The following is a 461373-nucleotide window of genomic DNA, read 5'->3' on the forward strand; positions in this document are numbered from 1 at the left end:
TCTTGTCGTAAATGGCAATGAAACGGCGCATCTTCTCCACCAGATGGTCGCGCCCCAGCAGCAGCTCGATGCCCGGCCCGGCGCTGCTCGCGCCAGTGGTCAGGAACCAGCTGCCTCGCTCGCGCAGCTCCAGGCGAGCGATGGAAAAGCCCAAGGGGCGCAGCATCTGGCTCAATACCTGATACTGCTGCATGACTTGTTGCTGGGCACGCTGCGGCCCGGCAAGCTGCGGCAGGTGCTCATAGTTGGCCAGCTCGCGCGGGGTGAATGCCTGGCCCTGGTTGTTGAGCAAGGCTTCGTCGCCCCAGCGCGCCACCGGCAGCTGTTCTTCCAGGCGGATCACCACCTCGTCAGGCCACACCCGGCGCACTTCGGCGTGGGCGATCCAGGGCATCTGTTCGAGCTCCGCACGCATCGCCGGCAGGTCGACACTGAAGAAGCTCGCGGCCACGTAAGGGGCGATGCGCTGCTGCACCGACTGCTGGCTGATGTAGGTGAGGTCGCCCTGCACATCGATCTTGGCGATGGGCCGGTCGGCATAAGGCATCAGGCGAATGGCCCCTTCGTAGGCACCGAAGCCTGCTGCCACCAGCAATACCGGCCACAGCAGACGCTTCAGGCCGCCGAGGCTGGGCCGCGGCAGGCGCGCCGATACGGGCTCGTCGGCCACCAGCCTGCTGGCACCACGCGGCACCGGCTTGCTACGGCCGGTTACGGGTTGCTGCTGACGTATCATTGCGCCTTGCATGATGATTAACCTCGCGTCGCCACGCTTTCGGCCAGGATTGCCAGCACCAGTTGCTGGAAGTCCAGGCCAGCCGCGCGGGCCGCCATGGGCACCAGGCTATGATCGGTCATGCCGGGTGCGGTGTTTACTTCGAGCAGCCAGAACCGGCCTTGCTCGTCCTGCATCACGTCCAGCCGCCCCCAGCCCTCGATGCCAACGGCATCACAGGCACGGGCGGTCAGGTCGATCAGTTCCTGTTCCTTGGCGCTATCCAGGCCGCACGGAATGCGGTACTGGGTATCGTTGGCGATGTACTTGGCGTCGTAGTCGTAGAACACGTGCGGTGTACCCAGGGCGATCGGCGGCAGCACCTGGCCGCGCAGCACCGCAATGGTGAACTCCGGGCCGTGGATCCACTGCTCTACCAGTACCTGGGAATCGTACTGGGCAGCGTCTTGCCAGGCGGCGATCAGTTCCTCGGCGCTGTTCACCTTGGCCATGCCGATGCTAGAGCCTTCATGGGCGGGTTTGACGATCAGCGGGAAGCCCAGTTCCGTACTGGCCTGCAAACAATCGCTTTCACTCGCCAGCACCGCGTGGCGCGGGGTAGGAATGCCCAGGCTCTGCCACACCTGCTTGGTACGCAGCTTGTCCATGGCCAGGGCCGAAGCGAGGATGCCGCTACCGGTATAAGGGATGCCCAGGCACTCCAGCAGCCCCTGCATGCTGCCATCCTCACCGCCACGGCCGTGGAGGATGATGAAGGCGCGGTCGATCTTCTCGTTCTGCAGGCGGTCGAGCAGGTCGTCACCGACGTCGATGGCAACGACGTCCACACCGGCGGAGGTCAGCGCATCGATCACGGCGGCGCCGGACTTGAGCGACACTTCGCGCTCGGCACTCTTGCCGCCGTACAGCACGGCAACGCGGCCAAACGCTTTCACGTCGAGGGTAGAGTGCAGCTTGTCGTAGGCGCTGGTCATTTCGACTTCTCCTGCTTGGCGCCAGCGAACAGCGGGCTTTTCATCAGTTGCGGGGCCAGGCCGCCAACGTCACCGGCACCCTGACAGAGCAGGATGTCGCCAGCGCGCAGCAACGGCTTGACCAGTGGCGCCAGCTCGGCGCCACGTTCGATGTAGATCGGGTCGAGCTTGCCGCGCTGGCGAATGCTGTGGCACAGCTGCCGGCTGTCGGCACCGGGGATGGGCTCTTCGCCAGCCGGGTACACCTCCATCAGCAGCAGCACGTTGGCATCGCCCAGCACCTGAACGAAATCGTCGTACAGGTCGCGGGTGCGGCTATAGCGGTGCGGCTGGTAGACGATCACCAGGCGGCGGCTTGGCCAGCCACCACGCACAGCCTTGATCACGGCGGCCACTTCGGTCGGGTGGTGGCCGTAGTCATCGACCAGCATCACGCTGCCGTCTTCGACCGGCAGCTCGCCGTAGACCTGGAAGCGACGCCCAACGCCCTGGAAGCCGGAAAGGCCCTGCACGATGGCTTCGTCAGTGATGCCTTCGTCAGTGGCAATGGCGATGGTGGCCAGGGCATTGAGCACGTTGTGGTTGCCCGGCATGTTCACCGACACGTCCAGCGGCTCGCAGTCGCGGCGCAGCACGGTGAAATGGGTCTGCATACCCTGCTGGCGCACATTGATGGCGCGGATGTCGGCCTCTTCGCTGAAACCGTAGGTCACGGTCGGGCGCTTCACCTGCGGCAGAATCTCGCGCACCACCGGGTCGTCCAGGCACATCACCGCCAGGCCATAGAACGGCAGGTTGTGCAGGAACTCGACGAAGGTTTTCTTCAGTTTGTTGAAGTCGCCTTCATAGGTCGCCATGTGGTCGGCGTCGATGTTGGTGACCACAGCCACCATCGGTTGCAGGTGCAGGAAGCTGGCATCGCTTTCATCGGCTTCGGCGATCAGGTAGCGGCTGGTGCCCAACTGGGCATTGGTGCCGGCCGCAGTCAGGCGACCACCGATGACGAAAGTCGGGTCCAGACCGCCAGCGGCGAATACCGAGGCCAGCAGGCTGGTGGTGGTGGTCTTGCCGTGTGTACCGGCGACTGCCACACCGTGGCGGTAGCGCATCAGCTCGGCGAGCATCTCGGCACGCGGTACCACCGGAATGCGCCGCTCGAGGGCGGTGGCCACTTCCGGGTTGGCCGGGTTGATGGCGCTGGAAACCACCAGCACATCGGCAGTGGCAGCGTTCTCGGCCCGATGGCCGACGAAGATCTCGGCACCGAATGACTCCAGGCGCTCGGTGACCGGGGAGGCTTTCAGGTCGGAACCGGACACTTCATAGCCCAGGTTCAGCAACACTTCGGCAATGCCGCACATGCCCACGCCGCCGATACCGACGAAGTGAATGCGACGGATACGACCCATTTTCGGCTGGGGCATGGCTTTCTGGCTCTCAACCATGGGCCACCTCCAGGCAGATATCGACCACGGTGCTGGTTGCTGCAGGTTTGGCCAGGCGCCGTGCGGTACCTGCCATGACATTGAGTTTCTCGGGTTGCATCAGCACCTCGTTCAGGCGTTCAGCGAGCTGCGCTGCGCCAGTTGTCGCTTGTGGCATCAGGAAGGCAGCACCTTCGCGAGCCAGATATTGGGCGTTGTGGGTCTGGTGATCGTCGATTGCGTGAGGCAACGGCACCAGCACCGAAGGCAGGCCTGCCGCCGCCAACTCGCTGACGGTCAGCGCACCCGCCCGACACACCACCATGTCGGCCCAGCCATAGGCTTGGGCCATGTCCTTGATGAAAGGCTCGACCTGAGCCTCGACGCCGGCCTCGTGATAACGCTCGGCGGTGATCTGCGCGTGCTGCTTGCCGGCCTGGTGAAACACCTCGGGCCGCACGGCAGCAGGCACTTCGGACAGGGCCTTAGGCAACAATTTGTTCAATGGTTCCGCCCCCAGGCTGCCGCCCAGCACCAACACCCGTGCCCGGCGTTCGGCCAAGGGCGCGCGCGGCGCATCCAGGAACAGCTCGGGGCGCACCGGGTTGCCGGTGGTGCGGCGCTTGTCGCTGGCCTCGAAGGTGTTCGGGAACGCCTCGCAAACCCGCGCAGACAGCGGCACCAGCAAGCGGTTGGCGGTACCGGCGCGGGCGTTCTGCTCATGGATCACCAGCGGCACGCCACATAGCCGCGCGGCCACGCCGCCGGGGCCGGTCACATAACCACCAAAGCCCAGCACGCACACTGGCTTGAGCTGGCGAATGATCCGCCTTGCCTGGAGAACGGCCTTGACCAGGGTCAAGGGTGCCTTGAGCAACGACAGCTTGCCTTTGCCGCGCAGGCCGCTGACCTGGATCAGGTGCAGCGGCAGGCCGGCCTGGGGCACCAGTTCATTCTCGATGCCGCGCGGGGTGCCCAGCCAGTGCACGCTGTACCCGCGCGCCTGGAACTCACGGGCGCAGGCCAGGGCCGGGAACACGTGCCCGCCGGTACCGCCGGCCATGATCAGTACGTTCTTGCCGTCAGCGGCCATGACTGGTCTCCTCGGCAAAATCGCTTTCGCTGAATTCGTGCTCCTCGCTGCCCAGGTGCGTACGGCTTTCCCACTCGATACGCAATAGCAAGCCCACGCAAGCACAACAGATGACCAGCGAGCTGCCCCCGTAGCTGAGGAACGGCAGGGTCAGGCCTTTGGTCGGCAGCAAGCCGACATTCACCCCGATGTTGATCAGGAACTGGCCGATCCACAGGAAGGCCAGGCCGAACGCCATGTACGCGGCGAAGAACTGCTTGGCCTTCTCCGCCCACAGGCCGATGTACAGGGCGCGGACGGTCACGAACACGAACAGGGCGATGGTCACCAGCGAGCCGACCACGCCCAGCTCTTCGGCCAGCACCGAGAACACGAAGTCGGTGTGCGCTTCAGGCAGGTAGAACTGCTTCTGCACGCTGTTGCCCAGGCCAACGCCCAGCCACTCGCCACGGCCGAACGCGATCAACGCCTGGGTCAACTGGTAACCGGAGCCGAACTGGTCGGACCATGGGTCGGTAAAGGTGATCAGGCGCGCCATGCGGTAAGGCTGCGCCTGCACCAGAACGAACACCGCCAACACTGCCAGCACCACCATCAGGCTGAAGCGGAACAGCCCGACACCGCCAAGGAACAACATGGCCGCGGCCGCGCCCATCATCACCACGGTGGCGCCGAAGTCCGGTTCCATCAGCAGCAGCGCAGCCATCGGCAGCAATACGATGAAGGGTTTGAAGAAGCCCATCCACGTCTCGCGGACCTCAGTCTGGCGACGCACCAGGTACCCGGCCAGGTAGACCACCACGAACACCTTGGCGATTTCCGAAGGCTGTACGTTGAAGAAGCTGAAGCCGATCCAGCGCATGGAGCCGTTCACTTCACGGCCGATCCCCGGCACCAGCACCAGCACCAGCAAGCCGAATGCGCCCAGCAGCATGAGGAAGCCCATGCGCTGCCAGGTGGCGATCGGGACCATCAGGGTCGCACCACAAGCCACCAGGCCGAGGACCACATACACCAGATGGCGGAACATGTGGTAGAGCGGATTGCCCGACTGCACCGCAGCAACTTCCGAGGAGGCCGAGGTGATCATCACCAGGCCCAGACCGAGCAAGGCCAGGCAGCCAGCCAGCATCGCGAAGTCAAGGTCGATGCCACGGCCGCTGATCAGCGGCGACGGATAGGGCTTGAGCACACCGAAGATCATGCCAGGGCCCCCGCTGCCTGGGCGAACAACCGCCCGCGTTCCTCGAAGTTCCTGAACATGTCAAGGCTGGCGCAGGCTGGCGACAACAGCACGGCATCGCCGGCCCGGGCCAGGCCGGCGCACTGTTGCACAGCGTCGTCGAGGGTTTTTACCCGCACCAGCGGCACGTCATCACCCAAAGCTTGGGCAAGACGCTCGGCATCACGGCCCAGCAACACCACGGCGCGACAAAAACGTTTGACCGGTTCACGCAGGGCACCGAACTCGGCGCCTTTGCCGTCGCCACCGGCGATCAACACCAGCTTGCCCTCGATATCGGCCCCCAGGCCTTCGATGGCGGCCAATGCAGCACCGACATTGGTGGCCTTGGAATCGTCGTACCAGTTCACGCCGTCACGCTCGCGCACCCACTGGCAACGGTGGGCCAGGCCCGCGAATTCGCGCAGCGCTTCGAGCATCGGCTCGAACGGCAAGCCGGCAGCATGGCCCAAGGCCAGCGCCGCCAGTGCATTGCTCTGGTTATGGGCACCGCGAATCTTCAGCTCGCGCACCGGCAGCAATGCCTGGAATTCGAACGCCAGGTATTTCTCGCCATCCACTTCGCGCAGGCCGAACGCCTTGAAGTCTGGTTGGTTGAGGCCGAAGGACCAGCAAGGGCGGCCTTCTACCGGCAGTGGCCGGCTCAGGGCGTCCTGGCGGTTGACGACCACCTGCCTGGCACCGCGGAAGATGCGATGCTTGGCCAGGTGATAGGCCGGCAGGCCGCTGTAGCGGTCCATGTGGTCTTCGCTGATGTTCAGCACGGTGGCCACTTCGGCATTGAGCTGGTCGGTGGTTTCCAGCTGGAAGCTCGACAGCTCCAGCACGTACAGCTCTACGTCATCGGCCAGCAGGTCCAGTGCCGGGGTCCCCAGGTTACCGCCCACGGCCACGCGCTTGCCGGCCTTGGCTGCCATTTCACCCACCAGCGTGGTCACGGTGCTCTTGGCGTTGGAACCGCTGATGGCGATGATCGGCGCCTTGGCATGGCGGGCGAACAGCTCGATGTCCCCCGACAGCTGCACGCCCCGCGCAGCGGCCTGCTGCAGGGCCGGGGTAGCCAGGGCCAGGCCAGGGCTCACGTACAGTTCGTTGGCGCGGCACAGGAAGTCAACGTCCAGTTCACCACAGCGCACTTCCACCTGCGGGTACTCACGGCGCAGGGCGTCCAGTTCCGGCGGTTGCTCGCGGGTGTCGGCGACTGCAAAGGCAATGCCCCGGCTCGCCAGGAAGCGAACCAGGGACATGCCGCTCTTGCCGAGGCCGACAACGATGCGGAATTGGTCGGAAGCGATCAAAGACACGCTCATCTACCTCAGTTTCAGGGTGGCAAGGCCGATCAGCACCAGGATCACGGTGATGATCCAGAAGCGGACGATCACGCGTGGCTCTGGCCAGCCCTTGAGTTCAAAGTGGTGGTGGATCGGTGCCATGCGGAACACCCGTTTGCCGGTCAGCTTGAACGAGGCGACTTGAATCACCACCGACAGGGTTTCCACGACAAAGATGCCGCCCATGATGAACAGCACGATTTCCTGGCGCACGATCACCGCGATGGTGCCCAGGGCAGCGCCCAGCGCCAGCGCGCCGACGTCACCCATGAAGACTTGTGCCGGGTAGGTGTTGAACCACAAAAAGCCCAGGCCGGCACCGATCAAGGCGCCACAGAACACGATCAGTTCGCCCGAGCCAGGCACGTAGGGAATCAGCAGGTACTCGGCGAATTTCACGTTACCCGACAGGTAGCAGAAGATGCCCAGCGCGCCGCCGACCATCACCGTGGGCATGATCGCCAGGCCGTCGAGGCCGTCGGTGAGGTTGACCGCGTTGCTGGAGCCGACGATGACGAAGTAGGTCAGCACCACGAAGCCGACGCCCAGCGGAATGGTGACGTCCTTGATGAAGGGCAGGATCAGCGTGGTTTCGACGCTGGTCGGTGCGGTCTTGTACAGGAACACCGCCGCCGCCAGGCCGAACACCGACTGCCAGAAGTACTTCCAGCGGCTTGGCAGGCCCCGCGAATTCTTTTCGATCACCTTGCGGTAGTCGTCGACCCAGCCGATGGCACCGAAGGCCAGGGTGACGATCAGCACCACCCAGACGTAGCGGTTGCTCAGGTCGGCCCACAGCAGAGTGCTGACAGCGATGGCCGACAGGATCAGTGCGCCGCCCATGGTCGGGGTGCCGGACTTGGACAGGTGCGATTGCGGGCCGTCATTACGTACGGCCTGGCCGATCTGGCGAATTTGCAGCGTACGGATCATCCACGGCCCCAGCCACAGCGCCAGGGACAACGCGGTCAGTACACCCAGAATCCCGCGCAGGGACAGGTACTGAAAGACCGCGAAGCCTTTGTGGAACTGTTGCAGATACTCGGCCAACAGCAGCAGCATTAATGTTTCTCCCCGCTGGCACCGCACAAAGCCGCCACGACGTTTTCCATCGCAGCGCTGCGCGAGCCCTTGATCAAAATAGTGGTGTCGCTGGCGTTTTCGGCACTAACCGCGTCGATCAGCTCAGCTTGAGTAGCGAAATGACGGCCATTGGCGCCGAACGCCTCGACCGCATGCTTCATGTTGGAACCCACTGCGTACAGGGCGTCGACCTTGCCGCGCGCGTAGTCACCCACCTGCCGGTGGCCTTCTTCCGCCCACTGCCCCAGTTCGCCGATATCCCCAAGCACCAGGACGGTGCGGCCGGAGAAGCCGGCGAGTATATCAATGGCCGCGCACATCGAGGTGGGATTTGCGTTGTAACTGTCGTCGATCACACGCACGCCACTGGGCGCGATCTGCGCCACGGTGCGGCCCTTGACCGGCTGCACCGCCGCAAGGCCAGCTGCAATGCCAGCCAGGCTCAGACCAACGGCATGGGCAGCGGCGGCAGCGGCCAGGGCGTTGCTGACATTGTGCTCACCGAGCACATTGAGCTGCACCTGGGCCACCTCGCCGGCGCCATGCAGCTGGAATGACGGGCAACCACGGGCGTCGCGCCCAATGGCGCTGGCATGGAAATCGGCACGGGCGTCGCTGCGGGCGAAGCTGATGACCTTGTGCGCCCCGGCACGGGCCTTCCAGGTCGCGAAGGCCTTGTCGTCCAGGTTGAGAATGGCGATACCGCCCTCGCCCAGGCCTTCAAGAATCTCGCCTTTGGCTTCGACGATTTTCTCCGGGCCGCCGAACTCGCCAACATGCGCGGTACCGGCGTTGTTGATGACGACCACCTGCGGCCGGGTCAGGCCGACGGTGTAGCGAATTTCGCCGATGCGCGAAGCGCCCAGCTCGATCACCGCAGCGCTGTGCTCCGCGGCGATTTCCAGCAGGGTCAGCGGCGCACCGAGGTCGTTGTTGAGGTTGCCACGGGTGGCGTGCACCAGGCCACGGGTACGCAGGATGCTGGCAAGCATTTCCTTGACTGTGGTCTTGCCGCTGGAACCGGTAATGGCCACCACCGGCTTGTCATAGGCAGCACGGTTCAGTGCCCCGAGCTGGCCCAGGGCCAGGCGGCAGTCAGCCACGCGCAATTGCGGCAGGTCGACATCGGCCACCTCGCGCTCGACCAGCGCCGCGACGGCACCCTTGGCTTTGACATCGGCCAGGTAGTCGTGGCCGTCGAAACGCGGGCCGGTCAAGGCGACGAACAGTTGCCCGGCACTGACACTGCGGCTGTCGATGCTGACGCCGGTGAACGCCGCATCGGCGCCGATCTGCTGACCGTTCAGCAGCGGGACCAGCTGGCTGAGTGACATGGGCTTAAGCATGTGGAGCCTCCCAGGCTGCAAGTGCCTTTTCGGCTTCGATCAAGTCGGAGAAATCATGGCGCTCGCCGTTGATCTCCTGGTAATCCTCGTGCCCCTTGCCAGCCAACACGATCACGTCGTCGGCAGCAGCGGTAGCAATCAGGTGCGCAATGGCCGCGCCGCGGCCAGCGATGAATTCCACCTCGGCAGGCTTGGCAAAACCGGGGCGAATGTCGTCGAAGATACGCAGCGGGTCTTCGCTACGCGGGTTGTCGTCGGTGACCAGGACGCGGTCCGCCAGGCGCTCGGCCACTTCGGCCATCAGTGGGCGCTTGCCGCGATCACGGTCGCCACCGCAGCCGAACAGGCACAGCAGCTGGCCGTGAGCATGCGGGCGCAGGGCTTCCAGAACCTTCTCCAGCGCGTCTGGCGTATGTGCGTAGTCGACCACCACCAATGGCTTGGCACCGCCACCCAGGCGCTGCATGCGGCCAACCGGCCCTTGCAGTTTGGGGATGACGCTGAGAATCTCGTCGAGGGCGAAGTCCATTGCCAGCAGGGTTGCCACCGCCGCCAGCATGTTGCTCAGGTTGAAACGGCCCAACAGCTGGCTGCGCAGAATGCGCTCACCCTGGGCAGTGACCAGTGTGGCGCGCACGCCATGGTCATCGAAAGCGGCCTTGGTGCAGAACAGATCCGCGTCCCGGTTTTCCAGGCTATAGCTGAGCAGCCGTGACTCGATAGGATCGGCCGGCGCCCTATCGGCGAAAGCTTGAGCCAGGCGCCGACCGAACTCGTCGTCCAGGTTCACCACCTGGCAGCGCAGGCTCGGCCAGGCGAACAGCTTGGCCTTGGCCGCTTCGTACGCCTGCATGCTGCCGTGATAGTCGAGGTGATCGCGGGACAGGTTGGTCATCACCGCAATGTCGAAAGCCAGTGCAGCCACGCGGCCTTGTTCCAGGGCATGGGAGGACACCTCCATGGCCACGGCTTTGGCGCCAGCCTTTTTCAGGCCATACAGCGTCGACTGCACGGCAATCGGGTCAGGGGTGGTCAGGCGGCCACTTTGCAGTTCACCGTAGAACCCGGTACCGAGGGTGCCGATCAGGCCGCAGCGCTTGCCGAGCAGCTCCAACGCCTGCGCCAGCAACTGGGTGACACTGGTCTTGCCGTTGGTACCGGTCACGCCGACCAGGTCCAGCTGCCGGCTGGGCTCGCCATAGAAGCGGCCGGCAATATCCGACAGCTGAGCGATCAGGCCTTTGACCGGGATCAGCGGCACATCGGTCAACGGCAGCACGTTGGCGCCCTGCTCTTCATAAGCCACGGCGGCAGCACCACGGGCCAAGGCATCGGCAATGTGCCCACGGCCATCGACCTTGGCCCCCGGCACTGCCAGGAACAAGTCACCCGGGCGCACGTTGCGGCTGTCCAGGGTCAGTTCGCGGATCATCGGATCGCGGCTGGCGTGTGCGAACAGTTTGCTCAATGGCATTGTCATCACCCACGCCCTCCCTTGGCAGCGGCAGCATTGACTTGGGGTTGCCCGGCAGGTGCAACAGCAGCTGGCGGCGGCAGGTTGTCTGGCGGCACATTCATCAGGCGCAGGGTGCCGGACATGACCTTGCTGAACACCGGTGCCGAAACCAGGCCACCGAAGTAGCCACCCTTGCCCGGTTCGTCGATCACCACGACGATGGCGTAACGCGGATCGCTCATCGGGCCGAAGCCCGCGAACAGCGAGCGGTAGGCATTTTCGGTGTACCCCTTGGAACCCACCGTGGCTTTACGTGCAGTACCGGACTTGCCGGCCACGTGGTAGAACGGCACCTGGGCGCGGAACACCCCACGCGGCGCCTCGATCACCTGCTGCAACATGCCCTGGATGGTTTCCGCGGTTTCCTTCGGAATGGCCTGCACGGCCTCGGGTGCCTTGTCCACCTTGAGGATCGACAGCGGGACCATCTTGCCGTCGTTGGCCAATGCCGCGTAGGCATGCACCAGCTGCAGGGCGGTCACCGACACGCCGTAGCCGTAAGACAGGGTGGCCGTCTCGGCCTTGCGCCACTCGCGGTGGTTCGGCAGGTTGCCGACACGCTCACCCGGGAAGCCAAGGCCGGTGTACTGGCCCAGGCCGACCTGGGACATGACGCGGTAGATGGCCTCGCCACCGATGTCGAAGGCGATCTTGCTCATGCCCACGTTACTGGAGTTGATCAGGATGCCGGTCAGGTCGAGGATCGGACCCTCGCTGCGCGACACGTCCTTGATGGTGTAGCGGCCGATCTGCAGGCTGCCGGGGTATACCTCGACCTTGTCGGTAGGTTTCCAGCGGCCGCTTTCCAGCGCTGCGCTCATGGAGATCGGCTTCACCGTCGAACCTGGCTCGAACACGTCGATGATCGCCCGGTTACGCATGGCCGCCGGGAACATGCTGCGGCGGTTGTTGGGGTTGTAGGTCGGCTGGTTGACCATGGCCAGGACCTCACCGGTCTTGACGTCCATGATCACCAGACTGCCGGCCTTGGCGTTCTGTTCGGCAATGGCGTTGCGCAGCTCGCGTGTAGCCAGGTACTGCAGACGCAGGTCAATCGACAACGCCAAGGTCTTCCCGGCCTTGGCGTTCTTGGTGACCTGAATATCCTTGATCAGCCGGCCGCGCCGGTCCTTGATGACCTGGCGCTTGCCAGGCACGCCGGCCAGCCACTCGTCATAGGCCAGCTCGACCCCTTCGCGCCCGTGGTCGTCCAGGTCGGTGAAGCCGACCATATGCGCAGTGACATCACCGGCCGGGTAGAACCGGCGGAATTCTTCCAGCCCGTACACGCCGGGCACTTTCAGGTCGAGCACATGCTGGCCCTGCTCCGGGGTCAGGCCGCGGACCAGGTAGATGAACTCTTTGTTGGCCTGCTGGGTCAGGCGCTCGCTCAGCTGCTGCGGGTTTTGCCCCAACGCTGCTGCCAATTGCGGCCAGCGCTCTTTGGAGGCCTGCATTTCCTTGGGGTTGGCCCACAGGGTCGTGACCGGGGTACTGACCGCCAATGGCTCACCGTTGCGGTCGGTAATCAGCCCACGGTGGGCCGGGATCGAGATATGGCGCAGGCTGCGCGCGTCGCCCTGGCCCTTGAGGAAGTCACGGTCGACCACCTGCAGGTCGATGATGCGCCAGCAGATGGCGCCGACCATGAGTGCCAGCAGGCCGATGACCACGCGGAAACGCCATGGGTACAGTGCGCCTTCGAGTTTCATCATGGCGCCACCATCCGCACTTCGTCAGCCGCGGGCACGCGCATCTTCAATTGCTCGGACGCAAGGTTTTCGATACGGCTGGCCGCGGTCCAGGTGCTCTGCTCGAGGATCAACCGGCCCCACTCGGCCTGGGCCTTGTCACGCTCGTTCAGCTCACCGTACAGGGTATTGAGCAACTGGCGGTTCCAGTGCGCGCTGTAGGACACCGCAATGGCCGAAACCAGCACGGCAACGAACAGCAGGAGCATCAGGAAGCTCCCGCCTGGCAAGGGCTTGGCGAACAGCCTGCTCACCGCAACTTCTCCGCCACACGCATCACGGCGCTGCGCGACCGCGGGTTGGCCTTGAGCTCGGCTTCGGAGGCGAACTGGGCCTTGCCGATGAGCTTGACCTTGGGCTCGAAGACCTTGTGCTGCACCGGCAGGTTGCGTGGCAGGTTGTCGGCCTCGCCCTTGACCAGCTTGCGCATGAACAGTTTGACGATGCGGTCTTCCAGCGAGTGGAAGCTGATGACCGCCAGCCGACCGCCAACTTCAAGTGCGTCGAGCGCGGCCTCGAGCCCCGCCTCCAGGTCACCCAGTTCATTGTTGACGTGAATGCGCAAGCCCTGGAAGGCGCGGGTAGCCGGGTTCTTGCCCTTTTCCCAGGCCGGGTTGGCCACCTTGAGCACCTCTGCCAGGTCGGCAGTGCGGGTGAACGGCTGCTTTTCGCGGCGCTCGACCACGGCACGCGCCATGCGCCCGGCAAAGCGCTCTTCGCCGTATTCCTTGAACACGCGGGCAATTTCTTCCACCGGTGCGGTGGCAATGAATTCGGCAGCGCTGACGCCCTGATCGGGGTTCATGCGCATGTCCAGCGGGCCATCATTGAGAAAGCTGAAGCCCCGCTCGGGGTCGTCCAGTTGCGGCGAGGACACGCCAAGGTCCAGCAACACGCCGCTGACCTTGCCATGCAGGCCGCGCTCGGCCACTTCTGCGCCCAGCTCGGCAAAGCTGCGCTGCACAATGACAAAGCGGCCGTCTTCGGCCGCCAGCGCTTGCCCTGTGGCAATCGCTTGTGGGTCTTTGTCGAAGCCCAGCAGCCGCCCTTGCGGCCCGAGCTTGCTGAGGATCAGGCGGCTGTGTCCGCCACGGCCAAACGTGCCGTCCAGATAGCAACCGTCGGCGCGCAAGGCCAATGCCTCGACAGCTTCGTCGAGCAGGACGGTAATGTGGTTGAAGCCGCTATCTATGGTCACAGGATCAGGTCACGCAATTCGTCGGGCATGGCGCCCGGTTGTTGAATAGCTGCAAGGTCGGCTGCCGAAACCGCGTTCCAGGCATCTTCATCCCACAGCTGGAATTTGTTCAGTTGCCCCACCAGCATCGCCTTCTTGTCGAGCTTGGCGTACTCACGCAAACGGGGCGGCACCAGGAAACGCCCACTGCCGTCTAGTTCCAGGTCTACCGCATTGCCAATCAGCAATCGCTGCAGGCGGCGGTTTTCCTCACGCAACGATGGCAAGGCACGCAACTTGGCTTCTATCTGTTCCCACTCATCGAGGGGATAAACACACAAACACGGGTCCACGGCGTCGATGGTCACGATCAGCTGACCGTTGCAACGCGAATCGAGCTCGTCACGGTACCGGCTCGGCATGGCGAGACGGCCCTTGGCATCGAGACTGACGGCGTTGGCTCCGCGGAACACGGCTGCGATTCCCCACAATGTTATCTTTTTTGTGCCAGAAAACCCACTTCATCCCACTTTCTGCCACTTGCGCACACTATAGGAATCCGCCGGAGGCACCGTCAAGGCACGTTCGGAAGGAAAAGCCTTACAGGACCGAGATTTAGCGCGTTAAAGGATTGTGAAAGGTATTTCACAATGAAAAAAACACGAGAAAAATCAAACCCGCACAAGCCACTGGGGCTTGAACTTAAAGTGATTTATTAAGAGTAAGATTTTTTCGGTATTACCAAAGGGGGGTCTGCTATCGAAAGATGCAGAAAAGAAAGGTGGAGAGTCGATCTGTAAGCCGGGTTTTGTCGAGGACAGTCATTCCTCTACGACGGCCATCACTGGACGCCTCTAGCAACCTACCCGGTTCCGACGCGGGCCACGCCTGATGGAACCCTATTTGGTCTTGCTCCGAGTGGGGTTTACCTAGCCACGAACTGTTGCCAGCCGTGCGGTGCGCTCTTACCGCACCTTTTCACCCTTACCGGCACCGAAGTGCTTAGGCGGTTATTTTCTGTGGCACTTTCCGTAGGCTCACGCCTCCCAGGCGTTACCTGGCACTCTGCCCTATGGAGCCCGGACTTTCCTCCCCCGAACTTTTGCGGAACAAAAGACGGCAGCGACTGTCCAATCGACTCTCCGCCGACAAGGTTAACGGCACACGCGCTCAAGAACAAGCGCCAGCAGCATTTATATCAATTTGCCACTACTGGGCCTTCTGTTTATCCAGGGCACGTTGATACAACAGGTTCTTGCGCACGCCGGTAATTTCCGAGGCAAGCGCCGCCGCCCGCTTCAGCGGCAACTCGGCCAGCAACAGGTCGAGCACACGCTGGGCCTCGCTACTGATGGCCTGCTCGCCCTCCGGTGCACTCCAGCCACCGACCAGTACCACGCACTCACCGCGCTGCTGGTTGCTATCACCAGCGACGAACGCCCGCAACTCGGCCAGTGGCAAGCCCTTGAGCGTCTCGAAGGTTTTCGTCAGTTCGCGCGCCAGCAACGCCGGGCGCTCCCCGCCAAACACCGTTTCCATGTCCTCGAGGCACTCGAGGATACGGTGCGGCGCTTCATAGAAAATCAGCGTGCGCGGCTCTTCGCGCACTTGCTCCAGGCGTGCCAGGCGCCCCGCCTGCCTGGCCGGCAGGAAACCTTCGAAAATGAAACGGTCCGAGGGCAGGCCTGCCGCCGACAATGCCGCGATCAAGGCGCAGGCGCCCGGCACAGGCACCACGCTGACCCCGGCAGCCCGCGCCTGGCGCACCAGGTGGTAGCCAGGGTCAGAAATCAACGGGGTACCGGCATCGGAAACCAGCGCCACATCTTCGCCGGCCAACAGCTTGCCGAGAAAGCGCCCGCCTTCGTCCCGCTCGTTATGCTCGTGGCAGGCCGCCAGTGGTGTATCGATGCCAAAATGTTGCAGCAGGCGGATTGAATGGCGGGTGTCTTCGGCTGCGATCAGCGCCACGTCTGCCAGCACCTTGAGCGCCCGGGCGCTCATGTCATCGAGGTTGCCGATGGGAGTTGCCACCACATACAGCGTTCCCACGGTGGGTTTAGAAGCCCCTGCCACATCAGTCACTGCGCACACCTGTCATTCGGATCAAAGGCGCCATTGTAGCCCGAGCGCCCGCAACAGGGCGCAAAGAACTTCATACGCGACCGGCGGCAAGCCACCTATAGTGAAGGATCGACACGGCAACATCGCGCCCCGGCCAGTGCTTGGGTACAATTGCCGGCCAACTTGATCGAGTAACAGGACCTTTACATGATCGCTTGCCTGCGGCTGCTCACAGCCCTCTGCCTCGCTGCCCTGCTGGCAGCCTGCGCCAGCTCGCCCTCATCCAGCCTGGGCGAACTGCCACGCACCCCGGATGCCAGCATCGAGCAACTGCTCGAGCAGGCTGCTTCCAGCAAGTCTGCGCAAGACGCCGCCCTGCTGCGCCTGAGCGCAGCCGACCTGGCCTACAAGCAGAAGGACTTCCCCCGCGCCGCACGCATTCTCGAGCAGGTCCCGCTGGACACGCTCAAGCCGGCCCAGCAAGTGTTCGCCAGCACCCTGGCGGCAGAACTGGCCATGAGCCGCAACCAACCCAAGGCTGCCCTGGCCGCCCTGGCCCACCCAAGCCTGCAGCACGTTCCCGAGCTGCCGAAGGAACAGCAGGCGCGCACCTACTACGTGCACGCCGCCGCGCTCGAGGCCGATGGCCAGGCCCTGGCCGCCGCGCAACAGCGCGTACTGCTGGCCCCACTGCTCAGCGACCAGGCCGCCAGCGCAAACAACGACGCCATCTGGGCCTTGGTCGCCTCGCTGCCGGCCGAACAGCTGCAGCAGCCGGCCACTGACCAGACCCTGGCCGGCTGGACCAGCCTGGCCCTGGCGGTGAAAAGTGCCGGCACCCTCGAGCAGCAACAGAGCGCCATCGAGAGCTGGGTCAAACAGCACCCGGACCACCCGGCGGCCAAACAGTTGCCAGTGCCACTGGTCAAGCTCAAGGAACTGGCCAGCCAACCGCTGACCAAAATCGCCCTGCTGCTGCCCCAGGAAGGGCCACTGGCCGGGGTTGCCCGGGCCCTGCGTGACGGCTTCATGGCCGCCCACTTCCAGGCCCAGCAGGCTGGCCAAGCCGCCCCTGCGGTGCAGGTGTTCGACAGCTCGCGCATCGGCTCGCTCGACGACTTCTACCGCCAGGCCCAGGCCGCAGGCGTGCAGCTGGTCATCGGCCCGCTGGAAAAACCGCTGGTCAAGCAATTGGCCAGCAAACCGCAACTGCCGATCACCACCCTGGCGCTCAACTATGCCGATGCTGGCCAGGTGGCCCCGCCGCAATTGTTCCAGTTCGGCCTGGCGGCCGAGGACGAAGCACGCGAAGTATCCCGTCGCGCCCGTGCCGATGGGATGGTCCGCGCCGTAGCCCTGGTGCCGAGCGGCGAATGGGGTGATCGCGTGCTGGCCGCCTTCCGCCAGGACTGGGAAGGCAATGGCGGCACCGTGCTCGCAGCCCAACGCATCGCGCAACCGGTTGCGCTGGCCCAGCAGATTGCCGACCTGTTCCAGTTGCGCCAGAGCGAAAGCCGCGCCAAGAGCCTGCAGAGCACGGTTGGCGGCAACATCGCCGCACAACCGTCGCGCCGCCAGGACATCGACTTCCTCTTCCTTGCCTCTACCCCTCAGCAAGCGCAGCAGATCAAGCCGACCCTGAATTTCCAGTACGCCGGTGACGTACCGGTATACGCCACTTCCAACCTGTACAGCGCCAGCGGTGACGTCAACCAGTACAACGACATGAACGGCATCCGCTTCTGCGAAACCCCGTGGCTGCTCGATACCAGCAATAGCCTGCGCCAACAGGTGGTTCAGCAGTGGCCGCAAGCCGCCGGAAGCCTGGGCCGCCTGTACGCCATGGGCGTCGATGCCTACAGCCTGGCACCGCGACTGGGCCAACTGAAGGCGCTGCCGGATAACCGCGTCCAGGGCCTTTCCGGCAGCTTGAGCATCAACGCCAACCAGCGTGTGGAGCGCCAACTGCCATGGGCTGAATTCGCTGGCGGCCAGGTCAAGCGCCTGCCTGATACCCCGCGCTGATGGCTGCAGCATCACCGACCGGCGCCGGCCACGCTGCAGAAACCCAAGCCCTTGAGTACCTTCAGGGGCAAGGCCTGCGGCTGCTGGCGCGCAACTGGCGATGCAAAGGCGGCGAGCTTGATCTGGTCATGCTCGACGCCGATACAGTAGTATTCGTCGAAGTCCGCTACCGGTTGCACGCGGCCTTCGGAGGCGCCCTCGCCAGTATCGATGGGCGCAAGCAGAAACGGCTGGTGCATGCGGCCAGCCTGTTCCTGCTCAAGGAGCCCCAATGGGGCAACCACCCCTGCCGCTTCGACGTTGTCGCCCTGCAGGGTAGCCACCATGCAGGCAAACCGCTTCAGTGGCTGAAAAACGCCTTCGAGTGCTGAACCCTCTACGTTTTTTTTGCTCTATGTATCGCGGGCTGGTCGTTGTTGCGCGTAACAAAGGCCACCGCCCCATTTAAGGTCACCAGATGGACATGCAATCCCGAATTCGCCGGCTGTTCCAGGCCAGCATCGAAACCAAGCAACAGGCGATGGACATCCTGGCACCGCACATCGAGCAGGCCAGCCTGGTCATGGTCAATGCGCTGCTCAATGAGGGCAAGATGCTCGCCTGTGGCAACGGCGGCTCGGCCGGCGACGCCCAGCACTTTTCCTCGGAACTGCTCAACCGCTTTGAGCGCGAACGCCCGAGTTTGCCGGCCATCGCCTTGACCACCGACAGTTCGACCCTGACGTCGATCGCCAATGACTACAGCTATAACGAAGTCTTTTCCAAGCAGATCCGCGCACTGGGCCAACCGGGCGATGTTCTGCTGGCGATCTCCACCAGCGGTAACTCGGCCAACGTGATCCAGGCGATCCAGGCCGCGCATGACCGCGAAATGATTGTCGTAGCAATGACGGGGCGCGACGGCGGCGGCATGGCCTCGCTGCTGCTGCCAGAGGACGTGGAAATCCGCGTACCTTCGACAGTGACGGCGCGCATCCAGGAAGTCCACCTGCTGGCGATCCACTGCCTGTGCGACCTGATCGACAGCCAACTGTTCGGGAGTGAAGAATGACCCCTATGCGCCTTGGCCTGCTGGCCCTGACTCTGTGCCTGAGCGTTACCGGCTGCAGCTCGGTACTTACCTCTGCCCGCAATTCGCCCATTGAAGACGACCGCGGCACGCGCACCATCGGCAGCAAGATCGACGACTCGCTGATCGAAACCAAAGCCGCGGTCAACATCTCCAAGGCCAACCCGGACCTGGACAAGGGCTCGCACATCGTCGTCAGCAGCTACAACGGTATCGTCCTGCTCGCTGGCCAAACCCCACGCGCCGACCTCAAGAGCCTTGCCGAGCAAACCGCCAGCCAGGTTCAACGGGTGAAAAAGGTGCACAACGAGCTGCAGGTCATGCAGCCGTCTTCGATTCTGGCGCGCAACAACGATGCCTGGCTGACCACCAAGATCAAGACCCAGATGCTGACCGACAGCGCCGTGCCCAGTTCGCGAATCAAGGTCATTACCGAGAACGGCATCGTCTACCTGCTCGGCCTGGTGACCCAGCAGGAGGCCAATTCCGCCACTGCCGTAGTGCAGGGCGTATCGGGTGTGCAAAAAATCGTCAAACTCTTCGAGTACATCGACTGAAGAACCCTGGGCCGGAAAGGCAACAATCCCGGCCTAAAAAAGGCGACCCTTCAAGGTTGATGCCTGTCAGTTAAGCGTTAATGGGGCTGCTTTGCAGCCCTTCGCGGGCACGCCCGCTCCTACACGCGATCCCCTGTGGGAGCGGGCGTGCCCGCGAAGGGTCGCAAAGCGGCCCCAAATTACTTAACTGCTGGCATTAACCCTACAAGGTCGCCTTTTTTATTACTTGACCACTTTCAGGCTTGGTCGACCAGTCGGGCGCGGCGGCTGGCCACCACCTTCTGGCGGGCCATCGTCATCCGGCTGCACATCATCGTCTTCCAGGTCATCGCCATCCGTCAGCGGCTGCTCCAGCTCGAAGACCATGCCTTGGCCATTTTCGCGGGCGTAGATGCCCAGGATGGCGCCAACCGGCACGAACAGCGAATGGGTCACGCCACTGAAACGGCCCTCGAAACTGACCGCGTCGTTATCCATGTGCAGGTTGCGCACAGCACTTGGCGAAATATTCAGGACAATCTGGCCATCATTGGCGAAACCATCTGGTACCTGCACCTTTGTGTATTCGGCATTGACCAGCATATGGGGCGTGCAATCGTTGTCGACGATCCACTCGTACAGTGCTCGAACCAGATAGGGGCGACTGGAGTTCATCAACGGCTCCTTAAAGCTTACGCATTTCACGTTCTACAGAGGACAGGCTCGCCTGGAATGGCTCGCGGGCGAACTGGCGCTCCATGTAATCCAGCAGCGGTTTCGCTTGCCGGGGCAACTCGATGCCCAACACTGGCAGGCGCCAGAGTATGGGCAGTAGACAACAATCGACCAGGCTTTGCTCATCGCTCATGAAACAGGCGAACTCATTGAACAATGGCGAAACACCGGTCAGGCTTTCGCGCAGGGCCTTGCGCGCTTCACTTCGGGCAGCCTCGCTGCTGCGCGAATCAAGCACGCTATCGGCAAGAGCACACCAGTCGCGCTGAATGCGGTGTATCAGCAACCGGCTGTTGCCGCGCGCAACCGGGTATACCGGCATCAGCGGCGGGTGCGGGTAACGCTCCTCGAGGTATTCCATCACCACGGTCGATTCATACAACGCCAGGTCACGGTCGACCAGGGTCGGCACACTGCCATACGGGTTGACCTCGGCCAGCCTGGGCGGCAGGCGCGCCGGATCGACATCGATGACCTGCACGCTGACACCCTTCTCGGCCAGCACCAGGCGTACCCGATGAGAATAATGGTCAGCGGGGTCGGAATAGCAGGCTAACCTGTTGGTTGCGCCCATGTAGCGGCTCCTCGCACGAGATGCTGTGCAACTTTAAATGAAAACGCGCCCGGGGCATCCTGGCATTTCTGCCAGGCGCCCCGGGCGCGTTCAACAACCAGAAATTACTGCGTGATCAGTGCACGTCCTTCCAGTATTCACGCTTGAGCAAATAGGCGAATACGAAGAAGAAAGCCAGGTACAGCAACACATAGGTACCGATGCGCTGGCTTTCCAGTTTGACCGGGTTGGCCGAATAGGCCAGGAAGGTCACCAGGTTCTTGACCTTCTCGTCGAACTGCTCGGCGGTCAGGGTACCGGATTTCGGCGTAACGGTCAGCTGGTCACAGGCTTCATGGGTAATCGGGCTACCGGTCAACGGGTCGAATTGCTTCTTCCCATCGGTCACCGTCTGCACCTGCTTGCAGCCAATCACCTGGTTGCCCTGCAGGCCGACCAGCACGTTGGGCATGCCGACGTTCGGGAACACCTTGTTGTTCACCCCATAAGGCCGCGAGGGGTCCTCGTAGAAACTGCGCAGGTAGGTGTACAGCCAATCGGTACCACGTACCCTGGCCACCAGGGTCAGATCGGGCGGCGCGGCACCGAACCAGGTCTTGGCGTCATCTGGCTTCATGCCGATCTGCATGTGATCACCGATCTTGGCCCCGGTAAATACCAGCTTTTCGAGCATCAGTTCGTGGGGGATGCCCAAGTCATCGGCCACACGCTCGTAGCGTTGGAACTTGGCACTGTGGCAGCCCATGCAATAGTTGGCGAACGTCCGCGCGCCGTCCTGCATGGCGGCCTTGTCGGTCAGGTCGATATCGACCTTGTCCAGTTCCAGCCCGTGTTCGGCAGCGAAGCAAAAGGCAGGCATCAGTGCCAGCAAAAATACTGCAATCAACTTTTTCATCAGCCAGTCACCCTTTCCGGAACCGGTTTGGTCTTCTCGAGCCTTGTGTAGAACGGCATCAACAGGAAGTAGGCGAAGTACAGCACCGTGCACACCTGCGACAACAGCGTGCGCCCAGGTGTCGGTGCCAGCACGCCCAGCACGCCGAGGATGACGAAGGCCACGCAGAACACCAGCAGGAAGAGCTTGCTGATCCAGCCTTTGTAACGCATGGAACGCACCGGGCTGCGATCGAGCCAGGGCAGTACGAACAGCACCGCAATCGCCGCCCCCATGGCGATCACACCCATCAACTTGTCAGGCACCGCACGCAAGATGGCGTAGAACGGTGTGAAGTACCACACAGGGGCAATATGCTCCGGCGTCTTGAAGGCGTTGGCCTGCTCGAAGTTCGGCTTTTCCAGGAAGTAACCGCCCATTTCCGGGAAGAAGAACACCACCGCACAGAACACGAAGAGGAACACCACCACGCCGACAATATCCTTGACGGTGTAGTACGGGTGGAACGGAATGCCATCGAGCGGAATGCCGTTTTCGTCCTTGTTCTTCTTGATGTCGATGCCATCGGGGTTGTTCGAACCCACTTCGTGCAGGGCAAGAATGTGCAGCACCACCAGGCCGAGGATGACGATAGGCAGGGCGACCACATGCAGGGCGAAGAAGCGGTTCAGGGTAATGCCGGAGATCAGGTAGTCACCACGAATCCATTGGGTGAGGTCGCCACCAATCACCGGGATGGCACCGAACAGCGAAATGATGACCTGGGCACCCCAGTAGGACATCTGGCCCCACGGCAGCAGGTAACCCATGAAGGCCTCGGCCATCAGCGCCAGGTAGATCAACATGCCGAACAGCCAGACCAGCTCGCGGGGCTTCTGGTAGGAGCCGTAGAGCAGGCCGCGGAACATGTGCAGGTAAACCACGATGAAGAACGCCGAAGCACCCGTGGAGTGCAGGTAGCGCAGAATCCAGCCGTATTCGACGTCACGCATGATGTACTCGACCGAGGCGAATGCCTCTTCTGCCGAGGGCGTGAAGCTCATGGTCAGCCACACACCGGTGACGATCTGGTTGACCAGCACCAGTAATGCCAGGGAGCCAAAGAAATACAGGAAGTTGAAGTTCTTGGGCGCGTAATACTTGCTCAGGTGATCTTCCCACATCTTGGTCGCGGGGAAGCGAGCATCAATCCAGTCCATGAACTTGCTCATCATGCTTTCTCCTGGTCGACGCCGATGACGATGATATCGTCCGACTCGTACGAGTGCGGCGGTACGGGCAGGTTGAGTGGCGCCGGCTGCGACTTGTAGACACGCCCAGCCAGGTCGTAGTGGGAGCCGTGGCACGGGCAGAAGTAGCCACCCACCCATTTAGGGCCAAGGTCGGCTGGCGCAACCTCCGGGCGGAAGGTGGGCGAGCAGCCCAGGTGGGTGCACAGGCCGACGAGAATGAGGATTTCCGGCTTGATGGAGCGGACTTCGGGGTCGACATAGGTCGGCTGCACCGAAGATTTGGAATCGGGATCAGACAATTCGCCGGTAATTTTCTTCAGGTTACCGAGGATCTCCTCGGTGCGCCTGACGATGAACACCGGCTGGCCTCGCCACTCGGCTACCATCTGCTGCCCGGCCTCGACCTTGGCGATATTGACCTTCACCGGTGCTCCCGCGGCTTTCGCCTTGGCACTGGGAAACCATGACCCCACGAACGGTACCGCAGCCCCCACTGCTCCCGCTGCCCCGACCACGGATGTCGCGGCTACGAGGAAGCGGCGCCGGCCTGCGTTGACGCCGTCATTGCTCATTCAGTCCTCTCCCATCAGCTTGCTTGGCCTGTTGAACCAGGCCTGTACTTAGGTTGTGTCTGTGGCACTAAAATTTGGTCGCCATGGTAAGAAACAAATCCACACACTGACAAGGGATTAGCCGGGCAAGGGCCCACTACCAGCGCTTTGCTTGATCTGCGTCTATGCGACGAGCGGCCACAGACATGCTGACAGGTTAGTTCAAGGCAAAAAAAAAGCCCGGTTCCAAGGAACCGGGCTCTTTTCGACTGCCGAAGCGGTATTAACGCTTGGAGTACTGAGGACGCTTACGCGCTTTACGCAGACCCACTTTCTTACGCTCGACTTCACGAGCGTCGCGGGTGACGTAGCCAGCACGACGCAGAGCGCCACGCAGGGTTTCGTCGTATTCCATCAGGGCGCGGGTGATACCGTGACGGATCGCACCGGCCTGACCGCTGACACCACCACCGGAAACGGTGACGTAGATGTCGAACTTCTCAACGGTTTCGGTCAGCTCGAGCGGCTGACGAACAACCATGCGAGCGGTTTCGCGACCGAAGAACACGTCCAGAGAACGGTTGTTGATGGAGATGTTACCAGTACCCGGACGCAGGAATACGCGAGCGGTTGCGGTCTTGCGACGGCCAGTGCCGTAATTTTGAGTCGCCGACATAATGAACTATCCCGTTAGATCTTCAGTTCTTGAGGCTGCTGAGCAGTGTGTGGGTGAGCAGCACCCGCGTACACTTTCAGCTTACGGTACATGTCGCGACCCAGCGGGTTCTTAGGCAGCATGCCTTTGACCGCGGTTTCGATAACACGCTCAGGGGCCTTGGCGATCAACTTCTCGAAGTTGATTTCCTTGATACCGCCCGGGAAACCGGAGTGGGAGTAGTACATCTTGTCGGAAGACTTGGCACCAGTCACACGAACCTGTTCAGCGTTGATAACGACGATGTAGTCGCCGGTGTCAACGTGAGGGGTGTATTCTGGTTTGTGTTTGCCACGCAGACGGGTAGCGATTTCGGTAGCCAGACGACCCAGGGTCTGGCCAGCGGCGTCGACTACGAACCACTCGCGCTTTACTGTTTCCGGTTTAGCAGTAAAAGTTTTCATTCTCTAAAGCCTCAGAGGCCGCCCAGCGAAAAATAGACGGCGAATCTTACTGGATAGTGCACAGCTTGCCAAGGGCAAGCGCGCAGCCGAACACTGACGCTTTTGGGGGCTCGGGTCGGGCACGCCAATATTCGACGGGGTTCTTCCTGCGTGATGGTGCATCACTTCCGCCACGCGGAGAGGGGCTGAATTATCCAGATTGCGCGAAAAATTTCAACCTGCTTTGATGAGCTTCCATTGCCAAGGAGTGTTTACCCGATGGAATACCGCCAGCTCGGCCGAACCGACCTCAACGTCAGCGCCCTGTGCCTGGGCACCATGACCTGGGGCGAGCAGAACGACCAGGAAGAGGCTTTCGGCCAAATTGCCCGGGCCAAGGCCGCGGGGATCAACTTCATCGACACGGCCGAAATGTACCCGGTGCCCCCACGTGCGGAAACCTACGCCGCTACCGAGCGCATCATCGGCAACTGGTTCAGGGCCAACGGTGACCGTGATGACTGGGTGCTGGCCAGCAAGGTTGCCGGCCCCGGCAACGGCATCAGCCACATCCGCGATGGCCAGCTCAAGCACAACCGCCAGCACATCGTCGCGGCGCTGGACGAGAGCCTCAAGCGCCTGCAGACCGATCGCATCGACCTGTACCAGCTGCACTGGCCGGAACGCAGCACCAATTTCTTCGGCAAACTGGGGTACCAGCACCTGCCGCACGATCACTTCACGCCGCTGGAAGAAACGCTGGAAGTGCTGGACGACCAGGTACGGGCCGGCAAGATCCGTCATGTTGGCCTGTCCAACGAAACGCCGTGGGGCACCATGAAATTCCTGCAACTGGCCGAAAGCCGGGGCTGGCCACGGGCGGTATCGATCCAGAACCCGTACAACCTGCTCAACCGCAGCTTCGAGGTGGGCCTGGCGGAAGTCGCCATTCGCGAGCAATGCGGTTTGCTGGCGTACTCGCCGCTGGCATTCGGCATGCTGTCGGGCAAGTACGAGAACGGCGCTCGGCCGGAAAACGCCCGCCTGACCCTGTTCAGCCGCTTTGCCCGCTACTCCAACCCGCAGACCGTGGCCGCCTGCAGCCGCTACGTGCAGCTGGCCCGCGAACACGGCCTGGACCCGGCGCAGATGGCCCTGGCATTCGTGACGGGCCAGCCGTTCGTGACCAGCAACATCATTGGCGCTACCAGCCTGCAGCAACTGGACAGCAACCTGGCCAGCGCCGAGCTGCACCTGAGCGACGAGCTGCTGGCGGCGATCGAAGCCATTCACCAGGCGCAGCCGAACCCGGCACCTTGAGCGTAATCCTGTACCGGCCTATTCGCGGGCAAGCCCGCTCCCACAGGGTTCAGCGCAGGCTCTGTGGGAGCGGGCTTGCCCGCGAAGAAGCCAGCGCGGTGCTGCGGGCTAGACACACTCGCCAAAAAATAAGACGATCCAGCCGGTGATTGACCACTCTACCCTATAAGAACAATGACAATGATGTTTACCCAACCCCCCGCGTCGCTGCGGCGCGTCAGCATCCTGGCCATTGACAAGGTGTTCGCTTCGACCTTGATGCAGGCCAAGGACTTCTTCCACCTCGCCAGCCTGCGCTACGGCAAGCAGCTGGGCCTGGGCTTGCAGCCCATGTTCGAGATCCGCCTGGTGAGCCCCGATGGCCTGCCCGTGGACAGCTTCAGCAATGTACAGCTACCGGTCGACGGCGGCCTGGATGACGCCGATGTCATCATCCTGCCAGCCTACTGGGACGACTTCGACAACCTGCTGCAACGCTACCCACAGGTGCTGCCGTGGCTGCGTAACCAGCACGCCCGCGGCGCGGTGCTGTGCGCGGAGGCCAGTGGCGTGTTCTGGCTAGCCGAAAGTGGCCTGCTCGACGGCAAGGAGGCGACCACCTACTGGCGCTTCTTCAGCAGCTTCGCCGAGCGCTTCCCGAAGATCCGCCTGAACCAGGACAAGCACCTGACCGACGCCGACAACATCTATTGCGCTGGCGGCGCCACTTCGGCCTGTGACCTGTACATCTATCTGATCGAGCGTTTCTGCGGGGCCAATGTGGCCCGTGCGGTGTCGCGCGACATCCTCTACGAAGTGCAGCGCAACTACACGCCGGGGCGCATGGGATTTGGCGGGCAGAAGCTGCATCAGGACCTGATCATCCTGCAGATCCAGCACTGGCTGGAAGAGCACTTCGCGGACAAGTTCCGCTTCGAGGATGTGGCCCGCAACCACGGCATGAGCATCCGCAACTTCATGCGCCGGTTCCAGGGGGCGACCGGCGACAAGCCGCTGCACTACCTGCAACGGCTGCGGATCGAAACGGCCAAGGGGTTGTTGTCGAGCACGCGCAAGAGCATCAAGACCATCAGTTACGAGGTCGGTTACGACGATGCCAGTTTCTTTGCGCGGCTGTTCCGCCAGCATACCGAGTTGTCGCCGAACCAGTACCGGCAGCAGTTCATGCAGGAAGCTTGAGGGCTTATTAGGGCCGCTTCTACAGCAGTGAATCGCTGAATCCTGTAGGAGCGGCCTTGCGTCGCGATGGGCCGCAAAGCGGCCCCAAAATGCTTAAGGCTTGTGCGCACGAGACAGGAACTCGTGCGACTGCATCTCCAGCAAGCGGCTCAGGGTACGCTGGAACTCGAAGCTCAGGCGCCCACCGGTGTACAGGTCTTTTAGCTCCACCTCGGCCGAGATGATCAGCTTGACATTGCGGTCGTAGAACTCGTCCACCATGTTGATGAAACGCCGCGCGATATCATCGGTGGTCACCCCCATCTGCTCGACATTGCTCAGCAGCACCGCGTGGAAGATCTTGCCCAGCTCGATGTAGTCGTTCTGGCTACGCGGCCCGTCGCACAATGCCCGGAAGTCGAACCAGGCAACGTCGTCGCACGTACGCAAGGCATTGATCGGGCGGTTCTCGATCATCAGCACGTCATTTTCGACCGCCTGGGTGCATTCCGGGGTCAGCGCCTTGAAGCTGGCACGCATGCTTTCGTGCGCTGCCTCATTGAGCGGGTAGTGGAACAGTTCGGCCTGCTCCAGATGACGCAGGCGGTAGTCCACGCCGCTGTCGACGTTCACCACGTCGGTGTACTGCTTGATCATGGCGATGGCCGGCAGGAAACGCGCGCGCTGCAGGCCATCCTTGTACAAGCCGTCGGGCACGATGTTGGAGGTGGCGACCAGCGACACACCGTTCTTGAACAGCTCTTCCATCAAGGTGCCGAGGATCATCGCATCGGTAATGTCCGAGACGAAGAACTCGTCGAAGCAGATCACCTTGGCCTCTTCGCTGAAGCGCTTGGCAATGATGGTCAGCGGGTTCTTCTCACCCTTGAGGGTCTTCATTTCCTCGTGCACACGCTTCATGAAGCGGTGGAAGTGGGTGCGCATCTTCTGCTTGAACGGCAGCGCCTCGAAGAAGGTATCGACCAGGTAGGTCTTGCCCCGCCCTACCCCACCCCAGAAGTACAGGCCCTTGACCGGGGTCTGCTCCTTCTTGCCGAACAGCTTGCCGAATACCCCCGGCTTGTTGTTCTGCGCCTGTACCAGGTCGTCGTACAGGCGCTGCAGGTGACGCACAGCAGTTTCCTGCGCCGCGTCATGGAAGAAGTCGGGACGTTTCAGATCTGCTTGATAGCGTTCTAAGGGAGTCATGATTCGTTAGCGAGGCAACAAAAAACGGGCCGTCACTGTAGCGACCGGCCCGCTTTATGGCAATTGGAGTTGCGGCGAATTGCCTCAGTCCTGTTGTGGGGCCAGGGCTTCGTGCAGGCTTCGAATGGCTGCATCCCGCCCTTCAGCGCTGGCGAACTGCGGCCCGTCGGCAACCTGTTCACCGTTGAGCCACAAGCCGAAACCCAGGCCCTGCACACGCACATCGGCCTCAGCACCCTGCTGCAGTTGCTTGCTCACCGCACCTGCACTCTTGCCGTCGGCAAAGCTGCGCGACAACAGCAGTTGCTCACCGTCGGCGGCCAGCAGGCGGAAGCGGAAGCTGCCGTCCTCATCACGGAAGCTGACGAAACGCGCGCTCTTGGCGGCCTTTTTCTTCACTTCGGTACTGGTTTGCACGCTGCTGCGGAACGAGCGCAGGCCAACCGCCTCGCGCAGTTGCTCCAGGAACGGGGTGGCAATCTTGCGGGCCTTGGCGGCCCCCGCCAGCAGGATATCCTCAAGGTCGGCCGGGCGCGCGATCAGCTGGTGGTAGTGCTCGCGTTTTTCCGCCAACTGGCCGTCCAGCAACTGGAACAGGCGCTGCTTGGCATCGCCCCAGCCCAGGCCCTGCAACAACTCGTCGCGGAATCCGGCGCACTGTTCTGGCGTAGCGAAGGCCTGGTAGAGGGTGAACAGGTGCGAAGTGTCCGGGTCCTTGGCTTCGCCAGGCGCACGCGAATCGGTCACGATGCGCGAGATGGCGTCTTTCATGTCCTTGGCGCTGGTGAACAACGGAATGGTGTTGTCGTAGCTCTTGGACATCTTGCGCCCGTCCAGGCCCGGCAGGGTCGCCACGCTTTCTTCGATCACCGCCTCTGGCAGGGCGAAGAAGTCCCTGCCTTGGCCGAACAGGTGGTTGAAACGCTGACCGATGTCCCGGGCCATTTCCACGTGCTGGATCTGGTCGCGGCCCACCGGCACCTTGTTGGCATTGAACATAAGGATGTCGGCCGCCATCAGCACCGGGTAGCTGAACAAGCCCATGGTCACGCCGGCATCCGGGTCTTCACCGGCTTCCACGTTCTTGTCCACCGAGGCTTTGTACGCATGTGCACGGTTGAGCAGGCCCTTGGCCGCAACGCAGGTCAGCAACCAGGTCAACTCGGGGATTTCGGGAATATCGGACTGGCGGTAGAAGGTCACCTTGTCGGCGTCCAGGCCACCGGCCAGCCAGGTGGCGGCGATTTCCAGGCGCGAGCGCTGGATGCGCAGCGGGTCGTCGCACTTGATCAGCGCGTGATAGTCGGCCAGGAAATAGAACGAGTCGACACCGGGCTGCTGGCTGGCACGGATCGCCGGGCGGATGGCGCCGGCGTAGTTGCCCAGGTGCGGAGTGCCGGTGGTGGTGATACCGGTAAGAATGCGCGTGGTCATGGGTGTTCGCTTATTCAGGCTTGGCTCAGTTCGAAAGGCGCGGCAGCAGCAGATCCTTGAGATCGGTCAGCTTGCCATGAAAGAAGTGTCCGCATTCTGCCACTTTCAGCAGCTCATGGGGGCGCGACAGGCTGTCGGACCAATCGTAAACCAGCTGCGGCGCGACCACTTCATCGGCCTCCGGCTGCACCACGGTGATCGGGCATTGCTGTGGCAGGGGGAATTCGTCGGTCAGGCGCATTACCGCTGGGGCAATCATGAACAAGTGCTGCAGGCTCACCCCGCCCGCCTCCAGGCGGCCAGCCAGGCTGGTGGCAACGAAGCCGCCGAACGAGAAGCCCATCAGCACCAGCGGCAATTGCCGGTGCTTATCGCGCAGCCAGGCCGCAGCAGCCTCGGCATCGGCCACTTCGCCTGCGCCCATGTCGTGGCTGCCAGCGCTCTGCCCAACGCCCCGGTAGTTGAACCGCAGGGTCACATAGCCGGCGTCACGGGCGGTGCGCTGCAGGGTCGAGACCACCTTGTTGAGCATGGTGCCGCCCTGAACCGGGTTGGGGTGGCAGATCAGCACCGCGCCGCGGGCATCGGCCACGTCCAGGTACAAGGCTTCCAACTGGCCACTGGGGCCATCGATGAACAAGGGGGTTTCGCGGACAAGCAAGGCACTACTCCGTGACCTCGGGGTGGGTCGTTTCGTCTAGGTGAGGAATTCTGTTCTGATTTGCGATCGCTCGCGGTATACAGCGCAGGTCTGAGCCGTTAACGTAAAGCAAAGCCGTTTATAGAGGAAGGACTCGTGGAACTCTCGCTCCTTGTTTGGTTGTTGCCGACCTTGGCCCTGGTCATTGGCGTGGTCGTCGGTTTCGTCGTGGCTCGCCTGCTGCCCAATGCCGCGCCCAGCAGCACGCAGCGCCAGCTGGATGAAATGCAGAAACGCTTCGACAACTACCAGAACGAAGTGGTTACCCACTTCAACAGCACTGCAGTACTGGTCAAGAAGCTGACCCAGAGCTACCAGGATGTCCAGGACCACCTGGCCGACGGTGCCAACACCCTGGCGCTGGACGAACTGACCCGCCAGCGCCTGCTGGCCGCCCTGCACTCCGAAGGTGCGCATGGCCCCCGTGATCGCCTGACCCCGCCGAAGGACACTGCCGAAGTGCCGCGCGATTATGCGCCAAAGGTGCCGAATTCCCCGGGCATGCTCGACGAGAGCTACGGGCTCAAGCGTTGATTCGCTGAACATGAAGAAGGCCTCGCGAGAGGCCTTTTTTGTGGGCAGCCCAGGTACGCCACAGCATTTGTAATCTGCGCAATATCTGTGGGAGCGGGCGTGCCCGCGAACACCGGCGTAGCCGGTGCCAGCCACCGCGCTGGATTCTTCGCGGGCACGCCCGCTCCCACAGGACCCTGCTAAATCAATAAGTTATGTACTGTTCTACGGAACGGCCAGCCCAAACAACCTAGCTGCAAGCCTGCAATGCCTGCTCGACATCCGCCAGCAGGTCTTCCACATCCTCCAACCCCACCGACAAGCGCACCAACCCCTCCGAGATCCCGTGATGCGCCCGCTCCTCTGGCGTATAGCTGGAATGGGTCATGCTCGCCGGGTGCTGCGCCAACGATTCGGCATCCCCCAGGCTAACCGCCCGGGCAAACAGCTGCAGTGCGTTCATGAACCTGCGCCCGGCCTCGATGCCACCCTTGAGCTCAAAAGCAATCATCCCGCCCGGCAAACGCATCTGCCGCTGCGCCAGCTCGTATTGGGCGAACGATGGCAAGCCCGGGTAGTGGATAAGCTCGACCTGAGGCTGCCGAGCCAGGAACTGCGCCACCTCCAGTGCGTTGGCGCAGTGGCGGTCCATGCGCAGTGCAAGGGTCTTGATCCCGCGCATCAATAAAGCCGCGTCATGCGGGGACAGCACCGCCCCGGTCATGTCTTTCAGCCCTTCCAGACGAATACGGTCGACCAGCGCCTTGCGCCCCACTACCAACCCCGCGGTGATATCACCATGGCCACTGAGATACTTGGTCGCCGAATGCACCACCAGGTCCGCCCCCAGCGCCAGTGGCCGCTGCAGGTAGGGCGTGCAATAGGTGTTGTCGACCACGATATGCAAGTCATGCCCACGGGCCACGTCGGCGACCGCCGCGATATCCACCAGCTGCATGTTGGGATTGGCTGGCGTTTCAAAGTAGATCATGCGTGTCTTGCGGGTGATGGACGCCCTTAAAGCCTTGGCGTCATTGAGGTCGACGTGACGGACCTTCACCCCGAACTGGCCAATGCCGTGATGCAGAAACGCAAAGGTGCACCCATACAAGGTATGCCCCACGATCAGTTCGTCGCCGGGGCGCAGCAGGGTCCAGATCGTCGAGGTAATCGCGCCCATCCCCGACGCCAGCGCCAAGCCTGCCTCACCACCCTCCAGCGAAGCCATGCGCTCCTCCAGCAGCGCCAACGTGGGGTTGGAGATGCGGCTGTAGAAATGCCCTGCCACGTCCCCGGCAAAGCACGCTGCGCCGTGTTCAACAGTGGGAAAGGCATAGGTGGCGGTCTGGTAAACCGGCGGCACCAGCGCGCCACTATGGGACAGCGGGTCGTAGCCGTGGTGGATGGCTCGCGTGGAAAAACCGGTGTTGTTATGGGAGTCGCGCATGGCAACAGCCTCTTGTGGTTTGCTATAAGCTTATGCCACCGAGCTGCCCGAATTTTTCCAAAGTAGCCCACATAGCGGCCTGCTTGGTGGAAAGAAAACAACAATCAAACAAGCAGGAGGGCAAAACATGCCTTCGAGCCTCGATCGCACCGACCGCGCCTTGCTGGCCGCCCTGCAGGACAACGCCCGCCTCACCGTTGCCGAACTCGCCGACCAGGTGGCACTGACCACCTCGCCCTGCTGGCGCCGCGTCAAACTGCTGGAGGACAACGGCTACATCACCGGTTACCAGGCCGTGCTCTCGCCCAAGTCACTGGGCTTCGGCGTCACTGCATTTGTCAGCATCATGATGGACTCGCACACCAAGGACATGGCCCTGGCGTTCGAGCAGCGGCTGATGGAAATTCCCGAAATCGTCGCCTGCCACAACATCTCTGGGCGCTACGACTTTCTGCTGGAGATTCTGGCGAGGGACCTGGAATCGTTCGGCGAATTCACCCGCGAGGTGCTGCAGCGGTTGCCGGGGGTGAAGGAGATCTATTCGAGCTTTTCCTACAAGGCCGTCAAGGAGCGCCGGGTAATTCCTGTATCGGAACACCACATCTGAACGGCAAGCACGCCCCCCTGGCGCATCACCAGGCGTGAGACAACCTGCACAAAAAAACCCCGCCGGAGCGGGGTTTTTGGTAGTGCAGGCCAGCGCTTAGATCGCACCACGCTGACGCAGTACGTCCAACACCTGTTTAACGCCTTCGTCCACGCTGGTGGCCTGGGTGTCGATCACCAGGTCGGCATCCAGCGGCACATCGAACGGGAAGCTTTCGCCCGGGATGTTGTCGCCACCGGCAGCGTACAGGCCCTGTGGGTCACGCTCGCGGCAAACCAGTGGGGACGCCTGGACGTAAACCGTTACCAGGCGATCCTTGCCGATCAGCGCCTTGGCCTGTTCGCGGCCTTCGGCATCCGGGGCAACGAACGCCGCCAGGGTCAGCATGCCGGCTTCGTTGAACTGGCGCGCCACATGGGCGGCACGGCGCCAGTTTTCGGTGCGGCCAGCGCGGTCCTGCGGCAGGCCCTTGTTCAGGTCATGGCGCAGGTTCTGCCCGTCGAGCACGTACACTGCACGGCCCATGTCGAACAGCTTGCGCTCAACGGCATAGGCCAGGGTGCTCTTGCCGGCGCCAGAAAGGCCACTGAACAGCACGGTGGCTGGCTGCTGACCGAAACGCAGGGCGCGCTCCTCGGTAGACACGTGGGCCTGCTTGCCATGCTGGCCGGTGCTGCCATGCGGCAAGACTGGCTGGGCGATGATCATGCCGGCGCCGACGGTGCCGTTGGTGAGGCGGTCGATGACGATGAACGCGCCGGTTGTGCGGTTGCTGTCGTAACCGTCCAGGGCAATGGCGCTGTCCAGGGATACCTTGACGCGGCCAATCTCGTTCAGCTGCAGGGCGCTGGCGGCGTCCTTCTCGAGGGTGTTCACATCAACCTTGTGGGTGATGCTGGCAATCGAGCCCGGCACGTAGCTGGTGGCGCGCTTGATGTCGTACTTTTTGCCCGGGAGCATCGGCTCTTCGGCCATCCACACCAGCATGGCGTCGAACTGGTCAGTGACCGGCGGCACGTTGTCGGCATGCACCAGCAGGTCGCCACGGGAGATGTCGATCTCATCTTCCATGGTCAGGGTCACGGCCTGGCCTGGGCCGGCGCTTTCCAGTTCACCTTCATAGGTGACGATGGACTTGACCCGGCTGCTCTTGCCCGACGGCAGTACGACAATTTCGTCGCCCTTGTGCACCACGCCGCTGGCGAGGGTGCCGGCAAAACCGCGGAAGTTCAGGTTCGGCCGGTTGACGTACTGCACCGGGAAACGCAGGTCGGTGAAGTTGCGGTCAGCCGACACTTCGACGGTTTCGAGGATTTCCATCAGGGTCGGGCCGGTGTACCACGGCGATTGTTCGCTGTGGTTGACCACGTTGTCACCCTTGAGCGCCGACATCGGCACGAAGTGCAGGCTGCTCGGGGTCAGGTTGATGGCTTCGGCAAACTTCAGGTAGTCCGCCTTGATGGCCTCGAAGACGCCTTCATCGAAGCCCTTCAGGTCCATCTTGTTGACCGCGACCACGATGTGCTTGATGCCCAGCAGCGACGCGATGTAGCTGTGGCGGCGGGTCTGGGTCTGCACGCCATAGCGGGCATCGACCAGGATGATCGCCAGGTCACAGGTTGATGCGCCGGTGGCCATGTTGCGGGTGTACTGTTCGTGGCCCGGGGTGTCGGCGATGATGAACTTGCGCTTGGCGGTGGAGAAATAGCGGTAGGCGACATCGATGGTGATGCCCTGCTCACGCTCGGCCTGCAGGCCGTCTACCAGCAGCGCCAGGTCGACCTCTTCGCCGGTGGTGCCAGACTTTTTCGAATCGCGGGTGATGGCCTCGAGGTGGTCCTCGTAGATCATCTTGGAGTCGTGCAACAGGCGCCCGATCAGGGTGCTCTTGCCGTCATCCACGTTGCCGCAGGTGAGGAAACGCAGCAGTTCTTTACGCTCGTGCTGAGCCAGATAAGCGAGGATGTCTTCGCTGATCAAATCGGATTGGTGCGACATGGAGTAACCCTGAAAATTAGAAGTAGCCCTGACGTTTCTTGTCTTCCATGGAACCGGCGCCATCGTGGTCGATGACCCGGCCCTGGCGCTCGGAAGTGCGCGTCAGGAGCATTTCCTGAATGATGTCGGTGAGCGTTTCGGCCTCCGACTCGACAGCGCCCGTGAGCGGGTAGCAGCCGAGGGTACGGAAACGCACCTTCTTCTTGACGATGCGGGCTTTCTCTTCCTCGGAGAGGTGTTCGAGGATGCGCTCGTCGTCGATCATGATCAGGGTGCCGTTCTTCTCGATGACTTCACGCTCGGCAGCGAAGTACAGCGGCACGATCGGGATGCCTTCGAGGTAGATGTACTGCCAGATGTCCAGTTCGGTCCAGTTCGACAGCGGGAAGACGCGGATCGACTCACCTTTGTTGACCTTGCCGTTGTACACGTTCCACAGCTCGGGGCGCTGGTTCTTCGGGTCCCAGCGGTGCTTGCTGTCACGGAACGAGTACACACGCTCCTTGGCCCGCGACTTCTCTTCGTCGCGGCGAGCACCACCAAAGGCGGCGTCGAAACCATGCTTGTCCAGCGCCTGTTTCAGGCCCTGGGTCTTCATGATGTCGGTGTGCTTGGAGCTGCCATGGGTGAACGGGTTGATGCCCTGCGCCACACCCTCGGGGTTGACGTGGGTGATCAGCTCCAGGCCCATTTCCTCGACCATCTTGTCGCGGAACCTGTACATCTCCTGGAATTTCCACTGGGTGTCGACGTGCATGACCGGGAACGGCAGCTTGCCCGGGAAAAAGGCCTTGCGCGCCAGGTGCAGCATCACGGCGGAATCCTTGCCGATCGAGTACAGCATCACCGGGTTGTCGAACTCGGCGGCCACCTCGCGGATGATGTGGATGCTTTCCGCCTCCAGCTGTTTCAAGTGCGTCAGTTTGTCGACCATGGCTACTCACGAAAAACGATCTTATGGACGGCCTGCGGGCCGTGTTCGAGCGGGTCACTGTATCACAGCGGCTGCTTCTATTTAGGCGGCCAGCTAGATCGAAAAAGTCTAACGATATGACTGGGTGTTAGGCTGATGCCTGTTCAATTAAGCGTTACTGGGGCTGCTTTGCAGCCCTTCGCGGGCACGCCCGCTCCCACACGTTTGCCGCTGAACTCGAGAAATGCGCGATCCCCTGTGGGAGCGGGCGTGCCCGCGAAGGGGCCAGTGAGGTCAGATCGGGTTCGGGCAATCGATGAACAGGTGTTCCACGGCAAACCGCCGCGCCAGGTAATCACCCAGCGCCTGCACCCCATACCGCTCGGTGGCATGGTGCCCGGCAGCGATGAAGCTGACGCCATTCTCCCGCGCACTGTGGTAGGTCTGCTCCGATGCCTCACCGGTCAGGTACAGGTCTACCCCGGCGGCAATCGCCGTGTCGATATAGCCCTGCCCGCCCCCGGTACACCAGCCGACCCGGCGGATCATTTCGTCGCCTTCGACCAGCAGCGGCTCACGCCCCAGCACCTCCTGCACGCGCCGGGCAAAATCGCGGGCGGTCACCGGCTCGGCCAGCGAACCGACCAGCCCGACCACCTTGGGGTTCTCCGGGTCAAGCGGCCCTTCGACGGTAATCTCCAGTTGCCGCGCCAGCTGCACGTTGTTGCCCACCTCAGGGTGTACATCCAGCGGCAAGTGGAATGCCAGCAGGCTGATGTCGTTGTTCAGCAAGGTTTTCAGGCGGCGTTGGCGGATGCCGGTGATGCAGGGGTTTTCGCCCTTCCAGAAGTAGCCGTGGTGCACCAGCACCAGGTCGGCTTCGGCCTCGACCGCGGCATCCAGCAACGCCTGGCTGGCGGTGACACCGCTGACGATACGGCTGACCTGCGGCCGGCCTTCGACCTGCAGGCCATTGGGGCAGTAGTCCTGGATCCTGGCGCTGCCCAGGTAACGCTCGGCTTCTTCAACCAGGGTGTTTAGCGCGACGGCCATGAAAATCTCCTCGAAAACTGCACACTCCCCAGGCACAACGCACAGGGAACGCCCGTATAATGCCGGCCATTATGGGCCGTCGCCGGCACTGGGGGAACCGGTGTATGATCGCGCGCGCTCATGCCCCACCGCGCGGCCACTGGCCCCCGCTCTTTTCAGGACTCGTTCATGTTCAAGGCTTTGCGTTACTTTGGCTGGCCCCTGCTTACCGGCGTATTGATCGCCGTGCTGATCATCCAGCGGTTTCCGGAATGGGTCGGCCTGCCCAGCCAGGACGTCAACCTGCAGCAGGCACCGCAGACCACGAAGATCATGCAGGGCCCGGTATCCTACGCCGACGCCGTGACCCTCGCGGCCCCGGCGGTGGTCAACCTGTACACCACCAAGGTGGTCAACAAGAGCGCCCACCCGCTGTTCGAAGACCCGCAGTTCCGCCGCTTCTTCGGCGACAACCTGCCCAAGCAGCGCCGCTGGGAATCGAGCCTGGGCTCGGCAGTGATCATGAGCCCCGAGGGCTATCTGCTGACCAACAACCACGTCACCAGTGGCGCCGACCAGATCGTGGTGGCCTTGAAGGATGGCCGCGAGACCCTGGCCCGGGTCATTGGCAGCGACCCGGAGACCGACCTGGCGGTATTGAAGATCGACCTGAAGAACCTGCCCGCCATCACCATTGGCCGCTCCGACACCATCCATATCGGTGACGTGACGCTGGCCATCGGCAACCCGTTCGGCGTTGGCCAGACCGTGACCATGGGCATCATCAGCGCCACCGGCCGCAACCAGTTGGGCCTGAACAACTACGAAGACTTCATCCAGACCGACGCCGCGATCAACCCGGGCAACTCCGGTGGTGCGCTGGTCGATGCCAACGGCAACCTGGTCGGCATCAACACGGCCATTTTCTCCAAGTCTGGTGGCTCGCAGGGCATTGGCTTCGCCATCCCGGTCAAGCTGGCACTGGAGGTGATGAAGTCGATTGTCGAGCACGGCCAGGTGATCCGCGGCTGGCTGGGTATCGAAGTGCAGCCACTGAGCCAGGAACTGGCCGAGTCGTTCGGCATGAAGGACCGCCCAGGCATCGTGGTTGCAGGCATCTTCCGCGAAGGGCCGGCGGCCAAGGCCGGGCTGCAGCTGGGGGACGTGATCTTGAGCATCAACGGCGAACCGGCAGGTGACGGGCGCAAGTCGATGAACCAGGTGGCGCGGATCAAACCGAACGAAAAGATCACCATCGAGGTGATGCGTAACGGGCAGCAGCTCAAACTGGTGGCCGAGGTGGGGCTGCGGCCGCCACCGGCACCCGCTGCCCCACAAGAAGAGAAGTAAACATCGGGGCCGCTTTGCGGCCCCGGCTGTATCAATGCAGGATCTGGCTGAGGAACAACTTGGTCCGGTCGCTACGCGGCCGGTCGAAGAAGTCATCCGGTGCCGCCTGCTCGACGATTTCACCTTTATCCATGAAGATCACCCGGTTGGCCACGGTGCGGGCAAAGCCCATCTCGTGGGTCACGCAGAGCATGGTCATGCCATCTTCGGCCAGACCCACCATGGTATCGAGCACTTCCTTGACCATCTCCGGGTCCAGGGCCGAAGTGGGTTCGTCGAACAGCATGATTTTCGGCTTCATGCACAACGCCCGGGCAATCGCCACGCGCTGCTGCTGGCCACCAGACAACTGCCCCGGGTACTTGTGCGCCTGCTCCGGGATACGTACCCGCTCCAGGTAATGCATGGCAATCTCTTCGGCCTTGCGGCGCGGCATCTTGCGCACCCACATCGGCGCCAAGGTGCAGTTCTCCAGAATGCTCAGGTGCGGGAACAGGTTGAAGTGCTGGAACACCATGCCCACTTCACGGCGGATCGCCTCGATCTGCTTGAGGTCGTTGGTCAGCTCCACGCCATCGACCACGATGCGCCCCTGCTGGTGTTCTTCCAGGCGGTTGAGGCAACGGATGGTGGTGGACTTGCCCGAGCCGGACGGCCCGCACAGCACGATACGCTCGCCCTGGCGAACATTGAGGTTGATGTCCTTGAGCACATGGAACTGACCGTACCACTTGTTCACACCCTGCATCTGGATGATCCCTTCGGGGCCGGCAGGCTGCTTGATCGCTTCACTCATTTCGAAACTCCTAACGCTTGTGGCCAGTGTCCAGCTTGCGCTCCAGGTGCATGGAGTAGCGGGACATACCGAAACAGAAAATCCAGAACACCAGAGCAGCGAAAACGTAGCCCTCGGTAGCCATACCCAGCCAGGCCGGGTCGGCGGCGGCTTGCTTGACACTGTTCAGCAGGTCGAACAGGCCGATGATGATCACCAGGCTGGTGTCCTTGAACAGGGCAATGAAGGTGTTGACGATGCCAGGGATCACCAGCTTGAGCGCCTGCGGCAGGATCACCAGGCCCATCGCCCGCCAGTACCCCAGGCCCATGGCTGCGGCCGCTTCGTACTGGCCCTTGGGGATGGCTTGCAGGCCACCGCGTACCACTTCGGCGACATAGGCCGACTGGAACAGGATCACGCCGATCATCGCCCGCAGCAGCTTGTCGAAGCTCATGCCCTCAGGCAGGAACAACGGCAGCATCACCGAAGACATGAACAGCACGGTGATCAGCGGCACGCCGCGCCAGAACTCGATGAAGGTCACGCACACCACCTTCACCGCCGGCATCCTCGAACGCCGCCCCAAGGCCAGCAGAATGCCCAGGGGCAAAGCGCCGACGATGCCCACGGTGGCGATCACCAAGGTCAGCATCAGCCCGCCCCACTGGCTGGTGGACACGTTGCTCAGGCCCAGCAGGCCACCGTGCAACAAGGTGTAGGCCAGCAGCGGGTAAAGCACCAGGAAGCCCAGGCCATAGAGGGCCTTGCGCGGGAAGCGCTTGATGAACAACGGCGCTGCGCCAAGCACTGCCAGCCATACCGTCAGGTCGACCCGCCAGCGCAGCTCGACGGGGTAGTAGCCGTACATGAACTGGCCGAAGCGCTGCTGCACGAACACCCAGCAGGCGCCGTCCTTGGTGCAGTCGGCGCGGGTGGTGCCAACCCAGTTGGCGTCGATCAGTGCCCACTGCAACAGCGGTGGCACGATCAGCCAGATCAGGTAGAGGGCAAACAGGGTCAACAGGGTGTTCAACCAGCTGGAGAACAGGTTGGTACGCATCCATGCGAGTACGCCGACGGTTTTCACCGGTGGCGGCATATCGGGTTTGAAAACATGGGCATTCACAGGCGTATCCTCACCGCTCGATCAGCGCAATGCGCTTGTTGTACCAGTTCATCAGCAGCGAAATGCTGATGCTGATGGCGAGATAGACACTCATGGTGATGGCGATCACCTCGATGGCCTGGCCGGTCTGGTTGAGCACGGTACCGGCGAACAGCGAGACCATCTCCGGGTAGCCGATGCCGGCCGCCAGCGACGAGTTCTTCGCCAGGTTCAGGTACTGGCTGGTCAGTGGCGGAATGATCACCCGCAAGGCCTGGGGGATGATCACCTTGCGCAAGGTTGGCCCTTCGCGCAGCCCCAGCGAGCGCGCCGCCTCGGTCTGGCCGTGGCTGACCGAACGGATGCCCGAGCGCACGATCTCGGCGATGAAGGCGGCGGTATAGATCGTCAGCGCCAGGGTCAGCGCCAGCAATTCGGGGATCAGCACCCAGCCACCGACGAAGTTGAAGCCCTTGAGCTGCGGTGCCTCCCACGTGACCGGGCAGCCGAACAGCAGCACGCTCAGGCCTGGAATGACCAGCAACAGCGCCAGCGCGGCCCAGAACTTGTGGAACGGTACACCGGTCTCGTCGAAGCGTTTGTTGGCCAGGCGCACCATCAGCCAGACCGCCCCCACCGCCACCGCCAACGCCGCGACAAATGGCCAGAAACCGTCCGCCATGGAGGCACCAGGCATGTTCAGGCCACGGTTGCTGATGAAGAACAGGTCGTTGAGGTTGATGCTGCCCCGCGGTCCCGGCAGGGTCAGGAATACGGCGAAGTACCAGAACAGGATCTGCAGCAGCGGCGGAATGTTGCGGAAGGTCTCCACGTACACCGTCGCCAGCTTGTTGATCATCCAGTTCGGCGACAAGCGTGCCACACCGATGATGAAACCCAGGATGGTCGCCAGGATGACGCCAATGAAGGTGACCAGCAGGGTGTTGAGCAGGCCGATGACGAACACCCGTGCATAGCTGTCCGATTCCACATAGGGGATCAGGTGCTGGGCGATGCCGAAGCCGGCACTGCGATCGAGGAAGTCGAAGCCCGAGGTGATACCCCGGTGTTGCAGGTTGGTTTGCGTATTGTGAAACAGGTACCAGCCCAGACCGACCACGAAAACGATGGTGAGAATCTGGAACAGCCACGCGCGCACACGTGGATCGCTCAGGGATAAACCCTTTTGTGCGCCAATATGATTTTGCATGAAGTGCCCCGGAAAATAGGGATTCGAACAACCTGCGGCGGCCGGATGCCGCCGCAGGGTGCAGCCATCAGCGCACAGGTGGCGCGTACTGGATGCCGCCGTTGTTCCACAGGGCGTTCATGCCACGGTCGATCTTCAGGTCGGTACCTTGGCCCAGGTTCTTCTCGAACACTTCGCCGTAGTTGCCGACTTGCTTGACGATCTGCACTACCCAGTCTTTGGGCAGCTTGAGGTCCTTGCCGTACTCGCCGTCCGCACCCAGCAAGCGGGCCACGTCAGGGTTCTTGGTAGCTTTGGCTTCAGCCTCGACGTTCTTCGAGGTGATGCCCGCCTCTTCGGCGTTGAGCATGGCGAACAGGGTCCACTTGACGATGCTGAACCAGTCTTCGTCGCCTTTGCGCACCACCGGGCCGAGTGGCTCCTTGGAGATGGTTTCCGGCAGCACCACATATTCGGTCGGTGCGGCCAGCTTGGAGCGCTGGGCAAACAGCTGCGACTTGTCGGACGTCAACACATCGCAACGACCGGACTCCAGCGACTTGGCGCTTTCGTCAGAGGTATCGAAGGTGATCGGGGTGTACTTCAGGCCATTGGCCCGGAAGAAGTCCGACACGTTCAGTTCGGTGGTAGTCCCTGCCTGGATGCAGATGGTCGCGCCATCGAGCTCCTTGGCACTGGAAACACCGAGCTTCTTGTTGACCAGGAAACCGACGCCGTCATAGTAGGTGACACCGGTGAACACCAGGCCCATGCCGGCATCGCGCGAGCTGGTCCAGGTGGTGTTGCGCGACAGCACGTCAACTTCACCCGATTGCAGGGCCGTGAAGCGTTCCTTGGCGTTGAGCTGGCTGAACTTGACCTTGTTGGCGTCGCCGAACACGGCAGCGGCCACGGCGCGGCAGACATCGGCGTCGATACCGATGATCTTGCCTTGTGCATCAGGTACCGAGAAGCCTGGAAGACCGTCGCTCACGCCACACTGGACGAAGCCCTTCTTCTTTACCGCATCAAGGGTGGCGCCGGCCTGGGCATTGCTCACGGCGCCCAGCGCGGCGGCAGCGGTCAGGACTGCCAGGGTGGTTTTCAACACTTTCATTCACAACCTCCAAATCGCTCTTGTTGTATCGAGCCGGAATTGCACCGCACCCTTTTGAGGCATGTCCGACCCGTATTGGCTAGTTATTGGGTCAATTGGCGCAATGGGCTGTTCTATGACAGCCTTCGCGTACAAAGGGTGTTACCGTCACGGCCCGCCCTTTGCATCGCACCTTGAACTGCAAAGCGCGTACCAAATGTTTTGGCTGGAGCGTTTAAGCGTTCGTCAAGTAGGGAAAGTTGTATCGTTGCGACATTCTTTTTCAGGCAATCCTGTACAGCGCTTTTTTTTAACGCACACAACACGATCACCCGCACTCTTTCGGAGCAGTCATGACCAACCCGCTGATTCTCGAACCACAGAAAACCGCTGATGCCTGTGTGATCTGGTTGCACGGCTTGGGAGCCGACCGTTACGACTTCCTACCCGTAGCCGAATTCATGCAGGAGCGTTTGACCAGCACTCGCTTCGTGATGCCCCAGGCACCCACCCGCCCGGTGACCATCAATGGCGGCTATGCCATGCCCAGCTGGTACGACATCAAGGCCATGACCCCGGCCCGCGCCATAGACGAGGCTCAGTTGGAGGAGTCGGCCGAGCAAGTGGTGGCGCTGATCAAGGCGGAGCAGGCCAAAGGCGTCAGCTTGTCGCGCATCTTCCTCGCCGGTTTCTCCCAGGGCGGCGCGGTGGTGTTGCACACTGCCTATATAAAGTGGCAAGAGGCGCTGGGTGGGGTCATCGCCCTGTCCACCTACGCCCCCACCTTCAATGACCAACACCAGCTCAGTGCCTGCCAGCAACGCACCCCGGCCCTGTGCCTGCATGGCGTGCACGACCCGGTGGTGATCCCGGCCATGGGCCGCACCGCCTTCGAGTACCTGAACACCTGGGGCGTAGCTGCCCGCTGGCACGAATATCCAATGGAACACGAGGTAGTGGTCGAAGAGTTGAGCGACATCCACGACTGGCTGGCAAAGCAACTGCAATGAGCCAAGGCCGCCTGTAGTTGTAAGGCTATTCCACTACGCCACGCCCGATTCTTGCATTACACTGCCCGGCGTACATTCCTTAATCAGTTGATGAGACGATCGTGCTCAAGGCACTCAAGAAAATATTCGGCAAGGGAGAGGCTGCACCACAGGCCGCCGCTCCTGCTGCCAGTGTGACGCCGCCTGCGCCGGCACCCGCCAGCGAGGCGCAACCGGCGGCCCCACGCGCCAACCCTACCCCCAAGGCAGAATCGCCTGTTGCCGCAACGCCAGTGGCCGACAAGCCGGCCAAGGACAAACCACGTCGCGAGCGCAAGCCCAAGCCCCAGGCCAGCCTGTGGAAACTGGAAGACTTCGTGGTCGAGCCGCAGGAGGGCAAGACCCGCTTCCACGACTTCAAGCTGTCCAGCGAGGTGATGCACGCGATCCACGACCTGGGCTTCCCCTACTGCACGCCGATCCAGGCGCAGGTGCTGGGTTACACCCTGCGTGGCCAGGATGCCATCGGCCGTGCCCAGACCGGCACCGGCAAAACCGCAGCGTTTCTGATCTCGATCATTTCCCAGCTGCAGCAGACCCCTGCACCCAAAGAGCGCTACATGGGTGAGCCGCGGGCGCTGATCATCGCGCCAACCCGCGAGCTGGTGGTACAGATCGCCAAGGATGCTGCGGCGCTGACCAAGTACACCGGCCTGAACGTCATGAGCTTCGTCGGCGGCATGGACTTCGACAAGCAGCTCAAGGCCCTGGAAGCGCGCCACTGCGACATCCTGGTGGCTACACCGGGCCGCCTGCTGGACTTCAACCAGCGGGGCGAGGTGCACCTGGACATGGTTGAAGTGATGGTGCTGGACGAAGCCGACCGCATGCTCGACATGGGCTTCATTCCGCAAGTGCGCCAGATCATTCGCCAGACGCCGCCCAAAAGCGAGCGCCAGACCCTGCTGTTCTCGGCCACGTTCACCGAGGACGTGATGAACCTGGCGAAGCAATGGACCACCAACCCGGCCATCGTCGAGATCGAACCGGAGAACGTGGCCAGCGAAACGGTCGAGCAGCATGTCTATGCGGTGGCCGGCAGCGACAAGTACAAGCTGCTGTACAACCTGGTGACCCAGAACCGCTGGGAACGGGTGATGGTGTTCGCCAACCGCAAGGACGAAGTGCGGCGCATCGAGGAAAAACTGGTGCGCGACGGCATCAACGCCGCCCAATTGTCGGGCGACGTGCCGCAACACAAGCGTATTCGTACCCTGGAGAACTTCCGCGAAGGGCGCATCACCGTTCTGGTCGCCACCGACGTGGCCGGGCGCGGGATCCACATCGACGGCATCAGCCACGTGATCAACTTCACCCTGCCAGAGGACCCGGACGACTACGTGCACCGCATTGGCCGTACCGGCCGTGCCGGCACCAATGGCGTATCGATCAGCTTTGCCGGGGAAGATGACTCGTATCAGCTGCCGGCGATCGAAGAGCTGCTGGGGCGCAAGATCAAATGCGAGATGCCGCCGGATGAGCTGCTGAAGCCGGTGCCGCGCAAGCATCACTGACCCGTGGCTGGGAATACATATCCCCCTGTAGGAGCGGCCTTGTGTCGCGATAGGGCCGCACAGCGGCCCTAGGATTTCAGCTTCAACGCATCAATTGCCGGGGCCGCTTTGCGGCCCTATCGCGACACAAGGCCGCTCCTACAAACGGCGGGCGCCCCCTTGACTACCAGCGCCCTGCGGCATCCAGGTCACTCTGCCTGCCTTCCACCCACCTCGGCCCTTCCTGGGTATTTTCCTTCTTCCAGAACGGTGCCCGGGTCTTCAGGTAGTCCATGATGAAGTTGCAGGCATCGAACGCTGCCTGCCGATGGGCACTGGCCACGCCGACGAACACGATTGGCTCACCCGGCTCCAACGCACCGACGCGGTGCAACACCTGCACTTTCAACAACGGCCAGCGCTGCTCGGCCTCGGCCACGATCTTGGCCAGGGCCTTTTCGGTCATGCCCGGATAGTGTTCAAGGAACATGCCTGCCACTTCGCGGCCATCATTGAAGTCCCGCACATAGCCGACAAAGCCGACCACAGCGCCTACCCCCACGTTGGCCGCATGCATGGCATTGGTCTCGACGCCCGGGTCGAACGCGTGTTCCTGCACTCGCACTGCCATGCTCAGCCCCCCGTCACCGGCGGGAAGAACGCCACTTCATCGCCCTCTTCCAACGGCTCATCCAGCTTGCACAGTTCTTCGTTGCGGGCGCACATCAGGTTCTGCTCGCCCAGCAGTTCATAGGCCCCACCCTTGCCCAGCAATGCCCGGCGCACATCGTCGACAACCTTGAACTCACCCTCCATCCGCTCGGCATCCACGCCCAGCAACTCACGGTAACGCGCGAAGTACATCACTTTGACTTTCATCACGCCTGCACCTTGTAGTGGCCGCTCTTGCCGCCCAGCTTTTCCAGCAGGCGGACCTGCTCGATGACCATGCCTTTATCCACAGCCTTGCACATGTCATAGATCGTCAGCGCAGCGACGCTAGCGGCGGTCAGTGCCTCCATTTCCACACCGGTTTGCCCGGCCAGCTTGCAGCGGGCGAGGATCCGCACCGCGTTCTCGCCCTCCGCGCTGAGTTCCACCTTGACGCTGGTGAGCATCAGCGGGTGGCACAGCGGTATCAGGTCGCTGGTCTTCTTCGCCGCCTGGATGCCGGCAATGCGCGCCACGGCGAACACATCGCCCTTGGGGTGTTCGCCGTCGACGATCATCTGCAGGGTCTGCGGCAACATGCGCACCCGCGCCTCGGCGGTGGCCTCGCGCTCGGTCACGGCCTTTTCAGTGACGTCGACCATGTTGGCCCGCCCCTGGGAATCAAGATGTGTCAGCACTGCTCTGCTCCTGTGAAGGGAGCCTGCAGTGTAAACCTGTGGGTCAGGTTTGAGCAGAGGTATGTGTCGGCAGGTCTGGCCGCTGTATGAACACACTCGTGGAGATGCCGGGCAGCGGGCTGCCCGGCGACAGGGTTTTACAGATGCGACTCGGCGTACTCGGCCAGTACCGAGCGTGGCACACCCTGCAGGGTGATGTGCACGCCATGGGGGAAGTCCTTGAAGCGCTCGGTCAGGTAGGTCAGGCCCGAGCTGGTCGCGGACAGGTAGGGGGTATCGATCTGCGCCAGGTTGCCCAGGCAGACCACCTTGGACCCGGAACCGGCACGGGTGATGATGGTTTTCATCTGATGCGGCGTCAGGTTCTGGCACTCGTCGATCAGGATCAGGCTCTGCTGGAAGCTGCGGCCGCGAATGTAGTTCAACGACTTGAACTGCAGCGGCACGCGCTCGAGGATGTATTCGACGCTGCCATGGGTGCTTTCATCATCCATGTGCAAGGCTTCGAGGTTGTCGGTAATGGCGCCCAGCCACGGCTCCATCTTCTCTGCTTCGGTACCCGGCAGGAAGCCGATCTCCTGGTCCAGCCCCTGCACGCTGCGGGTGGCGATGATGCGCCGGTAGCGTTTGCTGACCATGGTCTGCTCGATGGCAGCTGCCAGGGCCAGGATGGTCTTGCCGGAACCGGCAGCACCGGTCAGGTTGACCAGGTGAATGTCCGGGTCGAGCAAGGCGAACAGCGCCAGGCTCTGATGGATGTCCCGCGGCTTCAGGCCCCAGGCCTCCTGGTGCAGCAGTGGCTCCTGGTGCAGGTCGAGCAGCAGCAACTCGTCGTCGCGGATACCCTTCACCCAGCCGACGAAGCCCTGGTCGTCAATGATGAACTCGTTGACGTGAACGGCCGGCAGGGTGTCGATCATGTGCACACGATGCCAGGTCCGGCCGCGCTCCTGGCGGGTATCGACCTTGCTGACCCGGTCCCAGAACGAACCGCTGACCGAGTGGTAGCCCTTGGACAGCAAGGACACATCATCGACCAGTTGGTCGGTGCTGTAGTCCTCGGATGCGATGCCGCAAGCGCGCGCCTTCAAGCGCATGTTGATGTCTTTGGTGACCAGCACCACGTCCAGGTCGGGGCGCCGGCTGCGAACGTCCAGCAGGGTGTTGATGATGATGTTGTCGTTGAGGTGCTCCGGCAACAACTTGCCAGGCTCGTTGCGTGGGCTCATCAGGATCGAAAGAAAGCCTTTGGCCCCACTCTTGTTGCGCTGGATCGGCACGCCCTGCTCGACATCACTGGGCGAAGCGTCCCCGAGGGTCTGGTCGATCAGGCGGATGGCCTGCCGGCACTCTGCGGCGATGGTCTGTTTACCGGTCTTGAGCTTGTCGAGTTCCTCCAGCACCGTCATCGGGATGGCGACGTGATGCTCCTCGAAGTTGAGTAATGCGTTGGGGTCGTGAATCAGGACGTTGGTATCGAGCACATAGAGGATTGGCTTGCTGGAGGAAGGGGTGCGTCCTTGGTCATCCATACTCGGTCACCTTATGTCGAAGCCGCACGGCGTGGTCTGTTACGCCGCAGAGTGACTGCCGTGTCCCCGTATCCGCGTTGTTACGGGCGGGGAGCAACCTGGCCAGGAGGGTCTGGATGACGCCACCTGTGCTGCAGGGATCGGCTGTCTGGTTTCTTCATACCGCAAAAGCCATGACCGGAAAAAGCATTTTTACGTGTTTTTGAAGTTTATTTTTCCGATTGACGATAAGGCCTTGGCGGCAGGCCCAGACACGACTACGCTCAGAAGTGGTACCTCTATTCGCTGTACCCATAGGCCCGGCAATCTTCCCAGCCGATACCGCTCTGGGCGGTACTGCGCAGCAACCACTCCACCGCCGGTTGCGCCTTGGCCAGGCTGTCATGCAGCTGGATAACCCCCTTGCGCCACAACAGCATCAGGGTCAGCACGCGTTGCGCCGAGGCTTCGGCAGTCAGTGCAGTGTCATCCTGCGCGTCGATATCCCACAACGACACCCGCAACTGCTGGCTGGCCATGAACGCCTCGCCATCGGCCCGGCGTTGCCCGTAAGGGGGGCGGAACAGCGGCACGTACTGCTCCGGCAGGTCGGCCTGGACGCGGGCCTGGCTGCGCCGCAGCGAGTCCTGCCAATCGACCCACTGTGCATGCGAGCGGTACTCCCAGCCCTGAATACCCACGCACTGGCCGCGATAAAGCCTGGCCACGGTGTTCGGCATGCCGGCATCCCGGCGCTGCTGCAGGCGGTTGCCAAGCACGAAGAAGGTACCCGCCAGCTTTTGCCGGCGCAGGTAATCGGCCAGCAGGTCGGTACTGCCGCCGTCAGGCCCCGGGCCACCGACGAAGGTCAGCAGGAACATGCGATCGTTCAGGCGTTCACCATCGAGCTCCCGTGCAGATAGCCGCTCCACCTCGCTGCTGGTCTGGGGCAGCAGCGCAGCTTTGCGCAGCTGTTCGTCCAGGTAGCGGCTGTGGAACTGGTGGCTGGGCTCTACCCACCCGGCATAGAACGCGCCGACATCGGTGGCGAACGTCGCCGCCTGGGTACGCAGATCCGCCATGGACTCAACGGCATAGCAGAACGACGCATCCTGCTCGCAGCTGCGTTGCGCCTGTTGGTAGCCTGCCCATAACCGCTGCCACATGCGCGCCCGCAGTTGGCGAACCTTCTGCAGGTTGATCTGCCGCAAGCCCAGCCGCGCCGCCAGCGTCGCATCATCGAGCAGCTCGCTTTCATGCAGTACCCGGGCGAACGACAGAATCTCCGCCCGCGAAGCCACATCGAACAACGCCGGGCTGTTCAGTTGCTCGGGCCACAGGCTGCGATCAAAACTGACCGCGGCTGTGGGGGCGGCTTGCACGGCCAGGCTCAATAGCGCGGCCAGCGCGGCAAAGGCGATGCGCACGGTAAAAGGCTCCGTCACGGCAAAACGCGAACTATAGCGTTAGAACCGGCCATGGTCTGTGACTATTGTCACCATAGTTTGGACTTGCACCGCCCAGCCCGTAGAATCCCAGGCCAACGATGCCAGGAGCCGACCCGATGCTGACGGTGATTTCCCCCGCCAAGACCCTCGACTACGATACCCCGCCGGTAACCGAGCGCTTCACCCTGCCCCAGTACCTGGATGATTCCCAGGTGTTGATCCAGCAACTGCGAACCCTGTCGCCGGCGCAAATCAGCGAGCTGATGCACCTGTCCGACAAGCTCGCCGGCCTGAACGCCGCACGCTTCGGCAGCTGGTCTCCGGACTTCAGCCCAGCCAATGCCAAGCAGGCGCTGCTGGCGTTCAAAGGTGACGTGTACACAGGCCTTGCTGCCGAAACCCTGGGTGAGGACGACTTCAGCTACGCACAAGACCACCTGCGCATGCTCTCCGGCCTGTACGGCCTGCTGCGCCCCCTCGACCTGATGCAGCCCTACCGGCTGGAAATGGGCACCAAGCTGGCCAATGCCCGCGGCAAGGACCTGTACGCCTTCTGGGGTACACGCATCAGCGAATGGTTGAACCAGGCCCTGGCCGCTCAGGGCGATGACGTGCTGTTGAACCTGGCCAGCAATGAATACTTCAGCGCAGTGAAACGCAGCGCCCTCAAGGCGCGGGTGATCAATGTCGACTTCAAGGACTTGAAGAACGGCCAGTACAAGATCATCAGCTTCTACGCCAAGAAAGCCCGCGGCATGATGAGCCGCTTTGTCATCGAGCAGCGCATCAACGATCCAGAGCAGCTCAAGCAGTTCGATGTCCAGGGTTACTACTACTGTGCCGAACAGTCCAAGCCAGATCACCTGGTGTTTCTGCGCGATCACCCGGGCGAGTAGACCCGCCGATACCGCTTCGCGGCTTGAGCCGCTCCTGCAACCTCCACAGGGCACCCGCAGGAACGGCTTAAGCCGCGAGCACCGGCAAGGCCAGAGCTCGCCTCCACCGCCTCCAGGGCAGCTGTACATACCCGCTTTCCAAAATGATCGCTTCCACCTCTCGGGCAAAGCCACCCCCTGCCGTAACCGATACCCTCCTCGCCGGCTGGCCGTCTTCGCCGCGCCATACGGCGTAATGTGCACTCGCATGATCCACCCGCGGCAGCAAGTTGAAACGCTGAAAGATAAACCGATCAGCTGATTGCGCATGACCGCACGGTGATCAGCACTGGTTGCTGTCACGTATGTCATTTATCAGGGCTCGGCCGCTGCACCGGCGGTCAAGCAGGCCGAGCAGGTTCAGCAAGGTGAGACTTCATTATCGTCATTTTTATGACGCCAAAAAAACCTTACATCAGCGTGTAAACACCGGCGCCGGTGCGACCGTTCGTACCTTTTCTGACGAAATCTGAAAAAATTTTCCGATGCTGGCATTAAAACATCTCGCAACAGTTTCGCCCTTGATACATCGGGGGCAAACAGGCGCGTGCTATCAAATTGAAATTGTCAGCAGCTTAATAAATATTTAGAAATCTTTCATCAAGACAAAACCCGTTCAGGAACTTCTCATATCAACTACCGCTCATAGAGCCGTAACGAATTTCCTGCCCACGGGTTGTGAGAGATGACTTACAGATGACAATGGCAAGGTATCCACTACCTGCCACAACATACAGACAGGCCGCCCGGCTAACGCCCAAGTGCCTGTCCTTGCAGGAGACACGCGTCCCGTACAAATCGTCCTAGTGGTTGATTTCAAAGGATTTATCCCACTTGAAAAACAAGCACAGCAAAGCGCCGCGTAGCGCCTTGCATTAAAGACGGCTGCATGACAGGGCACGTTTTTATTACTTGGCTTTTAAATGCCTAATTTGAGTGCATAACTTTTCGTGCACTCCGGACTTATGTTGCCTGCGCTCGGTGAAGTGTGCATTCGCCATGAACCCGTGCGCCTGAAAACTGCTGTTAATCAACCCAGCCCGGCACTCCACGGAGGCGTCGGCGTGATAAACACATGAGGTGATAGCGATGCGTATCAGCATCTTTGGTTTGGGTTATGTGGGTGCAGTCTGTGCAGGCTGCCTGACGGCGCGTGGCCATGAAGTAATCGGTGTGGACGTGTCCAGCACCAAGATCGACCTGATCAACCAGGGCAAGTCGCCGATCGTCGAACCTGGCCTGGAAGCACTGTTGCAACAAGGCATCGCCAATGGTCGCCTGCGCGGCACCACCGACTTCGCCGAGGCCATTCGCGCCAGCGATGTATCGATGATCTGTGTGGGCACCCCCAGCAAGAAAAACGGTGACCTGGGCCTGGAATACATCGAGTCGGTGTGCCGGGAAATCGGCTATGTGCTGCGCGACACCACGCGCCGCCATACCATCGTGGTGCGCAGCACCGTGTTGCCAGGCACCGTCAAGAACGTGGTGATCCCGATCCTCGAAGATTGCTCGGGCAAAAAGGCCGGCGTTGACTTCGGCGTCGCGGTGAACCCGGAATTCCTGCGTGAAAGCACTGCAATCAAGGACTACGACCAGCCACCGATGACCGTCATCGGCGAACTGGACAGCGCCAGCGGCGACATCCTCCAGGCGCTGTACGAAGAACTCGACGCCCCGGTCATCCGCAAGCCGATCGAAGTGGCCGAGATGATCAAATACACCTGCAACGTGTGGCATGCCACCAAGGTCACCTTCGCGAACGAGATCGGCAACATCGCCAAGGCTGTCGGTGTGGATGGCCGTGAAGTGATGGACGTGGTCTGCCAGGACAAGGTGCTCAACCTGTCGCAGTACTACATGCGCCCCGGCTTTGCCTTCGGCGGCTCGTGCCTGCCGAAGGACGTGCGCGCCCTGACCTACCGTGCCGCCAGCCTGGACGTGCGTGCCCCGCTGCTCGACTCGCTGATGCGCAGTAACGAATCGCAGGTGCAAAACGCCTTCGAACTGATCGAAGCCCACGACAAACGCAAGGTCGCCCTGCTTGGCCTGAGCTTCAAAGCCGGCACCGACGACCTGCGCGAAAGCCCACTGGTGGAGCTGGCCGAACGCCTGATCGGCAAGGGCTACCAACTGGATATCTACGACGAGAACGTCGAATACGCCCGCGTTCATGGAGCCAACAAAGACTACATCGAATCGAAGATCCCGCACGTATCGTCGCTGCTCAACGGTGACTTCCACAAGGTCATCGACAACGCCGACATCATCGTTCTGGGCAACCGTGACGAGCAGTTCCGTGCCCTTGCCCAGCAAGTACCGGCCGGCAAACAAGTAATCGACCTGGTCGGCTTCATGAGTGAACCGACCAGCGCAGCCAGCCGCACCGAAGGCATCTGCTGGTAAGCCCTGGGCCAGGCGGCGCAAGGCTCCCCAATTGCGCTGCCGCCCTTTCCCGAATTTTCCACGGATGCTGAACATGCAAAGGCTCCAGACAGTGCTGTTGCAGTGCGCCGGTTGGCTGCTCTACATGAGCCTGCTCATGCTGATCGCCCTGGCCCTGCCAGCCGATATCTTCGACTCGCAATCGAAGCACTTCATCTTCCTGGTCGGCGCCGTCGGCATCTGGCGCTACTCGATGGGCGCCACCCATTTCATCCGCGGCATGATCTTCCTCTACGGTGTGTACCCCTACCTGCGCCGCAAGGTGCAGAAAATGGGCAGCGCCGCCGACCCGTCGCACGTGTACCTGATGGTCACCAGCTTCCGCATCGAAGCATTGACCACCGCTCAGGTGTACAGCTCGGTGATCCGCGAAGCGATCAACTGCGGTTTCCCCACCACCGTGGTCTGCTCGCTGGTGGAAATGTCCGATGAATTGCTGGTGAAGAGCCTGTGGGCCAAGTACAACCCGCCGGCCCACGTGAAGCTGGACATCGTCCGTATCGCCGGTACTGGCAAGCGCGATGGCCTGGCCTACGGCTTCCGTGCCATCTCCCGCATGCTGCCGGACGAAAACGCCGTGGTGGCGGTGATCGACGGTGACACCGTGCTGGCCGATGGCGTGGTGCGCAAGACCGTACCGTGGTTCAAGCTGTACCCCAATGTCGGCGGCCTGACCACCAACGAGTTCTGCGAAGTCCGTGGCGGCTACATCATGAGCGAATGGCACAAGCTGCGCTTCGCCCAGCGCCACATCAACATGTGCTCGATGGCCCTGTCCAAGCGCGTACTGACCATGACCGGGCGCATGTCGATGTTCCGCGCCAGCGTGGTCACCAACCCCGAGTTCATTGCCGACGTCGAAAGCGACTCGCTGATGCACTGGCGCCTGGGCCGCTTCAAGTTCCTGACCGGTGACGACAAGTCCAGCTGGTTCAGCCTGATGCGCCTGGGCTACGACACCTTCTACGTGCCGGACGCTGCCATCAACACGGTCGAGCACCCGCCGGAGAAAAGCTTCTTCAAGGCCAGCCGCAAGCTGATGTACCGCTGGTACGGCAACAACCTGCGGCAGAACTCCCGTGCGCTGGGCCTGGGCCTGCGGCGCCTGGGGCTGTTCACCAGCATCGTGCTGTTCGACCAGCGCGTATCGATGTGGACCAGCCTGCTGGGCCTGACCGTGGCGGTGATCGCCAGCCTCAAGTTCGGCCTGGCATACCTGCTGGTGTACCTGCTGTGGATCGGCATCACCCGCCTGATCCTCACCGTGATGCTGCTGTGCTCTGGCCACAACGTCGGCCCGGCGTACCCGCTGATCCTCTATTACAACCAGATCATCGGCGCGCTGATGAAGATCTACGTGTTCTTCCGCCTCGACAAACAGTCGTGGACGCGTCAGCCCACTGCCCTCAAGCGTGACCTCGCCAGCTTTCAACAATGGTTCAACACCTGGTCCTCGCGGACCATGACCTTCTCGGCGGCCAGCATCTTCGTTGCTGTGCTGTTCATGGTCGTGTGAGCCCAACCCGGATCGGATCTAACAGGAACAAACCCCATGAATACCGCCGTGAATGTCAACGTCGTGCATGAGTCCGAAGCCCAGCGCCAGCACGCCCGGGTACGCATCCCCGCCAAGCTGCGCTTCATCGACGCCCAGCGCCAGGCCCACGATGTGAAGGTCGACGACCTTTCCGCCGGAGGCTTGAGCTTCCACACCAAGCAGCAACTGGCGGTGGGCGATGCGTTGCGTGGGCGGTTGATGTTCACGGTCGACAACCTCGGCCTGTCGATGGACATCGAATTCCAGGTGCGCTCGTACCACCCCGACAGCGGGCGTACCGGTGCGCAATTCCAGAACCTGGAGCCACGCGACATCGCCACCCTGCGCCATATCATCACCTCGCACCTGTCGGGTGAGCTGATCACTGCCGGCGACGTGCTCAGCACCCTGCAACGCGACAACTTCACCAAGGCGCGCAAGCAGAAGGACGGCGGCAGTGGCCTGAGCCCCTTCGGCCGGCTCAAGGCCGTTACCGTCACCCTCGGTGTGTTCGTGGTCGGCATCGCCGCCTTCGGTTTCGTCGCCAAGTCGTTGTACGGCATTTACTTCATCAGCCATGCCGAAGCCGGTGTGGTCGCAGTACCCACCACCAATGTCACCATGCCGCGCGACGGCACCGTGAACAGCCTGGTGGAGAGCGGTGGGCAGGTGGCCAAGGGCGCGCCACTGGCCAGCTTCACCACCAGCATGCTGGACATGCTCAAGGGCAACCTCGACGACACGCAACTGGAACCGGCGAAGATCGAGGAACTATTCGGCAAGCAACTCTCCGGCACCCTCACCAGCCCCTGCGATTGCGTGGTCGCCCGCCAGTTGGTGGACGACGGCCAGTACGCGGCCAAGGGCCAGCCGATCTTCCAGCTGATTCCGCGTACCACCAACCCGATGGTCGAGGCGCGTTTCAGCTACCGCCAGTTCGATGAGGTCAAGCCAGGCACCCGGGTCAATTTCCAGGTCGCCGGCGAAGACGAAGTGCGTACCGGCCAGATCGTCAGTAGCGCCAGCCTCAACAGCGAAGACCTGGCCTCCGACATCCGTGTGCAGATCAAGCCCGATAGCGGCCTGCCTGCCGAGCTGGCCGGCCGCCCGGCGGCAGTCAACAGCGACCGTGGCCCGTCGCTGAACTGGCTGATCGACAAAGCCGCGGCCCGTGGGCTGTAAGAGGATCGGACGATGATCGCTGATACCAACACCTGCCCCCACAGGTTCCGTGTGAATCTGGGTCTGTGTGGCCTGGCCATGGCCATCACCTTGGCCGGCTGCGCCGGCCTGCCCGACCAGCGCCTGGCCAACGAAGCCCTGAAGCGCGGTGACACGGCATTGGCCGAACGCAACTACAAGGCCCTGGCCGACCTGGGCTACAGCGATGCGCAAGTGGGCCTGGCCGACATCAAGGTGGCCAGCCGCGACCCGGCGCAAATCAAGGAGGCCGAGGCCACCTACCGCGCTGCCGCTGCGTCCTCGTCGCGCGCCCAGGCCCGCCTTGGCCGCCTGCTGGTGGCCAAGCCCGACAGCACCCAGGCCGAGCGTGAAGAAGCCGAAACGCTGCTGAAACTCGCCGCCCGCCAGGGTGAAGGCAACACCCTGATCCCGCTGGCGATGCTGTACCTGAGCTACCCGCAAAGCTTCCCCAAGGTCAACGCGCAGCAGCAGATCGACCAGTGGCGCGCCACCGGCAACCCGGAAGCGGGCCTGGCCCAGGTGCTGCTGTATCGCACCCAGGGCAGCTACGACCAGCACCTGGACGACGTGGAGAAAATCTGCAAGGCCGCCCTGAGCGCCACCGACATGTGCTACGTCGAACTGGCCACCGTGTACCAGAAGCGCGGCCAGACCGACCAGCAGGCCGCCCTGCTCGGCCAGCTGCAGGCGGCCTACGCCCGTGGTGCCGTGCCAGCCAGCCGGGTCGACAGCGTGGCCCGGGTGCTGGCCGATCGCAGCCTTGGCCAGACCGATGAAAAAACTGCCAAGGACTTGCTCGAACAGGTGGCACCGGCCAACCCGGCGTCGTGGGTCAGCCTGGCGCAATTGCTGTACGAGTTCCCCGAACTGGGCGACACCGACCAGTTGCTGGCCTACATCGACAAGGGTCGCGAAGCCGAGCTGCCACGTGCCGAACTGCTGCTGGGCCGCCTGTACTACGAAGGCAAGACCGTACCGGCCGACGCCAAGAAAGCCGAACGCCACCTGCAGGCGGCCGCCGACGCTGGCGAAACCAGCGCCCATTACTACCTGGGCCAGCTGTACCGCCGTGGTTACCTGGGCAACGTCGAGCCGCAAAAGGCTGTCGACAACCTGCTGGCCGCCGCCCGCGGCGGGCAGATCAGCGCCGACTATGCCTTGGCCCAGTTGTTCAGCGAAGGCCATGGCATTCGCCCGCAACCGGGCAATGCCTGGGTGTTCGCCCAGCTGGCACAAGCCAACCCCACGCCGCAGGCGGCAGAAATGCTGCAACGGCTCGAGCCGCAGCTGACCCCGGACCAGCGCCACCAGGCCGAGCAACTGCTGGCTCAGGAAAAGCAGGCCCGCGGCAGCATGAGCCAAGGCGCCAACAGCACCCTGGCCACCGAAGCCCTGCAAGACGACGAACCAGAAGTAGACGGTGAGGACTCGCTATGACGCTCAATCCCTTCGTGAAAGCCGGCATCGGCCTGAGCTTCGCCCTGCTGTGGTCCTGCCCGACCCTGGCGGAAATGACCGCTGAGAAAAATTTCGGCCTGGACGTGAAAATCACCGGCCAATCGGAAGACGACCGTGACCTGGGTACCCGCCCCGGCGGCGACGTCAACGGCCTGGGCCTGGACCTGCGCCCATGGGTGTACGGCGAGCGCGGCAACTGGAGCGCCTACGCCATGGGCCAGGCGGTCGCAGCCACCGACACCATCGAAACCGACACCCTGCGCCAGAACGACGACGGCACCACCACCGACACCGGTGACGACAGCCGCAAGCCAGACAAAAGCTACCTGGCCATGCGCGAATTCTGGGTCGGCTACAGCGGCCTCACCGCCTACCCTGGCGAGCAACTGCGCCTGGGTCGCCAGCGCCTGCGCAGCGATGACGGCATGTGGCGCGACACCAACGTCGAGGCGCTGAACTGGACCTTCGACACCACCTTGCTCAAGGCCGACCTGGGCGTGGCCCAGCGCTTCAGCGAATACCGCACCGACCTCACCGAGCTGGCGCCCGAGGACAAGGACCGTACGCACGTCTACGGCAACATCGCCACGCAATGGACGCCCGGCCACTGGGTTGGCCTGCGCGCCCACCACACCCATGACAGCGGCAGCCTGAACCAACCCGGGGAAACCGTCGATGCACTGGACAAGACCCGCACCGGCGACCTCACCTGGCTGGGCCTCGAGGCCAACAGCGACGCCTACAACTGGCGCAATGACCACACCGTCAACTACTGGGGCAGCGTCACCTGGCTGACCGGCGACCGCGACAAGCTCACCACCCAACAGGTGGGTGACGACCAGGTGGCCACCGGCAAGCAGAGCGGCAACGTCAATGCCTGGGCCACCGACCTGGGTATCCGCCTGCGCCTCGACCCGCAATGGCAGGTGGGTGCGGCCTACGCCCGCGGCAGCGGCGGCGGCGGTGACGATGGTTCGAACAACTTCGAGCAGACCGGGCTGGAGAGCAACCGCTCCAACTTCACCGGCACCCGCTCGCGGGTACACCGCTTCGGTGAGGCCTTCCGCGGCGAGCTGGGCAACCTGCAGGCGGCCACGCTGTTCGCATCGTGGCAACTGCGCGACGACTATGACGCCAGCCTGATCTACCACAAGTTCTGGCGCGTCGATGGCAACCAGAACATCGGCTCCAGCGGCATCAACGCCGTGGTCGACGACAACGGTGTGAACCGCCAACTGGTCGACGGTGAAAAAGACCTTGGCCAGGAGATGGACGTGGTCGTGACCAAGTACTTCAAGCAAGGCCTGCTGCCCGCGTCCATGAGCCAGGCCATCGACGAGCCGTCTGCCCTGGTGCGCCTGCGCGCGGGTGTATTCAAGCCGGGCGACGCCTATGGCAAGGAAGCGGACTCGTACATGCACCGCGCCTTCGTCGACGTGATCTGGCGCTTCTGAGGCCGGGAGAAACCTGATGAACCTTCACCCGCACCTACGTCACAGCCTGTTGGCCAGCGCCTTGTTGCTGGCCTCGGGCCTGGCCGTCGCCGCAGAGCCCAAGGTCATTGCCAAGGAGCTGCAGCAGGCCAAGACCTACACCGTGGCCAGCGCGCCGATCGAGCCCCTGCACCTGGACCCGCCCAAGCTGCCCGACCTGAGCGGCTACACCGCCCAGGCCGTGCAGAAGAAGATCGACCGCAGCCACAAGGGCAAGGTCAGCCTGCGCCGCATGTTCCAGGAGGACACCCTCAAGGAATTTGTCGGCGGCGACAACAAGGCGGCCGAGTGGGTCCAGCGCCAGCACGGTATTCCGCAGGCGATCTTCATCGATGACGGCCATGTCGACCTTGTCGAGCTGAGCAAGCAGGTGCCGCGACAGTACCTGCGCGAAGTCGAGCCGGGCGTTTACCTGGCGCGCCTGCCGATCGTGGTCGGCCGCAAGGGCATCCTCGAGATCGATGGCAAGGTCAAGCAATTGCGCCTGTCCCAGGAGGGCGGCGCGTTCCTGGTCAACGACGGCAAGCTGTTCGTCACCGACACCCAGGTGACTGGCTGGCGGGAAAAAGACAACGGCCCGGCGACCTTCCGCTCGCCCAAGGAGTTCCGCCCGTTCCTGCTGTCGTGGGGCGGTACCGAGACCTATATCGTCAATACCAAGATGGCCAGTTTCGGCTATGCCAAGTCCAAGTCGTACGGCGTGAGCATTTCGCAGTACACCCCGAACATGGCCAAGCGCATGGGCCGCCCGGAACCCACCGGCTGGATCATCGGTTCGCAGTTCAGCGACATGTGGTACGGCTTCTACTGCTACGAAACCCAGGACTTCGTGGTCAAGGACAATACCTACAACGACAACATCGTCTATGGCATCGACCCCCACGACCGCTCGCACCGCCTGATCATCGCCGGCAACACGGTCTACGGCACCAAGAAGAAGCACGGCATCATCATTTCGCGTGAGGTCAACGACAGCTGGATCATCAACAACAAGAGCTACGACAACAAGCTCTCCGGCGTGGTGATCGACCGTAACAGCGTCAACAACCTGGTGGCCTACAACGAGATCTACCGCAACCACACCGACGGCATCACCCTGTACGAAAGCGGCGACAACCTGATCTGGGGCAACAAGCTGATCAACAACCGCCGCCACGGCATACGCGTACGTAACAGCGTGAACATCCGCCTGTACGAGAACGTGGCCATGGCCAACGGCCTGGTCGGGGTGTACGGCCACATCAAGGACTTGTCCGACACCGACCGCGACATCGCCCTCGATCCGTTCGACACCAAGGTGTCGCTGATCGTGGTGGGCGGCGAACTGGCGGCCAACGGCTCAGGCCCGCTGTCGATCGACTCGCCGCTGTCGGTCGAGCTGTACAAGGTATCCATGCTCGCACCGCGCAAGGCCAGCGGCATCAGCCTCAACGGCGTGCTGGGCGAGCGCCAGGACGAAATCCTCGACCTGCTGGTCCGCCAGCAGAAGGCTGTGCTGATCGACCCGGTCGAGCGCCAGACCGAAATGATCGATTAAGGAAGCCCAGACCATGACTCCACACCTGATGAAACTGCTGGGCCTGTCCGCTGCCCTTCTGGCAATCAGCCAGGGCGTGCGCGCCGATGAAGTCAAGGCCCCGACCTTCACGGCCGAGCCCTGCTGCCAGCTGTGCCCCGAAGCGCACGATGCCAGCCGCTACACCACCCGCTACCAGCAGAACTTCACCACCCTGGTGCAAGCCAAGGGCGACTGGCTGTTCCGCACACGCGAAGACTTGCGCACCGAATTCAGCACCACGCCGGCCGGCTACAAGCGCCTGCAACAAGTGCACGACGCGTTCAAGAAGCGTGGCGTGGAGCTGGTGATGGTGTACCAGCCCACCCGTGGCCTGGTGAACCGCAACATGCTCAACCCGGCCGAGAAAGCTGCGTTCAACTACCAGAAGGCACTGGGCAACTACCAGGCCATGCTCAAGCGCTTCGCCAGCATGGGCTACAACGTGCCCGACCTGTCGCCGCTGACCAACGAGCAACTGGCCGCCGCCGACCAGGGCAAGGACTTCTACTTCCGCGGTGACCAGCACTGGACGCCTTACGGTGCCCAGCGCGCCGCCAGGATCGTCGCCGACACCGTGCACAAGATGCCGGCTTTCGAGGGCATCCCGCGCAAGGAATTCGAAACCAAGAAATCTGGCCGCATGGGCAAGACGGGCACCCTGCACAACGTGGCCGGCCAACTGTGTGGCACCAGCTATGCCATCCAGTACATGGACCAGTTCGCCACCGAGCCGAAAGGCTCCAGCGGCGGCGGCGACGACCTGTTCGGCGACAGCGGCAACGCACAGATCACCTTGGTCGGCACCAGCCACAGCGGCAAGAACTACAACTTCTCCGGTTTCCTCGAGCAGTACATCGGCGCCGATGTGCTCAACGTCGCCTTCCCCGGCGGTGGCCTGGAAGGCTCGATGATCCAATACCTGGGCAGCGAGGAATTCCGCAAGAACCCGCCCAAGATCCTGATCTGGGAGTTCTCGCCGCTATACCGCCTGGACCAGGAAACCATCTGGCGGCAAATCCTTGGCCTGCTCGACGATGGCTGCAATGACCGCCCGGCGCTGATGAGCGCCAGCACCACGCTCAAGCCCGGCAACAACGAGCTGATGGTCAACGGCAAGGGCGGCGTGGTGAAACAGCTGATCAACCGCAACCTGCAGATGGATGTCAGGTTCGACGACCCATCGGTGAAGGTGCTGCAAGCCACCCTGTGGTACCTCAACGGCCGCCACGAAGACATCAAGCTGGAAAAACCGGAAACCTCCGACACCGACGGCCGCTTTGTCTTCCAGATGCGCGAGGACGAGGACTGGGCCGACCAGAGCCTGCTGGCGTTCGAGGTGCAAGGCCCGGAAAGCGGCACCCAGAAAGTCGAGGCCAAACTCTGCAAACGCAACAACTTCGCCGTGCCTGCGCAAACCGCGCAAGCCGGCCAGTGAGGCGACCATGACCGTATTCAAGCAAATCTTTCGCCCTGCCCTGCTCGCCATGGCGCTGTTCGGCAGCGCCGCGCACGCTGCGCTGGTGCCACCCCAAGGCTATTACGAGGGCATCGAGAAACCCAAAACGGGCGACGGCAATTTCCGCTGCGAGCCGGCACCAAAACCCTACACCGGTGCGCTGCAATTCCGCAGTAAGTACGAAGGCTCCGACAAGGCCCGTGCCACGCTCAATGTCGCCTCGGAAAAGGCCTTTCGCAAGTCGACCGAAGACATCACCACGCTGGAAAAGGGCGTGAGCAAGATGGTCGGCCAATACATGCGTGATGGCCGCCCGGCGCAACTCGACTGCACCTTGGCCTGGCTGGGGACCTGGGCGCGGGCCAATGCGCTGCTGTCCACCGACTACAACCACACCGGCAAGTCGATGCGCAAATGGGCCCTGGGCAGCATGAGCGGCTCGTGGCTGCGCCTGAAGTTCTCCACTGCCCAGCCGCTGGCCGCGCACCAGGCCGAGGCCGAGCTGATCGAGAAATGGCTGGACCGCCTGGCCGAGCAGACCGTGCAGGACTGGAGCAACCTGCCGCTGGAGAAGATCAACAACCACAGCTACTGGGCCGCCTGGTCGGTGATGGCCACCGCCGTGGCCACCGACCGCCGCGACCTGTTCGACTGGGCGGTGAAGGAATTCAAGGTGGGTGCCAACCAGGTCGACGAACAAGGTTTCCTGCCCAACGAGGTCAAGCGCAAGCAACGTGCCCTGGCCTATCACAACTACGCCCTGCCGCCGCTGGCGATGATTGCCAGCTTCGCCCAGGCCAACGGCGTGGACCTACGCAGCGAAAACAACTTTGCCCTGCAGCGCTTGGGCGAAGGTGTGCTCTACGGCGCCCGCGACCCCCGTCACTTCGCCGAACGTGCCGGTGAGAAGCAGGACATGAAAGACCTCAAGGTCGACAACAAGTACGCCTGGCTCGAGCCTTGGTGCGCGCTGTACCACTGCGTCGGCGACACGCTGGAGCGCAAGCACGGGATGCAGCCGTTCAACAGCTTCCGGCTGGGCGGCGACCTGACCCGGGTCTATGACCCGAGCGCAGCAAGCAAGAAGTGAACTGACTCCCATTGTGGGGTCGGTACCTGTGGGAGCGGGCATGCCCGCGAAGAAGCCAACGCGGTGCATGGCAAGGGCTTCGCCCTTGTTCGCGGGCATGCCCGCTCCCACAGGGATCTAAGTTGCCCTCCAGCTTTTTGCTGGGGGGTTTGGGGGGCGCTGTGCCCCGGATGCTGTGAACAATAAGGAGAACCGGGATGGTCTTCTCGTCCAACGTGTTCCTGTTCCTGTTCTTGCCGATATTCCTCGGCCTGTATTACTTGAGCGGGCAACGTTATCGCAACCTGCTGCTGCTGGTCGCCAGCTACATCTTCTATGCCTGGTGGCGGGTGGACTTCCTGGCTTTGTTCGCCGGGGTCACCCTGTGGAACTACTGGATCGGCCTGAAAGTGGGTGCCGCCGGCGTGCGCACCAAGCCGGCACAGCGCTGGCTGCTGCTGGGGGTCGGTGTCGACCTGGCCATTCTCGGCTACTTCAAGTACGCCAACTTCGGTGTCGACAGCCTGAATGCGATCATCACCTCGTTTGGCCTGGAGCCCTTCATCCTCACCCACGTGCTGCTGCCGATCGGTATCTCGTTCTACATCTTCGAGTCGATCAGCTACATCATCGACGTGTACCGCGGCGACACCCCGGCCACGCGCAACCTGATCGACTTCGCCGCGTTCGTGGCGATCTTCCCGCACCTGATCGCCGGCCCCGTGCTGCGTTTCAAGGACCTGGTCGACCAGTTCAACAACCGCACCCATACCCTGGACAAGTTCTCCGAAGGCTGCACCCGCTTCATGCAGGGTTTCATCAAGAAGGTGTTCATCGCCGACACCCTGGCAGTGGTCGCCGACCACTGCTTCGCCCTGCAGAACCCGACCACCGGGGATGCCTGGCTCGGCGCCCTGGCCTACACCGCGCAGTTGTACTTCGACTTCAGCGGCTACAGCGACATGGCCATCGGCCTGGGGCTGATGATGGGCTTCCGCTTCATGGAAAACTTCAAGCAGCCATACATCAGCCAGTCCATCACCGAGTTCTGGCGGCGCTGGCACATCAGCCTGTCGACCTGGCTGCGCGACTACCTGTACATCACCCTGGGCGGTAACCGCAAAGGCACCTTCAACACTTACCGCAACCTGTTCCTGACCATGCTGCTGGGCGGCCTGTGGCATGGCGCCAACTTCACCTACATCATCTGGGGCGCCTGGCACGGCATGTGGCTGGCGATCGAGCGGGCGCTGGGCATCGACACCAACCCGCAGCGTTTCAACCCGGTGAAATGGGCCTTCACCTTCCTGCTGGTGGTGGTCGGCTGGGTGATCTTCCGCGCCGAAAACCTGCACGTCGCCGCACGCATGTATGGCGCCATGTTCAGCTTCGGCGACTGGCAACTGTCGGAACTCAACCGTGCCCAGCTCACCGGCCTGCAGGTCGCCACCTTGGTAATCGCCTACCTCACCCTGGCGTTCTTCGGCCTGCGCGACTTCTACCGCAACGCCAAACCCACGCCCAAGGCCACCCCGGTGCAGGTCAACAGCGACGGTTCGCTGGGCCTGGACTGGACCCGGGTCATGACCCGCGCGCTGGTGTTGCTGCTGTTCGTGGCCTCGATCCTCAAGCTTTCGGCGCAGAGCTACTCGCCGTTCCTCTACTTCCAGTTCTGAGGTGGCTGACATGACCCGAACGTTACGCATTACCTATTCGCTGTCCTTCATCGGCCTGTTGGTGGGCATGGGCGTCTGGTCCACCGGTGGGCTGGAAAGTTTCCAGCGCACCGAACAGATGACCCTGCTCAACGGCAAACTGGCCAAGGCAGCCGAAACCCATTACGACGACCAGTTCCCGATCAAGCGCCTGGGCACCAACCTGTGGGCGGCGATGGACTTCAAGCTGTTCCACGAAGGCCGCCCCGGCGTGGTGCTGGGCCGCGACCAGTGGTTGTTCAGTGACGAAGAGTTCAAGCCCACCGCCGGTGCCGAACAACTGATGCAAGAGAACCTGGCGCTGATCCGCGGTGTACGCGACACCCTGCAGCAGCACGGCGTGCACCTGGTGCTGGCGATCGTCCCGGCCAAGGCGCGGGTGTACGCCGAATACATCGGCAAGCAACAACCGGCCAGCTTGCATGACGACCTGTATAACCAGTTTCACGCCCAGGCACGCCAGGCCAACGTGTTTGCGCCCGAGCTGATGGGCCCACTGGCACAGGCCAAGGCCCGCGGCCAGGTGTTCCTGCGTACCGACACCCACTGGACGCCGATGGGCGCCGAAGTGGCGGCGCAGGCGCTGGCTGACGCCGTGCGCCGGCAGAACCTGCTCGACGGCGCCCCGCAGGCCTTCATCACCGAAGCAGGCAGCACCGCCCCGTACAAAGGTGACCTGACCAACTTCCTGCCACTGGACCCTTTGTTCAGCAACCTGCTGCCCGCCCCGGACAGCCTGCAACAGCGTACCACCCGGGCCGCCGAGGCCGAGGGTGACGGCGCGGACGCGCTGTTCGCCGACAGCCGCATACCGGTGGCACTGGTTGGTACCAGCTACAGCGCCAACCCGCACTGGAACTTCCTTGGCGCCCTGCAGCAGGCGCTGCGCAGCGACGTGGCCAATTACGCCGAGGACGGCCACGGCCCGTTGGTGCCCATGCTCAAGTACCTGCAAAGCGATGCCTTCAAGAACGCCGCGCCACAAGTGGTGGTGTGGGAATTCCCAGAACGATATCTGCCAATGAAGAACGACCTCAGCAGCTTCGACCCGCACTGGGTCGCGCAGCTGAAGAACGCCCGTAAATCCGAAGAAAACCTGGCCTTGTCGTCCACCCGGACGAACCACTGACTGAAGAGAGGAACACGCACATGACTACCAAGACTTCCATTGCCAAAGCCCTCACCCTGGCGGCCGGCCTGTCCCTTGCCTCCATGCAGGCCTTCGCCGGCGCCGACGCCGCCCTGTATGGCCCCAGCGCGCCGAAAGGCTCCACGTTCGTGCGGCTGTACAACGCCACCAGTGCACCGGCTGCCGCCAGTGTGGGCAACACCCAGATCAAGCAGGTTGGCGCCCAGGCCAGCAGCGATTTCAGCTTCCTGCCTGGCGGTGACTACACCGCCAAGGTCGGCGGCAAGAGCGTGCCGGTCAAGCTGGCCTCGGACAAGTACTACACCCTGGTCAACAGCAGCAGCGGCAACCCGAAGCTGATCGAAGAGCCGCCGTTCAAGAACAAGCAGAAAGCCCTGGTGCGCGTGCAGAACCTGAGCGACCAGCAGCTGACCCTGAAAACCGCCGACGGCACGACCGAAGTGGTCAAGCAGGTGGCCGCCAACGGCCGTGGCGAGCGCGAGATCAACCCGGTCAAGGTGAACCTGGCGCTGTACCAAGGTGACAAGAAAGTGGGTGACGTGAAGCCAGTCGCCCTTGAGCGCGGCGAAGCCGCAGTGCTGTACGTAACGGGTTCCGGCAACGCCTTGTCGCCGGTGTGGGTAACTCGCCCCGTGGCTAGCAACTGATTCCCCTGCCTCTCAACGACTATTGGAGAAACATGATGATCCCGGTAATTCTTTCTGGTGGTAGCGGTTCGCGTCTGTGGCCTTTGTCGCGCAAGCAGTTCCCCAAGCAGTTCCTGGCCCTGACCGGTGAACATACGCTGTTCCAGCAAACCCTCTCGCGCCTGGCGTTCGAGGGCATGGACACGCCGATCGTGGTCTGCAACAAGGACCACAAGTTCATCGTGCAGGAGCAGCTGGCTGCCCTGAAGCTGGAAACCCAAGGCATCCTGATGGAGCCGTTTGGCCGCAATACGGCGCCCGCGGTGGCCATGGCCGCGATGAAACTGGTCAACGAAGGCCGTGACGAACTGATGCTGGTGCTGCCCGCCGACCATGTGATCGAGGACCAGAAGGCCCTGCAACGTGCCCTGGCCCTGGCCACCGTAGCGGCAGAGCGCGGCGAGATGGTGTTGTTCGGGGTACCGGCGACCAAGCCGGAAACCGGCTACGGCTACATCCGCTCCAGCCAGGATGCATTGCTGCCCGAGGGCGTGGCGCGGGTCGCGCAGTTCGTCGAGAAGCCCGACGAGAAGCGCGCCACCGAGTTTGTCCAGGCCGGTGGTTACTTCTGGAACAGCGGCATGTTCCTGTTCCGCGCCAGCCGCTTCCTTGAGGAGCTGAAAAAGCACGATGGCGATATCTACGACACCTGTGTACTGGCCTTGGAGCGTAGCCAGGAAGACGGCGATGTGCTGAGCATCGACCCCGCCACTTTCGCCTGCTGCCCGGACAACTCCCTCGACTACGCGGTGATGGAAAAAACCCAGCGCGCCTGTGTCGTGCCGATGTCGGCCGGCTGGAGTGACGTGGGCTGCTGGTCGTCGTTGTGGGAGGTGCATGAGAAGGACGACAATGGCAACGTCACCAAGGGCGATGTGGTGGTGCAGGACAGCCGCAACTGCATGATCCACGGTAACGGCAAGCTGGTGTCGGTGATCGGCCTTGAGAACATCGTGGTGGTCGAGACCAAGGACGCCATGATGATCGCCCACAAGGACAAGGTTCAGGGCGTGAAGCAGATGGTCAAGACACTGGACGAACAGGGCCGTAGCGAAACCCAGAATCACCTGGAAGTGTATCGCCCATGGGGTTCTTACGACTCGGTGGACATGGGCGGCCGCTTCCAGGTCAAGCACATCACCGTCAAGCCAGGCGCCAGCCTGTCGCTGCAGATGCACCACCACCGCGCCGAACACTGGATCGTGGTGTCCGGCACTGCCGAGGTGACCTGCGACGAAAACGTGTTCCTGCTGACCGAGAACCAGTCGACCTACATCCCGATTGCGTCGGTGCACCGCCTGCGCAACCCGGGCAAGATCCCGCTGGAGATCATTGAGGTGCAGTCCGGGAGTTACCTGGGTGAAGATGATATCGAGCGCTTCGAAGATGTGTATGGGCGCACCTCTACGCCGGTCGAGCGTGGGGTTTCGGTGAAGACCATCGCGCAGTAAGTGAAATCCCGGGGCCGCTTCGCGGCCCTATCGCCGGCAAGCCAGCTCCCACGAGGATCGCCTTAGGGCTGACAGGTGTTTGCCATAAGGTATGGCAGCGCCTGTTAGAGCGAGCGCCGCCCGCGCGGCGCAATCGCGAGCTGCGCTCGCTCCTACGTTTGTTTCGGGCCAATTATTCCTGTGGGATTCGCGCGCGAACGCCTTGGTGCATGCCTCAATATCGCGCCATACAAACAAGGCGGCCGCGCGCGCCTGTCACAGGCGTTACTGGCCCGAAACAAACGTAGGAGCGAGCGCAGCTCGCGATTGCGCCGCGCGGGCGGCGCTCGATCTCACAGCCGCTGCATATCTTGTGACAAACACCTATCAGCCCTGATGCGATCCCTGCAGGAGCTGGCTTGCCGGCGATAGGAGGGCGAAGCCCTCCCGCTTTTGAGCCCTCCCTCATTTAAGGCTACGATGGTCAGACCCGCACAACCAAGGTCTGCAAGGCTCATGATCATCGGTGCCGTCCTTATCCTCACCTGGCTGGTGCTGCTGTTGCGCTACCCGGCCAAGGCCCTGCCCATTTCCCTGGCCGCCGTGTGCGGCCTGGGCCTGGTGGCCCTGTTCGTTGCCTGGCAGGACACCCGCGAAGCCTCGCAACTGGCCCGCCTGGACCTGCGCCTGCGCTACGCCCCAGACCAGTGCCCCGCCGACCGAACCCTGCAGGTGCACATGAAGAACGGCAACCCGGTACCGCTCACCGAACTGCGTTGGCGCGTAGCCGCCTATGCACCGGGCGATACCGTGAACCTCGCCGAAAATACCTACAACGCGCCGCGCTACCGTGGCCCTGGCGAACTGCAGCCGGGGGCCGAGTGGGAAGACTGCCTGCCCTTGCCGCCCCTGCGTTCCGGTTACCGACCACAAACCCTGGAGTTTCGGGCTGAGCACCTGCAAGGTACATTTGCCAATTGATTCATTGCCAGTACTGGCCCTATCGCCGGCAAGCCAGCGCCCACAGGTACCCCACCCCTTTCAAGGACTGCGGAGTACTTGTGGGAGCTGGCTTGCCGGCGATAGGGCCAGCACCGGCGACACACCTCTCACCTTGATCAAAGGCCCCCACCATGCCCACCGTCCTGATCACCGGTTGTTCCAGCGGCATCGGCCGCGCCCTGGCCGACGCCTTCCGCGATGCTGGCCACCACGTCTGGGCCACCGCCCGCAAGCCTGAGGATGTCGAGCAACTGAGTGCCGCCGGCTACACCGCCCGGCAACTGGACGTGAACGACAGCGAGGCCCTTACCCGCTTGGCCGAGGAACTGGACAGCCTCGATATCCTGATCAACAACGCCGGCTACGGCGCCATGGGCCCATTGCTCGATGGCGGTGTGGACGCACTGCGCCAGCAATTCGAGACCAACGTCTTCGCGGTGATCGGCGTGACCCGCGCACTGTTCCCTCTGCTGCGCCGCTCCCGGGGCCTGGTGGTCAATATCGGCAGTGTTTCCGGCGTGCTGGTTACCCCATTCGCTGGCGCTTACTGCGCGTCGAAAGCGGCCGTGCATGCCCTGAGCGACGCCCTGCGCCTGGAGCTGGCCCCGTTCGGCGTGCGCGTGCTGGAAGTGCAGCCGGGGGCGATTGCCTCGCAGTTCGCCAGCAACGCCCAGCGCCAGGCCGAGCAGGTACTGGCGTCGGATTCGGCGTGGTGGCCGTTGCGTGAACAGGTGCAGGCGCGGGCGCGGGCTTCGCAGGACAAGCCGACTTCGGCGGCGGTGTTTGCCAAGGGCGTGCTGGCGGCAGTGAGCAGGTCACCGGTACCGGCTGTGGTGCGCTTGGGCAATGGCAGTACGGCGTTGCCGTTGATGGCTCGGTTGCTGCCGCGGCGTTTGCTGGATTGGGCGTTGCGCAAGCGCTTTGGCCTGCTGCGACCGCTTTGATTCTTTGCTTGCCTGTGCTGGCCTCTTCGCGGGCTTGCCCGCTCCCACAGGTATGGCACCCGCTTCGGAATCACACTACTCCTGTGGGAGCGGGCAAGCCCGCGAAGAGGCCGGTACAGGCAGTAGACAATCAGGCAATGGACCGCAGCACCCCGCCGTCCACCCGCAACGCCGCCCCGGTGGTAGCACTGGCCTGCAGCGATGCCAGGTACACCACCATGTTGGCCACCTCTTCCACTGTCGCCAGCCGCTTGATCAACGAACTGGGCCGGTGCTCGACCAGGAAGCTGGTTTCCAGCTCAGCAGTCGTGACCCCCTGCTCCTCGGCCAGCTTGGCGAAGAAGTCACCCACGCCTTCAGAGCGCGTCGGCCCAGGCAGCACGGCATTCACCGTTACCCCGGTGCCCGCCAGGGTCTCGGCCAGCCCTCGTGACACCGCCAACAGCGCGGTCTTGGTCATGCCGTAGTGAACCATCTCGGTCGGGATCTGCAGCGCCGACTCACTGGACAGGAACACCACCCGCCCCCATTTGCGCTCGGCCATGCCTCGGGCATAGTGGCGCGACAGGCGCACCGCGCTAAGCACGTTGACGTCGAAGAAGCGCTGCCAGTCTTCGTCTTCGATCTCGAAGAACGGCTTGGGCTCGAAGATGCCCAGGTTGTTGACCAGGATGTCGGTATGCGGCACCTGGTCGAACAGCTTTTGCGCACCTTCCTGGGTGCCGAGGTCGGCAGCGATGCCGATGATGCGCGCTTGTGGCAAGCGTTCGCGCACGGCGTTAAGCGCTTCGTCGACGCGGGATTGGGTGCGGCCGTTGAGGACCACTTCGGCGCCGGCTTCGGCCAGACCTATGGCGATGGCCAGGCCAATGCCGGCGGTGGAACCGCTGACGATCGCGCGTTTGCCGTTCAGGGAAATGTGCATCTTTGCCTCCTCATCTGTCTGGGAAATCGCCGGGGCTGCTTTGCAGCCCTTCGCGGGCAAGCCCGCTCCTACAGGTATTGCGCTGTACCTGAGACCTGCGCTGTACTTGTGGGAGTTGGCTTGCCGGCGATGGGCTGCAAAGCTTTCTTCACCGGTTGCTGATCAAACGCCTGCCAGCCACCCCCCAAGGCCTTGTACAGCGCCACCAGCGCCTGCGACACCGCCGCCGAGCTGTCGATCCACTGTTCCTCGCTGGCCAGCAAGGCACTCTGCACCGTCAGCACGTTGAGAAAATCCACCGCCCCTTCCACGTACTGGCGCTGGGCGGTTTCCAAGGCGATGCGGTTCTGCCGCACGGCCTCGGCCAGGTGATCACGGCGCAACTGACTGGCGTTGTACAGGCGTAGCACATCGTCAATCTCATGCCAGGCCCCCAGCACCACCTTGCGATAATTAATCGCCGCTTCCTGCTGCTGCGCCTCGCGCAACTCCAGGGTGCCCTTGAGTCGGCCGCCCTCGAAGATCGGCAATGAAAGCTGTGGCCCAAAGGCAAACCGGCGCGCGTCCCAGGCACCAAAATCGGACAACTGCATGGCCTGGAAGCCGACACTGCCAGACAGCCGGATGCTCGGGTAGAAGTCGGCCTTGGCCACGCCGATGCTGGCGGTGGCAGCGTGCAGGCGAGCCTCGGCCTGGCGGATGTCCGGCCGGCGCTCGGCCAGCTCGGACGGCAAGCCGATGGCGAACTTCTGCCGCGGCGCAGGCAGTTCGCCGCCCTGTAGCAACTGGGCCTGCAGGCTGCGCGGGGGGTCGGCGGCGAGCAGGCTGAGGGCGTTGATCAGGTCATCGCGCCGGGCTTCGAGGCTGGGCAGACGCGACTCGATGGACGCCACCTGGGCACTGGCCTGGGCTACGTCGAGGCGGGTAGCGACGCCTTCGGCCTGGCGGCTTTCCGAAAGCTTCAGGCTGTGCTGGGCGACCTTGAGGTTGTCGCGAGTGACATCGATGGTGTGCTGCACCGCACGCAACTGGATGTAGTTGCCGGCAGTTTCCGACAGTAATGCCAACAGCACACCGCGGCGGTCGTTCTCCGCCACTTCGACCGTGGCATCGGCCGCCTCGACCTGGCGCCGCACGCGGCCCCACAGGTCCAGTTCCCAACCCGCTACCAAGTCGCCCTGCCAGAGGTTGAAGGCTTGCTTGCCCGCCTTGCCAGACGGGTCGCTCAGGCCTTCGGCGCTGTTGCGGGCACGGCTGTAGCCGGCAGCAACATCCACCGCCGGCATTTCATCGGCGGCCACGGTGCTGCGCAAGGCCCGGCTTTGTACCAGCCGGGCACTGGCCATCTGCAAGTCGAGGTTGCGCTCGGCAACGCGCTGGATCAATGCGCTGAGCTGGGCATCGTGGAAACTTTCCCACCAGCGCAGCTCCAGCGGTTCGGCCTGCGGCTGGCTGGCCGCCGCCTCACCTTGCAGCGGCGCCCATTGTTGCGGTGCCTGGCTGTCGGGGCGCAGGAAGTCCGGGCCCATTGTGCAGCCAGCCATCAGTGCGGCCAACAGCAATGGGCTCACGCGTAATGCCGCTTTCATCGTGCGCTGACCTCTTTGCCGTTCAGCTTGTCGCCACGGGTATCGATGGTCGCTTCCACCGACATGCCCACGCGCAAGCGGGCCAGCAGCGGCTGGCCATCATCGAAAACGATCTTCACCGGAATGCGCTGCACTACCTTGGTGAAGTTGCCGGTGGCGTTGTCCGGCTTCACGGCGGCGAAGGTCACGCCGGTGGCCGGGGCGATACTTTCCACATGGCCTTGCAGCTTCTCGCCGGAGAAGGTGTCGACGCTGATGCTCACCGGCTGGCCCGGCTGCACGTGGGTCAGCTGGGTCTCCTGGAAGTTGCCGACCACATAGGCCTGTTGCAACGGCACCACCGACAGCAGGCGAGCGCCCGGGTTGACGTAGGCGCCGACCCGCAGCGCGCGCTCGCCGACCATGCCGTCCACCGGCGCGGTGATGCGTGTGTAGGACAGGTCAAGCTGGGCTTTTTCCAGGCCCGCTTCGGCGCGTTTGAGCTGGCCATCGGCACTGGCTACCTGGGCGGTAAGGATGTCCACTTGCTTGCGCGCCGCCACCAGCGCTGCTTGGGAATTGGCCAGCCGCGCGCGGGCCTGGTCGACCCTGCTGCGTGCCTGCTGGGCATTCTGCACGGTACCGGCGCCCTGCTCGGCCAGGCGGCTGTAGCGGTTGACCTCATGGTCGGCGAACGCCGCTTCGGCCTGGGCCGCTTTCACCGCAGCTTCGGCCTGGGCAATCAGCGCGGCCTGGCGTTCGAGGGTGGCACGGGCATCGGCACTTTGCGCCTTGGCCACCAGCAATTGCGCCTGCGCCGCATCCAGCGCGGCCTGGTAGTCACGGGCATCGATGGTCGCCAATAGCTGGCCAGCCGTGACCTGCTGGTTGTCCTCTACCAGCACCTCTTTGATAAAGCCGGCTACCTTGGGCGCGACCACCGTGTAGTCGGCGATCACATAGGCGTCATTGGTGCTCTGGCGGTGGTCGCTGCCGAACAGCCAGGGGCCGACGATGCCAGCCAGGACAGCCACGGCGAGCACCGAGCCGATAAACAGGGTTTTGCGGTTGTTGGTCATATCAGCGGTTCTCGAATTCATCCAGGGTTCAGGCCACCGCGCGCGGCGGGTAGACCCGAGTGGGCACGAAAGGAATCAGGCAGATCAGGGCCACGGCGATGCAGGCCATAACCAGGTAAAGGTCGGCCGAGGTCAGCACCAGCGCCTGATCGTGGATGCGCCTGGCCAGGCCAGCGGCGTTATCGTCGACCAGCGGAGCGTTGCCCAGGCTGTCCACCAGGTGGTTGGAATGGAAGTGCCACCGCAGGGTGCCAAGCGCATCCAGCAGGCCACCGGCGATCACCGCGGCCAGGCCCTTGACGGTGTTGAACCAGCTGGAGGCGAACGGGCCTTCCTGCGGAGTCATGCCGTTGGTGGACAGCATCAGCAACGGCAGCACCGCCATCGGCTGGCCGAACACCTGCAGCAGGTAGAACGGGTAGAAGTCGCCACGGATCCATTCGCTGGTCAGCAGGCTGCTGCCAACACAGGACACCGCCAGCATCGCCAGGCCGATGCCCAGCACCCAGCGGCAGTCCACCGCGCGGATGTTGCACAGCGCTGCGGTCAATGGCAGGGCGATCAACTGCAGCATCGCCACCAGCATCATCAGCGGGCTGGTCTGCGCCGGCCGGTAGCCCTGGATCTGCGCCAGGTAGGCCGACGGAATGCTGCCGACACCCGACAGCACGACCAGCACGCCGGCCAAGGTCACCAAGGCGAAACTCAGGTTGCGCCGCGACAGCATGCGCAACTGGAAGAACGGCAGCGGCTCGGACCATTCGTTGAACATGAACAGCACCAGCAACAGCAGCCCACCCCCGAGCAGCCAGCAGATCAGCGGCGAGTCGAACCAGCCCCAGCGGTCCCCCAGCGACAAGCCCAGGACGATACTGCTGATGGCCGGCAGGCCAAGCACCACGCCACGCCAGTCGAACTGCCTGAAACGCTCCAGGCGCAGCGGGTCCTGCGGCAGGCCCCAGCCCACACAACACATGGCCAGTGCCGACGGCAGAATGATCTGCCAGAACGCCCATTGCCAGCCCACGTATTCAGTCCACAACCCGGCCAGCGGGGTGCCGAGGTTGGGGCCGAACGTGGCGGTCAGGGCGTAACAGGCCAGGCCGTATACTTTGATGCCCGGCGGTAGGAAACGCAGGGCCACGCTCATCAGCATCGGTGGCAAGGCGCCGGCGGCAAAGCCCTGCAGCACGCGCAGCAGCATCAGGCTGTGCAGGTTGGGGGCGAACGGCTGCAGCAAGCCGAGCACGGCGAACAGGCCAATGGCGCTCAGGGTGAAGCGCCGCAGCGAGAAGGTGGTGGCCAGCCACGGCGCAAAGGCCATGGCCGAGACCGAAGCGGCGCTGTACACCGCCAGCAGCCAGGCACCTTCGTCGGCCCCGATGCCCATGGCGCCGCGGATATCGGCCAGGGAAATCTTGGTCACCGACTCGTTGAGGCCCGCACACAACACGGCCAGCAATACACCGAACAGCCCGACCACCACCTGCAGGCCGAACGCCGTCTGCGCAGGCGCAGCCGGCGCGGGGGCGCCGACGATGGCAGCAGACGGGGCGGACAGGGAACTCATGCAACGACATCTCCAGCAACAAATTTGCGACTGGAGCAAGTCTAAGAAGGTCGAATGCTGACGAAAACTGACTTCTCGGTAGGTTTATGTTGCGTCAGGCGCAATCCACTTTTTTGCAGATCTGGCCCTATCGCCGGCAAGCCAGCTCCCACAGGGATCGCCTTAGGGCTGACAGGTGTTTGCCACAAGGTATGGCAGCGCCTGTGAGATCGAGCGCCGCCCGCGCGGCGCAATCGCGAGCTGCGCTCGCTCCTACGTTTGTTTCGGGCCAATTATTCCTGTGGGATTCGCGCGCGAACGCCTTGGTGCATGCCTCAATATCGCGCCGTACAAACAAGGCGGCCGCGCGCGCCTGTCACAGGCGTTACTGGCCCGAAACAAACGTAGGAGCGAGCGCAGCTCGCGATTGCGCCGCGCGGGCGGCGCTCGATCTACGTTTGTTTCGGGCCAATTATTCCTGTGGGATTCGCGCGCGAACGCCTTGGTGCATGCCTCAATATCGCGCCGTACAAACAAGGCGGCCGCGCGCGCCTGTCACAGGCGTTACTGGCCCGAAACAAACGTAGGAGCGAGCGCAGCTCGCGATTGCGCCGCGCGGGCGGCGCTCGATCTCACAGGCGCTGAAGATGCTCCGGCTAGCCTTGCCAGAAACCATAGAATCTCCCACAGAGTGGAAGCTGGCTTGCCAGCGATGAGGCCCTTACAGGCAATCACGGATCAACACTGCAGCAAGCCTTCAAGGTCTGCCGCAACCACCGATGTGCCGGGTCGTTGTGAAACCGCGGGTGCCAGGCTTGCAGCACCGTCACCCGCTCCAGCGGTACCGGGATCTCGAACGATCGCAGTGGCAACCCGAGCTTGTGCACGCTGTTGAGGATATTCGCCGGCATCGGCAGGATCAGGTCCGAATCCGGTAGCGAGAACAGCGCCGAGTGAAAACTCGGGGTAATCAATGCCACCCGCCGTTGCACCTTGAAGTTGGCCAGCTCGACATCAATCGGCCCGTTGGCCCGGCCACGGCGGGATACGCTGATCTGTGGGTAACTGGCAAAGCTGGTCGGCGTGATCGGCTGCTCGAAGATCGGGTGGTCGCGCCGGGCCAAGCCTACATAGTAGGTCTGGAACAGGCTCTGCACCTTGATCTCCGGTCCCAGATCAACGGTCGAGCTGATGATCAGGTCGGTGCGCCCGTCGCGCAGCACGCTGTCGTCGTCGCCGCCGGGGCTTTCCGGCACGAAGCGCAGCACCGTACGCGGTGCCTGCTCGTGCATGCGGCGCAGCAGCTGGGCACCATACAGGGCGATGAACAGGTCATTGGTGCGAATGTTGAAGGCACGGTCGAGCTTGGGCAGGTCGACTTCATCGGCGCTGCGGAACACTTCGCCAGCCTGCTCCACCAGCGCCGCCACCTGCTCGCGCAAGGCCAGCGCCCGTGGCGTCGGCACCAGCCCACGGCCCGCGCGCACCAGGATCGGGTCGCCCAACGCATCGCGGATACGACTCAGGGTCCGGCTCATGGCCGCGGGGCTCAGGTTCATGCGCTGCGCCGCACCGACCACACTGCCTTCGTCGAGCAGGGCATCGAGGGCGACGAGCAGGTTCATGTCCGGGAGTTGCATGGCCGTGTTCCATTACAGCTGGGGAGTGGCGATGGTAGCAGGTTGGCGGATTGCACCAGACGCAATGCGCTCGTGCGTGGTGGGGCATTTATTCTGGACGGTGATTGGGTCATAACAGTTGCAGTGCCTGCACCGACCCTATCGCCGGTGCAGGCAAATGACTAGCCAGCCAGAAGCAAGGATCCTGCATGCCCAGCCCCGTTCTGATCGCCATCGACGCCTCCCCCGCCGCCACTGCCCTGCTCACCCTCGCCCGCAGTTACTGCCGCCCCGGCGAACACGAATTGCACGTGCTGCTGGCCATCGACTCTACCTTCGCCGTGCACGAGCAACCCGCGCCCTACACCACCGAAGAGCTGGAGCAATACCCCGCCGCCTGCAAGGAACAGCACCAGGCCGACGACGCGGTGGCCAAGGCGGTAGGCGAATTGCAACAGGCCGGCTTCGCCAGCCAGGGCTGCATGATCGCGGGGCAACCGGTCGAGGCGATCGTGGCCAAGGCGCAGGAACTGAACTGCGAACTGATCATCATGGGCCACCGCCACCTGTCACGGCTGGGGCGGTTGCTGGACCCATCGATCAGCGCGAAGGTGATCGACCGGGTGAAGGTGCCGGTATTGGTGGGGCCCGCCTGAACGCCAGGTTGTCGATGCTGGCAGGCGCACAGCGTAACCTGTGGGAGCGGGCGCGCCCGCGAACACCGGCGCAGCCGGTGCCAGCCACCGCGTTGGATTCTTGCCGGGCATGCCCGCCACCACAGGTCCAGCGCTGTATCTAAAGGCAGTGCAGTGACTGTGGGCCAGAATGGCGCCGCAGGTCACCCCTCGCTCGGCTTCACCACCACCGTACAAGTCGTCCCCGCCGCCAGCAAGAACCCTTCCGGCACTTCATCGATGTGAATGCGCACCGGCACCCGCTGCGCCAGGCGTACCCAGTTGAAAGTAGGGTTCACGTCGGCAATCAGCTCGCGGCTTTGCGGGTTGTCGCGGTCGTAGATACCGCGGGCGATGCTCTCCACATGGCCCTTGATGCGCTCGCCGCTCATCATCTGCAGCTCGGCCTGGTCACCTACCTTCACATGCGGCAGCTTGGTCTCCTCGAAGAAGCCATACACCCAGAACGAGTTTTCATCGACCACTGCCATCACCGCTTCACCGGTACGCGCGTAATCGCCCCGGTGGATATTCAGGTTGGTCACGTAGCCGTCCACCGTGGCTACGATATGGGTGCGCTTGAGGTTCAACTCGGCTGCTGCCAGTTCAGCCTGGGCCTGCTGGTAGTCGGCCAGCGCCGAGTTGGCGATGTTACTGGCATCGTCACGGTTTTCCTTGGAGATCACCAGGTTGTCCATGTCGGCACGGCGCTTGGCGTTGACCTTGCGCATCTCCCAGGTGGCCTTGCGCGACGCGACCAGCGCCTTGGCCTGGTCGACAGCGAGTTGATAGTGCTCGGGGTCGATCTGGATCAACAGGTCGCCCTTCTTCACCCGCTGGTTGTCCTTGACCGGCACGTCCACCACATAGCCAGGCACGTCGGCGGCCACGTTGATGATATCGGCACGCACGCGGCCGTCACGGGTCCACGGCGTGGTCATGTAGTGCACCCACAACTGGCGACCGATGGCCACGGCAGCGACCAGCACCAGCAGGGTGGCGATCAGGCTGAAGAACTTTTTCATCGAAGGTTTCTCACCAGTAGACAGTAAGCGCCATGGCGCCGAACAGGCAGACGAACAGGCTCAGGCGCAGCAACGCCGGGTGCCAGAAGAAGCGGTAGCCATCATGGCTGGCGATGAACCGGTCCAGGCCCCAGGCCAGGCCCAGCGCAAACAGGAACATCAAGGTCATGGTGGGCATGTACACACCATGGAAGGCGATTTCGCGGGGCATGCTTTCACGCAGCATCTGGCAGTCCTTTCGCCGGCACCAGCGGCGACTGTGGGTCGAGCAGGGAAGAACGGATGAAGTGCAGGTAGCTTTGCGCACGGCGCAGCACCGAGGTATCGAAGTGCCGGGCGAATGGCTCGTCAGTGGCCTGCACCCGGGCAATGGCATGGTCCACTGCTACCAGCGCGCGTTCGTGGTTGCTGGCACTGGGCTGCAGAAACAGCCGTGCCAGGGCCCGGCCCATCACGCGGATGGCCTGGCGCCACGGTTGCGACTCGGCATACGCCGGGTGCACCGGGGCGCGGGCCTGCTCCTTGCGCAGCTCGATAACCGCGTGGCCGACCTCCAGCACGGTGAACATCCAGCCCATCAGCTCGCTCTGAACCTTCGGTTTGCCCGCCGCCAGGCCGTAAGCCTGGTGCAGCAGGTCGCGGGTGCGGCTTTCGAACGCCGTGCCGATGCCACGCAGGCGGCCGCTGATGGCAAACAACACCTGCTCGCGCAGCTCCTGCTCCAGGCGGCTCCACAACCAGCGGCTGTTGGGTGGCAGGATGATCGCCCCGGCGGCGGCACACACGCACATGCCCAGAATCATGCCGATGTAGTCATTGATGAAGCTGTAGGGGTCGTACACGGTCAGGTTGTTGGGTACCGAGCCGATGGCGAAAAACACCAGCAGGCCGATGCCGTAGCCCGCGTAGGCCGGCCGTGACGAGAGAAACGCGCCGAGCACGAACACAGGCGCCAGCACCATGCACAGCAATGGGAACCCATCGATCCAGGGGAACACGAAGAAGGTCTCGAAGAAGCCGACCAAGGCCCCCAGCGCAGTGCCGCAGGCCATCTGGAACGACATGCGCTTGGGGTTGGGCGAGGCCGCCGACAAGCCCACGGTCACCGTGGCGATCAGGGTCATCATGGCGCCACTGGGCCAGTCGCTGAGCAGCCAGTAGCTGCCCAGCAGCAACAGCACCGCCGAGGCGCGCACACCCGCTGCCAACGACACCAGCCAGCTGGTCTGCGCCACATAGGGCTCGTCCCATTGCTCGCGCTCGTGCTTGTGTGCGGCCAGCGAGGCGTGGGTTTCGGCGTAGCTGAACATTTCGTCGATGAAGCGGTACAACAGCTCGAACACCGTGTGGAAGTCGAGCTGGTCAGCCGCGCTCGGCCCGGTTGCCAGGTAGTCGGCCCGCAGGCTACGCACCTGGGTTTGCAGGCCTTCCTTGTAGGCGCCCAGCTCCAGGGTCAGGCGCAAGGCATCGGCGTCGGTCAGCGCCCGGCCCACGTAGGGTTGCAACAGCTCCACCAAGGTGTTCAGGCCCGGCTCGATGGCGGTGACGATCTGCCGCGGGCCACGTGCACGCAGTCGCTCCAGCAGGCGGTGCAGGGCGTTGAAGCGTGTGGTGATGGCCATGAACTCGCTGTTCATCCGCACCAGCCGGCCACTGCGCCGGCGCATGTGCGGGTCTTCGAAGGCGGTGACGTTACGCAGGCTTTCCAGGCCCACCGCCTCGGCCACGAAGCGCACGTTGCTGCTTTCGAAACGGTCACGCTGGCTGTCACCGCGCAAGGCCTCGACCACCACCCCGGCGAACACACCAAAGCGCTGGTACAGGGCGTTACGCATGGCGGCGCTGGCCGACTGCGGCAGGATCGCGGCACTGACGAAAGTCGACACCAGGATGCCCAGGGCAATTTCCAGCACCCGCCACACCGCCGCCATGAACGCCTGGTCGGGGTGCTGCAGCACCGGCAGGCCGATCATGGCCGCGGTGTAGCCGGCCAGCACGAAGCCATAGGCGCGGAAGGTGCGGTAGCGCATGGCACCGGCCGAGCACAGCCCAACCCACAGCGCCAGGCTGGGCAGGAACAGCTCGGTGTTCTGCGGAAAAATGGCAATCAACGCCACCATCATCGCCGAGCCGGCCAGGGTGCCGAGCACCCGGTAGAAGCTCTTGGCGAACACATGGCCGCTTTGCGGCTGCATGACGATGAACACGGTGATCATCGCCGTGCGCGGTTGGGGCAGCTCCAGGCGCATGGCCAGCCACAGGGTAATGAACGCGGCTGCCAGTACCTTGAAGATGTAGACCCAGGTCACGCCATCGGTACGCGCCCAGGCGAAGAAGCCGCGACGCCATTCCAGGCTTTGCAGCCAGCGCACAGGCAAACTGGAAGTGCTCATTCAGCGTTGTCCGGCCGGGTATCGAAAATGGCCAGGGTCGCCGGGGTGTTCGGCGCAGCCTGGCGTTCTTCCTGGGGTACGTCCTGGCCAGCCTGCAGGCCACCGCCCAGCGCGGTGACCAGCTCGGCATGGGCGATCAGGCGTGCCGCCTGCACCTGCTGCTGCACTTGCTGCTGGCGGAACAGCAAGGTCTGCGCATTGAGCACGTTGAGGTAATCGGTAAGGCCACGCTGGAAGGCGACCATGGCGATGTCGTAGGTTTTCTGCGCGGCGGCCACCGATTCGGCAGCGAAGTGCGACTGCTGCTGCATCGACTCGCGGCGGATCAACTGGTCGGAAATGTTCTTCAGCGCACCGACCACGGTCTGGTTGTAGCGCGCCACGGCCACGTCATAGCCAGCCGAGGCGACGCCCAGCTGCGAGCGCAGGCGCCCGCCGTCGAAGATCGGCAGGCTGATGGCCGGGCCAACGTTGTAGTTGAACTTGCGCCCGGTCAGGAATTCCAGCGGCCCGCCGCCCGTGGCCATGAAGCCCAGGCTGCCGACCAGGTCGACGTTGGGGAAGAAGCCGGCGTGCGCGACGTCGATGCCGCGTGCCTGCGCAGCCACCTGCCAGCGGCTGGCGACCACATCCGGGCGCTGGCCGACCAGTGCCGCAGGCAGGTTGGACGGCAGCTTCAGTGGTGCGGCCAGGGCCAGGGCCGGGCGCTGCAACTGCGCGCCCTCCCCCGGGCCTTTGCCGGCCAGGGCGGCCAGCTGGTTGCGGGCCAGGGCGATTTCTTCGTCGAGGCTATCGAGCTGGCGATGGGTTTCCGGCAGCGGCGCTTCGGCCTGGCTGACTTCGAAATGGGTGCCGATACCGGCCGCCAGGCGGCGCTTGGCCAAGGCCAGGATCTGTTCTTGCTGTGCCAGCTCGGCCTTGACGATATCGCGCTGGGCAAAGTGCAGGCTCAGCTGGATATAGGCACGCACCACGTTGTTCTGCAGCTCCAGCTGCGCCTGGCGCGCTTCAGCCACGCTCATGTGCGCCTGGTCCACGGCCTGTTCACTGGCGTTGCGTTCACGGCCCCACAAGTCCAGCGCGTAGCTCAAGCCAATGGCCGCGTTGTTGTCCCAGGTGTTGGCACCCGACAACGCGCCAGGCCCATAGAACTGGTCTTCAGGCCAGTTGTGGCGCTTGAGCGTGGCCTGGCCGTTGGCCTGGAGCTTTTCAGCCGACTCGACCACACCGGCCATGGCCTTGGCTTCACGCACCCGCGCGGCGGCCATGGCCAGGCTCGGGCTGCCGGCCACTGCCAGGGCAACCCAGCGGTCCAGTTGCGGGTCGCCATAGGCGTGCCACCACTGCTGGTCGGGCCAGTGAGCATCGCTTGCGGCTTCGCGAATGGCCGCGTCGGTGGTCAGGGTATTGGCTTGCAGCGTCTTGCTTTGCGGGGCGATGCCCCAGGTTCCGATACAGCCGCTCAAGGTGAGGGCAAGGGCACAGGCACTGAACGCACTGAGCGTTCTGATGATGCGACGCGGCACAGCTGCGATTTCCCGAGGAAGAGGTGGAGGGGCCGAGCAATTCTAGGGGGCGGCAGCACTGGCGATAAGCGTAGATTCCTGCGAATCTTTGTTACCAAAACGGCGATAATCCGCCTTTGGTCGAAGGTAAGTTTTCATAACTTTTGCGTTGCTTCGTGACACAATTTTGTCCTCTACCTAGAGAGTGACCCATGGACACCCTGCAAAACATGCGTGCTTTCAGTTGCGTAGCGCAATTAGGCAGCTTCACGGCCGCTGCGGCGCAACTGGACACCACCACCGCGAACGTATCGCGGGCGGTCTCCAACCTGGAAGCCCATCTGCAAACAAGGCTGCTCAACCGTACCACCCGCCGCATTGCGCTGACCGAGGCCGGCAAGCGCTACCTGATGCGCTGCGAACAGATTCTGACCTACGTCGAGGAAGCCGAGGCCGAGGCCAGCGACGCCCATGCGCGCCCTGCCGGGCAATTGAAGGTGCATTCGATGACTGGGGTGGGCCAGCATTTCGTGGTGGATGCGATTGCCCGCTACCGTGAATCGCACCCCGACGTGACCTTCGACCTGACCATGGCCAACCGCGTGCCCGACCTGCTTGACGAGGGCTATGACGTGTCCATCGTGCTGGCCACTGAGCTGCCGGACTCGGGGTTCGTTTCGCAGCGCCTGGGCATCACCTACAGCATCGTCTGCGCGTCGCCCGCCTACATCGCCCGCCATGGCCTGCCGCACAAACCTGCCGACCTGCTCAAGCACGCCTGCCTGCGCATGGTCAGCCCGGTGATCCCGCTGGAAAAGTGGCTGTTCGATGGCCCGGAAGGCCAAGAGATGGTCAACATCACCAGCTCACCGTTCATGGTCAACACCGCCGACGCCATGAAGACCGCGATCCGCAGCGGCATGGGCGTAGGCGTGCTGCCGATTTATTCGGCCATCGATGGCCTGCGCGACGGCAGCCTGGTGCGGGTGCTGCCCGAGTACCGCCTGCAGGAACTGAACCTGTACGCCATCTACCCGTCGCGCCAGTATTTGGATGCCAAGATCAAGACCTGGGTCGAATACCTGCGCAACTCGCTGCCGGAAATTCTTGCCGCGCATGAGGCCGACCTGAAAACCCATCAGGTGCTGATCGCCGACTGAGGGCAGCTGCAAGTAGCAAGTAGCAAGAAAAAGCAGATCCGTTCACGTGCTGCTTTTTCTTGTAGCTTGTAGCTTGCAACTTGTAGCTTGTAGCTTTCCCCTTGGAAGCAGCCCGATGAAAAAGACCGTCCTGGCCTTCAGCCGAATCACCCCGGCCATGGCCGAGCGCCTGCAGCAAGATTTCAACCTGATACAGCCCAACCCCAAGTTGGGCGACATCGCCGCCCAGTTCAACGAAGCCCTGCCCGAAGCCCACGGCCTGATCGGGGTCGGGCGCAAGCTTGGCCGGGCGCAGCTGGAAGGTGCGGCCAAGCTCGAGGTGGTGTCCAGCGTGTCGGTCGGTTATGATAACTATGACCTGGACTACTTCAACGAACGCGGCATCGCCCTCACCAACACCCCGGACGTGCTCACCGAAAGCACCGCCGACCTGGGCTTTTCGCTGATCATGGGCTGCGCACGGCGTACCGCCGAACTCGCCGCCTGGACCAAGGCCGGCAACTGGCAGGCAACCGTGGGCCCGGCGCACTTCGGCAGTGATGTGCATGGCAAGACCTTGGGCATCGTCGGCCTGGGCAACATTGGCGCAGCCGTGGCCCGCCGTGGCCGCTTCGGCTTCAACATGCCGATCCTGTACAGCGGCAACAGCCGCAAGAGCGCGCTGGAACAGGAGCTGGGCGCGCAGTTCCGCAGCCTGGAGCAGTTGCTGGCCGAAGCCGACTTCGTGGTCATCGTGGTGCCCCTGTCGGACGCGACCCGCAAACTGATCGGCAGCCGCGAGCTGAAGCTGATGAAGCCAAGCGCGTTCCTGATCAACATTGCACGCGGGCCGGTGGTCGATGAAGCCGCACTGATCGAAGCGCTGCAGAACGGCACCCTGCGCGGCGCAGGCCTTGATGTCTACGAGAAAGAGCCACTGAGCGATTCGCCGCTGTTCAAGCTGCCCAATGCCCTGACCTTGCCGCACATAGGCTCGGCCACCGCCGAAACCCGCGAAGCCATGGCCAACCGGGCGCTGGACAACCTGCGTGCGGCGCTGCTGGGTGAGCGGCCGCGGGACCTGGTGAACCCGCAGGTGTGGAAGGGCTGATCCCCCGGTTGTCCCTGTACCGGCCCTATCGTCGGCAAGCCAGCGCCCACAGTTTCGGTAGCTGGTCGCTGATAGGGCCATGACTCATCTGGCCTCCACAACCCCCTCAGCTACCCGTGCCCTGGGCTTGCGAAACACCAGCACATTCCCGGCCATCACTGCGACAAGGGTTTGCCAGTGCCAGCCATTTCAGCAATCGGTTCCGCCAGGCCGTTGGCGCCACACCGGGCGAGTACCGCCTGGCCTTCAACCTGTGACATCGGGGCTGCTTTGCAGCCCATCGCAGGCAAGCCCCACAGGGATCGCCTTAGGGCTGACAGGTGTTTGCCACAAGGTATGGCAGCGCCTGTTAGAGCGAGCGCCGCCCGCGCGGCGCAATCGTGAGCTGCGCTCGCTCCTACGTTTGTTTCGGGCCAATTATTCCTGTGGGATTCGCGCGCGAACGCCTTGGTGCATGCCTCAATATCGCGCCGTACAAACAAGGCGGCCGCGCGCGCCTGTCACAGGCGTTACTGGCCCGAAACAAACGTAGGAGCGAGCGTGAACTGGCCTAATGATTTTGGACATCTTCATCGGGCGCTATGATGGCGCCCAATTGGAGGCAAAATCAGTGCGTAAATCTTACTCAAGAGAATACAAAGTCCAAGCTGCCGAAATGGTGCTGGACGGTGGCCAGTCAGTCCCCGAAGTCTGCGCGGCCCTTGGGCTTGGGCCTACGGCGTTGCGTCGTTGGGTTGAGCAGGTGCGTGAAGAGCGAGCCGGCAAGGTTCCAGCTGGAGCCAAAGCGATCACTCCCGAGCAGCAACGAATTGAAGAACTCGAAGCGCTGGTTCGGCAAAAAGATCGGGATATCGAAATCCTAAAAAAGGCCAGTGCTCTTCTGCTTCGGGACTCCAAAGATCGTTCTCGCTGATCAACGAGCTGAGTGAGCAATACCCTGTTATCGACTGCTGCCGCGTGCTTGGGGTCAAGCGCAGCAGCTTCTACGCGTGGCGCAAACGCCAAGGGCGTGAAAACCCGGCCAGGGATGCTCTGCGTCTGCTTGCGGTTAAGCACTTCAACGCGTCACGAAGTGCCTCTGGCTCGCGAACGCTGGTGCAGGAATTGCGGCGTGAGGGCCATGAAGTCGGGCGATTCAAGGTGCGCGCGTTGATGCGAGAAGCTGGCCTGAAATGCAAGCAGCGCAGGCCGCACCGGTATCGGTCATCGGGCGCGGAAGCACTGATCGCGGAGAATCAGCTGAAGCGTAATTTCAAAGTTTCGACAATCAATGAGGTTTGGTGTGGCGATGTGACTTACATTCAGGTTGGCAGGCGCTGGTTGTACCTGGCCGCCGTGATTGATCTTTATGCCCGCCGAGTAGTGGGTTGGGCGTTCTCGATGATTGCAGATGCCAATTTGGCTTGTAACGCCTTGCGCATGGCAGCTGAGTCGCGAGGTAGGCCAGCGGGTGTAATGTTTCATTCAGACCAGGGCTGTCAGTACGCCAGCCATAAATTCAGAGCCACGCTCGATGAGTACAACTTGAACCAGAGCATGAGCCATCGAGGCCAATGCTGGGATAACGCTGCCATGGAGCGGTTCTTCGGAGCGTTGAAGTCAGAGTGGATGCCCGCAGGGGGCTACGAGACCGAAGCGCAGGCACGAGTAGATATCCAGGCTTATCTGATGCGCTACAACCTCAAGCGTCTCCACAGCTACAACGGCTATGAAACGCCGGTAGCCATGGAGGAAAAGCTCAAGATAGCGGTATGAACCTTAACCGGTGTCCAAAATTACTTGACCAGTTCAGCGCAGCTCGCGATTGCGCCGCGCGGGCGGCGCTCGATCTCACAGGCGCTGAAGATGCTCCGGCTACCCTTGCCAGGAACCATAGAATCTCCCACAGGGATTGCATCAGGCCCGGGCTCCATGCAGTACCTGTAGGAGCTGGCTTGCCTGCGATGGGCCGCGAAGCGGCCCCTGCTCCCTAAAACTCAAAGGTACTGGACAGGCTCACCTGCCGCGCATCCCCAATCGCCACAAAGTACTGGTTCACCGCCGAGCTGTAGTACACCTTGTCGAACAGGTTCTTCACGTTCAGCTGCAACAACACCTTGTGCTCATCGAGCTTGGTCTCGTAGGTCGCAAATGCGTCAGCCACGGTGTAGGACGGCAAGTCGAAGGTGTTGGTCGCGTTGCCGCTGCGCTCACCCACATACCGTGCCCCGGCACCAAAGCGCAGGCGGTCGCCGCCGAACAGGCTGCCGTAGTCGTACACCGCCGACAGCGAGCCGCTGTGCTTGGCCACGTTCTGCAGGCGGTTGCCCTTGAGGTCGGGGTCCTTGGTGACCTTGGCATCGGTGAAGGCATAGCTGCCGATCAGGCTCCAACGCTCGCTGAGCTGGCCGGTCAGGTCCAGCTCGACCCCGCGTGAATTGACTTCACCCGCATTGCTGTAAAGCGTATCGCCGGTGCGCGTGTCGAAATTGGCCACCAGCACGTTGCGCTTGGTGATGTCGAACAGCGCCAAGGTACCGGTCAGGCTGCCTGGCATGTCGAGCTTGGCGCCCAGCTCCCACGACTTGCCCTCTTCCGGCGCCACCGACGAGTCCAGTACCACCCCCCCGGTGAGCGGCGCGATGCTGGAGTTGGGCTTGAACGATTCGCTGTAGCTGCCATAGAACGACAGTTGCTCATCGACCTTGTAGACGATACCGGCATGTGGCACCCAGGTCTGGCCGTTGGTATCGGTGTTGGCCGTGAACGGGCGACCACGGCCGGCGTACTGGTCGTACTGCTGGAAGCGTGCACCGGCCACCAGGATCCAGTGATCGTCCAGGTGCAGCGCGTCCTGCAGGAACAGCGCGTCGGTGCGCAGCTTGTCGGTCTGGTCACTGTCGCTGGCACGCACGGTGGTGCCTTCCACTTCCCGCCCGTACACCGGGTTCACGTAGCTGAAGCGGGACCGCGCGGCTTGCCGGATCAGGTCAGCGCGGTAGACCTTGCGGTCTTCATGGTCGGCGCCCAGCAGCAAGTCATGCTGCATGCCGGCCAATTGCACGGTGCCGGTCAGGCTCAGGGTTGCGAACTGGTCACGGCTCATGGCACCGTGGGTGCCATCGATACTGCGGGCCAGGGTGCCATTGGCTTGGTTCACCCCCGTGACGCGAACCTGGCTGGCGTCGTAGGTCTCACGGTTGAAGCTGTAGCCAACGTGCAGCTTCCAGTCATCGGCCAACTGGTGGTCGACCTCCAGACGGTACAGGTCCGAGCGCCCTTCCATGTCGTTGAAGGGCTCGTCCAGGCGCCGGGTGGCGGGAATGTCCAGCGGGTGGCCATTGCTGCCAAAGGCCGTGCCCCGATCGAACGGCGAGAGAAACTCGCGGTGCTCGTAGGCCAGCACGACCTGGGTGTCTTCGCCCAGCCAGGCCAGCGACGGCGCGACCAGCGATTCACGATGCACCCCGAAGTTGCGCCAGTAATCTTCGTCTTCGTGGTCGACGATCATGCGGTAGGCAAAGTTGCTGTCGCCCAGCGCGCCGGTGCTGTCGAAGCCCCCGCCGCTGCCGTTCTTGCCGCTGCCGTAGGTGGAACCCCGCAGGTTCAGGGCGTTGTACTGCTCGAGCTGGGGGCGCTTGCTGACCACGTTGATGACCCCGCCCGGGTCCTGGATACCGTACAGCAGCGAGGCCGGCCCCTTCAGCACTTCGACCCGTTCGGTGCTGGCATTGAGGCTGCGGCCCTGCACGATGGGCATGCCATCGCGCATGATCGAGCCGTCGCGGTTGTCGCCGAAGCCGCGCTTCATCACCGTGTCGGAGGTGCCGCCGAAGTTGTTGCCCTGGGTAATGCCGCTGACGTTGGCCAGGGCATCGTCAAGGTTGCGCGGCGCCTGGTCACGGATGACCTGCGCCGGGACCACGTTGATCGCCTGGGGAATGTCCTGGTTGGCGCCCTGGCCACGCATGATCGACGCCGTGGCTGGGGGTTGGTAGCTGTAGTCGTCCCGTAGCGAGGTCACCGTGGTGGCCTGCAGGTTGAGGGCACCGGTAGTATCCAGCGCGTCCAGGGTGAGAGTCCGCGCGTCCAGGCGCCGCCAGGTCAGCCCGCTGCTTGCCAGCAGCAGTTGCAGCGCCTGTTCGGCACTGTAGGTGCCGGTCAGCGCCGGCGCCTGCACCCCGGGCAAGGCTACGGTGTAGACCACGCTTTGGCCCGTGGTACGGCTGAAGGCGCTGAGGGCCTGGGCCAGCGGTTGCGCCGGCTGGGCGAAGGCGTAGGCCTGCTGTTGTTCGGCAGCGCTGGCCTGGGGAGCCACGGCAACGGTCGGGAGCATGGCAAGGCCGAACCAGAGGGGGACGCAACGCGGGGAGAACTTCATGGACGCGGACCTGTGAGAGGAATATGAGTACGAATGAATCGCACTTCCACTCATTACACGGATGCCACGGTCGGTTACCTCATGCGCTTTTGAAAATATTTTCCCGGTGCTGCCGGTTCGCGGGCAAATCCGCTTCCACGGCAGGCGCCAACGGCGGCCGGTACAGGGGCTAGCGGATCAGCGTCAAACGGCCCAGGACGGTCTGCCGTGAAAAGCCCATCACCTTGCCCAGCGAATCCAGTGCCAGCAGCGGCTCGGCCAAGGGGAAGCTGCCACTGACCTTACGCTGCCCGAGTTCCTCATTCAGCAAGACGATCCGCCCCGGGTAGTAGCGCCCCAGGTCCTCGACCACCTGCGCCAGCGGCACCTGGTAGTAATTCAGCCAGCCCTGGCGCCAGGCCAGGCGGTTGTCGCTGTCCACCGCCAGGGTTGCGCCGGCCCGGCCGGCGCCGTAGCTCACCTGCTGGTTGGCCGTCAGCTCCCTGGCCGCGGCCCCCGCGGCCGGGCTCACCGCCACCCGCCCGCTGCGCACCGTGACCTGCGTGCCGCCCCCCTGCTCACGCACCTCAAACTGGGTACCGAGTACCCGCACTTCACCGCCGTTGGCTTCGACCAGGAAGGGCTCGCCGGTATGCGTGACCTGGAAGAACGCCGCGCCATGCAGCAGGCGCACGCGACGCTCGCCATGGGCAAAATCGACCGCAATTGCACTGCCCGCATCCAGGGTCACCTGCGAGTTGTCCTGCAGGGTAACCTGGCGAATCTGCCCGGCACTGCTGTAGTCGGCCTGCAGGTCCTGCAGCCAGTAGCCTGGGTGCCAGCCCCCGGCGACCCCAATGGCCAGCACCAGGCAGGCCGCCAGCCCGATTGCCGCCAGGCGCGCGCGGCCGGCGCGCCTGGCAGCCGAGCGAGCCATGGCGGCCAGGTAGGGCTGCAGGCTGGCATGCTCTTCGGCAGCCAGCCGCGACGCCGCCACACCACTGTTGCGCCACAGCGCCTGGGCCTGTTCGTACGCGGCGCGGTGCCCGGGCTCGGCCAGCAGCCAGCGCTTGAACGAGGCCCCCTGGGCCACTGCAGGTTGCTCGCTGATGCGACTGAGCCAACGCAAAGCGGCCTGCGCCTGCGCCTCGGTGATCGGCGGTATAGGACTCATCGGCAGGCTCTCCCAGGCCGGCGCGGGGTGGACGCGGGCTCGGCAACACTCGCCTTGCACGCTTCCAGGGCGCGCATCATATGCTTTTCCACCGCGCTCTGGGACAGCTGCATGGCCTTGGCGATCTCGCCGTACTTGCAGCCGTGAATGCGGTTGAGCAGGAAGATCTGCCGGGTGCGCTCGGGCAAGGCGCGCAAGGCAGCCTCGATACGCTGCAGGTCATGGTCCACTTCCACGGCCTGCTCCGGCGCATGCGCCATGCTCGCCTCGTCCACCGCCAGCGCGGCTTCGGCAATGCGTTCGCGGCTGCCCTCACTGCGCAGGTGGTCGATGGCCAGGTTGCCGGCACAGCGCAGCAGGTAAGTATCCAGCGCCTCGACTTTCACCTCGGGGCGACGCCAGAAGCGCAGGAACAACTCCTGGACCAGGTCCGACGCCGTGGCGCGGCAGCCCACGCGCCGGCTGACCAGTGCCTCCATGCGTGCACGCTGGGCCTGGAACACCTGGACAAAACGCGCACGCCCGCCTGCGCTGTCGGCATCCGGCCCGAGGGTATCGCCCTGCTCGCTCATGCTGTCACACCGCAAAAAGGGCGAGCACCGGGCCCAGCAGCACACTGCCGGCAGCCAGGCCCAGCAACAGCCGCGGCTGGTACGGCAGGGCGAAGACCCACACGGTGACCGCCGCCATCATCACCGCCGCCCACTCCACCAGGCCATGGGCCCAGCCACGCAGGTGCACACTGAACGCCAGCGACAACACCAGCAACGACCAGCCCGCCACGCGCAACAGGCGCAGTTGGCCGGGGTGCGGCTTGCGCCCGAGCAGGCCGGTAAAATGTTTTTCCATGGCCAGGCACAAGGCAACGAAGCCTGCGTAGGCGAGCAATGCGTTCCCCAGCATCAGCGTGCCTGCGCCGCTTCGGCGCGCGGCTTGTTTGCCGGCCGCGGCGCGCGTTTGGCCAGCGGCGCGGGGCTGCGCAGCATCTTGCCGGCCAGCCAGGCCAGGAACAGCCCAGTACCCAGCGCGGTCAGGTCCAGGCCTGCCATGGCCCAGTCACCTGCCGCCAGCGAATGGTTCAGGCCACGGTCGGTGGTCAGCCCATTGAGCAGTGGCAGCAAGGCGAAGGCCAATGCGCCCAGCGCCAGCTGCTCGCCCCAGGCCCGGCGCCCACTGCGCAGTACGGCGTGGGCCAGGGACAGGCCCCAGACGATGAAGAAGACATTCACCTCCCAATCGGCACGGCCGGCGGCAGCGGCCGGGATCAGCCGGTTGGCCCAGAAGAAGCCCGCCACTGCCAGCAGCAGGCCGCTCATGCTGGCGATATTGAGCACCTCGACCAGGCGCAGCTCGCCGGGCATGTGCGCGCGCTGGGCATGTTTGAGCTGGCGCTTGCCCAGCCACATCACCAGGCCTGTGCCTATCACCGCAGTACCGGCAATGCCAAAGCAGAAATACAGCCAGCGCAGCCAGGGCCCGGCAAAGTTGCCCATGTGCAGGCCGGCAAAGCTGAAGGACGTCATCATGGCCCCGCTCTCCGGCTTGCCCTGGCTCAGCAGCGTGCCGCTGGCGCCATCGAACGTCCAGTTGGCGCTACGCCGGTAGGCCACATGGTCGGCCGCCGATTGGGTGAAGGTGACACGGGCATTGCGGTCGCCCGGGTTCTGCACCTGGATGTTGCCAATGCGTGCCTCGGGTTGCAGCGCCTGCACCTTGGCATACAGGCTGGGCAGCGCGACCAGCGGCGTAGCCACCTGGGCCGCCTTGGGTGCATCGTTGCGCCCGAACAGGTCATTGAAGTACTTGCCGGTGTCGTTGCCATAGCTGGCCATGATCCCCGCCGGCATCACCATGTACATGAACAGCACCAGGCTGCTGTAGCTGATCATCAGGTGGAACGGCAGCACCAGCACACCGATCGCGTTGTGCCCATCCAGCCACGAGCGCTGGCCCTTGCCGGGGCGGAAGGTGAAGAACTCCTTGAAGAGCTTCTTGTGGGTAATGATGCCGGTGACCAGCCCCAGCAGCATGATGAAGGCGCAGAAGGTCGACAGCCAGCGGCCATAGGGGTACGGCATCTGCAGCTGGAAGTGGAAGCGGTAGAAGAACTCGCCGCCGCGGCTGTCGCGTGCCTCTACCGGTTGCCCGGTCTGGGTATCGAGGGTCTTGCTGACAAAGCCGCGCGGCCCGCCGTTGGGGTCGCGATAGCCCACGCTCAAGCCCGCTTCGCGGGCGTTGGGCAAGCGGATGAACCAGGTGCCCGAATGCCCGGCATTGTCCTGCAGGTAACGCTGTGCCAGGGCCAGGCTATGGGCCGGGTCCAGTGCATGGCTGCGCACTTCGGGCTGCGACCACTGGCTGATCTCTTCCTTGAAATACGACAGCGTGCCGGTAAGGAAAATGGCGAACAACAGCCAGCCGAAGATCAGGCCGGTCCAGGTATGCAGCCAGGCCATGGCCTGGCGGAAGCCGTCTTTCATGAGGTTTTCACCCAGTAGGCAATGCCACTGATCACGCCCAGTACCAGGCTTGGCGCCAGCACGCCCAGCCACGCGCGCCAGGCACTGCGGCAGGCGAAGCACCAGATGAAGGCCAGCAGGTAGAAAACGAACGACAGCATCAGGCCGATCAGCGTGGCGTCTACCTTGGGCAACGGTGCCACCAGGGCGATGCAGACGCTGGCCGCAGACGCCAGCAAATAGCCGCCCAGCAGCGCAGCCAGGCTGCGTGAGGCCACGGCCAGGCGGTAGCTGAGCGGAAGGCCGGCGGTTTTGCGCGTCATGGCGAAGGTCCGGGCGTGTTCGGGGCTGCAATACTAATGATTTCAATTCTCATAAGCAAAGCTTCAACGACAAGCTGCCGGTGCGCGCAGATATGCAACAAGAAATTTATTTTCCGAAAGGGCTTGAATTCATCCGGCGGTTGCCTGACCTTAGAGTCAAGAGGCGCAGAATTTCCAACGGTCTCAAGGACCTGGCCGCGCCTCCATGCGAGCAAGCTGAATAAGGATTGAATCATGCAAATCCAGGTCAACAGCAGCAACCATTTCGAAGGCAACGCCCGGCTCGACCAGTGGGTCCGCAGTACACTGGAAAGCTCACTTGAACGTTACGAGGACGACCTCACCCGCATCGAGGTGCACCTGCGCGACGAAAATGGCGCCAAGCCCGGACCGCATGACAAACGCTGCCAGATGGAGGCTCGCCCCAAAGGCCACCAACCGATTTCCGTGACCCACACTGCCGCTTCGCTGGACCAGGCAGTGGATGGTGCCGCCACCAAGCTGAACCACGCGCTGGAGCACTTCTACGGCAAGCTGCGCAGCAAACGCGGCGCCCTGGAACTGAGTGACCCCGACGCCTGATCGCAACCACCGAAACGCCCGGCCGAGTGCCGGGCGTTTTCGTTCCTGCCCAGGTCAATTCAATTGACGACGCGCAAGCGTGATACGGGGAACAGGTTGTCCAGGGTTTCCAGCAAACGGGCCTGGTAGATCGGCTTGCGGAAGAAGTCCAGTACCTGCAATTGCAGCAATTCGCTGACGTCATCCAGGTCGGCCTGTGCCGACATGACGATCACCGGCAAATGCAGGCGGGCGGTATGCTCGCGCAAGCGCTTGATCAACCCGATGCCACTTTCGCCCGGCATGCGCACATCAGTGATCACCAGGGCTACGTCCGGGTGACAGGTCAGCTGGTGCAAGGCCGCCTTCACCGAGGTGGCGGTCAGGCAGGCGAAGCCTTCGTTTTCGAGCAGCTCCGCCAATTCCAGCAGAACGTCCTGCTCGTCATCCACCAGGAGGATCTGCTGACGCGCGCAAGCGTTCTGCATGCCGCTGGCTCCCTTTCAGGCCTCAAAGCGCATTTTTGATGGTCGTGAATGTTGTGTTCACGGCCGTGGAAATATCCCCGACGAAAGCCGCCAGCACCACTGCAACCATGGTTGCGATGACGGCGTATTCGATACCGGATGCACCGTCCTTGCGATGCAGGAAATTCATGCAGTGCAGAATGAACAGTTTCATGCTTCAGCTCCTTGCGGCATGGATGCCGGCGGCGGTGGTATCAAAATGACACCGATCTGCCATCAAAGAATTGCCAAGCCGGTGCGAACTGCAAATGTATTAAAGGGTTAATTAGAAAGTATTAGCCCGCCTAGGTTAACCACCCGCCACTCGCTAACTCTTTGTTTTCACGCGACCTGCTCGGCACCCTGAAAAAAACTCCCCGGGCTCATGGCAAATGGCGATGGCTGCGCTAACTTGCTATAGCGAAATAGTGACTTTTCGCCATCATCCAACGCGTGCAGGGAGGCCGAGATGAGCAGCCGCTTGACCCTATTCCTGGCCGCGTTTTTCTTGCTGGCGGCGCTGTTGGCAGGCTACTGGGGCGTGGTGCTCAGCCGCCCGCCGGTCGCCCCCATTGCCCCCGCGCCTACCGTTACACCGCCGAGCGTGGCCACAGCGCCAGCGCCCAGCGCGCCAGTGGAAGTGCCGCGCACGGCTGTGGTCGTGCTGCGCAAGTCCGTGCCAGCCAATACCCCACTCACTGAAGACGATGTGCTGGTTGAGCGCCTGCAGGTCGCCCCAGCCGGTGCTTATCAACAGGTCGCCCAGGTGATCGGCCGCAGCAGCGCCCGGCCCCTGGCGGCAGGCACCTGGCTGGAAGAAGCCAGCTTTCAGGCCGGCGGGCCGCTGGCACGGATGATCCGCGCGCACGAGCGGGCGGTGGCACTGGGCGTGGATGAAGTGGTCGGTGCCGCTGGCCAACTGCGCCCGGGTGACTACGTTGACGTGCTGCTGTTCCTGCGCGAAGAGCCCAACAACCCGCAAGCCTCGGCCCAGGTGGTACTGCCGGCCCTGCGTGTGCTGAGCGTCGGCGAGCAAACGGGGTTGGCCAACGATGGCCGCCCGGCGCAGAGCGCCGATGAGCAAAAGGCCCGCCGCGACCAGAGCGGCCTGGGCAACGGCGCAGGCACCCGCACGGTGGCAGTGGCCGTGCCCGAGGCCATGGCCAGCCGCTTGATGCTGGCCGCCCAGGCCGGCACCTTGCGCCTGGCGGTGCGCAGTGCCGATGAACAGCGCCTGGCGCGCTACTGGAGCGAGGCCGATGCGATACCGCAGGTGGTGGAGGCCGCCAACCGCGCGCTCTACCGCTTCAGCCAGCTGGCCCAGGCGCCGGTGGCCAGTGTGGCGAGCCCGGCGCCCAGCCACGCCGCGCCCGCCATGCACATCATCCGTGGTGCCACGGCTGAAGCAAGCGCCAACAACCCCTGAATCGGCAAGGATGCAGTGATGCGAAGTTCCTTCTTCAGACAAGCATGTTGGACCGGGCTGCTGGCCGCGCTGTTGCCCCAGGCGCAGGCGGCACCCAAAGGCTGCGAAGCGTTCGGCCAACTGCCTGCGATCATCGAGATCGACCAGGGCCTGCAGCAGGAACTGCGCTTGCCGGTGGCGATCGAGCGGGTTGCGGTCGGCGAGCCGAAGGTGGCCGATGTCCAGGCCAGCGGTGAGCGCGGTGTGGTGATTACCGCGGTGGGCCAGGGTAATACCAGCCTGATGATGTGGACAGCCTGCACGCCGTCACCGCACAAGGCGATGGTGTTCGTCCGCGGGCGGGCCAGCGCCGATATGGCCCAGGACAGCTTCCTGCCGTCGCAGGACACGCAACTGCCCAGCCAGGTGCAAGCCGATATCCGGTTTGTCGAAGTGCGCCGCAGCAAATACAAGGAGGCAGGGGCACGGCTGTTTTTCAAGGGGTCGAACAATAGCCTGATTGGCTCGCCAGGTACGGTGCCAAATACCGTAGTGCGCCCTGATTATGTGCCTGGCGCTCAGACAGGTGAGAACCCTATCGCATATGCGGATGTGCGCCCCGGTATTCCACTCGACAATAGCGTCTTCAACATCGTCTGGGGCGGTGGCAGCAGCCGCTTCCTGGCCATGATCAATGCCTTGGAGAACAGCGGTTTCGCCTACACCCTGGCGCGCCCGAGCCTGACCGTGCTCAGTGGCCAAACAGCCAGCTTCCTGGCCGGTGGCGAAATTCCGATCCCGGTGCCCAGTGCCGGCAGTGACAACGTCTCGATCGAGTACAAGGAGTTCGGCGTGCGCCTGGCACTGACCCCGACGGTCATCAGCCAAGGCCGGATCACCCTCAAGGTTGCCCCCGAAGTCAGCGAGCTGGACTACAGCAACGTGGTGACCATCGCCGGTACTCAGGTCCCGGGGCTGACTGTACGGCGCACCGACACCAGCATCGCCCTGGCCGATGGCGAAAGCTTCATCATCAGCGGCCTGGTCAGCAACAACACCCGTTCAGCGGTAGACCGGCTACCCGGCCTGGGCAGCCTGCCGATACTGGGGGCGTTCTTCCGCAATTCGACCATGCGCCGCGACGAAACCGAACTGCTGATGATTGTCACCCCGCACCTGGTGCAACCCTTGGCGGTCAATGCAAAGCTGCCGCCCTTGCCGGGCGAGCACCTGCGCAACTACGACCCCAGCTGGGGCCGCCTGTTCTTCCTGGAGAACGGCAACTTCGATGGCAAGGGCGGGCTGTCGCAATGAACGAGAGCCTGAACCCGACCTTCCTCGCCATCACCCGCACCGAAGAGGACCTGCACTGGCTGCAGGGCGCCTTGGCACCGCAAGGCCAGGTGATCGGCGCCAACGGTGGCAGCCTCGACGAGCTGCTGGCCCTGGTCAATGCCACCTTCAGCAACCTGATGTTCATCGGCCTGGACCGCGAGCAACTGATCAACCAGTGCGCCTTGATCGAGGGCGTGCTGGAGGCCAAGCCAATGCTGGCGATCGTCGCCCTCGGCGATGGCCTGGATAACCAGCTGGTGCTGCATGCCATGCGCGCTGGCGCCCGCGACTTCGTCGCCTATGGCTCGCGCGCCAGCGAAGTGGCCGGGCTGGTGCGGCGCCTGGGCAAACGCATGCCGGCGGTGGCCAGCAACCCCAGCCTGGGCGGGCTGACGGTGCTGTTCGGGGTGCAAAGCGGTGCCGACGGCGCATTGCTCACTACCCACCTTGCCCGTGTGGTACAGCAGAGCGGCCAGCAAACCCTGCTGCTGGATCTGGGCCTGCCGCGTGGCGACAGCCTGGCGCTGCTGGGCCTGGAGGCATCGTTCTACTTCGGTGACGCCCTGCGCCACCTGCGCCGCCTCGACACCACACTGATCGACAGCGCATTCACCCGCGACAACACAGGCCTGCGCCTGCTGACCTATGCCGAAACCGACGAGCCATTGCAACACACCAGCGCAGCCGAGTTGTACATGCTGCTCAGCGCCCTGCGCCAGCACTTCCAGCACATCATCGTCAACCTCGCCGGGCATGCCGACAGCGAGGCCCTGCGCACGTTGGTCAGCCACTGCGACAAACTGATCATCTACACCGACCAGAACATTCTCGAGTGCCGGCGCAACCTGGAGGTGCTCGACCTGTGGCGTGATCACGGCATCAAGCTGGAACACGCCAGCCTGTTGGTGGACCGCTACCTGAGCAACGTGGCCCCCGACGCCGACACCCTGGCCAAACGCTACGCGCTGCCTTTGCTCAGGGCCCTGCCCTATAGCCCTGAAGTGCGCCTGAACGTGAAAAACCAGGGCCTGAGCCTGTTCGAACTGGCCCCCCGTGAGCAGCTTACACAAGCCTTGCGCAGCCTGGGCGAACGCCTGGCCCGGCGCTCGGAAAACCTCGCACCGCCGGCCGTCACCTGGCTGCGCCGGCTTTGGGGCAGCAAATGAACAACGATCAACCGTTTGGTGGCCCGCAACCGGCCGCGGGCGACCACTACGCGCTCAAGCGCGCACTGCACCGCTTTGCCATCGATGCCATCGAGGACAGCGGCCGCAACCTGCTGGAGGGCGCACGGCCGGCGCTGACCCAGTTCGTGCTGGAGCAGGTTGGTGACTACGTTGCGCGCCTGCGCCTGGCGCTGTCGCGGTATGAAATGGAGCGGCTGGCCGAAGAGCTGGTGGACGAGTTGACCGGCTTCGGCCCGCTGGAAGTATTGCTGCGTGACCCCAGCGTCACCGAAATTCTGGTCAATGGCCCCCATCGGGTGTTCGTCGAGCGGGCCGGCCTGTTGCAGCAGACCGACCTGCGGTTCATCGACGCCCACCATGTAGAGCGGGTGATGCAACGCATCCTCGCCCCGCTCGGGCGACGCCTGGACGAGTCCTCGCCCATGGTCGACGCCCGCATGCCCGACGGCAGCCGGGTCAATGCGATCATTCCGCCCGTGGCGCTGGACGGCCCGTGCCTGTCGATCCGCAAATTCCGCCAGGACATGCTCAAGAGTGCCGACCTGCTGGCCACCCGCGCTATCGACCAGCCTATCTTCGACTTTTTCGAACGCGCCGTGGGCAAGCGCTGCAACATTCTGGTCAGCGGCGGCACCGGCACCGGCAAGACCACCCTGCTGAACATCCTCAGCCAGATGATCGCCCCTCGCGAGCGCCTGGTCACCATCGAAGACGTTGCCGAACTGCAACTGCACCACCCCCACGTGGTGCGCCTGGAAACCCGCCCGCCTAATGCCGAAGGGCACGGCGAGATCAAGGCCAGCGAGCTGATCCGCAACGCCCTGCGCATGCGCCCGGACCGCATTATCCTCGGCGAAATCCGCGGCAGCGAAGTGCTCGATGTGCTGACCGCGATGAACACGGGCCATGATGGCTCGATGAGTACCGTTCACGCCAACAGCGCAGCGGACGCACTCTTGCGCCTGGAGACACTGGTCGGCCTGAGTGGCCGGCAAGTTGCCGAAAAGACCTTGCGGCAAATGGTCTGTGCAGCGCTGGACGTGGTGATCCAGCTGACCCGCCTGCCCGATGGCCGACGCTGCGTCAGCGAAGTGCTGGAGGTGGTTGGCGTGCGCGATGAGGTGTATGTCACCAACACCTTGTTCCGCCTGGACCGCCGGGGCGGTGACAGCTTCCTGCGCGAGGCGCTCCACCCGGCCGGCAGCAAGCTCAAGGCAGAGGGCCTGCTGTGACCGGCCCGCTGCTGCTGGCGCTGTGCCCGCTGTTGCTGGGCCTGGCCCTGCTGCTGTTGCGCCGCGGCCTGTACAAGCGGCACGAAGAGCGCATCTTGCAACGCCTCGGGCGCGCGTTCAGCATTGTGCGCAATGGTACGGCACGGCGCAGCTGGCTCGACCCGCTGCTGCAACGTGCCGGCTTGACGACTGTCGAGCTGCACCCCCAGCGCTGGCTGCTGGCCTGGCTGGGGCTGGCGCTGTTGGCGCTGGTCGCGCTTGGCTGGGTCGCTGCGCTGATGCTGCTGACCGGTCTGCCGGCCATTGCCTACCTGCTCATCAGCTGGCAGAGCCGTCGGCACATGCGGCACGTGGTCGAGCAACTGCCCGGCCTGCTGGACTACAGCGTGCGCAGCCTCAAGGCCGGGCGCACGCTCAATGATGCGGTACTGGGCGCTATCGACAGCAGCCGCGAGCCACTGCGCACTACGCTGGCGAGGGTCCGGCGCAATGTGCAACTGGGCGTGCCGCTGGAGGACGCCATGACCGAACTGGCCGAGTTGCACCAGCAAGACGAATTACGGCTGTTCGCCCTGGGCTTGCGCATCAACCAGCGCCATGGCGGCAACGCCAGCGAACTGATGGAGAACCTCATCAAGCTGATCCGCGAGCGCGAGCAAGGGGCCCGCCAGCTCAAGGCCATGACCGGCGAAACGCGCATCACGGCCATCATTCTCGGGGCGTTGCCACTGGCGATGGTCGGTTACTTCCTGCTGGCCAACCCCCACTACCTGCTGGCCATGTGGCGTGACAGCAGCGGCCAACTGATGCTGTTGCTGGCCTTCGCCTTGCAGGTACTCGGCTGCCTGGTGTTGTGGCGCATGATGAGGAGCTTGTGAACATGGCCATGCTGATCTGCGCCCTGTGCCTGCTGATCGCCGCCGGCCTGTTTGCCCAGCAGGCCATTCGCCAATGGCGGGCCCGGGTGCTGGTGGCGCGAAGGCTACAGGGGCGCCTGGCCCGTGCCGAGCGCCTGGAGGGCTGGCTGCACTGGCTGGGCAGTAGCCCCTGGGGGCAGCGGCTGCAGAAGTTCGACGGTGAAAGCCAGGCGCTGCTCGAGCGTATAGGCTGGCGTCGCAGCCGCCAGCGCGCGCTGTTCGCCGCCGTGCAACTGGGCCTGCCACTGCTGGCGGTGGTACTGACGCTGCTATTGCAGCAAGGCTTCAAAGGCGCTGCCGCCGCCCATTGGGTGGTCTGGCCATTGTGTGCCTTGGGCGCCGCCTACCTGCTGCCCAAGCGCCTGCTGGCCCTGGCTGCCGCCCGGCGCCAACAGCGCATTGCCGCAGAGGTTGGCCTGATGATCCCCATGCTGCGAATTCTGTTCGAAACCGGGCTGGCGGTCGAGCAGGCACTGCGCCTGCTGAGCCAGGAAGGGCGAACACTGATTCCGAACATCAGTGAAGAACTGCGCCAGGTATTGCAGCGGGTGGATTCGGGGCTGGGGCTGGGCCCGGAGCTGGACAAGGCCGCACAGGTACTGGCGGTGGAGGAATTCACCGACACCTGCGTGATCCTGCGCCAGTTGCTGGCCCAGGGCAGCGGCGCAATGAAGTCGTTGCTGGCCCTCAAAGCCTTGCTCGATGACCGCCGCCTGACCCGCCTGCAAGAACGGGTGTCGATGATGTCGGCAAAAATGTCGGCGGTAATGATGGTATTCCTGTTCCCGGCCCTGCTGATCGTGCTTGCCGGGCCAGGCTTCTCTGCATTGGCGCGGGCGTTGAGCCCCTGAGGAAAGCGGGATGAAGACAGTCGTGTTGTGCGCATGCCTGGTGTTGCTGAGCGGCTGCGCCGGGCAACAGCCGCAAGACCTGCGCTCGTTGTTCACCGCCTCCGGTTGCAGCAAGCCGGACGCCGACCAGCAACTGGCCCTGAACCTGGCGGACGAAATGCTCAATGACGGCCGCCCGCATGCCAGCCTTGCGCACCTGCAGCAACTGCCGGACACCCTCGACCAGGTGCGCCTGCGCAAGGCCAAAGTGTCCCGGCTGCTTGGCCTTGGCGAGGCCGAACCCTTGTACCGCAGCCTGCTGGGCGGCTGCCTGGCTGCCGAAGGCGAGCATGGCCTGGGCCAACTGGCCGCGGCACGTGGCGACGACATCCAGGCCTTGCAGAACCTGCAGCGTGCAGTACGCCTGGCGCCTACCGATGAACGCGTACGCAATGACCTGGGCGTGGTCCTGATGAACCTGGGGCGTTACGAGCAGGCTCGCTTCGAGTTGCTGACGGCCATCGAGCTGAAAGACGACAACCCCCTGCCTGCGATCAACCTGGTGACCTTGGCGCTGCTCCAGGACAACTGGCAGCAGGCGACCGACCTGGTCGGCCGCTTGCAGCTTGAGCCCCGGCAGTTTGCCGCGGCCAAGGCGCGGGCCGGGCAGATCAAGGCCGGTGGCCGAGGCCCGGTCGCCTCGGCCCAGGCATCGCAGCCGATGGTCAATTGAAACTGGGAGGTGAACATGATCAGGTACATGATGGTGCTGGCCTGCTGCATGGGTAGCGCGGCGCTGCACGCCGAGCAATACCCGCGCCCGAGCCCTCAGGATGAAACGGCCACCGAGCGGCTGCTGCGTGTGCAGTCCAGCGGCGCACAGGCCTCGCGCCACCTGCAGGTACAAACGGCGCGGGAACGCGACCAGTCCATGCAGCGCTGGCTGGATACCTACAAGTACGAGATCCCCGACTTCTACCGCTGGACCAAGATGACCGAGCGCAACAATTAGCGGGGGCTTGCCGTGTCGTCAACGCTCAGCCCAGGCAGGCCAGTGAGACGGCAAAGCCTGCCAGCAGACAGGGCGCGAACGGCCTTTTTTGCCGCGGCTGTCGCGCACCTCGGCGAACCAGTTGCCAGGCCACCAGCACCACCCCCGCAGCAATGAAAGTGACCAGCACGTGAGCAACGCTGCTGGCCAGCGCCAACGCACCGAGCAGCTTGACGTCACCGGCCCCGAACTGCCCCAGCGCGTAGCCCGGCAGCGTGAGCAGCAGCACGATGAACAACGCCAGCGCCGCATCACTGCCCTGGGCACCGAGCCAACTGCGCCCTGTGGCCAGCAACCAGGCCAGCGCAAGGGTTGCGGCACCCAGCGTCAGTACATTGGCTATCTGCCGTTCGCGGGCATCCTGCCCGGCGCACAACGCTAGCCAGACCAGCAATGCAAAGCTGTGCATGGGCAATTGGCCATCCCTGTTCGTCGATCGGTTCTATGCTGTTGTTCAGGACACATGGTCAGGGTAGACGCAATCATGAAAGCAGGCCCGGCAAAACGGCAGCACGGTGCGGCAGCCATCGAGTTCGCCGCGGTGTTCATGATCTTCTTCGCCGTGTTCTACGGCCTTGTCAGCTATTCCCTGCCCATGCTCATGCTGCAATCGTTCAACCAGGCAAGCGCCGAGGCGGTGCGCCGGTGCGTGGCGCTGGACCCGGACAGCCCCAGCTACACCAACGATGTGCAGAACCTGGCCCGCCAGGTCATCAGCCAGCAGTTGCAGTGGCTGCCTGCTGCCTTCGACTTCCAGCCAGCCAGCGACGCACAGGTTACCTTGGGCACCGACAAGCTGCTGACGGTAGCCATCGATTATCCCAAGGCAAAACTCACCCATGTGCTGCCCATGCTGGTGCTGCCGTTGATTGGCGAGGTACCGCGCCTACCCGACCGGCTGCGTGCCGAAGCGAGCCTGCAACTGTGAACGGCCTGTTCGAACGCTGGCTCGGCGGCCAGGCCCCGCTGCCGGCAGAACAGCACCCTCCAGCCACCGGGTTGCAATTGTGGCTGGATGATCAAGGCCACGTGCTGCGCCTGGCCGGGCCGCTGCGCACGCTGCTGCCGGCAAGCCCGCACCACGCCGCGCGGGTGCATGACTACCTGCAACGGCATAGCTGGCTGGTACTCGAAGGCGCCCCGGCGGACTGGCAGGGGCAGCCGCTGGACCTGGACTTCGTGACCGTGCACGGCACTGCTCTGCATACGCGCGGCTGGCTCCTGCGCCAGGCTGACGGGTGGCTGCTGCAGGTGTTCGATATCGGCGACCTGCTGGGTGAGCGCGAAAACCACGCCCATGACCTGGCGCAGCACCACCTGGCCTTGGCGCTTGGCCGTGCCATGCGTGACTGCGACGAACAGCACCTGCTGCCGACCACAACCGCTCAACTGCAACACTTGGCCGAGCACTGGCAGGCGGGGGCCCTGCGCCTGCTGCTGCCAGGTGACAGCGGCTGGTACAGCTACGCCAGCAGCGATGCCGTTTGGCCCTGGGCAGACGACGAGCGCCTGCGTGCCTGGCTGCATACGTTGCCAGCCGCCGCTCGGCAGCTGGCGGCCGAGCACCCGCTGCTGCAGTCGTCGGCTGCCGGCCTGCCGCTGGTCGCCCTGCCCTACCAGCACGGCCATTGTGTTCAGGCCTGGTTACTGTGTGCCGGGGCACCAAGGCCACCCACACCCCAAGCGCAGGCTACCCTGGTGCCCGCGCTGGTCGAACCGCTGCTCAGCCGCCTGCGCCAGCAGCAGCTGCAGCAGCGCGCCTGCCACCTGGATGAACTGCAGCAGCAACTGGGCGCTGGCTGGTGGTCATGGCCCTTGCAGGGGCCACTGGCATTCGACCCAGCCCTGGCATCACGCCTGGGCCTGCCGCGGGATGCCACCTGCGAACAATGGTTCGGCCGTTTGCACCCGGCCGACCGCGAAGCTGCACGCATGGCGCTGGCGCAACTGCGCGACGGCATCGCCTTGAACCTGAACCTGCGCCTGTTGCCCGCCGACGACCTGGCGGGCCCACGCTGGCTGCAGTGGGTCGGCCAGCTGCGCGGGCGCCAGGTTCAGGGCTTCGTGCTCGATATCAGCGCCTTGAAAGCCCAGGAGCTACAGGCCGGGGCGGCCCGCGCCCGGCTGGAAAACCTGATCGCCAGCTCGCCAGCGGTGATCTACATCCAGCGCTACGCCGACGGGGCGCTGCACAGTGATTTTTTCAGCGCCAGCCTGACACCGCTACTGGGCTGGCCCAAAGACGGCGAATTGGCTCAGCAGCCCGGCCAGGCGGTGCACCCGGACGACCGCACGCTATGGCTGGAACGTACGCGCACGCTACTGCGCGACGGCCAGGTTCGCAGCCGCTACCGCTTGCGTGATGAGCGCGGCGGCTATCACTGGATACTGGACGAGGCCCGCCTGCTACGTGACGACCTGGGGCAACCGGTGGAGGTCGTGGGCCTGTGGCTGGATGTCAGCGAGGCCACCGAGGCTGCCGAACGCGTGCGCCAGAGCGAGGAGCGCTACCGGGCGCTGGTGGAAGACTCGCCCGCGCTGATCTGCCGCTACACGCCTGCGCTGCAATTGCTGTTCGGCAATCGGCCGCTGGCCGAGCTGCTGGAGTGCCCGCCACAGCAACTCGGCGCAATGAACCTGGGCCAGTGGATGAGCGACAGCCAACGCACGGCGTTCGTGCAGCGCCTCGCCACGCTGAGCCCGCAGCAGCCGTTGAGCAGTGCCGAGGTCTGCCTGCAATTACCGGGGCGCCGCAACGCCTGGTGGGTGTGGGCCGAGCGTGGCCTGTTCGATGAGCACGGGCAACTGGTGGAGATCCAGGCAGTTGCCCGCGACAACACGGCAGTGCGCCATAGCCAGCAGCAACTGCTGCAGGCAGCCAAGATGGCCACCTTGGGCGAACTGGCAACGGGGCTGGTGCATGAACTCAACCAGCCATTGACCACCATGCGCCTGGCGGTGGTCAACGGGCTGAAACGCCTGGAAAGCGGTGCCGCCGATGTTCCGTACCTCACAGGCAAGCTGCAGCGCATCGACAACCAGCTGGAGCGCGCCATTCGCCTGGTCGAGCATTTGCGCACCCATGGGCGGCGGTCCGAGGTGGAACAGCAGGTGTTCGCCGCCTGGGTGGCGGTGCTCGGTGCGCAGGGGCTGCTGGCCGAGGGTTTGTGCGGCAAAGGCGTGACGCTGGCCATCGAGGCGCCCGAGCGGTGCCCGCACGTGCTTGGCCATCAGGACCAGCTCGAGCAGGTGCTGATCAACCTGGTGGTCAATGCGCGGGACGCTTTGCTGGAACGGCGCGTTGCCCACCCACACATCCGCGTAGGCCAGCGCATCGAGCACGGGCAGTTGTGCCTGCTGGTGGAAGATAACGCCGGCGGTATCGACCCGCGCCTGCTCGAGCGCATTTTCGAGCCGTTCTTCACCACCAAGCCAGCAGGGGTCGGCACCGGGCTCGGTTTGTCGGTGAGCCACGGCATCGTCGATGCCATGGGCGGCAGGCTGGCGGTGCACAACCGCAACGAAGGCGCCTGCTTCGAAGTGTGGTTGCCGATCTACAAGGCCAACTGAGCGCGGTTGGCACAGGTGAGGTTGGCGCCGACCTCGGCGTTGACCAGGTCGATGCCAAGGGCCTTGAGCAGCACGTTGAGCAAGGGGTCGAGCAACGGGCTGAGCAGGTTCCTGATCAAGGGCTCGACGATACCTTTGACCGTGCCGAGCACGTTGCCAACCAGCACCAGCACATCGCCTAGGCCGCTGTTCACGGTGGGTTTGTAGGCTTCCAGCTGTATGCCCTGCAAGGTCTCGGCCAGGCTGCCGACGACCGTGCTGTTGGCGGTTTGCATGCTCTGGTAGGCAGGGCTGAGGCCGATGTTGGGCGGCACGCTGTCGGGCGCCTGGAACACCAGTGGGCGCTCGACGGCCCCGCTGCCCAAAACCTTGCTGTTGACGCGCACGCCCAGCCCGCCTCCAGTGAAGGGCATGCGGGCGTCACAGATGGCGGGCAGTATCAGCAACCGGGTACACCGCTTGGTACCGATGTCCACCAATGGCAATGCTTTGACCACCGTGGTGCCGCTCATGAAGAACGCATTGCTGGACTCGAAACGCCCCACCGCAACCTTGGCCGCCGAGCTTTGCGCTTGCGTGACAAGGCGCTTGGGTGAACAACTGAAGGTGCCTGGGGCCTGCGGGTCGAGGCGCGTGGTCGCTTCCGCCACCTCAAGGCCGATATCCAGCGACAGCTTGTCCGGGACCAGGATGATATCGGTGACAGTGCACGGCACGCCGACCAGGCACAGTACCGATTGCAAGGTACTGGCGAGGTTCAGGCTCAGCAGGTTGTTGAGCACATTGGTGATCGGCCCGACCAGGTCGAGTACCGCACTGAGCAAGCCGAACACCGAGTCGAGCAGCGGCAGGTCGAGCGAAATCATCGCCCGCACCTGCGCGGTATGTACCCGCAATTCATCGGTGCGCGGGTCACCCACCGCAGAAATCTGCTGCGGCTCGATCACTTTCAGGCGGACCCGGCCATTGACCAGCCCCAGCACGCTGACCGGCAAGTCCACCGTTGCCGCACTTTCACTGACCGCCAGCTGGATAACGCCCTGCACCAGTTGCAGCAACTGGATGCTGGCATCCAGCCCGGCCTGCGTGGTGCCGTTCTGGATGTCGAGCAAATCGCCCAGCTGCAGCAAGGTGCTGTTGCTGGCACCCAGTGCCAGCTTGCCCAGGTTGGTCACCACGTTGGCGGCCGCGCCGCTCTGCTGCAGTACTTTCACCGCCGCCTGCAGCAGTTGCGTAGCGGTAGCATCGGCGCTGAGCAGTTGCCGATAGTCACCGGCCTTGAGGTTGAGGTCGATGGCCAGTTGGTCCAGGTAGCGCAGCACGTTGAGCTGGGTGCTGGCAATGCCTTGCCAACCGGCCACATCAAGCTGCACGTTACCGCCCAAGGCACCAAGCAGGGCATTGAGCAACGCCGACTGTCGCGAATCGACGGTGGCCAGGGTGGTTCGGATACTCAGCATGGCCTGCGGTGGAACAGGCGACGATGCCACCGCATGGGCGTGCAAGGTGGTGGTCAGCGGCACCCCTGTGCCCTGTGCCAGGCTATACACCCCCGCCGCGACGCTGGTGGGGACCGTGTTGCTCACATCTACCCGGATCGCCTCGGTGCGGTTGTTGTCCGTGGTGAAGGTGCGCAGGCTGTTGGCGCCGGTCTGCAAGTAGCCGCAGCTGGCCGCCAGCGGGTTGCCGGGCGCATGGCCGTTGCGGGTGGCCGCCGCCCGGGCAACCACCGTGGCCTGCGGCCCGCTGCCGGTGCAAACGGCATACTGGCCGGCCGCCTCCAGCGCGGCCATGTCGGCAATGCGTTGCAGCTTGCGCTGCTCCAGGTACAACCGGCCGCTGTCGATCACCAGCAGCATGAACAACAGCGCCAGGCCCAGGGTAACCACTGCCATGAGGCCGATTGCGCCACGCTGGCGGGCAGCGAATGAGGGAAGCACGGGCACTCCTTTGCCGGCCATTGGCCATGCGTCGCGGCTGCGATGCAAGGAGTGTAGTTGCGCTAATGGCCAATTGCCCTACTTGAACGAACCGGGTGCGGGCCGGTCAATTTCTGCAGTCCACCTTTGCAGGCTTCAGGCATGAACAATCCATTCGAGCAGATCAGCGCCGCCTTCGCCCCCGAATACCGGGTAAACCTGAGCATTGCCAACCTTGACGGCAGCATCATGCTGACCCTTTCCGATGACGCTGGCGTGGTTGCCAAGCGCCTGATCACCCGCGCCCAGCGCAACGACCCGGTGCGCCTGCAGCGGGTGATCGACAGCATACGCCTGGGCCTGGCCATCGAGCTGGGCCAGAACCCCTTGCAGGTGCTGGCTGCGCTGACCCGCGACGCCCGTCACGAGCCACGTGCGTTCTTGGCCAATTGAGGGTTAGTTGCGCTGCTACCGGTGCTAGGCACTTGCGATAGCTTGTCTGCTGGCAAGGTCTCGGCAAGCTGGCAGGCCTTGCGACTCATGGCGTCATACCGAAGCAGCTGGTGAGCTTGCTCAGGGGGCGGTAGACCTCGCGGTGGAGGTCGTCGCGCTCCATGTCGCTGATCACCTGACCGTCCAGGTTGAACTGGTGCAGGTGGTTGCCCTTGCGGCCATCCGGCAACGTCAGGGTCGTCAGGTTGCTGAGCGGGTCGTACTCATAGCCCAGCGTCCCGTCGGGCGTGATTTCCTGCGTCAGCCGGCCCAGCAGGTCATAGGCGTACTTGAGCTTTTCTTCCGTGATACCAAACTTCTTGCTTGTCCCAGTTGGTTGCCGCTCGATGCTCAGCAACCGGTCGCCATCGTCATAAGCGAATGTCTGCGTTGCATCGCTGTTGATCTTGGCGATCAAGCGGCCAATGGCATCACGCTCGAACAGCGTATGCCGCTCTGGCCGCTCGGCATTTTCGCCGTAGCCAATCTCATCCAGTCGCGTGAGATGGCCACCGACGTTGTAGCTGAAACGCCGGGTCAGGTTATCTATCCGCACCTCTTCAATCAGCCGGTCCGACACGTCGTAGGCAAAGCTGTAGGTCGCGTTGTTCTCGTTGACCAGCGACGTCAGTCGCAAGGCCTTGTCATAGCCGTAGCGAACCATCTCTCCTTTCGGGTCCTGACGGTTACTGGGCAAACCACGGGAAGTGCGCAGCAGGCGGGTGGTCTGGCCTTTGCCATCGGTGTGGCTGAGCACCTGGCCAAGGCCGTTGTAAGTGAAGGTTTCCGTGGTGCCGTCCGGGTGGCTAATACGCAGCATTTCACCGTCTGGCTTGCGCTCAACATAAGCTCTTTGCCACTTCTTGCCCTAGAAACAATTCCTAGTAAACCTTGCAATCTAGAATTCTAAAAAAGCGTCATTTTCAAAATAGTATTTAAAAGCTTCAAAGTAATCCTCAACAGTGGCCGAGGGAAGCTGCTGGTCCGTATAATTAATTACATCCTGTATCATTGGAGTGTCTAGTGTCTCGATCCATCCTTCATTAGCCACCTGCGGCGGGAGATAATCAGTCGAATCTGGAGGAAAGTCACGACTATCTAATGAGAACGCACCCTTTGTATCCATGAATCGCCCCTGGTTTCCTAGACACTCTCCAAGCTCAGGAAATAGCGTTTCTCATATTCTATTGGAGACAGCTGCATAGCACTGCTGTGTCGGCGTTTAGGGTTATAGAACATTTCGATGTAATCGAAAATATCACTTCGGGCTTCTTCACGGGTTGTGTAGATCTTTCGTCGGATTCGCTCCCGCTTCAAAAGCTGGAAAAAGCTCTCGGCTACGGCATTGTCGTGGCAGTTTCCCCGCCGGCTCATGCTGCTGATTACATTGTTAGCCTTCAAGAAGCTTTGCCAATCTGAGCTACTGAACTGACTACCTTGATCTGAGTGAATCATCACTTGCTGCTGTGGCTTGCGTCGCCACACAGCCATCAACATTGCGTCGATAGCCAGGTCGCTGCACATCCTTGGCTTCATTGACCAACCAATTACTTGGCGTGAGAACAGATCCAGCACTACCGCCAGATAGAGCCATCCTTCATAGGTGCGGATGTAAGTGATATCTGTCACCCAGACCTTGTTCGGCTCACTGACCTTGAACTGCCGCGCGAGGTGGTTGGGCGAGGCCACTGTTGGTTTTCCACCGTAAAACCCTGGACGCCGCCGATAGCCCGTTTGCGAACGCAGCCCCTCCGCCTGCATCAAGCGCCCGACTCGATTTCGTCCGCATTCCTCTCCCAGCTCACGTAGGTCATCGTGAATTTTGCGGTAGCCGTATACACCTCCGCTTTCTAGCCAAGCGTGTTTGATCAAGCCAAGCAGACGTTGATCTTCTTTTGCTCGGGCAGATTGAGGCTCGGCCAGCCAGGCGTAGTAGCCGCTGGGGTGCACCTTGAGGGTTTGGCAAAGGCGCCGCACCGGGTAATCAGTCGAGTGCTTCTTGATGAAGGCGTACTTCAGCCGCACTCCTTGGCAAAGTACGCGGCGGCCTTTTTTAAGATGTCTCGCTCTTCCGTCACGCGCTTGAGTTCAGCGCGCAGCTTGCGCAGTTCGGCCTGCTGATCGTCGTCTTGCTGACGCTGCTCTTGGGGCTTGCTGTAGACCTTGATCCAGGCGTAAAGGCTATGCACGGACACGCCCAGGCGCTGGGCGACATCGGCGACGGGTTTGCCTTTCTCGGTCACTTGCTTGACCGCTTCGATCTTGAATTCTTCGGGGTAACGCTGACGACTCATGGCACCTCCTATTTGGGCCTCATTATGAGGCTTGGAGGTGTCTACGAAACCAGGGGCGATTCACCAGGGTCCAATTGCTATTTGGCAAATAGAACCAAGAGTCCGGCATTTTATCCAGATTTTCTAGAACTTCTCGTATGCTATAAACTCTCATAACCACCTCAGCACGATGTGTTTTGTAATGCCTTAAATCCACCCTTTTGATTAGGATGTAAACTCGCTTGCACCGGTCCCTTCGCTTGGTGTTGCGCTCTCGGAATAAGCTCAACATCTTTAGGGGACTGAGCATTATGGTGCCAAGAGTGGTTTGGTGGGCTTCTGTCACTGAAGCCTCCTCTGGGTCCGGGTTGAATATGCTCCACTACTTCAGCGGGTAAAGCAGCCTTAAGCTCAGGGTCTTGTAGCGTACGATTGTATAGCTCTTCATTAGCATATTTGAAATGTGCCCCCCTGTTCAAACTATGAATTTCTTGCGGCATCTCTATACTGGTCCATACGCTATATTGTGAACTAGATAGCGACGACCGCTACCGTCTACACCAGACCACCCCCACGGATCAATCCAATTGATGGGATTGAGCGTATAAAAATATAAATTTAGCCCGCCTGCTAATCTAATCGGGTCTTGAGTAGCAAAACGCCCAGCTTCCGGATCATAATATCTAAAGGTATTGTAGTGCAGTCCTGATTCATGATCAAAGTACTGGCCTTGGAAGCGTAGGTTCTGCTCAACCTTACTAACAGTTAGATGTTCTATCGCCCCCCAAGAGCGATAGGTCGCCTGCCAAACGACCGTGCCGTCGCAGTCGGTCAGCTCCAGCGGCGTGCCAATCTGGTCAGTATGGAAGTAATAGACCTTCTGCCCTTCCCCTTCAACCTGATCAACCCGCGCCAACGGCGCATAGCTACCCGGCTCGTACAGGTACAAGATGCTGTGCCCAGGCGTTTCCTCCCTCAGCATCCGCAAGCCTTGCCAGAGAAAGTGCTTCAGTTCGACTTCATCATTGATCTCAGCCCGCTTGGCCACCCGCCGCCCAAGGCTGTCGTAACGATATTCACCTCGGCTCTCCAGCTTGCCATTGACCACCGTCTCAGCCCTAACCAGCCGGTTCTAGCAGTCATAGGTAAAGTGCTGCAGCTTGCTGTGCCCCGAGCGCTTCTCGATCAGGTTGCCCCATGGGTCGTAGCGGTACTCCTGGTCCCGCCACTGTTTGATGCGGTTGTCCTTGACCTTGGCAAACTGCCGCGCATTGAAGTCCAACCGGTTGGCTGCCGGGTCGTAGCGGAATTCCTCGCTGCCCACCAGCGAGCCGGTATCACGGCTGCGCAACTGGCCATTGGCTTCATACTCGTACTTGATCTCGCCACGCAGCTTGTTCAGCGTACGCACCAGTTCACCCGCCGGGTCGTATTGGTAACGGCGGTGGATTGGGTTGTAGGCGTGCTCGACCAGCAACGACGTGTTGATGCCGGCGTTGTGAACCTGCGACAGCTTGTCGGCCGGCAAGGTCGAGGCTAACTGCCAGGCCTTGCGCCCCATGGCGTCATAACCGAAGCAACTGGTGAGCTTGCCCTGGGTGCGGTACACCTCGCGGTGCAGGTCATCGCGCTCCATGTCGCTGATGACCTGGCCGTCCAGGTTCAACTGGTGCAGGTGACCGCTGCCGTAGTACAGGTGATTAACCTTGCGGCCATCTGGCAGAGTCAGCGTGGTCAGGTTGCTGAGCGGGTCGTACTCATAGCCCAGCGTCCCGTCGGGCGTGATGTCCTGCGTCAGCCGGCCCAGCAGGTCATAGGCGTACTTGAGCTTTTCTTCCGTGATACCAAACTTCTTGCTTGTCCCAGTTGGTTGCCGCTCGATGCTCAGCAACCGGTCGCCATCGTCATAAGCGAATGTCTGCGTTGCATCGCTGTTGATCTTGGCGATCAAGCGGCCAATGGCATCACGCTCGAACAGCGTGTGCCGCTCTGGCCGTTCGGCATGCTCGCCATAGCCAATCTCATCCAGTCGCGTCAGATGGCCACCGACGTTGTAGCTGAAACGCCGGGTCAGGTTATCTACCCGCACCTCTTCAATCAGCCGGTCCGAAGCGTCCGCCGGTGGCGCTGATGTCGGTCAGCGTGCCATCGGGTGTGCGGGTGAAGTGCAGGAAGTGGCCGAGGACGTTCTCGATGCGTTGCAACGGTACTTTAGTGTTGGTGTTTGGCACTTCACCAAAGTAGAAGAACAGGTTGTCGAGGGATGTAGTGGCGGCCCTCGGTGCACACCAGGTACACCTGCTCGTGGGTTGTATCTACCCGGTCATTACCAACTCAAGATTAACGGCTCAGGCGCTTTAATCGATAAAGTACAATACAACTACTGGGCAAAGCTGACGTCTTCCGTCAGCCGCCTACATTTCCTCTATTAAAGAGCGCCTTCTTCAAACTAACAGACGTCTCGCCACCTCACCAAACCTTCCATCAAACCCTAAGCACCAAGCCTTATCGAATCTGTTAAAGCATTCCTAAATTTATTAGATGGTGAGAAAGCCAAACAGATTCCCCCATCCTCGACCTTGTAGCCCACATAGTAATTTCCTGCTTCGAGACTGATAAACTCACCTTGTACTGCATCCGAACCGTCAGGCTCTAGCCCCCCTCCAGAAGTGTCTTCTCCGGCGCCTATGAAAACTTGACCAGAAGGAACCTTCAAATAAACGCCACCACTTGGAGCAACCAAACTATCTACAACTTTTACTTGATACCGCCCATCCGCACCCAAATTCAAAAAAGCAATATTACCCTCGTTCATTTCAGAAATTTCATCACTTTGAATACTCCACCAATCAAATGTATCACTCGTTCGATGGCGTATTGCTTGCAAATCAAACACCGCCAGGGTCGCAGTATCTGTAACAACATCAAACTCGATAGCCATGCTTCACTCCCATATTATCTCGTTAATCATATCACCGGGCTTTAACCCAGCACGCCTACCAGCAACTTTCAGGGAGCTACCCACACTTTTATTGATTGTCTCACTAAGCATTTGCAATGCGTTGGCTAGCAGCCCCACCAACAATAAAATCAACGGGATGATCGGCATTGAACCTTGAAAGATCAGGTGCTTCCCCGAACATTCTTTCGTAACGCTCGGTGACTGCTTTTCGATACGACGCTTGAAGCGAAGAAATTCGGACATCATGCGTTCCAGGTGACCAAACCAGCTCACCTCGCTTAGCAGCCCGGTTGAGTGCATTTTTCTTTTTTATAAACTGCTTCTCTAAAAAAGTTTTTCCCGCACTAGAAAGCCCCGGGCTTGACAATGCTTTGGGCTTACTTACTGTCAAGGCAGCTGAGCACGTCCACTCTAGAGGGTCAACCCAGTTTTGCGGGTTAGGTCCGTACTGATAGAGATTCAATCCTCCAGCCAACCCTACTGGATCCTGGGTAATGAATCTCCCCGCTTCCGCATCATAGAATCGGAAAGTTGTAATACAGCCCGATTTCGCCATCAAAATACTGGCCTTGAAAGCGCAGGTGCTGATCGACCTCATTGATGGGCAGACTCTCTATTGCACCCCATGAGCGATACGACGCCTGCCAAACGATCCTGCCATCTCTATCCGTCAGTTCCAACGGTGTACCAATCTGGTCAGTATGGAAGTAATAAAGCTTCTGCGCTTCCCCTTCAGCCTGATCAACCCGCGCCAACGGCGCATAACTACCCGGCTCATACAGGTACAAGATGCTCTGCTTCGGCGTCTCCTCACGCAGCATCCTTAGCCCTGCCAAAGAAAGCGCTTCTGTTCGACCTCGCCGTTGATTTCAGCCCGCTTGGCCACCCGCCGCCCAAGGCTGTCGTAACGGTACTCGCCTCGGCTTGCCAGCTTGCCATTGACCAACGTCTCCGCCCGCACCAGCCGGTTCTCGCAGTCATAGGTAAAGTACTGCAGCTTGCTGTGCCCCGAGCGTTTCTCGATCAGATTGCCCCACGGGTCGTAGCGGTACTCCTGATCCCGCCACTGTTTGATGCGGTTGTCCTTGACCTTGGCAAACTGCCGCGCATTGAAGTCCAACCGGTTGGCTGCCGGGTCGTAGCGGAATTCCTCGCTGCCCACCAGCGAGCCGGTATCACGGCTGCGCAACTGGCCATTGGCTTCATATTCGTACTTGATCTCGCCACGCAGCTTGTCGAGGGTGCGCACCAGTTCACCGGCCGGGTCGTACTGGTAACGGCGGTGGATCGGTTGTAGGCATGCTCGACCAGCAATGAGGTGTTGATACCGATGTTGTGCACCTGCGACAGCTTGTCGGCCGGTAAGGTCGAGGCGTATTGCCAGGCCTTACGCCCCATGGCGTCGTAGCCGAAGCAACTGGTGAGCTTGCCCTGGGTGCGGTACACCCCATGGTGCAGATCATTCCGCTCCACGTGCTGATCACCTGACCGTTCAGGTACAACTGGTGCAGATGCCCGCTTCCGTAGTACAGCTGATTGACCTGAGCCCGATCCGGCAGGGTCAGTGCATTTTAGCCAAGGCCCTCTCGAGCCTGCTTACATCCTCAACCTTTCCACCTTTATCAACAAATGAATGCCAAGCTGGGATTGCTTTCTTAAATAGGTCCAAGCACTCACTGGTAACATCAGATTTTTTAATAACCAGATCCAGTCTCAGCCCCCCTTATCGTCAAATGGGTTTAATTTTATAAGTTTTTTCGCCCACAAAAATTTCATTATCGCAGTATATCGATCAACAACCTGCCTCTGATAAGCCTCGCTTTTATTACGACTCAAAAGCATCGGAATACTACATAGCGTGAAATCCAAGTCACTCATTTACAACGCCTCTTACCTTGCATGAATCACAGTTGAAATATCATCAATTTCAATTAATTTTTTTGCCCCTGGCTCACGTACAAATATCTCTCCAACCTCACGAATACGCATTTCTTTTTCCAACTGTGCAAATTTGAGTGCAGTGAGGCTCGTAACTTCCTTTGCAGTACCAGTCCCCTCGGCGTTTTTGATAACAAAGTCTACTCGTTGACCTCCCCGGGCTGATACGCAGCACTTAGCCGTCGGGCTTGCGCTCCAGCGTGGTGGTCTGGTTCAGCGCGTCCGTTACCGAGACCAGGTGCTGGCGCTCGTCATAGCGGTAGTACGTGCTCTTGCCCGAGCAGTCCTGGTAGCGCTCGACCTGGGCCAGGGTGTTCCACCACAGGTACTTGGACTTGTAGGTCGCATCGATGATGGTGTGCGGCAGGCCCTCATCGCTGTTCAGGCACTCGGTCATCTGGCCGAGGGCATCGAATTCGGCGAGCAGGTTGCCCTTGTCGTAGCGCGCTCGCCAGGTGCTGCCGTCCGGGTAGCTGACCTGGGTCACCAGCATGGTCAGGTGGTGAAACCGTTCCCACCGCTTCGTTGTCCATCACGCACTTTATATCGGTTAGACTATCCAGCGGGTTGTCGTACTGCAGATGCACGCGGAGCCCGCCGGTGGCGCCGATGTCAGTCAATGTTCCGTCGATGTTCGAGTGAAGTGCAGGAAGTGGTCGCCCTTGGTGCACAAAAGTATACCTGCTTGTAAGGGTTGTACATGCCGACATATGCCGTAAAAATACTGGATCCGCCAACACTATGGCAAAGCCAGCCCAATACTTAACTGTTAAAGATCACGCCACCAGACTCCCACAACAAAAACTTATGGAGAAAGTAAATTTCGAAAAACCTGAAGACAAAATGTCTAATCCTTAAACTGCACCCCGCGAATCGCGTTATTTTCAAAAATAGACTTGACGCGAGCGGTCACAACAATGATCGGGCTTTCTTCTTCAGCCCTAACGACATCACTAGAAAGTATTGCCTCATCGTCCAATACTATCTTACTGAAGCATCTAGGGCCATCTGGCATGTAACTAAGCAATGGCTCGCTAATGGACTCCTTCAAGTTAAAAGCTGGCGATTTATCAATCACATTTAACACTTTGTAGCCAGTATAGGCAACCTCACCTATCAGTAGATCCGCATCCACGAACTGAACACCAGAAATTCCTTCTGCCTTCATTAATTCGTAGAGCCTAGGCGAAATCAAATTCGGGCCGTCACTGTAAAAAAAATCATAGCTCAAGAGTTTTGAGAAGCTGACCCTTTTTGATGCCTCGAAGCAGACCTTTATATCCTTGCTTACAGCCACACCCTCTTTAAATACCCCAGATTCCTCACCCGACAACATCTTTATCTTCAGCCAGTAACTCTCGGGGTAATCTTCTGAAATAGAAAGTATAAAGTTTTTAGCCACAAGTTGCCCCTCTTACAGAGTTTTTATTCAGCATCGTTTTACCTGCGCGCAGCCCCTTTCTCTCATCAACCATGACTCCGTGAATAGCCTTTTGGTAATCCGCTTTAGACCAGCCGTTTTTTTTGCCGTATTCATGAATAATATCCAGCTTCCTCTCTACATTTGAAGTATATTGCGCATGAGACCCACGGTGCACCGTCCGCACAGGATGGTTCTTTTCATACTTTGGCAAATAAATAATATTGGATAATTTATGTATATTAACCTCCCCAACCTGCATTGCCGCATGATTAGACAATTGTTGCGGGATAATATGATGCTTCTGAAAACCATCTATCGCAGGCATCGTATTATAGGTAAGCCACCCAAAAGGATCCAACCAACTAACAGGATTCGGCGCATATTGATATAAATTTATTCCGCCTAACATGCCTATCGGATCATGCGATATGTATTTACCGACTCCCGGATCGTAGTAGCGGAACGTGTTATAGTGCAATTCCGTTTCGATATCCAAGTACTGGCCTTGAAAGCGCAGGTGCTGATCGACCTCATTGATGGGCAGACTCTCTATTGCACCCCATGAGCGATACGACGCCTGCCAAACGATCCTGCCATCTCTATCCGTCAGTTCCAACGGTGTACCAATCTGGTCAGTATGGAAGTAATAAAGCTTCTGCGCTTCCCCTTCAGCCTGATCAACCCGCGCCAACGGCGCATAGCTACCCGGTTCATACAGGTACAAGCTGTTCTGCCCAGGCGTCTCTTCCCGCAGCATCCTCAGCCCTTGCCAAAGAAAGCGCTTGTGCTCGACTTCACCATTGATCTCAGCCCGCTTGGCCACCCGCCGCCCAAGGCTGTCGTAACGGTACTCGCCTCGGCTTGCCAGCTTGCCATTGACCAACGTCTCCGCCCGCACCAGCCGGTTCTCGCAGTCATAGATAAAGTGCTGCAGCTTGCTGTGCCCCGAGCGTTTCTCGACCAGGTTGCCCCACGGGTCGTAGCGGTACTCCTGATCCCGCCACTGTTTGATGCGGTTGTCCTTGACCTTGGCAAACTGCCGCGCATTGAAGTCCAACCGGTTGGCTGCCGGGTCGTAGCGGAACTCCTCACTGCCGATCAGCGAGCCGGTATCGCGACTGCGCAACTGGCCATTGGCTTCATACTCGTACTTGATCTCGCCACGCAGCTTGTCCAGCGTACGTACCAGTTCACCGGCCGGGTCGTACTGGTAACGGCGGTGGATCGGGTTGTAGGCGTGCTCGACCAGCAAAGAGGTATTGATGCCGGTGTTGTGCACCTGCGAGAGCTTGTCGGCCGGCAAGGTCGAGGCAAACTGCCAGGCCTTGCGCCCCATGGCGTCATAACCGAAGCAACTGGTGAGCTTGCCCTGGGTGCGGTACACCTCGCGGTGCAGGTCATCGCGCTCCATGTCGCTGATGACCTGGCCGTCCACGTTCAACTGGTGCAGGTGACCGCTGCCGTAGTACAGGTGGTTGACCTTGCGGCCATCTGGCAGAGTCAGCGTGGTCAGGTTACTGAGCGGGTCGTACTCATAGCCCAGCGTCCCGTCGGGCGTGATTTCCTGCGTCAGCCGGCCCAGCAGGTCATAGGCGTACTTGAGCTTTTCTTCCGTGATACCAAACTTCTTGCTTGTCCCAGTTGGTTGCCGCTCGATGCTCAGCAACCGGTCGCCATCGTCATAAGCGAATGTCTGCGTTGCATCGCTGTTGATCTTGGCGATCAAGCGGCCAATGGCATCACGCTCGAACAGCGTATGGCGCTCGGGCCGTTCGGCATTCTCGCCATAGCCAATCTCATCCAGTCGCGTCAGATGGCCACCGACGTTGTAGCTGAAACGCCGGGTCAGGTTATCTACCCGCACCTCTTCAATCAGCCGGTCCGACACGTCGTAGGCAAAGCTGTAGGTCGCGTTGTTCTCGTTGACCAGCGACGTCAGTCGCAAGGCCTTGTCATAGCCGTAGCGAACCATCTCTCCTTTCGGGTCCTGACGGTTACTGGGCAAACCACGGGAAGTGCGCAGCAGGCGGGTGGTCTGGCCTTTGCCATCGGTGTGGCTGAGCACCTGGCCAAGGCCGTTGTAAGTGAAGGTTTCCGTGGTGCCGTCCGGGTGGCTGATACGCAGCACTTCGCCGTCGGGCTTGCGCTCCAGTGTGGTGGTCTGATTCAGCGCGTTCGTTACCGCGACCAGGTGCTGGCGCTCGTCATAGCGGTAGTACGTGCTCTTGCCCGAGCAGTCCTGGTAACGCTCGACCTGGGCCAGGGTGTTCCACCACAGGTACTTGGACTTGTAGGTCGCATCGATGATCGTGTGCGGCAGGCCGTCATCGCTGTTCAGGTACTCGGTCATCTGGCCGAGGGCATCGAATTCGGCGAGCAGGTTGCCCTTGTCGTCGTAGCGCGCTCGCCAGGTGCTGCCGTCCGGGTAGCTGACCTGGGTCACCAGTGTAGTCAGGTGGTGATATTCGTAGGTGGTCTTGCGGCCCAGCGGGTCGGCCTCTTCGAGCAAGCGGGAGAACTCGTCGTACTTGAATTGCAGGCGGTTACCGTCCGGCAAGGTCAGGCCAACCATATTACCGTTTTCGTCCAGCTCGATGGCGTAACGCTCGCCACCATAATCGCGACTGGCGACCACGCGGTGGTCGGCGTTGTACTGCACTTCCAGTTCCCGGCCAAGCACATCGGTGGCCCAGCTGGTGCGGGCGTCGAGGTCGTAGCGGAAATGGTAGTGCTCGCCATCGCTGGTCCAGTGCTCGACCACACGCGGTTTGCCGCCGAGGGTTTCCCAGCGGTAGTGGCAGCCCAGGCCCAAGGCGTTGCTGTGGGTCACCATCAGGCCTTCGACATAGCTGAAACTGCGCACGCTGTCGCCGTTGCGGTTGCGCACCGCGCTCAGCTGGCCATGCTCGTCGTAACGGTACTGGGTGAGCGTTTCGACCGCATGGTTGTCCACCACGCGCTTGATATCGGTCAGGCGGCCCAGCGGGTGGTCGTAGTGCAAGTGCACGCGGGTGCCGCCGGTGGCGCTGATGTCGGTCAGGGTACCGTCAGGCGTGCGGGTGAAGTGGAGGAAGTGGCCGAGGACGTTCTCGATACGCTGCAGCGGCACTTCGGTGTTGGTGTCTGGCACTTCACCGAAGTAGAAGAACAGGTTGTCGAGGGTCTGCAGGATGTAGTGGCCGCCCTCGGTGCACACCAGGTACACCTGCTCGTGCGGGTTGTAGATCCGCTCACCCGGTTGCAGGGTCACGAAGGGGATTTCGCGGCCCTGGTTGTCGGTGAGGTAGATGAAACTGCCGCTGCGACGCAGACTCTGTTCCCACGGTAGTATCCAGCCGCGGCCGAGCACGCTGTCGACGGTCAGGTCGCTGGCGTAGAAGCGCGACCACTCGATCGGCATCAGGCCCGGCAGGCTGAAGTCGATTTCATCGGGGATCAGCTTGCGGCCCGTCGTGAGGTCGACGGGGTTGCCGACCAGGCCACCGATGGCTCTGCGCGCCACGGGTTCGACCACGTAGCGGCTGGCCACCTCACCTGCGATGAAGCCTGCGGTGAACTTCAGGGCGCAAGGCATGATGGCTTTCATGCCGGCTTGGGTGCCGACCTTGATCAATTGGGCGATCATGCCGGCGGCACCGGCGACGGCCATCAACGTATCCACTGTGGTGCGTAGCCATTCAGGGACTTCGTCGTCCACCGGCAGGTAACGGTAAGTGCCGCCGCCGATGTAGACATTGTTCGAACCACCGGAAATGGTCGCGCCGCAAGTCAGCTTGTCGCCCTTGCGCGCGGCCGCCACGCCATTGATGAAGACGTTGGTCGAGCCCTCGGCGATCTGCACCTGGCCGGGGTGCTTGCTGCAAGCGCCCAGGCTCTTTTCGACGCGGGCGGCCTTGCGGCTGTTGATGAAGACGTTGGGCGAGGCAGTCAGTATCGTCCCTGAGGGGGATGAAAACAGGCCGCCAAACGCCTCGCCGGCAGCGGTCAGCAAGCTGCCGCCAACCCCCGCCGCGAGACCTGCCAGCAAAGCTACGCCGAACCCGCAGGTGAAGGTGGCAAAGGCCACGGTGGCCACGCTGGCCACCAGTGCGATACCCAGAGCGGCCCCCAGCAGGAAACCGCCCAATGCGCCGGTGTGTGAAATATCGTCGCCGAACCTGGCTGCTTCGAACATGAGGGATTACTCCTGTTCGCCAGGTACGGAACGGCTTGCGATAGCGTCAAGACGCGCCATGACCATCAGCATCTCCCTGTAAACGCTCGGCATGAATCAAGTCATGTGCCGGGTTACCCTCCTTGAGAGCTGCTGAGTTAATAGGCTTGTGCGCCATGGTGTCAACCGTGCGCAGGCCACGCCCTCCGTGGGTTACAGCCCAGGGAGGGCAATATCAAAAAGCCATAACCCAGGGATTTTCTGGGTTTGGACAACAGGGTGCCATACGTTGGCGTGATGCGCGTTCTTTGGATTTTCAGAGGCGTCTGTAAGAAAAAGCCGCAGCTTTCCGCGACCTGCGGTGTTGTGCTGCTCACCTATGCCGCTGAGGCCTACTTGCCCTCTTCCACTTGCTTGCCGTTGGCATCCAGCACCTTGGTCGAGGGGTAGCGGTACGAGGCGTAGCGCACCACCAGGATCGAGAACGCCAGCAGCAGAATGCCCCCGCACAGGTACAGCAGCCCTTCATCCGGCGCCTTGTGGTGCGAAACATCGCCGATCAGCAGGCGGGTGAGCGCGGTGATTGCCACGTACAAGAGGAAGCGGATGGGCATGTGGTTGGTCTTGAAGTAGATCCCGACCATGGCCCCCAGCTCCAGGTAGATAAACAGCAGCAGGATGTCATCGACGCTGATCCCGCCCTTGCCGAGCATGTCCAGGAAGGTGACCACCGCCGCATAGGCGGTGATGGCGCCGATGCCGAACAGGGCAAGGTAATGGAAGGCTTCGACGCACAGGTTGCCCAGCGAGTCGGCCGAGCCGTGCAGGCCCTTGCGCAGTTTTTCTGCCCATTTGATGTTCACGATGTTTCATTCCCCACTACGACTTTCAAGGATGATGCGCCACGGGTGTGACGTTTCTGCCATGCAGTTAAAGGGCCAAGCCCCTGCCATGGGAAGGCGGCCGATTGCCGCAAGGCACTTTGTGGCATGGCAAGCTGCAGAAAATGAAATGGCATTGCGCCAGCAGAAAATCAGATTTAAGCCCTTCCTTGTAGGGCATTTCCCAAAGATACTCCCTGCCATTGTGGTGTTCGGTGGTGCGCACTAGTCTCGGGCGGTCGTTGCCAATCAACGACCGGCTTTGACAGGCCGCCCTGAACTAACCACATGGCTTAGCCGTTATGGCAGCTGTCATGGGGCACCTCGTGTGCGCCGGCTTTTGGTTCTGTTCACCGGTCTGTCAACCCATGTACAGCTGCCGCCTTGATGTTTGACAGCAGAAGGTGGTGGCCCCAATTTTGAACAGGCCTACATCATGCTGAGAGTTATCCCCGATCCGCCCCGCTACATCCATTCCCTCGAATACACCCTGATTCCAAAGGCACATCAGGGGACTGACCAATGACCACAGAAGACACCCAGTTCACCGTCGGCAAGACCACTTTCTACCAGGGCGAAAACGGCACCCACCCGCTATTCCGCATCGAGCCCGGTATCCCGTGCAGGGATGCCCGCGAACAGTCTTCGGAGTTGATGGGGTATGTGCGCGAATTGACCATCACCGGGTTGATGGATGGGAAGCCGATGATGATATGGGCTGCGCATTACTTGAGTGCGATGGCCAAGGCGCTGATGGATGATGCCGAGCTGGGGATGAAGCAGTGAGGGTTTGGCTCTAGGTTGCAGGAGGGCTGGCAGGGGGTTGCCGCAGCATTTTCAGCGCCTGGGAGATCGAGCGCCGCCCGCGCGGCGCTCGATCTCACAGGCGATAAAGATGTTGTGCCGGACGCCCCCGCAAAACACCCCACTGCAATTTCTGCTTGCGAACCAACCCACACTGCCATTACTGTATATAGATACAGTAAATTGCAAACCAGTAAAAAGGCATAGAGGTGATGAATGGCCGTCGAAGTGGTGTACCGCAGCAGCCGCGACCCGGAGCGCTTGTTCATGGATAAGGCAGAAGCCGACCGTCACGACAAAATGCTCGAACTGGCAGAGCGCCTGGCTGAAGTGCTGCATAAGGCAGTGCCATCGCTGACCGAGCAGCAGGTTGAAGAAGCCGGTATCTACATGGCCAAGAATCGCGATGTGTTCGCCCGGGCGTTCAAGAGCCAGCCGGATGCGTTGGCCGAGTTGCTCGACGGGCAATCCGCCGAGTGATTACCTGCACCGGCCTCATCGCTGGCAAGCCAGCTCCCACAGGTACCGCAAATCTTGAGAATTGTGAGAAATCTGTGGGGATTTCCACAGGTACGCACAAGTCTTGAAGGTTGTGGGGTATCTGTGGGAGATTCTATGGTTCCTGGCAAGGGTAGCCGCTGCATCTTCAGTGCCTGTGAGATCGAGCGCCGCCCGCGCGGCGCATCGCGAGCTGCGCTCGCTCTAACAGGCGCTGCATACCTTGTGGCAAACACCTGTCAGCCCTGATGCGATCCCCGTGGGCTCGCTTGCCAGCGATGAGGCCGGTGCATGCAACACAAACCCCGTCAGCCATACAACAACCGCTCCGCCAACATCTGCGCCACCCGCGCCGGCGAGCGTTTCTCTGCTTGGGCATGGCCGAACACTTCGGTCAGCCGCGATGGTATGCGTGCCAGGTGCGAGGTGATGGTGCCCAGGTCTTCGCCACGGTGGGTGAGCGCCACGTAAATCAAGCCACCGGCATTGATCACATAATCGGGCGCATACAGTATCCCGCGGGTCTCCAGCTGGTCAGCCACCTGCAAGGTGGTCAGCTGGTTGTTCGCCGCCCCCGCCACTGCCGCGCAGCGCAGTTGCATCACGCTCTGCCCGTTCAGCACCGGCCCCACACCGCACGGGGCAAAGATGTCGCAGGGGGTGCTGATCAACGCATCGTGGGTCACCGGGTGGGCATCGAGCTGCTCAACAGCCAGCCGTACCCGCCCTGTGTCCAGGTCACTCACCAACAGTTCCGCCCCCGCCGCATGCAGTTGTTCGGCCAGGGCGTAGCCAACATTACCCAGCCCTTGCACCGCTACCCGCAGGCCTTCGAAGTTGTAGCTGCCCAAGCGGGCATAGGACGTGGCGCGGATGCCGGCGAATACCCCCATTGCCGCATGCGGTGAGGGATCACCCGAGGCCGTGGTACTGGTCACATGCGGCGTGCTCTGGGCGATGCAGTCCATGTCCAGGGTCGAGGTGCCTGTCCACGGCAATGATGAAACGCCCTTGCAAGGTATCGACGAAGCGGCCGAAGGCCTCGAACAAAGCTGCGCGGTTTTCCACATGCGGGTTGCGCAAGATCACCGCCTTGCCGCCCCCAACGGGCAAGCCCGCCAGTGCCGCTTTGTAGCTCATGCCCTGGGCCAGGCGAATCGCGTCGGCCATGGCGCTTTCGTCATCGGCGTACGGCAGGTAGCGGCAGCCACCCAGCGCCGGCCCCAACTGCTGGCTGTGGATCGCCACCACCGCTTTCAGGCCCGTGGGCGGGTCGGTGAACAAGTGCAGTGACTGGGTACGGGTGCTTTGCATCAGCGCGAACATCGACAGGCTCCCCAACAGGTGCTGCACCCAGTATAAGCCCGGCCTCATGTTTGCAGCCGCCGGCAGACCACTGGACGAAACCCCGCACGGCAGCTAATACTCAAGCGAGTGTGGAGAAGCCCCATGAACCCACGTCAAGCCTGCCTGGCCTGCCTGGAACGCGAGCCCGTCGCCCTGCTGGAAGCCGCATTGTGGGTTGCCGCCGAGCACGACCCTAACGTCGCGCCTGCCGCCAGCCTTGCCACCGTGCACGACCTGCAGCGCGAAATCAGTGCCCACCTGCCCATGCTACCGTTGAGTGAACTGGCACAGCCTCTGCTGCGTCAACTGAATGCACTGGGGTTTGTGCAAGACGAATACCTGCCGTTGCGGCCACATGCCGCCATGCTGGACAAGGTGCTGCAACGCCGCCGAGGCCAACCGCTGGCCCTGGCCATCCTCGCCCTCGAGCTGGCCAGGCGTTTGTGCATACCGCTGGAGGGCGTGGGTTTTCCCGGGCACTTCCTGTTGCGCGTGCCGGGTGCCGACCACCTGCTCGACCCCTGTGGCGGCAGGCGCCTGTACCCCAGCGACTGTCGCGAGCTGCTGGCACGCCAGTTTGGCCCCGACCTCCCGCTGACGGCAGAGCACCTGCGCACCGCCAGCGCGCAGCAGATGCTGCAGCGCCTGTCGCGCAACCTGCGCCAACTGCATATCAGCAATGACAACCACCTGGCGGCGTTGATCGACGCCGAACGGGTCATGCGATTAGGGCCGGTGCAGGTCGCGGACTACATGACCCGCGCCTCGCTTTACCAACACCTGGACTGCCCCCAAGCCGAACGCTACGACCTGGAGCATGCCCTGCTGCTGACGGAAGACCCGGTCCAGCGCCTGAAGCTGTGCGAGCGCATCGGCAAGCTTCCGGCGACGAACCGCTCACTTCACTGAGCCGGGGTGTCCGGCTGCCGGGCCGGGTGGGCCTGGGCGAATGCCGGGTGCGCGGCTGCCAGTGCGGCAACCCGTTGAATGCGCGGGCAACCGCCAAGGTCGACAGCGAAACGCTCAGCCGCGTACAACTGCGGAATCAGGTACACATCGGCCAGGCCCGGGGTATCGCCAAAACAGAAACCCTCATCGCCAATCAACTGTTCCACGGCCGCCAGCCCCTGGCTGATCCAGTGTGCGATCCAGTCGTTCACCTGGCCCTCGTCCTGACCGCCCTGGCGCAGCCGGTTCAGCACGCTGACATTGTGCAGCGGGTGAATGTCGCAACCGATGATCGCCGCCACACCGCGCACCTTGGCCCGCCGCTCGGCATTGGCCGGCAGCAGGGCGGGCTGTGGGTACACCTCTTCCAGGTACTCGATGATCGCCGGCGACTGCACCAGCACTTCACCGCCGTCATTGCGCAAGGCTGGCACGCGGCCCTGCGGGTTGACGGCCCTGTAGCCGGCGCCACGCTGTTCACCTTGCAGCAGGTTCACCGGCAAGGCCTGGTAGGCCAGGCCCTTGAGTGCCAGCGCGATGCGCACCCGGTACGACGAGGTGGAACGGTAATAGGTGTACAGCTCCATGCCCTGCCCCCTCAGTTGGCCGCGACGACCGTGCCACGGCATTCGCCGAAGCCGATGCTGGCCACGCCGTCACGCTGGCAGCGGGCGCGCAGGATGATCTCGTCACCGTCTTCGAGGAACTTGCGCACCTCGCCACTGGCCAGCTCCACCGGCAGTTTGCCGCCTTCGGTGATTTCCAGCAGGCTGCCGTACGAGCCAGGGGTGGCACCGGAGAGGGTGCCCGAGCCGAACAGGTCGCCCGGCTGCAACTGGCAGCCGTTGACGCTGTGGTGGGCAACCAGTTGGGCCACGGTCCAGTACATGCTGCGGGTGTTGCTCAAGGTCAGGCGGTGCGGGGCAAGGCCCTGCTCACGCATGCGCGCGGTCAGCAACAGCACTTCCAGCTCGATATCGAACGCGCCCGCAGCCTGGTCGCGCTCGTCCAGCAGGTACGGCAGTGGCTGCGGGTCGCCTTGCGGCCGGGCCGGCTGGGCGCAGCGGAACGGCGCCAGCGCCTCGGCGGTGACCACCCACGGCGAAATACTGGTAATGAAGCTTTTCGACAAGAACGGCCCCAGCGGCTGATATTCCCAGGCCTGGATGTCGCGCGCCGACCAGTCGTTGAGCAGGCACAGGCCGGCCACGTGTTCGGCAGCATCACCTACCGCAATCGCTTCACCCATGGCGTTGCCCTGGCCTACCCAGATACCCAGTTCCAGTTCGTAGTCCAGGCGCGCACAGGGGCCAAAGCTGGGCTCGGTGTGCCCGGCCGGCAAGGTCTGCCCCTTTGGCCGGCGCACCTCGGTACCCGAGGGGCGGATGGTCGAGGCACGGCCGTGATAACCGATCGGCACGTACTTGTAGTTGGGCAGCAACGGGTTGTCGGGGCGGAACAGCTTGCCGACGTTCTTGGCGTGCTCGATACCCACGTAGAAGTCGGTGTAGTCACCGATCTGCGCCGGTACGTGCAACTGGCAGTCGCCGGCGTGGAGCAGGGCCGGCTTCAGTGCCGCCTGGTGTTCGCTGTGTTCACCCAGCAATGCCTGCAAGCGTTCGCGCAGGGCCAACCGCGCGCTGCACCCCAATGCGAAGAATGCGTTCAGTGCCCCACCCTGGGTCGCCTCGACGGCAGCCTTGGCTGCGCCGTCGAACAGGCCGGCGGCCAGCACCGCCTCCAGGTCGAGGATTGCGTCGCCAATGGCCACGCCACAGCGCTTGGCTTCACCTGGCCGGCTGAAGATGCCCATTGGCAGGTTCTGCAGCGGGAAGTCGCTGTGCCCGTTGGCGTGCTCGACCCAGCTACGGGCAATGGCAGTGTGGTTCATGGGTTATCTCCGGTTCGGGTTGAAGGTGCTCGGCAAGGTGGCCCAGCAACTATCGTAGTCGGCCTGCAATTGCGGGCATTGCAGCGCTTGCACGCTCGGGCGCAGCACCTGGCTGGTCTCGAACATGAACGCCATGGTGTTGTCGACCTTGTGCGGGGCCAACTCGGCGGCAATGGCTTTTTCGCAGGTTTCGGCATCGGGCCCGTGGGCGCTCATCACCCCGTGCAACGACGCCCCACCCGGCAGAAAGCCCTCGGCCTTGGCATCGTAGGCACCCTGGATCAGGCCCATGAACTCGTTCATCAGGTTGCGGTGGAACCACGGTGGGCGGAAGGTGTTCTCGGCCACCATCCAGCGCGGCGGGAAGATCACGAAGTCCATGTTGGCCAGGCCATGCACGCTGGTCGGCGACGTCAGCACGGTGAAGATCGACGGGTCCGGGTGGTCGAAACTGACCGTACCCAACGTGTTGAAGCGGCGCAGGTCGTACTTGTACGGCACGTTGCTGCCATGCCAGGCAACCACGTCCAGCGGCGAATGCTGAAGTTCGCAGGCCCAGTGCTCACCCAGAAACTTCTGGACAAGCTGCTGCGGGCCGGTGGTTTCTTCGTAGTGCGCCACCGGGGTGAGGAAATCCCGCGGGTTGGCCAGGCCATTGCTGCCGATCGGGCCCAGGTCCGGGAGGCGCAAGGGGGCGCCGTGGTTTTCGGCGATGTAGCCGCGGGCCTGGCCGTCGAGCAACTCGACACGGAACTTCATGCCACGCGGGATCACCGCAATCTCCAGCGGCTCGACCTGCAGCACGCCCAGCTCGGTGGCAATGCGCAGGCGACCCTGTTCCGGCACCAGCAACAGTTCGCCATCGGCGTTGAAGAACACCCGTTCCATGGAGCGGTTGGCGCGGTAGATGTAGATGCTCACGCCGCTCGGTTTGTCTGCCGTGGCGTTGGCCACCATCGGCAGCCAGCCTTCGATGAAGTCGGTGGGTTCGGCGGGAATCGGCTGGGGGCCCCAGCGCAGGCGATTGGGGTTGATGCCCCCCAGCGGGCCCTGTAGCGGTTGGCGCGCCAGGCGCTCGAAACGTGGGTGCAAGGCAGACGGGCGGATACGGTACAACCAGGTCCGCCGCAGCTCGCTGCGGGCCATGGTGAACGCCGTGCCGGACAGCAGTTCGGCGTACAGCCCGTAGGGCGCCTGCTGCGGCGAGTTCTGCCCGACCGGCAAGGCACCGGGCAGCGCTTCGCTGGCAAACTCGTTGCCGAAGCCGCTGAGGTAGTGAAGGTCGGGTGATGGATCGCGATTCATCGGTGCCTCCGGGCTCTGGCCGAGCCGTTGCGGGCAGTTGGCTGCAGGCCCTGGGGTGGGCGGCAGCGGGTCTGCATTGTTTTTATCGTAATCAGATTACGAATAACGTAATTTGCCCCGCGCATGGCGTCAAGCTATAAAGGCCCGACTGAAGAATCCGGAAGCAGCTGTCCATGGCCAAAGCCAGTACCACCGCCGACAACGGCAAGCAGAAAGTCCGCTCTGCGGAGGTCGGCACCGACATCCTCAAGGCCTTGGCTGAATTGGCCCCTTCCACCTCGTTGTCACGCCTGGCCGAGCATGTGCAGATGCCGGCGAGCAAGGTGCACCGCTACCTGCAGGCATTGATCGCCAGCGGGTTTGCCGAACAGGATGCTGCCACCAACCATTACGGCCTGGGGCGTGAGGCATTGCGGGTGGGGCTGGCGGCGCTGGGCAGCATCGATGTGCTGAAAATTGCTGCACTGCCCCTGTCGCAACTGCGCGACGAACTGAACGAAAGCTGCTTCATCGCCGTGTGGGGTAACCAGGGCGCGACCGTGGTCAGCATCGAGCCCGCGGTGCGGGCGGTGACCGTGGTGACGCAGATCGGTTCGGTGCTGCCGCTGCTCAGCTCATCGACCGGGTTGGTGTTCGCTGCCTACCTGCCCGAGCGGGAAACGGTAGACCTGCGTGACCGTGAACTGGCCGCCCTGCAGCACTCTGCCGACGATTATCAAGCGCTACTGGCCGGCATACGCGAACGTGGCCTGCACCATGTACACGGTTTGTTGATGCCGGGCGTGGATGCATTGTCGGCCCCGGTATTCAATGCCCTGGGGCAGGTTGCGGCGGTGATGACCGTGGTCGGGCCTACATCGATCTTCCATGCCGACGAGCATGGCCCGGCGGCACAGCGGTTGCTGGCGGCAACGCGGGAAACCAGCTGGCGAATGGGCTACTCGCCCGCGGCTTGAACAGTTGCGCAACTGTTGCCCGAAACGTAAAGGTGAATGTCATAAGCGGCTATTTTTCCTACGGGATCAAGCGCTTATTCTTTACTCACTGGCCGGCATGAAGGGCTCTCCCCCCCGCCTTTCAGGCCTGCGAGGTGCACTGACGTAGATTTTGAAGCTCCTTGATCTAACGTCTCGATTGGCCGCTGCGGCTTGCAGCGGCTTTTTTTTTTGCGCTGAATAATGACGCCCGCGGACATCGGCAAAGCCTCAGGGCCACGCGACACCTGTAGGAGCGGCCTTGCGTCGCGAACGGGCTGCGAAGCAGCCCCTGCAATTTAGCCGCCAACGCTGAAATCCTGTGGCCGCTTCGCGCCCCTTTCGCGACGCAAGGCCGCTCCTTACAATGGCCTTACAACGGGTATTTCTGCAGGTTGGCCATCATCTGCTGCAGCGCCTGCAAGCTGTCCTGCGGGTGCACTGCCCCTTCGAAATCACCAATGTGCTCCCACTGCTGCGCGACCTGCTCGGGCGTAAAGCCTTCGCGCGGGTCGAAACCCACCCCCAGGCTACGCTCCCAGCGCACCTTGCCGATCCAGCCCCCGCCCACCTCGAACAGCTCGCCGCTGCCCTGGCACTGTTCGCTGCCCAGGTACACCACCAAGGGGCTGACCAACTCCGGCTTGAGCCGTTCGAACACCTGCGGGGGAATCAGCCCTTCCGTCATGCGCGTACCGCCGGTTGGGGCAATGGCGTTGACCAGGATACCGTGCTTGCGCCCTTCGATGGCCAAGGTCCGGGTAAGCCCGTACAGGCCCAGCTTGGCCATGCCGTAATTGGCCTGGCCAAAATTACCGTAGATACCAGAGGTGGATGCCGTGAATATCACCCGCCCCCAGTTCTGCTCACGCAGGTGTGGCCAGGCCGCGCGGGTAACTTTGTAGGCGCCTTCGACATGCACCTGGTAAACCTGCTCCCAGTCGCTGTCGTCCATCTTGTGGAAGGTCTTGTCACGCAGGATGCCGGCGTTGTTCACCACGACATCGACGCGGCCATAGCTGTCCAGGGCCTGCTCGACAATGCGGGCACCCTGGCTGACCGAGTCATGGTTGGCAACCGCACTGCCCCCGGCGGCGCGAATCTCCTGCACCACCCGATCAGCAGCGCTGGCGCTGGCGCCCTCCCCGTGGGTGGAACCGCCGAGGTCGTTGACCACCACCTTGGCCCCGCGCGCGGCGAACAGCAGCGCGTGGGCACGGCCCAGGCCGCCACCGGCGCCGGTAACGATCACCACACGATCTTGCAGAAGTACAGGCTCGCTCATGCCAAGGGCTCCAGGCAGGTTCAGGTCAGCCGAGTGTCTGCCGCCGGCGGCAAGCAGACAATCAAGCTCACGCAGGCTGAATGCCTGGTAATAACGCCGAGCCATGAGGCCCGCTCAGGACCACGCCACTTTCGCCTGGCAAAAGCTCAGCGGTTGCTCACGAAAGGCCAGGTAATGCCGCAGCACCTGCACCGGCGCCTCGGTGTGCGGGTAGTGGCCTATACCCTGCAGTTGCACGGTGTCTGGCTGTGGCACCAGTTGCCGGTAACGCTCAAGCATGTGCGCGCCGGACAATGGGTCGACCATGCCGTTGATCAGCCGCATGGGCACACCTGGGCACTGCATGGCCGCAACCCAGCGCTCACGGTGCAGGCGGCGCTCCAGCAGGTAGCCCACCAGTTTATGCAGCACGCGCGTACCGCGGTTGGCGGCGATCAGGCTCCAGAAATCGTCCAGGGCACTTTCGCTCGGGTGGGTGCAGGGGCCATGGACCTGGGTCATGTTGCGCACCAGGTCGTCACGCCCGAAGGAGCGACCCACCAGCCAGCCGAAGCGGCTCAGCAGCAACTTCTGGATCAGCAGCAGGTGACAGCTTTCGGCGAACAGGCCACTGTTGAGAAATACGCAGCTGGCTACCTCGGCGCGCTGCTCATGGTGCCGCGCCAGCAACTCCTGAGCGACGCTGCCGCCATAGTCGTGAGCCAGCAGGTGCACCGGTTGGTCCACCTGCAAGTGGGCGAGCAGCGCCTGCTGCAGGTCGGCTTGCTCGATCAGGCTGTAGGCGTGGTCCACCGGTTTGGCCGAATCGCCAAAACCGAGCATGTCGCAGGCAATCACCCGAAAGCGTTGCGTCAAAGGCCCCCACAGGTAATGCCAGTCCCAACTGGCGGTGGGGAAGCCGTGTAAAAGAAGCAGGGGCTCTCCTTGCCCTGCGGTCCAGTAGCGGATGCTCTGGCCCCGGAATGTGAAGCTCTGTCCCCGGGTACGCCAGACGCACAATGGAATTTCGGCCAAAGGCATCAGAAGTAACCCGGTTAAGTGGTGTGGACTGGATAGGGCAAGGCTGCGGTCATTGCATGTCACCTCGGCACTTTCATGTGCTCTCTATGTCGAGGGTGAGTCTAGCCAGCCCTACCAGGGGTGGAACTTGCGTTGCCAGCCAGCTTGATGACTGAGCGAGTCAGTGGCACGAACGGTCAGAGCAACATGGCCAGCAGCGGTGCTGCGAACAGGTTCAGCAGTCCGGTCAGGACCATGACCAGGCCGGCCACCGAGCCTTCCTCGCGGCCCACTTCCTGGGCCCGGCTGACCCCGGCGCCGTGCGCGCCCACGCCGAACAATGCCCCCCGGGCCAACGGCGTGCGCAGCGGCAACCAACGCAGCAGCACGCCACCGAACATGGCACCGAGCACCCCGGTGAACATCACGAACACCGCCGTCAGCTCGGGCACACCGCCCAGGTCATGGGCCAAGGGCATGGCAAAGGGCGTGGTGATGGAACGCGGCACCAGCGACAGGCTGGTCGCATTGTCCAGCGCCAGCAGGTGCGCCAACCCCCAGGAACTGGCGATGGACGCACTGCTGCCCGCCAGCATGCCGACCAGCAAGGCCGGCCAATGCCGGGCAAGCATGGCCCGCTGCTGCCAGATCGGCACGGCAAAGGCCACGGTCACCGGGCCGAGCACGCCCATCAGCCAGTGGGTATTGCGCGCGTACTCGGCATAGGCGGTGTGCAGCGGCACAGCCACCGCCAGCAGCAACACCGGCACCAGAATCAGCGGCGACAGCAGGTAGCGCTTGCTGCGCCGGTACAGCCAGCGGCTGCCCAGGTAAGCCAGCAACGTCAGCGCCAGCCAGAACAACGGCATGGGTTCAAGGCTCATGGCGCATGCTCCAGCGGCACACAAGTTCGACGGTCAGGGCCGTCACCACCATCACCATCAGCGTGCTCACGGCGATCACCAGCAGGATGCGCCAGCCCTCGTCCCGGATCAGCGCGCCATAGTCCAGCAGGCTCATCAGTGCAGGAATGAAGAACAGCAGCATTTCGGCCATCAACCAACCGGCGCCGAGTTGGAGCATGGCTGGCTTCAGTGCCCCCACGGCGAACAACAGCAACAACAACGCCAGGCCCATGACCCCGCCGGGAATAGGCCAGCCCAGCCAAGTGGCCAGCTGGCCACCGAGTGCAAACAGGGCATACAGGGTCGCCAGCTCGGCAAGCAGGCGCAGCAGTTTTTTCAGTAACGCGGGTTTCATGGCGGTGTTCCTCGACAGGCCCTCATTTTAAGTTTTGGCTGCCTAGGCCAGAAGCGAATTGTTAGACTGGCTACCATTCCATAATGGAATTGGCACATGGAATTCAAACAGCTGCGCAGCTTCATCGAAGTGGTGCACCGAGGCGGCTTTACCCAAGCCGCACAGACCCTGCACATCAGTCAGTCGGCCGTCAGCAAGCAAGTGGCGCAGCTTGAGCAAGATGTGGGCCAGCCGCTGCTGGAACGCCAGGCATCACACCTGCACCTGACCGCCGCCGGGCGCATCGTGCTTGAGCGCGGCGAGGCCCTGCTGCGCCAACGCCAGGCGCTGCTCAACGAATTGGACGATCTGAGCCAGATGGAGCGTGGCGAACTGCGCCTGGGCTTGCCGATGCTGGGCAGCGATGCGCTGTTCGCCGGTTTGTTCGCCGAATACCGGCGGCGCCACCCGAACATCGCCATCCAGCTAGTTGAGGGTGGCAGCCGTAGCATCGAGCAGGCCGTCAGAAGTGGCGAGCTGGAGCTCGGTGGCAGCCTTACGCCCAGCGACGACGGGTTCGAATACCAGCCATTCTGCAATGAGCCGCTGGATGCCCTGCTACCGGCGGGGCATGCGTTGGCAGGCCTGGGCGGGGTGCACCTGAAGCAATTGGCCGCAACGCCGTTCCTGCTCTACCAGCGCAGTTTCGTGCTCAATGACCGTTTGGTGAAAGCCTGCCAGCAGCAGGGCTTCACCCCGACGGAAGGCGGGCGCAGTGGCCAGGCGGATTTCCTGGCAGCGTTGGTCGCGGCAGGCCAGGGCGTGGTGCTGCTGCCCCGGGTGGTGGCAAAAGCCCTGGAACGCCCTGGTGTGGTGCGTATGCCCCTGCGCTCACCGGGGGACCTGCGCTGGGACATTGCCTTCATCTGGCGGCGTGGCGCGTATTTGTCGCGGGCCGCGCAAGCGTGGTTGGCGCTGCTGCGCGAGTGGCCGGTACCCGGCAGCGAGGCATGAATCGGGATCTGGCTGGCAGGTCTGCCCGGACACTCCCTGCGGCAGGCCCATAATTGCTAAACCTGACCGTCAGCCTTTCAAGGCATCAGCCAACTCGGCCAGCCACGGCTCGGCATCCGTTTCCGGGGTCACCGTCTCGCTGGCATCCAGTTGCAGCATCGGCTGCACCTCGCGCACGCCCAGCTCGGCAAACAGCTCGCGCAGCTGTTCGCCACCCCCGCAGTAGGTATCGCCATAGCTGGAATCGCCCAGCGCAATCACTGCACCCGGCAGGCCACGGAAGGCCGCTGGCAGGCTGTCACGCAGGCTGCTGTACAAGGGCATCAGGTTGTCCGGCAGCTCACCCATACCGGTAGTCGATGTCACGGCCAGCAGGGCCTGCGGGGCAAAACCTTCAAGGTCCTGCAAAGTGGCCCGTGCGGCGTGCCAGGCTTGGTAGCCGGCGGCCTTGAGCTTCGTTTCTGCATGACGGGCGACTTCTTCGGCGGTGCCATAGACCGATCCGGAAATAATGGCGACTTTCATCGGGTAGAGGATTCCGAAACTGAGTGAAAACGTAGGATACTAGCATTCAGCGCTGGCAAAAGGCCGCCTCTGCCAAAGCCGCCTGCTACAGCGCGTCCGTTTTTACTGCCTGCCGCATGGCCTGAACATGATCAACGCAAAACTGCTGCAATCGATGGTCGACGCATCCCATGACGGGATCGTGGTTGCCGAACAGGAAGGCGACGACACCATCCTCATTTACGTCAACGCCGCGTTCGAACGCCTGACCGGCTACAGCCGGGACGAAATACTCTACCAGGATTGCCGCTTCCTGCAGGCTGACGACCGTGACCAGCTCGCGCGTGCGCGCATTCGCAAAGCCTTGGCCGAACGCCGCCCGTGCCGGGAAGTGATGCGCAACTACCGCAAGGATGGCACTGCCTTCTGGAACGAGCTGTCGATCACGGCGGTAAGGAACGACGCCGAGCGACGTACCTACTTCATCGGCATTCAGAAGGACGTCACCCGCCAGGTGGAAATGGAGCGAGAGCTGGCCGAACTGCGCGCTCGTCTGAAAGCCGACGAACGCACCTGAACCAAGCCCCCCGGTTACGGTCAACTACGTTGAAGAAATCGCCACCACCGAGTTCGATCATGCAAGCAGACGCCCTTCTTACCCAGGACGAGCTGGATTTCATTCAGAGCATGCAGCATTCGCCCAACCTGAACCTGGCCGACTCGATGTCGAGCCTGCAGGTCAATGGCGACCGCCGTATCCAGAGCTTGCTCACCCGCCTGGTGGCCAATGAACAAGTGACCTTGCAGGCGCAATTCAACAACCAGCAAATCAGCTTCCCGCTGCAATTGGTGGAAGACGAATTCCACGCTTTGCACCTGCAAGTCGGCTCCCCGGAAATCTACGAGGACGGCCCCATGCTGCGGCCATGGCGCCTGTCGCTGGAGCAGCCCAGCGCCCTGCTCGACGGCCATGGCGCGCCTGGCGGGCTGTGGGTACGGGAAATTTCCTTCAAAGGCGTGCTGGTGGAGCTGCGTGGCCTGCCAAGCGCGCCGGCACGTTTCGACCTGCGCTTCGCCCCCGGCAACATCCAGCCGATCGAACTGCAGGGTGTGCTGGGCCGGCGTATTGGCCCGGACCTGGCAGCGTACGACCTTGGCCAAAGCCCAGCGGAAGAAATCGAACGCCTGCGCGACTACATCCTGCAGGCCCATTGCCGCGCCCACCCCGAACTGCACACTCAGGTGTCCAGCTGACCTGCCAGGCACTGGCGCAGACGCTGACGCATCACCCCGCCCTGTGCCCCCAGGCAAACCAGGGGGCTACCCGCCAGGCCGCCGCTGGCCTGGTCCGTTGCCTCTCCCGCCAGCAATAACGCGCAGCCCAGCACCGACGCCAGCCGCTTCAGATAGCGGCTGACCTCTGCAGTGAGCGGCTGGTGGGAAAACAGCACGAGGGCGTCTGGTTTCATGCGTTCGCAGACCAGCGCCAGCTCTTGCAGGGGCTGCCCACACACCAACGGCGTCACGCCAACCTCGTCACTGCCCAGCAGCAGGCTGGTGACCAGCAGTTCAAGCTCATGGCATTGCCCCGGCAAGGGCACCAGCAGCACGTTGTGGCGACGCGGCGCGGCCGCCAGCTGCAAACGCGTGAACACCCGCCCGCGCAAAAACTGGTCAAAAAACAGCCACTCGCTGGTCTGGCCGTAGCCGCCATGGCGCACGGCCAGGTCGTGCCACACCGGCATGAAAACCTCAGCGAAAACCTGATCGAGCGTGCTGGCGGCAAACACCTCCTCATAAAGGCGGCCCAGCCCTGGCAGGTCAAAGCGTTGCACTGCCAAGCGCACCTGCTGCTGCCAGCCTAGCGAGCTGTCCACTGCGCGCGTGGCCTGCCCGGCAAGCGCCTGGCTGCGGGCAAGGATGCTGCCCACCTTGCTGACCGCCACGCCGCGCTCCAGCCAGCCGAGGATACTGCGGATATCGTCGACGTCCCCCTGGGAATACAGGCGGTGGCCGCTGTCGGTGCGGATGGGCTGGATCAGACCGTAACGGCGCTCCCAGGCGCGCAGGGTCACCGCATTGACGCCAGTCAGGCGGGAGACTTCACGGATCGGAAACAGCACTTGCTGCTCGAAGCTCGCATCGCCCCCCGGCTTGCGTCCCAGTTCGCTCATCTGCACGGCATCCTGTGTGCTGGAATAGAGGGCCTAGTCTACTACGACAGCGCCGGGCACAGGTTGCGACCATTTGCCGGCTGACAGTTGCCACACAGCACAACTGCGCGATAATCCGCGCCCGATTCTTGCATGTCTGCCTGCGTTGCCCACCACCCCGGGCCACGCAGCCAAGGGGCCGGCTACCCGCCAGCCCCGTTGCCAGGAGATACACAATGTCTACCCCACCCGTTACCCTGATGGTGTCGCGCCGCGCCGCACATGGCCGCTACCAGGACCTGTTGGCCTGGCTGCATGAGGGCGAACAGCTGGCCACTGACTTCCCCGGCTACCTGGGCTCGGGCATTCTCGCCCCACCCCACGATGGCGACGAGTTCCAGATCATTTTCCGCTTCAGCGATGAGCCCACCCTGCATGCCTGGGAGCATTCGGCCTCACGGCGGGCCTGGTTGCAGCGCGGCAATGGCCTGTTCGAGCGCCCCAAAGAGGCGCGCGTCAGTGGCATTGACGACTGGTTTGGCGCCAGTGCGGTGCAGAAACCGCCGCGCTGGAAACAGGCCGTGGCCATCTGGCTGGCGTTCTTCCCGGTGTCGTTGGCGTTCAACACGGCGTTCGGCCACTGGCTGGCCGCACTCGACCTGGTACCACGGGTACTGCTCAGCACCCTGGCCCTCACGCCACTGATGGTGTACCTGTTCATCCCGTTGTCCACCCGCCTGCTGGCCGGTTGGCTACAGCCCTCTTCGGCCACCGCGGGCGCCCTGCGCAGCCGCTGAGGCCAGGCCGTACAACGGGCAAACAGTTCGGGTATGCTGGGCGGCAACCACAGGACAGACAAGTTGACCGCCCCGAACATGAACAGCCCAATTCTCGTTACCGGAGCCAGCCAGCGCGTCGGGCTGGCCCTGGCCCTTGAACTGGCACAGGCCGGCCATACGGTGGTCAGTGCCAGCCGTACCGTACAGCCACAGGCGGCCCACCCGAACATCGTGCAGTTCCAGGCAGACCTGTGCCGGGCAGACGACCGCCAGGCGCTGATCGACTACCTGGTCGAGCATTACGACGGCCTGCGCGCCATCATCCATAACGCGTCGTTGTGGCTGGACGATGGCCTGGACAACCTCGAGACCATGTTCCGCCTGCATGTAGAGGCGCCCTACCACCTCAACCTGGCCTTGGGCGAAATGCTGGCCAAGCAGGACAAGGCCGACATCATTCACATCTGCGACGAAACCTCCTCGCGCGGCAGCAAGAGCCACATTGGCTATGCCGCCACCAAGGCTGCGCTGCAGAACATGGTGCTGTCGTTCGCTGAAAAATATGCGCCCAAGGTGCATGTGAACGGTATCCTTCCCGGGCTGCTGATCCTCAAGGAAGGGGGTGACGAAGCCTACCGCCAGCACACCTTGAAAAAGGCCCTGCTGGAGTTCGAACCCGGCGCCGGGCCACTGATCGAGACGGTCAAGTACCTGCTCGCCAGCCAGTACAGCACCGGCAGCCAGGTGGTCATCAATGGTGGCCGCCACCTGAAGAATCGCATGACGTGAGAGCCCACATGACCCCACAGCAACAGCTTGAACTCGAAGCCGCCGCGTTCCGGCGCCTGGTCGACCATTTGCAGAAACGCACCGACGTGCAGAACATCGACCTGATGAACCTGTCCGGCTTCTGCCGCAACTGCCTGTCCAAGTGGTACAAGGCTGCGGCTGACGAGCGTGAGCTCGACCTGAGCCTGGATGACGCCCGCGAAGCGGTGTACGGCATGCCTTATGCCCAGTGGAAAGCCCAATACCAGAAAGAAGCCAGCGCCGAGCAGCAAGCGGCGTTCGAAAAAGGAAAACCTCGTGACTGATCTAGATACCCTGCGCGCCAGCCTGGCCAGCGGCCAACATGCCTTTGCCGACACCCTGGCGTTCATTGCCGAGCACTACAGCTATCAGCCGCAGGCGTTCAACAATGGGGGTGTCGAGAATGCCGCCGGGCAGAACGAAGGTTCGTGCAAAACCTTGGGCCTGGCAGTGCTTGAAGGGCTGAGCGATCAGGAAGCGTTGCTGGCTTTCGGCGAGCACTACCGGGATGTGCTGGCCACGCCTGAGGGCAGTGACCATGGCAATATCCGGGCGCTGATCAAGCACGGCCTGGCCGGTGTGACGTTCGCTGCGCCGCCACTGTCGCGCAAGGCTTGAGATTGCCGGGGCTGCTTTGCAGCCCATCGCCGGCAAGCCAGCCCCGACACAGGCCTTGAAGGCACCGCTGTCGAAATGGGAGCTGGCGTGCCAGCGATGAGGCCAGCACGGTGTGAAATTACAACTCGACGCAGTCGAACTTCACATCGGTGGCTACGTCTTCGTCGTAGTTGACGTCAGCGCGCTCAAAGCCGAACAGGTTGAGGAACTGCTTCTTGTAACCGGCGTAGTCGGTCAGCTGGAACAGGTTCTCGGTGGTCACCTGCGGCCACATGGCCTTGCAGGCATCCTGCACGTCGTCGCGCAGTTCCCAGTCGTCCAGGCGCAGGCGGGCCTTCTCGTCCACTTCGGCCGGGGCGCCATCGGCACGGTACATGCGGTCGCGGAACATGCGGTCCAGTTGGTCCTGGGTACCCTCGTGCACACCCTTTTCCTGCATGATCTTGAAGACCATCGACAGGTACAGCGGCATCACCGGAATGGCCGAGCTGGCCTGGGTCACCACCGACTTCAACACCGCCACGTTGGCGCCGCCCTTCACTTCAGCGGCCAGCTTCTTGTCCAGGCGCAGCGCGGTTTCATCCAGGTCCTGCTTGGCCTGGCCCAGGGCGCCGTGCCAGTAGATTGGCCAGGTGATCTCGGTGCCGATGTAGCTGAAGGCCACGGTACGGGCACCCTCGGCCAGTACGTCGGCGCCCGCCAGGGCGTCGATCCACAGTTGCCAGTCCTGGCCACCCATGACGGTAACGGTGTCGGCGATTTCCTGCTCGGTGGCCGGCTCGATGCTGGCCTCGATGATGGTGTCCTTGTTGGTGTCGATGGCAGTCGACTTGTACGGCTGGCCGATCGGCTTGAGTGCCGAGCGGATCACTTCACCGGTCTGCGGCAGCTTGCGCACCGGCGACGCCAGCGAGTAGATGACCAGGTCGACCTTGCCACCCATTTCGTTCTTGATCAGCTCGATGACCTTGGCGCGGGCTTCGTTGGAGAAGGCGTCGCCGTTGATCGACTTGCTGTACAGGCCCTCGGCCTTGGCGAACTTATCGAAAGCCGCAGCGTTGTACCAGCCAGCGGTGCCGGCCTTGGTTTCGGTGCCTGGCTTTTCGAAGAATACGCCCAGGGTGTCGGCCTTGAAGCCGAACGCTGCAGTAATGCGTGCTGCCAGGCCATAGCCACTGGAAGCACCGATGACCAGGACCTTCTTCGGACCATCCTCGCGCACGCCCAGCTTGCGGGTGGCTTCGATCTGGTCACGGACGTTGAGCTCGCAGCCCTTCGGGTGAGTCGTGGTGCAGATGAAACCGCGAACCTTAGGATGAATGATGGCCAATGTCTGTACCTCGTCAGGTTTATGCTGGGGAAGCGCCACATGGGCGTTTCCTGTTGATCAGAGGGTGAGACTACCCCCGCAGGTTATCCGACACATATTACGGGGTGATCCGGGCGATGCAAAACCGGGGTGGACCGCTGCGCGCCCATTCATTTGCTTTTCACATCAATCTCAAAGAAAAACAAACTTAACAAATGAGCCCAGGGCACCGATGCTTGAAGCCCTACGCCCACCGCACGGAGAACAACAACATGAACGACGTGGTCATCGTCGCCGCAACCCGTACCGCCATCGGCAGCTTCCAGGGTGCCCTGGCCAGCGTGCCTGCGGTCGACCTCGGCGCCGCCGTGATCAAGCGCCTGCTGGAGCAGACCGGGCTGGACCCGGCGCAGGTCGACGAAGTCATCCTCGGCCAGGTGCTGACCGCCGGCGCCGGGCAGAACCCGGCGCGCCAGGCCGCGATCAAGGCCGGCCTGCCCTTCAGCGTACCGGCGCTGACCCTGAACAAGGTCTGCGGCTCGGGCCTGAAAGCCCTGCACCTGGCGGCCCAGGCCATCCGCTGCGGTGACGCCGAGGTGGTGATTGCCGGGGGCCAGGAGAACATGAGCCTGGCCCCCTATGTGATGCCCTCGGCCCGCACCGGCCAGCGCATGGGCCATGGCCAGCTGATCGACAGCATGATCACCGATGGCCTGTGGGATGCCTTCAACGACTACCACATGGGCATCACTGCCGAAAATCTGGTGGACGAGTACGGCCTCAGCCGTGAACAGCAGGATGCCTTTGCCGCCGAGTCGCAACGCAAGGCACTCGCTGCCATCGAGGCCGGCCGCTTCGATGCGGAGATCACCCCTGTCGTGCTGCCGCAGAAGAAGGGCGAGCCGAAAGTGTTCGCCCGTGATGAGCAGCCGCGCCCGGACACCACTGCCGAGTCGCTGGGCAAGCTGCGCGCAGCGTTCAAGAAAGACGGTAGCGTCACCGCTGGCAATGCCTCCAGCCTGAACGACGGCGCTGCCGCCGTGCTGCTGATGAGCGCCACCAAAGCCGAGGCCCTGGGCCTGCCGGTGCTGGCGAAGATCGCCGCTTATGCCAGTGCCGGGGTAGACCCGGCGATCATGGGCATCGGCCCGGTTGCGGCAACGCGGCGCTGCCTGGACAAGGCCGGCTGGCAGCTGAGCGAACTGGACCTGATCGAAGCCAACGAAGCCTTTGCTGCACAGGCACTGGCCGTGGGCAAGGCGCTGGAGTGGGATGCGGCACGGGTCAATGTGAACGGTGGGGCGATTGCCTTGGGCCACCCGATTGGTGCGTCCGGCTGCCGGGTGTTGGTGACCTTGTTGCACGAGATGATCAAGCGCGATGCCCACAAAGGCCTGGCGACCTTGTGCATTGGCGGTGGCCAAGGTGTTGCACTGGCTATCGAACGTTGAGCGGCGTTTGAGTTGAGCAGGCCCGGCCTGTTCGCGGGCTTGCCCGCTCCCACAGGGTAGCGCAGGTTTCAATACATGCGCTGTACCTGTGGGAGCGGGCAAGCCCGCGAACAGGCCGGCACAAGCAGCAGATGATCAAGCCGCGACTCGGTACTGCTCCAGCGAGGCGGCCAGCGCAGCCACTTCGCGGCACTTCTGCACAGCCACCTCTACGGTGCCATGCGCCAACGAACAGGCCGGCGCCAGCCACAGCCGCGCCCCCAGGCGTTCATGGGCGTCTTGCAACAGCCCCAGGGCATTGTCCGACTCGCAAGGCGCGCCATCGCGGCCATCAACCAGGCCCAGCGACAGCACTTTGTAGGCCGGCAGGCGGTCAAGGATGGCCTGATACTGTGCCGGCGCCTGCACCAGATCGATGTGCAGGCCATCGACTGGCAGGTTGGCGGCCAGGCCAAGGTTGCCATCCAGGCCACCGGCGTACGTGGCAATCAACTTCTTCAACGGTGCACGCTGCAGGATGTTGTAGACGCGCTCGAAGGCGTTTTTCCAGTCCTGTGGCAGGTCGTGGGCGAGGATCGGTTCGTCGATCTGGACCCATTCGACGCCCAGCGCAGCCAAGCGGTTGAGGGCCTGATCATACAAGGGCAGCAGGCGATCGAGCAGTTCCAGCTTGTCGAAGTCGGCGTTGCGGGCCTGGCCCTGCCACAGGTAGGTCAACGGGCCAATCACGACAGGCTTGATGGCATGGCCCAGCGCGTTGGCATGCTCCACCTCTTCGAACAAGGGTTCCCAGTTGAGGGCAAACGGCTGGTCATCGGTACCCGGCAGCTGGCCACATTGGCCGGTTTCGCCGACAGGCAGCAGTTCGATACCGGCGTCCTTCTGCACTTGCCAGTGGCGGGCCCGCAGTTCGCGGTCGCCGCCAATGTGTGGAAAGCCCAGGTTGTGTGCCAGTGCCATGTGTCGCCCCTCAGCATGCTCAAATTGATGAGGGGATTTTCCAGTGGATCGTGGTGTTGAGACAAACTCATAAAATTTGAGATGAACCCAAGAAATTCTCATGATCCTGAGGGCGCAGGGGCCGACCCATGTCTTGTTCAGAGCACCAGCCTGCGCATCCGGACATGACCTCCTGCCCCTTCTGCCGCACAATGCCACCCTGACCATACCAGGTGCCCGGCCTCATGAGCCTGCTGAAAACCGCGCTGCGTGAACACCATTTCGTCTGTGTCATGGAGTTTGTGCCCAAAGCCTCTGCAGAACGCTTCGCTGCGATGCAAGCGATCATGGACCGTGCGCAGCTGTGCGGCTGGCCAATGACCGTGGCCATCGGCGACCGCGTCGGCAGCCCGCTGGACATGTCGCCGCTGGACGCCCTGGCCTCGTTCGACCGCCCGGTGCCGGCCCTGCCGCATTTCTCCGGCAAGGACCGCGAACGCCACCACTTGCTCGCGCAATTGCAGCGCATGGAGGCGGCCGGCCTCGACCAGTTGCTGCTGCTGACCGGTGACCGTTTGCCTGGGCATGAACCCGGCCAGCGCCCGGTGCGCTACCTGGAGTCGGTGGCCGCGCTGCAGATTGCCCGCCAGGCCTGCCCGCACTGGTTGCTGGGCGCGGCGCTGAACCCGTTCAAGTACCACGAGGAAGAAGGCGGTGCGCAGTACTTCAAGGCCGAGAAAAAACTGGCTGCGGGGGCCGACTTCCTTACCTTGCAACTGGGCTTCGACGCAGCCAAACACCAGGAAGCCATGCACTGGATGCGCCGCCAGGCCGCGCCCAAACCCATGCTGGCCTGCCTGATGAGCCTCAACCATGGCCGTGCAGCGATGCTCGACCACGTCGCCGGCGTGACCGTTACCCCCTCCATGCGCGAGATGCTCGAGGCGGAAACGGCGCAGTCCAAGGCTTTTGCCCAGTCGCGCAGCGTTGATCGCCTTGCCTTGCAGATCATCGGAACGAAGCTGATGGGTTACGCGGGCGTGCACCTGTCGGGCATTCATGACCTGAAGCAGCTGCTTGCCCTTGAAGCGCGACTGGCGTACTGGCAAACGCACGTCCACACCCTGGAGCAATGGGCGCCCGCCTGGCAAGCCAGTTGGCAAATGCCGGGGCTGCCGGCAGTCACCTTCCATCCCCCCCAGGCCAACTGGCGCCAGGGCGAATCAAGGGTCGATGCCTCGTTCAAGGAAAAAGCCCGCTACCACCTGATGCATGGCATGCATGGGCTGCTGTTCAGCCGCCGCAACAGCCTGAGCAAGGCGTTTGGCTGGGCGGTGCGCCAGCCACTGTGGACTACCCGCCTTGGCGCACAGGTGCTGCACACCCTGGAGCGCAGTGTTAAGCGCCCGTTGGTTGGCTGTGATACCTGCGGCCGCTGCCGCCTGGAAGACACCTTGTACACCTGCCCGGAAACCTGCCCCAAGGGCCTGGCCAATGGCCCCTGTGGGGGCACCGCGCTCAACCGCTGCGAGTTCGGCGACCGCGAGTGCATCCACAGCATCAAGTACCGCACGGCCAAGGCCGTGGGGCAAACCGCCGTGCTGAGGGAGCGGCTGATCCCCTGCATCGAGGAGCAAACGCGCCACCGCAGCTCGTGGCCGCAGTGGTTCGCGCCACCCTCGCCGGGCCGGGTCAGCCCTCAGCCAGCGCCTCGAACCCAGCCCGAATCGTAGCCTCGGGCAGGTCATCGGCAATGAAGACCATCACGCTTTCGCGGGTTTCGCCTTCGGCCCACTCGGCGTCCCAGTCGAAGCCATATAGCTTGAGCACACCCTGGAACACCAGCTTGCGGTCCTCGCCGGCAATGTTCAGCACGCCCTTGTAACGCAGCAGCTGCTTCCCATGGGTTTCCAGCAGCTCGTTCATGAAGCCGCTGAGGCGGTCGATATCCAGCGCGGCTTCGGTACGCAACACCAGGGTGCCGATGCGGTCGGGGGTGGCCGGCTTGAGCACCGGGCGCAGCGAGGGTTTCAGGTTTGCGCCCAGGTCGGGGTTGAGGTTGAAGCCGCGCACGTCCAGCAACTCTGCCAGGTCGATGCAACCGTGCTCGACCACTCGGATCGCCGCCCGCCCGTTGATACGGGCCAGGCGTTCGCGCAGGGCCTGGACCGCAGCCGGCTCGACGAGGTCGGTCTTGCTCAGCAACAGGCGATCGGCAAAGCCAACCTGGGCCTGGGCGATGGTCTGGGTCAGATGCAACTCGGCATGCTTGGCATCGACCAGGGTGATGATGCCGTCGAGGATGTAGCGCTCGCGCAGTTCCTCGTCGATGAAGAAGGTTTGCGCCACCGGGGCCGGGTCGGCCAGGCCGGTGCATTCGATCACCAGGCGGTCGAAGGCGATTTCGCCGGCATCCAGGCGCTCGAGCAGAAGGTACAAGGCGCGGGTCAGGTCGCCATGGATGCTGCAGCACACACAGCCGTTGGCCAGGGTCATCACCTGCACCGGCTGGTCGCCCAGCAACTGGCTGTCGATGCCGGCGTCACTGAATTCGTTTTCGATCACCGCCAGCTTCAGGCCGTGCTCGGCCTTGAGCATGTGTTTGAGCAAGGTGGTCTTACCGGCACCGAGGAAGCCGGTGAGGATGGTTACGGGAATGGGCGTCTGCACGCAGAACATCTCCTGTGCGGAAAAAACACTGGCCCCATCGCCGGCAAGCCAGCTCCCACAGGTACCGCGCAAACCTTGACGCCTGGGCAGTACCTGAAAGAGCGCCCCAAAGGCACCGCACAAACCTGGAGGCCTGTGAAGTGCCTGTGAGAGCTGGCTTGCCAGCGATGAGGCCGGTACAGGTTAACGCTTGAGACTCAACAGCACTTGGGCCCGGACTTGCCGCCATAACGTGCTTCCTGACGTTCGCGGAAGAACTGCTCATACGTCATGACCGGCTTGTCCGGGTGTGTCTTGTGCATGTGCTCGACATAGTTGTCGTAGTCGGGCATGCCGACCATCAGGCGGGCGGCCTGCCCCAGGTACTTACCCAGTCGACCCAGGTCGTTGAACATGACAGCGGTCCTCTCAAGCGTCAGGCAGGGCCTGGAACGGGGTTTCCTTGTCGCTGCGTTCTTTGCGGCCGAGGGCGGCGTAGCCGACCTTGATGGCAAAGAACAGCACACTGAACACCACCAGCAGGAACAGAATGGTCAGGCCGGCGTTGGTGTAGGCGTTGAAGATCACGTGTTGCATCTGCCCGATGTCCTTGGCCGGGGCCAGAACCTGGCCGGCGTCCAGGGCGGTGCTGTATTTCTTGGCCAGGGCCAGGAAACCTACAGCCGGGTTCGGGTCGAACAGCTTGATCAGGCCCGCCGCCGTGGTGCAGATCAGCAGCCAGGCTGCCGGCAGCAGGGTGACCCAGATGTAGCGCTCGCGCTTCATCTTGATCAGGACCACGGTGCCCAGCATCAGGGCAATACCCGCCAGCATCTGGTTGGAGATACCGAACAGTGGCCACAGGGTGTTGATACCGCCCAGCGGGTCGATCACGCCCTGGTACAGCAGGTAACCCCACAACGCTACACAACCGCCGGTGGCCAGCAGGTTGGCACCCCACGACTCGGTGCGTTTCAGGGCTGGTACGAAGCTGCCCAGCAGGTCTTGCAGCATGAAGCGCCCGGCACGGGTACCGGCGTCGACCGCGGTGAGGATGAACAGCGCCTCGAACAGGATCGCGAAGTGGTACCAGAACGCCATGGTGTTTTCACCCGGCAGCACCTGGTGCAGGATCTGCGCGATACCTACCGCCAGCGTGGGTGCACCCCCGGCACGGGCCAGGATGGTGTGCTCGCCAATGTCGCGGGCCACCGCCTCCAGTTGTTCGGGCGTAATCAGGAAGCCCCAGCTGCTCACGGTCTGCGCGACCGACGCCACATCGGCGCCGACCACGGCTGCCGGGCTGTTCATGGCGAAGTACACGCCAGGTTCGATCACCGACGCAGCCACCATGGCCATGATGGCCACGAACGACTCCATCAGCATGCCGCCATAGCCGATGTAGCGGGCGTTGGTTTCGTTATCCAGCAGCTTGGGCGTAGTGCCCGAGGAGATCAGAGCGTGGAAGCCAGACACCGCACCACAGGCAATGGTGATGAACAGGAACGGGAACAGGGTGCCCTTCCATACCGGGCCAGTGCCATCGGTGAACTGGGTCAGCGCCGGCATTTTCAGCTCGGGCATGGTCACCAGGATGCCGATGGCCAGGGCGATGATGGTACCGATCTTGAGGAAGGTCGACAGGTAGTCGCGCGGCGCCAGCACCAGCCACACCGGCAGCACCGCAGCCACGAAACCGTAACCGACCAGCATCCAGGTGATCTGCACGCCGGTGAAGGTGAACGCCGGGCCCCATACCGGATCGGCCGCAATCTGGCCCCCCAGCCAGATCGAGGCCAACAGCAGCACCACGCCGATGATCGAGATTTCACCAATGTGGCCCGGGCGGATGTAGCGCATGTAAATGCCCATGAACATCGCGATCGGGATGGTCGCCATTACCGTGAACATGCCCCATGGGCTTTCGGCCAGGGCCTTGACCACGATCAGCGCCAGCACCGCCAGGATGATGATCATGATCAGGAAGCAGCCGAACAGGGCGATGGTGCCCGGAATGCGGCCCATTTCCTCGCGCACCATGTCGCCCAGCGAGCGGCCATTGCGGCGGGTAGACAGGAACAGGACCATGAAGTCCTGCACTGCACCGGCCAGCACCACACCGGCAATCAGCCACAGCGTGCCGGGCAGGTAGCCCATTTGCGCGGCGAGCACCGGGCCCACCAGTGGGCCGGCGCCGGCGATGGCGGCGAAGTGGTGGCCGAACAGAATGTGTTTGTTGGTCGGAACGTAGTCCAGGCCGTCGTTGTTGAGCACCGCCGGGGTGGCACGGCGCGGGTCGAGTTGCATCACTTTGGTGGCGATGAACAGGCTGTAGTAGCGATAGGCGACCAGGTAGATGGCCACTGCCGCGACCACGATCCACAAGGCATTGATCGCCTCACCGCGACGCAGGGCAACAACACCCAGCGCGCAGGCCCCTATGACTGCCAGCGCCAGCCACGGTATGTGGCGTAGCAGGCTATTATTGTTGTTCATGGTTAGCTTCCAGCTGTTGGATTGGAAAGACCGCCCACCGAGTCTAGGGCGAGTCAGGCGGCATTGCCACACTTGCTTTGGTCTAGAGCCTCTGCGGCCAGATTGCAGTACCTGATGCACAAACCCTTCATCACCCTGATCAGGATGCCACCCGAGGGCCTTACCCATGAGCGATCACGACGAACGTAGGCGTTTCCAGCGAATCTGCTTCGACGCCCCTACCGAACTTCACCAAGGCTCCCGATGCTGGTCGCCCAAGCTGCTGGACATTTCGCTCAAGGGGCTGCTGGTGGAACGCCCGCAGCAATGGGATGCCGACCTGAGCCAGAACTTCGACGCAATCATCACGCTGGACGAGCAAACGCAGGTGACCATGCAGGTCGAACTGCGCCACGAGGAACCGGCCCGGCTTGGTTTCATCTGCCTGTACATCGATGTCGAATCGATGACCCATCTGCACCGTCTTGTGGAATTGAACCTGGGTGACGGCACCAGAATGATGCGTGAGCTGCGCGAATTGATCGAAGAATGGAATCTCTTAGCTAGCTAAGGGCCTTCCCACTTTGTGTTTCCTGTCTACTCAGACAGCTTTAGGGCTGGGTAGCAGGACTTTGTACACACCCCTCTAGTACAGCTTTAGACAAGTTGGTACGGCTCATGCATTGGGTTTTGACACACCCTGATGCCGCACTTGTGCGCGCTCCGATCAAAATATTGTATACAATTCTTGTGGCAATCAATCACGGGAAGTGTCTACAGTAGCGCCACAACAATAAACAGAGAGCCTGCTCCATGACTACGTCCCCTAGCACGTCTCCCGCTCAACGCCCCGAGGACGAAAACCTCGGGCTGGGCGCCAACCTGGCCTATGGTCTGCAACACGTGTTGACCATGTACGGGGGGATCGTCGCGGTGCCCCTGATCCTGGGGCAGGCCGCTGGCCTGAACGGTGGCGAAATCGGCATGCTGATCGCCGCCTCGCTGTTTGCCGGTGGCCTGGCCACCCTGCTGCAGACGTTGGGTCTGCCGTTTTTCGGCTGCCAGCTACCGCTGGTGCAGGGCGTGTCGTTCGCTGGCGTGGCGACCATGGGCGCCATTCTCAGCAGCGAAGGTGGCGGTGGCTTGCCGGGGGTGCTCGGTGCGGTCATGGCGGCATCACTGATCGGCTTTCTGATCACCCCGGTGTTCTCACGCATTACCAAGTTCTTCCCGCCCTTGGTGACCGGTATCGTCATCACCACCATCGGCCTGACCCTGATGCCGGTCGCCGCGCGCTGGGTAATGGGCGGCAACAGCGCTTCGCCCGAGTTCGGCAGCGTGGCCAATATCGGCCTGGCGGCGCTGACCTTTGCCATTGTGCTGCTGCTGAGCAAACTGGGTAGCGCGAGCATCTCGCGGCTGTCGATCCTGCTGGCCATGGTGGTCGGCACATTGATCGCCTGGGCGCTGGGCATGGCCGACTTCAGCAAGGTCACCGAAGGCCCGATGTTCGCCTTCCCCACGCCGTTCCATTTCGGCATGCCCGAGTTTCACATCGCGGCCATCCTGTCGATGTGCATCGTTATCATGGTGACCCTGGTGGAAACCTCGGCCGACATCCTTGCCGTGGGCGAGATCATTGATACCAAGGTCGACTCCAAGCGCCTGGGCAACGGCCTGCGTGCCGACATGGCGTCGAGCATTCTGGCGCCGATCTTCGGCTCGTTCACGCAAAGCGCATTCGCCCAGAACGTCGGCCTGGTGGCCGTTACCGGCGTCAAGAGCCGTTATGTGGTGGCTACCGGTGGCCTGATCCTGGTGGTTCTCGGCCTGCTGCCGATCATGGGCCGGGTCATTGCCGCCGTCCCTACCCCGGTACTGGGCGGTGCAGGCATCGTGCTGTTCGGCACCGTGGCGGCCAGTGGTATTCGCACTTTGTCCAAGGTCAGCTACAAGAACAACGTGAACCTGATCATCGTCGCGGCATCGCTGGGCTTCGGCATGATCCCGATCGCCGCGCCGACCTTCTACCACCACTTCCCGAACTGGTTCGAGACCATCTTCCACTCGGGCATCAGCTCGGCGGCGATCATGGCCATCCTGCTGAACCTGATCTTCAACCACTTCACCACCGGCAACTCGGAAAACCAGTCGGTGTTCGCTGCGGCCTACGAGCGCACCATCCAGTATTCGGACATTTCCGCACTGCGCAATGGCGACTACTTCAAGGATGGCAAGTTGTTCGATGCCGAGGGTAACGAGGTGCCGATGCTGGAGCTGGATGAGCATGGCAATGAAACGGTCAGACGCCCTGCGGCGGTGGCCGAGCATTGAGGGTTGCCTGAGCGGTGAGGTGGGGGGCCGATGCGCATCATCGGCCCCCTTTTTCGTTTGCCTGGGCTGACCCTGTCGCCGGCAAGCCACACAGGGCTCGCATCAGGGCTCACGGGTGTTTGCCACAAGGTATGCAGCGCCTGTGAGATTGAGCGCCGCCCGCGCGGCGCAATCGCGAGCTGCGCTCGCTCCTACGTTTGTTTCGGGCCAGTAACGCCTGTGACAGGCGCGCGCGGCCGCCTTGTTTGTACGGCGCGATATTGAGGCATGCACCAAGGCGTTCGCGCGCGAATCCCACAGGAATAATTGGCCCGAAACAAACGTAGGAGCGAGCGCAGCTCGCGATTGCGCCGCGCGGGCGGCGCTCGCTCTAACAGGCGCTGCCATACCTTGTGGCAAACACCTGTCAGCCCTAAGGCGATCCTTGTGGGAGCTGGCTTGCCGGCGATAGGGCCAGTACAGGCTACGAATTACTCGAACAATGCATCCAGGGCCTGCTCCAGCCGGGTCACGGCAATGACCTGCAGCCCCGCTGGCGGCTCCTTCGGCGCATTGCCCTTGGGCACGATCGCCCGCTTGAAGCCGTGCTTGGCCGCTTCCTTCAAGCGCTCCTGCCCGCTTGGCACCGGGCGTACCTCGCCCGACAAGCCGATCTCGCCGAACACCAGCAGGCCATGGGCCAGTGGCCGATTGCGCAGGCTGGACATCACCGCCGCCAGCAGCGCCAGGTCCGAAGCGGTTTCCAGCACCTTGACCCCGCCCACCACATTGAGGAACACGTCCTGGTCGTGGGTGGGTATACCGCCGTGGCGGTGCAGTACCGCCAGCAGCATGGCCAGGCGGTTCTGGTCCAGGCCCAGGGTGACCCGGCGCGGGTTGGCCAGGTGGCTGTCGTCCACCAGCGCCTGCACCTCGACCAGCATGGGCCGGGTGCCTTCCCAGGTGGCCATCACCACGCTGCCCGGCACTTCCTCCTGGGTACGGTTGAGGAAGATCGCCGACGGGTTGGATACCTCCTTCAAGCCGCGGTCGGTCATGCCGAACACGCCCAGCTCGTTGACGGCGCCGAAGCGGTTCTTCACCGCCCGCAGCAAGCGCAGGCGGCCGTCGGACTCGCCCTCGAAATACAACACGGTATCGACCATGTGCTCCAGCACCCGCGGGCCGGCCAGCGAGCCCTCCTTGGTGACATGGCCGACCAGGAAGATGGCCGTGCCGCTCTGCTTGGCATAACGCACCAGCAACGCCGTGCTTTCACGCACCTGGGCAACGCCACCAGGGGCTGACTGCAACTGCTCGGTGAAGATGGTCTGGATGGAGTCGATCACCATTACCCGCGGTTTTTCGACACGTGCCGTGGCAATGATCGTCTCGATGCAGGTTTCGGTCATGACCTTGAGCTTGTCCTGGGGCAGGCCCAGGCGGCGCGAGCGCATGGCCACCTGTTGCTGCGATTCCTCGCCAGTGACATACAGTGCCGGCATGCCCACGGCGATATTGCACAGGGTCTGCAACAGGATGGTCGACTTGCCGATACCAGGGTCGCCACCAATCAGCACCACCGAGCCGTCTACCAGGCCGCCACCCAACACACGGTCGAGCTCGGTGCTGCTGGTGGTGAAACGGGGGATCTCCTCGACGCTGACTTCGGCCAGGGTCTTGATCTGTGCCTGCTGCCCGGTCCAGCCGGCGCGGCCACTGCTGGGCGCAGCGGCACCGCCGCTTTCGATCATGGTTTCGACCAGGGTGTTCCAGGCCCCGCATTCACCACACTGGCCGGCCCATTTGGGGAAGGTCGCGCCGCACTCGGTGCAGCCATACATGCGCTTGGCCTTGGCCATGGGTTGGGGTCTCCTGGAAAAATCGCCATGATAGCCGAGCCGCACGTGCCTCGAGCGCTTCGGGATGCGACAAAACTATTCGTTCTAACCGCAGTCAGTTGCCCTGAACACGACGCATGAAGCGTTCAAGTGGCTTACACTGCGTTTACCTCACCTTTTGTTACAAGGATCTAAACATGGGCATGCTCAATGAGTTCAAGGCCTTCGCGGTCAAAGGCAACGTCGTCGACATGGCGGTTGGTATCATCATCGGCGCAGCCTTCGGCAAGATCGTCTCGTCCTTCGTCAGCGACGTGATCATGCCTCCGCTGGGCCTGTTGATTGGTGGTGTGGATTTCAGCGACCTGGCCATTACCCTGAAAGCCGCTCAAGGTGACGTACCGGCGGTGGTGCTGGCCTATGGCAAGTTCATCCAGACCGTGATCGACTTCCTGATCGTGGCCTTCGCCATTTTCATGGGCGTGAAGGCCATCAACCGGCTCAAGCGTGAAGAGGCCGTGGCACCGACTGCCCCGCCAGTGCCTACCCCCCAGGAAACCCTGCTGACCGAGATTCGCGATTTGCTCAAGACGCAGAACCAGAACCGCCTGCCTTGAGTTTGCCGGGCTGCCTTGCAGCCCGCTCCTGCTCGCCGGCACCGGCAGCGCCGGTGCCCAGGCCCGGCGCCTTACCAATAATTCTCGACCGCCACCTGGCCGGGGCGCTTGCTCAGGCTCAACTGCAGGTCGCGTGCCTTGAGCACCTTGCGTGTCTCGTCGATCATCTCCGGGTTGCCGCACAGCATCACCCGCGAATGCTCGGGGGACAGTTCCAGCCCCGCCGCCCTCTCCAACTCACCGCTCTCGATCAGCGTGGTAATGCGCTGGTTCAGCGCACCAGGGTGCTGCTCGCGCGTGACCACCGGAATGAACTGCAACTTGCCAGCAAACTCGGCCAGATAATCGCGCTGTTCCAGCCCGGCAATTTCATCCACATAAGCCAGTTCTCTGGCCTCGCGTACCGAATACACCAGCTTGATGCTGTCGAACCGCTCCCAGGCCTCGAAGTCCTGCAGGATCGACATGAACGGCGCAATGCCGGTACCGGTAGCCAGCAGCCACAGGTCGCGGCCGCCGACGAAGCGGTCGAGGGTGAGGAAGCCAAACGCCTGGCGGTCTATCAGCAAGGTATCACCTGCCCCCAGGCGGCTCAGCTCACTGGTGAACTCGCCGCCCGGCACCACGATAGAGAAGAAATCCAGGTGCTCGTCATGGGGCGCACTGACCATGGAATAGGCGCGCCATACCACGCTGCCATCGGCCTTGGTCACGCCCAGCCGGGCGAACTGGCCGGAACGGAATCGGAACCCGGCATCGCGCGTAACCCGCAGGCTGAAGAGGTTCGGCGTCAGCGGCTGAACATCGAGCAGGGTCTGGCGGGTGAACTTTTCGGCGCTAGCGGTCATATCGGGCTCCAGGGTTGGCGTGTGCACAGTGTCGCCTAAAGTGCTCGGGATAAAAACCACCGCTTTGTAGGGCCTCACGCCGGGTGCCGGTATGAAAGTCGCAGAGAATGCGGTTGGCTATAGCAAAAAATCCCAACACAACGGTAGGTCTTTTCCTACACTAGTCCTGATTCTCAAACGGATTGGATCCCGCGCCTCAAGGAGTGTTTCAGATGCTTCACTGGAAACCTGAACATCTTGATGCGCTCGTCAGCGAGCGCAGCCCAAAGAAGCTGTTCAACATCGCAGTGCATCTGGCGCAGGACCTGGCCATGCAGTACCTGGGGCTGAACCTGCGCATTCAGATCGCGACCCAGACGCCCAGGCTCTACCTGTACAGCAACTATCCGGATGAATGGATCAGTCGCTATCAGCGCGACGACTTCTACAAGCAGGACTGCGCCGCCCACCTCAGCCACCAGTCGACCCTGCCGGTGCTGTGGACCGACGAGCTCTATCATGAGGCCCCGCACTTTCGCGAAGCAGCCTGCCAACATGGCCTGCGTCACGGTTGGACGCAGTCGCTGCACGACCTGCAACACAACGAGAGCCAGATCAGCGTGGCCCGCCCGGCGGGCAGCATCGACATCAACGAGCTCTACGAGAAGGCCGGCAGTGTGCAGTGGCTGTGCCACACGCTGCATGCCGTGCTCGGCGAACACCACCTGAACGCGTTATGCCCGCCACAACCGAAGATGAGCGCGCGTGAGCTGGAAGTGCTGAAATGGTCCGCCGCTGGCAAGACCGCTGCCGACGTTGCCTGCATTCTGTCGTTGTCGCAAAGCACGGTGAATTTCCATATCCGCAGCGTGATCACCAAGACCAATGCCGCCAACAAGGCTGGCGCCATCGCTATTGCCGCGCTGCGCGGCTGGATCTGACCTTCAGACCTGCGACCCGGGGCAAAGCCCTGTAGAATCGCCTGGCAAAGCCCGGGGCGAACCGCAACGGGCAGTTTCATACCCGAGCCAGACGCCATGCCCCTGTTGACCACCCCTTACGCCGAACTCGACCTGATCCGCCAGCCCGAACAGGCCAACGACCCTTTGCAGGCTTTCGATGCCGCCGACGAATACCTGCTCGCGCAGTTGCACGCGCAGGCACCTGACGCCAACTGCCGGGTGCTGGTGCTCAACGACAGCTTCGGGGCCGTGGCCGCCAGCCTGGCTGGCAAGGTGCAGGTGACCAGCAGCGGCGACTCCCACCTGGCGCACATGGCCCTGGAAAAGAACCTGGCGCGCAATGGCCTGCCGTTCGACAGCGTGCCGTTCGTGCCAGCCAGCGAGCACTGGCAGGGCCCGTTCGACCGGGTGCTGCTGCGCGTGCCTAAAACCCTGGCCCTGCTCGAAGAGCAACTGATTCGCCTGCAGGGGCAGCTGGCCCCCGCTGCGCAGGTGATTGCCGGGGCAATGGTCAAGCACTTGCCACGCGCGGCCGGTGACCTGTTGGAGAAATACATCGGCCCGGTGCAGGCTTCGCTGGCGCAAAAGAAGGCCCGCCTGCTCACCGCGACGCTGGCAGAGCGCCCCCTGGCCCGCTCGCCCTACCCTAGCCGTTACCGCCTGGACACGCCGGCGCTGGAATTGCTCAACCATGCCAACGTGTTCTGCCGTGAGGGCCTGGATATCGGCACGCGGGCGTTCCTGCCGCACCTGCCACGCGACCTCGGCCGCGCGCGGGTAGCAGACCTGGGCTGTGGCAACGGGGTGCTGGCCATTGCCAGTGCCCTGGCCAACCCGGATGCCGAGTACACCTTGGTGGACGAGTCGTACATGGCGGTGCAATCGGCACGGGAGAATTGGCGCGCCGCCTTGGGTGAGCGGCCGGCCAACTTCGAAGCAGCCGACGGCTTGGCCGGGGTCGAGAAACAGTCGCTGGATGTGGTGCTCTGCAACCCGCCGTTCCACCAGCAACAGGTGGTTGGCGATTTTCTTGCCTGGCGCATGTTCCAGCAGGCACGCGAAGCGTTGGTGGTGGGCGGGGCCCTGTACATCGTGGGCAACCGCCACCTGGGCTATCACAGCAAGCTGGCGCGGTTGTTCCGTGGGGTGGAGCAGGTAGCGGCTACGCCCAAGTTTGTAATCCTCAAAGCGCGCAAGTAAGCCTGTACCGGCCCTATCGCCGGCAAGCCGGCTCCCACAGGTACTGCACGAGGCGCGAGGCAGATGCGACCCTGTGGGAGATTCTATGGTTTCTGGCAAGGGTAGCCGCAGCATCTTCAGCGCCTGTGAGATCGAGCGCCGCCCGCGCGGCGCATCGCGAGCTGCGCTCGCTCCTACGTTTGTTTCGGGCCAGTAACCCCTGTGCCAGATGCGCGCGGCCGCCTTGTTCGTACGACGCGATTTTGAGGCATGCGCCAAGGCGTTCGCGCGCAAATCCCACAGGAATAATTGGCCCGAAACAAACGTAGGAGCGAGCGCAGCTCGCGATGCGCCGCGCGGGCGGCGCTCGCTCTTGCCGGCGATAGGGCCAAAGCAGGCTGACCTCAATGGGTGGTCAGGCCAGCAGCCCCCATGAACAAGCGCATCACCCAGGCCGCCACACCCAGTGCGGCCACGCTCAACGCCCAGATCAACACCAGCCAACCCAGCCGCTGCCACAACGGTTTCTTTTCTTCCAGGCCATGCTTGCCAGTCATCATGCGGGCCTCCTAGTGGTAGCCGTCGTCATGGGTCACCTTGCCGCGGAACACGTAGTAGCTCCAGAAGGTATACCCGAGGATGAACGGCAGGATGAACAGGGTGCCAACCAGCATGAAGCCCTGGCTTTGTGCTGGCGCTGCGGCATCCCAGATCGAGATCGACGGCGGGATGATGTTCGGCCACAGGCTGATGCCCAAGCCGCTGTAGCCAAGGAATATCAGCACCAGCGTGAGCAGGAACGGCGTGTAGTGCGCGTTGCGGGCCACGGCCTTGAGCAAGCCATAGAACGTCACCAGTACCAGCAACGGCACCGGCATGAACCACAGCAGGTTAGGCATGCTGAACCAGCGGTCGGCGATCTGCGGGTAGGCAATCGGCGTCCACAGGCTGACGATACCGATCACCACCAGCAGCACCAGCGCCAAGGGACGGGCGATTTCGTGCATTTTCTGCTGCAGCGGCCCTTCGGTTTTCATGATCAACCAGGTGCAACCCAGCAGCGTGTAGGCCACGATCAGCCCCACCCCGCAGAACAGGCTGAACGGGGTCAACCAGTCGAGGGTGCCCCCGGCAAAATGCCGGTCGACCACCTTGAACCCTTCCAGGAACGCGCCCAGCGCCACCCCCTGGAAGAAGGTGGCGATCAGCGAACCCCAGATGAATGCCTTGTCCCAGATGTGCCGCTTGCGGGCGGTGGCCTTGAAGCGGAATTCAAAGGCCACCCCCCGGAAGATCAAGCCGATCAGCATCAGGATCAATGGCAAGTACAACGCTTCGAGCACTACCGAGTAGGCCATCGGGAAGGCCCCGAACAGCCCGGCCCCCCCGAGCACCAGCCAGGTTTCGTTGCCGTCCCACACCGGGGCGACGGTGTTCATCATCACATCACGGTCATGCTCGCCCTTCACGAACGGGAAAAGCATGCCGATGCCCAGGTCGAAACCATCCATCACTACGTACATCATCACGCCGAAGATGATGATCACCGCCCAGATCAGCGGAAGGTCGATACCCATGGCTCAGTTCCCCTTGTTCAGGCTGGCGGTGTTGGCCTCGTGGCCATCATCGGCGGCGGACAGCGGCCGCGCCGGGGTGCGTTTGGTGCCGGGGCCACCTGGGTTGATTTCGTCACCCTCACCGGTCTGCGGGCCCTTGCGCACCAGGCGCAGCATGTAGCCAAGGCCGGTGCCGAACAGGGCGAAATACACCACCACGAACGCCACCAGGGTAAAGCCAAGCTGCGCATAGCTGTGGTTGGACACCCCGTCTGCGGTGCGCAGCAAGCCGTACACCACCCAGGGCTGGCGGCCAATTTCAGTGGTGAACCAGCCGGCCAGCAGCGCCACCAGGCCGGAGGGCCCCATCCACACTGCCATGTGCAGGAACGGCCGCGAGGTGTACAGCGTGCCCCGCTTGCGTAGCCAGAGGCTCCACAGGCCAACGAAGATCATCAGCAGGCCCAGGCCGACCATGATGCGGAACGACCAGAACACAATGGTCGAGTTGGGCCGGTCTTCTGGCGGGAAGTCCTTCATCGCCGGCACCTGCTTGTCCAGGCTGTGGGTCAGGATCAGGCTGCCAAGCGCCGGGATCTCAAGCTTGAAGCGGGTGGTTTCGGCCTGCATGTCAGGAATGCCGAAAAGGATCAGCGGCGTCGGCTCACCGGGCACGTTCTCCCAGTGGCCTTCGATCGCAGCGATCTTCACCGGTTGGTGCTTGAGCGTGTTGAGGCCGTGGAAGTCGCCGATCACCGCCTGGATCGGGGCGACGATCAGTGCCATCCACATGGCCATCGACAGCATCTTGCGCACCGCCGGGTTGTCCCGCCCGCGCAGCAGGTGCCAGGCCGCCGAGGCGCCGACGAAGAACGCGGTGGACACGAACGCGGCCGTGGCCATGTGCATCAGGCGGTACGGGAACGAGGGGTTGAACACCACGGCCAGCCAGTCTACCGGCACTACCCGGCCATCGATGATCTCGTGGCCTTGCGGGGTTTGCATCCAACTGTTGGAGGCCAGGATCCAGAACGTGGACACCAGCGTACCCAGTGCCACCATCAGCGTGGAGAAGAAGTGCAGCCCTCTGCCCACACGATTCCAGCCGAACAGCATGACCCCGAGGAAACCGGCTTCGAGGAAGAAGGCGGTGAGCACCTCGTAGGTGAGCAGTGGGCCGGTAACCGCGCCGGCGAAGTCGGAGAAGCGGCTCCAGTTGGTACCGAACTGGTAAGCCATGACCAACCCCGAGACCACCCCCATGCCGAAGTTCACCGCGAAGATCTTCGACCAGAAATGGTAGAGGTCGCGGTAGACCTGGTTGTGGGTGCGCAACCACAGGCCTTCGAGCACCGCCAGGTAGCTGGCCAGGCCAATGGTAATGGCTGGGAACAGGATGTGGAACGACACGGTAAAGGCGAACTGCATTCGGGCGAGCTCTAAGGCTTCTATTCCGAACATGGTGCTTCCTCTTCAGATAATCCGGCGTACGGGCTCGTGGCACCGTCGCCCACTGCCCCCACTGGGTCGAGTACGGCGCGTTGGAATTGTTCTGTTCGATCGCAGGGATTCCGGCCCACTGGGCCCATTCGTTAGTTCTGGAACGATTGATCCAGATCAACGACTGCTAGGAAGCATAGTCCTGAATGCACGGTTGGGCCGTGCGGTGGATTGCCGCGTGACCGGTTGCCCCACCGGCTTTCATGACGCGCGAAAAAGTGCTGACCCGGGCAAACAGTAACTGTTTGTTACAAACAGATGATACGCTGCGCCCCCCTCCACTGCGCCGAGGCCCCAGGGTTCCGATGTCCGATTCCGCACCGCAGTTGTTGCGCCAGCACCGCCCGTTTCTGGCCTTCTGGCTGGCCCGTGTATTCACCGCCAGTGGCTTCCAGATGCTCACCGTGGCCATTGGCTGGCACCTCTACCAATTGACCGGCAATGTTCTGGACCTGGGCCTGGTAGGCCTGGTCGAATTCGCCCCTCGGGTGCTGTTCATGCTGCACACCGGGCATGTCGCCGACCGCTATGACAGGCGCAAGGTCGCAGCGCTGTGCCAGAGCCTGCAGGGGCTGATTGCCCTGGCGCTGGCCGTGGGCAGCGCCACCGACAACGTTACCCGGGAACTGATTTTTGCCCTGGCCTTCCTGCTGGGCGCCACGCGCTCGTTCGAAATGCCAGCCACCCAGGCGCTGCTACCCAACGTGGTACCGCCAGGGCTGTTCCCACGGGCGGTGGCCGCTTCGGCCTCGGCCACCCAGTCGGCGACCATCGTCGCCCCAGCGGTGGGCGGTTTTCTGTACGCCTTTGGCAGCATCTGGGTGTATGGCCCGACGGTGGCCCTGTACGCCATCGCCTGCATCCTGACCCTGAGCCTGCAGGCACGCGGCCAGGTTACCCAGCGTGGGCGTGCCAGCGTCGAGTCGCTGCTGGCAGGGATCCGCTTCATTCGTAGCCGCCCGGACATTCTTGGGGCCATTTCGCTGGACCTGTTCGCTGTGCTGCTGGGCGGTGCCACGGCGCTGCTGCCGGTGTTCGCCAAGGACATACTGCTCACTGGCCCGCTGGGCCTGGGCCTGTTGCGCTCGGCGCCAGCGGTGGGGGCGTTGCTGATGTCGCTGTGGCTCGCGCGTTTTCCGTTCGAGCGCAATGTCGGGCGGACCATGTTCACCGCAGTGGGTATTTTTGGCGTGGCCACCATTGCCTTCGGCCTGTCCACCTCGTTCTGGTTTTCGCTGGCGGTGCTGGTGGTACTGGGCGCGGCAGACATGATCAGCATGGTCATCCGCAGTTCGTTCGTGCAACTGGAAACGCCCGATGAGATGCGCGGGCGGGTGAGCGCGGTGAACGGGCTGTTCATTGGTGCCTCAAATCAGCTCGGCGAGTTCGAGTCGGGGGTGACGGCGCACTGGTTTGGCACAGTGCCGGCAGTGGTGATGGGTGGGGTGGGCACGTTGCTGGTGACCGGGGTGTGGATAAAACTGTTCCCTACACTGGCCAAGCGGGATCGGTTGCACAGCGGTTGATGGGTTGCCGGCCACAGGACCAATACAGGCTACAGCGAACCCATTCCCCAACGGCCATAGGCCACCGCCGAGCATGCTGGTATGATGCGCGGCTTTTTTCCGCCCCACACAAAACCACGGCAAGCGGTACGGTCTGTGCTTTGCTGTTGGGGTCGATATATTCGTGGCGCCGGGCGCCTTGGGAGCGGGAATGCTGGAAAGGCTGTTTCAACTAAAAGCACACAACACCAACGTGCGCACCGAGATTCTTGCGGGCGTCACCACCTTCCTGGCCATGGCCTACATCCTGTTCGTCAACCCGAGCATCCTCGGCGAGACCGGCATGGACAAGGGGGCGATCTTTGTCGCCACCTGCCTGGCAGCCGCCATCGGCTCCACCACCATGGGCCTGATCGCCAACTACCCGATCGCCCTGGCCCCGGGCATGGGCCTGAACGCGTTCTTCACCTATACCGTGGTGCTGCACATGGGCCACACCTGGCAGGTGGCACTGGGTGCAGTGTTCCTGTCGGCAGTGATGTTCTTCCTGCTGTCGATCTTCCGTATCCGTGAATGGATCGTGAACAGCATCCCACTGCCGCTGCGCTCGGCGATTGCTGCCGGTATCGGCCTGTTCCTGGCGCTGATCGCCCTGCATAATGCCGGCATCGTCGTCGATAACCCGGCAACCCTGGTGGGCTTGGGTGACCTCAAGCAACCGGCCCCGATTCTCGCCACGCTGGGCTTCTTCCTGATTGTCGGCCTGGAAGCACTGAAAGTGCGCGGCGCCGTGCTGATCGGCATCCTGGCGGTGACCGTCGCGGCGATCGTGATGGGCGTGACGCCGTTCGGCGGCATCGTCTCCATGCCGCCATCGCTGGCCCCGACCTTCCTGCAGCTGGATATCGCCGGCGCGCTGGATGTGGGCCTGGTAAGCGTGATCTTCGCCTTCCTGTTCGTCGATCTGTTCGACAACTCCGGCACTCTGATTGGCGTGGCCAAGCGCGCAGGGCTGATGGGCAAGGACGGCCACATGCCGAAAATGGGCCGTGCGCTGATCGCTGACAGCACCGCGGCCATGGCCGGTTCGCTGCTGGGCACCTCGACCACCACCAGCTACATCGAATCCGCTGCCGGCGTCAGCGCCGGTGGCCGTACCGGCCTGACGGCCATCGTGGTCGCCGTACTGTTCCTGCTGGCGCTGTTCTTCGCACCGTTGGCCGGCAGCGTGCCGGCCTTCGCCACGGCCCCGGCGCTGCTGTTCGTTGCTGTGCTGATGGCCTCGGGCCTGGCGGAGATAAACTGGGACGACGTTACCGAAGCCGCACCGGTGGTGGTGACTGCCCTGGCCATGCCGCTGACCTACTCGATTGCCAACGGTATTGCCTTCGGCTTCATCGCCTGGACTGCAGTCAAGCTGATTTCCGGCCGCTACCGCGACCTGAACCCGGCGCTGGTGATCCTTTCCATCCTGTTCGTCATCAAGCTGGGCTGGTTCAACGCATGAGTGCTGCTTTCGACCCCTCCTCCTACGCCATCCAGCTGGACGCCAAGGTCGCCCGGCTGCGCGAGCTGCTGGCACCCTTCGGCGCACCAGAGCCGGCTGTTTTCGACTCGCCACGCGAGCACTACCGCCTGCGCGCCGAGTTTCGCCTGTGGCGCGAGGATGGCCAGCGCCACTACGCCATGTTCGCCCCGGGCGAGAAGCACAAGGCGATCCTGATCGACGACTTCCCGATTGCCAGCCTGCGCATCAATGAACTGATGCCGCGCCTGAAGGCAGCCTGGCAGGCCAGCGAAGCACTGGGCAACCGCCTGTTCCAGGTGGAGTTCCTTACCACCCTGGCTGGCGACGCCATGATTACCCTGTGCTACCACCGCCCGCTGGATGAGGCCTGGGAAGTGGCTGCTCGGCAGCTGTCCGAGGCGCTGAGCGTGAGCGTGATTGGCCGCTCCAAAGGCAAGCGCCTAGTGATCGGCCGCGACTACGCGGTGGAAAAACTCGACGTGGCTGGCCGTGTGTTCAGCTACCGCCAGCCAGAAGGCGCGTTCACCCAGCCTAACGGTGCCGTGAACCAGAAGATGCTGAGCTGGGCGTTCGAGGCAATGGGCGAGCGTGAGGACGACCTGCTGGAGCTGTATTGCGGCAACGGCAATTTCACCCTGCCCCTGGCCACCCGCGTGCGCCAGGTGCTGGCCACCGAGATCAGCAAGACGTCGGTCAATGCCGCGTTGAGCAACCTCGACGAAAACGCTGTGAATAACGTGCGGCTGGTGCGGTTGTCGGCTGAAGAGCTGACCCAGGCGCTGAACGAGGTGCGGCCGTTCCGCCGGCTGGAAGGCATTGACCTGAAAGCCTATGACTTCGGTACGGTGTTCGTCGACCCGCCGCGTGCGGGTATGGACCCGGATACCTGCGAGTTGACCCGGCGTTTCGAGCGGATCCTGTACATCTCGTGCAACCCGGAAACGCTGGCGCAGAACATCGCTCAGCTGCAAGATACCCACCGTATCGAACGCTGCGCCCTGTTCGATCAATTCCCGTACACGCACCATATGGAAAGCGGCGTGCTGCTGGTCCGGCGCTGATCCGCGCTGCACTGGGGCCTGGCTGGCCCCAGTGCAGCTTGCCAGGAGAGTGATGCCGATGGACCAGTTCAGTGCCATGCAGTCTTTCCGCCGGGTGGTCGATCTCGGCAGTTTCAGCGCCGCTGCCAGTCAGGCGGGGGTCTCGCATACCGTCCTGTCACGCCAGGTAAAGCAGCTTGAACGCCACCTCGGCGCGCAATTGCTCACCCGAACCACGCGCCGCTTGCACCTCACCGAAGCCGGCGCATTGTTCTATCGCCATTGCGTGCAGATTCTCGAACAGATGCAGGCGATGAGCCTGGAATTGTCGGAGCATCAGCAACAGCCCACCGGCACCTTGCGCCTGGGCGTGGCCACAGCCTTTGGTGAACTGGAACTGGGTCGCTGGCTACCGGATTTCGTCGAGCGCCATCCCCTGTTGCAGATCGAGCTGCACTGCAGCGACCGCTTCGTCGACCTTCTCGAAGCGGAAATTGATGTGTGCTTGCGGGTCACCGACCAGTTACCAAACTCCAGCCTGGTGGCGCGCCGGCTGACGGGCAGCGAGGTGTTGCTGGTAGCAGCCCCGGGTTATCTGCAGCGACACGGCACACCGGCTACGCCCGACGAACTCACTGGCCACCCCCTGCTCGGCTATAGCCAGCTACCGCACCCACAGCGCCTGCAACTGACCAACAACCAAGGCGAACAGCGCGACATACTCATGCCCCGACGCCTGAGTGCGAATTCGCCGATGGCCCTGCGCGCTGCCGCCATAGGCGCCCTCGGAATCGCCAGCTTCGACCGCTTCATCGTCCACGATGCCCTGCAGAACGGGCGGCTGGTACCGGTGCTGGAAGGCTGGAAACTGCCAGCGCGCACGCTTTACGCGGTTTATCCACAGAGCCGCTACCTGCCGCCCAAGGTGCGAGCATTGCTGGATTACGTGCAGGCGTACTATTCACAAGCGAGGTGGGAATATTGATTTGTGCGCGATTGACACAAGTCATGGCTGGTTTTGCCCGTATTTGTGCCCCGAACGGTGAGGTAGCCTTTTGTTGATCATCACTCAACAAAGGTTCTCCAGCATGAAAGCAGTGCAGGCATTCATCGCAGCGTTGGCACTCGGCACCTTGACAGTTGGCGCCAACGCGGCACAACCAATCGTTTCAGTCACCGACCACACGGCCTTGAACTGGCAGGACGTGCCCAATACCAATGGCGCTGTCAGTTTCGCCAACGTTGAAGGCGATATCTTCGGCAAGGGGCCCTACTCGGCCTATGTGGAATTCAGCAAAGGCACCGACAACGGCCTGCACCAGCACAGCCAGGCACTGCCGACGGTCGTGCTGAAGGGGACCTTCTATGCGGTGATCGACGGCAAGCGCATCGAGTATCCAGCAGGCGCGTATTACAATCTGCCGGCCGGGTTGATACATGAAAGTGGCTGCACGGCGGCTGCCGATTGCCTGCTGTTTCAACATCAGGCCGGTGCGTTCGACCTCAAACCCGTTGCAGGCTGAGGCATCGGGGCCGCTCGGCGGCCCCGACGTCTACATCAAAAGTCGAAGAACACCGTCTCGCCTTCCCCCTGAATACGGATATCAAAGCGATACGCCGTTTTCCCGTCCACTTCACAACGCTTGGCAATCAGCGTCTCGCGCCGCTGCGGCTGCTCGATCAGGTTGAGCACCGGGCACTTGGCATTGAGCGGCGCTTCATCATCGAAATACAGGCGCGTGTGCAGGTGGATGTTGATGCCACGGGCAAACAGGCTGATGTTGATGTGCGGCGCCATTGGTACGCCAGCGGCATTGTTCACCACGCCGGGCTTGACCGTGTACAGCGTCCACTCACCGGCGTCGAAGGTGGTGGCGGTGCGGCCGAAGCTGTTGAACGCGTTTTCCAGGTTGTAGGCATCCTGGTACTCGCCGTTGGCATCGGCTTGCCACACTTCCAGGAACGAGTCGCGCACCAGGTGGCCGTTGCCGTCGTAGACATGGCCGATCAGCTGAATGTGCTCACCCGGGGCGTCGGGCTTGGCCAGGCGGTTCCAGATTTCCTGGTCACGGGTAGGGTTGCCGGCCGCTTCCAGGGCCAGGCCGATGTGCACGTAGGGGCCGGCGGTCTGCGAAGGGGTTTCCGGCAGCAGTTCGATTGGCATGGCGGGGTCCTCAGCAGTTTTCGAAGTGGGTCTTGCGCTGGCCGCGCAGCACGATGTCGAAGCGGTAGGCCAGGCAGTCCATCGGGTTGGCGTTGCTCATGTCGAGCTTGGCAATCAACTGCTGCACAGCTTGCGGGTTGGCGATCGACTTGACGATCGGGCACATCGGGATCAGCGGGTCGCCTTCGAAATACAGCTGGGTGATCAGCTTGGTGGCGATCGACGGGCCGCTGATGGCGAAGTGGATGTGCGCCGGGCGCCAGTCGTTCGGGCCGTTGCGCCACGGGTACGGGCCCGGCTTGATGGTGCGGAAGCTGTAGTAGCCGTCACGGTCGGTCAGGCAGCGGCCGACACCGCCGAAGTTGGGGTCCAGCGGTGCCAGGTAGCGGTCGTTCTTGTGGCGGTAGCGGCCACCGGCGTTGGCTTGCCACATTTCCACCAGGGTATTGGGCACAGGCTTGCCGTACTGGTCCACAACGCGGCCGGCAACGATGATGCGCTCACCGATCGGCAGGCCACCGTTATTGAAATTCAGCAGCAGGTCATGGTCATGGGCACCGAAGCCCAGGTGGGAAAAATCCGGGCCGGTGGTTTCGCTGATCGATTGCGGAATGCTGACCAGCGCCTGGCGCGGCGAGCGGGCAACGGAGGTCTTGTAGTCGGGGGTGAGGGCTTTGGGGTGCCAGTTGCGATCACGGATCACGAAGCGGCTGTTGTCCTGGGCGGGCATGCCGGTTTCCTCTCTTGGAATTATGGAGATGCACAGGCGGGCTTATTGAACCCTTCGCGGGCAAGCCCGCTCCTACTTACAGTTTCCGGCATGTCGCGCGCGGTGAATATTGAAATGAGGCACTTCAAACATATCCATTTGGTTATGCATGACCACCTGGACCTGACACCCGCTGCTGTCGTGAACTAATCTTTCACTTCTTGTTTCACGCTCGGGAGAGCACTCATGGAATGGCGAAAAGGCCGACGCAGCGACAACGTAGTCGATGCCCGGGGCGAAGGTGGCGGTGGGGGCGGCATGCGCTTTGGCGGCGGCAAGGGCCTGGGCCTGGGGGCGATCCTGCTGATCGTCGGCATCGGCTGGTTGACCGGGCAGGACCCGCTGCAGATCCTCGGCCAGTTGGCCGGCCAGGTGGAGCAGCAGCAGACCCAGACCGCGCCAAGCGGTGCTGGCGCCAAGGCGCCGCCGGCCAACGATGAACAGGCCCAGTTCGTGGCCTCGATCCTGGGCGATACCGAGGACACCTGGAAAGCATTGTTCGCCGAAGCAGGCAAACAGTACCGCGACCCCAAGCTGGTGCTGTTCAGTGGCCAGGTCAATTCGGCCTGCGGCGCTGCCTCTGCGGCCGTGGGGCCGTTCTATTGCCCGGCCGACCAGCGCGTGTACCTAGACATGTCGTTCTTCCGCGAAATGGAAACCCGCTTCGCCGCGGCCGGCGACTTTGCCCAGGCCTACGTCATCGCCCACGAAATTGGCCACCACGTGCAGACCTTGCTGGGGGTTTCGGCCAAGGTCGACGCCGCCCGCCGCAGTGGCCAGCGCATGGAGGGCGACAATGGGTTGCTGGTACGCCAGGAACTGCAGGCGGACTGCCTGGCGGGTGTCTGGGCCTACCAGGCACAGAAGCGCCTGAACTGGCTGGAGCCGGGCGATGTAGAGGAGGCGCTGAACGCTGCCAACGCCATTGGCGATGACCGCCTGCAACAGCAAGGGCGCGGCCGTGTGGTGCCGGACTCATTTACCCATGGCACCTCGGCCCAGCGCGTACGCTGGTTCAAGACCGGGTTTGCCGAAGGTGAAGTGGACCGCTGCGACACCTTCAGTGCCCGCAGCCTCTGACACCTCGCCAACAGGCTGCTGCGTCACCGCTGGAACCCTGGGGCCGCTTCGCGGCCCTTTCCCACCGGTCCGGGGCACCGGCAAGGCCGCGCCTGCAAAAACCCGCACGCTTTTTTTGCTGAAAAAGCGTTTCAGCTTCCCGCAGCATTGCCGATAACCCCTGCATGAATCAGCGGGCATCCAGAACAATAACGCCTGGCGATCGAACATCAAAAGAGCGAAAACTATTTCTGGAGTGCGTGCATGAACAGCTGGTTTGCCAACATCAGCGTCAACCTCAAACTGGGCCTGGGCTTCGGCCTGGTGCTTGTCCTCACCGGCCTGCTGGCCCTGACTGGCTGGACCAGCCTGGGCAGCCTGATCGACCGTAGCAACTGGATGAGCGACATCGGCCAGTTGAACAAAGACCTGACCGACCTGCGCGTGGCCCGCCTGCAGTACATGATCGCCAATGGCGACGATGCCGCGGCCGCCAACACCCAGGCCAAGCTGAACGCCTTCAGCAAGCAGCAGGCCTACCTGGCCAGTACGTTCAAGAGCCCCGAGAACGTCAAGCTGCTGGGTGAGCTGGGGGAAACCATCAGCGCCTACAAGCTGTCGCTGAACAAGATGCGCCAAGGCTACGACGCCACGCGCGCAGCGCGTAGCACCATGGACAGCTCGGCCGCCGGCGCCGACCAGGCCATGGACCTGCTCAGCCAGGAAGTCATGGCCCGCCCGGAAGCCGACAGCGTGCGCCTGGCCCAGTACCAACTGATCAGCCAGGCGCGCCAGCAGTTGCTGCAGGTGCGCATCGACGTGCGCGGCTACATTGCCGACAACAGTGCCAGCAACGAGCAGGCCGCCCTGCGCCAGCTGGATGCGGCACTGGCCAATGTCGACAACCTCAAAGGCCAGATGCCGGGTGAAAGCACACGCCTGCAGCAACTGGAAAGCGCGGTACGGGCCTACCGTGATGCCGTACGCCAGTTCCGCGATGCGGTCGCCAGCATCACCACCGCGCGTGCGGAAATGACCGTACAGGGTGCCGATATCGTCAAGCGCAGCGATGCGCTGTACCAGATCCAGCTGCAGCGTCGCGACGTCGAAAGCAGCCAGGCCCGCAGCCTGCAGGCCATCGCTACGCTGCTGGCATTGCTGGTCGGCGTGCTGGGGGCGGTGTTGATCACCCGGCAGATCACCCGCCCGTTGCGCGAAACGCTGCTGGCGGTGGAAAAGATCGCCAGTGGCGACCTGACCCAGCAACTGCGCGTCACCCGCCGCGACGAATTGGGCGTGCTGCAGCAAGGCATCGCGCGCATGGGTACCACCTTGCGCGAGCTGATCAGCGGCATCCGCGACGGCGTGACCCAGATCGCCAGCGCTGCCGAAGAACTGTCGGCAGTGACCGAACAGACCAGTGCCGGGGCCAATAGCCAGAAGGTCGAAACCGACCAGGTGGCCACCGCCATGCACGAAATGGCCGCCACCGTGCAAGAAGTGGCGCGCAATGCCGAACAGGCTTCGCACGCCGCCACCGGTGCCGACGAGCAAGCCCGCGCCGGCGACCGTGTGGTCGGTGAAGCGATCGGCCAGATCGAGCGCCTGGCCCAGGACATGCACCGTTCCACTGAAGCCATGAGCCTGCTGCAACAGGAAAGCCAGAAAATCGGCAGTGTGATGGACGTGATCAAGTCGGTGGCAGAACAGACCAACCTGCTGGCGCTGAACGCGGCGATCGAGGCGGCGCGGGCGGGTGAAGCCGGGCGCGGCTTCGCCGTGGTGGCCGATGAAGTACGCGGCCTGGCGCAGCGTACGCAAAAGTCCACCGAAGAAATCGAAGAGCTGATTGCTGGCCTGCAGCAGGGTACGCAGCAAGTGGCCAGCGCCATGCAAGGCAGCCGCACCCTGACCGACAGCAGCGTGGAACTGGCGCGCAAGGCCGGGGCCTCGCTGGAGAGCATTACCAGCACGGTGTCGGGCATTCAGTCGATGAACCAGCAAATTGCCGCGGCCGCAGAGCAGCAGAGTGCGGTGGCCGAGGAGATCAGCCGCAGCATCCTCAATGTGCGCGATGTGTCTGAGCAGACGGCGGCGGCCAGCAATGAAACGGCAGCGTCCAGCGTCGAACTGGCGCGCCTGGGTGGGCAGTTGCAGACGCTGGTCAGCCAGTTCCGCGTCTGACTGCAAGCCCGGGGGCCGCTGAGCGGCCCAGGGCCGGCAAGCCAGGCTGCCACAGCAACGGTGCAGGATCAGAAACAGCGCCGTACCTGTGGGGGATTCTATGGTTCCTGGCAAGGGTAGCCGCTGCATCTTCAGTGCCTGTGAGATTGAGCGCCGCCCGCGCGGCGCATCGCGAGCTGCGCTCGCTCCTACGTTTGTTTCGGGCCAGTAACCCCTGTGCCAGATGCGCGCGGCCGCCTTGTTCGTACGACGCGATTTTGAGGCATGCGCCAAGGCGTTCGCGCGCAAATCCCACAGGAATAATTGGCCCGAAACAAACGTAGGAGCGAGCGCAGCTCGCGATGCGCCGCGCGGGCGGCGCTCGCTCTAACAGGCGCTGCATACCTTGTGGCAAACACCTGTCAGCCCTGATGCGATCCCCGTGGGAGCTGACTTGCCGGCGATCAGGCCAGCACAGGCGGCAGCTTATTTGACGATCATGCCCACCCCACGCCCCCGCGGATCAGAGGCCGTCTCCAGCTTTGCCCCTTCCACCCGGATCGCCTGGATATCCCCCATCTCCCAGCCCTGGTCTTCCAGCACATACCCCATCTTCTTCAGGCCGTCAGCCACAGGCCCGGTCAACGGTGCATAGCTGTCGAAGTAGATGGTGTCCTTGGGCAGCAACTGATGGTGCACACGCTGCGCCGCCACCGCCTTGTCCAATGGCATGCCGTAGTCATACAGGTTGTTCATCACCTGGAAGATCGAGGTAAAGATCCGCGAACCACCCGGGGTGCCGATCACCAGCTCGACCTTGCCGTCACGGGTCATCAGGCTGGGGCTCATCGACGACAGCATGCGCTTGCCCGGCTCGATCGCGTTGGCATCACCGCCGACTACGCCAAAGGCATTGGCCGCCCCCGGCTTGGCGCTGAAATCGTCCATCTCGTCGTTCAGCAGGAAACCCGCCCCTTTCACCACCACGCCGCTGCCGTAGTCGAGGTTGAGGGTGTAGGTGTTGCTGACCGCGTTGCCGTGCTTGTCGACGATGGAAAAGTGCGTGGTCTGGTGCGGCTCCAGCCCGGGCTTGACCTTGTCAGTGTCGGAAATGGCTTTCGGGTTGACCTGCGCAGCGCGCTTGGCCAGGTAGTCCTTGGCCACCAGTTTATCCACCGGCACTTGGGTAAAGGCCGGGTCACCGAGGTAGTCGGCGCGGTCGGCGAACACGCGCTTCTCGATCTCGGCCAGCAGGTGGATGTACTGCGCCGAGTTGTGCGCCACCCCTTTGAAGTCCGCCGCGCGGTCTTCCTTGATGCCCAGCAACTGAGCCAGGGCTACACCGCCGGAGCTGGGTGGTGGCGCGGTATACACCACGTTGCCACGCCAGCTGACGGCCATCGGCTCACGCCATACGGCCTTGTAATCCTGCAGGTCTTGCTTGGTGATCAGGCCCTTGTCGGCCTGCATCTGCGCCACCAGCAAATCGGCAGTCTTGCCCTGGTAGAACTCGCTGACGCCTTTGTCGGCGATGCGCTCCAGGGTGTGGGCCAGTTCGGGCTGCCTGAACAGCTCGCCAACCTTCATGTTGCCGAAGTAATCGTTGAAGTTGGTCGCAGTCTTGAACATGCCCTGTGCATCGTTGCGGTACTGGTACTGCTTTTCCGCGACCTTGAAGCCATTTTTCGCATAGCCGATGGCCGGGGTCAGCAGCTCGCTCCAGGGCAGCTTGCCAAACTTGCGATGCGCCTCCCACAAGCCCATCACCGTGCCGGGTACGCCAGCGGCGCGCACCCCGACCAGGCTGAGGTTCTCGATGACCTCACCCTTGTCGTCCAGATACATGTTGCGCGTGGCGGCCTTGGGCGCCACTTCGCGGTAGTCGAGGAAATACGGCTTGCCGTCGACGAACAGGGTCATGAAACCGCCGCCGCCGATATTGCCGGCCTCGGGATAGGTCACCGCCAGGGTGAAGGCCGTGGCCACGGCGGCATCGACTGCGTTGCCGCCCTTTTTCAGGATATCGGCGGCGACCTGTGCACCATATTGATCGGGGGCAGCCACTGCACCGCCTTCCAGATCCGCAGCGTAAACCGAGGAACAGCTCAGGATCGCGGTTGCGAGAGCCAGGTACTGAAACGGGACAATACGCATGACACTTCCTTGGTGTTGTTTTTGTCGAGCAGTCAGTAAGGCCGATGCGCATGGACTGTGCAATCGCCCGCAGGGCGTTTCGCCGCCCGTGGGCAGGCTTTGTCGCGTTCAGGCAAATCAGCAGGCGTACATGGCCAGCTTGCGCTGGATGAAATCCAGAAAGCACTGAATACGCAGGGCCAGCTGCGTGTTGCGGTAGTACACCGCGTGAATCGGTTGCCGGTAACCGTTGTTGGCTTCACCCAACAGCACCTGCAAGCGCCCGCTGCGAATGTCTTCGTGGGTCATGAAATGCGACAGGCTGACGATGCCCTCCCCGGCCAGCGCCAGCTGGCGCAGGGTCTCGCCGCTGGAAGCGAGCAACGCGGGGCGGATGCCGAAGCGGTCACCCTGGGCATGGCGTAGCGGCCACTGGTTGAGTGAGTCGGGTTGGCTGAAGCCAAGCAGGCAGTGGTTGGCCAGGTCCTCGACACGCTGGGGCGTACCATGCTGCGCCAGGTAGGCGGGGCTTGCCAGCACCTGCACCGGGCTGCAGCCGAGGTTGCGTGCATGCAGGCTGGAGTCGGCCAGTTCGCCGATGCGAATCGCCACGTCGGTGCTGTGCTCCAGCAGGTCGATGATCAGGTCGTCGGTGTTCAACTCCAGCTCTATGCCCGGGTACTGGCGGCGGAACTCGCCGATCCACGGCACAATGGCATGCAGCATGAAAGGGGCGGCAGCGTTGATGCGCAGGCGCCCGGTAGGGGTCTGGCGGTTCATCGACAGGCGCTCTTCCATGTCGTCCATCTGCTGCAGGATCAACCGCGCGCGGTCGAGGAAAAAACGCCCTTCCTCGGTGAGGTCCATACGCCGGGTGGTGCGATTGACCAGAGTGGTGCCCAGCTTGCCCTCCAGGCGCGACAACGTGCGGCTGACGGCGGACGGGGTCTGGCCCATCTGCTCGGCAGCGGCGGAGATCGAGCCGCAGTCGATGACGGCGACGAACACCTGGAGTTCTTCGGATCGGGTTTTCACATTCGGGCCTGTGATGGGTCTGTGCAAGGATCAGATAATCGCATGTACAGGCCAACTGCGGCTGCTCCTACCTCACCGTGGGAGCAGGCCAGCCCGCGATGAGGCCAGTACAGGCAACCCATCACGCTGCCTTGCCGAACACCTTGTCCAGATGGGCTTCATAAGCTGCCAGCGCCGCCGGCACATCCGGGCGCTTCATCACATCCGTTGCCAGGAAAGTCGGCAGGCCGGTCATGCCAAGGAACTGGTTGGCCTTGTGGAACGGGAAGTACACCGCATCCACGCCTTTGCCTTCAAAGAAATCGCTCGGGTCATCGAAGGCCTGCTGCGGCGCGTTCCAGGTCAGCGACAGCATGTATTGCTTGCCGTGCACCAGGCCACCGCTGCCGTACTTCTGCGTGTGATCCGAGCGGGTGCGGCCATCGTTGGCGTAGAGGCTGCCATGGCCTGCGGTGAACACTTCATCGATGTACTTCTTCACCGTCCACGGCGCGCCCATCCACCAGCCCGGCATCTGGTAGATGATCACATCGGCCCAGAGAAACTTCTCGACCTCGGCCTGCACGTCGTAGCCACCGTCGATGAACGTCTGCTGTACATCGAAACCGGCGCGGTCCAGGTGGGCGATGGCCGCTTCGTGCAAGGTCGTGTTGAGGCGGCCATCAGAGTGAGCGAACTGTTTACCACCATTGAGCAGAAGAATCTTTTTCATGCTGGCCTCCCCGGCCGAGTCAAAATTTGATGTCGGCAGGTTAGAGGTTCGCAGGGGCGGGATACAGAAGTCACCGGGCAAAATACAATTGACCAGAAGTCACGAATCAACATCACATTATTGCCGTAGAATCGGTTCACCACCTCTCACCGAGTAGCGCCCCATGACTGAGCAGATCGCCTTCATCCTCAAAGCCAAGACCCGCCCGGAAATGGCCGATGCGTTCGAAAACCTGTTCCGCCCTTATGTCGAGCCAAGCCGCCAGGAGCCAGGTTGCATCGAGTACCACATGCTGCGCGACCAGCAGGACCCGAGCCTTTTCGTGTTTTTCGAAGTGTGGGCCGACCAGGCCGCGCTGGATGTGCATTCGGCCCTGCCGCACATGGCCGCCTTCTTCGAAAAACGCATGGACTACCTTGAGCGCGATTTCGATATCCAGCAGGTCGACATGCTCAGCGCATCCAGCGCTAACCGTTGATCAGCAAGTGGCCGCCCAGTGCGGCCAGGCCGATGAAGAAACAACGCTTGAACAGCAACGCGCTGATGCGCTGACGCAACCACTGCCCGGCCAGCATGCCGAGCAAGGCTGGCGCCAGCATCAGCAGTGAAGCACCCAAGGCCTGGCCACCGAGGGCATCCTGCCCGGCCAGGCCAACACCCAGTGCCAGGGTCGAAACCGTGAACGACAGGCCCAGCGCCTGGATCATCTGCTCGCGGCTCAGGCCCAGGCTCTGCAAGTAGGGCACCGCAGGTATCACGAATACCCCGATTGCCGCCGTGATTACCCCCGTCACCAGCCCGCACGCAGGCCCCAGCCAACGCTCGTGCGCCGCTGCCAAGCGCAAGCCCGGCCCAACCAGCCCGTACACCGCGTACGCCAGCAAGGCCGCACCCAACGCATGCGCGGCCCATGGCCCGTTGTCGATGCCCAGCCAGGCACTGCCCAGCAAAGTGCCAATGAAGATCAGCGCCAGCATCGGGCCCAGCCGCACCAGCAACGCTCGCAGGTGCCCGCCGCTGGCCAACTGCCAAAGGTTGGTAAGGGTCGACGGCACGATCAGCAGTGCTGCAGCCTGCGCCGGAGGCATAGCCAGGCCCAGCAGGCCCATCGCGATGGTGGGCAGCCCCAGGCCGATCACGCCTTTCACTGCGCCGGCCAGCAGGAACGTCAGCACCACTAGCAGCGACAGAGCAGGGCCCATGTTGTGGTAGAAAGCGAGCAAGGTATTCATGGGCCGATAATGGCCCGTGGTGGGCAGGCTGAAAATCTGCCATACCCTTATCCAGACTCTTGCTAAGGCAGAGGCACATGCATTTTGACCTGATCGATCTCAAGCTGTTCCAGCACACCCTGGAGTGCGGCAACATCACCGCCGGTGCCAGCCGCAGCCATCTGTCGCTGCCGGCAGCCAGTGCGCGCATCCGGGCCATGGAAGCGTCGCTGGGCATCCCTTTACTGCAGCGTAACCGCCGCGGTGTTCAGCCGACCCCGGCCGGCCAGGCGCTGTTGCAGCATGCTCGCCTGATTGCCCAGCAGGTCGAACGCCTGCAGTTCGACCTGGGCCAGTACGCGCAGGGGCAGCACGGCCAAGTGCGCCTGCTGTGCAACACCGCAGCACTTACGGAGTACCTGCCTGAACTGGTGGCCGGTTACCTGACTGAAAACCCCGGCGTCAGCGTGGACATACAGGAACTGCCGAGCCTGCGCATCGTGCAGGCGATTACGCAAGGCATGGCAGACCTTGGCATTGTTTCAACAGCCGCGCCTTTCGGGCACCTGCAAACCCGGCCGTTTCGTGACGACCCACTGGTGCTGGTAACCCCGCCTGGCCATCCGCTGGCCAGCGAGGCTGCCCCCAGCTTCATCGACAGCCTGGCGCATGGTCATGTCGGGCTTGGAGCAGGCAGTGCATTGGCGTTGTACCTGGAGGAACAGGCATTGCGGGAAGGCCGGCGCATGCAGGTGAGAGTGCGGGCCGAAGGGTTTGATGGCGTGATCCGCATGGTTGCAGGCGGGGCCGGGGTCGGGGTGGTGCCACTGGCGGCGGTGAAGCGTTGGCAAGGGCTGTTGCCGCTGCACTGGGTAGCCCTGGCGGAACCCTGGGCCAACCGCCGGTTGCTGGTGTGCGCGCGGGACTTTGCGGCGTTGCCAGGGTATGCGTCGGGGTTGGTTGACCGGCTGGCGGGAGCAACTGTCTTGCTCAATTACTAAAAGCTGGCGCGGTCCCTGTAGGAGCGGGCGCGCCCGCGAACACCGGCGCAGCCGGTGCCATGCACTGCGTTGGATTCTTCGCGGGTTTACCCGCGAAGAAGGCTCACACACAATGGCGCCATGACGCCCCACTAAAAAGGACTGTCCAGTGGCCTCGATCTACCAGTTCAAACCACGCTTCCAGGCTTTGTTGCGCCCGGCCGTGCAACGCCTTTACGACCGAGGCGTCACCGCCAATCAGGTCACTGTCACCGCTGCCGTGGTATCGCTCCTGGTGGGCCTGCTGCTGGCCGCCCTGCCGCACATCACCTGGCTGTTCATCCTGGTGCCGATCTGGATGCTGCTGCGCATGGCGCTGAATGCTGTCGACGGCATGCTGGCCCGGGAGTTCGGCCAGCAATCCACCCTCGGTGCTTACCTCAACGAACTGTGTGACGTGATTGCCGATGCAGCGCTGTACCTGCCCTTCGCCTTGTTGGCCGGGGTGTCGCCTGCGCTGGTGGTGCTGGTGGTGCTGTGCGCCACCTTCAGCGAGTACGCCGGTGTCATGGGCCCGCTGGCAGGCGCCTCGCGGCGCTACGACGGGCCTATGGGCAAGAGCGACAGGGCCTTCGCCTTCGGCGTGCTGGGCACCGGCGTCGCCTTTGGCCTGCTCGATGGCGCCTGGATCAACGGCCTGTTGCTGGTCATCCTCGCGCTCTCGCTCTATACCCTCTACAACCGGGTTCGCCAGGGCCTGGCCGAAACCCGCTGAGCCTATCGTCGCCGCAAAAGGACGTTGACCATGCGCCAAGCGCAAGCGCTGCACTTCCCCACCCATGACGGTGTCGAGCTGCATTACCGTCATTGGCCTGCCACCCGCAACGAACACCAGCCACGCCGCGCCGTGGTGATGTTCCACCGGGGCCATGAGCACGGCGGGCGCATGGCCCACCTGGCCGATGAGCTGGACATGCCGGGCTACGACTTCTTCGCCTGGGATGCCCGCGGCCACGGCCGCTCGCCAGGCGCGCGTGGCGACAGCCCGGGGTTCGCCACCAGTGTGCGCGACGTGCAAACCTTCATCGAACACATCCAGGCCCACCACGGCATCGCCGAACAGGACCTGGTGGTACTGGCACAAAGCGTCGGCGCCGTGCTGATCGCCACCTGGGCCCACGACTACGCGCCCAAGGTGCGCTGCCTGGTGTTGGCCTCGCCAGCGTTCAAGGTCAAGCTGTACGTGCCGTTTGCCCGCCCAGGCCTGAAGCTGCTGAAGGCCTTGCGCGGCAATTTCTTCGTGAATAGCTACGTCAAGCCGCGCCTGCTCACCCACGACCCTGAGCGGGTGATGTCGTACGTGGCCGACCCGCTGATCAGCCGGCCCATTTCGGTAACCATGCTGCTGGGCCTGTACGAGGCCGCCGACCGCGTGGTGGCCGACGCCCAGGCCATCCAGGTGCCGACCCAGTTGCTGGTGTCCGGGGCTGATTTCGTGGTCGAGCGCCAACCGCAAGAACGGTTTTTCGACCGGCTCGGCAGCACACGAAAGGAGATGCACATACTGCCCGGGTTCTTCCACGACACCTTGGGTGAACGTGATCGGGCCCATGCCCTTAGGCGCATCGAACGGTTTGTCGACCATTGCTTCGCCAGCCCCGCCGCGTTGCCCTCACTGCTGGATGCCGACAAGACCGGGGCCAGTTGCGCCGAGGCAGAAAGCCTGGCTGCGCCGCTGCCGCGCAACTCGCCACGCGACCTTTACTGGCGCGCCACCCGCGCCGGCTTGAGCCTGGGCAAGGGGCTGTCTGCGGGGGTGAAGCTCGGGTTTGACACCGGCTTCGATTCTGGCAGCACCCTCGACTACGTGTACCGCAACCAGCCGACCGGCAAGGGCAAACTGGGGCGCCTGATCGACCAGAACTACCTCGACGCCATCGGCTGGCGTGGCATACGCCAACGCAAACTGCACGTCGAGCAATTGCTGCGCCTGGCCATCGCCCACCTGCGTGAACAGCAACGGCCCGTGCACATCGTCGATATCGCGGCTGGCCATGGCCGCTATATCCTCGAAGCCCTTCAAGGCCTTGAGCAGTTGCCAGATTCGATCCTGCTGCGCGACTACAGCGAACTGAACGTTCAGCAAGGCAGCGCGCTGATCCGCGAGAAGGGCCTGGCCGACATCGCCCGATTCGTCCAGGGCGACGCCTTCGATCGCCAGAGCCTGGCCACACTTGAACAGCCCCCAACGCTGGCCGTGGTTTCGGGGCTGTACGAGCTCTTCCCCAGTAACCAACTGGTGGGCAATTCCCTCGCCGGGCTGGCCGACGCCATAGAGGATGGCGGCTACCTGGTCTACACCGGCCAGCCATGGCACCCGCAACTGGAGATGATTGCCCGCGCCCTCACCAGCCACCGCGGTGGCGAGGCTTGGGTAATGCGCCGGCGCAGCCAGGCCGAGATGGACCAGCTGATTGAGGCCGCGGGCTTCCGCAAGCTGGCCCAGCGTATCGATGAATGGGGCATTTTCAGCGTCAGCCTGGCACAGCGGGTGCGCTGAGTGAGCCCGCCACGCGAGCACGGGCTGATTCGCCGGGGCGTGTTCTGGCTTCTGCTGCTGGGGCCGTTGTTCTTCCTCAGCTATGGGCTGGCGAACAATTACACGGCTGGGCGCAGTGATGTCGGCAGCCTGGTGTTCGGCTGGGAGCACGGCATGCCGCTGTGGCCCTGGACGATCATCCCGTACTGGTCGATCGACCTGCTGTACGGGTTGTCCTTCCTGCTGCCGCGCACACGCCAGGAAATGGACCGCCATGCGCTGGCGCTACTCAGCGCACAGGTGATCAGCGTCTGCTGTTTTCTGCTGTGGCCGCTGCGGTTCACCTTCGAGCGGCCGGGCCTGGACGGGCTGTTCGGCTGGCTGTTCGATGTGTTGATGGGCTTCGACAAGCCATTCAACCAGGCGCCTTCGCTGCACATCGCTTTGCTGGTGATCATCTGGGCGATGTTTGCCCGGCATGTGCAACGCCAGCCCTGGCGTTGGCTGATGCATGGCTGGATGGCGCTGATCGGGGTGTCGGTGCTGACCACCTGGCAGCACCATTTCATCGATGTGCCCACGGGGGCGCTGGCGGGGTTTGCCTGCCTGTGGCTGTGGCCGCAGCAAGGGCGCCTGCCCTTTCAGGCGGCCCGTCTTGCTCAGGATGCCAAGCGCTGGAAGGTTGCCGCTTGTTATGCCTTGGGCGCGCTGCTGTGTGTACTCCCTGCCGCTGCGATGGGCGGGGTTTGGCTGTGGTTGAGTTGGCCGGCGGTGTCGTTGGGGCTGGTGGCGCTGAACTACGCCGTGTTCGGGGCGGGTGGTTTTCAGAAGGGTGATGACGGGCGCTTGTCGCCTGCAAGCCGGTGGCTGCTGGCACCCTATCTGGCGGGCGCGTGGCTCAATTCGCGGTGGTGGACCCGGCGCCATCCACAGGCCGACCAGGTGTGTGATGGTGTGTACCTGGGGAGAATCCCAGGGCGCGACACGCAGTTCGCTGCAATTGTTGATCTGTGCGCAGAACTGCCGTGTAACGCAAACCATTGTAGGAGCGGCCTTGCGTCGCGAAAGGGGCGCGAAGCGGCCCAGGGTTTTCAGCTTCGCAGCAGAAACTGTCGGGGCTGCTCCGCAGCCCTTTCGCGACGCAAGGCCGCTCCTACGACGATCGCGTCAGCCCTTGACTATCAGTGTTTCGCTACCCTGGATCTGATAGCGCCAGACGTTGCCCTGCTACAGCAGGCCGCCAACGCCATCGAACACCTGCGCGCCCAGGGCCCGGTGCTAGTGTGCTGCGCTTTAGGCTACTCGCGCAGCGCCAGCGCCGTGGCCGCGTGGCTGCTGCTCTCCGGCCGCAGCAGCGACGCCCAACAGGCAGAAGCGCTGATTCGCCAAGCACGCCCCGGCATCGTACTGCGCAACGCGCATCACCAGGCTCTTCAGCAACTGGGAGCACAGCCATGAACCTGCGCGTGGCCGCCAGCCTGCTGGGCCGAGGCCAACAGCTGGAGCGCCTGTCCGACGGCCTCACCTTGCTGGCCCTGGCGTATGGCCTTTCACCGCTGCTCAATGCCCCGCTGCATCCGCTGGCGAGCCTGCTGTGCAGCGTGCTGCTGGTGCTCGGCGTGTTCCACAAATACTGGGCCATCCGCGTGGCTATCGATGCCGAACTGTTTGCCCACCTGGCCAATAGCGCAGACCTGCCGGCTGACACCCAGGCCCTGGACCGCGCCCTGTTCGAACTGAAACTCAAACCACAGGCCACCGACGGCCGCGCCTGGCCTGCCCGCAGCCGGGCCGCACTGGGCCTGTTGCGCCGTCAGGCCGTATGCCTGGGCCTGCAGCTGTCGCTAGCCTTGGCTACCCTGCTGACACTGCCTGTGAAGGGATGACCACCTGCCTATGCTCGCCAACCTGACTGCTTACGTCATCACCTCGGCCGCCCGCCTGATTACCGGGGCCCGCGCCCTCTGGCTGGGGTGCTCGGCGCTGCCGGTGCAGCGCCTGTATTTCGCCAACCACAGCAGCCACGGCGACTTCGTGCTGCTGTGGGCCTCGCTGCCGCAAGGGCTGCGCCAACGCACGCGCCCGGTGGCCGGCGCAGACTACTGGGCCAGGCCGGGCATCCGCGACTTTCTTATCCGCAAGGTCTTCAACGGGGTACTGATCGAGCGCCAGCGCAGCGAAGGGCAAGGCAACCCTTTGCAGCCGGTGCTGGACGCGGTGGCCCAGGGCGACTCGCTGATCTTCTTCCCGGAGGGCACGCGCAACCTTGGCGACGAACCGCTACTGCCCTTCAGAAGCGGGTTGTATCACCTGGCAGCCGCCCACCCGCAGGTCGAACTGGTACCGGTCTGGATCGCCAACCTCAACCGGGTGATGCCCAAAGGGCGCGCCTTGCCATTGCCATTGCTGTGCACCCTGAGCTTTGGCGAACCGCTGCACCTGCACGCCGATGAAAGCAAGCAGGCGTTTCTCGAGCGTGCCAGCCAGGCCCTGCTGAACCTGGCCCCCAAGGATGCCTGACATGGACAACAACACCCTTTCCCTGTTTGCCGGCATCGGCGCCCTGCTGCTGCTGGCCAGCGTGGTCGGCCGCCTGCTCAAATGGCGCGCCGGCCCGGCGCCGCACGCCGTGATCGACAACCTCAACGCCCGCATCAATGCCTGGTGGGTGATGGTGGTGGTGATCGGCATTGCCTTTGTGTTCGGCAAGTACGGTGTGATCGTGCTGTTCTACGGTGTGTCGTTCTATGCCCTGCGCGAATTCATGACCCTCACCCCTACCCGGCGCAGCGACTACCCGGCACTGGTGGCAGCCTTCTACGTGGCACTCCCGGTGCAGTACGTGCTGATCGCCATGGACTGGTACGGCCTGTTCAGCATCTTCATCCCGGTGTACCTGTTCCTGCTGCTGCCGATCCTCGCCAGCCTGGGCGGTGATACCACACGGTTCCTCGAGCGTGCGTCAAAAGTGCAATGGGGCTTGATGATCGCCGTGTACTGCGTGTCGTCGGTGCCGGCCCTGATGACCCTGGACATCCCCGGCTACGAGGGCCGCAACCTGTTGTTGATCGCCTGGCTGATTCTGGTGGTGCAACTCAGCGACGTGCTGCAGTACGTGTGCGGCAAGCTGTTCGGCAAACACAAGGTGGCGCCCAACCTGTCCCCCTCCAAGACCGTCGAAGGCCTGGCCGGCGGCGTAGCGCTGGCCACCCTGATCGGCGCCCTGCTGTGCTGGATCACGCCCTTCAGCTTCTGGCAGGCCGCGCTGATGGCCTTGGCCGTGAACGCCATGGGCTTCTTCGGCGGGCTGGTGATGTCGGCTATCAAGCGTGACCGTGGGGTGAAAGACTGGGGGCACATGATCGAAGGCCACGGCGGCATGCTCGACCGCATGGATTCGGTGTGCTTCGCAGCGCCAGTGTTCTTCCACTTTGTGCGGTATTGGTGGGCATAGCGCGACCAGACAGCTGGACGTCGAGCCCAGGCAACTGCGGCTCGGCCGATGGCCCTATGGTGACCAGTCATTTAGCCAGTCACCAGGAGTTGTGCCATGTCCGATTTCATCACCGTCCTGCGCGAAACCTGCCCCACGCCGGTCGTGGACGCCACCAAGTGGAAGCGCATCGGCGGCGATCCGCACACCGTCAACCTCAATGCCTACCTGTCGGCCGACGGCAGCAAGATCATGGGCACCTGGATCTGCACCCCGGGCAAGTTCGAGGTCAATTACGATAAGTGGGAGTTCTGCCACTTCCTCGATGGCTACTGCATCATCACCCCGGAAGGCGAAGAGCCGAAGCACCTGAAGGCCGGTGATGTGTTCGTCATTGAACCGGGTATGAAAGGCACCTGGGAAGTGGTCGAGACCGTGCGCAAGTATTTCGTCTTCGCCTGATCAGACACTCTACAACTAACTCTGTGGGAGCGGGCGCGCCCGCGAAACAGGCAGTGTGGTAGATGGCACCGGCTTTGCCGGTGTTCGCGGGCATGCCCGCTCCCACAGGGTTATGTGGCGCCTGGAGAATCGGGGCAAAAAAATCGCGGGGCAAGTGCCCTTCCCTCTGGTGCGCAGTTACAGAGGGAAGGCCACCTGGCCCGCGATGAAGCCCACCTCTTGCGTCAATCTTTCTTGCGATACCCCTCTACGATAGCTGAGAAGTCCTTGCCACCCTCGCCACGCAAGCTCATGGCCTGATACAACTGCTGGGCCACAGCCCCCAGGATCACCGGCTGGTGTGCCTGGCGCGCCGCTTCGGTCGCCAGCCCCAGGTCCTTGAGCATCAGTTCGGCGCCAAAGCCACCGGTATAGCCACGCGATGCTGGCGCGGTTTCGATAATGCCCGGCCATGGGTTGTAGGTATCCGAGCTCCAGCAACGCCCGGTCGAACTGTTGATGATGCCGGCCAGCACCTGGGTATCGATGCCCAGCGCATTACCCAGCGCCATGGCCTCGGACACGCCGATCATCGAGATACCCAACAGCAGGTTGTTGCAGATCTTGGCGATTTGCCCGGTGCCCACCTCGCCGCAGTGGACGATATTGCGGCCCATCTGCTCCAGCACCGGCTTGAGGCTGGCGAACAACTCGGCGCTGGCACCGACCATGAAGGTCAGCGTGCCGGCTGCCGCACCGCCGGTGCCACCGGACACCGGCGCATCGCCCATGTCCACGCCCTTGGCCGCTGCAGCCTTGGACACATCACGCGCGGTCTGCGGATCGATGGTGCTGCAGTCCACGGTGGGCGTACCGGCACGAATGCCGGCCAGCACGCCATCTTCGTTCAGGTATACGCTGCGCACATGGACAGCGGCAGGCAGCATGGTGATCACCAGCTCGCTGTTGGCCGCCGCGTCCTTGGGCGACGGGCTGATCTGCCCACCCAGTTCGGCCAGCTCGGCGAGTACAGCCTTGTTCAAGTCGAACAGGTTCAACTGGTGCCCGGCCTTGATCAGGTTGCGGGCCATGGGCGCGCCCATGTTGCCCAGGCCAATGAATGCGATACGCATGAGGAACTCCTTAGCGCAGGCTGATGGTGGTGTTCACGCCGTCGTTGACGCTGTCGTCGTCGAACCAGCGGGCAGTGACAGTCTTGGTCTGCGTGAAGAACTGCACCACTTGCTTGCCGTATGGGCCAAGGTCGCCGAGCTTGGACCCACGCGAGCCAGTGAAACTGAAGAACGGGACCGGCACCGGGATCGGAATGTTGATACCCACCTGGCCCACGTCGATCTCGCTCTGGAACTTGCGCGCGGCCGCCCCGCTTTGGGTGAACAGGCCGGTGCCGTTACCGAACGGGTTGGCGTTGACCAGGGCGATGGCCTCGTCGAGGGTATCGACCTCCAGGGTCACCAGCACCGGGCCGAAGATTTCCTGGGTGTAGACCTGCATGTCAGTCTTCACACCCGAGAACAGGGTTGGGCCAACGAAGTTACCTTGCTCGTAACCCGGCACCGTGACGTCGCGGCCATCGAGTTCCAGCTTGGCGCCTTCCTTGATGCCGCTTTCGATCAGGCCCAGCACACGCTCCTTGGCGCGTTTGGAAACCACCGGGCCGACATCGGTGCCTGGCTCACACCCGGCATTGACCTTGAGCTTGCTGGCTGCTTCCTTGATGTCCGGCAGCCACTCACGGGCCTTGCCCACCAGCACCGCTACCGAGGTGGCCATGCAGCGCTGGCCCGCCGCGCCGAAGGCGGCACCGACCAGGGCATTGATGGTTTGCGTACGGTTGGCATCGGGCAGCACCACGGCGTGGTTCTTGGCGCCCATCATCGACTGCACGCGCTTGCCGTGCTGGCTGCCCAGGTTGTACACGTGGGTACCGACGTCGGTAGAGCCGACGAAGGAAATCGCCTTGATGTCCTGATGAGTGCAAATGGCATCCACCACCTGCTTGCCACCGTGCACCACATTCAGCACCCCGGCCGGTACGCCGGCTTCCAGCGCCAGCTCGACCAGCAGCATGGTCGACAGCGGGTCCTGCTCGGACGGTTTGAGCACAAAGGTGTTGCCGCAGACGATGGCCATGGGGAACATCCACAGCGGGATCATCGCCGGGAAATTGAACGGCGTGATGCCAGCGCATACACCGATAGGCTGGCGCAGGGTGTAGGTATCGACACCGCCGGCGACGTTTTCGGCGAATTCACCCATCTGCAAGGTGCCGATGGAAGCAGCGTGTTCCACCACTTCCAGGCCGCGGAAAATATCACCCTCGGCGTCAGCCAGGGTTTTGCCCTGCTCGGCGCTGAGCACCTGGGCAATGCGCTTGGTGTGTTCGCGAATAAGCGCCTGCAGCTTGAGCATGATGCGCATGCGCGCGCCAATCGGGGTGTCTCGCCAGGTCTTGAAGGCACGGTGGGCAGCGGCTACCGCTGCATCGACTTCTTCTACCGTGGCGAACGGTACGCGCGCCAGCACCTCTTGGGTGGCCGGGTTGACGATGTCGCGCCATTCGGTGGTCTTGGACTCGACCCACTGGCCGTCGATCAGCAGCTTCACCTGGTCGACCTTGGTCGGGTTCGGGGATTGCGGTGCGTTCATCTGCGTTCTCCTTGGAATTATTGTCGGGACGAGATCGCCAGCGCCAAGCAAACGCGAGGTGGCGTCCTGAGGCTTGTTTCGAGTATAGATGTGCAAACATCCAACAAGAACGCACAAAAAAACCGGATCATCATGCAAAAAGATCTCACATCCCTGAGCGCGCTCAACTGGGACGATTTGAAGTTTTTCCTTGAAGTGGCCCGTACCCGCAAGGCCAGTAGCGCGGCAAAACGCCTGAGCGTGGACTACACCACGGTATCGCGCCGCATCAGCTCGCTGGAGGGGGCGCTGGGTACCTTGCTGTTCGAAAAGTCGCGCACCAACGGCTTTGTTCTCACCGCCGAGGGCCAGCGTTTGCTGGGCTATGCCGAGTCGATCGAAAGCACGCTGCACATGGCGTGCGAGCAGGTATCCGGGTCGAGCGTGGCGTTGTCGGGGCATGTGCGCATGGGCTGCACAGAAGGCTTCGGCAGTTTCTTCATTACCCCGCAGTTGAGCCACTTCGTCGACGCCTACCCGGCCATTTCAGTGGATATCCTGCCGCTGCCGCACTTCATCAGCCTGTCCAAGCGCGAGGCGGATATCGTCATCGCCCTGGAGCGGCCCGAGCATGGGCCTTATGTGTGCTGCAAGCTGTGCGACTACAGCTTGCGGCTGTATGCGACGCAGGGCTACCTGGACAGCCATGCGCCGATACGCCAGGTGGCTGACCTGGCCAGGCACCCGTTCATCAGTTACGTGGACGACCTGGCGTTCAGCTCAGAGCTCTTGTACCTCGCCAACCTGATCCCCGGCGCCACTGCGCATCTACGCAGTACCAGTGTGATTGCACAGTACACGGCGGCGTTGCAGGGCCGCGGGCTGGCGATCCTGCCGTGTTTCCTGGCTGCGCAGGATCCACGGCTGGTCACGGTGTTGCCAGAGGACATCGAGGTGACCCGGCAATTCTGGATGTATTGCCGGGAGGACCTGCGCAAGCTGAAGCGGATCACCCTGTTGTGGGATTACATTCGCGGGGTGACCGAGGCGAATGCGCCGTTGTTGATGGGGCAGACCCGGGAAATGCGCTTTGCCCAGCAGTGACGGGGCTCAGTAGGACGCCACCACGATGGACACGCGCCGGTTCTCTGTACGCCCGGCGCTGGTGCGGTTGTCTGCCACCGGCTGGCTGCTGCCCAGGCCCTGGCTCTGGATGTTCTGCGGCTGCATGCCGACCCCGACCAAGGCTTTGGCCACGCTCTGCGCGCGGCGCTCGGACAACTCCTGGTTGTAGGCCGCCTTGCCCGACGAGTCGGTATGCCCGTCTACCCGCACACGCTGGATACCCACGCCCAGCAGTGCCTTGCCGATCCGCTCGACAATCGCCTGGCTCTGGCTGTTGAGGCTGTCCAGGTCACTGCCGAACAACACTTTGCCAGACAAGTCATACGCCCAGCCTTCATCGGTGGGGGTAAAGCCTTCGCGCTTGAGCACGGCAATCTGTTCCGGGGTCAGCCCCTTGGGCGGCGCGCTTTGGCAGCCGGTCAGCGCCAGCACAGCGAGCAACAAGGCCCACAGTGGAAAACGTAAAGCCTGTATCACGGGTTCAGCTCCTGTTGTCGATAGGGTTGGCGGACCGTTCCGTCTGCGCCACTTGCCAATGGCCACGCCGTTTGCGCTTGGCCTGATACATCGCCGCATCGGCGGCACTCAGAAGACTGGCCGGGTCGGCGCCGTCTTCCGGGTAATAGGCGATACCGACGCTCACCGACGTGGCGACACTGCGGCCGCTGTCCAGCGGCACCGGCAGCTTCATGCTGGCGACGATTTTTTCGGCAATGTGCTCGGCATCCCGGCGCGTTTGCAAGGGCGTCAGCAGCACGGCGAATTCGTCACCGCCCAAACGTGCAACCAGATCATGCTCACGCAACTGGGCACGCAGGCGCTCGGCCACGCTGATCAGCACCTCGTCCCCCACCGCATGGCCCAGCGTGTCGTTGATCTGCTTGAAATGGTCACTGTCGAGGAACAGCAGCGCCATGTGATCCTGCTGGCTGGCTGCGTTGCGCACGCTGCGGCTCAGGCGCCCTTCGAAGAAGGCGCGGTTGGGCAGGCCGGTCAGGCTGTCGTGGCTGGCCTGGTGGGCCAAGGTCTGGTTTTCGCTCTGCAGGTGGCTTTGCCACACTTCCAGTTCGTCCAGCAGGGCGTTGAAGTCATTCCCCAGCTCGTTGAGCTCGGCAATCGCCGTTTCCGGCACACGCCGATCGAAGCTGCGCTCGCGGCGGGCGGCGTGGGCGACGCTGGCCAAGCCGCGCAGCGGCCGGGTGATATCGCCGAGCAGGCGCCGCGACAGGTACTGGGCAGCCAAGGCGCTCAAGACCGTGCAACACAGAATACCGGCAAGCCCCCCCAGCATGAACAGCAACAGGCTACGCCCCTGGCCAACCAGTTCGATGCGCCCGATCTGTTGCTGCTGGTGCATGATCGGCAGCTTGACCGGTTCGTCCAGCAACGCGCTGGCGACCTGCGCTTCCAGCAGGGCAAGCATGCCCGAATCGGCACGCTGCCAGCGCGCCAGTTGCTCGCCTTCACCATTGAATACCCTGGCCTCGGCCACTTCCTCGGCGCTTGCGATCAGCCCCAGCGCTTCACTGGCGGCGGCACTGTCATCGAACACCACCGCCGCCTCCACGGTGTAGCTGATCGACCGGGCAATCAGTTGCAGGTTGTGATTGGCGTAGGCGCTCAAGGCCAGCACGCCCAACAGGGTCAAGGAAATACCGGCCAGGCCCACGGCCAGCAAGGCGACATTCAAGTGTGCACGGCCCAGCACCGAGCGCAGGGTTGGGCGCAGGCTGCGCTTGCGGGTCGGCTTCATGGTTGCACCGCCCGGCGCCGCGACAGTTGCAGCACGCTGGGGTGAATGCGCACCCCGGAGCGCGCCACCGAGTCAAGGTTGACCTCGAAGGCCACCTGCTGGTCGCTGACCCGCAGGCAGAACAGGCTGCCGAGGGTGCATGGGTCATTCGATTCGCTGATGCTCAGGACCGGGTAGCCGCTGACCCGCTCGAACAGCTTGTCACGCTGGCGCTGGTCGAGCTTGCCGATGTAGATCGCATCACACGCCTGAGCGACCTGACTGTCATCTGCCAGCAAGCGCTTCACTTGCAGCGGGCGGCCAGACGCCTGCACCTGGCCCTTGATCAGGTCATCAGCGTATTCGGTGGGGCCGACCAGGCACAGGCGTAATGGAGACGGCTCCACCGGCCAGCGCGCGTAGCTGAAAATACCCAGCACGACCTGGGTGACGGCCTTGGCCCGTTGCTGCGCCTGGGCGTTGGTGGTTGCGGTGTCCGCCCGGGCAGGATCCGTAGCGATAAACAGGACGGCCAGCAATAGCGAAACCGCACAGCTTGTCACACGTCTTGCGGCCACATGCATGTGGGGAATCTCTCAAAGTCCTTTCTGGTCTCGGCGCAACGATAGCACATGGCCGCACCACTGTAGAAAGGCAGGCACCGCGGTGGTTGGCACGGGCTGCGCCCGTGTTCGCGGGCATGCCCGCTCCCACAGGGGATCTCCACCTGGTTTCGGCCGGGGTCAGACTTGCTCCAGCATCAACCCGGAAATGCGCCTTACCTTGCGCGACACCGCTTCTTCGAAAATGCCCTGGCGCGGCTCGACCAGGCTGAAACAGTGCTTGGCGCGGGTGATCCCGGTGTAGACCAGCTCCTTGGTCAGCACCGGGTTCAGTGCGTCGGGCAGTACCAGTGCGGTGTGGCCGAACTCCGAACCCTGGGACTTGTGCACCGTCATGGCAAATACCGTCTCCACTTCATTCAGGCGGCTGGGCAGGACAAAACGCACGCCGCCGCTGCCGTCATTACGCGGGAAGGCCACCCGCAGCAGCGGCTCGCCGCGCTCGTCCGGCAAACGCAGGGCAATGCCGATGTCGCCGTTCATCAGGCCCAAGCCGTAGTCGTTGCGGGTGACCAGCACCGGGCGCCCTTCGTACCAAGGCTGCTGGCTATCGATCAGGCCGGCGCCGTGCAGCACCCGCGCCACCCGCTCGTTAAGCCCTTCGACGCCCCAGGCACCGCGGCGTACCGCACACAGCAACTGGAAGTCCTCGAAACTGTGCAACACCTTGCCCGCCCACTGCTCCCAGGCGGGGTCGTCGAACGGGGTATCCAGCAACGGCCGATAGCGGCCAAGGGTACGCAAATAACTGCGGTACCCTTGTGGCCCTTCGCTGCCCTGGTTCAAGCCGTCGAGCAGCAGGCGGTCGAAGGCGCGGTCCTGCTCGTGCCTGAGCACCAGGCTGTGCACATCAGCCGGTGGCATGGCCAGCAGGTTGCGCGCCGCGTGGGCGTCCTGCCGGTTGACCAGCCGCGCCAGCTGGCCAATCCCGCTGCCTTCGCCAAAGCGCCGCGAAAAGCGCAGCATCACCACTTGCTGGGCCAGCGGGTTGCGCTGTTCATCGCCAACCTTGAGGCCACTGCCAGCCAGCGATTCGCCACTGACCTGTTCGAGCCAGCTGGCGGTGGCCGGCGCGTAGTAGCCTTCTTCGGCGTCCCGGCACAAGTCACCCAGCACGGCACCGGCCTCGACCGAGGCCAGCTGGTCCTTGTCACCCAGCAATACCAGGCGTGCCCGCGCTGGCAAGGCGTCGAGCAGGTTGGCCATCATCTCCAGGTCGATCATCGAGGCTTCGTCGACCACCAGCACATCCAGCGGCAACGGGTTGCCCGCATGGTGGCGGAAGTGCCGCGAACCCGGGCGGCTACCGAGCAGGCGGTGCACGGTGCTGACGTCGGTCGGCACCTGCTCGCGTACCTGGGCACTGACCTGCAGGCGCTCGACCTGCTGGCCAATGGACTCGGTCAGGCGCGCAGCGGCCTTGCCGGTGGGTGCCGCCAGGCGGATACGCAATGGCCTGCCCTGCTCCACCGCCGGCGCTTGCAACAACGCCAGCAGGCGCACCACCGTGGTGGTCTTGCCCGTACCGGGGCCGCCGGTGATGATGCTGAAGCCGGCGCGGGTGGCCAGGGCGCAGGCGAGCTTCTGCCAGTCCACCTGGCCTGCCGCGGCGCCGCCCTCGAACAACTGCGCCAGGCGTTGCGGCAAGTCCGCCGGCGCTGCTTCAGCCTGGCTCAGGCGCAGGCGCAAGGTGTGGTCGATACGCCGCTCGTAGCTCCAGTAACGGCGCAGGTACAGGCGCTGGCCGCTGAGCACCAGGGGGCGCGCCTGCTGGCCCGGTGCGTCGCCAGCGGCCACCAGCGGGCTGGCAACGATGCGTTGGCGCCATGCTTGCAAGTCGAGGTTGGCCAGCAATTGCGAAGGCAACAGCAACGGGCCGGTCAGTGCGTCGCCCTCTGGCGGCAACGACAGGGCAAAGTCGGGCTCGGCCAGGGTTTGCTGCAGGTCGAGGCAGACGTGGCCGTGGCCCAGTTGATGGCTGGCCAACGCTGCGGCAAGCAGCAGTAAGGGGTCACTGCCTGGGGCCCGCTCTTCCAGAAATGACACGAACGCACGGTCAAGCGGCCGTAGCCAGCCGCGTTCGACCCAGCGGTCGAGCAGTTGCAGCAGGTCACCGCTGTCAGTTTGCGGCGCCAGCGCCAGCAGGTACTCGGCGTGCAATGGGGTGGGCAACAGGTCGACAAGGCTGCGACTCATGGCATGACTCCGGCAAACAGGTCCTGCTGGGTGGGCGGGTGCTCGCCACGGAACAGCGCATCCAGGCTTTCGATCAATTCACGCGGTGGCTTGGTGAAGTAAACGCCGTGCCCGCTGCTGCTGGCACCCCGCAGGAAGATGAACAAGGCACCGCCCACGTGGCGGTCATAATCGTAATCCGGCAGCCGCGCGCGCAGTTGCCGGTGCAGGGCCAGCAGGTACAACACGTACTGCAGGTCGTAGCGGTGTTCGAGGATGGCTTTTTCCATGGCCAGGGCATCGTAAGCCTGGGTATCCGGGCCAAGCCAGTTGGATTTGTAGTCGGTCACGTAATAGCGGCCGTCCAGCTCGAATGCCAGGTCGATGAACCCTTTGAACATGCCATTGAGCAGCGTCGGCTGCGCCGCCGGGCGCGCCAGGCCGGGGTGGGTGTGGCGTGCTACCAGACGATCCAGCTGCTCGGCGTCGACGCGCTGGCTGGCGAACCAGAACTCCATTTCGATCTGGTAAGTGCACAGCTCCCCGAGCGTCACGCTCTGCCCACTGCCGGGCAACGGCAAGGCCTCGCTCAGCAAGCGCTGCATCCACTGGCTGAGGGTGGGGATCCAACCCGTCCAGTCTCGGCGGTTGCAGCGCTGGCCAACGGTTCGCTCGATCAACTGCGGGTTACGGCTTACCAGGCTAAAGCCTTCGCGGCCTGCCCACTCCAGCAGACCGTGCAGGAAGGTGCCGGGGTTCGGCCCCCGCGGGAAGCGGTGGATATCACCGCTGTCGGCCGGGACTTCACGCAGCACCTGCACATCGACGACTTCGTCATCCTGCAGTTGCTGGGCCTGCGAGCTGTCGGCACCGAGGGTTTGGTCACCAACGCGCAGGGCGCTGTAGGAGGCGATCCACCAGTGCTCAGCGGCGGCGCGGCGTGGCTTGCGTGCCGGCAGTAATTCACGTTCGGCGTGGGGCATGCGATACACCTGCTGCTGCGCCGGCGGCAGGCCTGGGCAGGCGATGTGCGGGCAACCCGCGGCCAGGGCCTGCAACCAGTCGGCCAACTGCGCCGAACTGGCCAGGGCAAGGCCGCCACCCAGCAGATACCCCAACGCCGAGCGGTGCAACTGCGACGTTTTCTGGTTGCCGCGCTTGAGGTCGGCGACACCCAGCCAGCAGGCATGCTGGGCACGGGTAAGGGCCACATACAGCAGGCGCAGGTCTTCGGCCAGGCGCTCATCGTCGGCGCGTTCGATCTGCTCCTGGCTTGGGGTCAGGGTAAGGTGGGCGTGGCCTTCAGGGTCGTGCCAGGCCAGCGGCAGCCGGCTACCGTCCACAGGTTTGCTGGTGCAGATGAACGGCAGGTAGACCAGCGGATACTCCAGGCCCTTGGACTTGTGGATGGTCACCACCTTGACCAGCTGTTCGTCGCTTTCCAGGCGCAGAATCTGGTCCTCGCCAGCCTGGCCAGAACTGGCCAGGTGCTCGGCCAGGTGGCGAATCAGCGCCTGTTCGCCATCCAGTTCGCCAGCTGCCTGCTGCAGCAACTCGGCCAGGTGCAGCAGGTTGGTCAGCACCCGTTCGCCATCGCTGCGGCGGATCAGCGTGCGCGGCAGCTGGAAGTCATGCAGCAGGTGGCGCAGCATAGGCAGTACGCCCTGGCGCTGCCAGGTTTCGCGGTAGTAGCGGAACCGCATGACCCAGCCTTCCCAGACCCGCTCGTCCTGGTTCAAGCGGTCCAGTGCGGGCAACGACAGGCCTAAGGTAAGGCTGGCCAGGGCCGCCTTGAGCAGGCGCTCCGAATCGGGCTCGGCGCAGGCCTTGAGCCAGGCCAGCAGGTCGTGGGCTTCCTGGGCAGCGAACACCGAGTCCTTGTCGGACAGGTACACACTGCGTACATCGCGTGCGGCCAGCTCGGCGCGCACCAGCTGCGCTTCGTGGCCATCCCGCACCAGAATGGCGATGTCTGACGGCAGGCAGGGGCGCAGTTCGCCTTCGGCACTGCGGAAACCGGCCGTGCCTTGCTGGCCGCCATTGAGCAAATCGACAATGTGGCTGGCGCAACTGGCGGCCAGTTGCTGGCGGTAGACACTGCCGGATACCGGCTCGTCGCTCTGCAACTGCCAGCATTGCAGGGCAGCGCTGGCTTCGCCGTTGATCACCAGCTGTTCGCTACGGCCTTTGGCGTGCACCTCGATGAACGGCAACGGGTTGTCATCCGCACCGCGGAACAGGAACGCCCCGCGCCCTCCCTGACGCGCCTCGGCCTGCAGGAACACCTGATTGACTGCCGCCACCATGGCCTTGCTGGAGCGGTAGTTGGTGTCCAGGCTGTGCAGCCGACCGCTGGTGGCCCGCCGTGCGGCGAGGTAGGTGTAAATGTCTGCACCGCGGAAGGCGTAGATCGCCTGCTTCGGGTCGCCAATCATGAACAGGCCGGTGTCCGGGCGGTTTTCGCTGATCTGGTAGATACGCTCGAAAATGCCGTACTGCACCGGGTCGGTGTCCTGGAATTCGTCGATCAGGGCCACCGGGAACTGCTCACGAATCAGCCCGGCCAGACGCTCGCCGGCTTCACTGGCCAGTGCGTGCTGCAAGCGCACCAGCATATCGTCAAAGCCCATTTCTGCCCGCCGGCGCTTCTCCACTTCAAACCGTGCCGAAACCCAATTGGCGGCATGTTCGAGCAGGAGGGCATCCGGGCTATCCAGGGCTTGCAGGTGTTGCGCCAGGGTCTGCATGGCATCCAGGCCTGGGTGCGCGGGTGGCTCGCCCTTCCAGGCCTCGGCCATGCCGGCCGGTGTCAGGCGGGTGAAGCCGGTACCGAGGTCGAGCTCCACCTGTTGTTCGTCCGTAGCCCATGCGTGGAGCTTGTCGAACCAGGGTTCGAAATAGCGTGCCTGCATCTTGCGGCCGTCGACCTGCTTGGCAGCCAGGGCATCGCGGCAGATCTGCCGCAGCTCTTCGGCCCACTGTAGCCAAGGTGCCTTGAGCCGGGCCAACTGTTCGCTGCGCTGCTGCAGCGAGGCCTCGATCAGTGCCGCCGGTTCCGCGCCGTGCTGCTCGGCCCGCACCCGGCCGAACAAGGGGCGAATGCGCGGGAGCAAGGCGTCGGGGCTGACCCAATGGCTGCGCACCCACGCCAGCGCTTGGCCTTGCATGCTGTAGCAGAAGCGCCGCCAGTAATCGCGCATGACCTGGCCCAGCAGCTCGCTGTGGTCTGTTTCCAGGGTCTGGGTGAACAGGCTGCCGCTGTCGAAAGCGTGCTCGCGCAGCATGCGCTGGCACCAGCCGTGAATGGTCGATACCGCTGCTTCGTCCATCCACTGCACCGCAATTTCCAGGCGCCCGGCACAGCGCGGCCAGGCCTCTTGCGGGTAGTCGTCACGCAGTTGGTGCAGCAAAGGGTCGGCGCCCTCCAGCTCGCCACGGAAGAAGCGTGCAGCTTCTGCCAGGCGCGCACGGATACGCTCGCGCAACTCCTTGGTGGCGGCATCGGTGAAAGTCACCACCAGAATCTGCGGTGGCAGCAGTTCGCGTGCAAAACCCTGCTCGCCGCCATGCCCGAGGATCAGGCGCAGGTACAGGGCGGAAATGGTGAAGGTCTTGCCGGTGCCGGCACTGGCCTCGATCAGCTGGCTGCCATGCAAGGGGAAACTCAACGCCAAGGGGCGGGCCTGGGTCATGCGCCTTTCTCCGGGTTGCCCAGGGTCTGCCAGGGTGCGGTGAACAATGGGCGGTACAAGGTTTCGCACCAGCCTTCAAAGGTTTCGTCGGCGGTCAGTGCGGCGAAATCACGGAACTGCCGAGCCAGGGCGATGCTTTCACTGCGCTCGCCGAAACTGTTGCGTTCATCGCCCTCGTAGGCGCGGGCCGCAGCGGCCAGGGCTTTGTCGGCATCGTCGTGGGCCAGCCAGGCGAAAGCCGTTTTGGCCGCCACCGACAGGGGTGCGTTCATCGCGGCCTGGCGCGCCACCAGCAGGTCGCCCAACAGTTGCCCGGCGGCGCCTTGCGGCAGCGGTGCCAGCAACAGGGTCAGGTCGCTGGCGACCAGGGCGCTATGGTAGGCGTAGCCTGCGGCACAGGCCGCCAGGTGGGCGACCCAGGGCGCGATCAGGCGGTGCCACTTCAGGTTGTTGCGCCCCGCACTGATGGTGTTGGGCACGGTGGTAATACTCAGAAGGCTTTGGTCGTCGGCCTGGAATACCCGCCCCAGCCAGCCTTCGAGACGGTGCCGGCCGTGCTCGAAATGAACGGGCAAAGCGCCCTCGACCAAGCGCGGCCAGCGTTGCAGCAACTGCTGGTGGCGTTGCAGCAGGTCGGGTAACGGCTCGATCAACTCGCTTTGCAGCAGCTCGCCGAACCCCGCCAGTGGCAGCACGCCGCAAGCCTGCAAACGCCGGGCCTGAGCCTGCAGGGCCTGCTCGGCGTTGCCCGGTGCGGCCAAGGCGACACCGAGCAGGCTTTCACTGGCGCCGTAGCGCTGCAGGGTGTCGAGGGTGAAGGGTTCTTCGTCCGGGGTCGGCGCCTCCAGCGCTTCGAAGTACACCTTGAGGCGCTGACTGAAGAAATGCCGAACCGGGTGGCGCAGAAAGTCACTCAGCTGGGTCAGGGTAAGCGCTTCATCATCCTGATAGGGCGCCAGGGCTGTTTCGCCCTGCGGGTCGCACTCGCTCTGCTGGTGCAACACTTGCCATTCGTGGGCATAGCTGAACAGCGGGCTGCCCTTCTGGAAGTAGCGCGGGCTGAACGGTTGCAGCGGGTGCTCCTGGGTCAGGGCGTGCAGCAGTTGCTCGCCAGCCTGTGTCGCCTGGCCCTGCTGTGCGCCGTTCAGCTGCCAACCCGCCGCAAGGTGGTCGCGCAACTGCCCGATCAACACCGAGGCCGGGCGTTCGCTGTTGTCACGGATACTGCGCCCGACCCAGCTGACGTACAGCTGGTCACGTGCCGACAGCAGCGCTTCGAGTAGCAGATAACGGTCGTCCTCACGGCGTGAGCGGTCACCGGGGCGGTAGTCGCTGGCCATCAGGTCGAAGTCCAGCGGCTGCTGGGCGCGGGGGTAATCACCATCGTTCATGCCCAGCAGGCACACCACCCGAAACGGGATCGCACGCATGGGCATGAGGGTGCAGAAATTCACCGAGCCCGCCAGGAAACGTTGCGACAGCTTGCCTTGGTCCAGCCCCGACAGCCAGGCCTCGCGCACCACGGTCAGTGGCAGAGGGTCCTGCAGGCCGACCGTTTCGCATACTTCAAGCCAGCTATCGCGCAGATCCTGCAACTGGATCAGCAGGAATTCGTCGTGCTCGTCCTCGGCCAGGAAGAACACATGCAACAGGGCATGCAGGCGCTCGCCCCACTGGCTGACGGTGGCCGGTTCGGCCAGGGCCTGGCAGGCGACATCCAGTGCGTCGAGCAGGGCCACCAGCGGGCCAATCAGGGCTGCGTCCAGACCACCGATTTCATCGTACGGCTCAATACCGTCACACGCTTCGCCCACGCCTACGGCATACCCCAACAGCATGCGTCGCAAACCAAAGCGCCAAGTGTTCTGTTCAAGCCCGGCGGGCAGGCCAAGGCTGGCTCGCTGCTCGGCATCGAGGCCCCAGCGAATGCCTGCGCCTTCGATCCAGCGGTGCAGGGTAGGCAGGTCGTTTTCGCGGATACCGAACCGGGCTCTTACCGCCGGGACATCCAGCAGGTCGAGCACTTCGCTGACTGCGAAACGGCTGTCCGGCAGCTTGAGCAGGTGTTCCAGCGCAATCAGCAGAGGTTCCCGACCACGCTGCCCTTGGTCGGTCAGGGTGAACGGTATGTAACGCGGGTCATTGCGCTGCAGTTGGCCGAAAACGGCGCGGATGTGCGGCGCGTATGTGTCGATGGCCGGCAGCATGACGATGACATCACGCGGGCGTAATGTGGGGTCGGCACTGAAGCGGGCCAACAGCTGGTCGTGGAGAATCTCCACTTCGCGCTGGGGGCTGTGGGCAATGTGAAAACGGAACGAGCGGTCGTTGGCGGGATCGACCGGCGGCCACAGCGCGCGCGTTTCTGCCAGCGGGCGGAGTTCGAGAATGTCGTCCTGCAATTGATTGAGCAGCGTGGCGGGTGAACCGTCGCTGAACAGATCGATGCGACCATCGCTGAACACGCCTTGGTAGCTACCCGGGTCGTCGTAGCTGTCGAGCAAGTTGATGTAGTCTCGGCCTTGCTTGCCCCACGCAGCCAGTAATGGGTGTGCGTGTTGGTGCAGGGCCTGGTCGTCGAGCTGCAAGGGCATGCCTTGTTTGCGCTGCTGACGCTTGTATTGGTGGCGCAGCAGGTCTTTGTCGGCAACGATGTCCGCCCAGTGGTGGCGACAAGGGTTGTGCACGCACAACAACACCTGGCTGAAGCGTGCGAGGCCGGCCAATGCCTCCAAGGCCTGGGCCGGCAACGACGAGATACCGAACACGATCACCCGCGAGGGTAACCCGGGGGGAGCCTGTTTCAGGCTATTGATACGTTCGATGAAGCGCTGGTGCACGCCGGCCCGGCTTTGCGCCATGCCTTTTTCGCCGACGTCTTCCAGCAAGGCCTTCCACAGCTCGGCCTGCCAGCGGTTAGCCGGGGGCAGGGCCTTGCGTTCGCCACGGGCGGTGTTCAGCACGTGCTCACCCGCTGCCCAGTCCCTGAGCCAGTCGGCCCGGTAGACCTGATACTGGTCGAACAGATCGGCCAGGCGCTCGGACAGCTGGTAGCGCTTGCGCAGGTCACCGTCGTCCGTCAGGAAGCGGCGCAACGGCTCGAAGTGCGGGCGCTCGATCAGCGCTGGTAGCAGACGCATCAGGCGCCAGGTCAGCGGCGCTTTGTCGAGCAGGGATACCTCGGGAATTTCATCGCGCCCCAGCACGCTGCGGTACAACTGCCACATGAAGCTGCCGGGCAGTTGAACCTCGATTGCAGCGGCGATGCCGCAGCCACCTTGGTCGTCCTCCAGCGGGTCTTCCGCCAGCGCCAGCTTGAGCCATTGAGCGATACCGTTACTCTGCACCAGGGCGATTTCGTTTTCCAACGGTGCCAGCGGGTAGCGACGCATCCAGCTCACCACAAGGCTGCGCAAATCGTCGAGGCGGTTGCCGTGGACGATCATGAAGCCGGGGTGAAGATGGGTGGTGTGGGGCATCGGAAACTCTCTGGCAGGTGCTGAGCTGAGGTTGGTGGGGGAAACGATATCACGCGTGATACGTTCCCTGGGGGGCATGGCACGGGCTTCGCCCGTGTTCGCGGGCACGCCCGATCCAACAGGGATTGTTGTGAGGCCAGGGGACTTTTTGGGAGCACAAAGACAAAACCCCTACCTGCATGCGCAGATAGGGGTTTTGCGAAATGAATCTTGACGATGACCTACTCTCACATGGGGAAACCCCACACTACCATCGGCGATGCATCGTTTCACTGCTGAGTTCGGGATGGGATCAGGTGGTTCCAATGCTCTATGGTCGTCAAGAAATTCTGTAGCCAGAATGTCCAGATGGACAGCCCAGCGAATTCGGATATGTGATGTTTGTGATGCCTTGCGAACTTTCGGTTCATGTCATCTTCACCACCGCAATCTGCGCTAGCAAATTGCTTGGGTGTTATATGGTCAAGCCTCACGGGCAATTAGTATTGGTTAGCTCAACGCCTCACAGCGCTTACACACCCAACCTATCAACGTCGTAGTCTTCGACGGCCCTTTAGGGGATTCAAGATCCCAGTGAGATCTCATCTTGAGGCAAGTTTCCCGCTTAGATGCTTTCAGCGGTTATCTCTTCCGAACATAGCTACCCGGCAATGCCACTGGCGTGACAACCGGAACACCAGAGGTTCGTCCACTCCGGTCCTCTCGTACTAGGAGCAGCCCCCCTCAATTCTCCAGCGCCCACGGCAGATAGGGACCGAACTGTCTCACGACGTTCTAAACCCAGCTCGCGTACCACTTTAAATGGCGAACAGCCATACCCTTGGGACCTACTTCAGCCCCAGGATGTGATGAGCCGACATCGAGGTGCCAAACACCGCCGTCGATATGAACTCTTGGGCGGTATCAGCCTGTTATCCCCGGAGTACCTTTTATCCGTTGAGCGATGGCCCTTCCATTCAGAACCACCGGATCACTATGACCTGCTTTCGCACCTGCTCGCGCCGTCACGCTCGCAGTCAAGCTAGCTTATGCCATTGCACTAACCTCCTGATGTCCGACCAGGATTAGCTAACCTTCGTGCTCCTCCGTTACTCTTTGGGAGGAGACCGCCCCAGTCAAACTACCCACCAGACACTGTCCGCAACCCCGATAAGGGGCCTACGTTAGAACATCAAACATTAAAGGGTGGTATTTCAAGGTTGGCTCCACGCAGACTGGCGTCCACGCTTCAAAGCCTCCCACCTATCCTACACATCAAGGCTCAATGTTCAGTGTCAAGCTATAGTAAAGGTTCACGGGGTCTTTCCGTCTTGCCGCGGGTACACTGCATCTTCACAGCGAGTTCAATTTCACTGAGTCTCGGGTGGAGACAGCCTGGCCATCATTACGCCATTCGTGCAGGTCGGAACTTACCCGACAAGGAATTTCGCTACCTTAGGACCGTTATAGTTACGGCCGCCGTTTACCGGGGCTTCGATCAAGAGCTTCTCCTTACGGATAACCCCATCAATTAACCTTCCGGCACCGGGCAGGCGTCACACCGTATACGTCCACTTTCGTGTTTGCACAGTGCTGTGTTTTTAATAAACAGTTGCAGCCAGCTGGTATCTTCGACTGGTCTCAGCTCCGTCCGCAGGGACTTCACCTACACACCAGCGTGCCTTCTCCCGAAGTTACGGCACCATTTTGCCTAGTTCCTTCACCCGAGTTCTCTCAAGCGCCTTGGTATTCTCTACCTGACCACCTGTGTCGGTTTGGGGTACGATTTAATGTTACCTGATGCTTAGAGGCTTTTCCTGGAAGCAGGGCATTTGTTACTTCAGCACCGTAGTGCCTCGTCATCACACCTCAGCGTTAAAAGGTACCGGATTTACCTGGAACCTCCGCCTACATGCTTAAACCGGGACAACCGTCGCCCGGCTAACATAGCCTTCTCCGTCCCCCCTTCGCAGTAACACCAAGTACAGGAATATTAACCTGTTTCCCATCGACTACGCCTTTCGGCCTCGCCTTAGGGGTCGACTCACCCTGCCCCGATTAACGTTGGACAGGAACCCTTGGTCTTCCGGCGAGCGGGCTTTTCACCCGCTTTATCGTTACTTATGTCAGCATTCGCACTTCTGATACCTCCAGCAGCCCTCACAGGCCACCTTCGCAGGCTTACAGAACGCTCCCCTACCCAACAACGCATAAGCGTCGCTGCCGCAGCTTCGGTGCATGGTTTAGCCCCGTTACATCTTCCGCGCAGGCCGACTCGACCAGTGAGCTATTACGCTTTCTTTAAATGATGGCTGCTTCTAAGCCAACATCCTGGCTGTCTGTGCCTTCCCACATCGTTTCCCACTTAACCATGACTTTGGGACCTTAGCTGGCGGTCTGGGTTGTTTCCCTCTTCACGACGGACGTTAGCACCCGCCGTGTGTCTCCCGTGATAACATTCTTCGGTATTCGTAGTTTGCATCGGGTTGGTAAGTCGGGATGACCCCCTAGCCGAAACAGTGCTCTACCCCCGAAGATGAGTTCACGAGGCGCTACCTAAATAGCTTTCGGGGAGAACCAGCTATCTCCCGGTTTGATTGGCCTTTCACCCCCAGCCACAAGTCATCCGCTAATTTTTCAACATTAGTCGGTTCGGTCCTCCAGTTAGTGTTACCCAACCTTCAACCTGCCCATGGCTAGATCACCGGGTTTCGGGTCTATACCCTGCAACTTAACGCCCAGTTAAGACTCGGTTTCCCTGCGGCTCCCCTATACGGTTAACCTTGCTACAGAATATAAGTCGCTGACCCATTATACAAAAGGTACGCAGTCACACCCGAAGGTGCTCCCACTGCTTGTACGTACACGGTTTCAGGTTCTTTTTCACTCCCCTCGCCGGGGTTCTTTTCGCCTTTCCCTCACGGTACTGGTTCACTATCGGTCAGTCAGTAGTATTTAGCCTTGGAGGATGGTCCCCCCATATTCAGACAAAGTTTCTCGTGCTCCGTCCTACTCGATTTCATTGATAAGAGATTTTCGTGTACGGGGCTATCACCCACTATGGCCGCACTTTCCAGAGCGTTCCACTAATCTCAAATCAACTTAAGGGCTGGTCCCCGTTCGCTCGCCACTACTAAGGGAATCTCGGTTGATTTCTTTTCCTCAGGGTACTTAGATGTTTCAGTTCCCCTGGTTCGCCTCTTGCACCTATGTATTCAGTACAAGATACTCAGCTTATGCTGAGTGGGTTCCCCCATTCAGAGATCTCTGGATCACAGTCTGTTTGCCGACTCCCCAAAGCTTATCGCAGGCTACCACGTCTTTCATCGCCTCTGACTGCCAAGGCATCCACCGTATGCGCTTCTTCACTTGACCATATAACCCCAAGCAATCTGGTTATACTGTGAAGACGACATTCGCCGAAAATTCGCATTTCGCTCAATTAAGAGCAGAACTCACAAATTTTACCTTAGCCTGATCACACACCAGTGAAAGTGCATGTCAGTCTATATCTATCACATATCCGAATTTTTAAAGAACGATCTGACAAAAGTCAGAAATCAACATTCATCGACGAATGTTCATTTCTAATTTCTGAGCAGGAGCAACATCTACCGCAGAAAGTGGTGGAGCCAAGCGGGATCGAACCGCAGACCTCCTGCGTGCAAAGCAGGCGCTCTCCCAGCTGAGCTATAGCCCCATCGTTTGCAACCTCTTCAAATTTGCTTCGCAAATTTGGTAGGCCTGAGTGGACTTGAACCACCGACCTCACCCTTATCAGGGGTGCGCTCTAACCACCTGAGCTACAAGCCTGTAGAGGTTTTTACTGCTGTTTTTCATCAGACAATCTGTGTGAGCACTACAAAGGCAGGTTCTTTAAGGTAAGGAGGTGATCCAACCGCAGGTTCCCCTACGGTTACCTTGTTACGACTTCACCCCAGTCATGAATCACAAAGTGGTAAGCGCCCTCCCGAAGGTTAAGCTACCTACTTCTTTTGCAACCCACTCCCATGGTGTGACGGGCGGTGTGTACAAGGCCCGGGAACGTATTCACCGTAGCATTCTGATCTACGATTACTAGCGATTCCGACTTCATGGAGTCGAGTTGCAGACTCCAATCCGGACTACGACATACTTTATGAGGTCCGCTTGCTCTCGCGAGGTCGCTTCTCTTTGTATATGCCATTGTAGCACGTGTGTAGCCCTGGTCGTAAGGGCCATGATGACTTGACGTCATCCCCACCTTCCTCCAGTTTATCACTGGCAGTCTCCTTTGAGTTCCCGGCCTAACCGCTGGCAACAAAGGATAAGGGTTGCGCTCGTTGCGGGACTTAACCCAACATTTCACAACACGAGCTGACGACAGCCATGCAGCACCTGTCTCACAGTTCCCGAAGGCACCAATCCATCTCTGGAAAGTTCTGTGGATGTCAAGACCAGGTAAGGTTCTTCGCGTTGCATCGAATTAAACCACATGCTCCACCGCTTGTGCGGGCCCCCGTCAATTCATTTGAGTTTTAACCTTGCGGCCGTACTCCCCAGGCGGTCGATTTAACGCGTTAGCTCCGGAAGCCACGCCTCAAGGGCACAACCTCCAAATCGACATCGTTTACAGCGTGGACTACCAGGGTATCTAATCCTGTTTGCTCCCCACGCTTTCGCACCTGAGCGTCAGTCTTTGTCCAGGGGGCCGCCTTCGCCACCGGTATTCCTCCAGATCTCTACGCATTTCACCGCTACACCTGGAATTCTACCCCCCTCTACAAGACTCTAGCCTGCCAGTTTCGAATGCAGTTCCCAGGTTGAGCCCGGGGATTTCACATCCGACTTGACAGACCGCCTGCGTGCGCTTTACGCCCAGTAATTCCGATTAACGCTTGCACCCTCCGTATTACCGCGGCTGCTGGCACGGAGTTAGCCGGTGCTTCTTCTGCGGGTAACGTCAATCGACAAGGTTATTAACCTCACCGCCTTCCTCCCCGCTGAAAGTGCTTTACAACCCGAAGGCCTTCTTCACACACGCGGCATGGCTGCATCAGGCTTGCGCCCATTGTGCAATATTCCCCACTGCTGCCTCCCGTAGGAGTCTGGACCGTGTCTCAGTTCCAGTGTGGCTGGTCATCCTCTCAGACCAGTTACGGATCGTCGCCTTGGTGAGCCATTACCTCACCAACAAGCTAATCCGACCTAGGCTCATCTGATAGCGCAAGGCCCGAAGGTCCCCTGCTTTCTCCCGTAGGACGTATGCGGTATTAGCGTTCCTTTCGAAACGTTGTCCCCCACTACCAGGCAGATTCCTAGGCATTACTCACCCGTCCGCCGCTGAATCAAGGAGCAAGCTCCCGTCATCCGCTCGACTTGCATGTGTTAGGCCTGCCGCCAGCGTTCAATCTGAGCCATGATCAAACTCTTCAGTTCAATACTGCTTGGGTTTTTAAGAAACCCTAAACTTGGCTCAGCAACCTCAAATGACTATGTGATTTCTCGCATGGCCACTTGTGATGCTGATAATCTTTTTGACTATCAGTCCATACTCACAAGCACCCACACGAATTGCTTGATTCGATTTGTTAAAGAGCGATTGGTTAAGAGTGTTTCGTCTCAACCGAGGCGCGCATTCTACGCTTTCCTCATTTGCTGTCAAGCGTTTATTTTGAAGTTTTTTGCGAGAAACTCGTTTAGCTTCAAACACTTGACTCGCTGCGATCTCTCGTAGCGGGAGGCGAATCATACAGCGTTTAAAAGCGCTGTCAACCATCATCTCAACCGCTTTTGATCATTCGATCGTAGCCCTTACAGCGCCTTCCGAATCGATTAACTCATTGAATTTCAAGGAGTTTGTCGTTCCGTTGTCGCTGGAAGTGGGGCGCATTATAAGGGGATTCGAGAGGGCGTCAACCTTTAATTTCATTTATTTGAAATATTCCAGGCGAAGGCTGTTTTGAGGCCGCGAAGCGCCGCGCGGGCGGCGCTCGATCTCACAGGCACTGAATGTGTTGTGGCGGACACCTCCCAACCCAACCACTATCTGTAGACGGCCCATTGCCCAACCTAAACCCAACCACAACAACCCCCCCTACCGCCTGACCAGCCCAGCCAACCTCCGCGAAACCGCCGGAATCCTCAGCCCCATCAACACAACCCCAACAAACGCATAAACCGCCCACTCCCGCAGATCCGAACGCACGATCCACAAGAAATGCAGCAACCCCAACCCCAACACCGCATACACCACCCGGTGCAGCTTCTTCCACCGCGCGCCAAGCCGCCGCTGGCTATACCGGTTCGAGGTAACCGCCAACGCCAACAACCCAAGAAACCCCAGCGCCCCGACAATAATGTAAGGCCGCTTGCGCAGCTCCACCGCCAACTGCCCCCAATCCAGCCCGAGAATAAAGAACAGGTAACAGAGAATGTGCAGCACGATATACGCAAACACCCATAACCCCAGCTGCCGCCGCACCACGATCCAACCCGACCACCCCGTCAGCTTCTGCAGCGGCGTCATGATCAAGGTCACCAGCAGGAAGATCAGCGCGCCAAGCCCCAACCGGTCCATCATGATCTTGCCCGGGTCAGGCCCCAGCAACCCCGTTGCCGCTTCGTACAACCACCAGGCAGGAAACAGGCAGCCCACAATAAAGATCGCCAGACGAAACCAGGGATAGCGCATCAGTAGTTCTTCCGCAGGTCGAGCCCGGCATAGAGCGAGGCCACTTCATCGGCATAGCCATTGAACATTTGCGTCTCCCGCACATTGGGACTGAAAAGCCCGCTAGGCAGCCGCCGCTCCCGCGCCTGGCTCCAGCGCGGGTGATCGACAGTGGGGTTCACATTGGCGTAGAACCCATATTCATCGGGTGCCAGGCCTTGCCAGGTAGTCCCGGGCTGCTCGGCCACCAGGCTGATGCGCACGATCGACTTGATGCTCTTGAAACCATACTTCCACGGCACCACCAGCCGCAGCGGTGCACCATTCTGGTTGGGCAACTCGCGGCCATACATGCCTACCGCAAGAACCGCCAAGGGGTGCATCGCTTCGTCCAGGCGCAGCCCTTCTCTATAAGGCCAGTCAATCAGCGCAAAGCCCGAGCGTTGGCCAGGCATATGCTCCGGGTCTTTCAGCGTTTCGAAGCGCACGTACCGGGCCTTCGAAGTAGGCTCGACCTGCTTCAGTACCTGAGCCAATGGGAACCCCAGCCATGGGATGACCATCGACCAGGCCTCTACACAACGCAGCCGGTAGATGCGCTCTTCAAGCTGGTAGGGTTTGACGAAGTCTTCCAGGGCATAGCGCCCAGGCTTGCCGACTTCACCATCCACTACAACCGACCAGGGCTCGGTTTTCAGGCTGTCGCCATTGGCCGCCGGGTCGCCCTTGTCGGGGCCGAACTCATAGAAGTTGTTGTAGTGGGTAGCGTCCTTGAACGGCGTGATCGCCTCCCCTTTGGCCGTGACTGCCTGCCACTGCGTGGCGCCGAGCTTTTCCGTGAACCAGCCAGGCGCCCTGCCCGGCTCGACATCGGCATAACGGCTGGCCTCGGCCGCACGACCAACACTGGGCAATGCGCCCAGGGCCAGGCCGGCCAACGAGCCACCCAACAAGGTACGACGGGACAGGTAAATGCCTTCGGGGGTGATCTCCGATGCCTTGCACTCGGACGACCTGGGAAGCTTGATGAGCATGAGCGGCTCCATAGCACTGGGTAACGGACGTACCAGTAAGACTATGGAGCCGGCGGGTTATTCCAGCGTTAAGCGTTTTTTACGCTTTACGGCGGCGCGACTTGAGCAGGAACTGGATAGGCCCCGAAGCCGCGTAGGCGAGGAAGATCAGCAGCAGGATACGCGGCGGGTCGCTGAACACCACGGCAAACACCAGCACCACGGCAAGGATGGCCACAAATGGCACACGGCCCTTGAGGTCCAGCTCCTTGAAGCTGTTGTACTTGATGTTACTGACCATCAGCATGCCTGCAGCCGCCACCAACAGCGCCACCAGGAACGACAGCTTGGAGCCCTGAATACCGTAGTCGCTGAACGCCCACACGGTGCCGGCCACAACACCCGCGGCAGCCGGGCTGGCCAGGCCGATGAAGTAGCGCTTGTCGGCGGTGCCGACCTGGGTGTTGAAGCGTGCCAGGCGCAGCGCGGCGCCGGCAACATAGATGAAGGCGACCATCCAGCCAACCTTGCCCATGTCACCCAACGCCCAGCCGAAGGCCAGCAAGGCCGGGGCCACACCGAAGGCGACCATGTCCGACAGCGAGTCATACTCGGCGCCGAACGCGCTTTGGGTATTGGTCATGCGCGCGACACGGCCGTCGAGGCCATCGAGCACCATGGCCACGAAGATGGCAATGGCGGCAAAGGCGAAATACTTGCTCGCTTCACGCGGGTCGCCAGCGCTCAGGGCGCTCTGTGCGCTCATCGAGCTGATGATGGAATAAAAGCCGGCAAACAGGTTGGCGGTGGTGAACAGGTTGGGCAGCAGGTAGATGCCGCGGTGGCGCACCTTGCGACCTTCGGCGTCATGGCCTTCTTCAACGTGCTCATCGACCGGTAGCAGGCTTTCGGCGTCGGAGGGCTTGTTCGGCTCTTCGGGACGTTCGCTCATGGAGGGTACCTTGCAACAGGATGGAAAATGTTCGACACGGGCCCGCGAAACAGGTTCTGACGGCAGGCCACTGGTCTGCTTTATACCAGATGCTGACTGCCAGAACGAAAAAACGCGGCCGAAGCCGCGTTTTTCATAGTGCGATGCTACTTAGTTCTTGGCTTTGTCGACGATCTTGTTCGCCGAAATCCAAGGCATCATCGAGCGCAGTTGCTCACCGATGATCTCGATACCGTGCGAAGCGTTGTTACGACGCTTGGCGGTCATCGATGGGTAGTTGGTGGCGCCTTCGGAGATGAACATCTTCGCGTACTCGCCGTCCTGGATGCGCTTCAGTGCGTTGCGCATGGCCTTGCGGGATTCTTCGTTGATGACTTCCGGGCCGGTGACGTACTCACCGTACTCTGCGTTGTTGGAGATCGAGTAGTTCATGTTGGCGATACCGCCTTCGTACATGAGGTCAACGATCAACTTCAGCTCGTGCAGGCATTCGAAGTAGGCCATTTCTGGCGCGTAGCCAGCTTCAACCAGGGTTTCGAAACCGGCTTTGACCAGCTCTACGGTACCACCGCACAGAACAGCCTGCTCACCGAACAGGTCGGTTTCGGTCTCGTCCTTGAAGGTGGTTTCGATGATGCCGGTACGGCCACCACCCACGCCAGCGGCGTAGGACAGGGCGACGTTCTTGGCATTGCCCGAAGCGTCCTGGTAGATCGCGATCAGGTCAGGGATACCACCGCCCTTGACGAACTCGGAGCGCACGGTGTGGCCTGGCGCTTTCGGCGCGATCATGATCACGTCCAGGTCGGCGCGCGGCACAACCTGGTTGTAGTGGATCGAGAAACCGTGGGAGAAGGCCAGGGTAGCGCCCTTCTTGATGTTCGGCTCGATTTCGTTCTTGTACAGCGTGCCCTGGAATTCGTCCGGGGTCAGGATCATCACCAGGTCAGCCGCAGCGACAGCGGTAGCAACATCGGCAACTTTCAGGCCGTGGGCTTCAGCCTTGGCAACGGTAGCCGAACCTTTACGCAGACCGACGGTAACGTCTACACCGGAGTCCTTCAGGTTGCACGCCTGAGCGTGGCCCTGGGAGCCGTAACCGATGATGGCGACTTTCTTGCCCTGGATGATGGAAAGGTCGCAGTCTTTATCGTAGAAAACTTTCATGAAAATACCCCTGGTTATATCTCGGCCCACTGCGGAGCCATCGCTAATTTTTAAATTCAGATGCTGAGCACTTTGTCGCCACGGGCAATGCCGGTAACGCCGCTGCGCACGGTTTCGAGAATCGATGCGGTGCCGATGGCCTGGATGAAGCTGTCCAGTTTGTCGCTGGTACCGCTCAGTTGTACGGTGTACACACTGGCAGTCACATCGACGATCTGGCCACGGAAGATATCCGTGGTGCGCTTGATCTCGGCGCGCTGGGCACCGGTGGCCTTGACCTTGACCAGCATCAGCTCGCGCTCGATGTGGGCGCTTTCCGACAGGTCGACGAGCTTGACCACTTCGACCAGCTTGTTCAGGTTCTTGGTGATCTGTTCGATCACTTCGTCATGGCCAACGGTGGTCAGCGTCAGACGCGACAGGGTCGGGTCTTCGGTCGGCGCCACGGTCAGGCTTTCAATGTTGTAGTTGCGCTGGGAGAACAGGCCGACCACACGGGACAAAGCACCGGGTTCGTTTTCCAGCAGCAGGGAAATGATATGCCGCATATCAGGTACGCTCCGTCTTGCTCAGCCACATGTCACGCATCGAGCCATCCTTGATCTGCATCGGATAGACGTGCTCACTGCGGTCAACCGCGATGTCGATGAATACCAGGCGGTCCTTCATCGCAAACGCTTCTTCCAGCATCGGCTTGAGGTCCTTCAGGCTGGTGATGCGGATACCCACATGGCCATAGGCCTCGGCCAGCTTGATGAAGTCAGGCAGCGACTCGACATACGAGTGCGAGTGACGACCGTTGTAGGCCATGTCCTGCCATTGGCGGACCATGCCCAACACCCCGTTGTTCAGGTTGACGATCTTCACCGGCAGGCCGTACTGCATGCAGGTGGACAGCTCCTGGATGTTCATCTGGATGCTGCCTTCGCCGGTCACGCAGGCCACGTCCTGGTCCGGGAAGTTGAGCTTGATGCCCATCGCCGCCGGGAAGCCGAAGCCCATGGTGCCCAGGCCACCGGAGTTGATCCAGCGGTTCGGCTTGTTGAAACGGTAGTACTGCGCCGCGAACATCTGGTGCTGACCTACGTCGGAGGTGACGAAGGCATCGCCTTTGGTCACTTCGCACAGGGTCTCGATGACTTTTTGCGGCTTGATGACATTGCCGTCGCCCTTGTCGTAAGGGAACAGCTCACCATTGCCACGCCACTCGTCGATCTGCTTCCACCAGGCATCCAGCGCGGCCTTGTCGGGCTGCTCGCCGATTTCCTTGAGGATGCCGAGCATTTCGCTGAGCACGCTGTCGACCGGGCCAACGATAGGCACATCGGCCTTGATCATCTTCGAGATCGACGCCGGGTCGATATCGACATGGATGATCTTGGCATTCGGGCAGAACTTGGCCGGGCCGTTGACCACGCGGTCGTCGAAACGCGCACCGACGGCGAAGATCACGTCGGCATTGTGCATGGCCATGTTGGCGGTGTAGCTGCCGTGCATGCCGAGCATGCCGAGGAACTGGCGATCAGTACCCGGGAAGCCGCCCAACCCCATGAGGGTGTTGGTGACAGGCAGGTTCAGCGACTTGGCGATTTCGGTCAGCGCTTCGGAGCCACCGCCCAGGATCACACCGCCACCTGCGTAGACGATTGGGCGCTTGGCAGCCAGCAGCATCTCGGCCGCCTTGCGGATCTGGCCGGAGTGGCCACGGACCGCCGGGCTGTACGAGCGCAGCTTGACCTTTTTCGGGTAGACGTATTCGAACTTTTCAGCCGGGTTGGTCATGTCTTTTGGAATGTCGACCACGACTGGACCTGGGCGACCGGATTGCGCCAGGTAGAACGCCTTTTTCAGAATTTCAGGGATCTCGGTCGGGTGCTTGATCATGAAGCTGTGCTTCACGATCGGCCGCGAGATACCGATCATGTCGGTTTCCTGGAAGGCATCGGTACCTACCATGGTGCTAGGCACCTGGCCGGACAGGATGACCATCGGAATCGAGTCCATGTAGGCGGTGGCAATACCGGTGATGGCATTGGTCGCGCCCGGGCCGGAGGTTACCAGCACCACACCGGCCTTGCCGGTGGCGCGGGCGTAGCCGTCCGCCATATGGGTTGCCGCCTGTTCGTGACGAACCAGGATGTGTTCCACTTCCGGTTCTTTGAACAGCGCGTCGTAAACATGCAGGAGAGCACCACCAGGGTACCCGTAGATGTGCTTAACGCCTTCGTCACGCAAGAAGCGGACGACCATCTCAGCGCCAGATAAAAGCTCCACGTTGTTCACCTCTAAAACGCCAGAATACCGCCCCTTCAGGACGGGTCTTAATAGGTTTACTGCCAAGCAGAGCATGAGCGAACGTCAGCACTGACTGAGCAAGTATTGGGAGCGCCCCAGAGTGTTGCGGGGTTTTCCCACCCAGCGCGAGGTAACGCGTTGCGGGGTGTAACAGGTCGGCGCGGGTGTGCGCCTCATGATCTGCTTAGCGGGTCTGCTTCTGGCAGTCCCTCTAAAGCGGAAGTTGGATTCTTGTGATTCGGCGCGCACAAGTCAAGAAAAATTATTGCCAATTTTTCCCCGAGATGAATTCTTGCAACCACTAAAAATCGCTTCAGCAGCAGAATTAATAAGATTTCCATAAAAAAGGGCCACAATCTGCGGCCCTTGACGAAAAAACTGAAGAAATCAGGCAGAAGGAGCGATCAATTGGTCAAAAGCTGCCAACAGTCGGCGCAGCTCACGACTTTGCTCCGGCCGGTCGGCAAACACCGTTTCGGCCATGACCAGGATGCTGGAGGCATTTGGCAGCGGCTGGCCGAGCTCGATGATGATCTTCATGCGTTGCAGGAAGATCCATTGCAGCCATTGCTCGAAACGCAAGGTATCGACGGCGAAGGGCACCGTACTGGCCAGCGCCTCGTCGCTCGGTGGCTCGTCCTCCCACCAGCCTTGCACCTGCAGCTCACGCTCGATCAGCAGCAGGTGGTCGGCGATGTCCAGAATACGTTGCTCGATCATCACGAACTGACCCGCGCTTTTTGCCGGGCCAAGGCGGCGCCAGCGCTATCGCCCTGTTTTTCACGGGCTTGTGCGATGGTGTTCCACAGTTCGGCCTGCAGGCTGGGGCGGCCATTGGCGTAGGTCAGGGCGCGACGCGCCAGCTGCTCGGCCTGCGGGGCATCGCCTTGCGACAAACGCACCTGGGCCAGGCGGTAGAGCACCTGCGGTTCGCGCGGGGCAATGCGCTGGGCACGCTCCAGACTGGAAGCAGCGCCGTTGAAATCGCCACTGCCCTGCTGGGTGGTGGCAGTGGTCAGCAGTGCCAGTACTGGGCCGTCCAGTTGCTCGTCAGCCGCCAGGCCACCTGCAGCCGTGTTGCTGCGTGGAATACCGGTGGGGGCACTGGTGCTTTGTGGGGCGCTGTTCATCGCCGCGATATCGAACGGTTCGTCGGCGATCGGGTTGGGGTTGGTGGTCATGGGCGCCGACGTGGCCGGCCCGGTAGTGATCGGCCCCGGCGTGATCGGCGCGGTGCTGATCGGCGCCGCGCCATTGGCCGCCGGGAAGGTCTGGATGCCCGAAGCGCCTGCGCCCTGCGGGATCATCACGGTGACGCCGGAATCCTCAGGCATTGTTTGCGCTTGCGCGGTGCCAGCGTTGTAACCACCCGCCGGGCGGTTGGCAGACACGCGCTCGCTGTTCGACACGCGGGTGCTCGAATCGACCACCGGAATATTGCCGCGCGGGACGCTGGAGCACCCCTGGAGCACAGCCAGCGCCGTCACGGCAGGAAACAGCCACTTGTTCACGTCACACCTCATCAATGCAGCCTGCGCTTAATTCATCCAGCCCTTGACCCAGTCCATGACCGATTCAGCTGGATTCTGCTCGCCGCCACAGGTTGCGCCGGCGGGCGGTTCACTGCCGCGAATATACGGCATCTGTACCGCTCCCGGACAGCTGCCGTCAGACCCTTGGCCGCTGTAGGGGTCGATCCAGGCCTGTACCACGTTGTCCGGTTGCGGCATGTCCAGCGGCAGCGGGTCGGCCTTCTTCATGAAGCTGGTCCATACCTGCAGGGCACCGGTGGCGCCGGTGAACGGTGTTTTCCCGTTATCGTCGCGGCCCATCCACACCACCGCCAGCAAATCCTGGCTGAAACCAGAGAACCAGCTGTCGCGCGAGTCGTTGCTGGTACCGGTCTTGCCCGCCAGGGTCAACGAGCGCGGCAAGGTGTTGTACACCGAGCGCCCGGTACCTTCGCGCATCACTCGCTGCATGGCGTTCTGCACCAGGTAGATGGCACCCGGGTCAAAGGTTTGCTGGATCTGGAACGGGTAGCGCTTGAGCGGTTCGCCCTCGGCGGTGAGCACGCTGCGAATACCGCGCATCGGCGTGTTGAAGCCGCCATTGGCAATGGTCTGGTACATGGTCGCGACCTGCATCGGCGACATGCCGCCAGCCCCCAGCAGCATGGCCGGGAAGGCTGGCCAGTCGACATTCACCCCCAGCCGGCCGATGGTCTTGATCACGTTTGGCACCCCCACTTCCAGGCCGATCTTGGCAGTGGACAGGTTGTAGGAATTGGCCAGCCCCTGGTACAGGTAGATCGTGCCGTGCGGGCGGCGGTCATAGTTTTGTGGGCGCCAGACCTGGCCGTCGCCACCTTTGACCGAAAACGGCTCATCCTGCACCCAACTGGTCAGGGTGTACTTGCTCGGCTGCTCCAGCGCGGTCAGGTAGACAGCCGGCTTGACCAGCGAGCCGATCGGCCGCGAGGCATCGATGGCGCGGTTGAAGCCGGCGAAACCTGCCTGGCGGCTGCCGATCAGGGCCTGTACCTCACCGGTTTCCGGGTTGGTCACGACCATCGCCGATTCGACCTCGTCCGCCCCTTTGCGCCCGGCCAGGCGCTTGAACGTCTCGCTCATCGAGGCTTCGGCCTTCATCTGCAGGATCGGGTCGAAGCTGGTAAAGATACGCAAGCCTTCCTCGGTCAAGTCTTCATCGCGGTAGTCCTGGCGCAACTGCCGCTTGACCAGGTCGAGGAAGGCCGGGAACGAGCTGTCGGCCAGGCTGCCACGTTTGGTCACGCCCAGCGGCATCTTCTTCGCTGCATCGACCTCCTCCTGGCTGGCCACGCCTTGTTCGGCCACCAGGTCGAGCACCAGGTTGCGGCGGGCCAAGGCACGTTCAGGGTAACGCCGCGGGTTGTAGTAGGACGGGCCCTTGACCATGCCCACCAACAAGGCGATCTGGTGCAGCTTCAACTCCGACAGCGGCTGGCTGAAGAAGAACTGGCTGGCCAGGCCGAAGCCGTGCACGGCACGCTGGCCGTCCTGCCCAACGAAGACCTCGTTGAGGTAGGCCTCGAGGATTTCGCGCTTGTCGTAATGCAGTTCAAGCAGCACCGCCATCATCGCTTCGGTCACTTTGCGGCTAAGGCTGCGCTCGCTGCTGAGGTAGAAGTTCTTCACCAACTGCTGGGTCAAGGTACTGCCACCCTGGCGCATCGAGCCGGATGAAGTATTCACCCACATGGCTCGGGCGATGGACTTGGGCGACACGCCATGGTGGCTGTAGAAGTCGCGGTCTTCCGTGGCAACCAGGGTCTCGAGCAGGTACTTGGGCACCTGGTCGATCTTGATCAGAATGCGGTCTTCAAGGTTTTTCGGGTAGATACCGCCGATCATCAGCGGCTCCAGGCGCACCACGTCAAGCGCCTTGCCATTGGCCCCGGAAAGGCCGGCCACGTAATCGCCGGAGAAGCGCACGCGCACGAACTGCGCGGGCTCCATGCCCTCGTAGAACTGGAAGCCACGGGTGTTGAGGTCGACGGTGTTGCCGTTGACGGCGGCCGCCCCCGGGCCGTTGGCCGCGCTTTCACGCCGGTAGCCAAGCGCGTCGAGCTCGGTGAGGAAGTCGTTCTTGCTCAGTTTCTGGCCGGTGAACAGCTCCAACGGCCGTGCATACACCTTGGCCGGGATGGTCCAGCGCTTGCCAGAGAACTTCTCCTGGACAACGGCATCGAGGTAAACCGCGAAGCCGGCGACGATCACCAGGCCTACCAGGCTGAGCTTCAAAGCCCAGCCCAGCCAGGCGCGGGAGCGGCCGGTCGGGCGTTTTTGAGGGGTACGGGGAGTTCGGGTTCGGGTCATGACGGCGGATTATACGCACTTTGGAAAGACTGGGCAGGCGGCCCGGCGGTAGGCAGGGACGGCACCATTGACCATAATGATGCATTCGAATTCCCTGCCCCCGGAAGGATTTGCCGTGAGCCAAGCTCTTATCACTGCGTTGCAGAACCCCGCCCTGTACCCCCACCCCGTGGACGGGTTCCAGCTCATCGAGACGCATATCTCCTGGGTGCTGCTGACGGGCGAGTACGCCTACAAGATCAAGAAGCCGATGAACTTCGGCTTTCTCGACTTCACTGGCCTGGACCAGCGCCAGCATTTCTGTAACGAAGAATTGCGCCTGAACCAGCGCCTGACCGACGGCCTGTACCTGGACGTTTTGCCGATCACCGGTAGCGCCGATGCGCCGCAGCTCGCCGGCGAAGGCCAGGCCATCGAATATGCACTGAAGATGCGCCAGTTCCCCCAAGGCCAGATGCTCAGCACCTTGCAGGCCAATGGCGAACTGAACGCCACGCACATCGACCAGATGGCCCGGCAGATTGCCGAATTCCACCTGCAGGCCCCGCGGGTACCGGTCGAGCATCCACTGGGCACGCCGGAGGCCGTCATGGCGCCGGTGGAGCAGAACTTCGAGCAGATTCGCCCGTTCCTCAGCGACAAGGCCGACCTGCAACAGCTAGACGCCCTGCAAGCCTGGGCACGCAGCAGCTTCGAGCGGCTGCATGGCCTGCTGGAAAAACGCAAGGCCAATGGCTTCATTCGCGAATGCCACGGTGACATTCACCTGGGCAATGCCACGCTGATCGATGGCCAGGTGGTGATCTTCGACTGCATCGAATTCAACGAACCGTTCCGCCTGACCGACGTCTACGCCGACACCGGCTTCCTGGCGATGGACCTGGAAGACCGCGGCCTCAAGTGCCTGGCCCGGCGCTTCATCAGCCAGTACCTGGAACTGACCGGCGACTACGAAGGCCTGGAGCTGCTCAACTTCTACAAGGCCTACCGCGCACTGGTACGGGCCAAGGTTGCCCTGTTCAGCATGCCGGCCAATGCCGATGGCGTGCAGCGTGCCACCACCCTGCGCACCTACCGCAACTACGCCAACCTGGCAGAAAGCTACAGCGCCATCCCTTCGCGCCTGCTGGCCATCACCCACGGCGTATCGGCAGTGGGCAAAAGCCACGTGGCCATGCGTATGGTCGAGGCCCTGGGCGCGGTGCGCGTGCGTTCCGACGTAGAGCGCAAGCGCTTGTTCGGCGAACAGCAGCAGGTTGAGACCGCCCAGCTCAGCACCGGGATCTATGCCGAGGAGGCCAGCACTGCCACTTACCGGCGCCTGCACGAAGTCGCCGCGACCGTACTGCGGGCAGGGTTCCCGGTGGTGCTGGATGCCACCTACCTCAAACGCGAACAGCGCCAGGCTGCGGCCGAGGTCGCCAGCCAGACTGGCGTGCCGTTCCTGATTCTGGACTGCCACGCGCCGGACGCGGTGATCGCCAGCTGGCTGGAGCAGCGCCAGGCCGAGAACAGCGACCCGTCGGATGCCACCCTGGAGGTGGTCAAGGCGCAGCAGGCCAGCCGAGAGGCGCTGGATACGCAGGAGCTGGTGCAGAGCACCCACGTTGACACCCAGACTGCTGGCAGCATGGACCAGGTGATCGAGCAGATTCGCCAGCGTCTGCCTGGCTTGTAAGCTAGCCGGTTTCCTGGGCCGGCCCTTCGCGGGCTTGCCCCTCCTACAGGTAAACCACAGCCCCTGAAGGCTGCGCCGAACCTGTGGGAGCGGGCCAGCCCGCGAAGAGGCCGGCACAGGGCATCTCATCGCCCCGATGGCAAAAAGCCGCGTATTCCCCAACCCCCGCTACACTCCTCTCTGACCTGCTCGCGATTTATCTCCCCATGACACGTTCAGCCATCGCAAGGAGGCTCGATGAACGATGAATTGCAGCATCTGAAAAACCTTGGCAAGACCTCTGCGCAGTGGCTGCATGCGGCCGGCATTCACAGTGCATCGGATCTGCGCCGCCTGGGTGCGGTGGGTGCATACCAGGCCGTGAAGACGCGAGGGTTTCGCGCATCGAAGGTGCTGTTGTATGCCATAGAAGGCGCCCTGCTGGATATGCACTGGAACGATTTGCCACTCGAACGCAAGGAAGCCCTCAACCAACAACTGGATGCGAAAAACCCCGCGCAAAAAAATCCAAAATAAGCGCGAAAAGGGGATTGACGGCTAAATGAGAATTGTTATGATTATCACAACTGGTCGCGAGACTGGTTGGATAAGCTAAGAGCCCCTGGTTCGGACTCTCAGATTATCTCCTCATCAGGCTAATCACGGTTATTGACCCGGCAATTTGCCGGGTCTTTTTTTTGCCCAAGGTTTCCATGTCTTATCGTTTCAGCTGCGCGCAATAATCCTGCTCTGGCGTCGCCGCCGTGTACCACACGTAATCGGCCTCACCGGCATCAACCTTCTCGCCCACCTCGGCCAGCATCAGCACCTTGCTCGCACCCTGCGCACCCAAGTCACTCAGGTGCAACGGCACGCCCAGGTCCTTACGCACGTGATAGGCCCCGGCAAACAGCAGTGCCGGTTGCGGCGCCGCCAGCAAGCGCTCGGCCATGCGCCGGTCACGCTGCTGCTGCACGGCCAGCATCGCCGGTAGCTGGCTTTCCGGCAGCATCCCACAATGCCCGGTGCGTACCTGCTGCAGCAAGCTCGCCCTGACAGTCGCGGCATTGGATTTCTCGCCCGCCAATGGCGCCGGCTGCCGGTAGGCCTGGCGCATTTCACTTGGGGAAAGGTTGGCGGCCAACAGCGGGATCTGCTGTTGCAGGGCTGCACGCACGATCGGCCCGTACAACTGCCAGTCCCAGCCCTCCTGCCACGCCAGTGCCTTGGGCAAGTCTGTCGGCAAGGGTTGCCCTTTGAGCCTGTCCACCCGCGGCTGCTGTTCAGGTTGCAGCATCTCCAGCAATAGGCTGCCCTGGGCACGCTGGCTCTGCAGGGCGTGCAGCAACCACACTTGCAGTGCGTGGTGGTCGGGGTTGTCATGTTTTTCGCCGACCAGTACTCGCGGTGCGGTAGCCAAACGCTGCACCAGTTGGTCCGGGCTGATTACCTGCCCGCTGCCGAGATCGACCACCTGCCCAAGCTGGGCATGCGTGCGCCCTTCGGTGCTCTGCCAGGCAGGCAACGGTGGCAGGCTGGCCTGGCAGCCGCCCAATACCAGTAACATGCACAGCGAAAAACCGGACAACAGCGGGTGTCGCATTGGCAGAAGCTCCATGGGTAGCGGCCGCTCACGACCACGATCGGGCCGGCTTTAACGGGTAATGATCAGCGGGTGGCCACGCTCAGGATGTGCCTGCACCAGCACGTCGATCCCGTACACGGCCTTCAACGCTGCCGGCGTCAGCACCTGTTCAGGCGAGGCAAAGGCATGGCAACGCCCCTGCTCCAGCAACAGGATCCGGTCACAGTAGCGCGCCGCCAGGTTCAGGTCATGCAAGATCACCAGCACCGCGGCGCCGCGGTCGGCAAAGCGGCGCACAGCCTCCAGGGTAGTGTGCTGGTGCAGCGGGTCGAGCATCGAGGTGGGCTCATCGAGCAACAAGGTAGTGCCCTGCTCCCCCGGCCACAACTGTGCCAGCACACGGGCAAGGTGCACGCGTTGCCGCTCGCCGCCGGACAACGCCAGGTAACTGCGCCCTACCAGGTGCCAGGCATCTGCTGCCTGCAACGCCGCTTCGACAATTTCGGCGTCGCGCCGCTGCCCGGTGCCGTGCGGCATGCGGCCCATGGCCACCACTTCCTCGACGCTGAACGAAAACCCCAGGCTCGACACCTGAGGCAATACGGCCAGGCGCCGGGCCCGCTCTTGTCCAGGCCAGTCACCGAGGCCGCGCCCCTGCAACGTCACCCGCCCACGGTCTGGCACCAGCTCGCCACACATCACGCACAACAGGCTGCTCTTACCCGCGCCGTTGGGGCCGAGCACGCCCACCACCTGGCCGGGGGGCAATTGCAGATCAATGTCATGCAGCACCTCGTTGCTGCCCCGCCGCAAGTGCAGGCCCTCGGCATGCAACATCAGCTGCGCCCTCGCACCAGCAGGAACAGAAAGAACGGCGCCCCGACAAAGGCCGTGACAATACCGATCGGCAACTCGGCAGGTGCCAGCAGCAGCCGTGCCGCCAGGTCGGCAAACAGCATGAGCACACCGCCAGCCAGCAGCGAGGCTGGCAACAACACCCGGTGATCCGGCCCGGCCAGCAAGCGCACCAGGTGCGGCACCACCAGGCCGATAAAGCCGATCAGGCCGGCAGCCGCAACAGCCGCACCCACCCCAAGCGCCGTGCAGAACACCAGTTCGCGCTTGAGCCGCTCCACATCAACGCCCAGGTGGCGGGCCTCGGATTCCCCCAAAAGCAAGGCATTCAGCGCTTTGGCCCGCCGTGGCAGCCACAGTGCAACACCCGCCGCCACCAGCAATAACGGCCATAGCCGGTCGTAGCTGGCACCGTTGAGGCTGCCCAGGTTCCAGAAGGTCAACGTACGCAACGTGGCGTCATCGGCCAGGTAAGAGAACAACCCCACCACCGCGCCGCCCAGTGCCGTCATCGCGACCCCGGCCAGCAGCATGGTGGCCACGTTGGTCTGCCCATCGCGGCGGCCCAGGCGGTAGACCAGCGCCGTCACGCCAAGGCCCCCGACAAAGGCACAGAACGACAGCAAATAGGGTGCAATGGCCTCTGGCAGGCCGCCGAACCAGGCCCCGCCGACAATAGCGAGCGCCGCGCCCACGGCCGCCCCGGCGGCCACCCCGACCAAACCCGGATCGGCCAGCGGATTACGGAACAACCCCTGCATGGCGACCCCGGACAACGCCAGCACCGCGCCCACTGCCAGCCCAAGCAAGGTGCGTGGCAGACGGATCTGGCCGAGGATCATTTCGGCCTGCTGCAAGCCGTCGGCGGTAACGGGCAGGCCCATCAACCGCAGGCCCGCGCGCAGGGTATCGAACAGCGGCAGGCTGACCGGCCCCAGCGCCAGCGACAGCCACACCGCCAGCAGGCACAGCAGGCTCAGGCAAATGAACAACGTATGTGGCTGAACCCGCTGTTTCATTGGGCGAAGCTGGCCTTGGCTGCCGGGTAGAAGGTAGCTGCCAGTGATTGCAAGGTCGCCGGCAGGCGCGGCCCAAGCCCACCGACCAGCAGCGTGGGGTCAAGCGATACCAGGCGTTGCCCACGCACGGCACGCGAAGCCGCCAGCGCCGGGTTTTCTTTCAACAAAGCCTGCAGCGCCTGCTCATCGGCCAGCGCCCGGTCGGAAAACACGATCACATCCGGGTCCAGGGCAGCCAATGCTTCGTTCGAGAACTGCTTGTAGCCCTGATGCTCTGCCAGGTTGCGCCCACCGGCCTGGCCCAGCAGCCAGTCACCGGCGGTGCCATGCCCGGCGATCAGCGGCTTGGCCCCAGCGTGCCCGACCAGCAGCAACACCCCGGGTGCCTTGTGCTGCGCCTGGGCCTGCTGGACCTTGGCCTGCAAGGTTTGCAGTTGCTGATGGTAACCCGCGGCCAGCGCAGTGGCCTGGGGTTCTGCACCCAGCAGTTGCCCCAACTGCTTGAGGTTGCTGTCTACCGCCGCCAGCTCGGCCTTGCTGGAAAACAGCTCGACACGCACACCGGCCTTGCGGATTTGCGCCAGTACCGGCGGCGGGCCCATTTCTTCGGTACCCACCAGCACATCCGGGCGCAGGCTGAGCACGCCCTCGGCCGACAGCTGGCGCTGGTACCCCACGCTGGGCAGCGACTTCAACGAAGCTGGGTGCTGACTGGTCGTGTCCACCCCCACCAGCCGCGCTTCACCACCCAACGCGCATATCCACTCGCTCAGCGCGCCGCCGGCGCTGACCCAGCGTTGCGGCAGGTCTGCCGCCAGGGCCTGGCTAGAGAGCACAAGGCTTGCACACAAGGCGAGCAAAGCGACGGGACGACGCATCATCGGGTTCCTTCTGAAGGCGAGCTGCACGCCTTGTGGCGAGCGGCGGAACTGCGCACCATGGACGGCCGAACGCAGCGAATGCGGGCAATTTGATAATTATTCGCATTGACGCGTCAAGCCATCATCTGTTTCACGAGTCGTACTGCCATGCATTTTCTTTGTACCTCACCCAGCCTGGCCGAGGGCCAGGCACGCGCCTTCAGCGTAGACGGCCTGCAACTGTTCGGCGTGCGCCGCCAGGGCCAAGTCTACCTGTACCGCAACCGCTGCCCACACAAGGGCATCCCGTTGAACTGGGCACAGGAGCGGTTTCTCGATGACAGCGCGAGCCTGATCCAGTGCGGCCATCACGGCGCGCTGTTCCTGATCGAGAGCGGCGAATGCGTGGCCGGCCCCTGTGACGGTGAGCAGTTGCAGGCCCTGGGCTGCCATGAAGATACCCAGGGCGTCTGGCTCAAGGGTTGAGCAGCACCGGCAAGCGGCGGTTGATGACGATACCCTGCGGGTCCAGGCGTGTGCCGTATGCCAGCACTTCCACCCCGCCCGCCACCGCAGCACGCAACGCCTGAGCGTAAGCGGCATCGATCTCCTCGGCAGGGCGCACCGCGTCGATGCCGGTCAGGTTGACGCAATACAGTTGCACCGCCCGTATGCCTTGGCTGGCCAGCTTCGCCAGCTCGCGCAGGTGCTTGGCCCCGCGCTGGGTCACCGCATCGGGAAACGCCGCAACCGGGCTATCGGGGTAGCCCAGGGTCACACTCTTGACCTCAACGTAGGCCGGGGCACCGTCGAACTCCAGGCGGAAGTCGATGCGGCTGCCCTCCTCGCCATACGCCACCTCACGCCTGAGTGCCGTGAACCCGGCCAGCTCGGCGATCGTACCGGCGTGCAGCGCCTCTTCGACCAGGGCATTGGCCCGCCCGGTATTCACGCACGCCAACCGGCCCTGTGGGGTTTCGCTGATTTCCCAGGTGCCCGGCAGTTTGCGCTTGGGGTCGTTGGAGCGGCTGAACCACACCCGCCCGCCTTCACGCATGCAATTGAGCATGGAGCCGGTATTCGGGCAGTGGATGGTCAACTGCTCGCCGCTGGCCAGTTCGATATCGGCCAGGAACCGTTTGTAGCGGCGCAGCAGGCGGCCGTGTTCGAGTGCAGGTGAAAAAAGCATCAGCCTTGCCAGCTCCGCAAGCCACGGGCAATGCGATGCACCGCCTCCTCCAGGCGCGGCAGGCTTTGCGTGTAGGCAAAGCGCACATGGTGCCCGGCCAGGTGGCGACCGAAGTCCAGGCCCGGGGTGAAGGCCACGTGTTCGGTCTCCAGGAAATGCCGGCAGAAGGCAAACGCATCACCGCCATAAGCGCTGATATCGGCATATAGATAGAACGCCCCCTGCGGCTCAACGGCAATGCGCAAACCCAGCTCGCGCAGCGCCGGCAGCAGGTAGTCGCGGCGGCGGGCAAATTCGGCGCGACGCTGTTCGAAGATGGCCAGGGTTTCGGGCTGGAAGCACGCCAGCGCAGCATGCTGTGCCATGCTCGGCGCACTGATGTACAGGTTCTGCGCCAGTTTCTCCAGATCGGCCACGGCCTGCGGTGGAGCCACCAGCCAGCCAAGGCGCCAGCCGGTCATACCGAAATACTTGGAAAAACTATTCAGGACGAACGCCGAGTCATCCACTTCCAGCACGCTGGGCGCATCCATGCCGTACGTCAGCCCATGGTAAATCTCGTCGACTACCAAGTGGCCGTGCCGTTCACGGGTGGCCTTGGCCAGGCTGGCCAGTTCGGTACGGCCCAGCACCGTGCCGGTTGGGTTGGCCGGCGAGGCGACCAAGGCGCCAACGGTATCCTGGTCCCAGTAGCGCTGCACCAGGTCGGCGGTCAACTGGTAGTTTACCTCCGGGCCGACCGGTACCAGTTGCGCCCCGCCTTCTACCAGGCGCAGGAAGTGGCGGTTACACGGGTAGCCCGGGTCAGCCAGCAGCCAGTGCTTGCCGGGGTCGACCAGCAGGCTGCTGGCCAGTAACAGGGCGCCTGAGCCGCCTGGGGTAATGAGAATGCGCTGCGGGTCGATGCTCAGGCCATAGCGCTGTGCATAGAACCCGGCTATCGCTTCGCGCAGCGCCGGCAGGCCGCGTGCGGCGGTATAGCGGGTGTGGCCGGCGGCCAGCGCGGCCTGGCCCGCAGCCACAATCGGTGCTGCGGTGGTGAAGTCCGGCTCGCCGATTTCCAGGTGGATCACGTCGTGGCCGGCCGCCTGCAGCTCGTTGGCCCGCGCCAGCAGTGCCATGACATGGAAAGGTTCGATGGCGCGGCTGCGCGCGCTGTAGGGGTGGGCCATGACCTTCTCTCAATAGCGGCTAAACTGATGATTCTACCTGCGTAAGCAATCGAACGTACCGCTCAGGCCGGTGTCTGTTAGCAGGATCGGGCGGGCTAGCGCACCCCCGATCTATCTGGTAAGTTCGGCGGCTCGCAGTCGCAGGGCCGGCGGTCGCCGGAGATGGAGCATCCTGCGCATTGGATCAGATGAGTGAGAGGCGGTCTATTCATGTCCACCGTAGAAAAGCAAAAAACCGGTCAGACCATGTACGGTGTCGAGCCTTACGTAGAGTCCAAGGGTGAAGAATACATGGGTGAGCCCATGAAAAAGCACTTCACCAAGCTTCTCGGCGCCTGGAAGCAAGAGCTGATGACCAGTGTGGACCGCACTGTGGATCACATGAAGGACGAGGCAGCCAACTTCCCCGACCCGGCCGATCGTGCCAGCCAGGAAGAAGAATTCGCCCTTGAGCTGCGCAACCGCGACCGCGAGCGCAAGCTGATCAAGAAAATCGACAAGACCCTCGACAAGATCAAGGCCGACGAATACGGCTGGTGCGAGTCGTGCGGCATCGAGATCGGCCTGCGCCGTCTGGAAGCCCGCCCTACCGCCGACCTGTGCTTCGACTGCAAGGAAATCGCCGAGAAAAAGGAAAAAACGGTCGGCAAAGGCTGATCTTTCTTCCCACCGAACGGGGCGCATCATGCGCCCCGTTGCATTTATATACCCAGCCAGACCATGACCAACTCCAGCTACATTGGGCGCTTTGCCCCCACCCCCAGCGGTTTCCTGCACTTTGGCTCACTGGTGGCTGCACTCGCCTCCTGGCTGGATGCCCGCGCGGTCGACGGCCGCTGGCTGCTGCGCGTGGAAGACACCGACCCGCCCCGGGAAATGCCCGGCGCCCGTGACGCCATCTTGCAAACCCTCGAACGCTACGGCCTGCACTGGGACGGCGAAGTGGTGTTTCAAAGCCAGCGCCACGACGCCTATGCCGCGGTGGTCGACCGCCTGTTCAACATGGGCCTGGCCTATGCCTGCACCTGCTCGCGCAAGCAACTGGAGGCCTATGGCGGCATCTACCCAGGCTTGTGCCGTAACGCCGGGCATGCGCGGGAGGGCGCGGCGATCCGCTTGCGGGTGCCAGAGCTGATCTACCGTTTCAGCGACCGCGTACAGGGTGCTTACCAGCAGCACCTGGGCCGCGACGTGGGCGATTTCGTGATACAGCGCCGCGATGGCCTGTATGCCTACCAGCTGGCCGTGGTACTGGACGATGCCTGGCAAGGTGTCACCGACATCGTGCGCGGTGCCGACCTGCTCGACAACACCCCGCGCCAGTTGTACCTGCAAGAGCTGCTGGGCTTTTCGCAGCCGCGCTATCTGCACATACCGCTGATCGTGCAGCCGGACGGCCACAAGCTTGGCAAGTCATACCGTTCGCCGCCGTTGCAGGCGGAGCAGGCGACGCCGCTGTTGTTGCGGGCGTTACGGGCGCTGGGGCAGGCGACTGACCCGCAGTTGCTGCTGGCAACGCCGGCTGAAGTATTGGCCGTGGCCCGCCAGCAGTGGCGGCCCGAAGCGATTGCGCAGCGCACGACGGTGCCAGAGGCTGAACTGCGCTGAGGCCTTGCCGGCCCTATCGCAGGCAAGCCAGCTCCCACAGGGATCGCCTTAGGGCTGGCAGGTGTTTGTCAGAAGGTATGCAGCGCCTGTGGTGATCCTGTGGGAGATTCTATGGTTCCTGGCAAGGGTAGCCGCTGCATCTTCAGTGCCTGTGAGATCGAGCGCCGCCCGCGCGGCGCATCGCGAGCTGCGCTCGCTCCTACGTTTGTTTCGGGCCAGTAACCCCTGTGCCAGATGCGCGCGGCCGCCTTGTTCGTACGACGCGATTTTGAGGCATGCGCCAAGGCGTTCGCGCGCAAATCCCACAGGAATAATTGGCCCGAAACAAACGTAGGAGCGAGCGCAGCTCGCGATGCGCCGCGCGGGCGGCGCTCGCTCTAACAGGCGCTGCATACCTTGTGGCGAACACCTGTCAGCCCTGATGCGATCCCCGTGGGAGCTGGCTTGCCAGCGATAGGGCCCGAACAGGCCATCTTCCCCTCAAATCAAAAGCCCAACAAATTCAAACCCTTGGCTAACCTCAGCGATTCCCGCTAGCATCCGCCCAATCATTTGCGCCAATAATAAGTTCAAACCCGCAGCGCCCAACCATCGAGGCCAGCATGTACATCTATCGTTTGGTCCTGCTTCTGGTCGTGGGGATCTACCTGTTCTCACCGGCCATCATGGACTGGTGGATCGAACCGACCGGAGCGTGGTACCGCCCGTACCTGCTCTGGCTGATCCTGATCGTCGTCACCTTCATCCTGCAGAGCCAACGAGATGCCGATGAGCTTTAGCCTGACCCAGATGATCCTGATCAGCGCCGGGTACCTCATGGTGCTGTTCGGCGTAGCCTGGGTCAGCGAGCGCGGGCTGATCCCGCGCGCCATCATTCGCCACCCGCTCACCTACACCCTGTCGCTGGGCGTTTACGCCAGTGCCTGGGCGTTCTACGGCTCGGTGGGCCTGGCCTACCAGTACGGCTACGGCTTCCTTGCCTGTTACCTGGGGGTGTCCGGTGCATTCCTGCTGGCGCCAGTGCTGCTGTACCCGATTCTGAAGATCACCCGCACTTACCAGCTGTCGTCGCTGGCCGACCTGCTGGCGTTCCGCTTCCGCAGCACGTGGGCCGGCGCGTTGACCGCCCTCATCATGCTGATTGGCGTACTGCCGTTGCTGGCGTTGCAGATACAGGCGGTGGCCGACTCGATCAGCATCCTTACCGGTGAGCCGGTCAAGGCCCGGGTGGCCTTCGCGTTCTGTGCGCTGATCATCCTGTTCACCATCTTCTTCGGCTCACGGCATATCGCCACGCGCGAAAAGCATGAAGGGCTGGTGTTCGCCATTGCCTTCGAGTCGGTGATCAAGCTGCTGGCACTGGGCGGCATCGGCCTGTACGCCCTATATGGCGTGTTTGGCGGCCCGCACGAGCTGGAAGTGTGGCTGCTGCAGAACCAGACCGCCCTGGCTGCCCTGCACACCCCGTTGCAGGAAGGCCCGTGGCGCACCCTGCTGCTGGTGTTCTTCGCCTCGGCCATCGTCATGCCGCACATGTACCACATGGCCTTCACCGAAAACCTCAACCCACGCTCGCTGGTCAGCGCCAGTTGGGGCCTGCCGCTGTTCCTGCTGCTGATGAGCCTGGCCGTGCCGCTGGTACTCTGGGCCGGGCTGCGCCTGGGCGCCAGTACCAACCCCGAATACTTCACCCTGGGCCTGGGCATTGCCGCCAACAACCAGGCACTGGCCCTGCTGGCCTATATAGGCGGCCTGTCAGCGGCCAGTGGCCTGATCATCGTCACCACCCTGGCGCTGTCGGGCATGGCCCTGAACCACCTGGTGCTGCCGCTATACCAGCCCCCGGCCGAGGGCAACATCTACCGCTGGCTGAAATGGACCCGCCGCGCACTGATCGTCGCCATCATCACTGCTGGTTTCATGTTCTACCTGACCCAGAACAACCACCAGAGCCTGGCCAACCTGGGCATCGTGGCGTTCGTGGCCACGCTGCAGTTCCTGCCCGGCGTGCTGTCCGTGTTGTACTGGCCGACCGCCAACCGCCGCGGCTTCATCGCCGGGCTGCTGGCCGGCACGCTGGTGTGGATGGTGACCATGCTGCTGCCGCTGCTGGGCAATCTGCAAGGCTTCTATATCCCGCTGCTGGACATGATCTACGTGCTGGACGATACCAGCTGGCACATGGCGGCCATCGCCTCGCTGGCGGCCAACGTGCTGCTGTTCACCCTGATTTCGCTGTTCACCAACGCCAGCACCGAAGAGGTCAGCGCCGCAGAGGCCTGCGCGGTGGACAACGTGCGCCGCCCACAGCGCCGCGAACTGCACGCAGCCTCGCCCCAGGAATTCGCGACCCAACTGGCCAAGCCGCTGGGCGCCAAAGCCGCGCAAAAGGAAGTGGAGCAGGCCCTGCGCGACCTTTACCTGCCGTTCGACGAACGCAGGCCATACGCCTTGCGCCGCCTGCGTGACCGCATCGAGGCCAACCTGTCGGGCCTGATGGGCCCGAGCGTGGCTCAGGACATGGTCGAGACCTTCCTGCCGTACAAGTCCGGTAACGAGAACTACGTCACCGAGGACATCCACTTCATTGAAAGCCGCCTGGAAGACTACCACTCGCGCCTGACCGGCCTGGCCGCCGAGCTCGATGCCCTGCGCCGCTACCACCGCCAGACCTTGCAGGAGCTGCCCATGGGCGTCTGCTCGCTGGCCAAGGACCAGGAAATCCTCATGTGGAACAAGGCCATGGAAGAGCTCACCGGGATTGCCGCCAAGCACGTGGTCGGCTCACGCCTGGTGACCATCGCCGAGCCCTGGCGCGGGCTGCTGCAGGGCTTCATCAACGTGCCCGACGAGCACCTGCACAAACAACGCCTGGCACTGGATGGCCAGCCACGTTGGCTGAACCTGCACAAGGCGGCCATCGATGAACCACTGGCCCCCGGTAACAGCGGCCTGGTACTGCTGGTCGAGGACCTGACCGAAACCCAGGCCCTGGAAGACAAGCTGGTGCATTCCGAGCGCCTGGCCAGCATCGGCCGGCTGGCCGCCGGCGTGGCCCACGAAATCGGCAACCCGATCACCGGCATCGCCTGCCTGGCGCAGAACCTGCGCGAGGAGCGTGAAGGCGACGGCGAAATCACCGAGCTGTCCAGCCAGATCCTCGACCAGACCAAACGCGTGTCACGCATCGTCCAGTCGTTGATGAGTTTTGCCCATGCCGGTGGCAGCCACCAGAACAGCGAGGAACCGGTGTGCCTGGCCGAAGTGGCGCAGGACGCCATTGGTCTGCTGGCGTTGAACCGGCGTAATTTCGAAGTACAGTTCTTCAACCTCTGCGACCCCGACCATTGGGTAGAAGGCGACCCGCAGCGCCTGGCCCAAGTGCTGATCAACCTGCTTTCCAACGCGCGCGACGCCTCGCCGCCCGGCAGCGCAGTGCGCGTGCGCAGCGAGGCGAGCGAGCACACCGTCGACCTGATCGTCGAGGACGAGGGCAGCGGCATCCCGAAGAACATCCAGGACCGTCTGTTCGAGCCGTTCTTCACCACCAAGGACCCCGGCGAGGGAACCGGACTGGGCCTCGCTCTGGTCTATTCCATCGTGGAAGAGCATTATGGGCAAATCACCATCGACAGCCCGGCCGACATCGAACGGCAACGTGGCACCCGGATCCGCGTGACCCTGCCCCGGCATGTCGTAGCGACGTCCCCTGAAATTCGAGACCGTCGAGAGAATTGAATCAATGCCGCACATTCTGATCGTCGAAGACGAAACCATCATCCGCTCGGCCTTGCGTCGTCTGCTCGAGCGGAACCAGTACCAGGTCAGCGAAGCCGGCTCGGTGCAGGAAGCCCAGGAACGCTTCAGCATTGCCACTTTCGACCTGATCGTCAGTGACCTGCGCCTGCCAGGTGCACCCGGCACCGAGCTGATCAAGCTCGGCCAAGGCACCCCGGTGCTGATCATGACCAGCTACGCCAGCCTGCGCTCAGCCGTGGACTCGATGAAGATGGGCGCGGTGGACTACATCGCCAAGCCCTTCGATCACGACGAAATGCTGCAAGCGGTGGCCCGCATCCTGCGCGACCGGCAGAACGCCCCGGCTGCAGCACCGGCTGCCGAGCCCCGCGCCAGCACCGGCAAGGCAGCCCCTGCCGACAAAGCGGCCCCGGCAGCGGCCAATGGCGACATCGGTATCATCGGCTCGTGCCCGCCCATGCAGGACATGTACAGCAAGATCCGCAAGGTGGCCCCTACCGATTCCAATGTGCTGATCCAGGGCGAATCGGGTACCGGTAAAGAGCTGGTGGCGCGCGCCCTGCACAACCTGTCGCGGCGCGCCAAGGCGCCGATGATTTCGGTGAACTGCGCGGCCATCCCCGAAACCCTGATCGAGTCCGAGCTGTTCGGCCACGAGAAAGGCGCGTTCACCGGCGCCAGTGCCGGCCGTGCGGGCCTGGTGGAGGCCGCCGACGGTGGTACGTTGTTCCTCGATGAAATCGGCGAATTGCCCCTGGAAGCCCAAGCCCGCCTGCTGCGCGTGCTGCAGGAAGGGGAAATTCGCCGGGTCGGTTCGGTGCAGTCGCAAAAGGTCGATGTGCGCCTGATCGCCGCGACCCACCGCGACCTGAAGAACCTGGCCAAGGCCGGCCAGTTCCGCGAAGACTTGTACTACCGCCTGCACGTGATCGCCCTGAAGCTGCCCGCGCTGCGCGAGCGCGGCAGCGACGTCAATGAAATCGCCAGTGCCTTCCTGGCTCGCCAGAGTGCGCGCATCGGCCGGGATGACCTGCATTTCTCTGCCGAAGCCGAACAGGCCATTCGTCACTACAGCTGGCCGGGCAACGTACGTGAGCTGGAAAACGCCGTGGAGCGCGCGGTCATCCTTAGCGAGAGCGCAGAAATTTCTGCCGACCTGCTGGGTATCGACATCGAGCTGAGCGACCTGGAAGAAGACGATATTCTCGACAACGCCCTGGCGGTGGCCAGCGCGGCCAGTGCCAGCCACGAGCCGACCGAGGACTTGTCCCTGGAAGACTACTTCCAGCACTTCGTGCTCGAGCACCAGGACCACATGACCGAGACCGAACTGGCCCGCAAGCTCGGCGTCAGCCGCAAATGCCTGTGGGAACGCCGCCAACGCCTGGGCATTCCGCGGCGCAAGAGCAACGCCACCAGCGATAACTGACCTGCCTGGGTGGGAGGTTCCTCCTGCCCCTTCTCTACCAGCCTCACCGGCCTGTTCGCGGGCTTGCCCGCTCCCACAAGCACAGCGCAACCTGGCAGCCACGGTGATCCTGTGGGAGCGGGCAAGCCTGCGAAACGGCCAGCCACCACACCCCAGGTAACACATCTGCTGCCGCAAAAATCTGTTACCCACCCTCTGCGCCGTAACAGTCACCGAGGCGTACGGTAACGAAATTTCCACATTTCGGGCCTGCCACAAACCTGCAGAATCCACCAAACCATTGATTTTACTGGTTTTTCAAAAGTTGGCACGGCACCTGCTATATCTCTGGTACAAGAACAATAACAAGCACTGCAACTCATAATAAGAACAAGACGAAACGGCTCACGCACAATAAAAACAAGACGGCGGAGGCGCAGCTAACTGATTCTTTTGGAGAGGATGCGTGTTTGGGGCTTGCCCCACGACCAGGCAGAGAACAACAAAAACTGCACTAAAAAGCAGCGCCTGAACTGGTTGGATCAACAGATCAACGTGACATCAGCGGCCAAAGCAATCCGTTTGCTCTTTACCCCCGGTTTGGGGGTCGTCCACAAGCTTCAGGCTTTGTGGGCAGGGCACTCAACAAAAACAAAAAGCCCGGCAAAAAAATAATAAGAGCACGCAACGACACTTCTTGGGGAGCTTAGGCTCCCCTTGTCGTTTCTGCGATTCCCGCAGGCTTCCTGCTACCCGCCTACACCATTCCCTGAGTAAATGCTAGAATCCCCGCCCATCATGCGGCCATTCTCCTATTGTTGGCCGAACATTCCTTCAAACAGTGCATCCCATGCTGAAGAAGCTGTTCCAGTCGTTCCGCCCGCCCGTACCGGGCCAGCACCACAGGCGCACCACGCCTGAGGTGATCAACAAGAGCCAGCACTCGTTGCAGCGCCACCAGTTCAGCCGCCACGCGGTGAACATTGTCGAGCGCTTGCAGGCTGCCGGTTACCAGGCCTACCTGGTCGGTGGCTGCGTCCGCGACCTGATGCTGGGCATTACGCCGAAAGACTTCGACGTTGCCACCAGTGCCACCCCTGAACAGGTCCGTGCCGAGTTCCGTAATGCGCGCATCATTGGCCGCCGCTTCAAGCTGGTCCATGTGCATTTTGGCCGTGAAATCATCGAAGTCGCTACCTTCCGTGCCCCGCATTCGGAAGATGACCAGAATGACAGCCACCGTTCGTCGCATAACGCCAGTGGTCGCATCCTGCGTGACAACGTATACGGCACCCTGGAAGAAGACGCGCAGCGCCGCGACTTCACCATCAACGCCCTGTACTACGACCCGGTCAGCGAGCGCATTCTCGATTACGCCAACGGCGTGCACGATGTTCGCAACCGCCTGCTGCGGCTGATCGGCGACCCGACGCACCGCTACCAGGAAGACCCCGTGCGCATGCTGCGCGCAGTGCGCTTCGCGGCCAAGCTGGACTTCGGTATCGAGAAGCACACCTTCAAGCCGATCCGCGAACTGGCTCCACTGCTGCGCGAAATCCCGCCAGCGCGCCTGTTCGAAGAGAGCCTGAAGCTGTTCCTCTCGGGCCAAGGTGCCATCGCCTTTGAAATGCTGGTCGACCTGGAGCTGTTCGAGCCGCTGTTCCCGGCCAGTGCGCACGCGCTGGAAGAGCGCCCGACCTATACCCACACGCTCATCAGCCAGGCACTGAACAACACCGACCTACGGGTGAAGCAGGGCAAACCGGTAACGCCGGCGTTCCTGTTCGCCGCGCTGCTGTGGCCTGCCCTGCCAGCCCGCGTGCTGCATTTGCAGAGCCAGGGCGTACCCCCGATTCCGGCCATGAATGGCGCAGCCCACGACCTGATCGCCGAGCAATGCGCCCGCATCGCCATCCCCAAGCGCTTCACCCTGCCAATCCGGGAAATCTGGGACATGCAGGAGCGCCTGCCACGGCGCAGCGGCAAGCGCGCCGACATGCTGCTGGACAACCCGCGCTTCCGTGCCGGTTACGATTTCCTGCTGCTGCGTGAAAGCGCGGGCGAAGAAACCGACGACCTGGGGCAATGGTGGACCGATTACCAGGACGCCAACGACAGCGAGCGCCGCGAGATGATCCGCGACCTGGGCAACCGTGACGAAGGCAGCACTGCCGGCCCGCGTAAACGCAAGCGCAGCGGCAGCAAACGCAAGCGCGCTGGCGACGAGGCATTCGAGTGACGACGCGCGCCTACGTCGGCCTGGGCAGCAACCTGGCTGCACCGGCCGAGCAGTTGCGCAGCGCGTTGCAGGCGCTGGACCAGGTCGCGGCCACGCGCCTGGTAGCAGCCTCTGCCTTTTACACCAGCGATTCGCTGTTGCCCGGGCAGCCACGCTATACCAACGCCGTCGCGGCGCTGGACACCCAGCTGGCACCGCTGGCCTTGCTCGATGCCCTGCAAGCCATCGAGAACGACCAGGGCCGGGTGCGCGCGGAGCGCTGGGGCCCACGCACGCTGGACCTGGACATCCTGCTGTTCGGCGACCAGGTGCTCGACGAGCCCCGCTTGAAGGTGCCGCATTACCATATGCATGCCCGCCCCTTCGTACTGTACCCGCTGGCCGAGCTGGTACCGGGCGACTTCCGCCTGGCCGATGGCCGCGCCCTTGCGCAGCTGCTTGAGGCTTGCCCATTCATCGGCCTGGAGCGCTTGTAAACCGGGTGCTCCAGCCCGTTGCACCGGCCCGGTAACGCCAGTAACACCCTGATCGTAACAATGCGGTAACAGGGTGATTGACTTCCCCCACCTCGCTCACGACTATAGGCGTCCCGTGTGGCAACTGACTGCCGCATACCCGTATTTAGGCCCGGACGGACCTGTGCCCGAACATCACACGCGATGATGTGCCGCTCCGGAAGATGACTACACGCGTTGAATGCAGTCGTTTTTTACAGCGCCTGAACGAGGAATTTCCTACATGCCTGAAGTAACCCTGACCACCCTGCATGGCCTCAAGGCCAAGGGTGAAAAAATCACCATGCTGACCTGCTACGACGCGACCTTCGCCAAAGTCGCCAGCCAGGCCGGTGTTGAAGTGTTGCTGGTGGGCGACTCGCTGGGGATGGTCCTGCAGGGCCACGACAGTACCTTGCCGGTCACCACGGCCGACATGGCCTACCATACCGCCAGCGTCAAACGTGGCAATGACGGCGCGCTGATCCTGGTAGACCTGCCATTCATGGCCCACGCCACCCCGGAACAGGCGTTTGCCAACAGCGCCACGCTGATGCAGGCAGGCGCCCACATGATCAAGATCGAAGGTGCCGCCTGGCTGGCAGAAACCATTCGCCTGCTGGCTGAGCGTGGCGTACCGGTGTGTGCGCACCTGGGCCTGACCCCGCAGACCGTCAACGTACTGGGCGGCTATAAAGTGCAAGGCCGCCAGGAAGCCCAGGCCCGGCAGATGCGCGCTGATGCCATTGCCCTGGAACAGGCCGGTGCAGCCATGCTGCTGCTGGAGTGCGTACCCAGTGAACTGGCCGCGGAAATCACCAACGCGGTCGGTATTCCGGTGATCGGCATCGGCGCCGGCAGTGCCACCGATGGCCAGGTGCTGGTGCTGCACGACATGCTTGGCCTGTCGCTGAGCGGCCGGGTGCCCAAGTTCGTGAAGAACTTCATGCAGGGCCAACCGGATATCCACAGCGCCCTCGTCGCTTACGTCGAGGCCGTCAAGCAAGTCAGTTTCCCAGGCAGCGAACACGGGTTCAGTGCATGAATACAGTCAAGACCGTCCGCGAACTGCGCGCAGCAGTAGCCCGTGCCCGCGGTGAGGGCAAGCGCATCGGTTTCGTGCCGACCATGGGCAACCTGCACAGCGGCCACGCGGCCCTGGTCACCAAGGCCGCGCAGCGTGCCGATTTCGTGGTCGCCAGCATCTTCGTCAACCCGCTGCAGTTCGGTGCCAACGAAGACCTGGACAGCTACCCGCGTACCTTGGCCGCCGACCAGGAGCGCCTGCTGCAAGCCGGCTGCAACCTTTTGTTCGCACCCAGCGTGGCAGAGATGTACCCCGACGGCATGAGCGTGCAAACCCGGGTCAGTGTTCCCCAGCTTTCCGAAGGCTTGTGCGGCGCCAGCCGGCCAGGGCATTTCGAAGGTGTGGCCACCGTGGTCACCAAGCTGTTCAACATGGTCCAGCCAGACCTTGCGGTGTTCGGTGAAAAGGACTTCCAGCAACTGGCAGTGATCCGCGCCATGGTCCGCGACCTGAACATGCCGATCCAGATCATTGGCGAGCCTACCGTGCGGGCCGACGATGGCCTGGCGCTGTCGTCGCGTAATGGTTACCTCACGCCCGAGCAGCGGGCCACCGCGCCCGCGCTGTACCGTACGCTGCAGCATATCGCTTCGGCCATTGGCCGCGGGCAGCGGGACTTTGCCGCGCTGGTTGCCGAAGGGCAGGCGCAGCTGGCTGCCGCGGGTTTGCGTCCAGATTACCTGGAAGTGCGCCATGCCGTGAGCCTGCGCCCGGCAGTGATCGATGATCGCGACCTTGTGGTGATTGCGGCGGCTTACCTGGGTGACACCCGGTTGATCGACAATCTGTACCTGCACGTGGAAGAGAAAACCGCATAAAGGCCTTGGGGGCTGTTTGCAGCCCCCTCAAAATCCCCGTCCCACAGCCATTCCCAGCGCGTGACCTTTGCCTATAATGATGCAGCCTGAACCCGGCAATGACTGCCGTGTCAAAGGCCTCACCACGCATTAAGGGAACCCCGCGCAATGGCGTATTACCGTACACCCCACGATGTGACGGCGCTGCCCGCCTGGCAGGCGCTTCAGCAACACCGCGACGCCATGCAGAGCTTCAGCATGCGCGACGCCTTCGCCGCCGATGCCCAACGCTTCGACCAGTTTTCCCTTAGCGCTTGCGGCCTGTTCCTCGACTACTCGAAAAACCTGATCACCGAGCAAACCCGCGATCTGTTGGTCAATCTGGCCAACGAAGTGGGCCTGCAGGACGCTATCAAGTCGATGTTCAGTGGCGAAATCATCAACACCTCCGAAGGCCGCCCGGTGCTGCACACCGCATTGCGCCGGCCGGTTGGCGACAAACTCAGCGTCAACGGCGTGAACGTCATGCCGGAAGTGCACAAGGTACTCAACCAGATCACCGAACTGGTTGGCCGCATCCATGACGGCCTGTGGCGTGGCTACAGCGAAAAGCCGATCACCGACGTGGTCAACATCGGCATCGGCGGCTCGTTCCTCGGCCCGGAGCTGGTTTCCGAAGCCCTGCTGCCCTACGCGCAGCGCGGTGTACGCTGCCACTACCTGGCCAACATCGACGGCAGCGAGTTCCACGAACTGTCGGCCAAGCTGCGCGCCGAAACGACCCTGTTCATTGTTTCGTCGAAGTCGTTCAACACCCTCGAAACCCTGAAAAATGCCATGGCCGCGCGTACCTGGTACCTGGCCCAGGGCGGTTCGGAGGCCGAGCTGTACCGCCACTTCATTGCGGTTTCCAGCAACAAGGCTGCCGCGGTGGCCTTCGGTATCCGCGAAGAGAACATCTTCCCGATGTGGGACTGGGTGGGGGGGCGCTACTCGCTGTGGTCGGCCATCGGCCTGCCGATCGCCCTGGCCATCGGCATGGCCAACTTCAAGGAGCTGTTGTCCGGCGCCTACACCATGGACCAGCATTTCCAGACCGCGCCGTTCGACAAGAACATGCCGGTACTGCTGGCCCTGCTGGGCGTGTGGTACGGCAACTTCTGGGGCGCCAGCAGCCATGCGATCCTGCCGTACGACCACTACCTGCGCAACATCACCAAGCACCTGCAGCAGCTGGACATGGAGTCCAACGGCAAGAGCGTGCTGCAGGACGGCACCCCGGTCAAAACCGAAACCGGCCCGGTAATCTGGGGTGGCGTCGGCTGTAATGGCCAGCACGCCTACCATCAGTTGCTGCACCAAGGCACCCAGCTGATTCCGGCCGACTTCATCGTGCCGGTCGTGAGCTTCAACCCGGTCGCCGACCATCACCAGTGGCTGTACGCCAACTGCCTGTCGCAAAGCCAGGCCCTGATGCTGGGTAAAACCCGCGAAGAAGCCGAAGCCGAACTGCGTGGCAAAGGGCTGAACGAAGCAGACATCGAAAAGCTGGCCCCGCACAAGGTGATCCCGGGCAACCGCCCGAGCAACACCCTGGTGGTAGAACGCATCAGCCCACGCCGTTTGGGGGCGCTGGTGGCCATGTATGAACACAAGGTGTTCGTGCAAAGCGTGGTCTGGGGCATCAACGCCTTCGACCAGTGGGGCGTGGAGTTGGGCAAGGAGCTGGGCAAGGGCGTGTACCAGCGCCTGGTCGGCAGCCTGGACGACAGCGCCGAAGATGGTTCGACCCAAGGCCTGATCAACTACTTCCGCGGCCGTCATCGCGGGTGATCTCAGGCCTGTGCCGGCCTCTTCGCGGGCATGCCCGCGAAGAGGCCGGCACAATTTGAACACCTCTCCCAGCTACACTGTCCTATCGAATAGCCGTTGCAGTCCCTCGCCCCTTACAAGAGCAGGACCACCGCCATGTTCGATATCCGCAAATATCCCCAGGCCCTGGCCGTCAGCCAGTCCGCCGCCCTCACACCCGACGACTACCAGCGCCTTTACCGCCAGTCGGTAGAAGACCCCGACGCCTTCTGGGCCGAGCAAGCCAAGCGCCTGGACTGGATCAAGCCGTGGTCAAGCGTGCAGCAGTGCGACCTGCGCTCCGGCGAGGCCCGCTGGTTCGACGGCGCACAGCTCAACGTCAGTTACAACTGCATCGACCGCCACCTGGCCCAGCGCGCTGAGCAGACGGCCTTGCTGTGGGAAGGCGACGACCCTAAAGATGCCAAAGCCATCAGCTACCGCGAACTGCACCGCGAAGTCTGCCGCCTGGCCAACGCCCTGAAGGCGCGCGGAGTGAAGAAAGGCGACCGCGTGTGCATCTACATGCCGATGATCCCCGAAGCAGCGTTCGCCATGCTGGCCTGCACCCGCATCGGCGCTATCCATTCGGTGGTGTTCGGTGGCTTCTCGCCGGACGCCCTGCGTGATCGTCTTCTCGATGCCGACTGCCGTACGGTGATTACCGCCGATGAAGGCGTGCGCGGCGGCAAGCGTATCCCGTTGAAGCAGAACGTCGACAAAGCCCTGGCCAGTTGCCCGGCCGTCAGCAGCGTCTTCGTGGTACGCCGTACCGCAGGCGCGGTGGACTGGGCCGAGGGCCGCGACCTCTGGTACCACGAGGCAACCGAACACGCCGGCGACGACTGCGCCCCCGAGCCCATGGCAGCCGAAGACCCGCTGTTCATCCTCTACACCTCTGGCAGCACCGGCAAACCCAAGGGCGTGCTGCACACCACCGCCGGCTACCTGTTGCAGGCAACCCTGACCTTCAAGGTGGTGTTCGATTACCGCGACGGCGAAGTGTTCTGGTGCACCGCGGATGTGGGCTGGGTCACCGGGCACAGCTACATCGTCTACGGCCCATTGGCCAACGGCGCCATCTCGCTGATGTTCGAAGGGGTACCGAACTACCCAGACACCTCGCGCTTCTGGCAGGTGGTGGACAAGCACCAGGTCAATATTTTCTACACCGCGCCGACCGCGCTGCGGGCACTGATGCGCGAGGGCTCTGGGCCACTGCAGGGCACCTCGCGCAAAAGCCTGCGCCTGCTGGGCAGTGTCGGCGAGCCGATCAACCCGGAAGCCTGGGAGTGGTACTTCGAAGCGGTCGGGCAAAAGCGCTGCCCCATCGTCGACACCTGGTGGCAGACCGAAACCGGCGGCATCATGTTGACCCCCCTGCCCGGCTCGACCACGTTCAAGCCGGGCTGTGCCACCCAGCCCATGTTCGGCGTACAGCCCGCCCTGCTGGATGAAAAGGGCGAGGTGATAGACGGCCCGGGTGCCGGCCTGCTGGTGATCAAGGCCAGCTGGCCCGGGCAGATCCGCAGTGTCTATGGTGACCACCAGCGCATGGTCGACACGTACTTCAAACCCATGCCCGGTTACTACTTCACCGGCGATGGCGCCCGCCGCGACGCCGACGGCGACTACTGGATCACCGGGCGCATTGACGACGTGATCAATGTGTCAGGGCACCGTATCGGCACGGCCGAAGTGGAAAGCGCACTGGGGTTGCATGATCGCGTCGCCGAAGCCGCCGTGGTCGGCTACCCGCATGACCTCAAGGGCCAGGGCGTGTACGCCTTCGTCACGGCCATGAATGGCGTTACACCGGACGAAGCGCTCAAGGCCGAGCTACTCGCCCTGGTCAGCAAGGAAATTGGCAGTTTCGCCAAGCCCGAGCTGATCCAGTGGGCCCCGGCACTGCCCAAGACCCGCTCCGGCAAGATCATGCGGCGTATACTGCGCAAGATCGCCTGCAACGAACTGGACAACCTGGGCGATACTTCGACGCTGGCCGACCCCGCCGTGGTGCAGGACCTGATCGACAAACGCCTCAACCAGTAACCGGCGGCCGCTGCTGATGGCCGCCCTGTATCGCAGGTCGCCATGGAAGCCCTACGCCGCCGTATCGAAACCCAGGTCATGAGCCTTACCGGGCTGGCCCTCGGCCAGCTCGACCTGGAGTCCCCCAAGGGTGACCCAGGGCTGTTCGGCCCGCACAGTGTCAGTTGGCAGGTGCATGGCGATTTTCCGAGCATGCTGGTCGGCGGCATCAGCGCACTGATGCTGCAGCTATTGCATCCGCTGGCCCTGGCCGGCGTGTGGGACCACTCCAACTTCCGCGAGGACTTGCTCGGCCGCCTGCGGCGCACCAGCCAGTTCATCTCCGGTACAACCTTCGGCGCGACCGGTGATGCCGAGTGGCTGATCGAGAAAGTGCGCACCATCCACCTGCAAGTGACCGGCACTTCACCGGATGGCCGGCCCTACGCGGCCAGCGACCCAGCCTTGCTGACCTGGGTGCATGTGGCAGAGGTCAGCAGCTTTCTGGCCGCCCACTTGCGCTACCGTAACCCACACCTGCCGCGCAGCGAGCAAGATGCCTACTACAACGAAATCGCCTTGATCGCCGAGCGCCTTGGCGCCCGCGACGTACCACGCTCGTGCCAGCAGGTGGACGCCTACCTGCAAGCCATGCGCCCGCAACTGCACTGTGATGCGCGCAGCCGGGAGGTCATGCGGATTCTGCTCGACGCCCCTGCCCCCAGCCGCCTGGCTCAACCGGTGGGCAAACTGATGCTGCACGCCGGCATCGACCTGCTGCCTGGCTGGGGCCAGAGCCTGCTTGGCCTGCAGCACCGGCCCTGGCAGCAGCGCCTGATCCGCCTGGGCCTCAAACCCACGGCAGCGCTGCTGCGCTGGGCAATGCGCGACGGCTCCGCGCACCGCGCCAGGCGGCGCATGGGCATCGAGTGAGGGCAACAGGTCGCGCCTGCGGAACTGATTTAACGTGCCATACTCCAAGCACTCCTGCTCAGACCGACGAAGCGACACATGTACAAAGGATTGACTCGCGCCGCTGGCGCCATCGTGGCCCTGGTAGCCCTCTATAGCCTGCTTGGGTTCCTGATTCTTCCCGGCGTGGCACTGCGTATCGCCAATCAGCAATTGACCAAGTACGCTACCGTGCCCGCGCACCTTGAACGCATCGAACTCAACCCCTTCAGCCTTGAGCTGACCCTGTGGGGCCTGCAGCTTGGCGAGCCTGGCAAGGAGCAGGTCGGTTTCGACCGGTTGTACGCCAACCTGTCGCTCGACAGCCTGTGGAGCAAGGCCCTGCACCTGGAAGCGGTCGAGCTCGACAAGCCCCGCAACCAGGTCCTGTTCGCCAAAGACGGCACACTCAACCTGACGACGTTGTTCAAGCTGCCGCCGAGCGAAGCCAAGCCCGACGAGCCACCCAGCGACCCCTTCCCGTTGCGTATCGGCAGCATCAAGCTCAAGCAAGGCTTGCTGCACTTCCAGGACATGCGCCCGAGCGAACCCATCGAGTTCCTCTACGACAACATGAACCTGGAGCTGAAGAACCTCAGCACCTTGCCTGACGACAACGCCGACATGACCTTGGTGGCCAACGGCCCCAACGGCGGGCGCATCGACTGGAACGGCACCCTCAGCCTGTCGCCGATCGCCTCGCAAGGCACGCTGAAAGTCACCGACGCCAAGATGAAGCTGTTCTGGCCCTACGTGCGCGATGCCGTGCCCCTGGTGCTGCAGGACGGGCTGGTCAGCCTTCAGACCCAGTACAAGCTCAATCTCGCCAAGCAGACCGAGCTGCTGCTGGACAACGCCACGCTGCGGGTGGCCCCGTTCGCCATCAACGCGCCAGACGGGCGCCCGTTGGCGCGCCTGGCCAACCTGGAGGTGAGCGAGACGACCGTCGACCTGGTCAAGCAACAGGTCAGTGTGGGCAAGCTGCGCAGCGACAAGCTGGAAACCTGGGCAGCACTGGAAAAGGACGGCCAGCTCGACTGGCAGAAGCTGTTCGCCAGCCAACCGGCCAAAGCCACGCCGAAAGAAAAGGCCGAACCGGCTGCCGCCGGCCCTGCGCCTGAGCCGCAATCGGCCAACGAACCGGCCAAGCCTTGGCAGGTATTGCTCAAGGACGTGCAACTGCGCAACTACCTGGTGCACCTGGCAGATCGCAGCCAGAAAGAACCGGTAGCGCTCGATGTCGGCCCGCTAAATGTCGACCTGCAAGGCTTCGACAGCCTCAACCAGGCCCCCTTTACCCTCAAGCTCGATACCGGCGTAGGCAAGCAAGGCAAGCTGCAGGCCGCCGGCCAGGTGAACCTGGCGCCCATCCAGGCCAAGCTCGACGTCAGCACCCGCGACATCGACCTGCGCGTGGCCCAGGCCTACGTCAGCCCGTTCATCCTGCTGGAACTGCGCAGCGGCATGCTCGACAGTGACCTCCAGGTCGACCTGAAGAACACCACGCCACTGGCCTTCACGGTCACCGGCAAGGCCCAGGTCAGCCAACTGCATACGTTGGACACCATCAAGAGCCGGGACTTCGTGAAATGGCAACAGGTCAACGTAGACGGCTTGTCGTATGTGCACGGTGATGCCCTGTCGATCGACAAGGTGACCCTGCAGGAGCCCTACGCGCGCTTCATCATCAACGAAGACCGCACGACCAACGTCAATGACCTGTTGATCCCGCAACCGGCCGGCGCCAAGCCAAGCAGCCCGGCCACAACGGCCCCCGCCAGCAGCAGCAAGCCGCTGGGCATTCATATTGGCCAGGTCGACATCAAGAACGGCTCGGCCAACTTTGCCGACCTGTCCCTTACCCCCAACTTCGCCACCGCCGTGCAGCAACTCAACGGCCAGATCGGCACCATCGACAACCGCAAGCCGGTGCCTGCCAAGGTTGACGTGAAAGGCAAGGTCGACCGCTATGCCCCGGTTACCATCAAGGGCGCCCTCAACCCGTTCAACCCGCTGGCCAGCCTGGATATCGCCACCAGCTTCAAGCGCGTCGAGCTGACCACCTTGACGCCCTACTCCGGCAAATTCGCCGGCTACCGCATCCGCAAAGGCCGGCTCAACCTCGATTTGCACTACCTGATCACCAATGGCCAGCTCAAAGCCGAGAACAAGGTGGTGGTGGAGCAACTGCAGTTAGGTGAGAAAGTCGACAGCCCGGATGCAGTCGACCTGCCGATCCGCCTGGCAGTGGCGTTGTTGAAGGACACGCAAGGCAAGATCTCGATTGAGCTGCCGGTGTCGGGCGACCTCAACAACCCGCAGTTCAGCGTGATGCCGATCGTCTGGCAAACCCTGCGCAACCTGGTGCTGCGGGCAGCCCAGGCGCCCTTCAAGTTCATCGGTGGGCTGATCACTGGCGGCGGTTCGCAAGACCTGGGTAACGTCGCCTTCGCCCCCGGTTCCAGTACCCTCAGTGGCGATGCCCAGGCGGCGCTGGACAAGCTGGCTTCCGCGCTTAAAGAACGCCCGGAATTGCGCCTGGAAATCGAGGGCACCAGCGCCCAGGCCAGCGATGGCCCACTAATTGCCCAGCAACGCCTGGAACGTGAGTATCAGGCCACCTGGTACAAGATATTGCAGCGCCGCGGCGACAAGGTGCCTGCCAATGCCTCGATGCTGGTGGTCGACGACAGCGACAAACCGGCGATGCTCGAAGGCATCTACCGTACGCGCCTGAAGCAACAACCGCCGGCCGAATGGGAGCAACTTAGCCGTGACGAACGCACAGCCAAGTTGCGCGATGCGGTGATCAAGTCGTGGGCGGAGAGTACTGCGTTGTTGCGCACGCTGGGTCAGGAGCGGGCCAGCAGCATCAAGGATTACCTGGTCGACAAAGGCAAGCTGGAAGATGACCGGGTGTACTTCATCGACACCAGCCTGGGCCAGCCCGAGAAAGACGGCCGGGTGGTCACGCCAATGCATCTGGATGCTGAGTAATTAGCAAGCCTGACGCGCACCTGTGGGAGCGGCCTTGTGTCGCGAAAGGGCCGCAAAGCGGCCCCAGCAATTGATAAATCGCTGCTGAAACCCTGGGGCCGCTGCGCGGCCCTTTCGCGACACAAGGCCGCTCCCTCAGAGGCGGCTTCAGACCAACCGCTGCCCCGACACCGCCGGGTGATACAGCGGCTGCACCTTGTTCCCCGCCGGGTCCAGCAGGTGGAAGCTGCGCGCGCCATCACCATGGTTGAAAGGCCGGTCGAGCAAGGTCACCCCTCGGGCCTTGAAGTACGCATACCAGGCCTCCAGTTCCTCGACGCTGTCCACGATGAACCCGTAATGGTCCAAGGTCTGCAACCCGTTGGCAGCCCCTGCCCCGCGCCCCAGCGACATGTTGTCATTACCGCAGGTCAGGTACACCAAGTCTTCATTGGCGCGGCTCAGTACTTCCATACCCAGCACATCGACGTAAAAGCGTTCGCACTCCTCAAGGTTGGGTACCAGCAAGGCAATATGGCGCAGGCCATTCAGGCGGCCAGGGCGGGCAGGCAATTCAGACATGGCTAGGCTCCTTTTTGTATACAATTCATTATTGAATTTAAAACAAAAGGAGCACTTTGTGTATAGCCTGTTCATTAAGACCCGCGTGAAGCCCGGGTGTGCCGATGCTTTCCTAAGCGCGATCAAAGTCAATGCCGCTGCTTCGGTGGCCAGCGAGGCGGGTTGCCTGGTGTTCGATGTGTCGCAGGACAGGGTCGATCCGGATGTGATCTACCTGTATGAGATCTACCGCGATGATGCGGCGTATGAGGCGCATACCCAGACCGCCCATTTTCGAGATAGCCGGCCCCTGGTCGAGCCGCTGATCATTGAGCAGGAATGCTTCGAGAGTGGTGTGGTAGCGCGTAATCCGGCTTATTAAATAAAAGGGGCCGCGAAGCGGCCCCTACAGCATTGGGTGGCCAAATCCGTTTGGCCGACGGGACATTCCTTATTCGGCTTTCAGGCCGTCAGCCGAAACGGCCTGTACGCCTTTGATCTTCTTGGCAATGCTGACTGCCATTTCTTTCTGGGACTCAGTCACTTTCATGTCAGACGACAGCGAAACCACGCCTTTGTTGGTTTCTACCTTGATGTCGCTGCCCGGTACGCCTTTCTCGGTCATCAGGTCAGCTTTGACCTTGGTGGTGATCCAGGTATCGGAGGTAGCTTCCTTGGCTTTGGTCACCTCACCGGCCGCCAGCATCATCGGGGCCTGGGTGGTCTGTTGGGCAAAAGCCGCATTAGCCATGGTCAGGGTCAGAGCGGTAGCAGTAGCGGCAGCAATGGCGAACTTCTTCATGTGGGTCACTCCTGTTTTTCGAAAGGTCTGCGCCGTGTGTCCTGGCGTCAGGTATGAAGGTAGTTGCATGCGCTGTGCCAGGTTTTGATTTTCTATTAAAACCTTATAAATCAGTACGTTAGCGATTAGACCAAACGGCAGTAGTCATGCATTTTGCAATCTGCACCTGCAACCTGCATGCAAGATGCAAGTCCGCAAAAGGTTCCCGCCCCGGTCAAAAAAAAAGAGCCCCGAAGGGCTCTTCCATTGCTGCGTAGCGGTCGCTTAAACGCCCGAGGCCTTGGCCGCGGCTACGTCCTTGATCGACAGCTTGATACGGCCGCGGTTGTCCACGTCCAGCACCAGTACTTCAACTTCCTGGCCTTCTTTCAGGATGTCGGTGACTTTCTCGACGCGCGCATCGCTCAGCATGGAGATGTGCACCAGGCCGTCTTTGCCAGGCAGGATATTGACGAAGGCGCCGAAGTCGACGATACGCTCGACCTTGCCGACGTAGATCTTGCCGATCTCGGCCTCGGCGGTGATGCCCAGGATGCGCTGCTTGGCAGCATCTGCCGCTTCCTTGGTTTCGCCGAAGATCTTGATCGAGCCGTCGTCTTCGATGTCGATCGAAGCCTTGGTCTCTTCGCAGATGGCGCGAATGGTGGCGCCGCCTTTACCGATCACGTCACGGATCTTGTCGGTGTCGATCTTCATCGAGATCATGGTAGGCGCGTTGGCCGACAGCTCGGTACGCGACTGGCCAATGACCTGGTTCATCTGGCCGAGGATGTTCAAGCGCGCTTCCAGGGCTTGGCCTAGGGCGATTTCCATGATCTCTTCGGTGATGCCGTTGATCTTGATGTCCATCTGCAGCGCGGTGACGCCTTTGGCGGTACCGGCTACCTTGAAGTCCATGTCGCCCAGGTGGTCTTCGTCACCGAGGATGTCGGTCAGGACCGCGAACTTGTCGCCTTCCTTCACCAGGCCCATGGCGATACCGGCCACTGGCGCCTTCATCGGCACACCGGCGTCCATCAGCGCCAGCGAAGCACCGCAGACCGAAGCCATGGAGCTGGAACCGTTGGATTCGGTGATTTCCGAGACCACGCGGATGGTGTACGGGAACACGTCGGCGGCAGGCAGCATGGCCTGGACCGAACGACGGGCCAGACGGCCGTGGCCGATTTCACGACGGCCAGCGCCGCCCATGCGGCCACACTCACCTACCGAGAACGGTGGGAAGTTGTAGTGCAGCATGAAGGGGTCTTTCTTCTCGCCTTCGAGGGTGTCCAGCAGCTGGGCGTCACGGGCAGTACCCAAGGTCGCAACCACCAGGGCCTGGGTTTCACCGCGGGTGAACAGCGCCGAACCGTGGGTTTTCGGCAGCACGCCCACTTCGATGTTCAGCGGGCGAACGGTCTTGGTGTCGCGGCCGTCGATACGTGGCTTGCCGTTGACGATGTTTTCGCGAACGGTGCGGTATTCGATTTCGCCGAAGATGTCTTTTACTTCAGCAGCCGAAGGCTGGCCTTCTTCACCGGAGAACTTGGCCACCGCCTGGTCACGCAGCTCGCCCAGGCGCGCGTAGCGGTCAGCCTTGACGGTGATGGTGTAGCCTTGCGAAACCGCTTCGCCGAACTCGGCACGGATGGCGTTGAACAGCTCGGTGTTGGCCACCGCAGGTTTCCAGTCCCAGGTTGGCTTGCCCGCTTCGGCAGCCAGCTCTTTCACGGCCTGGATCACGGCCTGGAACTCGTCATGGGCGAACAGTACCGCGCCCAGCATCTGGTCTTCGGTCAGCTCCTGGGCTTCGGATTCAACCATCAGAACGGCGTCGGAAGTACCGGCAACGACCATGTCCAGGCTGGAGGCAGCCAGTTGCTCGTAAGTCGGGTTCAGCAGGTAGCCGGTGCTTTCGTGGAAGGCCACGCGCGCGGCGCCGATCGGGCCTTCGAACGGAATACCGGAAATGGCCAGGGCAGCCGAGGTACCGATCATCGCAGCGATGTCCGGGTCAGTCTTCTTGCTGGTGGAAACCACGGTGCAGACGACCTGCACTTCGTTCATGAAGCCTTCCGGGAACAGCGGGCGGATCGGACGGTCGATCAGGCGCGAGGTCAGCGTCTCTTTCTCGGAAGGACGGCCTTCACGCTTGAAGAAGCCACCTGGGATCTTGCCGGCGGCGTAGGTCTTTTCCTGGTAGTGAACCGACAGCGGGAAGAAGCCCTTGCCTGGATCAGCCTGTTTGGCGCCTACCACAGTCACCAGCACGGTGACGTCGTTATCGACGGTGACCAGCACGGCGCCGGTTGCCTGACGGGCAATACGGCCCGTTTCGAGAGTGACGGTCGATTGACCGAACTGGAAAGTCTTGATTACCGGGTTCACGGTTTCCTACCTTTTTCAGTGGCTCTTGGGGGAACTGGTTTCTTGCGAATTCTTGGGCAGAACGGGGAATCGGCCCCATTGACCGTCCAGATACAACACGAGGCTGGGAGCCTGGCCGCTGCGCGGTAAACCGCTCAGCTGAACCAGGCTGCCAACCTCGGAGATACGCGTGGCGTGCCCGACGACCCTGCTGCGAAACAGCAAAGCCGACGCCTGCGACACGCCATGCACACCACTGACCAGGCCGCTATTAGCGACGCAGGCCCAGGCGACCGATCAGGGCGCTGTAACGAGTGGTGTCTTTGCCCTTCAGGTAGTCCAGCAGCTTACGACGCTGGTTAACCATACGGATCAGACCACGACGGGAGTGGTGGTCTTTATCGTTGGCCTTGAAGTGGCCTTGCAGCTTGTTGATGTTGTGGGTCAGCAGAGCAACCTGCACTTCCGGGCTACCGGTATCGCCGGCGGCTTGCTGATATTCGGCAACGATCTTAGCTTTTTCTTCAACGCTGAGGGCCATTTGGCTTCTCCTGATAACGGATCCCGCATGCGGGGTCCAATAGGCCAGGGACAAATCCCTGTATTAATAAAAAAGGTGTGACCGTGCCTACTGACAGCCACCCTTGCTGCCGTGGGGTTCGGCAATTGCCTGGCCCCGCGGTTTCGGTCATTCCGACCGAATAAGCCGACGTGGCGCGATGCGCCCGTCTTCGCTCACTTCACCGATACCGATGAAGCGCGCATTATGATCCTGTACCCGGACCATGCCAAATTGTGGCGCGTCCGGCGCGCGTACCGCCTGCCCATGCAGCCAGTAGAACGCACTGTGTTCGGACAGGCTGACCATTGGCCAGTCCTGCAGGCCGCTGTCCGAGGGCATCAGGAAGCGGTCCAGCGCTTCGTTGCCGCCTTCGGCGTGAGCCTGTTCGAGCGCTTCGAGGGTCACCGTCTGTTCCAGCGCGAAGGGCCCGGCCTGGGTCCTGCGCAGCTCGGCAACATAGGCGCCGCAGCCAAGGGCCTCACCAATATCCTCCACCAGGGTGCGGATATAGGTGCCTTTGCTGCAACCTACGCTCAACCGGGCACGGGTGCCTTCGCACTCGAGCAACTCCAAGCGGCCAATAGTAACAGAACGCGCCTCGCGCTCCACTACCTCTCCTGCACGTGCCAGCTTGTACAGCGGCTGGCCATCACGCTTGAGTGCCGAGTACATCGGCGGTATCTGGCTGATGGGGCCGCGAAAACGCGGCAGCACCGCCTCGATATCGGCGCGACCAACGGTCACCTCACGGGTCTGCAGAACCTCACCTTCGGCGTCGCCGGTGTTGGTAGTCTGCCCCAGCTGCATGACCGTTTCGTAGCCCTTGTCGGAGTCGAGCAGGTACTGCGAAAACTTGGTCGCCTCGCCAAAGCACAACGGCAGCACGCCGGTTGCCAGCGGGTCGAGGCTACCGGTGTGGCCGGCCTTTTCCGCATTCAGCAGCCAGCGTACTTTCTGCAGGGCGGCATTGGAGGTGAAGCCCAGCGGCTTGTCCAGCAGGATGATGCCGCTGACGTTGCGGCGGATACGTTTGACCTGGGCCACCGCTTACTCCTTGGTGTCCGGCTCGTCGGCTTCCTTGTGCATGCGGTCTTCGGCCACTGCACGCTCGATCAGCGCCGACAGGTGCACACCGCGGCTGACACTTTCATCGAAGTGGAAGTGCAGTTGCGGCACGCTGCGCAGTTGCATCGAACGCCCCAGGTGCAGGCGCAGGAAGCTGGCAGCGCTGTTGAGTGCCTTGAGCGACTGCTGCACGGCGTCCGGGGTTTCTTCGCCCATGACGGTGATGAACACCTTGGCATGGCCCAGGTCGCGGCTCACGTCCACGGCGGTGATGGTCACCAGGCCGACACGCGGGTCCTTGACTTCGCGACGGATCAGCTCGGCCAGCTCGCGCTGCATCTGATCGCCAATACGTTGGGTACGGCTATATTCTTTGGCCATTCTTGCTACCTGTAACTTAGAGCGGCAAACGCCCGGGCAGACCTGAGCCTGACCGGGCGCTACCTGAAGAGGTACCGCAAGCCGCCCTGCAAGGGGCGCTTGCGGCTCGCTCGCCCTTAAAGGGTACGAGCCACCTGGACTTTCTCGAAGACTTCGATCTTGTCGCCGACCTTGACGTCGTTGTAGCTCTTGACGCCAATACCGCACTCCATGCCCGAACGCACTTCGGAGGCGTCGTCCTTGAAGCGACGCAGCGATTCCAGCTCGCCTTCGAAGATCACAACGTCGTCGCGCAGTACGCGGATCGGACGGTTGCGGTACACGGTACCCTCGATGACCATACAGCCAGCGATGGCGCCGAACTTCGGCGAACGGAACACGTCACGCACTTCGGCAACACCCAGGATGTTCTCGCGAACATCGCTGCCGAGCATGCCGGTCAGGGCCTTCTTGACGTCTTCGATGATGTCGTAGATCACGTTGTAGTAACGCATATCCAGACCTTCCTGCTCGACGATCTTGCGCGCACCGGCATCGGCACGCACGTTGAAGCCGAACAGTACAGCGTTCGAAGCCAGCGCCAGGTTGGCATCGCTCTCGGTGATACCACCGACGCCACCACCAATCACGCGCACTTGCACTTCGTCGTTGCCCAGGCCGCCAAGCGAACCCTGCAGCGCCTCGAGAGAACCACGCACATCGGTCTTGAGCACGATGTTGAGGGTTTTCTTCTCTTCCTGACCCATGGTCTCGAAGATGTTCTCCAGCTTGCCGGCGTGAGCGCGGGCCAGCTTGACCTCGCGGTACTTGCCTTGACGGAACATGGCAACTTCGCGGGCTTTCTTCTCGTCGGCAACCACGGACAGCTCGTCACCGGCTTCCGGAGTACCGTCCAGGCCAAGGATCTCGACCGGGATCGACGGGCCGGCTTCTTTCACAGGCTTGCCGTTCTCGTCGAGCATGGCACGCACGCGGCCATAGTTGGAACCGCACAGCACCATGTCGCCCTGACGCAGCGTACCGTCCTGAACCAGGATGGTCGCGACCGGGCCGCGGCCCTTGTCCAGGCGCGATTCGACGACCACGCCACGACCAGGTGCAGTCGGGGTAGCAGTCAGCTCGAGGATCTCGGCCTGCAGCAGCACGGCTTCGAGCAGCTCGTCGACACCGGTACCCATCTTCGCCGATACCTTGACGAATGGCGTGTCACCACCCCAGTCCTCGGAGGTAACGCCTTCGACAGCCAGTTCGTTACGGATACGATCGAGGTCAGCACCCGGCTTGTCGATCTTGTTTACTGCAACCACCAGCGGAACGCCAGCTGCCTTGGCATGCTGAACCGCTTCGCGGGTTTGCGGCATTACGCCGTCGTCCGCCGCCACCACCAGGATGACGATGTCGGTCGCCTTGGCACCACGGGCACGCATCTGGGTGAACGCAGCGTGGCCCGGGGTATCGAGGAAGGTGACCATGCCGCGGTCGGTTTCCACGTGGTAGGCACCGATGTGCTGGGTAATGCCACCGGCTTCGCCAGCAGCAACCTTGGCACGACGGATGTAGTCGAGCAGCGAGGTCTTACCATGGTCAACGTGACCCATGACGGTAACCACCGGCGCGCGGGACTCGGCCTGGCCTTCGAACTTCAGCGATTCGGCCAGGGAATCTTCCAGCGCGGTGTCGCTGATCAGCGTGACCTTGTGGCCCAGCTCTTCAGCGATCAGCTGGGCAGTTTCCTGGTCGAGCACCTGGTTGATGGTGACCGGGGTACCCATCTTGAACATGAACTTGACCACTTCAGCGGCCTTGACCGACATCTGCTGGGCCAGTTCGGAGACGGTGATGGTCTCGCCGATGGTCACGTCACGGATGACTGGACCGGTCGGGTTCTGGAAGCCGTGCTGGTTACGCTTCTTCAGCTTGCTCTTGCCACCACGACCACGACGGGCGCCGTCGCTCTCTTCATCGGTGGTACGCGGAGCGGCACGTGGCGTTGGAGCCTTTTCCTTCTCCTTGACCTTGACCTTGATCGACACACGAGGGGCTTCGCCACGACGACGGTCGTCATCACGGGTACGGCTCTCGTTGCGACGGGTCTCGTCCTTCTTGCGCTCGGCAGCACGGGCTGCAGCGTCTTCGGAGGCTGGCGCGTCGGCGACGACCGGGGCCGCGGCCGCGGCAGGCGCCGGCTCTGGCTTGGCGGCAGGCGCCGGGGCTGCTGCTGCGGTATCGGCAGCCTGACGGCGTGCCTGTTCTTCGTTGCGCTGGCGAACTTCGGCCTCGACCTTGTCGCGCGCGGCGTTTTCGGCCGCACGGCGCTCTTCCAGCTCACGCTTCTGCTCAGCCTGGATTTCTTCCGGGCTGCGCTGCACGAAAACTTTCTTCTTGCGTACTTCTACGCTGATGCTCTTGCTACCGGCGACACGCAGGGTGCTGGTGGTTTTGCGCTGCAAGGTAATCTTGCGCGGCTCTTCCGCCTTGCTCTTGTGGCTGCTTTTCAAATGAGTCAGCAGGGTCTGCTTCTCATTGTCGGTCACTACCTGACCGGCGTCGGTGTGCGGCAGACCTGCCTCACGCATCTGCTGCAGCAGGCGCTCTACCGGTGCCTCGACCTCTTGGGCCAGTTCTTTCACCGTGACTTGCGTCATGCACTTCTCTCCTCAGGCCGCGCCTAATTACTCGAACCAGTGGGCTCGGGCGGCCATGATCAACTTGCCGGCACGCTCTTCGTCGATGCCGTCGATGTCGAGCAGATCGTCGATCGACTGCTCGGCCAGGTCTTCGCGGTTAACCACGCCGCGCACCGCCAGTTCAGCCGCCAGGTCCTTGTCCATGCCCTCAAGGGAGAGCAGGTCTTCGGCCGGGTGGGCGTCTGCCAGTTTTTCTTCGGTAGCGATGGCCTTGGTCAACAAACGGTCCTTGGCTCGAGCGCGGAGCTCATTGACGATATCTTCGTCAAAGCCATCGATGTTGAGCATTTCTTCCAACGGTACGTAGGCAATTTCTTCGAGGCTGGTGAAGCCTTCGTCGACCAGCACTTGGGCCAGCTCCTCGTCGACTTCCAGTTCATCGATGAAATTGCGCAGGATGTCACCGGTTTCGGCCTGTTGCTTGGCCTGGATGTCCTTCTCGGTCATCACGTTCAAGGTCCAGCCGGTCAACTGACTGGCAAGACGAACGTTCTGACCGCCACGGCCAATGGCCTGGGCCAGGTTGTCCTCGGCGACGGCGATGTCCATGGCATGGGCATCTTCATCAACGATGATCGCCGCGACTTCAGCCGGCGACATGGCGTTGATGACGAACTGCGCCGGGTTATCGTCCCACAGGACGATATCCACACGCTCACCACCCAGCTCCCCGGATACAGCCTGGACGCGCGAACCACGCATGCCGATACAGGCACCTTGCGGGTCGATACGCTTGTCCTTGGAGCGGACGGCGATCTTGGCTCGCGAACCCGGGTCACGGGAAGCAGCCATGACTTCGATCAGGCCCTCGGCGATTTCCGGCACTTCAATGCGGAAAAGCTCGATCAGCATCTGCGGCGCGGTGCGCGACAGGATCAGCTGAGGGCCACGGTTTTCAGTGCGAATTTCCTTCAGCAGCGCACGCAGGCGCACGCCAACACGGAAGGTTTCGCGGGGAATGATGTCTTCGCGGGCCAACAGGGCCTCGGCGTTGTTGCCCAGGTCAACGATGACGTTGTCGCGGGTAACCTTTTTAACGGTACCGGAGATGATTTCGCCAACGCGTTCGCGGTAGGCATCGACCACCTGGGCACGCTCGGCCTCGCGGACCTTCTGCACGATGACCTGCTTGGCGGTCTGGGCGGCGATGCGACCAAATTCGATGGACTCGATCTTCTCTTCGATCACGTCACCTACCTTGGCTTCAGGGTGGGTGTCCTTGATCTTGTCCAGCCAGGTCTCGATCGCCGGATCGTCCAGATCGGCTTCATCGACCACGGTCCAGCGACGGAAGGTCTCGTAGCTACCGGTGTGGCGGTTGATTTCCACACGCAGATCGACTTCGTCTTCAAAACGTTTTTTGGTTGCAGTGGCCAGGGCCACCTCCAGCGCTTCGAAAATGACGCCGGGCGGTACACCTTTTTCGTTGGATACCGATTCAACAACCAGCAGTACTTCTTTGCTCATCGTACGCCTCGCCTTGCGCAAGCCATTGGGCCCGGATAGTCCGCCGGGCCCGGCACGTCTCAGTCAAAACTGGGAATAATATTGGCCTTGTCGATCGAATCGATCGGCAGAAGGAATTCCTGGTTGTCCACCTGGACCACCACGTCCTGCTCCTCCACACCGCGGAGAAGGCCCTGGAAGTTACGACGACCCTCGAAGGGTGAGCGCAGCTTGATCTTCACTTGTTCGCCGGCATGCGAGGCAAACTGTTCCAGAGTGAACAGTGGGCGATCCATGCCTGGGGAAGACACCTCGAGGGTGTATTCACTGCTGATTGGATCTTCTACATCGAGGATTGCGCTGGCCTGACGGCTGACTGCTTCGCAATCGTCCACCAGAATACCGCCTTCCTTGTCGATGTAGATGCGCAATACCGAATGCTTACCCTGGGAAACGAACTCGATCCCCCAGCATTGATAGCCCAGACCCTCGACAACCGGGGCCAACAAGGCCTGCAACTGTTCTAGCTTGCTCGACACCTGAACCCCCTCGTGCATGCTGTGCAAATAAAAAATGGGCAAAGCGCCCATCCCTGAAAGCGCCGTTGGACAACGACGCCGAAACTGTTCGGTTAGCAAAAAGCCCCTGAAAAGGGGCTCCGCTGAAGCTGGTTGCGGGGGCTGGATTTGAACCAACGACCTTCGGGTTATGAGCCCGACGAGCTACCAAGCTGCTCCACCCCGCGACAAAGCTGGGGCGAAAGTATAAGACCGAACCCTGCTGAGGGTCAAATCCAAACCTTCACCTGCAAGAAAGCCCGCTAAAGCGGGCTCTCAAGCTTCAATTGGTACCGAGAAGGGGACTCGAACCCCTACACCCTATGGGCACAACCACCTCAAGGTTGCGTGTCTACCAATTCCACCACCTCGGCAATACTACTACTTGAAACCCTTTACTTCTGCTCTTCTGCCGGAGGAGGTACATCACCCGTATTAGGAGTGGCTTCGCTCTTCTGCTGCTGGAGCACCGGTACATCATCATTGACTGCCGGTTTTTGCGGCTCTTTCACTTCTAGCACTGCTGGATCTGGAAGACCTGCTTGGCTAAGCTGGTGAGCTTGTTGCTTCGCGAAGTATCCTAACCCAAGTGCTGTCAAAAAGAAAGTGGCAGCGAGTATAGCAGTTAATTTACTTAGGAACGTTGCAGAGCCTTGGCTCCCGAACACGGTATTAGAAGCACCCGCGCCGAAAGATGCACCTGCTTCAGCACCTTTACCCTGTTGCAACAGTACCAGCACTACTAGCGAAAGCGCTGCCAACAGATGAAAAACAACGATGACTGTTTCCAGCATTTGTTCAGTTTCCTGCGGCGCGACAAATTGCACCGAATTCGTCTGCGTTCAGGGACGCTCCACCAATGAGCCCCCCATCGATATCCGGCATGCCGAACAGTTCGGCCGCATTGGCCGCCTTCACGCTGCCGCCGTAGAGCAACTGCACCTTCGCAGCCACTTCAGCATCTTCTGCCGCCAGCTGGCCGCGGATGGCGGCGTGCACATCCTGGGCCTGCTGTGGCGTGGCCGTAAGGCCAGTGCCGATGGCCCATACAGGCTCATAGGCAATTACTGCATTGGCAAAAGCCTTAACACCGAATGCTTCGATGATACTGCTTAGTTGACGCCCGACAACTTCGAGCGTTCTGCCTGCCTCGCGCTCTTCCAGGGTTTCCCCTATGCAAAGCACTGGCTTCAAACCTTTGGCCTGGGCCGCTGCAAACTTGCGATTCAGCACTTCGTCGGTTTCGCCAATGATCTGGCGACGCTCGGAATGGCCAATCAACACCAACTTGCAACCTGCTTCAACCAGCTGCTCGGGAGCAACTTCCCCGGTCAGCGCACCCTGTTCGGGTTGTACAGCAGAATTCTGTGCACCGACAGTAATTTCTTTACCCGCCAGGCCATCGATCACTTGATTGATGAACAAGGCCGGTGGAAATACTGCGACTTCCACTCCGCTCGGCAAGGCGAGATTGCTCAAGCCTTCGGTCAGCTCAGCGACGCTAGCGCGGGTACCGTGCATCTTCCAGTTACCAGCTACCATAGGGCGACGCATGCTTTACCTCGTCGGTCAAAGTGGGCGCAGATCTTACCCAACCAGATCTGCGCTGGCAAGCGCCTTCAGACACAAACTTCGCCAACCAGTTTGGCCAGGGCTTCGGCATGGCCACGCACCTGCGCTTCGTCCTCGCCTTCAACCATTACCCGCACCAGCGGCTCGGTACCGGACTTGCGCAACAGCACACGCCCGCGCCCCGCCAGCGCCTCGGTGACCTTGGCGCTGGCTTCCTGCACGGCCGGGTGCTGCAGCGGGTCGACCTTGCTGCCGCCAAAGCGCACATTGATCAGCACCTGCGGGCATTTGCGCAGGGCCTGGCGGGCCTGGGCCAGGCCCTCGCCGCGGCGCTTGAGCGCCATCAGCACCTGCAACGCGGCAATGATCGCATCACCGGTAGTGGTGTAGTTGCAGCACACCACGTGGCCCGAGTTTTCGCCGCCCACCAGCCACTCACGCTCCAGCAGCTCGGCCATCACATAACGGTCACCGACCTTGGCCCGCACGAAGGGGATATCCAGGTCCTTGAGCGCCAGCTCCAGGCCCAGGTTGCTCATCAGCGTACCCACTACCCCGCCCTGGAGCTTGCCACGCTCCTGCAGGTCGCGGGCAATGATGAACAGCAACTCGTCGCCATCGACGATCGCCCCGGTGTGGTCAACCATCAGTACGCGGTCACCGTCACCGTCGAAGGCAATGCCGAGATCGGCATGCCCGACCAGCACCGCAGCCTGCAGCGATTCGATATGGGTCGAGCCGCAGTTTTCGTTGATGTTCAACCCGTCGGGCTGGGCATGCAGCACAGTGACATCGGCACCCAGCTCGCGGAACACGCTTGGCGCAACCTTGTAGGTGGCACCATGAGCGCAATCGACCACCAGCTTGAGGCCTGCGAAACTGGTGCTGCTCGGTACGCTGCTTTTGCAAAACTCGATATAGCGGCCAGCAGCATCGTTGATACGCGACACCTTGCCCAGCTTGCTCGACTCGACCACGGTCATCGGCTGATCGAGCAGTTCCTCGATCATCAGTTCGACGTCGTCCGGCAGCTTGGTGCCCTGGCCCGAGAAGAACTTGATGCCGTTGTCGTCATGCGGGTTGTGCGAGGCACTGATGACGATACCGGCTTCGGCGTGGAAGGTACGTGTAAGGTAGGCGATGGCCGGTGTCGGCATCGGCCCCAGCAGCATCACATCGGCCCCTGCCGCCGACAGGCCGGCTTCGAGGGCAGACTCGAACATGTAGCCGGAGATACGCGTGTCCTTGCCCACCAGCACCCGGCAGTGGCCGAGCTTGCGGAAGGCCATGCCGGCCGCCCAACCCAGCTTCAGCATGAAGTCCGGGGTGATCGGGTATTCGCCGACGCGGCCACGAATGCCGTCGGTACCAAAGTATTTTCTGCTCATAGGGACTCCAATGTTCTTATTCGGCGCCTTGTACCGCAGCGATCATGCGCACCACATCGACCGTTTCGGCCACGTCGTGGACACGCAGGATGCTCGCGCCCTTGGTCATGGCCAGGGCTGCCAGTGCCAGGCTGCCGTACAGGCGCTCGTCGACCGGACGTTCCAGCGTCAGGCCGATCATGCTCTTTCGCGAGACCCCCACCAGCAGTGGGCGCCCAAGACGATGGAGCGTTTCCATGTGCTTGAACAGGCTCAGGTTGTGCGCCAGCGTTTTGGCGAAACCAAAGCCCGGGTCAAGGATGATGCGTTGTTCATCAATACCGGCCGATGCGCAGGCCGCCATGCGCTGCTGCAGATACCGGGCAACATCGGCAGTCACGTTCTCGTAGTGCGGGTCGTCCTGCATGTTGCCCGGCTCGCCACGCATGTGCATCAGGCACACCGGCAGGCCGGTGGCGGCAGCGGCATCCAGGGCGCCGTCGCGCTCCAGGCCACGCACGTCGTTGATCAACCCGGCGCCAAGGCGCGCAGACTCACGCATGACGGCCGGGGTTGAGGTATCGACGGAGATGACCACGTCCAGGCGACTGTTGATGGCCTCGACCATCGGCGCCACACGCTCGAGCTCCTCGGTGACCGAAACGGCGCGCGCCCCAGGCCGGGTGGACTCACCACCGATGTCGATCAGCGTGGCACCGGCGGCAACCATGGCTTCGGCATGGCGCAAGGCCTCGTCGCGCTGGTTGAAGCGCCCGCCATCGGAGAAGGAATCGGGGGTGATATTGAGAATACCCATGACATGGGTACGTGACAAATCAAGAACCCGGTTGCCGCAAGGCAACCGGGTCGGGTACTGCACTGAGCTCATAGATGCCCTTAGTGTTGAGCTGCCGGGCCGCCAATCGGCGATTCCGGACGATCGTTCTGGGCAGCAGGCGTACCCGAATCCGTATCATCGTCCCAGTCACGCGGCTCGCGCGGCGTACGCCCAGCCATGATGTCGTCGATCTGATCGGCATCAATGGTCTCATACTTCATCAGCGCTTCGGTCATTGCTTCGAGCTTGTCGCGGTTTTCGACCAGCAACTGCTTGGCCGTGGCATAGCACTGGTCGATGATGCTGCGCACCTCGGAGTCGATCAGCTTGGCGGTTTCGCCGGAAACGCTGGCGTGCTGGCTGGCAGCGCTGCGGCCCAGGAACACCTCGCCGTCTTCTTCGGCATACATCAACGGACCGAGTTTTTCGGACAGGCCCCACTTGGTCACCATGTTTCGTGCGATCTGGCTGGCACGCATGATGTCGTTGGAAGCGCCGGTGGTAACCCCGTCGAAGCCCAGGGTCATCTCTTCGGCGATACGACCGCCGTACAGCGAGCAGATCTGGCTGATCAAGGCACGCTTGGACAGGCTGTAACGGTCCTCTTCCGGCAGGAACATGGTCACACCCAGGGCCCGACCACGCGGGATGATCGAAACCTTGTAGACCGGGTCGTGCTCAGGCACCAGGCGGCCAACGATGGCGTGGCCCGCCTCGTGGTAGGCAGTGTTACGTTTTTCTTTCTCGGACATGACCATGGTCTTGCGCTCGGCGCCCATCATGATCTTGTCCTTGGCCAGCTCGAACTCCTTCATCTCCACCAGGCGCTTGTTGGAGCGGGCGGCAAACAGGGAAGCTTCGTTGACCAGGTTGGCAAGGTCGGCACCGGAGAAGCCCGGCGTACCCCGCGCGATAACGGCCGGGTTGACGTTCTCGCTGACCGGCACCTTGCGCATGTGCACCTTCAGGATCTGCTCGCGGCCGCGGATGTCCGGCAGGCCGACCACCACCTGGCGGTCGAAACGGCCGGGGCGCAGCAGCGCCGGGTCGAGTACGTCCGGGCGGTTGGTGGCGGCGATGACGATGATGCCATCGTTCATCTCGAAGCCGTCCATTTCCACCAGCAGCTGGTTCAGGGTTTGCTCACGCTCGTCGTGACCACCGCCCATGCCGGCACCACGGTGGCGACCCACGGCGTCGATCTCGTCGATGAAGATGATGCACGGGGCATGCTTCTTGGCCTGTTCGAACATGTCGCGCACACGGCTGGCACCGACACCGACGAACATTTCAACGAAGTCCGAACCGGAAATGGTGAAGAACGGGACTTTTGCCTCACCGGCAATGGCCTTGGCCAGCAGGGTTTTACCGGTACCAGGCGGGCCTACCATCAGCACGCCACGCGGAATACGGCCGCCCAGGCGCTGGAACTTGCCCGGGTCACGCAGGAATTCGACCAGCTCGCCAACTTCTTCCTTGGCCTCGTCGCAACCGGCGACGTCGGCCAGGGTCGTCTTGACCTGGTCTTCGGACAGCAGGCGCGCCTTGCTCTTGCCAAAGCTCATGGGCCCGCCTTTACCGCCGGCACCGCCCTGCATCTGGCGCATGAAGAACATGAACACGGCGATGATCACCAGGATCGGGAAGCTTGCTACCAACAGCTGCGTCCAGATGCTCTGCTGCTCAGGCTGCTTGCCTTCGACCACCACGTGGTTGTCGACGAGGTCGCCGATCAGGCCGTTATCGGTGATGGCCGGGCGCACGGTCTTGAAGCTGTCGCCATCGGAGCGCTTGCCGGTAATGATGTAGCCGTCGACGGTCACACGCTCGACCTTGCCATCCTTGACCTGCTGGATGAAGTCGGAGTAGTTGAGGGTCTGCGGCTCGTTAGGGCTGGAGAAGTTGTTCATCACTGTCACCAGGACAGCTGCGATGATCAACCACAGGATCAGATTCTTTGCCATGTCGTTCAATTCGCTACCCTCTGAGGCCGGCGCACGACGCAGCCGTGCCTCGCATGATATTCATCGCCCTAACTTACTACATTACCTACGCAGCCGCAGGCACCGTCTGTAACCCTTTGTGAAAGCTAGACTACACGAAGTTCGGACGATCCTGACGCCGCGGCCGATTGGAAATAACTATCGGCCGCCGCGCTTCACGCCTTTCAAGCGCCTTTGAAACCTTTGCCCAACAGGTACTGTTCACGCGAGCGGTCCCGCGATGAAGAAGGCTTGCGCATCTGCACCTTGTCGAACTTGGTGCGCACGTCCTTCAGGTACATGTCGAAGCCTTCGCCCTGGAAAATCTTGATCAGGAAATCCCCGCCGGGCTTGAGCACGCGGGTTGCCAGGTCCAGGGCCAGCTCGCAGAGGAACATGGCACGTGGCATGTCCACTTCGGGCGTACCACTCATATTGGGGGCCATGTCGGAAATCACAAGGTCCACGTGCGAATCACCGACCGCGTGGAGGATTTGCTGGAGCACGGCGTCTTCGGTGAAATCGCCCTGGATGAAGGTAACGTCGGGGATCGAGTCCATTTCCAGGATATCCGAAGCGATGAGCCGGCCCTGGCCGCCAATCAGACGACTGGTCACCTGCGACCACCCGCCCGGGGCCGCACCCAGGTCGATTACGCTCATGCCGGGGCGGATCAGGCGGTCCTTTTCCTGGATCTCCAGCAGTTTGTAGCTCGCACGCGAGCGGTAGCCGTCCTTCTGTGCCTGTTTCACAAAAGGATCGTTGAAATGCTCTCGCAGCCAGTTTGCGCTGCTTTTGGAACGTTGTACCACGGGGCACCTCGATGATATGCGTCGTGATTGACTGGGCGGAGCCGGTGGCCCTCGGGTAAAATGCCGGTCAATTTTACAGAATCAGACGGAAAGGGTCAGATTATGCCGCTCAATAACGAGCAGAAGAAGCAATACAAGTCCATTGGTCATGACCTGAAGCCGGTCCTGATCGTTGCTGGCAATGGTTTGAATGAAGGCGTGGTCGCCGAGCTGGAACGCGCACTGGTCGATCATGAACTGATCAAGGTCGAGATTCGCTCGGAAGACCGCGAAGAACGCGCCGAGACCATCGCCGAGCTGTGCAAGGCCGGCCGCGCCGAACTGGTGCAGACCATCGGCAAGAAAGCCCTGATCTACCGCAAGAACCCACAACCGAACAAGCAGCTGTCCAACATTCACCGTTACAAGTAGCGGAAAGGATAGCGCGCCGCCTGTGTAGGAGCGGCCTTGTGTCGCGATGGGCTGCGAAGCGGCCCCCTGCAATATCTGTGGTTAAGCTGATATCTGGGGGCTGCTTCGCAGCCCATCGCGACACAAGGCCGCTCCTACCAGGGACTGCAACAGCCTGGGCTAGCGGCGGACTTTGACCGGCACCGGCTGGGCCACCAGCACGATGCCGGAGAAGCCCAGCACCAGGAAGCAGAACATCTGCCAGCGCTCGCCAACGGAAATGCCGTAACGCAGGGTGTAGTACCCCACACACGCACCGAAGCCGAGCAACAGCATCTGGCCGCGAAACTGCCGCCACCAGGCCGCCAGGCCTTCCACCCTTGCCAGCACAGCCAGCTGGGTCAACAAGCCAAGCAACGCCACGCCGATCAACCAGCGGTCGATCTGCCCGGCGATATCCTGCACCAGCAGCGGCGCCAGGCCGCTGACCTTGAGCGCAGGCACCAGCCCCACATGGAACACCCACAGGCCACCGACCCAGAATACCTGGGCCAGTTGCCAGAGGATCCCCTCGAGGGATGGCGCCCGCAGGCGCCGGTCAGATGTGTTTGACTTCGACAATCTCGTACTCGACCGTACCGTTAGGCGTCTTGACGACAACGGTATCCCCTTCTTCCTTGCCAATGATGGCACGGGCAATCGGGGCGCTGTTCGACAGCTTGCCTTTCTTCACATCGGCTTCATCTTCGCCAACGATCTGATAGGTCACTTCTTCATCGGTTTCGGTGTTGGCCAGCACCACGGTGGTGCCAAAAATCACCTTGCCGGTGTGAGCGATGGTGGTGACGTCGATCACCACCGAGTTCTGCAGGCGGCCTTCGATATCGCGGATACGCGCCTCGACCATGCCCTGCTCTTCACGCGCGGCATGGTATTCGGCGTTTTCCTTGAGGTCGCCCAGCTCACGCGCTTCACCAATGGCTTGGCTCAGGCGCGGGCGCTCGGTCTTGCTCAGGAAGGTCAGCTCCTCTTCCAGGGCGCGAGCGCCCTGGACGGTCATCGGGTATTTGGTAATGCTCATGCTTTGAGTCCTGCATGCAGATCCTGCAGGCGACGAACAGTCTTCTCGGGACCGAATTTCAACGCCTCGCAGATGGCTTCACCAGCCGCAATGGTAGTGGTGCAGTAAATCTTGTGCTGCAGCGCATTGCGACGAATCGAGTAGGAGTCGGCGATCGACTGGCGGCCTTCGGTGGTGTTGATGATCAGCGACACTTCGTCGTTCTTGATCATGTCGACCACGTGCGGGCGGCCTTCGGTCACCTTGTTCACGCGGCGCACTTTCAGGCCAGCCGCCTCGATAACCTTGGCGGTGCCGGCAGTAGCAACCACTTCGAAGCCCAGGGCGATCAGGTCACGGGCAACGCCAGCCACTTGTGGCTTGTCGTCGTCACGCACGCTGATGAACGCGGTGCCGCCGGTAGGCAGCACTTCGCTGGCACCCATCTGGGCTTTGGCGAAGGCTTCACCGAAGCTGTCACCAACACCCATGACCTCACCGGTCGATTTCATCTCAGGGCCGAGGATCGGGTCAACCCCTGGGAACTTGGCGAACGGGAAGACGGCTTCCTTGACGCTGTAGAAGTTCGGGATGATTTCCTGGGTGAAGCCCAGCTCTTTCAGGGTTTTGCCAGCCATGACGCGGGCCGCGATCATGGCCAGGGAAGTGCCGATGCACTTGGACACGAACGGCACGGTACGCGATGCACGCGGGTTGACTTCGATCACGTAGATCTTGTCGCCCTGCAGGGCCAGCTGCACGTTCATCAGGCCGACCACGCCCAGCTCCAGGGCCATTTTCTTGACCTGTTCGCGCACTTCGTCCTGCACGCCCTTGCTCAGCGAGTAAGGTGGCAGGGAGCATGCCGAGTCACCGGAGTGAACGCCGGCCTGTTCGATGTGCTGCATGATCGCGCCGATGACCACGTCGGTACCGTCGCACACCGCATCCACGTCCATTTCGATGGCGCAGTTGAGGAAGTGGTCGAGCAGTACCGGGCTGTCGTTGGAAACCTGAACAGCCTCACGCAGGTAGCGCTTGAGCTCGTCCAGTTCGTAGACGATCTCCATGGCACGGCCACCCAGTACATAGGATGGGCGCACGACCAGCGGGTAGCCGATGCTGCCGGCGGCACGAATGGCCTCTTCTTCGCTGCGCACGGTCGCGTTTGGCGGCTGCAGCAGGTTCAGGCGCTGGACCATCTGCTGGAAGCGCTCGCGGTCTTCGGCGCGGTCGATGGCGTCCGGGCTGGTACCGATGATCGGCACACCGGCCTCTTCCAGGGCGCGCGCCAGCTTCAGCGGGGTCTGGCCGCCGTAGTGCACGATCACGCCTTTGGGCTTCTCGACGCGGCACACTTCCAGCACGTCTTCCAGGGTCAGCGGCTCGAAGTACAGGCGGTCGGAGGTGTCGTAGTCGGTGGAAACGGTTTCCGGGTTGCAGTTGACCATGATGGTCTCGTAACCGTCGTCACGCAGCGCCAGGGCCGCGTGTACGCAGCAGTAGTCGAACTCGATACCTTGGCCGATACGGTTCGGGCCACCACCCAGGATCATGATCTTGTCACGGGTCGACGGGTTGGCCTCGCACTCTTCCTCGTAGGTGGAGTACAGGTAGGCGGTGTCGGTGGCGAACTCGGCGGCGCAGGTGTCGACGCGCTTGTACACCGGGAACACTTCGAGCTTGTGGCGGTGGCGGCGCAGGTTCTTGTCGGTAATACCCAACAGCTTGGCCAGGCGCTGGTCAGAGAAGCCCTTGCGCTTGAGGCGCAGCATGTAGTCCTTGTCGATGGCCGACAGGGCCAGGGTCTTGACCTTCTCTTCTTCTTTGATCAGGTCTTCCATCTGCACCAGGAACCACATGTCGATGCCGGTCAGATTGAAGATTTCTTCGCAGGTCATGCCCGAACGCATGGCGTCGGCGACATACCAGATACGCTCGGCACCCGGCACGGTCAGCTCGCGCTTGAGGATGCTGGCAGTTTCCGGGCTGGCCAGGTCGACTTTCGGGTCGAGGCCGCAAGCGCCCACTTCCAGGCCACGCAGGGCTTTCTGCAGGGACTCCTGGAAGGTACGGCCGATGGCCATGACTTCACCCACGGACTTCATCTGGGTGGTCAGGCGGGCGTCGGCCTTGGGGAATTTCTCGAAGGCGAAGCGCGGCAGCTTGGTGACCACGTAGTCGATCGACGGCTCGAAGGAGGCCGGGGTACGGCCGCCGGTGATGTCGTTCTGCAGCTCGTCGAGGGTGTAGCCGATGGCCAGCTTGGCGGCGATCTTGGCGATCGGGAAGCCAGTAGCCTTGGAGGCCAATGCCGAGGAACGCGAAACGCGCGGGTTCATCTCGATCACGACCATGCGGCCGGTGTTCGGGCAGATACCGAACTGCACGTTGGAACCGCCGGTTTCCACACCAATTTCACGCAGCACCGCCAGCGAGGCGTTGCGCATGATCTGGTATTCCTTGTCGGTCAGGGTCTGCGCCGGGGCAACCGTGATCGAGTCACCGGTGTGCACACCCATCGGGTCGAAGTTCTCGATGGAGCAGACGATGATGCAGTTGTCCTTTTTGTCGCGGACCACTTCCATCTCGTACTCTTTCCAACCGATCAGCGATTCGTCGATCAGCAGTTCCTTGGTTGGCGACAGGTCCAGGCCACGGGTGCAGATTTCTTCGAATTCTTCACGGTTGTAGGCAATACCGCCGCCAGTGCCGCCCATGGTGAACGACGGGCGGATGATGCAAGGGAAGCCCAGCTTCTCCAGCACCGCATTGGCCTCTTCCATGCTGTGGGCGATACCCGAACGCGGGCACTCCAGGCCGATGTCCTTCATGGCCTTGTCGAAGCGCGAGCGGTCTTCGGCCTTGTCGATGGTGTCGGCGTTGGCACCGATCATCTCTACGCCGAACTTTTCCAGAACGCCGTGGCGCTCCAGGTCCAGGGCGCAGTTCAGTGCAGTCTGGCCACCCATGGTCGGCAGCACGGCGTCTGGGCGCTCTTTCTCGATGATCTTGGCCACCGACTGCCACTTGATCGGCTCGATGTAGGTGGCGTCGGCCATGGCCGGGTCGGTCATGATGGTGGCTGGGTTGGAGTTCACCAGGATGACGCGGAAACCTTCCTCGCGCAGGGCTTTGCAAGCCTGGGCGCCGGAGTAGTCGAATTCACAGGCCTGGCCGATCACGATCGGGCCAGCGCCGAGAATCAGGATGCTTTTGATGTCTGTACGTTTTGGCATGGTGGTCACTCAAATCCGGGGTCAGTCGGCAAGCCGCTTTGAACAATCTGGGTCAGGCGCTGCCGGGCGCGGCGTGTGCCGGCCCGGGGCCTTGAGGCAGGATGCTCAGCGGCGCTTGGCCATGGCATCGGTGAAACGATCGAACAGTGGCGCGACGTCGGTCGGGCCTGGGCTCGCTTCAGGGTGGCCCTGGAAGCTGAACGCGCTCTTGTCGGTACGCTCGATACCCTGCAGGGTGCCGTCGAACAGCGACTTGTGGATGGCGCGGACATTGCCCGGCAGGGTGGCTTCGTCAACGGCAAAGCCGTGGTTCTGGCTGGTGATCATGACCACGCCGGTGTCCAGGTCTTGCACCGGGTGGTTGGCACCGTGGTGGCCATGGCCCATTTTCACGGTCTTGGCACCGGAGGCCAGCGCCAGCAACTGGTGGCCCAGGCAGATGCCGAATACCGGAATCTCGGTTTCGAGGATTTCCTTGATGGCCTGGATGGCATAGTCGCACGGCTCGGGGTCGCCAGGGCCGTTGGACAGGAACACGCCGTCCGGGTTGAGCGCCAGCACTTCGCTGGCCGGGGTCTGGGCCGGCACCACGGTCACGCGGCAGCCACGGGCAACCAGCATGCGCAGGATGTTCAGCTTGACGCCGTAGTCGAAGGCCACCACGTGGTAGGGCAGGTCGGCCGCGTCGATGGTCGGGTGGCTGTCGGTTTTCAGCTCCCACACGCTGGAGCGCCACTCGTAGCGTTCCTTGGTGGAAACCACCTTGGCCAGGTCCATGCCCTTGAGGCCCGGGAAACCGCGGGCAGCGGCGATGGCCGCCTCTTCGCTGATGTTGTCACCCGCCAGGATGCAGCCGTTCTGGGCGCCCTTCTCACGCAGGATGCGGGTGAGGCGACGGGTGTCGATGCCGGCGATGGCAACCACGTTGTTGGCCTTGAGGTACTCCGGCAGCGACTGGGTGTTGCGCCAGTTGCTGGCCAGCAGCGGCAGGTCACGGATGACCAGGCCGGCGGACCACACGCGGTTGGACTCGGCGTCTTCCGGGGTGGTACCGGTGTTGCCGATGTGCGGGTAGGTCAGGGTGACGATTTGCTGCGCGTAGGAAGGGTCTGTAAGGATTTCCTGGTAGCCGGTCATAGCGGTGTTGAATACCACCTCACCAACGGTCTGACCGTCGGCACCAATGGCTTCACCGCGAAAAATACTGCCGTCGGCAAGGGCGAGTATGGCTGGCTTTGTCAAGAAGACCTCCCGTAAATCAAGCATGAAAGGGCGATCGCAGGTTGCAAAAAAGCGGAGTGACGTATGGACACGTCACCCCGCTTTCATGTGCTGAATTCAATTCGCTGCGCGCTTTTAGTGGACACACTAAAGCTGTAGCTTACAGAAAAGTGCGTTTTCGGTCTACCGCATATGTGCCTCTAAAACACATCGATGCGACAGGCTGACTATTGTGTTGGCTTCTTCGAGGGCTTGCCCGCTACCACAGGGCCTGGGCCTTGCACAAACCCTGTGGGAGCGGGCAAGCCCGCGAAGAAGCCAACACAGCCCTCACTGCTTAACGCAGCTCAAGCACATCCTGCATGTCGTACAGGCCAGGCTCACGCCCGTCGAGCCACAGCGCCGCACGCACCGCGCCCTTGGCGAAGGTCATGCGGCTGGAGGCCTTGTGGGTGATCTCCAGGCGCTCGCCTTCTGCAGCGAACAGCACGGTGTGATCACCGACCACGTCGCCGGCACGTACGGTGGCAAAGCCGATCGTCTTGCGGTCGCGCGCGCCGGTCTGCCCTTCACGGCCATACACGGCCACTTCCTGCAGGTCGCGGCCCAGTGCGTTGGCAACCACTTCACCCATGCGCAACGCCGTACCCGAAGGGGCATCGACCTTGTGGCGGTGGTGCGCCTCGATGATTTCGATATCCACATCATCGCCCAGCACGCGCGCCGCCATGTCGAGCAACTTCAGGCTTAGGTTGACGCCAACGCTGAAGTTGGCAGCGAACACGATTGGAATGTCCTTGCCCGCCTCGGCCAGCAACTGCTTTTCTTCGACGGTGAAACCGGTGGTACCAATGACCATGGCCTTGCCGTGCTTGCGGCAGAACGCCAGGTTCTTCAGGGTGACCGACGGGTGGGTGAAATCGATCAGCACGTCGAACTCGTCCACCACCTTGGCCAGGTCGTCGGACAGCAGCACACCAATGCGCCCCAGGGCCGCCAGTTCACCGGCATCGGCGCCGACCAGCGAGCTGTCCGGGCGGTCGACCGCCGCCGTCAGCCCGGCGCCGGGTTGCTGCTGCACGGCCTCGATGAGGGTCTTGCCCATACGCCCTGCCGCGCCCATCACTGCAATACGTCGCATAGCCTTTTCCTTGTCAGAGATCGCCGAAGAAGCGCTTCACGCCATCGAACCAGCCACTGGCCTTGGGCGAGTGCGAGCTGTCGCCTTCCAGCGAATCACGCAGCTCTTCGAGCAGTTCGCGCTGGCGGCGGCTGAGGTTGACCGGGGTTTCCACCGCCACACGGCACAGCAGGTCACCGGCACCACCACCGCGCACCGGCGCCACACCCTTGCCGCGCAAGCGGAACTGCTTGCCGGTCTGGGTGCCTTCCGGAATACGCAGCTTCACGCGGCCATCGAGGGTCGGCACTTCCAGCTCGCCGCCCAGGGCAGCATCGGTGTAGCTGATCGGCACTTCGCAGTACAGGTGCTTGCCGTCACGCTGGAAGATCTCGTGCTCACGCACACTGATCACCACATACAGGTCGCCGGTCGGGCCACCATGGGTGCCGGCCTCACCTTCACCCGACAGGCGGATGCGGTCACCGGTATCGACACCGGCCGGCACCTTGACCGACAGGGTCTTGTATTCCTCGACGCGGCCTTCGCCGTGGCACGAGGTGCAAGGGTCGGTGATGATCTTGCCCTGGCCATGGCAACGCGGGCAGGTTTGCTGCACCGAGAAGAAGCCCTGCTGCATGCGGACCTGGCCGATGCCACCACAGGTAGGGCAGGTCGACGGGGTGGAGCCCTTCTTGGCGCCGGAGCCATCGCACGGCTGGCAGTTGACCAGGGTCGGCACACGGATGCTGACCGTAGTGCCGCGCACCGCTTCTTCCAGGTTCAGCTCCAGGGTGTAACGCAGGTCGCTGCCACGCTGGGCGCCACCGCGTCCGCCACCGCGGCCACCGCCGAAGAAGTCGCTGAACACATCGCCGAAGATGTCGGAGAAGTTGGCGCCACCGAAACCAGGGCCGCCGCCCCCCATGCTCGGGTCGACACCGGCATGGCCATACTGGTCGAACGCCGCGCGCTTGCTGGCATCAGACAGCACTTCGTAGGCCTCGTTGGCCTCTTTGAACTTGTCTTCGGACTCTTTATCGCCCGGGTTGCGGTCCGGGTGGTATTTCATCGCCAGACGGCGATAAGCCTTTTTGAGGTCTGCCTCGGTGGCGCCGCGCTCGACACCCAGAACCTCATAATAATCACGCTTGGACATAGGTCATTTGCACCTTGTTGGGCGTGTGGCATCTGCGCCACGCCATCAGCACCTCCGCTCGCCCACCGGGGCCGCTGACGGATGCTGTAAAAATTCTCGAATTCCAGATACGCCAACGCGGGAGCAAGCCCCCGCGCGGCGACATCCTACCAGTTCACCGACAAACCACGGTGAACTGGCCGACAACATGCAACGATTACTTCTTGTCGTCGCCTTTGACTTCTTCGAACTCGGCGTCAACCACGTCATCGTGCTTGGCTTCCGGCTCGGCCTGCTGCGCGCCACCCTGAGGCTGTTCGGCCGACTGCTCGGCGTACATCTTCTGGGCAACCGGGGCAGAGACCTTGGACAGCTCTTCGACCTTGGCGTCGATAGCGGCCTTGTCGTCGCCTTTGACAGCGGCTTCCAGGGCAACCACGGCAGCCTCGATGGCGGTTTTCTCTTCAGCGGTAACCTTGTCACCGGCGTCAGCAACCATCTTGCGGGTCGAGTGAACCAGCGCATCACCCTGGTTACGGGCAGCAGCCAGCTCTTCGAACTTGCGGTCTTCCTCGGCGTTGGCCTCGGCGTCACGCACCATGCGCTCGATTTCTTCGTCCGACAGGCCGGAGTTGGCCTTGATCACGATCGACTGCGACTTGCCGGTGGCCTTGTCTTTGGCGCTGACGTGCAGGATGCCGTTGGCGTCGATGTCGAAGGTCACTTCGATTTGCGGCACACCGCGTGGCGCTGGCGGAATGTCGGCCAGGTCGAACTTGCCCAGCGACTTGTTCTGCGCAGCCTGCTTACGCTCACCCTGCAGCACGTGAATGGTCACAGCGCCCTGGTTGTCGTCGGCAGTCGAGAACACCTGCGACTTCTTGGTCGGGATGGTGGTGTTCTTCTCGATCAGCGAAGTCATCACGCCGCCCATGGTTTCGATACCCAGGGTCAGCGGGCTGACGTCCAGCAGCAGCACGTCTTTCACGTCACCTGCCAGTACCGCGCCCTGAATGGCAGCACCCATGGCCACGGCTTCGTCCGGGTTGACGTCCTTGCGGGCTTCTTTGCCGAAGAAGTCAGCAACGGCCTTCTGCACCAGCGGCATACGGGTCTGGCCACCGACCAGGATCACGTCGTCGATCTTGCTGGCGTCGATGCCGGCGTCTTTCAGCGCTACGCGGCATGGCTCGATGGTACGGGTAACCAGGTCTTCGACCAGCGACTCCAGCTTGGCGCGGGAGATTTTCACGTTCAGGTGCTTCGGACCGGTGGCATCTGCAGTGATGTACGGCAGGTTGACGTCGGTCGACTGAGCGGACGACAGCTCGATCTTGGCTTTTTCAGCAGCTTCTTTCAGACGCTGCAGGGCCAGTGGATCGTTCTTCAGGTCCATGCCCGACTCTTTCTTGAACTCGTCGACGAGGTAGTCGATCAGGCGCATGTCGAAGTCTTCGCCACCCAGGAAGGTGTCGCCGTTGGTAGCCAGTACTTCGAACTGGTGCTCGCCGTCGACTTCGGCAATTTCAATGACCGACACGTCGAAGGTACCACCACCCAGGTCATAGACGATGACGGTGTGGTCGCCCTTGGCCTTGTCCATGCCGTAGGCCAGTGCAGCGGCAGTCGGCTCGTTGATGATACGTTTTACGTCCAGGCCCGCGATGCGGCCGGCGTCTTTGGTAGCCTGGCGCTGGCTGTCGTTGAAGTAGGCCGGCACGGTGATTACCGCTTCGGTCACGGCCTCGCCGAGGTAGTCTTCGGCGGTTTTCTTCATTTTCTTCAGCACTTCAGCGCTGATTTGCGGCGGTGCCATGTCTTTGCCGCCCGCTTGTACCCAAGCGTCGCCATTGCTGGCCTTGACGATTTTGTAGGGCACCAGCTTGATGTCTTTCTGCACGACGTCTTCTTCGAAGCGGCGGCCGATCAGGCGCTTCACGGCGAACAGGGTGTTGTGCGGGTTGGTGACGGCCTGGCGCTTGGCCGACTGGCCAACCAGGATTTCGCCATCGTTGGCGTAGGCCACGATCGAAGGGGTAGTACGCGCACCCTCGGCGTTTTCGATGACTTTGACGTTACCGTTTTCCAGAATAGAGACGCACGAGTTGGTGGTCCCCAGGTCGATACCGATGATCTTGCCCATGTTAACTCTCCCGAAACTTGAATTTGGTAGCAGCGACTAATTTGGCCAACTGCGGTAATACTTGAAGGCTTGACACCTAGATGGGGATGCCCCGACGGATTTCAAGCCTTTTCATTGATCGAGGGTTGCGCCGCGCTCGGCGCCTTGCTGACCACCACCATGGCGGGGCGCAGCAGGCGGCCGTTGAGCAGGTAACCCTTCTGGAACACGTTCAACACGCTGTTAGGCTCTACGTCAGCGCTTTCCTGCATGGCCATGGCCTGGTGGTGCTCAGGGTTGAACGGCTGGCCATGCGGGTCGACCGCTTCGAGGTTGTAGCGCTTGAGGGTGTCCTGGAACATTTTCAGGGTCAGCTCCACGCCTTCGCGGATCTGCTTGACGTTTTCATCCTCGGCGCTGGAGTGGGCCAGGGCCAGTTCCAGGCTGTCGATCACCGGCAGCAGGTCGCTGGAGAACTTCTCCAGGGCGAACTTGTGGGCTTTCTCGACATCCTGCTCAGCGCGGCGGCGCACGTTCTGCAAGTCGGCCACGGCGCGCAGCGATTGGTCCTTGGCGGCGGCCAGCTGTTCCTCGAGTTCCAGAACACGGGCATCCGCAGTGGCTTGGGCACCGGTTTCTTCAACATTAAGGTCTTTTTCGTTCAGCTGTTCGTCAGCCATGGGGTCTCTCCTGCGCAATTTTGTGGACTGCGAGCCAGGCTCGCCTTGGTTGTCGGCTATATGGGGCCGGAAAAACCAGCTTCAAGGGGCAAGCGGGTTTTCAGGCACAAACAGAATCCGCCAAGAGGCATTGGCAGGCCTGAAAAAAGTACTGTATAAATAACCAGACCTGACTTTTCGGGAGCCGCCCCCCATGCTGGTGCACCTGTCCATTCACAACTACGCCATCGTCGAACACCTCGACCTCGAAATTGCCCGCGGCATGTCCGTCATCACGGGCGAGACCGGCGCTGGCAAATCGATCATGCTCGACGCCCTCGGCCTGGCCCTGGGCGACCGGGCCGACAGCGGCGTGGTGCGCCCTGGCACCGACAAGGCCGATATCCTGGCCACCTTCGACCTGGTGGACATTCCCGAGGCGCACACCTGGCTGGCCGAGCGCGACATGGACAGCGACGGCCTGTGCATTTTGCGCCGCGTCATCACCGCCGAAGGGCGCAGCCGGGGCTACATCAACGGCACCCCGTGCCCACTCGGCGACCTGAAGGCCCTGGGCGAACTGCTGATCGACATCCACAGCCAGCATGAGCACCAGTCGCTACTGAAAACCGACACCCACCGCCGCCTGCTAGACGAGTACGCCGGCGCTGTCGACCTGGCCCGCCAGGTGCAACTGGCCGCCAAACGCTGGCAGCAAACCCGCCAGGAACTGGAGCGCCTGTCCAACTCCGGTGACGAGCAGCGCGCCCGCCATCAACTGCTCAGCTACCAGCTGGAAGAGCTGGACAACCTTGCCCTCGGCGAGCACGAGCTGGAACAGCTGGAGCAGGAACACAAGAACCTGACCAGCGCCGAAGCCCTGTTCGGTATCTGCCGCCAGGTCATCGACCAGTGCAGCGAAAGCGATTCGGGCAACGTACTCAGCGCCCTCACCGCCAGCCTCAACCGCCTGGGCGCCGCCACCCAGTCGCCCAAGGCGCTGACCGAGGCGGCCAACCTGATCGCCAGCGCGCAGATCCAGGTTGAAGAAGCGGTGGGTGAGCTCAACCGCTTCCTGGACAACTTCGATGCCGACCCGATGCGCCTGCAGGCACTGGAGGAGCGCCTCGACACCATCTATACCCTGGCGCGCAAACACCGTGTGCACCCGACCGAGCTGCCCCACCTGCAGCAGCAACTGATGGAAGAGCTGGAAGGCCTGAACGCCAGCGATGAATCGATTGAACAGCTGGGCGAAGAGCTGGCTGCGTACGCCCAGCACTATAAAGAGCGGGCCAGCGAACTCAGCGCCCTGCGCCGGCAGGCCGCCCAGCAGTTGGCGGTGGCGGTGGAACAGGAAATCCAGCGCCTGGGCATGCCTGGCGGGCGCTTCCGTATCGAGCTGACCCCGCATGAGGGTACGGAGCTCTCGCCGCATGGCCTGGAGCAGATCGAGCTCCTGGTCAGCGCCAACCCGGGGCAACCCCTCAAGGGCCTGGCCAAGGTTGCGTCGGGTGGCGAACTGTCGCGCATCAGCCTGGCGATCCAGGTGATCACGGCACAGACCTCGCGCATTCCCACGCTGGTATTCGACGAAGTGGATGTGGGTATCGGCGGGCCCACCGCAGAAATCGTCGGCCAGTTGCTGCGACGGCTGGGTGAGCGCGGCCAGGTGCTGACCGTGACCCACCTGCCGCAGGTGGCAGCGCAGGGGCACCACCACCTGTTCGTGCACAAGGTGCGCAACAGCGACACCACCCACACCGCCGTGGCCAGCCTGGGCAAGCGCGAGCGCGTGGAAGAAGTCGCACGCATGCTGGGCGGCATCGACCTGACCAAGGAATCCCTGGCGCATGCGCGCAAGATGGTGGTCACCAGCAAGGCTTAATGCCGCCATACAAGCCCGGCGCGCGCCTTGTTAGGAGCGGCCCTTTCGCGACACAAGGCCGCTCCCACAAGGGCCCGCGTCGCCCTCAAAACCTCAAAACCCCAAAAAGCACAAAGGCGACCCGAAGGTCGCCTTTGCTGTCCATAACGATTGAATCGTTACTTCTTCTTACGCACGTACAGGACCAAATTGTGGTCCACCAGCTCGAAACCGTGTTCCTCCACGATTTCACGCTGACGCTTCTCGATGGCGGCATCCATGAACTCGATGACTTCACTGGTATCCACGTCGACCATATGGTCGTGGTGACCGCCATCGGCCAGTTCGAATACCGCATGACCGCCGTCGAAGTTGTGGCGAACCACCAGACCCGCCGCTTCGAACTGGGTCAGTACGCGGTACACGGTAGCCAGGCCAACGTCCTCGCCAGCCTCCATCAGCGCCTTGTAGACATCCTCGGCGCTCATGTGACGCTGCTCGGCAGAGTCGAGCATCTGAAGGATCTTGACTCGAGGCAGGGTTACCTTGAGACCGGCTTTGCGTAATTCGCTATTTTCAACCATGGTCAGCTTTCTCGCCGATGCTGCTTCGCAGCTTCTCTTAATACGGGTATGATCGGGGTTTACGTTGTCCAGCCAAGATAGTGGAAGTCGCCCACCGATGCAAAACACCAAGCTCTTGCTAAACAGCCTCGCCCTCGCGGGACTGCTCGCACTCGCCGGTTGCTCGTTTCCCGGGGTTTACAAAATCGACATCCAGCAGGGCAATGTCGTCACGCAGGACATGATAGACCAATTGCGCCCGGGAATGACCCGACGGCAAGTGCGGTTTATCATGGGCAACCCGCTGATTCAGGACACTTTCAACACCAACCGTTGGGATTACCTGTACAGCCTGCAGCCTGGTGGCGGCCAACGCCAGCAGGAGCGCATGAGCATTTTCTTCAACGACAGCGACCAACTGGTCAGCCTGTCTGGCGACTTTATGCCAGGCGTTAGCCGCGACCAGGAAATTCTGGGTGGCAGCAGCGATACCACGGTCAGCCCCGGCACCGAGCCAGGCCAAACCGAGCAGCCAGCCGCGCAACCGGCGGAGCAACCTGCCAAGCCTGGTTCGACCGAAGAAGCCATCCAGCGCGAAATCGATACCATCGAGACCACCCCGGTGCCTACGCCAGCACCGCTGGAAACCCGGTAATCGAAATGTCTAGTCCTGAAATAGGTTTACACCTGTTCAGGTTGGCCGATAGGCCTCAAAACGCCCGATGCACCGCATCGGGCGTTTTGTTTTTCAGAGCCATATGAGGCCGCTCTGCGTTGTAGATCTGCACCGCCTCATCGACCATCTGCCTTGCTTGCTCCAGGTCTTCAGGACTGCTCAACAGCAGCTCCGTCTTGAGGATTCCGTTGATTCGCTCGGCCAGTGCGTTCTGATAGCAGTCATATCCATCTGTCATCGAGCACTGAACCCCATGCCGCTGATGAAGTGACTGGTATAGCTCCGAGCAATATTGGATGCCTCGATCCGAATGGTGGACTAATGGCTGGCGACGACGTCGCTTTCGTAGTGCTTGCTTGAAGGCTTGCGCTACTGACTCGGCATGCAGGCTTTCATGGACGTGGTGGCCAACAATTTTCCTGGAGTACGCGTCCGTTACCAGGCTCAGGTACAGCGGGCCGTTGCGTGCGGGCAGGTAAGTAATGTCGGCAACCCAGACGTGCTCCGGTCTTATCGGAACGACTTGGCTTGGGCCGGGCTTGAGTAAGTTGGGGTGGCGATAGAAGCGATGAAAGCTCTGTGTTGTCTTGTGATAGGCCCGCTTAGGCAGCACTAGCAAACGGCGCTCTCCCAAGACCTGGAACAGCCTGTCTCGGCCGATTTGGAATCGTTTGTCAGGTTGGCAACGCAGCAGATAGTGCAGTTTGCGGGTGCCCAGACGAGGCTGGCGCATCCGGACTTGCTGAACAAACTCAACCACCCGATCTGCCTGGTGCTCTTTGCCATCAGCAGCTCGGTTGCGTTTGTAGTAAGCCTGTCGACTGATGCTTAGAAACTGACAAGCCCTGGCAATGCTCAGTCCTGCGACTTGACCTTGCGAGAGGACTTGCCGGATCGCTTTTTTACGACCGAGACACCATAGTCATTTTTCAGAACATCAACGACCGTTTCAAAGAACTGAGCCTTCTGGCTCATCAGCTCAAGCTGCTGCTCAAGCTCTTTGATCCGCTGCTCTGGAGTCAGCGTTTTGGGGTCAGACATCGCGCAGCTCCTCTCGTCGCGGATCGAAGCCCCCTGGCTCCAATCCTGCCGACCGTGCTTACGCAACCATACCAGAACCGTCGACCGACCCTGGATGCCATACCGCACCTGGGCCTGTTTGTAGGTCAGTTCGCCTTTTTCGATCTGATCAACCACCGCCAATTTAAAAGACAGTGAGTAATCACGCTGTGTGCGCTTTACACCTTGCTCCATCTGACTCTCCGGAAATTCGGGATGGAAGGTGTAAACCTTATTCAGGACGGGACAAAAGCAACAAAAAAGCCCGGACTTGTTCCGGGCTTTTTGTTGCTGCCTGCCTGATCAGCCGTTCAACTGCTTGGCACGCTGGCAGAACGCATCGACCAGGGTATTCGCCGCCTGGTTGAACAGCGGCCCCAACGTGGCACGTACAATGGGCCCGGCATAGTCGAACGACAGGTCCAGGCTGATCTTGCAGGCCTTCTCGCCCAAAGGCTTGAACACCCACACCCCATGCAATTGGGTAAAGGGGCCTTCCTCCAGGTTCATTTCGATGGACTGCCCGGGCACCAGCACGTTGCGCGTCACAAAGTGCTGGCTCATGCCGCCCTTGGCCACTTCGAGCTTGGCACGCATGTGCGTTTCGCTGCTTTCGATCACCGTCGCGGCCGAGCACCACGGCAGGAACTGCGGGTAGCTGGCCACGTCGTTGACCAGATCGTAGAGCGCCTGGGCGGGGTATGGCAGCAGGGCGGAGCGTTGAATATGGGTAGTCATCCAGGCGTCACTTCCAAGGCTGGGTGGCGGCGCTTCGCAGCGTGCCAAAAACAGATTCTGTCTGCAGGACAGGGCTTGTATTGTCCGGTATTCATTGCGGTGGCTCAAGCACACCGAAATCCCATAGCGAACGACGCACGGTCTTGCCTATAATGCCGGCCCTATGGCTAAACAAAAGAAACATCCGACCGGGACCATCGCGCAAAATAAAAAAGCGCGACACGATTACTTCATCGAACACAAGTTCGAGGCCGGGCTGGTCCTGTCCGGTTGGGAAGTAAAAAGCCTGCGAGCCGGCAAGGCGCACCTCGTGGACAGCTACGTGCTGCTCAAGGACGGTGAGGCCTGGCTGTTCGGCAGCCACATCACCCCGCTGACCACGGCCAGCACCCACGTGATCGCCGACCCGATGCGCACGCGCAAGCTGCTGCTGAACAAGCGCGAACTCGAGCGCCTGGAAGCGGCGGTGGCGCAAAAGGGTTACACCTGCGTGGCGTTGTCGCTGTACTGGAGCAAGCACCTGATCAAGTGCGAAATTGCACTGGGCAAGGGCAAGAAGGAATTCGACAAGCGCGACACCGTGCGCGAACGCGATTCCAACCGCGAGCTGCAGCGGGCGGTGCGCAACAAGGGCAAGGAAGACTAAAACCTTCTTTGTCAGCAGCGCGGTCAGTGTAGGAGCGGCCTTGTGTCGCGATGGGCTGCGAAGCAGCCCCAGCAATCTCGGCTCATTGCCGAAGCCCAGGGGCCGCTTCGCAGCCCATCGCGACACAAGGCCGCTCCTACATTAACCGCACATGCATGAAGAGACCGAGTCAACGCCCGCTACGCCGCTCCGCCCGCGCCACCCGCTGCGCCTCCTCATGCGCCTCTTCCAGCACTTCCTGCACATACAGAATGTGCCGGCTGGACACCTCTCGCGCCTCCTCCGCCCTGCCTTCGACAATCGCCAGGTACAGCTCGCGGTGCTGGCTGATCAGCATGTCGCGGGTCTCGGTCCGCTGCTGGTACATGCCGCCGATGTTGGTCACCACGTTGCGCTTGAGCAGGTCGAACAGGCCACGAATGGTGTGCAACAGCACCGCGTTATGGCTGGCCTCGGCAATTGCCAGGTGGAAGCGCGCATCGGCCGCGCCCTCCTCGGCCCGGGTCACTTCATCGACCCTGGCGTAGCAGTCCTGCAGCGTGTCGAACGCCGCCTTCAGCCGCGCCCGGTCTGGCTCGGTAGCGCGCTGCGCCGCGTAATACGCACAGGACGCCTCCAGCGTATGGCGAAACTCGAGCAGGTCGCGCTGGGCCTCGGGGCTATGTTCCAGCAGCTGCAACAGCGGGTCACTGAAGGTGGACCCCAGCGACTCGGCGACAAAGTTGCCGCCCCCCTGCCGGCTGACCAACAAGCCCTTGGCCACCAGTTTCTGGATCGCCTCACGCAGTGACGGGCGCGACACGCCGAACTGTTCGGCAAGCGCACGCTCGGCGGGCAGCCGCTGCCCCGACGTGAGGGTGCCCTCCAGAATCATCGCTTCTAACCGATCGACGATGTCGTCGGACAGGCGCCGTTGGCGAACCTGATCAAAAACCATCACATGCTCTCCACAAACCCCGGCACACACCCGGGGGGTGCCTATTCTCGCCGATCCAGAGCGCGCGAACACCCACCAGGCCACGATTTTCCCGGCACATCAGCTGCCCGCTCATCGGCACGCGACCAAAGTTTTGCACGGGACAAATTGACACACCCACGACAGCGCTTTTAACCTAGCGACCAGCCATTGTAAATTGGTCTTACCAATTATCCAATGCCAGCGCCTGACCAACAACAATTAGGGGCCACCCCATATGCAAACCTGGCAACAACTCTATAGCCCGCTTGGTAGTCTTGGCCTGTCCGCACTGGCGGCGGTCATTCCCATCGTGTTCTTCTTCCTTGCCCTCGCCGTGTTCCGCCTGAAGGGCCACGTGGCGGGTAGCATTACCCTGGCCTTGTCGGTACTGGTGGCCATATTCGCCTTCCAGATGCCGGTCGACATGGCGCTGGCTGCCGCAGGTTACGGCTTCCTTTACGGCCTTTGGCCAATTGCCTGGATCATCGTTGCCGCGGTGTTCCTGTACAAACTCACGGTCAAGAGCGGCCAGTTCGAAGTGATCCGCAGCTCGGTGCTGTCCATCACCGACGACCAGCGCCTGCAGGTACTGCTGATCGGCTTCTGCTTCGGCGCGTTTCTGGAAGGTGCAGCAGGCTTCGGCGCGCCGGTGGCCATCACCGCCGCACTGCTGGTCGGCCTGGGCTTCAACCCACTGTACGCCGCCGGCCTGTGCCTGATCGCCAACACCGCACCGGTCGCCTTCGGCGCCCTGGGCATCCCGATCATCGTGGCCGGCCAGGTGACCGGTATCGACGCCTTCCACATCGGCGCCATGACCGGCCGCCAGCTGCCGCTGCTGTCGCTGTTCGTGCCGTTCTGGCTGGTGTTCATGATGGACGGCCTGCGCGGCGTGAAAGAAACCTGGCCTGCCGCCCTGGTCGCCGGCCTGAGCTTTGCCGTGACCCAGTACTTCACCTCGAACTTCATCGGCCCCGAGCTGCCAGACATCACCTCGGCCCTGGCCAGCCTGATCTGCCTCACCCTGTTCCTGAAAGTGTGGCAACCCAAGCGCGCGTTCGGCGAAGCCAAGGCCAGCGTGGGTGCTGCCGTGGTGCAGCCAAGCGGCAGCCAGCCAAGCCCTTACAGCTTTGCCGAGATTTTCAAGGCCTGGTCGCCGTTCCTGATCCTGACCGTGCTGGTCACCATCTGGACCCTGAAACCGTTCAAGGCCGCCTTCGCCCCGGGCGGTGCGATGTACAACTTCGTGTTCAACTTCGCCATCCCGCACCTTGACCAACTGGTGATCAAGACCGCACCGATCGTGGCCGCGCCAACCGCCATGCCCGCAGTGTTCAAGCTGGACCCGATCTCCGCCACCGGCACCGCGATCTTCCTCTCGGCACTGATCTCCATGGCGGTGCTGAAAATCAATTTCAAAACTGGTCTTACCACTTTCAAAGAGACCTTCTGGGAGCTGCGCTGGCCCATCCTGTCGATTGGCATGGTGCTGGCCTTCGCCTTCGTCACCAACTACTCGGGCATGTCGTCGACCATGGCCCTGGTGCTGGCCGGCACTGGCGCGGCGTTCCCGTTCTTCTCGCCGTTCCTTGGCTGGCTGGGTGTGTTCCTGACCGGGTCGGACACCTCGTCCAACGCCCTGTTCAGCTCGCTGCAGGCCACCACCGCCCACCAGATCGGGGTCAACGACACCCTGCTGGTAGCGGCCAACACCAGCGGCGGCGTGACCGGCAAGATGATCTCGCCGCAATCGATCGCCGTGGCCTGCGCCGCCACCGGCCTGGTCGGCAAGGAATCCGACCTGTTCCGCTTCACCGTCAAGCACAGCCTGTTCTTTGCCACCATCGTCGGCCTGATCACCCTGATCCAGGCTTACTGGCTGACCGGCATGCTGGTTCATCACTAAAGTGAAAGGGGCCGGGCGCCATCGGGCGCCTGGCATACCCCCCAAGCAACGCTGCGAGAATCCATGATCATTTCTGCCTCTACCGACTATCGCGCCGCGGCCCAACGCAAGCTGCCTCCTTTCCTGTTCCACTATGCCGACGGCGGTGCCTACGCCGAGCACACGCTGCGCCACAACGTCGCCGACCTGGCAAGCATTGCCTTGCGCCAGCGCGTGCTGAAGAACATGTCCGAGCTCAGCCTGCAGACCACGCTGTTCGGCGAAACCCTGAGCATGCCCGTGGCCCTGGCCCCGGTCGGCCTCACCGGCATGTACGCCCGCCGGGGCGAAGTGCAGGCGGCGCGGGCGGCGGCGGCCCATGGCATTCCGTTCACCATGTCTACGGTGTCGGTGTGCCCGATCGAAGAAGTGGCGCCAGCCATCGACCGCCCCATGTGGTTCCAGCTGTACGTGCTCAAGGACCGCGGGTTCATGCGCAATGCCCTGGAGCGGGCCAAGGCGGCCGGGGTCAAGACCCTGGTGTTCACCGTGGACATGCCCGTGCCCGGCGCCCGCTACCGCGACGCCCACTCTGGCATGAGCGGCAAGCACGGCCCGCTGCGCCGCGTGGTGCAAGCCATGACCCACCCCGAGTGGGCCTGGGACGTGGGCGTGATGGGCCGCCCGCACGATTTGGGCAACATCTCCAAGTACCGGGGCAACCCCACTGGCCTGGCCGACTACATCGGCTGGCTGGGCAACAACTTCGACCCGTCCATTTCCTGGAAGGACCTGGAGTGGATCCGCGAGTTCTGGGATGGCCCGATGATCATCAAAGGCATCCTGGATGCCGATGACGCCCGCGACGCGGTCAAGTTCGGTGCCGACGGCATCGTCGTGTCCAACCACGGTGGCCGCCAGCTCGACGGCGTGCTGTCCAGCGCCCGCGCCCTGCCGGCCATTGCCGATGCGGTGAAAGGTGACTTGAAGATTCTCGCCGACTCCGGCATTCGCAGCGGCCTGGATGTGGTACGCATGATCGCCCTGGGTGCCGACACCGTGCTGATTGGCCGCGCCTTCCTCTATGCGCTGGCCGTGCATGGCCAGGCCGGGGTGAAAAACCTGCTGGAGCTGTTCGAGAAGGAAATGCGCGTAGCCATGGTGCTGACCGGCGCCAAGACCATCAGCGAAATCACCCGCGACTCGCTGGTACGCGAACTGGGCGCCTGAGCGCCTGCACCAATGACCGCCTGATAGACCCGGGGCATGTGGCACGCAGAGGCCACAGCCCCGCGAGGAGACTGCATGAGCTTGCCCGCCGCGTTTCTGCGTGATGCCGAGCGCCTGATCCCCGCCGCACGCCGCTTCGACGACCCCACCTCGACCCTGGCCTTCGGCACCGACGCCAGCTTCTACCGGCTGATCCCCAAGCTGGTGGTGCGCGTCGAGTCCGAAGACGAAGTGGTCGGCCTGATCAAGCTGGCCCAACGCGACCGGGTGCCGGTCACCTTCCGCGCCGCCGGCACCAGCCTGTCTGGCCAGGCCATCAGCGACTCGGTGCTGATCGTGCTGGGCGATAACTGGAACGGCCGCGAGATCCGTGGCCAAGGCGAACAGATCCGCCTGCAGCCCGGGGTGATCGGCGCCCAGGCCAACGCCTGGCTGGCCCCGTTCGGGCGCAAGATCGGCCCCGACCCGGCCTCGATCAACGCCTGCAAGATCGGCGGTATCGTCGCCAACAACGCCAGCGGCATGTGCTGCGGCACCGCCCAGAACACCTACCACACCCTGGCCGGCCTGCGCCTGGTGCTGGCAGACGGCACCCGCCTGGACAGCGAAGACCCGGCCAGCGTGGCGGCCTTTGAAGCCAGCCATGCCGAGCTGCTGCAAGCGCTGGCCCGCCTGGGCCGCGAAACCCGCGCCAACACGGCATTGGCCGAGCGCATCCGGCACAAGTACCGGCTGAAGAACACCACCGGCCTGTCGCTGAACGCGCTGGTGGACTACGACCAGCCGCTGGATATTCTGCAGCACTTGCTGGTCGGCTCCGAAGGCACCCTGGGCTTTATCAGCGCTGTTACCTACAACACCGTGCCCGACCACCCGCACAAGGCCAGCGCCCTGCTGGTGTTCCCCAGCGTGGAAAGCTGCTGCCGCGCGGTGCCGGTACTCAAGCGCCAGCCGGTGTCGGCCGTGGAACTGCTCGACCGCCGCAGCCTGCGCTCGGTGCAGGACATGGCCGGCATGCCGCTGTGGGTAAAAGGCCTGTCGGCCAACGCCTGCGCCCTGCTGATCGAGTCACGCGCGGCCAGCCAGAGCCTGCTGCACGAGCAATTGCAGCAGGTAATGGCCTCGATCGCCGACTTCCCGATGGAGCAGCGCGTGGACTTCAGCGAAGACCCGGCGGTGTACAACCAGCTGTGGAAAATCCGCAAAGACACCTTCCCCGCCGTCGGCGCCGTGCGCCAGACCGGCACCACCGTCATCATCGAAGACGTGACCTTCCCGGTCGAGCAACTGGCCGAGGGCGTGAACCGCCTGATCCAGCTGTTCGACAAGCACCGTTATGACGAAGCGATCATTTTCGGCCACGCCCTGGAAGGCAACCTGCACTTCGTGTTCACCCAAGGGTTCAACAGCGCCGAAGAGGTTGCCCGATACCAGGCATTCATGGACGACGTGGCGCAGCTGGTGGCCGTGGAGTTTGGCGGTTCGCTGAAGGCCGAGCACGGCACCGGGCGCAACATGGCACCGTTCGTGGCGCTGGAGTGGGGCCACGACGCCTACCAACTGATGTGGCAGCTCAAGCGCCTGCTCGACCCCAACGGCATCCTCAACCCCGATGTGGTACTGAGTGACGACCCGGCCATCCACCTGAAGAACCTCAAGCCACTGCCCGCCGCCGACGAAATCGTCGACAAGTGCATCGAGTGCGGCTTCTGCGAACCCGTGTGCCCGTCCAAGGGACTGACCCTCAGCCCCCGCCAGCGTATCGTGATGTGGCGGGACATCCAGGCCAAGCAGCGCGCCGGCATCGACACCCGCGAGCTGAGGCGCACCTACCAGTACCAAGGCATCGACACCTGCGCTGCCACCGGCCTGTGCGCCCAGCGCTGCCCGGTGGGCATCAATACCGGCGAGCTGGTGAAAAAACTGCGCAGCCAGGCTGCCGACCACGGCAACACCGCCAACTGGCTGGCCGAGCACTTCCCCACCGCACTGGGCGGCGCCCGCCTGACCCTGACCGCAGCCAACAGCGCGCGCAAGCTGCTCGGCGCCCCACGCCTGGGCCGCCTGAGCGCCACCCTGCGCAAAGCCAGCAACGGCCGCCTGCCGCAGTGGACGCCCGCCATGCCCCAACCGCTGCGCCCGGTCGCCTTCGGCCACACCAGCAACGACGCCCGCCCACGGGTGGTGTACCTGGCGGCTTGCGTGTCCAGGGTAATGGGCCCGGCCTATGCCGACCGCGAGCAAAGCCCGCTGCTGGACAAGACCCGCGCGCTGCTGGAAAAGGCCGGCTACCAGGTCGTGTTCCCCGACAACGCCGACAGCCTGTGCTGCGGCCAGCCGTTCGCGTCCAAGGGTTACCCCGAGCAGGCCGAACACAAGCGCCAGGAGCTGATCAACGCCCTGCTGCACGCCAGCCGCGGCGGCCTTGACCCGATCTACTGCGACACCAGCCCCTGCACCCTGCGCCTGGTACAAGACCTGGGCGACACCCGGCTGGACCTGTACGACCCCGTGCGCTTCATTCGCACGCACCTGCTCGACCGCCTGGAGTTCACCCCCCAGGATGAGCCAGTGGCCGTGCACGTGACCTGCAGCACCCAGCACCTGGGCGAAAGCCAGGCCCTGATCGACCTGGCCCGGCGCTGCAGCAAGCAGGTAGTCATCCCGGAAGGCATTCATTGTTGCGGGTTCGCAGGCGACAAGGGCTTCACCACCCCCGAGCTCAACGCCCACTCGCTGCGCAGCCTGAAGGATGCCGTGCAGTACTGCAGCGAAGGCATTTCCACCAGCCGCACCTGCGAGATCGGCTTGAGCAGCCACAGCGGCATCGACTACCACGGCCTGGTCTACCTGGTGGACCGCGTCACCCGCCCCCGCAGCCTCTGAAGCCTGCGCGATCCATTGTGGGAGATAACGCAGCCCAACGGGCTGCGCTGTCGCGAAGAGAACTCAATCCGTAAGCGCGACGCGCCCTGTGTGGGAGCGGGCGTGCCCGCGAAGAATCCAGCGCGGTGCCTGGCACCGGCTACGCCGGTGTTCGCGGGCAAGCCCCCCTCTCGCAAACAACCCCACCCCCGCGGCACGAACAAGATTGAACCCTTGCAAAACTACCAAGGTCCATCCTTTAGGCCCACCTTCCCGAGGCCCCAGAGGAGACTCCCATGAAAGGTACCGCGCTTTCGGCCCTGTTCGCGGCCGCTACCCTGCTGGCTTCGCCGGTGTTCGCTGCTGACGACCTGTGCGCCATCAACCTGCAAAAAATCGACGACAGCATGGCCACCGCCGGCGCCACCTCCGAGGGCCTGGACAAAGCCGTGACCGAGCACGTCGACAAAGCCAAGGCTGCCCAGGCCTCGGGCGACACCAAGGAATGCATCGCCATCACCAGCAAAGTGCTGGAGCGCCTGGAAAAAACCGAGAAAGGCAGCGGTTCGGGCAGCGGCGGCGCCTAAGCCCTGGGCGGGCGACAGGACCAGCTGTCGACGTCGCCCGCACAATGGCGTATACTCCGGCTCACGTGCCGTAAGGTGCGTTAGCCAAGAGCTAGTGTAGGGGCCGATTAGGATTCGACGCCGGTAGCGAAACTCTAGGTGCATGCCGAGTTGGTAACAGAACTCGTAAATCCACTGTTGCAACTTCTATAGTTGCCAATGACGAAACCTTCGGCGCGGAGTACAAGCTGGCTGCGTAAGCAGTCCTCTTGACCCGTTGCTTCTGGTAGCTTCGGCTCCAGCAATCACTAGGGGATGCCTGTAAACCCGAACTGATTGTCATATAGAACAGGATCGTCGCGTAGCACGTTGTGGGCGAAGCGACTAAAACTTACACAACTCATCCAAAGCACCCTGCCCGTCGGGCGGCTGCGGATTAAATCAGTAGACACGGCTAAGCATGTAGTACCGACAGCGGAGTACTGGCGGACGGGGGTTCAAATCCCCCCGGCTCCACCAAATAATCCTTACAAATCAGGCACTTGGCGAATCTCGCAAGTGCCTTTTTTGTGCCCAAATGGGCTGTTTTGGCTCAGGAATGCCAGCTTAATGACAGCCTGGGGATGCGATGAGACTCGTCCGATGGACGCCTGGGACAGAATTCGAACGGATCGAAAATGGGGAAATCGAAAGGCAAGGCCGGCAAGAACGCCACGAAAAAGATCTCCGAACGCTTCTCGATTTCCACAAAGCGTGGGAACGGTCAGATCAGAATTGAATATGTCATTGAAGAGTGCGGGAAGGTGCTGACGTACAGCATGGCATACATCAATCCCAGGGTTTATTCTGGAGACAACGGCAGAGTCGTGGGATACGACAACGCTCATGGCTACGACCACCGTCACTACATGGGGGAGGTTGAGCCGGTCACGTTTGTCTCAATCGAAGACACCTTGGCCAAATTTCAGGCAGACTGGCAGCAGTATCTTGAAGAGAGGAAATCCAAATGACCAAGACTTTTCAGGTCGAGACCGAGGATGATTTCTTCGATCGTATGCGTTCCCTGGCCAAAAAAGTTGATAGGCAAGAGTTTTTTGGTGAATACGAGAATTCAAGCTTCGAAGACCGGGATGAGATGAGTCACGCAGTGGCCAAGGCCTGTGCGGAAGCTATACCTACCGCTGAGGCCAAGGTCACCAAAAAGCTGGGTAGCTCCGGCCTGAGAGTCATGACAGGTAGGTTAGTACGTCGATTTGGTGGAGCTCTGACGACTCAGGCTGTAGCGACCGGGGCAGATGACGGATCTGTTTACGTCGTAACCTCAAAAAAAGGCCACTCCAGCAAAATCGTCATCAAAAGACATTCGAAGTAAACCTCCACTCGATCAGTTCACCTGCAGGCGGCGATTGCTGCGACCAGCTCGCGCTCATAGCCGATATGCTGCCTCCTTTCAGCCAGCAACGCCCGAACTTTCAGCTCCAGGCTGTCGGTCTTTCGCAGGCTGGAAGCTGCCCATGGCGGCACTGGCACCTCCGGTGCCCGGCACGGCACCTGCACTGGCACCTCAACGCGAACGTAATGGGCCTCTGGCGCTACCTTACCTGCGCAAGCGGCGAGCAGAGCTATGCCTGCGAGCAACCCCACCCCTCGCAGGAATTGGTCAGCGAAGTTCATAGGCCAAGCTCCTTGTCGATGATCGAGGCGGCAGCCGCACATTGGTCGCCCCCGGTGCGCTCCTGCTGCAGGCGGTTCGCCGCGGCGTAGTCGATGCCTGCGCTGGTTTTCGCCTTACTCACCGCCTGCTCTGCCCTGGAATGGCGCTCATTCGCCGCCAAGGTCAGCTCGCCCAGGGCCCTGCCCTGCTCTTGCGCCAGGCCTTCCAGGTTGTCGCGCGCCGCTGTGCACGCTGCGACCCGGTCCTGCTCCTCGTCGAGAGCCGGCCGGAAATGGCTAGTGGCTAGCCAGACGCCCACTGCCACGCCGAGCAGGATCATCAGGCCGGCGCCGGCAAGCCGCATCACCCAGTCGTTCACATTGCCTCCAGGAACAGATCCCGCTCAGCAGCCCGCCGGCGGACCAGACCGTCCAGCACCTGCCCGCCTGCCTTGTTCCAGCGCGGAAACTGATCGGCAGCAGCTGCGTAGTTGCCCGCATTCAGCAGCCGGCGGAGCGTGGACGATTCAAGATTGGCAGCGCCCAGGTTGTAGGTGAAGCTCATCAGTGCGTCCCACTGGTTTTGGTTCAGCGGCGCCGTGACCAGGCGCTGCACTTCCGGCTCGAAACGCTGCACGTCGTTCAGCAGCATGCGTTCGGCCTGTTCCTTGGTGATCGTCATCCCCGGTTTCACGCCACGGGTGGTGCCATAGCCGATGGTCCAGACGCCGACAGAATCCTGATAGGCCTGCAGGCGCAGGCCCTCGAATGACTTGATGAGGCTCAAGCCACGTTGCGATGTGCGCATGGGTTTTCTCCAGGCGAAAAAAAGCCCGCGCTGGGCGGGCATTGGGTGGTTGCGAACGCCGTCAGGCAGCAGACGCCTCAGGCTCTGGTGCTGGCTCTGCCGGATCTTTTGCGCTGATGGAGACTTTGGCGGTGTAGTCCTTCAGCACCTGGGCGACACAGACCTGGGCGGCCGGGAACTGGCTCAAAATCTCGCGGGCTCGGGCGTCGGCCTCCTCCTGGGTGGCGTAGCGAGTTTTGTTGGCAACTTCGTAGTCATTGCTCAGGTTGATGGCGACAAATGGCATGGGTAAATCTCCAGGCAAAAGAAGCCCGCTCGATGGCGGGCATTGGGTAGTTGGCTTGGATTCAAGCCTTGGGGTGTTGCTGCTTGATCTGCTGCAGGGTCGAGAAGAACGGCTCAGCCTTGGGCATATGCCCTTGATTCATCGCGTGCCACAGCATGTCCAGTTGCTCCTCCACCGGCGGGTACTCGGCCGCACGGCGCTTGGTGTGGTCGCTCTTATGCTGAATTTTCAACGGTGAACTCCTGATCGCGGTATGGCCAAAGGGTGACCGTGACGGTGTAGATACCCGGCGCCGAAAATCCCAGCTCGATGTCACTGCCGTCAGCGGTGTAGGTTTCGCTCTCGATGTTGACGGCGGCACCTTCGTGCACCCCCTTCAACCAGAGCCCTTGGAGAACCGCCCCCATCTGGGGACGCTCCTTGAGCATTTGCCCCATCACGAAGTGATCGGCCGGCCTTGCCGGTGTGGCCACCTGGATGAAAGGCCGGTCGGTGTTGAGTCTGATGATCTGCTTCCCGTACTCGGGCGGGCAGCTGACGGCAAATACGATCCGGCCGTCAGGCTCATAGGCTGCGAAGTGTCCAGTGTTGCTCATCGTTTGGTTCCCATCGCAAAGAGGTTATGATTTTTCACGCCGACCCCCGTGTTCTCCCCCCACCACTTCACAGTGACGACGAAAAAACCCGGGCCAACGCCGATTGATCCCATCAGGTTAGGGAAACCATCCGCCCAGTCGCCGCCACCTTCCGCGATCACCAAGCCGTTGATATCCATCTGGAATTGGTACTTACGGATACCACTGCCAAACCCTTGGTAGCAGCTGTACTGGGCCGTGATGAAACCGCCCTCGTCCATCTGAACGCCGACAGCGACTAGGTTTTGCCATTGGCCTACCCCCGCACCCAGCACATTCCCGGGGCTGCTTGCCGATACCGGCACGGTGACGGCGTTCCCACGAATACGCAGCGTGTCGATTTCCGCCACACCGATCTTCGCGGACGTAATTGCACCATTGGCGATCTTGGCGTTGATGATGCTGCCATCACGAATGAAGGCATCATTCATGAACACCTGGCCGCCTTGAATCGCAAACGGGCTGACGTAACCATTGCCGGCGGCGTTGATTACCGCGAACTGGTCCGCCAAGACGGCCACGACCGACTGCAGAACACCATTCTGGTTCTGAATGCCTACTCCAATCCCACCGAGCGCATAAACTCCGCTTTGCGTAACTGCAACCTTGATCGAGAACTGAGCGTTGACCCGATTATTCAATCCGGTCTGCGCGGTACTGATCTGCTGTACCGAAGCATTGGTGGCCCCCAAAGACGATTGGGTGCTCTGAATTTGCTGACTGAGTGCTCCATCAGCATCGCTTCGGGCCTTGGCTTCGTTCTGAATCGCGGCGTTGGCATCTCCGACAGAGGACAGCAGCCCATTTATCCTCTGTGTTTCAGCCGCCAGCTTGTCGCCCTGCTGGGATACGTTGACACTGAGCGAATCAAACGCCCTACCCGAAGCAGCCACCGACCGCCGACCGGCTGCGATGTAGGCAATGTCCACCTCGCCATTGGCATCACCTGAGTTGTACATGTCCAGGCGGATGGCCCAGATCTTCTTCCCGTTCCAGCCTGCGTGGCCGGAAAGGTCGAACTCAATGTCCTGCCAGTCCCCGTTAGAGGTGCTGATAGGCCAGTTGAACCGCCGGGCCTCGGCAAGGCCTCCATCCTCATTGGCCCAGTACATAGCCGCACTGGTCCGGCCGGTGTTGCGCCGGCGCAGCCTTATGCGGATCAGCGGGTTCTCGGCGCCATCTATGACCGGGAATGTGCTGGTTACCTGAATGGTCGTGTACTTGGCGACAGTCGCGTACTGAGGGCCAGCAGTGAGTGTTGCGCCGGGTGTATTGGCCTTCCAGCCCTCTAATGAGTTTGTAAACTCCCAGGTCTGACCAGCCACGAATGGCAGAGCGGTGCCTATCTTCGCTTCCAGGTTGGTGATGCTCGTGGATTGCGCAGTCAGTCCGCTTTCAGTAGCAGCGACGCGGCCAGCCACGCTGTTCAGCGCTGCGGTCGACGCCTTGCTGGCCAGGCCAGTGGAACCGTTGTCAACGCTGTTCTCCAGACTGGTCGTTCTGGCGGACACAGAGTTGATGTCTTTACCCTGCTGGCTCACGCTTGAAGTCAGGCCGTCGACGGCCGTAGATACGGCGCCGATGGCATTGCTGTCTACCTGCCCACTGTCCCGCCATCCGCTAGCCCTTGCCCCGACCTCAAGCTGCGGCCTGGCAAATTCTACATAGCCTGCTGTCACAGCCCCTGTGGCGCTGTAGATGCGGTAATACAAGATGCACCCTGCCGCATTGGACGGAGATACAGCGGTGTACTGCACGCGCTGTGCGCTCGGGCTGATCTGCACAAGCGGCGAAGCAGGTGCACTGATGACCAACCCTGCCGCATCCACCCACTGCATAAAGATCCTGAGCGACAGACCACTGGTGCCTCTGACGAAAATAGACGTGGTCAGCGTTTGGCTCGGACCTACATTGGGCCTGCGGGGGGTACCTGTCACGTTCGGGCGCAGCGATCGGTAACCCGACGAGGTGGTGAACCCTCCAGTGGCAACCATGCGCAAGGCTTTCTCACCGGAGTTTATCCAAGAGGTTACCAAGGTATCCGTTGTTGACACCGGGCCTTCGGTTTCCCAGCCATCGACGCCCCCAGCGGAACCCCCGGCCTTGGTGAAAGCCGGGTTGTAGAGCAGGTTCTCGCCGCCGATATCGCCAATGCTGTTATCCAACTGAGTTAGCTGGTTAGAGGCGCTGCTCAGGCCTGATTCTGTTAGGCCTACCCGCCCAGCAAGGGCAGACGTGGCAGCGGCATTGGCGGTGATATCAGCCGCGTTGAGCCGGCCATTGTCCCGCCAGCCAGTCATCGCGTTTCCAAGTTCGAGCTGCAGTCGATCCCATTCACACCACCCCGTTGTGCTGGCTCCGTTTAACGGCCCCCGAATGCGATAGATGATTCGTACCGACGCGGCACCCGCAGGCGCAGGTGCCGAGGTACGGCTGAATCTCTGCCAAGCCTCGGGCGCAATGGAAGCGTTCTGCGAGCTAGCCCCATCCGTGCTGATGTTTGCTCCACTGGCATCACGCCACTGGAAGAACAGCTGCGCGATCAGCCCACTGGTTGCCCGGAAATGTCCGGATAGCGTCAGAACCTGGCCCTCTGAGACACCTGGCCACTTGGGTGTGTCCTGCACCAGGTCGACATAGCTCCCAGCGTTCGGGATGGTCAGGCCAAGACGCAGCGCCTTTCCTGACGGATCAAGCGTGGACGGCACAAAGTTCGACGTGAGCGTCGAGCCGGAATTGCCCAGCGTCCATCCATCGGGCAACCAAGCCGTGGTCGGACTGACTACGTCCAGCGACGGGTTGTACAGCAGATTCTCTCCGCCTGCCTGAGCCAGCGACGTATTGATGCCTGTGATGGCCTCGCCGGCGGCAGTGATCGCCGCCCCTTGCTGCTCCACCTTGTTGCCTAATGTCTGAACTGTCGAGGCATCGGCCTTGGTTTCCACCTTGCTCAGAGCACTGGCAGCCGCCGCCGCCGCATCGCTGGCCACCTTGTCAGTGACGGCCACCCATGCGGTGCCTGACCAGCGCTTCGGCGTGTTGGCGTTCCCAGTGGTGTCGATCCAAAGGTTCTGAGCTAGGCGCTTGTCAGCAGCAGGTGCGGCAGACCCGTAAATAACCTCCCCTTTAGCGCCCGCCGCTGTAGCAGCCGCCTGGGCGGCCTGTTGGGCAGCAGTGACATTGGTGTTGGTGGCCGTAAGCCCCCCCTGCAGGCTTATGATCGACTGACCTTGGGTGGCCAGCTTACCTTCGGCCTCAGTCACTGCGTTACTCAGGCTGGATACAGCCTCCGCCGACGCGGACGCAGAACGTCTGCCCACAGCGATGTAAGCAACATCAATCTCACCACTCGTATCCGCAGCGTTCATCATGTCCAAGCGGATGGCATACATGCTCTTGCCGGCCCATCCGGCCTGGCCGGACAGGTCCAACTCAATGTCTTGCCAGTCAGTGGTGATAACGCTGATCGTCCAATCCAGGCGGCGAGCCTCCGCCAAGCCGCCGTCTTCGTTGGCCCAGTACAGCCGTGCCGCAGTACGCGTGGTGTTGCGACGACGCAGGCGGATGCGCAGGTAGGGGTTCTCCGCACCTGGTAGCACAGGTGTGAAGCTGCACTGCAGGCTTTGAGACTTGGCCATGGTGGCGAACAGCGGGCCGGCGATGAACGTAGAGCCGGAAGCTGTAGCCACCCATCCACGGGTAGAGCCGGTGAATTCCCATGACCTGCCCGCCACGAATGGTTGGGTCGCCCCCACGCTGTTCTTGAGCTGGGTGATATCACTGCTCTGGCTGGTTAGAACGCCTTCGGCACTGTCCACCCGGTTACCAATCGACTGCACAGCCGAGGCGTCAGCCTTCTTGCTCACACTATCGGTCAGCGAAGTCAGGGCCTGACTCTGCGACGAAAGCTGTTGATCCTGCGCTTTGTCCTTGTCTTCGGTAGCCGCCACCCGGGTGGTGACCTGCTGCAGCGCCTGCGAGCTGGCCTTGCCGTCGATGCTGGTCTGCATGCCGTCCATGCGGGTGGCTTGCGACGTGAGCTTGCCCTCGGCATCGCTGACCCGGGTGGTCAGGCTGCTGACTACCGTGGCGTCGGCCTTAGTCTGGGCCAAGGCCAATGCGCCGGCGGCAGCTGCGGCAGCATCGGTTGCAACCTTGTCAGTAACAGCGACCCAGGCGGTGCCACTCCACCTCTTCGGCGTGTTGGCATTGCTGGTGGTGTCGATCCAAAGGTTCTGAGCCAGACGGTCGGCGACGGCAGGCGCAGCCGACTGAACAATGACCTTGCCCTTCCCGCCCGCCAGCGTGGCCGCATCCTGCGCAGCCTGCTGGGCAGCCGACACGTTGCCGTTGGTGGTGGTAAGGCTCGACTGCAGGCCCGAGATCTGCTGGGCCTGGGCTGAGGTGGCGCCCTCCAGGGTTTCGACTTTGGTTTCCATGGTCTGGACGCGCGCGGCCATGCCGTTGGCAGTCACCACCGCCTGGCCAACATCGGTCCAGTAGGTGGCGTTCGGCGGTGGCGTGTTCAGCGGTACCGCTTTAAGGGCCTGGTACAACTTGCCATCACTGCCCAGGGCGCTTTGCCCGACGCTGTAGGCCTTGTCTTTCCGGTACGGCAACGAGCCGGCCAAGGCCGAGACGTTGGCGATCTGCTGCTGCAGGTCGGCCTTGGCAGCCGACACATCACCGCTCACAGCAGTGATCTGCTGCTGCAAGTTGCCTTTGGTGGTGTTGAGGGCGTTGTTCACCTCGCTGATCTGCTGGGCCAGTTCGGTCTTGGCCGTCCCTATCCGATCGTTCACCGACCCAGGGCCGTTCATGTCTATCAGGTCGATGCGACTGGTGAGCTGTTTACCCAGTTCGCTTTCGGTGATCTGGCCTGCAATGACGTCCAGCATCTGGGTTGGATCGCTGGATGTCGCAGCAGGCACGAACAGGAAATCACTTTTTCCATACGCGTTCGCGGCCCGCACGTAGTAGAAGTACTCCCGGGCGAATGCCAGCCCAGTGTGGGTAAAGGTCAGGCCCTGTCCCAAGTACACAGCGTCCGCAATAGGCGCCGAAGGGTTGGTGGCATAGAAGTACTCATAGGTGCCGCCATTAAGGCTGTTTTGCAGATTGGCCGGTACCAGCGTGATGGTATCGACCGACGCAAACACAGCACAGCTCTCCGGAACGGGAGGGCCACCCACGTTAACGCTGATGCTTGCCTCGCCAGATCGGGTGCCAGGGCCAAAGGCAACAACACTCATGGCGTAAACGCCAGAGGTGAGGCCATTGATGTTGCAACCCGAGGCTTCACCGCCAATCTTGAGGGACTGTACAACCTCGGTGCCCTTACGAATCGTCACGGTGTAGCTGAGCACGGTCTGTATCGGTGGCGTCCAGCTCAGCACGCCTTGGACTACCTCGGCCACACCGCTGGGGGTCCACGCCAAGCCAGTGACTGCAGCCAGGCCGCCAACCGGCAGGCTGATGAACCCTAAAGGGTCATAGGGTTGGCCCACAGCATCATCAAAAATCGCTGGCTCATAGGGCTTGAGGGTGACTTTGCAGGCATCGGCGGCGCCCATGGTCCAATCGGTGACTATGAACTCGCCCAGGATATTCAGCGACGGCAGATCGACTTTAACTGCACGCCCCGGGCGGCAATTGTAACCATTGAAGTTCAGCGGCACGGCCAAAGAGCCACCCGAGCGCCGCCGCCGAAGGCTGATGTTAGCGAGCCGCTGAGCCAGGTAGGCGTCCGTCACGTAGGCAAACGACTGCGACTCAGCGAGCTCGCCACCATCGCTAGCGATCCAGTCCTGAATTGCGACCTCTGGATAGTCGGTCTCTGCCCAGGCCTGCGCGGGATCAACAAACGTCCCACGCATGGTGTTGATGGCGTCGCTGTTGCTGACCTCGGTCGTGCCCTCAACGGTGCCGATGACCATGTCTTCGTTGATGGTGAAGTCAGCCGGGCCATAGTAGGCGCCCACCTGAAGCGACCAACGGCCGCCAACGCGGATCAGTGTCCCGGCGCAGGCCGACAAAAGGTTATCCAGAACGGTATTTCGCTTTTCATCGGCACCAATGACCGCGCCGGCGAAATACCTGCGGGTGCCCGTGTTATCTGGCCCGATAACAGTTTCATCGCATACGTTTGCCGCACTGGCAAAAGATTCAAAGATGATCTCGTCATCAGGAATCGCGCAGCGGTTGCGCAGGTACCAGAGAATCAGCAGCGCTGTGTTGGCCGAGTATCCCAAGGCGCCGTTGCGCGGGTCATACACATCACTGCGCCCGCGGACCACGAAGCGCACATCAGGAATGCCGGATGGAAATTTCTCTGCGTCATACTTGAACGACAGGCGAACAAACGATAGGCCGCGGCCGATCTGCTCTTGGCGCCAGTCTGGGCAGTTGGCCAGGAGGAACGCGTTTGCCTGGGCCGGGTCGATGATCACCTCAGAAGTGGCATTCTCCCCCAACTCAGACAGGGGTCGCTCATCCACGTAGATCTCATCGACACCCGCAATGGCGCCTTCGGACAGTACGTAGACAATATGCAGCCACTCACCACTGGTCTGATCACCAGGCTGTTCCTGAACCCAGGCGAGCACACCCCCAGTGCTGACACGGCCGAGAATGAAGCGCACCGGAGCCTTGGACGATCGAACGGTCTGTGAGCTTGGCTCGGAGCTATTGGCGCCTGATACCTTGGCTGCGCCAGTGAGGCCGGCGAAGATGCCCTGTACGCCGCCGAACACGTCCTTGATCGCGCCAACGGGATCGTACAACGCTTTGATTGGAGCCGTTACCAGCTTGGCAACCGACTTGATAGATTTGCTCACTATTCAACTCTCCATGCCGCCAGTGGGTTGCAGTCCACGCTGGCCGCGCCTATGTCGGTTGCCGCCCAATAGCGATCTGACCAATACACCGCCACGCATTTGCCCTGCTCGTTCTCAAAAGCGACGATGTCGCCGCGCTGCACGAACTCAACGGGCACCCGCATGAAGTGAGCATCCAGTACGGCCTCAAGCGAGCCATGACGCGCTGCAATGACGCGCTTGGCGCCGATCTCCGTCTTGTATCGCCCGCGGTACTCCTTCGCCGGATCAACGCCGCAAATAGCCATTGAGCAGTCCGACACGAACAGGCAGCAGTCAAATTCGCCCCATAAAAAAGGCCGCTCGGAAGCGGCCTGAATGGTTTCGTGTAGCCTCGCGGGCCATTCTCGATAGCGCATGACATTTACTCGTAGGTGAAGGACGGCGCGTCTTTCTTGGCGCCCCAGTAGATGGGCCATTCCGCCATCTGCGCGACGGCGTAGAAGAAGCGGTCACCGTCGTGGCGGGCTCGGTGGTTCTCGTCGGTCCAGCGCTCAGTACCAATCCGGTTCCACTCGGCCATGCGGTCGATAATGGTGACCGTGATGGTGCTATCCCCGCCCGATCCGCCATAGGAAAGTTTGGCGGCGTCCATACGACCGCTGAACAGAATATCAGCCGCGTAATTCCCGGCCTCGTCATAAACGACAAACATCAGGCGGGCCGACCGGCCTCGACAGCCAGCCACCGAGGTTTGGGAAAGGATGTAGCTGTCCAGGCCATTCAGCGTCAGATCGATGGACAGGGAAGAGCCCGAGTCAGCGCTTTCGCTGGCCGCGCCCACTTCGCCGAAGGTGCCAACGCCGTCGTACGCGTGACCGTTGATGACCAGTTGACCAGTGCCTGTGTGTGCTCTGACCATGCCATCCGCGAAATCCAGCTCGCAGGCGAACACCGGCGTGAAGTTGCCTGCAGCAATGATGCTCAGCACTGAGGATGAAAATGGGAAAACTGCAGCCATTAGAAGGCCTCCCGACATTCGATGGAGAGCTCGGCCACCACGGGCCTGATAGCAAGGGTGTAGCTGTCTTCTGTGAGGCGCATGATCGAGTAAGGGTTTCGGTATTCCACTGCCGTGCCAGCTAGCAGGGCAGAGCGCAACCGTCTGTTCAGGGGCAATACAGCCGTGCCACCGGAGCTGGATACCACATCCTCAACCACCTCGTGCATCACACCATCAATGGTGATGTAGTCGCCCTGCCTGAACACCCGGCGGCTGCCCTGCAATCCACTCAGGGTAATAGTTGAGGCCATGGCTGAACCGGTCTGCACAACCGGGGCACCGATATTGTCCGTCCGCTTGCGCGTGAACGCAGGCAGCTTGAACGTGCCGAAGCGCCCCTGCAGGCGCCCCATGAACGCAGTCACGATCCGGTCACGATCACGGGTCAGCGGTGGCAGCGACAATGAGCACTTCCAATACGAACCCGGGTAACCCACGATCTGCTGGCTGTTGTTCAGCGTGGAGCTGAAGTCGCGGTTGTTGTAGACCATGCCCCAGCTCATCTCAGCAGGGCACACCTGGGCTGGCCATTCGATCGCCATCGTTCCACCTTAAATTTTCTTGCGGATGCTCTGCATGATCTGGCCATTTCGGTTCACGTCTTGGAGGATCGCAGTTACCGTCTGGCGCATGCCTTGCTGAACCATCGCTACCGTCTGAGGGCTCACATCGCCGTTCACATGGAAGACCTGATGAATAGCTACGGGCTGGGCGCCATCGGACTGCTGAGCCCCTCTGCTGCCCTTGTTCACTTCGTCCAAGGTCCTGTCCAGCTTGGCGCTGGTGGCTGCCGTGGTGACCCGCTCGCCTTTCTGCAGCAGCCAGGTGCCGTCCTCGGGGACCGAGTCGATACCGTCGTGTGCCATACCGGCAATGGAATTGATCATCGACATGAAGCTACCAGCCGCCCCCATGGCGGACGCTGCTGCAGCCGGTGCTGCAAGAGGACCGACCAATGGAATCGCCGCCGTCGAGGTAAAGGCGTTGAGCGCCGCCATGGCAACCTGTGCCGTTCCCCACTGAATCAGCATTCGAAGGGCTGTTTCGGCGAATGTGGCGGCCATGTCGGAGAACGACAGCTTTCCGGTGGTGACAAAGCCGTAGAGGGCGTCATTCAGCCCGGTGAATGCCTGGGCGCCAGCGCTCTGCATGTTGCTGTACAGGTCCATGCTGGCCTGGGCCTGGTTGGCAATGCCGCTGATGAAGCCGGCAGTTCCATTCTGTTGCAACCTGTCCAGGTCCTGGTAGTACTGCTCCTGCATAGCGCGGCGCTTTTCGAGGGCGTCCTTCAGGATCTCCGTCTCTCGCTCGTACGCAGAGTCGGAAACGTCACCACCCTCATGCCGCTGCCGAAGGTCTTCAAGCTGGTCTTGGTAATCCTGCTCGATCGCCAGCAGATCCAAAACACGCTGCTTCATTTCGTCACTGCTGTAGGCGTTCAGCAACGGCGCGTCCAAGGCGCGCTGATCGATGTTCAGTTGCCGCTTCACGCTTGCGTCAAACCCGGCGACAGCCTTGTCATCCTCCTTGGCCTGCTTCAGCTTGTTCAGCTGGTCCAGTTCAGCGGCCAGGCCCTTCAGGCGTTCTTGCTGCTTGGCGCTCAAGCCCTGTAGGTTTCCCGATTCCAATTCGAACTGGAGCTTGGCCACCTCAGTGGCCTCTCTACGCTTGTCGGTCTCGGTATTGATCAGGGCGATCTGGCGCTTGTAGCCTTCCTCGGCTGTATCGAACTGGCCTTGGAGTTTCTTCGCTGCGGCTTCAGCAGCTTTGGCAGCGGCCTGCTGGTCCGGAGTGGTAGCTGTGAACGTTCCAGGAGGAGTGATCGTCCCTAGTTCGGCTGCGGCTTTTTTAGCATCAATTACGTACTGGCGAATTGTGTCGCCAGCCCATGGCTTGTCGAACTCTTTCATCATATCTATGACGATCGAGTTAGCCGTGCTCATGTTATCCACAGCATCACTGGTGAACTTGGAGGCATCCTTCTTGAAGTTTTTAGATGTCTCTCCGAACGTGAACGCTGCGAGGATTTTGCTGCCCGCCGCACCTATCTGCTGCATGTAGCTCATAGTTGTGGCGAAACCAGAGGCAATAACCCCGGCTACCACTTTAAACGTTCTTCCTAGTCCGTCAGCGAGAGTCGCTGTAACCGCAACAGCCTCGACTAGATCGCCGGCCAGCTCTTTAACTTTTGCCTGGAGCCCTCCAGCTTTGGTAGTCGTATCGGCCAGGTCTTTTGAAAATTGTGCCAGCACAGGCATGAGCTCTGCAGCCAGTGCTGTTTTCACCGAGCCGAGGTATGTTCCCAGAACTGTTAGGGAATCTCCGAACAAGCCTTCAGTTATGCGAGAATCCCCGCAACACCTGATCCGAGCCGCCCATGAGCCAGATGAGCTTTTCCGACTTTGAGTACGCCGGCAAGCGCAAGCAAACCCGCCGAGAGCGCTTCCTCGCCGAAATGGATCAGGTGGTGCCCTGGGCAGGCCTGCTGGAGCTGATCGAACCGTTCTACCCCAAGGCCGGCGGCGGTAGAAAACCCTATCCTCTGGAAACCATGCTGCGCATCCATCTGTTGCAGAACTGGTTCTCCCTGAGCGACCCGGCCATGGAAGAAGCGCTCTACGAAATCACGCCCATGCGCCAGTTCGCACTCCTGACGCTGAGCGCGCCAATCCCCGAAGACACCACGATCATGAACTTCCGGCACTTGCTGGAGAAGCATCAGCTCGCACCGGCAATCCTTGCGGTCATCAATGGTTATCTGCAGGAAAAAGGCCTGTCGCTGCGCCAAGGCACCATCGTCGATGCCACCATTATTCATGCCCCCAGCTCGACCAAAAATAAAGAAGGCAAGCGTGATCCCGAGATGCACCAGACCAAGAAAGGCGGTCAGTATTTCTTCGGGATGAAGGCGCACATCGGTGCCGATGTCGAGTCCGGCCTGGTGCATCACGTCCATGGCACCGCTGCCAATGTGGCCGATGTCACGCAGGTGGCTGAACTGCTGCATGGCGAAGAAAACGCCGTGTATGCAGATGCCGGTTACACCGGTGTCGAAAGGCGCGAAGAGCATGAAAATCGGGGGGTGATCTGGCAGATTGCAGCGCGTCGCAGCACCTATTCCAAGCTGAACCAGCGCAGCGTACTGTACAAAGCCAAGCGCAAGATCGAGTTCTGCAAGGCTCAGACACGGGCCAAGGTCGAGCATCCGTTTCGCGTGATCAAGCGGCAGTTTGGTTACGTGAAAGTACGTTTTCGTGGGCTGATGAAAAACACGGCTCAGTTGACCACGCTGTTCGCCCTGGCAAACCTGTGGAGGGTTCGAAAACAGCTCATGGGTATGGGTGAGGTTCGCGTTTAACACGGAGAACCGGTCGAAAAAGCTCTCCGTACATGATTTTTCGGTCACTTTTCGTCCAATAACGCTGTAGGTGCCTGGAAAATTGCAACTTGCCGCGGCTGCACGACAAGTTGATCGGAGCATCCTTAGCTCTGTGCTGAATTGCTTGGCTGCCAGGATGGTTTTTTCATCCATTACGGCGCCAGCTGCTTCAGCGGCATCCCCATATTTCCGGAAGCCTTCGGCGTTGTTCTTCAGCAATGGCAACAACGCCGTTGCATCGCTAGCAATTGCCTCAAGATAGAACGTCATATCAGACTGACTGACCTTCGCCTTTTCCAAGCTGGATACGTACAACCCAAGAGCCTGGCTTCCGCTGAGGTTACGGAACTGATCAGCCGTGACGCCAACCTTGGGAGCGATCTGCTCAAAAAAATCCGCCATCCCACCGCCGCCGGTGTTCAGGAAATCGCCAACTTTGTCATTCACATCCTTGAGAATGTCAGCAAGCTTATCTTGCTCGATTCCTACAGTTTTGGCTCCAACAGCCATTTTCTGAAAGTCAGTAACACTGACGTTTGCAACTGCCGCAAGGTTGGATATCTCAGACGCCGAATTAACCGCCGACACCATCATCGTTGTAAAGGCTGTAACTGCTGTCGCGACGCCCGCTCCAACAGCAGTCCCGACCGCCTTAGCGCTCTTTTCAACCTCTTTTCGCCACTTGACAGAGCTGCGCTCCGCCTTGTCCATGCCAGCTACAAAACCGCCAACTTGAGCAATGACGTCTAGAGTCAAAGTGCCTAACGATCTTGAGGCCATCTTTTTCTCCAGGTAAAAAAAAGCCCGCGCTGGGCGGGCTGGTTATTATTCAAAAATCTACCGACCAAGAACTTTTGCTTTCTCGGACTCAAACTCATCAGCGGTTATATGCCCTCGGTCTCTTAAGTCGGCCAACTTCTCAAGCGCCGCATAAGGATCTCCCGGCTTTTCCCGAGTAGCTGGCACGGGCTTGCCTAGAATTTTCCCAGATCTTTTAATAGACGACACTGACCAGATAAGGGCCGCCAGCCAGCCTAATCCGGTCCACCCAAGAAACAGATTCAAGAGAAAAATTGGGGCCTTGTTGTGATGCCCGCGCGACCACGCAATGATCATAGGCAGGAAGTACAACGCCACCAACATCACTTTCATTACATTGCTCTGTAAAGAGCCTGCATCTAGGACCATTGCCAGGAACTCCCTGTAAATTCGCAGAATCTACCACAACTCCAGGAAGGTGGCCCTGAACAAGATCTTCAGCCTATGCCCAAGACGCGATGGCATCTTCGAGGGAAATCGACTTGTCGGCCTGGTCGTGCGGCGCAAAGTCCTCGACGGTGTAGGGCTCTGGCCGCTTCTTCGGGTCGCGGGCTTGGTTGGCCAGGATCATGGCCAGCAGGGCCGTAGAGCGCTCGACCCGCATGCCCATATGCAGCGAACCCCGGCGCTTTCGGAACTTAACCCAGGACCTGAATTCGCGCAGGCTCAGGTTTTCTTTGGCCTGCGCGATCGTGCAGCCGCCGACACCGGAGAGGACGAGCTCGTGCCAGATTTCGTCTCGCTCGGTGAGCTCTTCGTCTTTCCCAGATCGTTCACCTCTTGGATGGCAAGCAGCAAGGCGACGGACAGGGAGCCATCGAGAGAGCCGAGGCGTTTGGTGCTCTCGGAGTCTTTCTCCAGTTCAACTGGATCGAGCGGCCCGTGGGTAATGTCCAGCGGGCTGCTGAACACCGGGTTGCCGTGCTCGTCGCAGATAGACGCGGCGATGCGGGCGGCAATGGTGTCCTGCTTGCTGGCAACCGAGATCACATCGCCTACGGCAGTCTGGTAACCCAAGGGGCGCACAAAGACGGTAGCGGTGAAGTCAGTGCCGTTCTGGCGCCACTTGACCTCCTTCTCCACCGGACGGCCTGTGAACGAACCGGCGCCCTTGAGCGCTTCAAGTGTCAGCTTCATGGATTTTCCTTGATGACCCAGTTGAGTTTGCCCGAACGCTGAATGGTTGCGGCGGTGCTCACCGAGGCGTTGCTGGCGAAGTCGAACGGGAAGTCCGCAACGTAACCGGCAAACAGGCACCAGGTGCGCGTGGGCGGCAGTTCGAAGTCATCCCCTTCGGTGTTGACCGTTGGAGCAATATCCTTGCCATCAGACCAGCCGAGCGCCCACTGGATGTCCTCATCGCTATCGTCTTGGGACAGCTGGAACATCCGCACATGGCTGGCGTTTCGCGGGTCAGCCAGGATCGTTGCGGTGGCCTGGCCCGGGGTGCGCAGGCCTTTTTTGTACTTGCGGTCGGTGTCTGCCAGGCAGGTGTCATCGATCTGATCAGCAGGTGCGCCGCCGGGGTTGAATGCGGTGAGGCACTCGACCTCCATCACGGTCTTCGGTCCAGAGCCGCCATTGGCGGGCGGCAGCAGCGCGTAGAGCTGGGCGCCCTGAGCGTTCATCGACATGGTTTGTCTCCAGTCAGAAAGTAAAAAGCCCGCACAAGGCGGGCATCGGGTAGATCGACAGTTCAGCGGGAAACCCACCAATCAACGTCGAAGCTGGCTCGGTAGTTCTTGGTCTCAGGGTCTCGCCCCTCGACACCCCAGCGAGTGACATAGGCATCTAGCTCGACCGCGTCACGGATGGCATCACGCACCATTCGAGCGGCCTCGCCAGTGGCTGCGTACACATCAACCTGCAGGGTTATGCTGTCGGCGTCAGGCCGGCCAGCCAAGTAGTTCTCAGGGCTACCGCTGACAACCTGCCAGACGGCATAGGGCTTGGCTACACCCTGCTCTGCCTCCCCAAACGAATAGAAGCGCATGGCGGTTCCGGTGCCGAGCAACGCCGTCACGGCAGAGCTCTGCAAACAGGCCTGTACGATCGGTGGGGTCATGAAGATGCCGCCTTTTTCGCAGCGCGCTTGATTGCGCGGTCGATTGCTTTCTCGTACTCGGTGACGAAGGTGTTGGTCACCTCGCTGATGCTGTCGGCCAGCGCCGGGCGCATGAATGGTGCTGCGGCCATCTTCTCAGTACCGAACTCAATCAGGCGCCAGTGCGGCGTCGGTGCGTTCGGGCTGAGATCTCCGCCATCCTTGAGCACCGCGCCGTGCAGCACACCGATCCGGAAGCCCAGGTCGCCAGTGCGCTTGAACAGACGCCCATTCCAGCGCAGCGCGATGTTGTCCGCAATCGAGCGGCCAGTAGCCTTGTCATCAATGCGCTCGGCGCCGGCCTTGGCCTTTTGTACCACCACTTGGGCAGCCTTCCTCAGCGCTGCCCGTCCACCCTTGCGGCGAATGTCGTAGCTGACGGCATCCAGTTTGCCGAGCAGGCTATCCAGGCCAGTGATGGAGAACTCGACACCGTCAGCCATCCTTCACCCCCTTTGACACGAGGATTGTGAGGTATTCACGGCCAGAGTTCGGGTCTTCCAAAGGACGACCAGCAATGCTGTACACCTCGTCCCGATAGACGATGCGCATGGTAGGCAGCACCCCTGAGCGGTAGCGAATCACGATCCTTGCGGTCGCCTCTGACTGTGCGGCCTGAGCAGCAATCAGGTCGCGAGCTGACAGCGGGGAAACCTGCGCCCACACCTTGGCAAACATCTGCCACTCTGGCTCACCGAATTCCAATGTCACAGGGTCGCGTGGTGTGACCTTGTGTTGGATCTCGATGCGGTGCCTCAGCTTGCCTGCTTGAATGCTCATGCCAGTGCCGGATCACGAAGGTGATAGAGAAGCGCGGTGACCGGCCTGGGCAGCATGCCTTGCTCGAATTCCCGGTCCTGGTCGTTGTCACGCTGGTTGTACAGGTAGCCAAGCATGAGCTTGGTGGCTGCCTTGACCGCATAGGGAACCTTGCCAGGGATTGCCTCGCCATCGGCATCGAGATAGGCGTCAGCCGCTGACTTGAGGTAACCCCTGACCAGGTCGCTCGCCTCGAGCACCTTATCCCGAATGTCATCGTCTTCGGCGTCGTCATCCACGCGGAGGTGAACCTTTGCCTGCCCCAGGGTGATGAACATCATGATGCCGATACCCCCTTGGTCAGGTCCTTGCCGTTGGTGCCATTCTTGCCGTCCCGCCCGCGCTTCACCGCCAGCCGCCAACCCTTGCTGCCGGGCTCACCAGGCTTATCGCAGGTCGATTCATCGCAGTGCCACAGGCTGCCGGCCCACGTCACGGTGTCACCGGGCAGGTAGTCACCGGCCGAAAACACGCCGCGGTAGATCATCACGGGCAGCTCAAGCTTTTTGCGGACCTCGGCGCCGCTGGACAGCACCAGCGCCAGTTCGAAGCCTCGATCACCAGCCTGTTCGACTGCTGCAGCGCCGACCCCTTCCACAATGCACTCCCAGCCCTTCATGCCGCTGGTCCGCTCGAACGAGCGCCACAGGCCGCCGAGGTGCTTGGCGTAGGTGCCACGCACATAGGATTTCTCAGCGTCTATTTCCGGCAAGATCTCAAGCTGAAGTGCGTCACGACCTGGGTCGCCGTCCTTCGGCAGGGCCAGCGCCTGCATTGCCTTGGCCACCTCTTCGGCAATCACCGGTCGGAGATCTTCTGGCGTGACGCTGGCTCCAGGCTCTGCCGGAGGAAGCGCGCCGACCGCGTCCTTCACCGCCTCGAGCAGCATCGGGGCGACATCTTCCAGCGTCACCGACACACCATCATTTGGAGTCGGCAGCTTGGCCACTTCTTCGACAACAGACTGTCGGATCAGCTCAGGGTCGGCATCCTTGCCGTTTTCGGGCTTCGGAACGAGCTTTGCGGCCTCGACAGCGATTGCCTCGACATCAGGTGCCGGGATTCCCTCGATAGCTTCGGAGAATTCTCCGCGCAGGCCTGCGTCACGCTCATCCAGCTCTTTCATGAGCCCGTGACGGAATGCGGTCAGCGCCTTGTCAACCAGCCCCTTCAGAACTGGCGCTAGTGCCTTTGCTTGTGCCTCAAGCTCACGCAGATTCAAGGTTCAACTCCTTCTCAACCAGCAGTGCAAACATGCGCGCTTGGTCGCCCAATTCTTCGTTGGATGGCTCGGCCGGGCCACCCGTCTCAGGCGTTACCGGTGCGGGTGATTCCGTGGCGAACGGGTCGCTTTGTGCGTCGCGCCGGGCGATCGCCGCCAAGCTGTAGTTCTGCTGCTGAATCAGCGGTGAGTCGCCGCCTTCAACCCTGGGCAGGCCGGCTCGGCGACGGGCCTCATTAGGCTTCATCCAGCCGCCACCGACAGCCTCGTTGTTGGCCTTGTAGAGCGATGCCGTATCCATTCGCAGAAGCCCATCAAGATCGAATTCAGTACCGTACTGCGGCGGAAGCTCAAGCCCTTCATCAAGGCACAGTTCGAGCGCCTCAATCAGTGATTGAAGACAGTCCGAGTAATACACCTGGTTGAGGACCTCGGCGTTGTTGTAAGTCGGTTGCGACCCAACACCGACTTTATAGCCGGGCACATGGAAGACAGAGCACACGATTTCGGCTGACCACTTAAGCTGCTCTATGAGCTGCGAGTCGGCTGCCGACATGGCCATGCCTTCATACTTCAATCCGTCGCCCAGGACGGCAACCTTCCCCGCGCTTTGGCCGGTGTACTCGCTGTCCCAGTGTGCCTTGAGGCGCTTGGCGGTGTCTTCGCTGATAGCACCTGGAGCCGTGAGCACGCCGCCAGGCTTCGAGCCGTTCTGGAAGAACTTGGCCGAGTTGTTCTGGATCGCATTGCCTTGCATCGCAGCCAGACCGCAGGCGTAGATTGGGGAGACGCCAACTAGCGGATGGAACAGACAGTTCATGCGGTCATGGATGATCTCGCTGGCCGGAACCACCACGCCCTCTTCGAGGGTGGACAGATTGTCCGCCTTGAGGTCATAGAAGATGCTGCCGTCGTCGCCAACCAACGGCGTAACCCGCCGCGGGTCAAGGATGTAGAGCTTGATCACCACGCCGCGCGCGTCGCGCAGCTTGAGCGCATAGGCGTTGCCGTTCGTGAGCTTAGATGTCACCCACGATTCGTAGAACTGGATGCGGTTCTGGAAGTGATTCGGCTTTCGCAACACCGGGGAAAATGACGGGCTTGTCGTCTCCGCCCACACCCCATCCTCTGTAAGCTGAACCAACTTGACCCGCAGCTTTGCGATATCCGAGGCGATCAGCGTGATGCAGGAGAACACGGTGGAAAACGCCAACACCGTATCCTGGTCGATCTCCACGTTCTGCTGCCAGGCGCCTGCAAACGACTCCCGGATCACACCGAGCCAGCCGCCACGATTGTCAGCGGGTCGCAAGGCCTTTTGCTCAGTCCGAGCCCCCCAATTGAACATTTTCATCGCGGCTCCACCGGTTATTCAGCTTTCATGTCGCGCCGCTTGTAGGTGCGCTTTGCTGGGGTTTCTGAGCCCTTTTGCTCATCGGCAGCTGCGGCGGGCTTGTCGTCGAGCTGATTTACAGGCCGAGCGTTCTTGATCGCCTCCAGCAGCCTGACATCGCGCTCACGCGCCTCGAAAGGGTCGCCGGACAACAGTTGCCTTCCGGCGTAACGAAATTCTTTCAGGGCAACCATTTTCATGGTGACTTCCTCCCAGAAAGGGCCGGGTGTTATCCCGGCCCTGGTGGATCAAGACTCGTAATTGGCCGAGTCGATGTAGCCCACCGCCTGCAAGCGGCGACGTTTCCAGTTGATGAAGCGTTCGGCGCGCAGGGCGACCATGTTGTTCTGCCAGAGGCTGACCAGCTCGGTAGCACCCACGGTCGGCGCGCTGTCCATCTGCAGAGACGCCTCACGGCTCACATCGATGGTTACACCACCATCGTCGGCGAGCAGGATCTCCGAGGCCTTCGCCAGGATCAGGCGCTGGCCGGCGCCAGTTACCGGGTTGCCGGAGCCAGGATTTGCCGGAACACTTTCCGACACGATCACCGGCAGCCCCATGAAGGTGCCGCCGTTCATATCGATGTTCGGGAACTCCAGCTGCCCTAGGGCGTTGGTCATCATGCCGATGGTCAGCGCCATGGTTGGGGTCATGATCCAAACCGCGCCGGCCGGGGTCATGTTGGCCGCCAAGAAGGCAGCGAACAGTCGCTTCACATCCGCTTTCAGGGCATCTGCAGTGGTGCCGCTGGCTACGATCGGCGTTACACCGTGGGTGATCGAGGCTGGAGACACCTCCGCCACCTCGGCAATGGCGGGATCAACGAAGGCCACGTCGAGGAACTGAGCCATCGATGCAGTGAGGTCCGCCTGAACCAGGGCCTCGGCGCTTGGGTTGCTGAAGCGCACCAGCTCATCGGTCAGCACCACGATGCCCGCAGCCTTGGTGAAGCGCAGGGTCGTAGTGTCGAATGCCAGGGCGGAAACCGGTTTCGGCTTGCCTTCACCGACCCAGTTCACGCTGGAGCCAGAGGTCTGACCCGACATCTTGATGTTGAAGGGCACGCGGCGCAGGCCCTGGATCTTGCCGATGATGGTCTGTGGACGCAGCAGTTCGATGAACTCGCTCGCCATGGTCTGGTACTCGACCAGCGGCGCCGCCCAGGCCGGGTCGGTAGTGGTGCCGGCTGCAACCGCGGCCTTCAGTACGGTCACGACTTCCGGGGTGGATTCCTCCCAGCCCTTGGCGACCTCTACCGCCTGCATCAGGTTGCCCTTCGACCGCGCCAGCGCGATGGCATAGCGGGTGAAGGAGGTACCCTTCGGCAGAGTGCGCTCGACGCGGATCACTGCGTTGTCACGGACCTCGTGACCTTTCGAAACGCTGTTCACGCGACCAGGCTCCACCGGCTTGGCATTCGAGGCCATGGACTTCTCCAGGCCGCGCAGGCGCCCCAGGTGGCCGTCGATGGACTTCAGCTCACCCTCGATGGTGTCGTATTCCTCCGATTCCGAGGCGTCCAGGGTGCGACCTTCTTCGGCGGCCTTGGCCATGATTTCTTCGAGGCGAGCAGCCTTCGCGGCCCGGGTGCTCTCGAAGGATTTGATTTGTTCCTGAATGTTCATATCGCCCTCCTCGGGCTTCGCAGATTTTGTAATGGGTGCCGAAGCGCCGGCAGGGGTGATGCGCACGACAGGGAGCGCGCTATTGCCTGTCGCGGCGCGCAGCTCTCGGTCGATGGATTTGATGGTTTGGATGCTGGCACCAGCGTTTGCTGGAACGGTCACGGCGGAAAGCTCCAGCCATTCCCATTTCAGGAAACGCCGCCCCCAGCTGCCGTCGATGTTGGCCGACTCGATCGGCGAGAATCCGATGGAGAGCCCGCGGACGAGCTTGGCTTTGATCGACTGCCAAGCTTCGTCCAGGCGGTCCTTCAGGACGCCAGGCTCATCGACCTTGGTCAGTTCGACACTCACCTCAATGCCGGCGTCAGTCACGGTCGCCTTTGTGACGTGACCCACCGGCTGGTCATGGTTGTGCTGCCACAGAAAAGGGATTGGCAACTTGAATTGCGCCCCCTTGGGCTCAACCACATCATCCATTCGGTCAGGCGAGGGGGTGGTGGCGATACCGGTAATCACCCGCGCGTCATCATCCACCGCCTTGATCTCAAGGAGGCTGTAGGCTCTGTTCATTGGGTACCCCAGAAATGCAAAAGCCCGCACTGGGCGGGCTTGGCTTAGCCTGACGGCTATGAATTGAGGAAAAACATCTGGTACTTCTTGGCCGGTGGCGACGGGTTGGTCGCCATCAGGGACACGGCATTGAGTAGTGCCATCACCGGGTCGATCTTGGCGGTGCCGCTGGCCTGCTTGGTGATCAGCACCGAGTTGGCTCGCGACTCGATCCGGGCATTACCGACGCACCAGTCCATCAACGGCTGGTCGGCATGGAACAGCTTGCGCTCTGCCAACTTGCGCTCTGCGATACTGATGGCTCCCACCAGCTTCCACCCTTGCGGGATGCCGAAAATTATCTTCTCGTCAATGTTCCTGCTGAGCAGCTCCTCGAGCATTACCTTGTGAGTCTTCTCAGGGTCCATGCCGATAGCCGCCAGCAGGCCGGTGCCGTAGATCATCTCGACAACGTCCGCCACCGCCGCGACATCGCCCGGCAATTCCTTGATGATGACCAGGTCGCCGTCTCGCTCGAAGTCCCGGTACTTGGACTCCTCCGACTTTCGCCGCTCAAGAGCGACTGGATGAGCCCAGGCCATGGAGGTGGATAGCCATTCATCCCCTCCCCGCCGCCGACCAATCACAGTGAAGCCGAGAAGGTCATCCAAGCCGCCACCGTCGATACCGATGGTGACGACCTCTGACTGATCGAGCAGCGCCTGCAGACTTAGCGACTCATCGGCTTGAGCCTCCCAGAAATCAGCCCCAGTCCATCGGTCTGAGCGAAGATTCAGGCCGATCTCAATGTTCAGGTGCTTCGCCAGGAACTTTTGAAGCGAACCATCGCCGGCGCCCTGCTTTTTGCGCAGCTCGTCTTGCAGCCACTCGGCACTGACAGAGCGCCCCAGGTTGGGGTTGGTGATGTAGAAATTCTCTGGATGCAGGTACGACCGGTCTTCGATCATACCCTTGGGGAATTCGTAGAGAATCCCCAGCGTCTTGCGATCCTCAATGACGCCATCACGAACATCCCGCCAATACTGCAGCCGCTCCTTGAACACTCCAGCTGGTGGCTCATCGCTTTGGGTGGTCAGGTAAATAACCCACCCTTCATCCCGGGAAATCTGGCCGCCCAGCGCCTCCATGAACATCGCTTCGGCGCTTGGCTTTTTGCCGAATACCCAAAGCTCGTCCACCAGCACCTTGCCAGACTTCTTGCCTGACACGGTGTCGGTGTCTGCCGCTACGACTTTCAGGCTGTTGCGCGTCGTGCGATCGGTGATCGTCCGGATGTGGTCCTGAACGTGAAACATCGCTGACAACTCTTCATCAGCGCGAACCATCGCCGCGGCGGGTTTAAAGGCGTTGTCGGCCACTTCGCGAGTTGGCGCCAGGATCAAGTGCTCCTCTTCCTCGCGCCAGCAGAGAATCAGCGCCGTCAGCATGATACCGGCGGCAATGGTGGATTTGGTGTTCTTCTTGCTGATCAGCAGGCCGAACTCGCGGATCAGCTGCTTGCCGGTTTCCGCGTCGTACCCACCAAAGATTGCCCGGACGAAATCAAAAACCCACTCATCGCAGCAGTCCGCCATTCGCGGCTTGCCGGGAAGATCCGGAACCTTGAGCTCCTTGAAGATCTGAACAGCGCGTTCGGCCTCATCGGCAAAAATTGGCGGTGGGATGATCGACTGCCTACGAACCAACCGCCTTTCCCAATCCAGGCATGCGGTGGTCCATTCCATCGCTACACCTTCTTACCGTTTGCAGCAGCCAGGCGGGGCGGCGCCTGCCGGGTGAATTTGCTCGCGGCCTGCTCAGCTGCCTTCTGCCGCTCTTCCTTCTTGCCGCCCTCGCCTTTGCGCGGGTGCAGAAAAGGCATCAGTGCTTTTGCTGCGTCGACGCGCAGCTTGGGCTCTGAGCCGGCATCATTCATCACGGCCAGCAGGAAATCCTTCGGATCTCGATGAAGCAGGGCTGCGCCCAGGTCGAAGCCTGCTGGTTCAACATCGTCACCGGGTGCTTCCGGGGTCTCCTTGGGCGGAGGCTGTTTAACACTGCCTTTAACAGGATGTAGAGCGTTGAGCTTGTGCAGTTCATTAACCACGTCAGGGTCTTTTGCCAGCCGCGAACCGGCTGCAGATGCCGTCTTTTCTGGACATCCAGCTGCAATGGCTGCGTCTCGATTGGACGCACCTCCCCTGACAGCATCAATGAACCGACGCTTTTTGGGTGTTAAAGCCATTAACAAAAAACTCCAGGGAGGAAAAAATCTGCGAATGAGTTGGGCGCGGTGTCCGAGCGAAAAGGGTTTTCAGATCAGACCCACCCCCCCACCCGAATAGCCCCAAAAAAGGGCAGAAATCGGGTCTGTAGCGTGCTGCAAACGCCCTATCGACGACCTCTAGCCGCCTCGGCTGCAGTCTTCTCCTGGTGGCACGGCACGCACAGGGCCTGAAGGTTGCTGTCATCATCCGATCCGCCCTCAGCGACGTTGATGATGTGGTCGACCTCAAGATCTTTTGTGACCAGGCCGCAGGCCTGGCAGGTGTAGTTATCACGCAACAGGATGCGATCCCGAATGCGGCGCCAAGGTCGACCACCGCGACCAGATCCCCACTGAGTCTCGTTGACCTGCGCGACCGGCGCGGTCGGCAGCATCGTCACGTTCTGCTTGAGGATGTTGAGCTTTGCCATTACCCACCACCAACGGGTGCACCGTTCAGGTAGGTCAGTGGCACGGCATCGAGATCAGAGTCAACGTCATCCGCCAAGGCTTGTATCAGTGCCTGGTTCTGCGTGGCGATCTGCTCCAGCAGCGCAGTCTGCTTCTGCTGCTCTGCCAGCAGGTCGGCAATGTTAGGTTGCAACTGGGCGGTGATGCCGCCATCAAGCACCAGAGCCTGGAAACCAAGGCGCTCAGCCTGAGCTTGCATCACCGGCTGAGCGTTTTCGCGCTGCTCTTGGGTCAGGATCTGCGGAATGCTGATCACCAGCAGGTCTCCCTGCTTGGGGTTCAGCTTCTCGATCTGTTGCGAATAGGCCTCGTGCTCGCTCATAAGCCACCTTTGTCCACTTGTTGATCCACTCGCGCCGGGCGGCGCATCCACTACAGGTCATCAGTCACTACCCTTTCGCCTGGATCCAGACGCCAGGTTCCTTCGCTTGGGATCTGGGTAACGCCACCGCCCTCGGCATACATGTAGTACCTGTACTCAAAGCGCCATGGACCAGGCCGTTTGCAGATGACCAACTGCACGCCATCGTCCACCAGAACGCGCATTGATGCGCCCGGCCTGAAAGCGTCGTCACATTCGTTGCAAGTCATCACCAACCTCCTGCGATCTTGGCTCCTACCACCACGCCCATTAGGAAGACCGCAACCACCAGAATTACGCTGACGCCAGGCGCGTGCGGCATTGAACCGCCACGCATCGACGGCGGTGCCGGGGGCGGCTGCCAGCCAATAGGTCGGCCTGGCCATTCGGTTGTGGGCGGGGGCAATGGCAGAACTGCACGCCTGCACGCTGCGCACAGCGTCTGCTCAGCATGAAACGGTTCTGGCTCGGTCTTCACCCATCGGCATCTGGAGCACTGGAACTCGTACATCATGGCTACCTCTTGTACCAGGTCAGCTGATAGCACCTGGCATCGGCCGGCACCTCAGCTATTGGCCAGCGCAGGCAGTCCATGTGCTTGCGCTCCGGTCTGGTACGGCTCACCCGAAGCGTCTGGACCAGATAGGCAGACCCTGCAGCAGTGGTGATGTAATCGCCAACCGCGATGCCGTCAGCGCCGTCCACGTACAGCTTGCAGGGTGTGTAAGGCGCTCGCGTTCTGGCCATCCCCTGCTCCCTGTGCTACTCGCCGTTCCAGCCCAGCAACTTGAGCTGGTCATCAATCGCGGCCAGCTCAGCCCTGAAGTGATCCGCCAGCGGCTCGGTAACCGACTGCAGGACACCCTCGTCTTGGTAGTCGCCGGTGATGGCCAGTGACACGCCCTTGCCGCTCAGCACCGTGTCCAGCCGACGCTGCACCTGGTCACGGGTATGGAACAGGCTGTACGCGGTCGCGATCTGATTCCGATTCATCTGTGTCTCCGCGCCACGGAACGGCGCATGTCGATTTCGTGGCGCGGATCATTCAACCCGCACAATCTTGGCGACGTTGCCCTTCGCCCGGCAGACCAGCATGGCGGCCAGCAGGTAGAACGCAGTGTTGAACCAGGACACGTCGGCGAACTCGTCATGCAGCACCATGCGGCCTATGAGGCTCACGCACTGCATTCCTGTGACCGCGCATGCCGCCCAGGCCATCAGGGACACGCCCAGCTTGTAGCGGGCATCTGGATATGGCCGATAACGCAGCCCAATCATCACGAAGATGACGGCGCACAACACGGCCTGGATTACGGCAGCCATTCAACCCTCCTTCCTGGCTCGGAGGCGGAAGAACCAAGCCCACCACCTTGGCGGCTGGCCGGTCTGCATCCACTCGATGAGGCCAGAGAACGTGATCACGCACAGCGCGCCACACACGAAGGCGCTGAACCCGGCTGTCTTGGTCCAAGCCCAGCCCATCAATTCGGCAGCACCGAAGTAGCCACCGATCCAACCAGTCAGCAAGTAGCCGACCCGGCGCCAGGTGCTCATGTCCTTGGCGAAGACGACGTAGAAGAAAGCCCCGCCGAAGGACCCCACCAATGTGGCCAGGTCCAGCTGCGGGAAGGCAGCACCCAGGCCGACGCTGGCAAGTACGCCGGTCACTGCAAGGGCGCCGGTACTTGGTTCGGCCATAGGGGTGCTCCACAGAAAAAAAAACCGCTCAAGGCGGGCATTGGATCAGCAGCGATGCAGCATCCCGCCAGGCTTGAGCTCTTCGCGAAGCAGGCGGCGGACATCATTTTCCAGGCTCGGCCCGAGCTTCAGCTCGCTTGCAACAGTGCTGACACCAACCCCAACACCGGCGATGTAGAAACGGCCATCCTCACCCATGGTTACCTTGAGGCTGTAAGGGCATGGATCGGTACCAGAGCTTTCGAGTGCGGCCTTGGTGATGAACACCTGTCCGTCGATCACGACGAATGGCTCCCTGGGCTCGTTGGGACGCTTCACCACTTCCAACTGGCCTACACCCGCTTCCCGCAGAACTGCCTGTGCGGCCCGGATCTGCCGGGCAGTCTCGCCGTGGAAGACAACCTTGCCCATGCGCAGAGGCTCGACTGTCTGGCCGGCATCGATGAGCAGGTCTGCGGTTTCGCAGCTGGTCACGCGGCTCGTCAGGCTTGTGGTAGCACGGGCTTCCGCGACTCTGTTGGTCAGCACCGTTACATGGCCACCTTCCGCGGTGACGGTGCTCGCCAGCGCCTGGACGGCCGTGGTGTCTGCCTTCGTTGCAACCTGGCCGCTTAGGGTGGCCACCTGTGCCTGAAGGTTGCTAACCGAAGCTGACAGGGAAGCGATTGCCGCGAGAACTGGATCGGACATTTGCTTGCTCCAGATACGAAAAAGGCCCACCTGAATGGCGAGCCCTAGACATGCGAAAGGTGGCCCCGTACTACTGTCGAGCTTCCACACAAGACGTTTCACGGAGCGAAAAACGATGAAGGTAACCCTCAAGTGCGCCAAGTGCGGCAGTGATAAGTTCGAGGTTCCGGCTAGGCCGAACGACAACTCGAAGGTCACCTGCGGCAAATGCGGCGCTGTCGAGACTTACGGAAAGCTCATGAAGGCTGTGAGCGACAAGGTCACGAAAGACCTGCAACGGCAGCTCGGGAAACTGTTCAAGTGACCTGATTGTTTCAGCCAGAGGGCGTAGGAAGTCAGCGGCGCCCTCAACCTTTACGTCGAGCTGTAGCTTTTCCATGCGTCCTCCAGAATGAAGAAAGCCCCGGCAGACACCGAGGCTCAAAAAAAACCGGCCTTTCGGCCGGATAATCCGAACTAGCCAACATAGACTGCTACGGCTATGCAAAAGCTCGGATCTCGATATTGCCATGGCGCATTAGGCAATTGCCATACCGTGAAAGACTAGCGCCTCGATTTCTCACAGGAATCTCTCAGCCTCTCCATAGCGTCAGGCGCCATCGGCGCGGTCATCATGGAGCGGTAGGTTATGCGCTCAGGGGGGCTACTTCAGCGCAGATAGAGCTTTACGCTTGCGGGGCAGGGGCTTCATCAATGCTGATGCAGTGCTCAATTTCGGTAATCTTCACCAGCGCCTGCTCTGCAAGCGGATAGGCACCAAAGACCCGTCCTTGGTAGAACACAACCCAAACGAACTCCAATGGCTCCGGGCCACCGAGAGTGCGAACCAAGTTTTGGAACCTCTCGGCCAAGTCATCAAAATGCATCTGCGCCATACCACGCAACACCATGCCGAACGCTCCTTCACTCAAAGCTGCATTCTGCGCTCAGTGAAATTTGCGGGCAACTCGTGGCTGGACTTCACGGGGGTGCGGAGGGCCGGTGCTTCCCGGCTTCGTGGTCTGGATCGCTGGGTCACGTACCCCAGACTCTCATCGCGTAGCCGCCCATTGTCCGCACGGGATTAGACGACGCCACTACCGACTTAGCCCGGCTGCCTGGGCGTGTCATCCGCACAAAAAATAACCCTAGGCGCATCTTTTCTCTTTACGAGTTATACGCCTAGAGGTATAATTTCAACATCAACCACACAAGGAGACGGAGGTGCAAAGCAGGCAGTTGATCAAGGAGCTTGAAGCAGCTGGATGGGTTCTAAAACGTGTCACTGGAAGCCACCACATCTTCAAACACCCCAACAACCCAAACTCGATACCAGTGCCACACCCCAAGAAAGACCTACCAATCGGCACGGTAAAGAGCATCAAGGAACGAGCCGGGTTGAAATAACCCGGCTTCACCCTTTGCAACTCTGTAGGAGACGAACATGCAATACCCAATCTGCATCGAGTGGGGCGACGAAAACACCGCCACCGGCATTCAGATCCCCGATATTCCAGGCGCTGTTACCGCGGGCGACACCTTCGAGGAGGCCTATTCCTCTGCCGTCGAGGTCGCCCATATCATGCTGGAAGAGATCGCCAGTAACGGCCAGGCCATCCCGATGCCAACCAGCGCCGCGGCCCACCGGGACAATCCCGACTTCGCTGACATGGGCTGGGGCATGCTGGAGATCGACATTACGCCGTACCTGGGCAAGACCGAGAAGGTCAATGTCACCCTGCCTGGCTTCGTCATTCAGAAGATCGACCAGTATGTGCGCGATCACAACGTGAAAAGCCGGTCTTCGTTCCTGGCAGATGCTGCCATGGAAAAGCTGGGCCGTTAAAACGCAAAACCCCGGCTGCAATGGCCGGGGTTTAACTGTGTCGCGTTGTTGCAAGCTGGACACGCTGCTATGAAAACAGGTGTTTATCCGTCCGGAAAGAACTTTTTACGCAGCTTCGCGAAATTGTTCCAAGAACGAGTCAACCCAGGCCACTCCCTGCTTGACGATCTCGCGGGCTGATCGCTCGGACATCCTGGACATTTCGCCGATTCGAACCATCGTCCACTTCGATCCGAAGTACAGCCAAACGAAGTCACCCATTTGCTGATTGCGCTGGGTGAGCTTGGCCACCGCCGAGTCGATCACCAGGGCGGCGTCATCGGTCAGGCTGTACTCGGTCCCACCACCAGCTGTCGCTGCAGTTATCGAAGGGGAGACATACCGCGGCACTCCCATCCCATCCATTCGCCAACTACCCCATTGCTCGAGCAGCCATTCGGTATCCCCCAGCGGCTTGTCCATGTAGGTGCGTTTCTTCATGCAGCCCTCCGGGGCGTTGGGTCGGTGTCCAGGCCGAACAGCTCGCACAGCAGCTTGTAGGCATGTTTGTTCTTTGCGCCGCCTTGGATGATCCAAGCCTTGGCGAATTGCTCGAAGCCTTGGTTTGCCCGGGAGCCGTGCCAGTCGGAAACGATATCCATCAAGGCTGCCGAGGCGATCCGGCCGTTCTCCTGGTCCAGCAACAGACGGTTACCTTGCTTCAGAAATTCCCGCTCGACCGGGGTAAGGCTCTTGCGCGGCAGGGCCGCAGTGACGTTACTCATGGCCATCTCCTGACTTGGATTCTTGATTGAACATCCTCCCTTGGGATGGATGCTGTGAGGTGCTGCAACCCGCGCCGTTAGTGGCGTCAGCGGTTGCAGGATTGGTTTTGTGTCCCGGCAATGTCTCGGTGTGGATGGCGGCGAATCCCTGCCCGTCGAGGTGTTGATGCCAAGCCTCCAGCGCCTGACGCTTCAAGCCTTCGGCGGTGGTGTGGATGTAGGTGGCATCCAGATCCTTCATCGCGTGGTTCAGCAGCAGCTCGCCCACCATGTAGTCCACCCCAAGGTCGGTCCATGCCGTTCGGGCCACCTTGCGCAGGTCATGGCTCGACCATTCGCCTTTGGCCAGATCGGTGAACAAGGTATTGGCCTTGCTCGGGCTCAGCGGTGCGCCGTGGCTGCCCGGGAACAGCAGCGGCCCGGTGTAGCCCTGGGCGAACTGCAGGCCCTGGTACCGGCGCAGCAGCGCGCAAGCCTGGGCGGTCAGCGGCAGCGTGTGCTCGGCCTTGGTCTTCGTGTCACCCGCCGGGATGAACCAGCGCCTCGACTCAAGGTTGACATTGCGCCAGCGCGCCAGCCGGGTCTCACCCAGCCGCGAACCGTGGCACAGCATCATCAGGGCCAGCATGCAGCCCGCCGGCTCCACCTCGAAGCGCTCGGCCATCACCGCCAGCAGGCCCGGCACATCATCCCCGCGCAGTCGCGCCGGTCGCGGCCTGATCCGGGTTCGCACGAAGTCGGTGAACTTCAGCGAGGCCATGGGATTGGCTGGCAGCATGTCCAGACGCAGGGCCTGGCGAAACGCGACCGAAAGGACGCCGTAGACCGAGCGCACGAAGGACAGGGCATAGCGCTCCTGCAGCGGCCACATCAGGCGCTGGTCGATCGCCTGCTTGTTGGTCTCGGCCAGCGGCAAGTCACCAAGGCGCGGCACCAGGTGGCGATCAAGCGCTGACTTGGCGCTGGCCTTGCGTTTGGCCGACAGGCCACGGTCACGGTTCATCCGATCGCGGTACCACGCCAGCACATCGCCCACCGTGGCCCAGCTGGTGGTGGTGGACTTGGCGTCGGCATCGGCGGCACGACGAGCCAGGATCGCTGGCAGCGTGGCCAGCATGGTCTTGGTGTTGATGCCCGGGTAATCGCCAGCCTTGCCCCAGCGCCCACGCACCACGACGTGCCAGGCGCCGCGGGAACGGTCCACAGTCGAGAAACGGAACCGCAACTCCCGGTGGCGGGTGTCGCGCAGTTGGAAGACCTCACCAGCAGCGTGCCGGCGGATCTCCGCGTCACTGAGGGTAACGGTGAGGGTCTTGGTGTCGCTCATGCGTCCCTCCTCGGCCATAGGTTCAGGCCCTTCTGATCGCCAGCGTCATAGCAGGCGCGGGCCTTCGCGTGGCGGTTGTTCCAGCTCTCGACAGCGATCCGCATCACATCCGCCACCTGCAGGTCATAGAGGCGCTCGAACGTGCTCAGGGTCAGCGTGTCGATGTTCGGCCCCTGCGCGCCGCAGTCGTGGCACCAGACGTGCGCCGAGACCATCGGGAACTCGTCAGAGGGGTCGAAGGTGTGGCCCTCAGAAATTTCGGTACCGGCTTCATCCTTGGCCGTGATGCAGGGCGGCCCTTCGCAGAATGGGCATGGCGCCATCTTGATTGGCTCGGTCACAGGTCGGCCCCCTTGTAGCGCTGGGCGTAGCTGCCACGCCCAGCCTCGACCTCATCATCGCTGGGCAGCGAACCGGCGTAGGTGGCGAACCGGCCATACTGCCCCTCCTGCTGGACGATGCAGCTGCCAACCCGCGCATGGCGACACTTGGTCATCAGGATCTCCGTGAGACCGTTCTGGCCCTCCTCCGTATCCATGTCGCGATGCACCATCAGGATGCAGCTGGCGTCGGCCTCGATCTCACCAGAGTCGCGCAGGTCGCTGGATTGGGGCTTCTTCCCAGGGCGCTTGGTTGAGTCACGGTTCAGCTGGGCCAGCTCAATGACCGGGATGGCCATTTCCTTGGCCAGCTGCAGCAGGGCCTTGCTGATCTTGCCCACTTCCTCGGTACGAGATCGGCCACCACGCTCGCTGCGCACCAGGGTCAGGTAGTCGACCACGATGCCGGCCAGTCCGTGCTCGCGCTGGCACTGCCGAGCCGTGGCGCGAATAGTGGACGGCGTCTGCACCGGGTCGTCACAGACGAAGAGCGGGGCTTCCAGGGCCAATCCTACGGCACCGCTCATCCTGGCCCAGTCGTCTTCGCGCATCTGGGCCGGGTTATCCAGCTTGTGCAGAGCCACCCCTCCAAGCGAGGCGATAGCGCGCAGCCCCAGTTCTTCGCCGGGCATTTCGATGGAGAACACCAGCCACGGCTTCCGCTCCTTGACGGCGTTGTGCTGTGCGATCTGCAGGGCCAGGGTGGTCTTGCCACTGCCCGGCAGGCCGGCGATTACGGTCACCTTCTTCGGGCGAAGGCCTTGGACCAGCTCATCCAGCTTTTCGAGCCCCGTGGAGGGCCACTTCGGCGCCACCCCTCGATGCTTTTCATCCACCAGGTCGGCGGCATCTCCCATCCATTGATCCAGCCGCTTGTAACCCTTGGCCTCGCCATCAAGATTGCGCAGGTCTGCTATGGCCTGCTGGGCAGCGGCGATTACTTCGCCGGTAGGTGCCCCGGCCTGCACCATTTCCTGCGCGCCGCCTGCCACGTCAAGAATGCGCCGAATCACGCCCCATTCCTTGACATGCTTAGCGTAGGCCTTCCAGTTGGCCAGAGAAGGCACCTTGCTGGCCAGCTCAGCGGCATAGGCCATGACGTTGTCGCCACCCGGGAGCAGCCGTTGAACTGCCCCCAAGGTCACCGGATCGATGGGCATGGCTTGCTCGCGGCACTCCAGCATGGCCTCGAACAGGGCCGCATTGTCGGCGTGATAGAAGTCGGCCGAGGTCATCTGGCCGAGCATGTCCTCGACCAGGCCTTCGTCTTGCTGCAGCGAAGCGTGAATGACCGCACCAAGCACCCCGTGCTCAGCCTCGTCGCTGTAGAGAGCCCTCATGCCGCAGCCCTCTTCGATTCCCAAGTGAACCCGACTTGCTGCCCGCCGTTCTGACGCAATCGGTCAAGGGCGCGTTCGCCAATGTAGGATTTGAGGCCGTCAGCGTTCAAGTTGCTGATCACCACAGTCGGCAGCACGGACTGATACCGGCGGTCGATGATGCTGTGCAGCAGGCCCAGCTCGTACTCGCTGCCCTTCTGCGCACCGATCTCATCGATCACCAGCAGGTCCAGGCCGCCAAGATGGACTGCCACGTCACGGTCGGTGTAGCCAGAGCCAGGCGTCATCGACGCACGGGCAATGCTCACGATGTCGCCAGCCGGAATGATCAGCGCCTCGCCGCGGTCGGCCACCACCGCGCGGACGATTGCGCTGCCCAGGTGGGTCTTGCCGCAACCGACGTTGCCGGTCAGCAGCAGGCACCGGCCAGCGCGGTAGTTGGCCGGGAACTGCTCAGCATACGCCCGACATTTCGCCAGTGCCTTGCGCTGCGGGTCTCCATCGACCTGGTAGTTGTCGAAGGTCGCGCCAGCAAAGCGAGGCGTGATACCGGCAGCGATCAAGGCCTCGTTGGCTTTCTCTACTTTGTGCTGGGCGGTGGCCAGAGCGCGCTCAGCCGAGTCGCGACGCGTGGTGTGCAATGCCTCCCAGGCGCAGCGCTTGCAGCCACGCGCCAGCATCGAGCCGTCCAGCTGCTCGACTTCGGTCATGTCGACCTGGCCGTGCACGGCGCACTCGCCGGAGAAGATGCGCATGAAGGGGCGACGGTGGAAAAGATCAGAAATTCGAGCGGCCATCGTGGCTCTCCTGGTACATGTCATCGGTGTGCTGCGGAAGGTTGTTGAATGCGCTGCCTTGGGCAGCTGCGCCAGCTGGTTGCAGAACGTCGTGCCAGCGCTCGCCGTTGAGCCAGGTGGAGGCCATCGGCACGTACTGGCCGGCATCCTTGGTCCAATCCCGCGACACGCAGTGCTGGGCCAGAGCGGTGATCATCACGGCCTGCAGTTCTGCGTCAGGGTTGATCTTGCTCCAAGCCTTCAGTGCGTCCTTCCGGCTCTTCTTTTTCGGGTACAGCTTCCAGAACTGCTCGAACCCATCCGCCACCGAAGTGCACTTAGGTTTAGGTTCCTTGACTGGTTCAGAAAGGTGACTGGTTCTGGGGGCAGCTGCCGCCCCACCCCCTGGGTTTTCTCCCGCCCCACCTAGGATTTCTGCCGCCCCACCGACTGGGGCAGCTCCCGCCCCACCAGATAGGTTCAGGTGAAACAGGTTCGACTGGTTCAGTTCGCCAATACGACGAAACTCTCGGCGCACCAAACCTGCTTTCTCAAGCTCGCGGATGTGCGCTTTTACGGTCGAGCGTGCGATCTCGCATTGATCGGCAATGTGCTGATAAGACGGCCAGCACTCGCCCTGGTCGCTGGCGTTGTCCGCCAGCTTGATCAGCACCAGCTTGCGCAGCGGGTTGCCGACCTTGGTCTTCATGGCCTTGACCATCAATTCCATGCTCATGGGTTCAGATCTCCAACTCAGCGGTGATCCGCTGGACAAACTGGTCGTAGGGTTCAGCCATCGCGATGCCCTGCTCTTCCAGCGCGACCCGATATGCCTTGGCTGTGCTGTAAACCACCCACCGCTCGCGCTCAGGCAAATTTCGAGCCCCGGCGTAACTGGGCCATGGGCCCATCACCAACGATTCGCCGCCGCAGGGCTCAGTCGCTGCAGCCAGTCCGTCCGGATCGATTGCAAGCCGTTCAAGAAACGCCTTGTTCACCTGCTCCCGAAGCTCAAGGGCAGGGAACCCGGTTAGTCGCCGAACCAGCACCCGCAAAGCCCACTGAGCCATGAGCACTTCAAACTTGGCTTCTCGCAGAGAGTCTTCCTCTGCCTCATCCGAGAAGAAGATTTCCTCAGCCAGGTCGCAGTGGTTCCAGGCCCGGTACGCGAGCTGGTCGTTGGTCAATGGTTCGAAATACGCCTCGTTGATCACCACCGGATCGGTGGGCTCCCGGCCGAACAGAGGAATCACGTTGTCGGTCATTGCGGCGCCCTCGGGTTGACCTTGAATCGCCCTTGTGGGATCTCCGGATGGGTTGCACGCTCGGATGTGACGTACGCGCATTGCTCCACGAACTGGTCAAATCGGCGCGTGATTGCCGGCTTGGGCCAGATCGCGAAAGGCTGTCCCCCTTCGTCGGAATGGCGGCTGCGCACCATGGCAAATGGCAGCGGTGCCCCTGACACTTCACGCATCACCGCGTTGACCACCCAGGCCGGCAGGCCATGGCGATTGTTGATGCGGTCGCGGATCGTGGTGATGGTCTCGAAGCCGCTGGGCACGGAATCGAGATAGCGGACCTGTTCAAGCTTGGTCGTGCGATCTTCGACGCGCTCCAGCGCCACCTGGTGGGCCGCCTGCTGCCGCTCGATGGCGACCAGCTGGTTCGCACTGGCGGCAATGAGCTCGGCCTGGGTCATCGGTCGGGCCTGCTGCCCCTCCAGTTCGTTCAGTCGAGCAAGCACGCGACGGCGCACGCCCTTCGACTCGCGCATGGCGACCAGCTTGCATTGGTCAGCGGTGAGTCGAAGCCCTTCGGACTGCGTGTTGTTCAAATTTTGCACTACGAAAGTTTCGTAGTGCTCCCCGTCGAGCTCATCCTTGCAGCGAGCAACGAAATCGTTATGACGGACCGCCCCTTCGCCGAACGCAGCGCGGGCTTCATTGACGAGCGCCAGCAGCTCAGGGGTGTCCATGGTGGTGAAGGCGGTAGAAGGCAGATTCATGCCGCACCTCCCACATCTTTTGCTTCGTGGGAGGCTGCAGCGTCACGATGGGGGTAGAGGAAGTTGCGCGTGTCGAAGACGACACGCTCCATAAGGCGCTCAAGCTCGCACACTACGGGGTTATCAAAGCCGCCGAGACCAGGGACAACCTTCGACCAATACAGGCTTTTGATGGCCCGGAACGCCTCGCGGGCTTCGTTGAAGCGTGAGATTTCCGCGGCGGTGAGGGTTACGTCATAGACGATCTCACATTGCGCTCCGCCGCCCTGCCATGCTGGGATAACTTGGCTAGTTGAATGGCTCATGCTGACGCCTCCGATCCGAAGGCCAGCCAGTCCGTGCTAACGCCGCAAGCACGAGCCATTTCTGCAACGTACGTACTGCGCTGGGATTCCCCCCTCTCAAGCTGCGAGATTGATGCCTGTTCGATGCCAATCTTCTTCGCCAGCTTGGACTGGGTCAGACCCGCCCATGCACGAGCAAGAACAAGGCGTTCACCTATTGTTCTGCAGGGGCCATCGACAGGTGGCGCACCACGTTCGGGTAAGGTGCTGTTTTGTGGCGCGCCTTCCATCTCCGGATCAACGCCGGCATGCGCTGCATAAACGAGCGCCAGCGCTGACTCCGCTGCATAAAATACGAGTGTGGCGTGCTGCGTGACGGTAGGGTCCTGCATCAGCTCACGCAGGCCGGCCAAAACGGCCTCAAGGCGATCGGTGGCGGCGCCCAAGGATTCATGAACGGGAATATCTCCAGCAGCCTCAAGCACATCGTGCAGGCCATACGTGGCGAACGGGCTCGAAAGAGTTTCGGCTTGAGGTCTCATTGCTCACCCCCGCGGCCCGCAGCGGCGGCAACGCTCTTTTCAACCGACCAAACCAATGCGCTTACGGTCTCTCCCAGGAAGCTCAGGGCGGCCATGCCATCACAGTACGCCATCTCACCCATGTTCAGGCTGTCGTGCATGTGTTGGCAGAGTTGGCTCAGGCCGGAAGACAGGGTACGGGCCGCGCGCAGAGCGTCTTCGGCGTTCATCCCAGCATCAACGCTGAGCAACTGGTCGGCAACTGGGCTGATTGGAGCATTCAAGAACCCCACCTTGGTGGTGAGGATTGCTTGCACCGATGATTGCGCGGTGGTATTTTTTGGGTGCGACATATCGCCGTCTCCTAATGAAAGACGTTTCAAGAAGGTCCCCTGCAAGGGACTGGATTTAAAGAACCCGCCGGCAAGCGGGTTTTTTTGTGCCTGGACGAAGAGGATTGTTCTTGTCCAAATCACAAAATTAGGCGCCTTTACCCTGGGCGGGCGGGCGGACTAGATGATTGCTCGCGCACTTCACACTCCTTTGAAAGCGCAAAATGCGCTTGAATTTTTGTCGAATGATTCAAGCGACAAGTGGTCGCCATTGGAAGGCCCGCAAGAGGCCCTTTAGGCAAAGAGAATCCTTGAAGCGCTCGGCAGGTGACACCGAAGTCACTGCATTTGCTCTCGGTGTCCGAGCTCACGGCAAAACCTCAGCACTGTATGAATGAACAGATCCATGGAGAGGCTGTGCCGATTGCACAGAAACTGTGATCATTTCTTCAAGGTCGGCAAGGGTCTTGCCGCTTGCTCCTACGGCAGGAAATGACCGGATTTCAAATGCAGCGCAGCGATCAGCCCCGAGGCTGACAACGTAAATGGTTCTTCCAGATCGGACAGCTTTGCTTACCGCTGCCTGTGAAAGCCCGAGACGCCGCGCAGCATCTTTCTGTCCTCGGCAGTCAACGAAATGGGTTAGAGATACAGGCGTCATGGGGCTACCTGAAAGTGGCTATTACCGGGAAAAATAACCTGCGGTGATTTTTTTGTAAATACCTGCGGTGTTTGTCGCCCATAATCTACGGTTATACAATGGACGGTATGAAAAAGCGCACCCTCACTCCAGAAGAGCTCGCTGAATGCCAGGCCCTGAAGGCCGTCTACCTGGCCAGCAAGAGCAATCACGGGCTCAGCCAGATGAGCCTTGCCGAAAAGTTAGGCATCACCCAGTCAGCCGTTTCGATGTACATGAACGGGGTAAACGCCCTGAACCTGCCTATCGCGCTCGGCTTCGCGAAAGCCCTCAACGTGTCAGTGGAGGACTTCAGCCCTCGTCTTGCGAAAGAGCTCGGGGATGCTTTGCCCAATGCTGCTGGACCATCGCAACTGGGCGTCGAGACCACGCAGCCTAGAAAGGGCGACGACATGGAGCTGCTCGGTTCGCTTTCCGCCTGGGAGGACGGTGACCCCGTCGATAGCGATGAGGTAGAGGTGCCTTACTTTGCAGAGGTTGAGTTTGCTGGTGGAAATGGAATGACTGAGGTCGCGGAAATCGCCGGCAGACAACTGCGATTCAGCAAAGACACCCTTCGCGCCGCCGGCGTGAATAGCAACAGCGCCGCAGTCGCTCGGATCAAAGGCTCAAGCATGGAGCGTTTGATTCTTGATGGCGCAGCTATTGGCTTCGATATGAGCGACACGCTGATCTATGACGGCGACATCTACGCCTTCAATCATGGGGGCATGTTGAGGGTAAAGTACCTCTACCGCCTACCCCATGGGGCGGTACGTATCAGCAGCGAGAACAGTCACGAGTATCCGGACGAGATCATGAGCGCCGAGGATTGGCAGCGAGAGGTCAAGATGCTGGGGCGGGTCTTCTGGTGGTCCACAGTCCGCAGATCACGCCGTCGCTAACGCACTTCTAAGCCCGGAGACCCCGGGCTTTTTTACGTCACCTGAAAAAATATGACCGCAGGTTATTGACCGATTGTATAACCGCTGATAATTTCCTTCCCAACGACGAACACACTCTCGGGTGGCGATATGGAAATGACTGTTGGTAATTGGCATGGAATCCAAGGCTTGCTCGCCCCACGTGAGCTTGAAGGCGTACTGCACTGCGCGAACGACCGGACAGTTAAAGAGGCTGCCAGAGAGATGAATATCAGCCCGGCAACTCTCAAAAAGCGCTTGGAAAGTGCGCGTTTGAAATTAGGGGCTGGAAGTATTCGGGCCTTGGTTCTTGAGGCGTTCAAGCGCGGACTGATCAATCCAGCAGCTACTACCCTAGCAGTGATCATGGCCATTCACGGAATGATCGGTGATGACCACGATTTCACCCGTATACGTCGAGGCGGCGGTCAAGGCCGGAAAGTGGAATTACGAGTAGCAACCCGGCGCGCCGAATGCGCTCTGGCGGTGGCGTAACGCTCCCCGCCTGACCTGATCCAACCCTGATTTTTGCGAAAGCCAACAAACGCGGCGGGCCTTTGCTCGCCCTGGAGAAAGTGATGAAACCACCCTCAATCAGAACGCTGGACCTGCTGATCAATCTGACTTGCGCATTTCTGTACGCGGTCATTTCGCTGGCAGTACTGCGCTTCATCGCGCCATCCCTGGTCAGCAGCGAATCCGATGCCCTGGTGATTATCGGCCTGGCACTGATCGCCATCTGGCTGATCGGGTCGATCGCCCTCGCCTACCACCTTTTCAACAAGCGCCGCGCTTCTGCGGCAATCACCAAAGAGGAAGACCAATGAAGCGTTTACTCGCTGCTGTATCGCTGTGTGCTCTCGCCGTCCTGGGCGGATGCTCAAAGGTTCCGGCTGGCAACGTCGGCGTAATCGTGAACCTGTACGGCTCGGAAAAGGGCGTTGAGCTCAAGGAAGTCGGCACCGGCAAGTACTGGGTTGGCATCAACGAAGAGCTATACCTGTTCCCGACCTTTACCCAGACCGAGACCTGGACTGGCGACGAGACGATCACCTTCCAAACCGTCGAGGGCATGAAGGTCGGCGGCGACGTGGGTATCACCTATGCAGTCGCTCCGGACAAGGTCACCACCCTGTTCCAGAAGTACCGCGCCGGCATAGACGAGATCACCAACAAGTTCCTGCGCAACATGGTCCGCGACGCTTTCAATGACGTTGCCTCCACCCTCCCGGTGGAAAGCGTGTACGGCGCAGGCAAGGCCGACCTCCTCACAGCGGTGGAAAAACGTGTGCGCGCCCAGGTTGCGCCAATCGGCATCAACCTCGAGCGGATCTACTACGCCTCCGATCTGGCCCTGCCGCCTCAAGTGACCAACAGCCTCAATGCCAAGATCCAGGCAACCCAGATGGCTGAACAGCGCCGTAATGAGGTCGCACAGGCCAAGGCCGAGGCAGACAAGGAGCGCGCTCGCGCCCAAGGCGAGGCCGACGCCAAGCTGCTGATTGCTCAGGCAGATGCCAAGGCGATCGAGGTCCGCGCCCAGGCGCTGCGTGCCAACCCCGACGTGGTGACCCTCAACGCCGTTGAGAAGTGGGACGGCAAGCTGCCGACCTACACCGGCGGGCAAGCCCCTTTTCCCTTCATCGGCATCAAGTGATCGCAAGGGGTGGTGAATGTCACCACCCCTACCCCTACAGGAGTTTGACCATGCTAATCCTCACCAGAAAGATCGGCGAATCCATCAAGATTTCCGACGACATCACCGTTGTTGTGCTGGGCGTGAAGGGCAGCCAGGTGCGCCTGGGCATCGAAGCGCCGGAAGGCGTAGCTGTGCACCGCGAGGAAATCTTCGAGCGCATCCAGGCCGGTCTGCAGCAATCGGCGCCGGCAAATCAACCTGAGCCCGACCGGTCCGAACCGCTGTACGCCAACCGCACCGAATCGGAGTGGCGCCAGCTGCTGGCTGAGGAACAAGCCGTGCAGGCAGATCAGGAGGTGTCCCATGGCCTTTGAATACGGCTCCCGCGACGCGGACAAGTTCGTCGTGCGACTGCCAGATGGCATGCGTGACCAGGTTGCAGCGGCAGCCAATGCAGACGACCGCTCGATGAACTCCCTGATCGTCACCGCGATTCGCAACGAACTGGATGGACGCGCCCGTGCCAACGCTCTCCTCGATGCGCTGGCCCAGGCAGCAAAATCCAAGGGGGTTCAACATGCAAGCGCCTGACCGTATCACCTTGGTTTTGAAAGCGCCCGAGGGTGGAAGCCTTGAGCAGGTCCTGCCGTTCGCTCTCCGCGGGGCCCACGTTTCAATCGGGCGCGGCTTGGCTGTTATCACCGGGGCCAGCCAGGGCGACCTTGTTACCCCAGCGCTTGACCGCGAAGAGTTCTCTATCGATAACCACGTCCGCATGGCCGCCGATGCTCGCCGTTACCGCTTTCTCCGCGACCGCAAGCGCATCGAAGACCCCGATGAAGACCTGCTGGTGGTGCGTGGCGATAACTGGCTATCCGGCGAAGAGCTGGACCAGGAGATCGACACCGCACTGCGCGTGCAGGCCATGCAGCAGCAGGTGGTGCAGGACATGCAGGAGCAGCCATGAAGCAAGTCGATCTGCTCCTGCTGCTGTGGGATGCCCTGCAGCAGCGCCAAACTACCTTTGGCCAAGTGCTCGACCTGTCTGCCGCTTGTGGCCTGGATGGGCGCCGTGTGCTGGCCGATCACTTCGACTCACAACTTGGACACGGTCGGCCTGGGTTCCTACACGGCCCCGTCGTCGGCAACAGCCAAATTGCCGCCCGTTGCGAACAGGCGGGCCCGATCAGTGCCCCAGGTGAGCGCTTTGCTAATGGTCTCGCCCGGCCTGCTCGGGTAGTACTCCTCAAGAAGGAGCAGCCCGTCAACGCGATATACACCGATAAAGAGTTGAGCCACACCGTTACGAGAGAGGCGGCTCTGAACATCAATCGTGGTGCCATCGCTGAGTTTCTCGTCATGGCTACGATGGTGAAGTTGATGGTCTGCCCATTCCCAAAACCTAGCACCTCGATTCTTCATAACTCCCCCATCCCTAGAAGTGTTCTGAGCATTAACTTCATGCCTTTCAAGGTTTATAAGCCAAATACTCGCCTGTCAATAATCCTCCAGCCCAGAGCCGCCAGTATAGTTTCAGGAGGTTTCCAATGATCAAGCGCCGATCAATCAACCCCGCCGCCCTCCCCGCCATCGGCCAGCCCCTGGGCGGCGGCTTCTTCTCCGGCCGTCTCTTCTTCGATGGGGCTGAGCACGCAGTCATCGACGCAGGTCGGGAGTTCGAAGTGGCTGCCCATTGGTGGCAGGAGGAAGGCCCACGCCCACGCATCCGGGGTGCCACGTCGCGTTTCGACGGCTTGGCCAACACCCAGGCCATGGCCGCCGAGGGCAGCGCTATCGCCCGCAAGGTGCTGGGCATGAACATCCGTGGCACCTGGGGGTGGCACATCCCGTCGATCGAGGAGCTGCAGCTGCTGCGCTGCAATCTTTTGCAGCTCCCGGACTGGAGGCACGACGGGTCGTACACAGTCAGGGGTGCGGTCCAGGCATTCAGCCTGAGCGAGTACTGGACCAGCAGCCAGAAGGCGAACGCGGCAACTGCGTGGTGTATGCACATGCTGCCCTGGTGCGTGCCCGATACGAACTGGGTGAGCAAGTGCAAGGGCATCAGGCCGGTGCGCACCTTGCTGATCAGCCAGGAGGCTTTCGTCCACGCTCCGTCGACCGATACGGGCGTGCCCAGCGCCGATTTGCGCGGCCTGGCCAACCAGCACGCTGTGGCCACCGTGCTCGAGCGGTTCGTGAACGAGGACACCGGCAAATTCTACGGACGCACGGACGCATTGGTAGCTGAGCTGGCGGCACTGGCAACGGCTGTTGTGACAGGTCAGCGTGACAACCAAAACCTGGCGCGTCAGGTGGAGTAGATCAATGCGCTACATGACCGTCAGAAAGTTCGCCAGCGAGTCTGGCTACACCGAGGACGCGATCCGCTCAAAGATCCGCGACGGGATCTGGCGGCTGGGTGAGATTTGGCTAAAAGCGCCGGATGGCCGGACGCTGATTGACATGGAAGGATATGAATCATGGGTAGAGGCGGGAGCGGTGTCAGGGCAGTCTCAGACTCGAGCATCGAGATCACGTTCATGTACCGGGGTGTTAGGTGCCGCGAGCGCGTCGCGCTCAAGCCCACCGCCACTAATTTGAAGAAGGCCCAGCAGCATAAGGCCGCGATCGAGCACGCCATTGCCCAGGGGACGTTCGACTATGCCGTCACGTTCCCCGGCTCCCCCCGCGCCGCCAAATTTGCACCGGAGACCAGCCAGGAAACCGTGGGCGGATTTCTGACCAGGTGGTTGGCCGCTAAGCAGAAGCACATTTCCAGCAGCACCTTCGCGGGATACAGGAAGATTGTCGAGCTGAGGCTGATTCCAGCCCTCGGCCATAACCTGGTCATCGAGTTCAAACGCAAGACGGTTCGTGACTGGCTGGACGGCCTGCAGGTAAGCAACAAGACACTGAGCAACATCCAGAGTTGCCTCCGATCAGCGCTTTACGACGCTGTCGACGAGGAGCTGCTGGACATCAACCCGCTGGCCGGGTGGACATACGCCAGGAAGGAAGCGCCGCCGAAGGATGACGATGTGGACCCGTTCTCGCCTGAGGAGCAGCAGGCAATTCTGGCAGCCTTGAGCGGCCAGGCCAGGAACATGGTTCAGTTCGCACTCTGGACTGGGCTCCGAACGAGCGAGCTTGTCGCCCTAGATTGGGGAGATGTGGACTGGGTGCGGGGACAAGTGATGATCAGCCGGGCAATGACCCAGGCGGCAGGTGGTGAGGCGGAGACGACCAAGACGACGGCCGGTAGACGGTCAGTGAAGCTGCTACGCCCTGCCCTTGAAGCATTGAAAGCGCAGAAAGAGCATACCTTCCTGGCCGATAAGGAGGTCTTTCAGAACCCGCGCACGCTGGAGCGGTGGGCCGGAGATCAGCCGATCAGGAAGACGATGTGGCACCCGGCAATGAAGAGAGCCGGTGTAAGGTACCGTCGCCCGTACCAGACCAGGCACACTTATGCATCCATGATGCTGTCGGCGGGCGAGCACCCAATGTGGGTGGCTAAGCAAATGGGGCACAGCGATTGGACTATGATAGCAAGGGTATATGGCAGATGGATGCCCGCTGCTGATGAGACTGCAGGAAATCGAGCTGAAGCCGTCTTCGAGCAAGTAGGCAATCAAAAATCGCTTACTGATCAAATAGATACCGCAGAATAAAAACTAATGCTTTGACGCCCTCATGCGGCCGATAGAAAATGCGCGCCAAGTCACAATGCCACCATCGGATACCGCTTTATGCCAACAAATGGATTTGATTTTCTCGAGCCCCTGCCTGATAGCTGCCCGCCTGCGAACGTGACGGTGCCAAGCGAACCTACGCTATGGAGACTCCTGAGGGCGCCAAACCACACGGCGAGCGATTTCGACTCACAGCGTAAACGCTCATCTACCCATAAGTACCCGGACGAATGCTCAGCCAGATCAGTTTCGCTAATGACCTCGCTGGCCGCATGTCGAGCAGCCGTGAAAAGCCCTCGAATGGTTAAGATGAAGTTTACTCATGCTGTGGAGGTTCCGTTTAGTAAGGACTATGGCGTCTGGCACAAAGACCAACCTACGCATGTGAATTGGTGGCCATACAAATCAGTTGACCCGACAGCGATCGTGGGGAAAGTCGAGGCTCTCAATGGCTAAGCTAACAGTTGAAAAGATTCTGCTTAGCTACGATGTCCCCTTGATCGCGCTCGCCAGAGCGAACAACGGAGATAAATATTTAGGCGTTAACTACGACGACGGCGAAACAGCATTCAAATTTTATTTCTCCAGGATAAAAACTGAACACCTTAAGCAACTGTATGCTGAAAAAATTGATGTTCACTATGCCGTGACCAAGCTACATAAAGGAAAGTATCAGCTTGGAGAAGTTTGGGGTACTGTCGGAGAAGAATTCAAAACGAAAAGCGCAGAAGAGCTACCCGCCGATGCTCTACCAGAGCCGGGAATGTTTATTCCTGGCCATGCTGAAGAAAGCTTAAACAGCGATTTCAAAGTAGTAGATATAGATGGTCGCTGGGAAATCAGCGACTTGAGACGCTTTTCCGACTTGGTACAGGATTGCTATTCGTTCGGCTTTGCTCTTCTCGGCGCAACTGGCCAAGCGGCCACAAAAAAAATAAATGCACTTTTTCACAAGCATCCGTGGAGAGGTGGCTTTAGCTCTGTAAACTTCTTCAAAGAACTGTATAGAAACATCCCAAACCAAGATAGGGCTGCGATACGTAAAATCGATTACGCGTCACCAGGGGAAATAAGATTTTATATGAACGGAGATGTCGCAGACTCTATCCGCGAACTAGTGAACGAGATCAATGACAAAGATAGCCCGGCTCGCGAGGCTTACAAAAAAGCATATGGTCACCTTCAGAACCTAGGCTGGCTTAGCAAGTCAGATACAGATATCAAGCTATCGGACCAAGATATCATTGATCTTGTTGAATTACTGGACGATACGTGTGAGGCGTTCGGATTAGACGACTGCGCTGCGCATATTCTGGAGCTGGCGAGCATGGATCCACTGTCAGCCATAAAAATTGTTCTGGCATACTACAGACGACTTCAAGGTTTAGCGGACTACGTGGCGACAGGAAAGGCCCAAGACATTTTCCACGATGCATAAAATGACAGCTTAATGCCAGCTTCCAGGCTGTAGGCAAGCAAAATCAAGGGTCAGACGCGGGTTCAAATCCCCCCGGCTCCACCAAATTCCAAAAAAGAAGACGCCCCCGGGCGTCTTTTTTTGTGCCTGTGATTGGCTGGCCTGGGGCCAGAAGATCAGATTTAATCCCTTCCGCGTAGGACGTTTCCCAAAGATACTCCCTGCGCCTGTTTTCCGTTGCGGTCGCTATTTCAGGGTTTTAGGCTCGGTGGGTCGTTGCTCATCAACGACCGGCTTTGACAGGCCGCTACGGTAAACAACAAAACGGCTCGTCGTTATGGCGGCTGTACGTGCGGGCACGCTTGCGTGCGCCGGAGCTTGTTGTTTCCGCCGGTCTGTCAACCCGCGTACAGCTGCCACCCGCTGTTTGACAGCAGAGGGTGGCGGCCCTGAAATGGAAGCAATCATGTTGAAGATAGTCCCCGACCCACCCCACCTGTCCCACTCCCTGGAAGACACCACCATGCTGGCTACTGATTACGCGCTTTGCGCGGAAGCCGTGGCACAGCAAGCGATGCTGATGCAGCCCAGGTCGCCCGCCTCTGTGTTGATCATGGCCTCGATGCACGGGCTGGAAACGCTACGCCGTCTACTCGAATCGGCACTAGCGCAAATACAAAGACCAGCCGGCCCGCACCCCATGCACTGACCCCAGCGGGGCTGGCTCACGCAGTCCACACTGTGGGAGCCCGGCTTGCCGGCGATAGGGCCAGCCCAGGCAACACCAAGACCAGGGATAATGCTCGATGACAACCGAAAACACCCAATGCACTGTCGGCAAAACCATCTTCTTCCAAGGTGAAAACCAGACCCACCCGCTGTTCCGCATCGAACCGGGCATCCCCTGCCAGAACGCCCGTGAACAGGCGTCGGAGCTGATGGGGTATGCGCGGGATTTGACCATTGATGGCCTGATGGAAGACAAGCCGAAGCTGATCTGGGCAGCGCACTATCTGTGCGCTTTGGGGAAAGCACTACTGGATGATGCGGAGTTGGGGATGATGCGCTGAATTCCAGGTTTATAGGCTATGGGGGCCAGGCTTTGCCGCTGGCTCTCACGAAAACCCCAGGTACCTGTTTCCCCGCTCGTGGTAGGAGCGGGTTTACCCGCGAAAGGGCCGGGCCTGCTGGCCAGTTTCTGCCAGGAATTGTGCATTGCCGGTACCACCGTATTCGCGGGTGAATCCGCTCCTACACCAATCGATGATACCGACCCGGCGCCGCAGGACCACCGGCCACCCCCGCCCGTTAGTAGGAGTAACTGTCTTTCTCAAAATTTGAAAAGCTTGCGCAATTCATTGTGGGAGCGGGCTTGCCCGCGAAGCAGGCGAAGCGGTGTCTGGCACCGGCTCCGCCGGTGTTCGCGGCATTGCTCCTTTGGACACCGCAGCCAGTAGCCCCGTTTACCACCTACTCAACCAAAACGATCAACGCCCTAGGTTGATGTCTGATCCGTAAGTGCTGAATCAGAGATCCCGATCCCTTGTTGATTTCTCGAATGCCCCACCGTGTTTCTTACTGATGCCTGGGTATTGGTCAGACACATGGGGTCCAGGAAAAGTAAGGCTGTGCCACAGACGATAGTCCTAGGTGAACGATTTGCCGGTAAGGCCGCCGACCGCCAACCGACTACAGGAGCCGCCGACCGATGATGGCCTAGTGGAGCACATCCAGAAGGCTGCCTGCCTCAGCATACGACCAAATCAAAGACCAGACGGGATGCCGATATGCTTGCGGGATGCGGGTTCAGTAATAGCAACAATTGGGCGCTCAAGATTCAGAGCAAGAAGCCTCATCGATCTCCTTTCAACGCGCGTCCATCCAACCAGGGTTGCTAATCCGCCGTGGTTAGATGGGCCTCATTTTGAAGAGCTAAAAGCCACGATGTTCTCCGGGATGCATCACGCAATTCCATCAGTGGATAACCGTTTTTCGCGTCCCAAATAGCGGTGAACTCGACCGTTGACCGGGTTTATCCGCAGGCCTAGAACTGGCCATACAAACGCTGTCGATACCCGCAACCCAGGTGGCCCGAACCTTGAAGGTCACACCGCTCGTGCGGTGGTTCTCCCTCAAAAATGGCGATTCGCATCCGACAGCTCGTCCGGTCACCTCCTCGGTGATGGATGCCTCCTTCAGATCATGGCCCTCGTGCATCAGACAACACCTCCTACCTCGCTGCCCTGCAGCAACCTATCCGCTTGGCCGAATCCTGCGCCAACCTGTGCCCGTCTCTTTCTCCTGGAAAGAGACGGGCACTTCTACCACTGCTGCAGCCCTGATCGCACAGGGCTTTGCGGCAATCCCCCTCGTGACAATCGGCGTGATAAACGCCGATGTCACCAGCAACAGCCATGTAGATGATGGTGCCGCAGACCATGGAATGGACTGCACCTGACTGACAGTCAGGCATGCCCCGGTCATCGCGTTGCTGCTCGCACATGGCTCAGGATCTCGCGGCACTGGTCTCGTCAGCCTTTGCAGCCTCCACCCGCCCCCCGGTAACGGTGCTCAGGAGGCCAGATCATGAGATGCCCTTGCTCCCGGTCGTAAGGAGCCGCCAGTCCCGCGTAGTGGACATTCCCCACAGGTCGCAGGGGCCTTGATCCCTGATAACACTCAGCATTCCTGGCGGGATGACGTGGGGCGAGGATTGGAGAGCAGAAGATGAGGTGACCGATATGGCATTGGTGGGTAGACGCGATGGTCGCAATTTCGGTTACGGCAGGCAATTGAGTTAGGCAGGACCGCAGGCGCTGAAAGACATGTTCGGCGGCGGTCATTACGGCACGGTCAAAGCGCACTGTGATCGGTGGCAGGCATTCGTCAAATGATGCCGCTCCGAACAGGGGCCCGGTATCAATGATGCGCGGCAGATTGATCGGAGGGTGTTGGCCGACTATGCAGCATATCTGCGCGACATGGTTGTGCGCGGCGACCTCGCCGTCAGCACCGCACAAAACCGGCTATCCAGCGTAAACAGGACCATGGCGGCGCTTCGCGGTGATCAGTGCGTGAAACTGCCAAGTCCGAGCAAGGCGTTGGGTATGAAGCGCACCGGGGTTCGCCACTCGGTGCCCTAGGGCCAAGACCGCGAACAGGTTAAACAGATCGTCGATGCGCTTTGCAGCCAACATCAGCTACGCGCCGCCGCGCTTGTTCTGTTGGCGCGAGCCACCGGCATGCGCTTGCGTGAGGCCATCTTGGCTGACCTGCCACGGCTAAGCCGTGAGGCTGACGAGCTAGGCAGGATAAACATTCAGGATGGTACCAAAGGCGGCCGCGCCGGGGCCTCGGCGCCACGTTGGATTGGAGTGAATGACCGAGTTCGCGAGGCAATGAGGTTTGCATGGCAGGTGTCGCCTGCGGGTAGCCACAACCTGATTGCGCCACACGAAAGATACCTGAATGTTCTCCAAGAAATCGTCCGCCCTGCACGGGACGTCCTGCATACACACAACCTCAAAGGCTTTCATGAGCTACGAGCGGCGTACGCATGTGAGCGTTATGAGCAAATCACCCAACACCCCGCGCCTATCAACGGCGGCCAATGTTGCCAGGTGGATAGGCACCTTGATTGTGAGGCCCGGAGGCAAATCAGCAATGAGCTGGGGCACGGTCGGATCGACGTGGTCGCGGCCTACATTGGAGGGCGGACATGAGCAAGCCATTCGATATGGAGTTGTTCTTGGCTGGCGTGCTGACCGGATCGCATGCAACGCGGCAACGCCATTTGCGACAGGCCGCGATTATCCAAGCTGCAATCGCAGCACGCTGGCAGCGAGATACGCCCTGGGCTTGGCAGAGAAAGCATGTTGCGTGGTTTCTCGATCATTGCCTCGATAGGCGAAGTAAGGCGACTCGGTCCTACTACAGGCTGACAGTACGGCTGCTCGCCCGCCGTTTAGAGAAATCATGGATATTCAAGCAATTTCAGGACTAGACAGATTATCTGCTTTTTCATCCTAAACGCCGTCATCTAATCCACCAGGGCCGGGGCGTATAGGAATACTTCTGCGTCCTTCTCGTTCGCCGCTAGCCTCGACTACCAAGCACTTGCCACCCCAATGATTGCAAAATGCCTCTATTGAGCTAGAGTTCACTGTTGCGCAAAGAAACTCGCCAACCCCTAGAGGTCAAGGATGCAGATAATTATTCTAGGATTGAAGTCCTCTATTTCAAATCTGGCATTTCGTGAACCCTGAGGACAATCACCCTCCGGCACTTTCACACTTTAATTTTAATATTTATCTAGCTTAGACCACTGTAAAAAGGCAAAAACATGAAACTTTCGGAACGATTCAAACTTTCCAAAAGTCAATTCGAACTTGACTTTGTCGATATTGACACTGATTTTGACACGCGATTATTTGTGGATCCTTATCTTCTTGGATTAAGACCGGATCGCTGGTCGATAAAAGCTGCCAGTTCAGTAAGGTCATTTTTTTCTCATTTCTTAGATCTAGTTCGCCAAGGGAAAGAGGACGATGCTTTTGAACTCTTCTCACATCTTCATGAGCCTAATGAGACCTGCCTCGGGCTTTCTGTAGGGAAACCTAGGGGTAACGGAATTGGTAGTGAGGATGCAAAGAAACTCTTCGAAAGTATCATGGGAAGTAAGGCAATACAGTCCGGAAAAATCACCGACCTAGAAGACTTTAGACTATTTATTCCAGGAATCGGCAAAGATAAAGTTTCAGATATGACTACCAACCTCATACGAGGGAGCCTAATTACCTATACGCAGTCCCAATGCAAACTAAATAAAATAGAATTAACAGCTGGTGTTTCCGCTGGACCTATATGGGATGCATCTCGAAAAAAGTGGATATTTACTCATGAAGACACACTGCTTGTTGAAGGAAAAAAGATCCTTCTCACCCCGAAAGGAATCGTTTCTTATAGCAAGGCTTATGCACCTGAGAACTACTATAATAAACATGTACTTGAATACCTCCAACATGAGCACATAAGAACAGGCAGTATATGGGTCGAGCATCGAAAGGATGGAACTCCTTACATTTCAAAAAAGAGTCTAAAGGAAAATGTAGTAAAGGATTTTACGAAAGAATGGCTATTCGATTTCACAGAAAAACACCCATTGGTTTTTAAATCCTTCAGAGATCAGCAAGCGCAGCAGGTTAGATCTCTCCCATCTGAGTCAATTGATCCCGAGCTCAACTTAAATTCAGTAGTAGAGCACCTGATTGCGAAACTACGCTCCATTAAGCAGGGGCCATCCACGGCATCAGATTATCACAAAACAATAGTTGGCATTCTTGAAATGCTACTTTATCCAAACGCCTCATCACCTGTACTAGAAGCCGAGATAAACCAGGGCAGAAAGAGGATTGATATATACTTCGAAAACTCAGCTAAGGAAGGTTTTTTTCATACCCTCCATATGATTCATAAGATACCCTGCCCGTATCTAATTATCGAATGCAAGAATTATTCAAAGGACATACAAAACCCTGAACTTGATCAAATGATCGGTCGATTAACCGTTAATCGAGGAATGCTTGGGATCATAACTTGCAGAGAGATATCCAAAAAAGAATTATTCATTGAAAGATGCAGAGACTCATTTAAAAATGGCCACGGATTAATTATACCATTAACTGACACAGATTTAATATCTGCACTTGAGAAGCTAAAGCTCGAACATAAAACGCCACTAGAAGAGGTGCTTAATAATATAAAAAATACTATTATTATGTCGTAACAGAGAACATTATTAGCGGCAATATTTGGGAGTGGTTATCCGATTATTGCCACTCTTAATCCATTGCTCTCGACTAAAAAATTCAGCTGAATAGGTACTCACCTCCTCCGCCGACGCGCCTCCCGTCGAAGAGGAGTAAAGGTGTAGTTTGGTGCAATCGATTCCTCTCGCCGGAGGCCCGCCCAGTGCTGTTGCCGCTGACCAGTTCGGGGAGGATGTGTCCAGCCCCAGCAATGATTTACGTCACGGCAGACATCCGTTCGTCTGGTGCCGATTGCCATCACCTGCTAGCCAGAAACGGCCGATTCTGCAAACTAACGAACAGAGAGAGAAAAGGCCACTAGTCGGTGGGCATGGGTGGCGTCGCGCCCCCTTAGCCACGCTCAAAGTACCTAGCGAATGCTGGAAAGCAATGCGGCCAGCAGAGAGCGTGTGAGGAAAACACAAAAAAGCTGCGCAAGCGGCGAAAACTCTTACAATCTTACGCTAGATTTCCTACACATTTTTTGCCCCCGATATTCAAGAGATAGCCCCGTGAGTAACTCAGACAGCTCATCCGCTCCACTGATCGACGTAGTGAAGCTTGCCGCATCCCTTCAGCGTTTCGCAGATGATCGCGACTGGCAGCAGTTCCACTCTCCGAAAAATCTCATCTTGGCGCTCACTGGAGAGGTAGGAGAGCTGTGCGAGATTTTCCAATGGATGAGCGATGCCGATTCGCTCTCCGTAGCTAAAGATCCTGAAATCGGACTAGCCGTAAAAGACGAATTGGCGGACGTACTGATGTACCTGGTTCGCCTGAGCAGCGTGCTCGGTATCGACCTCAACGACGCGGTGACACGGAAACTCGCCTCGAATGGCCAGAAGTACCCCGTGGATAAGGCCAGAAGCAGCAGCAAAAAGTACGACCGACTCTGAACAACACGCATTTAAGGACAACCCGTGATCGTTTACGCTGCGACCAAACAGCAATTTCTTAAAGACAACGATAACGATGACATTGAGGAGGTGATCCTCAGGCACTACAAGGAAGCTACCGGCAAGAACGTTGGCTCCTCGGAAATCAGGTCGTGGCAAGGGTCTCTGACGTATATGGCCAAGGTCCTTAGAGATGAGGGCCTCCCGAGCGATGCAGGCCTGGCCATCGAATTGCACATTCCGCAGTCGTCGAAGCGAATCGACTTTCTACTCACCGGTCGCGACGAAAACCAGGTAAAAAAGGCCGTACTGATTGAGCTGAAGCAATGGAGCAAGGCCAACGCCACAACCAAAGACGCAATCGTCAAAACGGCATTGGGTGGCGGCCTCATTGAGACCATTCACCCGTCCTATCAGGTATGGTCCTATGCAGCGCTGCTGGAAGGCTTCAACGAGGCGGTGTATGACAAAAGCATCGAAATCCGTCCGTGTGCCTACCTCCATAACTACGTCAGCGACGGGGTCATAGATTCAGCCCACTATGAGCCCCACATCAGCAAGGCTCCGCTGTTTCTGAAAGGCCCGGAAGAGCTCAGTAAACTCAGAAGCTTTCTGAAAAAGCATATCCATCATGGCGACAACAAAGAGGTTCTTTACGAGCTGTCCGAAGGAAAAATTCGTCCGTCCAAGGCGCTAGCCGAAGCCCTCGGAGGGTTGATGAAAGGCAAACCCGAGTTCGTATTGATTGACGATCAGAAAGCAATTTTTGAGTCGGCGCTGGCGGCGGCAAGCGAGGCCTCGGACCAAGCCCCCAAGGTGATGATCATCGAAGGTGGACCGGGCACCGGAAAAACTGTTCTGGCTATCAATCTTCTGGTGAAGCTCACCGAATTGAAGCTGATGAGCAAATACGTCTCCAAGAATGCTGCCCCTCGCAAGGTCTACGAAAGCAAACTGGTTGGCACCATCAAGCGCAGCCATTTCTCGAATTTCTTCTCAGGCTCTGGGGCATTCATCGACACTGAGCCCAACACATTCGATGCGCTTATCGTGGACGAAGCCCACCGGCTGAATGAGAAAAGCGGGCTTTATGGAAACCTTGGGGAAAACCAGATCAAGGAGCTGATTGACTCAGCGAAATGCTCCATTTTCTTCATTGATGAGGACCAGCGTGTAACCTTGAGCGATATCGGCAGCAAGCAGGCGATTCGCGCCTTTGCGAAAGCCAAGGGTGCTGTGGTTGAAGAACACGTGCTGTCTTCGCAGTTTCGCTGCAGTGGTTCTGACGGTTACCTGGCATGGTTGGATGACACGCTAGGCATTCGTTCGACGGCAAATCCGACGCTTGAGACCCAAGAGTACGAGTTTAAGGTGTTCGACTCACCTCAGGCGATGCATGACGCAATCAACAAGAAAAACCACGAGAACAAAGCTCGTGTGGTCGCGGGCTATTGCTGGCCTTGGTTGAGCAAGAAAGACTCCACCGCTGCTGATATCGTGATTGGTGACTACAAACGCCAATGGAACCTGGATCAGGATGGCAGCCTATGGATCATCGCTGAAAACTCCATCGAGCAGGTTGGCTGCATTCATACCTGCCAAGGTTTGGAAGTCGACTACGTCGGGGTAATTATCGGACCAGATCTGGTCGTGCGTGACGGTCAGGTAGTGACATCCCCGGATGAGCGCGACAAGCACGATAAATCAATTCGCGGCTGGAAAAAAATGATGAAAGAGCAACCTACCCTCGCGAAAAGTGAAACAGACCTGATCATCAAAAATACATACCGAACCCTGATGACACGGGGGATGAAGGGTTGCTACCTGTACTGCACCGACAAAGAGACGGCGCAATACTTCGAGAGTCGGCTTAGCCAACACGGCAATCATTGACGGTATCGTTTGCTAGGAGCCCCTGTACCGGCAAGCGCAGGGGCAACGATCAACAGTGCGACCATCTGCTTTATAGATTCGGCCCCGATTCGTTTTTGGGGACGGTTCTCAAAAAGCCCCGTCCATCGGAATCCAGACCACGGAGCGTTCCAACCGGTATTCCAAGCAAGTTGACAAAAAATTATTTACCAGCAAAAACAGATAGATACCGACCGGTTTCAAATTCCCTGGTCCACCAAATGATCAAACGAATACGTCCATGGACGTCTTTTTTGTGCCTGAAAGTCAGTTATCAAGGGTTTACTGCCCTTTTGAGGGCCACAACGTTTTTTTGAGTTCCAGCCATCCCGGTATTCCCGGTGGTATTCCCGCCTACCTGGGGCTAACCTTGGGAATACCAAAAGGTGTCATGGAGCTTCTCCCATGTGCGCTCAAACAGCTCGTCTCAGCGGTTGGTCAGTACCGTAGCACTGTTCGAACTGCTCGCGACTCTGAACCGGCTCCGACTCTTAGACAAAACACTCTAGCTCGCTCAGATCGCTTAGCGTTAGCGGCCGGTTAAGCTTGAGCTTGGCGATGGCCACATGGTTCTCATTGCTACGGATATGATCTGTGCACTTCGATGCTGTGAACCTCCTAATGGCTAGGTGCAAAGCTTGGACAAGATATTGGCAGCTGAGATATCAGAAAGGCCGGTAGGAACGACTGATGCCACACCACCAAGCCTATCCGCACAGAATCGTGGAAAGGCCCGCATCCTGCCGCCTTCCGTCAAAGAGCCCGACTATGCGCCACCCGACTTCAGCGGTAGCCGACGAACCAGAATAGGCTCGAGCTTCATTGAGCAATTCGTCGCGGGGCACGATGCGAGCGACGTACTGCGCGAGCTCGTCCAAAACGAATATGATGGCGGCGGTGAGACGCTGACGCTTACATTCGGGAGCCGCTCGCTTGAGGTAACGGGCACGGGGCGAAAAATCGACCGCAACGGATGGGAGCGGCTTTCGGTGATCGTCGGCACCGGCAATGTAATGGGCAGCCGCCAAGTAGAGGTGGTGGCGCCAAAAGAAAACGGCATTGGCTCGAAGAATTTCGGCCTGCGCTCGCTCTTTCGCTTTGGTGATGAAATCCACGTGCGCTCTGGCGGGCAGGTCGCGCTACTCGATCTTCAGACCCAGGAAACGGGGCGCGAACGGGACCCGGCTTCACTGAAGGAAAAGGGTGTTCGCGTCCATGTACCCTATAGAAAGGAATCGACTGAGAGGCTCGAGGCTTTCACCGTCGAGCGCGAGGAGCATGCCATCGAATTGATGGCGGCGGGAATGCCAGACACCCTGGTCAAGCTGGCGCACAGCGGTAAAAAGCGCGGCCTGCGCGAGGTCTATGTTCGCTCGATCCGTACTGGCCGGATGCTGCGCTGGATACAAGACGCGAAGCCCGAACGGTGCCGTGCCACCGGCGTCACTATGGTGGTGCGGACCGGAAGGCTTATCGACGGCGAAGACAAGGGTGTACAGTTCCGAGAGGAAGAATTTTCGCGACCGATCGAGATCCCGATCGAGCATATAGGACGACACTTCCCTGCGTACTACAAACTGCCTGGCGGGAGGTTGAATATAGCGGTCTCCGTACCGATCGCGCGCCGGCGGATTAATCTCGGCCAGCATGGTTACTTCTACTACCCTCTGAAGGCTCCATCGTCGCTCACCGGTTGCACCATCAGCGTCAGTGCGCCGTTCGAACTCAATACCGATCGGAGCGGGATCAACGACCTCGCCTGGAACGACTGGCTCATCGATCAGGCCGTCGAGCTGACGATCGATCTGCTCAAAGCCGATTGGTTCAACAGGTATGGTGCGGAAGCCTTCAAGGCCTTGGTCGGCAACGGCACCGCCAGTCCGAATCGCTTTTTCAGCAGAATCGCTGGGCGACTTGCAAAGGATGCATGCTGGCCTACCGGAGAAACGACCAAAGCCCACTTCGCATGTGCGAAAGAGATTGTGCTTCCTATGGAGGCGGAGTATTCCGGATTTCTCAGCGCTAAGTGCTATCTCGATCCGGCGCTTGCCGGCGACAAGGTATTATGCGATCTGGTCGCGGATTGCGGAGCCAAGCGATTCACAATTGCATCGTTGGTCCGACTGCGATGCGCTGGCGAGGACGCAACGAGGCTCGAGACCAAGATTGGCGACGATGCCAATTACCATTTCAAGCAATATAACGACGCCCTCGCTCGAATAGACTTACAGAAGCGCCAGGCCGCAGCGTTGTCGGCCTATCCACGGCGATTGACCAAGCAAAATAAGGCCGATCTCGGAAATACGCCTTCGACTCTGAGCGCATCCGGCGAGCTTAGGCCTGCTGCCCAGCTCATGATAGTTAGTCCCGATCTCTGGATCGACTGCCCAGAGCCGGAGGCCAACAGACTCCATCCAGAGCTCATTCCCCACAAATCGATTTCAAGTCTATGCCGGACATTCAATGAAGAACAGTGGCTGATCGATGCTGCGAAGCGTGCCGTCACGGCCGCTCCCGATGATCGGGAGCGAGAAACCCTCTACAGAAAACTCCTGACTCACGAGAGGCCGATCAGCCGGCTCGCTCTAACCGCGTTGCGCAGTAATCCGGTAGTCAAGAACCAGCGTGGCCAGTGGGTCGCTCCAACCGCCATGGTGCATCTCAAGAAACCCCTCGCCCGTCTGGTTGACCCTGCGATCGACGCCCCGTCTAAGGAGATGCTGAATGCGCCTAGTTTGATCGCGCGCTTGCGGATCCGCGACTCGCTGAACGGCTCGGACCTATTGCGGTTCGCCCGCACTTTGGCCGAGCGACCTGAGATGGTGGAGCGGTTTGAAAAGCTGCTTACTGACAACCTCAAATTGCTGGCCCCCGCGATCGTCGAGGAGCTTCGGGCGATCCCCTGCCTTAAAGCGCGGTCGGGCCAGCTTGTCGCGCCGGCCACGCTGCATCTTGACTCAACAACCAATCGGTTATGCATCGACGACAATGACCGGATCGTCGGCGGGACCAACGAGCTCCTCTATCGCAAGCTGAAACTCCGAGTCGTACCCGATTCGGAGACTCTGCTCAATCTCATCAAGTCGCGACAGGCAGAGTGCCGCGCACCTAATCGACCAGAGCTGCTCTATCCCACGCTAGTGGAAGCGATCGGGCGCGAACGTCGCGCTAAGTCCGATATTGCCAAAATGCCGATCTGCTGGGTGGAAGACGGTTACTATGCGCCCTCGGAGATCCTCGTTGGACCTCGGACAGCAGCACCGTTAGCCGAGGCGATTCCGAGCTACTACTCTTCCGATGCAATCGGTCGCGCTTATCAGGATCTTGGCGCTCCGGCCCAAGCCACCGATGCCCACTGGGCGCGCTTCTTCCGGCACGTGGGAACCGACTGGGTCAAACACACGCCACTCTCCCCTCATCGCCGGCGCACCCTACTCGAAGCCTATAGAGCGCGAAGAGGCTCCGGGCTGCCGCAGGGGCTCGAAGATGTTCGCTGCTTAATCGATGATCGAAAGCGGCTCTTCACTCTTTACGAATTGCGTGCTGGAAAGCTCGTCGAACCGGACTTTCAGGCACTCGAAGAGGCGCTTCGTAATGCCAATAGCGAGATCGGGGTTATCGAACGGTCGGAGCAGTCTCGCGCTTTTTTCGTGAGTCTCGGCATTCGCCCACTATCTGCGATCGTGGGCGCCAGTGAGCCAGTGCTCGCTCCCCTGGGTCGAGCACCACTCTGGTACAAGCCCAAGCAAAGCGAGCGGGTTCTCGCCATGCTGCGCCGGCCGCTTTTTGCACGGGCGCTGTATGAGGTCGCCTACCGGAACCGGCATGGACATCCGGGCTTCGATCCTTCATCGCAGACAATGATCGAAGCGCGTCTTGCCGCCATCCGCGAAATTGCATTTTTCCAGGGCATGGAGCGGCGATACAGTGTGGGTGGCGCAAGCGTTCTCGTGCCCGCTCAGGTTGCCGTCAGCGGAGAACATATCGGTTTCATTCCTCCGAAAACCAAGAACAGCTTCCAGCTTTTGCTCGCTGAAGCACTTGCCGAAATTGCAGGAGCGACCAGCGTGGCAACGATGCGCAGCATCGCCAACGCCTTCCTTCCGCTTCTTCTTTGCGGTACCCAAGAGGAGCTCACGGATTATCTCGATCGGATGGGCATTCCTCGTGGCAGCCAATGGGCGGCTGACTATGAGGACGGCAAAGATCTCGACAGCGATGACGACGACGAAAGTGAAGATGACACTGAGGAACTTGCATTGCGCCAAGTCTTCGACAATCTCGACACGGGTGGCTCGACGAATGCAGAAGCAGTCGGTCCCATCGATCCGGGGGTGCCGCTCTCAACCAATCCACCACTGCCCCATCCACCTGCGCACCCACCCTTCGAGCTGCCAAACCTCGATGACGTTTCGCTGACCGTTGCATCGAACAAGGGCTCTGAAATTGAACCACGCGGCCCGTCGGGCGTCGCAGGTGGATCGTCCAGCCCGTGGCTTCCACCGACGCCCGCCGAAATTGAGCGTGCGAGCCTCTTGGGTCGGCGCGGTGAAGAGCTCGTTTATCGTATGGAGTTACAGAAAGTGCGCGATATGGGCTATGCCGAGCCCGAACGCTATGTCATTTGGACATCGCGTGACGAACCCGGTGCCGACCACGACATCCGCTCAATTGACGCCCATGAGCGACCGCGTTGGATCGAAGTAAAGTCGACTATGGGCGTCGATGGTAGGTTCGACTGGCCGCGCAAAGAGTTCGAAAAGGCGTTACGCGAGCGGGAACGCTACGAATTATGGCGCGTCTATCGCGTCGCCGACCGTGCACCAATCGCAAAGTGCTTCCTCAATCCTGCACGCATGCTTGGTAAGCGCCAGATCACCCTTGAGCTCGGCATGTTGCGCGCTAACATTGAGAAGCTAGATTGAGGCTCTCAAAACGAGCTACGAATACACAATGAATTATAGGGCGCAGCATGAGCGAGAAAAGGACACTAGTAAAGCTAGAGTTTGACTTGGAAAATAATCGATTTGTCGGTAGCTCCGATGCGACCACGGACAGTGACCAAGATATAAGTAGAAAAATCATAAAGTCTCTATCCCGTACATTTTCAGATAGTTCTACCGCATGGATCAAAGACTTTGAAGAAAAGGTTTCAAGTGGCGAGTGTATTGAGGCTTATGAGATTTTCGAAAAAAATCAAAGCATTTTTCAGTTCTCTAAAAGCACAGACATCCTCATTGCCCTACTAAAACTAGATGTATCAAAGCTAGAAAAAGAGCAGCGCAAGGAGTATTTATCATTTCGAGTCGCATATTCTGCTCACATCGGCAAGCGGCATTTTACTAAAAATGACTTGGACTCATTGCTGGATGAGTTTCGCGACGATCTTGACCCTGTATTTATTCAGAATCTTTTCCTTGAAAAAGCAAACGTTGCCGCTCAAGAAAATCTTCGTAACAAAGCGTCCGTTTTATACAAAAGGGTTATTGAGTATCCCGATGCAGATCCTGGAACTATTGCGTGGGCCTATCAAGGACTATCCTTAATTTCTGACAATGAAAAAGACCGAATTTCTTTCACTGAGAAAGCCGCCGACAAGCACTTGGAGAGTGGTAATCGCCAACAAGCAATTTTTAATCTCTTGACTCTATCGGAATCAGTAGAGAATAGTAACCCTGAACGTTCCTTGGAGTTGATTGATCGCTGCATTGATCTTTATAACTCAGAAAAGCTACTAGATCGCGAACTTATCGGCTCCTTAAATTACAAAAAAGCACATTATCTACACCATATCGGTCAGCTTCAAGAATCTATGAAATATGCAATTCAATCAATTGAATTGCGCAAAGGATTAATAGGTAATGAGATAGGCCTTCATGCCAATTTTTCCCTTGCCAGCATAATTGCTGAAGACTTGGGAGATCATAAAACCGCAGAAAAATACAAAGAAGAGGCGCAATGCATCTCTAGCCTAATTGATAATTTAGGGTTTGATTTACGGATGCGACTCAGTGATGCCATGACGAGCAAAGACGCCATCAATCAAGAACTGTTCTCAGAGATTATTAACTTTCAAGACGAGTCAATACTTTCTGCCGCACTACTTTACCAATCGTGCACAGCCGAGCTAAGTACTGAAGAAGCATTAGAAAGTTTGGATAGGGCCAGGTTAATTCTCGAGAAAGACAAAGATGGCGATAAGAGGCTGCTTGAAATTGTCTATTTTGCTATCGCAGAACGATACCGAAAGGAAGGAATGACTTCCGAGGCTCTTTCTAATTACAAGATGTCATTGTCCTACAATAAATTCTCAAGCCCTGCAGCGCAAAACTGTCTTGCAATGCTATTTGATGCCAATCTATGGGGGGAGGCAGAGAACCTTTTGCGGGATCGAATTGAGCTGGTCGGCGAGCTCCCTAACATTTGCTTTGCGTATGGCAAGGCTTTGTGTGAAAACGGAAAATATACTCTGGCGCTCAAGTATCTTAGTAAGTCCGATGCAGGCATTAAGCAAAGAGAGGAATATATTTCGAAGTGCCTGAACAACTTAAGTGATCATGAGCTAACCAATTACACCGACCATGATATCACGAAAGAGAATCCAGTCAGTGCCGATATTTTCCATAACGCACTGGAGGAGTTTGCATCTTCTATTAGCTCAGACTCAAGAATGCACTTCTGGCATCAAGACAAAGAAAGCAAAGATTACAAGTGGGTCAGTAAGCCTGAAGAACTAGCAAAGCAAATGCTGATTACTTTTCTGAACGGGAAATTCGGAAAAGGCGAAATGGAAATTCTTCAAGAACCTAGAGCAGGTGCAGGATTCATCGATTTATATGCAATATTACCTGGCGGCCTCCGGGTGATTATCGAGCTTAAAATGTGCGGTGGCGGATATTCTTCCACATATGCAATTTCGGGTGAAGGTCAAATCATTCACTACCAAAATAATAGAAATACTAATCTAGGCTATCTAGTCGTCCTCGATGGTCGCATGAGAGACTTTGGGATGGGTTTTAAAAAACTTCAAACAATTGATGCTCATACAATTTTCAGCATTGCGGTAGATATGCGTCCTAAGATAGATAAGAAAAAATCGAACTGACTCGCTTCTTAAGGACTTTGGGCGAGATCCGTTATTTTTACTTTGCTACACCGACAAAGAGACTGCGCAATAATTCAAGAGTCGGCTTAGCCTATATAGCAATCATTAAGGGTATCGTTTGCTAGGAGCCCCTGTACCTGCGAGCACAGGGGCAACAGTCAACAGCGCGACCATGTGCGTGATAGATTTTGCCCCGATTCGCTTTGGGGGTAGTTCTCAAAAGCACCGTCCATCGGAATCCAGGCCACGCAGCGTTCCAACTGGTATTCCAAGCAAGTTGACCAAACATTTGTTCACCAGCCATAACAAATAGATACCGACTTGATTCAGATTACCCCGGCCCACCAAATTCCAAAAAGAGGAGGCCGTCAGGCGTAATGCCAGTCAGTCAAGCCTTGGTGGCAGCTATTGGTCTGCTTCGCAGCCCATCGCCGGCAAGCCAGCTCCCACAGGTACCGCGCAAAGCTTGAGGTCTGCACTGCCCCTGTGGGAGCCCGGATTGCCGGCGATGGGCCGCAAAGCGGCCCCAATCGCTTAACTAACAGACATTACCCCCAGGCGTCTTTTTTATACCTGTGGGTGGCTGGCCCGGTGCCAGAAAATCAGATTTTACCCCTTCCGCGTAGGACATTTCCCAAACATACTCCCTGCGCCTGTTTTCCATTGCGATCGCTAGGTCAGAGTTCTAGGCTCGGTGGGTCGTTGCTCATCAACGACCGGCTTTGACAGGCCGCAACGATACACAGCGCGCATAACCGTTAATGGCGGTTGTGCATGGGGCACGCTCGCGTGCGCCGGTTTCTGTGTTCGCCGGTCTGTCAACCCATGCACAGCTGCCACCATTCCGTTTGACAGCGGGTTGGCGGTAGCCCCTATCGAGAACACAGTCCAATGCTAAAAAATCGTCCCCGACCCACCCCACCTCCCCCACTCCCTGGAAGACACCCTCATGCTCGCAACCGACTACGCGCTCTGCGCAGAAGCCGTTGCACAGCAAGCAATGCTGATGCAACCCAGATCACCCGCCTCCGTGTTGATCATGGCGTCGATGCACGAGCTGGAAACACTCCGCCGTTTGCTCGAATCGGCACTGGCGCAAATACAAAGGCCAGCCGACCCGCAAACCATGCATTGACCAGGGGTATTGCTCGATGACCACCGAAAACACCCAATGCACTGTCGGCAAAACCATCTTCTTCCAAGGTGAAAACCAAACCCACCCGCTGTTCCGCATCGAACCCGGCATCCCCTGCCAGAACGCCCGTGAACAGGCGTCGGAGCTGATGGGCTATGCGCGGGATTTGACCATTGATGGCCTGATGGAAGACAAGCCGAAGCTGATCTGGGCAGCGCACTATCTTTGCGCTCTGGGGAAAGCGCTGCTGGATGATGCGGAGTTGGGAATGATGCGCTGAACCCCAGGGCCAAAGGCGATAGAACTCAGTCGGCTCGCAGCTATCAATCACTGACGCTATCGCCCGCCAAGGGCCCCTGTGCGCACGGCGAATGAGGACGTCGCACGCGCAGGGGCACCACCCCCTAACCCCTCAAATCCGAAACACCCCCACCTGCCCATACAACCCCTGCGCCAACCGCTGCAACGCCCCCGCCGTCTCGGCCGTCTGCTCCACCGCCTGGCTATTCTGCTGCGACATCTGCGCAATGCGTTCAACGTTGCGCGCCACATCCTGGCTAGCCGCGGTCTGTTCGCGCAGTGCCAGGGAAATCTGATCCACCATGCGCACCACGTCCCCCGAAGACTGCCGAATGTTGACGATCGCCTCCCCCGCTTGTTGCGCCAGGGTCACACCGCCTTTGACCTGCTGCACACCCACCTCCATCTGCCCCACGGCCTCGCGGGTGCCGGACTGGATGCGTTTGACCATCTCGGTAATTTCCTGGGTCGAGTTGCCGGTGCGCTGTGCCAGCAGGCGTACTTCGTCGGCCACCACCGCAAAGCCCCTGCCCTGTTCGCCGGCGCGGGCGGCTTCGATGGCGGCGTTCAGGGCCAGCAGGTTGGTCTGCTCGGCAATGCCGCTGATCACGCTGACAATGCTGCTGATCTGCTCGGCATGGCTGTCCAGTTCGCTGATCTGGCCGGCAGAGGCTTCTACGGTCTGGGCGATCAGGTTCATGCGCGCCAGCGTTTCCTGAATCACGCTGCCGCCTTCGCTGGACTGGCGACCAGACTCGCTGGACTGGGCATGCGCTTCCACCGCATTGTCAGAGACATGGTTGATACTCACGGTCAGCTCCTCGACCGTGGCCGCCATCGAGGAGGCCGAGCTCGACTGTTCCTGGGCCGACGCGGAGAGCTGTACCGATGCCGCCGAAATATTGTCGGCAGCCCCCACCAGTTGTTCGGCACTGGCCCTGATCTCGCCAATCATGGTGCGCAGGCGCTCTTGCATGGCAACGAATGCCTGTTGGAGGGTGCTGACTTCATCCTTACCTTCAATGGCGATGGTGTTGTCCAGGCGCCCGTCAGCGATGCTGCGCGCCAGCGCTACAGCTTCACCCAAGCGGTGGGTGAGGGTTCTTGCGAGGAATGTGGCGATCAGCACAGCGAGGATTGCAGCCACCAATCCGCCTGCGATCAGGATGGTGAAGGCGGTGGATTTAGCCTGGTCCATCAGCAGACTGCGCTCGTCCTGCAGGGATTTCTCGGCCGCCTGGAATTCGTTGATCACGGCGCGCATGGCGTCCATTTTGGCTTTGGCCTGGCCCGAGCTTATCTGGCTGACCAGCGTTGTCAGCGGCGCGCGGTCAGCATTGACCTCGCGGCGCAGGTTCACGCTGGTTTGCATGTCTTGCTGCAGCCACTGTTGGTAAAGCTGTTGCAGGCGGGCCAGCCGGGCTTGCTGCTGGGGGTTGTCGGCGGTGGCCTGCTTCAGGCGATTGAGCGCGTCGGTGAACGCTTCTTCGCCTGTGTGCATGGGCTCAAGGAAGGTGTCCTGGCCGGTGAGGGCAAAACCGCGCATGGCGGTTTCTATGTCGACAAGGCTGTTGAGCATGCTGCTGGAGCTGTTGAGCACGTCGTAGCTATGGATGTTGCGCTTCACGCTGCTGCTGACCTGGTCGAAGCCTCGCAAGGCAGTCAGTACCAATACGGCGATGATGAGCAGTACAAGACCGAAACCGGCGTACAGTTTTTTCGAGATACTGAGATTGTTGAGCATCGTGAGGGCAACCCTTCAAGGCCTGGCTGGGCGCTACGCTGGGTCCCGTGCACAGGGGGGCGGACGGGTTTTCGCGTAGTGACGTTTTGATATCAGGCCTATGATTATCTTGTACAGAAAAAGTTCTTTGTACAATTTTATTTGATTGGGCGATGCGAGGGTTGGATTGGGAGGGGGTCACTTCCCGCCCTGGGTTGTAGTAATCGGCCGTACCCGAGCCCACTACATGCTGCTCGTCGAACAGGTTGCTGACATTCAGCGCCAGGTCGGTGCCCTTGGCGATCTTGTAGTTCAGCGCAGCGTCGAACAGGGTAGTGCCGTCGCTTTTCTTGGTGTTGGCCGCGTCCATGAAGTAACCGCCCACGTACCGCGCCCCCAAGCCCACGCTCACGTCGGTGTCGGGTATGTCGTAGTAGCTCCACAGCGAAGCCGTATGCTTGGGCGCAACGGTGAACGCTTTGCCTTTGAGCGAGCTGCCGTCATACAGCGAGCCGCGCAGCACTTCGGTGTCCATGTACGAATAGGCCCCGATCAGGCTGAGGTTCTGCGTGACCTGGGCCTTGGCTTCCAGGTCCAGGCCGCGCGCGCGGGACTCGCCCACGGTTTGCTGCTCGATGATGCCGCTGGGCAGCACCACGGCGATGGTGACGTTTTCCTGGGTCAGGTCGTACACGGCGGCCGAGAACATCGCATCCATGCCCAGCGGCGAGTACTTCACGCCCACTTCGTACTGCCTGCCGGTCTGCGGGGTAACCCCTACCTGCGGCGGCGAAACCGATTCCACCATGCTGACGTAGGTCGACACTTCATCGTTGACGATGTAGGTCAGCGCGCCGCGGTAAGAGGTTTCCGAGAAGGTGTCGCTCTGCCTGTTCACACCCCCCACATACTCGGTGCTGGTCAGGTCCATCGAGTCATTGCGCATACCCACCGTGGCAATGACGCGGTCGTAGAAGGACAGGTTCTGCTGCAGGAACACGGCCTTGGTGGTGGCGTCGTTTTTCTCGCGGCTATACGGCGTGATGCCGCCGGGTACGCCGGTGAACACGGGGTTGGCGATGTCTATCGACGGCGCCAGGCTGTACACCGAGCGCTGTTTGTTGGTCGAGTCCAGGTATTCCACGCCCACCAGGGTGCTGCTGTCGATATGCTCGAACTGGGCATCGTACTGCAGCATCAGGTTGCCATTGAGCTGGTTCGCATCGGTGTCGGTGCCGAACACGTAGCGGGGGATCACGGTGCCCACCCGCTCGGCGCTGTCGCTCAGGTAGACGTAGCCGAAGTCATCGCTCAGCTCGCTGTAGCGCAGGTTGCTGCGCAGGGTGAAACCGTTGTCGAAGTCGTGGGTGATGCTGGCGCTGAGGCTGGTGCGCTCCACATCATGGAAGTTGTAGCCGGGCTCGCCGTAGAAATCGCTGCGGTCGTATTCCTTGTCCAGCGGGTAGCCACCGCTGTTGGGCGAGCTATTGGTCTTGAGGTAATCGAGAATCACCGTGGCCGAGGTGAAGTCGCTGGGCGCCCAGGTCAGGCCGCCCATCACGAAGCGGTTGTCGTCTTGCGAGTGGTCGTACTCGCGGTCGCTGTTCTGCAGCTTGGCCGTGAAGCGGCCGGCCAGGGTCTGCTCGTCGTTCAGGGCATCGCCCACGTCAATGCCGGTCTCGGCATGGTCGTAGGAGCCGTAGGTCACGTAGCCCTGGCCGAACTTCTCGAAGCGCGGCTGCTTGGTCACGAAGTTCACCGAGCCGCCCGGGTCTGCCGGGCCGAACAGGGTGGAGTTGGCGCCGCGTAGAATCTCGATGCGCTCATAGGCATAGGGGTCTTCGCGCACACCGCGCATCGAGCTCAGGGTAAGGCCGTCGCGGTAGGTGGTGGCTTGGAAGCCGCGGATCTGGAAGTAGTCGTTGCGGTCGTCCGAGCCGTAGAAGTCGCTGACCACGCCCGGGCTGTACTGCAGCGCTTCCTCGGTGGTGCTGACGCTGCGCTGCTCCATTTCCTTGCGGGTCACCACAGACACCGAGGCCGGGGTATTGAGGATGCTGGTGGCCACCTTGCCACCGACCCACAGTTCCTTGGCCACCACTGAATTGAGGTCGTCATCGGCGCTGGCCTTGACCTTGGCATTGATGATGACCGGCGCCAGCCGGTAATCCTCGGTCGCACCCAGCTCCAGCGGGCCGGCAGCCGGCGCTTGCGCAATGATCTGGTAGGCCTGCGGGCCTTGCTGTTCAACCTGCAGATCGGTCCCCTGCAACAGCGCCGACAACGCGGCGGGCGTCGCCAGGCCGCCCTGCACGCCCGGGGTGGTGCGGTTGGCCACGGTCTGCGCGTCGAAGGCCAGGCTCACACCCGCCTGGCGGGCAAAACGGTCCAGCGCAGGTGCCAGCGGGCCAGCAGGGATGTTCCACTGCTGCAGTTGCAGGGCGTGATCAGCGCCAGCAGGTTGTGCCAGCGCTGGCAATGCCGGGCTGCTGACAACCAAACCCAGAATCGCAGCGTGCATGGCACGGCTGAGGGGGTGGCGCTGTGGAACCGGTGTCGAACTCATTTTCTCGCTCCGTAGAGGGTCGGCGGGTGGCCTGTATTCCGGCCTTGTGCAAAGGCCGAACGAGAATGAGAAAACACCTCATTTATTTTCAGAAAAAAACGACGGGGGTAGTTGCCTCAGGGGGTACCGACCGCCTGGCGCACTTTTACCAGCAGCTCGTAGAGCTGAAACGGCTTCACCAGCATGTCCATGCCCGCGCCGAGAAAGGCCTGGCGGTCCTGGGCCGCATCGGCGTACCCGGTCATGAACAGCACCGGCAACTGGGGCCGGTAGCACCGCGCTAGGTCGGCCAGTTCGCGGCCGCTGAGGGTCGGCAGGCCAACATCGGTCAGCATCATGTCCAGGCTGGCGTCGTCGCGCAGGTGCCGCAACGCCTCGTCAGTGGTGGTGGCCACCGTACAGCGGTACCCGGCATCGGTCAGCGCTTCTGCCACCGCCACCTGCACCGAGGCCATGTCTTCCACCACCAGCACGTGCTCGCCATTGCCTTGCAGGTTCTGCACGTTGGCCGGCTCCACCGCTACCGCTGCCTCCGCGCTGGCCGGCAGCAACAGGGTCACCTCCGTGCCCTGCCCCACCACGCTGCTCAGCAGCACATGCCCGCCGGACTGCCGGGCGAAGCCGTAGATGGTCGACAGCCCCAGCCCGGTGCCCTGGCCCACCGGTTTGGTGGTGAAGAACGGGTCGAATACCTTTTCCAACAGCTCCGGCTCGATGCCGCTGCCGTTGTCGCGCACGTTGACGGCAATGTAATGGCCGTCCGCCAGGTCGGGGTTGCCCTGCGACCAGGTGGCTGCGGTGTTCACCCAGATCCGCCCCCCCTTGGCCAAGGCATCGCGCGCATTGATCACCAGGTTGAGCACCGCGCTCTCCAGTTGCACCGGGTCGACCAAGGCGATGGCCGGGTGGGTCGACAGGTCCAGGGTAAGCTGGATGCGCTCGCCGATGGTGCGGTTCAGCAGCTCTTCCAGCGAGCGTACATGCTGGTTGACGTCCACCGGGCGGGTATCCAGTGGCTGCTGGCGCGCGAAGGCCAACAACCGGTGGGTCAACGAGGCCGCGCTGGTGGCTGAACTGAGTGCGGCTTCGGCGTACCTGGGCACTTTCTCGATACGGTTTTCCGCCACCCGTTTGCAGATCAACTCCAGACTGGTGATGATGCCGGTGAGCAAATTGTTGAAGTCGTGGGCAATGCCGCCGGTCAGGCTGCCCAGGGCATCCATTTTCTGCAGTTGCAGCAGTTGCGCTTCGGTGCGTTCGCGCACCGCCACCTCCCGCGCCAACTGGCTGGTGGCATCGTCCAGCCGGGCCAGGTGGGAGCGCTCCCGGTGGCGGTGCTCGGTGATGTCCTCGATGAACACCAGGCACAGCCCTGGCGCCTGGTAGGGCGACAGCTGCCACTCGGTTTCGCGGACATGCCCGTGCACCAGCATGCTCAGGGTGCCCTTCCAGCGCTCGCCAGCCGCCAGGTGCCGGCGCAGGTCAGCCAACGCTGGCTCCTGGCCGCTGGCAAAGCATTCCAGCAGTTGCGAGGGGTTGCTATTTTCCTGGGTCAGGTGGCTGAACGCCTGGTTGCACTCGTGCACCTTGAACTCGGCGTCGAGCACCGCGATGGGCGCCGATACACCGGTAAATATCTCGCGAAAGCGCGCCTCGCTGCGGCGCAGGGCGCGCTCGGCGTCACGCACCCGCAACAGGGTACGCAAGGTTGCCAGCAACACATCCGGGTCTACCGGGTGCACCAGGTAGGCATCGGCGCCAGCGTTCAAGCCGGTGATGATGTCACCGCTCTGGATCGACGCGGCCGACACGTGAATCACCGGCAACAACGTCGTGCGGGCATCTTCGCGCAGCAACCGTACGATATCGAACCCGCTCATGTCGGGCAGGTTCACGTCCAGGATCAAGGCATCTATCTGCTCGTCGCGAATCAGCGCAAGGCCTTCACCGCCGGTGCCTGCCTCCAGCACTTCGTAGCCGTGCACTACCAGGCGCCGGCGCAGTGCGTAGCGGGTGGCGACGTTATCGTCCACGATCAGCAAGCGCACCTCAGGTTTCATCGGCGTTCTCCTGAGCCAGGGCCAGAGGAATCACCACGAAGAAGGTAGAGCCTTCCCCTGGTTCACTGTGCACCCCCACTTCGCCACCCAGCAGCATGGCAAAGCGCTTGCACAACGACAGGCCCAGGCCAGTGCCGCGAAAGCGCTTCTGCAGTGGCGAATCTACCTGGGTGAAATCTTCGAACAACGTATCCAACAGCTCTGCTGCAATGCCAATGCCGGTATCACTGACGGCAAAGCGGATGCGGTCGTCGCCATACAGCTGGGCCGACACCCGCACCTCACCCTGGGCGGTGAACTTCAGCGCGTTGGAAATGAAATTGCGCAGAATCTGCGCGAGCTTCTTGTCATCGGTGTACAGCCGCGGCAGCCCTGTAGGCTCCTCGAAGATAAGGTCGACTGCAGTAGCGTCGACAATCGGCCGGAACATGCCGCGCAAGGCCGCGAACAGATCGAGCATGTCGAACCAGGCCGGCGAGATGCTGATGCGCCCGGCTTCGATCTTGGCAAGGTCGAGCAGGTCGTCGACCATGTCGGACAGCTCGCGGGTGGCGGTGCTGATAAAGGTGACCTGGCGGTGCTGTTCAGCCGACAGCGGCCCGTCGAGCTCGTCGGTAAGCAGGCCGGTGATGCTCAGGATCGAACCCAGCGGCGTGCGGAATTCGTGGCTCATGTACGACAGGAAGCGGCTTTTCAAGTCCGACGCCTGGCGCAGCTGTTCGGCCTGTATGTCCAACTCGGCGTACAGGGCCAGCACGCCCTGGTTGGTTTCTTCCAGTTCGGCACGCAGGGCATCGTTATCCGCCTGCAGCCGGGCAATTACCTCTGCATCAGCCATGCGCCGCCTCCAGGTCGATGACCAGCACGGTTACATCATCCCGGCCCCGGCAGAAGTCGCGGTGCAGCACTGCCGCGATGACGGCCGGGTGGCGGTGCACCAGGCCAGGGTAACTCTCCAGATTCCAACGGGACTGCAGGCCGTCGCTGTACATGATCAACAGTTTTCCATTCGCTTGAGCGTAGTCAAATACCTGGGCTTTTCTATACTGCCCGCCAACGATGCCGGGCAACGAAGCCAACCCACGCACCTGGGTGGCGCTCACCAGGCTGGCGCCGATATTGCCGATGCCGGCAAAACCGAGGTGGTCGCGGGCACCGTCATAGCGTGCTATCGCCACCGCGCCACCACGGCTGCCATTCATGGCATGGTGCATGGCCTGCAATTGCTCCAACTGGCCGGCGAACGGGGCCTGGGCAAACACTGCCGCGCCCGCGCTGGCTGCAGCCTGGGCATCCACACCGTGGCCCAGGCCGTCGATCACCAGGGCGCTGATACGCTGCCCTTCGATCGCCAGGTGCCAGGTATCGCCACAGGCGGGGTCGCCGTGCAGGGCATGCTGGCTTACCCCCACGCGCAAGTCTGGCGCGTGGTCGCGCTGGGCATGCACGCGCGCCAGCACCACCGCGCCGCGCGCATCGGCGTACACATCGAATACCTGGGCCATGCGCGCCAAGGCCCCCAGGCCGATACCCTGGGTGCCTGCGGTTGAATAACCATCGGTCAGGCAGGCCTGTGCATCGAAGCCCTGGGCACGGTCCGCCGTGAGCAGTTCAATGGCATAACCCCCGTGCTCACGGGGCAGCACCCGCAGGTGCAGTTCACCGCAGCCTGCATGCTTGAGCACGTTGCTGCACAGCTCGGTGGCCAGCAGCGCCACACGGCCGCAGTCCTCTTCGTCAAAGCCGTGCCGCTCGGCCAGCTTTTGTGCGGTACGCCGGGCGTGGCCAACATCGCTCGGGTCTGCCAGGCCCATCACCTGGGTCTGGCTGGCGAACAGGTTCATGCCCATCGGGTGATCGTCACGCGTGTGCCCTGCCCTGGCGCGGTGTCCAGTTCAAATTCATGGACCAGCCGCCGAGCGCCGGTCAGGCCCAGGCCCAGGCCACCGCCCGAGGTCCAGCCGTCAGTCAGCGCCAGCTTGATGTCGGGGATGCCGGGGCCCTCATCGCGGAACAACAGGCGCAAACCGGTGCGCCCGCCATCCTCCAGCACAGCCCAGTCCATGTCGCCACCACCGCCATACACCACCGTGTTGCGCGCCAGTTCACTGACTGCCGTCACCAGCTTGGTCAGGTCCACCAGGCGCATGCCGCATTCGCCGGCCAGCTTGCGCGCCAACTGACGCGCCAGTACCACATCCTGTTCGATTCGTACCGGTTGGCTGCCGCTTTCGCGCACATTCATTTTTGGCTCACACGTTGACGCAGCACTTGCATGCCACGCTCCACATTGAGTGCCGTGCTTACGCCCGGCAGGGTAAGGCCCAGTTCGACCAAGGTAATGGCCACGGCCGGCTGCATGCCGACCACCATGGTTTCGGCATCCAGAATGCGGGACAGGCCAGAAATGCTGGCGATCATCCGGCCGATGAACGAGTCGACCATGTCCAACGCGGAAATATCGATCAACACGCCCCGGGCCGAGGTACTGCTGATGCGCTCGGTCAGGTCTTCCTGCAGGGTCATCGCCAGCTGGTCGTGCATGTCGACCTGAATGGTCACAAGCAGGAACTCGCCCATTTGCAGGATCGGGATACGCTCCATGGGCTTACCCCTGCTTGCTGATGTCGCAGCCCAGGCGTGCAAGGGCAAGCTTGAGGGCGTCGGCCAGGCTGGCCTTGGTGGTCAGCGAGCCCAGGTCCAGCCCCAGGTGCACGATAGTCTGGGCGATTTGCGGGCGCACGCCACTGATGATGCAGTCAGCGCCCATCAGGCGGATGGCCGTGACGGTCTTCAGCAGGTGCTGGGCGACCAGGGTGTCGACGGTGGGTACACCGGTGATATCGATGATGGCAATTTCCGAGCCGGTGTCGACGATGCGTTGCAGCAGCGACTCCATGACCGTCTGGCTACGCTGCGAGTCCAGCGTACCGATCAGTGGCAGCGCCAGCACCCCGTCCCACAGTTTGACCACGGGGGTAGACAGCTCCAGCAGTTCTTCCTGCTGGCGCCTGATCACTTCCTCGCGGGTTTTCTGGAAAGCGCGGATGGTGTGCATGCCCATGCCATCGAGCAGTTCCGACACCAGCCACAGTTGCTCGGCCAGGCGTGCCGGCTCGCTGCCGTACTGCGCTTGCAGCAAGCCGAACAGCGGCCCTTTCAAAGCGAAGATGAAGAACGCGGCCTGGTGCGAATCGTGGCCAAGCTGAGCGCGGCTGGCAGAAAGCTTCTCCAGGAACCGGCGCAACGCCTCCCACTCGCTGCCGGCCAAGTGGCTGCCGCCACCAGCGCGCAGGCCGTCCACCAGCAACTGCAGAAACTCCTGGGTTTCCTGTGCCAGTACCTGCTCTTTGATATTGCGCGTGGCGCCGTTGGTTTCGAGGCTGGCTATCCATTCCTCGCGCAGTTGCGCCTGGCTATGTTGGATAGCCTCCAACGTGCTGCCTTGCAGTGTTGCCATGTGCCTTCGCTCCAGTGGTGAAGGCCGGCGTCCCGATGAATGGCCGGCCTGCTGTGAATGACATTTGCCGGTTCGATTAGTTGTGCAGCGGGAAAAGATAATTGCATTAAGCCATTTAGGATAGCCCAACGGCTTCGGATTGCGGCAGCCTACTGCGAAACGGTTTTATAGGAATGCATACCATCACGGCATGACATCGATGCAACCTTGAACCGTACCTCATATTGCAAGTACCCGCCCGGTAATCGGCGGCGGGGCGGAAGCAAGATGCCCAAGGCGCTCGGAAACCGCCTGGCGCACTCGGTAGGCAACTCCAGCGCAAAAAAAGGCACCTACCCATAGGTAATGCCTGTCAGTTAAGTAATTTGGGGCCGCTTTGCGACCCTTCGCGGGCGTGCCCGCGAAGGGCTGCAAAGCAGCCCCAGTAACGCTTAACTGACAGGCTTTACCTATCCATAGGTGCCTTCTGCCCTGACCCCGGGTGAACCCACTCACCCCATCGACCGCGCCCCTACCGGTTGCGCATGGCCCCGCGAAGTCACGATGCCCAGGAAGGAGATCACAATCGCCAGCCCCAATGTGGAGCTCACCTCTGCGCGGTGCTCAGGCGTGTACATCATGACCGCCAGCGCCCCGCCAATGAAAATGATCACCGCCCAGGTCAGGTACGGGAACAGCCACATGCGGAACTTCAGCTCGGTGTTCTCCCGCTCCAGGCGGCGGCGCATGCGCAACTGCGAGATGGCAATGACCATGTACACCAGCAAGGCAATGGCGCCAGAGCTGGCCAGCAGGAACTCGAACACACCCTTGGGCGCGAAGTAGTTGAGGATGGCGATGGCGGCCCCGATCAGGGTGCTGCCAAACACCGCCGCACGCGGCACGCCAACCTTGGAGGTCTTGTTCAGGAAGGCCGGGGCGTCACCGCGCTTGGCCAGCGAGTACATCATCCGCGATGCGATGTAGATCGACGAATTCATGCAACTGGTTACCGCCACCAGCACCACCAGGTCGACCATCAATGCCGCGTTGGGGATGTTCATGATCTCCAGCGCACGTTGATACGAGCCCACCACCGCCAGCTGCGGATCGTTCCACGGCACCACCGAGATGATCACGAAGATCGAGAGGATATAGAAGGTACTGATGCGCCAGATCACCGAGCGGGTAGCCTTGGCGATGTTGCGCGAAGGGTCGCTGGACTCGGAAGCCGCAATGGTCACGGCTTCGGTGCCGATGAAGCTGAACATCACGGTAATGAACGCCCCGACCACAGCCGACCAGCCATTGGGCGCAAAACCGCCGTAGTCAGCCATCAGCCCGCTCAGGCCGCTGACTTCGCGGTTGGGCAGCCAGCCCATCAGCGCGGCAAAGCCCAGGCCGATGAAACCGAGAATGGCCGTGACCTTGAGGATGGCGAACCAGAACTCGAACTCGCCGTACTTGGCCACGCTGAACAGGTTGGTGCCGGCCAGCAACAGCACCGAGGCCAAGGCGAAGATCCAGCTGTCCACCTGGGGGAACCAGGCGTTCAGCACATGCCCGGCGGCCAGCGCCTCGATCGGAATGACCAGTACCCAGAACCACCAGTACAACCAGCCGATGGTGTAGCCGGCCCAGCGGCCGATGGCCTGGTCGGCGTAGGTGGAAAACGATCCGGTGTCAGGGTGCGCCACGGCCATTTCGCCGAGCATGCGCATGACCAGAACCACCAGGGTTCCGGCTACGAAATAGGAAATTATGGTGGCTGGGCCGGCTGCCGCAATGGCGTGGCCAGAGCCGACGAAAAGTCCGGCGCCGATGATGCCGGCGATAGACAGCATCGTTACGTGTCGTGGCTTGAAACCTTGTGCAAGGTTGCCATCAGATCCCACGGTGTTCATTGATGTTGTTCTCTTTTTGCTAACACAAGGATGGACGGGCAGGCGTAGGCGAAAATAGCTCCTTTGAGTTGGGTAGGTCGACACAATGCTCGCATGCTGTTGTTGATCTTGGGCACGCGTCACAGCGCAAGGTGTCAGTGCGGTTCGGGCTTCATTTAAGCCCCGCAAGGCGGTGGGAAATTACACGAGAACGCCCCGGAACTGTTCGATCACGACAGGGCATTTCCCTTGGCGCCAGATGTCGCGAATGGCATGCCCAATCGCGCCATCTGGCCGTTGGGTGCTTTTGTTTTTCATCTGGTTGTGTATGGCCTGGACCGGCCCTATCGCCGGCAAGCCGGCTCCCACAGGGATTGCATCAGGGCTGACAGGTGTTTGTCACAAGATATGCAGCGCCTGTGAGATCGAGCGCCGCCCGCGCGGCGCATCGCGAGCTGCGCTCGCTCCTACGTTTGTTTCGGGCCAATTATTCCTGTGGGATTTGTGCGCGAACGCCTTGGCGCATGCCTCATTATCGCGCGGTACAAACAAGGCGGTCGCGCGCACCTGGCACAGGGGTTACTGGCCCGAAACAAACGTAGGAGCGAGCGCAGCTCGCGATGCGCCGCGCGGGCGGCGCTCGATCTCCCAGGCGCTGAAAATGCTGCGGCTACCCTTACCAGAGACCATAGAGTCTCCCACCTCGATCGCATCGGCTTCAAATCCTGTGCAATCCCTGTGGGAGCAGGCAAGCCCGCGAAGAGGCCAGCAGCCTTAACGCACCAGGCAAGGCCGCTTGTTATCAAAACGCCAACCCGGAATCAGGAACTGCATCGCCACGCTGTCATCCCGCGCCCCCAACCCCATGTTGCGGTAGCACTCATGGGCCTTGGCCAGTTGATCCTCATCCAGCTCCACCCCCAACCCCGGCCGCGCCGGCACATGCACATGGCCGTCGACAATGCGCAGCGGCTCACGGGTCAGGCGCTGGCCGTCCTGCCAGATCCAGTGGGTGTCGATCGCGGTGATCTCACCCGGCGCGGCAGCCGCCACTTGAGTGAACATCGCCAGCGAAATATCGAAGTGGTTGTTGGAGTGCGAACCCCAGGTAAGCCCCCAGTCGTTACACATCTGCGCCACCCTCACCGAGCCCTGCAAGGTCCAGAAATGCGGGTCGGCCAGCGGAATGTCCACCGACTGCAACTGGATCGCATGGCCCATCTGCCGCCAGTCGGTGGCGATCATGTTGGTAGCCGTGGGCAAACCCGTAGCGCGACGGAACTCGGCCATCACCTCGCGGCCCGAGTAGCCGTTCTCGGCGCCGCAGGGGTCTTCGGCATAGGCCAGCACATCATGCTTGTCGCGGCACAGGGCGATGGCCTCCTTGAGTGACCAGGCCCCGTTGGGGTCCAGGGTGATGCGCGCTTCGGGGAAGCGTTCGGCCAGCGCCGTCACTGCTTCCATTTCTTCTGCCCCCCGCAGCACGCCGCCCTTGAGCTTGAAGTCGCTGAAGCCGTAACGCTGCTTGGCCGCTTCGGCCAGGCGCACAACCGCCTCGGGCGTCAGGGCCTTTTCATGGCGCACACGGAACCAGTCGTCGTCACTGTCCGCTTCGTTGCGGTAGGCCAGGTCGGTCTGCTGGCGGTCGCCGATATAGAACAGGTAGCCCAGCATCTTCACCGCATCACGTTGCTGGCCCTCGCCCAGCAGTGCCGCCATGGGCACATTCAGGTGCTGGCCGAGCAGGTCGAGCAGCGCCGACTCGATGGCCGTCACAGCATGCACGGTGATGCGCAGGTCGAAGGTCTGCAGGCCGCGCCCCGCCGAGTCGCGGCTGGCGAACGTCTGGCGCATGGCATTGAGCACGCGCTGGTAGTGACCGATCGGCTGGCCTACTACCAGGCTGCGGGCGTCTTCCAGGGTCTGGCGAATGCTCTCGCCACCCGGCACTTCGCCAAGCCCCGTGTTGCCCGCGCTGTCCCGCAGTACCACCACGTTACGGGTAAAGAACGGGCCATGTGCGCCACTGAGGTTGAGCAGCATGCTGTCGTGGCCAGCCACCGGAATCACGCGCAGGTCGGTGACCACCGGGGTGCTGGTGTGAACGGCGGGTGTTGTCGGCATATTCATGGTTGTCGTCTCGCAGTCGTCAGTGGGTCTGGCCCAGGGCCGCGGGGCCCTTCAGGCTATCGGAAGGTGCGCCCTTGGGGCGTGTACGCACGAAGAAGATGGCAAGTGCCGCCAGCACCGAAGTCACCGCCAGGCCATACAACCCGCCCTGGATCGAGCCGGTCTGCTGCTCCAGCAGGCCGAACGTGGTGGGGGCAACGAAGCCGCCGAGGTTGCCGACCGAGTTGACCAGGGCTATCACCGCCGCCGCGATGCGAGCATCCAGGTAGCCCTGCGGGATCGGCCAGAACAGTGACGAGGCCGACTTGAAGCCGATGGCGGCAAAGCACACGGCGACAAAGGCGAATACCGGCCCGCCGGTGGTGGACATGAACATGCCGATAGCCGCGACCACCAGGGCGCCTGCCACCCAGGCCTGCTGGAACTTCCAGCGTGCAGAACCGGCAGCGAAGGCATACATGGCCAGGATCGAGATCAGCCACGGGATGGAGTTGAGGAAGCCGACCTGCAAGTCGCTGAGGTCGCCCATGCGCTTGATGATGCTCGGCAGCCAGAAGGTGGCCGCGTAGATGGTTAGCTGGATGCAGAAGTAGATCAGGCAGAACAGTACGATCTGGCGGTCCTTGAGCAGGCTCCAGGCCGACGGCTTGGCCGCACCCAGCGCCTCGCGCGCTTGCTGTTCACGGTCGATGGTCGCGACCAGCGCATCCTGCTCGGCCTGGCTCAGCCACTTGGCGTCCTGCGGTTTGGAGTCGAGCCAGAAGAACACGAAGAAGCACAACGCCACCGAGGCCATGCCTTCGATGAACAGCATCCACTGCCAGCCGTGCAGGCCGAGCCCCTGGATTTGCATCAATGCCCCGGCCAAGGGGCCGGAAATCAGCGAAGCCAGCGCCGACCCGCTGAGGAAAATGGCGATTGCCTTGCCGCGCTCGGCCGCCGGCAACCAGCGGGTGAAGTAGTAGATCACCCCAGGAAAGAAGCCCGCTTCGGCCACACCGAGCAGAAAGCGCAGTACATAGAACTGGGTTTCGTTCTGCACGAAGGCCATGGCCGTGGCCACCAGCCCCCAGGTGAACATGATGCGGGTCAGCCACAAGCGGGCACCCACCTTCTGCAGCAGCATGTTCGAAGGCACCTCGAACAGCGCGTAGCCGATGAAGAACAGCCCGGCACCAAAGCCAAAGGCCGCAGCGCTGATGCCCAGGTCGCTTTCCAGGTGCGGGCGGACGAAGCCGATGTTGACGCGGTCCAGGTAGTTGACGATGAACATGATGACGAACAGCGGCAGCACGTGGCGCTTGACCTTGGCCACGGCGCTGGCCAACGCGTCGCCTTCATTCCGGGCAGACGGAGCGAGGGTGTCGTTCACAGGTGAATCTCCCACTAGTTGTTTTTGTGCGGGTCGGGGTTGTCTGACATGGCAGTGGGGACGAGCATAGGCCCCGAGAAGTTGTACGACAAGATCAACAACATCGCCAAAATGGCAAAATACAAGCTTCAATAAAACTAATATGTTGCGATCTTGCAAAAACGGCCACTCGAAATGCGCCCTCGAATCGCGAAAAACTGGGCAAAAAATATTTTTAGCAATTAACTTGTCATACAAGTACAACAAGAGGTGGACTACAGCATGCTCCCAGATCACGCGCACAAACGCGGCCACAGCCGCGCACATGACCTGGTCTCCAGCCTGACCCGGCAGATTCTCCTGGGCACCTTCAAGCCCGGCGACAAACTGCCGTCGGAGAACACCTTGGTACGCGAGCACGGGGTCAGCCGCACGGTGGTTCGCGAAGCCTTGTCGAAGTTGCAGGCCTCGGGGCTGGTGGAACCGCGCCACGGTATCGGCACCTTCGTGATGGCGCGCCAAGCCCAGGCCGGGTTGCGCGTTGCAGCGGAAAGCGCAGCGAATGTGCGCGACTTGCTGGAGCTGCGGATTGGCCTGGAAGGCCAGGCCGCCGCGCTGGCAGCGCTACGCCGCGATGACCGGCAGTTGGCGCGCATGCGCCAGGCACTGGATGACTACCAGGACCTGGCGGCGGCAGGTGACAGCTGCATCGAGGCCGACCGGCGTTTTCACCTGCTGATTGCCGAAGCCACCGGCAACCTGTATTTCACCGAGATGCTGCTGCAGCTGGGCAACGGCTTGATTCCGCGCAACCGCATGGCCCAAGCCGAGCGCAGTGGGTCGAAGATGGCACCGCAGGCATACCTGGCCAACCTGGAGCACGAGGCAATCCTCAATGCCATCCGCCGGCAAGACCCGGATGCAGCACGCGCGGCGGTGTGCCTGCACCTGTCCAACAGCCGCGACCGGCTGCTACCGGATTGACGGGCAACTGCGGCACAGCAGCCCCGGCGCTTACCAGGTCAGGCAGATCTTGCCGAAATGCCGGTTGCTCTCCTGGTAACGGAACGCGTCGACGATCTGCTCCAGCTCGAAGTGCTTGTCCACTACCGGCCGCAAACCGTTGGCATCAATGGCCCGCACCATCGCCTGCTGCTGCGCCCGGCTGCCGACCAGCACCCCTTGCAGGCGAATCTGCCGCACCAATGCCTGCACCAGCGGCAGTTGCCCGGCCACGCCGGTAAGAATGCCGATCAGCGACACATGCCCGCCGATCCGTGCAGCGATCATCGACTGCTCCAGGGTGGCCGGGCCACCCACCTCGATCACGTGATCGACACCGCGGTTAGCAGTCAGCTCGCGCACTTTCTCACCCCACGCCGGGGTGCGCTTGTAGTTGATCAAGTGGTCGGCGCCCAAGGCCTTGAGCCGCTCCAGCTTGGCATCGCTGGACGAGGTGGCAATCACCGTGGCACCCGCCAGCTTGGCGAACTGCAGGGCGAAGATCGACACGCCACCGGTGCCCTGCACCAGCACCGTGTCGCCCGGTTTGAGGTGGTCGTCGCACATCAGCGCGCGCCAGGCGGTCAGGCCGGCAGTGGTCAGGGTGGCGGCTTCGGCATGGCTGAAGCCCGAAGGTGCCAAGGTAAACGCGGTGGCACGGGCGGTGACCTGTTCGCGGGCGTAGCCATCGATGCCGTCACCCGGCACCCGGGCAAAGCCTTCGACATTGGCCTGGCCATCGAGCCAGTCCGGGAAGAACGTACTGACGACACTGTCGCCGACCTGAAACTCGCTGACGCCGGCCCCTACGGCAACGACTTCGCCCGCACCGTCGGCCATGGGGATGCGCCGCTCACTCGGCCCCCACATGCCACTCACCACGGCGAAGTCGTGGTAGTTCAGGGAGCTGGCGTGCAGGCGCACGGTGATCTCGCCGGCCTGGGGGGCCGCAGCCTCGCTGCTGCCGACCTCGACCTTGTCGTAGCCGCCGCCAGGTTGAACGTAGATGGCCTTGCTGGTCATGGGTTGGGTCTCCGTATCAACTTCAGGAATGGGAATGAGCATAGACAGGTCTATGGGTTGCAAAAGCTTCACGGGCTTTGCAGCAGCGGCGTTGTGTCGCGATCGGGCTGCGCGCTATCGACTCAGCCCAGCATCACCTTCAGTGCCCGGCAATCGACCGCGTGCCAATCCACCAGTTGCGGCCATGGGTTATCGGGCACATTCACCAATATCGTGCGTGCCCCCGCTGCGCGCCCGCAGTCCAGGTCAAAACGGTAGTCACCCACCATCACCAGCTCGCTCGGCGCCACGCCCCAGGCCGCGGCAATCTTCAGCAACCCATCCGGGCTCGGCTTCGGTGCCGCCTCGTCACGTCCGAGCACATGCTCTACCGGGAAGCAGTCCGCCAGGCCTATCGCTTCCAGCGTTACATGGGCCAGTTCCCGGGCATTGCGGGTCAGTATCCCCAACCGGCAACCACGCGCAGCCAGTTCGCGCACCAGTTCAACCGCCCCGGTCGCCGCGGTGGAGGCCACCGCCAGCTCACGCTCATGCTCCAGCAGCCAGGCATGCTTGGCCGCGGCTTCGTCGGCTGGCAAAGCCGCCAGGTGGGTAAGGATGTCGTCCTCAGCAGGGATACCCAGCGCCTCCCGAATGGCGGCAAAGTCATGCACTGCCACGGTCAGGGTGCCGTCCATGTCGAACACCCAGTTGCGCACCTGCTGCAGGCTCATGCCCAGTCCTTGCGGTGGCGAATCAGGCCTTCCTGGCTCGACGATGCCACCAGTTGCCCGGCCTGGTTGAAAATGCTGCCGCGGCAGAAGCCACGGGAATTACCTGCCCACGGGCTATCGGTGGCATACAGCAGCCACTGGTCGGCACGCAGGTTGCCGTGGAACCACAGCGAATGGTCGAGGCTGGCGATCTGCATGTCGCGCTGCCAAACCGACTTGCCATGCGGCACCAGCGCAGTGGTGAGCAGGCCGAAGTCCGAGGCGTAGGCCAGCAGGTACTTGTGCAGGGCCGGCACGTCGGGCAGGTTGCCGTCGGCGCGGAACCACGCATATTTCACCGGGTCGCCTGGCTTGGGGTTGAACGGGTCACGCTCGGTGACCGGGCGAATCTCGATTGGCTTGGCGCACAGCACCTTGTCGCGGATGCGTTCAGGCAGATGGTCTGCCATGGCACGCGCCAGTTCCACTTCGGTAGGCAGGTTTTCCGGGCCGACCACGTCGGGCATCTGCGCCTGGTGGGCGAAGCCTTCCTCGTCGTACTGGAACGAGGCGCTACAGGTGAAAATGGTCTGGCCCTTCTGGATCGCCGTCACCCGCCGGGTACTGAAGCTGCCGCCGTCACGCACACGGTCCACCGAGTACACCACCGGCAGGCTGGCGTCCCCCGGGCGCAGGAAATAACCATGCAGCGAGTGCACATGACGCGCGTCTTCGACCGTCTGGCTGGCTGCCGACAACGACTGGCCCAGCACCTGGCCGCCGTACAGCTGGCGGAAGCCCAGGTCTTGGCTGCGCCCACGGAACAGGTTCTCCTCGATGGCTTCGAGGCTCAACAGGTCGACCAGGTCGTCCAACACATGACTCATTGGGGCATCTCCGTAGAAGCGAGCCTTGCTCGCGCTGCGCCGCCTGGGCGGCGCTCGAACTCACAGGCGCCGAACCCCTTGCGGCCCAGCGCCCTTTCAATGGGCAAATAATACAGCGTTTGCCATTCGCACCGAGCATGGCTGTGCATTCAGGCGCGCAGGGTGTGCTCCCAGTGCGCACGGTCGATGCGGTACAGCACATGCGGGCGTAGCGGGTGGCCTGCGGGCAGGCGCGGGTGCTCGAAGCTGCCGCGCAGGTCTTGCTGCATGCCGATGGCCTGCATCACCTTCTGCGATGGCAAGTTACTTTCGGCAGTGAACGACACCACCTCGTTCAGGCGCAATTGGGCGAACGCACAGCGCAGGCAGGTCCACGCGGCTTCGCTGGCAAAACCCAGCCCCCAGTGGCGCCGGGCCAGGCGCCAGCCAATCTCCACGGCTGGCGCGAAATCGGCGTCAAAGTTTACCTGCAGCAAGCCGGTCATGCCGATGAATGCACCGCTGTCCTTGCGCTCCAGCGCCCACAAACCAAAACCGTATTCGTTGAAGTGCCCGCGTATCCGGCCAATCAGCGCGGCAGCTTCCAGGCGTGTGAGCGGTGCCGGGAAGTAACGCATCACCTGCGGGTCGGCACACAGCGCCGCAAATTCACGCAGGTCATCGTCGTGCCATTGGCGCAGCACCAGCCTTGCGCTTTCCAGTTGAAGGGTGGAGGTCATCGGGCCTGCTCCGGTTTTGCCGAATTACAGTCTACAGCGTAGGCGCCGGCGCGGTGTTCACCCAACGGGCCGCAACCGAATGCAATTTTCACACGCCCTTCACCGGCCCCCGACAGCTCGCTTAGCAAAATGCCGCCATCACTGCCGTGCCCGCCACGGCCCTGTCACTGGAGCAACGCATGCTATCGAGCAATACCCTGGGGCACCCTGCCATTCACGCCCGGCGCAAACGGCGCCTGTCTCGCAAAGCCCTTGGTGCCGCCCTTGGCTTGTGCATGGTCGTGGCGGCCTTGACCACCTGGCTGGCGACGAGGACGCATATCGTGGACCTTGGCAACGAGCAACAACTGAGTGACAGCGGCCTGCTGCAGAACTGGGCCGAGGGTGCCGTGATCGTGATGATCCGCCACGCCGAACGCTGCGACAGCGCCCCGGGCCCGTGCCTGGACGACCCCACCGGCATCACCGTGGCCGGCAGCCAGGCTGCCACGCGGGTGGGCCAAGGCTTGCACCAGCTGGGCCTGGCCAACACCGATCTGCTCAGCAGCCCGAAACTGCGCACCCGGCAAACCGCGCACTTCATCCTCGGCCAGGCGGTGGCCAGCGAAGACTGGCTGGAAAGCTGCGACAGCCAGTTCGCCAGCGATGCACTGGCGCACAAGCGTGCCGGGCACAACCTGGTGCTGGTGACCCATAACGGCTGCATCGATCACTTCGCCCGCCAGCAGCACGTGGCCGGCGGCGAGCGCGAAAGCGCCTACGCCAGCGCGCTGTTCGTTTCGGTGGACGGTAACGGCAAGGCACGCATCCTCGGCCGCCTGAATGAGCCCGACTGGCAGCGGGTGCTGGCCAGCGCCGCAAAATAGCAGTGGCCTGCTCGGGCCTCATCGCCGGTAAGCCACACAGGCGCTGTGGCAAACACCTGTCAGCCCTGATGCGGTCCCTGTGGGAGATTCTATGGTTCCTGGCAAGGGTAGCCGGAGCATCTTCAGCGCCTGTGAGATCGAGCGCCGCCCGCGCGGCGCATCGCGAGCTGCGCTCGCTCCTACGTTTGTTTCGGGCCAGTAACCCCTGTGCCAGATGCGCGCGGCCGCCTTGTTCGTACGACGCGATTTTGAGGCATGCGCCAAGGCGTTCGCGCGCAAATCCCACAGGAATAATTGGCCCGAAACAAACGTAGGAGCGAGCGCAGCTCGCGATGCGCCGCGCGGGCGGCGCTCGCTCTAACAGGCGCTGCATACCTTGTGGCAAACACCTGTCAGCCCTGATGCGCACCCCGTGGCCGGCTTGCCGGCGATTGGGCAGCAAAGCTGCCCCGGCCATGGCAAGATCAGCACTGGCCCTGACCGCGACCTCCCCCATGCCGTTGCCGCTGATCTACCACGAAGACTACAGCCCGGAGTTCCCTGCCGAGCACCGCTTCCCGATGGACAAGTTCCGCCTGCTGCACGACCACCTGGTCGACAGTGGGCTGACCACCGACCAGGCCTTGCTGCGCCCGGACATCTGCCCCAACGATATCCTCGCCCTGGCCCACGACCGCGACTACATCGCACGCTACATGAATGGCGAGCTGTCCCGCGAAGACCAGCGTCGCCTCGGTCTGCCCTGGAGCGAAGCCTTGGCCCGGCGCACCGTACGGGCCGTGGGCGGCTCGCTGCTGACGGCCGAACTGGCGCTGCAGCATGGCGTTGCCTGCCACCTGGCCGGTGGCACCCACCATGCACACTATGACCACCCTGCCGGCTTCTGCATCTTCAATGACCTGGCAGTGATCAGCCGCTACCTGCTGGAGGCCGGCCGTGTCCAGCGGGTGCTGATCTTCGATTGCGACGTGCACCAGGGCGACGGCACCGCACGCATCCTGCACGATACCCCGGAGGCCATCACGGTCTCGCTGCACTGCGAACAGAACTTCCCGGCACGCAAGGCCAACAGCGATTGGGACATTCCCCTGCCGCGGGGCATGGGCGACACCGCCTACCTGAACGTGGTGGACGACACCCTCAACTACCTGCTGCCGCTGTATCAACCCGACCTGGTGCTGTACGACGCCGGCGTCGATGTGCACAAGGACGACGCGCTGGGCTACCTGCAACTGACGGACGCCGGCGTGGCCGCCCGCGACGAGGCCGTGCTGCGCCACTGCCTGGGCCGCGATATTGCGGTAATGGGTGTGATCGGCGGCGGCTACAGCAAGGACCGGGTGGCCCTGGCCAAACGCCACGGCATCCTTCACCACAGCGCAGCGCGTGTCATCGGTTGTTCACAATGACTGTGGAACCGCTTGTGGATAACCTGCGGGAAAGCCGCTGCAGGCCTTGACCAGCAAGGCCTGTAGAACACTGGTTGTTTTTTGACCAGTGCTTCCGGGGGCAGCGCTGCGCTAGAATGCGCCTCTTTTCCACAGCCTGCTGCCCACCATGCCCGATTTCAACCCCGCATCGCCTCCCCTTGCTGTCGTCATCGGTGGCGGCCCCGCCGGCCTGATGGCCGCTGAAGCCCTGGCCCAGGCAGGCTTGGCGGTCGAGGTGTTCGATGCCATGCCTTCGGTGGGCCGCAAGTTCCTGCTGGCCGGTGTCGGCGGCATGAACATCACCCATTCCGAGCCTTACCCCGCGTTCGTGGCCCGTTATGCCGAACGCCAAGGTGAAATCGGCACGCTGCTGGGCGAGTTCGACGCGGATGCTTTGCGCCAGTGGATTCACGGCCTGGGCATCGAGACCTTCGTCGGCACATCAGGCCGGGTATTCCCCACCGACATGAAAGCCGCCCCGTTACTGCGCGCCTGGCTGAAGCGCCTGCGCGACAGCGGGGTAGTTATCCACACCCGCCATCGCTGGCTCGGCTGGAACGCCGAGGGGGCCTTGCGGATCGCTTATCCACAGGGCGAGCGCCTGGTCAACGCCGCTGTGCTGGTGTTGGCGCTGGGTGGCGGCAGTTGGGCGCGCCTGGGTTCCGACGGCAGCTGGCAAGCGCTGCTGGCCGAACGGGCTGTGGATATCTCGCCCCTGCAACCGAGCAACTGCGGTTTCGAGGTGGCCGGCTGGAGCGCGCTGTTGAAAGACAAGTTCGCCGGCGCGCCGCTGAAGAACATCGCCCTCAGCGTGCCTGGCAGTGCACCGCGCAAAGGTGAGTTCATCCTCACCGCGCAAGGTGTGGAAGGCAGCCTGGTGTATGCCTGGTCTGCGCCGGTGCGTGAGGCCATCAACCGCGATGGCCGGGGCGTGTTGTTGCTTGACCTGTTGCCGGACAAGCCTGTGGACAAGATTGCCCAGGCACTGGCCAGGCCACGGGGGTCGCGCTCCATGGCCAAGCACCTGCACAGCCAGCTGGGTATCGATGGGGTAAAAGCCGCACTGCTGCGCGAGCTGACCGCCCCTGCAACCTTTGCCAGCCCTGAAGCGTTGGCGCAGGCGATAAAGGCCCTGCCAATCACCCTGGTGCGCACGCGACCGCTGGATGAAGCGATCAGCAGCGCCGGCGGTGTGCGTTTCGAGGGGCTGGATGCAGGGCTGATGCTCAAAGGCATGCCGGGGGTGTTCTGTGCCGGCGAGATGCTGGACTGGGAGGCACCGACCGGGGGCTACCTGCTCACCGCGTGCTTTTCCAGCGGGCAGCACGCCGGGCGGGCGGCTGCACAATGGCTCAAAGCCCAGGGCTGACACCGCCCCACTGTGGCGCCGCGAGGCTAAGGTTTACGCTTGCGCGGCCCGCCATTGAAGCTAGGTACCTTGCGCACTGCCTTCACTGCAGGCTCGGCATTGCCCCCCTCGGTGCTGTCCATCCAGCGCCCCAAGCCACGCTTGGCGCTGTTCTCTTTCGGCTTTTTGGGCTTCTTCGGCTTCTTGATCACCTGGCCACTGGCGTCGGTCATCGGCACCCGGTGATCCGGAATGAAGTCCGGTTCTTCATGACGCGGCAGGGTCTGGCGGGTCAGCACCTCAATCGCCGCCAGCAGCTGCACTTCATCGGCGCACACCAGCGAAATCGCCTCGCCCTTGTTGCCCGCCCGCCCGGTGCGGCCGATACGGTGCACGTAGTCCTCGGCAACGATGGGCAGGTCCAGGTTGACCACCAGCGGCAAATCGTCGATATCCAGGCCACGGGCAGCCACGTCGGTGGCCACCAGCACCTGGATTTCCCGGGCCTTGAAGCTGTCCAGCGCGCGCTGGCGGGTCGCCTGCGGGCGGTCACCGTGGATACCATCGGCATTCACACCCTCGGCCAGCAAGCGCGCCACCAACTGGTCGACGCCGTTACGGGTCTTGGCAAATACCAGCACCTGCTTCCAGCGCTGCTTGCGCATCAGGTGGCAGAACAGGTCTTCCTTGCGCTTTTTATCCACAGGTACCAGCCACTGCTTGACGCTGGCGGCAGCGGCATTGCGTGGGCTGACTTCGATACTCAGCGGGTCACTCAGGGCCAGCCCTGCCAGCAGGCGGATCTGCTCTGAGAACGTGGCGGAAAACAGCAAAGTCTGGCGCTTGCGTGGCAACGCGGCATAGACCGATTGCAGCTCTTCGGCAAAGCCCAGGTCGAGCATGCGGTCGGCTTCGTCCAGCACCAGGGTCTGTACCTGGTTGAACTTGACCGCGTTCTGCCGGAACAGGTCGAGCAGCCGGCCAGGGGTGGCGACCAGCAGGTCGACGCCACGGCGCAGGCGCATCATCTGCGGGTTGATGCTGACCCCGCCGTACACCGCATAGGTGCTCAACGGCAGGTTCTCGGCGTACTCGCGCACGTTGTTGTGCACCTGCTCGGCCAGCTCTCGGGTCGGCACCAGCACCAGGGCACGGATCGAGTTGCTGGCCACTTTCTCGCCTTCCAGGGCCAGGCGCTGCAGTACCGGCAGGGCAAAGCCTGCCGTTTTTCCGGTGCCGGTCTGGGCCGCGGCCATCAGGTCGCGGCCGGCCAGCACGGCGGGAATGGCCTTGGCCTGCACCGGTGTGGGGGTGGTGTAGGCCAGCTGCTGCAAGGTGCGCAGCAGCGGTTCGATCAGGCCGAGTTGGGCGAAATTCATGGCAATACCGTCAGGGGTTCAGCGAAGCCGGCAAGTTTACCGCATCGCCCCTGCCTACTTGCAGATTTCGCCTTTCAACGGCAATACGGGTTTGGCAGGCTTGCGCCACTGCGGCAGGCCGATCAGCACCACTGCGCCAATGATCACCGCCATCGCCACGCACTCTTCGGCACCGATGTGCTCACCGGCAAACAGGATCCCCAACAGCACCGCCACGGCCGGGTTGACGTAGGCGTAGCTGGTGGCAGCTGCCGGGCGCACGTGCTTGAGCAGGTACATATAGGCGCTGAAGGCCAGGATAGAGCCGAAGAACACCAGGTAGGCCAACGCGCCCCAGCCGGCAGCGCTTGGTACCTGCGTCATGCGCTCGCCCGACAGCAGGCTGCCCAACAAGAGCACTGCGCCACCCACCAGCATTTCTGCGGCACTGGCCATTGGCCCCTGTGGCAGGGGCAGGCTTTTGCTCCACACCGAACCGAATGCCCACGAGGCCGCGGCAAAAATGATCAGCGCTGCGCCAATCGGGCTCGCCTGCAGGTTGGACCCCAGGTTCAACAGGGCGATACCCAGCAGCCCAAGGGCAATGCCTGCCCACTCCAGTTTCGAATTGCGGTGCCCGAACAGCAGGCCGAACAGCAAGGTGAACAGCGGCACCGTCGCCACCGCCAGGGCCGCCACCCCCGAGGCCACGCCGGCGTGCTCGGCCACCGTTACCCCGCCGTTGCCGCAACTTAGCAGCAGAAAGCCGATTGCCCCGGCAGCCCGCCATTGCGGCCACGTGGGTGCCGGCGCACCGCGCCAGCGCAGAAAACCGTACAGCAGGCTACCCGCGATCAGGAAACGCACACCGGCCATGAGCATCGGTGGCCAGCTCTCGACGCCAATGCGGATGAACAGGTAGGTGGAGCCCCAGACCAGGTACAGCGCCAGGAAGGCGCCGATGAGCAACCAGGGAATGCGACGGGAGGCAGGCATTGGAACACTCGAAATCCGTTTACGGGTGAACAGTCTAGGGGCCTGCCTGAGCGAACAGAAGTTACAGAATGGCTTGAAATGAGCGGCACACTTTCGGTGCGTTCGGTTTGAAGCGGGCGCCGCTTGAAGCGAGCGCCGACCACGCCTCAAGCATACTTGACCAGCGCCTCGCGCAGCTTGGCTGCCGGTGTTTTCTGCAACCGGCACAGCAGGCCATGCGAGAGCTGCTGCACACCATGCTGTTCTCGCAACACGCCGGCCAGGTGCTGCATCAGGTTGGCGGCCATTTCGGCATCGGCCATGGCCCGGTGCGCATTACCGGTGTCCGGCAGCCCCGCCCAGCGGGTCAGGGTGCCCAGCTTGTGGTTCGGCGCTGCCGGCAACAGGCGCCGCGACAACAACAGCGAACAGGCAAATGACTGGCTGCGGCTGCGGCCGATGCGCGCCAGTTCGTAATCCCAGAACTTCTGGTCGAACGCGGCGTTGTGCGCCAGCAGCGGGGTCTCACCCACAAACTCGGCCACCTCGTTCATGACCTTGTCGACCGGCGGCGCACTGCGCAGCATCGCCGTGGTGATGCCGGTCAGCCCGGCGACGAATGCGGGTACCGGCACACCGGCGTTCATCAGGCTCTGGTAGCGCTCGACAATGCGCCCGCCTTCCAGCATGACCACCGCCACTTCGGTGGCGCGGCAGCCGGCACCGGGGGAAATGCCGGTGGTTTCAAAGTCGATGACAGCGATACGTTCCACGAATGACCTCAGTGCTTGAGCAACAACTTACCCTCGATGGGTACATAGCGGCTGGCGGCACGGATCAGTGACAGCGCCGTCAGCCCGGGCACACCATACACCACCGCCTCAGTGCCGTGGCGCTGGATCACCCGCTCCAGCAGCAGGTCGAAATCGCCGTCACCCGAGGCCAGCACCACTTGGTCGACCCGGCTGGCGGCATCGATCACATCCAGGGTAATGCCCACGTCCCAGTCACCCTTGGCCGAGCCGTCGCTGCGCTGGATGAAGGGTTTGAGGCGCACGTCGAAACCAAGGTTGCGCAAGATCTGCTGGAACTGTTGCTGCTTGCTGTCGCCGCGGTCGATGGCATACGCCACGGCCTCGACGATCTGCCCTTCGCGGCAGACATCGGCCCACAGGGCGGTGTAGTTGAAATGGCAACCATGGGCTTGGCGCACGGTGTAGTAGAGGTTCTGCACATCGGCGAACAGCGCGATCTTTTTCACCTGGGAACCTCGTGTCTGGCCTGGAATACCGGGGCCGCTGAGCAGCCCCGGAAATGCCAGCAGTATGCCAGACCTGTCAGACGTAGGAGTCGTCGTCCGAGAAGAACCCACCGTCATCGCTGCTGTAGTCGGTGTCGGCGTACCCACCCTGGTCGCTGCCCCAGCCACCATTGTCGGCCACTTGCTGCTGCCCGCCCTGGTCATTCCAGCCACCACTGTCACTGGCCGGCGCAGGCTCTTCCTTGATCACCTCGACCACCTCTTCGGGCTGGGAGTTGTGGTTGAACAGGCTGCTGATACCTTGCGCCAGCAATACACCACCGGCCACACCGGCGGCGGTCTGCATGGCCCCACCGAGGAAGCTGCTGGCACCACTGCGTGCCGGCGCAGCGCCCACGCCAGGCTGCTGTGCCGGCGGTTGCGCGTAGGCCGGTGCCGCCGGCTCACGCCAGCCGCCAGCCGATGCCACCGCAGGCGCTGGCCGCTGTGGCTGCACCGGCGGCGCTGCAGTGCGCCCGCCCGTACCAAAAATGCTGGACAGGAAACCGCCACCGCCAGCGCTGGGCGCACTGTTGCTGCCTTGGGCCGCCTGGGCACGGGCCTGTTCCAGCTCGGCCTGCAGCTGCTTGTTCTGCTCGTCGAGGCGCTTGAGGGCCGCTTCCTGCACCAGGATCGCCTGGGCCATGTAGTAAGGTGCCGCCGGCTGCTGGCGCAGGTGCTGCTCGATGCAGGCCTGGGCCTGCGGGTCGCGCGGCTGGCTTGGGTCTTCGGCTTGCTTGAGACGGCCGAACAGGCCGTCGATCAGGGTTTGTTCTTCAGTGTTCATGGGGCGACCTCATGGGTAGCGGGACAACGGACAACCTCAAAGATGGGGCGTTGCGCCGCGCGATTCAATCGCTGCAAGGGTGAAACATTTTTCAGCAAGTGACAGCGGCACGCCTGCTTTGGGCTAAAGTGATGCACCTGTTTTTACTGCCATGCGATATAGCCCGATGAATCCGCTGAGCGTCCTGCGCGACTCCCTGTACTTTTTCCGCCGCCACCTGCCGAACATTATCCAGCTGTGCCTGCCGCTGGTCGTGCTGGAGGCCCTGCTCACCCAACTGCTGTACCGGCAACTGGGCGACCAGGCATCGCCTGCCTACGGCATGCTGATCAGCCTGCTGTGCTATCCGCTGTACAGCGCCGCCCTGATCCTGTACCTGGACACCCGTAGCCAGGGCCAGGACATCGCCAAGCGCGACCTGTTCGCCCGCGCCTTGCAGCTGTGGCCGCAACTGGCCCTGCTGATCCTGATCAGCTCGCTGCTGATCATGGCGGGCCTGGCCCTGTTCGTCTTCCCGGGCGTGTGGATCATGATCAACCTGGTGTTCGCCGAGTACCTGCTGGTACTGCGTGGCCGGCCGGTGGTGCAGGCGATGCGCGACAGCGCCAGCATGACCACCGGGCATTTCATGCGCATCATGGTTTGCGTGGTCGCGGTGCTGGCACCGATCTGGCTGATCGACGGGTTACTGCTCATGGCGTTCCCCGAGCCATCGCCGGCCATGGAGCTGGCCATGGACAGCCTCAGCGGCTTCCTGCAGCTGTTCAGCACGGTGGTGCTCTACCGGCTGTTCATGTTGCTGGAAGAAAAAGCCGGCGCCTGAGGGCGCCCTCCCGGTCGCCTGCGCACGTGCAGGGGCACTGCGCCGCCTTCAGGTGCCGCGCGGCTCCGTCCGGGCCGTGGCCTCCGCCACCAGTGGGTCATCTGGCCAGTAGTCTTTTCTATCACCTACCTCCCTGATTGATTGACAACGTGTAGCCCCCGAAACATACGGGCGTTAGCCGGTTCAGACAAAAACGGCATTGACTGTCAATGTTGCTTCCAAAGATTGACTATCTGCAGGTCGATTACGGCAGACATTGACAGCCTATCCGCCAGCCGCACGTTCGCTTCAGACCCAACATTGACACTCTAGAGCTCACCTCGTAAAACCTCACGGGCGTCTCGAACCTTGGGTAGCTTTCTTGACGAGGAGATATTTGCGGTATGGGCGACATATCCCCAATTACGACGAAGCGAGGCTAAGCGCACCAGTAGTACAAAGTACGCGGCGCTTTGCAGTGAGCGCATAAAATAGGGCAGTTTTATGCTGCCCTTGGAAGCGCTCTGAATCCTCAGTTTGGCAAAATGCCTTCCGCCCCTGCGCGCCTCCTGTCGATCATGTGCCTCTGGGCTTGGCACGCGCAGTCGCTTGAGCGATCAGTGGATCATCCGGCCAAAAATGCTTCGGGTACCTCCCCTTCAAGTCTTTCTTCACATCGCCGTAAGTGGACTTCCAGAAATTCGCAAGGTCTTGGGTAACCTGAACCGGACGGCGTGCCGGCGATAGCAGATGCAGCTTGAGCACCTGTCGTCCATTTGCAATGCGTGGTGTATCAGCCTGCCCGAACAGCTCCTGCAGTCTTACAGCAAGCACCGGGGGACGTTCACTGTAATCGATGCGAATATTCGAACCTGAGGGGACTGGAATCGTCTGAGGTGCCTGTGCATCGAGCTGCTGCGGCAAAGGCCAAGGCAGCAAATTGCGGAGCATGGAGGATAAGTCCAGCTGACCGAAATGGCTTAGCCGGGTGACCTTTCCCACATACGGGCCTAACCACACCTCAAGCGACACCAGCAGGGCTTCAGTACGAAGATCAGGCCACTCGCTTGGGCTACCTGCCTCTTCATCCAGAATGCGCAGCAACTCAACTCGCGCCTGCCACTGACGTAGCTCTGGTGTCCACGGCAAAAGCTCCAGGCCTTTGCGGCGAACGTAGTTGAGCAGGGCCTGAACACGGGCGTCATCGTCGAGGTTGGCCAGGGGTGCGTGAGCCAGGATCAACTCCCCCACTTTCACCTGCCGCTCAGCACGAAGGACGCCCTCTCGCTCATCCCAATCGAGCTCATCCACCTGGGTGACCTGCTCTTTCAGGACAGTGTCGAACAACGCTTCGTCCAAATCGGCAGCCAGGTAGATCCGTTCTTCGCGCTGGCCCTGCCGACTGCCCAAATCAGCAATGACCAACCACGGATGTTTCATCAGCGCATCAGCTTCTGTAAACATCGCTGCTCGACCATTCGCCAACCGATACTCAGCCCCTCCAGCTCGGCGCTGTTGCGCAACACGATCGGGATAGGCGAGTGCCAAGAGGCAGCCCACCCATTGAGGGTGATCAGGATCAGCGACGGGTTGCGATGCTGAGCCGCGCATGTATGAACGGTACTGCTTCGCCAATTGCTTCGCTCGTTGGGCGCCGGCTTGCTCTGATCGCTGAGCCCTTTGCTCCCCTGAAAGAATGGCCAGCCGACTGTGCAAATCTGCGCCGCTGCCACGCTGTATATCTCGCTCGCCGAGCAGGGCTGCAATGTTGCACGCTGTCTCAGTGAGGCCCAGCTCATGGCCACGCAACAACAGATGTGCAATGCGTGGATGACTGGGCAGCTCTGCCATCGCTTGGCCATGCTTGGTCAACTGCCCATCTTGTTGCAGCGCGCCAAGGCGGCGGAGCAGGTCATTCGCTTGTGAAAATGCCGCTGGAGGCGGCGCATCAAGCCATCGTAGGTCACCCGATTCTGCACCCCATTTAGCGAGTTGCAGCGCCAAGCCTGTGAGGTCGGCTTGCTGAATTTCGGGGGCACTGAATCCAGCCATCTGCTCATGCTGGGCCTCAGACCACAGGCGATAACACACCCCTGGCTCAACCCGGCCTGCACGACCTGCACGCTGGGTTGCGCTGGCTTTGGATATCCGCTGAGTATCCAGCCTCGTCATCCCACTTCGTGGGTCGAAGCGCGGAACCCGCTCAAGGCCTGTATCGATGACTACGCGCACACCATCAATGGTGATACTGGTCTCGGCGATGTTGGTTGCCAGCACCACTTTGCGCTTCCCAGGTGGGGCGGGATCGATCGCCGCACGCTGCTCATTCAGATCGAGTTCACCATGCAGCGGGCATAGGAGTGTGTTCTGCTGCAAATATGGCGAGGCTCTTAAAGCGTCTTCCAGCCCTGCTTGAACACGACGGATCTCAGCCTGCCCTGGCAGGAATACAAGCAAGCTGCCTGTCTGCTCGTCGAGAGCATCAAGGCACGCACTGATGGCCCGGGGTTCGAGGTACTCACCGGGCTGCTGCGGCCTGCTCCAGATCGTCGACACCGGGTACATCCGCCCTTCGCTGGACACGATCGGTGCGTCATCCAGCAAGCGTGACAGCCGCTCGCCCTCAAGGGTTGCCGACATCAGCAGTACTTTCAGCGGAGCATCGTCCCGGAACAGCTCACGTCCATTTAGCGTCAATGCCAACGCCAGATCGGCATCCAGGTTTCGCAGATGGAACTCGTCGAAGATCACAAGACCCACGCCCTCAAGCGCAGGATCGCTTTGCAGGCGGCGCGTCAGGATACCTTCAGTAACTACCTCGATGCGCGTACGCGGGCCTACCTTGCTGTCGAGACGAATGCGATAGCCCACGGTTTCGCCGACCTTCTCACCCAGCTCACTCGCCATGCGCTCCGCAGCAGCGCGCGCCGCAAGGCGGCGAGGTTCGAGCATGATGATTGTCTGCCCTTGAAGCCAGGACTCATCGAGCAGCGCGAGGGGAACGCGCGTCGTTTTACCGGCGCCAGGCGGTGCTTGGAGCACCACTTCATCTCGCTCTTGAAGGGCTTTTAGAAGGGCCGGCAACGCGGCATTGATCGGCAACGAACTCATGTGTACTCCTACGACATACGCGGCAGTATACAAAGGTTGATCGCCTCAAGGAGGCCGGAGCTGCGCCAATACTCAAATGACGCGGGAGTAGGATTTGCGGGCAATCACACGCTGGACTTGAGAAATTGTGGCGCCAGTGCGATGTGCTATTTCATCAACCGGATGACTGACGGATAGCTCGCGAATGGCCGTGATCTGCGTGATTGATAGCCGGTCAGAACGGCTGCAGATCTGTGCAGACGCCCATGCATCGTCCTGCCAACGCTCGGCGAGGCTGAGCGGAGGTAGCTTGCGGTCTTGATCTCCTCATCCAGCCAGGCCTTCAGGATGCCCTCACGCTCATCCGGAGTGACCACCTGCCCCTTTCGAAGGATCGAGTATTCCCTGAGGTAACGAGGCCCTGCCTTGCCTCCCGGAATCATGTTCAGGCGGGTGCGCCGATAGAGGTAGTTGATCTAAAGGTCAATTAGCCCTAATCATGAGTGGAGCTGCGCCCACCGCCCAAAGGGGGATGACATTCCTACAGCCTTACTGAATAGCAAAATCAGCTTCGGTCTTGCGCCTGCGGTTGAGTACCAGCATCACCGCCATCGATAGACCGCCCAGCAACACCGAGCCAGCCGATAGGGTAAAAATCTCCTGCCGACCTTGGTTACCGATGAGCACCATCAAAATCGTTGGCGCTGCAGCGGCAGAGATGACTTGCAGGCTCCCCACCATGCGAGTGAGCCGACCCGTTGGATCATGGGCGACGACCGACGACATGTAGTACGACAGCGCAAGGTTCCAGCCAACGTTCATAAGAAACACGGCGATCCCCAGATCAACGGCACTTCTGATGGCGGTTGCAAACATGACGATGGCCGCCAATACGATCGTCGAGCCCGTAAGAATCATCGGCACTCGCCCGAGCTTCTTGCCCAGAAGGCTTGGCAATGCGGCTCCGGGCAAACCACCCAGCAAACCGACGCTCAAGGCCCAACCGATCTCCACGGCCCCGATTCCCGCGTCAGTGCCTATGCCCTCTACGAACCCCCAAAGCGAATAGATGGACACTTGGAGCAAGACCATCCCGATAAGGGAGAACACCCCAACGACCGAAAGACTCTTCGCATTCGCGTCGGTTGTATTTTTGGGCTTGGGAGCGGTTGTCCGAGGCAAAAACATGCACGCGAAGCAGATCAAGGCGAACCAGATCGACAGGTAATTGATTGCCCACCCGAAACCCAGACGCCCTGCAATCAGCGGTACTGTCGCAGCCGAGAAAGCAAAAAGCGCTGTTTGCATGAACAGCAGCACCCCATAGGAGCGATCAGGGTCGCGCAACCCTCCGAGGCCGAAAATGGAATAGGCGTACAGGATCCCCGATCCTATTCCGGCAACGACACGAGCCGCCATCAACATCGAAACATCAGAAACCTGAGCAGTGAATAGATTGCTTACGAGTAACGCGGATGCAGCCAAGAGTGCCGTAGTGCGAACACTAAACCGGCGCATGATCGGAACGCATGCCAACGTGCCAAAAATCGAACCACACATTTCGGCTGACATGACGCTGCTTTGCTGAGCGAGCGTTAACCCCAGGCGCTCGACTAAGAGGCCGATGAAAATCGGTTGAATGCCTACGGCAAGAATGGATCCTGCCGCAATGAGAATGCAGGCTGCGCGCAAGACGTTGTCTGATTGTGTATTCATATTTTTGTTAGATCCTGCTGGTCGCCGCTTGGCGGACGACCAGGGTGGGCCTCAATACATAAGACCAGCCTATGTCGACGACGCCTGTTACGCTAAACGGTAACAGGCAATGTGAACTTGCCCTTCAGCGGGATAGCTGACATGGCCAATAAACACGTGATCTCGCAACCAGCTCAAAGGCCCATTAGCCACCTGGAAGACCGGTGTGCAGGTACAGCGATAGCGCTCTTGCTTCAATGGCCACACGCCTTCCGCGCTCAAGCGTCGTCCTTCCTCGTCGAGAAGCAGGCGGCCTGTGTTGTGGATATTGATGAGTTCTCCGGCATCCGTTAACAGGCTGTACCGGGCATCCAGCTCCCCTACGCCGTCCCTTCGCTCAAGATACTGGTCACTTCCCCCAGGCAAAACACGCCCACGAAAACCCAGGCCTTCAAAGGTACCCCCCGTGATCGGGTAGTTGCTGCGCCAACCTTCGCAACACTCTCCCAAGTTCTCATGCACAGAGATATCAACCTTCAAGGTCATGACCCACTTTAAATCAGGTACGCTCACAGATTCGTGCTCGGACTTTTCCATTACTTCCTCTCGTGCAATCCGAATCATCGATTGCTCTTGATCGACGTCCAGGTTCGAGTCCGTACGCGCTCGATGGATGACGGTATCGGTTCAAGAACGTACAAGTTAGAACGCTCCGCTTCAGGAATGTAGATCGTAGGATCGTTTCGCAAGGATTCATCTACCAGAGCAGTCGCGTCCTTGTTTGGATTTTGGTAACCGATCTTATTGCTGATTTTGGCAATCACATCAGGGCGGAGGATGTAGTTTATGAAAGCATGAGCCTCCTTAGCATTCGGTGCGTTCAGAGGAATGGCGATGACATCTGACCAGGTAGGTGCGCCCTCCTTGGGGACAACCATCTTGATCTTGACCCCTTTTCCGGCAGCGTTGGCAAGTTGCTTGGCCAAAGTAAAGCCGCCCGACCACCCAACGGCTGCGCAGATATCCCCGTTGGCCAGATCCATGCCATACCTGGACGAGTTGAAATAGCTCACATATGGGCGAATTTTCAGAACTGCCTGCTCGGCCTGCTTGTAATCACTGGCCTTTTGACTGTTTGGATCGAGGCCTTGGTAATGCAAGGCAATCGGAATGATCTCTGTCGCAGCATCCAGGAAACCAACACCGCACGTGGCGAGCTTGGAAATATTTTCAGGTTTGAATATGGCGTCCCACGAACCCATGTCTGCGTCTTTGCCGAGCGCCTTCTGAACCATGTCCACGTTGTAGCCGATGATCGTAGTTCCAAGCAGGTACGGAACGGCATATTGGTTCCCCGTATCCCCCACTGCTTCGAGGTTTTTCATCACGGACTCGTCCAAATGACTCCAGTTCGGTAGCTGCGCACGATCAAGTGGCTCTAGCGCTTTAGCCTGGATGAGCTTTCCAATGTTCGAGCTTCCAGGAAAGACTACGTCATAGCCCGAGTTACCGGTCAACAACTTTGACTCAAGGATTTCAACGCTATCGAACACATCGTAAATTGGACGTATGCCTGTCTCCTGCTCAAAGTCCTTCAGAACCTGCGGTGGTAGATACTCAATCCAGTTGTAGATCCTGACGGTAGGCTGAGCCCAAGCCAGAGAACTGACGGCCAGTGCAGCGACGCCAAACACGCTGCGCAAAAAAGCCTGCTTCATGAACGACACCTCGCAATTGATAATGCCTGATTGAACTCAGTAGCGATACGTAAAATAGAGTTCAAGCGCACTGAAACGCTCGTCATCCCCGAAAACTTGTTTTGCAGCGGATTTTGCATTTACCCAGTTATACGAAAGGGACGTATAAAGGCGAGGCGTTGGCGTCCAATCTAAGTACACTGCCGTCTCATCCGCAAATCTACGCTTGTCAACCGGGGTTCCTTGATAGTTCTTTTCGTCAAGCGAGAATTGGTAGTGGATGACACCAAACGTCAGGTTTTCAGTGAGGTGGTTCTTGATTGAAAACTGATGAACATTCTGGTTGGTGTTGAACAGGAGATAGTTTCCGACGACGTCACCGAGCAACCAGGTACCCCAGTCGATAAACCCTTTACTTAAAGGATCCCAGGCTTTTTGGCGATTATCAGTTAGATCGGAGTCACCCGAAAAGTGCGTGTAACGGTATCCAAGCACAGGCGCGAAGGGAAGCATATCAAACGTGTAATCCGCCTCGGCATACCAAGCGTTGGCGTCGTAGTCAACGCCGTCACCATTCCCTCGCTGGACTGCGTATTCGCCATTGAGTTCCAGAGCGGGCAGAGCCGGGTGAACGGCCTTGAGAGCCCGCACGTTATAGACCTGCATACCGTCACGGGCAGCTCGTGCAGGGGTATGGCCCTCAAGCGCATCGACCTTCATAGCAGTTGCCCCAAGAACGACTGCACCGCCCACATCATAATCCAGGTTGACCCCATTCATCCGGAAATCGCCCAGATGATCATCGGTGGCCAAACTGAAAGCTTGTACCTGAGCAGCTCCACCATCCCAGGCCAACAAAGCAGAATCGCGAAACGCCGTGCGCGGGCCAAGCCAGTACGCGCCGTCCCCGAAGGTATCAAGGTTGCCATCCATGACGATGAAGCCGGTACCAATCATGTAGTCCTGACGGCCAGCCGTGAATTTCCAATTCCCAGCCCGGAAGCCTGCGTAAGCCTCTTCGACAGAAGCGCTGCCATCGGAGCTGCGCGTGTTGCCGCCAGCATCACCATCCCCAAAGGTGCTTGCGGCAACCACTGAGCCACCCGCCAATAAGCTCAGATCAGGATTCAACTTATAATCAAATGCAACCTTGGGCTTGACATAAATTTCTTGCCAAGTCGTTTTTGTACCACGATCCTTACCGCTACGAAGATCCTTGACCCCGGCCCCGAAGTTAATGTTCCGAGCGGTGATAGTAGAGCCACCCGCAGAGAATGAAAACTCTCCACTTAAATCACCATCTTCAAACTTGTAACCGGCCCATGTGAACTGACTCACTGAAACGAGGCCGAGCGCTAGCAATACTCCGGCATTACGCGGGGTGCGGTACATGTGATGCTCCTGTGCATTGTTTTTGTATTACAGGGCAGTTGGGCGGCAAATCATGCCGCCGAAACCTGCTAAAGCAGGAGGATGCGACTGCATCCTTTAATTATTTTTTAAACACTCAAATGCATTGCAATAGCGCGTAGCATCCGCACGCTATCCGCATCTAGGTCGGTAACAGCTTCAGGTAGGGAGGATTGCTTGACGATTACTGTCCTGGAGGGAATATCCACAAACAGGTACTGCCCATGGATACCACCTGCCATGATGGCTTGACTGTGGTCGTTGAAGACATACCACTGGCTGCGATACGACGCCCCCGGCGTCCACTCGGAGAACTCTTCGTTCGCAGCGTAGATAGCAGGGTCAGCGCCACGAAGCACTCGCTCGATCGCGCTCTGAGAAATGAGCTGTTCACCATTGCGGTTGCCGCCATCGAGAATCAACTGACCAAAGCGGGCCATGTCACGCAAGGTCGCGTTGAAGCCGGCACCAGCCACACTGCGCCCCCAAGGGTCAGCCATAAAATAGCCATCGCGCTCGCAGCTGAGCTTGCCCCACACGCGCTCAAGATGCTCCGAACAAGACAGACCGCTTGCTCGCTCCATCACCCACGCTAACGCCTCAGTCGTTGCAGTCACGTAGTGGAAAAACCCACCGTGCTCACCCAATTTTCGCAACGAGGGGATGTACTGGTACAGCGACTCATAGCGCGAAAACTCAGTCGGCGCCGGCTGAAATCCGCAGGCGTAGCCATATTGAGAGCTTTCCGAAGCAGGATCGTCATAGACCTCGCTGTAGTCGATGCCTACCGCCATGTCGAACAGTTGCTGCACGGTTGCGTCTGCGAAGGCACCGTCGCCAAACTCAGGAACATAGGTCTTGGCCAGAGCCTCCGGGTTCAAAATGCCCGACGACACTAAGTCTTCACCGATCATGCCGATCAACGATTTGGTAACGGAGAACATGATGTGCCGGTCGCTGCGCTGCTGACCATTGAAGTACTCCTCGTGCATAACCTCGCCGTTACGCACCACGATGAAGGCGTCGGTTTGGCTCGCCTGCAGGTGCTCAGCAACCGTCACCGACTCGCCGATCACGCTTTCGAACGCCAAGCCACCCAGTGATCCGGGAGCACATTTCCACTCACTGGGAGCACCGTTCCCAGCTTTGACATCGATGGTTGGGCGCAAGCGTGCAAGATTTCTGAAAGCCCAGCGGTTGTAGGGTGGACGCATCCAGTTATCCCAGGTCACCCGGGCATCTGGAGTGGCTGGGAACCCTTGCATCAGAGAGACTGAAAGTCCACCGCTGATGACCGCTTGCTTGGCCTTACGGTACTGCTCGGCCAGATGATCAATCTTGTTATCGTTCATGACGCTGTCCCGAAAAATGACTCTGCGGTTCGTGCAGATGCCCTAAAGATTTATTACGAACAAAAACTTTAGTCAACTAAAACATTTTATTGGGATCACCTTTTCTGGTAGGCTACATTCGACTGTGGACAACCGGATAGCGCAAGTGAGTGGATTACGTGAACGACAGATGGAGCTGCGCCGCCAGGCCATCTCCGAGGCGGCCATCGAATTGTTCAGAGATCAGGGGTATGCGCAGACGTCTATTGACCAGATAGCGAAGCTCGCCGGGGTGTCGTCACCTACCGTTTTCAAGTACTACCCGAGCAAGCAGGAGATCCTGCTGGGGTTGCTTCAGGAGGCTGATCAGCGCGCAGTGCTCGACCTGCGGGAGGTCATGCACCAGTTCGAAGACCCGGTGGATCTGCTGTGCCACCTGGAATCGCTTCTGATCAGCTACAGCCTCAAAGTCTTACCTGCCCCCATTTGGGCTGAGCTGCTGCCACTGGTGCTGAGCGGTGGAGTCGGGCTGCCTGACTCGTACCATCAAATGAACCACAAGCTGCAGGGAGAGATTGCAAATGTGCTCAGGGCGCTTCAGGAGGCAGGCAAGCTCAGGGCGGATCTGGACGTCGAGTTGGCCGCGTTCCTCTTGAACGACTATTCCCATGTCCAGCTGATGAGGCTAGTCAAAGCGACGGATCCAGATCGCGAGGAACACAACAGCAATGTCCGGCGAATCACCTCATTGCTATTCCATGGGATGAAGGCTGGCTAGGCATTGGCTTCGTGAGAGGTTGCTGGAGCGGAGCAGCGCTCGTGCGGCAATGAAGAACCTCCCGTGGCACCTACCGGAGGTGGGATTAAAGACCCTCGCCGAGGGTTGGTCTGGAATGGAAAAGCTGCAGGGTCGGGCTCAGCTTGACTGCATCACCTGATACACCACTTAGGTGCTCGATGAGGAGCAGAGCAAAGAAAGGGCAGCAAGGCTCAAATCTTGGTTTGACAAGAAATATGCGTTTCCGGGGATTGTGGCAAAACGTGGTATTCGTCGAAAATCAGCAAGCCCACCCCTTCCAGTGCCGGGTCGGCTTGCAGGCGGCGGGTAAGAATACCTTCGGTGACCACTTCGATACGGGTGCCGGGGCCTACCTTGCTGTCCAGGCGGATGCGGTAGCCCACGGTTTGCCCAACCTGCTCACCCAGCTCACTGGCCAGCCGCTCGGCCGCCGCGCGGGCGTCCAGGCGCCGGGGTTCCAGCATGAGGATGGTCTGCCCGGCCAGCCATGGCTCGTGCAACAACGCCAGCGGCACACGGGTGGTCTTGCCCGCCCCCGGGGGCGCCTCGAGCACCGCTTCGTCGCGGGTTTGCAAGGCTTGGCGCAAAGCGGGCAAGGCCGCATCAATGGGTAATGAAATCATGGTGGTCCTCGAACAGTCTGGCGAGTATAACGGCGAACCCAGCCTGCCCTATCATGGTCTTAGCATCAGGCTCAGGCGCTTCGCTTGCCCTGCTGAATACCCTTTCGGAGATTGTCATGCGCATCCCAACCCGCGCCATCGGTGGCGCACTCGTGGTTACCCTGCTGACCCAACTGACCGCCTGCGGCACCATTTTCTACCCGGACCGTCGCGGCCAGATCGGTGGCAAGGTCGACCCGGTGGTTGCCGCCATGGACGCTATCGGCATCCTCTTCTACGTGATCCCCGGGCTGATCGCCTTCGGCATCGACTTCGCCACCGGCGCCATCTACTACCCAGGCGGCCACACCGCCCAAGTCGACCCGGCAAAACTGCAACAGGCGGTCAGCCCGGATGGCAAGGTCGACAACCTGAAGCTGCAGGCCATTCTTGAAACCGAACTGGGCCAGCGCCTGCCGCTTGACGACCCGCGGCTTATCCAGCACCGCGGCAGTGTCGAGCAATTGGCCAGCCTTGGCTTGGTGCCAGCAGCCTGAACCACAAGGACCTGACCACGGATGATAACTACCCCGGCTGAACACCAGCGCCTGTTGCGCCTGGCCACCCGCGCCTCGCTGGCGGTGGCCGGCATCCTGGTAGTGAGCAAGGCGCTGGCCTGGTGGCTGAGCGGCTCGGTCAGCCTCCTGGCCGGGCTCACCGACTCGGCACTGGACGCCGTCGCCTCGTTCCTCAACCTGCTGGCCGTGCACTACGCCCTGCGCCCGGCTGATGACGACCACCGCTTCGGGCATGGCAAAGCCGAAGCCCTGGCCGGCATGGCGCAGGCGCTGTTCATCGGCGTCAGTGCCGTATTGATCGGCGTGCAGGCGGTGGAGCGCCTGCATACGCCACAACCCTTGGGTGATACCAGCATTGGTATCGCGGTGATGCTGCTGTCACTGGTGCTGACGGTCGCCCTGCTGGCCTTCCAGTACAAGGTCATCCGCCTGACCGGCTCCACGGCGATCCGCGCCGACTCGCTGCACTACCGTTCGGACCTGCTGCTCAATAGCAGCATCCTGCTGGCGCTGTTACTGGCCCGTTTCGGCTGGCCGCAGCTGGATGCGCTGTTCGGCCTGGGCATTGCCCTCTACATCCTGTGGAGCGCGCTGCAGATCGCGCGCGAGAGTATCGCCATCCTGATGGACAAGGAGCTGCCCGGCGATGTGGGCGAGGAAATGGCCGCGCTGGTGTTGGCCATTCCCGGGGTCAAAGGCGTGCACGACCTGCGTACGCGGCTGTCGGGCAACCAGTGGTTCGTACAACTGCACCTGGATTTGCCCGGGCAGTTGCCGCTGCATGATGCCCATGAGCTGTGCGTGGAGGCCTCGCGGGTGATCCGCCAGCGTTATCCGCAAGCGGATGTGATGGTGCATGCCGACCCGGTCTGAACCTGCGCGTGGGTCAGTTGACGCTGTACCCTCGGCCGCTGAAGCAGGCCCCCAGTGCGCGTTGGTAATTGCTGAGCACATTCGGCGGCGGCGCGTAGGTCGCGGTGGCGGGGTCGAAGCCTGACTGGCTGACCGCCCAGCGGTGGCACTGGTAACGGTCCTGCTCCTGCTGCTCCGGGCCTTGGCCATACATCGGGTACGCCATCACGTCATAGCCGCCCGCAACCGGCGGTGGCGGCGCGGGTGGCGGCGGGTTGACCACCACATATTCCTGGCTGTCTTCCAGGTACTGGTAGTAGGTATCGGCAACCAGGAAGAACAACGCCCCACCCACCCACACTTCCCGTGCATACGGCGGCAGGTAATTCACCCGCACCCCGTAAGGCGGGGTTACCACGATGTAATTGCCGCCATGCGGGCGGTACCAGTAGCCGCCGGAGTAGAAGTAGTCATGGCCGCGATAGGGCACTTTCCAGTAGCGGTCAGGGAAACGATCGACCGTGTGCCCAGGGCGGTACTGCGGCCCCGGCCCCCAGCCATTGCCATGGCCGTCCGGGCGCCCCTGCCAGTCGCCACCGGGCCTTGGCCCCGGCCCCCCGGCTTGCCAGCGATGCTCATCGCCATGGCGGCGGGGAATATCCTGGTAGTAGCCCTGCCGGGGCGGCTGGGTCTGGCGCACTTCGTCGCGGGCGTTCAGCGGCCGACCGGGCGCAGGGTCGCCGGGCCCTTCGGCCAGCGCCCCAAGGCTGATGCCCAACCCCAGCAAACCAACACCTGCCAACTGCCAGATGCGCGACGTCATGGTATTCCTCTCGGTAGGTAAACTGCAGCAGGCAGCCAGTCTACCGTGCTCTTCAGGCCGGCCAATTAAAATTACCGACATGAAAAAAGGGAGGCCGCAGGGCCTCCCTTCAGGAATTGTCGTCCGTGCTCGGCACTTGTGGCGCCGGCTCACCTCACAGCGTCTTCTGGAAGCTGTGTAGCCCGGGGGCCTGCGGATCCGGTTGGATGGCTGGCCGCGACCGCCCGCCTAGGGCGCGTCGCCGTGGACTGATGTCCGGGCAGTGATTCTGTTGATAAAGATACCGGACAGCTGGCGGCAGCGGATTGCGAAGATTGCTCATATAAATATTACTTGCGCAATTTTTCACCCTGGAATGATAATTCGCCGCAATCCGAACAGAAAAGGCAAATGCCATGAGCAAACTCGACCGCTATGACCTGAGCATCCTCGCCGAATTGCAGCGCGATGCGCGCATTTCCAACCAGGAACTGGCCGAGCGCATCGGCTTGTCGCCTTCGCCATGCTCGCGTCGGGTCAAGCAGCTGGAGGACGACGGCTACATCTCCCGCCAGGTCGCCCTGCTCGACCGCAAGAAGCTGGGTCTGAGCCTGACCGCCTACGTGCTGATCGGCATGGACCGGCACACGCCGGAGCGCTTCGAGACCTTCGAGGCCGCTATCCGCAACCTGCCACAGGTATTGGAATGCAGCCTGGTCACCGGTATGGATGCCGACTACCAGTTGAAGGTGGTGGTGCCCGACATGGACCACTACCAGAAACTGCTGCTCGGCAGCCTGACCCGCATCGAAGGCGTCACCAGCGTGCGTTCGAGTTTCGTGCTGAACCAGGTGCTGGCCAGCACCGAGCTGCCATTGACCCACCTTCGGTAATTGCCCGCGCCTGCGGGCGTATACTCGAGCGCTCAAACTGCCTGGAGAACACCGATGGATCCCGCCGTATTCGAAGAGTGGATGATGATCATCCTGGTCACCGTGCTGATCGGTTTCATGGGTTTCATCGTCTGGGACCTGGCGAAAAAGTCCAAGGCGGGCAAGTTCGGTACGCTGATCCTGTTCTTCGTGCTGGGGCTGGGGGTGCTGGCCTTTATCATCAAGAGCGTGGTGGTGGGGTTTCTTGAAGGGGTTTAGGCCTTGGGAATGCGGGGAGCGCTTTGCGCTCCATCGCGACACAAGGCCGCTCCTACAGGGGTCGCACAAAGCGGGGATCGCGACCCAAGGCATGGGTTTGCGCGGTTCTGTAGGAGCGGCCTTGTGTCGCGATGGGCCGCAAAGCGGCCCCCACTAGCGCTGCAATTTTGCCGGAACCTCGCGCCAGCACCCCTGCTCCAACCCGTCGAGCGCCCAGTCACCAATGCGTACCCGCACCAGGCGCAAGGTCGGCAACCCCACCGCTGCCGTCATGCGCCGCACCTGGCGGTTACGCCCTTCACGAATCACCAGCTCCAGCCAGCTGGTCGGCACGCTCTTGCGAAAACGCACCGGCGGGTTGCGCGGCCACAACGCGGGCTCGGCCAGGCGCCGCGCCTCGGCCGGCAAGGTCGGCCCATCGTTCAGCTCCACGCCGTCACGCAAACGCTGCAACTGCTCGTCGCTCGGCTCACCTTCCACCTGCACCCAGTAGGTCTTGGCCAGCTTGTGCTTAGGGTCGGCAATCCGCGCTTGTAGCCCGCCATCGTTGGTCAGCAATAGCAAGCCTTCACTGTCACGGTCCAGCCGCCCGGCCGGGTATACGCCCGGGATATCGATGAAGTCCTTGAGCGTCGCCCGCCCTTCGCCGTCACTGAACTGGGTCAGCACGTCGAACGGTTTGTTGAACAGGATCAGGCGGGGCTCGGCCGGCGGCGCTTTGGCCTGGCGACGCGGGCCGGCGGCAGGCCGCGCCTGGGGGCGGCGCGGCTTGTTACGGGGTGGCAGTGACATGGATCCTCAGCGGAACGGCGGCTCATCGAAGCTGCGCAGTTTACGCGAGTGCAACGAGTTGAGCTCGGTGCGCAGCAGGTCGAGGGCAGCAATGCCGATCTTCAGGTGCTGGCTGACCGCCCGGTTATAGAAGGCGTTGGCCGAACCTGGCAGCTTGATCTCGCTGTGCAGCGGTTTGTCGGACACGCACAGCAAGGTGCCGTACGGTACCCGCAAGCGGTAGCCCTGGGCGGCAATGGTGCCGCTTTCCATATCTACCGCCACGGCACGTGAGAGGTTGATCAGCGGCCGCTCCTGGGCCCAGCGCAGCTCCCAGTTACGGTCATCGTAGGTCAGCACGGTGCCGGTGCGCAGGCGCTTCTTCAACTGTTCGCCACGCTCTCCGGTCACTTGCGCAGCCGCTTCCTGCAGCGCCAACTGCACTTCGGCCAGCGCCGGGATCGGAATGTTCGGCGGCACCACGCGGTCGAGAATGCCGTCGCGGCGCATGTAGGCGTGTGCCAGAACATAGTCGCCAATGGTCTGCGACTGGCGCAAGCCGCCGCAGTGGCCAATCATCAACCAGCAATGCGGGCGCAGCACCGCCAGATGGTCGGTGATGTTCTTCGCATTCGACGGGCCGACGCCGATGTTGACCAGGGTGATGCCGTCACCGTCGGCGGCGATCAGGTGGTAGGCCGGCATCTGGTAACGGTGCCAGACCACGCTGGCAACCAGCGCCTGGGCTTCGCCATGGTCCATGCCCTTTTCGATGGCCACGTTGCCCGGCAGCACCATGCGCACGAAACGCGGGTCGTCACGCAACTGCTCCAGGCCATGGCTGATGAACTGGTCGACATAGCGGTGGTAGTTGGTCAGCAGGATCCACGGCTGCATGTGGCGCCAGTCGCTGCCGGTGTAATGCACCAGGCGGCGCAGCGAGAAGTCGACGCGTGCGGCATCGAACAGTGCCAGCGGCAACACGTCGGCATGATCCCAGTCGTACAGGCCGTCGGCGATATTGTCGGTGGCGGCCGACAGGTCGGTGCTGGGGAACACCCGCGCCAACTGCGCGGCGGTGATGCCGCTGCCGGCCAGTTCGTCACCCTGGTCGACCACATAGGGGTAAGGGATATTCTGTTCGCTGACGCCCACTTCTACTGTAACGGTGTAGTCGTGCATCAGCGGGCGCAGCTGCTCCAGCAGATAACCACGGAACGCCGCGGGCTGGGTGACAGTGACGCTGTAGGTGCCGGCCACCTGCACCTTGGCATAGGCGCGCGTGGTGGCGGCGACTTCGCCATGGCTGTAGTAGGTCAGACGCAGGGCCGGGTAGCGGAACAGGTCGCGCTGCTCGGCGTCGGGTTCGGTGCGGTCTTTCAGATAACGCTTGAGCGCGAGGCTTAGGGCACCGGTGGCTTGTTCATGCAGGGCCGCCAGACGATCGACGGCCTGTTCGGGGGTATCAACGACTACAAAAGCGTGGCTCACACTGTGCTTCCTGTCTGGACATGCATGTGAACCATCTTGCCTGCCTTCTTGGCTAAATACATCCCCATTGATCGGTGCTGGAATCTTCGCGGGCGCGCCAGCTCCCACAGGTACGGCACCGCCCGGGACATCTATGAAGATATTGGGAGCGGGCATGCCCGCGAAGAAGCCGAATCAATTCGCCCAGGCTGGCGTCGCCCGCGCCACCAATGCCTGCACATCCACACCACGCGGCAACGCCCCATACACCCGGCCGCCCCCCGCCAACCGGCTGCCAATGAACGCATCACTCACCAACGCATTGCCCGCCTCCAGCAACAGCTTGGCCTGCAACGCCAAGGCAATATCCTCGGTCAACTGCCGCGCGCGGTACTGCATGTCGCCAGTATCGGCAAACGCCCCCTTGAGGTTGCCGATATGCGCCGCCAAACGTGGGTCACCATGCCCATCGCCCAGCTCGGCGAACAAGGCATCGAGCACCCCCGGTTCCTTGGAAAGGGCCCGCAGCACATCCAGGCACTGCACATTGCCCGAGCCTTCCCACGTCGAGTTCACCGGTGCTTCGCGGTACAGCCGGGGCAGGATGCTGTCTTCCACATAACCGGCACCGCCCAGGCATTCGGCGGCTTCGTTGATCATGGCCGGCGCACGCTTGCAGATCCAGTACTTGCCCACTGCCGTCACCAGGCGGGCGAAGTGCGCCTGCTGCGGGTCTTCGAGCTGCTCCAGCGCCTGCCCCATGCGCAAGCTGAGTGCGAGCGCAGCCTCGCTCTCCAAGGCCAGGTCGGCCAGTACGTTCTGCATCAGCGGCTGCTCATTCAACACGCGCCCACCGACCTTGCGGTACGCGCAGTGGTGGGTAGCCTGGGTCAGCGCCTGGCGCATCAGCGCACTGGAGCCGACCATGCAATCGAAGCGGGTCATGGCGACCATTTCGATAATGGTCGGCACACCGCGCCCTTCTTCGCCGATCATCCACGCCAACGCCCCGCGAAACTCCACCTCGCTGGAGGCGTTCGAGCTGTTGCCGAGCTTGTTCTTCAGGCGCTGGATATAGAACTGGTTGCGGCTGTCATCCGGGCGGTGGCGCGGCAGCAGGAAACAACTCAGCCCCTTTTCGGTTTGTGCCAGGGTAAGGAAGGCATCGCACATCGGCGCCGAACAGAACCACTTGTGGCCGACCAGCTCGTAGGCCTGACCCGGGCCCGGCGCCCCGACCGAGTAGGCCCGGGTGGTGTTGGCCCGCACATCGGTGCCGCCCTGTTTTTCGGTCATCGCCATTCCCAGGGTGACCCCGGCCTTGTGCCGGTCGCCGACATTGCGCGGGTCATACTCGCAGGCGAGGATCTTCGGCAGCCAATACTCGGCCAGCTCGGGTTGCAAGCGCAGGGCTGGCACGGCGGCAAAAGTCATGGTCAACGGGCAGCCGCTGCCGGCTTCGGCCTGGCTGTGCAGGTAGGTCATCGAAGCCCTTGCCACATGTGCGCCGGGGCGGGGTTCGGCCCATGGCAGCGACGGCAGGCCATGTTCGACGGCGGTGCGCATCAGTTCGTGATAGGCCGGATGGAACTCGACCAGGTCGATGCGATGGCCGTAGCGGTCGTGGCTGCTGAATTCGGGTTTGTGGGCGTTGGCCAGAAAGCCAGCCTGCATCAGCGGCCCCCCGGCCAGGGCGCCGTAGGCATCGATCCGCGACTCGGCCCAGCCCGCGCCGAAACGCCGCGACCACTCCTGGAGTGGCAGGTCGAGGCGGTAAAGGTTGGCACCGTCGAGGGACGGTGGCTGGTTGGTGACTGCGTGGGTTTCAGCGTACTGGTGCAGGTTCATCGGGGGCTCCTGGATCCGGGTAGGCTTGAAAGACCCAGTGAAGCACTGCCTGCGGGGTTGGCAAAGTGGCATTCGTGACTAAAGGTGTGGTGGTGGGGGCATGGGTTGCAGGTGCATGTCTTGAGCCTGCATCTGGGCTGGCAGGTGTTCGCCATAAGATCTGCGGCGCGGGTGAGGTCGAGCGCCGAAGCGTTCGCCTCGACACATTCAGCGCCTGCCAGATCGAGCGCCGCCCCCCCCCTCAAACCGAACGACGCTTCTGCAAGATACCCACCGGCACCTGCCCCTGCGAAACCGCCATATTCAAACTCAACTCAAACCGGCTCCCCAGCCCGCGCGTCGACTCATGCGCCAACCGCGCACCCAGCAACTCGCCCATCTGCCGGCAGATCGACAGCCCGATCCCCAACCCGCCATAGCGGCGGGTCATCGAGCCATCTACCTGGAAGAACCGCTGATACAACGTCGCCTGGTCCAGGTCATCGAAGCCGATACCGCTGTCGCTGACAGTGAAGGTCAGCGCCATGTCATCCGGCCCCACCCGGCGCCCGCGCACCTGGATCACCACGCCGCCCTGATGGGTGAACTTCAACCCGTTATCCACCAGGCACCCCAGGCAACGCGCCAGCTTGGGCCCGTCACCCAGTAACCCATCCGGCAAATCGGCCGGGATATCCAGGCTCAGGTACAGGCCCTTGGCCAATGCCTGGCCGGCATAACCGGCGCGCAGGCTCTGCAACAAAGTACGCAGGCTGAACGGCGCCGGCTGCGCCCGCAGGCGCCCCGCTTGCAGCTCGGACAGCGTAAGAATGGCATCGACCATGTCCATCATGCCTTGCGCCGAACCGACCGCTGTACGGTGGTACTGGGCCATCTCGCCTTCCATCGGCAAGGTATGCATCAACTCCAGCGAGCCAATCACCCCGTTCATCGGCGTGCGCAGTTCATGGGTCACACTGGCCAGAAATTCGTCTTTCAACCGGTTGCTCCTGGCCAACTGCAGGTTCAATTGTTCCAGCGTACGACCGGTTTCACGCAAGGCCTGCGCCTGCTGCTCGCGCAGGATGTTGATGCGGTCGGCCAGCGCCAGCGACAACAGTGCCACCTCCAGTGCCGAACCCAGCTGGCTGGCATACATGGTGATGAACACGTTCGGCAGGTAGCCCAGCACCATCAGGGTGTTGACCAGGCCACCGAGCAGGAACGCCGTCCAGGCAATGATGAACCAACGCGCCAGGCGCAACCCGCGCCACCAGGCATACAGCCCGGCGCTGAACACACTGACGGTGAACAGCAGCGCCAGCAGGGTGGCCATGCGCAGCGCCACCCCATAGGCCGTGCTCACGGCCAGCACCATGACCGCCACGCCCCCCAGCATCAACAGCTGCAATAGCCGATCGAAGCCCCGGCTGATACTGCCAAGCTGCAGGAAGTGGCGGGCGAACTGGCAGGCGAACAGCGCGGCAGCACCGATGCTCAGCGGTGTCGCGGCATTCGCCCACCATGGGCTGTCCGGCCAGAAGTAGGCTACACCGGCGCCATTCACCGACACCTGGTAAAGGCCGAACGAGGCGATATAGAGGATGTAGTAGAGGTAGCTGACGTCGCGCACGCTGAGGTAGATGAACAGGTTGTACACCAGCATCACCAGCAGCACGCCATAAATCATGCCCAGCACATACAGGCGGGTCGGTTGCGCCTCGATGTAGGCCTCGGGGGCCCATAGCGCCAGCGGCGCCTGCACCGAGCCCTGGCTGTGCAGCCGCAGGTAAGCGGTAGTCACCTGGCCGGGCGGCAGCTGCAGTTCGAACAGATAATTGCTCTGGCGCACTTGCCGGCTGTCGTAGGGCAAGGCATCGCCGGTGCGCTGGGCCAGGCGGTAGCCGCCATTGCCATCGGCCAGGTACAGCTCCAGATGATCCAGGGGCGGGTAGGCCAGTTCCAGCAGCCACTGCCGGGGCGCAGCACCGGGTATCGCAACCGGGCGCAACTCGACCTTGAGCCAGAACACCGAAGTGGAATAACCGGCGTTCAGCACCTCATCTGGGTGGGGGCGGAAGTATCTGGCGAAGTCCGGGGCGCTGACTTGGGCGATGCTGCTACTGCCATCCGGGTCCTCATAAACCTGCATGACCTTGCCCAGCGGCAGGTGCCGGGTAGCCTCGTCGAAATCGACTGCGCCGGCCAGCACGGGCAGCATCCCCAGAAGCACAATCAGCAAATAGCGCATACAGCCCCAGCCTGGTCTGTGCAGTCGCGTCGCGGTTGCCTCCCATCCGTTTGAGACGACGTGATCCAGCAGAGTCCGTTTGTCGAGTTATCCAAGCACTCTAGCATAGCTGTAACCGCTGGCAATCTGCCATGCCAAAACGCGAACAAAGGCTTCTAAATCAATAGCTTAATGGAAGATGCAAGCTATAAGCTGACCATTCGATCAGTAAATCCGGTTTGTCGGACGATTCTCCCAAACAGGTTTGGTGGTAAGCTCGCCGACCATGAATACCTACAGCTCCCGCCCTGTTGTCCTCTGTCTCTCCGGCCACGACCCAAGTGGCGGCGCCGGCCTGCAGGCAGATATCGAAGCCCTGCTCGCCCAAGGCTGTCACGCTGCACCCGCCGTGACTGCCCTGACCGTGCAGGATACCGTCAATGTTTCCGACTTCCGGGTACTCGACCGCGAGTGGGTGCTGGCCCAGGCTAACGCCGTACTGGCCGACTCCACGGTTGCCGCGGTCAAGCTGGGCATGCTTGGCTCGATCGACATGGTCGACACCGTGGCCGAGCTGCTGGCCGCCCACCCGCACCTGCCGCTGGTCTGCGACCCGGTGCTGCGCGCCGGCGGCGGCGGCCGCCTGGGCAAGGATGAAGTAGGCTATGCCCTGCGCGAACGCCTGCTACCGCTGGCGACCATCGCCACGCCGAACCTGCCTGAAGCACGCATTCTCGCCGAACTGCCCGAGGGCAGCGCCGACGCGTGTGCCGAGAAGCTCTTGCCGTTCTGCAAGCACCTGCTGATTACCGGCGGGCACGGCGACGAAGACGAAATCCACAACCGCCTGTACACCCAGAACGGCCAGCAATACACCTGGACCTGCCAGCGCCTGCCAGGCAGCTACCATGGCTCGGGCTGCACCCTGGCCAGCGCCCTGGCCGGCCGCCTGGCCCTGGGCGAGCAGCTGGAAAGTGCCGTACGCAGCGCCCTCGACTACACCTGGCGCACCCTGCGTGACGCCGAGCAGCTGGGCAAAGGCCAGTACGTGCCGCGCCGCCTGCCCCTGGACTTCTGCGCTTGAAACGAGGCTTTCCATGAAGCTACGTGGCCTGTATGCCATTACCGACAGTCAGCTGCTTGCCAGCCGTTTCCTGTCTTATGTCGAAGCGGCGCTGGAAGGCGGCGTGTGCCTGCTGCAATACCGCGACAAAAGCGACGACGCAGCGCGCCGGCTGCGTGAAGCCGAAGCGCTGATGAAGCTGTGCGAGCGCTATGGCACGCGGCTGCTGATCAACGACGACGCCGAACTGGCCGCGCGCCTGGGCGTCGGCGTGCACCTGGGCCAGACCGACGGCCCGCTGACCCCGGCCCGGGCCCTGCTCGGCCGCCAGGCGATCATCGGTTCCACCTGCCACGCCAGCCTCGCGCTGGCCGCCCAGGCCGCCGAGGAAGGTGCCAGCTACGTGGCCTTCGGCCGCTTCTTCAACTCCGTGACCAAGCCCGGCGCGCCTGCCGCCAGTACCGACCTGCTGGAGCAGGCTCGCGCCCAGGTAAAGCTGCCGATCGCGGTGATCGGCGGCATTACCCTCGACAACGCCGCCCCGCTGGTCGCCCATGGCGCCGACCTGCTGGCGGTGATCCACGGCCTGTTCGGTGCCGACAGCGCGCAGGAAGTTACCCGCCGCGCCCGCGCCTTCAACGCCTTGTTCGCATCCTGATTCGAGAGATTCCCATGTCCCGTTCCGAAGCCCTGTTCGCCCAAGCCCAGAAGCACATCCCCGGCGGCGTCAACTCGCCGGTCCGCGCTTTCAAGAGCGTTGGCGGTACGCCGCTGTTCTTCAAGCATGCCGAGGGCGCCTACGTCGTTGACGAGGACGACAAGCGCTATGTCGATTACGTCGGCTCCTGGGGCCCGATGATCCTCGGCCACGGCCACCCCGAGGTGCTGGAGTCGGTGCGCAGGCAGCTGCAGCACGGGCTGTCCTACGGTGCGCCAACGGCCATGGAAACCGAAATGGCCGACCTGGTCTGCTCGATCGTGCCGTCGATGGAAATGGTGCGCATGGTCAGCTCGGGCACCGAAGCCACCATGAGCGCCATCCGCCTGGCCCGTGGCTACACCGGCCGCGATGCCATCATCAAGTTCGAAGGCTGCTACCACGGCCACTCGGACAGCCTGTTGGTAAAAGCCGGCTCCGGCCTGCTGACCCAGGGCGTCCCCAGCTCGGCGGGCGTGCCAGCCGACTTCGCCAAGCACACCCTGACCCTGCCGTTCAACGACATCGCTGCCGTCGAGAAGACCCTGGCCGAAGTTGGCCAGACCGTGGCCTGCATCATTGTCGAGCCAGTGGCCGGCAACATGAACTGCGTGCCACCGGCCCCGGGCTTCCTCGAAGGGCTGCGCGAGCAGTGCGACAAGCATGGCGTGGTGCTGATCTTCGACGAAGTGATGACTGGCTTCCGCGTTTCCCTGGGTGGCGCCCAGGGCCATTACGGCATCACCCCGGACCTGTCCACCTTCGGCAAGATCGTCGGCGGCGGCATGCCGGTCGGCTGCTTCGGCGGCAAGCGTGAAATCATGGGCTGCATCGCCCCGCTGGGCCCGGTCTACCAGGCCGGCACCCTGTCGGGTAACCCGCTGGCCATGGCCGCCGGCCTGACCACCCTGAAGCTGATCAGCCGCCCCGGCTTCCACGCCGAGCTGACCGACTACACCAGCCGCATGCTCGACGGCCTGCAACAGCGCGCCGATGCCGCCGGGGTGCCGTTCGTCACCACCCAGGCCGGTGCCATGTTCGGCCTGTACTTCAGCGGTGCCGACGATATCGTCACCTTCGATGACGTGATGGCCAGCGATGCCGAGCGCTTCAAGCGCTTCTTCCACCTGATGCTCGACGGTGGCGTGTACCTGGCACCGAGCGCGTTCGAGGCAGGCTTCACCTCCATCGCCCATGGCGACAAGGAGTTGCAGATCACCCTGGATGCGGCTGAAAAGGCGTTTGCTGCCCTGAAGTGATGCTTTGCCTGTACCGGGATCTTCGCGGGCTCACCCGCAAAGAGGCCGGTACAGGCAACAATTATTCATGCACAATCAGCTGACTTCCCCAACCAAGCAGAAATTCGAGTAAAACTTTGTAAGGTTGGCGCTGCTTATCCCATAATGTGCCACCAGAGACATTGGCCGCAGCTTTGCAGAGGTAAGTCGATCCCCATGAACCGCACCGGCCGCGCCCTGACCCTGGGCTGCCTGTTGCTTCTTCAGCCCCTGCTGGCCCTGGCGGAGGGCGGTAACTCGTTGCTCATTCCGGCAACGGGGCGCTGCACCTTGAACGTTCAGCCTGAAGACCTGGCAAACGCCCTCAAGGCCTGCGAGCAGACCGCCAGCGCGGGGGACGCCCAGGCGCAGTTCGAACTGGGCGAGTACTACTACACGCAAACCCCCAAGAACCTGGACAAAGCCCTGGACTGGTTCCAGAAAGCCTCGCTGCAAGGCCAGGCCGATGCCCAGTATCGCCTGGGGGCCATGTTCTTCCATGGCGAAGGGGTCAAGGCCAACAATGTGCAGGCGTACATCCTGCTGAAAATGGCCGCGGTCAACGGTGCCGAAGACGCGCTGGACATGGCCGACGAAGTCACCGAGCAAATGCCTCGCGACGACCTGGAGCATGCCACCCAGGTGCTCGGCCAGATTTTCCGCAAATACCTGCTGGAACTGCAGAACGCCGAAGGGCGCACGCCGTTCTCGCCATTGCCCTGACCGCCAGTACGCCAGCATGGGTACACGCGCCCGGTGCAGGGGCGAACATACCCTTGATCGTTTCAGTGCTTTCGCCACTGCCATTCAAGGGTTATTCTTGAGTTCAACTCCATTGCCGTCGAGCGGCTAAAAACGACCTTGAACGCACCCATAGAACCCCATCGTTTCATCCTCGAACCATTCGAGGCCAACCGTTTCGCCAACTTGTGCGGCCAGTTCGACGAGCACCTGCGCCTGATCGAACAGCGCCTGGCCATCGAAATACGCAACCGTGGCAATCAGTTCGAACTGATCGGCGAACCCAAGACAACCTCTGCGGCCGAACAGCTGCTGCGCCGTCTCTACCGTGAGACCAAGGCCACTGACCTTTCGCCGGAAACCGTGCACCTGTACCTGCAGGAGTCGGCCGTCGAGCACATCGACAACCCGGCCGTCAACGAAGTCAGCGTGTCGCTGCGCACCCGCAAGGGCAATATTCGCCCGCGCGGTCTGAACCAGCAGCGCTACGTCAAGGAAATCCTCGCCAACGACATCAACTTCGGCATCGGCCCGGCCGGTACCGGCAAGACGTACCTGGCAGTGGCCTGCGCCGTGGATGCACTGGAGCGCGAGCAGGTGCGCCGTATCCTGCTGGTACGCCCGGCGGTCGAGGCAGGCGAAAAGCTTGGCTTCCTGCCTGGCGACCTGGCGCAGAAGATCGACCCGTACCTGCGCCCGCTGTATGACGCCTTGTACGAAATGCTCGGCTTCGAGCACGTGGCCAAGCTGATCGAGCGCCAGGTCATCGAGATCGCCCCGCTGGCGTACATGCGCGGCCGCACCCTGAACAACAGCTTCATCATCCTCGACGAAAGCCAGAACACCACGCTCGAGCAGATGAAAATGTTCCTGACCCGCATCGGCTTCGGCTCTACCGCGGTGATCACCGGCGACATCACCCAGGTCGACCTGCCCCGTGGCACCAAGTCAGGCCTGGCACACGTCATCGAAGTATTGCGGGACGTGCCGGGTATCAGTTTCACCCACTTCCAGCCCAAAGACGTGGTTCGTCATCCACTGGTGCAGCGTATCGTCGAGGCCTATGACCGCTTCGATGCCCGCCAGGCCAAGCCTGAGGCACCCGGCAAAGATGCTTGAACTCGACATTCAACGGGCCACCGATGCCGCTGCCCCGGGCGACGAGGACTTCCGCCGTTGGTGTGAGCTGGCCTTGCGCCAGCGCAGCGCCGACTCGGAAATGACCATTCGCCTGGTCGACGAAGCCGAAGGCCGTGAGCTGAACCACACCTACCGGCACAAGGACTACGCGACCAACGTGCTGTCGTTCCCTGCCGATGTACCCGATGACCTGCTCGATGTCCCGCTACTGGGCGACCTGGTCATCTGCGTGGCGGTGGTGGAGCGCGAAGCGGCCGAACAAGGCAAGGCGCTGAACGCGCATTGGGCCCACCTGGTCATCCACGGCTGCCTGCACCTGCTTGGCTACGACCACATCGACGATGAGGAAGCCGAGGAGATGGAAGGCCTGGAACGAGAATTGCTGGCAGAACTGGGTCACCCCGACCCCTATGCCGATGATGAAACCGACACCCTCACACACTGATACACGAAGGATCACGAGAACCGCCATGAGCGAAGATCGATCGAGCAACGGGCAGAAGTCCTGGCTGGGTAAACTGACCCAGGCTTTTGCCCATGAGCCGAAAAACCGCCAGGAGCTGCTGGAGCTGCTGCGCGAAGCCCATCAGAACAAACTGCTGGACAGCGAGGCGCTGACCATTGTCGAAGGCGCCATCCAGGTCGCCGACCTGCAGGTGCGCGACATCATGGTCCCGCGCTCGCAGATGATCAGCATCAAGGCCAGCCAGTCGCCGCGCGAATTCCTGCCGGCGGTGATCGACGCCGCGCACTCGCGCTACCCGGTGATCGGCGAAAGCCACGACGATGTGCTCGGGATCCTGCTCGCCAAGGACCTGCTGCCGCTCATCCTCAAAGAGAACGGCGACAGCTTCAATATCAAGGACCTGCTGCGCCCGGCCACCTTCGTGCCCGAGTCCAAGCGCCTGAACGTGCTGTTGCGCGAGTTCCGTGCCAACCACAACCACATGGCCGTGGTCATCGACGAATATGGCGGCGTGGCCGGCCTGGTCACCATCGAGGATGTGCTGGAGCAGATCGTTGGCGATATCGAGGACGAGCACGATGTCGAGGAAGACAGCTACATCAAGCCGCTGCCCAGCGGTGATTTCCTGGTCAAGGCGCTGACCCCGATCGAAAACTTCAACGAGTTCTTCGACAGCGAGTTCTCCGATGACGAGTTCGACACCGTCGGCGGCCTGGTGATGAGTGCCTTTGGCCACCTGCCCAAGCGTAACGAAACCACCGAGATCGGCGCCTACAAGTTCCGTATTCTCAACGCCGACAGCCGGCGGATACACTTGCTGCGCCTGACCCCGATCAACCGTTAAGGACAAACATGCGTTGGATCACCCGCCCCGGCTGGCCCGGTAACCTGCTGGCCCTGGCGGCCGGCGCATCCACCCTCCTGGCCCTGGCACCGTTCGATATCTGGCCGCTGGCCTTGCTATCGATTGCCCTGCTCTACCTGGGCCTGCGCGAGCTCAGCCCGCGCCAGGCCATGTGGCGTGGCTGGTGGTTCGGGTTTGGCCTGTACGGCGCGGGCACCTGGTGGATCTACGTCAGCATGACCACCTACGGCGGCGCTTCGCCGTTGCTGGCGATCGTGCTGTTGTTGGCATTTTTTGCCGCCCTGGCGTGGTTCTTCGCCCTGCCCACCTGGTTGTGGGCGCGCTGGTTGCGGCGCAACGAAGCGCCGCTGGCCGACGCCTTGTGTTTCGCCGCCCTGTGGCTGCTGCAGGAAGCTTTCCGCGGCTGGTTCCTGACCGGTTTTCCCTGGCTCTACGCCGGTTACAGCCAGCTCGACGGGCCGTTGGCAGGCCTTGCCCCGCTGGGTGGCGTATGGCTGGTTTCATTCGCCCTGGCCCTCACTGCCGCCCTGCTGTGCAACCTGCACCGCCTGCGCGCGCGCCCTTCGTTCCTGGCCATTGCCGCGGTGCTGTTGCTGGCGCCCTGGGCCCTGGGCCTGGCACTCAAAGGCCATGCCTGGACCAAGCCGGCTGGCGACCCGCTGAAAGTGGCGGCCATACAGGGCAACGTCGAACAGGACCTGAAATGGGACCCGGCGCACATCGATGCACAACTGGCGCTGTACCGTGACCTGAGCTTCAGTTCCAAGCCAGTGGACCTGCTGGTGTGGCCCGAAACCGCGGTACCGGTGCTCAAGGACCAGGCCCAGGGCTACATCGATGTGATGGGCCGCTTTGCCGCCGAGCGGCATTCGGCGCTGATCACCGGGGTACCGGTACGCGAAGAGGTGCACCACCAGCGCCGCTACTACAACGGTATCACGGTGGCCGGCGAAGGCGATGGCACCTACCTCAAGCAGAAACTGGTGCCGTTTGGCGAGTATGTGCCGCTGCAGGACATGCTGCGTGGCGCCATCGAGTTCTTCAACCTGCCCATGTCGGACTTTGCCCGCGGCCCGGAAGACCAGCCACTGCTGCAGGCCAAGGGTTACCAGATTGCCCCGTACATCTGCTACGAAGTGGTCTACCCGGAATTCGCTGCAGGGCTGGCAGCGCGTAGCGACCTGCTGCTGACCATCAGCAACGACACCTGGTTCGGCACCTCGATCGGCCCGCTGCAGCACCTGCAGATGGCGCAGATGCGTGCGTTGGAAGCCGGCCGCTGGATGATCCGCGCCACCAACAATGGTGTGACCGCGCTGATCGACCCGTTCGGCCGTATCACCACGCAGGTACCACAATTCCAGCAGGCGGTAATGTATGGCGAAGTGGTGCCGATGCAGCAGCTCACGCCTTACCTGCAATGGCGTTCGTGGCCGCTGGCGATTGTCTGCGTGCTGCTGCTGGGCTGGGCATTGCTGGCCGGGCGCATAGCCAAGACCGTCTAACTGGCATTACACGGTCCCTGTAGGAGCGGCCTTGCGTCGCGATGGGCTGCAAAGCAGCCCCGGCAATCTTGAGATAGAGCTGAGATCCGGGGCTGCTGCGCAGCCCATCGCGACACAAGGCCGCTCCTACAAGGAACCGCGCAAACCTGAATTCAATAGAACACCCGGTACCCCACCAGCCCCACCACCTCATTAAGCAACTGCCCGCTCTGCCACATCGCCCGGCTTTCCGGCAGCAACCCGCCGAATGGCCGCGCATGCTCGCGCCCAAGGAACCCCACCGGCGCCGGCACCACCTCGAACCCCGCCTGTTCAAAGCTCCAGCGCGAGCGCTGCATGTGCCAGGCCTGGGTGACCACCACCACACGGCGAATCCCCAGCGGCTGCAGCACCTTGGCCGACAGCTGGGCGTTCTCCCAGGTCGTGCGGCTGGCCTCTTCGCGCCACCTCACCTCGACCGCGAAATCCTCACGCAGGCGATCAGCCATCAACTGCGCCTCGCTCGGCGGCGTGCCGTAGTGCAGCCCGCCACTGGTCAGCACCGGCAAACCCGAAGCCTTGGCCAGCCGCGCGGCAAAGCGCATGCGCTCCAGCGCCGTGGCGGTAGGCTGGTCACCACCGCCCCACGCGGGGTCACCCCGTTCGCGCCCCGCGCCCAGTACCATAATGGCATCTGCCCGGCTGGCCAGCCTCGCCCAGTCGCTGACGGCCAGTGGCGGCTCGGTCTCCAGCACCCGGGCCGTTTCCTGCACCACCAGCGGCAAGCTCATCAGCCACAAGCCACCCAGCCCCACGCCAAAACACAGCGCCGCCAGCCGTGGCCGGCGCGCACGCCACCACCATGCGGCAAGCAGCAACAGGAACAAGATGCCCGGCGGCATCAGCCATTGTTTGATGAAAAATCGTATGGGCATCGGCTACACCTCCTTGGCAGGCGTGCAGCCTAAAAGGATCGGCACCGGTCAACAAGGTAGGGCCAGTGCCGATCGCAAGCTGTATGAATGATGAATGACCGTGGCGCGATGGCCTGCGCCGGGCGCCCTGAACGACTAGCGCTGGCGCAGCGTTCTGGAACTGGCCGCAGTGGCAGCGCGCTTCTGGTCCTTGAGCCAGATAATCTTGGCTGATGCCGGCTCCGCTTGTGGGTAACTGCCGACAGCAGCATTACGGCGCCCCGGAAGGGCTTCCAGGTAGGCCTTGATCACTTCGAACTCTGCGTGGCTGAGGCCACGCAACTCCAGCTCGGCTGGCATCTCGTCGCGCAATCGCACAGAGGTCCTGGCGCTTTCGAGTGCCAGGCCAAGCCGGTCGATCAGGCGCTCGTAAAGCTCCGGTCTGATTGCGGGTAGCTGCGTCTCTCCCATCCGTTCACCTCATTGAAGATAAGAATATCTCCCCCCACACCAGAGCTTAGCGTCGTTGCAAAAAGCAGCCGGGTGCAGCGACCAGCGGCCATTCGCAACGAAGGTTTCCCACGATACGCAGCGCTGCTGTATGCTACGGCGTTCACTCTAAATGACACCGGAGTGCCGGACGCAGCGAGGTTCCGCTGCCTGGAACAAGGTCTCTTCCCTCTCAGCAAAAAGTAGCCATGCACGAACAATACACGCCCCGTGATATCGAAGCCGCCGCCCAGAACTTCTGGGACGAGCAACAATCGTTCGCTGTTACCGAACAGCCAGGCAAGGACACCTACTACTGCCTGTCGATGTTCCCGTACCCGAGCGGCAAGCTACACATGGGCCACGTGCGCAACTACACCATCGGTGACGTGATTGCCCGCTACCAGCGCATGCTGGGCAAGAACGTGCTGCAGCCGATGGGCTGGGACGCTTTCGGCATGCCCGCGGAAAACGCGGCGATGAAGAACAACGTCGCCCCGGCCAAGTGGACGTACGAAAACATCGAGTACATGAAGACCCAGCTCAAGAGCCTGGGCCTGGCCATCGACTGGGCACGTGAAGTGACCACCTGCAAGCCTGACTACTACCGTTGGGAGCAGTGGCTGTTCACCCGCCTGTTCGAGAAAGGCATCATCTACCGCAAGAACGGGACCGTGAACTGGGACCCGGCAGACCAGACCGTACTGGCCAACGAGCAGGTCATCGACGGCCGCGGCTGGCGTTCCGGCGCGCTGATCGAAAAGCGCGAAATCCCGATGTACTACTTCCGCATCACCGACTACGCCGACGAGCTGCTGGAAAGCCTCGACGAACTGCCGGGCTGGCCTGAGCAGGTCAAGACCATGCAGCGCAACTGGATCGGCAAGTCACGCGGCATGGAAGTCCAGTTCCCCTACGACCAGGCCAGCATCGGCCACGCCGGCACGCTCAAGGTCTTCACCACCCGCCCCGACACGCTGATGGGTGCCACCTACGTCGCCGTCGCCGCCGAGCACCCGCTGGCCACCCAGGCTGCCCAGGGCAACCCGGCGCTGCAGGCGTTCATCGAAGAATGCAAGGCCGGCAGCGTTGCCGAAGCCGACATGGCCACCCAGGAGAAGAAGGGCATGGCCACTTCCCTGCTGGTGGAGCACCCGCTGACCGGCGAGAAGCTGCCGGTCTGGGTCGCCAACTACGTGCTCATGCACTATGGCGATGGCGCGGTAATGGCGGTGCCGGCTCACGACGAGCGCGACTTCGAGTTCGCCCACAAGTACAACCTGCCGGTCAAGGCCGTAGTACGCACCAGCGCGGGCGATGAAGTCGGCAACGAGTGGCAGGACGCCTATGGCGAGCACGGCCAACTGATCAACTCCGCCGAGTTCGACGGCCTGGACTTTGCCGGCGCCTTCGACGCCATCGAAGCAGCCCTGATCCGCAAGGACCTGGGCAAATCGCGCACCCAGTTCCGCCTGCGCGACTGGGGTATCAGCCGCCAGCGCTACTGGGGCTGCCCGATCCCGATCATCCACTGCCCGTCCTGCGGCGACGTGCCCGTGCCAGAAGACCAGCTGCCGGTGACCCTGCCGGAGAACGTGGTGCCCGATGGTGCCGGCTCGCCACTGGCGCGCATGCCAGAATTCTACGAGTGCAGCTGCCCGAAATGCGGCGCTGCGGCCAAGCGCGAAACCGACACCATGGACACCTTCGTCGAGTCGTCCTGGTACTTCGCCCGCTACGCCTCGCCGAACTACGAAGGTGGCATGGTCGACCCGAAAGCAGCCAACCACTGGCTGCCGGTCGACCAGTACATCGGCGGTATCGAACACGCCATCCTGCACCTGCTGTATGCGCGCTTCTTCCACAAGCTGATGCGTGACGAAGGCCTGGTCACCTCGAACGAGCCGTTCAAGAACCTGCTGACCCAGGGTATGGTCGTGGCCGAAACCTACTACCGCGTTGCCAGCAACGGCGGCAAGGACTGGTTCAACCCGGCCGATGTCGAGATCGAACGCGATGCCAAGGCCAAGATCATTGGCGCACGCCTGAAGACCGACGGCCTGCCGGTGGAAATCGGCGGCACCGAGAAGATGTCCAAGTCGAAGAACAACGGCGTCGATCCCCAGTCGATGATCGACCAGTACGGCGCCGATACCTGCCGCCTGTTCATGATGTTCGCCTCGCCACCTGACGCGAGCCTGGAATGGTCCGACTCCGGCGTCGAAGGCGCCAGCCGCTTCCTGCGCCGCGTCTGGCGCCTGGCCCAAGCACACGTTGCCCAAGGCCTGCCGGGCAAGCTGGATGTCGCCGCCCTGGACGACGCACAGAAGGTCATTCGCCGCGCCATTCACGCCGCCATCAAGCAGGCCAGCACCGACGTCGGCCAGTTCCACAAATTCAACACCGCCATCGCCCAGGTGATGACCGTGATGAACGTGCTGGAAAAAGCCCCGCAAGCCACGGCGCAAGACCGTGCCCTGCTGCACGAAGGCCTGGAAGCCGTGACCCTGCTGCTGGCGCCGATCACCCCGCACATCTCCCACGAGCTGTGGAAGCAGCTGGGCCATGATCAGGCCGTGATCGACGCTGGCTGGCCAGCAGTCGACGAAGCCGCGCTGGTGCAGGACACCGTCACCCTGGTGGTGCAGGTCAACGGCAAACTGCGTGGGCAGGTCGAAATGCCGGCCGCCTCCAGCCGCGAAGAAATCGAAGCCGCCGCGCGCAGCAACGAGAACGTCCTGCGCTTCATCGACGGCCTGGCCATTCGCAAGGTCATCGTGGTACCGGGCAAGCTGGTCAACATCGTCGCCAACTGATGGCAACGCCCGCCCGCAGCCACTGCGGGCGGGCGGAACAGGCCCACAAGGGAGCAACAACATGATCAAACGCAATTTGCTGGTAATTGGCCTGGCGGTCATGCTCAGCGCCTGCGGTTTCCAGCTGCGCGGTACTGGCACCAACGAGCTGAGCATCAAGGAAATGGACGTCAGTGCGCGTGACGCGTACGGGCCTACCGTGACCGAACTGCGCCAGGTGCTCAAGAACAGCGGCGTCAATGTGCACACCGGTGCGCCGTACCGCCTGGTATTGACCAACGAACAGCAGCGCGAGCGCTCGGCCAGCTACAACAGCGGTAACCGCACTGCCGAGTACGAGCTGACCACCCAGCTCAACTACAGCATCCAGGGCTTGAACAACCTTGAACTGCTGAGTGACAAGCTGGAAGTGCGCAAGGTGTATGTGCGCGATGCCTCGAACATCACCGGTTCCGAGCAGGAAGCTGCCCGTTCCCGCCTGGAAATGCGCCGTGACCTGGTCAACGCCATGGTCGTGCGCCTGCAGCAACTGACCCCGGCCCAGCTGGACGAGCTGCAGCAAAAAGCCGATCAGCGTGCCCAGGCTGAAGCGGCCGCCCTTGAGGCCGCACGCCGCCAGCAGGCGGAAACGCCGCAGCAGTCGCCCCTGGAAGTACCGGGCAACTAAGCCCGTGCGGGGTGCCTTCGGGTGCCCCGCCTACTGCCCATGAAGCTCGCCCCCGCCCAACTCAACAAGCAGCTGCAAGGCGCCTTGGCCCCCGTCTACGTGGTCAGCGGTGACGACCCGCTGCTGTGCCAGGAAGCCGCCGACGCCATCCGCCAAGCTGCGCGCCAGCAAGGTTTCGACGAGCGCCAGGTTTTCAGTGCCGACGCCAACTTCGACTGGGGCACCCTGCTCCAGGCCGGCGCCAGCCTGTCCCTGTTCGCCCAGCGGCGCTTGCTGGAACTTCGCCTGCCCTCGGGCAAGCCGGGTGACAAGGGCGCCGCAGCGCTGATGGAATACTGCGCCAATCCCGCCGAAGACACCTTGCTGCTGGTCAGCCTGCCCAAGCTCGACGGCAGCGCGCAGAAGACCAAGTGGGGCAAGGCCTTGATCGAAGGTGCCCACTGCCAGTTCATCCAGATCTGGCCGGTGGATGCGCACCAACTGCCGCAATGGATCAACCAGCGCCTGCAGCAGGCCGGCCTGTCGGCGCAGCGTGACGCTGTCGACCTGATTGCCGCGCGCGTAGAAGGCAACCTGCTGGCTGCCGCGCAGGAAATCGAAAAGCTCAAGCTGTTGGCCGAAGGCAACCAAATCACCGTCGAAACCGTGCAGTCGGCTGTCGCTGACAGCGCCCGGTTCGACGTTTTCGGGCTGGTAGACGCCATTCTCAACGGTGAAGCTGCACATGCCCTGCGCATGCTCGAAGGCTTGCGCGGTGAGGGGGTCGAGCCCCCGGTGGTTCTCTGGGCGCTGGCGCGTGAGCTGCGCCAGCTCGCCGGGCTGGCCCAGCAATTCAGCCAGGGCGTGCCGCTGGACAAGGCGTTCAGCCAGGCGCGCCCACCGGTCTGGGATAAGCGCCGGCCGTTGGTCAGCAAGGCCCTACAGCGCCTCTCGGCGCAGCGCTGGGCGCAACTGCTGCAGGATGCCCAGCGTATCGATGCGCAAATCAAGGGCCAGGCCGAGGGCTCGCCGTGGACGGGCCTGGCGCGGTTGGCATTGTTGATGGCGGGTCAGCGCCTGGCGCTACCCCCTCTATAACGGTCACAGGCCCTATCGCTGGCAAGCCAGCCACAGGGTGCGCGTCAGGGCTGTCGGTGTCTGCCACAAGTTATGCAGCGCCTGTGAGATCGAGCGCCGCCCGCGCGGCGCAATCGCGAGCTGCGCTCGCTCCTACGTTTGTTTCGGGCCAGTAACGCCTGTGACAGGCGCGCGCGGCCGCCTTGTTTGTACGGCGCGATATTGAGGCATGCACCAAGGCGTTCGCGCGCGAATCCCACAGGAATAATTGGCCCGAAACAAACGTAGGAGCGAGCGCAGCTCGCGATTGCGCCGCGCGGGCGGCGCTCGCTCTAACAGGCGCTGCCATACCTTGTGGCAAACACCTGTCAGCCCTAAGGCGATCCCTGTGTGGCTTGCCAGCGATAGGGCCTGTGAACCATATACACAATCAATTGGCCCACATCGCCCCTGGGCCCTAAAGTGCGCCCCGAAACCCACCCACCACGGGAACCCCGCCATGAGCAAAAAGCCGAAAAAGCACGGCCCCAACAAGGCCAAGTCGATCATTGCCCAACCGCTGTTCCGCTGCCGCCAGGAACAACCGGAAAAAGGCAAAGGCAGCTACCGCCGCGAAGCCTTCCAATCGAGAGGTTGGGAGGCTTCCTACTTTTTGGCGGCATGAAAGCATCGCGGGCGCAGGCATGATATGGTCAGCACCTGACCTGCAATTCTGGATCTGTGCATGCTCTTCCGTCTTTCTCCCCGTTGGGAAACCCGCCAGCTGATCGCGGCCTCCAGCTTCATCCTGCTGGTTGCCTGCGCGGAAAAACCTACCGCCGCCGACGCGCTGCCGCTGGCCCCTGCGCAACCTGCGCCCGTGGTAACCGTGCCCGGTGCAACGCCAGACGCCAGCACTGAAATCCAGCCTTTGCAAACCTTCGCCCAGTGGCAAGCGGGTTTCCGCGAACAAGCCTTGCAAGCAGGTATTTCGCCCAGCATCTTCGACCGCGCCTTCCTCGGGGTTACCCCCGACATGGACGTGATCAAGGCCGACCGCAGCCAGCCTGAGTTCAGCCGCCCGGTGTGGGAATACCTCGAAGGCGCGCTGTCCCCTTTGCGCGTGCGCAATGGCAAGCGGTTGCTGGATCAGAACGCCGAACTGCTGACCCGCATCGAGCAACGCTATGGCGTTGACCGCCAGGTGCTGGTGGCGGTGTGGGGCATGGAGAGCAATTTCGGCCAGTTCCAGGGCAACAAGTCGGTAATCCGCTCGCTGGCGACCCTGGCCTATGAAGGCCGTCGCCCGCAGTTCGCCCAGGACCAGCTGATCGCCGCCCTGCAGATCATCCAGCATGGCGACATCCAGCCTGAGGCCATGCGTGGCTCGTGGGCTGGCGCCATGGGCCAGACCCAGTTCATCCCGACCACCTACAACACCCATGCCGTGGACTTTGACGGCGACGGCCGCCGCGACATCTGGAACAGCACCCCCGACGCCCTGGCCTCGACCGCGCACTACCTGCAAAGCTCGGGTTGGAAGCGTGGCCAACCGTGGGGCTTCGAGGTGCAGGTACCGCCAGGTTTCGATTTCTGGCAGGCCGATGGCGCGTTGCGCAGGCCGGTGAGCGAGTGGCTGGCAATGGGTGTGAAGCTGCCAACCGGTACCCAATTGCCAGCGGGCAGCAACCAGCTGTCTGCCGCGTTGCTGTTGCCAGCAGGCGCGCGTGGCCCGGCGTTCCTGGTACTGGATAACTTCCGCGCCATCCTCAAGTACAACAACTCATCGTCCTATGCACTGGCGGTGAGCCTGCTGGCCGACCGCTTCAGCGGCTGGGGCTTCATTGCCGGCAGCTGGCCGAAGGAAGACTTGCCGCTGAGCCGCAGCGAACGCGTGGAGTTGCAGAACCTGCTCAATGGCCGTGGGTATGATGCGGGCAATGCCGATGGCATTATCGGCGCCAACACCCGCAAGGCCATACGCAATGCCCAGCAAGGGCTGGGGTGGCCGGCGGATGGTTACCCGACCCATAAGCTGCTTGAGAGCCTGCGTAGCCAGTGAGGTAGCTGGGGGTTGCGGTACGTTGGTGTAACGCGATCCCTGTAGGAGCGGCCTTGTGTCGCGAAAGGGCTGCTGCAAAGCAGCCCCGCCTATCTCAAGCCTTGAACACATCCTGCTCCAACACCAAGCTCTGCTGAACACTGTCCAGCCGTACCCGAGCCCCCAGCGGCAAGCACACATTCGGGTCGCAATGCCCACTGCGCCACCCCGCCAGCACCGGCACGCCGAAGGGCCCGAAAGTTTCCTCCAGCAATGGCGTCAACGCCGCCGTGGTAATCCCGGCAAAATCCCCTACCAGCACGCCTTTCACGCCCGCCAGCTTGCCCGCCAGGCGCAACTGCGTCAGTAGCCGGTCTACCCGGTACAGCGGCTCGTTGACGTCTTCGATAAACAGGATGCAGCCCTCGGTATCCAGCTCGGCCACGGTGCCAAGCGTCGCGCCCAGCATCGACAGGTTGCCACCCAGCAAACGCCCGCTGGCAACCCCCGGCATCACCGTGCTCATGGCATAGCCCGCTGGGTGGGCAATCTGCTCCCCTGCGCGCACATGCCCACCCAGCTGGGCCAGCAAAGACGACTCGGTCGGCGGCAGCTTGCCGCCGAGCAAGTCGGCATTGAGCATCCCCCCATGGAACGTGATCAGCCCGGCATGCCGATAAAGGGCCGTATGCAGCGCCGTGATATCGCTGTAGCCAATCAGCGGCTTGGGGTTGCGCCGTATCAGCTGGAAATCCAGCTGGTCGAGCAGGCGCATGCTGCCGTAACCGCCGCGCATGCACAGGATGGCGTCGATGCCCGGGTCGGCAAAGGCATCGTGCAGGTCCTGCAGCCGCTGCTGGTCCGGGCCTGCCAGGTAACCCTGAGCCTGCAGGGCACCTGGGTAAATGCGGCAACGGTAGCCACGATCAGCGAACCACTGGTTGACCTTGTGCGTATCCAGCCGCGCCGAGCCCGCCGGCGCGATGATAGCGAAGCAGGTGTCCTGCAAGATCGCCTTGGGCAAATGTACGGGAAGGGTATCGACACAATTCATCATGCAGCTCCAGGCATCTTGTCGCTTGTAGCTTATGGCTTGTCGCCGGCAAAAAAAATGCCGATGCTGCCCTTTCGGCAAGCATCGGCATTTGAGTTTCAGCCAGGCTCAGAGCTTGATCTTGGCTTCGTGGGCCTGCTGGTCGGCATGGTACGAAGAGCGCACCAGCGGGCCGGAAGCCACGTTCTTGAAGCCCATCTTGTAGCCTTCCTCGGCGAACCAGGCAAAGGTGTCGGGGTGCACGAAACGCTGCACCGGCAGGTGGCTGCGCGACGGTTGCAGGTACTGACCGAGGGTAAGCATGTCGATGTCATGCTCACGCATGCGGTGCATCACTTCGATCACTTCTTCGTCGGTTTCACCCAGGCCCAGCATCAGGCCCGACTTGGTGGGTACATGCGGCACCAACTGCTTGAACTTCTGCAACAGGTCCAGCGACCAGTCGTAGTCAGAGCCCGGGCGCGCGGCCTTGTACAGGCGCGGCACGGTTTCGAGGTTGTGGTTGAACACATCCGGCGGCTCTTGCGCAGTGATTTCCAGTGCCACGTCCATACGCCCGCGGTAGTCCGGCACCAGGGTTTCCAGTTGCACGCCTGGCGACAGCGCGCGGATTTCGCGGATGCAGTCGGCAAAGTGCTGGGCACCACCGTCACGCAGGTCGTCGCGGTCTACCGAAGTGATCACCACGTACTTCAGGCGCAGGTCAGCGATGGCGACCGCCAGGTTTTTCGGCTCGTCCAGGTCCAGCGGCTTCGGCCGGCCGTGGCCTACGTCGCAGAACGGGCAACGACGGGTGCAGATGTCACCCATGATCATGAAGGTGGCGGTGCCGCCAGAGAAGCACTCACCCAGGTTCGGGCAGGAAGCTTCCTCGCACACGCTGTGCAGCTTGTGCTTGCGCAGCAGTTGCTTGATGCGGTCGACCTCCGGCGAGACTGGGATACGCACGCGAATCCAGTCGGGCTTTTTCGGCAACTCGTCGGTCGGGATGATTTTCACCGGGATGCGCGCCACCTTCTCGGCGCCACGCAGCTTGACCCCGGCTTCCACCTTCTTCGGCGCTGGGCGCGGGGTGGCATCCTGGGTAGGTATCAGGTTGGGCACGGCTTCTTGCACAGTTGTCATATTCAGTCGATTCCGCCCGTGAGGGTCGTCTGCTCAGCGTAGTCGAGGTGCTTGACCAGCTGTCCGCGCAGCCTTGTCCTGACCTCGTCGAGTTCGATCGGGCCTGCCAGGTCACGTAGCTGGGTCATCGCCAGCCCCGCATAACCGCAGGGGTTGATTCGGCGGAATGGCGCAAGGTCCATGTCCACGTTCAGGGCAAGGCCGTGAAACGAACGGCCGTTGCGAATTCGCAGGCCGAGGGAGGCGATTTTCGCTCCATCGACATAGACGCCCGGCGCATCGGGCTTGGCTGAAGCCTGCACGCCATAGCTGGCCAGCAGGTCGATGAGGGTCTGCTCGATACGGCTGACCAGCTCACGTACACCAAAACCCAGCCGGCGTACATCCAGCAGCAGGTAGGCCACCAACTGCCCGGGGCCATGGTAGGTCACCTGGCCGCCGCGGTCGGTCTGCACCACCGGGATGTCACCCGGCACCAGCAGGTGCTCGGCCTTGCCGGCCTGGCCCTGGGTAAAGACCGCAGGGTGCTCGACCAGCCAGATTTCATCCTGGCTGGCCGGGCTGCGCTGCTCGGTGAAGCGCCGCATGGCCTCCAGCACCGGTTGGTAGGGCTGCAGGCCAAGCTCGCGAAAACCGAGGCAGGCGGGCATCAGAGCACCATTTTCACGATACCGGTAGCGCGCAGGGCGCTGTTGATATCGTGCAGCTGGTTCTCGCTTTCGGCAACGATGTGCAGTTGCACGGTGGTGTACTTGCCTTCCTTGCTCTGGCGTTCGGCCAGGGTGGAAAGGTCGACTTTGGCGTGCTTGCTGAGAATCTCGATAACCGTGTCCTTGAAGCCGACAACGGTGTCACCGATGACTTTGATCGGGTAATCGGCGCAAGGGAATTCGATCTTGTGCGACTTGACGTCTGGTTCGCTCATGGCGGAAACGGCCTCGTAAGCCGTGGCAACAACACCCCCGCGTGATGCGCGGGGGTGTGCAGGTCACGTATCAGTTGAACAACCCGTAGAAGAATAGACGGATGCTATCCCACATACGGCGGAAGAAACCACCTTCCTCGACGCCATCGAGGGCGATCAGGTCGGCGCTGTGAACCACTTTCTCGTCCAGTTTGACTTCCACTTTGCCGATCACGTCACCTTTGGCGATTGGCGCGGTGAGCTGCGGGTTCATGGTCATCGTGGCGACCAGGCGCTTGAGCTGGCCTTTAGGCATGGTCATGGTCAGGTCGTCGGCCAGGCCGGCCTTGACTTGGCCAGTGGCGCCCTTCCACACCGGCGCCTGGGTCAGCTCGGTGCCCTTCTGGTAGAAGGTCTGGGTTTCGAAGAAGCGGAAGCCGTAGGTCAGCAGCTTCTGGGTTTCGGCAGCACGCGCTTGTTCGCTGTTGGTGCCGAACACCACCGCGATCAGGCGCTGGCCATCGCGTACCGCCGAAGCCACCATGCAGTAGCCTGCTTCTTCGGTGTGGCCGGTTTTCAGGCCGTCGACGGTCTTGTCACGCCACAGCAGCAGGTTGCGGTTAGGCTGCTTGATGTTGTTCCAGAAGAACTCTTTCTGCGAATAGATGGCGTAGTGCGCCGGGTCGACGTTGATGATCGCCCGGGCCAGTACCGCCATGTCATGGGCCGATGAGTAGTGGTCCGGGTTCGGCAGGCCAGTCGGGTTCATGAAGTGGCTGTTGGTCATGCCCAGGTCGGCCGCGGTCTTGTTCATCATGTCGGCGAAGGCATCTTCGCTGCCGGCGATGTGCTCGGACAGGGCGACCGAGGCATCGTTGCCGGACTGGATGATGATGCCGTGCAGCAGGTCGCTGACGGTGACCTGGCTGCCAACCTTGATGAACATGCGCGAACCGCCGGTACGCCAGGCGTTTTCACTGACGGTAACCGGGTCGTTCTCGCCGATCTGGCCACGGCGGATGTCCAGGGTGGCGATGTAGGCGGTCATCAGCTTGGTCAGGCTGGCTGGCGGCAGGCGCTCGTCACCGTTGTTTTCGACCAGCACGTTGCCGCTGGACGCGTCCATGAGTACGTAGGACTTGGCTGCCAGTTGTGGTGGTGCCGGTGTCATCTGCTCGGCCGCGAAGGCAGCAGGCGTGATCAGCAGCAGTACAGGCAGGCAAAGTCGTTTGGCAAGGTTGGTGATGTTCATCCGTCTCTCGAAAATCGCTAATGGTCTGATGTTCCCTGGGCAACATCATGCGCCCAGCGCCAGTCAGTCTAGTTTTATGGCCAGAGGCCTGGCCCGCTACAGTGCGGCTTTATGCCGCTGCGGGCAAAAGCCGACATTGTACATGGCCGAGCCCGGCAGTTCATGACAAAACCGACAGCAAGAGTTTCAAGCGGCAAGCCGAAAGACAAAGCGGGTGGGCGCAGGGTCTTCTTGCAGCTTGCAGCTTGCAGCCGGTTGCTTGTAGCTGAGCTCAGTCTGTGACCAGCTTGGCCTGCCCCAAGTTCGCCAGGCGGATGCTCTCCTGGGCTTGCTGGATCTCGCCCTGGCTGCCGATCGGCCCCAGCCGCACGCGGTGCAGGGTCTGCTGGTTACGCACGATCGAGCTGATGAACACCGGCGCGCTGACCATGGTGCTGAGCTTGGAGCGCAGCAATTCGGCGGCATCCGGGTTGGCGAAGGCACCCACCTGCAGGAAGCTGCCGCCATTGCCACCCGGGACGTTGTTGCCCCCTACCTGTACCGGCACCACCGGCGCCGCGTGCTGCTGCGGCGGCGGCGTCCATTGCTCGACCCGCCCGGTCGTGGCCGGCACCGCCTGGGTCTGGGCCACCTGGGGCTCCTTCAGCACCATCGGTGGCGTCTGGCCACGCTGGGCCCACCATTGCTGCGGGTCGATGCCCTCGACGCGCACGTGTGCGGTGCCGATTTCGGCATAACCGAGCTTCTTCGCTGCGGCATAGGACAGGTCGATGATGCGGTCGGAATAGAACGGGCCACGGTCATTGACCCGCAGAATCACGCTACGGCCGTTGGCCAGGTTGGTCACGCGCACATAGGCCGGCAGCGGCAAGGTCTTGTGCGCGGCACTCATGCCGTACAGGTCGTACAGCTCACCATTGGCGGTGTTCTGCCCGTGAAACTTGGTGCCGTACCAGGACGCGGTACCCTCGGCGCGGTAGTTGCGCGAGTCCTGCATGGGGTAGTAGGTCTTGCCCAGCACCGTGTAGGGGTTGGCCTTGTAGTTACCGGTGTGCACGGTCGGCGTGGCGTCGGGGATCTTGTTCACATCCACGTCCCACCACGGCGCGCCATCCTTGTGTGCCCGGTTGATATCCAGGCCCGGCTGGCTGCGTACCACGTTACCGCTGCTTTTTTGCGGGGCCGGGCGGTTGGAAGAGCAACTGGCCAGCACCAGGCCAACGGCGAGGCAGGTGAGCAGCTTGAAAGAGTGTGCAGAGATGATTGCGCGCATTACTTGACGCCCCGTACTTGTACCAGCTGTTCCGCGAGCTGATGCACCGCCATGGCATACATCACGCTGCGGTTGTAGCGAGTGATCGCGTAGAAGTTCTTCAGCCCCATCCAGTACTCGGGGCCATTGTCGCCTTCGAGCCGGAAGGCCGTAACCGGCAGATCATCGCGCAGCGAATCATGAACCGACCAGCCAAGCGCGCGCAACTCCCCCGCGGTCTTGACCGGCTCGATACCGGTGGTCAGGCCTTCGTCGGCGCGCGCACCTTCTACCCAGGCGCGGCTGACCACGCCTTCGCCGGCTACCCAGCCGTGGCGCTTGAAGTAGTTGGCCACGCTGCCAATGGCATCGTCCGGGTTGTTCCAGATGTTGATGTGGCCGTCACCGTCGAAGTCCACCGCGTAGTTGCGAAAACTGCTCGGCATGAACTGTGGAAGGCCCATGGCACCGGCGTAGGAGCCTTTGAGGGTCAATGGGTCCAGCTGCTCGTCGCGCGCCAGCAGCAGGAACTCGCGCAGCTCCTTGCGGAAGAACTCGGCGCGCGGCGGGTAGTCGAAGCCCAGCGTCGACAGGGCATCGATCACACGGTAGTTGCCGGTGTTGCGGCCGAAGAAGGTTTCGACCCCAATGATCGCGACGATGTATTGCGCGGGTACCCCGTATTCCTGCTCGGCGCGCGCCAGCACCGCCTCGTGCTGGCGCCAGAAGTCCACCCCACGGGCAATGCGCGCATCGGTGATGAACATCGGCCGGTAGTCCTTCCACGGTTTCACCCGCTCGGCAGGGCGCGAGATGGCATCCAGAATCGACTGCTTGCGCTGCACCTCACGGAACACCCCCATCAGCTGCTCCGGGGCAAAACCGTAGTCACGGCTCATTTCGTCCACCAGCTCGGCCACCTGTGGTGAACCCTCATAGTCGCCGGCATGGGCCAGCTGGACAGCGCCGAACAGGCCCACCGCGCCGACCCACGGCGCACAACGGGCAGCCCAGTTACGCACTGCTTGCATCAAATTGTTCACCTTTTTCAAACCTGTGCGATCCATTTTCGGTGCGTATGGATCGACATGAGAACGCCAAACGCTGACAGCAGCGTTACCAAGGATGTTCCGCCATAGCTGATAAAGGGCAGCGGCACGCCCACTACGGGCAGCAGGCCGCTGACCATGCCGATATTGACGAATACGTAGACAAAGAAGGTCATGGTCAGGCTACCCGCCAGCAGCTTGCCGAACAGGGTCTGGGCCTGGGCGGTAATCATCAGGCCACGGCCGATCAGCAGCAGGTAGACGATCAGCAGCAGGCAGATACCGACCAGGCCGAACTCCTCGCCGAGCACGGCGATGATGAAGTCGGTATGGCTTTCCGGAAGGAAGTCCAGGTGCGACTGGGTGCCGAGCAGCCAGCCTTTGCCGAACACCCCGCCCGAACCGATTGCCGCCTTGGACTGGATGATGTTCCAGCCGGTGCCCAGCGGGTCGCTTTCCGGGTCGAGGAAGGTCAGTACCCGCTGCTTCTGGTAGTCGTGCATGACAAAGAACCACATCGCCACCGCCACCGGCACCGCCGCTGCCAGTACGCTGAGGATCCAGCGCCAGCGCAGGCCACCCATGAACAGCACGAAGGCGCCCGATGCCAGGATCAGCAGTGCGGTGCCCAGGTCGGGCTGGCGCACGATCAGAATGAATGGCACGCCGATCAGCACCAGGCTGATGGCCACGTGCTTCAGGTGCGGCGGCAAGGTGCGCTTGGACAGGTACCAGGCAATGGTCGCCGGCATGATGATCTTCATGAATTCCGAGGGCTGGAAGCGGATCACCCCCGGGATGTTGATCCAGCGCGTGGCGCCCATGGCGTTATGGCCCATCACGTCCACCACCACCAGCAGCAGCACCCCCGTGAGGTAGGCCAGCGGCACCCAGCGGGCCATGAAGCGCGGCTCCAGCTGGGCGATGACGAACATCGACACCAGACCGATGCCGAACGAGGTCGCCTGCTTGAGCAGCAGGTCCCAGTTCTTGCCGCTGGCCGAATACAGCACGAACAGGCTGCCGGCGGCGAGGGTCAGTAGAATGATCAGCAAAGGGCCGTCGACATGAATGCGCTGCAGGAAGCTGGCGCGCCGACGCATCACATCCTCACTGGAGAGCATGCGATCGAAATTGTTCATCACAGGGCTGATTCCTGGGTAGCGGTAGCAGGCGCGAACTCGGGCTTGAGACGGCCATTTTCGTCGAGCAGCCAGGCGTCCATGATCTGGCGGACCACCGGTGCCGCAACACCCGAACCGGACTCGCCGTTCTCGACCATCACCGACACCACGATCTGCGGGGCTTCGGCCGGAGCGAAGGCAACGAACAGGGCGTGGTCACGGTGGCGCTCCTGAAGTTTGTTACGGTCGTACTTTTCACCCTGCTTGATCGCCACCACCTGGGCGGTACCGCTCTTGCCGGCGATGCGGTATTGGGCACCGAGGGCGGCCTTGCGTGCGGTACCGCGGGCGTTGTGCATCACCTGCTCCATGCCATGGGTGACCTTGGCCCAGTCCGACTTGTCCCGCAGCACGATGTTCGCCATGGGGTTTTCGTCTACCGGCGGCTGGCCTTCGATGGTCTTGGCCAGGTGCGGGCGGTTCCATACGCCTTTGTTGGCGATCAGCGCAGTGGCCTGGGCCAGTTGCAACGGCGTCGCCTGCATGTAGCCCTGGCCAATGCCAAGAATCAGGGTTTCACCCGGGAACCAGGCCTGGCGGCGGGTGGCGCGCTTCCATTCCCGCGATGGCATCAGCCCGGCAGATTCCTCGAACATGTCCAGGGATACCCGCTGGCCGATGCCGAACTTGTTCATGTAACTGGACAGCCGGTCGATGCCCATCTTGTGGGCAAGGTCGTAGAAGTAGGTGTCGTTGGAGCGCATGATCGCGGTGTCCAGGTCGACCCAGCCATCACCCGAGCGGTTCCAGTTACGGTATTTGTGGTCGTAGTTGGGCAGTTGGTAGTAGCCAGGGTCGAATACCCGGCTACTGGCGTTGACCACACCGCTGTCCAGGCCGGCAATCGCCACCGCCGGCTTGATGGTGGAGCCCGGCGGGTACAGGCCGCGCAACACGCGGTTGAACAGCGGCCGGTCGATCGAATCACGCAACTCGGCATACGCCTTGAAGCTGATGCCGGTGACGAACAGGTTGGGATCGAAGCTTGGCTGGCTGACCATGGCCAGAACCTCGCCAGTGCGCGGGTCCAGCGCCACCACGGCGCCCCGGCGGCCACCCAGGGCGGCCTCGGCGGCTTCCTGCAGCTTGATGTCCAGGCTCAGCACGATGTCCTTGCCCGGCTTGGGGTCGGTGCGCTTGAGCACCCGCAGCACGCGGCCGCGGGCGTTGGTCTCGACTTCCTCGTAACCGACCTGGCCGTGCAGCGCATCCTCGTAGAAGCGCTCGATGCCGGTCTTGCCGATATGGTGGGTACCGCTGTAGTTCACCGGGTCGAGGGTTTTCAGCTCTTTCTCGTTGATCCGCCCCACGTAACCCACCGAATGGGCGAAGTGCGCCCCCTGTGGGTAATGCCGCACCAGCTGCGCGACCACCTCGACACCCGGCAGGCGGAACTGGTTGACCGCCACCCGGGCAATCTGTTCTTCGTTGAGCTCGAACAGGATCGGCACCGGCTCGAACGGCCGGCGGCCCTGGCGCATGCGCCTCTCGAACAGGGCGCGGTCGTCTTCGGTCAATTCCAGCACTTCGACGATGGTGTCCAGTACTTCCTGCCAGTTCCCCGCGCGTTCGCGGGTCATCGACAGGCTGAAACTGGGCCGGTTGTCGGCCACGATCACGCCGTTACGGTCGAAGATCAACCCGCGGGTCGGCGGGATCGGCTGCACATGCACCCGGTTGTTCTCCGACAGCGTGGAGTGGTAGTCGTACTGGATGATCTGCAGGTAGTACAGCCGCGCGATCAGCACGCACACCAGCAACACCACCGCGATTGCGCCGACCACGACGCGGTTACGCACCAGGCGGGCGTCTTTCTCGTGGTCCTTGAGACGGATCGGCTGCGACATCGGACGGCTTACAGGCTCATTTGTGGTAAGGGTGCCCGGACAACACGGTCCAGGCGCGGTAGATCTGCTCGCCGATGAGTATCCTTACCAACGGGTGTGGCAGGGTCAGCGGCGACAGCGACCAGCGTTGCTCGGCGCGCGCGCAAACCTCAGGCGCCAGGCCCTCCGGGCCTCCCACCATCAAATTGACCGTGCGCGCGTCCAGCCGCCAGCGATCCAGCTCGCCCGCCAGTTGCTCGGTACTCCAGGGCTTGCCATGGACCTCCAGGGTAACGATGCGTTCCCCGGGCTGCACCTTGCTCAGCATGGCCTCGCCCTCCTGACGGATCAGGCGGGCGACGTCGGCATTCTTGCCACGGGTGTTCAGCGGAATTTCCACCAGCTCCAGCGACAGCTCGGTGGGCAGGCGCTTGGCATATTCATGCCAGCCTTCCTCGACCCACTTCGGCATGCGCGAGCCGACCGCAATCAGGCGCAAACGCACGGCGCTGCCCTTATTCGCGGTCTTTGAGCTTGTCGGAGTACTCGTGGGCATGGTCCGGGCTGTGGTGCTTGCCATCGGCAGCACGGCTTTGCTCGGCGCCTTGCCACAGGCGCTCCAGGTCGTAGAACTGGCGCGCAGCGGCGGTCATCATGTGCACGATGACGTCGTTCAGGTCCAGCAGCACCCAATCGCTGTCGCCCTTGCCTTCTTCGCCCAGAGGCTGTGCGCCCTTGGCCTTGACGGCTTCACGGACCTTTTCGGCCATGGCGTTGATCTGGCGGTTGGAGGTACCGGTGGCAATGATCATGTAATCGGTCAGGCTGTGCTTCTCGCGCACGTCGATGACCTGGATGTCCTGGGCCTTCACGTCTTCCAGCGCGGCCTTGGTCACTGCGACCAGTTCTTCGCCGTAAATTTTCTGCTTGGTCATATAAAACTCGTTCAACTCGTTGGATGAGGCGCCAGGGGCGCCGTCAGTTGGGCGCACGATACAGTTCGTGCGCCTCGATATAGGCCAGTACGGCGTCCGGCACCAGGAACCTCACCGATTTGCCGCTGGCCAGCAGCTGTCGGATCTGTGTAGCCGACACCGCAAGCGGTGTCTGCCAGACGAACGAAATATTTCCCGCCGGGCCGGACATGGCGGTGGGATCGCTCTCCGAGCGCGCAGCCAGCAGGTTGCGCAGCTCGTCAGGGGGTTCTACGTCGGCATCCGGGCGTTGCAGCACCAGGATGTGACAGTGTTGCAGCAATTCTTCCCAGCGGTGCCAGTTGGGCAAGCCACAGAAGGCATCCCAGCCCAGCACCAGGAACAACTGGTCGTTACCGGCCAGTTCGGCACGGACCGACTCCAGTGTGTCGATGGTGTACGACGGCTTGTCACGCTCGAGCTCGCGGGCGTCGACGCTCAGGCAGGCCACCCCTTGTACTGCTTCGCGCACCATGGCCAGGCGGTCTTGCGCGGCCACCTGCGGGGTATCGCGGTGCGGCGGCCGGGCATTGGGCAGCAGGCGCAGTTCGTCCAGCCCCATGAACTCGGCCACTTCCAGCGCGCTGCGCAGGTGGCCGATGTGCACCGGATCGAACGTTCCGCCGAGAATGCCGATGCGCCGGACTGCCTGGGCTTTGCTCAACTCAGCAGGACCCCTGACCGCGCAACTGGCCATCACCGATGACGACGTATTTTTCGCAGGTCAGCCCCTCCAGGCCGACGGGGCCGCGGGCATGCAGCTTGTCGGTGGAAATGCCGATTTCCGCGCCCAGCCCGTACTCGAAGCCATCGGCGAAACAGGTTGGGGTGTTGAGCATGACCGATGCCGAATCGACCTCAGCCATGAACTGGCGGGCTTCGCCCTGGTGTTCGCTGATGATCGAGTCGGTGTGGTGCGAGCCATAGTGATTGATGTGTTCGATAGCCTGATCCAGGCCGTCGACCACGCGAATTGCCAGGATCGCGTCCAGGTACTCGGTGTGCCAGTCGTCTTCGGTAGCCGGTTTGGCGTCGATGAGTGCCTGGGTGCGCTCGCAACCCCGCAGTTCCACGCCTTTGTCCTGGAAGCGGCGGGCCATTTCCGGCAGGAAGCGCTCGGCCACCTGCTGGTCGACCAGCAGCGTTTCCATGGCCCCGCAAATGCCGTAGCGGTATGTCTTGGCGTTGAATGCCACATTCCAGGCCTTGTCCAGGTCGGCATGCTGGCTGACATAGATGTGGCAGATACCGTCCAGGTGCTTGATCACCGGCACGCGGGCATCGCGGCTGATGCGCTCGATGAGGCCACGGCCACCACGGGGGACGATGACATCGACGAACGCAGGCATGCTGATCAGCGCGCCCACGGCCTCGCGGTCGGTGGTTTCGACCACCTGGACCACCGCGGCCGGCAGGTCGGCAGCGGCCAGGCCACGCTGGATGCAGGTGGCGATGGCGCGGTTGGAATGAATGGCTTCGGAGCCGCCACGCAGGATGGTGGCGTTACCCGACTTCAGGCACAGGCTGGCGGCATCGATGGTCACGTTGGGGCGCGACTCGTAGATGATCCCGATCACCCCCAGTGGCGTACGCATCTTGCCGACCTGGATGCCCGATGGGCGGTAGCTCATGTCCCGGATGGCGCCCACCGGGTCCGGCAAGCTGGCCACCTGGCGCAGGCCGGTGATCATGCCGTCGATGCGGGCCGGGGTCAGCGCCAGGCGGTCCAGCAGCGCAGGCTCCAGGCCATTGGCACGGCCGGCGGCCAGGTCCAGTTCGTTGGCAGCGGTGAGCTCGGCGCGGGCAGCATCCAGCGCATCGGCGGCGGCCAACAGGGCGCGGTTCTTCTGCGCAGTGCTGGCACGGCCGATGACCCGGGACGCCTCGCGGGCAGCGCGACCCAGGCGGGTCATATAGTCAAGAACGGACTCAGTCATGGGTTCGGTGTCTTGGCGAAGGGGAAATCGGCTGATTATAACTGCCGCGCAGGTATACGCCCAGCGGTGGGTGGCGGATGGTCGAAAATGGCCTGGGCAATATGCAGGAAAGATGTAACCGCTCTTATCGAAATCACTCTCCTGCTGTGGCCCTTTCGCGGGCGCGCCCGCTCCCACAGGGATTTCACAAGGCCTTGGGCCATGCAGTACCTGTGGGAGCGGGCATGCCCGCGAAAGGGCCGGCCCCGCCAACACCACACTCGATTCAGCCTCGATTAAGCCATTCATTGCTATTATCCGGCGTCCCCAGATAGCGAACAGCCCGCATGCCAGCCCTGCCCGACAGCTTTTTCGACCGCGACGCCCAAACCCTGGCCAAAGCCCTGCTGGGCAAGGTCATCCGCCATCGCCAGGGCGACCTGTGGCTGGCGGCGCGCATCATCGAAACCGAGGCCTACTACCTCACCGACAAAGGCAGCCATGCCTCACTCGGCTACACCGAGAAGCGCAAGGCGCTGTTCCTCGATGGCGGGCATATCTACATGTACTACGCGCGCGGCGGCGACTCGCTGAACTTCAGCGCCCACGGCCCTGGCAACGCAGTGCTCATCAAGTCCGCCTATCCTTGGCAGGACGCCCGCTCGGGCCCCAACAGCCTGGCCCAGATGCAACTGAACAACCCCGACGCCAGTGGCAAGCTGCGCCCGCCGGAACGCCTGTGCGCCGGGCAAACGCTGCTGTGCCGCGCCCTGGGCTTGAAAGTGCCACAGTGGGATGCCCAGCGCTTCGACGCCGAGCGCCTGTATGTGGAGGATTGTGGCAGCCCCGTGCCGAAGGTGATCCAGGCCACCCGCCTGGGTATCCCGCACGGGCGCGACGAGCACCTGCCATACCGCTTCGTCGATGCCGAGTACGCGCGTTTCTGCACGCGGAACCCCTTGCGCCGCGGCCAAGTCGAAGGTCGCGATTTCTTCATTCTCGAACAAGGAAGCTGACCATGGGCCAATGGCTCGACAGCCTGACCGGCTGGCTCAGCGCCAACCCCCAGTGGCTTGGCGTGGCGATTTTCCTGGTGGCCTGCGTCGAATGCCTGGCCATCGCCGGCATCATCGTGCCGGGTACGGTGCTGCTGTTCGCCGTGGCGGTACTGGCCGGTAGCGGCACCTTCAGCCTGGGCGAGACCTTGCTGCTGGGTTTTCTCGGCGGGCTGCTGGGCGACGCCCTGTCGTACACGGTGGGCAAGTACTTCCACCAGAACATCCGCCGGCTGCCATTGCTGCGCCATCACCCGGAGTGGATCGGCAGTGCCGAAACCTACTTCCAGCGCTACGGCATCGCCAGCCTGCTGGTCGGCCGCTTCATCGGCCCGCTGCGCCCCATGCTGCCGATGGTCGCCGGCATGTTCGACATGCCGCTGCCACGCTTCATCGCCGTCAGCCTGGTGGCCGGCGCGGGTTGGTCAGTGGCCTACCTGTTGCCTGGCTGGGCCACGGGGGCTGCCATGCGCCTGCCCTTGCCAGAGGGCTTCTGGCTGGACGCCGGCATCCTCGCCGGCGGCTTGGCCGTGCTGATCGGCCTGAGCCTGAACAGCAGCATTCGCGATCAACGCCACGGCACCCGGCTGGTTGCCGGCTTGAGCCTGATCGCCCTGGCCGGCATTTTTCTGGGCTGGCCGTACCTGCATGAATTCGACCAAGGCGTGATGACCCTGGTGCAGGAGCACCGCAGCCAGGCCATCGATGGCACCGTGGTCCTGGTCACCCGCCTGGGCGACTTCAGAACCCAGCTGTTCCTGGGCGGCTTGCTGACCGGCCTGTTGCTGCTGGCCCGGCAATGGCGCCACGCCGTGTTCGCCGGCGGCGCGCTGATGGGCACGGCAATCGCCAATGGCACCCTCAAATGGCTGTTTGCCCGTGCCCGGCCCGAGGTGCTGAGCGACCCGCTGACCAGCTACAGCATGCCCAGCGGGCACAGCTCGGCATCGTTTGCCTTCTTCCTGGTGATGGCGGTGCTGGCCGGGCGCGGTCAGCCGCCGCGGATGCGCCTGACCTGGGTGTTGCTGGGCTGCATTCCGGCGCTGGCGATTGCCCTGTCGCGGGTCTACCTGGGTGCTCACTGGCCCACCGATATCCTCGCCGGGGCCCTGCTGGCCTGCTGCGTGTGCGCCTTTAGCCTGACCCTGGTGCAGTACCGCCAGCCGCTGCCGGCCCTGCCGCAGCGGGTATGGTGGCTGGTGTTGCCGGCTTGCGTGGCGCTGCTGGCCTTTTTTGCCATGCACGCACTGCCGCAGGCGTTGGCCAGGTATCACTATTGATGTTGCCGGCCTGTTGATGGGGCAAGCCGCTACTACACAGGCTCCGCTACCAACAGGCCGGCGCAGGCAACTCTCACCTCAGGCAAACAGCTCGCCCTGAATCCGCTCCAGCAATTTCTGGATCTCGCCCAGCCGCTGCTGCGGCGAGTCGAGGCTCAGCAGGTCCAGCTTGTCTTCTTCCATGAACGGCAGCAGGTAAGCCAGCTGGTTGGCCAGCGCCTGGCGCCCGTCCAGCGGGCGCGGCATGTCCAGCGCCTCGACCATCGGGTGCTCACCCAAGGCCACCAGCAGCGCCACCAGGTCATCGTCCGCTTCCAGCAACGGGCTGTCGGCCTGCTCGGCCAGCCACTGCACCTGCCCTACCAGCAACTGGTCCTTTTGCACCTCGGTGCTGTCCAGGTTGAAGCGCCGCACGCCTTCGACGCGAATGCCCAGCAAGCCGTTGTCCTGCTGTACGAAATCGCGGATCAGCGCCTCGCAGCCGATTGAGGCGACCGTCGGCGGCGCCTTGCCCACCTGCTCGCCCTCCAGGATGCACACCACGCCAAACCCTTCGCCCTGCTTCATGCAGCGCCCGATCATGTCGAGGTAGCGCGCCTCAAAAATCTGCAAGTCGAGAAAGCAGCCAGGAAACAGCACGGTATTGAGCGGAAACAGCGGTAGCGTCATCACCAGTCCTCAGGCCACCAGGCTTACCGCCAACGGCAGGAACACCGCCGTGGCTACGCCCATCAGGCTCATTGCAAGCGCGGCAAAGGCGCCGCATTCGTCACTTTCCTGCAGGGCCACCGAAGTGCCCACCGCGTGCGCAGTCACCCCCAGCGACATGCCGCGGGCTTCCGGGCTGTGCACGCCAACACGGCTGAGCAGCGCCGGGCCGAAGATGGCGCCGATTACCCCGGTAATCAGCACGAACACCGCTGCCAGGGCAGCGACCCCGCCAATCTGTTCGGCCACCAGCATGGCAATCGGCGAGGTGACCGACTTCGGCGCCATGGTCATCAGGATCATGTGCTCGGCACCGAACCACCAGCCCAACAGCAGGCAACACAGGGTGGCAAACAGCCCCCCGACTACCAGCGTAGTAAAGATGGGCCAGAACAACTGCCGGATGCGCCGCAGGTTGAGGTACAAAGGCACCGCCAGGGCCACGGTGGCCGGGCCCAGCAGGGTATTCATGATTTGCGTGCTGTTGCGGTATTCGCTGTAGTCGATGCCGCACGCCAGCAGCACGCCGATCACCAGCAGCATCGACACCAACACCGGCTGCAGGAAGATCCAGCGCGTCTTGTCGTAGGCGGCGAGCACCAGTTGGTAGGCCGCCAGGGTGAGACCGATGCCAAACAAAGGGTGGTGCACGACCGCATCCAGGGCGCCTTGCCAGTCAAGCATCATGGCTGCTCCTCGCGCTTGCTCTGGCGCTGGATCAGTTTCTGCATCAGCACCCCGACGAAAACCAAGGTCAGCAGGCAGGAAATCAGCAGGGCGCCGACAATCGCCCAGAAGTCGGCAGCGATATCCCGGGCATAGACCATCACCCCCACCGCCGGCGGCACTAGCAACAGCGGCAGGTAGCGCAGCAGGCTGCTGGCCGCTTCATTCAGTGGCTTGCCAACCTCGCCGCGGGCCATGAGGAAGCCCAACAGCAGCAACAGGCCAATGATCGGGCCCGGCAAAACCGGCAGCAACAGATGGTTGATCGCCGTTCCCAACAGCTGGAACAGCACCAGCCAGGTCAGACCACGCAACAGCATAAGCATCTCCCTTGGGCATGGCACCATTATAAGCACGCCGTGCTATAGATCGATATTCGCCGAAAAGCGGACAACTTGACTGCAATGGCCGAGCGTGCTGATCTTGCACTTTCGTACCAACTGACAACCTGGAGAGTCCGCGATGCCCTATGTACCGGTTACAGAGCTTTCGCAATACGTTGGTAAGGAACTGGGCCGCTCGGCCTGGCTGAAGATCGACCAGCAGCGCATCAACCTGTTCGCCGAAGCCACCGGCGATTTCCAGTTCATCCACGTCGACCCGGAAAAGGCCGCGCAAACCCCGTTTGGCAGCACAATTGCCCATGGCTTTCTGACCCTTTCACTGATCCCCAAGCTGATCGAAGACATCCTGGTGCTGCCGCAAGGCATGAAGATGGTGGTGAACTACGGGCTGGACAGCGTGCGTTTCATCCAGCCGGTCAAGGTTAACAGCCAGGTGCGGCTGAAGGTGGACCTGGCCGAGGTGACCGAAAAAAGACCGGGGCAGTGGCTGCTCAAGGCGATTGCCACGCTGGAAATCGAGGGTGAAGAGAAGCCTGCTTATATTGCTGAGTCGCTTTCGCTCTGCTTTGTCTGATGCACCACGCCCCTGTGGGAGATTCTATGGTTCCTGGCAAGGGTAGCCGGAGCATCTTCAGCGCCTGTGAGATCGAGCGCCGCCCGCGCGGCGCAATCGCGAGCTGCGCTCGCTCCTACGTTTGTTTCGGGCCAGTAACGCCTGTGACAGGCGCGCGCGGCCGCCTTGGTTGTACGGCGCGATATTGAGGCATGCACCAAGGCGTTCGCGCGCGAATCCCACAGGAATAATTGGCCCGAAACAAACGTAGGAGCGAGCGCAGCTCGCGATTGCGCCGCGCGGGCGGCGCTCGCTCTAATAGGCGCTACCATACCTTGTGGCAAACTCCTGTCAGCCCTAAGGCGATCCCTGTAGGAGCTGGCTTGCCGGCGATGAGGCCCGCCCAGGCAATACAAGACAGTTGCCCCCACAAGGCCGGGGCCTTCTCTACAAACCCTGCGCACTCGCGTAAACTGCCAGCCTTCGCGCAGCCTAGGGCTGCCCCTGTCGATTTACCAAAGGTGCCCGCCATGCCCTGGCTGCAAGTACGCCTGGCCATCAGCCCGGAACAAGCCGAAACCTACGAAGACGCCCTGCTTGAAGTAGGCGCCGTTTCTGTCACGTTCATGGATGCCGAAGACCAGCCGATCTTCGAACCCGACCTCAATACCACCCCACTGTGGTCGCACACCCACCTGCTGGCCTTGTTCGAAGCCGATACCGACGCTGAGCAGGTGTTCGCCCACCTGCGCATGCTGACCGGCGCCGAACTGCCCGAGCACCAGGCCGAAGTGATCGAGGACCAGGACTGGGAACGCAGCTGGATGGACAACTTCCAGCCCATGCGCTTTGGCCGCCGCCTGTGGATCGTGCCCAGCTGGCATGACGCCCCCGAGAAAGACGCGGTCAACCTGCTGCTCGACCCGGGCCTGGCCTTCGGCACCGGCACCCACCCCACCACCGCCCTGTGCTTGGAATGGCTCGATGGCCAGCAGCTCGAAGGCACCCAGGTGCTGGACTTCGGTTGCGGCTCGGGCATTCTGGCCATCGCCGCCCTGCTGCTCGGCGCCCGTGAGGCGGTGGGTACCGACATCGATGTGCAAGCCATCGAGGCTTCCCGCGACAACGCCCAGCGCAATGGCATCGCCGACGAGAAACTGGCCCTGTACCTGCCAGAGCACATGCCGGCGATGCAGGCCGACGTGCTGGTCGCCAACATCCTTGCCGGCCCGCTGGTGTCGCTGGCCCCGCAGCTTTCCGGGCTGGTTCGCCCAGGTGGCCTGCTGGCACTGTCGGGCATCCTTGCCGAGCAGGGCGAGGAAGTGGCCGCAGCCTATGCCGCCGACTTCGACCTGGACCCGATCGTCGTGCGCGATGGCTGGGTGCGCATCAGTGGTCGGCGCCGCTAAGCGGGCCTAGAATACTTTTCTGCACAGCTCCCGGATTGCCGCATGACCGACAGTTTCGTCACCCAGTGCCCGCATTGCCAGACCAGCTTTCGCGTCACCCACCACCAGCTGAGCGTAGCGCGCGGCGTGGTGCGGTGCGGCCATTGCCTGCAGGTGTTCAACGCCGCCAAGCAGTTGCTGGAGCAGAACCGCGCTGCCAGCGCCGCGCCAGCGCCGGCGGTGGCGCCTGCTGCCCCGGCGGCGCCAGCGCTGCCCGACGCCGAGGCGGCAACGCCTGCTCCGCCCGAGGCGGCCAGCAGTGCGCCCAGCCCTGCGCCGGGGGAGGACTGGGCCGTCACCGCCGAGGCGCTCGATGCCCTTGACCTCGACAAAGAGCTGGAGCGCCTTGAGCGGCGTGGGGGGCCGGCGCAGGCACGCGCCGCCCGGCAGGATGACGGGTTGCAAGCGCGGCGCGATGAGGGGCATGCCGACGAGTCTGTGGACGACCTGTTCGGCACGGCAACCGATGACCCCCTCGAGCCGCCACTGCAGGCACAGCCTGCGCCAGTGCTGCTGACGCCGGAGCCACAGGTGCCAGACCTGCAGCCTGCCCCTGGCGAGCGCACCGAACCGGTACTGGGCAGCAATTTCGACCTGGACTTCGACGACCAGCCGCCCGTGCAGCGCACTGGCGAAATCGATGAGCCTGAAACACTCGGCGAACCGCTGCACACTGACGATGACGACATCCCGGAAAAAGGCCTGAGCGCGCGCGACGATGAACCGCTGCCACTGCAGCTGTCGGCGCGTGACGACGAGCTTGGCGAACCGCTGCCCGGTGAACGCCTGGAACCCGGCCTTGCCGGCAAGCCCGAGCGCACACCGCGCAAGGAGCCGCTGGTCGACGTGGTCGACGACCCCCTGCAACTGGGCTGGGAAAAGCCTGCGCCCAACTGGGGCAAGCGGATCCTGTGGGGCGTGCTGTCTTTGCTGGCCGCCGGCCTGCTGGCCTTCCAGTACGTGTGGTTCCACTTCGACGAAATGGCCCGCCAGGACCAGTACCGGCCCATGTTCCTGCAGCTGTGCCCGCTGGTCGGCTGCCAGGTGCCCACCCGTGTCGACATTGGCCGGATCAAGAGCAGCAACCTGGTGGTACGCAGCCACCCGGATTTCAAAGGCGCGCTCATCGTTGATGCGATCATCTACAACCGTGCGCCATTTGCCCAGCCATTCCCGTTGCTCGAACTGCGCTTCGCCGACCTCAATGGCCAGTTGATCGCCAGCCGCCGCTTCAAGCCCAGCGAATACCTGTCGGGTGAGCTGGCGGGGCGTGGCGAGATGCCCAGCCAGACGCCGATCCACATAGCCCTGGACATCCTCGACCCCGGCCCGAAGGCGGTCAATTACAGCCTGAGCTTCCGCTCACCGGAATAAGCGACAAGCGACAAGCCTCAAGCTTCAAGCTTCAAGCTTCAAGCTTCAAGCTTCAAGACGAAGCAGGCCGGCTGTCGGCTTGCTTGTCTTGTGGCTTGCAACTTGCCGCTTGTCGCCAGCCCCGGTTGTTCAGATTTTATCCAGTTCCATCTTTATCCGGTCACCGAGAGCGGGTATCATGCCAACCCTTTTTCGAACTCCAAGATTCGGCCCCACAACAGGGATCACCTATGTCGGCGGTACGCATCGGCCAATACACGCTACGCAACAACCTGATCCTCGCGCCCATGGCCGGGGTCACGGACCAGCCTTTCCGTACACTTTGCCAGCGCTTGGGCGCAGGCATGGTCGTGTCGGAAATGGTCAGCAGCGACATGAACCTGTGGAACAGCCGCAAGTCGAGCCTGCGCCGCATCCATGAGGGTGATCCCGAGCCGCGCTCGGTGCAGATCGCCGGCGGTGATGCGCAGATGATGGCAGCGGCAGCACGGGCCAATGTCGAGGCAGGCGCCCAGATCATCGATATCAACATGGGCTGCCCGGCAAAAAAAGTCTGCAACAAAGCTGCAGGCTCTGCTTTATTGAAGGATGAAGCCTTGGTCCACGAAATTCTCCACGCCGTGGTCGGCGCCGTGGACGTTCCGGTGACCCTGAAGATCCGCACCGGTTGGGACCGGGCGAACAAAAACGGCCTGAACGTGGCGAAAATCGCCGAGCAGGCCGGCATCCAGGCGCTGGCGGTACATGGCCGCACACGCGCCGACCTGTACACCGGCGAAGCCGAATACGACACCATCGCTGCCATCAAGCAGGCGGTGTCGATCCCGGTTTTTGCCAACGGCGACATCACGTCGCCCGAAAAGGCCCGGGCGGTGCTGGATGCCACCGGGGTCGATGGCCTGTTGATTGGCCGGGCTGCCCAGGGGCGGCCATGGATCTTTCGCGAGATCGAGCATTACCTGCGCACCGGCGAACACCTGCCGGCGCCGCAGCTGGACGAAGTGGAACACATTCTGCTGCAACACCTGGCCGCGCTGCATGCCTTCTATGGCGATGTGATGGGCGTACGTATCGCCCGCAAGCACGTTGGCTGGTACCTGGCAACACGACCCGGCGGCAAGGAGTTTCGCTCCCGGTTCAACGCTTTGGAAGACACACAAGCGCAGTGCGCCAACGTTCGCGCGTTTTTCAGCGAGCGTCGACAGAGCCTTGAGACAGAGGACGGACAAGGGGTGGCCGCATGACGATGATGACCGAGAATTTTGTGAGTGGAACAACGCCCGTGAGCGACAACGCCAACCTGAAACAGCACCTGAACACGCCGAGCGAAGAGGGCCAGACCCTTCGCGACAGCGTCGAGAAGGCGCTGCACAATTACTTCGCCCATCTGGAAGGCGCGACCGTCACGGACGTCTACAACCTGGTGCTCTCCGAAGTGGAGGCCCCCCTGCTCGAAAGCGTCATGAACTACGTGAAGGGCAACCAGACCAAGGCCAGCGAGATGCTCGGGCTGAACCGAGGCACGCTGCGCAAGAAGCTCAAGCAGTACGACTTGCTGTAACACAGAATCCCAACCAGAAAAGGCGGCTCCCTGAACAGAGGCGCCTTTTTTGCTGACTCCACCGCGTTATTGGAACCCGAAATGACCGACCAGACTACCCGCCTGCCAGTCCGCCGCGCCCTGATCAGCGTCTCCGACAAGACCGGTATCCTCGAATTCGCCCGTGAGCTGCAACAGCTCGGTGTCGAGATCCTGTCCACCGGCGGCACCTACAAGCTGCTCAAGGACAACGGCGTTGACGCGGTGGAAGTGGCTGACTACACCGGCTTTGCCGAAATGATGGACGGCCGGGTCAAGACCCTGCACCCGAAAATCCACGGCGGCATCCTCGGTCGTCGCGGTACCGACGACGCCATCATGAGCGAGCACGGCATCAAGCCGATCGATCTGGTTGCAGTCAACCTGTACCCGTTCGAAGCCACCATTTCCAAGCCTGGCTGTGACCTGCCGACCGCCATCGAGAACATCGATATCGGCGGCCCGACCATGGTCCGTTCGGCAGCCAAGAACCACAAGGACGTGGCCATCGTGGTCAACGCCAGCGACTACGCCGGCATCGTCGAAGGCCTCAAGGCCGGTGGCCTGACCTACGCCCAGCGCTTCGACCTGATGCTCAAGGCGTTCGAGCACACCGCCGCCTACGATGGCATGATCGCCAACTACATGGGCACCATCGACCAGGCCCAGCAGACCCTGTCCACGGCGGCACGCAGCGAATTCCCGCGCACCTTCAACAGCCAGTTCGTCAAGGCCCAGGAAATGCGCTACGGCGAGAACCCGCACCAGAGCGCGGCGTTCTACGTAGAAGCCAAGAAGGGCGAAGCCAGCATCTCCACCGCCGTGCAGCTGCAAGGCAAGGAACTGTCGTTCAACAACGTGGCCGACACCGACGCCGCGCTGGAGTGCGTGAAGAGCTTCGTCAAGCCGGCCTGCGTCATCGTCAAGCACGCCAACCCGTGTGGCGTGGCCGTGGTGCCGGAAGACGAAGGCGGCATCCGCAAGGCCTACGACCTGGCCTATGCCACCGACACCGAGTCGGCATTTGGCGGCATCATCGCCTTCAACCGTGAACTGGACGGCGAAACCGCCAAGGCCATCGTCGAGCGCCAGTTCGTCGAAGTGATCATCGCCCCGAAAATTTCCCAGGCGGCACGCGACGTAGTGGCCGCCAAGCAGAACGTGCGCCTGCTGGAATGCGGCGAGTGGCCAGCCGAGCGCGCTGCCGGCTGGGACTTCAAGCGTGTCAACGGCGGCCTGCTGGTGCAAAGCCGTGATATCGGCATGATCACTGCCGACGACCTGAAGATCGTTACCAAACGTGCGCCAACCGAGCAGGAAATCCACGACCTGGTATTCGCCTGGAAAGTGGCCAAGTTCGTCAAGTCCAACGCCATTGTCTACGCCAAGCAGCGCCAGACCATCGGTGTGGGCGCTGGCCAGATGAGCCGCGTCAACTCTGCCCGCATCGCCGCCATCAAGGCCGAGCATGCCGGCTTGCAGGTACAGGGCGCGGTCATGGCCTCGGATGCGTTCTTCCCGTTCCGTGACGGCATCGACAATGCCGCCAAAGTGGGTATCAGCGCCGTGATCCAGCCGGGTGGTTCGATGCGTGATGCAGAAGTCATCGCCGCGGCTGACGAAGCGGGCATCGCGATGGTATTCACCGGTATGCGTCACTTCCGCCACTAATTACGCGGCCCCCGGGCAAGCGGCGATCCTGTGGGAGCGGGCGCGCCCGCGAATACGATGGTGAATTCACCGCCGCATTCGCGGGCACGCCCGCTCCCACAGCGTTCCCCGCCCGCCTCGGGGTCACCTGAATCGAGGTTTTGACATGAAAGTTTTGATCATCGGCAGCGGCGGCCGCGAGCACGCCCTGGCCTGGAAAGTCGCGCAGGACCCACGCGTAGAAAAAGTCTTCGTTGCCCCAGGCAACGCCGGCACCGCCATCGAAGCCAAGTGCGAAAACGTCGCCATCGATGTGTGCGCCCTGGAGCAACTGGCCGACTTCGCCGAGAAGAACGTCGACCTGACCATCGTCGGCCCGGAAGCGCCGCTGGTCATCGGTGTGGTCGACCTGTTCCGCAGCCGCGGCCTGGACTGCTTCGGCCCAACCAAGGGCGCGGCCCAGCTGGAAGGCTCCAAGGCCTTCACCAAGGACTTCCTGGCACGCCACAAGATCCCGACCGCCGACTACCAGAACTTCACCGAGATCGAGCCGGCGCTGGCCTACCTGCAGGAAAAAGGCGCGCCGATCGTGATCAAGGCCGACGGCCTGGCCGCGGGCAAAGGCGTGATCGTCGCCATGACCCTGGACGAAGCCGAAGCCGCCGTGCGTGACATGCTGGCTGGCAACGCCTTCGGTGACGCCGGTTCGCGTGTGGTGATCGAGGAGTTCCTCGACGGCGAAGAAGCCAGCTTCATCGTCATGGTCGATGGCCACAACGTACTGCCGATGGCAACCAGCCAGGATCACAAACGCGTCGGTGACCAGGACACGGGCCCCAACACCGGCGGCATGGGTGCCTACTCCCCTGCCCCGGTGGTTACCGCCGACGTGCACCAGCGCGTGATGGACCAGGTGATCTGGCCCACCGTGCGCGGCATGGCAGAGGAAGGCAACGTCTACACCGGCTTCCTGTATGCCGGCCTGATGATCGACAAGGCGGGCAACCCCAAGGTCATCGAATTCAACTGCCGCTTCGGTGACCCGGAAACCCAGCCAGTCATGCTGCGCCTGGAGTCGAGCCTGGTGCTGCTGGTAGAAGCGGCCTTCGCCAAGGCGCTGGACAAGGTCGAAGCCCAGTGGGATCCACGCCCGAGCCTGGGCGTGGTACTGGCCGCTGGCGGTTACCCGGGCGACTACGCCAGGGGCGACGTGATCAACGGCCTGGACGCTGCAGCGCAGATCGAAGGCAAGGTGTTCCATGCCGGTACGTCGCTCAAGGATGGCCAGGTGGTCACCAACGGCGGCCGCGTGCTGTGTGCCACCGCCATGGGCAGCACCGTTGCCGACGCGCAGCAGCAGGCTTACCGCCTGGCCAAGGAAGTCAGCTGGAACGGCAGCTTCTACCGCACCGACATCGGCTACCGGGCCATTGCCCGTGAGCGCGGTGAACACCAGCAGTAACCACTACCGGCACGCCGCGGTGCCCTGTGCACCCGGCGCCCGGCTCGTCGACAAGGCCCGCCATGGGCCTTGCCTTCGGCTTGGTGCGCCGCGCATAGTTGATACCCGGCACATCGGCCAAGAAGGGATTTCGTAGTGCGTCGGCTTCGGATTGCCTCAGCTCTTATCGTCAGCTTGCTGACCTTGCTCTGCATGTTCCCGGCTGCGGCCGATCATGGCGGGGGCTGGTCGGTGCTGCTCGATGAACAGGCCAACCTGCAACTGAGCGACGTGCGTTCCGAGCGCTACCGTAACCAGTTCAGCCCGCTGATCCTTGCCGAACTGGATGCCGCACCGGCAGAACAAGCCCTGTGGCTGCATTACCGCCTGGAACCGGGCGACCAGGAACAATTGCTGCGGGTTTTCGCCCCGGACCTGTCTGGCCTGGACCTCTACGCCCTCGAAGGCGACCAACTTCTGCGTCAGCTGCACCACGGGCGCCAGGCCGGCAATGCCAGCCCCACCCTGCGCGGCAGCGACCATGTACTCCCCCTGCCCAACAGCAAGCAACCGGTGGACATCTACCTGCGCCTGGTGTCCGAACACCAGCTGCGCCCGGCCATCAGCCTGGAGCCCGCCGCCCAGGCCGCCGCCGACCAGCGCCAGCCGCTGCTGTTCGGCATGCTGTTCGGCGGTTTGGTGATGCTGATCCTGCACAACCTGATCCGCTTCCTCTACAGCCGCTCCAGCACTTCCCTGGTGCTGGCGCTGTATCACGGCCTGATGCTGCTCAGCGGCCTTATCTTGCTGAACCTCAGCGGCCCGTGGTGGCATGTCTGGCACAGCGCACAAACGCCCGCGGCCTACCTGACCCTGGTACTGGCGGGGCTGGCCGGGTTGTATTTCACCCAGCACTTCTTCTCGCCGTGCAATTCGCCCCGGCTGAACCGTTTGCTGCAAGGTGAAATGCTGCTGGTCGGGCTCAGCGGCCTGGTGCTGCTGTTCGTCGATACCCTGCCCCTCAACCTGATGACCTACGCCCTGATGGCGCTGGGCACCGTGAGCATGCTGCTGGTCAGCAGCTACCAGTGGTACAAGGGCTATGCCCCCGCCCGGCTGTTCTGCCTGGCAATGGTGCTGTTCAACCTGGGTGGCCTGGTGCTGTTGCCGGCCCTGCTCGGCTTTACCCGCACTTCCACGCCATGGCTACTGAGCATTTTGCTGGGCCTGGCCGTGGCCAGCGGCCTGCTGCTCAACCTGGCGGTCAGCGAACGCCTGCGGCGCATGAGTGAAGAGCGCTTCAGCGTCAGCCGGGCACTGGCTGCCAGCGATGCCGAAATCAACGCCAAAGCCGAGTTCCTGGCCAAGATCAGCCACGAAATCCGCACCCCGATGAACGGTGTGCTGGGCATGACCGAGCTGTTGCTGGGCACGCCGTTGTCGGTCAAGCAGCGCGACTACGTGCAGACCATCCACAGCGCGGGCAACGAACTGCTGACCCTGATCAACGAGATACTCGACATTTCCAAGCTCGAGTCCCGGCAGATCGAGCTGGATGATGTGCAGTTCGACCTCAACGCGCTGATCGAGGACTGCCTGAACATATTCCGCGCCAAGGCCGAACAGCAGAACATCGAGCTGATCAGCTTTACCCAGCCGCAGGTGCCACGGGTCATCAGCGGTGACCCCACGCGGCTGCGCCAGGCGTTGTCCAGCCTGCTGGAAAACGCACTGAAAAACACCGACCAGGGCGAGATCCTGCTGGTGGTGGCCCTGGATCAGCGTGGTGAAGTGCCACGCCTGCGCATTGCCGTGCAGGACAGTGGCGAGCCGCTGCCGGCCGCAGACCGCGAGGCCCTGCTGCAGGCCGAACTGCACAGCCACCATTTCCTCTCCAACAGCAAGCTGGGCGGCCACCTGGGGCTGGTCATCGCCAAGCAGCTGATCGGCCTGATGCAAGGTGAATTCGGCATCAAGAGCAGCACAGGCATGGGCAATACCCTCTGGCTGACCCTGCCGCTGGACCCTTCGCGCCTGGAACAGCCCCTGGCCGACCTCGAAGGCCCGCTGCGCGATGCCCGGGTGCTGGTAGTGGACGACAACGATACCTGCCGGAAAGTGCTGGTGCAGCAATGCAGTGCCTGGGGCATGAATGTCAGCGCGGTGCCATCAGGCAAGGAGGCCCTGGCCCTGTTGCGCACCAAGGCGCACCTGCGCGACTACTTCGACGCCGTGCTGCTGGACCAGAACATGCCCGGCATGACCGGCATGCAGCTGGCCGCCAAGATCAAGGAAGACCCCAGCCTGAACCACGACATTCTGGTGGTCATGCTCACCGGTATCAGCAACGCGCCCAGCAAAGTCATCGCGCGTAACGCCGGGGTCAAACGGATACTCGCCAAGCCGGTGGCCGGTTATACCCTGAAAACCACCCTGGCCGAGGAGCTGGCCCAGCGCGGCCGCGAGCAGGCGCTACCCGCCAGCCCGCCTGGGGTCCCGCAGGCATTGGACTTGCCAGCAGATTTCCGCGTACTGGTGGCCGAGGACAACAGCATTTCGACCAAGGTGATACGCGGCATGCTCGGCAAGCTGAACCTGCAACCAGACACCGCCAGCAATGGTGAGGAAGCCCTGCAGGCCATGAAAGAAAGGCATTACGACCTGGTCTTGATGGACTGTGAAATGCCTGTGCTGGACGGTTTCTCGGCCACCCGGCAGCTGCGCGCCTGGGAAGCCGCCAACAAGCGCCAGCGCACCCCAGTGGTGGCGCTGACGGCGCATATTCTTGCCGAGCACAAGGAACGCGCGCGGCTGGCCGGCATGGACGGGCACATGGCCAAGCCGGTGGAGTTGTCGCAACTGCGCGAACTGATTCAGTACTGGGCCAGCCAGCGCGAAGCCGCGACCGACCCGGCGCACATTTCCTGACCTGCCGGCGCAGGCCCACCACAGCCCCAGCCCACGCCAACCGACTTTGCCAAGGACCCGCGCTCATGCTCCACGAGTTGTTCAGCGTCTACCTGAAAATGCTCGTGCTCTACAGCCCGTTCTTCGTGCTGTCGTGCTTCATCAGCCTGACCCGTGGCCACTCCAGCAAAGAACGCAAGCAACTGGCGTGGAAGGTAGCTTTTGCCGCGCTCATCGCCAGCGTGCTGCTGTACCTGTTCGGCCGGGCGATCTTCGGCATTTTCGGCATCACCGCTGACGCCTTCCGGATTGGCGCGGGCAGTGTGCTGTTCATTTCTGCGCTGGGCATGGCCCAAGGCAAGTCCGCGGTGCAGGCCGACAACGTGCAACAGGACGTCACCATCGTGCCGCTGACCATCCCGTTGACCGTCGGGCCCGGCACCATCGGCGCCCTGCTGGTAATGGGCGTCAGCCAACCGCACTGGGGCGACAAGTTGCTGGCAATCATCGGCATTGCCTTGGCCAGCTTCACCGTGGGTGTGGTGCTGTACCTGTCGCACCGCATCGAGCGCCTGCTCGGTGACCAGGGCTTGCAGATCGTCAGCCGGCTGATGGGCCTGTTCGTCTGCGCTCTGGCTGCACAGATCATCTTCACCGGCATCAAGGGCTACCTGGCACCTTAAAGGCCGTATTCGAGAATACGGTTCAACGAGGCTTGCACCACCCGCTCCTGCACTTTGCCCAAGAAGCTGTTGTCGAACGCCAGCACATTGAACCGCACCAGTTCCGCCCGCACCACCCGGTGGCTACGCTTGTGGCTGAGGAAGCCAGCCTTGAATGCCGCGTGGCTGTCGACCTCATGGTAAAGCACCATGTCGACCCGGCCAGCACCGGCGGGCGCACATGGCAGTAACTGGAAATGCTGGCGCTCGTATGCACACCGCTCCAGCTCACGCAGCACCGAGGGCTGCCTCAACAGTTTCCGGATGGAGAGCCCGGTTGCCGTTGCATAGCGCTCCCCCGCCTTGTCAGCGATGGTTTCCAGAACCTGATCGGTCTGTTTGGCACGGCGCGGGTCGGGGCTATGCGCCTGCTCGGGAGACACCGAGTCCCAGCCCATGAACTTGAGCTGGTTGCGGTAGTAGTCGAACCAGTTCTCGATCAAGCCCTCCCTGTAGGCTGTTTGCGTGGCCCGCTCGGCCATCGCCAGGGCCAGCTTCACCTTGCTCGCCTGGGCTGCGTCCATTCCTGGCAAGAACGACACGATACCGGCACCGATTACCGCAGGGGCAACGTTCGTCATGGTGTTGCCCCCACTACTGGCGCATAAGGGTCAAAGCGGTAGTCACCCCGGGCATTCCTGTCCTCCATCAGCGCCTGCAGTGCAGTGCGCTGGTGCTCGAAGCGCCCGTTATCCAGTGCCAGGGAAATACCATCGAACTCGGCTTCGCCCCTGAGTACCTGCTCGCTCAGCAGCACATTCAAGGGCACGGCAGAAATACGCTCGTCGACCTGCAGCGTGATGCTGCAAAGATCGAGGGTCGGCCCGGCCTTCAGCAGCCCCACCTCCACGACCAGTCTGGAGCGCTGGCCCTGCTCCTGGGCGCTGAACTTCAGCAAATGGCCAACACCCTGGGCAGAGCGGCGCAGGCCTGCCCTTACCGTGGTCAGCAGGGCTTCGGGGCTGATCGCGCGCATTTTCAACCAGGCTTCCAGCGGCTGGAGCTGGGTGCTGCGAACGGGTTGCCCCAGCTGTTTGAGGTCGTGGGTGCTGGCCAGCTTGATCCAGCCCAATTGGCGAAATGCCTCGCGGTTGGCCGCGTACCAGGCGTCATACTGCTCGAAACGCGACCCGGCGTGCTTGTTGGCCACCAGCTGGGCGTACAGTATCGAGTCGAAAGCGGCCTGGCGCAGTATTTCGCCCGCCCTCTGCGGGTAAACCAACGCCGTGCCACCGATCAGCATCAGTTGCTCGGATGCTTTATCCATGTGTGTTGCCTCATTTCAAGGAGAGTCGAAAAGGCGGCATCGGCGAAATGCCGCCAGGCAATCAGATGTCGTACTGCAGAACGTTCTCGACGCTGCGCACGCCCAGTTTGTTTTCCACGGTTTCGCGCACTTTGTCGTAGACGAAGTTGTTGAGGGTGAGCACCGCCGTACCGGCGTAGTAGCGGCTCTTGTTCAGCTTCCACTGGATGCCCAGCACGTCGTCGTCCAGCTGCGGGGCAGACGCCTGGATGCAGCTGATCACCATGACCACATCACCTTGTTCGGTCTCGATGCACGCAGCCAGGCCGACCATGCCCCGGGTCTTGTTCTTGCGCTTGTGGTCGAGCACTTTGGCGTCGCTCTCGACGGTGGCCATCTTGTCGAAGGCCTTTTTGGCCAGGCTGCCCAGTTGGGTGCCGCCCAACATTGCGTTGCCGGCAACGGCAATAGCACGTACAGCAATGGCGCCGACGGTGACCGACAGCTCAGCCGATGTTTCCTGCTCGAAGCTGCGCTTGGGGATGGTGAAGCCCAGGTCACGCATCACATCGATGAGCTTGTCATACCACTCCCTGCTCTGCTTTTCGGCATCGAAGGCTTTGTCCGCCACCAAGGTGGCAAAGTGGTATGCATTCTTGCAGTCATGGCGGCTTTGCACGGACATACCCGCGCCACAGGCAAGCAGGTTGCCTTCGACCAGGACGGCGGCGTCGCGGGTAGTGGCTTGTGTTTCAGACATCGGGAAACTCCTTGGTGGTTACCCCTGAATCAGGGGCAGCCACCTTAGCCAGCGTGCTCGCAAGACAGCGCGCTGAAGGGTTTCCGCGGCAGCTAGCTGGCCGAAGGGTACCAACGTGGCGTGTAGGCCCACACCCCACCCGTGAGGCGAGGAAACACGCAGGTTGTGGAGGAGCCCACCAGCACCATGGTGCGCATGTCGACCATTTCTGGCAGCAGCTCGGCCAATGTGACTACTTTGAGCGTCTGCCCCGGCCTACCGATATCACGCCCCAGGACTACAGGCGTGTTGCCAGCACGGTGCCGCCGAACCACCTCGAGCGCCACGCCGAGCTGATGCGGCCTCGAGCGGGAAATCGGGTTGTAGAATGCCAATACCAGGTCAGCCTGGGCGGCCAGGTCCAGGCGCTTCTCGATGATCGACCAGGGTTTGAGGTTGTCCGACAGCGACATCACGCAGAAGTCATGGCCCAGCGGTGCACCTGCCTGGGCAGCGGTCGCCAGCGAGGCGGATACCCCCGGCAGGATCTCCAGGTCGACCCGGTGCCACGCCGGGTCGGTCGACGCGTGCAGCGCTTCGAGCACTGCCGCCGCCATGGCGAACACCCCCGGGTCGCCCGACGACACCACCACGACCGAACGGCCTTGGGCCGCCAGCTCGAAGGCATGCCTGGCGCGTTGCATCTCTTCGCGGTTGTCGGTGCAGTGCAGCACCTGGTCGCTACGGAACGGCCCGGCCATGCGCACATAGGTTTCATAGCCAAGCACGTCCTGCGCCCGGGCCAACTCCGCCTTGACCGCTGGCACCATCAGTTCGGCAGCGCCCGGCCCCAGGCCGATAACGGCCAAACGGCCGCGGCGGCGGCCCAGCCGCTCCACCTCGACCGGGGCGGGAGCCACCGCGATGACCACGTCGCCCTGCCCGATCAGTTGGGCACCGGGCAATGCCGCCGCCAGCATGCTGGCAACATCGCCTGGCTGGGCCACGAAGCGCAGGGCAACCCCCAAAGCCTGCGCCGCTTCGTGCAGGGTGGTGTCGGCCATGGCGTGCTCGCCCGCCAACACACAGGCCACAGCTGGCTCGGCGATGCCGGCCTGCTGCAAGGCAGCACGGATAGTGTGCAGCGCGCCGCCTGCAACCCCCACCACCACCGAGCGCGGGTGGATCAGCAGCTCGTCGCGGCTGGCCGGGCGCGCCAGGTGCCCCACATGAATGGTGCGCCGGGCCACCTCGCTGGCGGGCAATTGCGCCTGCTGCAACCAGGGCGCATGCCCCTCGACCCGCACCGACTCGCCAGCCAGCAGGTCGGAAACAAAGCGCTTGCCTTGCTCGACATCAGCCAGGGCATAGCCTTGCGGCGGGTTCAGCAGGCAGGTGCCGAAACGCAGTTCGCCGCTGGTCGTGATGGCGGCGGCAACACCCAGCGACGCGCCGATTTCCCGTGCCATCACGTTCACCCCGCCCAGGCCACCGAGCAATGGCACCACCGCACTGCCATCTTCAGCCACGGCCAGCACCGGCGGTTCGCTGCCCTTCTCGCTGAGCAGGGGCGCCAGGCTGCGAATGACGATACCGGCTGCGCACAGCGCAATGATCGGGGTGGCTTGCTGGTACAGCGCCCGCAGGGTGTCGCCAAAGGCACTGTAGTAGCAGTCGGCGCCCTCCACGCGGCCCTGCAGGCCATGGATCAAAGCCTGTGGATAACACTGCTGGATCCGCTGTGCCGTCAACAGGCTGCCCGGCCCGAGAATGACGATGGCCGGTGCCGGGTTCATGGTCAGCCCTGCCATTTTTCCCCCGGCACGATGATCAGCGAAAAGTACGGCGACGACAGCGGGTCGACCTGGTCCAGCGGCACGATTTTCTGATTGGCCATGGTCGCCCGTTCCACGTACAGCGCGCGCCCGTCCAGGCCAAGCTCGGCCAGCACGTCGCGGACCTTGGGGAAGTTGCGGCCAAGCTTCATGATCACCGCCGCATCGGCGTCGGCCAGGCGGCGCTTCAGCTCATCGGCCGGCAACACCCCCGACAGCACGGACAAACTCTGGTTGCGGTACACCAAGGGCGCGCCCAGCACCGAAGCGCCCCCCAGCATGGAGCACACCCCAGGAATCACCTCGGCCTCATAACGCTGTGCCAGGCGGTCGTGCAGGTACATGTACGAGCCGTAGAAAAACGGGTCGCCTTCGCAGATCACCGCCACGTCACGGCCGGCATCCAGGTGCTCGGCCACTTGCACGCTGGCTTCGTCGTAGAAGTCGCTGATGACCTGTTCATAGGACAAAGGCGCCGGCAGGGCTTCGGTGGTCACCGGGTAGACCAGCGGCAGCAGGGTCTGGGCAGGCTGCAGGTGCGCCTCGATGATGCCGAAGGCATTGCCGCGCTTGCCCTTGGCCACGAAGTAGCCGACCACCGGGGCCTCGCGCAGCAGGCGCAGGGCCTTGACGGTGATCAGCTCGGGGTCGCCGGGGCCTACGCCCAGGCCCAGCAGTCGTCCACGCGGCGCCATCATTCCACCTCCGTGGCCAGGGCGTTGACCGCGGCAGCGGCCATTGCGCTGCCGCCCAGGCGGCCTTGCATGATCACGAACGGCACGCCGCGGCTGTCGGCAGCGAGCATCGCCTTGGACTCGGCAGCACCGACGAAGCCGACCGGGAAGCCGAGGATCAGCGCCGGCTTGGGCGCACCGGCGTCGAGCATTTCCAGCAGGTAGAACAGGGCGGTGGGGGCGTTGCCGATGACCACCACGCTGCCCTCCAGGTGCGGGCGCCACAACTCCAGGGCCACGGCCGAGCGGGTGTTGCCGGCCTCTTTGGCCAGGCCAGGCACGCTGGGGTCACGCAGGGTGCAGATGACCTGGTTGTCGGCTGGCAGGCGGGCCCTGGTGATGCCCTCGGCGACCATGTGCGCATCGCACAGGATCGGTGCGCCGTTGCGCAGCGCTTCGCGCCCGGCATGGCCAGCGCCTGCAGAGAACTGCAGGCCATCGATGGCCTCGACCATGCCACAGGCGTGGATCACCCGCACGGCGAGCTTTTCGAGGTCTGCGGGGATCCGCTCGAGCCGGGCTTCCTCGCGGATGATCCGGAAGGAATTGCGATAGATCTCCTGACCATCGCGGATGTAGTCAATCATCAAGGTGCTCCGTCGGCAGGTCGAGCATGGCGCCTGCTTCATTCAAGGTAAGGTCGGTGCCGCGCAGGGCGCCAAAGCCTGGCTGGCACGCGTCACGCAGGTACAGGTCATAACGGCCCGGTGAACGGGCCAACAGGGTGGCCGGGGCAACGTGGGCCACGGCGCAGGAACGGGGGCAGCCAGACAAGTGCACGCTGCCCGGGGCGCCAGGGCCGAGCAGCGCGGCCAGGGCCACGGCATCGCCCTTGGTCTCGCCCAGGGCCTTGGCGCAGCCGCTGCTGCCGGTGCAGGCGCTGATACGTGCCAGCGGCTCATCCACGTGGCAAAGCAGGCCCAGGGCAGACAACCCAGCCTGGGCCTGCTCGATGTGCTGCGCCGGCAGGTTGGTCAGCACCAGGCTTTGCCATGGGCTCAGGCGCAGGCTGCCGTCGCCCAGCTCACGGCAGACCTGGGCGACGCCGCGCAGCATGGCCGGGGTCAGGCGGCCCTGCGCCGGGGCAACGCCAAGGGCCAGGCCGCGGGCCTGGGGCAGCTTGCCCAACCACACGGGAGCAGGCTGGTGCCGGCGCCAGCCGAGCACGGCAGCGTCGCGGCGGATATCCAGAGGCAGGCCTTCGACAAACTCGCCGGCCGGGTAGGCTTCCAGCAGCTGGCGCATGCGCGAATGCGCGGGGCTGGCCAGGTCGAGGAAACGGTCGAGCACGGCACGCACCAAGGCCAGGCCATCGGCCAGCGGCACCGCACCCAGCACTTGGCCATCTGCCGGGCAACCCGCCAGGCCGAACGCCAGCCAGGTTTGCTGGCCCAGGCGCAAGGCCGACAACCACAGGTCGTGAGGGTGTTCGAGCATGGCCAGGGCTTCGCCGGCATCGAGTTGCACGGCGAACTTGGCTGACAACTGGTGGAAGCGCGGGGTGCTTTCGAGCAGGTCTAGAATCTGCCCGGCCAGGGGCCGTGCATCCAGCAGCATGGCCGGATCATGCCCGGCCAGCGGGCTGAGCATCAGGTTACGTACATCGTCGCCGGCCGCATCGCGCGGGCCCAGGCCTGCCGCGAGCAAGGTCTCGACCAGGGCGTGGTGTGCATTGCCGATGCCGCGGATCTGCAGGTTGCCGCGGTTGGTGGCCTCGATCACGCCGCCGGCGAAACGCTCGGCAGCGGCGGCTACTGCATCGGCCTGGTCGGCCAGCAGCAGGCCGCCCGGTAGTTTGATCCGGCAGATACCGCCATCGCGGGCACTGACGATGCGCCACAACCCCGGGCAAGCCGAGGGACGTGGGGTAACAGCGGGGGCATCGGCCTGGGTCAATGGAGTATCCGGCAATCTGTGAAAGTGCGCTTGAGTGTAGAAGGCGCGGTATTATGCCTGCTTTGGCCGGCGGCATGAAAAGCCGGTGGTCGAGCATCATTCGGGTTTGAGCAGAAATTCTGGGGCGCTGTGCGCCCCAGAATCTTTAAGAGGTATGAATGACACCCTGGCTGACAGTAGTAGGCATCGGCGAAGACGGCTTCCCTGGCTTGGGCAAACAAGCCCGGCGCGCCCTGCTGGGCGCCACGAAGATTGTCGGCAGCCCCCGCCAGCTGGCCCTGCTGCCGCACTGCACGCGCGCTGAACAACTGCCCTGGCCCAGCCCATTCTCGCTGAACCCGGTACTGGCCCTGCGTGGCGAGCCGGTGTGCGTGCTGGCCAGCGGCGACCCCATGTTCTACGGCGTCGGGGCCAGCCTGGCGCGCCTGGTGCCCGCGGCCGAAATGCGCGTGCTGTCGATGCCCTCCTCCTGCGCCCTGGCAGCGGCCCGCCTGGGCTGGCCAGTGCAGGACCTGCACGTGGTGTCACTGGTGGCGCGGCCGCTGGCTGCCCTCAACGCCCACCTGTACAGCGGCCTGCGCCTGCTGGTGCTGAGCAACGATGGCGACAGCCCGGCGGCCATTGCTGCACTGCTCTGCGAACGTGGCTTCGGGCCCAGCCGCGTGCAGGTGTTCGAGCACCTCGGTGGCGAAGCCGAACGCACGCTGGTCGGCACTGCCCAGGACTGGCCGCACACCGATATCGCTGCGCTCAACCTGGTGGCCATCGACTGCCAGGCCACGCCCCACGCCCCCCGTCACCATCGCCTGGCCGGGCTGCCCGACAGCGCCTTTCGCCACGACGGCCAGCTGACCAAGCGCGATGTCCGCGCCATGACCCTGGCGCGCCTGGCGCCGCAGCCAGGCGAACTGCTGTGGGACGTGGGTGCTGGCTGCGGCTCGATCGGTATCGAATGGATGCGCGCCCACCCGGCCTGCCGCGCCCTGGCCATCGAGGCCGACGAAGGCCGCCAGGGCTTCATCGAACATAACCGCGATGCGCTGGGTGTTCCCGGCCTGCAGCTGGTTCGCGGCAAGGCGCCGGCAGCGTTGCATGGGCTGGAGCCGCCCGATGCCATTTTCATCGGCGGCGGCGTCACCCGCGAAGGGGTGCTCGACCTGTGCTGGGCCAGCCTGCGCCCTGGCGGGCGCCTGGTGGCCAATGCGGTGACCCTGCAAAGCGAACTGGCCTTGGCGCATTTTCGCCAACAGCACGGCGGCGAACTGACCCGCGTGCATGTCGCCCATGCCCAGCCACTGGGCGCGTTCGACACCTGGCGCCAGGCGCTGCCGATCACCCTGCTGGAAGTGCAGAAACCCGTCGATGCGTGAAGAAACCCGCGAACAGCCCGCCCCACTGCGCAGCGGCCTGACCACCGGCAGTTGCGCCACCGCCACCAGCCTGGCGGCAGCCAAGCTGTTGCTCACCGGGCAGCGTGACGACGCCGTGGCTATCACCCTGCCCAAAGGCAAGGTGGTGCAGATGCGCCTGGAATTCTGTCGCCTGGTGGGCGAATGCGCCGAAGCCGGGACGGTCAAGGATGCCGGCGATGATCCCGACGTGACTCATGGTGCGCTGCTGTACACCCGGGTGCGCCTGCTGGGCGACCCGGGCGTGCGTTTTGTCGCTGGCAGCGGCGTCGGCACCGTGACCCGCCCGGGGCTGGTGCTGGCGGTCGGTGAACCTGCCATCAACCCGGTGCCCCGGCGCATGATCAGCGAGCACCTGCAGCGCCTGGCCGATGAGTGTGGCCACCCTGGCGGCTTCGAGGTCACGGTCAACGTGCAGGGCGGTGAACAGCTGGCGCTAAAGACCATGAATCCGCGCCTGGGCATCCTCGGCGGCCTATCGATCCTCGGCACCAGCGGTATCGTGCGGCCATTCTCCTGCGCCGCCTATATAGCGTCGATCCACCAGGGCATCGACGTGGCTCACACCAACGGCTACACCCACATCGCCGCCTGCACCGGCAACGCCAGTGAAGACACCATGCGCCGTGTCTACGGCCTGCCGGAAATCGCCCTGATCGAAATGGGCGACTTCGTCGGCGCGGTGCTCAAGCACCTGCGCAAGGTGCCGGTGCCGCGCCTGACCTTGTGCGGCGGCTTTGGCAAGATCAGCAAGCTGGCTGCCGGGCACATGGACCTGCACAGCCGCCATTCCAGCATCGACCTGCCGCAGCTGGCCGGCTGGGCAGCGGCGATCGGTGCTGACACAGCCCTGCAAGCCGCGATCATCGACGCCAATACCAGCCAGCAGGCTCTCGCACTGGCGCATGCGGCCGGTATCGCGCTGGGTGATGCGGTGTGCGCCCATGCCCTGGCGTTTGCCCGCAGCGTGGTGCCGGCGGCAGTGCAGGTGGAAGTGTTCGCCATCGACCGCCAGGGCGGCATTGTCGGCAAGGCTGGCGTGGCATGACCGCCCGTATCCTGCTGCTGGGTGGCATCACCGAGGCCCTGGCCATCGCCCGCCGCCTCGGCCCGCAGCATGTCTACAGCCTGGCCGGTATCGGCCGTGTGCCCCAGGACCTGCAATGCCAGGTGCGGGTCGGTGGCTTCGGTGGCGCCGAAGGCCTGGCGCGCTACCTGCGCGAGTCGGGCATTACCCTGCTGATCGACGCCACCCACCCCTATGCAGCACAGATCAGCGGCAATGCCGCCCAGGCCGCACGCAGCGCCGGCATCCCCTGTTGGGCCCTGCGCCGCCCGGCCTGGCAGGCGCAAAAGGGGGATGACTGGCGCGAAGTGGCAGACTGGGCGCACTTGATCGCAGCACTGCAGCCGTTTCGCCGGCCGCTGTTCACGCTGGGCCGTGAGCCGCTGCAGCACCTGGACGAAATTCCGCCACAGCAGTTCTGGACCTTGCGGGCATTGGAGGCCTGCCCCGGCAATGAGCGCTGCGAGGTGATCGGTGCGCGCGGGCCGTTTGTTCTCGAGGATGAACGGGCATTGTTCCAGCGGCGCAGCATCGACGTGTTGATCAGCAAGAACAGCGGCAGCGTGGCGACCGAACCCAAACTGGAAGTGGCGCGTGAGCTGGGGGTGCCGGTGCTGGTCCTGAAACGCCCGGCGTTGCCAGCGGTGGGTCGTGCATTCGACACGCCGTTGGCGCTGCTGGCCGCGCTGGGCCTGCACTGACAGCTTTTTCAGATTTTTCCGTACGCCCTGCAAGTGGCCCAGTAGCGCCCCGCTGCCTTACACTCAGCACCTCCCCCTGGAAGGCGCAACCCATATGGAAATGCAATGGTGGATCTGGCTGCTGTTCGGCATCGGGCTGATCCTGCTGGAACTGGTCCTGCCGACATTCTTCATCCTCTGGTTCGGCATCGGTGCCGTGCTGGTCGCGCTGGTTGCCCTGGCCGCGCCCACCCTGGCCCTGGACATGCAGGTACTGCTGTGGGTAGTGCTGTCATCGGCCACCACCGCGCTGTGGTTCAAGCTGTTCCGGCGCAAGCAGCCGGATGTGCGCTGGACCGCCGACAGCGTGATCGGCGAAGTGGGCCTGCTGACCGCCGCGGTGTCGGAGTTCCACAAGGGCCGCGTGCGCTTCCAGAAGCCGATCCTCGGCAATGAAGAATGGACCTGCATCGCCGACAGCGAAATCGCCGCCGGCGAGCGGGTGCGCCTGACCGCCATCGAGGGCAATACCGCCCGCGTCATCCGGGCCTGAAACCGCACAAAAAGGAATTTTGCATCATGACCAGCCTCATCGTCGTTGGCGCCATCGCGCTGTTCGTTCTGATCACCGTGTTCAAGGGGGTTCGCATCGTGCCCCAGGGCGAGGAATGGATCGTCGAGCGCCTGGGCCGCTACCACAGCACCCTCAAGCCCGGCCTGAACATCGTCATCCCGTACATGGACGTGGTCGCCTACCGCCTGCCCACCAAGGACATCATCCTCGATGTGCAGGAGCAGGAAATCATCACCAAGGACAACGCGGTGATCGTCGCCAATGCCCTGTGCTTCGCCAAGGTGGTCGACCCGCAGAAAGCCTCGTATGGCGTACAGAACTTCTCCTTCGCCGTCACCAGCCTGACCATGACCTCGCTGCGCGCGATCGTCGGTGCCATGGACCTGGACGAAGCGCTGTCCAGCCGCGAGCAGATCAAGGCACGCCTGCGCGAGGCGATGTCCGAGCAGACCGAAGACTGGGGCGTGACCGTGCGTTCGGTGGAAATCCAGGACATCAAGCCCTCGGAAAACATGCAACTGGCCATGGAGCGCCAGGCTGCCGCCGAACGGGAGCGCAAGGCCGACGTGACCCGTGCCGAAGGCGCCAAGCAGGCGGCCATCCTGGAAGCCGAAGCGCGCCTGCAAGCCGCCAGGCTGGATGCCGAGGCGCAAATCAGCCTGGCCGAGGCTTCGGCCCGGGCTATTTCGTTGGTCAAGGAAGCCGTGGGCAACGAAACCGTGCCGGCCATGTACCTGCTGGGTGAGCGCTATGTCGGGGCGATGGAAAACCTGGCCGGTAGCAACAATGCCAAGGTGGTGGTGTTGCCGGCGGACCTGCAGGAAACCGTGCGTGGGCTAATGGGGCGTGGCAAGGCTTGATAGCACCACGCGCTGCGTCACTTCACCGCACCCCGCGTATTTACCTATACTCCGCCTTACAATACCCACCACGATTCCTGACCGGATCTCTCTATGCCCCCACGTCGGCACATCGCCTGGATAGCCTGCCTTGCAGTGCTGTTCAACCTGCTGGCCATGCCGCTGTCCTCTGCCGCGCCCAAGGGCCCGGCCGAGCAGCTGCTGTGGGGGGCCTTCTGTTCCAGCATGGCCAACAAGGCCAAGGTCGATGTCCAGGCACTGGCCAAGATCGACCTGGGCCCGCAAAGCGACGACAGCGCCGCCTTGATGAACTGCTGGTGCTGCTCTGGCGCCGCGCCGCTGTTGGCCCTGCCCGCATACCCGCCGCAATTGCACAACCCGCCGACACTGTTCGCCGGGCTGCTGCTGCCACCGGCTGACTATCAACCCACGCCGCGCCAGCTCTGGCCTGCGTTAAACCCCCGTGCCTCTCCGCTGGCCTGAGTTCCGTCGTTGACTGCCTGAACCTGAAACAGAACGGAGATTCACCATGCTCAAGCACGCCCTCGTCCTGGCCGCCCTGATGCTGCCTGGCGCTTTCGCCAATGCCCACGAATACAGCGTGGGTGACCTGCACATTGCCCACCCCTGGTCGCTGCAGTTGCCACCCAATGCGCCCAACGTGGCGGCGTATTTCGTGGTGCACAACAACGGCCAGGCCGACGACCGCCTGCTCAGCGTCAACAGCCCGATCAGCGATGATGCGCAACTGCACGAACATGCCATGAGCGCCAACGGCGCCATGAAAATGCAACAGGTACCCAGCGTGGTGGTGCCCGCCGGCAAGGACCTGACCTTCGCCCCCAGTGCCTACCACGTGATGCTGATGCAGCCCAAGGATCGCAGCCTGCTGGTCGATGGCAAGCGCTTCCCGTTGACCTTGCACTTCGAGAAGGCCGGCGATGTCACCGTCGAAGTGGCCGTGCAGAAGCAAGCGCCAGCGAACCAGCCGCAAGCGCACGAACACGCACACTGACCGCAGCTGACAGGCGCTGGCCATGAGCCTGCCCTACCCCCGCATGCGCCGTACCACCCGCCCTGACCGCAGGCGCGCCGGTGGCGGATGGCTGAGCCTGTTCGCCATGTGGATGATCTTCATCGGCCCGCTGATTTCCCAGGCGATGCCGATGAACCATCACGCCGGCATGGCCATGCCGATGGACATGCCCATGCCGGCTGCCCATCAGCACGCTGGCGACAGCCATCACGGCCACGGCAGCGACGGCCAGCTGCATGTGATGTGGGAAAAGTGCGGCTACTGCAGCCTGTTGTTCAACTGCCCGGCCCTGCCCCAGGCCCTTAGCCCACTCAGCGCCGGCAGCGTCGTCCCCACCAGCCACCTGATTGCACCCACGCACCAGGGCCATGCCCGGCAGGCTGTATTCCCCGGTGCGCGCAGCCGTGCACCGCCTTCCTCGATCAGCACCTGAACCGACGTTTTGTGCACGAAGCCCGCGGGCTTCGCGCTACCTCATGACTGATCGACTGGAATCATTATGTCTGGCTGCACCCCTGTTTTTGCCTTGTCCCTGCGTGGGACCATCGCCGCACTGTGCGGCTCGCTGCTTGCGCCGGTAGCCCTGGCCGCCGAGCTGAGCCCGACGGTCGTCACCGCCGTGGCACCGAGTTCGCCGTTGACCGTGGTCACCAACCCGAAAGACCCACGCCAGCCGGTGCCGGCCAGCGATGGCGCCGACTACCTGAAAACCATTCCCGGTTTCTCGGCGATCCGCGCCGGCGGTACCAACGGCGACCCGGTCCTGCGCGGCATGTTCGGCTCGCGCCTGAACATCCTCACCAATGGCGGGCTGATGCTCGGCGCCTGCCCCAACCGCATGGACGCGCCGACCTCCTACATTTCCCCCGAAACCTATGACCGGCTGACCGTTATCAAGGGCCCGCAGAGCGTGATCTGGGGGCCAGGCGGTTCGGCGGGCACGATACTGTTCGAACGCGAACCCGAGCAGTTCGGCAGCCTCGGCAGCCGGGTCAATGCCAGCCTGCTGGCCGGCTCCAACGGCCGTTTCGACAAAGTGCTGGATGCCGCTGCCGGGAACAGCCAGGCCTATGCACGGTTCGTCGGCAACCAGTCGCGCTCGGACGACTATCACGACGGTAACAACGACACCGTGCCGTCACGCTGGGACAAGTGGAACGGCGATGTCGCCCTGGGCTGGACGCCCGACCAGGACACCCTGCTGGAGCTGACCGCCGGCAAGGGCGATGGCGAAGCCCGCTACGCCGGGCGTGGCATGGACGGCTCGCAGTTCAAGCGCGAAAGCCTGGGCCTGCGCTTTGAAAAGTCCAACCTCGGCGAGGTGCTGGACACGCTTGAAGCGCAGGTCTACTACAACTACGCCGACCACGTGATGGACAACTACAGCCTGCGCACGCCCTCGGGCAGCGGCATGATGGGCATGCCCATGGTCAGCAACGTGGACCGCCGCACCCTGGGCGCACGCATCAAGGCCACCTGGCGCTGGGCCGATGTGCAACTGATCAGCGGCCTCGACGCGCAAACCAACGAGCACCGCCAGCGTGGCGGCATGGGCGTGGACGCGCACAAAGGCCAGGCCTGGACCAAGGACGCCGACTTCCACAACTACGGTGCCTTCAGCGAACTGACCTGGTACGCCACGGGTGAGGACCGCCTGGTCAGCGGTGCCCGCCTGGACCGCGCCTCGGCCCGCGACTTCCGCCAAGGCAGCGCCACCCAGGGCGACACCCGCGCGGCCACCCTGCCCAGCGGCTTCGTGCGCTACGAACATGACCTGGCAGGCCTGCCGGCCACCACTTACATTGGCCTGGGCCATGCCCAGCGCTTCCCCGACTACTGGGAGCTGTTTTCGCCCAAGCTGGCACCACCCGGTGCGGCCAACGCTTTCGACGGCATCAAGCCCGAGAAGACCACCCAGCTGGACTTCGGCATCCAGTACCGTAGCGAACGCCTGGAAGCCTGGGCCTCGGGTTATGTCGGGCAGATCCGTGACTACATCCTGTTCGACTACCGCCCCGGCATGATGGGCATGAGCACCTCGCAGGCCCAGAATGTCGATGCGCGTATCATGGGTGGCGAACTGGGCGCGGCCTACCAGCTGACCGAGCACTGGAAGGCCGATGCCAGCCTGGCGTACGCGTGGGGCAAGAACAGCAGTGACGGCAAGGCGCTGCCACAGATGCCCCCGCTGGAAAGCCGCCTGGGCCTGACCTACAGCCGTGATGTGTGGAGCGTCGGTGCGCTGTGGCGGCTGGTGGCGGCGCAGAACCGCATCGCCGAGAACCAGGGCAACGTGGTCGGCAAGGACTACGAAAAAAGCGCCGGCTTCGGCGTGTTCTCGCTCAACGGCGCCTACAAGGTCAACACCAACCTCAAGCTCAGCGCCGGGGTCGACAACCTGTTCGGCAAGGCATACGCCGAGCACCTGAACCTGGCCGGCAACGCCGGGTTCGGCTACCCGGCAAGCGACCCACAGCCGGTCAACGAGCCAGGCAGGACCTTCTGGACCAAGGTCGATTTCAGCTTCTGACACTAACCACGGGCGCAGCTTCGGTTGCGCCCATCTGCGGGTCAAAAGGAGGTTCCCATGAGAGGAACACGCATCAGTTTCTATAACCTGGCCTGGCGTTGGCACTTTTATGCGGGGCTGTTCGTGGCCCCCTTCATGATCCTGCTGGCCATCACCGGGATCATCTACCTGTTCAAGCCGCAACTCGACCCAGTGCTGTACCGCGACCTGATGGTGGTCGAAGCCGGCCATCATCGCCAGGCCGCCGATACGTTGCTGGCCGAGGTGCACCAGGCCTACCCCAAGGGCCACGTGGGCCAATACCTGCCGCCGTTGAATGCCGAGCGCAGCGCGCAGTTCGTGGTGCATGACGGCGGGCGGGAATTGAACGTCTTCGTTGACCCTTACAGCGGCAAGGTCCTCGGCGAACAGGACGGCAAGCTGAACCTGCAGGCCATCGCCCGTGCCCTGCATGGCGAACTGATGGTCGGCACCGTCGGTGACCGCCTGGTGGAACTGGCTGCCGGCTGGGGCATCGTGCTGGTGGTCTCGGGCCTGTACCTGTGGTGGCCACGCGGGCGCACCGGCGCCGGGGTAGTGTGGCCCCGGCTGTCGGCACGTGGCCGCCTGCTGTGGCGCGACCTGCATGCGGTAACCGGGTTCTGGGGTTCGGCCTTGCTGCTGTTGATGCTGCTCAGCGGCATGACCTGGACCGGCCTGTGGGGCAAGCAGTACGCCGAGCTGTGGAACCGCTTCCCGGCGGCCATGTGGACCAACGTGCCCAAGTCGGACCAGCAGGCGGGCGAACTGAACGACGCGCACCGCCAGACCGTACCGTGGGCCATGGAAAATACGCCCATGCCGCAGTCTGGCGCGCATGCCGAACACGCCGGGCACCACATGATGTCGGCCAAACCGGCAGCGCCGCAGGTAAGCCTGCAGCAGGTCGAAGACATCGCCACCGCGCGGCAGGTCGAGCCGGGCTACAGCATTACCCTGCCCACCACCGCCGATGGGGTGTTCACCGTCGCCGTGTTCGCCGATGACCCGCGCAATGACGCCACCCTGCATGTCGACCAGTACACCGGCAAGGTGTTGGCCGACGTGCGCTGGCAGGACTACAGCCCGGTCGCCCGCGCCACCGAACTGGGGGTGATGCTGCATGAAGGCAGGATGTTTGGCGTGGTCAACCAGGTCATCATCCTGCTGGTGTGCCTGATGATCCTGCTGAGCTCGGTGAGCGGGCTGGTGATGTGGTGGAAACGCCGGCCCGAGGGCGGCCTGGGCGTACCGCCGCTGCGCCATGACCTGCCGCGCTGGAAGGCGGCGGTGGCGGTGATGCTGGTGCTGGGGGTGATGTTCCCGCTGGTGGGGGTGTCGATGGTGGTGATGTGGGCGGTGGACAGCCTGGTGGTGAGGCGCCGCCGGGTGTTGGCCAGCGCCTAATTGTGCATGAGCGGTGAATGACAAGCTGAATGCCGTAGGTGCCTAGAGCACGAGTAGGAGCAGAAGCTGCCATTCACCGCTCCACTTGTGGGAGCGGGCGTGCCCGCGAACACCGGCGCAGCCGGTGCCAGACACCGCGTCGCCTGCTTCGCGGGCTTGCCCGCTCCCACAATGAATCGCGCAGGCTTTTCAAATTTTGGGAAAGACCGTTGCTCCTACAACGAACTGCGTTGGCTTTGTAGAGAGGGCGGCACAGGCATCACACTGCTACCCAAATGCAGAGTCGATCTGTCACGCCCCGAATTGGGACGCCCGTGTTAGCCTAGCCGGCTACCTCTGACAAGAAGACTGACCTTTACAAGGGAATGCTGCCTATGACGCAAACCTCACCCACAGCGCCAGATGAACCGCATCTGCAGCGCAACCTGACCAACCGCCATATCCAGCTCATCGCCATCGGCGGCGCGATCGGCACCGGCCTGTTCATGGGCTCGGGCAAGACCATCAGCCTGGCCGGCCCATCGATCATCTTCGTCTACATGATCATCGGCTTCATGCTGTTCTTCGTCATGCGCGCCATGGGCGAGCTGCTGCTGTCGAACCTCAACTACAAGTCTTTCATCGATTTTTCCGCCGACCTGCTCGGGCCCTGGGCTGGCTACTTCACCGGCTGGACCTACTGGTTCTGCTGGGTGGTCACCGGCATCGCCGATGTGGTCGCCATCGCCGCCTATACACAGTTCTGGTTCCCCGACCTGCCGCAGTGGATACCCGCGCTGACTTGCGTGGCGCTGCTGCTGTCGCTGAACCTGGTAACGGTGAAAATGTTCGGTGAGCTGGAGTTCTGGTTCGCCCTGGTCAAGATCGTCGCCATCCTCGGCCTGGTCGCCACCGGCCTGTACATGGTCATCACCGGCTTCACCTCGCCCAGCGGGCGCACGGCGCAGCTGGCCAACCTGTGGAATGACGGCGGCATGTTCCCCAACGGGGTGATGGGCTTCTTCGCCGGCTTCCAGATCGCCGTGTTCGCCTTCGTCGGCATCGAGCTGGTCGGCACCACCGCTGCCGAAGCGAAAAACCCCGAGCGCACCCTGCCGCGGGCGATCAACTCGATCCCGGTACGCATCATCGTGTTCTATGTGCTGGCACTGATCGCGATCATGGCGGTGACCCCGTGGCGCGACGTGGTACCGGGCAAGAGCCCGTTCGTCGAGCTGTTCGTGCTGGCCGGCCTGCCGGCCGCGGCGAGCATCATCAATTTCGTGGTGCTGACGTCGGCCGCCTCGTCGGCCAACAGCGGCGTGTTCTCCACCAGCCGCATGCTGTACGGCCTGTCGCAGGAAGGTGATGCGCCCAGGGCGTTCGAGAAACTGTCCAGCCGCTCGGTACCTGCCAACGGCCTGTACTTCTCCTGCACCTGCCTGCTGCTGGGGGCGGTGCTGATTTACCTGGTGCCGAACGTGGTCGAGGCATTCACCCTGGTGACCACGGTATCGGCGGTGCTGTTCATGTTCGTCTGGACGCTGATCTTGCTGTCGTACCTGAAGTACCGCAAGCAACGGGCGGCGCTGCACCAGGCGTCGAAGTACAAGATGCCGGGCGGGCGCTTCATGTGCTACGTGTGCCTGGTGTTCTTTGCCTTCATCCTGGTGTTGCTGAGCCTGGAGGCCGACACCCGCTCGGCGCTGGTGGTAACGCCGATCTGGTTCCTGTTGCTGGCATCCACTTACCAGGGCGTGCGCAGCCGCCGTCAGCCGCGTTCCACAGTGCGCAACGGTTAATGACCTTGGGGGCTGCGTTGCAGCCCCAATCCTGTGCACTTAACCCCCACAAGCACCATGCTGGCCCGCGCAAACGCCCCAACACCTCGCACCACTGCTCTATCCCGCCCGTTTCGCCGTTAGGCACACCCCTTGCAAAGCTCCTCCCGCTTGCCCAACACATAAAAACCAGCGGAGAGAGCACATGAAGCGTCGCAGTCTGATCAAGGCCTTAACCCTCAGCGCATCGATTGCGGCAATGGGCCTGAGCTGGAGTATCCAGGCCGCCGAGACCATCAAGGTCGGCATCCTGCATTCGCTGTCGGGGACCATGGCCATTTCCGAGACGTCGCTCAAGGACATGGCGCTGATGACCATCGAGCAAATCAACGCCACAGGCGGGGTCAACGGCAAGATGCTCGAACCGGTGGTGGTCGACCCGGCCTCCAACTGGCCGCTGTTCGCCGAGAAGGCACGCCAGCTGCTGACCCAGGACAAGGTCGCGGTGGTGTTCGGCTGCTGGACCTCGGTGTCGCGCAAGTCGGTGCTGCCCGTGTTCGAGGAACTCAACGGCCTGCTGTTCTACCCCGTGCAGTACGAGGGTGAAGAGATGTCGCCAAACGTGTTCTACACCGGCGCCGCCCCCAACCAGCAAGCCATCCCTGCGGTGCAATACCTGATGAGCGAAGACGGCGGCAGCGCCAAGCGCTTCTTCCTGCTGGGCACCGACTACGTCTACCCTCGCACCACCAACAAGATCCTGCGCGCCTTCCTGCACAGCAAGGGCGTGGCCGACAAGGACATCGAAGAGGTGTACACGCCGTTCGGCCACGCCGACTACCAGACCATCGTCGCCAACATCAAGAAGTTCTCCGCAGGCGGCAAGACGGCGGTCATCTCCACGGTCAACGGCGACTCCAACGTGCCGTTCTACAAAGAACTGGCCAACCAGGGCCTGAAAGCCACCGACGTGCCGGTGGTGGCGTTCTCGGTGGGCGAAGAAGAGCTGCGCGGTATCGATACCAAGCCACTGGTGGGCCACCTAGCGGCGTGGAACTACTTCGAGTCGGTGGATAACCCGGTCAACCAGAAGTTCGTCGCCGACTGGAAAGCCTACGCCAAGGCCAAAGGCCTGCCCGGTGCCGACAAGGCGGTAACCAACGACCCGATGGAGGCCACCTACGTGGGCATCCACATGTGGGCCCAGGCGGTTGAGAAAGCCAAGTCCACCGACGTGGACAAGGTCCGCGAGGCCCTGGCCGGCCAGACCTTCAAGGCACCGTCAGGCTTCACCCTGACCATGGACAAGACCAACCACCACCTGCACAAGCCGGTGATGATCGGCGAGATCCAGGATGACGGGCAGTTCAGCGTGGTCTGGGAAACCGAGCAGCCGCTGCGGGCGCAGCCATGGAGCCCGTTCATTCCGGGCAATGACAAGCGGCCAGATTACGCCGTGAAAGGTAACTGAGTGCAGGGGGCTGCTTTGCAGCCCATTCGCGGGCTTGCCCGCTCCCACAGGATCCCCACTGCCCTCTGGACCGGTGAAATCCCTGTAGGAGCGGGTTTACGCGCGAAGAATCCAACACCGATTTCCAGGATTGCCCGCATGCTCAGACTCCTGCTCACACTTCTCCTGCTAATGCCCTTGGCAACCCACGCCAGCGAGGGCGAATTCTTCCTCACCGCCAAGCCCGCGGAGCAGGCCCAACTGCTCGGAAACTGGGCAGCGCAACCCGATGCTGCACGCCTGCCGCTGTTGGAAAACCTGCGCCAGGGCCGCATCGCACCCGACGACACCCGCAAGCTGCGCCTGAACAACCGCCTGCGCGGCTTGATCGACAATGCCCTGGCCAGCCACCAGTTGCTCAGCGACGACAGCGACACCCGCCTGGCTGCCGCCCAGCAACTGCAAAAAAGCGCACAACCGGCGCAAATGGCGTTCCTCGACCGGCGCTTCGCCAGCGAGCCGGACGCTGCCGTACACGCAGCCCTGGGCCTGGCCCTGGCCAATTTGCAACTGGGCGCCAGCGACCCCGCTGTACGCCTGGCCGCCGTGCGCCTGCTGGGGGAAACCGGCGACCCGCTGGCCCGCACCCGCCTTGAAGCGCTGCTGCAACCCGACGCGGAAAGCGACCCGGGCGTGCGCACCGCTGCCGAAACCAGCCTGGCCCAGGTGCAGCGCAAGCTGCTGTTCGGCGAGCTGCTCGGCCAGGCCTTCAGTGGCCTGTCGCTGGGGTCGATCCTGCTGCTGGCGGCGCTCGGCCTGGCGATCACCTTCGGCCTGCTGGGCGTGATCAACATGGCCCATGGCGAGATGCTGATGCTCGGCGCCTACAGCACCTATATGGTCCAGGTGCTGGTGCAGCGTTATGCCCCGGGTGCCATCGAGTTCTATCCGCTGATCGCCCTGCCGGTGGCCTTCGCCATCAGCGCCGGCGTCGGCATGGCGCTGGAGCGCACGGTCATCCGCCACCTGTATGGCCGCCCACTGGAAACCTTGCTGGCCACCTGGGGGATCAGCCTGATCCTGATCCAGGCCATCCGCCTGCTGTTCGGCGCGCAGAACGTCGAAGTCAGCAACCCGGCATGGTTGTCGGGCGGCATCCAGCTGCTGCCCAACCTGGTGCTGCCCTACAACCGCCTGGTGATCATCGGCTTCGCCCTGGCGGTGGTGCTGCTGACCTGGCTGCTGCTCAACCGCACGCGGCTGGGCCTGAACGTGCGGGCGGTGACCCAGAACCGCAACATGGCGGCATGCTGCGGTGTGTCTACCGGGCGCGTCGACATGCTGGCCTTCGGCCTTGGCTCGGGCATTGCCGGGCTGGGCGGCGTAGCCCTGAGCCAGGTGGGCAACGTCGGCCCGGACCTGGGCCAGAGCTACATCATCGACTCGTTCCTGGTGGTGGTGCTCGGCGGGGTCGGGCAACTGGCCGGTAGCCTGTGGGCGGCGTTCGGCCTTGGCATTGCCAACAAGCTGCTGGAACCCCAGATCGGCGCCGTACTCGGCAAGATCCTCATCCTTGCGTTGATCATTCTGTTCATCCAGAAGCGCCCGCAAGGCCTGTTCGCCCTCAAGGGACGGGTAATCGACTGATGAACCAGCCACTGCTAGTCACCGCTACGCAAAAGGCCGGGCCGCGCCTGTCGCTGGCCATCGGCGCCGTCGTCACCCTGCTGCTGGTCGCCCTGCCGCTGTTGTCGCTGCTCCCGGCGGACCACGCCTTGCAAGTGTCGGCCTATACCCTGACCTTGGTCGGCAAGATTCTCTGCTACGCCATCGTCGCCCTGGCCCTGGACCTGGTCTGGGGCTACGCCGGCCTGCTGTCACTGGGCCACGGCCTGTTCTTCGCCCTGGGCGGGTATGCCATGGGCATGTACCTGATGCGCCAGGCGGCCGGGGACGGCCTGCCCGGGTTCATGGCTTTTCTGTCGTGGACCGAGCTGCCATGGTACTGGGCCGGAACCCAGCATTTTGCCTGGGCCCTGTGCCTGGTGGTGCTGGCCCCCGGGCTGCTGGCGCTGGTGTTCGGTTGGTTCGCCTTCCGCTCGCGGATCAAGGGTGTGTACTTCTCGATCATGACCCAGGCCCTGACCTTCGCCGGCATGCTGTTGTTCTTCCGCAACGAAACCGGCTTCGGCGGCAACAACGGCTTCACCAACTTCCGCACCATTCTGGGCTTCGACATCACCGCGCAAGGGACCCGCGCCGTGTTGTTCCTGCTGACGGTCGGCCTGCTGCTGGCCAGCCTGTACCTGTGCTGGCGGCTGACCCGCAGCAAGTTCGGCCGCCTGCTGACCGCAGTGCGTGACGCCGAGAACCGCCTGATGTTCTGCGGTTACGACCCGCGCGGCTTCAAGCTGCTGGTGTGGGTGCTCAGCGCCGTGCTGTGCGGCTTGGCCGGGGCGCTGTACGTGCCCCAGGTGGGCATCATCAACCCCAGCGAAATGTCACCGACCAACTCCATCGAAGCCGCCGTGTGGGTAGCCCTTGGTGGCCGTGGCACGCTGATCGGGCCGTTGCTCGGCGCCGGCCTGGTCAACGGCATGAAAAGCTGGTTCACCGTGGCCTTCCCGGAATTCTGGCTGTTCTTCCTCGGTGCGCTGTTCATTCTCGTCACCCTGTACCTGCCCAAGGGCGTGGTCGGCCTGTTGAAAAAAAGGAGCCAGCCATGAGAGGCGTGCCCCCGGTGCATCCCGAATTCATGCTCGAACCGGTATTCGACCCCCTCGGCGCCGGCCGCGACGCCATTGGCCTGGGCCACACCCGCAAGGCGGGCCTGGATACCCGCCACGGCACGGTGCTGAGCCTGGAAGACATCAGTGTCAGCTTTGACGGTTTCAAGGCGCTGAACGCGCTAAACCTGTACATCGGGGTGGGCGAGTTGCGCTGCATCATCGGCCCCAATGGCGCCGGCAAGACCACCCTGATGGACGTGATCACCGGCAAGACCCGCCCAGACAGCGGCACGGCCTACTTTGGCGACACCCTCGACCTGACCCGCCTGGGCGAGTACCAGATCGCCCAAGCCGGCATTGGCCGCAAGTTCCAGAAACCCACGGTGTTCGAGGCGCTGACGGTATACGAGAACCTGGAGCTGGCGCTGAAGACCGACAAATCGGTATGGGCCAGCCTGGCCGCGCGCCTGAGCGGCGAGCAGCGCCAGCGCATCGAAGAGGTGCTGACCACCTTGCGCCTGCTGCCGCTGGCCCAGCGCCAGGCGGGCCTGCTGTCGCACGGGCAGAAGCAGTTCCTCGAAATCGGCATGCTGCTGGTACAGGAGCCGCAGTTGCTGTTGCTGGATGAACCCGTGGCGGGCATGACCGATGCCGAGACCGAGTTCACCGCCGAGCTGTTCAAGGGCTTGGCCGGCAAGCATTCGCTGATGGTGGTCGAGCACGACATGGGGTTCGTCGGCAGCATCGCCGACCACGTGACCGTGCTGCACCAGGGCAGTGTGCTGGCAGAAGGGTCGCTGGAGCAGGTGCAGGCGGATGAGCGGGTGGTCGAGGTGTACCTGGGCCGCTAGACAGGGATACCTGTGCCGGCCTATTCGCGGGTAAACCCGCTCCCACAGGTAATGCACAAGTCTTGAAATCTGTGCGGTCCCTGTAGGAGCGGGTTCACCCGCGAATAGGCCGGCACAGGCACAGCAACACTTTCAGGAACACCAACATGCTCAAGATCGACACCCTGCACCAGTACTACGGCGGCAGCCACATTCTGCGCGGCCTCTCCTTCGAAGCCAAAGTCGGCGAAGTGACCTGCCTGCTGGGCCGCAACGGGGTCGGCAAGACTACCCTGCTGCGCTGCCTGATGGGCCTGGTGCCCGCCCGGGATGGCAGCATCGAATGGGAAGGCAAGCCGATTACCGCGCTCAAACCCCAGCAACGCGTACACGCCGGCATCGCCTACGTGCCCCAGGGCCGTGAGATTTTCCCGCGCCTGACCGTCGAGGAGAACCTGCTGATGGGCCTGTCGCGTTTCCCCGCGCGGGAGGCCCGCGAAGTGCCAGCCTTCATCTACGAGCTGTTCCCGGTGCTTGAGCAAATGAAGCAGCGCCGGGGCGGCGACCTGTCTGGCGGGCAGCAGCAACAGCTGGCCATTGGCCGCGCCCTGGCCAGCCGGCCGCGCCTGCTGATCCTCGACGAACCGACCGAAGGCATCCAGCCGTCGGTTATCAAGGAAATCGGCGCCGTCATCCGTCGCCTTGCCGCACGGGGGGACATGGCGATCCTGCTGGTGGAGCAGTTCTACGATTTTGCCGAAGAACTGGCCGACCAGTACCTGGTCATGGCCCGTGGCGAGATCGTGCAGCGCGGGCGCGGCGAAAACATGCAAGCCGAGGGTGTGCGCGGCCTGGTAACCATTTAACCTGCAAGCACCGTACTTGCGAGACCCTGTCATGAGTTACCAGCTGCGCGATGCCCTGCCCGCCGACGTGCCGGGCATCCTCGATATCTACAACGACGCCGTGCGCACTACCACGGCGATCTGGAACGAAACCCCGGTAGACCTGGCCAACCGCCAGGCCTGGTTCGAAGCACGTGCGCAGCAGGGCTATCCGATCCTGGTGGCTGTGGATGACACGGGCGTGCTGGGCTATGCCTCGTTTGGCGACTGGCGGCCGTTCGAGGGTTTCCGCCTGACCGTGGAGCACTCGGTGTACATCCGCGGCGACCAGCGGGGCAAGGGGCTGGGGGCGGTGTTGATGGCGGCGCTGATCGAGCGTGCACAAGGCTGCGGCAAGCATGTGATGGTCGCGGCCATCGAAAGTGGCAATGCGGCGTCGGTCCGCCTGCATGAGCGGCTGGGTTTCGTGGTGACCGGGCAGATGCCCCAGGTTGGCGTGAAGTTCGGCCGCTGGCTGGATTTGACCTTCATGCAGCGGGTACTGAACCCGGGAGCTGAACCAGGCTGAAATGCGGCCGCTTGTGGGAGGGCCCTTTCGCGACACAAGGCCACTCCCACAAAGGCCGGCGCGCAAGCCTACATCTGGGTAAACCTGCCCAGCCGCTGCTTCAACATGCTGTTCTCGCTGCGCAGCTGCTGCACTTCCTGCAACAGCTCCAGCGCCAGCGCCACCCCTTCCCACTCCAGCTCCAGTTCCCGGTGCAGCTTGGCCGCGCGCTTGGCCAACAACGGCGCCTGATCGTCAAACAGCCAGTCCTCTGGCGTTCGGCCAGAAGGCTCGACAATGCCGTGTTCGACGATTTCGATCACGCAGTCCGCCGTGACATCGGCTTCCTGACACAGGGTACGCATGTCCAGTTGAACGATCAGGGTGCTGCTCATGATCACTTACTCCATTGTGTCCTCGGGTTGAACGCCGCTTTCTCGGCGAGCTTCGCCCACAGTTCGCGGGCAGACTCGTCGGATGCCGGCGGCATCACCACCTTCAGCTGTGCATACAGGTTACCGCGCTCACCGTGCTTGCTCGCCAGGCCTTTGCCCGGTACACGCAGGCGCTGGCCGCTCTGGCTGTCCGGGCGGATGGTGAGGTTGATTTTGCCGTCCAGGGTGGGTACCGCAA

At 62.1% G+C, this 461373-nt stretch carries 419 protein-coding genes, 4 tRNA genes, 3 rRNA genes, 2 other RNA genes and 13 pseudogenes (2 of these 441 running past the window's edge); 183 read left to right on the plus strand and 258 right to left on the minus strand.

Going from position 1 to position 461373, the window contains the following annotated elements:
• From AACG97_RS22970 to rsmI, 15 genes are all read right to left on the minus strand, one after another.
• Nucleotides 1–748 carry the 5' portion of a cell division protein FtsQ/DivIB gene (locus AACG97_RS22970; RefSeq protein WP_029886561.1) on the minus strand. The gene continues 122 nt to the left of window position 1, outside the view, so only the first 748 of its 870 coding nucleotides appear in the window; its start codon is at nt 746–748; its stop codon lies beyond the left edge, outside the window.
• A gap of 5 nt (nt 749–753) precedes the next feature.
• A complete protein-coding gene (locus AACG97_RS22975) occupies nt 754–1710 on the minus strand; it encodes a D-alanine--D-alanine ligase (RefSeq protein ID WP_009684410.1) in 957 nt (318 codons plus the stop codon).
• Nucleotides 1707–3155 (minus strand): UDP-N-acetylmuramate--L-alanine ligase, encoded by a 1449-nt coding sequence (gene murC / locus AACG97_RS22980; protein WP_029886559.1) that lies wholly within the window; start codon nt 3153–3155, stop codon nt 1707–1709. The genes AACG97_RS22975 and murC overlap by 4 nt, the downstream gene beginning before the upstream one ends.
• Nucleotides 3148–4227, minus strand: a complete 1080-nt coding sequence (gene murG, locus AACG97_RS22985; RefSeq protein ID WP_009684413.1) for an undecaprenyldiphospho-muramoylpentapeptide beta-N-acetylglucosaminyltransferase — start codon at nt 4225–4227, stop codon at nt 3148–3150. Before murG ends, murC begins: the two co-directional genes overlap by 8 nt.
• A complete protein-coding gene (gene ftsW / locus AACG97_RS22990) occupies nt 4217–5428 on the minus strand; it encodes a putative lipid II flippase FtsW (protein ID WP_176739291.1) in 1212 nt (403 codons plus the stop codon). Before ftsW ends, murG begins: the two co-directional genes overlap by 11 nt.
• Nucleotides 5428–6774, minus strand: a complete 1347-nt coding sequence (murD, locus tag AACG97_RS22995; RefSeq protein ID WP_047149991.1) for a UDP-N-acetylmuramoyl-L-alanine--D-glutamate ligase — start codon at nt 6772–6774, stop codon at nt 5428–5430. Before murD ends, ftsW begins: the two co-directional genes overlap by 1 nt.
• A gap of 6 nt (nt 6775–6780) precedes the next feature.
• A complete protein-coding gene (gene mraY, locus AACG97_RS23000) occupies nt 6781–7863 on the minus strand; it encodes a phospho-N-acetylmuramoyl-pentapeptide-transferase (RefSeq protein WP_003251852.1) in 1083 nt (360 codons plus the stop codon).
• Nucleotides 7863–9230, minus strand: a complete 1368-nt coding sequence (locus tag AACG97_RS23005; RefSeq protein ID WP_009684417.1) for a UDP-N-acetylmuramoyl-tripeptide--D-alanyl-D-alanine ligase — start codon at nt 9228–9230, stop codon at nt 7863–7865. The genes mraY and AACG97_RS23005 overlap by 1 nt, the downstream gene beginning before the upstream one ends.
• A complete protein-coding gene (locus tag AACG97_RS23010) occupies nt 9223–10710 on the minus strand; it encodes a UDP-N-acetylmuramoyl-L-alanyl-D-glutamate--2,6-diaminopimelate ligase (protein WP_047149988.1) in 1488 nt (495 codons plus the stop codon). Before AACG97_RS23010 ends, AACG97_RS23005 begins: the two co-directional genes overlap by 8 nt.
• A complete protein-coding gene (locus AACG97_RS23015) occupies nt 10710–12458 on the minus strand; it encodes a peptidoglycan D,D-transpeptidase FtsI family protein (protein ID WP_009684420.1) in 1749 nt (582 codons plus the stop codon). Before AACG97_RS23015 ends, AACG97_RS23010 begins: the two co-directional genes overlap by 1 nt.
• Nucleotides 12458–12751 carry a cell division protein FtsL gene (gene ftsL, locus AACG97_RS23020; protein ID WP_009684421.1) on the minus strand — a complete coding sequence of 98 codons (294 nt, stop codon included), beginning with the start codon at nt 12749–12751 and terminating at the stop codon, nt 12458–12460. The genes AACG97_RS23015 and ftsL overlap by 1 nt, the downstream gene beginning before the upstream one ends.
• A complete protein-coding gene (gene rsmH / locus AACG97_RS23025; RefSeq protein ID WP_009684422.1) occupies nt 12748–13695 on the minus strand; it encodes a 16S rRNA (cytosine(1402)-N(4))-methyltransferase RsmH in 948 nt (315 codons plus the stop codon). Before rsmH ends, ftsL begins: the two co-directional genes overlap by 4 nt.
• Nucleotides 13692–14147 (minus strand): division/cell wall cluster transcriptional repressor MraZ, encoded by a 456-nt coding sequence (gene mraZ, locus AACG97_RS23030; protein ID WP_004575120.1) that lies wholly within the window; start codon nt 14145–14147, stop codon nt 13692–13694. Before mraZ ends, rsmH begins: the two co-directional genes overlap by 4 nt.
• Before the next feature lie 308 nt (nt 14148–14455).
• An RNA gene (rnpB, locus tag AACG97_RS23035) (RNase P RNA component class A) lies at nt 14456–14816 on the minus strand.
• A 67-nt stretch (nt 14817–14883) separates the two neighbouring features.
• Complete coding sequence (rsmI, locus tag AACG97_RS23040; RefSeq protein WP_033690725.1) at nt 14884–15759, minus strand: 16S rRNA (cytidine(1402)-2'-O)-methyltransferase; 876 nt, start codon at nt 15757–15759, stop codon at nt 14884–14886.
• 186 nt (nt 15760–15945) lie between these two features.
• Between rsmI and AACG97_RS23045 the strand changes: the two genes are divergently transcribed.
• The 4 genes from AACG97_RS23045 (at nt 15946) to AACG97_RS23060 (ending at nt 19389) form a co-directional block, all read left to right on the plus strand.
• On the plus strand, nt 15946–17763 hold the full coding sequence (locus AACG97_RS23045) for a penicillin-binding protein activator (protein WP_009684425.1): 1818 nt from the start codon (nt 15946–15948) through the stop codon (nt 17761–17763).
• Complete coding sequence (locus AACG97_RS23050) at nt 17763–18134, plus strand: YraN family protein (protein WP_054889886.1); 372 nt, start codon at nt 17763–17765, stop codon at nt 18132–18134. Before AACG97_RS23045 ends, AACG97_RS23050 begins: the two co-directional genes overlap by 1 nt.
• Nucleotides 18135–18220: 86 nt before the next feature.
• Nucleotides 18221–18814, plus strand: coding sequence for a phosphoheptose isomerase (locus AACG97_RS23055; protein ID WP_029887793.1), 594 nt, complete (start codon nt 18221–18223; stop codon nt 18812–18814).
• Nucleotides 18811–19389, plus strand: coding sequence for a BON domain-containing protein (locus AACG97_RS23060; RefSeq protein ID WP_009684429.1), 579 nt, complete (start codon nt 18811–18813; stop codon nt 19387–19389). Before AACG97_RS23055 ends, AACG97_RS23060 begins: the two co-directional genes overlap by 4 nt.
• Nucleotides 19390–19611: 222 nt before the next feature.
• Here AACG97_RS23060 and AACG97_RS23065 read toward each other — a convergent pair whose 3' ends face one another.
• The 7 genes from AACG97_RS23065 to rplM form a co-directional block, all read right to left on the minus strand.
• Entirely contained in the window at nt 19612–20043 is a 432-nt protein-coding gene (locus tag AACG97_RS23065; protein ID WP_009684430.1) for a ClpXP protease specificity-enhancing factor, read from the minus strand.
• Between the two features lie 10 nt (nt 20044–20053).
• Complete coding sequence (locus tag AACG97_RS23070) at nt 20054–20677, minus strand: glutathione S-transferase N-terminal domain-containing protein (protein ID WP_009684431.1); 624 nt, start codon at nt 20675–20677, stop codon at nt 20054–20056.
• Between the two features lie 115 nt (nt 20678–20792).
• The gene (locus AACG97_RS23075) at nt 20793–21572 is read right to left on the minus strand and encodes a cytochrome c1 (RefSeq protein WP_009684432.1); all 780 of its coding nucleotides are present in this window, start codon (nt 21570–21572) and stop codon (nt 20793–20795) included.
• Entirely contained in the window at nt 21572–22783 is a 1212-nt protein-coding gene (locus AACG97_RS23080; RefSeq protein WP_029886541.1) for a cytochrome b, read from the minus strand. Before AACG97_RS23080 ends, AACG97_RS23075 begins: the two co-directional genes overlap by 1 nt.
• The gene (petA, locus tag AACG97_RS23085; protein ID WP_009684434.1) at nt 22783–23376 is read right to left on the minus strand and encodes a ubiquinol-cytochrome c reductase iron-sulfur subunit; all 594 of its coding nucleotides are present in this window, start codon (nt 23374–23376) and stop codon (nt 22783–22785) included. The genes AACG97_RS23080 and petA overlap by 1 nt, the downstream gene beginning before the upstream one ends.
• A 262-nt stretch (nt 23377–23638) precedes the next feature.
• A complete protein-coding gene (gene rpsI, locus AACG97_RS23090; protein ID WP_003260797.1) occupies nt 23639–24031 on the minus strand; it encodes a 30S ribosomal protein S9 in 393 nt (130 codons plus the stop codon).
• 14 nt (nt 24032–24045) lie between these two features.
• On the minus strand, nt 24046–24474 hold the full coding sequence (gene rplM, locus AACG97_RS23095; protein WP_003251819.1) for a 50S ribosomal protein L13: 429 nt from the start codon (nt 24472–24474) through the stop codon (nt 24046–24048).
• Nucleotides 24475–24732: 258 nt separating this feature from the next.
• Here rplM and AACG97_RS23100 point away from each other — a divergent pair, with 258 nt between their 5' ends.
• A complete protein-coding gene (locus AACG97_RS23100) occupies nt 24733–25773 on the plus strand; it encodes an NADP(H)-dependent aldo-keto reductase (RefSeq protein WP_009684435.1) in 1041 nt (346 codons plus the stop codon).
• Between the two features lie 258 nt (nt 25774–26031).
• A complete protein-coding gene (locus AACG97_RS23105; protein WP_172828420.1) occupies nt 26032–26952 on the plus strand; it encodes a GlxA family transcriptional regulator in 921 nt (306 codons plus the stop codon).
• 93 nt (nt 26953–27045) lie between these two features.
• On the opposite strand, the gene zapE is transcribed toward AACG97_RS23105, so the two are convergent.
• The 3 genes from zapE to AACG97_RS23120 all read right to left on the minus strand — a co-directional run bounded on the left by zapE (nt 27046) and on the right by AACG97_RS23120 (nt 30235).
• On the minus strand, nt 27046–28140 hold the full coding sequence (gene zapE / locus AACG97_RS23110) for a cell division protein ZapE (RefSeq protein WP_009684437.1): 1095 nt from the start codon (nt 28138–28140) through the stop codon (nt 27046–27048).
• Nucleotides 28141–28224: 84 nt separating this feature from the next.
• Nucleotides 28225–29574 carry a tryptophan--tRNA ligase gene (locus tag AACG97_RS23115; RefSeq protein ID WP_009684438.1) on the minus strand — a complete coding sequence of 450 codons (1350 nt, stop codon included), beginning with the start codon at nt 29572–29574 and terminating at the stop codon, nt 28225–28227.
• Between the two features lie 25 nt (nt 29575–29599).
• Nucleotides 29600–30235: an alpha/beta hydrolase gene (locus AACG97_RS23120; protein WP_009684439.1), complete on the minus strand. Its 636-nt coding sequence runs from the start codon at nt 30233–30235 to the stop codon at nt 29600–29602.
• 135 nt (nt 30236–30370) lie between these two features.
• Between AACG97_RS23120 and AACG97_RS23125 the strand changes: the two genes are divergently transcribed.
• Complete coding sequence (locus tag AACG97_RS23125) at nt 30371–30808, plus strand: YhcB family protein (protein ID WP_009684440.1); 438 nt, start codon at nt 30371–30373, stop codon at nt 30806–30808.
• A 229-nt stretch (nt 30809–31037) separates the two neighbouring features.
• Here the strand turns inward: AACG97_RS23125 and AACG97_RS23130 are convergent, their stop codons facing one another.
• A complete protein-coding gene (locus tag AACG97_RS23130; protein ID WP_047149989.1) occupies nt 31038–32234 on the minus strand; it encodes a methionine gamma-lyase in 1197 nt (398 codons plus the stop codon).
• A 127-nt stretch (nt 32235–32361) separates the two neighbouring features.
• Here AACG97_RS23130 and AACG97_RS23135 point away from each other — a divergent pair, with 127 nt between their 5' ends.
• On the plus strand, nt 32362–32841 hold the full coding sequence (locus AACG97_RS23135) for an Lrp/AsnC family transcriptional regulator (RefSeq protein WP_009684443.1): 480 nt from the start codon (nt 32362–32364) through the stop codon (nt 32839–32841).
• A gap of 96 nt (nt 32842–32937) precedes the next feature.
• On the opposite strand, the gene cysN is transcribed toward AACG97_RS23135, so the two are convergent.
• The 3 genes from cysN to AACG97_RS23150 form a co-directional block, all read right to left on the minus strand.
• Nucleotides 32938–34839 (minus strand): sulfate adenylyltransferase subunit CysN, encoded by a 1902-nt coding sequence (cysN, locus tag AACG97_RS23140; protein WP_009684444.1) that lies wholly within the window; start codon nt 34837–34839, stop codon nt 32938–32940.
• A 16-nt stretch (nt 34840–34855) separates the two neighbouring features.
• A complete protein-coding gene (gene cysD / locus AACG97_RS23145; protein ID WP_009684445.1) occupies nt 34856–35773 on the minus strand; it encodes a sulfate adenylyltransferase subunit CysD in 918 nt (305 codons plus the stop codon).
• A gap of 273 nt (nt 35774–36046) precedes the next feature.
• Nucleotides 36047–36805: a Nif3-like dinuclear metal center hexameric protein gene (locus tag AACG97_RS23150; protein ID WP_009684446.1), complete on the minus strand. Its 759-nt coding sequence runs from the start codon at nt 36803–36805 to the stop codon at nt 36047–36049.
• A 168-nt stretch (nt 36806–36973) separates the two neighbouring features.
• Here AACG97_RS23150 and algW point away from each other — a divergent pair, with 168 nt between their 5' ends.
• Complete coding sequence (gene algW / locus AACG97_RS23155) at nt 36974–38134, plus strand: Do family serine endopeptidase AlgW (protein WP_009684447.1); 1161 nt, start codon at nt 36974–36976, stop codon at nt 38132–38134.
• Nucleotides 38135–38165: 31 nt separating this feature from the next.
• Here the strand turns inward: algW and AACG97_RS23160 are convergent, their stop codons facing one another.
• The 4 genes from AACG97_RS23160 to AACG97_RS23175 all read right to left on the minus strand — a co-directional run bounded on the left by AACG97_RS23160 (nt 38166) and on the right by AACG97_RS23175 (nt 42323).
• A complete protein-coding gene (locus tag AACG97_RS23160; protein ID WP_003251792.1) occupies nt 38166–38930 on the minus strand; it encodes an amino acid ABC transporter ATP-binding protein in 765 nt (254 codons plus the stop codon).
• Between the two features lie 10 nt (nt 38931–38940).
• Nucleotides 38941–40038 carry an amino acid ABC transporter permease gene (locus tag AACG97_RS23165; RefSeq protein WP_009684448.1) on the minus strand — a complete coding sequence of 366 codons (1098 nt, stop codon included), beginning with the start codon at nt 40036–40038 and terminating at the stop codon, nt 38941–38943.
• 10 nt (nt 40039–40048) lie between these two features.
• Nucleotides 40049–41227: an amino acid ABC transporter permease gene (locus AACG97_RS23170; RefSeq protein WP_009684449.1), complete on the minus strand. Its 1179-nt coding sequence runs from the start codon at nt 41225–41227 to the stop codon at nt 40049–40051.
• Nucleotides 41228–41294: 67 nt separating this feature from the next.
• Entirely contained in the window at nt 41295–42323 is a 1029-nt protein-coding gene (locus AACG97_RS23175) for an amino acid ABC transporter substrate-binding protein (RefSeq protein WP_009684450.1), read from the minus strand.
• A gap of 332 nt (nt 42324–42655) precedes the next feature.
• Between AACG97_RS23175 and AACG97_RS23180 the strand changes: the two genes are divergently transcribed.
• Together AACG97_RS23180 and rhlB are read left to right on the plus strand one after the other, a co-directional pair.
• Nucleotides 42656–43312, plus strand: coding sequence for an alpha/beta hydrolase (locus AACG97_RS23180; protein ID WP_009684451.1), 657 nt, complete (start codon nt 42656–42658; stop codon nt 43310–43312).
• A gap of 101 nt (nt 43313–43413) precedes the next feature.
• Nucleotides 43414–44865: an ATP-dependent RNA helicase RhlB gene (gene rhlB, locus AACG97_RS23185; RefSeq protein ID WP_009684452.1), complete on the plus strand. Its 1452-nt coding sequence runs from the start codon at nt 43414–43416 to the stop codon at nt 44863–44865.
• 163 nt (nt 44866–45028) lie between these two features.
• On the opposite strand, the gene moaE is transcribed toward rhlB, so the two are convergent.
• The 5 genes from moaE to AACG97_RS23210 all read right to left on the minus strand — a co-directional run bounded on the left by moaE (nt 45029) and on the right by AACG97_RS23210 (nt 49131).
• Nucleotides 45029–45475, minus strand: a complete 447-nt coding sequence (moaE, locus tag AACG97_RS23190; protein ID WP_029887283.1) for a molybdopterin synthase catalytic subunit MoaE — start codon at nt 45473–45475, stop codon at nt 45029–45031.
• A 2-nt stretch (nt 45476–45477) separates the two neighbouring features.
• Nucleotides 45478–45723 carry a molybdopterin converting factor subunit 1 gene (moaD, locus tag AACG97_RS23195; RefSeq protein ID WP_009684454.1) on the minus strand — a complete coding sequence of 82 codons (246 nt, stop codon included), beginning with the start codon at nt 45721–45723 and terminating at the stop codon, nt 45478–45480.
• A complete protein-coding gene (moaC, locus tag AACG97_RS23200) occupies nt 45723–46193 on the minus strand; it encodes a cyclic pyranopterin monophosphate synthase MoaC (RefSeq protein ID WP_009684455.1) in 471 nt (156 codons plus the stop codon). The genes moaD and moaC overlap by 1 nt, the downstream gene beginning before the upstream one ends.
• Before the next feature lie 137 nt (nt 46194–46330).
• Nucleotides 46331–47725, minus strand: coding sequence for a PhoH family protein (locus AACG97_RS23205; RefSeq protein ID WP_009684456.1), 1395 nt, complete (start codon nt 47723–47725; stop codon nt 46331–46333).
• A gap of 278 nt (nt 47726–48003) precedes the next feature.
• Nucleotides 48004–49131, minus strand: coding sequence for a polysaccharide deacetylase family protein (locus AACG97_RS23210; RefSeq protein ID WP_009684457.1), 1128 nt, complete (start codon nt 49129–49131; stop codon nt 48004–48006).
• 137 nt (nt 49132–49268) lie between these two features.
• Between AACG97_RS23210 and yaaA the strand changes: the two genes are divergently transcribed.
• The 15 genes from yaaA to AACG97_RS23285 all read left to right on the plus strand — a co-directional run bounded on the left by yaaA (nt 49269) and on the right by AACG97_RS23285 (nt 69233).
• Nucleotides 49269–50048 (plus strand): peroxide stress protein YaaA, encoded by a 780-nt coding sequence (gene yaaA / locus AACG97_RS23215; RefSeq protein WP_009684458.1) that lies wholly within the window; start codon nt 49269–49271, stop codon nt 50046–50048.
• A 1128-nt stretch (nt 50049–51176) separates the two neighbouring features.
• Complete coding sequence (locus AACG97_RS23220; protein WP_009684459.1) at nt 51177–52493, plus strand: nucleotide sugar dehydrogenase; 1317 nt, start codon at nt 51177–51179, stop codon at nt 52491–52493.
• Nucleotides 52494–52566: 73 nt separating this feature from the next.
• Nucleotides 52567–54048, plus strand: a complete 1482-nt coding sequence (locus tag AACG97_RS23225; RefSeq protein WP_009684460.1) for a glycosyltransferase family 2 protein — start codon at nt 52567–52569, stop codon at nt 54046–54048.
• Nucleotides 54049–54084: 36 nt separating this feature from the next.
• Nucleotides 54085–55251, plus strand: a complete 1167-nt coding sequence (locus AACG97_RS23230; protein WP_009684461.1) for a PilZ domain-containing protein — start codon at nt 54085–54087, stop codon at nt 55249–55251.
• A gap of 12 nt (nt 55252–55263) precedes the next feature.
• Nucleotides 55264–56709 carry an alginate biosynthesis TPR repeat lipoprotein AlgK gene (algK, locus tag AACG97_RS23235; protein ID WP_054881173.1) on the plus strand — a complete coding sequence of 482 codons (1446 nt, stop codon included), beginning with the start codon at nt 55264–55266 and terminating at the stop codon, nt 56707–56709.
• Nucleotides 56706–58184 (plus strand): alginate export family protein, encoded by a 1479-nt coding sequence (locus AACG97_RS23240; RefSeq protein WP_009684464.1) that lies wholly within the window; start codon nt 56706–56708, stop codon nt 58182–58184. Before algK ends, AACG97_RS23240 begins: the two co-directional genes overlap by 4 nt.
• Nucleotides 58185–58200: 16 nt before the next feature.
• Nucleotides 58201–59760: a mannuronan 5-epimerase AlgG gene (gene algG, locus AACG97_RS23245; protein ID WP_009684465.1), complete on the plus strand. Its 1560-nt coding sequence runs from the start codon at nt 58201–58203 to the stop codon at nt 59758–59760.
• Nucleotides 59761–59773: 13 nt separating this feature from the next.
• Nucleotides 59774–61216 (plus strand): alginate O-acetyltransferase, encoded by a 1443-nt coding sequence (locus AACG97_RS23250; protein WP_047149990.1) that lies wholly within the window; start codon nt 59774–59776, stop codon nt 61214–61216.
• A gap of 7 nt (nt 61217–61223) precedes the next feature.
• Nucleotides 61224–62327, plus strand: coding sequence for a mannuronate-specific alginate lyase (locus AACG97_RS23255; RefSeq protein ID WP_009684467.1), 1104 nt, complete (start codon nt 61224–61226; stop codon nt 62325–62327).
• 197 nt (nt 62328–62524) lie between these two features.
• A complete protein-coding gene (locus AACG97_RS23260; RefSeq protein ID WP_009684468.1) occupies nt 62525–63982 on the plus strand; it encodes an MBOAT family O-acyltransferase in 1458 nt (485 codons plus the stop codon).
• A gap of 10 nt (nt 63983–63992) precedes the next feature.
• Nucleotides 63993–65150: an alginate O-acetyltransferase gene (locus AACG97_RS23265; protein WP_009684469.1), complete on the plus strand. Its 1158-nt coding sequence runs from the start codon at nt 63993–63995 to the stop codon at nt 65148–65150.
• Between the two features lie 20 nt (nt 65151–65170).
• Nucleotides 65171–65818 (plus strand): alginate O-acetyltransferase AlgF, encoded by a 648-nt coding sequence (locus tag AACG97_RS23270; RefSeq protein ID WP_009684470.1) that lies wholly within the window; start codon nt 65171–65173, stop codon nt 65816–65818.
• Between the two features lie 35 nt (nt 65819–65853).
• A complete protein-coding gene (locus AACG97_RS23275; protein ID WP_009684471.1) occupies nt 65854–67308 on the plus strand; it encodes a mannose-1-phosphate guanylyltransferase/mannose-6-phosphate isomerase in 1455 nt (484 codons plus the stop codon).
• Nucleotides 67309–67803: 495 nt separating this feature from the next.
• The gene (locus AACG97_RS23280; protein WP_009685806.1) at nt 67804–68268 is read left to right on the plus strand and encodes a hypothetical protein; all 465 of its coding nucleotides are present in this window, start codon (nt 67804–67806) and stop codon (nt 68266–68268) included.
• 152 nt (nt 68269–68420) lie between these two features.
• Nucleotides 68421–69233, plus strand: a complete 813-nt coding sequence (locus AACG97_RS23285; RefSeq protein ID WP_009685807.1) for an SDR family oxidoreductase — start codon at nt 68421–68423, stop codon at nt 69231–69233.
• A 130-nt stretch (nt 69234–69363) separates the two neighbouring features.
• On the opposite strand, the gene AACG97_RS23290 is transcribed toward AACG97_RS23285, so the two are convergent.
• The 5 genes and pseudogenes from AACG97_RS23290 to AACG97_RS23310 form a co-directional block, all read right to left on the minus strand.
• Complete coding sequence (locus AACG97_RS23290; protein WP_009685808.1) at nt 69364–70158, minus strand: SDR family NAD(P)-dependent oxidoreductase; 795 nt, start codon at nt 70156–70158, stop codon at nt 69364–69366.
• A 152-nt stretch (nt 70159–70310) separates the two neighbouring features.
• Nucleotides 70311–71747, minus strand: a pseudogene (locus AACG97_RS23295) (efflux transporter outer membrane subunit); the annotation flags it as partial.
• On the minus strand, nt 71744–72805 hold the full coding sequence (locus tag AACG97_RS23300; RefSeq protein ID WP_009685812.1) for an HlyD family secretion protein: 1062 nt from the start codon (nt 72803–72805) through the stop codon (nt 71744–71746). The pseudogene AACG97_RS23295 and the gene AACG97_RS23300, both read right to left, overlap by 4 nt.
• A 28-nt stretch (nt 72806–72833) precedes the next feature.
• A complete protein-coding gene (locus AACG97_RS23305) occupies nt 72834–74375 on the minus strand; it encodes an MFS transporter (protein WP_225785926.1) in 1542 nt (513 codons plus the stop codon).
• A 710-nt stretch (nt 74376–75085) separates the two neighbouring features.
• Nucleotides 75086–75994 carry a LysR family transcriptional regulator gene (locus AACG97_RS23310; RefSeq protein WP_009685043.1) on the minus strand — a complete coding sequence of 303 codons (909 nt, stop codon included), beginning with the start codon at nt 75992–75994 and terminating at the stop codon, nt 75086–75088.
• A 188-nt stretch (nt 75995–76182) separates the two neighbouring features.
• Between AACG97_RS23310 and AACG97_RS23315 the strand changes: the two genes are divergently transcribed.
• Complete coding sequence (locus tag AACG97_RS23315) at nt 76183–76629, plus strand: universal stress protein (RefSeq protein ID WP_009685042.1); 447 nt, start codon at nt 76183–76185, stop codon at nt 76627–76629.
• A gap of 182 nt (nt 76630–76811) precedes the next feature.
• Here the strand turns inward: AACG97_RS23315 and AACG97_RS23320 are convergent, their stop codons facing one another.
• Genes AACG97_RS23320 through AACG97_RS23335 form a run of 4 tightly spaced genes read right to left on the minus strand, consistent with a single transcriptional unit; the run spans nt 76812 to nt 81591 of the window.
• Entirely contained in the window at nt 76812–77672 is an 861-nt protein-coding gene (locus tag AACG97_RS23320; RefSeq protein WP_009685041.1) for an efflux RND transporter periplasmic adaptor subunit, read from the minus strand.
• Between the two features lie 10 nt (nt 77673–77682).
• Nucleotides 77683–77883, minus strand: a complete 201-nt coding sequence (locus tag AACG97_RS23325; RefSeq protein WP_009685040.1) for a DUF1656 domain-containing protein — start codon at nt 77881–77883, stop codon at nt 77683–77685.
• Between the two features lie 4 nt (nt 77884–77887).
• Complete coding sequence (locus AACG97_RS23330; protein WP_009685039.1) at nt 77888–80065, minus strand: FUSC family protein; 2178 nt, start codon at nt 80063–80065, stop codon at nt 77888–77890.
• A complete protein-coding gene (locus tag AACG97_RS23335; RefSeq protein WP_009685038.1) occupies nt 80062–81591 on the minus strand; it encodes an efflux transporter outer membrane subunit in 1530 nt (509 codons plus the stop codon). The genes AACG97_RS23330 and AACG97_RS23335 overlap by 4 nt, the downstream gene beginning before the upstream one ends.
• Nucleotides 81592–81782: 191 nt before the next feature.
• Here AACG97_RS23335 and AACG97_RS23340 point away from each other — a divergent pair, with 191 nt between their 5' ends.
• Together AACG97_RS23340 and AACG97_RS23345 are read left to right on the plus strand one after the other, a co-directional pair.
• Nucleotides 81783–82730: a LysR family transcriptional regulator gene (locus AACG97_RS23340; protein ID WP_009685037.1), complete on the plus strand. Its 948-nt coding sequence runs from the start codon at nt 81783–81785 to the stop codon at nt 82728–82730.
• 115 nt (nt 82731–82845) lie between these two features.
• The gene (locus tag AACG97_RS23345; protein WP_232555060.1) at nt 82846–83820 is read left to right on the plus strand and encodes a 2-hydroxyacid dehydrogenase; all 975 of its coding nucleotides are present in this window, start codon (nt 82846–82848) and stop codon (nt 83818–83820) included.
• Between the two features lie 84 nt (nt 83821–83904).
• Here the strand turns inward: AACG97_RS23345 and AACG97_RS28160 are convergent.
• Nucleotides 83905–84006: pseudogene (locus tag AACG97_RS28160) on the minus strand (EamA family transporter); the annotation flags it as partial.
• Here AACG97_RS28160 and AACG97_RS23350 point away from each other — a divergent pair.
• The 3 genes and pseudogenes from AACG97_RS23350 to AACG97_RS23360 form a co-directional block, all read left to right on the plus strand.
• A pseudogene (locus AACG97_RS23350) lies at nt 83976–84077 on the plus strand (AraC family transcriptional regulator); the annotation flags it as partial. The pseudogenes AACG97_RS28160 and AACG97_RS23350 sit on opposite strands and share 31 nt — an antisense overlap.
• Before the next feature lie 296 nt (nt 84078–84373).
• A complete protein-coding gene (locus AACG97_RS23355) occupies nt 84374–84733 on the plus strand; it encodes a transposase (protein ID WP_009685034.1) in 360 nt (119 codons plus the stop codon).
• 29 nt (nt 84734–84762) lie between these two features.
• Nucleotides 84763–85575, plus strand: a complete 813-nt coding sequence (locus AACG97_RS23360; RefSeq protein ID WP_232555061.1) for an IS3 family transposase — start codon at nt 84763–84765, stop codon at nt 85573–85575.
• Nucleotides 85576–85789: 214 nt separating this feature from the next.
• Here the strand turns inward: AACG97_RS23360 and AACG97_RS23365 are convergent, their stop codons facing one another.
• The 6 genes from AACG97_RS23365 to AACG97_RS23390 all read right to left on the minus strand — a co-directional run bounded on the left by AACG97_RS23365 (nt 85790) and on the right by AACG97_RS23390 (nt 92115).
• Entirely contained in the window at nt 85790–88180 is a 2391-nt protein-coding gene (locus AACG97_RS23365) for a TonB-dependent siderophore receptor (protein ID WP_054881994.1), read from the minus strand.
• 169 nt (nt 88181–88349) lie between these two features.
• The gene (locus AACG97_RS23370; protein ID WP_054881995.1) at nt 88350–89333 is read right to left on the minus strand and encodes a FecR family protein; all 984 of its coding nucleotides are present in this window, start codon (nt 89331–89333) and stop codon (nt 88350–88352) included.
• Nucleotides 89330–89905: an RNA polymerase sigma factor gene (locus AACG97_RS23375; protein ID WP_047150120.1), complete on the minus strand. Its 576-nt coding sequence runs from the start codon at nt 89903–89905 to the stop codon at nt 89330–89332. The genes AACG97_RS23370 and AACG97_RS23375 overlap by 4 nt, the downstream gene beginning before the upstream one ends.
• Before the next feature lie 4 nt (nt 89906–89909).
• Nucleotides 89910–90236, minus strand: coding sequence for a DUF3325 domain-containing protein (locus tag AACG97_RS23380; protein ID WP_047150121.1), 327 nt, complete (start codon nt 90234–90236; stop codon nt 89910–89912).
• Nucleotides 90236–91813, minus strand: coding sequence for a PepSY-associated TM helix domain-containing protein (locus tag AACG97_RS23385; RefSeq protein ID WP_009685025.1), 1578 nt, complete (start codon nt 91811–91813; stop codon nt 90236–90238). The genes AACG97_RS23380 and AACG97_RS23385 overlap by 1 nt, the downstream gene beginning before the upstream one ends.
• Nucleotides 91810–92115: a DUF3649 domain-containing protein gene (locus AACG97_RS23390; protein WP_009685024.1), complete on the minus strand. Its 306-nt coding sequence runs from the start codon at nt 92113–92115 to the stop codon at nt 91810–91812. Before AACG97_RS23390 ends, AACG97_RS23385 begins: the two co-directional genes overlap by 4 nt.
• Nucleotides 92116–92349: 234 nt before the next feature.
• Between AACG97_RS23390 and AACG97_RS23395 the strand changes: the two genes are divergently transcribed.
• Nucleotides 92350–92697 (plus strand): HPF/RaiA family ribosome-associated protein, encoded by a 348-nt coding sequence (locus AACG97_RS23395; protein ID WP_009685023.1) that lies wholly within the window; start codon nt 92350–92352, stop codon nt 92695–92697.
• 59 nt (nt 92698–92756) lie between these two features.
• On the opposite strand, the gene AACG97_RS23400 is transcribed toward AACG97_RS23395, so the two are convergent.
• Complete coding sequence (locus AACG97_RS23400; RefSeq protein ID WP_009685022.1) at nt 92757–93164, minus strand: response regulator; 408 nt, start codon at nt 93162–93164, stop codon at nt 92757–92759.
• 22 nt (nt 93165–93186) lie between these two features.
• Nucleotides 93187–93357 (minus strand): Flp family type IVb pilin, encoded by a 171-nt coding sequence (locus AACG97_RS23405; protein WP_029885790.1) that lies wholly within the window; start codon nt 93355–93357, stop codon nt 93187–93189.
• A gap of 294 nt (nt 93358–93651) precedes the next feature.
• Between AACG97_RS23405 and cpaB the strand changes: the two genes are divergently transcribed.
• The 8 genes from cpaB to AACG97_RS23445 are packed head-to-tail and all read left to right on the plus strand — an operon-like array spanning nt 93652 to nt 101100.
• The gene (cpaB, locus tag AACG97_RS23410; RefSeq protein ID WP_009685020.1) at nt 93652–94608 is read left to right on the plus strand and encodes a Flp pilus assembly protein CpaB; all 957 of its coding nucleotides are present in this window, start codon (nt 93652–93654) and stop codon (nt 94606–94608) included.
• Nucleotides 94609–94626: 18 nt separating this feature from the next.
• The gene (locus AACG97_RS23415) at nt 94627–95901 is read left to right on the plus strand and encodes a type II and III secretion system protein family protein (protein ID WP_047150122.1); all 1275 of its coding nucleotides are present in this window, start codon (nt 94627–94629) and stop codon (nt 95899–95901) included.
• On the plus strand, nt 95898–97088 hold the full coding sequence (locus tag AACG97_RS23420; RefSeq protein WP_009685017.1) for a hypothetical protein: 1191 nt from the start codon (nt 95898–95900) through the stop codon (nt 97086–97088). Before AACG97_RS23415 ends, AACG97_RS23420 begins: the two co-directional genes overlap by 4 nt.
• Nucleotides 97085–98341, plus strand: a complete 1257-nt coding sequence (locus AACG97_RS23425; RefSeq protein WP_009685016.1) for a CpaF family protein — start codon at nt 97085–97087, stop codon at nt 98339–98341. The genes AACG97_RS23420 and AACG97_RS23425 overlap by 4 nt, the downstream gene beginning before the upstream one ends.
• Nucleotides 98338–99219, plus strand: a complete 882-nt coding sequence (locus tag AACG97_RS23430) for a type II secretion system F family protein (RefSeq protein ID WP_009685015.1) — start codon at nt 98338–98340, stop codon at nt 99217–99219. The genes AACG97_RS23425 and AACG97_RS23430 overlap by 4 nt, the downstream gene beginning before the upstream one ends.
• Nucleotides 99220–99221: 2 nt before the next feature.
• Entirely contained in the window at nt 99222–100109 is an 888-nt protein-coding gene (locus AACG97_RS23435; RefSeq protein WP_054881996.1) for a type II secretion system F family protein, read from the plus strand.
• Between the two features lie 10 nt (nt 100110–100119).
• Complete coding sequence (locus tag AACG97_RS23440) at nt 100120–100821, plus strand: tetratricopeptide repeat protein (protein WP_009685011.1); 702 nt, start codon at nt 100120–100122, stop codon at nt 100819–100821.
• A 15-nt stretch (nt 100822–100836) separates the two neighbouring features.
• Nucleotides 100837–101100: a DUF3613 domain-containing protein gene (locus AACG97_RS23445; protein WP_009685010.1), complete on the plus strand. Its 264-nt coding sequence runs from the start codon at nt 100837–100839 to the stop codon at nt 101098–101100.
• Between the two features lie 25 nt (nt 101101–101125).
• Here AACG97_RS23445 and AACG97_RS23450 read toward each other — a convergent pair whose 3' ends face one another.
• Nucleotides 101126–101548 (minus strand): prepilin peptidase, encoded by a 423-nt coding sequence (locus AACG97_RS23450; RefSeq protein WP_009685009.1) that lies wholly within the window; start codon nt 101546–101548, stop codon nt 101126–101128.
• A 75-nt stretch (nt 101549–101623) separates the two neighbouring features.
• Here AACG97_RS23450 and AACG97_RS23455 point away from each other — a divergent pair, with 75 nt between their 5' ends.
• Together AACG97_RS23455 and AACG97_RS23460 are read left to right on the plus strand one after the other, a co-directional pair.
• Nucleotides 101624–102067, plus strand: a complete 444-nt coding sequence (locus tag AACG97_RS23455) for a TadE/TadG family type IV pilus assembly protein (protein ID WP_033690841.1) — start codon at nt 101624–101626, stop codon at nt 102065–102067.
• The gene (locus tag AACG97_RS23460) at nt 102064–104709 is read left to right on the plus strand and encodes a PAS domain-containing sensor histidine kinase (RefSeq protein ID WP_054881997.1); all 2646 of its coding nucleotides are present in this window, start codon (nt 102064–102066) and stop codon (nt 104707–104709) included. The genes AACG97_RS23455 and AACG97_RS23460 overlap by 4 nt, the downstream gene beginning before the upstream one ends.
• Here the strand turns inward: AACG97_RS23460 and AACG97_RS23465 are convergent.
• Nucleotides 104694–106649 carry a pilus assembly protein TadG-related protein gene (locus AACG97_RS23465; RefSeq protein ID WP_225785925.1) on the minus strand — a complete coding sequence of 652 codons (1956 nt, stop codon included), beginning with the start codon at nt 106647–106649 and terminating at the stop codon, nt 104694–104696. The two genes, AACG97_RS23460 and AACG97_RS23465, sit on opposite strands and share 16 nt — an antisense overlap.
• 141 nt (nt 106650–106790) lie before the next feature.
• Between AACG97_RS23465 and AACG97_RS23470 the strand changes: the two genes are divergently transcribed.
• The gene (locus AACG97_RS23470; RefSeq protein WP_009684480.1) at nt 106791–107081 is read left to right on the plus strand and encodes a DUF3509 domain-containing protein; all 291 of its coding nucleotides are present in this window, start codon (nt 106791–106793) and stop codon (nt 107079–107081) included.
• Nucleotides 107082–107098: 17 nt separating this feature from the next.
• Here AACG97_RS23470 and AACG97_RS23475 read toward each other — a convergent pair.
• From AACG97_RS23475 to AACG97_RS23525, 9 genes and pseudogenes are all read right to left on the minus strand, one after another.
• Nucleotides 107099–107784 (minus strand): annotated as a pseudogene (locus tag AACG97_RS23475) (hypothetical protein); the annotation flags it as partial.
• Between the two features lie 234 nt (nt 107785–108018).
• The gene (locus AACG97_RS23480; RefSeq protein WP_225785924.1) at nt 108019–108246 is read right to left on the minus strand and encodes a DUF7716 domain-containing protein; all 228 of its coding nucleotides are present in this window, start codon (nt 108244–108246) and stop codon (nt 108019–108021) included.
• Between the two features lie 17 nt (nt 108247–108263).
• Nucleotides 108264–109414, minus strand: a protein-coding gene (locus AACG97_RS23485) for an IS3 family transposase (RefSeq protein WP_182275479.1) whose coding sequence is annotated in 2 segments (ribosomal slippage) — nt 108264–109180 and nt 109180–109414 — 1152 coding nt in all. Because the reading frame shifts where the segments join, the coding sequence is not laid out codon by codon here.
• 541 nt (nt 109415–109955) lie between these two features.
• A pseudogene (locus AACG97_RS23495) lies at nt 109956–111509 on the minus strand (RHS repeat-associated core domain-containing protein); the annotation flags it as partial.
• Nucleotides 111510–111884: 375 nt separating this feature from the next.
• Nucleotides 111885–112334, minus strand: a complete 450-nt coding sequence (locus AACG97_RS23500; RefSeq protein ID WP_082438003.1) for a DUF6386 family protein — start codon at nt 112332–112334, stop codon at nt 111885–111887.
• 436 nt (nt 112335–112770) lie between these two features.
• Nucleotides 112771–114798, minus strand: a pseudogene (locus tag AACG97_RS28165) (RHS repeat-associated core domain-containing protein); the annotation flags it as partial.
• 342 nt (nt 114799–115140) lie between these two features.
• Nucleotides 115141–115695: a hypothetical protein gene (locus AACG97_RS23515; protein WP_009684297.1), complete on the minus strand. Its 555-nt coding sequence runs from the start codon at nt 115693–115695 to the stop codon at nt 115141–115143.
• A complete protein-coding gene (locus tag AACG97_RS23520; protein WP_182275426.1) occupies nt 115688–119890 on the minus strand; it encodes an RHS repeat-associated core domain-containing protein in 4203 nt (1400 codons plus the stop codon). The genes AACG97_RS23515 and AACG97_RS23520 overlap by 8 nt, the downstream gene beginning before the upstream one ends.
• Nucleotides 119891–120261: 371 nt before the next feature.
• Nucleotides 120262–120732, minus strand: coding sequence for a phosphate-starvation-inducible protein PsiE (locus tag AACG97_RS23525; protein WP_009681701.1), 471 nt, complete (start codon nt 120730–120732; stop codon nt 120262–120264).
• A gap of 540 nt (nt 120733–121272) precedes the next feature.
• On the opposite strand from AACG97_RS23525, the gene AACG97_RS23530 reads away from it, so the two are divergent.
• Both AACG97_RS23530 and AACG97_RS23535 read left to right on the plus strand, forming a co-directional pair.
• Nucleotides 121273–121536 (plus strand): DUF3077 domain-containing protein, encoded by a 264-nt coding sequence (locus AACG97_RS23530; RefSeq protein ID WP_009681699.1) that lies wholly within the window; start codon nt 121273–121275, stop codon nt 121534–121536.
• A gap of 234 nt (nt 121537–121770) precedes the next feature.
• A complete protein-coding gene (locus AACG97_RS23535) occupies nt 121771–122034 on the plus strand; it encodes a YebG family protein (protein WP_009681698.1) in 264 nt (87 codons plus the stop codon).
• A 326-nt stretch (nt 122035–122360) separates the two neighbouring features.
• Here AACG97_RS23535 and AACG97_RS23540 read toward each other — a convergent pair.
• Nucleotides 122361–123378 (minus strand): annotated as a pseudogene (locus AACG97_RS23540) (Leu/Phe/Val dehydrogenase).
• A gap of 123 nt (nt 123379–123501) precedes the next feature.
• Here AACG97_RS23540 and AACG97_RS23545 point away from each other — a divergent pair.
• Entirely contained in the window at nt 123502–124308 is an 807-nt protein-coding gene (locus tag AACG97_RS23545) for a SirB1 family protein (RefSeq protein ID WP_009682680.1), read from the plus strand.
• Here AACG97_RS23545 and maiA read toward each other — a convergent pair.
• The 3 genes from maiA to hmgA are packed head-to-tail and all read right to left on the minus strand — an operon-like array spanning nt 124302 to nt 127543.
• Complete coding sequence (maiA, locus tag AACG97_RS23550; RefSeq protein WP_009682679.1) at nt 124302–124934, minus strand: maleylacetoacetate isomerase; 633 nt, start codon at nt 124932–124934, stop codon at nt 124302–124304. The genes AACG97_RS23545 and maiA overlap by 7 nt on opposite strands.
• Before the next feature lie 11 nt (nt 124935–124945).
• Nucleotides 124946–126238: a fumarylacetoacetase gene (gene fahA / locus AACG97_RS23555; RefSeq protein ID WP_009682678.1), complete on the minus strand. Its 1293-nt coding sequence runs from the start codon at nt 126236–126238 to the stop codon at nt 124946–124948.
• A 3-nt stretch (nt 126239–126241) separates the two neighbouring features.
• Entirely contained in the window at nt 126242–127543 is a 1302-nt protein-coding gene (hmgA, locus tag AACG97_RS23560) for a homogentisate 1,2-dioxygenase (RefSeq protein WP_009682677.1), read from the minus strand.
• A 173-nt stretch (nt 127544–127716) separates the two neighbouring features.
• On the opposite strand from hmgA, the gene AACG97_RS23565 reads away from it, so the two are divergent.
• Complete coding sequence (locus tag AACG97_RS23565; protein WP_009682676.1) at nt 127717–128499, plus strand: IclR family transcriptional regulator; 783 nt, start codon at nt 127717–127719, stop codon at nt 128497–128499.
• Nucleotides 128500–128890: 391 nt separating this feature from the next.
• Here the strand turns inward: AACG97_RS23565 and AACG97_RS23570 are convergent, their stop codons facing one another.
• The 4 genes from AACG97_RS23570 to AACG97_RS23585 form a co-directional block, all read right to left on the minus strand.
• Nucleotides 128891–129802 (minus strand): SDR family oxidoreductase, encoded by a 912-nt coding sequence (locus AACG97_RS23570; protein WP_009682675.1) that lies wholly within the window; start codon nt 129800–129802, stop codon nt 128891–128893.
• A 114-nt stretch (nt 129803–129916) separates the two neighbouring features.
• Nucleotides 129917–130822, minus strand: a complete 906-nt coding sequence (locus AACG97_RS23575) for an alpha/beta fold hydrolase (protein ID WP_029886900.1) — start codon at nt 130820–130822, stop codon at nt 129917–129919.
• A 176-nt stretch (nt 130823–130998) separates the two neighbouring features.
• A complete protein-coding gene (locus AACG97_RS23580) occupies nt 130999–131685 on the minus strand; it encodes an LrgB family protein (RefSeq protein ID WP_009682673.1) in 687 nt (228 codons plus the stop codon).
• Nucleotides 131675–132061: a CidA/LrgA family protein gene (locus AACG97_RS23585; protein WP_009682672.1), complete on the minus strand. Its 387-nt coding sequence runs from the start codon at nt 132059–132061 to the stop codon at nt 131675–131677. Before AACG97_RS23585 ends, AACG97_RS23580 begins: the two co-directional genes overlap by 11 nt.
• Nucleotides 132062–132157: 96 nt before the next feature.
• On the opposite strand from AACG97_RS23585, the gene AACG97_RS23590 reads away from it, so the two are divergent.
• Entirely contained in the window at nt 132158–133054 is an 897-nt protein-coding gene (locus AACG97_RS23590; RefSeq protein ID WP_029886899.1) for a LysR family transcriptional regulator, read from the plus strand.
• A 69-nt stretch (nt 133055–133123) separates the two neighbouring features.
• Here AACG97_RS23590 and AACG97_RS23595 read toward each other — a convergent pair whose 3' ends face one another.
• A complete protein-coding gene (locus tag AACG97_RS23595; RefSeq protein ID WP_009682669.1) occupies nt 133124–133579 on the minus strand; it encodes a flavodoxin in 456 nt (151 codons plus the stop codon).
• 127 nt (nt 133580–133706) lie between these two features.
• Here AACG97_RS23595 and AACG97_RS23600 point away from each other — a divergent pair, with 127 nt between their 5' ends.
• Both AACG97_RS23600 and AACG97_RS23605 read left to right on the plus strand, forming a co-directional pair.
• On the plus strand, nt 133707–134135 hold the full coding sequence (locus AACG97_RS23600; RefSeq protein WP_009682668.1) for a PAS domain S-box protein: 429 nt from the start codon (nt 133707–133709) through the stop codon (nt 134133–134135).
• A 59-nt stretch (nt 134136–134194) separates the two neighbouring features.
• Nucleotides 134195–134812: a hypothetical protein gene (locus AACG97_RS23605; protein WP_009682667.1), complete on the plus strand. Its 618-nt coding sequence runs from the start codon at nt 134195–134197 to the stop codon at nt 134810–134812.
• Here AACG97_RS23605 and AACG97_RS23610 read toward each other — a convergent pair.
• The gene (locus AACG97_RS23610) at nt 134797–135732 is read right to left on the minus strand and encodes a MerR family transcriptional regulator (RefSeq protein WP_029886898.1); all 936 of its coding nucleotides are present in this window, start codon (nt 135730–135732) and stop codon (nt 134797–134799) included. The genes AACG97_RS23605 and AACG97_RS23610 overlap by 16 nt on opposite strands.
• A gap of 215 nt (nt 135733–135947) precedes the next feature.
• On the opposite strand from AACG97_RS23610, the gene AACG97_RS23615 reads away from it, so the two are divergent.
• The 4 genes from AACG97_RS23615 to AACG97_RS23630 are packed head-to-tail and all read left to right on the plus strand — an operon-like array spanning nt 135948 to nt 137918.
• Nucleotides 135948–136508, plus strand: a complete 561-nt coding sequence (locus tag AACG97_RS23615) for an antibiotic biosynthesis monooxygenase (RefSeq protein ID WP_009682664.1) — start codon at nt 135948–135950, stop codon at nt 136506–136508.
• Nucleotides 136509–136541: 33 nt separating this feature from the next.
• Complete coding sequence (folM, locus tag AACG97_RS23620) at nt 136542–137279, plus strand: dihydromonapterin reductase (protein WP_009682663.1); 738 nt, start codon at nt 136542–136544, stop codon at nt 137277–137279.
• 8 nt (nt 137280–137287) lie between these two features.
• A complete protein-coding gene (locus AACG97_RS23625) occupies nt 137288–137584 on the plus strand; it encodes a DUF1244 domain-containing protein (protein ID WP_009682662.1) in 297 nt (98 codons plus the stop codon).
• Complete coding sequence (locus AACG97_RS23630) at nt 137577–137918, plus strand: HopJ type III effector protein (RefSeq protein WP_009682661.1); 342 nt, start codon at nt 137577–137579, stop codon at nt 137916–137918. Before AACG97_RS23625 ends, AACG97_RS23630 begins: the two co-directional genes overlap by 8 nt.
• Nucleotides 137919–138036: 118 nt before the next feature.
• On the opposite strand, the gene fabV is transcribed toward AACG97_RS23630, so the two are convergent.
• Nucleotides 138037–139248 carry an enoyl-ACP reductase FabV gene (gene fabV / locus AACG97_RS23635; RefSeq protein ID WP_033690367.1) on the minus strand — a complete coding sequence of 404 codons (1212 nt, stop codon included), beginning with the start codon at nt 139246–139248 and terminating at the stop codon, nt 138037–138039.
• A 251-nt stretch (nt 139249–139499) separates the two neighbouring features.
• On the opposite strand from fabV, the gene AACG97_RS23640 reads away from it, so the two are divergent.
• A complete protein-coding gene (locus AACG97_RS23640; RefSeq protein ID WP_009682659.1) occupies nt 139500–140678 on the plus strand; it encodes an acetyl-CoA C-acetyltransferase in 1179 nt (392 codons plus the stop codon).
• A 135-nt stretch (nt 140679–140813) separates the two neighbouring features.
• Here AACG97_RS23640 and AACG97_RS23645 read toward each other — a convergent pair whose 3' ends face one another.
• On the minus strand, nt 140814–141638 hold the full coding sequence (locus AACG97_RS23645; protein ID WP_047150128.1) for a 5-methyltetrahydropteroyltriglutamate--homocysteine methyltransferase: 825 nt from the start codon (nt 141636–141638) through the stop codon (nt 140814–140816).
• Between the two features lie 224 nt (nt 141639–141862).
• On the opposite strand from AACG97_RS23645, the gene AACG97_RS23650 reads away from it, so the two are divergent.
• Entirely contained in the window at nt 141863–143350 is a 1488-nt protein-coding gene (locus AACG97_RS23650; protein WP_009682656.1) for a methylenetetrahydrofolate reductase C-terminal domain-containing protein, read from the plus strand.
• On the opposite strand, the gene yjiA is transcribed toward AACG97_RS23650, so the two are convergent.
• From yjiA to AACG97_RS23665, 3 genes are all read right to left on the minus strand, one after another.
• A complete protein-coding gene (gene yjiA, locus AACG97_RS23655) occupies nt 143310–144287 on the minus strand; it encodes a GTPase (RefSeq protein ID WP_054882160.1) in 978 nt (325 codons plus the stop codon). The two genes, AACG97_RS23650 and yjiA, sit on opposite strands and share 41 nt — an antisense overlap.
• A gap of 197 nt (nt 144288–144484) precedes the next feature.
• Complete coding sequence (locus AACG97_RS23660) at nt 144485–144682, minus strand: YbdD/YjiX family protein (RefSeq protein WP_009682654.1); 198 nt, start codon at nt 144680–144682, stop codon at nt 144485–144487.
• A 13-nt stretch (nt 144683–144695) separates the two neighbouring features.
• Entirely contained in the window at nt 144696–146762 is a 2067-nt protein-coding gene (locus tag AACG97_RS23665) for a carbon starvation CstA family protein (RefSeq protein ID WP_009682653.1), read from the minus strand.
• Between the two features lie 166 nt (nt 146763–146928).
• On the opposite strand from AACG97_RS23665, the gene AACG97_RS23670 reads away from it, so the two are divergent.
• On the plus strand, nt 146929–147312 hold the full coding sequence (locus AACG97_RS23670) for a PilZ domain-containing protein (RefSeq protein WP_029886891.1): 384 nt from the start codon (nt 146929–146931) through the stop codon (nt 147310–147312).
• 242 nt (nt 147313–147554) lie between these two features.
• Entirely contained in the window at nt 147555–149075 is a 1521-nt protein-coding gene (locus AACG97_RS23675; RefSeq protein ID WP_009682651.1) for a nucleobase:cation symporter-2 family protein, read from the plus strand.
• 470 nt (nt 149076–149545) lie between these two features.
• On the opposite strand, the gene radA is transcribed toward AACG97_RS23675, so the two are convergent.
• The gene (gene radA / locus AACG97_RS23680) at nt 149546–150916 is read right to left on the minus strand and encodes a DNA repair protein RadA (protein WP_009681282.1); all 1371 of its coding nucleotides are present in this window, start codon (nt 150914–150916) and stop codon (nt 149546–149548) included.
• A gap of 176 nt (nt 150917–151092) precedes the next feature.
• Here radA and mscL point away from each other — a divergent pair, with 176 nt between their 5' ends.
• Complete coding sequence (mscL, locus tag AACG97_RS23685; RefSeq protein ID WP_009681281.1) at nt 151093–151512, plus strand: large-conductance mechanosensitive channel protein MscL; 420 nt, start codon at nt 151093–151095, stop codon at nt 151510–151512.
• Nucleotides 151513–151583: 71 nt separating this feature from the next.
• Here mscL and AACG97_RS23690 read toward each other — a convergent pair whose 3' ends face one another.
• The gene (locus AACG97_RS23690; RefSeq protein WP_009681280.1) at nt 151584–152360 is read right to left on the minus strand and encodes a ferredoxin--NADP reductase; all 777 of its coding nucleotides are present in this window, start codon (nt 152358–152360) and stop codon (nt 151584–151586) included.
• A gap of 212 nt (nt 152361–152572) precedes the next feature.
• Between AACG97_RS23690 and AACG97_RS23695 the strand changes: the two genes are divergently transcribed.
• On the plus strand, nt 152573–153280 hold the full coding sequence (locus tag AACG97_RS23695) for an autoinducer binding domain-containing protein (RefSeq protein WP_225785922.1): 708 nt from the start codon (nt 152573–152575) through the stop codon (nt 153278–153280).
• A 96-nt stretch (nt 153281–153376) separates the two neighbouring features.
• The gene (locus tag AACG97_RS23700) at nt 153377–154501 is read left to right on the plus strand and encodes a methyltransferase (RefSeq protein ID WP_009681278.1); all 1125 of its coding nucleotides are present in this window, start codon (nt 153377–153379) and stop codon (nt 154499–154501) included.
• A gap of 383 nt (nt 154502–154884) precedes the next feature.
• Here AACG97_RS23700 and AACG97_RS23705 read toward each other — a convergent pair whose 3' ends face one another.
• The 3 genes from AACG97_RS23705 to AACG97_RS23715 are packed head-to-tail and all read right to left on the minus strand — an operon-like array spanning nt 154885 to nt 157497.
• A complete protein-coding gene (locus tag AACG97_RS23705) occupies nt 154885–155040 on the minus strand; it encodes a DUF2474 domain-containing protein (protein ID WP_009682264.1) in 156 nt (51 codons plus the stop codon).
• Between the two features lie 9 nt (nt 155041–155049).
• On the minus strand, nt 155050–156057 hold the full coding sequence (cydB, locus tag AACG97_RS23710; protein ID WP_009682263.1) for a cytochrome d ubiquinol oxidase subunit II: 1008 nt from the start codon (nt 156055–156057) through the stop codon (nt 155050–155052).
• Between the two features lie 3 nt (nt 156058–156060).
• Nucleotides 156061–157497 (minus strand): cytochrome ubiquinol oxidase subunit I, encoded by a 1437-nt coding sequence (locus AACG97_RS23715; protein WP_009682262.1) that lies wholly within the window; start codon nt 157495–157497, stop codon nt 156061–156063.
• A gap of 344 nt (nt 157498–157841) precedes the next feature.
• Here AACG97_RS23715 and AACG97_RS23720 point away from each other — a divergent pair, with 344 nt between their 5' ends.
• From AACG97_RS23720 to AACG97_RS23740, 5 genes are all read left to right on the plus strand, one after another.
• On the plus strand, nt 157842–159062 hold the full coding sequence (locus tag AACG97_RS23720; protein WP_009682261.1) for an MFS transporter: 1221 nt from the start codon (nt 157842–157844) through the stop codon (nt 159060–159062).
• 190 nt (nt 159063–159252) lie between these two features.
• Nucleotides 159253–160548 carry an NCS2 family permease gene (locus tag AACG97_RS23725; protein WP_009682260.1) on the plus strand — a complete coding sequence of 432 codons (1296 nt, stop codon included), beginning with the start codon at nt 159253–159255 and terminating at the stop codon, nt 160546–160548.
• Nucleotides 160545–161630 carry a tRNA (uridine(54)-C5)-methyltransferase TrmA gene (gene trmA / locus AACG97_RS23730; protein ID WP_009682259.1) on the plus strand — a complete coding sequence of 362 codons (1086 nt, stop codon included), beginning with the start codon at nt 160545–160547 and terminating at the stop codon, nt 161628–161630. Before AACG97_RS23725 ends, trmA begins: the two co-directional genes overlap by 4 nt.
• Before the next feature lie 58 nt (nt 161631–161688).
• Nucleotides 161689–162594: a LysR family transcriptional regulator gene (locus AACG97_RS23735; protein WP_009682258.1), complete on the plus strand. Its 906-nt coding sequence runs from the start codon at nt 161689–161691 to the stop codon at nt 162592–162594.
• Nucleotides 162595–162697: 103 nt separating this feature from the next.
• Nucleotides 162698–163132, plus strand: a complete 435-nt coding sequence (locus AACG97_RS23740; protein WP_047149699.1) for a cupin domain-containing protein — start codon at nt 162698–162700, stop codon at nt 163130–163132.
• Nucleotides 163133–163167: 35 nt separating this feature from the next.
• On the opposite strand, the gene pcaG is transcribed toward AACG97_RS23740, so the two are convergent.
• Nucleotides 163168–163773 carry a protocatechuate 3,4-dioxygenase subunit alpha gene (gene pcaG, locus AACG97_RS23745; protein ID WP_009682256.1) on the minus strand — a complete coding sequence of 202 codons (606 nt, stop codon included), beginning with the start codon at nt 163771–163773 and terminating at the stop codon, nt 163168–163170.
• A gap of 10 nt (nt 163774–163783) precedes the next feature.
• Complete coding sequence (gene pcaH, locus AACG97_RS23750; protein ID WP_009682255.1) at nt 163784–164503, minus strand: protocatechuate 3,4-dioxygenase subunit beta; 720 nt, start codon at nt 164501–164503, stop codon at nt 163784–163786.
• Between the two features lie 225 nt (nt 164504–164728).
• Here pcaH and ypfJ point away from each other — a divergent pair, with 225 nt between their 5' ends.
• Together ypfJ and AACG97_RS23760 are read left to right on the plus strand one after the other, a co-directional pair.
• Entirely contained in the window at nt 164729–165622 is an 894-nt protein-coding gene (ypfJ, locus tag AACG97_RS23755) for a KPN_02809 family neutral zinc metallopeptidase (protein WP_009682254.1), read from the plus strand.
• Between the two features lie 243 nt (nt 165623–165865).
• Nucleotides 165866–167785 carry a methyl-accepting chemotaxis protein gene (locus tag AACG97_RS23760; RefSeq protein WP_054882058.1) on the plus strand — a complete coding sequence of 640 codons (1920 nt, stop codon included), beginning with the start codon at nt 165866–165868 and terminating at the stop codon, nt 167783–167785.
• A 465-nt stretch (nt 167786–168250) separates the two neighbouring features.
• Here AACG97_RS23760 and ggt read toward each other — a convergent pair whose 3' ends face one another.
• The 3 genes from ggt to AACG97_RS23775 form a co-directional block, all read right to left on the minus strand.
• Nucleotides 168251–169918: a gamma-glutamyltransferase gene (gene ggt / locus AACG97_RS23765; protein WP_047150009.1), complete on the minus strand. Its 1668-nt coding sequence runs from the start codon at nt 169916–169918 to the stop codon at nt 168251–168253.
• 117 nt (nt 169919–170035) lie between these two features.
• Nucleotides 170036–170932 carry a LysR family transcriptional regulator gene (locus AACG97_RS23770; RefSeq protein ID WP_029887177.1) on the minus strand — a complete coding sequence of 299 codons (897 nt, stop codon included), beginning with the start codon at nt 170930–170932 and terminating at the stop codon, nt 170036–170038.
• 121 nt (nt 170933–171053) lie between these two features.
• The gene (locus AACG97_RS23775; RefSeq protein WP_009683866.1) at nt 171054–171644 is read right to left on the minus strand and encodes an NAD(P)H-dependent oxidoreductase; all 591 of its coding nucleotides are present in this window, start codon (nt 171642–171644) and stop codon (nt 171054–171056) included.
• Between the two features lie 163 nt (nt 171645–171807).
• On the opposite strand from AACG97_RS23775, the gene AACG97_RS23780 reads away from it, so the two are divergent.
• A complete protein-coding gene (locus AACG97_RS23780; protein ID WP_009683867.1) occupies nt 171808–172122 on the plus strand; it encodes a putative quinol monooxygenase in 315 nt (104 codons plus the stop codon).
• Here AACG97_RS23780 and AACG97_RS23785 read toward each other — a convergent pair.
• Nucleotides 172112–172876 carry a sulfite exporter TauE/SafE family protein gene (locus tag AACG97_RS23785; RefSeq protein ID WP_047150007.1) on the minus strand — a complete coding sequence of 255 codons (765 nt, stop codon included), beginning with the start codon at nt 172874–172876 and terminating at the stop codon, nt 172112–172114. The genes AACG97_RS23780 and AACG97_RS23785 overlap by 11 nt on opposite strands.
• Before the next feature lie 77 nt (nt 172877–172953).
• Here AACG97_RS23785 and AACG97_RS23790 point away from each other — a divergent pair, with 77 nt between their 5' ends.
• From AACG97_RS23790 to AACG97_RS23825, 8 genes are all read left to right on the plus strand, one after another.
• The gene (locus AACG97_RS23790; RefSeq protein ID WP_009683870.1) at nt 172954–173856 is read left to right on the plus strand and encodes a LysR family transcriptional regulator; all 903 of its coding nucleotides are present in this window, start codon (nt 172954–172956) and stop codon (nt 173854–173856) included.
• Between the two features lie 148 nt (nt 173857–174004).
• Nucleotides 174005–174610: a CDP-alcohol phosphatidyltransferase family protein gene (locus AACG97_RS23795; protein WP_009683871.1), complete on the plus strand. Its 606-nt coding sequence runs from the start codon at nt 174005–174007 to the stop codon at nt 174608–174610.
• A 30-nt stretch (nt 174611–174640) separates the two neighbouring features.
• On the plus strand, nt 174641–176395 hold the full coding sequence (locus tag AACG97_RS23800; RefSeq protein WP_047150006.1) for a bifunctional alpha/beta hydrolase/class I SAM-dependent methyltransferase: 1755 nt from the start codon (nt 174641–174643) through the stop codon (nt 176393–176395).
• Nucleotides 176396–177832, plus strand: coding sequence for a phosphatase PAP2/dual specificity phosphatase family protein (locus AACG97_RS23805; protein ID WP_047150005.1), 1437 nt, complete (start codon nt 176396–176398; stop codon nt 177830–177832).
• A complete protein-coding gene (locus AACG97_RS23810; RefSeq protein ID WP_009683876.1) occupies nt 177829–178260 on the plus strand; it encodes a hypothetical protein in 432 nt (143 codons plus the stop codon). The genes AACG97_RS23805 and AACG97_RS23810 overlap by 4 nt, the downstream gene beginning before the upstream one ends.
• A 10-nt stretch (nt 178261–178270) precedes the next feature.
• Nucleotides 178271–178894 carry a lysophospholipid acyltransferase family protein gene (locus AACG97_RS23815; protein WP_009683877.1) on the plus strand — a complete coding sequence of 208 codons (624 nt, stop codon included), beginning with the start codon at nt 178271–178273 and terminating at the stop codon, nt 178892–178894.
• Nucleotide 178895: 1 nt separating this feature from the next.
• Entirely contained in the window at nt 178896–179828 is a 933-nt protein-coding gene (locus AACG97_RS23820) for a phosphatidate cytidylyltransferase (RefSeq protein WP_009683878.1), read from the plus strand.
• A gap of 96 nt (nt 179829–179924) precedes the next feature.
• A complete protein-coding gene (locus AACG97_RS23825) occupies nt 179925–180269 on the plus strand; it encodes a cupin domain-containing protein (protein WP_003251579.1) in 345 nt (114 codons plus the stop codon).
• Between the two features lie 224 nt (nt 180270–180493).
• On the opposite strand, the gene mmsB is transcribed toward AACG97_RS23825, so the two are convergent.
• Together mmsB and AACG97_RS23835 are read right to left on the minus strand one after the other, a co-directional pair.
• Entirely contained in the window at nt 180494–181381 is an 888-nt protein-coding gene (gene mmsB, locus AACG97_RS23830) for a 3-hydroxyisobutyrate dehydrogenase (RefSeq protein WP_029887169.1), read from the minus strand.
• A 10-nt stretch (nt 181382–181391) separates the two neighbouring features.
• Nucleotides 181392–182918 (minus strand): CoA-acylating methylmalonate-semialdehyde dehydrogenase, encoded by a 1527-nt coding sequence (locus tag AACG97_RS23835; protein WP_009683881.1) that lies wholly within the window; start codon nt 182916–182918, stop codon nt 181392–181394.
• A 132-nt stretch (nt 182919–183050) separates the two neighbouring features.
• On the opposite strand from AACG97_RS23835, the gene AACG97_RS23840 reads away from it, so the two are divergent.
• Nucleotides 183051–184001 carry a LysR family transcriptional regulator gene (locus tag AACG97_RS23840; RefSeq protein WP_009683882.1) on the plus strand — a complete coding sequence of 317 codons (951 nt, stop codon included), beginning with the start codon at nt 183051–183053 and terminating at the stop codon, nt 183999–184001.
• Nucleotides 184002–184007: 6 nt separating this feature from the next.
• On the opposite strand, the gene AACG97_RS23845 is transcribed toward AACG97_RS23840, so the two are convergent.
• From AACG97_RS23845 to mrcB, 20 genes are all read right to left on the minus strand, one after another.
• Nucleotides 184008–184499: an OmpA family protein gene (locus AACG97_RS23845; RefSeq protein ID WP_009683883.1), complete on the minus strand. Its 492-nt coding sequence runs from the start codon at nt 184497–184499 to the stop codon at nt 184008–184010.
• Nucleotides 184500–184503: 4 nt separating this feature from the next.
• Nucleotides 184504–185775, minus strand: a complete 1272-nt coding sequence (locus AACG97_RS23850; protein WP_009683884.1) for a diguanylate cyclase domain-containing protein — start codon at nt 185773–185775, stop codon at nt 184504–184506.
• Nucleotides 185772–186338: a YfiR family protein gene (locus AACG97_RS23855; RefSeq protein ID WP_033690595.1), complete on the minus strand. Its 567-nt coding sequence runs from the start codon at nt 186336–186338 to the stop codon at nt 185772–185774. Before AACG97_RS23855 ends, AACG97_RS23850 begins: the two co-directional genes overlap by 4 nt.
• Nucleotides 186339–186497: 159 nt before the next feature.
• Nucleotides 186498–188573: an exodeoxyribonuclease V subunit alpha gene (recD, locus tag AACG97_RS23860; protein ID WP_115294757.1), complete on the minus strand. Its 2076-nt coding sequence runs from the start codon at nt 188571–188573 to the stop codon at nt 186498–186500.
• Nucleotides 188570–192244: an exodeoxyribonuclease V subunit beta gene (gene recB / locus AACG97_RS23865; protein WP_225785921.1), complete on the minus strand. Its 3675-nt coding sequence runs from the start codon at nt 192242–192244 to the stop codon at nt 188570–188572. Before recB ends, recD begins: the two co-directional genes overlap by 4 nt.
• Nucleotides 192241–195723, minus strand: a complete 3483-nt coding sequence (gene recC, locus AACG97_RS23870; protein ID WP_225785920.1) for an exodeoxyribonuclease V subunit gamma — start codon at nt 195721–195723, stop codon at nt 192241–192243. Before recC ends, recB begins: the two co-directional genes overlap by 4 nt.
• A gap of 208 nt (nt 195724–195931) precedes the next feature.
• Nucleotides 195932–196047: ribosomal RNA gene (gene rrf, locus AACG97_RS23875) — 5S ribosomal RNA — on the minus strand.
• A 134-nt stretch (nt 196048–196181) separates the two neighbouring features.
• Nucleotides 196182–199077, minus strand: a 23S ribosomal RNA gene (locus AACG97_RS23880).
• Between the two features lie 249 nt (nt 199078–199326).
• A tRNA-Ala gene (locus AACG97_RS23885) sits at nt 199327–199402 on the minus strand.
• Nucleotides 199403–199438: 36 nt separating this feature from the next.
• A tRNA-Ile gene (locus AACG97_RS23890) sits at nt 199439–199515 on the minus strand.
• A gap of 69 nt (nt 199516–199584) precedes the next feature.
• Nucleotides 199585–201120: ribosomal RNA gene (locus AACG97_RS23895) — 16S ribosomal RNA — on the minus strand.
• Together the 16S, 23S and 5S rRNA genes with 2 tRNA genes alongside form the textbook arrangement of a ribosomal RNA operon.
• 658 nt (nt 201121–201778) lie before the next feature.
• Nucleotides 201779–202375: a protein-methionine-sulfoxide reductase heme-binding subunit MsrQ gene (gene msrQ, locus AACG97_RS23900; protein ID WP_197885266.1), complete on the minus strand. Its 597-nt coding sequence runs from the start codon at nt 202373–202375 to the stop codon at nt 201779–201781.
• Nucleotides 202375–203388, minus strand: a complete 1014-nt coding sequence (msrP, locus tag AACG97_RS23905; protein WP_115294761.1) for a protein-methionine-sulfoxide reductase catalytic subunit MsrP — start codon at nt 203386–203388, stop codon at nt 202375–202377. The genes msrQ and msrP overlap by 1 nt, the downstream gene beginning before the upstream one ends.
• 79 nt (nt 203389–203467) lie before the next feature.
• Nucleotides 203468–204319 carry a CDP-diacylglycerol--serine O-phosphatidyltransferase gene (gene pssA / locus AACG97_RS23910; RefSeq protein WP_009685387.1) on the minus strand — a complete coding sequence of 284 codons (852 nt, stop codon included), beginning with the start codon at nt 204317–204319 and terminating at the stop codon, nt 203468–203470.
• Nucleotides 204320–204469: 150 nt separating this feature from the next.
• Nucleotides 204470–205486 carry a ketol-acid reductoisomerase gene (gene ilvC / locus AACG97_RS23915; RefSeq protein WP_009685386.1) on the minus strand — a complete coding sequence of 339 codons (1017 nt, stop codon included), beginning with the start codon at nt 205484–205486 and terminating at the stop codon, nt 204470–204472.
• Between the two features lie 56 nt (nt 205487–205542).
• On the minus strand, nt 205543–206034 hold the full coding sequence (gene ilvN, locus AACG97_RS23920; RefSeq protein WP_003250040.1) for an acetolactate synthase small subunit: 492 nt from the start codon (nt 206032–206034) through the stop codon (nt 205543–205545).
• Between the two features lies 1 nt (nt 206035).
• Nucleotides 206036–207760, minus strand: coding sequence for an acetolactate synthase 3 large subunit (locus tag AACG97_RS23925; protein WP_009685385.1), 1725 nt, complete (start codon nt 207758–207760; stop codon nt 206036–206038).
• 408 nt (nt 207761–208168) lie between these two features.
• The gene (locus tag AACG97_RS23930; protein WP_009685384.1) at nt 208169–208501 is read right to left on the minus strand and encodes a YqcC family protein; all 333 of its coding nucleotides are present in this window, start codon (nt 208499–208501) and stop codon (nt 208169–208171) included.
• Nucleotides 208501–209304 carry a tetratricopeptide repeat protein gene (locus tag AACG97_RS23935; protein WP_033690908.1) on the minus strand — a complete coding sequence of 268 codons (804 nt, stop codon included), beginning with the start codon at nt 209302–209304 and terminating at the stop codon, nt 208501–208503. Before AACG97_RS23935 ends, AACG97_RS23930 begins: the two co-directional genes overlap by 1 nt.
• A 15-nt stretch (nt 209305–209319) precedes the next feature.
• Complete coding sequence (gene mrcB / locus AACG97_RS23940) at nt 209320–211641, minus strand: penicillin-binding protein 1B (RefSeq protein ID WP_009685382.1); 2322 nt, start codon at nt 211639–211641, stop codon at nt 209320–209322.
• Between the two features lie 115 nt (nt 211642–211756).
• On the opposite strand from mrcB, the gene AACG97_RS23945 reads away from it, so the two are divergent.
• Nucleotides 211757–213319 carry a bifunctional aminoglycoside phosphotransferase/ATP-binding protein gene (locus AACG97_RS23945; protein WP_225785919.1) on the plus strand — a complete coding sequence of 521 codons (1563 nt, stop codon included), beginning with the start codon at nt 211757–211759 and terminating at the stop codon, nt 213317–213319.
• 237 nt (nt 213320–213556) lie between these two features.
• Nucleotides 213557–213835, plus strand: coding sequence for a TfoX/Sxy family protein (locus AACG97_RS23950; RefSeq protein ID WP_009685380.1), 279 nt, complete (start codon nt 213557–213559; stop codon nt 213833–213835).
• A 181-nt stretch (nt 213836–214016) separates the two neighbouring features.
• Here AACG97_RS23950 and AACG97_RS23955 read toward each other — a convergent pair whose 3' ends face one another.
• Genes AACG97_RS23955 through AACG97_RS23970 form a run of 4 tightly spaced genes read right to left on the minus strand, consistent with a single transcriptional unit; the run spans nt 214017 to nt 217638 of the window.
• Nucleotides 214017–214901, minus strand: a complete 885-nt coding sequence (locus AACG97_RS23955) for a ChaN family lipoprotein (RefSeq protein WP_197885268.1) — start codon at nt 214899–214901, stop codon at nt 214017–214019.
• A gap of 51 nt (nt 214902–214952) precedes the next feature.
• Nucleotides 214953–215720, minus strand: a complete 768-nt coding sequence (locus AACG97_RS23960) for a heme ABC transporter ATP-binding protein (protein ID WP_197885269.1) — start codon at nt 215718–215720, stop codon at nt 214953–214955.
• Entirely contained in the window at nt 215720–216703 is a 984-nt protein-coding gene (locus AACG97_RS23965; protein ID WP_172828436.1) for a FecCD family ABC transporter permease, read from the minus strand. The genes AACG97_RS23960 and AACG97_RS23965 overlap by 1 nt, the downstream gene beginning before the upstream one ends.
• Before the next feature lie 50 nt (nt 216704–216753).
• Nucleotides 216754–217638: a heme/hemin ABC transporter substrate-binding protein gene (locus tag AACG97_RS23970; protein WP_054913424.1), complete on the minus strand. Its 885-nt coding sequence runs from the start codon at nt 217636–217638 to the stop codon at nt 216754–216756.
• Nucleotides 217639–217785: 147 nt separating this feature from the next.
• Between AACG97_RS23970 and AACG97_RS23975 the strand changes: the two genes are divergently transcribed.
• Entirely contained in the window at nt 217786–218103 is a 318-nt protein-coding gene (locus AACG97_RS23975) for a Rieske (2Fe-2S) protein (protein ID WP_009685374.1), read from the plus strand.
• Here AACG97_RS23975 and sfsA read toward each other — a convergent pair.
• On the minus strand, nt 218093–218806 hold the full coding sequence (sfsA, locus tag AACG97_RS23980) for a DNA/RNA nuclease SfsA (protein ID WP_115294764.1): 714 nt from the start codon (nt 218804–218806) through the stop codon (nt 218093–218095). The two genes, AACG97_RS23975 and sfsA, sit on opposite strands and share 11 nt — an antisense overlap.
• Nucleotides 218806–219978: a pyridoxal phosphate-dependent aminotransferase gene (locus AACG97_RS23985; protein WP_054905999.1), complete on the minus strand. Its 1173-nt coding sequence runs from the start codon at nt 219976–219978 to the stop codon at nt 218806–218808. The genes sfsA and AACG97_RS23985 overlap by 1 nt, the downstream gene beginning before the upstream one ends.
• Nucleotides 219979–220188: 210 nt before the next feature.
• Here AACG97_RS23985 and dksA point away from each other — a divergent pair, with 210 nt between their 5' ends.
• The 13 genes from dksA to AACG97_RS24050 all read left to right on the plus strand — a co-directional run bounded on the left by dksA (nt 220189) and on the right by AACG97_RS24050 (nt 239200).
• Nucleotides 220189–220635 (plus strand): RNA polymerase-binding protein DksA, encoded by a 447-nt coding sequence (gene dksA / locus AACG97_RS23990; RefSeq protein ID WP_009685370.1) that lies wholly within the window; start codon nt 220189–220191, stop codon nt 220633–220635.
• 63 nt (nt 220636–220698) lie between these two features.
• On the plus strand, nt 220699–221586 hold the full coding sequence (gluQRS, locus tag AACG97_RS23995; protein WP_115294765.1) for a tRNA glutamyl-Q(34) synthetase GluQRS: 888 nt from the start codon (nt 220699–220701) through the stop codon (nt 221584–221586).
• A gap of 602 nt (nt 221587–222188) precedes the next feature.
• Complete coding sequence (locus AACG97_RS24000; RefSeq protein WP_003250005.1) at nt 222189–222365, plus strand: hypothetical protein; 177 nt, start codon at nt 222189–222191, stop codon at nt 222363–222365.
• Nucleotides 222349–225324: a sensor histidine kinase gene (locus tag AACG97_RS24005; RefSeq protein ID WP_232555198.1), complete on the plus strand. Its 2976-nt coding sequence runs from the start codon at nt 222349–222351 to the stop codon at nt 225322–225324. The genes AACG97_RS24000 and AACG97_RS24005 overlap by 17 nt, the downstream gene beginning before the upstream one ends.
• Before the next feature lie 4 nt (nt 225325–225328).
• The gene (locus AACG97_RS24010) at nt 225329–226774 is read left to right on the plus strand and encodes a sigma-54-dependent transcriptional regulator (RefSeq protein ID WP_047149906.1); all 1446 of its coding nucleotides are present in this window, start codon (nt 225329–225331) and stop codon (nt 226772–226774) included.
• A gap of 829 nt (nt 226775–227603) precedes the next feature.
• On the plus strand, nt 227604–228992 hold the full coding sequence (locus tag AACG97_RS24015; protein WP_182367182.1) for a polynucleotide adenylyltransferase PcnB: 1389 nt from the start codon (nt 227604–227606) through the stop codon (nt 228990–228992).
• Nucleotides 228989–229468 carry a 2-amino-4-hydroxy-6-hydroxymethyldihydropteridine diphosphokinase gene (gene folK, locus AACG97_RS24020; protein ID WP_009685364.1) on the plus strand — a complete coding sequence of 160 codons (480 nt, stop codon included), beginning with the start codon at nt 228989–228991 and terminating at the stop codon, nt 229466–229468. Before AACG97_RS24015 ends, folK begins: the two co-directional genes overlap by 4 nt.
• Nucleotides 229469–229730: 262 nt before the next feature.
• Nucleotides 229731–230531 (plus strand): 3-methyl-2-oxobutanoate hydroxymethyltransferase, encoded by an 801-nt coding sequence (panB, locus tag AACG97_RS24025; protein ID WP_009685363.1) that lies wholly within the window; start codon nt 229731–229733, stop codon nt 230529–230531.
• Complete coding sequence (panC, locus tag AACG97_RS24030; RefSeq protein ID WP_009685362.1) at nt 230528–231391, plus strand: pantoate--beta-alanine ligase; 864 nt, start codon at nt 230528–230530, stop codon at nt 231389–231391. The genes panB and panC overlap by 4 nt, the downstream gene beginning before the upstream one ends.
• A gap of 147 nt (nt 231392–231538) precedes the next feature.
• On the plus strand, nt 231539–233203 hold the full coding sequence (gene pgi, locus AACG97_RS24035; RefSeq protein WP_009685361.1) for a glucose-6-phosphate isomerase: 1665 nt from the start codon (nt 231539–231541) through the stop codon (nt 233201–233203).
• A 135-nt stretch (nt 233204–233338) separates the two neighbouring features.
• On the plus strand, nt 233339–235273 hold the full coding sequence (gene acs / locus AACG97_RS24040; RefSeq protein ID WP_197886623.1) for an acetate--CoA ligase: 1935 nt from the start codon (nt 233339–233341) through the stop codon (nt 235271–235273).
• A gap of 42 nt (nt 235274–235315) precedes the next feature.
• A complete protein-coding gene (locus AACG97_RS24045; RefSeq protein WP_144189273.1) occupies nt 235316–236185 on the plus strand; it encodes an oxygenase MpaB family protein in 870 nt (289 codons plus the stop codon).
• Nucleotides 236186–236263: 78 nt separating this feature from the next.
• Nucleotides 236264–239200 (plus strand): DUF748 domain-containing protein, encoded by a 2937-nt coding sequence (locus tag AACG97_RS24050; protein WP_225785917.1) that lies wholly within the window; start codon nt 236264–236266, stop codon nt 239198–239200.
• Nucleotides 239201–239347: 147 nt separating this feature from the next.
• Here AACG97_RS24050 and AACG97_RS24055 read toward each other — a convergent pair whose 3' ends face one another.
• Nucleotides 239348–239761 (minus strand): VOC family protein, encoded by a 414-nt coding sequence (locus tag AACG97_RS24055; RefSeq protein WP_029886580.1) that lies wholly within the window; start codon nt 239759–239761, stop codon nt 239348–239350.
• Nucleotides 239762–239819: 58 nt separating this feature from the next.
• On the opposite strand from AACG97_RS24055, the gene AACG97_RS24060 reads away from it, so the two are divergent.
• Nucleotides 239820–240122: a putative quinol monooxygenase gene (locus tag AACG97_RS24060; protein WP_009685356.1), complete on the plus strand. Its 303-nt coding sequence runs from the start codon at nt 239820–239822 to the stop codon at nt 240120–240122.
• 69 nt (nt 240123–240191) lie between these two features.
• On the opposite strand, the gene AACG97_RS24065 is transcribed toward AACG97_RS24060, so the two are convergent.
• The 16 genes from AACG97_RS24065 to rlmE form a co-directional block, all read right to left on the minus strand.
• On the minus strand, nt 240192–240542 hold the full coding sequence (locus AACG97_RS24065; RefSeq protein WP_009685355.1) for a BON domain-containing protein: 351 nt from the start codon (nt 240540–240542) through the stop codon (nt 240192–240194).
• Between the two features lie 264 nt (nt 240543–240806).
• On the minus strand, nt 240807–242912 hold the full coding sequence (gene pnp, locus AACG97_RS24070; protein ID WP_009685354.1) for a polyribonucleotide nucleotidyltransferase: 2106 nt from the start codon (nt 242910–242912) through the stop codon (nt 240807–240809).
• A 250-nt stretch (nt 242913–243162) separates the two neighbouring features.
• Entirely contained in the window at nt 243163–243432 is a 270-nt protein-coding gene (gene rpsO / locus AACG97_RS24075; protein ID WP_009685353.1) for a 30S ribosomal protein S15, read from the minus strand.
• A gap of 147 nt (nt 243433–243579) precedes the next feature.
• Nucleotides 243580–244497 carry a tRNA pseudouridine(55) synthase TruB gene (gene truB, locus AACG97_RS24080; RefSeq protein WP_197885927.1) on the minus strand — a complete coding sequence of 306 codons (918 nt, stop codon included), beginning with the start codon at nt 244495–244497 and terminating at the stop codon, nt 243580–243582.
• Nucleotides 244498–244500: 3 nt separating this feature from the next.
• Nucleotides 244501–244899 carry a 30S ribosome-binding factor RbfA gene (gene rbfA, locus AACG97_RS24085; protein WP_009685351.1) on the minus strand — a complete coding sequence of 133 codons (399 nt, stop codon included), beginning with the start codon at nt 244897–244899 and terminating at the stop codon, nt 244501–244503.
• A gap of 116 nt (nt 244900–245015) precedes the next feature.
• Complete coding sequence (gene infB, locus AACG97_RS24090) at nt 245016–247544, minus strand: translation initiation factor IF-2 (RefSeq protein ID WP_197885926.1); 2529 nt, start codon at nt 247542–247544, stop codon at nt 245016–245018.
• Nucleotides 247545–247571: 27 nt separating this feature from the next.
• On the minus strand, nt 247572–249053 hold the full coding sequence (gene nusA / locus AACG97_RS24095) for a transcription termination factor NusA (protein ID WP_009685349.1): 1482 nt from the start codon (nt 249051–249053) through the stop codon (nt 247572–247574).
• A 59-nt stretch (nt 249054–249112) separates the two neighbouring features.
• Nucleotides 249113–249571, minus strand: a complete 459-nt coding sequence (rimP, locus tag AACG97_RS24100; RefSeq protein ID WP_009685348.1) for a ribosome maturation factor RimP — start codon at nt 249569–249571, stop codon at nt 249113–249115.
• Nucleotides 249572–249700: 129 nt separating this feature from the next.
• Nucleotides 249701–249777 (minus strand) — tRNA-Met (locus AACG97_RS24105).
• 100 nt (nt 249778–249877) lie between these two features.
• Nucleotides 249878–249963: transfer RNA gene (locus AACG97_RS24110), tRNA-Leu, on the minus strand.
• Nucleotides 249964–249984: 21 nt separating this feature from the next.
• The gene (gene secG, locus AACG97_RS24115; protein WP_029885740.1) at nt 249985–250383 is read right to left on the minus strand and encodes a preprotein translocase subunit SecG; all 399 of its coding nucleotides are present in this window, start codon (nt 250381–250383) and stop codon (nt 249985–249987) included.
• A 4-nt stretch (nt 250384–250387) separates the two neighbouring features.
• A complete protein-coding gene (gene tpiA, locus AACG97_RS24120) occupies nt 250388–251143 on the minus strand; it encodes a triose-phosphate isomerase (RefSeq protein WP_009685346.1) in 756 nt (251 codons plus the stop codon).
• A gap of 65 nt (nt 251144–251208) precedes the next feature.
• A complete protein-coding gene (glmM, locus tag AACG97_RS24125) occupies nt 251209–252549 on the minus strand; it encodes a phosphoglucosamine mutase (protein WP_009685345.1) in 1341 nt (446 codons plus the stop codon).
• Between the two features lie 16 nt (nt 252550–252565).
• The gene (gene folP, locus AACG97_RS24130; RefSeq protein ID WP_029885742.1) at nt 252566–253417 is read right to left on the minus strand and encodes a dihydropteroate synthase; all 852 of its coding nucleotides are present in this window, start codon (nt 253415–253417) and stop codon (nt 252566–252568) included.
• A gap of 8 nt (nt 253418–253425) precedes the next feature.
• Nucleotides 253426–255330, minus strand: coding sequence for an ATP-dependent zinc metalloprotease FtsH (gene ftsH, locus AACG97_RS24135; protein WP_009685343.1), 1905 nt, complete (start codon nt 255328–255330; stop codon nt 253426–253428).
• Between the two features lie 203 nt (nt 255331–255533).
• On the minus strand, nt 255534–256160 hold the full coding sequence (rlmE, locus tag AACG97_RS24140) for a 23S rRNA (uridine(2552)-2'-O)-methyltransferase RlmE (RefSeq protein WP_197885925.1): 627 nt from the start codon (nt 256158–256160) through the stop codon (nt 255534–255536).
• 102 nt (nt 256161–256262) lie between these two features.
• On the opposite strand from rlmE, the gene yhbY reads away from it, so the two are divergent.
• Nucleotides 256263–256571 carry a ribosome assembly RNA-binding protein YhbY gene (yhbY, locus tag AACG97_RS24145; protein WP_009685341.1) on the plus strand — a complete coding sequence of 103 codons (309 nt, stop codon included), beginning with the start codon at nt 256263–256265 and terminating at the stop codon, nt 256569–256571.
• Nucleotides 256572–256730: 159 nt separating this feature from the next.
• Here yhbY and AACG97_RS24150 read toward each other — a convergent pair whose 3' ends face one another.
• The 8 genes from AACG97_RS24150 to grpE all read right to left on the minus strand — a co-directional run bounded on the left by AACG97_RS24150 (nt 256731) and on the right by grpE (nt 267130).
• Nucleotides 256731–257171, minus strand: coding sequence for an MFS transporter (locus AACG97_RS24150; RefSeq protein WP_144189279.1), 441 nt, complete (start codon nt 257169–257171; stop codon nt 256731–256733).
• Entirely contained in the window at nt 257149–257631 is a 483-nt protein-coding gene (gene greA / locus AACG97_RS24155) for a transcription elongation factor GreA (RefSeq protein ID WP_029885744.1), read from the minus strand. The genes AACG97_RS24150 and greA overlap by 23 nt, the downstream gene beginning before the upstream one ends.
• Nucleotides 257628–260849, minus strand: coding sequence for a carbamoyl-phosphate synthase large subunit (carB, locus tag AACG97_RS24160; protein ID WP_197885924.1), 3222 nt, complete (start codon nt 260847–260849; stop codon nt 257628–257630). Before carB ends, greA begins: the two co-directional genes overlap by 4 nt.
• A 105-nt stretch (nt 260850–260954) precedes the next feature.
• Complete coding sequence (gene carA, locus AACG97_RS24165; protein ID WP_003249935.1) at nt 260955–262091, minus strand: glutamine-hydrolyzing carbamoyl-phosphate synthase small subunit; 1137 nt, start codon at nt 262089–262091, stop codon at nt 260955–260957.
• Nucleotides 262092–262407: 316 nt separating this feature from the next.
• Complete coding sequence (gene dapB / locus AACG97_RS24170; protein ID WP_197885923.1) at nt 262408–263211, minus strand: 4-hydroxy-tetrahydrodipicolinate reductase; 804 nt, start codon at nt 263209–263211, stop codon at nt 262408–262410.
• A 13-nt stretch (nt 263212–263224) separates the two neighbouring features.
• Entirely contained in the window at nt 263225–264349 is a 1125-nt protein-coding gene (gene dnaJ / locus AACG97_RS24175) for a molecular chaperone DnaJ (RefSeq protein ID WP_009685335.1), read from the minus strand.
• A gap of 196 nt (nt 264350–264545) precedes the next feature.
• A complete protein-coding gene (gene dnaK / locus AACG97_RS24180; protein ID WP_009685334.1) occupies nt 264546–266471 on the minus strand; it encodes a molecular chaperone DnaK in 1926 nt (641 codons plus the stop codon).
• 101 nt (nt 266472–266572) lie between these two features.
• Nucleotides 266573–267130 carry a nucleotide exchange factor GrpE gene (grpE, locus tag AACG97_RS24185; RefSeq protein WP_009685333.1) on the minus strand — a complete coding sequence of 186 codons (558 nt, stop codon included), beginning with the start codon at nt 267128–267130 and terminating at the stop codon, nt 266573–266575.
• Nucleotides 267131–267323: 193 nt separating this feature from the next.
• Between grpE and recN the strand changes: the two genes are divergently transcribed.
• The gene (recN, locus tag AACG97_RS24190) at nt 267324–268997 is read left to right on the plus strand and encodes a DNA repair protein RecN (protein WP_054912826.1); all 1674 of its coding nucleotides are present in this window, start codon (nt 267324–267326) and stop codon (nt 268995–268997) included.
• A gap of 158 nt (nt 268998–269155) precedes the next feature.
• On the opposite strand, the gene fur is transcribed toward recN, so the two are convergent.
• Nucleotides 269156–269560: a ferric iron uptake transcriptional regulator gene (gene fur, locus AACG97_RS24195; protein ID WP_009685331.1), complete on the minus strand. Its 405-nt coding sequence runs from the start codon at nt 269558–269560 to the stop codon at nt 269156–269158.
• A 97-nt stretch (nt 269561–269657) separates the two neighbouring features.
• Between fur and AACG97_RS24200 the strand changes: the two genes are divergently transcribed.
• A complete protein-coding gene (locus tag AACG97_RS24200) occupies nt 269658–270194 on the plus strand; it encodes an outer membrane protein assembly factor BamE (RefSeq protein WP_197885921.1) in 537 nt (178 codons plus the stop codon).
• A gap of 55 nt (nt 270195–270249) precedes the next feature.
• On the opposite strand, the gene AACG97_RS24205 is transcribed toward AACG97_RS24200, so the two are convergent.
• Nucleotides 270250–271469, minus strand: a protein-coding gene (locus tag AACG97_RS24205) for an IS3 family transposase (RefSeq protein WP_125855774.1) whose coding sequence is annotated in 2 segments (ribosomal slippage) — nt 270250–271121 and nt 271121–271469 — 1221 coding nt in all. Because the reading frame shifts where the segments join, the coding sequence is not laid out codon by codon here.
• A 108-nt stretch (nt 271470–271577) separates the two neighbouring features.
• Nucleotides 271578–272012, minus strand: a complete 435-nt coding sequence (locus tag AACG97_RS24210; RefSeq protein ID WP_173891115.1) for a type II toxin-antitoxin system RatA family toxin — start codon at nt 272010–272012, stop codon at nt 271578–271580.
• Between the two features lie 163 nt (nt 272013–272175).
• Between AACG97_RS24210 and smpB the strand changes: the two genes are divergently transcribed.
• Nucleotides 272176–272658 carry an SsrA-binding protein SmpB gene (smpB, locus tag AACG97_RS24215; RefSeq protein WP_029887491.1) on the plus strand — a complete coding sequence of 161 codons (483 nt, stop codon included), beginning with the start codon at nt 272176–272178 and terminating at the stop codon, nt 272656–272658.
• Nucleotides 272659–272827: 169 nt separating this feature from the next.
• On the opposite strand, the gene AACG97_RS24220 is transcribed toward smpB, so the two are convergent.
• Nucleotides 272828–273595, minus strand: a complete 768-nt coding sequence (locus AACG97_RS24220) for a GntR family transcriptional regulator (RefSeq protein WP_054881451.1) — start codon at nt 273593–273595, stop codon at nt 272828–272830.
• A gap of 256 nt (nt 273596–273851) precedes the next feature.
• Between AACG97_RS24220 and AACG97_RS24225 the strand changes: the two genes are divergently transcribed.
• From AACG97_RS24225 to AACG97_RS24255, 7 genes are all read left to right on the plus strand, one after another.
• Complete coding sequence (locus tag AACG97_RS24225) at nt 273852–275522, plus strand: lactate permease LctP family transporter (protein ID WP_197886496.1); 1671 nt, start codon at nt 273852–273854, stop codon at nt 275520–275522.
• Nucleotides 275523–275585: 63 nt separating this feature from the next.
• Nucleotides 275586–276731: an FMN-dependent L-lactate dehydrogenase LldD gene (gene lldD, locus AACG97_RS24230; protein WP_232555194.1), complete on the plus strand. Its 1146-nt coding sequence runs from the start codon at nt 275586–275588 to the stop codon at nt 276729–276731.
• Nucleotides 276732–276806: 75 nt separating this feature from the next.
• Nucleotides 276807–279617, plus strand: coding sequence for an FAD-binding and (Fe-S)-binding domain-containing protein (locus AACG97_RS24235; protein ID WP_225785915.1), 2811 nt, complete (start codon nt 276807–276809; stop codon nt 279615–279617).
• 275 nt (nt 279618–279892) lie between these two features.
• Entirely contained in the window at nt 279893–280183 is a 291-nt protein-coding gene (locus AACG97_RS24240) for a hypothetical protein (RefSeq protein WP_009685320.1), read from the plus strand.
• A 99-nt stretch (nt 280184–280282) separates the two neighbouring features.
• Nucleotides 280283–280681, plus strand: a transfer-messenger RNA (tmRNA) gene (ssrA, locus tag AACG97_RS24245).
• Between the two features lie 158 nt (nt 280682–280839).
• Nucleotides 280840–281172 carry a toxin-antitoxin system TumE family protein gene (locus tag AACG97_RS24250; RefSeq protein WP_029887486.1) on the plus strand — a complete coding sequence of 111 codons (333 nt, stop codon included), beginning with the start codon at nt 280840–280842 and terminating at the stop codon, nt 281170–281172.
• Nucleotides 281169–281534 carry a hypothetical protein gene (locus AACG97_RS24255; protein WP_029887485.1) on the plus strand — a complete coding sequence of 122 codons (366 nt, stop codon included), beginning with the start codon at nt 281169–281171 and terminating at the stop codon, nt 281532–281534. Before AACG97_RS24250 ends, AACG97_RS24255 begins: the two co-directional genes overlap by 4 nt.
• 17 nt (nt 281535–281551) lie before the next feature.
• On the opposite strand, the gene AACG97_RS24260 is transcribed toward AACG97_RS24255, so the two are convergent.
• From AACG97_RS24260 to AACG97_RS24310, 11 genes are all read right to left on the minus strand, one after another.
• A complete protein-coding gene (locus tag AACG97_RS24260; RefSeq protein ID WP_197886499.1) occupies nt 281552–281836 on the minus strand; it encodes a hypothetical protein in 285 nt (94 codons plus the stop codon).
• Complete coding sequence (locus AACG97_RS24265) at nt 281833–282180, minus strand: hypothetical protein (protein WP_232109557.1); 348 nt, start codon at nt 282178–282180, stop codon at nt 281833–281835. Before AACG97_RS24265 ends, AACG97_RS24260 begins: the two co-directional genes overlap by 4 nt.
• A gap of 11 nt (nt 282181–282191) precedes the next feature.
• Nucleotides 282192–282623 carry a lysozyme gene (locus tag AACG97_RS24270; RefSeq protein ID WP_197886501.1) on the minus strand — a complete coding sequence of 144 codons (432 nt, stop codon included), beginning with the start codon at nt 282621–282623 and terminating at the stop codon, nt 282192–282194.
• Between the two features lie 61 nt (nt 282624–282684).
• Nucleotides 282685–282909 carry a hypothetical protein gene (locus AACG97_RS24275; RefSeq protein ID WP_161893267.1) on the minus strand — a complete coding sequence of 75 codons (225 nt, stop codon included), beginning with the start codon at nt 282907–282909 and terminating at the stop codon, nt 282685–282687.
• A gap of 61 nt (nt 282910–282970) precedes the next feature.
• Nucleotides 282971–283141, minus strand: coding sequence for a hypothetical protein (locus AACG97_RS24280; protein WP_009681808.1), 171 nt, complete (start codon nt 283139–283141; stop codon nt 282971–282973).
• The gene (locus AACG97_RS24285; RefSeq protein ID WP_009681809.1) at nt 283125–283505 is read right to left on the minus strand and encodes a hypothetical protein; all 381 of its coding nucleotides are present in this window, start codon (nt 283503–283505) and stop codon (nt 283125–283127) included. The genes AACG97_RS24280 and AACG97_RS24285 overlap by 17 nt, the downstream gene beginning before the upstream one ends.
• Nucleotides 283502–290380, minus strand: a complete 6879-nt coding sequence (locus tag AACG97_RS24290) for a phage tail protein (protein WP_338464154.1) — start codon at nt 290378–290380, stop codon at nt 283502–283504. Before AACG97_RS24290 ends, AACG97_RS24285 begins: the two co-directional genes overlap by 4 nt.
• On the minus strand, nt 290380–290778 hold the full coding sequence (locus AACG97_RS24295; RefSeq protein ID WP_070086310.1) for a DUF6950 family protein: 399 nt from the start codon (nt 290776–290778) through the stop codon (nt 290380–290382). Before AACG97_RS24295 ends, AACG97_RS24290 begins: the two co-directional genes overlap by 1 nt.
• Nucleotides 290779–290783: 5 nt before the next feature.
• Complete coding sequence (locus AACG97_RS24300; RefSeq protein ID WP_064314502.1) at nt 290784–291380, minus strand: hypothetical protein; 597 nt, start codon at nt 291378–291380, stop codon at nt 290784–290786.
• The gene (locus AACG97_RS24305) at nt 291380–291964 is read right to left on the minus strand and encodes a hypothetical protein (RefSeq protein WP_064314503.1); all 585 of its coding nucleotides are present in this window, start codon (nt 291962–291964) and stop codon (nt 291380–291382) included. Before AACG97_RS24305 ends, AACG97_RS24300 begins: the two co-directional genes overlap by 1 nt.
• 9 nt (nt 291965–291973) lie before the next feature.
• Entirely contained in the window at nt 291974–293707 is a 1734-nt protein-coding gene (locus AACG97_RS24310) for a phage tail tape measure C-terminal domain-containing protein (RefSeq protein ID WP_232554938.1), read from the minus strand.
• 92 nt (nt 293708–293799) lie between these two features.
• Between AACG97_RS24310 and AACG97_RS24315 the strand changes: the two genes are divergently transcribed.
• Nucleotides 293800–294780 carry an IS5-like element ISPa41 family transposase gene (locus tag AACG97_RS24315; RefSeq protein WP_004576175.1) on the plus strand — a complete coding sequence of 327 codons (981 nt, stop codon included), beginning with the start codon at nt 293800–293802 and terminating at the stop codon, nt 294778–294780.
• Nucleotides 294781–294921: 141 nt separating this feature from the next.
• Here AACG97_RS24315 and AACG97_RS24320 read toward each other — a convergent pair.
• The 22 genes and pseudogenes from AACG97_RS24320 to AACG97_RS24425 all read right to left on the minus strand — a co-directional run.
• Nucleotides 294922–295581, minus strand: a pseudogene (locus tag AACG97_RS24320) (tail tape measure protein); the annotation flags it as partial.
• Between the two features lie 57 nt (nt 295582–295638).
• Nucleotides 295639–295953, minus strand: a complete 315-nt coding sequence (locus AACG97_RS24325; protein ID WP_232109534.1) for a superinfection immunity protein — start codon at nt 295951–295953, stop codon at nt 295639–295641.
• 109 nt (nt 295954–296062) lie between these two features.
• Nucleotides 296063–296353 carry a phage tail assembly protein T gene (locus AACG97_RS28170; protein WP_445261814.1) on the minus strand — a complete coding sequence of 97 codons (291 nt, stop codon included), beginning with the start codon at nt 296351–296353 and terminating at the stop codon, nt 296063–296065.
• Nucleotides 296287–296757: a phage tail assembly chaperone family protein, TAC gene (locus tag AACG97_RS24335; RefSeq protein WP_197886374.1), complete on the minus strand. Its 471-nt coding sequence runs from the start codon at nt 296755–296757 to the stop codon at nt 296287–296289. The genes AACG97_RS28170 and AACG97_RS24335 overlap by 67 nt, the downstream gene beginning before the upstream one ends.
• Nucleotides 296754–297254 (minus strand): phage tail tube protein, encoded by a 501-nt coding sequence (locus tag AACG97_RS24340; RefSeq protein ID WP_197886375.1) that lies wholly within the window; start codon nt 297252–297254, stop codon nt 296754–296756. Before AACG97_RS24340 ends, AACG97_RS24335 begins: the two co-directional genes overlap by 4 nt.
• A gap of 62 nt (nt 297255–297316) precedes the next feature.
• The gene (locus tag AACG97_RS24345; protein WP_197886376.1) at nt 297317–297685 is read right to left on the minus strand and encodes a DUF3168 domain-containing protein; all 369 of its coding nucleotides are present in this window, start codon (nt 297683–297685) and stop codon (nt 297317–297319) included.
• The gene (locus tag AACG97_RS24350; protein WP_197886377.1) at nt 297682–298167 is read right to left on the minus strand and encodes an HK97-gp10 family putative phage morphogenesis protein; all 486 of its coding nucleotides are present in this window, start codon (nt 298165–298167) and stop codon (nt 297682–297684) included. The genes AACG97_RS24345 and AACG97_RS24350 overlap by 4 nt, the downstream gene beginning before the upstream one ends.
• Nucleotides 298160–298498, minus strand: a complete 339-nt coding sequence (locus AACG97_RS24355; protein WP_197886385.1) for a phage head closure protein — start codon at nt 298496–298498, stop codon at nt 298160–298162. Before AACG97_RS24355 ends, AACG97_RS24350 begins: the two co-directional genes overlap by 8 nt.
• A 2-nt stretch (nt 298499–298500) precedes the next feature.
• Complete coding sequence (locus AACG97_RS24360) at nt 298501–298824, minus strand: head-tail connector protein (protein ID WP_197886378.1); 324 nt, start codon at nt 298822–298824, stop codon at nt 298501–298503.
• Nucleotides 298821–299765, minus strand: a complete 945-nt coding sequence (locus tag AACG97_RS24365) for a phage portal protein (RefSeq protein WP_232555188.1) — start codon at nt 299763–299765, stop codon at nt 298821–298823. Before AACG97_RS24365 ends, AACG97_RS24360 begins: the two co-directional genes overlap by 4 nt.
• The gene (locus AACG97_RS24370; protein WP_197886380.1) at nt 299752–301119 is read right to left on the minus strand and encodes a phage portal protein; all 1368 of its coding nucleotides are present in this window, start codon (nt 301117–301119) and stop codon (nt 299752–299754) included. Before AACG97_RS24370 ends, AACG97_RS24365 begins: the two co-directional genes overlap by 14 nt.
• A 14-nt stretch (nt 301120–301133) precedes the next feature.
• Nucleotides 301134–301358 (minus strand): hypothetical protein, encoded by a 225-nt coding sequence (locus tag AACG97_RS24375; RefSeq protein ID WP_232109536.1) that lies wholly within the window; start codon nt 301356–301358, stop codon nt 301134–301136.
• Between the two features lie 48 nt (nt 301359–301406).
• On the minus strand, nt 301407–303356 hold the full coding sequence (locus AACG97_RS24380; protein WP_197886381.1) for a phage major capsid protein: 1950 nt from the start codon (nt 303354–303356) through the stop codon (nt 301407–301409).
• 56 nt (nt 303357–303412) lie between these two features.
• Nucleotides 303413–305080, minus strand: coding sequence for a terminase large subunit (locus tag AACG97_RS24385; RefSeq protein WP_197886382.1), 1668 nt, complete (start codon nt 305078–305080; stop codon nt 303413–303415).
• 2 nt (nt 305081–305082) lie between these two features.
• Nucleotides 305083–305580: a terminase small subunit gene (locus AACG97_RS24390; protein ID WP_197886383.1), complete on the minus strand. Its 498-nt coding sequence runs from the start codon at nt 305578–305580 to the stop codon at nt 305083–305085.
• 146 nt (nt 305581–305726) lie between these two features.
• Nucleotides 305727–306032, minus strand: coding sequence for an HNH endonuclease (locus AACG97_RS24395; RefSeq protein WP_232109537.1), 306 nt, complete (start codon nt 306030–306032; stop codon nt 305727–305729).
• A complete protein-coding gene (locus AACG97_RS24400) occupies nt 306032–306394 on the minus strand; it encodes a hypothetical protein (protein ID WP_232109538.1) in 363 nt (120 codons plus the stop codon). Before AACG97_RS24400 ends, AACG97_RS24395 begins: the two co-directional genes overlap by 1 nt.
• Nucleotides 306395–306949: 555 nt before the next feature.
• The gene (locus AACG97_RS24405; protein ID WP_197886384.1) at nt 306950–307180 is read right to left on the minus strand and encodes a hypothetical protein; all 231 of its coding nucleotides are present in this window, start codon (nt 307178–307180) and stop codon (nt 306950–306952) included.
• Between the two features lie 15 nt (nt 307181–307195).
• The gene (locus AACG97_RS24410; protein WP_070086235.1) at nt 307196–307426 is read right to left on the minus strand and encodes a hypothetical protein; all 231 of its coding nucleotides are present in this window, start codon (nt 307424–307426) and stop codon (nt 307196–307198) included.
• 48 nt (nt 307427–307474) lie between these two features.
• On the minus strand, nt 307475–307756 hold the full coding sequence (locus AACG97_RS24415; RefSeq protein WP_070085884.1) for a phage holin family protein: 282 nt from the start codon (nt 307754–307756) through the stop codon (nt 307475–307477).
• The gene (locus AACG97_RS24420; RefSeq protein ID WP_232555006.1) at nt 307757–308131 is read right to left on the minus strand and encodes a putative holin; all 375 of its coding nucleotides are present in this window, start codon (nt 308129–308131) and stop codon (nt 307757–307759) included.
• A gap of 45 nt (nt 308132–308176) precedes the next feature.
• Complete coding sequence (locus AACG97_RS24425; protein ID WP_232555005.1) at nt 308177–308821, minus strand: hypothetical protein; 645 nt, start codon at nt 308819–308821, stop codon at nt 308177–308179.
• Nucleotides 308822–308936: 115 nt separating this feature from the next.
• Between AACG97_RS24425 and AACG97_RS24430 the strand changes: the two genes are divergently transcribed.
• A complete protein-coding gene (locus AACG97_RS24430) occupies nt 308937–309125 on the plus strand; it encodes an ECs_2282 family putative zinc-binding protein (RefSeq protein ID WP_054913364.1) in 189 nt (62 codons plus the stop codon).
• Nucleotides 309126–309486: 361 nt separating this feature from the next.
• Here AACG97_RS24430 and AACG97_RS24435 read toward each other — a convergent pair whose 3' ends face one another.
• Nucleotides 309487–309711: a hypothetical protein gene (locus AACG97_RS24435; protein WP_054913365.1), complete on the minus strand. Its 225-nt coding sequence runs from the start codon at nt 309709–309711 to the stop codon at nt 309487–309489.
• A 313-nt stretch (nt 309712–310024) separates the two neighbouring features.
• On the opposite strand from AACG97_RS24435, the gene AACG97_RS24440 reads away from it, so the two are divergent.
• On the plus strand, nt 310025–310207 hold the full coding sequence (locus tag AACG97_RS24440) for a type II toxin-antitoxin system HicA family toxin (protein WP_016715573.1): 183 nt from the start codon (nt 310025–310027) through the stop codon (nt 310205–310207).
• A 37-nt stretch (nt 310208–310244) separates the two neighbouring features.
• Nucleotides 310245–310646 (plus strand): type II toxin-antitoxin system HicB family antitoxin, encoded by a 402-nt coding sequence (locus AACG97_RS24445; RefSeq protein ID WP_273465210.1) that lies wholly within the window; start codon nt 310245–310247, stop codon nt 310644–310646.
• A gap of 105 nt (nt 310647–310751) precedes the next feature.
• Here AACG97_RS24445 and AACG97_RS24450 read toward each other — a convergent pair whose 3' ends face one another.
• The 13 genes from AACG97_RS24450 to AACG97_RS24510 all read right to left on the minus strand — a co-directional run bounded on the left by AACG97_RS24450 (nt 310752) and on the right by AACG97_RS24510 (nt 319039).
• A complete protein-coding gene (locus AACG97_RS24450; RefSeq protein WP_009681838.1) occupies nt 310752–311126 on the minus strand; it encodes an antiterminator Q family protein in 375 nt (124 codons plus the stop codon).
• Nucleotides 311123–311410, minus strand: coding sequence for a hypothetical protein (locus tag AACG97_RS24455; protein WP_070086238.1), 288 nt, complete (start codon nt 311408–311410; stop codon nt 311123–311125). Before AACG97_RS24455 ends, AACG97_RS24450 begins: the two co-directional genes overlap by 4 nt.
• Entirely contained in the window at nt 311403–312737 is a 1335-nt protein-coding gene (locus tag AACG97_RS24460) for a tyrosine-type recombinase/integrase (RefSeq protein WP_197885929.1), read from the minus strand. Before AACG97_RS24460 ends, AACG97_RS24455 begins: the two co-directional genes overlap by 8 nt.
• A complete protein-coding gene (locus AACG97_RS24465; protein ID WP_197885930.1) occupies nt 312734–313078 on the minus strand; it encodes a Lar family restriction alleviation protein in 345 nt (114 codons plus the stop codon). Before AACG97_RS24465 ends, AACG97_RS24460 begins: the two co-directional genes overlap by 4 nt.
• Nucleotides 313075–314457 carry a replicative DNA helicase gene (locus tag AACG97_RS24470; RefSeq protein ID WP_273465729.1) on the minus strand — a complete coding sequence of 461 codons (1383 nt, stop codon included), beginning with the start codon at nt 314455–314457 and terminating at the stop codon, nt 313075–313077. Before AACG97_RS24470 ends, AACG97_RS24465 begins: the two co-directional genes overlap by 4 nt.
• Nucleotides 314454–315254: an ATP-binding protein gene (locus AACG97_RS24475; protein ID WP_060489842.1), complete on the minus strand. Its 801-nt coding sequence runs from the start codon at nt 315252–315254 to the stop codon at nt 314454–314456. The genes AACG97_RS24470 and AACG97_RS24475 overlap by 4 nt, the downstream gene beginning before the upstream one ends.
• Nucleotides 315235–315969 (minus strand): helix-turn-helix domain-containing protein, encoded by a 735-nt coding sequence (locus AACG97_RS24480; RefSeq protein ID WP_197886466.1) that lies wholly within the window; start codon nt 315967–315969, stop codon nt 315235–315237. The genes AACG97_RS24475 and AACG97_RS24480 overlap by 20 nt, the downstream gene beginning before the upstream one ends.
• Nucleotides 315970–315973: 4 nt before the next feature.
• On the minus strand, nt 315974–316498 hold the full coding sequence (locus tag AACG97_RS24485) for a hypothetical protein (protein ID WP_232555080.1): 525 nt from the start codon (nt 316496–316498) through the stop codon (nt 315974–315976).
• A complete protein-coding gene (locus tag AACG97_RS24490; RefSeq protein WP_197886465.1) occupies nt 316495–317241 on the minus strand; it encodes a phage antirepressor in 747 nt (248 codons plus the stop codon). The genes AACG97_RS24485 and AACG97_RS24490 overlap by 4 nt, the downstream gene beginning before the upstream one ends.
• Nucleotides 317238–317546 carry a hypothetical protein gene (locus AACG97_RS24495; protein WP_060489837.1) on the minus strand — a complete coding sequence of 103 codons (309 nt, stop codon included), beginning with the start codon at nt 317544–317546 and terminating at the stop codon, nt 317238–317240. Before AACG97_RS24495 ends, AACG97_RS24490 begins: the two co-directional genes overlap by 4 nt.
• Nucleotides 317543–318067 carry a helix-turn-helix domain-containing protein gene (locus AACG97_RS24500; RefSeq protein ID WP_232108450.1) on the minus strand — a complete coding sequence of 175 codons (525 nt, stop codon included), beginning with the start codon at nt 318065–318067 and terminating at the stop codon, nt 317543–317545. The genes AACG97_RS24495 and AACG97_RS24500 overlap by 4 nt, the downstream gene beginning before the upstream one ends.
• Nucleotides 318064–318429, minus strand: coding sequence for a hypothetical protein (locus AACG97_RS24505; RefSeq protein WP_232108449.1), 366 nt, complete (start codon nt 318427–318429; stop codon nt 318064–318066). Before AACG97_RS24505 ends, AACG97_RS24500 begins: the two co-directional genes overlap by 4 nt.
• A gap of 316 nt (nt 318430–318745) precedes the next feature.
• Complete coding sequence (locus AACG97_RS24510; protein ID WP_082423991.1) at nt 318746–319039, minus strand: Cro/CI family transcriptional regulator; 294 nt, start codon at nt 319037–319039, stop codon at nt 318746–318748.
• Nucleotides 319040–319137: 98 nt separating this feature from the next.
• Between AACG97_RS24510 and AACG97_RS24515 the strand changes: the two genes are divergently transcribed.
• The 7 genes and pseudogenes from AACG97_RS24515 (at nt 319138) to AACG97_RS24545 (ending at nt 322586) form a co-directional block, all read left to right on the plus strand.
• Nucleotides 319138–319962, plus strand: a complete 825-nt coding sequence (locus AACG97_RS24515; protein WP_082423990.1) for a LexA family transcriptional regulator — start codon at nt 319138–319140, stop codon at nt 319960–319962.
• Between the two features lie 129 nt (nt 319963–320091).
• A complete protein-coding gene (locus AACG97_RS24520; protein ID WP_060489833.1) occupies nt 320092–320475 on the plus strand; it encodes a response regulator transcription factor in 384 nt (127 codons plus the stop codon).
• Nucleotides 320476–320558: 83 nt separating this feature from the next.
• Entirely contained in the window at nt 320559–320807 is a 249-nt protein-coding gene (locus AACG97_RS24525; RefSeq protein ID WP_197886464.1) for a hypothetical protein, read from the plus strand.
• A complete protein-coding gene (locus AACG97_RS24530) occupies nt 320804–321637 on the plus strand; it encodes an SPFH domain-containing protein (protein ID WP_197886463.1) in 834 nt (277 codons plus the stop codon). Before AACG97_RS24525 ends, AACG97_RS24530 begins: the two co-directional genes overlap by 4 nt.
• A gap of 50 nt (nt 321638–321687) precedes the next feature.
• A pseudogene (gene csrA / locus AACG97_RS24535) lies at nt 321688–321885 on the plus strand (carbon storage regulator CsrA); the annotation flags it as partial.
• Nucleotides 321886–321982: 97 nt separating this feature from the next.
• On the plus strand, nt 321983–322210 hold the full coding sequence (locus tag AACG97_RS24540; protein ID WP_197886461.1) for a YlcI/YnfO family protein: 228 nt from the start codon (nt 321983–321985) through the stop codon (nt 322208–322210).
• Nucleotides 322197–322586, plus strand: a complete 390-nt coding sequence (locus tag AACG97_RS24545) for a hypothetical protein (RefSeq protein WP_232109551.1) — start codon at nt 322197–322199, stop codon at nt 322584–322586. The genes AACG97_RS24540 and AACG97_RS24545 overlap by 14 nt, the downstream gene beginning before the upstream one ends.
• A 158-nt stretch (nt 322587–322744) precedes the next feature.
• Here AACG97_RS24545 and AACG97_RS24550 read toward each other — a convergent pair whose 3' ends face one another.
• On the minus strand, nt 322745–323041 hold the full coding sequence (locus AACG97_RS24550; RefSeq protein ID WP_232109552.1) for a hypothetical protein: 297 nt from the start codon (nt 323039–323041) through the stop codon (nt 322745–322747).
• 125 nt (nt 323042–323166) lie between these two features.
• Between AACG97_RS24550 and AACG97_RS24555 the strand changes: the two genes are divergently transcribed.
• The 14 genes and pseudogenes from AACG97_RS24555 (at nt 323167) to AACG97_RS24620 (ending at nt 343865) form a co-directional block, all read left to right on the plus strand.
• A complete protein-coding gene (locus AACG97_RS24555; RefSeq protein WP_197886460.1) occupies nt 323167–323943 on the plus strand; it encodes a hypothetical protein in 777 nt (258 codons plus the stop codon).
• Between the two features lie 159 nt (nt 323944–324102).
• Nucleotides 324103–325293, plus strand: a complete 1191-nt coding sequence (locus tag AACG97_RS24560; protein WP_197886459.1) for a tyrosine-type recombinase/integrase — start codon at nt 324103–324105, stop codon at nt 325291–325293.
• A 469-nt stretch (nt 325294–325762) separates the two neighbouring features.
• Entirely contained in the window at nt 325763–326752 is a 990-nt protein-coding gene (locus AACG97_RS24565) for a hypothetical protein (RefSeq protein WP_031285043.1), read from the plus strand.
• 445 nt (nt 326753–327197) lie between these two features.
• Nucleotides 327198–327440: a hypothetical protein gene (locus AACG97_RS24570; RefSeq protein WP_225785892.1), complete on the plus strand. Its 243-nt coding sequence runs from the start codon at nt 327198–327200 to the stop codon at nt 327438–327440.
• Between the two features lie 97 nt (nt 327441–327537).
• Nucleotides 327538–327801 carry a DUF3077 domain-containing protein gene (locus AACG97_RS24575; protein ID WP_009683500.1) on the plus strand — a complete coding sequence of 88 codons (264 nt, stop codon included), beginning with the start codon at nt 327538–327540 and terminating at the stop codon, nt 327799–327801.
• 1671 nt (nt 327802–329472) lie between these two features.
• Nucleotides 329473–330453, plus strand: a pseudogene (locus AACG97_RS24580) (integrase domain-containing protein).
• Nucleotides 330450–330734 carry a hypothetical protein gene (locus AACG97_RS24585; RefSeq protein WP_063546149.1) on the plus strand — a complete coding sequence of 95 codons (285 nt, stop codon included), beginning with the start codon at nt 330450–330452 and terminating at the stop codon, nt 330732–330734. Before AACG97_RS24580 ends, AACG97_RS24585 begins: the two are co-directional and overlap by 4 nt.
• A gap of 339 nt (nt 330735–331073) precedes the next feature.
• Nucleotides 331074–332516, plus strand: coding sequence for a hypothetical protein (locus AACG97_RS24590; protein WP_197886007.1), 1443 nt, complete (start codon nt 331074–331076; stop codon nt 332514–332516).
• A 534-nt stretch (nt 332517–333050) separates the two neighbouring features.
• Entirely contained in the window at nt 333051–333434 is a 384-nt protein-coding gene (locus AACG97_RS24595; RefSeq protein WP_063546150.1) for a nucleotide pyrophosphohydrolase, read from the plus strand.
• A 24-nt stretch (nt 333435–333458) separates the two neighbouring features.
• Nucleotides 333459–335327, plus strand: coding sequence for a DUF2075 domain-containing protein (locus AACG97_RS24600; RefSeq protein ID WP_197886006.1), 1869 nt, complete (start codon nt 333459–333461; stop codon nt 335325–335327).
• Nucleotides 335328–335983: 656 nt separating this feature from the next.
• Nucleotides 335984–340270 (plus strand): DUF3883 domain-containing protein, encoded by a 4287-nt coding sequence (locus AACG97_RS24605; protein ID WP_197886005.1) that lies wholly within the window; start codon nt 335984–335986, stop codon nt 340268–340270.
• A gap of 47 nt (nt 340271–340317) precedes the next feature.
• Entirely contained in the window at nt 340318–342450 is a 2133-nt protein-coding gene (locus AACG97_RS24610) for a hypothetical protein (protein ID WP_225785890.1), read from the plus strand.
• A gap of 949 nt (nt 342451–343399) precedes the next feature.
• Nucleotides 343400–343585 carry a hypothetical protein gene (locus AACG97_RS24615; RefSeq protein WP_247732006.1) on the plus strand — a complete coding sequence of 62 codons (186 nt, stop codon included), beginning with the start codon at nt 343400–343402 and terminating at the stop codon, nt 343583–343585.
• Between the two features lie 16 nt (nt 343586–343601).
• Entirely contained in the window at nt 343602–343865 is a 264-nt protein-coding gene (locus tag AACG97_RS24620; protein ID WP_009683500.1) for a DUF3077 domain-containing protein, read from the plus strand.
• A 132-nt stretch (nt 343866–343997) separates the two neighbouring features.
• Here the strand turns inward: AACG97_RS24620 and AACG97_RS28175 are convergent, their stop codons facing one another.
• From AACG97_RS28175 to AACG97_RS24675, 12 genes and pseudogenes are all read right to left on the minus strand, one after another.
• Nucleotides 343998–344861: a methyl-accepting chemotaxis protein gene (locus AACG97_RS28175; protein ID WP_443218428.1), complete on the minus strand. Its 864-nt coding sequence runs from the start codon at nt 344859–344861 to the stop codon at nt 343998–344000.
• Nucleotides 344853–345629: pseudogene (locus tag AACG97_RS28180) on the minus strand (CHASE3 domain-containing protein); the annotation flags it as partial. The gene AACG97_RS28175 and the pseudogene AACG97_RS28180, both read right to left, overlap by 9 nt.
• 163 nt (nt 345630–345792) lie before the next feature.
• Nucleotides 345793–348174: pseudogene (locus AACG97_RS24630) on the minus strand (TonB-dependent siderophore receptor); the annotation flags it as partial.
• A gap of 116 nt (nt 348175–348290) precedes the next feature.
• A complete protein-coding gene (locus AACG97_RS24635; RefSeq protein ID WP_125854919.1) occupies nt 348291–350234 on the minus strand; it encodes a response regulator in 1944 nt (647 codons plus the stop codon).
• Complete coding sequence (locus tag AACG97_RS24640; RefSeq protein ID WP_054911674.1) at nt 350224–351072, minus strand: sensor histidine kinase; 849 nt, start codon at nt 351070–351072, stop codon at nt 350224–350226. Before AACG97_RS24640 ends, AACG97_RS24635 begins: the two co-directional genes overlap by 11 nt.
• Nucleotides 351065–352078 carry an ATP-binding protein gene (locus tag AACG97_RS24645; protein ID WP_115295380.1) on the minus strand — a complete coding sequence of 338 codons (1014 nt, stop codon included), beginning with the start codon at nt 352076–352078 and terminating at the stop codon, nt 351065–351067. The genes AACG97_RS24640 and AACG97_RS24645 overlap by 8 nt, the downstream gene beginning before the upstream one ends.
• The gene (locus tag AACG97_RS24650; protein WP_029885914.1) at nt 352075–352479 is read right to left on the minus strand and encodes an anti-sigma regulatory factor; all 405 of its coding nucleotides are present in this window, start codon (nt 352477–352479) and stop codon (nt 352075–352077) included. The genes AACG97_RS24645 and AACG97_RS24650 overlap by 4 nt, the downstream gene beginning before the upstream one ends.
• Nucleotides 352476–352838 carry an STAS domain-containing protein gene (locus AACG97_RS24655; RefSeq protein WP_009683492.1) on the minus strand — a complete coding sequence of 121 codons (363 nt, stop codon included), beginning with the start codon at nt 352836–352838 and terminating at the stop codon, nt 352476–352478. The genes AACG97_RS24650 and AACG97_RS24655 overlap by 4 nt, the downstream gene beginning before the upstream one ends.
• A 4-nt stretch (nt 352839–352842) precedes the next feature.
• Nucleotides 352843–353694, minus strand: coding sequence for an STAS domain-containing protein (locus AACG97_RS24660; protein WP_144189333.1), 852 nt, complete (start codon nt 353692–353694; stop codon nt 352843–352845).
• Between the two features lie 491 nt (nt 353695–354185).
• The gene (gene gabP, locus AACG97_RS24665; protein WP_054882033.1) at nt 354186–355577 is read right to left on the minus strand and encodes a GABA permease; all 1392 of its coding nucleotides are present in this window, start codon (nt 355575–355577) and stop codon (nt 354186–354188) included.
• A gap of 753 nt (nt 355578–356330) precedes the next feature.
• Complete coding sequence (gene gudD / locus AACG97_RS24670; RefSeq protein ID WP_115294825.1) at nt 356331–357686, minus strand: glucarate dehydratase; 1356 nt, start codon at nt 357684–357686, stop codon at nt 356331–356333.
• Nucleotides 357687–357705: 19 nt separating this feature from the next.
• Nucleotides 357706–359058, minus strand: coding sequence for an MFS transporter (locus AACG97_RS24675; RefSeq protein WP_197886558.1), 1353 nt, complete (start codon nt 359056–359058; stop codon nt 357706–357708).
• A 261-nt stretch (nt 359059–359319) separates the two neighbouring features.
• Here AACG97_RS24675 and AACG97_RS24680 point away from each other — a divergent pair, with 261 nt between their 5' ends.
• On the plus strand, nt 359320–360021 hold the full coding sequence (locus AACG97_RS24680) for a FadR/GntR family transcriptional regulator (RefSeq protein WP_197886557.1): 702 nt from the start codon (nt 359320–359322) through the stop codon (nt 360019–360021).
• 30 nt (nt 360022–360051) lie between these two features.
• Here AACG97_RS24680 and AACG97_RS24685 read toward each other — a convergent pair whose 3' ends face one another.
• From AACG97_RS24685 to AACG97_RS24700, 4 genes are all read right to left on the minus strand, one after another.
• The gene (locus AACG97_RS24685) at nt 360052–361062 is read right to left on the minus strand and encodes a zinc-dependent alcohol dehydrogenase family protein (RefSeq protein WP_110676591.1); all 1011 of its coding nucleotides are present in this window, start codon (nt 361060–361062) and stop codon (nt 360052–360054) included.
• Between the two features lie 122 nt (nt 361063–361184).
• Nucleotides 361185–361775 carry an HAD family hydrolase gene (locus AACG97_RS24690; RefSeq protein WP_009681791.1) on the minus strand — a complete coding sequence of 197 codons (591 nt, stop codon included), beginning with the start codon at nt 361773–361775 and terminating at the stop codon, nt 361185–361187.
• Entirely contained in the window at nt 361772–362641 is an 870-nt protein-coding gene (tesB, locus tag AACG97_RS24695) for an acyl-CoA thioesterase II (RefSeq protein ID WP_009681790.1), read from the minus strand. Before tesB ends, AACG97_RS24690 begins: the two co-directional genes overlap by 4 nt.
• 149 nt (nt 362642–362790) lie before the next feature.
• Entirely contained in the window at nt 362791–363360 is a 570-nt protein-coding gene (locus AACG97_RS24700; RefSeq protein WP_009681789.1) for a GNAT family N-acetyltransferase, read from the minus strand.
• A gap of 179 nt (nt 363361–363539) precedes the next feature.
• On the opposite strand from AACG97_RS24700, the gene AACG97_RS24705 reads away from it, so the two are divergent.
• The 3 genes from AACG97_RS24705 to AACG97_RS24715 all read left to right on the plus strand — a co-directional run bounded on the left by AACG97_RS24705 (nt 363540) and on the right by AACG97_RS24715 (nt 367025).
• Entirely contained in the window at nt 363540–364226 is a 687-nt protein-coding gene (locus AACG97_RS24705) for a histidine phosphatase family protein (protein ID WP_110676592.1), read from the plus strand.
• 494 nt (nt 364227–364720) lie between these two features.
• The gene (locus tag AACG97_RS24710) at nt 364721–365635 is read left to right on the plus strand and encodes a histone deacetylase family protein (protein ID WP_009681787.1); all 915 of its coding nucleotides are present in this window, start codon (nt 364721–364723) and stop codon (nt 365633–365635) included.
• Nucleotides 365636–365783: 148 nt separating this feature from the next.
• A complete protein-coding gene (locus tag AACG97_RS24715) occupies nt 365784–367025 on the plus strand; it encodes a TIGR03862 family flavoprotein (RefSeq protein ID WP_197886675.1) in 1242 nt (413 codons plus the stop codon).
• 26 nt (nt 367026–367051) lie between these two features.
• Here the strand turns inward: AACG97_RS24715 and AACG97_RS24720 are convergent, their stop codons facing one another.
• The 5 genes from AACG97_RS24720 to AACG97_RS24740 all read right to left on the minus strand — a co-directional run bounded on the left by AACG97_RS24720 (nt 367052) and on the right by AACG97_RS24740 (nt 371424).
• On the minus strand, nt 367052–368383 hold the full coding sequence (locus AACG97_RS24720; protein WP_047150147.1) for a DEAD/DEAH box helicase: 1332 nt from the start codon (nt 368381–368383) through the stop codon (nt 367052–367054).
• Between the two features lie 54 nt (nt 368384–368437).
• Nucleotides 368438–369358, minus strand: a complete 921-nt coding sequence (yedA, locus tag AACG97_RS24725; RefSeq protein ID WP_144189358.1) for a drug/metabolite exporter YedA — start codon at nt 369356–369358, stop codon at nt 368438–368440.
• 146 nt (nt 369359–369504) lie between these two features.
• Nucleotides 369505–370110, minus strand: a complete 606-nt coding sequence (locus AACG97_RS24730; RefSeq protein ID WP_009681781.1) for a 3'-5' exonuclease — start codon at nt 370108–370110, stop codon at nt 369505–369507.
• 8 nt (nt 370111–370118) lie between these two features.
• Nucleotides 370119–370598 carry a LabA-like NYN domain-containing protein gene (locus AACG97_RS24735; protein ID WP_009681780.1) on the minus strand — a complete coding sequence of 160 codons (480 nt, stop codon included), beginning with the start codon at nt 370596–370598 and terminating at the stop codon, nt 370119–370121.
• Between the two features lie 76 nt (nt 370599–370674).
• Nucleotides 370675–371424 carry a DUF2076 domain-containing protein gene (locus tag AACG97_RS24740; protein ID WP_197886255.1) on the minus strand — a complete coding sequence of 250 codons (750 nt, stop codon included), beginning with the start codon at nt 371422–371424 and terminating at the stop codon, nt 370675–370677.
• Between the two features lie 166 nt (nt 371425–371590).
• Between AACG97_RS24740 and AACG97_RS24745 the strand changes: the two genes are divergently transcribed.
• Nucleotides 371591–372247 carry a YciC family protein gene (locus AACG97_RS24745; protein ID WP_009685422.1) on the plus strand — a complete coding sequence of 219 codons (657 nt, stop codon included), beginning with the start codon at nt 371591–371593 and terminating at the stop codon, nt 372245–372247.
• Nucleotides 372248–372802: 555 nt separating this feature from the next.
• Here the strand turns inward: AACG97_RS24745 and hrpB are convergent.
• The 6 genes from hrpB to AACG97_RS24775 form a co-directional block, all read right to left on the minus strand.
• Nucleotides 372803–375337 carry an ATP-dependent helicase HrpB gene (gene hrpB / locus AACG97_RS24750; protein ID WP_197886257.1) on the minus strand — a complete coding sequence of 845 codons (2535 nt, stop codon included), beginning with the start codon at nt 375335–375337 and terminating at the stop codon, nt 372803–372805.
• A 528-nt stretch (nt 375338–375865) separates the two neighbouring features.
• Nucleotides 375866–377032: an MFS transporter gene (locus AACG97_RS24755; RefSeq protein WP_009685420.1), complete on the minus strand. Its 1167-nt coding sequence runs from the start codon at nt 377030–377032 to the stop codon at nt 375866–375868.
• A gap of 87 nt (nt 377033–377119) precedes the next feature.
• A complete protein-coding gene (locus tag AACG97_RS24760) occupies nt 377120–377608 on the minus strand; it encodes a DUF3237 domain-containing protein (protein WP_033690911.1) in 489 nt (162 codons plus the stop codon).
• A gap of 23 nt (nt 377609–377631) precedes the next feature.
• Nucleotides 377632–378729 carry a polyamine ABC transporter substrate-binding protein gene (locus AACG97_RS24765; protein ID WP_197886258.1) on the minus strand — a complete coding sequence of 366 codons (1098 nt, stop codon included), beginning with the start codon at nt 378727–378729 and terminating at the stop codon, nt 377632–377634.
• A gap of 36 nt (nt 378730–378765) precedes the next feature.
• Nucleotides 378766–380100 (minus strand): hypothetical protein, encoded by a 1335-nt coding sequence (locus AACG97_RS24770; RefSeq protein ID WP_115294835.1) that lies wholly within the window; start codon nt 380098–380100, stop codon nt 378766–378768.
• Nucleotides 380101–380207: 107 nt separating this feature from the next.
• Entirely contained in the window at nt 380208–381470 is a 1263-nt protein-coding gene (locus AACG97_RS24775) for a serine hydrolase domain-containing protein (protein ID WP_197886259.1), read from the minus strand.
• Nucleotides 381471–381615: 145 nt separating this feature from the next.
• Between AACG97_RS24775 and AACG97_RS24780 the strand changes: the two genes are divergently transcribed.
• Nucleotides 381616–382227 carry a TetR/AcrR family transcriptional regulator gene (locus AACG97_RS24780; RefSeq protein WP_033690910.1) on the plus strand — a complete coding sequence of 204 codons (612 nt, stop codon included), beginning with the start codon at nt 381616–381618 and terminating at the stop codon, nt 382225–382227.
• 263 nt (nt 382228–382490) lie between these two features.
• On the opposite strand, the pseudogene AACG97_RS24785 reads toward AACG97_RS24780, so the two are convergent.
• A pseudogene (locus AACG97_RS24785) lies at nt 382491–382871 on the minus strand (DEAD/DEAH box helicase); the annotation flags it as partial.
• Nucleotides 382872–382987: 116 nt separating this feature from the next.
• Between AACG97_RS24785 and AACG97_RS24790 the strand changes: the two are divergent.
• Both AACG97_RS24790 and AACG97_RS24795 read left to right on the plus strand, forming a co-directional pair.
• A complete protein-coding gene (locus AACG97_RS24790) occupies nt 382988–383407 on the plus strand; it encodes a polyribonucleotide nucleotidyltransferase (protein ID WP_197886260.1) in 420 nt (139 codons plus the stop codon).
• Between the two features lie 21 nt (nt 383408–383428).
• Nucleotides 383429–384301 carry a cation diffusion facilitator family transporter gene (locus AACG97_RS24795; protein ID WP_009685411.1) on the plus strand — a complete coding sequence of 291 codons (873 nt, stop codon included), beginning with the start codon at nt 383429–383431 and terminating at the stop codon, nt 384299–384301.
• A gap of 13 nt (nt 384302–384314) precedes the next feature.
• Here the strand turns inward: AACG97_RS24795 and AACG97_RS24800 are convergent, their stop codons facing one another.
• Complete coding sequence (locus AACG97_RS24800) at nt 384315–385103, minus strand: DUF6515 family protein (protein ID WP_125855119.1); 789 nt, start codon at nt 385101–385103, stop codon at nt 384315–384317.
• Between the two features lie 395 nt (nt 385104–385498).
• Between AACG97_RS24800 and AACG97_RS24805 the strand changes: the two genes are divergently transcribed.
• Nucleotides 385499–385975: an Lrp/AsnC family transcriptional regulator gene (locus AACG97_RS24805; protein WP_003249795.1), complete on the plus strand. Its 477-nt coding sequence runs from the start codon at nt 385499–385501 to the stop codon at nt 385973–385975.
• A gap of 54 nt (nt 385976–386029) precedes the next feature.
• Nucleotides 386030–386233: a DUF2788 domain-containing protein gene (locus tag AACG97_RS24810; protein ID WP_003249787.1), complete on the plus strand. Its 204-nt coding sequence runs from the start codon at nt 386030–386032 to the stop codon at nt 386231–386233.
• Nucleotides 386234–386386: 153 nt separating this feature from the next.
• Here the strand turns inward: AACG97_RS24810 and AACG97_RS24815 are convergent, their stop codons facing one another.
• The 4 genes from AACG97_RS24815 to AACG97_RS24830 form a co-directional block, all read right to left on the minus strand.
• Complete coding sequence (locus AACG97_RS24815) at nt 386387–387025, minus strand: pseudouridine synthase (RefSeq protein WP_029887384.1); 639 nt, start codon at nt 387023–387025, stop codon at nt 386387–386389.
• 6 nt (nt 387026–387031) lie between these two features.
• Complete coding sequence (gene amn, locus AACG97_RS24820; protein ID WP_009685408.1) at nt 387032–388495, minus strand: AMP nucleosidase; 1464 nt, start codon at nt 388493–388495, stop codon at nt 387032–387034.
• A gap of 174 nt (nt 388496–388669) precedes the next feature.
• Nucleotides 388670–390322 carry an acyl-CoA dehydrogenase family protein gene (locus AACG97_RS24825; RefSeq protein ID WP_232554991.1) on the minus strand — a complete coding sequence of 551 codons (1653 nt, stop codon included), beginning with the start codon at nt 390320–390322 and terminating at the stop codon, nt 388670–388672.
• 241 nt (nt 390323–390563) lie between these two features.
• Nucleotides 390564–392552: a sensor histidine kinase gene (locus AACG97_RS24830; protein WP_125855117.1), complete on the minus strand. Its 1989-nt coding sequence runs from the start codon at nt 392550–392552 to the stop codon at nt 390564–390566.
• Between the two features lie 265 nt (nt 392553–392817).
• Here AACG97_RS24830 and AACG97_RS24835 point away from each other — a divergent pair, with 265 nt between their 5' ends.
• From AACG97_RS24835 to lnt, 8 genes are all read left to right on the plus strand, one after another.
• Nucleotides 392818–393615 (plus strand): hydroxymethylpyrimidine/phosphomethylpyrimidine kinase, encoded by a 798-nt coding sequence (locus AACG97_RS24835; RefSeq protein ID WP_029884760.1) that lies wholly within the window; start codon nt 392818–392820, stop codon nt 393613–393615.
• A 13-nt stretch (nt 393616–393628) separates the two neighbouring features.
• A complete protein-coding gene (gene thiE / locus AACG97_RS24840) occupies nt 393629–394252 on the plus strand; it encodes a thiamine phosphate synthase (RefSeq protein WP_047150150.1) in 624 nt (207 codons plus the stop codon).
• Nucleotides 394253–394266: 14 nt separating this feature from the next.
• Entirely contained in the window at nt 394267–395550 is a 1284-nt protein-coding gene (gene hemL, locus AACG97_RS24845) for a glutamate-1-semialdehyde 2,1-aminomutase (protein WP_009685400.1), read from the plus strand.
• A gap of 195 nt (nt 395551–395745) precedes the next feature.
• The gene (locus tag AACG97_RS24850) at nt 395746–396291 is read left to right on the plus strand and encodes a tetratricopeptide repeat protein (protein WP_009685399.1); all 546 of its coding nucleotides are present in this window, start codon (nt 395746–395748) and stop codon (nt 396289–396291) included.
• Nucleotides 396292–396429: 138 nt separating this feature from the next.
• Nucleotides 396430–397428: a PhoH family protein gene (locus AACG97_RS24855; RefSeq protein WP_009685398.1), complete on the plus strand. Its 999-nt coding sequence runs from the start codon at nt 396430–396432 to the stop codon at nt 397426–397428.
• Nucleotides 397421–397894, plus strand: a complete 474-nt coding sequence (ybeY, locus tag AACG97_RS24860) for an rRNA maturation RNase YbeY (RefSeq protein WP_115294839.1) — start codon at nt 397421–397423, stop codon at nt 397892–397894. Before AACG97_RS24855 ends, ybeY begins: the two co-directional genes overlap by 8 nt.
• Nucleotides 397895–397919: 25 nt before the next feature.
• Nucleotides 397920–398759 carry an HlyC/CorC family transporter gene (locus tag AACG97_RS24865; protein WP_009685396.1) on the plus strand — a complete coding sequence of 280 codons (840 nt, stop codon included), beginning with the start codon at nt 397920–397922 and terminating at the stop codon, nt 398757–398759.
• Nucleotides 398760–398767: 8 nt separating this feature from the next.
• Nucleotides 398768–400285 (plus strand): apolipoprotein N-acyltransferase, encoded by a 1518-nt coding sequence (gene lnt / locus AACG97_RS24870; protein ID WP_009685395.1) that lies wholly within the window; start codon nt 398768–398770, stop codon nt 400283–400285.
• 152 nt (nt 400286–400437) lie between these two features.
• Here the strand turns inward: lnt and AACG97_RS24875 are convergent, their stop codons facing one another.
• The gene (locus AACG97_RS24875) at nt 400438–401199 is read right to left on the minus strand and encodes a YdcF family protein (protein WP_197886667.1); all 762 of its coding nucleotides are present in this window, start codon (nt 401197–401199) and stop codon (nt 400438–400440) included.
• A 135-nt stretch (nt 401200–401334) separates the two neighbouring features.
• Nucleotides 401335–401649 carry a hypothetical protein gene (locus tag AACG97_RS24880; RefSeq protein ID WP_009685393.1) on the minus strand — a complete coding sequence of 105 codons (315 nt, stop codon included), beginning with the start codon at nt 401647–401649 and terminating at the stop codon, nt 401335–401337.
• A gap of 227 nt (nt 401650–401876) precedes the next feature.
• Here AACG97_RS24880 and leuS point away from each other — a divergent pair, with 227 nt between their 5' ends.
• The 5 genes from leuS to AACG97_RS24905 all read left to right on the plus strand — a co-directional run bounded on the left by leuS (nt 401877) and on the right by AACG97_RS24905 (nt 408247).
• Nucleotides 401877–404483 carry a leucine--tRNA ligase gene (leuS, locus tag AACG97_RS24885; protein ID WP_125855114.1) on the plus strand — a complete coding sequence of 869 codons (2607 nt, stop codon included), beginning with the start codon at nt 401877–401879 and terminating at the stop codon, nt 404481–404483.
• 61 nt (nt 404484–404544) lie between these two features.
• On the plus strand, nt 404545–405150 hold the full coding sequence (locus AACG97_RS24890) for an LPS-assembly lipoprotein LptE (RefSeq protein WP_009685391.1): 606 nt from the start codon (nt 404545–404547) through the stop codon (nt 405148–405150).
• A 39-nt stretch (nt 405151–405189) separates the two neighbouring features.
• Nucleotides 405190–406227 carry a DNA polymerase III subunit delta gene (holA, locus tag AACG97_RS24895; protein WP_125855113.1) on the plus strand — a complete coding sequence of 346 codons (1038 nt, stop codon included), beginning with the start codon at nt 405190–405192 and terminating at the stop codon, nt 406225–406227.
• A 478-nt stretch (nt 406228–406705) separates the two neighbouring features.
• Nucleotides 406706–406870 (plus strand): alternative ribosome rescue factor ArfA, encoded by a 165-nt coding sequence (gene arfA / locus AACG97_RS24900; protein WP_125855443.1) that lies wholly within the window; start codon nt 406706–406708, stop codon nt 406868–406870.
• Nucleotides 406871–406930: 60 nt separating this feature from the next.
• Nucleotides 406931–408247 (plus strand): lytic murein transglycosylase, encoded by a 1317-nt coding sequence (locus AACG97_RS24905; protein ID WP_009685837.1) that lies wholly within the window; start codon nt 406931–406933, stop codon nt 408245–408247.
• A 94-nt stretch (nt 408248–408341) separates the two neighbouring features.
• On the opposite strand, the gene AACG97_RS24910 is transcribed toward AACG97_RS24905, so the two are convergent.
• From AACG97_RS24910 to AACG97_RS24970, 13 genes are all read right to left on the minus strand, one after another.
• On the minus strand, nt 408342–409280 hold the full coding sequence (locus tag AACG97_RS24910) for a S66 peptidase family protein (RefSeq protein WP_047149544.1): 939 nt from the start codon (nt 409278–409280) through the stop codon (nt 408342–408344).
• Between the two features lie 108 nt (nt 409281–409388).
• Nucleotides 409389–410405 carry a lipoyl synthase gene (gene lipA, locus AACG97_RS24915; RefSeq protein ID WP_009685834.1) on the minus strand — a complete coding sequence of 339 codons (1017 nt, stop codon included), beginning with the start codon at nt 410403–410405 and terminating at the stop codon, nt 409389–409391.
• A 2-nt stretch (nt 410406–410407) separates the two neighbouring features.
• Entirely contained in the window at nt 410408–411055 is a 648-nt protein-coding gene (gene lipB / locus AACG97_RS24920) for a lipoyl(octanoyl) transferase LipB (RefSeq protein WP_009685833.1), read from the minus strand.
• Nucleotides 411055–411330, minus strand: a complete 276-nt coding sequence (locus tag AACG97_RS24925) for a DUF493 domain-containing protein (protein WP_009685832.1) — start codon at nt 411328–411330, stop codon at nt 411055–411057. Before AACG97_RS24925 ends, lipB begins: the two co-directional genes overlap by 1 nt.
• Nucleotides 411331–411400: 70 nt before the next feature.
• Complete coding sequence (locus tag AACG97_RS24930) at nt 411401–412561, minus strand: D-alanyl-D-alanine carboxypeptidase family protein (RefSeq protein WP_009685831.1); 1161 nt, start codon at nt 412559–412561, stop codon at nt 411401–411403.
• 271 nt (nt 412562–412832) lie between these two features.
• Nucleotides 412833–413834: a septal ring lytic transglycosylase RlpA family protein gene (locus AACG97_RS24935; protein ID WP_125855442.1), complete on the minus strand. Its 1002-nt coding sequence runs from the start codon at nt 413832–413834 to the stop codon at nt 412833–412835.
• On the minus strand, nt 413834–414844 hold the full coding sequence (gene mltB, locus AACG97_RS24940) for a lytic murein transglycosylase B (RefSeq protein WP_125855441.1): 1011 nt from the start codon (nt 414842–414844) through the stop codon (nt 413834–413836). The genes AACG97_RS24935 and mltB overlap by 1 nt, the downstream gene beginning before the upstream one ends.
• A gap of 17 nt (nt 414845–414861) precedes the next feature.
• Nucleotides 414862–415965 (minus strand): rod shape-determining protein RodA, encoded by a 1104-nt coding sequence (rodA, locus tag AACG97_RS24945; RefSeq protein ID WP_009685828.1) that lies wholly within the window; start codon nt 415963–415965, stop codon nt 414862–414864.
• Between the two features lie 38 nt (nt 415966–416003).
• Nucleotides 416004–417893, minus strand: coding sequence for a penicillin-binding protein 2 (gene mrdA, locus AACG97_RS24950; protein ID WP_125855440.1), 1890 nt, complete (start codon nt 417891–417893; stop codon nt 416004–416006).
• A 16-nt stretch (nt 417894–417909) separates the two neighbouring features.
• Nucleotides 417910–418377 carry a 23S rRNA (pseudouridine(1915)-N(3))-methyltransferase RlmH gene (gene rlmH / locus AACG97_RS24955; RefSeq protein ID WP_054906038.1) on the minus strand — a complete coding sequence of 156 codons (468 nt, stop codon included), beginning with the start codon at nt 418375–418377 and terminating at the stop codon, nt 417910–417912.
• 10 nt (nt 418378–418387) lie between these two features.
• The gene (rsfS, locus tag AACG97_RS24960) at nt 418388–418807 is read right to left on the minus strand and encodes a ribosome silencing factor (protein ID WP_009685825.1); all 420 of its coding nucleotides are present in this window, start codon (nt 418805–418807) and stop codon (nt 418388–418390) included.
• Nucleotides 418808–418850: 43 nt separating this feature from the next.
• Complete coding sequence (gene nadD / locus AACG97_RS24965; RefSeq protein WP_047149543.1) at nt 418851–419543, minus strand: nicotinate-nucleotide adenylyltransferase; 693 nt, start codon at nt 419541–419543, stop codon at nt 418851–418853.
• A complete protein-coding gene (locus AACG97_RS24970) occupies nt 419512–420783 on the minus strand; it encodes a glutamate-5-semialdehyde dehydrogenase (RefSeq protein WP_009685823.1) in 1272 nt (423 codons plus the stop codon). The genes nadD and AACG97_RS24970 overlap by 32 nt, the downstream gene beginning before the upstream one ends.
• Before the next feature lie 326 nt (nt 420784–421109).
• Between AACG97_RS24970 and AACG97_RS24975 the strand changes: the two genes are divergently transcribed.
• Nucleotides 421110–421778, plus strand: a complete 669-nt coding sequence (locus AACG97_RS24975; RefSeq protein ID WP_047149542.1) for a DNA-3-methyladenine glycosylase — start codon at nt 421110–421112, stop codon at nt 421776–421778.
• 2 nt (nt 421779–421780) lie between these two features.
• Nucleotides 421781–423097 carry a bifunctional DedA family/phosphatase PAP2 family protein gene (locus AACG97_RS24980; protein WP_047149541.1) on the plus strand — a complete coding sequence of 439 codons (1317 nt, stop codon included), beginning with the start codon at nt 421781–421783 and terminating at the stop codon, nt 423095–423097.
• 78 nt (nt 423098–423175) lie between these two features.
• On the opposite strand, the gene AACG97_RS24985 is transcribed toward AACG97_RS24980, so the two are convergent.
• From AACG97_RS24985 to AACG97_RS24995, 3 genes are read right to left on the minus strand one after another with little or no spacing between them, the layout of a single operon-like run.
• A complete protein-coding gene (locus AACG97_RS24985) occupies nt 423176–423766 on the minus strand; it encodes an LON peptidase substrate-binding domain-containing protein (RefSeq protein ID WP_009685818.1) in 591 nt (196 codons plus the stop codon).
• 9 nt (nt 423767–423775) lie between these two features.
• The gene (locus tag AACG97_RS24990; RefSeq protein WP_009685817.1) at nt 423776–424492 is read right to left on the minus strand and encodes an LrgB family protein; all 717 of its coding nucleotides are present in this window, start codon (nt 424490–424492) and stop codon (nt 423776–423778) included.
• The gene (locus AACG97_RS24995) at nt 424489–424851 is read right to left on the minus strand and encodes a CidA/LrgA family protein (RefSeq protein ID WP_029885805.1); all 363 of its coding nucleotides are present in this window, start codon (nt 424849–424851) and stop codon (nt 424489–424491) included. The genes AACG97_RS24990 and AACG97_RS24995 overlap by 4 nt, the downstream gene beginning before the upstream one ends.
• Before the next feature lie 142 nt (nt 424852–424993).
• Here AACG97_RS24995 and AACG97_RS25000 point away from each other — a divergent pair, with 142 nt between their 5' ends.
• The 9 genes from AACG97_RS25000 to AACG97_RS25040 all read left to right on the plus strand — a co-directional run bounded on the left by AACG97_RS25000 (nt 424994) and on the right by AACG97_RS25040 (nt 436510).
• A complete protein-coding gene (locus tag AACG97_RS25000; protein ID WP_009685814.1) occupies nt 424994–425449 on the plus strand; it encodes a MaoC family dehydratase in 456 nt (151 codons plus the stop codon).
• A 509-nt stretch (nt 425450–425958) separates the two neighbouring features.
• Nucleotides 425959–426837: a 50S ribosomal protein L11 methyltransferase gene (gene prmA / locus AACG97_RS25005; RefSeq protein WP_197886630.1), complete on the plus strand. Its 879-nt coding sequence runs from the start codon at nt 425959–425961 to the stop codon at nt 426835–426837.
• Between the two features lie 42 nt (nt 426838–426879).
• Nucleotides 426880–428250, plus strand: a complete 1371-nt coding sequence (locus AACG97_RS25010; RefSeq protein ID WP_047150018.1) for a DUF3426 domain-containing protein — start codon at nt 426880–426882, stop codon at nt 428248–428250.
• A gap of 230 nt (nt 428251–428480) precedes the next feature.
• Complete coding sequence (dusB, locus tag AACG97_RS25015) at nt 428481–429494, plus strand: tRNA dihydrouridine synthase DusB (RefSeq protein ID WP_009683257.1); 1014 nt, start codon at nt 428481–428483, stop codon at nt 429492–429494.
• Nucleotides 429491–429811 (plus strand): DNA-binding transcriptional regulator Fis, encoded by a 321-nt coding sequence (fis, locus tag AACG97_RS25020; protein ID WP_003249693.1) that lies wholly within the window; start codon nt 429491–429493, stop codon nt 429809–429811. Before dusB ends, fis begins: the two co-directional genes overlap by 4 nt.
• An 81-nt stretch (nt 429812–429892) precedes the next feature.
• The gene (gene purH, locus AACG97_RS25025) at nt 429893–431500 is read left to right on the plus strand and encodes a bifunctional phosphoribosylaminoimidazolecarboxamide formyltransferase/IMP cyclohydrolase (protein WP_009683258.1); all 1608 of its coding nucleotides are present in this window, start codon (nt 429893–429895) and stop codon (nt 431498–431500) included.
• A gap of 145 nt (nt 431501–431645) precedes the next feature.
• On the plus strand, nt 431646–432941 hold the full coding sequence (purD, locus tag AACG97_RS25030; protein ID WP_009683259.1) for a phosphoribosylamine--glycine ligase: 1296 nt from the start codon (nt 431646–431648) through the stop codon (nt 432939–432941).
• Nucleotides 432942–433076: 135 nt separating this feature from the next.
• Complete coding sequence (locus AACG97_RS25035; protein ID WP_054881568.1) at nt 433077–435848, plus strand: hybrid sensor histidine kinase/response regulator; 2772 nt, start codon at nt 433077–433079, stop codon at nt 435846–435848.
• A gap of 65 nt (nt 435849–435913) precedes the next feature.
• Nucleotides 435914–436510, plus strand: coding sequence for a MarC family protein (locus AACG97_RS25040; RefSeq protein ID WP_009683262.1), 597 nt, complete (start codon nt 435914–435916; stop codon nt 436508–436510).
• Here AACG97_RS25040 and AACG97_RS25045 read toward each other — a convergent pair.
• From AACG97_RS25045 to cobG, 7 genes are all read right to left on the minus strand, one after another.
• A complete protein-coding gene (locus tag AACG97_RS25045; RefSeq protein ID WP_125854968.1) occupies nt 436507–437130 on the minus strand; it encodes a hypothetical protein in 624 nt (207 codons plus the stop codon). The two genes, AACG97_RS25040 and AACG97_RS25045, sit on opposite strands and share 4 nt — an antisense overlap.
• The gene (locus AACG97_RS25050; protein WP_009683264.1) at nt 437127–437816 is read right to left on the minus strand and encodes a hypothetical protein; all 690 of its coding nucleotides are present in this window, start codon (nt 437814–437816) and stop codon (nt 437127–437129) included. The genes AACG97_RS25045 and AACG97_RS25050 overlap by 4 nt, the downstream gene beginning before the upstream one ends.
• A 61-nt stretch (nt 437817–437877) precedes the next feature.
• Nucleotides 437878–438555 carry a hypothetical protein gene (locus AACG97_RS25055; protein ID WP_054913303.1) on the minus strand — a complete coding sequence of 226 codons (678 nt, stop codon included), beginning with the start codon at nt 438553–438555 and terminating at the stop codon, nt 437878–437880.
• A 92-nt stretch (nt 438556–438647) separates the two neighbouring features.
• Complete coding sequence (cobJ, locus tag AACG97_RS25060; protein ID WP_125854967.1) at nt 438648–440345, minus strand: precorrin-3B C(17)-methyltransferase; 1698 nt, start codon at nt 440343–440345, stop codon at nt 438648–438650.
• Nucleotides 440333–441067 (minus strand): precorrin-2 C(20)-methyltransferase, encoded by a 735-nt coding sequence (locus AACG97_RS25065; RefSeq protein WP_033690487.1) that lies wholly within the window; start codon nt 441065–441067, stop codon nt 440333–440335. Before AACG97_RS25065 ends, cobJ begins: the two co-directional genes overlap by 13 nt.
• A complete protein-coding gene (locus AACG97_RS25070) occupies nt 441064–441690 on the minus strand; it encodes a precorrin-8X methylmutase (RefSeq protein WP_009683269.1) in 627 nt (208 codons plus the stop codon). Before AACG97_RS25070 ends, AACG97_RS25065 begins: the two co-directional genes overlap by 4 nt.
• On the minus strand, nt 441683–443014 hold the full coding sequence (gene cobG / locus AACG97_RS25075; protein WP_033690488.1) for a precorrin-3B synthase: 1332 nt from the start codon (nt 443012–443014) through the stop codon (nt 441683–441685). Before cobG ends, AACG97_RS25070 begins: the two co-directional genes overlap by 8 nt.
• Nucleotides 443015–443157: 143 nt before the next feature.
• Here cobG and AACG97_RS25080 point away from each other — a divergent pair, with 143 nt between their 5' ends.
• The 17 genes from AACG97_RS25080 to AACG97_RS25160 all read left to right on the plus strand — a co-directional run bounded on the left by AACG97_RS25080 (nt 443158) and on the right by AACG97_RS25160 (nt 460761).
• Entirely contained in the window at nt 443158–444369 is a 1212-nt protein-coding gene (locus AACG97_RS25080) for a bifunctional cobalt-precorrin-7 (C(5))-methyltransferase/cobalt-precorrin-6B (C(15))-methyltransferase (RefSeq protein WP_009683271.1), read from the plus strand.
• On the plus strand, nt 444362–445456 hold the full coding sequence (locus tag AACG97_RS25085) for a cobalt-precorrin-5B (C(1))-methyltransferase (protein ID WP_115294861.1): 1095 nt from the start codon (nt 444362–444364) through the stop codon (nt 445454–445456). The genes AACG97_RS25080 and AACG97_RS25085 overlap by 8 nt, the downstream gene beginning before the upstream one ends.
• A complete protein-coding gene (locus tag AACG97_RS25090) occupies nt 445453–446175 on the plus strand; it encodes a cobalt-precorrin-6A reductase (protein WP_009683273.1) in 723 nt (240 codons plus the stop codon). Before AACG97_RS25085 ends, AACG97_RS25090 begins: the two co-directional genes overlap by 4 nt.
• A 94-nt stretch (nt 446176–446269) precedes the next feature.
• Complete coding sequence (locus AACG97_RS25095) at nt 446270–446707, plus strand: NfeD family protein (RefSeq protein WP_009683274.1); 438 nt, start codon at nt 446270–446272, stop codon at nt 446705–446707.
• A 26-nt stretch (nt 446708–446733) separates the two neighbouring features.
• Complete coding sequence (locus tag AACG97_RS25100) at nt 446734–447588, plus strand: SPFH domain-containing protein (RefSeq protein ID WP_009683275.1); 855 nt, start codon at nt 446734–446736, stop codon at nt 447586–447588.
• A gap of 93 nt (nt 447589–447681) precedes the next feature.
• On the plus strand, nt 447682–448071 hold the full coding sequence (locus AACG97_RS25105) for a DUF2946 domain-containing protein (RefSeq protein ID WP_029885704.1): 390 nt from the start codon (nt 447682–447684) through the stop codon (nt 448069–448071).
• Between the two features lie 46 nt (nt 448072–448117).
• Nucleotides 448118–448603, plus strand: coding sequence for a copper chaperone PCu(A)C (locus AACG97_RS25110; RefSeq protein WP_029885705.1), 486 nt, complete (start codon nt 448118–448120; stop codon nt 448601–448603).
• 22 nt (nt 448604–448625) lie between these two features.
• Nucleotides 448626–449057 (plus strand): DUF2946 domain-containing protein, encoded by a 432-nt coding sequence (locus tag AACG97_RS25115; RefSeq protein WP_009683278.1) that lies wholly within the window; start codon nt 448626–448628, stop codon nt 449055–449057.
• Nucleotides 449058–449123: 66 nt separating this feature from the next.
• Nucleotides 449124–451154: a TonB-dependent copper receptor gene (locus AACG97_RS25120; RefSeq protein ID WP_173891230.1), complete on the plus strand. Its 2031-nt coding sequence runs from the start codon at nt 449124–449126 to the stop codon at nt 451152–451154.
• Between the two features lie 57 nt (nt 451155–451211).
• On the plus strand, nt 451212–452579 hold the full coding sequence (locus AACG97_RS25125) for a PepSY-associated TM helix domain-containing protein (RefSeq protein ID WP_009683280.1): 1368 nt from the start codon (nt 451212–451214) through the stop codon (nt 452577–452579).
• Nucleotides 452580–452953: 374 nt separating this feature from the next.
• Complete coding sequence (gene cycA, locus AACG97_RS25130; RefSeq protein ID WP_009683281.1) at nt 452954–454360, plus strand: D-serine/D-alanine/glycine transporter; 1407 nt, start codon at nt 452954–452956, stop codon at nt 454358–454360.
• A gap of 184 nt (nt 454361–454544) precedes the next feature.
• A complete protein-coding gene (urtA, locus tag AACG97_RS25135) occupies nt 454545–455810 on the plus strand; it encodes an urea ABC transporter substrate-binding protein (protein WP_338464195.1) in 1266 nt (421 codons plus the stop codon).
• 138 nt (nt 455811–455948) lie between these two features.
• Entirely contained in the window at nt 455949–457436 is a 1488-nt protein-coding gene (urtB, locus tag AACG97_RS25140) for an urea ABC transporter permease subunit UrtB (protein WP_009683283.1), read from the plus strand.
• Nucleotides 457436–458515, plus strand: coding sequence for an urea ABC transporter permease subunit UrtC (gene urtC / locus AACG97_RS25145; RefSeq protein WP_009683284.1), 1080 nt, complete (start codon nt 457436–457438; stop codon nt 458513–458515). Before urtB ends, urtC begins: the two co-directional genes overlap by 1 nt.
• Nucleotides 458512–459369 carry an urea ABC transporter ATP-binding protein UrtD gene (gene urtD, locus AACG97_RS25150; protein ID WP_029885711.1) on the plus strand — a complete coding sequence of 286 codons (858 nt, stop codon included), beginning with the start codon at nt 458512–458514 and terminating at the stop codon, nt 459367–459369. Before urtC ends, urtD begins: the two co-directional genes overlap by 4 nt.
• A 146-nt stretch (nt 459370–459515) precedes the next feature.
• Complete coding sequence (gene urtE, locus AACG97_RS25155) at nt 459516–460214, plus strand: urea ABC transporter ATP-binding subunit UrtE (RefSeq protein WP_054904943.1); 699 nt, start codon at nt 459516–459518, stop codon at nt 460212–460214.
• Nucleotides 460215–460245: 31 nt separating this feature from the next.
• Nucleotides 460246–460761: a GNAT family N-acetyltransferase gene (locus tag AACG97_RS25160; RefSeq protein ID WP_029885713.1), complete on the plus strand. Its 516-nt coding sequence runs from the start codon at nt 460246–460248 to the stop codon at nt 460759–460761.
• A 68-nt stretch (nt 460762–460829) separates the two neighbouring features.
• On the opposite strand, the gene AACG97_RS25165 is transcribed toward AACG97_RS25160, so the two are convergent.
• Together AACG97_RS25165 and cbpA are read right to left on the minus strand one after the other, a co-directional pair.
• Nucleotides 460830–461135: a chaperone modulator CbpM gene (locus AACG97_RS25165; protein ID WP_009683288.1), complete on the minus strand. Its 306-nt coding sequence runs from the start codon at nt 461133–461135 to the stop codon at nt 460830–460832.
• A 2-nt stretch (nt 461136–461137) separates the two neighbouring features.
• On the minus strand, nt 461138–461373 hold the 3' end of the coding sequence (gene cbpA / locus AACG97_RS25170; protein ID WP_197885756.1) for a curved DNA-binding protein. Its footprint extends 718 nt past the window's final position; only the last 236 of its 954 coding nucleotides appear in the window; its start codon lies off the right edge, out of view; it ends in the stop codon at nt 461138–461140.

It is taken from the genome of Pseudomonas sp. Nvir (genome assembly GCF_963778085.1).
Classification (GTDB): domain Bacteria; phylum Pseudomonadota; class Gammaproteobacteria; order Pseudomonadales; family Pseudomonadaceae; genus Aquipseudomonas; species Aquipseudomonas juntendi.

Bases quoted from the DNA above. Each gene is read 5' to 3' on its own strand.
- AACG97_RS22975 (WP_009684410.1), bottom strand. From the start codon at position 1,710: ATGACCAGCGCCTACGACAAGCTGCACTCTACCCTCGACGTGAAAGCG.
- murC (WP_029886559.1), bottom strand. From the start codon at position 3,155: ATGGTTGAGAGCCAGAAAGCCATGCCCCAGCCGAAAATGGGTCGTATC.
- murG (WP_009684413.1), bottom strand. From the start codon at position 4,227: ATGGCCGCTGACGGCAAGAACGTACTGATCATGGCCGGCGGTACCGGC.
- mraY (WP_003251852.1), bottom strand. From the start codon at position 7,863: ATGCTGCTGCTGTTGGCCGAGTATCTGCAACAGTTCCACAAAGGCTTC.
- AACG97_RS23005 (WP_009684417.1), bottom strand. From the start codon at position 9,230: ATGCTTAAGCCCATGTCACTCAGCCAGCTGGTCCCGCTGCTGAACGGT.
- AACG97_RS23010 (WP_047149988.1), bottom strand. From the start codon at position 10,710: ATGACAATGCCATTGAGCAAACTGTTCGCACACGCCAGCCGCGATCCG.
- AACG97_RS23015 (WP_009684420.1), bottom strand. From the start codon at position 12,458: ATGAAACTCGAAGGCGCACTGTACCCATGGCGTTTCCGCGTGGTCATC.
- AACG97_RS23045 (WP_009684425.1), top strand. From the start codon at position 15,946: ATGATCGCTTGCCTGCGGCTGCTCACAGCCCTCTGCCTCGCTGCCCTG.
- AACG97_RS23050 (WP_054889886.1), top strand. From the start codon at position 17,763: ATGGCTGCAGCATCACCGACCGGCGCCGGCCACGCTGCAGAAACCCAA.
- AACG97_RS23055 (WP_029887793.1), top strand. From the start codon at position 18,221: ATGGACATGCAATCCCGAATTCGCCGGCTGTTCCAGGCCAGCATCGAA.
- AACG97_RS23060 (WP_009684429.1), top strand. From the start codon at position 18,811: ATGACCCCTATGCGCCTTGGCCTGCTGGCCCTGACTCTGTGCCTGAGC.
- AACG97_RS23065 (WP_009684430.1), bottom strand. From the start codon at position 20,043: ATGAACTCCAGTCGCCCCTATCTGGTTCGAGCACTGTACGAGTGGATC.
- AACG97_RS23070 (WP_009684431.1), bottom strand. From the start codon at position 20,677: ATGGGCGCAACCAACAGGTTAGCCTGCTATTCCGACCCCGCTGACCAT.
- AACG97_RS23075 (WP_009684432.1), bottom strand. From the start codon at position 21,572: ATGAAAAAGTTGATTGCAGTATTTTTGCTGGCACTGATGCCTGCCTTT.
- AACG97_RS23080 (WP_029886541.1), bottom strand. From the start codon at position 22,783: ATGAGCAAGTTCATGGACTGGATTGATGCTCGCTTCCCCGCGACCAAG.
- petA (WP_009684434.1), bottom strand. From the start codon at position 23,376: ATGAGCAATGACGGCGTCAACGCAGGCCGGCGCCGCTTCCTCGTAGCC.
- rpsI (WP_003260797.1), bottom strand. From the start codon at position 24,031: ATGTCGGCGACTCAAAATTACGGCACTGGCCGTCGCAAGACCGCAACC.
- rplM (WP_003251819.1), bottom strand. From the start codon at position 24,474: ATGAAAACTTTTACTGCTAAACCGGAAACAGTAAAGCGCGAGTGGTTC.
- AACG97_RS23100 (WP_009684435.1), top strand. From the start codon at position 24,733: ATGGAATACCGCCAGCTCGGCCGAACCGACCTCAACGTCAGCGCCCTG.
- AACG97_RS23105 (WP_172828420.1), top strand. From the start codon at position 26,032: ATGCAGGCCAAGGACTTCTTCCACCTCGCCAGCCTGCGCTACGGCAAG.
- zapE (WP_009684437.1), bottom strand. From the start codon at position 28,140: ATGACTCCCTTAGAACGCTATCAAGCAGATCTGAAACGTCCCGACTTC.
- AACG97_RS23115 (WP_009684438.1), bottom strand. From the start codon at position 29,574: ATGACCACGCGCATTCTTACCGGTATCACCACCACCGGCACTCCGCAC.
- AACG97_RS23130 (WP_047149989.1), bottom strand. From the start codon at position 32,234: ATGCGCGACTCCCATAACAACACCGGTTTTTCCACGCGAGCCATCCAC.
- AACG97_RS23135 (WP_009684443.1), top strand. From the start codon at position 32,362: ATGCCTTCGAGCCTCGATCGCACCGACCGCGCCTTGCTGGCCGCCCTG.
- cysN (WP_009684444.1), bottom strand. From the start codon at position 34,839: ATGTCGCACCAATCCGATTTGATCAGCGAAGACATCCTCGCTTATCTG.
- cysD (WP_009684445.1), bottom strand. From the start codon at position 35,773: ATGGTCGACAAACTGACGCACTTGAAACAGCTGGAGGCGGAAAGCATC.
- AACG97_RS23150 (WP_009684446.1), bottom strand. From the start codon at position 36,805: ATGGCCGTCGCGCTAAACACCCTGGTTGAAGAAGCCGAGCGTTACCTG.
- algW (WP_009684447.1), top strand. From the start codon at position 36,974: ATGTTCAAGGCTTTGCGTTACTTTGGCTGGCCCCTGCTTACCGGCGTA.
- AACG97_RS23160 (WP_003251792.1), bottom strand. From the start codon at position 38,930: ATGAGTGAAGCGATCAAGCAGCCTGCCGGCCCCGAAGGGATCATCCAG.
- AACG97_RS23170 (WP_009684449.1), bottom strand. From the start codon at position 41,227: ATGCAAAATCATATTGGCGCACAAAAGGGTTTATCCCTGAGCGATCCA.
- AACG97_RS23175 (WP_009684450.1), bottom strand. From the start codon at position 42,323: ATGAAAGTGTTGAAAACCACCCTGGCAGTCCTGACCGCTGCCGCCGCG.
- AACG97_RS23180 (WP_009684451.1), top strand. From the start codon at position 42,656: ATGACCAACCCGCTGATTCTCGAACCACAGAAAACCGCTGATGCCTGT.
- moaE (WP_029887283.1), bottom strand. From the start codon at position 45,475: ATGGCAGTGCGAGTGCAGGAACACGCGTTCGACCCGGGCGTCGAGACC.
- moaD (WP_009684454.1), bottom strand. From the start codon at position 45,723: ATGAAAGTCAAAGTGATGTACTTCGCGCGTTACCGTGAGTTGCTGGGC.
- AACG97_RS23205 (WP_009684456.1), bottom strand. From the start codon at position 47,725: ATGGATGACCAAGGACGCACCCCTTCCTCCAGCAAGCCAATCCTCTAT.
- yaaA (WP_009684458.1), top strand. From the start codon at position 49,269: ATGCTGACGGTGATTTCCCCCGCCAAGACCCTCGACTACGATACCCCG.
- AACG97_RS23220 (WP_009684459.1), top strand. From the start codon at position 51,177: ATGCGTATCAGCATCTTTGGTTTGGGTTATGTGGGTGCAGTCTGTGCA.
- AACG97_RS23225 (WP_009684460.1), top strand. From the start codon at position 52,567: ATGCAAAGGCTCCAGACAGTGCTGTTGCAGTGCGCCGGTTGGCTGCTC.
- AACG97_RS23230 (WP_009684461.1), top strand. From the start codon at position 54,085: ATGAATACCGCCGTGAATGTCAACGTCGTGCATGAGTCCGAAGCCCAG.
- algK (WP_054881173.1), top strand. From the start codon at position 55,264: ATGATCGCTGATACCAACACCTGCCCCCACAGGTTCCGTGTGAATCTG.
- AACG97_RS23240 (WP_009684464.1), top strand. From the start codon at position 56,706: ATGACGCTCAATCCCTTCGTGAAAGCCGGCATCGGCCTGAGCTTCGCC.
- algG (WP_009684465.1), top strand. From the start codon at position 58,201: ATGAACCTTCACCCGCACCTACGTCACAGCCTGTTGGCCAGCGCCTTG.
- AACG97_RS23250 (WP_047149990.1), top strand. From the start codon at position 59,774: ATGACTCCACACCTGATGAAACTGCTGGGCCTGTCCGCTGCCCTTCTG.
- AACG97_RS23255 (WP_009684467.1), top strand. From the start codon at position 61,224: ATGACCGTATTCAAGCAAATCTTTCGCCCTGCCCTGCTCGCCATGGCG.
- AACG97_RS23260 (WP_009684468.1), top strand. From the start codon at position 62,525: ATGGTCTTCTCGTCCAACGTGTTCCTGTTCCTGTTCTTGCCGATATTC.
- AACG97_RS23265 (WP_009684469.1), top strand. From the start codon at position 63,993: ATGACCCGAACGTTACGCATTACCTATTCGCTGTCCTTCATCGGCCTG.
- AACG97_RS23270 (WP_009684470.1), top strand. From the start codon at position 65,171: ATGACTACCAAGACTTCCATTGCCAAAGCCCTCACCCTGGCGGCCGGC.
- AACG97_RS23275 (WP_009684471.1), top strand. From the start codon at position 65,854: ATGATCCCGGTAATTCTTTCTGGTGGTAGCGGTTCGCGTCTGTGGCCT.
- AACG97_RS23280 (WP_009685806.1), top strand. From the start codon at position 67,804: ATGATCATCGGTGCCGTCCTTATCCTCACCTGGCTGGTGCTGCTGTTG.
- AACG97_RS23285 (WP_009685807.1), top strand. From the start codon at position 68,421: ATGCCCACCGTCCTGATCACCGGTTGTTCCAGCGGCATCGGCCGCGCC.
- AACG97_RS23290 (WP_009685808.1), bottom strand. From the start codon at position 70,158: ATGCACATTTCCCTGAACGGCAAACGCGCGATCGTCAGCGGTTCCACC.
- AACG97_RS23300 (WP_009685812.1), bottom strand. From the start codon at position 72,805: ATGACCAACAACCGCAAAACCCTGTTTATCGGCTCGGTGCTCGCCGTG.
- AACG97_RS23305 (WP_225785926.1), bottom strand. From the start codon at position 74,375: ATGAGTTCCCTGTCCGCCCCGTCTGCTGCCATCGTCGGCGCCCCCGCG.
- AACG97_RS23310 (WP_009685043.1), bottom strand. From the start codon at position 75,994: ATGCAACTCCCGGACATGAACCTGCTCGTCGCCCTCGATGCCCTGCTC.
- AACG97_RS23315 (WP_009685042.1), top strand. From the start codon at position 76,183: ATGCCCAGCCCCGTTCTGATCGCCATCGACGCCTCCCCCGCCGCCACT.
- AACG97_RS23320 (WP_009685041.1), bottom strand. From the start codon at position 77,672: ATGAAAAAGTTCTTCAGCCTGATCGCCACCCTGCTGGTGCTGGTCGCT.
- AACG97_RS23325 (WP_009685040.1), bottom strand. From the start codon at position 77,883: ATGCCCCGCGAAATCGCCTTCCATGGTGTGTACATGCCCACCATGACC.
- AACG97_RS23330 (WP_009685039.1), bottom strand. From the start codon at position 80,065: ATGAGCACTTCCAGTTTGCCTGTGCGCTGGCTGCAAAGCCTGGAATGG.
- AACG97_RS23340 (WP_009685037.1), top strand. From the start codon at position 81,783: ATGGACACCCTGCAAAACATGCGTGCTTTCAGTTGCGTAGCGCAATTA.
- AACG97_RS23345 (WP_232555060.1), top strand. From the start codon at position 82,846: ATGAAAAAGACCGTCCTGGCCTTCAGCCGAATCACCCCGGCCATGGCC.
- AACG97_RS23355 (WP_009685034.1), top strand. From the start codon at position 84,374: ATGATTTTGGACATCTTCATCGGGCGCTATGATGGCGCCCAATTGGAG.
- AACG97_RS23365 (WP_054881994.1), bottom strand. From the start codon at position 88,180: ATGAAGTTCTCCCCGCGTTGCGTCCCCCTCTGGTTCGGCCTTGCCATG.
- AACG97_RS23370 (WP_054881995.1), bottom strand. From the start codon at position 89,333: ATGAGTCCTATACCGCCGATCACCGAGGCGCAGGCGCAGGCCGCTTTG.
- AACG97_RS23375 (WP_047150120.1), bottom strand. From the start codon at position 89,905: ATGAGCGAGCAGGGCGATACCCTCGGGCCGGATGCCGACAGCGCAGGC.
- AACG97_RS23380 (WP_047150121.1), bottom strand. From the start codon at position 90,236: ATGCTGGGGAACGCATTGCTCGCCTACGCAGGCTTCGTTGCCTTGTGC.
- AACG97_RS23385 (WP_009685025.1), bottom strand. From the start codon at position 91,813: ATGAAAGACGGCTTCCGCCAGGCCATGGCCTGGCTGCATACCTGGACC.
- AACG97_RS23390 (WP_009685024.1), bottom strand. From the start codon at position 92,115: ATGACGCGCAAAACCGCCGGCCTTCCGCTCAGCTACCGCCTGGCCGTG.
- AACG97_RS23395 (WP_009685023.1), top strand. From the start codon at position 92,350: ATGCAAATCCAGGTCAACAGCAGCAACCATTTCGAAGGCAACGCCCGG.
- AACG97_RS23400 (WP_009685022.1), bottom strand. From the start codon at position 93,164: ATGCAGAACGCTTGCGCGCGTCAGCAGATCCTCCTGGTGGATGACGAG.
- AACG97_RS23405 (WP_029885790.1), bottom strand. From the start codon at position 93,357: ATGAAACTGTTCATTCTGCACTGCATGAATTTCCTGCATCGCAAGGAC.
- cpaB (WP_009685020.1), top strand. From the start codon at position 93,652: ATGAGCAGCCGCTTGACCCTATTCCTGGCCGCGTTTTTCTTGCTGGCG.
- AACG97_RS23415 (WP_047150122.1), top strand. From the start codon at position 94,627: ATGCGAAGTTCCTTCTTCAGACAAGCATGTTGGACCGGGCTGCTGGCC.
- AACG97_RS23420 (WP_009685017.1), top strand. From the start codon at position 95,898: ATGAACGAGAGCCTGAACCCGACCTTCCTCGCCATCACCCGCACCGAA.
- AACG97_RS23425 (WP_009685016.1), top strand. From the start codon at position 97,085: ATGAACAACGATCAACCGTTTGGTGGCCCGCAACCGGCCGCGGGCGAC.
- AACG97_RS23435 (WP_054881996.1), top strand. From the start codon at position 99,222: ATGGCCATGCTGATCTGCGCCCTGTGCCTGCTGATCGCCGCCGGCCTG.
- AACG97_RS23440 (WP_009685011.1), top strand. From the start codon at position 100,120: ATGAAGACAGTCGTGTTGTGCGCATGCCTGGTGTTGCTGAGCGGCTGC.
- AACG97_RS23445 (WP_009685010.1), top strand. From the start codon at position 100,837: ATGATCAGGTACATGATGGTGCTGGCCTGCTGCATGGGTAGCGCGGCG.
- AACG97_RS23450 (WP_009685009.1), bottom strand. From the start codon at position 101,548: ATGCACAGCTTTGCATTGCTGGTCTGGCTAGCGTTGTGCGCCGGGCAG.
- AACG97_RS23455 (WP_033690841.1), top strand. From the start codon at position 101,624: ATGAAAGCAGGCCCGGCAAAACGGCAGCACGGTGCGGCAGCCATCGAG.
- AACG97_RS23470 (WP_009684480.1), top strand. From the start codon at position 106,791: ATGAACAATCCATTCGAGCAGATCAGCGCCGCCTTCGCCCCCGAATAC.
- AACG97_RS23480 (WP_225785924.1), bottom strand. From the start codon at position 108,246: ATGGATACAAAGGGTGCGTTCTCATTAGATAGTCGTGACTTTCCTCCA.
- AACG97_RS23500 (WP_082438003.1), bottom strand. From the start codon at position 112,334: ATGGCTATCGAGTTTGATGTTGTTACAGATACTGCGACCCTGGCGGTG.
- AACG97_RS23520 (WP_182275426.1), bottom strand. From the start codon at position 119,890: ATGTTCGAAGCAGCCAGGTTCGGCGACGATATTTCACACACCGGCGCA.
- AACG97_RS23530 (WP_009681699.1), top strand. From the start codon at position 121,273: ATGACCACAGAAGACACCCAGTTCACCGTCGGCAAGACCACTTTCTAC.
- AACG97_RS23535 (WP_009681698.1), top strand. From the start codon at position 121,771: ATGGCCGTCGAAGTGGTGTACCGCAGCAGCCGCGACCCGGAGCGCTTG.
- AACG97_RS23545 (WP_009682680.1), top strand. From the start codon at position 123,502: ATGAACCCACGTCAAGCCTGCCTGGCCTGCCTGGAACGCGAGCCCGTC.
- maiA (WP_009682679.1), bottom strand. From the start codon at position 124,934: ATGGAGCTGTACACCTATTACCGTTCCACCTCGTCGTACCGGGTGCGC.
- fahA (WP_009682678.1), bottom strand. From the start codon at position 126,238: ATGAACCACACTGCCATTGCCCGTAGCTGGGTCGAGCACGCCAACGGG.
- hmgA (WP_009682677.1), bottom strand. From the start codon at position 127,543: ATGAATCGCGATCCATCACCCGACCTTCACTACCTCAGCGGCTTCGGC.
- AACG97_RS23565 (WP_009682676.1), top strand. From the start codon at position 127,717: ATGGCCAAAGCCAGTACCACCGCCGACAACGGCAAGCAGAAAGTCCGC.
- AACG97_RS23570 (WP_009682675.1), bottom strand. From the start codon at position 129,802: ATGAGCGAGCCTGTACTTCTGCAAGATCGTGTGGTGATCGTTACCGGC.
- AACG97_RS23575 (WP_029886900.1), bottom strand. From the start codon at position 130,822: ATGCCTTTGGCCGAAATTCCATTGTGCGTCTGGCGTACCCGGGGACAG.
- AACG97_RS23580 (WP_009682673.1), bottom strand. From the start codon at position 131,685: ATGAGCCTTGAACCCATGCCGTTGTTCTGGCTGGCGCTGACGTTGCTG.
- AACG97_RS23585 (WP_009682672.1), bottom strand. From the start codon at position 132,061: ATGAAACCCGCGTTACTGAAAAAACTGCTGCGCCTGCTTGCCGAGCTG.
- AACG97_RS23590 (WP_029886899.1), top strand. From the start codon at position 132,158: ATGGAATTCAAACAGCTGCGCAGCTTCATCGAAGTGGTGCACCGAGGC.
- AACG97_RS23595 (WP_009682669.1), bottom strand. From the start codon at position 133,579: ATGAAAGTCGCCATTATTTCCGGATCGGTCTATGGCACCGCCGAAGAA.
- AACG97_RS23600 (WP_009682668.1), top strand. From the start codon at position 133,707: ATGATCAACGCAAAACTGCTGCAATCGATGGTCGACGCATCCCATGAC.
- AACG97_RS23605 (WP_009682667.1), top strand. From the start codon at position 134,195: ATGCAAGCAGACGCCCTTCTTACCCAGGACGAGCTGGATTTCATTCAG.
- AACG97_RS23610 (WP_029886898.1), bottom strand. From the start codon at position 135,732: ATGAGCGAACTGGGACGCAAGCCGGGGGGCGATGCGAGCTTCGAGCAG.
- AACG97_RS23615 (WP_009682664.1), top strand. From the start codon at position 135,948: ATGTCTACCCCACCCGTTACCCTGATGGTGTCGCGCCGCGCCGCACAT.
- folM (WP_009682663.1), top strand. From the start codon at position 136,542: ATGCTGGGCGGCAACCACAGGACAGACAAGTTGACCGCCCCGAACATG.
- AACG97_RS23625 (WP_009682662.1), top strand. From the start codon at position 137,288: ATGACCCCACAGCAACAGCTTGAACTCGAAGCCGCCGCGTTCCGGCGC.
- AACG97_RS23640 (WP_009682659.1), top strand. From the start codon at position 139,500: ATGAACGACGTGGTCATCGTCGCCGCAACCCGTACCGCCATCGGCAGC.
- AACG97_RS23645 (WP_047150128.1), bottom strand. From the start codon at position 141,638: ATGGCACTGGCACACAACCTGGGCTTTCCACACATTGGCGGCGACCGC.
- AACG97_RS23650 (WP_009682656.1), top strand. From the start codon at position 141,863: ATGAGCCTGCTGAAAACCGCGCTGCGTGAACACCATTTCGTCTGTGTC.
- AACG97_RS23660 (WP_009682654.1), bottom strand. From the start codon at position 144,682: ATGTTCAACGACCTGGGTCGACTGGGTAAGTACCTGGGGCAGGCCGCC.
- AACG97_RS23665 (WP_009682653.1), bottom strand. From the start codon at position 146,762: ATGAACAACAATAATAGCCTGCTACGCCACATACCGTGGCTGGCGCTG.
- AACG97_RS23670 (WP_029886891.1), top strand. From the start codon at position 146,929: ATGAGCGATCACGACGAACGTAGGCGTTTCCAGCGAATCTGCTTCGAC.
- AACG97_RS23675 (WP_009682651.1), top strand. From the start codon at position 147,555: ATGACTACGTCCCCTAGCACGTCTCCCGCTCAACGCCCCGAGGACGAA.
- radA (WP_009681282.1), bottom strand. From the start codon at position 150,916: ATGGCCAAGGCCAAGCGCATGTATGGCTGCACCGAGTGCGGCGCGACC.
- mscL (WP_009681281.1), top strand. From the start codon at position 151,093: ATGGGCATGCTCAATGAGTTCAAGGCCTTCGCGGTCAAAGGCAACGTC.
- AACG97_RS23690 (WP_009681280.1), bottom strand. From the start codon at position 152,360: ATGACCGCTAGCGCCGAAAAGTTCACCCGCCAGACCCTGCTCGATGTT.
- AACG97_RS23695 (WP_225785922.1), top strand. From the start codon at position 152,573: ATGCTTCACTGGAAACCTGAACATCTTGATGCGCTCGTCAGCGAGCGC.
- AACG97_RS23700 (WP_009681278.1), top strand. From the start codon at position 153,377: ATGCCCCTGTTGACCACCCCTTACGCCGAACTCGACCTGATCCGCCAG.
- AACG97_RS23705 (WP_009682264.1), bottom strand. From the start codon at position 155,040: ATGATGACTGGCAAGCATGGCCTGGAAGAAAAGAAACCGTTGTGGCAG.
- cydB (WP_009682263.1), bottom strand. From the start codon at position 156,057: ATGGGTATCGACCTTCCGCTGATCTGGGCGGTGATCATCATCTTCGGC.
- AACG97_RS23715 (WP_009682262.1), bottom strand. From the start codon at position 157,497: ATGTTCGGAATAGAAGCCTTAGAGCTCGCCCGAATGCAGTTCGCCTTT.
- AACG97_RS23720 (WP_009682261.1), top strand. From the start codon at position 157,842: ATGTCCGATTCCGCACCGCAGTTGTTGCGCCAGCACCGCCCGTTTCTG.
- AACG97_RS23725 (WP_009682260.1), top strand. From the start codon at position 159,253: ATGCTGGAAAGGCTGTTTCAACTAAAAGCACACAACACCAACGTGCGC.
- trmA (WP_009682259.1), top strand. From the start codon at position 160,545: ATGAGTGCTGCTTTCGACCCCTCCTCCTACGCCATCCAGCTGGACGCC.
- AACG97_RS23735 (WP_009682258.1), top strand. From the start codon at position 161,689: ATGGACCAGTTCAGTGCCATGCAGTCTTTCCGCCGGGTGGTCGATCTC.
- AACG97_RS23740 (WP_047149699.1), top strand. From the start codon at position 162,698: ATGAAAGCAGTGCAGGCATTCATCGCAGCGTTGGCACTCGGCACCTTG.
- pcaG (WP_009682256.1), bottom strand. From the start codon at position 163,773: ATGCCAATCGAACTGCTGCCGGAAACCCCTTCGCAGACCGCCGGCCCC.
- pcaH (WP_009682255.1), bottom strand. From the start codon at position 164,503: ATGCCCGCCCAGGACAACAGCCGCTTCGTGATCCGTGATCGCAACTGG.
- ypfJ (WP_009682254.1), top strand. From the start codon at position 164,729: ATGGAATGGCGAAAAGGCCGACGCAGCGACAACGTAGTCGATGCCCGG.
- AACG97_RS23760 (WP_054882058.1), top strand. From the start codon at position 165,866: ATGAACAGCTGGTTTGCCAACATCAGCGTCAACCTCAAACTGGGCCTG.
- ggt (WP_047150009.1), bottom strand. From the start codon at position 169,918: ATGCGTATTGTCCCGTTTCAGTACCTGGCTCTCGCAACCGCGATCCTG.
- AACG97_RS23775 (WP_009683866.1), bottom strand. From the start codon at position 171,644: ATGAAAAAGATTCTTCTGCTCAATGGTGGTAAACAGTTCGCTCACTCT.
- AACG97_RS23780 (WP_009683867.1), top strand. From the start codon at position 171,808: ATGACTGAGCAGATCGCCTTCATCCTCAAAGCCAAGACCCGCCCGGAA.
- AACG97_RS23785 (WP_047150007.1), bottom strand. From the start codon at position 172,876: ATGAATACCTTGCTCGCTTTCTACCACAACATGGGCCCTGCTCTGTCG.
- AACG97_RS23790 (WP_009683870.1), top strand. From the start codon at position 172,954: ATGCATTTTGACCTGATCGATCTCAAGCTGTTCCAGCACACCCTGGAG.
- AACG97_RS23800 (WP_047150006.1), top strand. From the start codon at position 174,641: ATGCGCCAAGCGCAAGCGCTGCACTTCCCCACCCATGACGGTGTCGAG.
- AACG97_RS23810 (WP_009683876.1), top strand. From the start codon at position 177,829: ATGAACCTGCGCGTGGCCGCCAGCCTGCTGGGCCGAGGCCAACAGCTG.
- AACG97_RS23815 (WP_009683877.1), top strand. From the start codon at position 178,271: ATGCTCGCCAACCTGACTGCTTACGTCATCACCTCGGCCGCCCGCCTG.
- AACG97_RS23820 (WP_009683878.1), top strand. From the start codon at position 178,896: ATGGACAACAACACCCTTTCCCTGTTTGCCGGCATCGGCGCCCTGCTG.
- AACG97_RS23825 (WP_003251579.1), top strand. From the start codon at position 179,925: ATGTCCGATTTCATCACCGTCCTGCGCGAAACCTGCCCCACGCCGGTC.
- mmsB (WP_029887169.1), bottom strand. From the start codon at position 181,381: ATGCGTATCGCATTCATTGGCCTGGGCAACATGGGCGCGCCCATGGCC.
- AACG97_RS23835 (WP_009683881.1), bottom strand. From the start codon at position 182,918: ATGAACGCACCGCAATCCCCGAACCCGACCAAGGTCGACCAGGTGAAG.
- AACG97_RS23840 (WP_009683882.1), top strand. From the start codon at position 183,051: ATGCAAAAAGATCTCACATCCCTGAGCGCGCTCAACTGGGACGATTTG.
- AACG97_RS23850 (WP_009683884.1), bottom strand. From the start codon at position 185,775: ATGAAGCCGACCCGCAAGCGCAGCCTGCGCCCAACCCTGCGCTCGGTG.
- AACG97_RS23855 (WP_033690595.1), bottom strand. From the start codon at position 186,338: ATGCATGTGGCCGCAAGACGTGTGACAAGCTGTGCGGTTTCGCTATTG.
- recD (WP_115294757.1), bottom strand. From the start codon at position 188,573: ATGAGTCGCAGCCTTGTCGACCTGTTGCCCACCCCATTGCACGCCGAG.
- recB (WP_225785921.1), bottom strand. From the start codon at position 192,244: ATGACCCAGGCCCGCCCCTTGGCGTTGAGTTTCCCCTTGCATGGCAGC.
- recC (WP_225785920.1), bottom strand. From the start codon at position 195,723: ATGCCCCACACCACCCATCTTCACCCCGGCTTCATGATCGTCCACGGC.
- msrQ (WP_197885266.1), bottom strand. From the start codon at position 202,375: ATGCGCTATCCCTGGTTTCGTCTGGCGATCTTTATTGTGGGCTGCCTG.
- msrP (WP_115294761.1), bottom strand. From the start codon at position 203,388: ATGCTCATCAAGCTTCCCAGGTCGTCCGAGTGCAAGGCATCGGAGATC.
- pssA (WP_009685387.1), bottom strand. From the start codon at position 204,319: ATGAGCGAACGTCCCGAAGAGCCGAACAAGCCCTCCGACGCCGAAAGC.
- ilvC (WP_009685386.1), bottom strand. From the start codon at position 205,486: ATGAAAGTTTTCTACGATAAAGACTGCGACCTTTCCATCATCCAGGGC.
- ilvN (WP_003250040.1), bottom strand. From the start codon at position 206,034: ATGCGGCATATCATTTCCCTGCTGCTGGAAAACGAACCCGGTGCTTTG.
- AACG97_RS23930 (WP_009685384.1), bottom strand. From the start codon at position 208,501: ATGATCGAGCAACGTATTCTGGACATCGCCGACCACCTGCTGCTGATC.
- AACG97_RS23935 (WP_033690908.1), bottom strand. From the start codon at position 209,304: ATGAGGTGTGACGTGAACAAGTGGCTGTTTCCTGCCGTGACGGCGCTG.
- mrcB (WP_009685382.1), bottom strand. From the start codon at position 211,641: ATGACCCGAACCCGAACTCCCCGTACCCCTCAAAAACGCCCGACCGGC.
- AACG97_RS23950 (WP_009685380.1), top strand. From the start codon at position 213,557: ATGAACGATGAATTGCAGCATCTGAAAAACCTTGGCAAGACCTCTGCG.
- AACG97_RS23955 (WP_197885268.1), bottom strand. From the start codon at position 214,901: ATGCGACACCCGCTGTTGTCCGGTTTTTCGCTGTGCATGTTACTGGTA.
- AACG97_RS23960 (WP_197885269.1), bottom strand. From the start codon at position 215,720: ATGTTGCATGCCGAGGGCCTGCACTTGCGGCGGGGCAGCAACGAGGTG.
- AACG97_RS23970 (WP_054913424.1), bottom strand. From the start codon at position 217,638: ATGATGCGTCGTCCCGTCGCTTTGCTCGCCTTGTGTGCAAGCCTTGTG.
- AACG97_RS23975 (WP_009685374.1), top strand. From the start codon at position 217,786: ATGCATTTTCTTTGTACCTCACCCAGCCTGGCCGAGGGCCAGGCACGC.
- sfsA (WP_115294764.1), bottom strand. From the start codon at position 218,806: ATGCTTTTTTCACCTGCACTCGAACACGGCCGCCTGCTGCGCCGCTAC.
- AACG97_RS23985 (WP_054905999.1), bottom strand. From the start codon at position 219,978: ATGGCCCACCCCTACAGCGCGCGCAGCCGCGCCATCGAACCTTTCCAT.
- dksA (WP_009685370.1), top strand. From the start codon at position 220,189: ATGTCCACCGTAGAAAAGCAAAAAACCGGTCAGACCATGTACGGTGTC.
- gluQRS (WP_115294765.1), top strand. From the start codon at position 220,699: ATGACCAACTCCAGCTACATTGGGCGCTTTGCCCCCACCCCCAGCGGT.
- AACG97_RS24000 (WP_003250005.1), top strand. From the start codon at position 222,189: ATGTACATCTATCGTTTGGTCCTGCTTCTGGTCGTGGGGATCTACCTG.
- AACG97_RS24005 (WP_232555198.1), top strand. From the start codon at position 222,349: ATGCCGATGAGCTTTAGCCTGACCCAGATGATCCTGATCAGCGCCGGG.
- AACG97_RS24010 (WP_047149906.1), top strand. From the start codon at position 225,329: ATGCCGCACATTCTGATCGTCGAAGACGAAACCATCATCCGCTCGGCC.
- AACG97_RS24015 (WP_182367182.1), top strand. From the start codon at position 227,604: ATGCTGAAGAAGCTGTTCCAGTCGTTCCGCCCGCCCGTACCGGGCCAG.
- panB (WP_009685363.1), top strand. From the start codon at position 229,731: ATGCCTGAAGTAACCCTGACCACCCTGCATGGCCTCAAGGCCAAGGGT.
- panC (WP_009685362.1), top strand. From the start codon at position 230,528: ATGAATACAGTCAAGACCGTCCGCGAACTGCGCGCAGCAGTAGCCCGT.
- pgi (WP_009685361.1), top strand. From the start codon at position 231,539: ATGGCGTATTACCGTACACCCCACGATGTGACGGCGCTGCCCGCCTGG.
- acs (WP_197886623.1), top strand. From the start codon at position 233,339: ATGTTCGATATCCGCAAATATCCCCAGGCCCTGGCCGTCAGCCAGTCC.
- AACG97_RS24045 (WP_144189273.1), top strand. From the start codon at position 235,316: ATGGAAGCCCTACGCCGCCGTATCGAAACCCAGGTCATGAGCCTTACC.
- AACG97_RS24050 (WP_225785917.1), top strand. From the start codon at position 236,264: ATGTACAAAGGATTGACTCGCGCCGCTGGCGCCATCGTGGCCCTGGTA.
- AACG97_RS24055 (WP_029886580.1), bottom strand. From the start codon at position 239,761: ATGTCTGAATTGCCTGCCCGCCCTGGCCGCCTGAATGGCCTGCGCCAT.
- AACG97_RS24065 (WP_009685355.1), bottom strand. From the start codon at position 240,542: ATGAAGAAGTTCGCCATTGCTGCCGCTACTGCTACCGCTCTGACCCTG.
- rpsO (WP_009685353.1), bottom strand. From the start codon at position 243,432: ATGGCCCTCAGCGTTGAAGAAAAAGCTAAGATCGTTGCCGAATATCAG.
- rbfA (WP_009685351.1), bottom strand. From the start codon at position 244,899: ATGGCCAAAGAATATAGCCGTACCCAACGTATTGGCGATCAGATGCAG.
- infB (WP_197885926.1), bottom strand. From the start codon at position 247,544: ATGACGCAAGTCACGGTGAAAGAACTGGCCCAAGAGGTCGAGGCACCG.
- nusA (WP_009685349.1), bottom strand. From the start codon at position 249,053: ATGAGCAAAGAAGTACTGCTGGTTGTTGAATCGGTATCCAACGAAAAA.
- secG (WP_029885740.1), bottom strand. From the start codon at position 250,383: ATGCTGGAAACAGTCATCGTTGTTTTTCATCTGTTGGCAGCGCTTTCG.
- tpiA (WP_009685346.1), bottom strand. From the start codon at position 251,143: ATGCGTCGCCCTATGGTAGCTGGTAACTGGAAGATGCACGGTACCCGC.
- glmM (WP_009685345.1), bottom strand. From the start codon at position 252,549: ATGAGCAGAAAATACTTTGGTACCGACGGCATTCGTGGCCGCGTCGGC.
- folP (WP_029885742.1), bottom strand. From the start codon at position 253,417: ATGAGCTCAGTGCAGTACCCGACCCGGTTGCCTTGCGGCAACCGGGTT.
- ftsH (WP_009685343.1), bottom strand. From the start codon at position 255,330: ATGGCAAAGAATCTGATCCTGTGGTTGATCATCGCAGCTGTCCTGGTG.
- yhbY (WP_009685341.1), top strand. From the start codon at position 256,263: ATGCCGCTCAATAACGAGCAGAAGAAGCAATACAAGTCCATTGGTCAT.
- greA (WP_029885744.1), bottom strand. From the start codon at position 257,631: ATGAGCATTACCAAATACCCGATGACCGTCCAGGGCGCTCGCGCCCTG.
- carB (WP_197885924.1), bottom strand. From the start codon at position 260,849: ATGCCAAAACGTACAGACATCAAAAGCATCCTGATTCTCGGCGCTGGC.
- dapB (WP_197885923.1), bottom strand. From the start codon at position 263,211: ATGCGACGTATTGCAGTGATGGGCGCGGCAGGGCGTATGGGCAAGACC.
- dnaJ (WP_009685335.1), bottom strand. From the start codon at position 264,349: ATGTCCAAGCGTGATTATTATGAGGTTCTGGGTGTCGAGCGCGGCGCC.
- dnaK (WP_009685334.1), bottom strand. From the start codon at position 266,471: ATGGGCAAGATCATCGGTATCGACCTGGGGACCACCAACTCGTGCGTC.
- grpE (WP_009685333.1), bottom strand. From the start codon at position 267,130: ATGGCTGACGAACAGCTGAACGAAAAAGACCTTAATGTTGAAGAAACC.
- recN (WP_054912826.1), top strand. From the start codon at position 267,324: ATGCTGGTGCACCTGTCCATTCACAACTACGCCATCGTCGAACACCTC.
- fur (WP_009685331.1), bottom strand. From the start codon at position 269,560: ATGGTTGAAAATAGCGAATTACGCAAAGCCGGTCTCAAGGTAACCCTG.
- AACG97_RS24200 (WP_197885921.1), top strand. From the start codon at position 269,658: ATGCAAAACACCAAGCTCTTGCTAAACAGCCTCGCCCTCGCGGGACTG.
- AACG97_RS24210 (WP_173891115.1), bottom strand. From the start codon at position 272,012: ATGACTACCCATATTCAACGCTCCGCCCTGCTGCCATACCCCGCCCAG.
- smpB (WP_029887491.1), top strand. From the start codon at position 272,176: ATGGCTAAACAAAAGAAACATCCGACCGGGACCATCGCGCAAAATAAA.
- AACG97_RS24220 (WP_054881451.1), bottom strand. From the start codon at position 273,595: ATGGTTTTTGATCAGGTTCGCCAACGGCGCCTGTCCGACGACATCGTC.
- AACG97_RS24225 (WP_197886496.1), top strand. From the start codon at position 273,852: ATGCAAACCTGGCAACAACTCTATAGCCCGCTTGGTAGTCTTGGCCTG.
- lldD (WP_232555194.1), top strand. From the start codon at position 275,586: ATGATCATTTCTGCCTCTACCGACTATCGCGCCGCGGCCCAACGCAAG.
- AACG97_RS24235 (WP_225785915.1), top strand. From the start codon at position 276,807: ATGAGCTTGCCCGCCGCGTTTCTGCGTGATGCCGAGCGCCTGATCCCC.
- AACG97_RS24240 (WP_009685320.1), top strand. From the start codon at position 279,893: ATGAAAGGTACCGCGCTTTCGGCCCTGTTCGCGGCCGCTACCCTGCTG.
- AACG97_RS24250 (WP_029887486.1), top strand. From the start codon at position 280,840: ATGGGGAAATCGAAAGGCAAGGCCGGCAAGAACGCCACGAAAAAGATC.
- AACG97_RS24255 (WP_029887485.1), top strand. From the start codon at position 281,169: ATGACCAAGACTTTTCAGGTCGAGACCGAGGATGATTTCTTCGATCGT.
- AACG97_RS24260 (WP_197886499.1), bottom strand. From the start codon at position 281,836: ATGAACTTCGCTGACCAATTCCTGCGAGGGGTGGGGTTGCTCGCAGGC.
- AACG97_RS24265 (WP_232109557.1), bottom strand. From the start codon at position 282,180: ATGCGGCTTGCCGGCGCCGGCCTGATGATCCTGCTCGGCGTGGCAGTG.
- AACG97_RS24270 (WP_197886501.1), bottom strand. From the start codon at position 282,623: ATGCGCACATCGCAACGTGGCTTGAGCCTCATCAAGTCATTCGAGGGC.
- AACG97_RS24275 (WP_161893267.1), bottom strand. From the start codon at position 282,909: ATGCCATTTGTCGCCATCAACCTGAGCAATGACTACGAAGTTGCCAAC.
- AACG97_RS24285 (WP_009681809.1), bottom strand. From the start codon at position 283,505: ATGAGCAACACTGGACACTTCGCAGCCTATGAGCCTGACGGCCGGATC.
- AACG97_RS24295 (WP_070086310.1), bottom strand. From the start codon at position 290,778: ATGCGCTATCGAGAATGGCCCGCGAGGCTACACGAAACCATTCAGGCC.
- AACG97_RS24300 (WP_064314502.1), bottom strand. From the start codon at position 291,380: ATGGCTGCAGTTTTCCCATTTTCATCCTCAGTGCTGAGCATCATTGCT.
- AACG97_RS24305 (WP_064314503.1), bottom strand. From the start codon at position 291,964: ATGGCGATCGAATGGCCAGCCCAGGTGTGCCCTGCTGAGATGAGCTGG.
- AACG97_RS24315 (WP_004576175.1), top strand. From the start codon at position 293,800: ATGAGCCAGATGAGCTTTTCCGACTTTGAGTACGCCGGCAAGCGCAAG.
- AACG97_RS24325 (WP_232109534.1), bottom strand. From the start codon at position 295,953: ATGAAAGTGATGTTGGTGGCGTTGTACTTCCTGCCTATGATCATTGCG.
- AACG97_RS24335 (WP_197886374.1), bottom strand. From the start codon at position 296,757: ATGAAGCTGACACTTGAAGCGCTCAAGGGCGCCGGTTCGTTCACAGGC.
- AACG97_RS24340 (WP_197886375.1), bottom strand. From the start codon at position 297,254: ATGTCGATGAACGCTCAGGGCGCCCAGCTCTACGCGCTGCTGCCGCCC.
- AACG97_RS24345 (WP_197886376.1), bottom strand. From the start codon at position 297,685: ATGACCCCACCGATCGTACAGGCCTGTTTGCAGAGCTCTGCCGTGACG.
- AACG97_RS24350 (WP_197886377.1), bottom strand. From the start codon at position 298,167: ATGGCTGACGGTGTCGAGTTCTCCATCACTGGCCTGGATAGCCTGCTC.
- AACG97_RS24360 (WP_197886378.1), bottom strand. From the start codon at position 298,824: ATGATGTTCATCACCCTGGGGCAGGCAAAGGTTCACCTCCGCGTGGAT.
- AACG97_RS24370 (WP_197886380.1), bottom strand. From the start codon at position 301,119: ATGAAAATGTTCAATTGGGGGGCTCGGACTGAGCAAAAGGCCTTGCGA.
- AACG97_RS24375 (WP_232109536.1), bottom strand. From the start codon at position 301,358: ATGAAAATGGTTGCCCTGAAAGAATTTCGTTACGCCGGAAGGCAACTG.
- AACG97_RS24380 (WP_197886381.1), bottom strand. From the start codon at position 303,356: ATGAACAGAGCCTACAGCCTCCTTGAGATCAAGGCGGTGGATGATGAC.
- AACG97_RS24385 (WP_197886382.1), bottom strand. From the start codon at position 305,080: ATGGAATGGACCACCGCATGCCTGGATTGGGAAAGGCGGTTGGTTCGT.
- AACG97_RS24390 (WP_197886383.1), bottom strand. From the start codon at position 305,580: ATGGCTTTAACACCCAAAAAGCGTCGGTTCATTGATGCTGTCAGGGGA.
- AACG97_RS24395 (WP_232109537.1), bottom strand. From the start codon at position 306,032: ATGGCAAAGCTCAACATCCTCAAGCAGAACGTGACGATGCTGCCGACC.
- AACG97_RS24400 (WP_232109538.1), bottom strand. From the start codon at position 306,394: ATGAGCGAGCACGAGGCCTATTCGCAACAGATCGAGAAGCTGAACCCC.
- AACG97_RS24405 (WP_197886384.1), bottom strand. From the start codon at position 307,180: ATGGCCAGAACGCGAGCGCCTTACACACCCTGCAAGCTGTACGTGGAC.
- AACG97_RS24410 (WP_070086235.1), bottom strand. From the start codon at position 307,426: ATGAATCGGAATCAGATCGCGACCGCGTACAGCCTGTTCCATACCCGT.
- AACG97_RS24415 (WP_070085884.1), bottom strand. From the start codon at position 307,756: ATGGCTGCCGTAATCCAGGCCGTGTTGTGCGCCGTCATCTTCGTGATG.
- AACG97_RS24420 (WP_232555006.1), bottom strand. From the start codon at position 308,131: ATGGCCGAACCAAGTACCGGCGCCCTTGCAGTGACCGGCGTACTTGCC.
- AACG97_RS24425 (WP_232555005.1), bottom strand. From the start codon at position 308,821: ATGTCCGATCCAGTTCTCGCGGCAATCGCTTCCCTGTCAGCTTCGGTT.
- AACG97_RS24430 (WP_054913364.1), top strand. From the start codon at position 308,937: ATGAAGGTAACCCTCAAGTGCGCCAAGTGCGGCAGTGATAAGTTCGAG.
- AACG97_RS24435 (WP_054913365.1), bottom strand. From the start codon at position 309,711: ATGGTGTTGCGTGGTATGGCGCAGATGCATTTTGATGACTTGGCCGAG.
- AACG97_RS24445 (WP_273465210.1), top strand. From the start codon at position 310,245: ATGCAATACCCAATCTGCATCGAGTGGGGCGACGAAAACACCGCCACC.
- AACG97_RS24450 (WP_009681838.1), bottom strand. From the start codon at position 311,126: ATGAAGAAACGCACCTACATGGACAAGCCGCTGGGGGATACCGAATGG.
- AACG97_RS24455 (WP_070086238.1), bottom strand. From the start codon at position 311,410: ATGAGTAACGTCACTGCGGCCCTGCCGCGCAAGAGCCTTACCCCGGTC.
- AACG97_RS24460 (WP_197885929.1), bottom strand. From the start codon at position 312,737: ATGAGCGACACCAAGACCCTCACCGTTACCCTCAGTGACGCGGAGATC.
- AACG97_RS24470 (WP_273465729.1), bottom strand. From the start codon at position 314,457: ATGAGGGCTCTCTACAGCGACGAGGCTGAGCACGGGGTGCTTGGTGCG.
- AACG97_RS24475 (WP_060489842.1), bottom strand. From the start codon at position 315,254: ATGGCCGCTCGAATTTCTGATCTTTTCCACCGTCGCCCCTTCATGCGC.
- AACG97_RS24480 (WP_197886466.1), bottom strand. From the start codon at position 315,969: ATGAGCATGGAATTGATGGTCAAGGCCATGAAGACCAAGGTCGGCAAC.
- AACG97_RS24485 (WP_232555080.1), bottom strand. From the start codon at position 316,498: ATGACCGACAACGTGATTCCTCTGTTCGGCCGGGAGCCCACCGATCCG.
- AACG97_RS24490 (WP_197886465.1), bottom strand. From the start codon at position 317,241: ATGAATCTGCCTTCTACCGCCTTCACCACCATGGACACCCCTGAGCTG.
- AACG97_RS24495 (WP_060489837.1), bottom strand. From the start codon at position 317,546: ATGAGCCATTCAACTAGCCAAGTTATCCCAGCATGGCAGGGCGGCGGA.
- AACG97_RS24500 (WP_232108450.1), bottom strand. From the start codon at position 318,067: ATGAGACCTCAAGCCGAAACTCTTTCGAGCCCGTTCGCCACGTATGGC.
- AACG97_RS24510 (WP_082423991.1), bottom strand. From the start codon at position 319,039: ATGACGCCTGTATCTCTAACCCATTTCGTTGACTGCCGAGGACAGAAA.
- AACG97_RS24515 (WP_082423990.1), top strand. From the start codon at position 319,138: ATGGACGGTATGAAAAAGCGCACCCTCACTCCAGAAGAGCTCGCTGAA.
- AACG97_RS24520 (WP_060489833.1), top strand. From the start codon at position 320,092: ATGGAAATGACTGTTGGTAATTGGCATGGAATCCAAGGCTTGCTCGCC.
- AACG97_RS24525 (WP_197886464.1), top strand. From the start codon at position 320,559: ATGAAACCACCCTCAATCAGAACGCTGGACCTGCTGATCAATCTGACT.
- AACG97_RS24530 (WP_197886463.1), top strand. From the start codon at position 320,804: ATGAAGCGTTTACTCGCTGCTGTATCGCTGTGTGCTCTCGCCGTCCTG.
- AACG97_RS24540 (WP_197886461.1), top strand. From the start codon at position 321,983: ATGGCCTTTGAATACGGCTCCCGCGACGCGGACAAGTTCGTCGTGCGA.
- AACG97_RS24545 (WP_232109551.1), top strand. From the start codon at position 322,197: ATGCAAGCGCCTGACCGTATCACCTTGGTTTTGAAAGCGCCCGAGGGT.
- AACG97_RS24550 (WP_232109552.1), bottom strand. From the start codon at position 323,041: ATGAAGAATCGAGGTGCTAGGTTTTGGGAATGGGCAGACCATCAACTT.
- AACG97_RS24555 (WP_197886460.1), top strand. From the start codon at position 323,167: ATGATCAAGCGCCGATCAATCAACCCCGCCGCCCTCCCCGCCATCGGC.
- AACG97_RS24560 (WP_197886459.1), top strand. From the start codon at position 324,103: ATGGGTAGAGGCGGGAGCGGTGTCAGGGCAGTCTCAGACTCGAGCATC.
- AACG97_RS24565 (WP_031285043.1), top strand. From the start codon at position 325,763: ATGGCTAAGCTAACAGTTGAAAAGATTCTGCTTAGCTACGATGTCCCC.
- AACG97_RS24570 (WP_225785892.1), top strand. From the start codon at position 327,198: ATGTTGAAGATAGTCCCCGACCCACCCCACCTGTCCCACTCCCTGGAA.
- AACG97_RS24575 (WP_009683500.1), top strand. From the start codon at position 327,538: ATGACAACCGAAAACACCCAATGCACTGTCGGCAAAACCATCTTCTTC.
- AACG97_RS24585 (WP_063546149.1), top strand. From the start codon at position 330,450: ATGAGCAAGCCATTCGATATGGAGTTGTTCTTGGCTGGCGTGCTGACC.
- AACG97_RS24590 (WP_197886007.1), top strand. From the start codon at position 331,074: ATGAAACTTTCGGAACGATTCAAACTTTCCAAAAGTCAATTCGAACTT.
- AACG97_RS24610 (WP_225785890.1), top strand. From the start codon at position 340,318: ATGAGCGAGAAAAGGACACTAGTAAAGCTAGAGTTTGACTTGGAAAAT.
- AACG97_RS24615 (WP_247732006.1), top strand. From the start codon at position 343,400: ATGCTCGCAACCGACTACGCGCTCTGCGCAGAAGCCGTTGCACAGCAA.
- AACG97_RS24620 (WP_009683500.1), top strand. From the start codon at position 343,602: ATGACCACCGAAAACACCCAATGCACTGTCGGCAAAACCATCTTCTTC.
- AACG97_RS28175 (WP_443218428.1), bottom strand. From the start codon at position 344,861: ATGCAAGAGCGCCTGCGCACCATGATTGGCGAGATCAGGGCCAGTGCC.
- AACG97_RS24635 (WP_125854919.1), bottom strand. From the start codon at position 350,234: ATGAAACCTGAGGTGCGCTTGCTGATCGTGGACGATAACGTCGCCACC.
- AACG97_RS24640 (WP_054911674.1), bottom strand. From the start codon at position 351,072: ATGGCTGATGCAGAGGTAATTGCCCGGCTGCAGGCGGATAACGATGCC.
- AACG97_RS24645 (WP_115295380.1), bottom strand. From the start codon at position 352,078: ATGAACCTGTTCGCCAGCCAGACCCAGGTGATGGGCCTGGCAGACCCG.
- AACG97_RS24650 (WP_029885914.1), bottom strand. From the start codon at position 352,479: ATGAATGTGCGCGAAAGCGGCAGCCAACCGGTACGAATCGAACAGGAT.
- AACG97_RS24655 (WP_009683492.1), bottom strand. From the start codon at position 352,838: ATGGAGCGTATCCCGATCCTGCAAATGGGCGAGTTCCTGCTTGTGACC.
- AACG97_RS24660 (WP_144189333.1), bottom strand. From the start codon at position 353,694: ATGGCAACACTGCAAGGCAGCACGTTGGAGGCTATCCAACATAGCCAG.
- gabP (WP_054882033.1), bottom strand. From the start codon at position 355,577: ATGAACACCGTGGGATCTGATGGCAACCTTGCACAAGGTTTCAAGCCA.
- gudD (WP_115294825.1), bottom strand. From the start codon at position 357,686: ATGAATATGCCGACAACACCCGCCGTTCACACCAGCACCCCGGTGGTC.
- AACG97_RS24680 (WP_197886557.1), top strand. From the start codon at position 359,320: ATGCTCCCAGATCACGCGCACAAACGCGGCCACAGCCGCGCACATGAC.
- AACG97_RS24685 (WP_110676591.1), bottom strand. From the start codon at position 361,062: ATGACCAGCAAGGCCATCTACGTTCAACCTGGCGGCGGCTACGACAAG.
- AACG97_RS24690 (WP_009681791.1), bottom strand. From the start codon at position 361,775: ATGAGCCTGCAGCAGGTGCGCAACTGGGTGTTCGACATGGACGGCACC.
- tesB (WP_009681790.1), bottom strand. From the start codon at position 362,641: ATGAGTCATGTGTTGGACGACCTGGTCGACCTGTTGAGCCTCGAAGCC.
- AACG97_RS24700 (WP_009681789.1), bottom strand. From the start codon at position 363,360: ATGACCTCCACCCTTCAACTGGAAAGCGCAAGGCTGGTGCTGCGCCAA.
- AACG97_RS24705 (WP_110676592.1), top strand. From the start codon at position 363,540: ATGCTATCGAGCAATACCCTGGGGCACCCTGCCATTCACGCCCGGCGC.
- AACG97_RS24710 (WP_009681787.1), top strand. From the start codon at position 364,721: ATGCCGTTGCCGCTGATCTACCACGAAGACTACAGCCCGGAGTTCCCT.
- AACG97_RS24715 (WP_197886675.1), top strand. From the start codon at position 365,784: ATGCCCGATTTCAACCCCGCATCGCCTCCCCTTGCTGTCGTCATCGGT.
- AACG97_RS24720 (WP_047150147.1), bottom strand. From the start codon at position 368,383: ATGAATTTCGCCCAACTCGGCCTGATCGAACCGCTGCTGCGCACCTTG.
- yedA (WP_144189358.1), bottom strand. From the start codon at position 369,358: ATGCCTGCCTCCCGTCGCATTCCCTGGTTGCTCATCGGCGCCTTCCTG.
- AACG97_RS24740 (WP_197886255.1), bottom strand. From the start codon at position 371,424: ATGAACACTGAAGAACAAACCCTGATCGACGGCCTGTTCGGCCGTCTC.
- AACG97_RS24745 (WP_009685422.1), top strand. From the start codon at position 371,591: ATGAATCCGCTGAGCGTCCTGCGCGACTCCCTGTACTTTTTCCGCCGC.
- hrpB (WP_197886257.1), bottom strand. From the start codon at position 375,337: ATGAGTTCGTTGCCGATCAATGCCGCGTTGCCGGCCCTTCTAAAAGCC.
- AACG97_RS24755 (WP_009685420.1), bottom strand. From the start codon at position 377,032: ATGAATACACAATCAGACAACGTCTTGCGCGCAGCCTGCATTCTCATT.
- AACG97_RS24760 (WP_033690911.1), bottom strand. From the start codon at position 377,608: ATGGAAAAGTCCGAGCACGAATCTGTGAGCGTACCTGATTTAAAGTGG.
- AACG97_RS24765 (WP_197886258.1), bottom strand. From the start codon at position 378,729: ATGAAGCAGGCTTTTTTGCGCAGCGTGTTTGGCGTCGCTGCACTGGCC.
- AACG97_RS24770 (WP_115294835.1), bottom strand. From the start codon at position 380,100: ATGTACCGCACCCCGCGTAATGCCGGAGTATTGCTAGCGCTCGGCCTC.
- AACG97_RS24775 (WP_197886259.1), bottom strand. From the start codon at position 381,470: ATGAACGATAACAAGATTGATCATCTGGCCGAGCAGTACCGTAAGGCC.
- AACG97_RS24790 (WP_197886260.1), top strand. From the start codon at position 382,988: ATGCGCATCCCAACCCGCGCCATCGGTGGCGCACTCGTGGTTACCCTG.
- AACG97_RS24795 (WP_009685411.1), top strand. From the start codon at position 383,429: ATGATAACTACCCCGGCTGAACACCAGCGCCTGTTGCGCCTGGCCACC.
- AACG97_RS24800 (WP_125855119.1), bottom strand. From the start codon at position 385,103: ATGACGTCGCGCATCTGGCAGTTGGCAGGTGTTGGTTTGCTGGGGTTG.
- AACG97_RS24805 (WP_003249795.1), top strand. From the start codon at position 385,499: ATGAGCAAACTCGACCGCTATGACCTGAGCATCCTCGCCGAATTGCAG.
- AACG97_RS24810 (WP_003249787.1), top strand. From the start codon at position 386,030: ATGGATCCCGCCGTATTCGAAGAGTGGATGATGATCATCCTGGTCACC.
- AACG97_RS24815 (WP_029887384.1), bottom strand. From the start codon at position 387,025: ATGTCACTGCCACCCCGTAACAAGCCGCGCCGCCCCCAGGCGCGGCCT.
- AACG97_RS24825 (WP_232554991.1), bottom strand. From the start codon at position 390,322: ATGAACCTGCACCAGTACGCTGAAACCCACGCAGTCACCAACCAGCCA.
- AACG97_RS24830 (WP_125855117.1), bottom strand. From the start codon at position 392,552: ATGCGCTATTTGCTGATTGTGCTTCTGGGGATGCTGCCCGTGCTGGCC.
- AACG97_RS24835 (WP_029884760.1), top strand. From the start codon at position 392,818: ATGAATACCTACAGCTCCCGCCCTGTTGTCCTCTGTCTCTCCGGCCAC.
- thiE (WP_047150150.1), top strand. From the start codon at position 393,629: ATGAAGCTACGTGGCCTGTATGCCATTACCGACAGTCAGCTGCTTGCC.
- hemL (WP_009685400.1), top strand. From the start codon at position 394,267: ATGTCCCGTTCCGAAGCCCTGTTCGCCCAAGCCCAGAAGCACATCCCC.
- AACG97_RS24850 (WP_009685399.1), top strand. From the start codon at position 395,746: ATGAACCGCACCGGCCGCGCCCTGACCCTGGGCTGCCTGTTGCTTCTT.
- ybeY (WP_115294839.1), top strand. From the start codon at position 397,421: ATGCTTGAACTCGACATTCAACGGGCCACCGATGCCGCTGCCCCGGGC.
- AACG97_RS24865 (WP_009685396.1), top strand. From the start codon at position 397,920: ATGAGCGAAGATCGATCGAGCAACGGGCAGAAGTCCTGGCTGGGTAAA.
- lnt (WP_009685395.1), top strand. From the start codon at position 398,768: ATGCGTTGGATCACCCGCCCCGGCTGGCCCGGTAACCTGCTGGCCCTG.
- AACG97_RS24875 (WP_197886667.1), bottom strand. From the start codon at position 401,199: ATGCCCATACGATTTTTCATCAAACAATGGCTGATGCCGCCGGGCATC.
- AACG97_RS24880 (WP_009685393.1), bottom strand. From the start codon at position 401,649: ATGGGAGAGACGCAGCTACCCGCAATCAGACCGGAGCTTTACGAGCGC.
- leuS (WP_125855114.1), top strand. From the start codon at position 401,877: ATGCACGAACAATACACGCCCCGTGATATCGAAGCCGCCGCCCAGAAC.
- AACG97_RS24890 (WP_009685391.1), top strand. From the start codon at position 404,545: ATGATCAAACGCAATTTGCTGGTAATTGGCCTGGCGGTCATGCTCAGC.
- holA (WP_125855113.1), top strand. From the start codon at position 405,190: ATGAAGCTCGCCCCCGCCCAACTCAACAAGCAGCTGCAAGGCGCCTTG.
- arfA (WP_125855443.1), top strand. From the start codon at position 406,706: ATGAGCAAAAAGCCGAAAAAGCACGGCCCCAACAAGGCCAAGTCGATC.
- AACG97_RS24905 (WP_009685837.1), top strand. From the start codon at position 406,931: ATGCTCTTCCGTCTTTCTCCCCGTTGGGAAACCCGCCAGCTGATCGCG.
- AACG97_RS24910 (WP_047149544.1), bottom strand. From the start codon at position 409,280: ATGAATTGTGTCGATACCCTTCCCGTACATTTGCCCAAGGCGATCTTG.
- lipA (WP_009685834.1), bottom strand. From the start codon at position 410,405: ATGACAACTGTGCAAGAAGCCGTGCCCAACCTGATACCTACCCAGGAT.
- lipB (WP_009685833.1), bottom strand. From the start codon at position 411,055: ATGCCCGCCTGCCTCGGTTTTCGCGAGCTTGGCCTGCAGCCCTACCAA.
- AACG97_RS24925 (WP_009685832.1), bottom strand. From the start codon at position 411,330: ATGAGCGAACCAGACGTCAAGTCGCACAAGATCGAATTCCCTTGCGCC.
- AACG97_RS24930 (WP_009685831.1), bottom strand. From the start codon at position 412,561: ATGAACATCACCAACCTTGCCAAACGACTTTGCCTGCCTGTACTGCTG.
- AACG97_RS24935 (WP_125855442.1), bottom strand. From the start codon at position 413,834: ATGCGCGCAATCATCTCTGCACACTCTTTCAAGCTGCTCACCTGCCTC.
- mltB (WP_125855441.1), bottom strand. From the start codon at position 414,844: ATGCAAGCAGTGCGTAACTGGGCTGCCCGTTGTGCGCCGTGGGTCGGC.
- rodA (WP_009685828.1), bottom strand. From the start codon at position 415,965: ATGCGTCGGCGCGCCAGCTTCCTGCAGCGCATTCATGTCGACGGCCCT.
- mrdA (WP_125855440.1), bottom strand. From the start codon at position 417,893: ATGTCGCAGCCGATCCGTCTCAAGGACCACGAGAAAGACGCCCGCCTG.
- rsfS (WP_009685825.1), bottom strand. From the start codon at position 418,807: ATGACCAAGCAGAAAATTTACGGCGAAGAACTGGTCGCAGTGACCAAG.
- nadD (WP_047149543.1), bottom strand. From the start codon at position 419,543: ATGGCCAGTTGCGCGGTCAGGGGTCCTGCTGAGTTGAGCAAAGCCCAG.
- AACG97_RS24970 (WP_009685823.1), bottom strand. From the start codon at position 420,783: ATGACTGAGTCCGTTCTTGACTATATGACCCGCCTGGGTCGCGCTGCC.
- AACG97_RS24975 (WP_047149542.1), top strand. From the start codon at position 421,110: ATGCCAGCCCTGCCCGACAGCTTTTTCGACCGCGACGCCCAAACCCTG.
- AACG97_RS24980 (WP_047149541.1), top strand. From the start codon at position 421,781: ATGGGCCAATGGCTCGACAGCCTGACCGGCTGGCTCAGCGCCAACCCC.
- AACG97_RS24985 (WP_009685818.1), bottom strand. From the start codon at position 423,766: ATGACGCTACCGCTGTTTCCGCTCAATACCGTGCTGTTTCCTGGCTGC.
- AACG97_RS24990 (WP_009685817.1), bottom strand. From the start codon at position 424,492: ATGATGCTTGACTGGCAAGGCGCCCTGGATGCGGTCGTGCACCACCCT.
- AACG97_RS24995 (WP_029885805.1), bottom strand. From the start codon at position 424,851: ATGCTGTTGCGTGGTCTGACCTGGCTGGTGCTGTTCCAGCTGTTGGGA.
- AACG97_RS25000 (WP_009685814.1), top strand. From the start codon at position 424,994: ATGCCCTATGTACCGGTTACAGAGCTTTCGCAATACGTTGGTAAGGAA.
- prmA (WP_197886630.1), top strand. From the start codon at position 425,959: ATGCCCTGGCTGCAAGTACGCCTGGCCATCAGCCCGGAACAAGCCGAA.
- AACG97_RS25010 (WP_047150018.1), top strand. From the start codon at position 426,880: ATGACCGACAGTTTCGTCACCCAGTGCCCGCATTGCCAGACCAGCTTT.
- dusB (WP_009683257.1), top strand. From the start codon at position 428,481: ATGTCGGCGGTACGCATCGGCCAATACACGCTACGCAACAACCTGATC.
- fis (WP_003249693.1), top strand. From the start codon at position 429,491: ATGACGATGATGACCGAGAATTTTGTGAGTGGAACAACGCCCGTGAGC.
- purH (WP_009683258.1), top strand. From the start codon at position 429,893: ATGACCGACCAGACTACCCGCCTGCCAGTCCGCCGCGCCCTGATCAGC.
- purD (WP_009683259.1), top strand. From the start codon at position 431,646: ATGAAAGTTTTGATCATCGGCAGCGGCGGCCGCGAGCACGCCCTGGCC.
- AACG97_RS25040 (WP_009683262.1), top strand. From the start codon at position 435,914: ATGCTCCACGAGTTGTTCAGCGTCTACCTGAAAATGCTCGTGCTCTAC.
- AACG97_RS25045 (WP_125854968.1), bottom strand. From the start codon at position 437,130: ATGACGAACGTTGCCCCTGCGGTAATCGGTGCCGGTATCGTGTCGTTC.
- AACG97_RS25050 (WP_009683264.1), bottom strand. From the start codon at position 437,816: ATGGATAAAGCATCCGAGCAACTGATGCTGATCGGTGGCACGGCGTTG.
- AACG97_RS25055 (WP_054913303.1), bottom strand. From the start codon at position 438,555: ATGTCTGAAACACAAGCCACTACCCGCGACGCCGCCGTCCTGGTCGAA.
- cobJ (WP_125854967.1), bottom strand. From the start codon at position 440,345: ATGGCAGGGCTGACCATGAACCCGGCACCGGCCATCGTCATTCTCGGG.
- AACG97_RS25065 (WP_033690487.1), bottom strand. From the start codon at position 441,067: ATGATGGCGCCGCGTGGACGACTGCTGGGCCTGGGCGTAGGCCCCGGC.
- AACG97_RS25070 (WP_009683269.1), bottom strand. From the start codon at position 441,690: ATGATTGACTACATCCGCGATGGTCAGGAGATCTATCGCAATTCCTTC.
- AACG97_RS25080 (WP_009683271.1), top strand. From the start codon at position 443,158: ATGACACCCTGGCTGACAGTAGTAGGCATCGGCGAAGACGGCTTCCCT.
- AACG97_RS25085 (WP_115294861.1), top strand. From the start codon at position 444,362: ATGCGTGAAGAAACCCGCGAACAGCCCGCCCCACTGCGCAGCGGCCTG.
- AACG97_RS25090 (WP_009683273.1), top strand. From the start codon at position 445,453: ATGACCGCCCGTATCCTGCTGCTGGGTGGCATCACCGAGGCCCTGGCC.
- AACG97_RS25095 (WP_009683274.1), top strand. From the start codon at position 446,270: ATGGAAATGCAATGGTGGATCTGGCTGCTGTTCGGCATCGGGCTGATC.
- AACG97_RS25100 (WP_009683275.1), top strand. From the start codon at position 446,734: ATGACCAGCCTCATCGTCGTTGGCGCCATCGCGCTGTTCGTTCTGATC.
- AACG97_RS25105 (WP_029885704.1), top strand. From the start codon at position 447,682: ATGCCCCCACGTCGGCACATCGCCTGGATAGCCTGCCTTGCAGTGCTG.
- AACG97_RS25110 (WP_029885705.1), top strand. From the start codon at position 448,118: ATGCTCAAGCACGCCCTCGTCCTGGCCGCCCTGATGCTGCCTGGCGCT.
- AACG97_RS25115 (WP_009683278.1), top strand. From the start codon at position 448,626: ATGAGCCTGCCCTACCCCCGCATGCGCCGTACCACCCGCCCTGACCGC.
- AACG97_RS25120 (WP_173891230.1), top strand. From the start codon at position 449,124: ATGTCTGGCTGCACCCCTGTTTTTGCCTTGTCCCTGCGTGGGACCATC.
- AACG97_RS25125 (WP_009683280.1), top strand. From the start codon at position 451,212: ATGAGAGGAACACGCATCAGTTTCTATAACCTGGCCTGGCGTTGGCAC.
- cycA (WP_009683281.1), top strand. From the start codon at position 452,954: ATGACGCAAACCTCACCCACAGCGCCAGATGAACCGCATCTGCAGCGC.
- urtA (WP_338464195.1), top strand. From the start codon at position 454,545: ATGAAGCGTCGCAGTCTGATCAAGGCCTTAACCCTCAGCGCATCGATT.
- urtB (WP_009683283.1), top strand. From the start codon at position 455,949: ATGCTCAGACTCCTGCTCACACTTCTCCTGCTAATGCCCTTGGCAACC.
- urtC (WP_009683284.1), top strand. From the start codon at position 457,436: ATGAACCAGCCACTGCTAGTCACCGCTACGCAAAAGGCCGGGCCGCGC.
- urtD (WP_029885711.1), top strand. From the start codon at position 458,512: ATGAGAGGCGTGCCCCCGGTGCATCCCGAATTCATGCTCGAACCGGTA.
- urtE (WP_054904943.1), top strand. From the start codon at position 459,516: ATGCTCAAGATCGACACCCTGCACCAGTACTACGGCGGCAGCCACATT.
- AACG97_RS25160 (WP_029885713.1), top strand. From the start codon at position 460,246: ATGAGTTACCAGCTGCGCGATGCCCTGCCCGCCGACGTGCCGGGCATC.
- AACG97_RS25165 (WP_009683288.1), bottom strand. From the start codon at position 461,135: ATGAGCAGCACCCTGATCGTTCAACTGGACATGCGTACCCTGTGTCAG.